Source organism: Streptomyces sp. NPDC005551, assembly GCF_042871785.1.
GTDB lineage: Bacteria > Actinomycetota > Actinomycetes > Streptomycetales > Streptomycetaceae > Streptomyces.
The window spans coordinates 169,624-630,996 of record NZ_JBIAJE010000002.1; the positions used below are offsets into that span (position 1 = coordinate 169,624).

Genomic DNA, 461,373 nt, shown 5'->3' on the forward strand with positions numbered 1-461,373 from the left:
CCGCGCTCCGCACCCTGCCTGACGGCGACCTGGTGACAGCGGTGCCTCCACCGATGACGACGAGACGACTACGAAGGACCTGAAGTGAATATCCGCTCCCTCACTAGAGGCGACGGCGTGGTGATCGGAGCAGCGGTACTGCTCTTCGTCGCGTCGTTCCTCGACACGTTCGACGGCTCCGGCAGTGGCGCCCCCAACGCCTGGGACAACCTGGGTCTCGTGATGAGCATGTACGTCGGCGGTATCGTCGGTGCGGCACTGATCGTCCTCGCCCGGGGGCTCCCGCAGCCGCGCAAGGTCATCGGGCTCGACCTCGGCCAGCTCGGGGTGGCTCTGACGGTCTTCGCCGCGTGGACCGCGTTCTGGACGATCATCGACCCGCTGGGCGTGTTCGACGAGTTCGACTCGGCCGCCGACACCGGCGCCGGGCTCATCCTCGGGCTGATCGCCGCCCTGGTCCTGGCCGCCGCCGCGATCGCCACGCCCCTCGTGCCCGCGCTCCGCGCCGCCCTCGTGGGTGCCCCGCGCCCCGCGGCCCCGCAGCCCTACGGCGGTCAGCCGCAGGGTGGTTACGGCTACCCGGGCGCCCAGCAGGCCCCCGGCCAGCCCTACGGCGGACAGCCGCAGCAGCCCCAGCCGCAGCCGTACGGCGGGCAGCCGCAGGACGGCCGGCCGCAGGCGCCGCAGGCTCCGGCCGCGCAGCAGTCCGGCGGGGACTTCTCGCCGTTCTGGTTCGCGGTCCCGGTGGCGCGTCCGCTGTACGCGGAGGACGGTTCGCCGACGCCGATCGCCGAGCTGGCGCCGGGCACCTGGTACCTGGCCGTCGAGCAGCGCGGTCCGAGCCTGGTCGCGCAGACGCAGGACGGCCGTCGCGGTGTCCTGCAGGACACGACAGGCATCCAGCGCGGCTGACACCCGCTGACGTACGGCCCCTCGCCCTTCCGGGCGGGGGGCCGTTGTCGTACAGTCGCCCCCCGAATGCTTTCTGACGGCCCGTCAGCGATAGCGCCCGGCGACGGCCCGGACCTGGAGGGGACATGCGGCTCGGTCTCGCACTCGGCTACTGGGGGCGCGGCCCCTCGGCCGGCCACCTGTCGCTGGCGCGGGAGGCGGAGCGGCTCGGGTACGACTCCGTGTGGACGGCGGAGTCCTGGGGCTCCGACGCGTTCACCCCGCTCACCTGGATCGCCGCCCACACCTCCCGCATCCGTCTCGGCACGGCCGTCGCGCAGATGGCCGCCCGTTCCCCCACCGCGACCGCGATGCACGCACTGACCCTGGACCACCTCTCCGGCGGGCGCGTGCTGCTCGGCCTCGGCCTTTCGGGCCCGCAGGTCGTCGAGGGCTGGTACGGGCGCCCGTTCCCCAAGTCGCCGCTCACGGCGACCCGCGAGTACGTCGACGTCGTACGCCAGGTACTCGGCCGCGAGGCCCCCGTCGCCCTCGACGGCCGCTTCCACGCCCTGCCCTACCGGGGGCCGGACGGCACGGGTCTTGGCAGGGCGCTGAAACCGATCACGCACCCCCTGCGGGCCCGACTGCCCGTCCTGCTGGGCGCCGAGGGGCCGAGGAACATCGCACAGACGGCCCGGATCGCGGACGGCTGGCTGCCGCTGTACTGGTCGCCGCTGCGCACGCAGGTGTACGAGGCCTCGCTCACGGAGGCGCCCGACGGCTTCATGGTCGCGCCCCTGGCCCGTGCGGCGGTCTGCGACGACGTCGCCGAGGGACTGCTGCCCGTCAAGGCGATGCTCGGCTTCTACATCGGCGGCATGGGGCACGCGGCCCGCAACTTCCACGCCGATCTGATGGCCCGGATGGGCTTCGCCGAGGAGGCCCGCCGGATCCAGGAGCTGTTCATCGCCGGCCGCCGCGAGGAGGCGGTCCGGGCCGTCCCGGACGCCTTCGCCGACGAGATCTCCCTCGTCGGCCCGCGTGAACGCATCGCCGAGCGGCTGGAGTTGTGGCGCGAGGGGCCGGTGACGGACCTGCTGCTGCTGACGCCGGACCCGCACACGCTGCGGGTGCTCGCGGAACTCAACTCCTAGCGAGCGCGCCAGGACCCGGCCTCAGCCGCCCGACAGCTCCGACGTCGACGGCACCTTGTCCGTCACCTCGGCTCCGGCGCTCTTACCGGCGTCCTTCACCTTGTTGATGATGTCGTCGAAGGAGCCGGCCGCCGCGTCCGCCGAGTCGCCGTTGCGCAGTTTGGCGGGCAGGTCCTTGAGCGTGTCGATGCCCGCGGTGAGCGGGGCGATGGCCTTGGCGAGCGCGGGGTCGCCCTCGGCGTTCTTGCGGGCCGCACTGAGCCGGTTGTACGTGAAGGCCCCCGCGAGGCCCGCCTTGATGAGCGCGGTCCTGCGCCCGTCGGCGCCCTTCTTGAACTTGCCGGCCCGCCAGGGCTTCACGATCCACTGGTAGGTGGCCCCGGCCGCGAGCCCGGCGTTCGCCACGAAACGCGTCTTGGCGAACTTCTGCTTCTCCACGGAGCCGGTGGGGCTGGGGGTCGCCGTGGCGGCGGAGTCGCCGTCACCTCCGCCGCACGCCGTCGTGCCGGCGAGCAGGGCGCAGGTGAGGGTGAGCGCCAGGAGCAGGCGGCGCAGGGATACAGGCACGGGATCCTCCGGGTGAACGGGCTCCCGGGGCCCGGGAGTACACGGCTCTTCCGGCAGCCTCACCCCGCTCCGGCGGCTGCGCCAGCCGGGGGAATCCGTTCAGGTGACGGACCCGATCCGCTCCAGGTTTCAAACAGGGATTCGGGGCCATCCGTTGGTCATGTCCCCTCGATATCGCAACGGTTCCAACCAGGCGGGGACGGTCATCGCGATCGTCGCGGACATCATGGCCGTCATCCTCGGTCTCTGGATCCTGATGTACCTGCTGGACGCGAACCGCGCCAACGACCTGGTGCAGTTCATCCATGACGCGGCAGCCTGGCTGGCAGGCTGGTCGCGTGACCTGTTCACCTTCGACGAGGCCTGGGCCCGTGTGGTCGCGGGCTACGGTCTGGCGGCCGTCGTGTACCTGTTCATCGGGCACGCGATCGCCAACCGTCTCAACCGGCACTGACCGGCTTTCCGGCCGGCTCCCGAGGCCGGCCCGGGAACGGCGCGCAGCCGTCCCCGGGCCGGCCTCCGGGCGTTCGTACGCCGTCGGCCGGCAGGCCCGGGCGGGCCTACCGGCAGCAGTCCGGGTCCAGTCCTGACGGAAGGCGTTCGCCGCTGAAGACCGCGCAGGTCGGCTCGTCGCCGCCGAGCGCGGCCACCGCGAGGAGCAGGGAGCCGGCCGTCCAGCTCGTCAGCTCCTCGGGCCAGACGGCCCCGTCCTCGAAGACGTAACCCGTCCAGTACAGCCCGGTCTTCGGATCGCGCAGGTGCTGGATGGACTGGAGGATCTCCAGGGCGCGGTCGGACTCCCCCACGACCCACAGCGCCAGGGCCAGTTCGGCCGACTCGCCGCCGGTCACCCACGGGTTGGGGACCACGCAGCGCACGCCGTAGCCGGGCACGACGAAGCGGTCCCAGCCCTCCTCGATACGGGACTTGGCCTCGGCGCCGGTCAGCGCGCCGCCGAGCACCGGGTAGTACCAGTCCATCGAGTAGCGGCCCTTGTCCAGGAACCGCTCGGGGTGCCTGCGGATCGCGTGCCGCAGCGCGCCGACCGCCAACTCCCAGTCGGGCTGGGGCTCTTCGCGCTGCTCGGCGACGGCCAGCGCGCAGCGCAGCGCGTGGTGGATCGACGAACTCCCGGTCAGCAGGGCGTCGTCGACCGGTGTGCCGTCGTCCTCGCGCTTCCAGCCGATCTGCCCGCCGGGCTGCTGGAGTTGCAGCACGTACTCCACGGCCGCGTAGACCGCGGGCCACATCCGGTCCAGGAACGTGTCGTCGCCGGTGGCCAGGTAGTGGTGCCAGACGCCGACGGCGATGTACGCGCAGAAGTTCGTCTCGCGGCCGCGGTCGGTGACCTCGTCGTGGTTCCCGTCGGCGTACGCCGCGTACCAGGAGCCGTCGGGGTTCTGGTGCCGGGCTAGCCACTCGTAGGCGCGCTCGGCCGCCTCGTGCTCCCCGGCCGCGTCGAGGGCCATCGCCGCCTCGGTGTGGTCCCACGGGTCCAGGTGGTGGCCGCGGAACCACGGGATGGCACCGTCCGGGCGCTGCACCGCGAGGATCCCGCGCACCGTGGCGGCGGCCTCCTCCGCGGTGAGGACCCCGGGCAGGACGAGGTGTTCTGTCCGGGGCGTCGTCACGAAGCGTCCACCGCGGCGCTCACGGGCAGGTGGGGCTTGGTCGCGTACGCCACGAAGCTCTTGCCGATCAGCGGGTTCAGCGCCTGCTCGGCGATCCGGGTGGCCAGCGGTTTCTTCATGATGTCCCAGACCAGCAGCTTGTGGTACGCCCGCACCGGCAGCGCCTTGTCGTTGTCGACGCCGAACGCGCACTTCAGCCACCAGTACGGCGAGTGCAGCGCGTGCGCGTGGTGGGTGCCGTAGGGGCGGAGACCGGCTCCCCTGATCCTGGCGAGCAGTTCGTCCGCGCGGTAGATGCGGATGTGGCCGCCCTCGACCTCGTGGTAGGCGTCGGACAGCGTCCAGCAGACCTTCTCGGGGCCGTAGCGCGGGACGGTGATCGCGATGCGGCCGCCCGGCTTCAGTACCCGGACCATCTCCGCGAGGACGCCCTTGTCGTCGGGGATGTGCTCCATGACCTCGGAGATGATCACGACGTCGAAGGACTCGTCGGGGAAGGGCAGCGCGAGGGCGTCGCCCTCCATGGCGGTCGCGGTGGCGCCCGCCGGGGCCTCGCCGGCCTCCTTCATCGCCGCGAACCACTTGGCGACCTCGCGGATCTCCTCGGCGTTCTGGTCCAGCGCGACGACCCGGGCGCCGCGCCGGTAGCACTCGAACGCGTGCCGGCCGGCCCCGCAGCCGAGGTCCAGTACGCGGTCGCCCGGGGCGAGCGGGAACCGGGAGAAGTCGACGGTCAGCACGTGGCCCTGCTTTCGCGATCGAGGGTGTCAACGGAGGGCGCGGAGGCGGCGCCCGCGGCGGGTGCGGCGGCGGTCCCGCGGCCCGGGGCAGCGCCCGCCGCGTCGGCGATCGCCTCGCGGTAGCGGGCGACGGTGCCTTCTGCGGCGCGGGCCCAGGTGTAGTGCCGCAGCACCCGCTCCCGGCCGGCCAGACCGAGCCGGACGCGCAGCACGGGGTCGCCCAGCACCCGGCTCAGGGCGGCGGCCAGGGCGCCGGCGTCGCCGGGCGGCACCGCGAGGCAGGTCTCGCCGTCGGGGCCCGCGACCTCGGGGATCGCCCCGCCGGTCGTCGCGACGAGCGGCGTGCCCGTCGCCATGGCCTCGGCCGCGGGGAGGGAGAACCCCTCGTACAGGGAGGGCACACAGGCGACTTCGGCCGACCGTACGAGGTCGACGAGTTCGGCGTCCGAGATGCCCTTCACGAACTCGACGGAGCCGGCGAGGCCGTACCGCTCGATGGCCTGGGCGACGGGGCCGTCCTCGGCACGGCGGCCGACGACGACCAGGTGGGCGCCGGGGTGCTCGGCGCGCACCTTGGCGAGCGCCTCGACGAGGAAGACGAGACCCTTGAGCGGGACGTCGGCGCTGGACGTCGTGACGATCCGTCCGGGCACCTGCGGCACCGCGGGGTCGGGCGAGAAGAGGTCGGTGTCGGCGCCGATGTGGACGACGTGGATGCGGTCGTCGCGTACGCCGAGGTGCTCGACGATCTCCTGGCGCGAGGTGCCGGAGACGGTGAGCACGGACGGCAGGCGGCGCGCGACGCGCTTCTGCATGCGCGTGAACGCGTACCAGCGGCGCACGGAGGCGCGGCGGCGCCAGCCCTCGGCGGCGTCCAGGTCCAGGCCGCGGTCCACGGTGATGGGGTGGTGGATGGTGGTCACCAGCGGGGCGCCGACGTCACCCAGCAGCCCGTAGCCGAGGGTCTGGTTGTCGTGCACGACGTCGAAGTCGCCGCGGCGGGCGCGCAGATGGCGCCGGGCGCGCAGCGAGAAGGTCAGCGGCTCGGGAAAGCCGCCGGTCCACATCGTGCCGACCTCGAGGGCGTCGATCCAGTCGCGGTACTCGCCGCGGCCCGGGGTGCGGAAGGGGTCGGGCTGGCGGTAGAGGTCCAGGCTGGGCAGCTCGGTGAGGGAGAGCCCGCGCAGGTCCTCGCCCTCGTCGAGCACGGGGTAGGGCTGCGAGCCGATGACCTCGACGCGGTGGCCGAGCCGGGCGAGCTCCCGCGAGAGGTGCCGCACGTACACGCCCTGGCCGCCGCAGAACGGGTTCCCCTTGTACGTGAGGAGCGCGATGCGCAGGGCTCGGCCGCCGTCGGCGGCAGGGTCCTCCTGGGGACCCGCCTCCATGGCCTCAGCGGTCACTCCCGGCCCCCTTCTGCCTGCACTGTCCCGCGAGATTACGCCGGGACGCTAATCTAGAACAAGTTTCAGACTTGATCGTTCAAGGAGCATTGAATCTACCGGCAGGTAGGACCGGCGTGAGCGGTGGATCAGGTGATTCACGCCACGGCGAACCGGCCCGGTCGGCCGACTCGCGCAGGCCGCCGCCCTCTTGGGGCAGGGCCGAACGCTTGGGGAATGTCCGGTGCCCTGCCATGCTGACTCCTCGCTCCCCCTCGCTGAATGTCACGGAACGGGACTTATGCCTGCGGAAGCCAAGGCGGCTGCCACCACCGCGCGGGACCTCGCGCGGCCCGCGAACCCGCGCGCCGCCGCGCAGCCCGCCTCGCCCCCGCTCACGGAGCGGCAGGAGGCGCGCCGCCGGCGCATCCTGCACGCGAGCGCCCAGCTGGCCAGCCGGGGCGGTTTCGACGCGGTGCAGATGCGCGAGGTCGCGGAGTCCTCGCAGGTCGCGCTGGGCACGCTGTACCGCTACTTCCCGTCCAAGGTCCACCTGCTGGTCGCCACGATGCAGGATCAGCTGGAGCACATGCACGGCACCCTCCGCAAGAAGCCGCCGGGCGGGGACACCGCGGCCGAGCGCGTCGCGGAGACGCTGATGCGGGCCTTCCGGGCGCTCCAGCGGGAGCCGCACCTCGCGGACGCGATGGTCCGGGCGCTGACCTTCGCGGACCGCAGCGTCAGCCCTGAGGTCGACCAGGTGTCCCGCCAGACGACGGTGATCATCCTGGACGCGATGGGGCTGGACGACCCGACGCCCGAGCAGCTCTCCGCGGTCCGCGTCATCGAGCACACCTGGCACTCCGCCCTCATCACCTGGCTGTCGGGCCGCGCGTCCATCGCCCAGGTGAAGATCGACATCGAGACGGTCTGCCGCCTGATCGACCTCACGGAGGTCGGGGGGCCGGGCCCGGTGTGACCGCGCCGCTCTTCCCGCCCCGCGCATCGGCCGCCCCGTCCCGTGCCTCCGCACGTGGGGCGGGGCGTGTCGCGCGGGCGTCGGTGGCGTCATTCCTCGGGTGGGAACACCGGCTCTCCTGAGCCCACGACGGTGATCATGATCGCCTCGACCGGGCAGCCCTCCGCCGCCTCCAGGGTGCGCTCGTCGGCGTCGGTCTCCGGGCCGGCGGGGTGGGACTGCCGGCCGGCGTCGAGGCGGAAGGCGTCCGGCGCGAGGTACGTGCACTGGGCCGAGCCGATGCAGACGGAGCGGTCGACCTCGACGTGCCAGCGGTCGCCCATTCCTACGCCTCCCAGCCGGCGGGCAGGTGGATCATCTTGTGCTCCAGGTACTCGCCGTAGCCCTCGGGGCCGAACTCCCGGCCCAGTCCGGAGTTCTTGTAGCCGCCGAAGGGGCCGAGCATGTCGAGGCTGAAGGTGTTGACGGAGTAGGTGCCGGTGCGGACCCGGCGGGCCACGTCGATGCCGCGCTCCACGTCGGCCGTCCAGACACTGCCGCTCAGTCCGTACTCCGAGTCGTTCGCGATCCTCACCGCCTCGCCCTCGTCGCCGTACGGGAGCAGGCAGATGACCGGTCCGAAGATCTCCTCGCGGGCGACGCGCATGGAGTTGTCGACGTCGCCGAAGAGGGTGGGTTCCACGTACCAGCCGCGTTCCAGGCCCGGCGGACGGCCGCCGCCGGTGAGGATCTTGGCGCCCTCCTCCTGGCCGATGCGGATGTAGTCGAGGCTGCGCTGCTGCTGGCGCCGGGCGACCAGCGGCCCCACCTGCGTCGCCGGGTCCAGCGGGTCGCCGACCACGAGCGCGCCCGCCGCCGCCGCGAAGGCGTCCGCGAACTCGTCGTAGCGGGAGCGCGGCACGAGGATGCGGGTCTGCGCCACGCACGCCTGGCCGTTGTTCATCCAGGCCGCCGAGACGATGCCCGGCACGGTGGTGCCGAGGTCGGCGTCCGGCAGCACCACCGCCGCCGACTTGCCGCCCAACTCCAGGGTGACGCGCGTGAGACGGCGCGACGCGACCTCCATGACGCGCCGGCCGGCGGCGACGGAGCCGGTGAAGGAGACCTTGTCGACGCCGGGATGCCCGACCAGGTACTCGCTCACCTCGCGGTCCGCCGGGAGGATCGACAGCACCCCCTCGGGCAGGCCCGCCTCCCGTGCGATCTCCCCGAGCAGATACGCGTCCAGGGGCGATTCGGGGGACGGTTTCAGTACGGCGGTGCAGCCGGCCAGCAGGGCGGGGGCGAGCTTCGCAGCGGCCACGAACTGCGGTACGTTCCACGGCGCCACGGCCGCGACCACACCCACCGGCTCACGCCGGACGAGGATCTTCCCGAGGACGCCGTCGCGCGTCTCCTCGTACGTGAAGTCCCGGGCGACGGTGATCGCCGCGTCCCAGACCATCATCGCGCCGAGCGCCTGCGCGAGGACGCTCCAGGAGTACGGGGAACCGTTCTCGCTGGAGATCACCCGGGCGATCTCCTCGTGACGCAGCGCGATCCCGTCCTTGATGCGGGTGACGACCTCGATCCGCTCGCCGAGCGTCATCCGCGGCCAGGGTCCTTCGTCGAACGCCCGGCGCGCGGCGGCGACGGCCCGGTCGACGTCCCGCGCCGAGGCGTGCGGCACCCGTCCGATGACCTCCTCCGTGTGCGGTGAGATCACCTCGATGACGTCCTCGCCCAGGGGATCCGTCAACTCCCCGCCGATGAACAGCTGTCCGTGTTCCACGAGCTCGGTCATGGCGACTGCCTCTCCGGAGGACGCTTCCTGACGAGTCATCAGATACGAGAACTGATACCAGTTCCGGCCCGACGAGTCCACGGAGCCCGCACTCGCGCACGACCGCGAAGCCCAACCAACGGCGCATGCGGTCGACTTGGGCCACCATTGGAACCGGTTCTAGTTATAGTGGCCGGGACACGGCGACGGGGGGAAGCCCATGACGCAGGTGACCGATCACGGCGGGGGCGTACGGTCGATCAGGGTCCCCATCCCGGACAACCCCCTCGGCCACACGCTGGTGTACGTCGTGGACACCGACCGGGGGCCCGTCCTCGTCGACACCGGCTGGGACGACCCCGCGTCCCTGGACGTCCTCAGCGCCGGGCTCACCGGCTGCGGCACCTCCGTCGCCGAGATCCACGGCGTGGTCGTCACCCACCACCACCCCGACCACCACGGCCTGTCCGCGGCGGTGCGGGAGGCGTCGGGCGCCTGGATCGCGATGCACGCGGCGGACGCCTCCGTCGTCCGGCGGATGCGCGAGTACCGGCCCGAGCGGTGGTTCACGTACATGGCGGACAAGCTGGCGGCGGCCGGCGCCCCCGAGGCGCACGTGGCACCGCTGCGCACCGCCCGCCCCCGGGCGCTGCCCGGCCTCTCCCCCGCGCTCCCCGACCGCGAGATCGTCCCCGGCGACCTCCTCGACCTGCCGGGCCGCCGGCTGCGCGCGATCTGGACGCCCGGCCACACGCCGGGCCACGTCTGCCTGCACCTGGAGGAGGACCATCCGGCACGGCTCGCGGGCCGCGGGCGCCTGTTCTCCGGCGACCACCTGCTGCCGGAGATCACCCCGCACATCGGCCTGTACGAGGATCCGGACGACGCCACGGTCACCGACCCGCTCGGCGACTACCGCGACTCCCTGGAGCGCGTCGGCCGTCTCGGCGCCGCCGAGGTGCTCCCCGCCCACCAGTACGCCTTCACGGACGCGGCGGCACGCGTCCGGGCACTGCTCGCCCACCACGAGGAACGGCTCACCGGGCTGCTCGGCCTGCTCCGCGTCCCGCTCACCGCCTGGCAGCTGGCCGAGCGCATGGAGTGGAACCGCCCCTGGGAGCGCATCCCGTACTCCTCGCGGAACATCGCCGTCTCCGAGGCCGAGGCCCACGTGCGCCGGCTGGTGAAGCTGGGCCGGGCGGAGACCGTACCGGGGAGCGATCCCGTCACGTACCGGGCCGTGTGACCGGCACGGGGGCCGCCCGCCCGCCGCCGGGGGCGTACCGGGCGGCCCTCGGGCCGTGGACCGCGGGCCGGTAGAGTGAGCGCGTCGTCATCACACCCGTACGGGGGGAAGCCGGTGCAATTCCGGCGCTGACCCGCAACCGTGAACCGTCCGCCGGACGGTGAGCCGGATCGCCTCGCGCGGGACGTGACCGGCTCGTGCCTGCGGCAGCCCGCCGCCGGCCGGCACCGTCGAGGGATACGGAGCCGGAGCCACCCGGTACTCCAGTGTGCCCGGTGCCGCCCGGCTCCCCGCAGGGAGAGTCATGTCTGTTCGCCGCACCGCCGCGGTACTGGCCGTCACCGCCGTGATCGGTACGGCGGCCGCACCCGCCGCCCTCGCCGACGACTCGTCCCCGTCCCCATCGCCCTCGCGGGCGCTCCCCTCCGGGCTGTACGGCACCACCGACCCCACCTACGACGGTGTCTGGCGGCAGTCGCTCGCGCTGCTCGCCCAGCACACCGCGGGCGTGAAGCCCGCCCGCAAGGCCGTCGACTGGCTGACCGGGCAGCAGTGCGCGAGCGGCGCCTTCGCGCCCTACCGCGCCGACGCGTCCGCGAAGTGCGACGCGAAGACGACGGTGGACACGAACAGCACCGCCGCCGCGGTGCAGGCGCTCGCCGCGCTCGGCGGCCACGCCGCCGAGACGGACAAGGCCCTCGCCTGGCTGAAGTCGGCGCAGAACAAGGACGGCGGCTGGGGCTTCGCCGCGGGCGGGGCCAGCGACGCGAACTCGACCTCCGTGGTGATCGGCGCGCTCGCCGCCGCGGGTGACCGGCCCGCAGACGTCACCAAGGGCGGCAGGTCCCCGTACGACGCCCTGCTGAAGCTGGCGGTCCCCTGCGGCGACGACGGCGGCGGGGCCTTCGCCTACCAGCCCGACAAGAAGGGGGCGCTCGCGGCGAACGAGGACGCCACCGCGGCCGGTGTGCTCGGCGCCCTCGGCAAGGGGTTCGCGGCGCCGGCGGGCAAGGCGGCGGGCGGCTCGGCCTGCGCGGACGCGGAGAAGCCCACGCCCCGGGACGCGGCCCGCAACGGCGCGGCCCACCTCGCCGGCGTCCTGCACGGCACCCCCTACCTGAAGTCGGCGATGCCCGGCGCCAAGGACCAGCCCGACCACGGCAACACCGCGGACGCCGTCGTCGCGCTCGCCGCCGCGGGCCGCACCGGCGACACGGACGGGCCCCTCGCCTGGCTGGAGAAGAACTCCGGCGCCTGGGCGGCGAAGTCCGGGCCCGCCGCGTACGCGCAGCTGATCTTCGCGGCGCACGCGACCGGCACCGACCCGCGCGACTTCGGCGGCGCGGACCTGGTCCGGCAGCTCGGCGCGACCGGTCCGGCGACGCAGGCCTCCGGCCACTCGGACGGTCCCGGCACGGACCAGGGCGACAAGAAGAAGGACAGCGACGAGGACGGCGGGATCGGCGTCTGGTGGATCGTCGGCGTGGGCCTCGTCGCCGGCGTCGGCGTGGGCTTCCTGATCAGCGGCCGCAACAGGAAGCGGCAGCCGTGACCCGGCGCGGCGGCGTCGCCGCGGTCCTCGCCCTGCTGCTCCTCGTGCTCGGCGGGGCGGGCGAGGCCGGGGCCGCCGGCTACCGCTACTGGTCGTTCTGGGACCTGACCGGCGGGACGTGGGCGTACGCCACCCAGGGGCCGTCGACGGCGCGGCCGTCCGACGGTGCCGTGCAGGGATTCCGGTTCGCGGTGAGCGAGGACTCCTCGCGCGCGGTGAAGCCGCGCGGGAACACGGACTTCGGGTCCATCTGCGCCGGCACGCCCGCCCGGGACGGCACGAAGCGGATCGCTCTCGTCCTCGACTTCGGTACGGCCGCGGACGCGCCGTCCGGTGAGACGCCGCCGCGGCCGCGTACCGCCTGCGCGCGGGTCCGTCCCGACGCGACGACGGCCGAGGCGCTCGCCGCCGTGGCGAAGCCGCTGCGCTACGACAGCAACGCGCTGCTGTGCGCCATCGCGGGCTATCCGCGGGCCGGCTGCGGCGAACAGGTCGCGGCCGACGAGCCGGGCGCCTCCGCCGGTCCCCGCTCCGAGTCGGAGTCCGGCTCCGCGTCCGGCTCCGGGGACTCCGGCCCGTCGGTCGGGCTGCTCGCGGGGCTCGCGGCGGTCGCGGCACTGGGGGCGGCGGCGGTCTGGCAGGCCCGGCGCCGCCGACACTGACGTGAGGTGGAACCTGTGACGACGGACGAGCACGACCGTCCCGCTCCGCCCGCCCCACGGAAGGCCGGCCGCCCCGCGGCCAGGCCGGCCCCGACCGAGGGCAGCCGCCTCGCGGACGGGTCCACTCCGGCCAAGGACAGCCACGCTGCCGAAGGGGCGGCTCCGGCCGCGCACGGCCGCACCCCGGAACGGCAGGCTGCCCAAGGCGCGGACGGCCGCTCCCCGGGACAGTCGGCCCCGGCCGAGGACGGCCGCACCCCGGGACAGTCGGCCCCGGCCGAGGACGGCCGCACCCCGGGACGGCAGGGTCCCAAGGGCCGGGACGGTCGCCAGGCGGAGCGGCCGATGCCGGCCGCGAACAACCGCCTCTCGGAACGGCAGGCTGCCCGGGCCACTGACGACCACCCCTCGGGACGGTCGACCCCGGCCGAACACGCCCGCACCCCGGGCCCTCCGGACGACGACCCGGCGTGGCGGACTTCCCGGGGCGGTCGCCTGCGCGGGCGCGGTGCGGGCGTCCCGGGCGGTCTTCCCCGGGAGCCGGTCACCGGTCCGGGCGCGCTCCGCCGGCGTCTGACGGCGGAGGCCAACCGTGGCAACGCCCTGCACCCGGGCGCCTGGTGGATCTGGGCCCTGGGCCTGGGTACCGCCGCCTCCCGCACCACCAACCCGCTCCTCCTCGCCCTGCTCGTCGGCGTCGCCGGATATGTCGTGGCCGCCCGCCGCACCGACGCGCCCTGGGCCCGCTCGTACGGCGCGTTCGTGAAACTGGCCCTCGCCGTCCTGGCCGTCCGGCTGGCGTTCGCCGTGTTCCTCGGCTCCCCCGTCCCGGGTACGCAGGTCGTCGTCACGCTCCCCGAAGTCCCGCTGCCCGACTGGGCACAGGGCGTCCGCATCGGTGGCCGGGTCACCGCGGAAGGCCTGGTCTTCGCCCTGTACGACGGCGCGAAACTGGCCGCGCTGCTCATCTGCGTCGGCGCGGCGAACGCGCTCGCGAACCCGGCGCGGCTGCTCAAGTCGCTGCCGGGCGCGCTGTACGAGGCCGGCGTCGCCGTGGTGGTCGCGCTGACCTTCGCGCCGCACCTGATCGCGGACGTGCAGCGGCTGCGCGCGGCACGCCGGCTGCGCGGCCGCCCGGACCGGGGTGTGCGCGGGCTGCTGCACGTCGGACTCCCGGTCCTGGAGGGCGCGTTGGAGCGTTCCGTGGCGCTGGCGGCGGCGATGGACGCGCGCGGCTACGGGCGCACCGCCGAGGTGCCGGCCGCGGTCCGCCGCACCACGTCCGCCCTCACCCTGGGCGGTCTGCTCGGCGTGTGCGCGGGCACGTACGGGCTGCTGACCGCCGAGGGCGGAAGCTACGGACTGCCCGTGCTCCTCGCCGGGCTGGCCGCGGCGCTGGGCGGCCTGGGTCTCGGCGGCCGCCGCTCCCCGCGCACGCGCTACCGGCCGGACGCCTGGGGCGCGCGGGCCTGGCTGGTGTCGGCGTCCGGGGTCGCGGTGGCCGCGCTGATGATCGTCGCGGCCTCGCACGACCCGGCGGCGCTGCACCCCGGGGTGGTCCCGCTGACCGCCCCCGACCTTCCGCTGTGGCCGGCCGCCGCGATCCTGCTCGGCCTGCTGCCCTCCGTCCTCGCCCCGATCCCCAAGGAGTCCTCATGATCCGCTTCGCGGACGTCTCGGTGACGTACGAGGGGGCCGCGGGACCGACCGTCCAGGGGCTGGACTTCGAGGTCCCGGAGGGTGAACTCGTGCTGCTGGCCGGGCCGTCGGGGGTCGGCAAGTCGACGGTGCTGGGCGCCGTCGGCGGTCTGGTGCCGCACTTCACCGGTGGCACCCTGCGCGGCCGGGTCACCGTCGCCGGGCGGGACACCCGCACGCACCGGCCGCGTGAACTCGCCGACGTCGTGGGTACGGTGGGCCAGGACCCACTGTCCCACTTCGTCACGGACACCGTCGAGGACGAGCTCGCCTACGGCATGGAGTCGCTGGGGCTCGCGCCGGACGTGATGCGCCGCCGCGTGGAGGAGACCCTGGACCTGCTGGGCCTGGCCGGCCTGCGCGACCGTCCCATCGCCACGCTGTCCGGGGGGCAGCAGCAGCGGGTCGCCATCGGCTCGGTGCTGACGCCGCACCCCGCGGTGCTGGTCCTCGACGAACCGACGTCCGCCCTGGATCCCGCCGCCGCGGAGGAGGTCCTCGCCGTCCTCCTGCGTCTGGTCCACGATCTCGGGACGACCGTCTTCCTGGCCGAGCACCGGCTGGAGCGGGTCGTGCAGTACGCGGACCGGGTGGTCCTGCTGCCCGCCCTGGGGGCCGCGCCGGTCCTCGGCACCCCGGCCGAGGTGATGGCCGTCTCGCCGGTGTGCCCGCCGGTGGTGGAACTGGGCCGGCTCGCGGGCTGGTCGCCGCTTCCGCTCACGGTGCGCGACGCCCGCCGGACGGCGGGGCCGTTGCGGGAGCGGCTCGCGGCCCGCACGCCTGCAGCTCCGGCGCCCCGGCGGGTGGCGGCTCCCTCCGTGGTGTCCCGAAGCCCCGGCTTCCTGCGCGGGCGCGGTCCCCTCACCCCGGCCGCCGCCCCGGCCGTGGTCGAGGGCCTGGCGGTCCGCCGGGGCCGGGTCGAAGCGCTGCGGAAGGTGGATCTGACGGCCGCCCCCGGCGAGACCATCGCGCTGATGGGCCGCAACGGCGCGGGGAAGTCGACGCTGCTCGGCGCACTGGTCGGCCTGGTCGAGCCGGCCGCCGGATCGGTACGGGTGGGCGGGGCGGTGCCGCACCGCACCGCCCCGCGGGACCTCGTACGCCGCGTCGGGCTCGTACCGCAGGAGCCACGCGACCTGCTGTACGCCGACACGGTGGCCGCCGAGTGCGCCGCGGCCGACCACGACGCCGGCGCCGAACCGGGCACCTGCCGCGCGCTGGTCGGTGAGCTGCTGCCGGGCATCGGCGACGACACGCATCCGCGGGACCTGTCGGAGGGGCAGCGGCTGGCGCTCGCGCTGGCCGTGGTCCTGACGGCGCGTCCCCCGCTGCTGCTGCTCGACGAGCCGACCCGCGGCCTCGACTACGCGGCCAAGGCCCGTCTGGTCGCCGTGCTGCGCACGCTGACCGCCGCCGGGCACGCCATCGTGCTGGCCACCCACGACGTGGAGCTCGCCGCCGAACTGGCCCACCGGGTGGTGATCCTCGCCGACGGCGAGGTCGTCGCGGACGGTCCCACGGCCGAGGTGGTCGTCGCCTCCCCGTCCTTCGCCCCGCAGGTGACGAAGATCCTCGCCCCGCAGCCCTGGCTCACGGTCGCCCAGGTCAGGGAGGCACTCGCGTGACCGGGTCCGAGGACGGGGGCCGCCCGCAGGCCCGCGCCGTCCGGCTCGGCCCCCGCTCGGTGGCCGCGCTCGTCCTGGTCAGCGCGGTGGGCGTGGCCGGTTTCGGCTGGCCGCTCCTGGCCGGGCGGGGTTCCCAGGTCGGCGCGCACGCCCAGGACGCGCCCTGGCTCTTCGCGGGGCTCCTCGTGCTGCTCGTCGCGGTCGTCGCGGCGACGATCTCCGAGTCCGGGCTCGGCCCGAAGGCGGTGGCCATGCTCGGCGTGCTGGCCGCGACCGGGGCCGCGCTGCGGCCGATCGGGGCGGGGACCGCCGGCATCGAGCCGATGTTCTTCCTGCTGGTGCTGAGCGGCCGGGTGCTCGGCCCGGGGTTCGGCTTCGTCCTCGGGTCCGTGACCATGTTCGCGTCCGCCCTGCTCACCGGGGGTGTCGGGCCGTGGATGCCGTTCCAGATGCTCGCCATGGGGTGGTTCACGATGGGCGCCGGGCTGCTGCCGGGGCCCGACCGGCTGCGCGGCCGGGGCGAGCTGGCCCTGCTCGCCGGGTACGGGTGCCTCGCCGCCTTCGCCTACGGCACCGTCATGAACCTGATGGGCTGGCCGTTCCTGGACACCCTGGCCGCCGGCGTGGCCTTCGTCCCGGACGACCCGCTGCACACGAACCTCGTACGGTTCCTCGCCTACTGCGCGGCGACCTCGCTCGGGTGGGACCTGGGACGGGCGGTCGTCACCGTCGTACTGACCCTGACCCTCGGCACGCCCCTGCTGAAGGCGCTGCGGCGGGCCACCCGCCGGGCTGCGTTCGAGACCCCCGTCACCTTCCTGCCGTGACGTCGTGCGGCGCGGGTCACACGGGCCGACCGCACCCGGTGACGCGTGCCCACGCTGTGTCAGTCCGGGGGTGAGCCGTCCCACAGGACCTTGGTCCTCTACGAGGCGGGGCCGTAGAGGGGGAGGGTGGCGTGCACGCGTCGCGCAGCGCGCTGACCTGGGCTTTGAGAGCCAGGTCACAGGGGGCACTGGTCCTCCGCATGCGACCACCACTAGTAACAGGGGTCGTTGCGGACGCCTGCCGGGGCTGTTTCTCTGGAGGAGTCGCCAGGCGCCGACGTGCCCTCCCGGGCCGCGGCGCCGCCGTATGCCCCCGCCGCCTCCGGGCGGTTCCGGTATGCCGGCGCACCCCTGTCCCCGAAGAAAAGGTGCTTCGTGCCCGTCTCCGTCATCCGCCGCATCGCCTCCCCGAAGAAGGCCCTCACCACCGCCGCCGTGGCCGCCGCCACGACCGGCATGGTGCTGGCCGCGGCCCCCGCCCAGGCCGCGACCCCCTCGGTCTCCTCCGCCCAGTCGATCGCGCACAAGATGATCCCGGACGCCGCGCAGTACAACGCGTTCAGCAAGATCGTCGAGCACGAGAGCGACTGGAACGTCACCGCCACGAACTCCTCGTCCGGCGCCTACGGTCTGGTACAGGCGCTGCCCGGCAACAAGATGGCCTCCAAGGGCTCCGACTGGAAGACCAGCGCCGAGACCCAGATCAAGTGGGGCCTGGACTACATGAACGACCGCTACGGCAGCCCGGTCGGCGCCTGGAACTTCTGGCAGAGCCACGGCTGGTACTGACCGGCCCGGGCCGTCCCGGACGCGCATGCCGCGCGGCCCCCGCGGCACCCCCGTACGCGAAGGCGGCGGCCCCCGATCCCCGGGCCGCCGCCTTCGCCATGCCCCGGTCCCCGATCCGCCGTGTCACAGCCGCTGGATGATCGTCCCCGTCGCCAGCGCCCCGCCCGCGCACATCGTGATGAGCGCGAACTCCGCGTCCCGGCGCTCCAGTTCGTGCAGTGCCGTGGTGATGAGCCGCGCCCCCGTCGCCCCGACCGGATGCCCGAGCGCTATCGCGCCGCCGTTGACGTTGACCTTCGCCAGGTCCTGCTCGAAGACCTGCGCCCAGCTCAGCACCACGGACGCGAAGGCCTCGTTGATCTCGACGAGGTCGATGTCCCTGAGCGACATTCCCGCCTTGCCGAGCACCGCCCGCGTCGCGTCGACCGGCCCGTCGAGGTGGTAGTGCGGGTCGGCGCCGACCAGTGCCTGCGCGACGACACGGGCGCGCGGCCGCAGCTTGAGGGCACGCGCCATCCGCTTGGACGCCCACAGGAGGGCGCAGGCGCCGTCGGAGATCTGCGAGGAGTTGCCCGCGGTGTGCACGGCGGTCGGCATCACCGGCTTCAGCCCCGCCAGGGCCTCCATACTGGTGTCGCGCAGCCCCTCGTCCCGGTCGACGAGGCGCCACATGCCCTGCCCGGCCCGCTGCTCCTCCTCCGTGGTGGGCACCTGCACGGCGAACGTCTCGCGCTTGAACCTCTCCTCCGACCACGCGTTCGCGGCCCGCTCCTGCGAGACGAGCCCGAGCGAGTCCACGTTCTCGCGGGTCAGTCCGCGGCGGCGGGCGATGCGCTCCGCCGCCTCGAACTGGTTCGGCAGGTCGACGTGCGCCTCCTCGGGGAACGGCCTGCCCGGACCGTGCTTGGAGCCCGAGCCGAGCGGTACGCGGGACATCGCCTCGACCCCGCAGCTGATCCCGACGTCGATCACGCCCGCCGCGATCATGTTGGCCACCATGTGCGAGGCCTGCTGCGAGGACCCGCACTGGCAGTCGACCGTCGTCGCCGCGGTCTCGTAGGGCAGGCCCATGGTGAGCCAGGCGGTGCGCGCGGGGTTCATGGACTGCTCACCGGCGTGGGTCACCGTGCCGCCGACGATCTGCTCGACGCAGTCGGCGTGGATGCCGGTGCGGCCGAGGAGTTCGCGGTAGGTCTCGCCCAGGAGGTAGGCGGGATGCAGCGCGGCGAGCGCGCCCCCGCGCTTGCCGATGGGGGTGCGTACGGCTTCGACGATCACGGGTTCCGCGGCCATGGGTCGTCCTCTCCTAAGGGCCTGCCCGGCGGCCCGGCCCTGCTCACCCGCGCGGCGCGGGCGTCCCGGCCACCCGCCACGCTGAACTAGTACGCGTTCTAGTTCTGCGTGCAGTCTGCTGAGCGGCAGGTCCGCCCCGCAAGGGTCGTGCAGCGCCCGAAGTCGTGATCTGCCCTGTTTTCGCGGGTGATTGGGGGCGCCGCACCCCTTGCCTCTTGTAGAACCCGTTACTACCTTCACGGCAGTTCCCGGTTCCTGATGAACCGTCAGAACATGGCCGGCACCGCAGTACGCGCCAGACCTGGAGTTGCCGATGTCCTGTCCAGCGCTGCCCGACGGATTCGACTTCACCGACCCCGACGTGCTGCACCACCGCGTCCCCCACCCCGAGTTCGCCGAGCTGCGCCGGGTCGAACCGGTGCACTGGATCCCGCAGCGGCCCGGCATCGCGGGGTTCGACGACGACGGCTACTGGGCCGTCACCCGGCACGCGGACGTCAAATACGTCTCCACGCACCCCGAACTCTTCTCCTCCTGGGTGAACACCGCCATCATCCGCTTCAACGAGCGTATCCAGCGCGAGCAGATCGAGGTGCAGCGGCTGATCCTGCTCAACATGGACCCGCCCGAGCACACCCGGGTCCGCCAGATCGTGCAGCGCGGCTTCACCCCGCGCGCGATCCGCGCCCTGGAGGACGCCCTGCGCACCCGCGCGGGACAGATCGTCGAGCGGGCGCTCGCGGACAAGGGCCCGGACGGCACCATCGACTTCGTCACCCAGGTCGCCAGCGAGCTGCCCCTCCAGGCGATCGCCGAACTGATCGGCATCCCGCAGGACGACCGGGCCAGGATCTTCGACTGGTCCAACAAGATGATCTCGTACGACGACCCGGAGTTCGCGATCAGCGAGGAGGTCGGCGCCGAGTCGGCCACCGAACTCATCTCGTACGCGATGAACATGGCCGCCGGCCGCAAGCGGTGCCCGGCGAAGGACATCGTCACCCGGCTCGTGGCGGCGGAGGACGAGGGCAACCTGGCCGCGGACGAGTTCGGCTTCTTCGTGCTGGTGCTGGCCGTCGCGGGCAACGAGACGACCCGCAACGCCATCACGCACGGCATGCACGCCTTCCTGACCCACCCCGACCAGTGGGAGCTCTACAAGAGGGAGCGGCCGGCCACCACCGCCGAGGAGATCGTGCGGTGGGCCACGCCCGTCGTCTCCTTCCAGCGCACCGCGACCCAGGACGTCGAACTGGCCGGCAGCCGCATCAAGAAGGGCGACCGCGTCGGCATCTTCTACTCCTCGGCCAACAACGACCCGGACGTCTTCGACCGTCCCGAGGTCTTCGACATCACCCGCGACCCGAACCCGCACCTCGGCTTCGGCGGCGGCGGCCCGCACTACTGCCTCGGCAAGTCCCTGGCCACCCTGGAGATCGACCTGATGTTCCGCGCCGTCGCCGACGCGATGCCGGACCTGCGCGCGGCCGGTGATCCGCGCCGGCTGCGCTCCGCCTGGCTGAACGGCGTGAAGGAGCTGCGGGTCACCCCCGCCTGAGCGGCCTCCCCGGGGCCGGCCCGGGCCGACGGCCTCCCGGCACCGCCGGCCCGACTCCGGGGAGGCGGGGACACCCCACGCCCCCGCCTCCCCGGGCAGCCACGCACGGCCGGTGCCCCCACGCTCGGTCCGCCACCCCGTCACCGCACCCGGTTACTGCCCCCGGTCACCGCGCGCCGCCTCACCGCGCCCCGCCTCACCGCGCGCCGGGCGGGTGTACACGACCGTCCGGGCGCCCCGCCTTCGCGGCCGTCCCCGGCCGGGCCCGCGTGGTCTCCCCGCCGGGCGGGGCGGGGGCCCGCGGCCCGGAGAGCAGATACGTCAGGCCGAACCCCGCGCCCACCACCACCGCGCCCCCGACCGCGTCCAGCACCCAGTGATTTCCGGTCGCCACGATCGCCGCCGCCGTGCCCAGCGGGTGCAGCAGCCCGAGGGCCTTCATCCACCGCTTCGGGGCGAGCAGCGCGACCACGAGACCGCACCACAACGACCACCCGAAGTGCAGGGAGGGCATCGCCGCGTACTGGTTGGTGAGCGCGGTCAGCGTGCCGTAGTCCGGCCGGGAGAAGTCCTGCACGCCGTGGACCGTGTCGATGATGCCGAACCCCGGCATCAGCCGCGGCGGCGCCAGCGGGTAGAGCCAGAACCCGACGAGGGCGAGCACGGTGGTGAAGCCGAGCGCCGAGCGGGCCCAGCGGTAGTCGGCGGGACGGCGGGCGTAGAGCACGCCGAGGACGGTCAGCGGGACGAGGAAGTGGAACGACGTGTAGTAGAAGTCGAAGAACTCGCGCAGCCGGCCGGCTCGCACCACCGCGTGATTGGCCCAGTGCTCGATGTCCACGCGCAGGACGCGCTCCACCGCGAGGATCTGCTCGCCGTGCTGCTCGGCGACGGCCCGCCCGCCCGAGTTGGTGCCGCCCGTCGCGGCCAGCCTGACCTGCTGGTACGCGGCGTAGCCGACCCGGATCAGGAGCAGTTCGAGGAGCAGGTTCGGGCGGCTCAGCACCCGGCCGGGGAGCAGCGGCGGCGGGACCCGGCGCAACCGGGCGGGTACGGGCGGCGCGTACTCGGTGGGGACCGGGGTCCGGTAGTGGGGCGAGGCGGGGGACAGGAACGGGACGGCGCAGGCGGCGGCGAGCGCGGCCACCAGGACCAGGTTGTCGCGCAGGGGGTGGAGCAGCGTCACATCCGGCAGCACCGCCCGCGCGGGCAGCGTCGTCACCAGGACGATCGCCACCGGCCACAGGTACCGGTCCGAGGCCCGGCGGCCGACCCGGCCGACCACCGCGAGCAGCACCCACAGCAGCTGGTGCTGCCAGGTCGTGGGCGAGACCGCGACCGCGACGCAGCCGGTGATCGCCACGGCGAGCAGCAACTGCCCGTCGCGGGCGCAGCGCACCGCGCGACGGGTGCCGACGACGGCGACGGCCGCGCCGAGGACCAGGAAGAGACCGATCTCCAGGGGCCCTTGGAGGCCGAGGCGCAGCAGCGCGCCGTGCAGGGACTGGTTCACGAGGCCGTCCGCGCGGCCGCCGAGTCCGACGCCCGCCACGTGGTGGATCCAGTAGGTGGACGAGTCGTGGGGCATCGCGGCCGCGGCGAGCACCGTGCAGGCGGTGAACGTGATCCCGGTGGAGACGGCCGCGCGGCCGCGTCCGGTGCACCACAGCAGCGGAACGAAGAGCAGCACGGTCGGCTGGAGGGCCGCCGCGACGCCGATGAGCACGCCACTCGCGCCCTGCCCGCGTACGGCGAAGCAGCCGAGGAGGACGAGCAGGACCGGGAGGACGCTGGTCTGGCCGAGGTGGAGTGTGCTGCGCACCGGGAGCGACAGCACGAGCAGGCTGACGGCGACGGGGGCGGCCAGCAACCGGGTCCGCCGGGTCATGGGCCCGGGCAGGGCGCGCGCCGCGACCAGCCCGAGCGCGACGACCAGCAGCAGGGTGCCGAAGGTCCAGCCCCAGCCCAGCGCCTGTTCAGCCGAACGAGTGAGGGGCTTGAGGACGAGTCCGGCGAAAGGGGTGCCGGTGAAGCGGGTCGAGTCGTACAGGGAGTCCTTCGTGTGCAGGACGCCGTCCGGGCCGGCCCAGGTCTCCAGGTCCGTCAGGCGGTCACTCCTGGGCGTTGTGAGGACGACGGCGACCTGCCGCACGGCGAGCACGGCGGCCAGTAGCCAGAGCCCGGCGCGGGCTGCTCCAAGCCGTGTCCGTGGGGTTTTGGCCGTCCCGGTGGCGACGGTCCGGGGGGTTTTGGCCGTCCCGGCGGCGAAGCCCTCGCCCGACGGTTCTCCGTGCTCCGCATTCGCCATGCCGCGCCTGCCTCCCGCCCCGCCGGCTCCGGCGGTATGTCCGTCTCCGAACCCTATGAGGCTCTCGCCGCGTTCGTGGACATACGTAGTCGATCTCGCCGCTATCTGATCCATGCGCACCTGTTGTCCGGATGCGGGGGCGCGCCGGGGGTCCGGTTCCGCCGGGATCCGCGACAAAGATCACAGAATGCCCTCGGGGCCGACGTCCGCGGGTGGGGCGTCCTGCCTGCTTATGCGGCATTCATGCGCGGTGTGCAGCCACCCGGGTACGGCACGTAAGGGCGGGGACTGCCCCTATGGTCGGTTTTCGGCTCGCTTTCCCAGGAGTCACGTCCCTGTCCCCGTCGAAAGGCAGGCGAGCGGAATCTTGCCGACCGTCTCCCCCCACGCTCCCGTCGCGTCCGCCGTACCACCGGGCCCCGGCCGGCCCGAGGTCACCGTCACCGACCCGGCTCTGGTCAGGCGCGCCGTGAAGGCCGCCGCGCTGGGCAACGCGATGGAGTGGTTCGACTTCGGCGTCTACAGCTACATCGCGGTGACGCTGGGCAAGGTGTTCTTCCCGTCGGGCAATCCCACCGCGCAGCTGCTCTCGACCTTCGGCGCGTTCGCCGCGGCCTTCCTCGTCCGGCCCCTCGGCGGCATGGTCTTCGGTCCGCTCGGCGACCGCGTCGGCCGCCAGAAGGTCCTCGCCCTCACCATGATCATGATGGCGGCGGGCACCTTCGCGATCGGCCTCATCCCGTCGTACGCCACCATCGGCGTCGGCGCGCCCCTGCTGCTGCTCGCGGCCCGGCTGGTGCAGGGCTTCTCGACCGGCGGGGAGTACGCGGGCGCCTCGACCTTCATCGCCGAGTACGCGCCCGACCGCAGGCGCGGGTTCTTCGGCAGCTGGCTGGAGTTCGGCACGCTCGCCGGCTACATCGGGGGCGCCGGTCTGGTCACCCTGATGACGGCACTGCTGTCCGACGGCGACCTGGTGTCCTGGGGCTGGCGCATCCCGTTCCTGATCGCGGGCCCGATGGGCATCATCGGCCTGTACCTGCGGATGCGGCTCGAGGAGACGCCGGCGTTCGCGGCGGAGCTGGAGAAGGCCGCGCGGAAGGAGCACGACCGCCCGAAGGTGCCGCTGCGCGAGATGGTCGCGGGCCAGTGGCGGGCGCTGCTGCTCTGCGTGGGTCTGGTGCTGGTCTTCAACGTCACCGACTACATGCTGCTGTCGTACATGCCGAGCTATCTGACCAGCGAGCTGGAGTACGACGAGACGCACGGTCTGCTGGTCGTGCTCGCCGTGATGGCGCTGATGATGGTGGTGCAGCCCTTCGCGGGTGCCCTGACCGACCGGGTGGGGCGCCGTCCGGTGATCGCCGCCGGCTGCCTGGGCTTCCTCGCGCTGTCCGTCCCGGCCGTCCTGCTGATCCGCCAGGGCAGCCTGCTCGCGGTGGCGCTCGGCATGGGCGCCCTCGGCCTGCTCCTGGTCTGCTTCACCTCCGCGATGCCCGCGGCGCTGCCCGCCCTCTTCCCGACCCGGGTCCGCTACGGCTCGCTGTCCATCGGCTTCAACGTCTCCGTGTCGCTCTTCGGCGGGACGACCCCGCTGGTGGTCACGGCCCTGATCGGGGCGACGGGCAACATGATGATGCCCGCGTACTACATGATGGCCGCGGCCGTGATCGGCGGCGTGGCGGTGTGGTTCATGGCAGAGTCGGCGGGCCGCCCCCTGCCCGGCTCCGCCCCGTCCGTGGAGCCCGCCGACCACTGATTTCGCCGACACGGGGGCGGGGACCCGAAAACCCGCTGACATTCGCCACCCGCGCGGCTAGATTCGCCGGGCACTAGTTAGCTCATCTAACTAGGCGTACGAAAGGCGTGGTGCATGAGCGAGGCCCGGTCCTGGGACATGGTCGACGACTACTTCACTCAGCTTCTCTCCCCACCCGACGAGGCCCTGACGGCGGCGCTCGCCGACAGCAGCGCCGCCGGACTGCCCCCCATCAACGTCGCACCCAACCAGGGCAAGCTGCTCCAGCTCCTCGCCCGGATCCAGGGCGCCCACCGGATCCTGGAGATCGGCACCCTCGGCGGCTACAGCACGATCTGGCTGGGCCGCGCGCTCCCCGCCGACGGCCGGCTGGTCACCCTGGAGTACGACGCCGGGCACGCCGAGGTCGCCCGCGGAAACCTCGCGCGCGCCGGCCTCGACAAGCTGTGCGAGGTCCGGGTGGGCCCCGCCCTCGAGTCGCTCCCCGCGCTCGCCGCCGAGCACCCCGAGCCGTTCGACCTCGTCTTCATCGACGCGGACAAGGTCAACAACCCGCACTACGTCGAGTGGGCGGTGGAACTCACCCGCCCCGGCAGCCTGATCGTCCTCGACAACGTGGTGCGCGGCGGCCGGGTCACCGACGCGGGCAGCGACGACCCGAGCATCCGGGGCACCCGGGCCGCCCTCGAACTGATCGCCGGGCACCCGAAGTTGAGCGGCACGGCGATCCAGACCGTCGGCAGCAAGGGGTACGACGGCTTCGCGCTGGCCCGGGTGCTGGACTGACCAGCCGTCAGGCCTCGTGGTAGAAGCCGACGTTCACGCTGCGCGGGCCGGTGCGGTCCTGGATGACGAGCTCCCCCGAGCCGCCCCCGGGCAGTCTCGCGGTCCCTCCGTACGGCAGGGGCCGCGGCGGCATACCCGCCGACGCCAGGCGCACCTCGGACGAGGGGTCCGGGTGCGAGCCGCGCAGCCAGGTCACCTGCCAGGTGCCGTCCGGCCCGCACAGGAACTCCAGGTGGACCCGCGAGACGAACAGCCAGTCGTCGGGGGTGGCGAGCCGGCAGACGGCCTTGTCCCGGCCCACCCGCAGCACGGCACCCGGCTCGCTGGGCGCCTCGGCCATCAGCATGCCGGCCGTCGCTCCGGCGTCCGCCCCGGAGACCGAGGCCATGGTGAGTTCGAGCACGTGCGCTCCTTGGAGGATCAGCTGTCCGGTCCCTGCGCGGGCGTCGTCGACCACCGCCGACGCATGATAATTCGCCACGGCACCGGCCGGGTGGTGTCCGGCACAATGGACTCATGACCGAGCGAAAGCCACCTGGTGTCAGCTTCGAGTCCTGGGTCGACAAGCAGATCCGCGAGGCGGAGGCCCGCGGGGAGTTCACCGAGCTCGCGGGTGCGGGCCGCCCACTGCCGGCGGTCACCGACGCCCCGTACGACGAACTGTGGTGGATCAAGCGCAAGATGGCCCGCGAGGGGCTCTCGGTCCTGCCGCCGACGCTGGCTCTGCGCAAGGAGGCCGAGGACGCGCTCGCGGCGGCAGCGGCGGCCCCCTCGGAGGGGGCCGTCCGCCGGATCGTCGAGGCCGTCAACGCCAAGATCCGAGAGGTCATGTTCAAACCGCCGCCGGGACCTCCGCTCGGGCTCAAGCCGTACGACGTCGAGGAGATCGTCCGCGACTGGCGCGAGCGCCGGGAGACCTGACCGGCGCACGGCGAGAGGCCGCGCCCCGGGATTTACATGGTCCGGGACGCGGCCTCTCGTGCGCCGTACAGGCGAGTCGTGCGCCGTACGGATCGGGCGCCGTACGGGTCGTGCGCCGTGCGGGTCGTGCGCCGTACGGATCGGGCGCCGTACGGGTCGTGCGCCGTGCGGGTCGTGCGCCGTGCGGGTCGTGCGTGTGCTCAGGTGTGCAGCAGCCGCTCCGCCATCTCGCGGTAGTCCCGCAGGGCCAGCCGGAGCTGCTCGGTGTCGGTGGCCGTGCCCTTGCTCTCACCTGTGGACTGCCAGGCGGAACGGAGGGTGCGCCGCCGCTCGGTGATCGCGTCGGTGAACCGCGCGGCGATCTCCTCCAGTACGTGGTCGGCCTCCTCGACGGACGTCCGGGGCTCGTCCACGAACCCGCCGACGGCGTGCTGGAGCCGCCGGGCGAGCTTGTCGGACTCCTCGTGCGCCAGCAGCGGAGTCCCGCTGCCCCGGCCTTCACCGGAAGCACCTTCGCGGGAGGTCACGCCGGCGCCCTCGCGGGCGCGGGCGGCGAGGCCCTCGCCCGCCGTGCGGCCTTCGCCGTCCGTCGTGCCGAATCCTTCGCGCGGCGACCTGGTACGACCCTCGGCCGCCGTGCCGGCGCTCTGGCCGGTTCCCGTGGGGGTACCCGCGCCGTCCCGCCAGGCGGTCGTCGCGCCGTCGCGGCCCGTCTCCGTGCCGAGCCCCTCGCCGAGGGGTGCCGCATCGGCGCCGCGCGCACCCGTCCCCGGGTGGGTCCCGCGGGTGCCCGTCGTGCCGTCGGCCTCGCGCGCCGCGGCCGTCTCCCGTGCCTCGGCGGTCTCCCGGCTCGTGGCGAGGTCACCGGTCACGCCCTGGTGGTCCACTCGTCCGTCACGGCCGGGCGTCCCGGCCGCGGTGACATCGGCGCCCGGGCCCTCGGACCCTCGTGCCGTCCCCCGGCGCTCCGCACCCTCGCCTCGTGTCACGTCTGCCATCTCTGTCAACTTCCCTTCGGGTGGCGCCGGTTGAGGGTCCACGGCGCGTGTGTGCGGTTGCCGGAACGGACCGTCTCCGAGTCGTCGGCGGCCGTCCTCGCACCGCTCGTGCCGTTGTCCGCGCGGTGGCGGACGTCGTCCTTGCGGCTGGGTGTCACCAGCTCCTCGAAGAGGGCGCGGGCGTCGAGCATGGCCTCACGCATCTCCTCGGTGGAGGTGCCGTTCCCGGCGGCACCGTCGGCACCGCCGTGCGCGGCGCCGTGCACCCGCCGGTATCCGTGGACGTGGTGCGCGTGGTGCACGGAGAGGGCTTCGAGCTGCTCCTCGTAACGGCCGTGCTCGGGGAAGCCCCGCGCCCCGGCCAGTTCGCCGAGCAGCCGGTCCGCCTCGGCCACCGCTTCCCGCGGCGAGTCGACGAAGCGTTCCTGAGCGGCGGCCCAGCGGGCCTCGTACTGCTCACGGGCCGCGGGCTCCAGGGGCCGCTCGCGCAGCGAACCGTGCCGCTTCACCCGCTCGGTGAGGTCTCGTTCGGCGGCCCGTTCGTCGCCGTCGTGCCGGGCGACGGCACGGTCGTACTCGGGGCCGAAGCGCCGCTGGAGGCTGCGCCCGCCCTGCGGCCTGCGGGCGAGCAGCTTCAGGACGACCGCGACAAGCGCCACGGCCGCCACAATCACGATCAAAGTGATGATCACGCCTGTGGACATGGGTGCCTTCCGGAGTTTTCGACCCAACGGGCCGGTTCTGTGTTCGGATTGCCCCGAAGCAGCTCCGCAAACGGCGGGCGCCCCGGCGTCGGCCCCAGGCCCCCTTCGCACGACCCTCCCGTCCCGACGTACGCCCCGGGAAAACCGCTTGCGGACGGAGGACGGCACGACGCGACAATGACGGCCATGGCCCCTACGCCCTGCCCGTGGACCGTCGCACCGGAACCCTTCGACTCGCCGGACGCCGCCGCGCTCTGGCGGGCGTACTACACGGAGGTCAGCGACCGCTGGTACCTGCTCCACGAGGGCCACCGCACCGACCCCGCCGAGCTGGCACGGGAGATCGCCGCGGACAGCGGGAGCTGTTTCGCGCCGCCCGGTGGAGTGCTGCTGCTGGCGCGGTACGCGGGCGAGCCGGCCGGCAGTGCGGGCGTGCGGCTGACGGACGCGACGACGGCCGAGCTCAAGCGGGTCTTCCTCCGCGAGGAGGTGCGCGGCCGGGGCGGCGGCGCGCTCCTGGTGCGCGCCGCCGAGGACGCGGCCCGCGCCCTCGGCGCCGGGCGGATCGTGCTCGACACCCGCGGCGACCTGGTCGAGGCCCGGACGCTGTACGCGCGCCTCGGGTACGAGGAGACGGAGCCGCACAACGACGAGGAGTACGCGGAGCACTGGTTCACGAAGGACCTGACCGGCTGACCCGTTCCACGACGCCCGCGGCGCGCGGACGCCGAGGAGCTCAGGCCACCCGGCGGTACGGGCGTCCCGGCGTCCCGTGCGGGCGCTCCGCGTCGGAGCCGCACATCTCGGCGGTCAGTTCCTCCACCAGCCGGATCAGGTCGGTGGGACGGCCGGGGCCCCACCAGTCGCCGAGCAGCTCGGCCAGGGACTCCTCGCGGGCCCGGGCCAGCTTGCCCGCCGCGGCGCGTCCCTCGTCCGTGAGCACCAGCTCGACACCCTCGCGGCGGGCCAGCCCGTGCTCCTCGATCTGGCGGGCCGCGGCGATCACGACGTCCAGCGGTACGGCGCTGTGCTCGGCCAGCACAGCCGGTTCCTCCCGGCCGTGCTTGCGGATGCGCAGCAGCAGCCAGCCGGCGGCCGGGAGCAGGTCGACGCCCGCCCGCTCGGTGATCCGCTCGTAGATCTCGCGCCGCCCCTCACGGGTGCCGAGGACGGACAGGGCCCGGCACACCTCGTCGTACGAGGACCGTTCGACCGGATTGCTGGCCAGCGTCTGGGTGGCGTCCGGTGCCGTGACGGAGCCCCGCAGCCGGTCCTCGCGCAGGAACCAGGCGAGCACGAACCCGACCAGCGCGACCGGGGCGGCGTACAGGAAGACGTCGGTGATCGCCGAGGCGTAGGCGTGCAGGACGGGTGTCCGCAGCGTGGCCGGGAGCTCGGCGATGCCCTTCGGGTCGGCCTTGAGGGAGTCGACGCCGAGCCCCGGGGGGAGCTGCTGCCCGCTGAGCGCGGCGGTCAGCTTGTCGCCCAGCCGGCTGGCGAAGACCGTGCCGAAGATGGCCACGCCGAACGAGGCGCCGATGGAGCGGAAGAAGGTGGCGCCCGAGGTGGCGACGCCCAGGTCCTCGTACGGGACCGCGTTCTGCACGATCAGGACCAGGACCTGCATGACCAGGCCGAGGCCGAGGCCGAAGACGAAGAAGAAGGCGCTCATCTCGGCCGTGCCGCTGTTCTCGTCGAGCTGGTGGAGCAGGAGCAGTCCCACGGTGGTGATCCCCGTGCCCGCGACGGGGAACACCTTCCAGCGGCCGGTGCGGCTGACGATCTGGCCGGAGACGGTGGAGGAGAGCAGCAGACCGAACACCATGGGCAGCATGTGCACGCCGGACAGGGTCGGGGAGACGCCCTGGACGACCTGGAGGAACGTCGGCAGATAGGTCATCGCCCCGAACATGGCGAAGCCGACGACGAAGCTGATGACGGCGGAGAGCGTGAAGGTCCGCACGCGGAACAGCTTCAGCGGCAGGACCGGTTCCGCCGCCCGGTGCTCCACGGCCACGAAGGCGACCGCCAGGACGACGGCGAGCACCGCCGTCCCGATGAGCCGCGGCGAGGTCCAGCCCCAGGTGGTGCCGCCGAGCGAGGCCACCAGGATCAGGCAGGTCGCGACGGCGGCGATGAGCAGGGTGCCCAGGTAGTCGATGACGTGGCGGGCGGCGCGGCGCGGGATGTGCAGGGCCGTGGCGATGACGGCGAGCGCGACCACGCCGACGGGCAGGTTGATGTAGAAGACCCAGCGCCAGCTCAGGTGCTCGGTGAAGAAGCCGCCGAGCAGCGGCCCGAGGACACTGGTCGCGCCGAAGACGGCACCGAACAGCCCCTGGTACTTGCCGCGTTCGCGCGGCGAGACGATGTCGCCGACGATCGCCATGGACAGCACCATCAGCCCGCCGCCGCCGAGTCCCTGGAGCGCCCGGAAGCCGATGAGCTGCGGCATGTTCTGCGCCATGCCGCACAGCGCGGACCCGATCAGGAAGATCACGATCGCCGCCTGGAACAGCTTCTTGCGGCCGTACTGGTCGCCGAGCTTGCCCCACAGGGGTGTCGCCGCCGTCGAGGCGAGCAGATACGCGGTGACGACCCAGGACAGGTGTTCCAGCCCGCCGAGCTCGCTGACGATGGTCGGCAGAGCGGTCGACACGATGGTCTGGTCGAGGGCGGCCAGCAGCATGCCGAGCAGCAGCGCGCCGATCGACACGAGAACGCTGCCGTGCACATGGTCCTCGCCGGACACGCTCCCGTCCGCCACCGCCGCGTCGGTGCCCTGCGCGTCGCCGGTCATACGGATCTCCCTGGGCCCAGGCGTCTCGGTCATCTCCCATCGTGGTCGGTGTGACCGGTTATGGCCTGTTGAGTCCTTGCCCCGGCCGGGATTCCCCGGGGTGCCGGGGGGATCTGTGAAGGCGGCCTGGATAGTCTCTGGAGGTCGTGAGGGGGAGGGACCACACGTGAGCGGATCAGAGGGACACGTCTGCCCGGAGTGCGGCACGCGCCGGGAGCCGGACGGTACTCCGTCCTGCGCCTGCACCCGGCGGGCGTCGGACGCGGCGCGGGACGCCCGTACGGCCGAGGCCGCGGCGGCGGAGGACTTCGACCCGCTGCGCATCCGTCCCTACGTGGAGCTCGGCACGGCCTCCCCCGGCGCCGGCGAGGACCCCGGCTCCGGGCGCACGGGCCCCGCCGGGCCGAAACCGCCGGACGCGTGGACGCGGGAGGAGCCCGCCACGCGCGCCGTGCCCCTGCCACCGGAGGGGCCGGCCGAGCGCACGATGCCGCTCACGGCGGCGACGCCCGTACCCGCCCCCGCACCTGCGCCTGAGGACGTCCGGCTCTTCCAGGAGGCGGACCCCGGGCCCGGCACCCGGCCGCCCGGTACCCCTCCGCCGGGCGACGAGCCGCCCCGGCGGCGCCGCCGCACGGTGCTCCTGACGGCGGCCGGCGCGGCGGTGGCCGTCGTGGCCGTCGCCGCGCTGGCGAGCGGAGTCCTGTCCTACGACACGCCCGAGCGGGACGGTGCGCTGCCGGACGCGGTACGGGCGAGTGTGCCGCAGAAGCCGTCGGCCCCGGCCGCCGCGTCCCCGAGCCGGAGCAGATCGTCCGCGCCGGCCTCCCCGGACCCCACGGCGTCGGAGAGCGCCGGTCCCTCGCCCTCGAAGTCGTCGAGCCCGTCGGCGACGCCGTCCCCGTCGAAGAGCCCGAAGGTGACACCGACGACCGCCCGCGCCACGGGCTCGGTACGGCCCCCGTCCGAGGCTCCGGACGAACACCGCGGCACCGTACTGCGCCGCGGCGACCAGGGCTCCGAGGTCACCGAACTCCAGTTGCGGCTCAGGCAGTTGGCCATCTACAACGGAGGCGTCGACGGCACCTTCAGCCGCCAGCTCGAGGACGCCGTACGCCACTACCAGTGGACCCGCGGGATCAGCTCCGACGAACTGGGCGTCTACGGCACGGCCACCCGCACCCGCCTGGAGTCGGAAACCCCCCAGCCCTGACCGGCCACGGGCTCTCCCCGGCCTCACTCAAGCGGCGGCCCCGGGAACCCCTCGGCCGATGTGCAGCCGGATCGACCCGTCCGCGCCCGCCTCGACACGCACCTGCGTGAGGTCGTCGACCAGGGCGTCGGGGCCGTGGACCGCGGCGCGGGGGCCGACCCCGACGACCCGCATCCCGGCGGCCCGGCCCGCGGCGATCCCCGCGCCGGAGTCCTCGAAGACGACGCAGTCCTCGGGCGCGACGCCCAGTTCGGCGGCGCCCTTGAGGAAGCCCTCGGGATCCGGCTTGCTCGCGCCGACCGATTCGGCGGTGATGCGCAGGTGGGGCAGCTCCAGCCCGGCGGCGGCCATCCGCGCGGTGGACAGGCCGACGTCGGCCGAGGTCACGAGCGCGTGCGGAAGTCCGGCGAGGGAGGCGAGGAACACCGCGGCTCCGGGCACCTCGACGACACCGTCCATGTCGGCGGTCTCCTCGGCGAGCATGCGGGCGTTGTCCGCGTGGTTCTGCTCCATGGGCCGGTGCGGCAGCAGGACCGCCATGGAGGCGTAGCCCTGGCGACCGTGGACGACCTTCATGACCTCGTCCCCGTCGAGCCCGTGCCGGCCGGCCCAGCGCCGCCAGCAGCGCTCGACGACGGTGTCGGAGTTGACGAGCGTTCCGTCCATGTCGAGCAGGAGGGCGCGGGCGGTCAGAACGGTGATGGCCGTCATCGGCATGCTCCAAGACGCGTGAGAGGGAGCCGCGTGGGGCCCCCGGGGACAAGGCGGCCCCGCCCGCCGGTCAGGGAGAACGGGCGGGAGCCACTTTGTTTCTTCACGATACAAAACAAAGGACCCCCGGCGCCACCACGCCCGGCCAGGGGCTTCGCCGGACACCTGCGCGAGGGCCCGGGCCGGGACGCCGAAGGGAGGTGACTCCCCCGCGGTGACGGGCTCATCCGGCCACCGCCTCGTACAGGCTCCACAGGCCGAGGGCCAGCATCAGCAGCGCCGCGACCTTGGTGATGAGTGCGAGCGGCACCCGCTTCATCAGGGCCTTGCCGCCGACGATGCCGAGCCCGGCGACCGCCCACAGGGCGAGGACCGCGCCGAGGCCGACGGAGAGCGGATCGTCGTACCGGGCGGCGAGGTTGGCCGTCATGATCTGGGTGAGGTCGCCGAACTCGGCGACCAGGATGAGCATGAACCCCGCACCCGAGACCTTCCAGAAGCTCTGGTTCTGGGGGTCGCGGACCTCCTCCTCGTCCTCGTCCTTCTTCATCAGCAGCACCGCGGCGCCGGCGAGGAAGAGCACACCCGTGAGCGCGTGCACGATCTGCTGCGGCAGCAGGGTCAGCACGCTGCCCGCCGCGACGGCGAGCGCCACGTGGACGGCGAAGGCGGCGGCGACGCCGGCGAAGACGTACGAGGCGCGGTAGCGCGTGCCGAGCACGAGCCCGGCGAGCGCGGTCTTGTCCGGCAGCTCGGCAAGGAAGACGACGCCGAAGACGAGCGCCGTCACGCTGAAGCTGATCACTGTTCCTCAATCGGTCGGGGCCGCCCCGCCGAGAGTGCTGTGCTGCGCTTGGACACCTCGGCACGGCAGCACACACGGGCACCCGCACGAGGGCGCGCGGGCGGTGCACTGCTTGCCGAAGGTCTCGCTGGCCGGCCCCGCGCACGAGGCCTGCCTCCGGGCGCCGGCTCAGACGAGCTGAGCAGTATGTCGACGGTCCGGCGAAGAGCTACTCCCCTTCTGCGCCGTCCATCCTACGCGACGCCCGCGGACGCACCCCAGGGTCTTTGGTCCCGTCGCGACTCTTGCTTTGTCATGCACCCGTCATTAGCTTCTCACCCGACGCACATCTCCCGGAAACAAGCCGCCGCAAGCATGTGCTCGCTCGCCCCAACGGTCCTGCTCTGCAAGGGAGTTCGCATGCCAAAGGTCTACGCGCGTCGACGGCTGAGCATACTCGCAGCCGTCACCGGTCTGATAGCCATGGCCGGGATTTTCAACAGTCCGGCGGCCTCCGCCGCCCTGCCCACCCCGGTCAGCGCCGCCACCGCCCGCAGCTACCTCGCCTCGCTCACCGTCGCGACCGAGGACCGCACCGGATACAACCGCGACCTCTTCCCGCACTGGATCACCGTCAGCGGGGCGTGCAACACCCGCGAGACGGTCCTCAAGCGCGACGGCACGAACGTCGTCACCGACTCCGCCTGCGCCGCCACCAAAGGCAGCTGGTACTCGGTCTACGACGGCGCGACCTGGACCGCCGCCTCCGACCTGGACATCGACCACCTGGTGCCGCTGGCCGAGGCATGGGACTCCGGCGCCGACAGCTGGACCACCGCGCAGCGCCAGGCCTTCGCCAACGACCTGACGCGCCCCCAGCTCATCGCGGTCACCGACAACGTCAACCAGGCCAAGGGCGACCAGGACCCCGCCACCTGGATGCCCTCACGGACCAGCTACGCCTGCACCTACGTGCGCGCCTGGGTCCAGGTGAAGTACTACTACGACCTCTCGGTCGACAGCGCGGAGAAGAACAAGCTGTCCTCGGTGCTCAGCGGCTGCTGAGGGCCCGACACTTCCCGGGAACCCTGTCGCCGGTCTCCGTCGTTCCGTACCGTACGGGACGACGGAGGAAGGTGATCGCCGTGTCGGAGCTGCTCCTGGGCCCCCTGCTCAGGTTTGTCGACGACTCGTCCGCGACCGTATGGGTCGAGACGAGTGGTCCGTGTATCGCAAGGGTGCGGTGCGCCAAGGGTGCCGAGGGCGAGGCCCGCACGTTCCAAGTCGCCGGCCACCACTACGCGCTGGTGGTCCTCACCGCCCTGGAGCCGGGCACCGAATCGACGTATGAACTGCTGCTGGACGACACACCCGTCTGGCCGCCACCCGACTCGGGCTTCCCGCCCCCGGCCATCCGCACCCTGGACCGGGACAGCGGGGACAGCGTGCGGGTCACCTTCGGCTCCTGCCGCTGGGCGGCGCCGCCCGGGGACGAGAAGGACCCCGTCGGCCCCGACGCCCTGGACACGCTCGCCGCGCGCCTGTCCTCCTCCCCGGAGGCGGAGCGCCCCGACGTGCTCCTCCTGCTCGGCGACCAGGTGTACGCGGACGAGACCTCCGAGTCCACCCGCCGCTGGATCGCCTCCCGCCGCGACCTGGACCAGCCCCCGGGCGAGCAGGTCGCGGACTACGAGGAGTACACCCGGCTGTACCACGAATCGTGGCGGGACCCCGAGATCCGCTGGCTGCTGTCCACGGTCCCCACCTGCATGATCTTCGACGACCACGACGTCATCGACGACTGGAACACGAGCGCGTCCTGGCTCGCCGACATCCGTGCCACGTCGTGGTGGCGCGAGCGCATCCTGGGCGGCCTGATGTCGTACTGGGTCCACCAGCACCTCGGCAACCTGTCCCCGGCCGAGCTGGCGGCCGACCCGCTCTACGCCGCCGTCCGCGCGACCTCCGACGGCACGGACGTCCTGCGGGAGCACGCCGCCCGGTCCGACGCCGACCCGGCCTCGGTCCGCTGGAGCTACCGCCGCGACTTCGGCCGCGTCCGCGTGGTGATGCTGGACTCGCGGGCGGCCCGCGTCCTGGACGAGGACAACCGCTCGATGCTGGACGAGGGCGAGGAGCGGTGGCTGCGGGAGCAGGTGCTGGACCGCCGCGACGCCTACGACCACCTCCTCATCGGCACCTCGCTGCCCTGGCTGCTCCCCCACCTCATCCACGACGCCGAGACGTGGAACGCGGGCATGTGCCGGGGCGAGCGCGGAGCCCGCTGGGCGCGCATCGGCGAACAGGTGCGCAGGAAGGCCGATCTGGAGCACTGGGCGGCGTTCCCCGAGTCCTTCGAGTCGCTCCGCCGGCTGATCGCCGAGGCGGGGAGCGGCGAACAGGCCCCGGCCACGGTCCTCGTGCTCTCCGGTGACGTGCACCACGCCTACGTCGCCGAGCCCCTGTGGCCCGCCGGCGCCGCCCCGGACGCCCGGGTCCTCCAGCTGACCTGCTCGCCCGTCCACAACTCCATCCCCACGTCCATGCGGCTCGGTTTCCGCTTCGGCTGGAGCCGGACGGGACGCGCGATCGGGCGCCTGCTCTCCCGGCACGGACGTCTCGGCCGGCCCGCGGTGGACTGGCGCAGGACGGGCGGACCCTGGTTCGGCAACCAGCTCATGACCCTGACCCTGCACGGACGCGAAGCCCGGCTGCGCCTCGAACAGGCCCGTGCGGTCGAGGGCGCCGACGCCCGGCTGACAACGGTGGAGGAGTCCCAGCTCACCCCGCAATGAGCCCATCGCGCCCGGTTGTTCGGCGCGTCGCCCCGGATGCCCGTGACGCATCCCACACCCGGCGCCGATCATCCGGTCCGGGCTCGGCTCCCACCCCGTACGACGGCATGATGAGGCAGACCGTCCGCTTCCGGCGGACGGTCTGCCGCCCTTGCGCCCCACACGCCCGGGAGTCACCCCCTTGTCTGCAGCACCCGCGGAAGCCGCGTACGCCTCCGTCGCCCTGATCGGCGCGGGTCCCCGCGGCACCAGCGTCCTGGAGCGGCTGTGCGCCTCCGCCCCCGAACTGCTCCCACCGGGCGCGCGTCTGACCGTCCACGTCATCGACCCGTCGCCGCCGGGGCCCGGCCGGGTCTGGCGGACCACGCAGCCCCCGGAGCTGCTGATGAACACCGTCGCCTCGCAGGTGACCCTCTTCACCGACGAGAGCGTCGAGTGCGCGGGCCCGGTACGCCCCGGTCCCAGCCTGCACGCCTGGGCCGCCGACTCCGACGCCGAGGCGGGGCCCGGCCCCGACGACTACCCGACGCGGGCCCAGTACGGCCGCTATCTCGCGTGGGTCTTCGCCGAGACGGTCCGCGCCGCGCCGCCCTGCGTACGCGTCGAGACGCACGACGCCCGCGCCGTCCGCCTCGACGACGGCCCCGGGGGGCGGCAGACGGTCACGCTCTCCACCGGCCGGACCCTGCGGGACCTGTCCGCCGTGGTCCTCGCCCAGGGCCATCTGCCGGTGCTCGCGGACCCCGGGCACCGGCACCTGACCGGGTACGCGGGCCGGCACGGGCTGCGCCACGTCCCGCCCGCCAACCCCGCCGACGTCGACCTCGCCCCGGTCGCCCCCGGCGAACCGGTGCTGCTGCGCGGGCTCGGCCTCAACTTCTTCGACCACATGGCCCTGTTGACGACCGGCCGCGGCGGCCGGTTCGCCCGCACGGAGGGGGGCCTGCGCTACCGGCCCTCGGGCAACGAACCCCGCCTGTACGCCGGTTCCCGCCGGGGGATCCCCCACCAGGCCCGCGGCGACAACGCGAAGGGCCCGTACGGCCGCCACACCCCGCTGGTCCTCACGGAGGACGTGATCTCCCGCTTCCGCAAGCGCGCGGACTCCGGGGAGGCACCGGACTTCCTCACCGAGATATGGCCGCTGGTCGCCAAGGAGGTCGAAACGGTCTACTACGAGGGGCTGTTGCGGCGCCGGGGAACGCCCGCGCGGGCCGCCTTCCGGGACCGCTTCCTGGCCGTTGCACACCGCAGCCCTCAGGAGGCGGCGCTGCTCGACGAGTTCGGTGTCCCGCACGCCGACCGCTGGTCCTGGGACCGGCTCTCCCGCCCGTACGGCCCGCGGTCCTTCACGGGACCGGACTCCTGGCGCGGCTGGCTGCTGTCGCATCTGCGCGCGGACGCGGGACAGGCCGCCCTCGGCAACGTCGACGGCCCGCTGAAGGCCGCCCTCGACGTACTGCGCGACCTGCGCAACGAGTTGCGGCTGATCGTGGACCACGGCGGCCTGTCGGGCGCCTCGCGCCGGGACCATCTCGACCGCTGGTACACCCCGCTCAACGCCTTCCTCTCCATCGGCCCGCCCCGGCGGCGCGTCGAGGAGATGGCCGCGCTGATCGAGGCGGGCGTGCTGGACGTGGTCGGCCCGCGGATGGAGGTGCGGACCGAGGACGGCAGGTGGGTCGCCCACTCCCCCGAGGTGCCGGGCTCGGCCGTCCGGGCCACCACGCTCATCGAGGCGCGGCTGCCGGAACCGGATGTGCGGCGGACCGCCGACGAACTCCTCGCCGGGCTGCTGAAGTCGGGCCGCTGCCGCCCGCACACCGTCGACGGCTACGAGACCGGCGGGCTGGACGTGACCCCGCGCCCGTATTGGCTGATGGATCGTCAGGGGCGTGCGCACGCACGCCGGTTCGCCTTCGGCGTGCCGACAGAAGGTGTGCACTGGGTGACAGCGGCCGGGGCCAGGCCGGGGGTGGATTCGGTCACGCTGTCGGACGCCGACGCGGTGGCACGGGCGGCGCTACGTGCGACGGCCCCCGAGGCGGAACCGGAAACGGAACCGAAACGGAGGCCGAATGTTGAACTTGCAAGTATAGATTAGGTACGCCTAACCTTTGGCTCACTCGGTTCCGTCCCCGAGACCGGTCCGCCCGCGGACCGGCCCCGACCGAAGGAGTCCCCCCACATGACCGGACGCCTCAACAGCGCCCAGCCCTATGCCATCGGCCTGTTCCGCATCGTCGTCGGCCTGCTCTTCGCCTGCCACGGCGCCGCCTCGCTCTTCGGCGTCCTCGGCGGCGCCGTGGGCGGCGGTTCCGTCCCCGCCGGCACCTGGCCGGGCTGGTACGCGGCCGTGATCCAGCTCGTCGGCGGCACCCTGGTCCTGCTCGGCCTCGGCACCCGCGCCGCCGCCTTCGTCTCGTCGGGTTCGATGGCGTACGCGTACTTCGACGTGCACCAGTCGGCGGCCCTTTGGCCCATCCAGAACGGCGGCGAACTCTCCGCACTGTTCTGCTGGTCCCTGCTCCTGCTGGTCTTCACCGGCTCGGGCGCCCTCGGCCTCGACCGGCTCCTCGCGGGCCGCACCTCCCCGGCGGCCGACAAGGACACCGCGGGCCAGGCACCCCTCACGGCCTGACCCGTCGCACGCCGGCGCCCGTCCCAGCACCCCCGGGCGGACGCCGGCCCCACCCGGCCCGCGGCACCGACCTGCGACGGATTTCGGACGCTTCAGAGAATGGCCGCAAGGTCTACACCAGTCCGTGCAGCCCCCCAGAGTGCGGTTTTGCGGCTTTCGCCGATCTTGCCCCAAGGAACCGGCGGGGCTGATTCCGGGGCGCATGGGTCAGAAAATTGCGGGTACAGCTCGAACTTTCGTGCGGTTCCTGTGACAGGTTGTGTGTTCCTGGTGACTTACGGGGTTGCCGGGGCTCATTCATCTGTGGGGGAGAATCGTGCACTCACGTGCCTTCGGCGCGCCCGTTCGGCGTGCCCGCAAACGAACAACTCGTCTGTCCGCCGCGGCGGTTGTGGTGTCCGGCGCGCTCGCGCTGTCGATGCTCCCGGCCGCTGCCGCGGTTGCAGACGATGCCAAGCCGGTGTCGGCCTGGGGCAAGGACGCTCCGCGTTTCAGCATGCCGAAGGTGAAGGTCGGCTCGACCGAGCCGGTGGCCACCCGCCCGGAGCGCAAGCCGTCCAAGGAACTGGCGGCCTGGCGCAAGGCGCAGAAGGAGCGTGCCGCGTCGCCCACCACGCCGGCGGGGAAGTCCTCCCGCTCCGCGGCGCAGGATGCCGGCGTCCTGAACCTCGTGCCCGAGGGCCAGGGGAACGTGCCCTGGCACCGCATCACCGATTTCGCGATCACCGACGCGCTGACCGCGCGGATCGACTACTCGACCGGCAACCTGATGCTCACTGCCACCGACTTCCAAGTCGCGGGCGTGGGCCAGAAGCTGATGCTGGCGCGTACCTACAACTCCTTCGACGCCCCGTGGGGCAAGGTGTCCCAGCGATGGTGGCAGCAGTACGAGCGCTACCTGTCCCTCTCCTCGGGCACCGAAGCCGTCCTCTACGACGCGAGCGGTGCCGCCGTCCGCTTCAAGAAGAACACCGACGGCACGTTCGCCACGCCCAAGGGCTACTCGCAGGAGCTGAAGAAGAACAGCGACGGCACCTACACCCTGGCCAACTGGAAGTCCCACTCCAAGGACACCTACGACGCCAACGGAACCCTGACGAAGGTCACCGACCGCAACAAGGGAACCATCACCGTCACCCAGCACGACGAGGGCGGTGAGCACAAGGGCTTCAAGCTCACCGAGACCCGCTCCGGCCGGTGGGTGGACCTGCTCAAGACGGACGCCTCGCAGTGGCAGGCCAAGGACCACACCGGCCGCACCGCCGTCTTCAACCTCGACCCGGCCGGTCACCTCGCCTCGACCACCGACACCGAGGGCAAGACGGTCACCTTCCGCTACGACGACTCGGGCCGCGTCGACAAGATCACCACCGCCGAGGGCCGCGTCACCGTCTTCACCTACGACGCCGCCAACCGCGTCACCTCCATGCTGCGCGGCACCGGCTTCAACAGCGACGGCCACACCGGCCCGACCTGGACGTACGCGTACACCAGTGACTCCGCGACAGCCGCCGGTACGACCATGGCCACCGACCCCGAGTCCCACGCGACGAAGTACCAGCACGACGCTGACGGCCAGGTCACCGAGGTGACGGACGCCCTCGGCCACAAGCGGTCCACGAAGTTCGACGCGAACCACAACATCGACACCGCCACCGACGCGATGGGCTCCGGCACCACACCCGGCAACGCCACCGACTACGGCTTCAACACCCGCAACAACCTGGAGACCGTCACCCTGCCGACGGGCGGCAAGACGGTCAACCACTGGCAGACCATCGCCGGCGGCGGCGACGTGCCCTCCGACTCCACCAACCCCGACGGCGAGAAGACCGACTTCACCTACGACACGGCCGGAAACACCATGTCGGTCGCGCAGAGCGGCACCGGCGGCGGGAGCGTCTCCTACACCTACAACCCCGCCACCCCGACCTGCGGCGGCTTCGAGGGCCAGCGCTGCACCCAGAAGACGAAGATGTCGTCGACGAAGACGGTCACGACCTCGTTCCACTACGACGCCAAGGGCAACCTCGACTACGCCACGGCACCCTCGCCGCTGGGCAGGACCACCTACCGCTACGACGACCTGGGGCGCACCACGTCGGTCCAGGACGCCCGCGGGGTGACGGTGACGTACTCCTACGACAACCGCGACCGCATCAAGGTCGTGGACAGCTCCAACTACGCGCGGGTGGAGTACTGGTACGACGGTGACGGCAACCTCACCCAGCGCTCGGACGGCACCGGCACCGTGAAGTACGAGTTCGACCCGCTCCAGCGGGAAACGGTCCGGACGCTCCAGGACGAGTCCCAGACGCTGCTGGCGTACACCGCGGCGGGCAACGTCGACTACTACCAGGACCCGGCCGGCAAGGTCGACTACACCTGGAACGAGGTCAACAAGCTCAAGGAGTTCAAGGACCCGCAGGGCCGGGTGACGACGTACGGCTACAACAGCAACGACGTCCGCACCACCACCACTTACCCCGGCGGCACGGTGCAGAAGGTCGAGCCGGACAAGTCCAGCCGCCCCACGTCCATCAAGGTGACCTCCCCCCAGGGCACGCTGGTGGATCTGGCGTACACCTACGGGTACGGCACCGGCGCGGCCACCGACGGCAGCAAGATCCGCACCTCCACGGACAACGTCCGCAGCACGAAGCGCACTTACAGCTATGACGGGGCGGGCCGCTTCTCCTACGCCAAGGAGGAGAAGGCGGGCGCGATCGCCGACTCCTGGCAGTACTGCTACGACCTGGCGGGCAACCTCACCTCCCAGGGCGCCGACCCCGGCTGCCCGCGCGGCACCACGTACACCTACAACGACGCCCAGCAGCTGACGGGCAAGTCCGGCACCACGGGCACCTGGTCCTACGACAAGATCGGCAACGAGACCGCCGCGGCCTCCACCGACGACTACATCCGCACCGGCGAGAAGTGGACCGACCACTCCCAGATGACGTCGATCACCGTGGGCGGCAAGACGTACGCGGGCCAGTACGGCTCCACCGACCAGAGCGAGCGGATCAAGCTCGGCGACACGTTCTTCCACAACGGCCCGCTCGGCCTGTCCGCCAAGACCACCGCGGGCGCGGACATGGGATTCAACCGGGAACCCGGGGGCACCTTGAACTCCATGACCACCGGGGGCAAGGCGTACTACTACCTCACCGACGCCATCGGCAGTGTGGTCGCCCTGGCGGACGAGAACGGCAACAAGGTCGACTCGTACGCCTACAGCCCCCGCGGCGTACGCATCCTGGCCCAGTCCAGTGAACCGGTCGCCCAGCCCTACCGCTTCGCCGGCGGCTACCAGGACCCCACCGGCCTGTACCACCTCAAGGCCCGCTACTACGACGCCAACATCGGCCGCTTCACCCAGCCCGACCCCTCCGGCCAGGAACAGAACCCCTACCTGTACGCCGAAGGCGACCCCGTCAACCGCATCGACCCCAACGGCACCCTCAGCCTCGGCACCGTGCTCGACGCTGTCGGCAAGGGAGGGGACGCGATCGCCGCCGGCCAATTCGTCGGACAGGTGGTGACCGGGGACTACGAGGCGGCGGCTGGAACGGCGATCAGTTTCGCTGCCGACAAGGCATTCGCCGCCGGCTGCACCTACCTGACCGGCGGGGCGGGAGCCATCCCCTGCGCAGTCGGTGGGATGGCAGTGGGCCAGGCCACGGAAGCGGCGTACGACGACGCCACGAGCTAGATCAGAGCCCTCGTCCCGCTTGCAACGAAGGAGACACCATGCAATCGACCGCAGCTTCGACTGAGCTGGCCTACAAGGGACTTGGCGGTGTCCCTCTCTGGCTGCTGTTCGTAATCGTCATCCTGGCGTTCATCGCCTTCGGCGTCGCCCAGGCGCGCAAGAAGAAGTAGCACCCTGGATCCGAGCAGTGGGCGGAGCCTGTTCTTTCCGGGGCTCCGCCCGCCGCCGTCCAGCACGGTCGCACGGGCGGACGCGGACGCGGACGGCAACCGGGCGGCCCGGCGGTCCTCGTCAGCCGACCCGGCCCCGGCGGCGGCGCAGGGCGAGCGCGCCCCCCGTCGTGAGCAGGAGCGCCCCGGCGCCACCCGCGAGCAACGGCAGAGCCGCCGGTCCGCGGGAACTGCTGTCCGCCACGGGCTCCGACCGGTCGGCCGCGACGTCCTCGGCGGGCGTCGCGGCCTCGGCCGGAGCAGCCGCGGACGCCGACGCCGGTTCCGAGGGCTCGGGCGTCTTCGAGGACGCGGGCCGGCTCGGCTTCGCCGGGCCGCTCGCGCCGCCCGAGTCGGGCGCCTGCGCGGCCGCCGCCGTACCGCCGCCCCCGGTCCGCGCGAACACCACGTCCGAGCACGAGTAGTACGTGTCCGCCGTGCTGGAGTCCTGCCAGACGGTGAACAGCACATGGCGGCCCGACCGGTCGGCGGGGAGCTTCGCCGCGATGCGGTAGGCGCCCTTGACCAGGGACGGGTCGGTGGCCGTGGCGAACGGCCGCGTCGGCAGGTCGGACCACGTCAGCGGTTTCGCCGGGTCGTACCCCGGCTTCGTCATTGAAAGGCGGGTGCCGGGCGCGTGGCGCGCCCGGCACCCCAACTCAGAGATTGGGGACAAGATGCCCGAGGTCGGTTGGTCCACTGGGCAGCGAGCCGCAGTGAAGCGATGGATGATGTTCGTCTACCTGTTTGCTCTCGCGGGGCTCATCCTGTCGATTCTTCTGATCGCCAACACGCCAAGGCCCTGGGCCCGGTGACCTCTCCAGGTCGAGTGACTGCAACGTCGAGATCCGCCTGCACCCGCACCCGTCCGCAAGACGAGGCCGTAGATCCAGGTCGTAGAGCCACGGCCGGGCACTGGCCGCGTGCGACGTCGTAGCGGGCGCGGTTGCGGAAGGCGATGAGGAAGATCTGCGCCGTGATGTCGTCGGCGTGAGCGTTGCCCAGCCGGCACATCACATACCGGTGGATCTCGGCGGCGTGTCTGTCGTAGAGCCTGGCACATATCTCCGGTCGCTTCAGGGATTCCTGGATGACCAGCGCGTCGTCGGTGGGCGGATCCCCACGAGGCCCTCGCTTCTTCGCGCAGATCGACTCCTACGCCTACAGCCCCCGCGGCGTGCGCATCCTGGCCCAGTCCAGCGAACCGGTCGCCCAGCCGTACCGCTTCGCCGGCAACTACCAGGACCCCACCTGCCTCTACCACCTCAAGGCCCGCTACTACGACGCCAACATCGGCCGCTTCACCCAGCCCGACCCCTCCGGCCAGGAACAAAACCCGTACCTGTACGCCGAAGGCGACCCCGTCAACCGCATCGACCCGACCGGGCTCGCCTTCTTCGACGCGGTCGGCAAGGCCTTCGACGCGTACGACATCGGCAGCATCGCCAAGGACGTGGACGAGGGCAACCACAAGAGCGCATTGGCCACGGGCGTCGGCCTGGCAGCCGATACCGCCGCCGAGAGCGCGTGCGGCGCGGTCGTCGTCGCGGTCAGCGCGCCCACCGCGGGCGTGGGAGGGCTGGCTGTCGGCGCCACCTGCTTCGGCATCGGCTACGGCGCGGGCGAACTGGGGGAGAAAGCCGCGACCAGCGCCCTGAATTAGGCACCGCCAAGCAACAACCAGCAGACAGGAGAACCACATGTCGCACGCTCAGCTATGGCCAAGGGCGCCGGGGAGGGCACTCCCTCCTTCTGGATCATCGCCATCGTCCTGGTCGTCATCGTCGGAGTGGCGTTCTTGATCAGCAAGGCCCGCAGGAGGTAGCACCGTCCGCGGAACACGGAGAAAGTGTGGCGCTTCGCCCGGCCGGCCCGGGCCGGCCGGGCGAAGCGCCGACCCGTGGCCACAGGGACGTCACCGGTGTCCGCGCGGCGGGTGCGACGCCCGTCGCGGGCCACGTACGGCCCTTGGCGCCGGCGGACTCGGAGGCCGAGTCCGCCGGCGGGCGTCACGGCACACGCGCCCCCGTGGATCTCCTGTCACACCTCACGCGTACGCTCAATGGCTGTCACAGGCCGCCCTGCCGCTCCTCCCGACGTCGCGGCGTGGTCGTGCCCACGGGGGAATTCCAGGGGGAGTGTTCGGTGCTTGAGAGTGTGGGGCTGCTGACCGGCAGCCCATGGATCTACGCCGTGGTGGGCGTGTCGGTACTGCTGGACGTCTTCCTGCCGGTCCTGCCCAGCGGAGTCCTGGTCATCACCGCGGCCACGGCGGCCGCGGCGGGCACGGCCACAGGCGCGCGGGTCCCGCACGACGTGCCCGACATCCTGGCCCTCACCCTCTGCGCGGCGACCGCGTCGGTGCTGGGCGACATGGTGGCGTTCCGTCTCGCCCGGCGCGGCGGCGAACGCCTCGACCGCGCCATCGCCCGCTCCCGCCGGCTGACCCGCGCGCAGGAACGTCTCGGCGCCGCGCTCGCCCGGGGCGGCGGCGGCCTGGTCGTGATCGCCCGCTTCGCCCCCGCGGGCCGCTCGGTCGTCTCCCTCGGCGCGGGCGCCGCTCACCGCCGGGTCCGCGAGTTCCTGCCGTGGTCCATCCTCGCGGGCGTCGCGTGGGCCGCGTACAGCGTGGCCCTCGGCTACTTCGGCGGCCAGTGGCTGGGCGCCACCTGGCTGGCGGCGGGCGTCTCCTTCGCGGCCCTCTGCGCCGCCGGCGCCGTGGCCGCGTTCCTGGTACGCCGCCCGGCGGTGCAGCGGTAGCAGCGCCGCACCGGCCCTGCCCGCGCCCGCCGTCCCGCCGTCCCGCCGTCCCGCCGTCCCGCCGTCCCGCCGTCACTATCCCGGTCCGCCGTCCCTGTCCCGGCCCGCCGTCCCACCGGGCCTGCCCCGGCCCGTCGGGACAGGCCGGGGCCCCGCCCCTGCTGCTCGCCGCGCCCGCCCGGCGGAGCGATGCCGGGGGCACGGCATCCGGCACGGCACCCCAGGACGGGCAGGGCGGAGCCAGGGGGCGGGCGGACGGCCGGAAGCCCGGCTACGGGACGCGCCCCCGGGGTCGGGGCGGCTCAGTGAGTCGCCGCTCGCCCCCGCACCTCCAGCCCCTCCAGCAATTCGGCCGTCGCCGCGGCCACGGCCTCCACGGCACGGTCGAAGACCTCGCGATTGTGCGCGGCCGGGGCCCGGAAACCGGACACCTTGCGGACGTACTGGAGGGCGGCGGCCCGGATGTCCTCCTCGGTCGCCTCCTCGGGGAGTACGGGCGGACGGAGCGTCTTGATGCTGCGGCACATGGGTCCAGTGTCGCGCGCCCGCGGCCGTCCCCGCCCGGGAACGACGGCCTCTGTCCCAGCCCACCCTTCCGGTGAGATCATCCACGGCGAGGCGGCCACCGTCACGGGGCCGACCGACGGAAGGAATGACCACATGACGGACAACCATGCCCCGGACCTGAGCGCACCCCTGCCCACCGGCGCCGGGACCGACGCTTCCCCGGCCGGGGAGCGGCTGACGGTCGCGGTACTGGGCCCGGGCGGCGTGGGCGGACTCCTCGCGGCGCTGATGGCACGGGCCGGACACCGGGTGATCTGCCTGGCCCGGGACGAGACGGCACGGACGCTGCACACCGGCGGCATCCACGTGCACAGCGGCCCGTTCGGCGACTTCACGGCGCGGGTGGCGGCGGACACCGAGCTGCGCGAGCCGGTCGACGCGTGCCTGATCGCCGTCAAGCACACGGCCCTGGACGAGGCCCTGCACCGCGTACCGCCGCACGCGCTCGGCGAGAACGGCCTGGTCGTACCGTTCCTGAACGGTGTGGAGCACCCCGCGGCCCTGCGTGCCCGCTACGGCGCCGCCCGGGTGGCCCCCGCCGTCATCCGGGTGGAGTCGACCCGCGTCGCCCCCGGGGTGATCGAGCACGGCAGTCCCTTCGCCGAGATCGACCTGACCGGGGACACGGTGCCGCGCGAACGTCTCGACGCGCTAGCCGGGGCCCTCGCGAAGGCGGGACCGGCCGTCCGGGTCCGGGACGACGAGGCGGCGACGCTGTGGGCGAAGATGTCGTTCCTGGCGCCGTTCGCCCTGCTGACGACCCGCTACGGGCTGCCGTTGGGTGACGTACGCACCGGTCACCGCGCGGAGTTGACGGCCCTGGTCGAGGAGACGGCGGCGGTCAGCCGGGCGAGCGGCGCCCCGGCGGACCCGGCCCAGGCCCTCGCCCGTTACGACGCGTTCCCGCCCGACACCAGGTCCTCCATGCAGCGGGACGCGGAGGCGGGCCGCCCGCTGGAACTCGACGCGATCGGCGGCGCGTTGCTGCGCGCGGCGGAACGGCACGGGGTGTCCGTGCCGGTGGCGGCCAGGCTGGTGCGGGAGCTGGCGGACGCGGCTCGCTGAGCCGCGGTGGCCGGCGGGTGGCGGGAGCGGGCATCGCGCGGACCCGGTGCGGCGGGACTCGGCCCGCACCGCCCCCGTCGCCCACCCGTACGCGTGGAATCACGTCACCGGAGGAACTCGCATCCCAAAATCGAACAGGCGTACCATTGCCGCGTGGCTGCGACTCCCTATGACTTCCCGAGTGACCTCCTGGCCGGTCAGGAGGAGCTCCATCAGGTCCGGGCGGAGCTTCTGGCCCTGTTCAAGCGGCTCCCCTGGTCGGTGGAGCCGCTGGACGGCTTCAGCGACGACAGCGGCTGGCGCAAGGTCGAGCGACCCGCGTCCCCGGGCTGGACGGCCGACGACCAGGCGGAGGTGGAGAAACTCCGCCGACGCGAACGCGAACTGGCCGTCTTCGTGACCTGCCACCGCTTCTGGGACCAGGTCGCGGCCGCGGAGAAGGTCGACGCCCGGAGCAGCCTGAAACACACCCGCGAGACCCCCGCCCGGACCGGGGACTGACCACCGGACGCGGCCCGGCTGCGCCCCTTTGGCCGGGCGCCCGCGGTCTCAGCGCCGGCCGCGGCGCCCCAGCAGCGCCGCCTGCTCGCTCTTGAGGCGGGTGAACCGGTCGCGGGTGTACTCCCGCAGCTCCCGGCCCGGGAACGGTATGAGCGACAGGTGTTCCTCATACCTGCCCGCGGCCCACTGCGCGGCGGTGATCTCGTATCCGGCGACATGTGCGCAGAGCTGGAGCAGGACGGGGGGCATCTCCTCCTCGATGAGGAGATCGGCCTTGGTGACCACCACGTCGCGCATGGCCCGGATGTTGGGGATGAAGACGGTGGTGGCCCAGGTGCGCCACCGGGCCAGCTCCTGCTCGGTGGGAGGTGTCTCGTGGTGGAAGGGATCGCGGCCGTCGGGGCGGGCGTACGTCTCCGCGAAGGCGTCGTACGCGCGGCTATTGGCTTCCATCAGCGCGAAGAGGGGACCGTAGAAGTCGCTCAGCTGCATGTTGACCCGCGCCAGCCGGGCCTGCCTCTGCGCCAGCCGCAACCCGTTGAGATAGGTCGCCAAATAGCCGATGAACGCCAGCCCGACGGTCAGGATCACTGTGGCCATGAGGGTCGATGGTAGGGCCGACCACGAACACCGGGTCCCGGAGGACCCCGGCACGGGCACCGGCACCGACATCGGCCCACGTACGCCGAAGATCCCGGGCCGTGCTCGACCGGCGTTGCGGGAGCACGGCATCCCGCGACCGTACTGAGCGGCGGGAACTGCGACTTCTTCGCCCCCGTCGACTCGGACAGGGCGTCGACCTTTGGACCAGTGCTCGTCTGGCTCGCTGCAACGGTCCGTGAGCGCACGCTCGTCCGCCGTTGTCTGTCCGTGTTGTCACGCAGTTCGGATGAACAGTGATGTCAGATCCGGATGGCAAAGACCCCCAGCCATGATCGGCTGGGGGTCTTTGGCCTGGTGGGCGCGGACGGTTTCGAACCGCCGACATCCGCCTTGTAAGGGCGGCGCTCTACCGCTGAGCTACGCGCCCAGGACGAGTCGACAGCCTACATTGCCCGAGGGCCTGTCCTGCAAACCCGTGTCCGGGGGCGGCGGGGGGTTATCCCCACCCCTCTTCCGGGAGCGGCCCGGATCCTCCGGCGGGTCCTGGATCCGTACGGTCGAAGGGCGTCGGAGGAGCGTGTGCCCGAGGGGCCCGGCGCGCGTCGACGTTCGCCTCAGGGGGAGATCCGCATGACCCGCATGACCCGCCCGACCCGCACAGCGCGTACCCGGAGTGCGGGCAGCACACGGCGCGTCCGGACGGCTGCGGCGTCCGCCGCGGTCGTCGCCCTCGTCGCGGCGGTCTCCGCCTGCGGGGCCGACGCAGCGGACGACGAGAAGCCCGAGCACCGCTCGTTCGCCCTGCACGGCCGCACCCTGACCGTCGACTCGGACGACTCCGCGCTGGAGCTCGTGGTCGCGGACTCCGACGATGCCGACGAGGTCGAGGTCACCCGGTGGTTCGAGGGGAGCGTCGTCATGGGCGGGGAACCCAGGGTCACCTGGACCATGCGGGACGACCGGCTCGTCCTGCGGATGAAGTGCTCGGGTGTCGTCGCCGACTGCTCCGCCCGGCACCGGATCGAGGTGCCGCGCGGGATCGCCGTCAGCGTCGAGGACGGCGACGGGAGCGTGACGGCGAAGGGGTTCGAGGAGCGGCTCAGCATCCGCACGTCGGACGGTTCCGTCCGCGTGACGGACTCCGCCGGCCCGCTGGACCTGCACAGCGGCGACGGTTCGATCACCGCCCTCGGCGTCGACTCGCGCCGTGTGCGTGCCACGACCGGGGACGGCTCCGTACGGCTCGAACTGGGCGTCGTACCGCAGCTGGTGGAGTCCCGCAGCCAGGACGGTTCCATCACGATCGGGCTGCCCCGCGAGACGTACCGGGTCACGGCCGGGAGCGACGACGGTGCCGTGGACGTGTCCGTGCCCCGTGACGACAAGAGCCCCCACGTCGTGTCCGCCCGCGCCGGCGACGGGAAAGTCACGGTGCGAACCGCGAACTGATGAGCCCGTGTGTTCGTCCCTATCGGGTGGGAGAATGACACCGGGTAGCGGATGACAGCACGGGAGAGGGATGTGACGGCGACACCTTCGCAGCCGTACACGCCGTATGTGCCAGGTGCGGAGCAGCCACGCCGTCGCCCTGCGAACCCCCGGACCGGCCGCGCCGCGAAAACGGCGCGCGCCGCCGGTGTCCCCCGCGCCGCCCGGGACACACTGGCCCTGGTCGCGCTGCCGCTGCTCGCCGTGCTCGCCCTGCCGGCCGCTTTCGCCGGCGGCGGCACGCGGCGCTGGTTCGGGGGCCGCTCGGAGAGCCAGCGGGCGGAGGCACAGGCCGCGAAGGACGCGGCGGCCGCCGCCTTCTACGAGCTCGACACCGCCCAGCGCGATCTGCGGATCTCGATAGAGACCATCCGGGCCGTCGACGACTCCCCCGCGGCCCGTCGCGCGCTCTCCGACTTCGAGGCGCTCGGCCGGCGCATCGACGAGGCCAGCCACCAGTACATCAACGCGGTCGACGCCCACGACCTGGACCACGACGACCTGGAGGCCTCCGCCGCCGCGCAGGCCCGCACCGAACTCACCGCCGCCAAGGACGAGCTGGGCCGGGTCAAGCAGGACCTGGACCGTTTCGGCCAGGGTCTCGAGCCGCTGCTCGGCAAGGCCGAGACGCAGCTCGCCCGGCTCGCCCCGGCCGTCGAGCGCGCCCGCCAGGCCCTGCTCGCCGCCTCGAACGCCCTCGACGCCGTACGCGGCTCGAAGCTGAGGGCCGACGATCTCGCGGCCCGGCTCGCCGCCCTCGGCCCCGAGCTGACCAGGCTCAACCAGGGCGCGGGACAGCACGGCGTACCCGAGACGCTGGAGCGCGCCGAGCGGGTCGCACGCGAGGCCGAAACGGTTCGGGCCGAGGCGCAGCGGCTTCCCGAGCGGGCCGCCGAGATCGACCACCGGCTCGTCTCGCTGCGCACCCGCGCGGAGGCACTGACCACCCGGTCCGGGCAGGTCGAGCCGGTCCTCAGCGAGCTGCGGCGCCGGTTCACGGCCGCCTGCTGGCAGGACCTGCAGCACGTGCCGGACCATGCCGGGGAGGACCTGCGGCAGGCGGAGCTGAAGCTGAAGGAGGCGCAGGCGGCGCGTGACGACCAGCGCTGGCCGGACGCGACCGCGCTCCTGTCCACGGTGCGGGCGCTGCTGAACCACACCGACGAGGCCGTCTCCGCGGCCGGTGACCGGCTCCGGCGGCTCAACGCCGTCGCGAAGGACCCGCAGCACGAGATCGACCGCACCCGCTTCGCGATCCGTGACGCGCAGCGGCTCGCCATGACGGGCCGCAACACTCCCGACCCCCGGCATGCCCGCCCGCTCGACGAGTCGGTGGCCCGCCTGGACCGTGCCGTCGCCTCGCTGGAGAGCCGCCACCCCGACTACTGGCACTTCCTCACGGAGACGGAGGCGGTCCGGCGGACGGTGGCGGAGGTGGTCGGGCGGATCCGTGAGGAGCGCGGAGGCGGGGCGTGAGGCCTCGTGCTGTGCTGCCCCCGGGCGCGTGAGGAGTTGCGGCGCGCCCCTGCCGGAGGTAGGGGTCCTCTCCTCGCTCCGCGTTCGGGGCAACGGGTTTTTCCTTGCGGTGACTGGGTCCGCGGCACCCCTCCCCCGCGACCGGGGCCGCCTGATGTTGCCGGTGCCGGTCCTGCGGGCGGATCCTTGGAGACACGTACACCTCCGCTGACGGCCGAGGGAGGCGAACATGGCCACACAAACACTTCATTCGGGGTCGAGGCGTCGCATCCGGTTCGACGAGCATCTTCCGGTGGACCACCATCTCAGCAGGTTCTACCGGGTCGGCGCCGGACTGATGGGACTCGTCCTGCTCGCCTTCGGGGTCCTGGGCCTGATCGACAGGATCGGGTTCTTCGACACCCGCGGCGACACGGTGGCAGGCCTGAGCACCAACGGCGCCCTGAGTGTCATCTCGATCTGCGTCGGCCTGCTGCTCTTCGTCGGCATGGTGATCGGCGGGAACTTCGCCTCGACGGTCAACATGATCGTCGGCGTTCTGTTCATCCTCAGCGGCTTCGTGAATCTGGCGCTGCTCGACACCGACAACAACTTCCTCGCCTTCCGTATCCCGAACGTGCTGTTCAGCTTCGTGGTGGGCGTCATGCTGATGTTCTTCGGCATGTACGGGAGAGTCGGTTCCGCTCTGCCGCACGACAACCCGTACTGGCGCTCCCGCCATCCCGAACAGGCGGAGACCGAGGAACGGGTGCGGGGCGGGATCGACGCGGCGCAGGGGATGGGGCACCGACGGGGGCACCTCGCGCCGGGGCGCGGCGGTCAGCCCGTGGGCGACTCGGACTCCGGTCCCGGCCGGCGCTGAGTTCCCGGCCCCGGGGGCGGGGTCCGGCCTCGCGTGACCGGTCCCAGGCCACGTTCGGGGCCGGCCGGCTTCAGCTCCGGCTCCGGGGCCCGGCGAGGGGCGGCGCCGGTTAACCTGTGCGCATGCCTCGCTACGAGTACCGCTGCCGGACCTGCGGCGACACCTTCGAACTGAGCCGCCCGATGGCGGAGTCCTCCGCCCCCGCGGCCTGCCCTTCCGGTCACGACGACACGGTGAAGCTCCTGTCGACCGTCGCGGTCGGCGGCTCCGCCTCGGCCTCCGCACCCGCGCCCCAGGCGGGCGGCGGTGGCGGTGGCTGCTGCGGCGGGGGTTGCTGCGGCTGAACCGTGGCGGGCGCACCGGGAGGGTCGGCCCACAGGGCCAACGAGCGTGTTTCCTTGCGGGTGCTCGCCCACACGGGTTCGTGGTCAGGTACGGGAGAAGCTGTCGCAGACGATCGCGTTACGGACGTTGTCCGGGTAGAGGGTGCGCAGGTACCACCGACCCGCTGCCCCTGCGGATGATCCGCAGCAGCCGCCGGCCCTCGTCATCGTCGGTCTCCCGGACCTGCACTCGTTCAGCCACGTGATCATTCTGGCCGTCCGGTTGCCGCGCCGGGCGACACCGGTCTGTTGGTCGGACTACGGGAGGGCGCGCCGGGCGGTAGCACATCCCGCTCGGGCGTCGACGGCTTCTACGACCGGGCGGTGGCGTCGGACCACCGCTTTGCCAGGATGCGCCGGTTCCCGCCCGGAGCCGGCCGGGTGGTCAGTCCAGTGCGGGGCGTGTGCGGCGTGCGGTGTGCGCGGGCCGCCCGACCGCGGCGTACCAGACCAGGGCCGCACATATGAAGGCCGTCGCCGCGGAGACCAGTGACCTTGTGAGGGTGTCGGGCCGTGCGCCGGAAACGAGGGCGACGATCAGTGCCAGCGCCAGGGCGATGACATGCAGCGCACGAGGGCTCCGCGTGGCGCCCGGCGCGGCGGCCGTCGGCAGCAGCCAGGTTGCGAGGCCGTAACAGGCACAGGCCAGCAGTGTGGCCCCCAGCACTTCGCTGGGCCGGTGGCCGCCCATGGTCGCGCTGGCGGCGGCGATGCAGGCGAGCCACAGCACACCGGCCGTGGCGACGTAGGGGCGGATGCGGGGGGAAACCACGAGGACGGCGGCGAGGGTCAGCGCGGCGGGGATGACCGTGTGCCCGCTGGGAAAACCCTGATCAAGGAGATTCTCGGGCGCGCCCACCAGATCGGGGCGGGGCACGGTCGATTTGAACACCTCCTTGGCTCCGATCGCGAGAATGGCGACCCCCAGCGCCGCGAACCCCTGCCGCCAGCACCGTCGCACCAGGGTGAGGAGCACGATGACGGCCAGGCCCGCCATCACGGTGGGCTTGGCGCTCAGTTCCAGCGGTGGCAGGGGCGTCGAGCCGTAGACCGATCCTGACAGGGGGTAGATCCATGCTGCTTCGCCACCCTGTTTGCCGAGGTAGAACCACGGGTTCTCAGCTCGTTGCCCCCACGGGGTGCAGATGGCGAGCAGGTAGACCGTCAGGAACCCCAAGGTGTACAGCAGGGCCGGCATCCACGGCCGCGTCGTACACGACGGGCTGGTGTCGTCGGGGGCCTCGGGGGCCTGCTTTGAGGCCCCCGGACGGTGCGCGGGCAGGGACGGAGAATCGTGCTGAGTCATCGCTCTGTTTCTTCCGTTGGGGGGAGTTCGGTCACGCGTGCCTTCCGGCACGACGTGGGCCGCCGGGCTCGGCCGGCCCACCGGGGGCCCGCTCCTATTCGGCGAGTGCCTGCCCCTGTCGGCGCTGGGCGGCGATCGCCAGGGCGGGGAGGGGTGCGATCAGCAGGATGAGGACGACCAGGTCCGGAAAGGACTGCATGAACGTGTCCGGCCGGACGACGATCGCCTGCGTGCGGACGATCGCGAACGCCGCCACGGGGATCAGCCACCGGTGGTCGCCGGTGGCGGCCGTCGCCACCCACGCGGCGATCAGCGCGGCGACTTCGAGCACGAACAAACCGCGCTGGAAAGCCGGACTGACGGAGATGATGTGCAGGCCCCCGGCCACGAACATGGCGAGCACGACGGGGGCCAGCCAGCGGTACGAGCGGCGTCGCAGACGGCTGGGACGGCAGAGCGCCAGCACGGCGCACGCGGCGCACAGTGCCCCCGACAGCACCAGGTCACGGGCCGTTATGGGGGCGCCGAGACCGTAGTAGCCCAGGCCCGCCTTGCCCTCGTCGCCGAAGAGGGTGCGGCCGTGGGACGTGGCGCCGGCCCACATCATGGCTGCCGCGGCCGGCAGCGCGATCCACGGTCTGCCGCGCAGCAGGGCGATCAGGCAGCCCAGCGGGAGCAGCCCGTAGGGCAGCAGCCGTATCCGCGTGGGACCTTCGGCCCACGGGTACCAGCCGGAGAAGTGGAAGGCGATGGCGTGCTGTCCGGGGTCGATGTGCAGTGCCCAGTGCCAGACATCCTGCAAGTACGGAACCAGCGCCAGTACGGCGAAGACCAGGGCGGTCAGATGGATGCCGTCCAGCCACCACGGCCGGGCCGTGTCGTCGACGACGGCACGGGCGCGGGCCTGCACCCCGGCGCGCACCAGGGCGGCAACTTCCCGCGGCGGGGGCCAGGAGCGGCCGGGATACGCCTCGGACAGGCAGGCCAGCACCTCCTCTCCCTGCCGGGAACGGTAGGGCTCGGGATAGGCCGCAAGCAGCAGACGATTCATGCCGGGGCCGCGCCGGCGTCCCGCGAGTGTCCGATGACGACGGCCGCCGCCTGCTGCATCCGCAGCGCCTCCCGGCCGAGCGCCTCGGTGCCGTCCTCGGTGAGCCGGTAGTAGCGCCGCGCCCGCCCGTCCACGATCTCCTCATGGCCGGCGGCCACCAGCCCGGCCCGCTCCATCCGCTCCAACGCGCCGTAGAGAGTGCCGACAGCGATCCGGAGCCTCCCGTCGGTGGCCCGCTCGGCAGCCTTGATGATGCCGTAACCGTGCAACGGACCATCCATGAGCGCAGCAAGGATGAAGTACTGCGGTTCCGTCAGGGGCGGATTCTGTCTGGTCATGCATCGAGCATATATCGAGCTACGAAATATATCTGCACCCCTGGGTGACCACCGGCAGCACTTCCCGCCCGCGGCGAGCGTCACCCTCTCCCGGCCGGCGGGCGGGTGTCGCGTGGGTGACCCCGCCCTCAGCTTCCCTTCAGCTCCCGTCTCCTAGCGTGGCCGCATGACAGCCATCGCAGCGGCGACCACCGCAGCCGGGCTCGCTCAGGGCGGCGCGCCCCAGTGGGTCAGTGACCTCATGGCCGGGCTCGGCGCGCCCGGCGCGGGTCTCGCCATCGCGCTGGAGAACCTGTTCCCCCCGTTGCCGAGCGAGGTCATCCTGCCGCTCGCCGGCTTCGCGGCGAGCAGCGGCCGGATGAGCCTGCCGGCCGTGCTGCTGTGGACGACGCTGGGCTCGGTGGCCGGGGCGCTCGCGCTGTACGGCGTGGGGGCGCTGCTCGGCCGTGAGCGCACGCTCGCGCTGGCGGCCCGGCTGCCGCTGGTGAAGGCCTCCGACGTCGAAAGGACCGAGGCCTGGTTCCTGCGGCACGGCCCGAAGGCCGTGTTCTTCGGGCGGATGATCCCCGTCTTCCGCAGCCTGGTCTCGGTGCCGGCGGGCGTGGAGCGCATGCCACTGCCGTCGTTCCTGGGGCTCACCACGCTGGGCAGCGCCATCTGGAACACCGCCTTCGTGCTCGCGGGCTATCTGCTGGGCGACAACTGGACCCAGGTCACGGGTGTCGTCTCCGCGTACTCGAAGGCGGTGCTCGCGGCGGCCGCGCTGGCCGTGCTGGTCTTCGTGGGGCTGCGGCTGTTCAGGCCGGGCGGGGGCCCTCGCAGGCGGCGAGGAACTCCCGGAGGATCCGCTCCCCGGCCGCGACACCGAGCTCCGGAAGAGCGGTGATCGCGGGGGCGGTCCAGCCGGCCTCGGCGAGTTCGCCGTGGCCGGGACGCCAGCCCCGGTCGGCCGCGAGCAGCAGATCGGCGTCGAGGAGCGAGTCACCGGCGGCCAGCGTGCGGGCGGCGCCGGTGCGACGGGCGACCTCGCGCATGGCCGCGCTCTTGGTGAGCGGCTTCGGAACGGCGTAGATCTTGCGGCCCTGCAGGGAGACGGTCCAGCCGCGGTTCTCGGCCCACACGGCGAGTTCCTTCACCCAGTCCTCGGGGAGCAGTTCGCGCTCGACGACGAGGTAGACGAAGAGGTCCTCGGCGACGCGGTGCTTGCGGACCCAGAGCGGGTCCGACGTGGCGGCCATGTGCTCGCGCACCTCGGCGAGGGAGGCGCATTCGTTCGTCAGGCGTTCGGTGACCCGGGCGTGCCAGTCGGGGTCGGAGACGCCGTCGACGAGGAGGTGACCGCCGTTGGCGCAGATCGCGTACCGCGGGGCGGGGCCGGGGAGGCTGATGCGCCGGTACTGCTCGCGGGTGCGGGTGGTGGTGGGCACGAAGAGGGCGCTGGTGCCGAGTTCGGTGAGGAGACCGGCGGCGGTCTCGGTCATGTAGGACAGCGGCTTGCCCTCGTAGATCTCGACGCAGAGCAGCCGGGGGGCCTCCGCGTCGGGCACGGCGAGGGAGAGCGCGGCGGTGGAGTAGATGAGGGTGCGGTCGAGGTCGCTTGCGACGAGCACCTGGGGCGGGGCCATCAGGCGGTCACCGCCCGGCCGTCGGCGCCGGTCGCCCCGCGGGTGAACTTGGGGTGGATCAACCCCACGCAGGTGTAGGGGAGTTCGGCGACCTCCTCGACGGGGACGCCGCGCTGTTCGGCGAGCAGGCGTACGTGGTCGAGGTCGGCGCCGGCTCCGGCGCGGGCGAGGATCTTCCAGGGGACGCGGCGCAACAGGACGCGGGTGGTCTCGCCGACGCCGGGCTTGACGAGGTTCACGTCGTGGATGCCGTACTCCTCGCTGATCCGCTCCACTGCGGCCCAGCCCTCCCAGGTCGGGGCGCGGTCGGCGGCGAGCAGGTCCTTGGCCTGTGAGTCGACCGCGTCGCAGACGTCGGGGAAGTGGGCGGCGACGGCGTCGAGGAAGTCGGCGGAGACGTCGGTGGCGGCGAGTTCGCGGTAGAACTTGGCGCCGTGGTAGTCGTGTTCGCCGACGAGGTCGGCGCGCAGGACGGTGCGGGAGATCAGCCCGGAGACGGTCGAGTTGAGGCAGGCGGAGGGGATGAGGAAGTCCTCGCGGGTGCCGTAGGTGCGGACGCAGGCGCCGGGGTCGGCGAGCACGGCGATCTCCGGGTCGAATCCGGTGATGCCGTCGGACGCCTCGAACTCCTGGACGGCCTGGGCTAGTTCGCGGGTGATGGCGCCCTTGCCGGTCCAGCCGTCGACGAACACGACGTCGGCGGGGTCGTGGTGGGCGGCCAGCCAGCGCAGGGCGTTGGCGTCGATGCCGCGTCCGCGCACGATGGAGACGGCGTAGTGCGGGAGGTCGAGTCCGTGGCGGTACTGGGCCCAGCGCCGCATGAGGACGCCCACGGGGGTCCCGGCGCGGGCGAGGGAGACGAGGACGGGCCTGGGTGAGCGTTCGGCGAGCACCAGTTCGGTGACGGCGCCGACGGCCAGGGCGATGCGGGCGGCCGAGGTGCCGAGGGCCGCGTGGAACAGCTCCTGGTACTGCTCGCTCGGCTGGTACTCCACCGGCAGTGACTCCGCGTAGTGGGCGCCCCCGCTCTGGATCGCCTCCTCGCGTTCCTCGGTCGGGGCCTCCAGACGGACGTCCGAGAGGTCCTGGAGCAGCCAGCCGACGTCGTCCGGTGCGTACGAGGAGAAGGCGGGGCCGCGGAGGGGCGCGGGGAGCATGAGGGGCCTTTCGGTGGCGGTGTGCCGCGGGGCCGCGTGCGGCGCGGCACCGGAGGCGGTCGCCGGCGACGGGACGTGGGAGGGGACGACGGCGAGCAGGACGGCGGGGGTGTGCGCGCCGAGCTGGGCCAGCAGTCCGTCGGGGGCGTGCAGCTCGGGGGTGTCGGCGGCGGAGTCGACGACGGCGACGACGGCGTCGAATCCGGCACCGGCGACGTTGTAGGCGTAGCGCGGGCCGGGTCCGTCGTCGGGGTGGTCGTGGGCGGGGAAGACGAGACGGGTGCGTATCGCGTAGCCGGGGTCGTCGACGGCTAGGACGGGTGAGCGGGTGGTGGTGGAGTACCGCACCTCGGCGTCCGTGGCCTGCTCCAGTTCCCGCGCCAGCCGCAGCGGGGCGTACATCAGCTCCTCGAAGCCGAGGACGAGGACGCGCCGGGCACCGTCGGGCAGGGCGCGGGCGATCCGGGCGGCCATGGCGGGCAGCGCGTCCTCCAGGCGTGCGCGGTGCGCGGGGGTGAAGCCGTGGCGGCCGCCGTCGGGTACGCCCTGCGGCCAGCCGAGGGCGACGCGACGGACGTCGCCGGTGCGCTCGGGGGTGTGGAAGGCGGGGGTGGCCGGCTCGTGGGCGGCGACCAGCGCCTGCCCCTTCTCCAGGACGCCGTCCGGGAGGACGACCGTGCCGGAGGCGGCGGTGACCAGGTCGATGCGGGCACCGATCTCGCGGCCGAAGTCCTCCAGGCGTCCGAGGTCGGCGGCGGAGCGCAGGTCGACCAGGGCGACGACGACGTACCGCTCGCGCGGGTAGCGCTCGTGCAGGGCGCGGACGGTGTTCAGGACGGTGTTGCCGGTGGAGAACTCGTCGTCGACGAGGACGAGCGGGCCGGGGCCGGCGAGCAGCCGCGGGTCCTCGGGGAGGAGCAGGTGGGAGGTGGCGTGGGAGTGGGACTCCTCGAAACCGCCCGCCCGTGCGACGCCCGGGACGGGGCGGCGGGTGGAGTGGAGGTAGGGGGCCACGCCGATGCCGTCGGCGACGCAGTGGCCGAGGCCGGTGGCGGTCTCCGCGTAGCCGAGGACCACGGCCGTGGGCGCCTCGTCGCCCAGCAGTTCGCGGACGCGCCGGCCGAGCGCGAAGCCGTACCCGTGGACGAGGGAGGGCGACTGCGGGACGTGTTTGCCGAGCACGTTCGAGACGAGGAGGTGCGCCCGCTTGGGGTTGCGCCGCAGCGCGAGTCCCAGCAGGCCGGGCAGCTTCTCGTCACCGACGAGTTCGACCCCGAGCCGCCGCGCGACCCAGGTCCCCGTCCACTCCACGTTGTTCATCGATTCCTTGTTGGTTCGGGTCGGTCCGGCCGTCCGGTCGGTCCTGGCGGCCTGTTGTCCGGGCGCCTGTGGTGTCGGGCGGCCGGTCGGTCCTCGCTGCTTCAGGAGCACAGTCCGGCGGCGAGCAGTTCCACGAAGCCGATGTCCTCGTTGGCGACTCCGAAGACCTCGGCGCGCTGGAGGGTTCGTTCGGCCCAGGCGCGGTGCGGCTTCACCTCGTTCATCTTGTTCGTGTACGCGGAGCGGAGCACCCCGCCGCCGCACCGGTCGGGCCGCAGGATGTCCTTGGCGTCGCTGTACTCCTCGTGACTGACGACGGACAGCGCGTGCACGGGCAGGACGTGCGAGGGGTGGATGCAGGTCTTGCCGAGGAGGCCGTTGGCGCGGTCGAGGGCGATCTCGCGCAGCAGGCCGTCCATGTCGTGCTCGATCAGGGTGGCGCGCAGGTGCTCGGCCGCCGGGGTGAAGGGGCTGCGGCGCAGCTGTGGCTTGAACATGCGCTCCTGGAGCCGGAAGTACTCCCAGACGGGTCCGGTCACGGTGAATCCCGTGCCGTCGGCGCGGCCGAGGACGTTCACCACGTCGGCGATGACGGAGGCGACGATCTGGACGTCGTAGGCCGTCATGTCGGGCGGGCGGCGCAGTCCGTACGCGGAGCAGAAGTCGGTGACGCCGAGGCGCAGCGCGAGGACTCTCTCGCGGTACTTGTCGACGGTGCGGTAGATCCCCTCCAGGGTCTCCCGGCGGCTCTCCAGGTGGAGCAGTTCCGGCGACTCCAGGACGGGCATGGCGAACAGGCGCCGCCCGCTCGTCGCCTCGGCCTCGGTGAGGGCCTCCAGGTAGGGGGTGCCGCGCTCCTCGGTGAACTTCGGCAGGACGAATCCGGACAGCAGCCGGACGGCGGGGCCGAGCCGCTGGACGAGGTCCGGGATCTGCTCGGGGGCGCGGACCCGCACGAACAGCAGCGGGAGTGCCGCGTCGGGCCGTCCGGCGAGGTCGGTGAACTGCCTGACCAGGTTCTCCTCGCCGTACGCGACGTCCGCGTCGTCGATCGAGTCCTCCAGGCACAGCACCATGGAGACCACACCGCGCCCGGACTGCTTGACGATGTCGTCGGCGAGCTGCGGGCGGGTGGCCGGGCTGTAGAGGGTGGCGCCGAGGGCCGCGGCGAGGACGTGGGCCGGGGATTCCGCGCTGAAGTCGCACGGCTCCCGGTGGAAGAGGCGCTGGCGCTCCTCAGGGGCGATGTGCCCGAAATGACGCATGGGTCTCCCCCGTGGCGGCTGGACGGCCTGACGTGATGTGGCCGGTAATAGTACGTAGATATCCATGACGGCAGTTCCCAGCGAGCATGAAGTTCTGGTAACCCAGCTGTGTCCGATGCCTGCTGTTCCCGTACGGAAGCCGAGTACCCCGCGTTGTCGTGACCAGGCCCGAGAGGGCAGGATGACCGCATGACGCACGCGATGCTGAAGGGGTCGAACGTCCCGCTGGACGCCACAGCGGTGCGTGCCGTGCTGCGCTGGGCGCCCGGGCAGGGCGTTCCGGACGTCGATGCCTCGGCGCTGCTCCTCGGCCCCGACGGTCGTGTGCGATCCGACGAGGATTTCGTCTTCTACAACCAGCCCCGGCACCCGTCGGCCAAGGTCTGGCGGCTCGGCAAGAAGCGGGTCGCCGAGGGACTCACCGACACGATCCAGACGGATCTGGCGGGTGTCGAGTCCGCGGTCGGCCAGATCCTGCTGGTCGCCTCGGCGGACGGGGTCACCTTCGACCGCGTGCGCGACCTGCGCATCCTGCTGTACGACGCGTCGGTCGCCGAGGGTGAGCCGCTGGCGTACTTCGACATCAGACCGGAGACCGGCGCGGAGACGGCGCTGATCTGCGGGGAGCTCTACCGGCGCGGCGAGGGGTGGAAGTTCCGGGCGCTCGGCGAGGGCTACTCGAACGGTCTGCAGGGCCTCGCGACCGACTTCGGCATCTCGGTGGACGAGTCGGAGCCCGGCTCCGCGTCCGAGGAGACGTGGGCGGCGCCCCCGGGTTCCGCCGAGGAGACGTGGGCGGCGCCAGCCGGTCCGCCCGAGACGTCGGTGCCGCTGCCGCCGGAGCACCCCGCGCCGGTGCCGCAGCAGGCCTCGCCGTCCGCCCACGGCTATCCCCCGGCGCCCGCGCAGCAGCCCGGTTACGGCTATCCGCAGCCGGCCCGGCCGGCGGACGGGTCGGCGTACGGCTATCCGCAGCCGCAGACGGCGGCCGTCGAGCCGCCCGCTTACGGCTATCCGCAGCCGGTCGGACCGGTGCCGGACCCGGACTTCGAGCTGCCTCCGCAGGGCCCTCAGTTCATCGGCCGCTGACCGGCTCGCCGCCGGGCCCGGTGCTGCCTTCCGCGGGGCGGCACCCGGCGCGGCGGCGCGTGGTGCTCACCGGCCGGCCTTCGACTTGTAGCCGCGGCCCCACTGCAGGCCCCAGCCGTACAGGCGGTCCAGTTCGGCCTGGAAGCCGTACACGAATCTGACCTCGCGGCGCACGGTCAGCTCGCCCTTGTTGTTCTCGATCATGACGACGGCGCAGGACCGTGCCTGCGGGTGGCGCTCGTCGAGGCCGATCTCGATCCGGGGGCCGTTGCTCGGGTAGAGGGTGACGACGGCGTGCGTACGGTCGAAGGCGGGGGTCTGGTCGTAGATGTAGACGAAGACGAGCAGCCGTTTGATGTCGTCGCGGTGGTCGAGGTTGACGAAGATCGTCTCGCCGGATCCGGAGCCGAAGCGGTCGTCGCCGCTCAGCTTCACGTACGGCGGGGCGTTCAGTTCGCCGAAGAAGCCGCCCAGTGGCTGGACCACGCCCTTCGAGCCGTCCATGAGCTCGTACATGCAGCCCAGGTCGAGGTCGACGTTGACCATGCTCTGGGTGTGCGCCTGGACCACTTCGGGCTTGAACGCCTGGAAGGGGTGGCGCAGCAGGCTGCCGCGCTCGGGCCCGCCGATGTCGGAGGTGCGCATCCGCCAGGACAGGTTGACGCGCAGGTTGCCGGTGGCCGCTCCCTGCTGGGTGAGCGAGACCTGGCGGTGCCGCTTGGTCAGTTCGATGGCGTTGGTGGACGCGCTGCCCGAGTCGAAGTCCGCCGACCGGCCGCGCCACAGGTCTTCCCAGAAGCTCATTTCCGCCCCCCACATGCCTGATTCTTACGTCGTACCCCTGACGTCCCCGCTCCGCGCGGTGGTCCGTGCGGCGCACGTCCGCGTGGACCATGCCGTGCGGGGCGGCACCGAGGACGCGTCCTCGGTGCCGCCCCGCACAGAGCGTTCCTCATCGGGCGGGGCGTCAACCCCCCGGCCCGGTGCGTGTGTCAGACCCCGGACGGGACCTCGGTCTTGTCGTCCGAGCTCTCACCTTTTCCCTCGGCGGCCGCGAGCGCCTTGTTGCGGCGCACCGAGGACCAGAAGGACCAGGCGATCAGGATGACGCCGACGAGGCCGGTGATGACCTCGTGGATCTGGTACTGGATGGTGACCAGCAGGATCACGGCGAGGGCGCCGATCGCGTAGTGCGCGCCGTGCTCCAGGTAGACGTAGTCGTCGAGGGTGCCCTGGCGGACCAGGTAGACCGTGAGCGACCGGACGTACATGGCGCCGATGCCGAGGCCGAGGGCCATCAGCACGATGTCGTTGGTGACGGCGAAGGCGCCGATCACACCGTCGAAGGAGAAGGACGCGTCCAGGACCTCGAGGTAGAGGAACATGAAGAACGCGGCCTTGCCGGCGAGGACCACCGCCGACGGCTTCTTGCCGGTCTGCCTGGCCTCTTCCTCGGCCTCGTGCTCGCGCTCCTCCTCTTCCTCGAGCTTGTCCTCGAAGTAGCCGGAGAGACCACCGACGATCATGTACGTGATCAGGCCCGCGATGCCGGAGATCAGGACCGTCTCCGCCTTGTCGGCGTGCGCTCCGCCGTGCTGGTGGGCGTGGGCCGCGAAGGTCATGGAGGTGATCATCAGGGCGATCAGCGCGATGCAGACCGACAGCATGTCGACCTTGCCGAGCTTGGCCAGCGGGCGCTCAAGCCAGTTCAGCCACTTGATGTCCCGGTCCTCGAAGATGAAGTCGAGGAAGATCATCAGCAGGAACATGCCACCGAAGGCGGCGATCGCCGGGTGGGCGTCGGTCACCAGCTGCTGGTACTGGTCCTTGTCCGTCAGCGCGAGGTTGACCGCCTCGATCGGGCTCTTCTTGGCGGTCACCGCCACGATGACGACGGGGAAGACGAGCCGCATGCCGAAGACGGCGATCAGCACACCGACCGTGAGGAAGATCTTCTGCCAGAAGGCACTCATCTTCTTCAGGATTCCGGCGTTGACCACCGCGTTGTCGAAGGACAGCGAGATCTCGAGGATGGACAGGATCGCCACGATGCCGAAGCCGGTCCACCCCCCGTAGAGCACCGCCGCGACCAGGCCGAGTGCGGTGACCGCAAACGACCAGCCGAAGGTTTTCAGAAGCACTGGCTACCCAATCGTGTATTGGGGGCGCCCCCAAGCGGAGCCTGGAGGAAGGTTTTCCCCGTGCCGTACTCGGCTTTACCTAACGTTGACCTCGAAGTGTAGAGCGCGGTCCGCTCGGTCGGCACGGGCGGGCCCCGCAACCGCCTAGGAGACGTTGACCCCGAAGTCCAGAGCAATGCCCCGCAGACCTGACGCGTACCCCTGCCCGACGGCACGGAACTTCCACTCGTCGTGGTAGCGGTAGACCTCACCGAAGATCATCGCGGTCTCCGTGGAGGCGTCCTCGCTGAGGTCGTAGCGCGCCAGTTCCTGGCCGTCGGCCTGGTTGACGACGCGGATGAAGGCGTTGCTGACCTGGCCGAAGGTCTGCCCGCGGTTGTCTGCCTCGTGGATCGAGACCGGAAAGACGATCTTGTCCACGGTGGCGGGGACCTTGGAGAGGTCGATCAGGATCGACTCGTCGTCACCCTCGCCCTCACCGGTGAGGTTGTCGCCGGTGTGCTCCACCGAGCCGTCGGGGCTCTTGAGCTGGTTGTAGAAGACGAACCACTCGTCACCGAGCACCCGGCCCGCGTTGCACAGCAGCGCGCTGGCGTCGAGGTCGAAGGGGGCTCCGGTGGTGGAGCGTGCGTCCCAGCCGAGCCCGACCATCACCTGCGTGAGGTTGGGTGCGGCCTTGGAGAGGGAGACATTGCCTCCCTTGGCGAGTGTGACGCCCATGATGCTGGTCCTCCCCGAGATGGAACTTCAGTTGTCCGGCGGTCCGGCGCCGCCGTCGAGCGCGTCCGGCGCCGCACTCGAAGTGTGCGGCGCCGGACGGGTGAACCCAGGGCCCCGGGGGGCCCGCTGTCGGCTCAGACGTTCACGCCGAAGTCCTGCGCGATGCCGCGCAGGCCCGAGGCGTATCCCTGGCCGATGGCACGGAACTTCCACTCCGCGCCGTGGCGGTAGAGCTCGCCGAAGACCATCGCGGTCTCCGTCGAGGCGTCCTCGGAGAGGTCGTAGCGCGCGATCTCCGCCTCGCCCGCCTGGTTCACGACGCGGATGAACGCGTTGCGGACCTGGCCGAACGACTGCTGGCGGTTCTCGGCGTCGTAGATCGAGACCGGGAACACGATCTTCTCGACGTCGGCCGGGACGCCGGCGAGGTTGACCTTGATCTGCTCGTCGTCGCCCTCGCCCTCACCGGTGATGTTGTCGCCGGTGTGCTCGACGGAGCCGTCCGGGCTCTTCAGGTTGTTGAAGAACACGAAGTTGGCGTCACTGCTGACCTTGCCCTCCGCGTTCGTCAGGATGGCGCTGGCGTCGAGGTCGAAGTCGGTGCCGGTGGTGGTACGGACGTCCCAGCCCAGACCGATGATGACCGCGGTCAGGCCGGGCGCCTCCTTCGACAGCGAGACGTTGCCGCCCTTGCTGAGGCTGACTCCCACGAGTCCTCCCAAATGGTGTCCAGGGGCGGGGAGCCCCGTCGTGCGTCGGTATCGGATCAACGTGTCGATCCTAGTGACGGGTTCCCGTACCCTGCAGGGCTTGGGGCCGAAGAATCACAGGGTGTCGAGCGCCCTGACGTACTCGTTCAGGTCACGTGCGTCCGGCAGACCGTTGACGACGGTCCACTGGACGACGCCGTCCCTGTCGATGATGAAGGTGCCCCGCACGGCGCATCCCTTGTCCTCGTCGAAGACGCCGTACGCGCGCGAGACCTCGCCGTGCGGCCAGAAGTCCGACAGGAGCGGGTAGTCCAGGCCCTCCTGCTCGCCGAAGACTCGCAGGGTGTGGATGGAGTCGTTGGAGACGGCCAGCACCTGCGTGTCGCGGTCGGTGAAGCGGGGGAGCTCGTCGCGCAGGGCGCACAGCTCACCGGTGCACACGCCGGTGAACGCGAACGGGTAGAAGAGCAGCACCACGTTCTTCTCGCCGCGGAAGTCGGACAGCCGCACCGTGGCGCCGTGGTTGTCCTTGAGTGCGAAGTCCGGGGCCTTGGTGCCGACCTCGATCGCCATAGTCACACGCATCCCTTCCAGGGGGCCGTTCGGGTGACGACCAGCCTACGCAGGGATCCGCCCGAAGGCAGGACGGCCCCGCGCATGGGCGGGGCCCCCGCCGACGGCTGGTCGGCGGGGGCCCCGCACACGTTGCTGCGGGCAGCACGAGTACTGCCCTGAGGGAGAGAAGAAAAGCGGAGTTCAGCGCTTCGACTTGGCCGCCTTCGGCGTGGCCAGCCGGCTGCCGCTCCAGTCCTTGCCCACGCTGACGGTCTTGGTCTGGGACAGACCCGCGGTCGTCGCGGCTTCGGCGATGTCGCTCGCCTCGACGTAGCCGTCGCGGCCGGTCTTCGGCGTCAGCAGCAGGATCGTGCCGCCCTCTTCGATGTACGTGGTGGCGTCCACCAGCGCATCCGTCAGGTCGCCGTCCTCGTCGCGGAACCACAGCACCACGGCATCGGCGACGTCGTCGTACTCCTCATCCACGAGCTCGCTGCCGATGACTTCCTCAATGGCCTCGCGGAGCTCCTGGTCGACGTCGTCGTCGTAGCCGATCTCCTGGACCACCTGCTCGGGCTGGAACCCCAGCCTGGCGGCAGGGTTCGTCCTCTCCTCCGCGTGGTCCGCGGTCGCGCTCACGGGTTGCCTCCTGATCATGTTTCGTTAGGGGTCTTCCCCCCGCTCGTGTCAGGAGCTGGGAGAAGTCTTCAGCCACGCGCGTGCGCGAAGCATTGGCCGTAGTCCACACGGGCGGGACGGATCGCGCAAGTACCCGGCCGTCGAGACCGCCGAAACGGTGACGATCCCGGCCGTGTCGACGCAACTCCAGGCATGCAATCACAGGCACGCGTGACGCACACCACGCTCTTCTGCCCGGTTTGCGAATTAGGGACCCTCCGAGGGTACGGGAGTCGAATGGCTTTGCGGAACGCGTGCCGGGCTGGGCGTATCGTTGCGATTCGGCCCGACCCGCCCCGACCTGGCTGGACGAACGTGATGGTTACCCCTCGGTAGAGATGACGATCGCGTTCCCCGGGTCCACGATGGGGAACGGTGCAGACACCTGGAAACCCAGGGAAACATGGCCCTCTGACAGTGAAGGAACAGCGTGGCTTCCGGATCCGATCGCAACCCGATCATCATTGGCGGCCTTCCGAGTCAGGTACCTGACTTCGATCCCGAAGAGACCCAGGAGTGGCTCGACTCCCTCGACGCCGCCGTCGACGAGCGCGGCCGGGAGCGTGCCCGCTATCTGATGCTGCGGCTGATCGAGCGGGCCCGCGAGAAGCGCGTGGCCGTGCCGGAGATGCGCAGCACGGACTACGTCAACACGATCGCGACCAGGGACGAGCCGTTCTTCCCCGGCAACGAGGAGATCGAGCGCAAGGTCCTCAACGCGACCCGGTGGAACGCGGCCGTGATGGTGTCCAGGGCCCAGCGCCCGGGCATCGGCGTCGGCGGCCACATCGCGACCTTCGCCTCCTCCGCCTCCCTCTACGACGTCGGCTTCAACCACTTCTTCCGCGGCAAGGACGAGGGTGACGGCGGCGACCAGATCTTCTTCCAGGGGCACGCGTCGCCAGGCATCTACGCCCGCGCCTTCCTGCTCGACCGGCTGAGCGAGCAGCAGCTCGACGCGTTCCGGCAGGAGAAGTCGAAGGCGCCGTACGGGCTGTCGTCGTACCCGCACCCGCGGCTGATGCCGGACTTCTGGGAGTTCCCGACCGTGTCCATGGGCCTCGGCCCGCTCGGCGCGATCTTCCAGGCGCGGATGAACCGCTACATGGAGGCGCGCGGCGTCGCGGACACTTCCAAGTCGCACGTCTGGGCGTTCCTCGGGGACGGCGAGATGGACGAGCCGGAGTCGCTCGGCCAGCTGTCGATCGCTGCGCGCGAGGGCCTGGACAACCTGACGTTCGTCGTCAACTGCAACCTCCAGCGGCTCGACGGCCCCGTGCGCGGCAACGGCAAGATCATCCAGGAGCTGGAGTCGCAGTTCCGCGGCGCCGGCTGGAACGTGATCAAGCTGGTGTGGGACCGCACCTGGGACCCGCTGCTCGCGCAGGACCGCGACGGCGTGCTGGTCAACAAGCTGAACACCACGCCGGACGGCCAGTTCCAGACGTACGCCACCGAGACCGGCGCGTACATCCGCCGGCACTTCTTCGGCGACGACCACCGGCTGCGCGCCATGGTCGAGAGCATGACCGACGACCAGATCCTGCACCTGGGCCGCGGCGGGCACGACCACCGCAAGGTCTACGCGGCCTTCGCGGCGGCCAAGGCGCACAAGGGCCAGCCGACGGTGGTCCTCGCCCAGACGGTCAAGGGCTGGACGCTGGGGCCGAACTTCGAGGGCCGCAACGCCACGCACCAGATGAAGAAGCTGACGGTCGACGACCTCAAGGGCTTCCGCGACCGGCTGCACATCCCGATCTCCGACAAGGAGCTGGAGTCCGGCGCCCCGCCGTACTACCACCCGGGCCGGGACTCGGAGGAGATCCAGTACATGCACGACCGCCGCAAGGGCCTGGGCGGTTACGTCCCGACCCGCGTGGTGCGGTCGAAGCCGCTGCCGCTGCCCGAGGACAAGACGTACGCGAGTGTGAAGAAGGGCTCCGGTCAGCAGTCGATCGCCACGACCATGGCGTTCGTACGACTGCTGAAGGACCTCATGCGGGACAAGGAGATCGGCAAGCGTTTCGTGCTGATCGCCCCCGACGAGTACCGCACCTTCGGCATGGACTCGTTCTTCCCGAGTGCGAAGATCTACAACCCGCTCGGCCAGCAGTACGAGGCCGTCGACCGGGATCTGCTCCTCGCGTACAAGGAGTCGCCGACCGGTCAGATGCTGCACGACGGCATCTCCGAGGCGGGCTGCACGGCCTCGCTGATCGCCGCGGGTTCGGCGTACGCGACGCACGGCGAGCCGCTGATCCCGGTGTACGTCTTCTACTCGATGTTCGGTTTCCAGCGCACCGGTGACCAGTTCTGGCAGATGGCCGACCAGCTGGCGCGCGGGTTCGTGCTCGGCGCGACCGCCGGCCGCACGACCCTGACCGGTGAGGGTCTGCAGCACGCGGACGGCCACTCGCAGCTGCTCGCCTCGACCAACCCGGGCTGCGTCGCGTACGACCCGGCGTACGGTTTCGAGATCGCGCACATCGTGCAGGACGGTCTGCGCCGGATGTACGGCTCGACCGAGGAGCACCCGCACGGCGAGGACGTCTTCTACTACCTCACCGTCTACAACGAGCCGATCCAGCACCCGGCGGAGCCGGCGGACGTCGACGTCGACGGCATCCTCAAGGGCATCCACCGCTTCAGCGCGGGCACCGCGGGCTCGATCCCGGCGCAGATCATGGCGTCCGGCGTCGCCGTCCCGTGGGCCGTCGAGGCGCAGCGGATCCTCGCCGAGGAGTGGAACGTCCGGGCCGACGTCTGGTCGGCGACCTCCTGGAACGAGCTGCGCCGCGAGGCGATCGAGACGGAGCGGCACAACCTGCTGCACCCGGAGGAGGAGCAGCGCGTCCCGTACGTGACGCGGAAGCTGTCGGGCGCGGAGGGCCCCTTCGTGGCGGTCTCCGACTGGATGCGCTCGGTGCCGGACCAGATCGCCCGCTGGGTGCCGGGGACCTACCAGTCCCTGGGCGCGGACGGCTTCGGCTTCGCGGACACGCGCGGTGCGGCGCGGCGCTTCTTCCACATCGACGCGGAGTCGATCGTGGTCGCGGTGCTGACCGAGCTGGCGCGCGAGGGGAAGGTCGACCGGTCGGTGCTGAAGCAGGCGATCGACCGCTACCAGCTCCTCGACGTGACGGCGGCCGACCCCGGCGCGGCGGGCGGCGACGCGTAGGCGTCACGTCCGTCGGGTGTGCGTGAGCGGCTCCGCCGCGGGCGCGTGCGCCGGGGGTGAACCGGAAGGGCGGCGGGGCCTCGGCTCCGCCGCCCTTCCGGGTTTTCTACGATGCGGGGCATGACGGAAAAATCGGCGCAGGTCCGCTGGGAGCGGCGTACTCAGCGGCCCTTGCTCGCGCTCGCGCTGGCGTTCGCCCTCGCTTACGCCGTGCCGATCGTGGACAACAGCGTGAGCCACTCGATGGCGGTCACCTGCACGGTGGTGGAGTGGGTCGTGTGGGGCGCGTTCGCCGGCGACTATCTCGTCCGGCTCGCGCTGGCGCCGGACCGGCGGGGGTTCGTGCGCGGCCACTGGCTGGACCTCGGCGCGGTGATCCTGCCGATGTTCCAGCCGCTGCGGCTGGTGTCGACGTTGATGCTGGTGGGGCGGCGGGCGCGGATGGCGTCGCAGATCCGGCTGACCACGTACGTCGTGGGCACGGTCGTCGGATTGCTGATGTTCGGTTCGCTCGCCGTGCTGTCGGTGGAGCGGGACTCACCGCACGGGAACATCAGAACGCTGGGCGACGCGGTGTGGTGGTCGTTCACCACGATGACGACCGTGGGGTACGGGGATCACGCCCCGACCACCGGTCTGGGCCGCGTGCTCGCGGTCGGCCTGATGCTGTCCGGCATCGCGCTGCTCGGTGTGGTGACGGCGAACATCGCGGCGTGGTTCATCGCGCGCTTCGAGAAGGACGACGTGGAGGAGCGCCGGCAGACGGCCGCGATCGAGGCGCTCACGGAGGAGGTGCGGGCGCTGCGGGCCCAGGTCGCGGACCTGTCGGGGGCCGTCCGTCCGGCGCCCGTACCCGCCGAGCCGTCGCGTCCGGGGTAGGCGCGGGCGGGCGGGGCTTCCGCCTCACCGACGGCGCCCCATGGGCCAGGGGCCACGCCTCACCGACGGCGCCCCACGGGCCAGGGGCCACGCCTCACCGACGGCGCCCCGCGGCCCGGCGGTCAGAGCAGGCCGTTTCCGGCGCCTGCCGAGTCGACGAGCCAGATGAGGGCGAGGAGCGTCTCGATCGCGCCCAGCACGAGGGCGATCAGCGCCGTGACGGGACGGGGCCCGGTCCAGCTGCGCCCCATCGCCAGCCAGCCGCAGACCATCGCCACCGGGCCGAGGATGATCCCCAGCTGGAAGAACCCGACGATCGCGCAGACGACTCCGATGATGCCCAGCGTCGCGCGATCCGGCCCGGTCCGCGACCACGTCCGGCCACGTGAACGGGGGTGCCTGCGCGTGCCGTTTCCGAAGCCCGCCATCATCAACTCCTGAACTCCGAGGCCCTGCCGGCCAGTTCCGCTTCGATGTGCGGATACCCCCGTCGTCCCGCGGCAGACCTGCCGGTGCGCCGCCCCCCTCCGGCGGCGCACCGCGGCTTCCATCGCCCTCCATGTCGTGCGGAGGACGTGACCCACTGTGACCTGCGCCGCGCTCGGGCGGGGAGGGATCTTGAGCGTGGTCACCCGGACGGGTGAAAAAGGGGTGACGGGGCGGCCCTCGTCCGCTCCGTCACCCCTGAATCGTCGTCAGGACCCCGCCGGGTGTGCCCTAGATGTGTCCGGCTCCCGGGCCCGCCGCTTCCGCGTTGACGCCGCGCTTGGTGAGCAGCGCGACGAAGACGGCCACGAGCGCGACCCCGGCGGCGACGAGACACGCCAGGCTCATGCCGGAGATGAAGGTGTCGTGGGCGACGCTCGTGATCGCCTCGGCGATCCCGGCCGGTGTGCCCTTCGGCACCGGCGCGGCACCCTGCTGGACCGCCTGCGAGGCCTGGTCCAGCTGCGTCCCGGTGAGCGGCGGCAGCTTGGCGTCGGCCCAGTTGCCCGCGAGGTCGTTGTCGACCTTGGAGGCCATCACGGCTCCGAGGACCGCCGTACCGAGGCTGCCGCCGATCTGCATCGCCGCCTGCTGGAGGCCGCCGGCGACCCCCGAGAGCTCCATCGGCGCGTTGCCCACGATGACCTCGGTGGCACCGACCATGACCGGGGCGAGTCCGAGGCCGAGTCCGGCGAACCAGAGCGACATGACGGCGCTGCCGGTGTCCGTGTCCAGCGTGGACATGCCGTACATGGAGATCGCGGTGAGCGCCATGCCGCCCGCCAGCGGGAGGCGCGGACCGGTCCTGGTGATGAGCGCGCCGGCCAGCGGCGAGCCCACGATCATCATTCCGGTGAGCGGCAGCAGGTGCAGACCCGCGTCGACCGGGCTCATGCCGTGCACGTTCTGCAGGTAGAAGGTGACGAAGAACAGTCCGCCCAGGAAGGCGATGGCCATCAGGGCCATGAGCACCACGCCGGCCGACAGCGGCACGGAGCGGAAGAGGGCGAGGGGGACCAGCGGCTCGCGGACCTTGGTCTCCCAGAGCGCGAAGAGTGCGAAGCCGAGCACCGAGGCGCCGAGGAAGGTCCAGGTGAGGCCGTCGCCCCAGCCCCAGGCGGGTGCCTTGATGAGGGCCCATACCAGGCAGAACATGGCGCCCGAGAGCAGGGCTATGCCGAGGATGTCGAAGGAGCGCGGCGCGTTCTCGGCGCGGTGGTCGGTCAGGATGAGGGCGCCGAGGACCAGCGCGAGGACGCCGACCGGCACGTTGATGAAGAACACCGACTGCCAGCTGACGTGCTGCACGAGCAGACCGCCGAGGATAGGGCCGCCGGCGGTGGACGCGCCGATCACCATGCCCCAGATGCCGATGGCCATGTTCAGCTTCTCGGCCGGGAAGGTGGCCCGCAGCAGGCCGAGCGCGGCCGGCATCAGCAGCGCGCCGAACAGGCCCTGCAGGACACGGAAGGTGACCACCAGCGCGATGCTGTCGGACAGGCCGATGGCCCCGGACGCGGCGGCGAAGCCGACCACGCCGATCAGGAAGGTCTGCCGGTGCCCGAACCGGTCGCCGAGCTTGCCCGCGGTGATCAGGGTGACCGCGAGGGCGAGGAAGTACGCGTTGGTGATCCACTGGACGTCGGCGAAGCTGGCGCCGAGGTCCTTGGCGATGGCCGGGTTCGCGATGGCGACGATGGTGCCGTCCAGGGCGACCATCATGACGCCGATGGCGACACTGATCAGCGTCAGCCAGGGATGGCCACGCAACCCCTTCGCGGGGCTCGGTCCGGACGGGGTGGCCGGGGTCTTGTCGGCCGGGCCCGTCGCGTCGACGGTGGTCTGACTAGTCATACGATCGAGGTTAGTGACAGTCGCTGACAGTTGACAAACCATTTCATTAGTCGGTAACTGTCACGTCGCCCGGCGTACGCCCGGCACGGCGGCAGCACGGAACGGGGAACCCGATGGACACAGCGTCGCGACCGGGACTGCGCGAGCGCAAGAAGCGGCGCACCCGGGACGCGCTGCTGCGAGCCGCTCTCGAACTGTTCACCACCCAGGGGTACGAGCAAACGACGGTCGACGAGATCACCGAGGCCGTCGACGTCTCCCAGCGCACGTTCTTCCGCTACTTCGCCGGCAAGGAGGAGGCCGCCTTCGCCGTCCAGGAGATGACCGAGGCGCACTTCGTCGAGGCGCTGCGCGGACGGCCGCCCCAGGAGGCCCCGCTGGAGGCGCTGCGCCGGGCCGTACTGGAGGGCTGGGACACCATCGGCGAGGCGATCGCGCAGGTCGTCCCGCTCGAACTGCACATGCGGACCTTCCAGATGATCGAGTCGACACCCGCCCTGCTCGCCGCGCATCTGCGCCGGTCCGCCGAGGTGGAGGAGGAGCTCGCCCGGGTGATCGCGGCCCGGGAGGGTCTCGACGTGGACACGGACCCGCGGCCACGGGTCGCGGTGGCCGTGTTCGGCGGGGTGATGCGGGTGACCGGGCGGCAGTGGGGCGCAGGCGAGGACATCAGCGTCGAGGCGATCCGCGAGCTGACCGCCGCCTACCTCGACCAGCTGGAGCCCGCGCTGGCCCGGACCTGGCGCACGGGAAACGAGCCGGCGGAACCGGGACACACGCTCCGGGACGCGTGACGTACGCCTAACGCAACGTCACAATGCATCCCGGTACGGCGGATGCACGAATACGGAGGGTGAAGGTTTGATGCGGACCGGACCCCCCATGACCCGATTACCGCACGGGAAACGTGATCTGCGCCACTCGGCCAACGCGAGACACTCCCGTTCTCCTAGTGTGTCCTTCCAGTGACTTCCTTCGGCTCCTCCCCCCAACTCAACGCCTCGCGCGCACTGCTCGCGCTGGCCGTGGTGTTCGTGATGCTGGCGACCACCGGATGGACCGCCGTGCACAGCCACGGGGGGCGGTCGCCGCTCGAAGCGTCGCGCTCGAAGTGGGAGCACGGACGCCTGGACGGACACCGGTTGCCGGACCCCGACTCCGCGCCGGGCCGCCTCGCCCGCTTCTTCGCCTCGCTCGACGCCCACCAGCGCACCCGTCTCGCCCACCGCTATCCGCTGGCGGTCGGCAACATGAACGGCGCGCCCGTGCGGCTGCGTTACCGGGCCAACCGGCTCGCGCTCGGGCAGCAGCGCAGGGTCGAACGCACCCGCATGCGCGACAGCCGCCTCTCCTCCGCGGGACAGCAGCAGGCCGGCCGCCGCATGCACCGCTACGAGGCCCTGCTGAAGCGCAGGCGGCAGATCCTGGCCTTCGATCCCGGGGGCTCCGGCCGGATCGCGGAGGTCTTCGGCAACCTGAACCGAGCCGAGCGGATCTCGGTCGTCGTGCCCGGCGTCGACACCGACCTCCTCACCTTCCAGCGCACCTTCCGCAAGTACTCGGCGCCGGTCGGCATGGCGCGCGCCCTGTACCGGGCCGAGCGCGCGACGGCTCCGCGGACGCGTACCGCCGTCATCGCCTGGGCCGACTACACGGCACCGAGCGGACTCGGCATGGACGCCGCCACGGCCATGCGGGCCGAGGACGGCGCGGTCCGGCTGAACCGGCTGCTGCGCGCACTGCCCGGCGAGGCGCCGGTCGCGCTGTACTGCCACAGCTACGGCTCGGTGGTCTGCGGGATCGCCGCGCCCGAACTGCCCGGGCGGGTCGCCGACCTCGCCGTCGCGGGCAGCCCCGGCATGCGCGCCGAGAACGCCGGCCGGCTGGGCACCACCGCCCGGGTCTGGGCGATGCGCGACGCCGACGACTGGATCCGGGACGTGCCGCATCTGGAGGTCGGCGGGCTCGGACACGGCGCCGACCCGGTCTCCGCCGGCTTCGGGGCGCGGGTCCTCTCCGCGGACGGCGCGCAGGGACACGGCGGCTATTTCGAACCCGGCACCGGGAGCCTGCGCAACTTCGCCGAGATCGGCGTCGGCGCGTACCGCGCGGTGCGCTGCGCCAGCAAGGACGACGTGTGCAGGAAGGGTTTGTCCGCCGTGACGGCGGCCGGACGCGCGTAGCGAGCGAGAAACCGCGGTCCGTCCGGGGAGGCGACGCGGGGACACCCGCCGCATACGATGTGCCGCATGGGTGACGTACTGGCCGGATTTCATGCCGCCTGGGAGTTCGAGTCCGACTCCGTGCTCATCCGCTTCGAGCGGGGGATCCGTACGCCGAAGCTGTTCCAGGCGCTCGGCGAACGCCGGGTCCCCCTGGAAGCGCTCGCGGCCGTGACCCTCACTCCCGGGAAGCGGGGAACGGTGGTCCTGCACGCCGTGCCGAGACCGGGCGCCGATCCCCTGATGGCGGCGGCCGACGGTCAGCTGAAGGAAGCCTGCGACCCCTACCGGCTGGTGCTGCCCGCCGAGCGCGAGACGCTCGCCGAGTACTACGCGGACGAGCTGCGCGCACGGGTCACCGGTGACGGTTCTCCCGCCGAGCGCTTCCTCGTGGAGCCGCCCGAGGCGCCCCGGCACTTCAAGGCGTACGACGCGAAGGCGTCGTTCGACGGCGGGCAGGTGTCGTTCCGGTGGTTCTGGACCGGCGCCTCCTCCGCCAAGTGGAAGGCCGGCGACCAGAGTTTCCCGGTCGCCGCCCTCAGCGGGGTCGAGTGGCGCTCCCCCGAGATCTTCGAGGGCCACCTGCGGCTGCTGCACCGCGAGCCGGCCGCCCCGCAGCCCGCGCAGGCCGACCAGGATCCGGCGGCCGTCGTCTTCGGCCTCGGCTACGGTCCGGTGCACGAGTCGCTGCCGTTCGCGGCCTCGGTGCTGGCCGCCGTACGCGCCGCCGGGCCGCCGGCCCCGGTCGCGGTGTCCGCGCCCCACCGCGACCCCGCCGACATCGCCGACCGAATCCGTCACCTCGGAGAGCTGCACCGGTCGGGTCTGGTGACGGACGAGGAGTTCACGGCGAAGAAGGCGCAGCTGCTGGCGGAGCTGTAGGGCCCGCCCGCACGGGCCCGGGGCTCGCTACTCGCGGCCCGCGGACGTGAACGTCATGTCCGCGTAGCGGTCGCCGGACACCCGGGCGGCGATCGGCTCCAGCAGCGCGAGTTCCTCGTCGGTGAGGACGATGCGGGTGGCCGCCGCGTTCTCCTCGACGCGGGTGCGCTTGCGAGTGCCGGGGATCGGGACGACGGTCAGTCCGTGCACGGCGGCGCGCTGCTGCACCCAGGCCAGCGCGATCTGGGCCGGCGAGGCGCCGTGGGCGTCGGCCACGGCGCGCACCGGCTCCAGCAGCGCGGCGTTGGCTGCCGCGTTCTCGCCGGTGAAGCGGGGCTGGTGACGCCGGAAGTCGTCCGCGGTCAGGTCCTTCTCCGCGTTCGCGAAGGAGCCGGTGAGGAAGCCGCGGCCGAGCGGCGAGTACGGCACGAGGGCCACGCCCAGTTCCAGCGCCGCGGGGACCACACCCGCCTCTATGTCCCGGCTGAACAGCGACCACTCCGACTGCACGGCCGCGATCGGGTGCACGCCCTGCGCGGTGCGCAGTTCGCTTCCGGTGACCTCGCTCAGCCCGAGGTGCTTGACCTTGCCCTCGCGCACCAGCTCGGCCATGGTCCCGACGGACTCCTCGATCGGGACGCCGGGGTCGCGCCGGTGCATGTAGTAGAGGTCGATCACGTCGACGTCGAGGCGCTTGAGGCTGGCCTCCACCGCCTGGCGGATGTACGGCGTGTCGTTGCGGATGACCCGCTTCGTGGGCTCGTCCGGCGGGATCGACAGGGCGAACTTCGTCGCGATGACGACCTCGTCCCGGTGCGCCTTGAAGAACGGCGAGAGGAACTCCTCGTTGTCGCCCGCTCCGTAGGCGTCCGCGGTGTCGTAGAGCGTCACGCCCAGTTCCAGGGCGCGCTCCAGGGTGGCCCGCGCCTCACCGGCGTCCGTCGGACCGTACGCGAAGCTCATGCCCATGCAGCCGAGGCCCTGTACGCCGACCTCCGGGCCGCCGGTGCCGAGTTCCGCCTTCGCGATCCTGCTGTCCGTCATCGGGACCTCTCCGACGCCGGGGCACGCCCGGCGTCCGCATAGAAACTGATCTTGTGGTCGAGCACGGCGAGGGTGTCCTGGAGCTCGGCGATCCGCGCCCGTACGTCCCGGCGGGTCGCCTCCAGCAGCTCGAACCGCTCGCCGTAGGTGTGGTCGCCCGCGCGCACCAGCTCCGCGTACCGCACCATGTCGGCGACCGGCATGCCGGTCAGCCGCAGCTTCCCGACGAGGTTCAGCCAGTCCAGGTCGCGGTTGTTGTAGCGGCGCTGGCCGGTGTGCGAGCGGTCGATGTGGGACATCAGCCCGATCCGCTCGTACCAGCGCAGGGTGTGCGCGGTCAGGCCGGTGAAGGCGACGACCTCGCTGATCGTGTAGTTGTCCCGGCCGTCCGGGCGGGGGTGGCGCTCCGGCGCCGAGGCGCAGGCGTCCGTGCGGCTGCCGGCACCGGTGTCGGCCGTGGTCTCCATCACCGTCATGCCTCCACGCTAAAACCCTGGAGTGCACTTCAAGCAAGTGCGTTCCGCTCAAATTCCGGCGACGCCACGAGGCCGGGGCGGTTAGCGTGCGGATCATGAGTCTCGTACGCCGGGCCGTGCCCGAGGACGCCGGGGAGCTGCTCCGGCTGCGTCAGGTGATGATCGACTCGATGTCGGGGACCGGCGGTTCCACGCTGTGGCACACCGAGTCGCTGTCCACCCTGCGGCGCAGGCTGGCGGAGCCGGACGGGGGCTTCGCCGCCTTCGTCGTCGACCATCCGCGGCGGCCCGGGGCGCTCGCCGCGCTGGTCGCCGGGACGGTCGAGTACCGGATCGGGCGCGCGGGCAATCCGCACGGCGCGGTCGGCCATGTCTTCAGTGTCGCCACCGACCCGGACGCCCGGCTGCGCGGGTACGCGCGGGCGGGCATGGAGGCGCTGCTCGACTGGTTCCGCGGGCGGGGCGTCCCCCAGGTCGACCTGAACGCGTCCGCCGAGGCCGAGCCGCTGTACGCCTCGCTCGGCTTCGTGCGCAAGCCCGACCCCTCGATGCGGCTGGAGCTGCGCGGCGCTTAGTCTCGTGGGCATGTCCTTGCAGAGCCTGGCGCTGATCGAGAACTGGCCCGTTCCCACGGCCGCGGCGGCCGTCGTCCGCGCGGACGGCACGGTGCTCGGGGCGCACGGCCCCGGCGGGCGGCGTTTCGCGCTCGCCTCGGTCACCAAGCCGCTCGCCGCGTACGCCGTCCTCGTCGCGTACGAGGAGGGGGCGGTCGAGCTCGACGAGCCGGCCGGGCCGCAGGGCTCGACGGTCCGCCATCTCCTCGCGCACACCTCCGGGCTCGCCTTCGACGAGCACCGGGTGATGTCCGCGCCCGGGGAGCGGCGGCTGTACTCCAACGCCGGCTTCGAGGTGCTCGGGGACCACATCGCGAAGGCGACCGGGATCCCCTTCGCGGAGTATCTGCGCCAGGGGGTCCTGGAGCCGCTCGGCATGACCTCGACCACGCTCGACGGGTCTCCCGCGAAGGACGGGGTGTCCACGGTGGACGACCTCGTGCGGTTCGCGGCCGAGGTGCAGGCGCCACGGCTGCTCGATCCGCGGACCGTCGCGGAGGCCATGTCCGTCCAGTTCCCCGGCACGAAGGGTGTGCTGCCGGGGTACGGACACCAGAACCCGAACGACTGGGGGCTCGGGTTCGAGATCCGCGACTCCAAGTCGCCGCACTGGACGGGGGGTTCGTCCTCGGCGGGGACCTTCGGGCACTTCGGGCAGTCGGGTACGTTCCTGTGGGTCGACCCCGTCGCGGGGGTCGCGTGTGCGGCCCTCACGGACCGGGCGTTCGGGCCCTGGGCGGTCGAGGTGTGGCCGCCCTTCACCGACGCGGTGCTCGCGGAGCTTTCCGGCTGAGGCCCGTCGGGCGCGGGAGGGGCCGGTTCCCGGCCCCGTGCTCAGGCCGTCGTCATTTCCCAGATGAGGAGTTCCGCCGGGGAGCCCGCTATGGCTTCCAGGTCCTTCGCGTCGGTGAGGCGGGCCGCGTCGCCGGTCTCCAGCTCCAGCCCGTCCAGCCGGACCTCACCGCGCACGACGTGGACGTAGACGAACGGCGCGTCCGGGATCGCGGTGCGCTCGCTCGCGGTCAGGCGGCGCACGTGGAGCATGGCCCCGGCCTCGGGAACCGCGTACGGCGTGGAGTCCGCGATGCCGTGGACGATCTCGTAGGCGGGGTCGCCGCCCGGTTCCAGCGGGGCCAGCCACATCTGGACGAAGGTCAGCGGCGTCAGGCCGTCGTTGCGTTCCACGTGCCGGACACCGCCCGCCGAGCTGAGGCGCTGCACGTCGCCGGCGCGGACCCGCGACTCGTGTCCCGCGGAGTCGCGGTGCGTCAGTTCGCCCTCGATCACCCAGGTGACGATCTCGGTGTGGCTGTGCGGGTGTTCGTCGAAGCCGGCGCCGGGCGCGAGCCGTTCCTCGTTGCAGGCGATGAGCGGGCCGAAGCGGAGGTTGTCGGGGTCGTAGTGGGGGCCGAAGGAGAAGGCGTGCAGGGAGGAGATCCCGGCCGCCGGGTCCCCTCCGCGGTAGCGCTCGTCGGCGCGCCGTACGTCCATCACGAGCCCACGGTAGCCCCGCGGGGCCGGGGCACCGGGACCCGGCGCGGCGCACTCGCGTCCGGATGAGGCAGTCTTGTCCCGTGCCCGAACCCCAAACCAGCAACACCGAACCCGCAGCGCGCGCACCCCACACGCACTCCGCGACCCTGAGGCGGCTGGAGAAGTCGTCCGGGAGTCTCGCGGCGCAGGCCATCGCGCGCATGGACGAGACGCTGCCGTGGTACCGGGCCATGCCGCCGGAGAACCGGTCGTGGATCGGGCTGGTCGCCCAGGCGGGAATCGCCGCCTTCACCGAGTGGTTCCGGCGTCCCGAAGCACCCCAGGCCATCTCCACCGACGTCTTCGGCACCGCTCCCCGTGAGCTGACCCGGGCGATCACCCTGCGCCAGACCGTCGAGATGGTGCGGACCACCATCGAGGTGATGGAGAGCGCGATCGACGAGGTCGCGGCGCCCGGAGACGAATCCGTTCTGCGCGAGGCGCTCCTCGTCTACGCCCGGGAGATCGCCTTCGCCACCGCACAGGTGTACGCCCAGGCGGCGGAGGCCCGGGGCGCCTGGGACGCGCGGCTGGAGTCCCTCGTGGTCAACGCCGTGCTGTCCGGCGAGGCCGACGAGGGTGCCGTCTCCCGCGCCGCCGCGCTCGGCTGGAACTCGCCCGAACACGTCTGTGTGGTGCTGGGTACGGCGCCGGACGGCGACAGCGAGCTGACGGTCGAGGCGATACGGCGGGCGGCCCGGCACGCCAAGCTCCAGGTGCTCACCGGAGTGCTGGGCGACCGGCTCGTCGTGATCGCGGGCGGCAGCGACAACCCGCTCGCCGTCGCCAAGTCGCTGATCGGTCCGTACGCGGCGGGATCCGTCGTCGCGGGCCCGATCGTGCCCGACCTGCTGGCCGCGACCCGGTCCGCGCAGGCCGCGGCGGCCGGCCTGAAGGCCTGCTTCGCCTGGCAGGACGCCCCGCGGCCGGTCCTGGCGGACGATCTGCTGCCGGAGCGCGCGATGGCCGGGGATCCCTCGGCCCGCGAGCAGCTGGTGGAGGAGATCTACAGACCGCTGGAGGAGGCCGGATCCGCGCTCCTGGAAACGCTGAGCGTGTATCTGGAGCAGGCGAGCAGTCTCGAGGGCGCGGCCCGGATGCTCTTCGTGCATCCCAACACCGTGCGCTACCGGCTCCGACGTGTGACTGACGTCACCGGCTGGTCTCCCTCCGATGTACGCTCCGCCTTCACGCTGCGTATCGCCCTGATCCTGGGGCGTCTGGCCGATGGAGATCCTCAGGCCTAGGCTTTTGTCGGGGGTCCACAATTCCCCCTCCTGTTCTTCGTCCTTGTCCCCACGGGCGGCCGTGGCCGTCCACAAGAGAGAGTGTGAGAGTGCTCGTACTCGTCGCTCCCGGCCAGGGCGCCCAGACGCCCGGCTTCCTGACTCCTTGGCTCGACCTCCCCGGTGCCGCCGACCGCATCGCCGCGTGGTCGGACGCCATCGGGCTCGACCTCGCCCACTACGGCACGAAGGCCGACGCGGACGAGATCCGCGACACGGCGGTGGCGCAGCCCCTGCTCGTCGCGGCCGGACTGCTGTCCGCGTCCGCTCTCGGCGACGTGGCCCCCGGGGCCGTCGCGGGTCACAGCGTCGGTGAGATCACCGCCGCCGCGGTGGCCGGTGTGTTCGCGGAGACCGAGGCGCTCCGGCTCGTCCGCAAGCGGGGCCTGGCGATGGCCGAGGCCGCCGCCGTCACGCGGACCGGCATGTCCGCCCTGCTCGGCGGTGACCCGGAGACGACCGTGCCGCATCTGGAGAAGCTCGGTCTGACCCCGGCGAACATGAACGGCGCGGGCCAGATCGTCGCCGCCGGTACGCTGGAGCAGCTGGCCGCCCTGGAGGCCGACAAGCCCGAAGGCGTGCGCAAGGTGATCGCGCTGAAGGTCGCCGGCGCGTTCCACACGCACCACATGGCGCCCGCCGTCGACGTGCTCGCGAAGGCCGCCGCGGACCTGACCCCGGCCGACCCGAAGGTCACGTACGTGTCGAACAAGGACGGCCGGTCCGTCGCCACCGGTGACGAGGTCGTCGCGCGTCTCGTCGGCCAGGTCGCCAACCCGGTCCGCTGGGACCTGTGCATGGAGACCTTCAAGGAGTTCGGTGCGACCGCGCTGGTCGAGCTGTGCCCCGGCGGCACGCTCACCGGTCTGGCCAAGCGCGCGCTGCCCGGCGTCAGGACGCTGGCGCTGAAGACACCCGACGACCTCGACGCGGCTCGCGAGCTCATCGCCGAGCACAGCGCGGCCTAAGGAGCTCGGAGAGCATGTCGAAGATCAAGGCAAGAAAGGGCGCACCGTACGCACGGATCCTCGGCGTGGGCGGCTACCGTCCGGTGCGGGTCGTGCCCAACGAGGTGATCCTCGAGACGATCGACTCGTCCGACGAATGGATCCGCTCGCGCTCCGGCATCGAGACCCGGCACTGGGCCTCCGACGAGGAGACCGTCGCCGCGATGTCGATCGAGGCGTCCGGCAAGGCGATCGCGGACGCGGGGATCTCCGCCGCGCAGATCGGCGCCGTGGTGGTCTCCACCGTCTCGCACTTCAGCCAGACCCCGGCCATCGCGACCGAGATCGCCGACAAGCTGGGCACGGCGAAGGCGGCGGCCTTCGACATCTCGGCGGGCTGCGCGGGTTTCGGCTACGGGCTCACCCTGGCCAAGGGCATGATCGTCGAGGGTTCCGCGGAGTACGTGCTGGTCATCGGCGTGGAGCGGCTGTCCGACCTGACCGACCTGGAGGACCGCGCGACGGCCTTCCTGTTCGGTGACGGCGCGGGCGCGGTCGTCGTGGGCCCGTCCGAGGAGCCGCACATCGGCCCCACCGTCTGGGGTTCCGAGGGCGACAAGGCCGGCACGATCAAGCAGACCGTGCCCTGGGACCGCTTCCACACGGGAGACGTGTCCAGCCTGCCGCTCGACTCCAAGGGCGAGATCAAGTTCCCCGCCATCACGCAGGAGGGCCAGGCGGTGTTCCGCTGGGCCGTGTTCGAGATGGCGAAGGTCGCCCAGCAGGCGCTGGACGCGGCCGGGATCGCCCCGGACGACCTGGACGTGTTCATTCCGCACCAGGCCAACGAGCGGATCATCGACTCGATGGTGAAGACCCTCAAACTGCCGGCGCACGTCACGGTCGCCCGTGACGTACGCACCACCGGCAACACGTCGGCCGCCTCCATTCCGCTCGCTATGGAGCGGCTTCTGGCGACCGGCGAGGCGAAGAGCGGCGACACCGCGCTCGTCATCGGCTTCGGGGCGGGTCTGGTCTACGCCGCCACGGTCGTTACCCTCCCCTAGGTACACCGTCCGGATCGTCTCCGGCCGGAGTACCGCCACACCCTCTGGATACATACCGAAGGAGCGCCTGACATGGCCGCCACTCTGGAAGAGATCGTCGAAGGTCTCGCCGAGATCGTGAACGAGATCGCCGGGATCCCCACCGAGGACGTCCAGCTGGACAAGTCCTTCACCGACGACCTGGACGTCGACTCGCTGTCCATGGTCGAGGTCGTCGTCGCCGCCGAAGAGCGTTTCGACGTCAAGATCCCCGACGACGACGTCAAGAACCTGAAGACCGTCGGTGACGCCGCCGACTACATCCTGAAGCACCAGGCCTGATCACCCGGTCCCCTGGGCTGACTGCCCCGCCACCCGGCGGTGGCGCCGCTGAATCCTCGTATCCGTTGGAGAAAGAATTCCCGTGAGCCCGACCAATCGCACCGTGGTCGTCACCGGTATCGGCGCAACCACACCGCTGGGTGGCGACGCAGCCTCGACCTGGGAGGGCCTCGTCGCCGGACGTTCCGGCGTCGGCCCCCTGGAGCAGGAGTGGGCCGCCGACCAGGCGGTTCGCATCGCCGCGCAGATCGCCGTGGAACCGGGCGAGGTCATCCCCCGCCCGCAGGCCCGCCGTCTCGACCGCTCGGCGCAGTTCGCGCTGATCGCGGCCAAGGAGGCCTGGGCCGACGCGGGCTTCACCGGCAAGGCCGGCGACGACACCGCCGTCGACCCCGACCGGCTGGGCGCGGTCATCGCCTCCGGCATCGGTGGCGTGACCACCCTGCTCGATCAGTACGACGTGCTCAAGGAGAAGGGCGTCCGCCGCGTCTCCCCGCACACCGTCCCCATGCTGATGCCCAACGGGCCGTCCGCCAACGTGGGCCTCGCCGTGGGCGCCCGCGCCGGCGTGCACACCCCGGTCTCCGCCTGTGCGTCGGGCGCCGAGGCGATCGGCTACGCGATCGAGATGATCCGTACCGGCCGTGCCGACGTCGTCGTCGCCGGCGGCACCGAGGCGGCCATCCACCCGCTGCCCATCGCCGCCTTCGGCAACATGATGGCGATGTCCAAGAACAACGACGACCCGCAGGGCGCCTCGCGTCCCTACGACGTCGGCCGCGACGGCTTCGTCCTCGGCGAGGGCGCCGGCGTCCTCGTCCTGGAGTCGGCCGAGCACGCCGCCGCGCGCGGCGCCCGGGTGTACGCGGAAGCGGTCGGCCAGGGCATCTCGGCCGACGCCCACGACATCGTGCAGCCGGAGCCCGAGGGCCGCGGCATCTCGCACGCCCTGCAGAACCTGCTCGACAACACCGACCTGGACCCGGCGGAGATCGTGCACGTCAACGCGCACGCCACCTCCACGCCTGCCGGTGACGTGGCCGAACTGAAGGCGCTGCGCAAGGTGTTCGGCGACGACGCCGACCACATGGCGGTCTCCGCGACCAAGTCGATGACCGGGCACCTGCTCGGCGGCGCCGGCGGCGTCGAGTCCGTCGCCTCGGTCCTCGCCCTGTACCACCGGATCGCCCCGCCGACCATCAACGTGGAGAACCTCGACCCGGAGGCCGAGGCCAACGCCGACATCGTCCGGGGCGAGGCGCGCAAGCTCCCCGTCGAGGGCCGTATCGCCGCGCTGAACGACTCGTTCGGCTTCGGCGGCCACAACGTGGTGCTGGCGTTCCGGACCGTCTAGAACAGGCCGTACGGCGTCTGGAACAGGCCGTACGGGTCACACACGGGAGGGGCCCCCGCCTTGGGCGGGGGCCCCTCCCGTGTCCGTGACGGTGTCAGACGACCTGGTGGAGCCAGCGGACGGGGGCGCCCTCGCCGGCGTACCGGAAGGGCTCCAGCTCGTCGTCCCAGGGCTTGCCGAGGAGCTTGGCGAGTTCGCCCTCCAGCTCGGTCTCGCCGCGCTGGGAGCGGACCAGCGCGGCGCGCAGCCGGTCCTCGGGGATCAGGATGTCGCCGTGGATGCCGGTGACGGCGTGGAAGATGCCCAGGTCGGGGGTGCAGCTGTAGCGCTCGCCCTCGGCGGTGGGGCAGGGCTCGGCGGTGACCTCGAAGCGCAGCAGATGCCAGCCGCGCAGCGCGGAGGCGAGCTGGGAGGCGGTGCCCGGCTCGCCCTTCCAGGAGAACTCGGACCGCCAGGTGCCGGGCGCCGCCGGCTGCCGGATCCAGTCGAGGCTGACGCGCGTACCGAGCACGCCCGCGACTGCCCACTCGACGTGCGGGCACAGCGCGCGCGGCGCGGAGTGCACGTACAGAACTCCACGTGTCGTCACCGGGACCTCCGGGCAGAGCGGGACATCTTGTAACTTGGCGGAACGGCAGTGGCAGGGCGGCCACGGGGCGAGGCTACCGTGCGGCGGCGCAAGGAGTGTGACGTACCGTCGGTCCCAGCGCGGAGAAACACCGAGGTTTCACCCGCCGGGACGCGTGCCGCTGTCCCGGCCGCGCGGTCACGCACCGCCCGGGGCGGGGCACGGCCGCTCACGCGCACGCCGTGCCGACCGAGGGATGCACGACGAACGAGGGGAACTGGGGATGCGCGAGCGAAGCCACCGTTCACGGGCCGTCCTCGCCGTCGCGGCGGCGGCCGTCCTGGCCGTCGCGGGCTGCGACGCCTCCGGTGGCGACGCGGCGGCCCCCGGAGGTGCCTCCGCGAAGGGCCGCCCGTCCCCGAAGCCGACGCCCGCGTGGGACCGCAGCCCGGCGTCCCTGGTCGCGGTGGGCGACTCCATCACGCGCGGCTTCGACGCCTGTTCGGTGCTGTCCGACTGCCCGGAGGTGTCGTGGGCGACCGGCAGCGACGCCCGGGTGAACAGCCTCGCGGTACGGCTGCTGGGCAGGGCCGGGGCCGCCGACCGGAGCTGGAACTATGCGGTGACCGGAGCGCGGATGGCGGACCTGCCTGCGCAGATGGTCCGGGCGGCGGAGCGGAAGCCGGAGCTGGTGACGGTGATGGCGGGCGCCAACGACGCCTGCCGCGCGAGCGTCTCGGCGATGACGCCGGTGGCGGACTTCCGGGCCGGGTTCCAGGACGCGATCCGGACGCTGCGCGCGTCCCTGCCCAAGGCCCAGGTGTACGTGTCGAGCGTGCCGGACCTGAAGCGGCTGTGGTCCCAGGGCCGCGGCAACGCGCTGGGCAAACAGGTCTGGAAGCTGGGCATCTGCCCCTCGATGCTGGGGGACGCGGACGCCCTGGACGCGGCCGCGACCCAGCGGCGCGCCAAGGTCCAGAACCGGGTGGAGGCCTACAACACGGTCCTGGAGGAGGTCTGCGCCAAGGACCGGCGGTGCCGCTTCGACGGGGGCGCGGTCTTCGACTACCGCTTCGGTACGGCGCAGTTGAGCCGCTGGGACTGGTTCCACCCGAGCCGCGACGGCCAGGCGCGGATCGCGGAGATCGCGTACCGGACGGTGACGGCGAGGAAGCCGGCCGCGTGACGGACGGGGTACGGGGGCGGGTGCCCGGCTCGTTCGCGGCGTAGGGTCTCGATCATGCCTAGCGAACTCTTCGGCACCCTCCCCGACGGCACCCCGGTCCACCGCTGGACGCTGGAGCGCTCGGGAGTGCGGGTGCGCGTCCTGACGTACGGCGGAATCGTGCAGTCGGCCGAGGTCCCGGACCGGGACGGGCGGACCGTGGACGTGGTCCTGGGGTTCCCGGAACTCGACGGCTACGTGGCCCACCCGGAGCCCTACTTCGGGGCGCTGGTCGGGCGGTACGCGAACCGGATCGCGGGCGGCAGCTTCCCGCTCGACGGGCGGACCCACCGACTGGCGCGGAACAACGGGCCCAACTCGCTGCACGGCGGTGAGCACGGCTTCGACAAGCGGGTGTGGGACGCGCGGGCGGTGGCGCACGGGGTGCGCCTGTCGCGGGTGAGCCCGGACGGCGAGGAGGGCTTCCCCGGCCGTCTCGAGGTGTCGGCGACCTGCACGCTGGACGAGGACGGCGCGCTGCGGATCGCCTACGAGGCGGTCACGGACGCCCCGACCGTGGTGAACCTGACGAACCACACGTACTGGAACCTGACCGGTTCGGGGAACGCCGGCGGGCACGAACTGCGTCTGGACGCCTCGCGGTTGACGCCGGTGGACGCGGACCTGATCCCGACCGGGGAGTTCGCGCCGGTCGACGGGACGCGCTTCGACTTCCGTGCGGCGCGCAAGGTCGGCGCCGGCTACGACCACAACTACGTGCTCGACAAGGGCGAGAGCGAGACGCCGGTGGAGGTGGCCGAGCTGTACGACCCGTTGTCCGGGCGGCTGTTGTCCGTGGCGACCACGGAGCCCGGGCTCCAGCTCTACACGGCGGACCACCTCGACGCCTCGCTGCCGTTCGCACCGGGCGACGGCATCGCGCTGGAGACCCAGCACTTCCCGGACTCCCCCAACCGGCCCGAGTTCCCCAGCACGGAGCTGCGGCCGGGCGAGGTGTACCGGTCGGAGACGGTGTACCGGTTCTCGGTGCGGGACTAGGGCCTGTCTGACAATTCCCGTCTGCCTCGCGACGCCATGCACGCCCTCTCGCCGCACCGGGCGCAGACCCAAGTACGTCCAGTACGAGGCTCTACGCCCGGCACGCCGAGAGCACGCACCTGACGCCGCGAGGCCGCCCTCCGGGCGACGACGGGAATTGTCAGACAGGCCCTAGGAAAGCGGGCGGTGCCGGGGCGAGTGTCGTCCCGGCACCGCGCACGGGTCACTCCTCGTCGCGCAGCCGGGCCGCGAGCGAGCTCAGCGGCTCGCTCTCGGCGGTGTGCCCGAGGGCGGTCAGCCGGGACACCGCCGCGTCGAGGCGGGCGAGAGCGGGAGCGGTGCGCTCCAGGTAGATGCCCTCCACGGCACCCGCGAGGCGGACGCACTCGGCCCACTCGCCGGCCCGGTCCTGCTCGGCGCCCGGCTCGCCGACCAGGGCGAGAGCGCGCTCCAGGGCGGCCAGGGCGTCCTCGTACGCACCGGCGTAGGCGTTGACCCGGCCGTGTTCGTAGGCCAGGGCGCTGTCCAGGGAGCGGCCGTGAGCCTCGTACCCGGCGGCGCGGGCCTCGTCGGCGACGCGGCCGGCGTCGGCGAGCAGGGCGAGGGCGCCGGCCAGGCCGTCGGGGCCCTGCTGCTGCGCCTGGTGGCGGGCGAGTTCGCGCAGGCAGTTGCTGAGCTGCTCGTGACGCGGGTCCCTGGCGTGGGCGGCGAGTGCCTGGTCCATGGCCTCGCGGGCGCGTCCGAACTCCCCGGACTCGCCGAGCAGGACGGCCGTCTCGGCGGCGATCATGGCGTGGCTGCCCGGGTCGTCGTCCCAGGTGGCCGACTCCGCCGCGAGGGCGACGAACTCCGCCGTGGCGGCCTTGAGGTCCTCCCCCATGTGCAGCGCGCGGGCGCGGGTCAGCCGCAGCTGGGCGACGAGCCGGTCGTCCAGCTCGCCGGCGGTGACGTCCGGTTCGGCCAGCAGGGAGTCGAGCAGGGCGATGCAGTCCTCGACCCGGCCGAGGTCGAGGCTGAGCTGGGCCGCGTTGCTGTAGGTGCAGAACGCCTCGGTCCGGCTGCCGCCGCGAAGGTCGAGCTCCGCGGAGCGCGTCAGGTGCCGCAGCGCCTCGTCGGGACGGCCGAGGTGCATGAGGACCTCGGCCAGATCCGCGTGGAGGCGGGCGGTGCCGGCCACGTCGGCGGGCCAGTCGGCGGCCAGTCGCAGGCCCTCGGCCAGGTCGTCGTGCGCCGCCCGCGGGTCCTGGAGGCCGAGCCGGAGCCGGCCGCGCAGGGCGAGCGTGCGGGGCAGGTGCCAGGCGGGGCCGTGGTCCCTCAGCCGGTGCAGGAGGGCGTCGAGTGCGGTGACGGCGGCGGGCAGGTCGCCGCGGATCGCGTGGGTGCTGGCCCGCAGCATCTGCGCTCCGGAGATCTGCGCGGTGATGTCGTGCCGGGCGGCGAACGTCTCCAGCAGGTCCACCTCGGCGTGGACCGGCGCGACGTGCTCCTCCTGCCCCGACGCCTGCAGCCGCAGGCCGAGTGCGGTCGCCCGCAGCCGCAGCAGCCGGGCCTCCTGGTGCGGGGCGAGGCCGGCCGTCTCCTCGTGCAGGCGGACCAGGGACGCGTGGGCGGCGGTCAGCGCCGCGGCCTTGCCCCCGGCCGCGTCGTCGTTCTCCGCGGGGAGTTCGGCGGCGGCGAGCAGGGCGCAGGCGCGGGCGAGCGCCGCGTGGCCCGGCTGCCCGGCGTCCTCGTACAGTCCCGCGGCCTCCTCGTGCAGGGCGACGGAGACGGTGAAGTCGTCCTTGTTGCCCGCCCGGTTCGCCTCGTCGGCGAGCAGGTCCGCGCGCAGCCGTACCAGCGGGCCCACCGCGGGGTCCTCGGGGTGGGTGTAGTCGCGGGCGGCCGCGAGCGTGCGCAGCCGGGCCCAGCAGGTCTGTGCGTCGGGGTGCCCCTGCTCGTCCAGCGCCCGTGCCCGGAGGATGAGTTCGGGCAGCGACTCGGGGATCTCCGCGACCGGGCGGGCGGGGGGCGCGGCGGCGGGGGCGGCCACCTCGTCGAGGCTGCGGGTGCGCAGGGTCAGTTCCAGTGCGTCCAGCAGCGGGGCGCGGTCGAGGCGGGCCCGGCGGCGGTCGGTGTGGGCGGTGGTGCCGTTGCGGGCGTCGAAGCGGGCGGCGAGGTCGTCGGCGCGCCCGCGGACCTCGGCGCGCAGGCCGGTCACGGTCCAGGTGCGGCCCGCGTAGCCGGCGGCGGGCAGCTCGCCGTGGCCGAGGAGTTCGACGCGCTGGAGGAGGACCTCGACGCCGGTGAGGAAGTCGAACAGCTCCAGCGGCGAGTCCACCTCGTCGAACAGGTTCCGGTTCTCGGCGAGGAGTTCGAGGCCCCGTGCCTCGTTGCCGGTCAGCGCGCAGAACTCCAGGTGCCGGCCGATCTCGGCGGACATCGAGGGGTTGCGGCGGCAGCTGCGGTAGCCGGCGACGTGCAGGGCGACGGCCCGTTCGGTGCGGCCGGTGCGCAGCAGGGGCAGCAGGGCGTACGAGACGGAGCGGGCAGGCTCCTCCTGGCAGGATTCCTTTCCGTCGAGGACGGGCTCCCAGGTGCGCAGCGCGCGTTCGTCGTCGCCCGCCTGGAGGTGGTACCGGGCACGGTCGCAGATCTCGCAGGCCTCGCAGTCGCTGAGCCTGGAGCGGGCGCGGGCCGCCCACAGTTCGTAGGCGGGGGTGACGTCCTCGCCGAGGTGCGCGGCGAGCAGGTACGCCTGTCCGTAGTAGGGCTGGAGGTCGAGGCCGGCCTTCTCGTACCGGTGGCGCATCTCCGTCAGCCACTGGCGCAGGCCGGCCAGCGGTATCTCGGGCAGCGCGCGCAGGGCGCCGGCCACCCACTTGAACCGCCAGAACAGCAGGTGGCGCAGGCGTTCGTCGAAGACGTCGGGCTGCTCGTCGAAGAGGGTGAGCAGGCGGGCGAAGACGACGGGCGACTTGCGTGGTTCGGAGCCGTAGGTGTACGCCTCCTGGAGTTCGAGGAGTGCCCGGACGAGCGCGAGGGGATCCTCGAACTGTTCGGCCGCTTCGACGAGTTCCTCGGCGGTGACGGTGCGGGTACGGCCGTAGGGGCGCCGGTCGTTGTCCTGGAGCGCCTGGTACAGCTCGTCGGTGTTCCGGGGGTGTGTGGTGGTCGGCATCGTCAGCTGTCCTTGCGGAGGGCGTGGGCGAGGAGGTCGAGGAAGGAGCGGTTGATCAGGCTCGATTCGGCGGGCCTGAGGGGGCGCCGGGACAGCAGTGCGGCCTGGCCGTAGAGGGCTTCGGCGCTGGTGCGGGCCAGCTCGGGCTCGTCGATGGTGACGGCGGTGCGGACCAGCGGGTTGAGCTGGTTGAGGATCAGCTGGGCGCGCGGGGCCTCCTGGCGCAGGGCGCCGAGGATGTCGCCCCACAGGCCGCCGTCCTGCTCGCGGGCGAGCCGGGAGCGGGTGCGTTCGTGCCGGGCCTCGCGGCTGTCGACGAGGAGGGCGGGGGCGGAGGCCGGCTGGAAGGTGCGCAGCGCGACGTCGCAGTCGAAGACGGTGAGGGCGTCGCGGGCCAGGGCGAGGTAGGCCGCGGCGGCCAGTTCCGTCTCCCGGTCGACGGGGTCGAGGTGGGCGGTGAGGGTCGCCGGGTCGAGGTCGGCGACGCTGGCCTCGGGCCTGATCTCGGGGAGCCGGTGGACGAGTTCGCGGTCGTAGGTGTAGCCGCCGTTGACGACGCCGAGTCCGGCCGCCGAGGCGATCGCGGCGACCTGGCGGAACTCCTCCACGCTCGACGTCACGAGCACGGTGCGGTGGGTGCGCGCGAACTCGTCGAGGGTGGCGTGCCCGTCGGTGGTCTCGAACGGCAGCCAGGGCAGCAGCATCCGCAGGATCTCGTCGTCGTGCACCGCGAGCGACTTCACGGCGAGGTGGTGGACCTGGAGGAAGCGGGCGAGCAGGTCCGGGTCGTTGGCGGCGGCCCGGGCGATCCACGCGCGCAGCCGCTCGGCGAGGGCGTCACGGACGGCGGCCAGGGTGTCGTCCTCGTACAGGGACTCGCGGGACGCCGTCGGGCGCAGGCTCTCGGCGTCGACGACGCAGCGCACGAAGAACGCCCACTCGGGCAGGATCTCCTCGGCCTGTTCGGACAGCAGCATGCCCTTGACGTGCACGCGGTGGCCGTGGCGGCGTCCGGCGGGCACCGCCTCGGGCAGGACGCAGGCGATGCCCTTCAGACCCACGGCCGGCAGGTCCAGCTCGATGGTGTCCAGCGGGGCGAAGCCGAGGACCTCCTCGCCGTACGCGGCCAGCGCGCGGGCGCGGGCGCCCGGTGTGGGATGCCTGCTCACCCAGGGCGCGGGCTCGGGGTTGACCCGGGCGGGCGGGCCGCCGGTGCCGTCCTCGAAGGTCACCGGGTGGCGCAGCAGCGACCCGAAGTGCCGGGCCAGCGACTGCACCTGCGTCGGCCGGGTCCACTCGCCCGCGTCGGCGCGGGGTGTCAGCGTGACCGTGGTGCCGGGCCGGGGGCGGGCGGAGGCGGGCAGGGTGCGGACGGTGTAGCTGCCGTCGCCGCGTCCCCGCCACTCCACGGTGACCGCGTCCGGCGTGCGGGCGGAGCGGCTCAGGACGTGGATCTCGTCCGCCACCAGGAAGCAGGAGAGCAGGCCGATGCCGAACTGGCCGATGAAGTCGCCGCGTTGCTCGGCGATCAGGTCGGTGCGCTTGCTGCTGCGGCCGATGGTGGCGAGGAAGGTGTGCACGTCGGCCTCGGTGAGTCCGACGCCGTCGTCCTCGACGCGTACCGCCGAGCCGTCGGCGTACAGGCGGATGCCGAAGGCGTCGGTGCCCGCGTCCGGTTCGAGGCGGTGCCGGGCGGTCAGCGCGTCCACCGCGTTCTGCATGAGTTCGCGCAGGTAGACGCGGGGGCTGGAGTAGAGGTGGTGGGAGAGGAGGTCGACGAGGCCGCGCAGATCCACCTGGAAGGTGCGGTCGGCGCCGGCCGGGTTCGCGGCGGTGTCGGGCAGAGTCATCGGGCAGTCCGGTCTGGGAGGGGTGACGGAGGGCGGGGCCCGGTCCCGGCGTGCGCTCGGGCACGGCGGGGGCGGGCGGGCCGGGACGGGGGGCGCGCGGGCACGGCGGCGACGGCGGGACCGTGGTCCGCCGTCCGCTCGGGCGCGTGGCGGGGGCGGTGCCGGCGCGGGGTCGGGCACGCGGCGACGGGCGGGCCCGGTCGGCGTGCGCTCCGGCGCGGCGGCCGGGTCCTGTGGGCGCTCAGGCGCGGCGGTGGCGGCGGGCGAACTGCTTCTCGGGGTCCGCGAAGTAGGTCCACGGCCAGGTGGTGTAGGCGCCGTCGAGTGCCTGGAAGACGCGCCGTACGGTGTGGCGCTCGCCGGCCAGCGACAGGGCCATGGCGAACATGTTGAAGTCGTGCTGCCAGCCGGGGCGGCGCGCGTACGCCGGGTGCAGGATGCTGTGGTCGGCCGCGTTCCGCAGCTCGGCCTGGATCTCGGCGGTCTCGAGGCAGTCCCCGCGGTCGGACTCGACCCAGTCCTCGATGTGCGCCATGGCGATCACGCAGCCGAGCCGGTGTCCCTGCGGGGTGCGGGTGAGCGCGTCGCGGGCGAACGCCAGTGCCTGGCCCGGCTCGCCGCCCCAGCGGGGCTGCAACTGCGACACCCACTCGACGTGGACGTCCAGGTCCAGCGGGTCGCGGCGCAGGGCGGCGTCGAGCCGGGCCTCGTTGACGGCGGATCCCAGTGACATGCCGCGGCCGGAGGTGAGCAGGCGGCGCCACGGCGTGACCCATTCGGGCCGCAGTTCGGCGGCCTCCAGCAGCTGTTCCTCGGCGATGCGGAGCCGCTCGTGGAAGACGCGCCACTGCTCCCGCGTGACGTTCACGGCGCGCTCGGCGGTGCGTGCCTCCCAGCCCCAGCTGACGTGGCGCGTCCCGGATATCAGCAGCGCCGTCGCCCGGTGCTCCTTGTCCTCCTCGACCGCCCGCCCGATCCAGTCCTGCACCCCGTCCAGGTCGGCCAGTTCGCCGAGGACCTGGTGGTCGCGGCCGAGGTCGAAGGGGACCGATGCCGCCTTGACCGCCTCCCAGTCACCGGCGTCCGCCGCCTCGACCAGGGCGAGGACCCGGGTGTCCCCGAGCGCGCGCAGCTTGTACATCCCGTTCTTCTGCCTGCGCGAGGCGGGAATCGCGTACGGATCCGCCGCCGGTCTCTCCGTCTCCCTGCCGAACAGCTTGCCCAACATGCCGTGTCCTCCCCTGGTCCCGCGTGATCGTCCGGTGCAGCATAGGCGGCCCCACCGACACCGCTTCCACAGGGTTTTCACCGGCCGTCCACGCTTCGGGACCCGTCCTCGCGCCGCGGACGCACGGCACGTGACGAGCCCCGGCCCGGCCGTCAGGTTCCGGGCCGGGGCTGCTGAGGGGCGTCCCGCGGTCACGCCTCGACGATCGTGCGCATCCGGCGGCCGGTGAGGGAACGGCCTGCCTGAACCCCGTACGAACCCTTCACAGGACGCGACGGGCCGGCGGCCTCGCCCACCGGGGCCACGCACCATGGCGTGCGTCCCGTGCGTCACGCGATACTGCGGCCGTTCGGAGCACCCCACGGCGACGGAAGGCACGAACTCCCTTGACTCACGCACGTGTGCGCATCGGTGTACTCGCACTGGCCCTGGTGGCGGGGCTCGCGGCCACGCCGGCCGCGACGGCGGCCGCGCCCGGCCAGGCGGCGGAGGCCTCCACGGTCGAGGAGCAGCGGCTCGACAGGGCGGCGCCCCAGGAGATCCTGCGGCGGTCCGGATTCGACACGGTGGCCCCGCGGTTCGGCCGGTCGCTCGACGCGGCGCGCTCGTACGCGCAGGCCGAGCGCCTCGTCGTACGGCAGGGCGGGCAGTTGTGGCGGCGGGCCGTGGACCGGGCCCAGGGACGCGGCCCCGCGGGCGGCGACCTGAGCCGCGACGACGACCGCCCGCTGTACTGGGCACGGCTCGGGATGACCCGCGAGGTGCGCACCTGGGAGCCGCGGTTCGCACTCACGGACGGCCAACGGCGTGCGCTGCTCGCCAGGCTGGAGGAAGGCTCACGCGGGCAGAACGCGCTCCGCTACCCGCACGGCCGGGGCGTGAAGCGGATCCTGCTCACCGGGTTCGACCCGTTCACGCTGGACCGTGACGTCCGGATTTCCAATCCCTCGGGCGCGAGCGCGCTCGCCCTGGACGGGACGACGATCCGGACCGCCCGCGGCCCGGCCCGCGTCGAGACGGCGGTCTTCCCCGTCCGCTGGCAGGACTTCGCCGACGGGACGGTGGAGCGGACACTGCGCCGGCGGCTCGGCCGCGTGGACCTGTTCACGACGGTCAGCCAGGGCCGGGTGGGGCGGTTCGACGTGGAGCGGACCAACGGGGCCTGGCGGGGCGGTTTCCCCGACAACGAGAACGTGTCGCGCACCGGGACCGTCCCGGTCGCCGACCCGGCCTCGCAGCCGCAGTGGACGTCGACGACGCTGCCGTACCGGGCGATCGTGGCCGCGGACACCGGACGCTTCCCGGTGTACGACAACACCGCGGTGACGGAGATACCGGCGGGCGGCACGGAGCCGGTCGTGCGGCCGGGCGGTCCGACGCCGGGCTCGGCGGCCCGGGCCGGCGGCGGCGGCGACTACCTCTCCAACGAGATCGCCTACCGCGCGACGCTGCTGCGCGACCGGCTCGGGCTGCACGCCGCGCTGCCGGGCGGCCATGTGCACACGCCGGTGCTGGAGTTCGGCACGGGCAACACGGACCCGGCGGCCGGCGCGGTCACCGATCCCGGGTTCGTGCGGAACCGGCTGGACATCATCGCGCAGGTCCGGTCGATCCTGCGGACGGCCGTGGACGCGGGGTAGACCCGGCCCGCGGCGAGGACCTCCGTCAGGCGATGGCGCCCTTCCCGTCGCCCGGGTACGGCGTGCCGGGGTGACCGTCGCCCGGGTACGGCGTCCCGGGGTGACCGTCGCCCGGGCGGGTGCGGTCGGCGTCGGCGTCCTCGCCGTCGGGCTCCCCGGACCGCTCGCCGAGCAGGTCGCGGGCCATCAGCGTGGCGCCCGCGACCGCGCCCGGCATCAGGAAGACGGCGACGAACGGGACCACGAAGGCGACGGCGAGCGGGGTGCCGAAGCCCCAGACCAGGGCCTTGCGGGAGCGGAGCAGGGCGAGGCGGTCCCGCAGCTCGACGCGGCGGCGCTGGAGGGCCACCCCGGTGAGTTCCTCCGTGAGGAAGAAGCCGGTGACGAAGAACCCGATCACCGGGACCGCGGTCTGGCCGGCGACCGGGACGAAACCGAGGGCGAAGAGCAGGACGCCCCACACGAGGGCCCGGACGAGGATGCGGAGGCTGTCCCGGCCCGAGATCCACAGCTCGCGCCAGAGCGGCAGGCCCGACTCGGGGGCGGTGCCGTCCGGGGAGACGTCCCGGTCGACCCGCTCCGAGAGGGACTCGTAGAAGGGCTGGCCGACGAGCAGGGTGACCGCCGTGAACGTGAGCACGGAGAGGGCCAGGGCCAGGGCGAAGAGGACGGCGGTGAGGAAGCCGCGGAAGAGGCCCTGCCACGGGCTGCTCCAGTCGTCCGCGAACGGGGTCGCCCAGGTCGTGAAGTCCTGGCCCCAGAGGGCGAGGGCGGTCAGCGCCGCCGCGTACAGCACGAGGGTGATCAGGCCCGGGAGCAGTCCGAATCCGTACTGTTTTCCGTGCCTGGCGACCCATCGCTGACCTTGCGCCAAGTAGTTGAAGCCCGCCCCGAGATCACCCATGGGCCGAACCTTACCGGGCGCTACGGACGGGGCCGCGGAGACGGTGTCCTGAGGCCCTGGCATGACAAAGGCCGCACCCCCGGTCCGGGGTGCGGCCTCCGCCGTGCGTGACCGGCGCCGTCAGACGAGCGTCACGGTGATGTCGCCCCGGGTGGCCTTCGAGTACGGGCACACCTGGTGGGCCTGCTCCAGAAGCGCCCTGGCCGTGTCCGCGTCCACGTTCGGCAGCGAGGCGGAGATCTCGACCAGGAGGCCGAAGCCGTCCTCGTTCCTGCCTATGCCGACCTTCGCGGTGACGGTCGAGCCGGTGAGGTCGGCCTTCTGCCCGCGGGCGACGACGCCGAGGGCGCCCTGGAAGCAGGCGCTGTACCCGGCGGCGAAGAGCTGCTCCGGGTTGGTGCCGGCGCCGCTGCCGCCCATCTCCTTGGGCGGGTTGACGACGACGTCGAGTACGCCGTCGTCGGTGGCGACCCGGCCGTCGCGCCCGCCCTCGGCGGTGGCGACGGCGGTGTACAGGACGTCGGACTGCTGGATGGCCATACGGTGCTCTCCTCCTTGGTCCGCCGCGACTCGCGCCCACGATCGCGACGACTTCGGAAAGAAGTTACCGTATGCCGGAAGACTGGCGGCAGGTCCCGCACCTCGCGGAGCGCGCGGGCTCCCGGGCTCCCGGGCTCAGAGCTTGACGATCATCTTTCCGGTGTTGTCGCCGCGCAGGACGCCGAGGAACGCCTCCAGGTTGTTCTCGATGCCCTCGACGACCGTCTCGCGGTGCTTCAGCTCGCCGGAGCGGACCCAGGCGCCGACCTCCTCGACGAACTGCGGCTGGAGGTCGTAGTGGTCGCCGACGAGGAAGCCCTCGATGCGGCCCCGGGTCTGGATGAGGCGGGCGAGGTTGCGCGGGCCGGGCGCCGGCTCGGTGTTGTTGTAGACGGAGATCATGCCGCAGACGGCGATCCGGCCGTCGCGGTTGAGGCGGCCGATCGCGGCCTCCAGGTGGTCGCCGCCGACGTTGTCGAAGTAGACGTCGATGCCGTCCGGGGCGGCCTGGCGCAGCTGCTCGTTGACCGGGCCGCTCTTGTAGTTGAAGGCGGCGTCGAAGCCGTACTCCTCAACCAGCAGCTTGACCTTCTCGTCCGAGCCGGCCGAGCCGATGACGCGCGAGGCGCCCTTCAACTTCGCGATCTGGCCGACCTGGCTGCCGACGGCACCGGCGGCGCCGGACACGAACACGGAGTCGCCCTCCTTGAAGGAGGCGGTGCGCAGCAGGCCCGCGTACGCGGTCAGGCCGGTCATGCCCAGCACGCCCAGGTACGTGCTCAGCGGGGCGGCCTCCGGGTCGACCTTGACGGCGTGCGCGGCGTCGACGGCGGCGAACTCGCGCCAGCCGAGGAAGTGCAGCACGTGGTCACCGACGGAGATGCCCTCGGCGTTCGAGGCGACGACCTCGCCGACCGCGCCGCCCTGCATGACCTTGCCCAGCTCGAAGGGCGCGACGTACGACTTGGCGTCGCTCATGCGGCCCCGCATGTACGGGTCGACGGAGAGGTACTTGTTGCGTACGAGGACCTGGCCGTCCCGCGGCTGCGGGACCTCGGACTCGACCAGCGAGAAGTCCCCGGGCTCGGGCCAGCCGACCGGGCGGCTGAGGAGGTGCCATTCACGGCTGACGGCGGGGAGCTGGGGCGTGTCGGTCATGGGGCGCCTTCCTGTACGGCTTGCGGAGCGGCTCTCGCACCACGGTTGTTTCATTACCTGAAACAACCATGCTCCTGAATATTTCAGAATGTCAAGTAACCGGGTAGCCTGGGGCGCATGTCCCCGCAGAAGACCCGCCCCGACTCCCTGACGCTCGAGGTCGTCGACCTCATCGGCAGTGTGGTGGCCCGCTATCACGAGGAGTACGAGGAGGCGGCCGCCGAGCACGCGCTCACGGGCGCGCAGGCGCGGCTGCTCGGCCTGCTGACGCTGGAGCCGCTGCCGATGCGGCGGCTGGCCCAGCGACTGCGGTGCGAGCCGTCGAACGTGACGGGGATCGTGGACCGGCTGGAGGCCCGGGGTCTCGTCGAGCGGCGGCCCGACCCCGCGGACCGGCGCGTCAAGCTGGCGGCGCCCACGGAGGAGGGCCGCCGGGTGGCCCGCGGTCTGCGCGACTCCCTCGACTTCGCCCGCGAGCCCCTGGCCGGCCTCTCCGACGAGGAGCGACTGTCCCTGCGGGACCTGCTGCAGCGCATGCTCGACGCCTGACCTCCGCCCGCCGGGCGACGCTCACTCGGCGTGGCCGTGTGCCCGGTCACGGCGCCTGACACCCGCGCGCCTCAGTGACCCGGCACGGACCGCGTCAGGGACGCCGTGGCCGGGCAGCCCGCGTCAGGTGCATGGGCGTCAGGCGGCCGGCCTCAGGCACACCACCGCTTGGGCGACCCGCCTCAGGGTGCACCAGAGCCTGCGCAGCCCGCGTCAGGTGCACGGGGGCCGTGCGGACGGCCACCGGCGCACGGGGCCGGGCGGCCTCAGGCGTACCACGGCCAGGGCGGCCGACCACAGGCACACCAGCGCCTGGGTGACCCGCCTCAGGGTGCACCAGAGCCTGGGCAGCCCGCGTCAGGTGCACGGGGGCGCCGCCGGCCATCGGCGCACGGGGCCGGGCGGCCTCAGGCGTACCACGGCCACGCGGCCGGCGTCAGGCGCACCACCACAGGAAGCGGTCGCACGTCCTGGTGGGGCTCGGGGTCGGGGCGGGTTCCGGCGACGTGGGCTGCGCGGTCGGGGGCGCGGAGGTCTCGGGGGGCGCGGTCACGGCGGGTGTCGAGGGCGAGGTGCCGGTGAGCGGGTCCGTGGACGCCGACTGCTCCGGTTCGTCCTCGGCCTTCTCCTCGTCAGCGTCCTTCTTCTCGTCCCCGCCGGATTCGGAGGCCGAGGGGGACGCGGAGTCGTCCGGCGAACCGGAGGGACGGGCACCGTCCCCGCCGCCCGTGCCGCCCGTGCCGCCGCCCGGCGCGGAGGTCTCCTCGATGGACTTCGAGCCGCCGTCGGCCGTCTCGTCGCCGGCCGCCGCGGCGCTCGGCGCGGAGCCCGGGACCTCTATGCCGAGTTCGGCGAGGCTCAGCCCGCCGGCCGCGAGCAGCAGTCCGGCGCCCGCCAGCAGGGCCGTGCGCCGCCGGCGCCGGTGCGCGGCGGCCCTGCGGTCACGCCGCCCCGCCCGCCCCGCGCTGTCGCCGCGGGTCCCGCCGCCGCGTCCCTGCCGGCGGGCGGCGGCGCGGCCGGGACGCTCGGCGGCGTCCCCGTACGGCCCTGCGGCGGCGTCCGTCGCCGCGGGCCCCTCGGGCGCGTCGGCGTGCGCCCGGCACGCTTCGGCCGGGGTGCCGCACCCCGGGCAGGCGAGGGCGCCGTTGAGGTGCCTTCGGCACGGCTCGCAGTAGTCCATGACGCCGGAAGACTAGGTTCCTCTCAGGTCACGTTCCTAGTCACAGTCGTGAAAGTTGTGTGGGGAACCCCGGATTCCGGCCCGCAGGACCGGGGCCGTGCGGTGTCGCGGGCGGCACGAGCGCGGCATACCGCCGAAATACGTCGTCGCCGGTTGCGTTCGACCCATTGACACCTCCGGGGCCGCGTCCTTACTGTCACGCCAAGATTTCGAACGTGTGACGAAATTTCGAACAGAACCGAGAGCACAAGGGAGTAAATGCCGTGCGCATCACGGGAATCAGCACGCACGTGGTCGGGACGCCGTGGCGGAACCTGACCTACGTCCAGGTGCACACCGACGAAGGACTCACGGGTGTCGGCGAGACCCGGATGCTGGGGCACACCGACGCGCTGCTCGGCTACCTGCGGGAGGCCGAGGTCAACCACATCCTCGGTTCGGACCCGTTCGCCGTCGAGGACCTCGTGCGCCGCATGAAGTTCGGCGACTACGGGCGGGCCGGCGAGATCGTGATGTCCGGCATCGCGGTGATCGAGATGGCCTGCTGGGACATCAAGGGCAAGGCGCTCGGCGTGCCGGTGTGGCAGCTGCTGGGCGGCAAGGTCACCGACAGGGTGAAGGCGTACGCCAACGGCTGGTACACCACCGAGCGCACCCCGGAGGCGTACCACAAGGCCGCGCAGGAGGTCATGGCGCGCGGTTACCGGGCGCTGAAGATCGACCCGTTCGGGACCGGCCACTTCGAGCTGGACCACGAGCAGAGCCTGTACGCGGTCTCGCTCATCGAGGCCGTACGCGACGCGATCGGCCCGGACGCCGAGCTGATGCTGGAGATGCACGGCCGCTTCTCCCCCGCCACCGCCGTCCGCCTGGCCCGCGACCTCGCGCCCTTCAAGCCGGCCTGGCTGGAGGAGCCGGTCCCGCCGGAGAACCTGAAGGCGCTGGAGAAGGTGGCCGCCAAGGTCGACATCCCGGTGGCCACGGGCGAGCGCATCCACGACCGCATCGAGTTCCGCGAGCTCTTCGAGAGCCAGGCGGTCGACATCATCCAGCCCGACGTCGGCCACATCGGCGGCATCTGGGAGACCCGGAAGCTGGCGGCGACCGCCGAGACCCACTACATGCTGGTCGCCCCGCACAACGTGGGCGGCCCGGTGCTGACCGCCGCGAGCCTCCAGGTCGGCTTCACCTCGCCGAACTTCAAGATCCTGGAGCACTTCAACGACTTCGCGGACGCGGAGATCAAGAAGGTCGTGAAGGGGGCCCCGCAGGTGGTCGACGGCTACTTCGAGCTGTCCCACGCGCCCGGTCTCGGCGTCGAGCTGGACGTGGACGCGGCGGCGGAGTTCCCGCAGCAGCAGGCCCGGTTCGACCTGTGGGCGGAAGGCTGGGAGCAGCGCAGGCCGAAGGGCACGCAGTGAGCGGCGCGGTCGTCGTCGACGCGCCGGGCGAGCACCGGCTGACCGCGCACGAACCGGTGCGGCCGGCGTCCGGTGAGGCGCTGGTCCGCGTCCACGCGGTCGGCATCTGCGGCAGCGACCGCGAGGTCTACCAGGGCAACCGGCCCGAGGGTTACGTCCGTTACCCCCTCACGCCGGGCCACGAGTGGTCCGGGACCGTGGAGGCGGTCGGGGCGGGCGTCCCGCCGGAGCTCGTCGGCCGCAAGGTGGTCGGTGAGGGCTTCCGCAACTGCCAGGTGTGCGACCGCTGCCACGCGGGCGAGACCACCCTGTGCACGGCGGGTTACGAGGAGACCGGCTTCACCCAGCCCGGGGCGATGGCCTCGACGCTGACCCTTCCGGCGCGGCTGCTGCACGTCCTGCCCGAGGACGCCGACCTGACGGCCGCCGCGCTCCTGGAGCCGGCCGCCTGCATCGCGGCGGCGGCGCTGAAGGCGAACGCGCGGCCCGGCGAGCGGGTGGCCGTGGTCGGCACCGGCACCCTCGGGATGTTCGCCGTGCAGTTCCTGCACGCGGGTTCGCCCGCGGAGCTGCTCGTGGTCGGCACCCGCCGGGACCGCGAGGGGCTCTCGCGGGACTTCGGCGCCACCGGATTCCGCACCCGGGACGAGAAACTGCCCGGCGGCTTCGACGTCGTGATCGAGACCGCCGGGTCGGCGTCCGCCGCGCGCACCGCCGCCTCCCTGCTGCGGCGCGGCGGACGCCTGGTCCTCACCGGCATCCCGGCCCCGGGCGCCGAGGGCCTCGACCCCACCGATCTCGTCGTACGGCAACTGGAGGTGCACACCGTGTTCGGAGCGCCGCCGGACGCCTGGGCGCACACGGTGCGGGTCTTCGGCGCCGGACTGCTCGACCCGCTGCCCCTGGTCACGCACGAACTGCCGCTCGCCGAGTTCCCCCGGGCCATCGAGCTGGTGGGGTCCGGCGACCCGGCGGTCGGCAAGGTCCTGCTGCGTCCCTGAGCCGTACGCCGGTACGAAGGACCCTGACGCTTTCGTACCGGCGTACACCCCATGCCACGAACTTCGTCCGAAATATCGAACCTGAAGGACAGCTTGTGACCGACGCTCCCCCTGCGGCGCCCCGTCGACCCGGCGAACAGGCACTCGCCGCGCTCGGTATGGCCGCGCCCGCCCTTTCCCCCGCCGACGCCTCGCCGCACTCCTTCCCGGGCGGCGGCCGCTGGCGCACCGAGGTTCCCTCCGTCGAGGGGCCCGAGGCGCTCGCGGTGGTCCTCAAGGAGTCCTCGCGGCTCGACGTGCCGATCCACCGGATCAGCCAGGGCAGCGGCGTGTGGATGCTGACCGACGCCGAGATCACCGAGATGGTCGAGTCCACCGGTGAACGCGACATCGAACTGTGCCTGTTCACCGGCCCGCGCGGCACCTGGGACATCGGGGGCTCCGTGCGCACGGACTCCCGCGGCGGCGGGCTGCGCGCCCGGGGGCACGACGCGGTGGCCGGCTGCGTCGAGGACGCCGTCCGGGCGACCGAGCTGGGCGTCAAGTGCCTGCTCGTCGCCGACGAGGGCGTGCTGTGGACGCTGCACCGGGCCCGCGAGGCCGGTCTGATCCCGGCGGACACCACCCTGAAGGTCTCGGCGCTGATCGGCCCGGTCAACCCGGCCGCGTACGCCGTGTACGAGCAGCTCGGCGCGGACTCCGTCAATGTGCCCAGCGACCTGACGCTCGACCACCTCACCGAGATCCGCCGGGCGTCCGCGGCCCCGATGGACATGTACATAGAGGCCCCGGACGATCTCGGCGGCTATGTGCGCATGTACGAGGTCGCCGAGCTGATCCGGCGCGGCGCCCCGCTCTACCTCAAGTTCGGCCTGTCCAAGGCCCCCGCGATCTACCCCTACGGCGCCCACCTGCGGGACGTGACGCTGGACACCGCCCGGGAGCGGGTGCGGCGCGGCCGGCTGGCCCTGGACCTGCTCGCGCGACACGGCGCGGACGGCGACATGGCGCCGCTCGGGTCCCGGCTGCCCGGCTCGCTCAGGCGGTTCGCAACTCCGTCGTAACGTTCTGAACTCAGCCCTTCACAAAAGACCACGCAGCCGCACACAATCCCACACACCTCGTCTCGGTCCTTCCTCGCACCGCCCCCGTACCGCCCGACCGAGCCCCGCCCGGACATCAAGGAAGATGATCATGCGCAATCGCAGAGCAGTGCTCGCCTCCGTAGCCACCGCCGCCTCCCTCGCCCTCACCCTCTCGGCCTGCGGGCAGGACAGCGAGGGCGGCAGCGAGTCCAAGGACAAGAGCGCCAAGGGCTCCACCGTCGGCATCGCGATGCCGACCAAGTCGTCCGAGCGGTGGATAGCCGACGGCGCGAACGTCGAGAAGAACCTGAAGTCGGCCGGCTACAAGACGAAGCTGGTCTTCGGCGAGGACGACCCCGACACCCAGGTCTCGCAGATCGAGAACATGATCACGCAGGGCGTCTCGGCCCTGATCGTCGCGGCGATCGACAACAAGTCGCTGGACAACGTGCTCCAGCAGGCGGCCGACGCGGACATCCCGGTGATCTCCTACGACCGCCTGATCCTCGGCACCAAGAACGTCGACTACTACGCCTCGTTCGACAACGAGAAGGTCGGCGAGCTCCAGGGCGGCTACATCGTCGACAAGCTGGGCCTGAAGGACGGCAGCAAGAAGGGCCCGTTCAACGTCGAGCTGTTCGCGGGCTCGAACGACGACAACAACACCAAGTACTTCTTCCAGGGCGCCATGAACGCCCTCCAGCCGTACATCGACAAGAAGCAGCTGGTCGTCAAGTCCGGCCAGACGAAGCTCAACCAGGTCACCACGCTGCGCTGGGACGGCGGCACCGCGCAGAAGCGCATGGACGACCTGCTGACCTCGGCGTACAAGAACGGCCGCGTGGACGCGGTGCTCTCGCCCTACGACGGCATCTCGATCGGCATCCTGTCCGCGCTCAAGTCGGACGACTACGGCAGCAAGAGCAAGCCGCTGCCGATCGTCACGGGCCAGGACGCCGAGGTCGCCTCGGTGAAGTCGATCATCGCCGGTGAGCAGACGCAGACCGTCTACAAGGACACCCGCAAGCTCGCCGAGGTGGCCGCGCAGATGGTGGACGCGGTGCTCAACGACAAGAAGCCCGAGGTCAACGACACCAAGACCTACGACAACGGCGCGAAGGTCGTCCCCGCCTACCTCCTCGACCCGGTGAACGTCGACAAGTCCAACTACAAGGAGACCGTCGTCGACTCCGGCTACATCAAGGAAAGCGACCTCAACTAACCGCCGCGTACTCAAGGATTGGTAGGCACGACCATGGCGGGACCCGTCCTGGAAATGCGCTCGATCGTCAAGACCTTTCCCGGCGTCAAGGCGCTGTCGGACGTCTCTCTGAGCGTCCGCCCGGGCGAGGTCCACGCCATCTGCGGGGAGAACGGCGCCGGCAAGTCGACCCTGATGAAGGTCCTCTCCGGTGTCCACCCGCACGGGACCTACGACGGGGAGGTCCTCTTCGAAGGGGAGACCTGCCGGTTCAAGGACATCCGGGCGAGCGAGCAGCAGGGCATCGTGATCATCCACCAGGAGCTTGCGCTGGTGCCGTATCTCTCCATCGCGGAGAACATCTTCCTCGGCAACGAGCACGCCACGCGCGGGTTCATCAGCTGGAGCGAGACGCTGAAGCACGCGAGCGAACTGCTGCGGCGGGTCGGGCTGGCCGAACACCCCGACACGCGCGTCGCCGACATCGGTGTGGGCAAGCAGCAGCTCGTCGAGATCGCCAAGGCGCTCTCCAAGAAGGTGAAGCTGCTGATCCTCGACGAGCCGACGGCGGCTCTGAACGACGAGGACAGCGGCAAGCTGCTCGACCTCATCCTCGGTCTCAAGGACGAGGGCATCACCTCGATCATCATCTCGCACAAGCTCAACGAGATCGAGCGGGTCGCGGACTCGGTGACGATCCTGCGCGACGGGCGGTCCATCGAGACGCTCGACGTGAAGGCGCCGGAGACCACCGAGGACCGGATCATCAGCGGCATGGTCGGCCGCGACCTCGACCACCGCTTCCCGGAGCGCACCCCGCACCGGCCCGAGGCGGGCGCCGCGCCGGCCCTGGAGATCCGCAACTGGACCGTGCACCACCCGATCGACCAGCAGCGCAAGGTGGTCGACGACGTGTCGATCTCCGTGCGGCGCGGGGAGATCGTCGGGATCGCGGGACTGATGGGCGCCGGGCGCACCGAGCTGGCGATGAGCGTCTTCGGGCGCACCTACGGCCGGTACGCGGGCGGCACGGTCCTCAAGGACGGCGCGGAGATCCGTACGAAGAGCGTGCCCGAGGCGGTGAAGCACGGGATCGCGTACGTGACCGAGGACCGCAAGCACTACGGCCTCAACCTCATCGACACGATCAACCGCAACATCTCGCTCAGCGCCCTCGGGAAGGTCTCCCGGCGCGGCATCGTGGACGAGCACGAGGAGCGTCAGGTCTCCGAGGGCTTCCGCAAGTCCATGAACATCAAGGCGCCCACCGTCTTCGAACCGGTGGGCAAGCTGTCGGGCGGCAACCAGCAGAAGGTCGTCCTCAGCAAGTGGATCTTCGCGGGCCCGGACGTGCTGATCCTCGACGAGCCGACCCGCGGGATCGACGTGGGCGCCAAGTTCGAGATCTACACGGTCATCGACAAGCTGGCCGCCGAGGGCAAGGCGGTCGTCTTCATCTCCTCCGAGCTGCCGGAGCTGCTCGGCATGTGCGACCGCATCTACACGATGGCGGCGGGCCGGCTGACCGGTGAGGTGTCGCGGGCCGAGGCCACGCAGGAAGTGCTGATGCGCCAGATGACGAAGGACAAGAGGTAAGAGGGATGAGCACGAATGTGACCGCCAAGAGCCCCGCGCCGGCTCCCGCCGGCAAGGGCGGACCGGCGGAGGGCGACGGCCTGCTGCAGCTGATCATGGACGGCATGCGCCGCAACATGCGGCAGTACGGGATGCTGATCGCTCTCGGACTGATCGTCGTCCTGTTCGCGGTGTGGACCGACGGAGACCTGCTGCTGCCGCGCAACGTCTCCAACCTGGTCCTGCAGAACAGCTACATCCTGATCCTCGCGATCGGCATGATGCTCGTCATCATCGCCGGCCACATCGACCTGTCGGTCGGCTCGCTCACGGCGTTCGTGGGCGCGGTGGCGGCGGTGCTGATGGTCGAGCACGACGTGGCCTGGCCGGTCGCCGTGGTGCTGTGCCTGGCGCTGGGCGCGGCCGCCGGAGCGGTGCAAGGGTTCTTCATCGCCTATCTCGGCATACCGTCGTTCATCGTCACCCTCGCCGGGATGCTGCTGTTCCGCGGTCTGACGGAGATCTTCCTGGAGGGCCAGACGCTCGGCCCGTTCCCCGACGGCCTCCAGAAGGTCGCCAACGGCTTCCTGCCCGAGGTCGGCCCGGACACCAACTACCACAACCTCACGCTGCTGCTCGGCTTCGCCGTGATCGCCTTCGTGGTGATCCAGGAGGTCCGTGACCGCAGGCGGCAGCAGGAGTTCGCGCTCGACGTGCCGCCCGCCAAGCTGTTCCTGCTGAAGCTCGTCGCGCTGGTCGCGGCGGTCCTCACGGTCACGATGATGCTGGCCAGCTACAAGGGCGCACCCGTGGTGCTGATCATCCTGGGCGTCCTCGTCGTCGGCTTCGGCTACCTGATGCGCAACGCCGTCATCGGACGTCACGTGTACGCGATCGGCGGCAACCTTCCCGCGGCCAAGCTGTCCGGTGTGCGGGACAAGAAGGTGACCTTCCTGGTCTTCCTCAACATGGGCATGCTCGCGGCCCTGGCGGGCCTGGTCTTCGCGGCCCGCTTCAACGCGGCCTCTCCCAAAGCGGGCGTGAACTTCGAACTCGAAGCGATCGCCGCGTCGTTCATCGGCGGTGCGTCGATGAGCGGCGGTGTGGGCACGGTCCTCGGCGCGATCATCGGTGGCGTCGTCCTGGGTGTGCTGAACAACGGCATGAACCTCGTCGGCGTCGGCAGCGACTGGCAGCAGGTCATCAAGGGCCTGGTGCTGCTGGCCGCGGTCGGCTTCGACGTGTGGAACAAGCGCAAGGTCGGTTCGTAAGCAGGCGAGGGAGCCGAAGGGGCGCGTCGGTGCCGGGACCGCGAACGCGCGGAGGCCGCAGGGCCGAGCACGGTCGTCGGCCCGGCACCGGCCGGGGCGCCCCGGAGGCGAACCGAGCCGCAACCAGAGGGAGCCGCACATGGAAGCAAGCAGACGCACCGTCATCGCGGCGGCAGCCGCCGCGGGACTCACCGCCGCCACGGCCGGCACGGCCCACGGCGCGGCCGGCCGGAAGCCGGTGAAGGAACTCTTCGGCAAGCTCGCCGACGGCACGAAGGTCCACCGCTGGTCGCTGGAGAACGGCGGCACGCGGCTGAAGGTCCTGTCGTACGGCGGCATCGTCCAGTCCCTGGAGATCCCCGACCGGCACGGCCGCCACAAGAACGTGTCCCTCGGCTTCGACAACATCGAGGACTACGTCGCCTCCAGTCCGTACTTCGGCGCGCTCATCGGCCGGTACGGCAACCGCATAGCCAAGGGCAGGTTCACGCTCGACGGCAAGGCGTACCAGCTGTCCGTCAACGACGGGGAGAACAGCCTGCACGGCGGGGCCAAGGGCTTCGACAAGCGGGTCTGGGACGTCGAGGGCTTCACCTCCGGCTCCGACGTGGGACTGGTGCTGCACCACACGAGCGTCGACGGCGAGATGGGCTATCCCGGCACGCTCCGCGTCAAGGTCACCTACACGCTGACCCGGCACGGCGACTGGCGGATCGACTACGCGGCCACCACCGACAAGGCCACCGTCGTCAACCTCACCAACCACGTGTACTGGAACCTGGCGGGCGAGGGCAGCGGCTCGGTCTACGACCACGAGCTGAGCATCGCCGCCTCCCGCTACACCCCCGTCGACTCGGGTCTGATCCCGACCGGCGAGCTGGCGAAGGTCGCCGGCACCCCCTTCGACTTCCGCCGGACCAAGACCGTCGGCGAGGACATCCGGGAGGCCGACCAGCAGCTGCTGTACGGCAAGGGCATCGACCACAACTGGGTGCTGGACAAGGGCAGCACGGCCAGGCCCGTGCAGGTCGCCACCCTGCGGGACCCGTCCTCCGGCCGCACCCTGAGGATCGCGACGACGGAGCCGGGGCTCCAGTTCTACTCCGGCAACTTCCTGGACGGCACGCTCGTCGGCACCGGTGGCCGCATCTACCGGCAGGGCGACGCGCTGTGCCTGGAGACGCAGCACTTCCCGGACTCGCCGAACCAGCCGTCGTTCCCGTCCACGGTGCTGCGGCCCGGTCAGACGTACCGGACGACGACCGTGCACTCGTTCGGGGCCTGACGGTCCCCGCGAACACGCACGAGTTGAACAGCGCCACCTCCGTCTCCGTATGAGAGGGCGGCCCGTGCTCCCCCGCACGGGCCGCCCAAGACGGCGGGCCGGACCTCCCCACCGGGCCCGCCCCCTACGGAGGTTCCATGGCCGACAACGTCACGTCGCTGTTCCGCAGCACGGCGGCGCACAGCCCCTCGATGGCCGCGCTGACGCGTGAGGGCGACGGGGCCGGCCCGGTGGACTTCTGCATCCCGTGCAACCCGTACTTCCCCACACCGGCCATGTTCGACGAGCTGGCCGGGCGGCTGCGCGAGATCATCACGTACTACCCGAGCAGCGCGGACACCATCACGGCCGAGCTGTGCAGCCTGCTCCGGCTGCCGCCGCAGTGCGTGGCGATGGGCAACGGCTCGACGGAACTCATCACCTGGATCGACCATCTGCTGGTGCGGGAGTCGCTCGCCATTCCCGTCCCCACCTTCGGCCGGTGGACCGACCAGCCGATGGAGACCGGCAAGCGCGTCGACATGTTCCCGCTGCAGGAGTCCAGCGGCTTCGCCCTCGACCTCGCCCAGTACGCCGAGTTCATCCGCGCCCGCGGCTCGCGCGTCGCCGTCATCTGCAACCCGAACAATCCCGACGGCGGCTTCCTGCCGCGGCATTCGGTCGTGCAGTTCATGGACGCGATGGCCGACCTGGACCTGGTCATCATCGACGAGTCGTTCCTGGAGTTCGCCGACGCCGAGTCCGAGCCCAGCGTGGTCGAGGACGCCGTGATGCGGCCCAACGTCATAGTGCTGCGCAGCCTCGGCAAGAACTTCGGCCTGCACGGCATCCGCTTCGGCTACCTGGTCGCGAACCCGGCGCTCGCCGGCAAGGTCCGCACCATGCTGCCCAAGTGGAACCTGAACTCCTTCGCCGAGACGGTGGTGTTCATGCTCAAGGAGCACGGCGCCGAGTACCTGGAGAGCCTGCACATGGTCCGCCGGGACCGGCTCGACATGGCCCGCCACCTCTCCGCCCTGCCCGGCCTGACGGTCTACCCCTCGCAGGGCAACTTCATCTTCGTGCGGCTGCCGGTGGGCGCGGAGGGCACCGTGGTCCGGGACCGGCTCCTCACCGAGCACCGCATCCTGGTCCGCGAGTGCGGCAACAAGATCGGCTCGTCCAGCCGCTTCCTGCGGCTCGTGGTGCGCCCCCAGGTGGACGTGCGTCGCCTGGTGTCCGGCCTGGAACAGGTGCTCTACGGGACCAGGAGGGGAGCCGCCGTGCCCGAGCAGGGCATCAGCTACAGCTCGGGCACGGCGGCGGTGGACCGGCTCGTCGGCGCCACGAACGGGGCGGGCACGCAGGGACTTGCGGCGCAGGCCGACGCCTGGCCCGGACAGACTCCCGGCGCCATGCCGGGCCTCGCACCGGCCCCGGCACCGGCCGCCGTGATGCCGGCCCCGGCGGCGGCCATGCCCGCGATGGCACCGGCGCCCGCCGGGGGCCTGACGGCCGTCGCCCAGACCGGCATGCCCGGCCTGGCCGCCGCCGCGCAGGCCCCGCAGTACGGCGGCCAGGACACCTCGTACGGCGGCGCGGACTCCTCGTACGGCGACCGGGCGACGGGGCTGGGCGCCGCGGGAGGACTGACCGCCGCCCAGGTCAGGGGCTACACCCAGCCGCCGCCTGCCCAGCCGCCGCCTGCCCAGCCGCCGCAGGCCCCGCCCCAGCCCGCCGGCTGGCCGGCGGCCGGCCCCGCGTACCACCAGGTCGGATAGCGACGGGGCGGGGCGACGGGCCGCCGCCTCCCGCGCCCCAAAAACCGGTCGGCACATGGACGCCGGGGCTTGTGGCGCAGGGTCACGACTCGCGGTCGGGGTTGTGGGCAGGGCCACCGTCGGGTGGGGCCGCAGCGCTGGCCTCGGTGATGGTCCTGGTCGTGAACGCGACCCGGTCGAAGAACGGCCGGAACACGCCGGGGGCTGCCGCGGCAAGTGCGTGGAGGGGGTGCGCGGTGATTGTCTGCGCACGGCGTTCGATGCCCGACACGATGCTGCGTACGGCCTTGTCGACGGTCCACATCCGCCAGAGTCCACGTTCGTTTCCGCTCCACAGGCGCCGACCTGCCGGATCCGCGTGGACCGCGTCCATCATGGGCGTCTTGAGAAAGGTCGGATGCAATGTGCCGACGTCGACGCCGAGATGCCTCACCTCCAGGCGGATGCTGTTGCTCATGGCCCAGACGCCGGCCTTGCTGGCGGTGTACGGGCCTTGGAGCGGGGAGTGTACGAAGGCCGCCATCGAGGAGATGGCCAGCAAGTAGCCGCGTTGACGTCCGACGTGCGGGAGGGCTGCCTTGAAGGTTCGCCATACTCCGGTCAGATTCACGTTGATGACCCGCTCGAAGGCGTCGGGATCGAGGGTGGCCGTCGGGGCGACGACGTTCACCCCAGCGTTGGCGACGACGACGTCGATGCGACCGAAGTGGTCGGCGGCTCGGTCGATCGCGGAGCGGACGCTGACGAGGTCGGTCACGTCTGCGTGGGCTGCCCACGCGGTGCGGGGCCCGCCGAGCATGTCGGCTTGCGCGGCGAGGGCGGTCTCGTCGCGGCCGAGAAGGGCGAGGCGCGCACCTCGATGGTGCAGTGCGTCGGCGAGGGCGGAGCCTAGTCCGCCGGTGGACCCGGTGATGACGACGGTGCGTCCGGCAAGGTCGTAGCGGCTCATGAGGCTCTTTCGGGACGGCTGGATCGTTCGGAGGGTCCGGGACGGTTGGTCCGCGTCTTGTCAGGTGGAGAGGGGAACATCGTCCGCGGGCTGGGCATTGGCGGTCGCAGCGGTGTGGTGTCGGGGGATTTCAGAGCCCGGCCGTGGAGGAAGACGGCGGCGCCAGGGGGCGGGCAGCCACCAGTTGGCGTCACCCGCCAGCTTCATGACGGCCGGCACGAGCAGGGGGCGGATCACCGCAGCGTCCAGGAGGACGGACAGCGCGACGGTGACGGCGATGGTCTTCAAGATGGCGACGTCCGTCACTGCGAGCGCCAGCAGAACAACGAGGACCACGGCGGCGGACGCGGTGAACAGCGGTGCGGCGGCTTGCATGCCCTCGGCGGTCGCGCGGACGGTGTCGCGGGTACGAACGTGCGCCTCGGTAATGCGAGCCAGCAGCAGGATCTCGTAGTCCATCGACAGGCCGAAGGCGAGAAAGAACGCGATGAACGGCAGTGAGAGATCGGTGTTGCCGGTCATGGCGAAGTCGCCGAACCACTGGCGCAGGTGGCCTTGCTGAAAAACGTAGACCATCGCGCCGAAGGTCGCCGTGAGGCTGAGGAGGTTGATCAGCAGGGCCTTGATCGGGAGGAACAGGCTACGGGTGAAGGCCAGCAGCAGGACCAGGGTCGTGACCGTCACGACCACAACGGCACCGGGCAGGTGGTGAAACGCCGAGGTGCGGGTGTCCAGGAAGTCGGCCGTGGCCCCACCGGTGAGGGCCGGCACGGGGGCCCGTTGAGCGCGGACGGTGTTCAGCAGGTCGACAGCGGCAGTGCTGTAGGGCCAAGGTGTGGCGTTGATCGCCAGCCAGGTGCCGCTGGGCAGGGTGAATCGTCGTAGTCCCGAGCAGACGTGATGCGCAGGTGTCGCTTCGGTGGGTTGGCACCGACGGCCGACGGGTTTGCCGTCGAGGTAGGTGCCGGTCGCGGTGCGTAGCCCTTGGACGCCGGGGAGGCGGGAGAGATCGCGGGCGTAGGCATCGAGGCGGTCGGCGTCGTCCGGGCGGGCGGGATGCCAGTTGTGCAGGACGACGTCGATCTCGGTCCCGAGGTAGGGGAAGTCGGTGTGCAGATCTCTCATGGTCCGGGCGACGGGTGAATCGGCGGGCAGGGCACGTTCGGCGCTGAAACCGAAAGTCACATCGCGGAAAGGAAGAGCGAGCAGGAGCAGCAGGGTGCTGGTCAGGGTGACGACCACAAGGGGTCGTCGCATGACGGCGGTCGCCAGGGTGTTCCACCGGGCGGCGTCCCGGGAGGCCTGGCGTCGGCGGGCGAGAATGTCCCGCCCGGCCAGGCGTTCACCGAAGCAGGCAAGGCCGGCCGGGACGATCAGCAGGGACGCCGCCGCGGCCAGGACGATGACGCTGATGCCTGCGGTGGCCAGCGAGCGCATCAAGGGCACGGGGAAGAGCAGGAGTCCCAGCAGTGAGACGGCGACGACTCCGGCGGAGGCGATCACGGTGCGTCCGGCGGTGCAGGTGGCAAGGACCACCGCTTGGGCGTGCGGGCGGCCGAGGGCGGTCTCCTCGCGGTAGCGGGCGATGAGGAACAGGCTGTAGTCCACGGACAGGGCAAGCCCAACGGCCGTGGTGAGGCTGAGGGCGAACGCCGAGATCGGGGTGACGGCGGCGACGGCGCGCAGGATGGCGGCGGTGCCCGTGATGGCGACAGTACCCACGGCCAAAGGCAGAAGCGCCGCTGGAAAGCTGCCGAACATCAGAAACAACAAGACGAAGGTGAGGGGCAGGGCCATGAGTTCCATGCGCACCAGGTCCCGCTCGCTGTGCGTCTGGATGGCGCGAGCCACGGCTGCCTCTCCTGCCGCTCGGGTCTCCAGGGGGCCATGCCGGCCGTCGGCATGGGCGAGGACGTCTGCGACGGCGGCATGCTGAGCGGGCTCGGTGGTGTCGAGCCACACGGCGATGAGGGCCGTACGGCCATCGGCGGCGCGTAGCAGGGGGTCCGGTGGGGGCGGGGGTGCCGGAGTGGAGGCAGTCGGGTCGAGAGGGCCTGTCCAGTACGAGTCGACGGCGGTGACACCGGTGACGCGGCCGAGGTCCTCCGCGAGGCGGGTACCGGCGGTGCGCGCGGCTGGCTCGTCGACGGACCCGGTGGTGTGGGCGAGGAACAGGAGGGGCGGCATACCCCCGTGCGGGGACTGCGCCAACCGGTTGCGCACCTGTGCCGCCGGGGTGTTCTCGGCAAGCCAGCCGCCGCTGCTCAGGTGTGCGGAGACTCCGGCGGACAGCAGACCCGTGAGGACGACGAAGAGTGCGGCGGCGGCCAGGACGAGCCGGTTGCGGCGTGCGGCCCACCGGGCGAGCGCGGCAAGGGGGCCCGGGATGTGCGAGCGGTCGGGTTGCGGGGGTGGCTCGCACATCACGGTCGGCCTCTCAGCTACAGGTGTACGGGTCGGTGGGATCAGGAGGTGTGAGCGCTCAGTGCCGGCCCGGCGGGGCCAGGCACGGGCAGAGCCGACGCGGTTGAACCGGGCGCGGACGGCGCCGGCACGGTGGGGGTCTGGTGGCCGAGGCGGATCAGGGCGCGGCGGGCGAGGTCGGTGATGCCCTGGGCGTTGAGGAATTCCAGGGTCGGCAGTTCGCAGCCCAGGCGGCGGCGTGCGGCGACGACGGCTTCAACGGCCATCAGAGAGTCCAGGCCGAGCTGGTCCAGGCGGCGATCGCGGTCGAGGCGGGCGGGGTCGGTCTGCAGGATCTCGGCCAATACCTGGGTGATGGCGTCGGCCGCCAGGGTGAGTGCTTCGTCGGGGGTGGCGGCGGCGAGACGGTGGCGTAGCTGGTCGGGGCCGTCGTCCTGGGCGGTGTGGAGGGGAATGAGACCGGCGAGGCGGGGGGTCTGCACGGCCGGCATCATGCTGCGGATTCGGGCCCAGTCGATCCTGGCGGCAGCGGTGACGTCGGTGTCCTGGGCGACTGCATCAGTGAGGGCGGTGCAGGCTTCGGCGGGGGTGAGGTTGTCCAGGCCGAGGCGGGCGAGCATGTCGGTGATGCCGTGGCGGGCGGCGTAGCCGGTGTCCCCGACGGCGCCCCAGGCCATGGTCGTGCCGGACAGGCCGATGGCGCGCCGGGACCGGGTGAGTGCTTCGAGGTAGGCGTTGGCGGCGGTGTAGTTGGCCTGGTAGGCGTTGCCGAACCAGGTGGTGACGGACGAGCAGGTGGCGAACAGGTGGAGGTCGCGGTCGCGGGTGAGTGCGTCCAGGGTGGCCGCGCCGAGCATCTTGGGCTCCAGCGCGGTGCGCAGACGTTCGTCGGTGAGTTCGGCCAGCGGTGCGTCGTCCAGGACCATCGCGGCGTGGATCACCCCGCCCAGGGGGTGGGCGTCTGCGTCGATGGTGGCGAGTGTCCGGCGCAGGTCCTCTTCGCGGGTGACGTCGACCGTGTGGGCAGTGGCGGTGGCACCACGCTGGGCGAGAGCCTGAATCAGCTGGGGGGCGTCGGGGGTGTCGGCGCCTCGGCGGCCCAGGAGGGCGAGGTGGCGTGCGCCGTGGTCGACGAGACGGTGGGCGAGGGCTGCGCCGAGGCCGCTGAGTCCGCCCGTGACCAGGTAGGTGGCGTGCGGGGAGAGCCGCAGGGGCGGGTGGATGCGCTCCAGGGGGGGTCGCTCCTCGAAGGTGATGACGACCTTGCCGAGGTGACGGGAGCGTTGCAGGACGCGCAGTGCCTCGCTGATCCGGGTGGCCGGGTAAGCCAGGTGCAGCAAGGGGCGGTAGGTTCCGTCCGCGATGCGCTGGGCTGTTTCGTCGAAGCAGGTCCCGGCCTGCGGCAGCCGGCCGGAGATGAGCTGGTAGGCGTCCACGCCGAAGAAGGCGATGTTGTTGCTGAAGGGCCGCAGCGCCAGCGGGGTGGAGGTGTAGATGTCGCGCTTTCCGAGTTCCAGGAAGCGCCCGCCCGGCCGCAGGAGTTCCAGGGTGCGGCTGATGGCTTCTCCCGCCAGGGAGTTGAGGACGACGTCGACGCCCTGCCCGCCGGTCAGGTCGCGGACGTGCTCGGCGAAGTCGAGGGTGCGGGAGTCCAGGACATGGCGGACGCCGAGCATGCGCAGCAGGTCGCGTTTGGCAGGGGTGCCGGCGGTGGCGATGACGTGGGCGCCGCGGGCCTGGGCGAGTTGGAGGGCGGCAAGGCCGATGCCGCCGGCGGCACCGTGGATGAGAACGGTCTCGCCCGCTTGGAGGCGCGCGAGTCGCTCGAGGGCGTGGTGGACGGTGAAGTAGACCACCGGCAGGGTGGCGGCTTCGGTGAACGTCATGCCGTCGGGGATGGTGCCGACGAGGCGGGCGTTGGCCCTCACGTGGGAGCTGAGGCTGCGGGGCACCAGCGCGTAGACGCGGTCGCCCGGTGTCAGGTGGGTGACGTCGGCGCCGACTGCGGTGACCGTGCCGGCGCATTCCAGGCCCAGCGCCGGTCCGTCCGGCAGCGGTGTCTCCGCGCCCGGGGGCAGGAGGCCGACGGCGAGCATGACGTCGCGGTAGTTGAGTGCGGCCGCTGCGACGGCGATGGTGACCTCGTCGTCGGCGGGCTGTTGCGGCCGCTCCGGGGTCCAGGTGAGCCGGGGGCGCAGGCCGGCGTCGTGCAGGCGCAGCGTGAAGGGCGTCGAGTCGGGCGCGTCGGGTGCTGTGGTGGAAGGGGGCCGGGGGACGGTGCGCGGGACGAAGCGGCCGCTGCGGGTCAGGACGATCTCGTCCTCGTCGGTGGGCCGGAGCAGTTCGGCCGCCAGGCGACGCGCGTCGTCGGCGGGCCGGGTGCCGGCGTCCAGGGAGATGCGCCGGATGGTCAGCTGGGGGATCTCGTTCGCCAGGGAGCGGGTGGCGCCCCACAGCGTCGCGTCCTGAGGAGCGCCCGGTCGTTCGGGGGCGGGGTGGATGCCGCTGGGCCGGGTGACGATCCACAGGTCGGCTGCGCCCCCGGCAGGCAGGTGCGATCCGGCTCGGGCGAGATCCCGCAGCACACCGAGTCGGGCAACGGTTTGGTCGCACGTCTCGGCGGGGCTGTCAGCGGGATGGGCGTCGAAGACCAGAACCGTGTGCGGGGGCTGTTGCTCCCCCGCGGCCTGTGCCCAGTGCGCGGGCGTCCGGTCCAGGTCGGTGACGCGGACATCGGCGCCCGCCTCGAAGAGAGCGTCGACGAGGCCGCGCAGCAGGTCGCCGTCGGGGTTCTCCCCGGCCAGCAGCCAGCGGGCGTCCTGGGCGGCGGGCGGCGCGAGGGGGGCGGGGAGGGCGGTGGTGCGTGTCGCCCGGCGGGCGCAGAGCACTGAGTACTCGAGTTCCGGCAAGGCGTGGTCATGTCCGAGTTGGGCGACCTCGTCGAAGCCGCACTCGCGCAGCAGTGGTGCCCATGCCTCCGCCGGCAGCAGGGGGGAGGCCTGGCGCAACGAAGCGTCGGTGAAGTCCCAGAATCCCTCGAGAGTGCCGAAGCAGGGGGCCAGGAGACCGGGTTCGTGGGTCTCGTGGGCGAGGAGTTGTCCGCCGTCGGCGAGAAGGTGGGTGATGCGGGCGAGCGTCGCCCGCAGGTCTCGGGTGGCGTGCAGGACGTTGGTGGCGATCACCACGTCGAAGGAGCCCGCGGTGAAGCCTTGCTCGGCCGGGTCCTGGTTCAGGTCCAGGCAGCGGTAGTCGACGAAGTCGAATTCGGCGAACCGGGCCTTGGCAGGGGGGAAGAACCCGGCGGACAAGTCGGTGAAGGCGTAGGCGGTGCGCTCGGGCGGCAGGTGGGGCAGGAGCAGGGCTGTGCTGCTGCCGGTACCGGCACCGACCTCCAGGATGCGCAGCGGCCGGTCCTCGGGCCAGGTGCGGACCTGTTCACGTACCAGAGCGAGCAGCAGCTGATTGTGGAAGCGGGGCTGGACGGCGTCGCTGTAGAAGTACTCGATCAGATGGCGGTCGGGTTCGTCGAAGAGCAGCGTCAGTGGATCATGGTTGCCTCGCAGGACGTCGGCCAGGTGCAGACAACACCGGCCGAACAGGGACGTCTCGACCGCGTGCTGGGGAAAGTCGCGTACGAGTTGCCGGAACAGCTCCAGCGACGGAGGGCCGTCGGTGTCGGGAAGACGCCAACGTGCGGGGCGGCCTTCTCCGGCCTGCCGGATCTGGTGCAGCAGACCGCGGGTGGCGTGGGCGAGAAGCTCAGCCAGGCGGGTGTGGCGGGGCTGCATGCCGCCTGCCACGAGATCACCGGTGTCGAACTCGCGCTGTCCCTCCGGCAGCAGCTGGGCGAACGCGTCGGCGGTCAGGCGTGAGCAGCACTCGCGTAGCCGCCGCAGTCCGGCTTCGTGCCCTTCCTCGCGCCAGGTCTGCTCCAGACGGTCGCGGTACGGCAGACACGCCTGCGCCAGGGCGGTGGGGGAGAGCAGGGGGCCGGGCAGCACCGGGTCGGCGGTCCCTGGAGCGGCACGCAGCACGTTGACGAGGTGCTGCACGGGTTCGGTGGGGGTGTTGCCCATGCGGCGCAGTCGGCAGCCTGTGAGCTGGAGGCAGATCACGCCGTCGGCGTCGGACAGCGTGATGTCCCAGCACGTTTCCTGGGGGTTGCTCTCGCGCAGGCGTACGTGGATCAGACCGCTCTGCGGCGGGGTGTGCCACAGACGCAGGGCCTCGACGGCGACTGGAAGGAGCGGCAGGTACTCGCCTTCGACGCTGATGAGGCAGGCGCCTGCCTGGAGTGCACCGTCCAGGAGCGCGGGGTGGACGTGGTAGCCGTCTGCGGGTTCGCCCAGGGTGTAGGAGGCCAGGGCTTCTCCCCCGTGCAGCCGCAGCTCCGTGAGGACCTGGAAGGCGGGTCCGTACACGAGGCCGGCGCGCCGGGCCCGGGCGTAGTGCTCAGTGACGTCCATGCGTGTGTGGAGACGCGAGCGCAGGTCGGCGAGGTCGACGGAGGGCGGCACGGCGGCCAGCAGCCGCCGCACCTGGGCCCGGGCGTACGTCTGCCAGGGCAGGTCGTCGCCGGTACGCGCCGCAATCGTCAGGGCCTGGTCACCTTCGCTGAGGGAGACCTGCACGCGCACGTCGGCGGCCTCGTCGTCCCAGGGCAGATCGAGGGCACGAGTGATGAGCAGATGGTTGACCTCGACGGGGGCGTCGTGGACGCGTCCGCCTGCGGCAAGGGCCATCTCCAGGTAGGCCGCGGCGGGCATGACGACGGAGCCTGCGACCTGGTGGTCGGCCAGCCACGGCAACCGGGTGGGTTCGATCAGGTTGGACCAGCCGGGCTGCTGCACGGGGACACGTGCCCCCAGCAGGGGGTGTTGGACGGGGGTGGTCTCGCCGGAGACGCGCAGCCACCACTGAGGGTCGCCGTGCCAGTGCCGCTCGCGCTGCCAGGGATAGGCCGGCAAGTCGGTCGTGCGTCCGGGCCGCGGGAAGAAGACGTCCCAGTGGATCTGGGCGCCGGCGGCCACTACGCGGGCCGCCGCGGTGTCGACGGCGGCAGGCCCCGGCACGGCCCGAGCACAGGTGGCCGTGACCAGCACCGAACGTTCCAGGCCCTTGGCCGCCTTGCGCATGTAGGGCCGCAGGACGGGGTGGGGGCCGATGTCGACGAAGATGTCGTAGCCGTCGTCGATCAGCGTCTGCAGGGCCGGCCCGAACAGCACGGGTTCACGGACATTGCGCCACCAGTAGACAGCGTCAAGATCCTCGCCCGTGCAGACGGCGCCGGTGACAGTCGAGACGAAGGGAAGAACGGCTGCGCCGGGACGCAGGCCCTCCAGGCACTCGAGCAGGCCGTTCCGTACGGGGTCCATGGCTTGACTGTGGAAGGCGTAGTCCAGCTCCAGCATGCGGAAGAAGACTGCGCGCAGCTCCAGATCCGCGCCCAAGGTGCGGAGGTCCTCCTCGGGACCGCAGATGGTGACGTCCTGGTCGCCGTTGACGGCGGCGATCTCCAAAGAGCCGGCGTACGGGGCGAGTTCCTTGGCCGCCTCCTCCGCCGACAGGCCGACCGCGGCCATGCGGCCTCGGCCGCGGGTGGCGGCCTGAGCACGGCTGCGTGCGGCGACCACCCGGGCGGCGGCAGGCAGGTCGAGGGCGCCGGCGACGTGGGCGGCGGCGATCTCGCCGACGCTGTGGCCCAGGACCGCGGCCGGACGGATGCCGCGGGCCTTGAACAGTTCCACCAGAGCGATCTGGAAGGCGAACAGCAGCGGCTGGGCGATCTCGGTGGCCTCGATGCGCGCGGGGTCGGCTGCCGCCATCTCCTCACGCACCGACCAGCCCAGGTGGGGCAGGAGCGCGTCATCGACCCGGTCGAGCGCTGCCCTGAACACGGGTTCCGCACGGAGCAGGTCCGCCCCCATGCCGGCCCACTGGGAGCCGTTGCCGCCGAAGGCGAACACCACGCGGCCCTCTGTCACGGCCTGTTCTGTGGCGGTGGCGGCGGGCAGGGGCAGTGCCCCCTGGCCGACGGCTTCCAGGGCTTCGGCTGCCTGCCGGGCGCCGGGGGCCAGGACCACGGCCCGGTGCGGGTGCAGGGTACGACGGCATGCGGCCGTCCACGCGACGTCGTAGAGCCCCTCGGGGGTCTCCTCCCGTAGCCGCTCGGCCATGCGTGCGGCCGCGGCCTCCAGTGCCTCCGGGGTGCGGGCCGAGACCACTACCGGCAGCACACCCTCAGGGGCCTCACTCGGGTCGGTCAGGTGGACTGCGGGCGCGGCGGCCAGGACGACGTGCGCGTTGGATCCCCCGAAACCGAAGGAATTGACGCCGACCACCGGCCGCTGCCCGGCAAGGGGCCTGGCTTCGGTGCACGGGTCGAGCTGCCAGCCCTCGAAGTCGATGTGAGGGCTGAGCGGCCGCGCGTGCAGGGTCGGCGGGATGCGGCGGTGACGCAGGACGAGGAGGGCTTTCACCAGTCCGGCCATGCCGGAAGCGGCCTCCAGGTGACCGGTGTTGCTCTTGACCGATCCGATCGGCAGCGGCCCGGTCGTGCGGCGGGTGCCCAGGGCACGGCCGATGGCGTCGCATTCGATCGGGTCGCCCACCGGTGTTCCCGTGCCGTGGGCCTCCAGATAGGACAGGTCGTCGGCGCTCACACCCGCCTGGGCGTAGACCCGTTCCAGCAATGCCGCCTGCGCCCGGGCGCTGGGAAGTGCCAGCCCGGTGGTGCTGCCGTCGCTGTTGACGCCGCTCGCCAGGATCACTCCGTGGATGCGGTCGCCGTCCGCGAGCGCGTCGGGCAGGAGTTTGAGGGCCACGACTCCGCCGCCCTCCGCGCGCACGTAGCCGTCCGCCTCCGACGAGAAGACACGGCAGCGGCCGGTCGGCGACAGCATGGAGGCGGCCGAGAAGCCGGTGAAACCGAAGGGACTGAGCAGGACGCTCACTCCTCCGGCCAGAGCCATCCGCGCTCGGCCCGTGCGCAGCGTCTCGGACGCCTGGTGCAGGGCGGTCAGAGCCGAGGAACAGGCGGTGTCCACCGTCATGCTGGGCCCGTGCCAGTCGAGCAGGTGGGAGATGCGGTTGGCGGCGTTGGTGGCCGCCAGCCCAGCCATCGAGTACGCATTGGGCGCGTCACCGCCCGTGGACTGCAAGTCGGCGTAGTCGTGACTCGACATGCCGACGAACACCGCCGTGTCAGAGCCTGCGGTGGTGATCTGGTCGACGCCGGCGTCGTCCAGGGCCTCGACCGCCATCTCCAGCAGCAGCCGGTGCTGCGGATCCATGCGCGCCGCCTCGCGCGGTGAGACCCGCTGGAAGTAGCCGTTGTCGAAACCGGTCACGTCCTGGAGGAACCCGCCTGCCCCCGTGTAGCTCTTGTCGTTCCTGCGCCGCTCGGTGTCGACGAACCGTTCGGGGTCGAAACGGTCCGGCGGGACCTCACCCACCAGGTCACGTCCTTCCTGCAGCGCCTCCCACAGGTCCTGCGGTCCCTCGATGCCGCCGGGCAGCCGGCACGAGAGGCCCACGATCGCTACGGCGGGCCTGTCAGGGGTCGCGGGAGCCACGGTCACGGAGTTCTCCTGGTGCGTGAAAGAAGGGGGTGGGCATCGAAAGACCGCAGGCAGTGGCACGCGAGGGGTGCTTCCGCCGCCGGGGACGCCGTGATCATAGGGAGACCGATGACCAGGCCTTGCACGCGTTGCGGCGTGCGGGTGAAGGCTGGAAACAACTCCGGAGCACATAAGGGGTGAATTTGGCCGGTCCTCGTGACTCAGGATGGCTCCGCCGTTCACTCCTGAGGGTGAAGATCACGGCCGCTCCAAGCCACTGACGTGCAAGAACATCGCTCGGGCGTCAAGTGGTTACCCGCCGAACCCGGAAAGGGTGGCGGTAGGTAGGTGTTCCATCGGGCCGCCGGTATGGTGCCGACGTCCTGAGCCCGTCCCCCCATGCGGCTTCTCGCACGTCCACGGCAACGAACCTGGTCACTGCCGCGTCTTCACGCGCCGCGACCCAGCCGACGAAGGCCTCTCTCAAGGCGGCCGCAACGTTCCCGGAAGGCAGTCCATGAGCAGTTCACAGGTCGCCGTACCCGTCGTCCGAACCGATGTGACGGCCTGCGGCTGGTGGCGTCCGTGCACGGTCCAGGTCATCGGTGAGATGCCGTCAGGACACCGGGCGCTGCGGACCTTCCTGGACCACCTGGTCGCATCCTTCGAGGTGCAGGGCCATACCGTCCTGGACCGCTCCCATGGCGACGTCGACCTGATGCTCGTGTGCGGGCAGATTCCCGAGGGGCCGCAGCCTCTGCGGGAGAGGATCCCCGAGCAATACCCGCCGCTGAGTGCGATGCTGCGCCAGCAGCACGGCCTGCGCCGCAACCCCCGGCATGTCGTCGCCGTGGTCGAGGTGCCCGAACGACTCAGTGCACTGCCCCACGCAGAAGTCGTCGCCACCGCCCGCACAGCCATGGGCCGACTCGGCGCGGCCAAGGTCCTGTTCGTGTCCCGCGGTGATGCTCCCGGTCACGTGGGAGAGGTGACGTTCTGCAGCATGGAGGGCGGCCATCCCACCGAGATCACGAACATCGCCGACCGCATGCGTGACCGACTGGTCACCGCGGCGTGCGCCCGGCAGGTCGCCGAGGACTACGACACCGTCCGCGACGCGATCACCGCCGAGGCGTGGCAGGCCAGCGCCGCACCTGAGCAACTGGCCCGCGCCGGGCGACGGATGGGCGAGCTGGGGCTGTTGCCGGCGCCGGTGAAGGTGTCCGACTTCGTCTCCGACCAACTGGCCGACATGTACGAGATCTACATGGGCATGCGGGGCTTCAGCGAAGGCATGCTGTTCGCCTTCGACCCCGATCTCAACTGCCTGGTGGTCAGCGCCTCGGGTTCCTGGGACGTCGACAAGCGCAACCTGACCCGAGAGCAGATCGTAGCCGTCGAGCCGCGCCTGACCGACGGCAAGCGCCTGCGCGTCCTGGCCCCCAGCGGCACGCTGCCGATGCAACCGTCAGTGGAGACATGGGAGATCTGCGCCCTGATGGAAGCCTGCCCCACCGTCCGCGTCACGAAGAACCCGTCAGGCACCTGGGTGCTGGACCCCGACGGAGAACGCGAGGTACCTCTCATCCGGGCCGGCATCCACGCCCACGTCGGTGTCGTCTCCAGCGACCACATGGAGATCGAAACCGTCGCGGCGGACCGCGAGCAGTTCCCCTACGGCTTCGGCTGCGGTACCGACTTGACCGTCGAGATCGCCCGCGACACCGTTCGCCGTTCACACGCCGTCAACGATCCGGCCGACCCGCGGACCTACGTGCGCTGGCCCCTGCTGTATCACGGAGAGATGGCCGTGGAACTGTGGAAGCCTGGCCTGCCCGCCCAGCCCTTCCAGGGATTGCTCGACCTGTACGGCACGGCAGTGCAGTTCACGCCCGACGATGTCCCCCAGCCGGTCTGAGCGGGCGTTCCGGCTCCGGCCCGTGGAGGAACCCGGCAGCGAACCGCCTGCCACCGTCGGATCCAGCCGTGGGTCCCCGACCGGTGATCGTCGCTGCCCGTGCCGGACCCGGAACCGGCAGTACGCCTCCTGTTCCGCGACACGATGAGCAGGGCTCCGGGCTGCGGTCGATCGGCTCCTCCCCCGCCCGGTCTTCGTAAACGAGGCACCGCCACATGACCTTCTCGTCCGTCCGCCCACGACCGCCTGTCCGTTCGATGACCTCGGGCTGCGGGGCGTCTCCGGGACTGCGCATCGGCCAGGACCTCCTGCGTGGCGACCGGCTGCTGCTCGCCCTGGCAGCCGTCCTGTCCCTCGCTTCAGCGACAGCCGGCCTGTTGGTGCCGTGGCTGGCCATGGGCGTGATGCACGCTCTCACCCGGCACCAGCCAGTCATTCTTCCCGCCGTGGGCATGAGCGTCGCAGTCCTCGGCACGGCCGGACTGCAGGCCCTGAGCGGATGGTTACTGGCGGGGGTCGGCGAGCGCGCCGTGCTGCGCCTGCGCCGCCGGGCCATGGCGCATCTGCTGCGGCTTCCGCTGCGTGCGGTACGCGAGGAGGGCACTGGCAGCCTCACGGCCAGGGTCACCTCGGACGCTGCGCTCCTGCGTCTGCTCATCGAAACCGGTTTCATCCACCTTCCGGTGGCGCTCTTCGCCACGGCGGCCACGCTCACCGCCATGGTCGTCATCGACCCGGGGCTCACCCTGGTCGCCGTCGGTGCCTTCGGGCTCACCGGAGCTTGCCTCGCCCCCATGACGACCCGGATGAGAAACCTCGCAGTCGCGCAGCAGCGCGCGCTCGGACAGCTCGCACAGAGCCTCACGGCCCATCTCGTCGCACTCGTCACCGTCAAGTCCTGCCGCTACGAGAGTCAGGCCGCACACGAACTTGGACACGCCGCAGACGTGGTTCGTTCGGCGTGTCTGCCCGCCTCCCGTTTGCAGTGCCTCATCGGCCCGGTCGTGAGTCTGGGCCAGCAGATCGCCGTCCTGGCCGTCGCGTTGGCAGCAGGACAGCAGATCACGCGCGGACAGCTGTCCCTGGCCGCCTTCAGTGGCTTCTTTCTCTACCTGCTGCACCTCACCTCGCCCCTGACAGTCGTCGCACTCGGCATCGGCCATCTGCAGGCGGGACGAACCGCACGAGGCCGCTTCCACCGCCTCCTCACCCGCCCGACGGAAGCGGAACGAGACACGACAGCAACTCCCGTCCCGCCCCTGCCTCGCCCCGACGCACATGCGGTGACCTTCCACCGGGTCACCTTCTTGCTTCCGCAAGGCAACCCGGTCCTGGACCGTGCGAGCTTCCACGTCCCCGCGACCGGGCTCACCGCCCTCGTCGGTTCCTCAGGCACGGGAAAGTCCACGGTCCTCACGCTCATCAACCGGCTCGCGCAGGCCGAGCACGGGGAGATTCGCGTCCTGGGCAGGTCCATCAGCGACTGGCCCCTCGGCGACCTGCGCCGACGCGTTACCTACGTCGACCAACAGTCAACCCTTGTCGAAGGCACCATTCGCGAGAACCTGCGACTTGGTCTCGCCGAGCCGCCCATCGACGCGGACCTGATGAACGCGCTGGAGACGGTCGGGCTACGCCGGACGGTGTTGCGTCTCCCCCAAGGCATCGACACGCCCCTGGGCCGCGTCCACGACCTGTCCGGCGGGCAACGCCAGCGCCTGGCCGTAGCCCGCGCCCTCCTCACCGACAGTGACGTCCTCCTCCTCGACGAGCCGAACTCGCACTTGGACAGCATCAGTGACCGTCTCGTCACCCGAGCCGTGGACGACCTGGCGGCCACCCGCTGCGTTGTCGTCGCCAGCCACCGACTGCCCACCGTCCGCAGGGCCCGGCACGTCGTCCTGCTCACGGAGGACGGGACGGCAGTCTCCGGCAGCCACGAGCACCTTCTCGCTCACAACAGCCACTACAGGGAACTCACCACCGGGCACGCCATCAAGGCCGCTGTCGCCGGGCATCGATGCTGCCCTTGCTGAGGTGCCGCCCAGAATGCCGTCGGCCCCTTACGTGATGCGCTGCCGGCAGGGTCAATAGGCGACGGGCCATCCGCTGCTCCAGTTCAGGAGGTTGACGCCGAGCTTGGGCGTCCCGTTGTCGTTGCCGTCGTAGTAGTGGTAGACGATCAGGTCGCCGTCCGAGTCCGCCATGATCGACTGGCCGCCGGGTCCGATGTACCGGCCGTGCGACTCCAGGACGGGGGTGCCGCCGTTGTTCGTCAGGGCGACGCCGTTCTTGTCGTAGTAGGGGCCCGTGACAGCGGTGGCCCGGCCGACCTTGACCTTGTACGTGGAGCCGGTGCCGTTGCAGCACGTGTCGTACGAGGCGAACAGGTAGTAGTAGCCGTTGCGTTTGACGACGAAGGGCGCCTCGACGGCCTTCGTGCCGGTGGGGCGGGACGCGATCGAGTAGCGGGTCGTGCTGCCGGCCATCTGCTTGCCGGTCGACGGGTCGATCCGGATCATCTTGAGGCCGGTCCACCAGCTGCCGAACGACAGCCACCACTTGCCGTCGTCGTCGACGAAGAGGTTCGGGTCGATGGCGTTGTAGTCGCTGGCCGTGGTGGAGGTGTAGACGGTCCCGTAGTCGGTCCAGGAGCCCGGCAGCCCGGTCGTCGAGGCGGCGAGGCCGATGGCCGACTTGTTCGACCCGAAGGTCGAGACGGCGTAGTACATCAGGTACTTGCCGCCGTGGTAGGAGATGTCGGGCGCCCAGGCCTCGGTGGCGTAGGACGACCACCAGCCGGGTTTGGCGGTGAAGGCGTCGGATCCCGAGCTGAACGCGACACGGTCGGTGGAGCTGCGGAAGCCGAGCCCGCCTCCGGTGGCATACAGCAGGTAGCGGCCGGCGGAGGTGCGGACCATCGTCGGGTCGTGCACGACGACACTGCCGGTGACCGTGCCGGGGTTGGGGTAGGCCGAGGCCGTACTCGGGACGAGGGCGAGCAGGACCGCGGCGGGTAGGGAGAGGAGTGCGGTCCTGCGGGAGGTGCGGGAGGTGCGGGAGGTGCGGCTCACGCTGACGCTCCTTGGGGTGGGGGGACACGGTTGTCCGTTCGTCATTTCGAACGGCGATCGTGACTTCGGACGGAACGTAGAATCGAACCCTTTGCGCGTCAATGGTTCACGCAACAACGAACGCGGACGCCCCCGGTCCACTTGTCCTGCAACGGACTTGACGGCCCGTCACTTTGCCGAACCGACAGCCGGTGGACAGCTTCCGCTTCTATGGTGCCGTGTCCATGACAGACACCTCGAACACCAGCCCCATCGGGCGCCGGACCGTACTGATCGCCACCGGCGCCACGGCCGCCGCCCTGACCGTGGGCGCCGCCGCGCCCCAAGCCCCCACGGCCGACGCGGCTCCCGCGGCCGTCTGCACCCTCACGAAGGAGATGACCGAAGGCCCCTACTACCTCGACGGGCAGCTCGTCCGCGCCGACGTCACCGAGGGCAAGGCGGGCGTCCCGCTCAAGCTGGCGCTCACCGTCGTCGACGACGACACCTGCGCCCCGCTCGGCAACGCGCTCGTCGAGATCTGGCACAGCGACGCCCTCGGCGAGTATTCCGGTTTCGTCGGCAACAACGGCCACGACGAGCCGGACGACGGCACCTTTCTGCGCGGCGGCGTACTGACGAACTCCGCCGGCGTCGCGAACATCACCACCATCTACCCCGGCTGGTACCGAGGCCGCTGCGTGCACATCCACGTCAAGGTGCACACGAACGTCACGCTCACCTCGGACGGCTCGTTCACCGGCGGCCAGGAACTCCACACCGGTCAGCTGTTCTTCAGCGAGACGACCACCGCGAAGGTCGCCAGGGTCTCGCCGTACTCGACCAACACGGTCACCCGCACCACCCTCGCCCAGGACTCCATCTACGACGACGGAGGCGCCTCGTCCGGCCTCCTGACCCTCACCGCCCTGGGCAGCTCGGCCTCCGCCGGTTACACCGGCAAGCTCACGCTGGGCGTCGAGCGGAGCTGACGCGCCGCCCGCCGCCCGGCAGGTCGACCTCGGCCCGTACCGTCTTGCCGGGCGGCGGTTCCCGGTCCACCACCTCCCACCGGTCGGCGAGCGCGCCGACGAGCAGCAGACCGCGCCCCGCCTCGTCGAGCGGTCCCGGTGCCGGTACGTCGCCGGGGCCGAACGGACGCGGGCCCGTACACGTGTCGGTGACCTCGACGCGGACGCTGCCGGGGACGAGCGAGAGGCGCAGCTCGAAGTCCCGGCCCGGCACGCGTCCGTGCGTCACCGCGTTGGCGGCCAGCTCCGCGACGATCACGGCCACGGCGTCCGAGGCGTCACCGCCGTACGGGACACCCCAGGCGTGGAGTTGGTTCAGGGCGAGGTACCTGGCCAGCCGGGCACCCCGGGGCGTGGCGCTGAGGCGCTGGGTGAACGTACGTACGGTGACCGGGCCTGGGCGGGTGGGTGGTGAATTCATGCGCCCAATCTGGCGGGCCCGGGGCCCACTTCACCAGGTCCGCGCCGCGTACGCCGCGCGAGCGTACGCGGTCACGTGCTGGACAGTACCGGTGACTGCCCGTGACCATGGGCGCGGGAGGTGACCGGTGGTGGTCGATGGAGCGGTGGGTGCGGGCGGGAGCGAGCCGGAGTCGTCCGACAGTCTGCGGACGTTCGGGGCGGTCGTCCAGGCGTTGCGCGAGCATGCGGGACTGAGCCGGGAGGAGTTCGCGGACCTGGTCCGGTTCTCCAAACACACGGTGGCGTCGGTGGAGTTGGGCCGTCGGATGCCGGACCCGGCGCTGGTCGACCGCGCGGAGGCGGTACTGGGCAACACGGGCGCGTTACGGAAGGCGGCGGGACACCTGGCACGCCAGCCGGGACTGGCGGCGTGGTTCCGGCAGTGGGCACGGTTGGAAGCGGCGGCGATCGCGCTGTGCACCTACGAGTGCCGGATGATCCCTGGGTTGCTTCAACCGGAGGCATACGCACGTGCGCTGGCCGACGATCAGCTTCCGCCCCTCGACAACGCACAGGTCGAGGAGCGATGGGCCGCCCGCGCAGAACGGCAGCGACTGCTGCGTGAGCGGCCTAACACCGCGTTCAGCTTCATCGTCGAGGAGAACCTGTTCCTACGGCACACAGGCGGCGTCGACGTCACCCGAGTGCTCCTCGATCACGTACTGGAGGTCGCCGGGCTGCGGAACGTCGAGATTCAGGTCATGCCGTTGGTCCAGGAGTCGCACGCCGGACTACAGGGGCCAATCCGTTTGCTCGAGACACCTGAGAACCGGTGGTTCGCCTACAACGAAGGTCAGGAAAGCGGCCAGTTGATGTGCGACCCGAAAGTGGTCAGCGTGCTCCAGCACCGCTATGCCAGGATGCGTTCGCAGGCACTCACCTTTCAGGACTCCATGAGCCTGTTGCAGCGGATGCGAGGAGCGTTATGAGCACCAGCGAGCTGGCCTGGTACAAATCGAGTTACAGCAGCGCATCCGGCGACGACTGCGTAGAGGTCGCCCTCACCCCCGCCACCATCCACGTCCGTGACTCCAAGGACCCGCAGGGGGCCCGGCTCGCGCTCTCCCCGGCCGCCTGGGCCGCCTTCGTGTCGCGGCCGGCGGAGTCCGCCTGACGGTGGCGCGCTCCGCCGGCCGGGGTCCGGGGGTCAGGCCAGCCGGATCACGTTCCAGGACAGCGGCTCCAGCACGGCGTGCAGCGTGCCGTCCCGAAGGGTCGTGCCCTCGACGGGGTGCGGCGCCACCCGCTCCGGGTCGGCGAGGGTGTTCCTGGCCTCCGGGTCGGCGTCCGCCAGCGCGCTGTGCTCGACGACCGAGGTCAGCCGCAGCCCGTGCAGGGCGACTTCGAGGGGCAGCGGTTCGCGCTGGCTGCGGTTCACCGCGAAGACGGTGACGGAGCCGTCCTCGGCGCGCACCGCGGTGGCGTGCAGCAGGTCGGCCTCGCCGTACTTGCTCGTCTCGTACACCGGGGAGTCGACCCGGACGTCGAGGACCCGGCCGCGCCCGTACTTCGAGGCCTGGGCGAAGGGAAAGAACGTGGTCTGCCGCCAGGCGGGCCCGCCCGGCTCCGTCATGATCGGCGCGATGACGTTGACGAGCTGGGCGAGGCAGGCGACGGTCACCCGGTCCGCGTGCCGCAGCAGCGCGATGAGCAGGGAGCCGAAGACCACGGCGTCCGTGACGGTGTACCGGTCCTCCAGCAGGCGCGGCGCCTCGGCCCAGTCGACCTGGCTGACCTCGGCGTCCGCCCGGGAGAGGTACCAGACGTTCCACTCGTCGAAGGAGAGGTTGATCTTCTTCTTCGACTTCAGGCGGGCGCCGACGTGGTCGCAGGTCGCCACCACGTTGTCGATGAAGGACTCCATGTCGACGGCCGACGCGAGGAACGAGTCGCGGTCCCCGTCGAGTTCCTCGTAGTAGGCGTGCAGGGATATGTAGTCGACCAGGTCGTACGTCTCCTGGAGCACGGTCGCCTCCCACGCGGCGAACGTCTCCATGCTCTGGCCCGAGGAGCCGCAGGCGACCAGTTCCACGTCCTTGTCGATCTGCCGCATCGCGCGGGCCGTCTCGGCGGCGAGGCGTCCGTACTCCTCGGCGGTCTTGTGCCCGGTCTGCCAGGGTCCGTCCATCTCGTTGCCGAGGCACCACATCCGGATGCCGAACGGGTCCTTGTCGCCGTGCGCCGCACGCAGGTCGGACAGCGCGGTGCCGGCCGGGTGGTTGGCGTACTCCTGGAGTTCGAGTGCCTCGGCGACGCCGCGTGTACCGAGGTTGACGGCCATCATCGGCTCGGCCTGCGGGCCGATCTTCTTCAGGAAGGCGATGTACTCGGAGAGGCCGAAGCGGTTGGTCTCGGTGGAGCGCCAGGCGAGGTCGAGCCGGCGGGGCCGGTCCTCGACGGGGCCCACCGAGTCCTCCCACTTGTAGCCGGAGACGAAGTTGCCGCCGGGGTAGCGGATGGCGGTGACGCCGAGTTCCCTCACCAGGTCGAGGACGTCCTGGCGGAGGCCCGCCTCGTCGGCGGTGGGGTGCCCGGGCTCGTGGATGCCGGTGTAGACGCAGCGGCCGAGGTGTTCCACGAAGGAGCCGAAGAGCCGGGGGTTCACCTCACCGACGGTGAAGGCGGGGTCGAGGGTGAAGCGTGCGGTGCTCATGCTTTCCTTTCGGGGGTTCGGTTCTGTCTGCGGGTGACACGGGGCTGTTCGCGCAGTTCCCCGCGCCCCTAGACCACGCTGGGCCAGCCGTTCTTCCGCCAGCTCAGCCTGTTCAGGCCGAGCTTGGGAGTGCCGGCGTCCTCCGCGTCGTAGTAGTGGTACGCCAGCCAGTCCTGTCCCCGGTCGCGGAAGACGGACTGGCCGCCCGTGCCGACGTATCTGCCGTGGCCCTCCAGCACCAGGTCGCCGCCGCCCTCCAGGAGCGGGGTGCCGTCGCTGTCCAGGTACGGGCCGGTGACGCTCGTCGATCTGCCGACGCGGATCCTGTACGTGGAGTTCACGCCCGCGCAGCAGGTGTCGTAGGAGGCGAAGAGGTAGTAATAGCGGCCGTGCCGGACGATGTCGGGGCCTTCGACGGCGTACGGGGCGTCGGGGCGGGTCGCCAGGTGGTGGACCGTGGCGCCGGGTACCGCCTTGCCCGTGCGCGGGTTCAGCTCGACCATGCGGATGCCCGTCCAGTACGAGCCGAACGTCATCCACAGCCGGCCGCGGGACCGCACGACCGCGGGGTCGATGGCGTTCCAGACGTCGGTCGTCTCCGAGGCGAACACCTTGCCGCGGTCGGTCCAGGTGCCGGGGAGGCCGGAGCGGGAGGTGGCCACGCCGATCGCCGAGTGGTTGGTGCCCCAGGAGGAGACGGCGTAGTAGAGCCAGTAACGGCCGGCCCGGTAGGAGAGGTCGGGGGCCCACGGGTCACCCGTGTCGTTGTACTCGTACCACCAGCCCGGCGGCTCGGCGAAGGCGTTGCCCTCGTCCGTCCAGTGCACCCGGTCCTTCGAGAGGCGGGCGCCGATGACGCCGCCGGTCGAGTAGGCCACGTACTGCCCGGACTTCAGTCGCGCGACGGTCGGATCGTGGACGATCTCCTGGCCGTCGAGGGGCAGCGGGTCGGGGTAGTGGACGGCGGCCTGCGCCGTGCCGGGCAGGAGGGCGAGGGCCGCCGCCGTCAGTACGGCGGTCAGCGCGGTGCGGATGCTCACTGGCCCGCCAGTCCCGTGTGGGCGACGCCCGCGACGATCTGGCGCTGGAAGAAGACGAAGACGAGGACGAGCGGGAGTCCGGCCATCAGACCGCCGGCCATGAGCTGGGCCCACTGGATGCCGTAGGAGTTCATGACGGTGGCGATGCCGTTCGGCATGGTCATCAGGTCGGGGTTGTTGGTCACCATGTACGGCCACAGGAAGTTGTTCCAGGACGCGATGAAGGTGAAGATGCCGACCGCGGACAGGGACGGGCGCGACAGCGGCACGATGATGGTGAAGAAGACCCGCCAGCGGCCCGCCCCGTCGATGAACGCCGCCTCCTCCAGCTCGCGCGGGATGCCCTGGAAGAACTTGTAGAGGATGTAGACCATCGCGGCGGGCGCGCACTGCGGCAGGATCATGCCCCAGTAGGTGTCGACCATCCCCATCTGCTGGACGGTGGTGAACAGCGGCACGCCGAGGACGGCGGGCGACACCATGAGGCCCATCATGACGAGCCCCAGCAGCGGGCCCTTGAAGCGGAACTCGGTGCGCGCGAAGCCGTAGCCGGCGAGCGCGCTGACCAGCAGCACGACGGCCGTGACGCAGACGGACACGACGAGCGAGTTCACGAACCAGTTGGTGATGTTCCCGGTCTCGAAGATCGCCGACCACGCCTGGGTCGTCCACACCTCCGGCAGCCAGTGCGGCGGCACCTCGACGGCCTCGGTCTCCGACTTGAGCGAGGTGAACAGGGCCCAGGCCAGGGGGGCCGTCCACAGCGCGGAGAGGGCGACCCCGAGCAGGGTCAGGACGATCTGACTTGCGGTCCAGGGCTTCCGGGGCCGGGAGCCGGCCCCCGCCCGTATCTGCGTGGCGGTCATCGCACGCCCTCCTCACGCTTGCGCAGCAGCCACATCCGGCCGACGGCGACGGACGCGATGATCACGAAGAAGATGATGGAGATCGCGGAGGCGTAGCCCACGCGGTAGCTGGTGAAGCCCTCTTCGAGGGTGTACTGGACGAAGGTGCGGGTGCTTTCCTCCGGCCCGGGGCCGAAGTCGTAGATCACGACGGCCTGGTCGAAGACCTGGAGCGAGGCGAGGATCTGGAGGGCGACGACGAGTCCGGTGATGTTGCGCAGCATCGGCAGGGTGATGTGCACCATGCGGTGCCAGGCGTTCGCGCCGTCCAGCTTGGCCGCTTCGTAGAGGTGCGCGGGGATGCCCTGGAGGGCGGCGAGGTAGAGCAGGAAACTGAAGCCGACGGTCCACCAGAGGGTGGTGATGACGACGGCGAGCATCGCCGTGGACTTCTCGGTGAGCCAGGGGGTGTCGGTGCCGAGGACGTGGTTGACCATGCCGGTGCCGGGGTTGAACAGCCACTGCCACAGGTTCCCCGCGACCGTGGACGGCAGCAGGAACGGGGCGAAGAAGCACAGCCGCCACAGCCACTTGGCCCGCTCGATGTGGTGGGCGAGCATCGCCATCACGAAGGCGAGGACGGTGATGCAGGGCACCACCAGCAGCGTGAAGTAGGCGCTGTGGCCGAGGGAGTCCCACACCAGCGGGTCGCCGAACGCCTCGCGGTAGTTGTCCCAGCCGACGAAACCCGCCCCGACGCCCGAGACGTTGGCGTCGGTGAAACTCAGGTAGACGCCCCGCAGGACCGGCCAGATCACGAACAGGGCGAACAGGACGAGGAACGGCGCGACGAACCAGCCGCCGTGCTGGAACCCCCGGCCGAAGCGGGCCCGGACGCTGTCCGTGTCCCCGGCGCCGGCGCCGGCGGAACGTACCGACTGCGGGGCGGGGGCGAGCGCGGCCCCGGCACTGGTCGTCGTCATGCGGTCCCTCCCTGCGCGGCGGTCCGGCCGTCCATCGGGTTCTTCATGGCCAGCAGCTGTTCGAGCACGTTCCTCATGCGGTGCGCGGCCGCGGCCGGTTTCGTGGAGCCGAGGTTGGAGGAGGCGACGACGGGTCCGATGCGGGCGGCGAGCGTGCCGGTGGAGCCCGCGAACCACGCCTTCGGCTCGGTGGCCTGGTGGTCCATGGCCGAGACGTACTCGCTCTGCGGGGTGAGCTCGCGGTAGGCAGCCGATACGAGGGTCGGCGTGTACGCGGGGATGTGGCCGCCCGCCGCCCAGGCGACGGCGTTCTTGACGATGTAGGCGGCCAGCTCGTGCGCGGCCTCGTTCGCGGAGCCGCCGCGGGCCGACTGGTGCGGCAGGACGAAGGCGTGCGACTCGGCGTGGGTGGCCTGCCTGCCGAAGACGGCGGGCAGCGGGCTCGCGCCGTACTCGATCTTCGCGCCGGAGTAGACGGGCACGGACCAGTTGCCCTCCCAGACGAACGGCGAGCCGTTCATGAACTGCTCGGCGTCGGCCGCCCCGGCGACGGCGTACCCGTCGGTGACGTGCCGGCGCAGGAACTCCAGGACCTCGGTCGCCCGGTCCTCGTCGAAGACGACGTCCGTCATCGCCGGATCGAAGTAGTCCCCGCCGAGCTGGGCGTAGAAGGTGACGAAGAACCACCAGGCGAAGTTCTGGTCGTTGGCGTGGATGCCGATGGTCTGCAGGCCCCGCCCGGTGGCCTTCTTCGCCGCCCGGAGCGCGTCGAACCACTCCTTCGTGGAGGTGATCGGGACGATCCGGCCGTCGTCGCCGAGGAGGCCCGCCTTCTTCAGGACGTCCTTGCGGTAGAAGGTCAGCTGGGCGTGGATGTCGAGCGGGAGCGCGTAGAGCTTTCCGTCGACGACGGCGCGTTTCCACAGCGCCGGGTTGAAGTCCTCCTCGCGAATGCCGTACCTGGCGAGCAGCTCCGTGTCCCAGGGGTCCAGGAGCCGGCCCGGCGCGAAGCCGGCGACGCGTCCCAGGTGCATGACGCTGAGGTCGGGCGCCCGGCTCCCGGAGGCCGCCATGGCGAGTTTGGTGTAGTAGGGATTGCCCCACTGGAGGGTGGAGTCCTTCACGTCGATGGCCGGACGCGCCTTACGGAAGGCGTCCAGCATCGCGATCATGTTGTACCCGTCGCCGCCGCTGAAGAGGTTCCAGTAGCGGACGCGTGTGCTCGCGTCGGAGGCGAGTGCGTCCGCGCCGGTGCCGAGCGCGGCGAAGCCGAGGCTTCCCGCGACCGTCAGCCCGCCCAGTCCCGTCAGGATGTGCCTGCGATTCAGGCCAGGTCGTCCCATGCCCTGCCCTAACTGTTCGAGATTTCGTCAGGTGCTCGTAACTTCGAACGGGACCGTAAATTCGAAGCGCGTGCGCGTCAATGCTTTGCGCAGAACTCCCGAACAACGTGCGGGATACCGGACGTTGGGCGCGACGAGGTGGACCCGGAGCGGGCCGGGCGGGGCGGACGCGGCCCTGTTCTCGTATGGCTATGGCGAACGGACATGTAGCGCAGGGTGAGGCTCGGGGTTGGAGCGGGCGCGGTCGGTGCCGGTTTGCCGACGAGCATCCATCCCCATGTCGTCAGCGAGATCCGGTAGATCCGCGCGGAGGACTTCGCGATGCCGCGCCTGTGAGGTACCGCTCGACCGCTGAGGCGTACGACGAGGGCGGGGCGGACAGAGGCATCACCCGGGCGCGCGGCAGAGCGACGGGCGCCCATCGAGCAGGCACGCGGGGCACCTCCGCCGCGCATCCGCCCCACCGGTCGCGGCACCCTCCCAGCGCAGCGCCCTGGTCCGCTTCACACCCATCCGCCCCGACCTGAAGACAACCAAGCGTGCGCACCAGCATGCGGCGCCGGTCCAGCAGTCACCGCGCGCCGCCCCGGGTGCCAGCCCGGTTCCCCGCGAACGCGCCACGCCCCGGCCCCGGGTGCAGCCGTAGCCGCCCGTGCGGCATCCGCGCGTCCGGACCGTCCCCAACCGTCGCCGCCCGCAGCCGGGACCCGGGCGGATGCGGCAGCTGTGCCACTCCTTGGCCTGCGGTCCTGCAGGCGACAGCCCGCGCGCGTGCACTCTTGCTACGAGGTTGGGGGGAGTCCCACCATCGCATGATGGCAATGACGGAAGCGGTGCTGGCGATGGCGAGTGGACTGGGTGGTGCCGGAATCGGAGCCGGGGGCGCCTTATGGGTTCAGCGAGCGAAAAGACGTGATGACGCGGCAGCCGCATCGGCAGCGGCGACCCGAGCCGAGACTGCTCTGGCCCTTGAGGTCGTTGCGACGGCCCGCGCCGCAGCCCGAGCTTGGTGGACCAACCTTCAGCGGGTCCTCGTCAGTCTGGAAGCTGAGCGCGCTGTGGATGCTCAGCAGTATGAGGAGCAGGCGCGGGCTGAGCTGAGAGAGTTCACAACGGCGCTTTACCGGATCCCGGGGAGCGCCCATCCCGTAGACGGTGTCCCTGTCCTACTCCACCGCCCATGGGCGGACCTCATGACGCAAACCTCCCTTCGCCTTGTCGAAGCCGCTCACCACCAGACCAGCGGTGCCATGGAGGTCGGCGACCTGGAGGCACTGCGAGAGGACGGGAAAGAGATACATCGCGCCATTGCCGCCTACCTGGTGAAATGCACGGAGAAGCTCGGCGGCGGCTCTGTGCCGTCCCTGGCGTACGGCCCGCCGCCGGGTAGCTTGCTGACTGACAGGTAGGTGAACCGGCCTGCTGACTTGGGCAGATGACCACAAACGCCTCTTGGCAGCAGTTATGCGAGGACAGGGCGGACGCGGAGCGGGCACGGCGGACATGCCGGAGCCCCCGCCCGGTGCCCGGCGGGGGCTCGGAGCAAGATGACTAGCCGGCGAACGCGGGCTGTGGCAGTCCCTTCCCGGCGCCGGGGACCACCAGCACCGAACCGCACAGCGGGTGCGGCGCCCGAAGTCCCGTACGGGCCGTGGTGATGTACAGGTCGGTCAGGCCCTCCCCGCCGAACGCGCAGGCGGTGGGACGCGGAACCGGCAGCTCCACGACCCGGTCCAGCTCGCCGGACGGCGTGTAGCGGCGCACCGCACCGCCGTCCCACAGGGCCACCCAGACACAGCCGTCGGCGTCGACGGTGAGCCCGTCGGGGAAGCCGGCACCCTCCTCGATCACCGCGAACGGCCTCCTGCCGACCGGCAGTTGCTCCTCGTCCACGTCGAAGACGTCGATCCTGCGGGTCGGCGAGTCCACGTAGTACATCAGCCGGCCGTCGGGGCTCCACCCGGTGCCGTTGCTGACGGCGACGTCGTCGAGGATCGTCCGCACGGTGCCGTCGGCGGCGATCCGGGACAGCGTGCCGCCGCCCGGTGCCTCGTCGTAGCGCATGGTGCCGGTCCACAGCGAGCCGTCGGGGGCGACGGCCGCGTCGTTGCCGCGGCGGCCGGGGACGGGCTCGCGGTGCAGCCAGCGGAAGCCCTCCCCGGTGCCCGGCGGCCCGTACAGCGCCACGCCGTCGCGGAGGTTGACCACCAGACCGCCGCCCGCCCGCGGCTTGGCGGCGCCCACGTGCTGCTCGGTGACCAGGACCGTGGCCCGGCCGGTCACCGGGTCGTACGTGTGGACCCGGGAGCCGAGGATGTCGACCCAGACCAGCCGCCGCGCGGTGGTGTCCCACGTCGGCCCCTCGCCGAGGGCCGCGTACGCGCGGACGGCGACCTCGGCGCTCATCCCACGCTCCGGTGGCCCAGCCGCTCGGACAGCTCGGCGGCGCCCTTCGCGGCCAGTTGCTCCAGCTCGCCGAGGCGGTCGTCGCTCCAGCGGATCATCGGGACGGAGATGGAGAGCGCGGCGACGACCTGCCCCGTGCGGTCCCGCACCGGGGCCGCGACACAGCTGACGTCCGGGTTGGACTCCCGGTTCTCCACGGCGACACCGCGCCGGCGGATCTCGGCGAGGGCCTCGCGCAGGACGGCGGGGTCGGTGATGCTGTTCGGTGTCATCGCGGGCAGCGCCGTATCGCCCGGGACGCGCGAGCTCAGCTCGGAATCGGGGAGCGAGGCGAGCAGCATCTTGCCGACGGAGGTGCAGTGCGCGGGCAGCCGGCGCCCGGCGGCGGAGACCATGCGCACCGCGTGCGTGGAGTCCACCTTGGCGATGTAGATGACGTCGGTGCCCTCCAGGATCGCCACGTGGACGGTCTCGTCGCAGGTCTCGGCGACCGAGCGGGCGACCTGCTGGCCCTCGGCCGCGAGGTCCAGCTGCTCGGCGTACCGGCTGCCGAGCTGGTACGGCCGCACCCCGAGCCGGTAGCGTCCGGGCTGGCCCGGCACCTGCACGATGTACGAGCGGGCGGCGAGCGTGGTGACCAGCTCGTGCACGGTGGTGCGCGGCAGCTGGAGTCTGCGCACGATGTCGGGCGCGGAGAGCGTGCCGTCTCCGTCCAGGAAGAGCTCGAGTATGTCGAGAGCGCGGGTCACGGCAGGTACGAGGCGTCCCACGAGCGGCCCCTCCCTTGTGTTCGATATTTCAACAGACGATCGGGATGACGAACACAGGCTAGTCATAGTGGGGTGGGCCGGGCAATGGGCGAGGTGGGGCGGGGGTCCGAGCAGGGTCCGGGCCGGGGACCCGGGCACGGGCCCGAGCAGGGTCCGGGCCGGGGACCCGGGCACGGGCCCGCGCTGGGCCCGGGCCGGGGACCCGGGCACAGGCCCGCGCTGGGCCCGGGCCGGGGACCCGGGCACAGGCCCGAGCAGGGTCCGGGCCGGGGACCCGGGCACAGGCCCGAGCAGGGTCCGGGCCGGGGACCCGGGCACAGGCCCGCGCTGGGGACCCGGACGGGACCCCAGCCGGGGACCCGCGCGGGGTGCCGGCGGAGGCCCGCGTGGAATCCCGGCGGAGGCCCGGGCCGGTCGAGGCCGTCACCGTCTGTCTCGCGGTGCCCCCACCTCGCCCCGTAACCGCTGGGCCCGCAGGACGAGTTCCAGTTCGAACCGGCGGTCGGGGTCGTCGACCTCGTCGCCCCACAGTTCCCTGATCTGGCGGAGACGGTAGCGGACGGTCTGCGGATGGACCCCGAGCCGGGCGGCGACCTCGGGGGCGCCGCCGCGGGTCTCCAGCCACGCCAGCATCGTCTCCGCCAGGCGGCGGCCGTGCGTCGGGCCGCAGTGCGCGAGAGGAGCCAGGCAGCGCAGCGCGAGGTCGTCGATGAGCTCCTCGGGCTGGAGGAGGACCAGCGCCTCGGTGTGCTCCGTGCAGTGCAGCACCTCACCGCCCGGCAGCAGCCCCCGCTCCATCAGCCGTACCGCCGCCTCCGCCCAGCGCAGCGACTTCGCCGCGTCCACCAGCGGCACCGGTGGCCCGATCGCGCCCGCCCAGCCGGTGAGCGCGCGGTGCAGCAGCTCCGGCCGGCCCGCCGCGTCGGGCTCGGGCACGACCATGCGGGGCGGCTCGTACTCCATGTCGAGGAGGACACCCTGGCCCACGGCGGGGGCGACGGCCTCGCGGGCCGGGCGCACCAGCACCCCGACGGCCACCCTGGCGGGCAGCGGCCAGCCGATCCGGGCGGCCCGCTCGGCGAGCGCGTCGGTGGGGTCCCCCCGGCTGTGCTCGGCGAGGAGCAGCTCCATCAGCCGGCGCTGGAGCCGCAGGCGCTCCCCCGCCTGGCGGGCGGCGGCCTCGGCGTACCCGCGTACGGACTGGTCGACCAGCCCGTCGAGGTACTCGTAGCCCGCGTCGACCAGCTCGTACATCGCCGGCGGCGGGATCTCCACCCGCTGCCCGATCTCGGCGAACCGGCGCCAGGCCAGGCGCACCCCGAGCCGGTAGATCGCCTGGAGCGAGTCGAGGCTGCGGCCGTTCAGGCCCTCCCCGCGGCCGAACTCCTGGAAGACCTCGGGCGTGACGCGCGGGCGGCCCTCGGCGGTCTCCAGGTGCTGGACGAAGACCTCGATAGCGCGGCGGATGCCGATCAGCGCCATCGGTTCGCCGGAGTCGTCCAGCACGACGGGCAGCTGCGGGTACTCCCGGCGGATCTCGCGCAGGATCTCCTCGGCGAGCACCGGCGCCTCCGCCATCGCCAGGGCGGCGAACTGCCGTACCTTCGGGCGCGGAACGTCACGCCAGGCCGAGCGCGGGGTGACCGTTCCCGTTCCGGGGCGGGAGGTCACGGTCAGCGCTCCCGGGCGGCATGCTCGTACGTGATCAGCGGGCTGTTCGGCTGGTCCGGGGTCGCGTCGAGCAGCGCCACGATGCCGAGGGCGGCGCCCACGGCGAGGGCGGCGGCGGCCACGACGGTCAGCGCGGCGGCGAGCAGTCTGGACATCGCAGGGTGAGCCTCTCTGTCGGAGGTCGTCCCCACCCCGGTCGCCCGCACCGGCCAGGCCGTGCGGTCCTGCCCCACGCCGGCCCCGTCCGGCAAGTGCCCAGTCTCGACAATGCATTGACACTTCGTCAAGGGTGCGCCTACGGTTCCCGGCCCATACCGCACGTGCACTTTCCCTCCCGGTGTCGACGCACGCGTATCAGCGCGTATCACCCCGAACCACGCGTGTGCCGAGCCGACCCCGAGCCACTGGAGTGCCCGGATGCGCCGGACCGCCCGCCCGTCTGCCGACCGCCACCCCTCGAGGAGGCCCTTCGGCAAGCACCCGCCGCTCGCCGTCTCCCTGATCCTGCTGGGCCTCGGCACGTTCCTGCTGGTACTGGCCCCGATGCTCGCGTGGTACGTGCAGCCGCGCGCCGCCGTCAACCCCGTCGACATCGACACCACCGCGATCTACACCGGCACCGGCAAGGTCTTCGACGTCGAGAAGGTCAGGACCGTACCGGGCCGGCGGATCACCGTCACCCAGCGGGTGCGCGGCGACGTCGCCGACAGCGAGCGCAGCGGCAGGGCGGTCTGGGACGTGACGACGACGGTCGACACGGACCAGTCGCTGCCCGCGGCCGACCCGCACGACGCGCTGGAGTTCATGCCGCACCGGTGGGTCACCGACCGCAGGACGAACACTCCCGTGCACTGCTGCCGGGAGAAGCCGCACATCGAGGGCGAGGCCTACCTCAAGTTCCCCTTCGACGTGCAGAAACGCGACTACCGCTGGTGGGACAACTCGCTCGGCGCGGCCGTCACCCTGCACTACCGGGACACCAGGAAGGTCCAGGGGTACGAGGGGTACCGCTTCACCGGCACCGTGCCCGCGACCCGGACCGGGACCCGCCTCGTGCCGGGCGCCGTCGTGGGCCTGCCCGAGCGCAGCCAGGTCCACGCCGAGGAGTGGTACGCCAACCACCTCGTCGAACTCGTCGTGGACCAGAGCACCGGCCGCGTGCTCTACGCGCGGGTCGGCCCGCGCAAGACGCTGCGCGCCCCCGGCGCCGCGAAGGACGCGGCGGTGCTCCTGGACAGCGAGAAGCTCGCGTTCACCCCGAGGACCCAGCGGGAGCAGGTACGGCTGGCGAAGACCGAGAGCGGCCGGCTGCGCATGCTCGGGCGGACGCTGCCGACGGGTTCCGCGGTGCTGGGCTTCGTGCTCGCCGCCACGGGGGCCGTTTTGGTGCTGCGCGGGCGAGCCCGTCCCGATCCGTCCGGCTCCTCCCCTTCGACCCTCACGAGGTGATGTGCCGCCGGCTCCACAAACCCCGGAGATTGTCACGCCGGTGAGTAGCAGCATCGAACCGCTGGGCGAAAACTGTCCACCCCACCCGAACACGGCCCGCCCGCACCCCACCACGGACCCCCCCGCACTCCCCACGAACCCGCCGAACGTCAGAGCCCGAACCGCAGAACCGAGACAGGCACCCGCTCCACCCGCAGCTCCCCCCACGCCGAGTTCCGCACCCTGAGACGAGTTGGAGCACCCATGCCCCAGCACGTACCTTCCTCGCTGCGCGACGCGTTCCCGCGTTCCGCGCAGTACCCACCGGCGCTCCCCCCACACCCGCGCCGCATCGTCTTCCTCGCCCATCGCGACCTCGGGAATCCCGCGGCCGGCGGATCCGAACTCCTCGTCGACCGGCTGGCCGAGGGACTCACCCGGCGCGGCCACCAGGTCACACTGCTGTGCGGAGGCCCCGCCTCCGCCACTCCCCCCTCCGCCCGGGCGGGCGGGGTCCCCCTCCGCGGCTACCGGGTCGTCTCGGCGGGCGGCGACCTCGGCCACTTCCTGCGCGCCCCCTCCGCCTTCCGGCGTCAGGTCGGTGACTGCGACCTGCTGGTGGAGGTGTGCAACGGGATGCCGTACCTGGCCCCACTGTGGCACCGCGGCCCCACGCTGTGCCTGGTCAACCACGTCCACACCGATCTGTGGCGGATGCGGTTCGGTGGCGCGCTGGCACCGGCCGCCCGGCTCGGCCGACGGCTCGAGCACTGGGCGCTGACCGGCGCACAGCGCCGCAACCTGGTGGTCGCCGTCTCCCCGTCGACGGCACAGGCACTGCGCGCGATCGGCGTCGAGCGGCGCCGGATCCGGGTCGTGCACAACGGGGTCGAGGAGCCGGGACCACCGGCCCCCCGCTCGCCCGAGCCGCTGTTCCTGGCGATGGGCCGCCTCGTCGAGTACAAGCGCATCGACCTGCTGCTGCGGCTGTGGGAACGGGTGCGCCCGGTCACCGGCGGCCGGCTGGTGATCGTCGGCGAGGGCCCGGAGCGGGAGCGGCTGGAACGGCTCGCCGGGCCGGGCGTCGAGTTCGCCGGGCGGGTCTCCGAGGCCGAGAAGCACCGGCTGCTGTGCGCGGCGTGGCTGCTGCTGCACCCCTCCGCGGTCGAGGGCTGGGGCCTGGTGGTCACCGAGGCGGCTACCCGGCGGACCCCGGCGATCGCCTTCGACGTACCGGGGCTGCGCGACTCCGTGGTGGACGGCGAGACGGGCGTGCTGGCCCGAGGCGAGTCCTCCTTCGCCGCCGCCTGGTGCACGCTCGCGCTCAGCGGCGACCGGCGCGCCCTGATGGGCGCGGCCGCCCGCGACCACGCCGCCCGGTACCGCTGGAACCACACGGTGCGCCGGTTCGGAGCGGTGGCAGCGGAGGCGGTGAGGGGCTGGACGCCATGAGAGCCCCCGGCGGAGCAGCGCGCCGCACCGGCGGACGGAGCACGGGCACCGGCACCGGCACCGGTACGGGCACGGGCACCGGCACCGGTATGGGCACGGGCAGCGGTACGGGCTTCAAGGACCCCTCCGTACGCCGCTCCCTCGCCCTCTTCCGGGCCTTCCTGCACGAGCAGGACGACCCCGTCGCCTGCTACTCGCTGCTCGCCCGCGACGCCGCCGACCAGGTCGAGGCGTACGGCGCCCTCCAGGGCCGTACCGTCGTGGACGTCGGCGGCGGGGGCGGCTACTTCACCGCGGAGTTCCGGCGGCGCGGCGCCCAGGCGTACCTCTTCGAGCCCGACGCCGCGGAACTGGGCGAGAAGCCGCCGCAGGGCGCCGTCGTCGCCGACGGGTATCTGCTGCCGCTGGCCGACGGGGTCGCCGACGTCTGCTTCTCGTCCAACGTCCTGGAGCACGTGGCCGACCCGCAGACCTTCCTCAGCGAGCTGGTGCGGGTCACCCGGCCCGGCGGGCTGATCTACGTGTCCTTCACCAACTGGTACTCCCCGTGGGGCGGTCACGAGTGGGCGCCCTGGCACTACCTCGGCGCCGAGCGGGCGCGTGCCCGCTACCGCCGCCGAACCGGGAAGGCGCCCAAGCACACCCTCGGCGAGAACCTCTTCGCCGTGCACATCGGATCCACCCTGCGGCAGGTCCGCGCCCGCGACGACGTCACCGTCGTCTCGGCGCGCTCCCGCTACTGGCCGTTCCTCGCGTCCGCCGTCGCGAAGGCGCCGGGACTGCGTGAGTTCGCCACCTGGAACCTCCTCCTCATCCTCCGGCGGTGTCCACCATGACGAGCACGGTCCAGGCTCCACCCCCGGCGGACGTCCGCCCCGCCACCACCGCGGCGGGCCCCCCTCGGGGCCCGCGGTCGCGGCGGTGGCTGCTGGGGTTCTGGGCCGTGGTGTTCGTGCTGTTCCTCGCCGTGCACCCCGGCCGGACGACCTTCGACACCAAGCTCGGAGTCGCGCTCGACCCCTGGCAGTTCCTCTCCGACCTCGGTCAGCTGTGGCACGACCGGGGCGGCTTCGGCGGCCTCCAGGACCAGTACGTCGGCTACGCCTGGCCGATGCTGCCGTTCTACGGCCTGTGCGAACTGGTCCACCTCCCGGTGTGGCTGGCCGAGCGGCTGTGGCTGTCCGTCGTGGTGTCCGTCGCGTTCTGGGGGGCGCTGCGCCTCGCCGAGCGGCTGCGCGTCGGCACGCCCGCGTCCCGGCTGCTCGCCGCGACGGCGTACGCGCTGTGGCCGGTCTTCACCGTCGTCGTCGGCTCCACCTCGGCCGCCGCGCTCCCCGGCGCCTTCCTGCCGTGGGTGCTGCTGCCGCTGGCCGACGAGCGGTACGCGGCCCGGGTCGCCGCGCTGCGCTCGGCGCTGGTCGTCCCGTTCATGGGCGGGGTGAACGCGGCGGCGACGCTCGCGTCCCTGCTGCCCGTCGGCCTGTATCTCCTCTCGCGCCCGCGCGGGCCGCGGCGGCGCGGGCTGATCGCCTGGTGGGTGCCGGGGGTGCTCCTGGCGACGGCCTGGTGGGTGGTGCCGCTGCTGCTGCTCGGCCTCTACGGCGAGAACTTCCTGCCCTACGTGGAGACTTCGCAGACCACGACCGCCACCATGTCCGCGACCGAGACCCTGCGCGGCGCCGGGAACTGGGTCGCCTATCTGCACTTCGGGGAGGCCTGGCTGCCGGCCGGCTGGACCGTGGTCTCCTCGGTGCTCGTGGTGCTCTGCTCGGCCCTCGCGGCAGGTCTCGGCCTCGCCGGGCTCGCGCGACGGGACATGCCCGAGCGCCGGTGGCTGGTGCTGACCGTGCTGACGGTCGCCCTCATCACGCTGGCCGGGTACGGCGGTTCGTTCGGCGCGCCCTTCCACGGCGTCGTCCAGGACTGGCTGAACGGCGGGCTCGTCCCCTTCCGCAACATCTACAAGTTCCAGACGGGGCTCGCGCTCGCGCTGGTCCTCGGGCTGGCCCATCTGGCGGGCGTCGCCTCCTCGGAACACGGCGCCCGGCGGGTGCGCGGACGCCGTCTCGCCCCGCTGGCCGCGGCGGTCCTGGTGCTGCCGGGGCTCGCCCTGCCGTACCTCAACGGGTCCATCCTGAACCCGGGTTCCTTCCGGGAACTGCCCCGGTACTGGCAGAGCACCGCCGACTGGCTGGAGAAGTACTCCCCGGACTCCCGCGCCCTCGTCGTCCCGGCCACCGCGCACGGCATCTACACCTGGGGCTCCCCCATCGACCAGCCGCTCGACGTCCTCGCCGGCTCCCGCTGGGCGCAGCGGGACTACGTCCCCTTCGGCACCCCGGGCAACCGGCGCGCCATGGACGCGGTCGAGCAGTCCCTGGCGACGGGCGCCGAAGTCCCGGGCCTCGCCGACTTCCTGAGCCGGGCCGGGCTGCACTACGTCGTCGTCCGCAACGACCTCGACCCCGACCAGCTCGGTCACGTCCCCACCGCGACGGTGAAGCGGACCCTGGAGCAGTCCGGGTACCGGAAGGTCACCGGGCTGGGGCCCGTGATGACCGGCGGCCGGATCGCGGAGGACACCCCGTTGCAGGTCGAGGGCCTGTACCCGCGCCAGCGCGCCGTCGAGATCTACGAGCCGGCCGGCCGGGACGTGCCGCGGCCCGGGCAGGCCGGACTCATGGCGGTCGCCGACACCGCCGTCGTCTCCGGCGGCCCCGAGGCGCTGCTGCCGCTGTCCGCCGACCCCGCGATGCGCAACCGGGCCACCGTGCTGACCGGTGACAACCACCCCGGTCTCGGCACGCCGCCGGTGCAGGTCACCGGCGACGGGATGCGGCGGGCCGACACCCGGTTCGGCCTGGTCGGCTCCAACACCTCGTACACGTACACCCGCGACCAGCGCAACGACGACGACAGCGCGCAGGACGCGGGTGAGAAGCCGCACCAGATCCTGCCGACGCGGGGCCTGGACCACCAGACGGTGGCCGAGCTGCGCGGCGCCCGCTCGGTGACCGCCTCGTCGAGCGGCAACTGGCTGTTCCACCTCCCCCAGTACGACCCCGTGAACGCCTTCGACGGCAATCCGGACACCGCCTGGGCGGAGGGAGCGGCGGGCTCGGCCGACGGGCAGTGGCTGCGGATCGGCTTCACCGGCTCCGTCGACGTGCCGTCGTCCTTCGGCGTGACCCCGCTGCCGCAGGACGGGGTGCGGTCGGCGGCGACCCGGGTGCGGGTCGAGACGGAGCAGGGAGCACGCACCAGCTTCCTCGAACCCGACGGCACGACCCAGCGCGTCGGGGCCCGCGCCGGATCCACGCGCTGGCTGAAGATCACGATCGTCGACTCCACCCGGCGGCACTCCGGGCTCACCGGTGCCGGCTTCTCCGAGATCGACCTGCCCGAGGTGCGGGTGACCCGGCTGCTGCGGCTCCCGACGGACGCGGCCGGCTCGGACGCCGCCGCCGGGATCGTCTCGCTGCACCGCACGTCCGACCCGACCGGACTGTCCCCGACGGGCACCGAGGCGGGCCTGCACCGGCGCTTCACGACCTCGGCCGCGGGCACGTACGAGGTACGGGCGAGCGCGGTCCCGGTGCCCGGCGAGGAACTCGACAGGCTGCTCTACGAAGTGGCACCCGGGCAGCGGAGCCGGATCACCGCCACGGCGGACTCGACGGCCCGGCTCGGAGCGGGCCTGTCGGCGCGCAACCTGACCGACGGCGACCTGACGACGGCGTGGATCGCGGGTGACCGCCCCGTCATCCACCTGAGCTGGCCCGGGAAGCAGGCGGTCGGCTCGATCGTGCTGGCCCCGGCCGGCGGTCTGTCCACCCGGCCCACGAAGATCAGCATCAGCTCGCCGGACGGCGCGGCGACGCCAGACGTCGACGAGAACGGCTGGGCCCGCTTCGACCCGATCACCACCGACCGGCTCGACATCACCGTCACCGCGACCGCGCCGCTCACCGTCCACAACCCGGTCGCGGACGACGACCTGCAACTGCCGGTCGGCCTCACGGAGGCGTACGTCCCGGCGCTCGACCGGTACCGCACCCGGCAGCCCGCACCGTCCCGGACGTTCTCGCTCCCCTGCGGGAAGGGGCCGGTGCTCGCGGTCGACGGCAAGCTGTACGGGACGAGCGCGAAGGGCACGGTGCGGGATCTGACCGAGCGCCGCCCGGTCGAGCTGACCCTCTGCCAGGAGGGTGACGCGGATCCGGCGCTGCGACTGGGCGGCGGCGCCCACCGGGTGGAGGCCGGGGACGCCGGGCCGCTCGCCGTGACGGACGTGACGCTGACCCACGGGACGGTCGCGGAGGCGTCCACCGCCGGCCGTCAGGTGCGTGTCCGCGACTGGCTCGGCGACCGCCGCGAGGTGCGCGTCGGCTCCGGCGCGGCCTCCTACCTGACGACGTACGAGAACTTCAACGACGGCTGGAAGGCGACGCTGGACGGCCGGGAACTCACGCCGGTTCGGCTCGACGGCTGGCAGCAGGGCTGGCGGATCCCGTCCGGCGCGGGCGGCACCGTCAAGCTGTCGTACGGACCCTCGACGGTCTATGAGGCCGGGCTGATCGGCGGCGGGGCGGCCGTGGCGCTGCTCGCCGGGCTCGTCCTGTGGCACCGGCGCGCACCCAACCCGGACGAGCCGCAGCCCGTGCCGCCGAACCCGGGGCCCTGGCTGGGCCTGGTGGCGCTCACGCTGGTGGGCATCGTGATCGCCGGGTTCTTCGCACTCCTGGTCCCGCTGCTGGCGCTGCTCGCGGTGAAGCGGCACGCCCTGCTCGTGCCGGTCGCCTTCCTCGCCCTCGCGGGGGCCGGGATCACCGCGGCCACGGGTGCCGGGTCGCCGCCCGGTGCGGACGGGGGCGCGTTCCATCCCGTGGCCCAACTGCTCGCGCTGATCGGCCTGTTCGCGGCGCTGGTGAGTGTGCGGGAGTCCACGCCGGGCGCGGCGGGGTCGGCCCTGCGCGCGGAGGCGCCGCCGGCGTCGGAGGCCCCCACGGCACCGCTCCCCCGACGCCGCAAGGGCGAGAACCCCGGCCCGGGGAGGGACCCCGGGGTCCGGCGCACCGACGGTGACCCGCCGCCTCCGCCCGCGCCGTGGGCCCCGGCCGACCCGCCGGTCGCCGGGCCGACCGTGTCCGCGCGGGGACCCGGGGGGACCGATTCCGCGCGGGGACCCGGGGGGACCGATTCCGCGCGGGGACCCGGGGGGACCGATTCCGCGCGGGGACCCGGGGCGGCCGGTTCCGATCCGCCCACCGCGCCCCTCGGGTTCCGCCCGCCGCGGTCGCGGGACACGCCCGCCGAGGACGCGGGCCGCCAGGACGACACGGGGAAGGGCGGGGCCACATGACAGCCGTGGAGCATCCGGCACGGGACGGCACGAGCGGCCCGCGGCGGCCTCCCGTACGCGTGCCCTTCCCGGTGGTGGACGAGGTCGCCCGGCACTGCCACCAGGAGGAGGAGCCGGAGACCGTCCACATCGAGGTCCACCTCCCCGGCCGGCTCGACCGGGCCCGTCTCACGGCGGCGTTCACCGAGGCCCTGCGCCGGCACCCGCGGATCCTGATGCGCGAGGCGGCGGGCCCCTGGTACCGGCGCCGATACGAGTGGGAGCTGACCGCCGGCCCGGACGTCGAGGCGGTGGCCTTCCCGCCGCCGGACCGGGACGCCCTCGCGCACGCCCGCGACCGGGCCCTCGGCAGCGCCCCGCCCCTGTCGGCCTCGCCCCCGGTCCGCCTCGAAGCCGTCGAGGCGGACGACGGCTCCGCGAGCACCGGCACCGGCACCGTTCTCCTCCTCACCATCAACCACACGGCACTGGACGGCCCCGCCTGCCTGCGCATCCTCGCCACCGCGGCGGAGCTGTACGGCGGCCGGGACAACGCCCCCGCCGCGCCGCCGGTGCGCGCCCCCGACGCCTCGCCCCCCGGCCGCCAGGAGGCTCCCCCCGGCTGGGCCCCGCCCGCCAGGGTCGCCCCCGGCTCCCCCGGGCCCGAGCCCGGCAACGGCCTGCTCGTCACCGAACTCGGCGTCCCGCGCCGGCCCCGGGGCGCCGCCTACACGGTGAACGACCAGCTGATGGCCGCCACCGCCCTGACGATCGCCCACTGGAACCGGGAGCACGGCGCCCGCCCCCGCCCGATGCGCATCACCATGCCGGTCGACGACCGCCCGCGCGGCACGGACATGCCCATCGGGAACGGCACCCGGCTGGTGGAGGTGCCGTTCACGCCGCAGGAGCTGGACCCGGTCCGGATGCGCGAGCTGCTGGGCCGCACGGCGGACCGCACCCGCGCCCTCAAGTCCCTCCCCCGCCCCCAACTCGGCCACGCCGCGGCCCTGCTGACCGCTCCCGTGGTGCCCGTCACCTGGCGTGCGGCCGTCACCCGGGGGCTGCGCAGGGCCGCCGCCCCCTGGACGTCGACCACACTCCTGAGCAACATCGGCCGCATCCCGTACTCCCTGGACTTCGGGGAGGAGGCCGGCCGCGCCCACGCCGTGTGGTTCTCCGCACCGGCCCGGATGCCCCGCGGCCTGACCGTCACGACCGCCTCCACCGCGGGCCGCCTCCACGTCGCCCTGCGCTGGTCCCGCTCCCTGCTCGGCCACGACGACGGCGCCCGCCTGCGCGACCTCTTCGAGCACTATCTGCACGCGACGGAGGAGGGCACATGACGGCCACCGCCCCGGCCAGCGGCGGCCTGCGGGACTTCTACGAGGACCCGGCCGTCCCCGTCGCCTCCGGCACCCCCCGCAGCCTGCGCCAGGCCCGCATGCTGGCCGCCGTGCTCGGGCCGGCCACCGGGGGCGCGCGCACCGTCCTCGACATCGGCTGCGGCGACGGCACGGCCGCGGCCACCGCCGCGCCCCTGCTGGCCGGCCACCGGCTCGTGGGCGTCGACTGGTCCCAGGACGCCCTCCGGCGCGCCCACGCCCGGCTGCCGTACACCGTGCGCGGCGAACTCACCGACGGGGGGCTGCCGTTCGCCGCCGGGTCGGCCGACGCGGTCCTGTTCAGCGAGGTGATCGAGCACCTCGTCGACCCGGACGCCGCGCTCGACGAGATCCGCCGGGTGCTGCGCCCCGGCGGACACCTGATGCTCTCCACCCCGAACCTCGCCGCCTGGTACAACCGCGCCCTGCTCCTGGCGGGCGTGCAGCCCGTCTTCTCGGAGGTGAGCCTGCGGGCCGTCCACGGCCGCCCCGGCCGGGAGGTCGTCGGCCATCTGCGGCTGTACACGGCGCGGGCGCTGCGGGAGTTCGTGGCCGCGTCGGGCTTCGACGTCGTGGCGCTGCGGGGTGCGCCCTTCCACGGCGTACCCCGTCCGCTGCGGCCGCTGGACCGGCTCGCCTGCGCGGTCCCCTCGGCGTCCTCGATCCTCCTGCTGCACGCACGGAGGACGTAGCCGATGTGGTGGGGAGTGGCCGCGGCCCTGCTGGCGAACGTCCTGTACAGCACCGGATTCGTCCTGGAGAAACGGGCACTGGCGGCCCTGCCGGAGGTGGACGTCCGCCGCCCCGCCCGCCTGCTGCGCCTGGTCGTCGGCAGCCCGCTGTGGATCGGCGGCTCACTGTCCCTGGCCGCCGGGTTCGGCGCGCAGCTGGCCGTCTACCGCACCCTGCCGATCGCCGCCGCCCAGGGCATCTTCGTCTCCGGTCTCGTGCTGCTGGTGCTGCTCTCGGCCCGGCTGCTCGGCGAGAAGACGACCGGCCGGGAGCAGTTCGCGCTCGGCGCGATCCTCGCCGCGCTGCTGATGGTCGTGCTGTCGCTGAGCGAGGGCTCGGACACCGTCGGCCGCAGCGCGCCGGCCCCGCTGATCCTGCTGGTCTGCGTGCCGTCGCTGGCCGCGGGCATCTGGCTGTACGGCGCCGCCGAACGGCGCAGCCGCCACCGGCACCGGATGCCGACCACCGGGGTCGAGTACGGCGTCGCGGTCGGCCTGCTGTACGGCGTCAGCTCGCTCGCGATCAAGGGTGTGTCGAACTACCTGACCACGCGCGGGCTCGGCTCGGCGGCCCTGGGGCTGCTGCGCTCGCCGTACCCCTATCTCCTGCTGTGCACCGGCGTGTTCGGCCTGATCATGTCGCAGGCGGCGCTCCAGCGCTGCCGTGCCTCGCTGATCGTGCCGGTGTGCACGACCGTGACCAGCCTGTTCACCGCGGTGCTCGGCACGCCGGCGTTCGGCGAGGCGCTGCCGCACGAACCGGTGCGGCTCGCCCTGCGGCTGGCGGGCACGACGCTCGCGGTCTGCGTCCTGCTGGTCATGCCCAAGCACGACACCTCTCCCCAACCCGCCCCCGAAGCGCAGGAGTTGACCCAATGAGCCCGGACGACCCGCTGCTGAGGATCCTGGCGTGCCCGCTCGACAAGGGCCCGCTGCATCTGCTCGCCGCGGACGAGTCGGCGGCCCCGGCGACGGACGAGGCGCTGTACAACCCGCGTCTGCGCCGCCGTTACCCGATCGTCGACGGCATCCCGCAACTGCTTCCGTCCTCCGGGGAGCAGGTCACGGAGGACGAGCACGAGGACCTCCTCAGGCGGATGGTCCGATGACCACCCTCGCCGCGCGGCTCGCTCCGTTCCTGCCGGTGCGGCTCGTCGCCGCGGCCGCCCGCCTGGTCTATCCCCGCTTCGAGCCCGAGCTGGCCCGTCTGGCCGAGCTGTGTCCGGCGGACTGCGACACGGCGGTGGACGTCGGCGGCTGGTACGGGCCATGGACCCGGCGGCTGTCCCGCCGGGCCCGCCGGGTGGTGACCGTGGAGCCGGTCCCGCACCTGGCCCGGCTGGTGTCCGCGGCCGGGTACCGGAACGTCCGCGTGATCACGGCCGCCGCCTCCGACCGGCCGGGCACCGCCCGGCTGTGGCTGCCCGCCGGCGACGCCGGCGACCGGGGCGTGTCCTCGCTGGTCCGCAGGGACATCCACGCCCGCGCCGTGGAGGTCCCCTGCGTCACCCTGGACAGCCTGGAGCTGCGTGGCGTCGGCTTCGTGAAGATCGACGTGGACGGCAGCGAACTGGCGGTGCTGCGGGGCGCGGACACGCTGCTGGCCCGCGACCGGCCGGCCCTCTTCGTCGAGCTGGAGGCCCGCATCCAGCCGGTCGCCCCGGTCGTCGCCCACCTCGCCGAGCGGGGCTACGAGGGCTGGGTGCTGCCCGGTGACACCTGGCGTCCGCTCACCGGCTTCCCCCTGGAGAAGCACCAGGCCCGCACCGCGCACGTGGTCTCCCGCGGCCTGCTGCGCCGGGTGCTGCCGTGGCGCGGGCCCCGTTACGTCAACTCGGTGCTGTTCCTCCCCGACGGCCGCCGTCCGGACGGCGACCGCGTACGCGACGATGGACCGCATGCCGGCCAAACGCCCCGTGACCCCGTTCACCCCCGCCGACTTCCAGCTGGTCCTGCTGCGCCGCATGGCCGACCACAACCCTGACCTGGTCGAGGACGCCCGGCACGAGCTGGGCGCCTCCCTGACGGACATGCGCGAGGCCAACCGCCGCTGGCAGGCGATGCTGCGCTCCCCGCGCTCCCGGGGCGCCGCCGCCCGGTACCGCTCCGTCCTCGGTGCCCCGGAGTCCGTCGAGGAGCGCCGGATCGGCGACCTCGACTGCGAGGCCCTGCTGTGGCCCGTCCCGCTCTGGCCGGACCTGCGCTTCGAGGTGCTGCTCGCCCCGAACGGCGTGGCCTGGAACGAGTGGCTGGTCCGGGCGCCCGGCGCCCCCGGTCCCGAGCTGAGCAGCCTGGACGACCTGCGCCCCTGGTCCTGCACGGTCGACGAGGCGGCCCGCGCCTTCGCCCCGGCCCGCCCGCTGGAGGGCAGTGCGCCGACCCGCTGGGGGCTCGCGTTCACCGCCCCGGACGGATCGGGCGTACCGCGGCCGTGCGCCGCCGAGTTCACCTGGGGGCTGCTCCAGCGGGTGGCCGTCAGCGAGCGGCCCGGATGACCGCCTCGGCGACCACGTGCAGCGACTGCGGGTGCAGCCAGAGGAACAGGTTGGGCTCGACCAGTTCCAGTTCCATGACGCGCGGCTCTCCGTCGTCGCCGTCGACGAGGTCGACCCGGGCGTACAGCAGGCCGGGGTCGCCGGAGCCGCCCGCCGCCGCGACGGCGTCCGGGACGGCGGCCAGCGCCCGCTCGGCCACGACGAGTTCGGCGGGGGTCACCTCCCAGTCCTGGAGCCGGGGGTGCGACACCTTGGTCCCGTCGTAGGGCACCCCGGGTTCGAGGACGGCGCCCTTGCGGCTGGCGTGCAGGAAGCGCCCCCCGAAGAACTGCAGCGCCCGCTCCCCGGTGACGTCGACGTTGCGCAGGTAGGGCTGCACCATCGCGGTCAGCCCCTCCGCGTGCATGCGGGCGAGCTGCCGCTCGGCCGTCTCCCGCTCGCCGGGGGTGTAGCGGGCGGCGAGGCGGGCGCCCGCGCCGGTGGTGGGCTTCACCACGAACTCGTGGTCGGCGGGGAGTTCGACGGTGTCGCCGGGGGCGACGTAGCGGGTCGGGACCACCGGGACGCCGGCCGCGGCCAGGTCCCCGAGGTAGCGCTTGTCGGTGTTCCAGCGCACGACGTCCGCCGGGTTGGCGAGCCGCGTCAGCTTCCCACACAGCTCGGCCCAGGCCACGAACTCCGCCACGCGCCCGCTGTAGTCCCAGGTGGACCGGATCAGGACGAGGTCGAAGGCGGCCCAGTCGACCTCCGGGTCGTCCCAGTACGCGACGACGGCCTGCGCCCCGGCGTCCTCCAGGGCCTCCTGGAGTGCGGGCAGGTCCCGGTCGACGATGGCCACCTCGCCGAGCCGGTAGGTGACGAGTGCGACACGGGCACGGACTGTGGTGCGGGCCACTGCGGCTCCATCCTCGAAGGTTCCGGCGGTCGAGCCGCAGGCTAACAAGGTCCCCGGCGGCGGAAACCGGCGGTTGTCGCTCCGCCCCCGGGTGCCCTCTCCTCGGGAAGCCACCCCCGGGTGTTCTCCGCTCAGGAAGCCACCCCGGGTGCCTTCCGCTCAGGAGGCCGGCACACCCGCCCTCGCGCCGTTCGCGCGCTCGCGGACCGCCCGGACGTCGTCCGTCCTGCGCAGGGTCCGGGACACGCCCTCGATCTCCGCCAGCAGGTCCTCGACGTCGGGGCTGCCGAGGGAGCGCCCGATGTCGTCGGCGGGCACGCGTCCCCTGGCCCCGACGGCGTCCTGGACCGTCACGACATGGGCGAGCAGCCGCGCCTCGGCCGCCCCGAAGCCCTGGTCCAGGGCCGCGTCGTGGGCACGGCGGCGCAGGTCCTCGTCCAGGTACCGGGCGAGGTGGAGCAGCGCGTCCCGGATGAACGTCTCGCGGCGCGTCAGGCGCAGCTCGGGCGTGGCCCGCAGCTTGAACGCGACGCGCCCGCCGGTGACGGTCCGCAGCAGCCGGTACAGGGGCCGCAGGCGCCAGTGGCTGAGCCGGGTGCGCGTGCGGCGCTGGAGGTACTGGCCGCTGTGGGGCAGTACGAAGCCCGCCGCGATCAGGACCGCGGAGACGCAGGCGACGGGGGGTGCCAGGTCCGTGCTCAGCCAGTCCAGGTCGCGGCCGGTCCACCGGGCGAGCACGGCGGACAGCTTCACGCCGTCGTAGAGCAGGTTCATGGCGTAGCCGACGCCCATGAACCGCAGGCCGGCGCGCAGCCACCCGTCGAGTCCGCCGGTCCGGATCCAGTTCCGGATCACCCGGTAGGTGATGAGGCAGGCGGCGGTGTGCGCGAGCAGGTAGAGCAGGATCTCCTCGCGCATGAAGGCCGTGGTGGCGTAGTACGTGTCGAGGTCCCGCACCCGCTCGACGGGGACGTCGGCGAGCGCGAACAGTGCCCACAGGGCGACGATCACGGCCGTGTAGACGGTGACGACGCGTCCGGTGGTCCGCCGGGTCGTCGGCGAGTGCCCGGACAGGCCGTTGCGCCAGGCCAGGGTCAGCAGCAGGCAGGAGCCGCAGAACGCGGTGAGCAGGGTGTAGACCAGGGGCGCCGAGATGTTCGGCACGCCGGTGACGCGGTTGGTCCAGGCGATGGTCGGCGGCGCGGCGAAGACGAAGACCGCGCAGGCGAGCAGGAGCAGGCCGCCGACGGCCCGCAGCAGCGGGTCCTGCCAGAGCTTGATGATGCTGGGCAGCCTGATGGCGAGGGTGACGGCCAGGACGGCCAGCGGGATCCAGAACGAGATGTACATCCCGTCGAAGAAGCCGGCCGGGTTCATCGCCGCTCGGTCCTCGGGTCGCGGTAGCCCAGGGACGCCTGGATGGGGCTGCCTGCTGCGGGTCCTTGGGGGCCGGGGCGGGTCACCCAGGACCGGAAGGCGCTGGCCAGGTGCAGGCCGAACTCCTCGGCCGCCGCCTCCTCGGTTTCGTGGGAGCCGTTGCGGGCGGCGACGGTGAGGGCGATCCCCGGCCAGCCGGGGCTGCCGGGCACGGCCCGCACGCGGGGGGTGCCGACGGTCCCGGGCGACGCGGGCCCGCCGGGGCGGCCGGGCGAAGCGGGTTCGTCGGAACGGCCCGGCGACGCGGGCCCGTCGGGGCCGCCGGGCGTCCCGGGGGACACGATCCGGCCGGGTTCGCCGGACAGGGCACGTGCCGCGGCGGCGGCGCCGACCACGTGGTGGTCGGGGTGCCCCTCCTTCAGATGCCACAACTCATGGCCCAAAATCACCAGTTGCTGCACCGTCTCGGCGCGCTCCTCGACGATCACGAGGTCGAAGTCCTGGAACTGCAGCCAGAGTCCGGTGACCTCGATCTCGTCCGGAAAGCGCTCGAAGCGCAGCTCGACGGGGCGCCCGTCCCGCCGCCGGCTCATCTCCGCGCACAGGGCGCGGGCCAGCTCCCGGACGTCGACCGGCGGTTGGAGCCGGCCGCGCAGCGCACGGGTGAGCTCCGCCGCCAGGGCGCGCATCTCGGAGTCGGCCCTGGGCGGGAACAGCGCGGTGACCGCGCCCGCCGCCCTGCGAACCCGGGCGGCGAACTCCTCTCGCCCGCGGGGGAGTCTCACCCTCGCCCCTCCTCACGGCTCGGCGTCCCGTCCGGCCCGGGGACGGCCGCCCGTCCGGGCACGCCGTGGCGCTCCGGCGTCCCGGGAGGGGACGGCAGGGACTCACTCACTCATGGGCTCCCGGCAGTTGACCCGTCAAGTGTCGTTGAACGCCGAGACTACGGGCACCGTCCGGCCCGCGCCACGTTTCCCGGGACGATCACGTGCCGGACATGGCCGGAACGGGCACGTGCCGCCCCGGCGGGCGCACCCGGTCTCCGGCGGCCCACCGCGGTGAGAGGGGCCGGGACGGTCGTCGGCGGGTGGCGCGATCGCTCTCCCGGACGAGGCGGGACGGCCTCCGAAGGGGCACGATCGACTCCATGGCGATCTCAGGAACGGACGCGTACGACCACTTCGCTGAGCCCCTGCCCCCGCTCGTCGGGCGGGCCGTCGCCGCCGCGCGGCGCCATGGCTTCACGCACTCCTGCCGGCCCGAACAGGGGCGGCTGCTCCAGCTGCTGGCGCGCGGCGCGCGGAGCCGCATCGGGGAGACGGGCACGGGCTGCGGGGTGGGCATGGCGTGGCTGGCGTCGGGGGCGCGGGCGGGGGTCGAGCTGTTCAGCGTGGAACGGGACGCCGAGCGAGCCCGGGTCGCCGCCGAGGTCTTCGCCGGCCGGCCCGAGGTGCGGATCGTCCACGGCCGGTGGCAGCGGATCGGTGAGCACGGCCCGTACGACCTGCTGGTCCTGGACGGCGGCGGGCACGGCAAGTCGCACGACGACGGCACGGCGGGCCTGTTCCCCCTCCTGTCCCCCGGCGGCACGATCGTCGTCGACGACTTCACGCCCGCCACCAGCTGGCCGCCCCTGCACCACGGCGTCCTCGACCGGGCCCGGCTGCACTGGCTGAACCACCCGCTGCTGCACGCGACGGAGGTCCGGCTGGCCGAGGACCTGTGCACGGTGGTCGGCACCCGCAGGCCGCCGGCCGCCGACCGGCTGCACGCGCTCGAGCGCGGCCAGATCTGCCGGGGCGTCGTCACGCACACCCCCCGCTTCGGCGTGTTCGTCGACCTCGACGGCATCGAGGGGTTCGTCCGCATTCCCGAACTGACCTGGCGGCACGTCGACTCCGTCGACGAGGTGGTCCGGGTCGGGCAGGAGGTGACCGCCCAGGTGCTGGACATCGACGCGGAGCGGCAGCAGGTGCAGCTCTCCCTCAAGGCGCTCCAGCCGGACCCGATGGCCACGCTCGGCCGGGACGGGCTCGGGCGGGTGGTGCGCGGGACCGTCACCCAGGTCGCCCCGTTCGGGGTGTTCGTCGAGGTCGCCGACGGCCTGCGAGGGCTGGTGCACAACGACGCGCTCGCCGGCCTGCCCGGACCGCCCCGCGCGGGCGACGAACTCAGCGTCGAGATCGTCGGCATCAACCTGGTACTGCGGCGGATCTCGCTGGCCCTGGTGTAGGAACGAGCACGAAGACGAGCCCCTGCGACCTAGGAGTACGCCGCGTGTCCTCCCTCTTTCCGGCCCTGACGGGCGGCTCGGCCGCCGCACGGCCCGCGCTGCGCTTCGGCGACCGTGCCCTGACGTACGCGCAGCTCGCCGCCGCGGCGGGGGCCCTGGCCCCGCGGATCCGTGACGCCGGCCGGGTCGCCGTGTGGGCGACGCCGTCCCTGGAGACCGCGGTCGCCGTCGTGGCCGCCCTCCAGGCCGGTGTGCCCGTCGTGCCGCTCAACCCGAAGTCCGGGGAGGGCGAGCTGGGACACATCCTGGCCGACAGCGCCCCGTCGGCGGTGCTGGCCGCCGGGGGCGACCGGCTGCCGCCCGCGCTGGGCGCCCTGGCGCGGGTGGACGTCGGCGTATCGGGCACCGGCGCGGCCGGACCGCCCGTGGACGCGGATCCCGCGGCGCCCGCCCTCGTCGTCTACACCTCGGGCACCACCGGCCCGCCCAAGGGTGCCGTGATCCCGCGCCGCGCGGTCGCCTCGACGCTGGACGCGCTGGCCGACGCCTGGCAGTGGACCGGCGACGACGTACTGGTGCACGGGCTGCCGCTCTTCCATGTGCACGGGCTGGTCCTGGGCGTCCTCGGGCCGCTGCGCCGCGGTGGCTGCGTTCGCCACCTGGGCCGTTTCAGCACGGAGGGCGTGGCACGCGAGCTGGGTGACGGCGCGACGATGCTGTTCGGGGTGCCGACGATGTACCACCGGATCGCGGAGGCGCTTCCCGGCGACCGGGCGCTCGCCGGGGCACTCGGCCGGGCCCGGCTGCTGGTGTCCGGCTCCGCCGCGCTGCCCGTGCACGACCACGAACGCATCGCGGCCGCCACCGGGCGCCGGGTGATCGAGCGGTACGGCATGACGGAGACACTGATGATCACGAGTGTGCGGGCGGACGGAGAGGCCCGGGCCGGCACGGTCGGGGTGCCGCTGCCCGGCGTCGACGTGCGGCTCGTCGAGGAGGACGGCACCGTCATCGGCGGCTACGACAGCGACGGGACGCCCGTCGGCTCGACGGACGGGGAGCGGATCGGCGAGATCCAGGTGCGGGGGCCCAACCTGTTCTCGGCGTACCTGAACCGGCCCGACGCGCACGCCGCCGCGTTCACCGAGGACGGCTGGTTCCGCACCGGCGACATGGCGGTGCGCGACCCCGACGGCTACGTCCGCATCGTCGGCCGGAAAGCCACCGACCTGATCAAGAGCGGCGGTTACAAGATCGGCGCGGGCGAGATCGAGAACGCGCTGCTGGAGCACCCGGCCGTCCGGGAGGCCGCGGTCACCGGCGAGCCCGACGCCGACCTGGGCGAGCGGATCGTGGCCTGGGTGGTGCCCGAGGGCGCCGCGGGGCCCGCCCTTGGAACCGAGCTGGCGGACCACGTGGCGGGCCGGCTCGCCCCGCACAAGCGCCCGCGCGCCGTGCGCTTCCTGGACGCGCTGCCCCGCAACGACATGGGCAAGATCATGAAGCGGGCGCTGACGCGTGACTGAGCGCCTCTCCGCCCGTGCGGCCCTCGCCCTGGCCACCGACGGCGCCGCCTTCACCGAACTCGACGTCCCCGAGAGGGAGTTCGCGCCCGACGGCCCGCTGGAGTGGCAGGGTTACGGCGCCGCACGCGCCCGGGCCGCCGAGCGCACCGGTGAGACCGAGTCCGTCGTCGTCGGGCACGCGACCGTCGGCGGCACCGACGCCGTCTTCGTCTCCTTCGAGTTCGGGTTCCTCGGCGGCTCGCTGGGCGAGCGCACCGGCGACCGGCTGGAGGCGGCGCACGTCCATGCCCGCGCGCACGGTCTTCCGGTCGTCTCGCTCGTCGCGACCGGCGGCAGCCGGATGCAGGAAGGCATGCTCGCCCTCACCCAGCTCCAGCGGGTGGCACGGCAGTCGGCGCTCACCCGGGACGCCGGGCTGCCGCAGCTGGCGGTGGTACGGGATCCGACGACGGGCGGCGGCTGGGCGACCCTGGGGGCCGGCGCCGACGTGATCCTCGCGCTGCCCGGCGCCCAGGTGGGGTTCGCGGGCTCCCGGGTGCGTCCGCCGGACGCGGATCCGGCGGCGTACACGGCCGAGGCCCAGCTGGCGGCGGGCGCGGTCGACGCCGTCGTACGGCCCGAGGACCTGAGCGGGACGCTGGCCACGTGGCTCTCGCTGCTGACCTCGCCGTCGAAGGAGCCCGCCCCGCCGGCACCGTACCCGGCCGCTCCCGGCGAACTCCCCGCCACCGGCTGGGACGCCGTCCTGCGCGCCCGTTCCCCCGAACGGCCGCGCGCCGACGCCTACCTGGACGCCTATTTCACCCGGCGCGTGGCGCTCGGCGGCGACCGGTGCGGCGGCACCGACGACGGGATGCGGTGCGGGTTCGGCGAGCACGGGGGACGGACCGTCGCGTTCGCCGCCCAGTGCGGGACGGCGACCCGTCCCGCCGGGTACCGCACCGCCGCCCGGCTGCTCCGCCTCGCGGGCCGGCTCGGCATCCCCGTCCTGACGCTGGTGGACACGCCGGGCGCCGCGAACGACGCGGACGCCGAGCGGCAGGGCGCGGGCGCCGCGATCGCCGACGTCTTCGCCGCGGTCGCCGGCGCCCGCACCCCGGTCACCACCGTCGTCGTCGGCGAGGGCGGTTCCGGGGGCGCTCTCGCCCTGGCGGCGCCCGGCAACACGTGGGCGGCGCCCGACAGTTACTTCTCGGTCATCGCCCCGGAACTGGCCGCCGCGATCCTCAAGCGCCCCCCGGACCAGGTGCGTGCGACGGCCGGCCAGCTCCGCGTACGCCCCCAGGATCTGGTCGCCCTGGGCGTCGTCCGCGGCATCGTGAGCGCGAAGGGGCCGGGCCCCGTCTGACCGTGCCCGTCCGACGACGGGAAGGGCCGGGCCGGCGCTACCGCACCCCCACCGCCCTGATGATCTCCTGGCGCACCGAGCCGCCCCGGTCGTCGCGCGCCGAGGCGCGCAGCGAGACGTACCGGGCGTCGCGGGGCACGGTCAGCGTGCCCCGCCAGGCCGCCGCGCTCCCGGAGAGCGGCACCGCCCGCCACGTCCTCCCGTCGTCGTACGACGCCTCCAGCTTCCCGTCGCCGATGCTGCCGGTGCCGGCCGCCCCGGCGACGTACTCGGCGTGGATCGCGACCGGCACCCGGCCGCCGCGGACGTCGCCCGCGAGGTCGGTGTCGAGGTCGTAGCCGAGGTTGAGCAGGGGCAGCAGGGTCCAGCGGTCCTCGGGGGTGGCCGCCGACCTGAAGGTCCACTCGGAGCGGCCCCTCGTCGACAGCTTCCAGCGGTCCGCGTCGAGGGAGGTGGTCGTGACGACCCGGTAGCCGTGTTCGTCGGCGGGCGCGTCCCAGACGTACGTGCCGGAGCCGGTCCGCCGGTCGACGAGGACGCCGTCCTGGTGGACCTCGGTGACCTGGGTCATGCCGTTGCCCTCGCTCCACGCGTCGCCGAAGCCGGTGTGGTCGGGCCCGGAGTCGCCCCAGCCCGGGGTGTTGAACTGCAGCCGGTTTCCCGCACGCTGCTGGCCCCAGCCGAGTCCGGTGCCGAGCCACGGGTGCCAGACGGGCTTGAACCAGTCGAGCACGGTGTGCGTCCCGCCCCGGTATCGGAGCACTCCGCTGCGTTCCTCCAGCGCGCCGTCCGCCATCGTCACCGACTCGTGCCACCGCTGGCCGGTCGCGGTGGAGACGTAGTCCGTGCGCTCGGCGGGGAGGTCGATCCGCTCCCGGAAGCCGATACCGACGGGGAAGGTGTCGGTGAGCGAGTAGCGGAACTCGCCGCCGTCCGCCGGCTTCACCGCGTGGAACCGGGTGTCCAGGACGGCGAGTTCGCTCCGGCCGGGAGCGTACGTCAGGTCCCCGCGGGGGACGGCGCCGCGATGTCCCTCGGACAGGTCGTACACGTACGGCGTGTTGCGCGTGCCGGTCATGTCGACCCGCCCCGCCGCGCGCAGCCGGGCCGCGTCGGCCGCGTTCACGGTGGCGATCTGCAGCGGCCGGTCCGCGTTGTCGTCCGTGCCGAACCAGGCGCTGAGCCGACCGGGCGCGTCGTCCGTCACGAAGAGCGCCGCGGCGCCGGCGTCCTGGGCCGCGGCGGCGAGCGCCGCGGGTTCGGTCCCGTCGGCCTTCCGTACGAGGACGGCCTTGCCGCGGACGCCGGTGAGGACGCCGCCCTCGAAGGTTCCCGCGTCGACGAGCGGCAGCCTGCTGCGCCCCTCGGTCAGTGTGCCGCCCGGCTGGACGACGGCCTCGCCGATCCCCTCGACCGCCAGCAGCGGTTTCCCGAGCCGCCACACGGTCCGGTACTCGAAGCCGCCCTCGGTGACCTTCCCGGTGGGCGCCGCGAAGACGCTGTCGTAGGTGACGGGCACCTGCACGGCGCCGAACAGGTCCGAGCCGCCCCCGCTGCGGTCGTACTCCATCAGGAGCTGCCGGGTCTCGGTGCGCCGGTCGACCTTCGCGTCGATCTCCTGCAACGCCCTCCCGTCCAGGGTGACTTCGCGGTCGCGATCGAGGGTGATCCCGGGTGCGGCGAGGAAGCCGAGCCCGAGGGAGTCGCGGCCGTGGCTGCCGCGCACGTCGAGGAAGGAGGTCAGGCTGTACGTGCCCGGCTTCAGGCGCAGCTCCAGCGTCCCGGAGTCACCGACCGCCGCCGGCAGCGGGTCGGTGTCCCGCGCGAGTCGCTGCACCGTCAGGTCCGCGGCCACCGGGGCCCCGTCGCGGTCCTTGACGTGCACCGTGAGCGTGTACCGCTCCTCCTCCTTGACCAGCCCGAACACGGTGTGGGCGACCGGTTCGCCGCCCGCGCTCGCCACGACCTGCCCGGAGGTGTTCCCGACCGGCGCCTTCGCCCCGTCGCCCGTGAGGGTGGTGGACGCGGTCCCGTGCGGGGGCACGGTGAGCGCGGAGTCCGCGAGGGTGGCGACACCCTCCGCGGCGCCCCGCACGGCGAGGGCCAACTCGACGGCGGAGCCGGAGGAGTTGGAGTAGGTGATCGTCCTGCGCACGGGCTGGTTCGCGTCGTACGGCCAGCTGTAGTACCCGAGGTCGGCGCCGCCGGTGGCGGTGATCTCCGCCGTCACCGCGTCCGGCACGTCCACCCGTCCCGCGCCGAGCACGTAGGCGGACGCGTCGAGGGGCGCGGACGTCGACATGAGCGCGTCCTTGAGCCGGGCTCCGGTCCAGTCGGGGTGCGCCTGGGCGAGGAGAGCGGCGACGCCCGCGACATGAGGGGTCGCCATCGACGTACCGCTCATGGAGGTGTAGGCGCCGCTGCCCTCGGTGAGGGAGGAGCGGGCGGCGAGGATGCCGACACCCGGCGCGGACAGGTCCGGCTTGAGGGCGTTGTCGCCGAAGCGGGGTCCCGCGCTGGTGAAGTACGCGGCCTCGTCGGCGGAGTCGACCGCGCCGACGGTCAGCGCGGACTCCGCGGCGCCGGGCGAGCCGATCGACGACGGGGCTCCGGTGTTGCCCGCGGCGACGACGAACAGCGCGCCGGTCTCCCGCGAGAGGGCGTCGACGGCCGCCGCCATCGGGTCGGTGCCGTCGCTCGGTTCGGACGACCCGAGGCTCATGGACACCACGTCGGCGCCCACGTCCCGCGCCGCCCACTCCATCCCGGCGATGATCTGCGACTCGCTGCCGGCCCCCTGGTCGCTCAGCACCTTGCCGACGGCGAGGACGGCGTCCGGTGCGACGCCCCGCTCCCTGCCGTCGGAGGCGGCGCCGCTGCCGCCGACGGTCGACGTGACGTGCGTGCCGTGCCCGTTGCGGTCGGCGACCTCCTCCCCCTCGATGAAGCTCCGGGTCTGGGCGACCCGTCCTGCCAGGTCGGGGTGGCCGGTGTCGACGCCCGTGTCGAGGACGGCGACGGTGACGCCCTTGCCCGTGAGGCCGGCCTCCCAGGCCTTCGGCGTGCCGATCTGCGCGTTGCTCTCGGCCATGTCGGCCCTCACGCGCCCGTCGAGCCACACCTTGCCGACGCCCTGCTGCCGGGTCAGGGCCCGCCAGAAGGTCCGCCCCTTGGCGGCGTCGACGGCGAGCGCGCGGATGCCGGGGAGCGCCCGGGTCCTCTCCGCGCCGCGCGGGGTCACCGGCCGGGTGTCCTTGTCGTACGTCACGATCAGTGGCAGCGCGCCGGTCCGCCGGTCGCCGAACCCCTGCCGTATCAGCCCGCTCACGTCGAACAGCCGCCGGTCCAGGGTGCCCGCCCGTAGGTACGGCAGCGCCTCGTCCGGTGTCACGGTGACGGTGCCGTCGGCGACCTGGGTGCGGACGGCACCCGGCGCGCCCGCCGGCCGTTCGACGGTGACGGTCTGCCGGCCGCCGCCCAGGCCGGTGACGGTGACCTTGTCGCCGGTGACGAGCGTGACGGTGCGGGCGGCGTCCGCGGCCCGCGTCGCGGCGGGGGTGCCCGCGTCCCCCGCGGTCCCGGCGTCCGTGGCGCCCGCGGGCCCCCCGGGCAGCAGCGCCAGCACGAGACCGGCCGAAAGCAGCGCCGCCCCCCGTCCGGCTCTTCCTCTGGTCATCGAAGCCTCTCCGCCTCTCGTCGTCGACCGCGCCGGCGGCACGCCGCCCGTGCGGGCCGTGCCCGCGTGCTGCGACGAGTGTCGGGCCCCGGCATCGCGCGGAGGCCGACGGGACCTGGCGGGAAGCTGCCCCGGCGGTTTCCCGCCGGCGCCGACGGAACGCCGCCGCCCGCACCGCCCCGGAACCACCCGTCCAGCCGCACCCCGCCCGGCCCTTCCCAGCGGGCGACGCCCCGTCAGGTCCCGCACGATGCGAGTGAGGACCGCCGCCCGGCGGAGCCCCACGGTCTGTGCTCTCGGGAGGAACCGCCATGACCGGCAGTCTGGACCAGTTGCGCCGCTGTCATTTCGCCGTCGACCTCGGAGCGGCACGGACCCGGGTGTACGTGAAGGGCGCCGGGCTCGTCGTCGACCAGCCGAGCGCCGCGGCCATCAACACCAGGACCGGCGCCCTGATCGCGGTCGGCGAGTTCGCCGAGAAGATGACCGGCCGCACCCCCGACTACATCCGGGTGGTCCGGCCGGTGTCCGGCGGCACGGTCGTCGACATCGAGATGGCCCAGCGCATGCTGCGCCAGCTGCTCGGTGACAAGGTGCGCCGCGCCCTGCGCCGCAAGCCCCGGCTGCGGGCCGCCGCCTGCACCCCGCACGACGCCGACCCGCTGGCCCAGCGCGCCACCATCGAGACACTGGTGGGGCTCGGGGCGCGGCGCGTGGAACTGGTCGACACGCTCATCGCCGCCGCCGTCGGCTGCGGGCTCCCCGTGGAGCAGCCCGAGGCCACCATGGTCATGGTCTGCGGGGCGGCGGCCACCCAGGTGGCGGTGCTGTCGCTCGGCTCGATCGTCACCGCCGAACGGATCCCGGTGGGCGGCGAGGCCGTCGACCACGCGATCGTGCAACACCTGCGCCACCAGCACGAACTGATGCTGCCCAGCCAGTCCGTACGGCCGCTGCAGCTCGCCCTCTCCGGCAACGGGCTCACCCCGCACGGCCCCGCCTCCACCGAGATCCACGGCCGGGACGTCGCCACCGGCCTCGCCCGTTCCGTGCACGTCGACACCGCCGCCGTGCGCAACGCGATCCAGACGCCGCTCACCGCCGTGCTCGACGGCATCGGCAAGGTGCTCCGCGTCTGCCCGCCCGACCTGGTGGCCGACCTCGCCGACCGCGGGATCATGATGGTCGGCGGCAGCGCCCTGCTCCCCGGTCTCGACCAGATGCTGCGGGAGGCGACGGGCATGCCGGTCCACATCGCCGAGCGGCCCGACGTGTGCGCGGTCCAGGGCCTCGGCTACATGCTGGAGGGCCGGGTCGAGCCCCTGGTACTGGACCCGCTGGCGGGCTGACCCGCGCCCATGACCGACCCCGTCCCGCGTCTCCCCTCGCTGCTGGAGGCGGTCCTGAGCGTCGGGACCGACCTGGAGCTGCGGGCCACGCTCCAGCACATCGTGGACGGCGCCGCGGAGCTGACCGGTGCCCGGTGCGCGGCGCTCGCCATGGTCGATCCGAAGCACGAGAGCCCCGTGGAGATCCGTACCGCGGGTCTGGCCGCGGGCGACCGCAGCCCGGTCGGCCGGACGGACGACTTCCTGGCGGTCCCCATCCGCGTCGACGACGAGGTGTTCGGCAACCTCTACCTGGTCGACAAGCCCCGGGGCCCCTTCACGGACGAGGACGAGCAACTCCTGCGCGTCCTCGCCTCCCAGGCCGGCATCGCGATCGCCAACGCGCGGCTGTACGAGACGGCACGCCAGCGCGAGCGCTGGATCGAGGGCGCGGCGGCCGTCACGAACGCGCTGCTCACCGGGGAGGCCGCCGCCGACGCCCTGATGACGGTCGCCGAACGGGCCCGGATCCTCGCCGACGCGTCCGCCGGGGTCATCCTGCAGCCCACCGAGGAGGGCGGCATGGAGATCGTCACCGCGTCCACGCCCGACGACCCCGGGGACCTCGTCGGCACCATGATCGAACCGGGCAACCCGGTCCTCGAACAACTCCTCGGCGGCCGACCGGTGTTCGTGGAGGACTCGGCCACGGACACCCGGATGACGACGCGCGTGCGCCACCGGTTCGGGCCCAGCATGCTGCTCCCCCTCCAGACGGCGGGCCGGCTCATCGGCACCCTCGCCCTGCCCCGGCACCGCGGCGGCCGCCCGTACACGCCGGTGGAGCGGCTGCTCGCCACCCAGTTCGCCTCCCAGGCCGCGGTGGCCCTCGTCCTCGCCGACACCCAACAGCGCCGGGCACGGCTCGCCGTTCTGGAGGACCGCGACCGGATCGCCCGCGACCTGCACGACCTGGTCGTCCAGCGGCTGTTCGCGACGGGCATGATGCTGGAGTCGGCCCAGCGCCGCACCGGGGGCGGCGACGTGCACGACACGCTCGGCAGGGCCGTGGACGAGCTGCAGTCCACCGTCCAGGAGGTCCGTACGGCGATCTTCGCGCTCCAGCAGCCGCCCGCCGACGCCCCCACCACCTTCCGCGGCAGGGTGCTGCGGGAGACCGCGGGGGCCGCGGCGCTCCTCGGTTTCCAGCCGTCCACGCGCTTCACCGGCGCCGTGGAGAACCGTGTTCCCGAACCCGTCGCCGCCCATCTGCTCACCGCCCTGCGCCGCGCCCTCGCCGCCACGGCCCGGCGCACCGGGGTCTCCCGGGTGGAGGTGGCGGTCGACGCGACGGCCGAACTGCCGGACGGACGGGCGGGAGTACGCCTGACGGTGTACGACGACGGGACGGCGGACGAGGGCACACCGGGCACGACGCTGACGTGGCAGTCACCCCTGTGAGCTGCCCGTGCGCCTCGAACGCACGTCGCCGGGCCGGTGTCCCGACGCTAGTGTGGAGAGGACGGCCTCGACTGCGAAGGTGGTTTCCGTGACCAGGATCGGCGTCACCGGGCACCGAGGGATCCCCGCCGCCGCACTTCCGTCCGTCCGCTCCGGCATCAGAGCCGAACTCCGCTGCTGCGGTGGCACGGAGGCCCTCAGCAGTCTCGCGGCCGGCGCCGACCAGCTCTTCGCGGAGCTGGCCCTGGACCACGGCATCCCGGTCACCGCCGTGATCCCCGGCATGGACTACGAGGCCCATCTCGGCGGCGACGAGGTGCGGGCCGCGTACCGGCGCCTGCTGAAGTCCTGCTCCTCCCGCGTGAGACTGCCCGTCGAGCCGACGCACGAGGAGGCGTACTACGCGGCCGGCCGCTGGATCGTCGACCACACGGACCGCCTGGTCGCCGTCTGGGACGGGCGTCCGGCGCGGGGACTGGGCGGCACCGCCGACGTGGTGGCGTACGCGCGCCGCAGCGGTGTCCCCGTCCGGGTGCTGTGGCGGCCGGGAGTGGTCCGGCACTGACCCGGGTGCGGGATCCCGGGGCGAGCGACACCCGCGGCGCACCCGGTTGCGCACGGACGGATGTGAGAGCACCTCAGCTGCCGAAGCGCACCAGCCAGTCCGTGTGCTGCGGGCTCACCAGCCGCTCCGCCTCGGCGACCGCGTCCGCCCAGCCGTCCTCGGTGACCGTCGTCGCCATCCCGATCCGCGCGGTCTCCAGGTCCTGCTCTATCAGCGAGTGCGCGTACGTGAGCGGGCGGTGCCTGCGGACCTCCTGCCAGGCCACGCCACCCGCCGCCGCGGCGCTCAGCACGCCCGTCAGGTCCCATTCGCCGAGCGCGCCCATCGCCCGCAGCACGGCCGCGAGCAGCGCCAGCAGGGTCAGTACGGCCGTGACCGTCGACCAGCGTGCGGCGGCGCGCCGGGCCCGGGCGGCCCGGTTGCCGTACCAGACGAGCTGTTCCACGACCCGGTCGCGCAGATAGAAGTCCCGGCGCACCTCGAAGGGCTTGGCCCGCATCGTACGCATGGCGGGCGTGATCTGGCCGACGGCGACACCGGTCGCGGGGTGCTCGTCCTCCCAGCCCACCTTGCGCAGTTCCCGCAGCCGGTCGTCCAGCCGTTCCGTGAACATCCCGTCGGGGTCGGCGAGCCGGGAGTGGAAGGGGCCGCCGTGCACCATGTACTGCCAGGCGAGCGACTTCACAGTCTCGGCGACGGCCCGGTGCGCCTGCCAGTGCGCACGCGCGCGCCGCCGGGAGGCGTGCACGCCGATCACGATGGTGAGCGCGTACAGGACCGCGGCGGCCGCGGCGACGGTGTGGTCGTTCACGTGTTCCGCCAGCGTGGCGGCGCAGGTGGCGAGCAGCAGGACCACCAGCTGGGCGCGAACGGCGAGAAACGACTCACTCTGCCGGGCGAGCGCCTGCTGATCGCTCGCCCGGAACAGCGGGGGCAGGTCACTCGCCTTCACAGTGGTGCTCGGTACGGGAGTCCCGTCCCCCATCGCCCGCCCCCCGGTGAGTAAAGGTGTGACTCGCCATCGTCGCGCCGAACGCGGGACGGGGCCAGTACCGTCTCGGCCGTGCGACGGCACGATCCGCACGCGCAGCCGACAGGGGCCGGCCCGCCCTTCCGACCATCCGGTGCGGTACCGGACCGGCGACTTTCAGCCGCCCCGCTCCCCGAGTCCCGTCGGCAACCGGCGTCCGCCCCGGTGACGTTCTTGTCCGTCCGGCCGTTGTGTCCGACCGTGAACCCACAGTGTCGGACGGCGTGGACGGAGGGGAACCACCACGATGCGACGTGAGCTCAGCCGGCTCCGCGACACCCTCGCGGAGCTGGGCGTGCCCCGCGGCGGAGTCCTCCTCGCGCACGCCTCCCTCGGCGGCAGCGGGCTGCGTGCCCACGACGTGCGGGACGCGCTCCTGGACGTCCTGGGACCGGGCGGCACCCTGGTCGTCCCGGCCTTCACCCCGGAGAACTCCGACACCTCGCCCGCGTACCGGCGCCGTGTCCGCGGCATGACCGAGCGGGAGCGTGCCGACGTCCGGGCGTCGATGCCGCCCTTCGTCCCGGACATCACCCCCTGTCCGGCGATGGGTGTGCTGGCCGAAGCCGTCCGCACCACTCCCGGGGCGCGGCGCAGCGCGCACCCCCAGACGTCGTTCGCCGGACTCGGCCCGCGCGCCGCCGAGCTGCTCGAAGGACACGACCCGCACTGTCATTTCGGGGAGCGTTCACCGCTGGCCCGGCTGTACGAGGCGGGCGCCCGCGTCCTGCTGTTCCGCGTCGGGTTCGGGGTGTGCAGCGCGTTCCATCTCGCCGAGTACCGGACGACCCCGCCGTCCCCGCCGCGGACCTACCGCTGCGTGGTGCCGGACCCGGGCGGCGGGGGCGGGGGCACGTGGATCTCGTACGAGGACATCGAGCTGGACGACGGCGACTTCGCCGCCGTGGGCGCGGGGCTGCCCCGGGCGCTGCTGCGGGAGCGGGACGTGGCGGGGCGCCCCGTGGTGCTGCTGGCGCTGCGGGACGCCGTCGACCACGCGGCCGTCCGGCTGTCCGCGTCCCGGCGGCGTGCGAGCCGTCCGGGTGATCCCCTTGACGGCGCATCACCCGCTCCGTAGCGTCACGCTTCGTACGTACATGTGATTGCTATTCACATCCAGGGACGAGTGCGCGCACGAGGGCGAGGGCGAGAACTGATGGCCATGATCCAGCGACGTGTGGTGGTGTCCGGCGGAGGTACCGGGATCGGGCTGGCGACCGCGGAGGTGTTCGCCGCGGAGGGGGACCGGGTGGTGCTGCTCGGCCGCCGCGAGGACGTACTGCGCGAGGCGGCCGAGCGGCTCGACGAGCGCCACGGCGCGTCCACGGCGACCTGGTACGCGGCGGACCTCTCGGACCCCGGCCAGGTGGCCGCGGCGACCGCCTTCATCACCGCGGACGAGACCCCGCTCGACGTGGTGGTCGCCAACGCGGGCGGCAACGTGGCCCCGGCGCACGACGGCACGCTCGCCTCCATCGCCGACAGCTACCGGCGCAACTTCGACGCCAACGTCCTGACCGCGGTCCTGCTCACCGAGTCCCTGCTGCCCCACATGCGCCGCCCCGGCGGCCGGATCGTGCAGCTCTCCTCCATCGCCGCCCTGCGCGGCCCCGGGTCCTACGGCGGCTCGAAGGGCTGGATCAACACCTACACGTTCGACCTGGCGCAGCGTCTCGGCCCCGAGGGCATCACGGTGAACGCGGTCGCGCCGGGCTTCGTCGGCGACACGGAGTTCTTCGGCGACCGCGCGACCCCGGAGTTCGTCGAATCCCGGGTGGCCCAGACCCTGACCCGCCGCGCGGGCCGCCCCGCGGAGATCGCCGCGGCGATCAAGTACGTCAGCTCCCCGGAGGCGGCGAACCTGACGGGCCAGCTCCTGCACATCAACGGCGGCGCGGCGCTGGGCCGCTGACGGGGGGTGTCGCGGCTCGTCCGTCCCGGTTGCGCGGTGCCTCGCCGCGGCCGTCGGCGGTGAGGGGCGGCCCCCTCTCCATTCCAGACGTTCTGTCAAGAACGCGCCGGGGCGGATGAGCAGCTCCGGCGCGGGCGGAGCGCCGTCGGTGCCGGCGCTCCGCTCGCGGGGCGAGGCGTGCTGACGGGAGATCAGGTCGACTCGCGCACGACGAGTTCGTTCGGCATGATGACCGGCCCGGTGGGGCCGCCGTCGACCAGGCCGAGAAGCAGGTGGACGGCGGCGGTCGCCTGGTCGGCCATCGGGCTGCGCACCGAGGTGAGCGCGGGACTGGTGTAGGACGCGGCTTCGATGTCGTCGAAGCCGACGACGGCCACGTCCTCGGGGACACGTCGGCCCGCTTGATGGAGGGTGCGCAGGGCTCCGATCGCCATCAGGTCGTTGGCTGCGAACACCGCATCGAGGCCGGGATCGTCCTCCAGGAGCTGCCGCATGGCTTCGGCGCCGGAGGCTCTGGTGAAGTCGCCCAGTGCCACGATGGAGCGACGGCCGGTGTCACGCAGCGTCTGACGGTAGCCGTCGAGACGCTCACGCGCCTCGTACAGTTCGAGCGGCCCGGTGATGGTGGCGATCCGGCGCCGACCGCGCTCCAGGAGATGACGCACGGCCAGCTCCGCTCCACCGGCGTTGTCCAGCGCGACGTACGGGACGTCCTGTGCTGAGGTGCGGTTGAAGGACACGACGGGCAGGCCCTGCCGGGCCAGTGCGGCCGGCAGCGGATCCGTACCGTGCAAGGCGACCAGGAGCACGCCGTCCACATGCCCGCCGGCGATGTACTGCACGACTCTGGTCCGGCTCCGGTCCGATTCCGCGAGCATGAGCACGAGCCGTTTGCCCGCCGTTTCGAGCTCTCTGCTGACGGCGCGGACCACGGCGGAGAAGAGGGGGTCGTCGGAGACGACTCCTTGAGGCGGGTCGGACACCACCACGGCGAGGGTGTCCGTGCGGCGGGTGACGAGATTGCGTGCCGCGCCGTTGGGCACGTAGCCCAGTTCGTTCACGGCGCGCATGACGACGTCTCGGATCTGCGGGGCGACCGTCGTCTCGCCGTTGATGACCCGGGAGACGCTCGATTTGGACACGCCCGCCCGGGCGGCCACCACATCGAGAGTGGGGCGTTTCATACCTGTCCGTCCCCTGTGCCGCCGCCCGGGTTCGTGCGCGGGGCGGGTTTTCTCATCAGGGCGACCTCCGGCTCTGCGTCATGGTGATGCGAGCAGCGTATCCGCAGGCCGGGGCGGCACGAGGGGGCCCGGAAAGGCGTCTCCCTGAGCGGGAACCCCGTGGCCGTCGGCGCGCCGCGTAGGCCGTGAGAAACCGCTCCCTCCATGTGTCGCAGGTGTTGCTTCACTGTTTTTTCGAGGTGAATGAGGCTCTTGACAGCTGTCATGAGCGGCTCCATCCTCCCTTCCAGGGAGCGCTCCCTGACCTCCCCCACGCGAGGAGTCGCCCATGCAAGCGCTGCTGCGTCGCCTCAGGTTCTTTCTGGCCCTCGCAACCGCACCGCTCGCTTTCATCGCTCTCTCTCGGCCCCGGGACGCAGCGCACCCCCTTGCGGCTCCTCGCTGTGGGAGTCCCAGGTGTACGGCACCGGCGGCGATCCCATACAGGCTCCGCCGCCGCCGAGTGACCCCTGCAACTGTCCGGCTCCAGCTCTCCCATCGCTGTGCTCCCGCAAGAGGCCGGTCCTTCACCCCAAACGTCAGTAAGGAAGTCATATGCGCAGATATCGCATCCCTCTGTACACACTGTTGGTGAACGCTCTGGTGGTCGTGCTGGCCGCTGCCCTGAGCCTGACCTTCTCGGCCCAGCAGGCGCAGGCCGCGACGGTCACCGTCCAGGCCGAGTCCAGCACCGCCCAGTCGGGGGTCGTGTGGGAGGGAACCGCGGACACCGGAGGCGGTCAGAACGCCGCGTTCCTCGCCGACGGCGACTGGATGCGGTTCGACAACGTCGACCTCGGCGCGGCCGGCCGGCTGACGGTGTCAGCCCGGATCGCTTCAGCCGTCGGTTCAGGCACGGTGGAGTTGCGCACGGCCGGCCTGACCGGACCGCTGCTCGCCGTCATACCGGTCTCCCCGACCGGCGGTTGGCAGAACTGGGCGACCCAGGCGACCGAGGTCACCACCCACCCCGCCGGTTCACAAACGGTGTTCGCCGTGCTGCGCAGCACGACGCCCAACGACTTCGTCAACATCAACTGGTTCTCCTTCGTCGGCCCGGGGGATGACGCGGCAGCCGGATGGGTCCCGGTGGACCAGGCCAAGTGGAACGCTCAGCTGGCGGAGTTCCGGGCGATGACGCCGGCCGCGGTGCCCGCCGGTGTGGTCCGGGTTCCGGAGTTCAACGCGACCTGCACCTACAGTCACTCCAAGCCGGACGACCCCATCGTCCTGCCGGGCCTTCCCGGCGCGTCCCACATGCACAGCTTCTTCGGCAACAAGAGCACCGACGCGTTCTCCACGACCCAGTCGCTGCTGGCCAGCACGCCGACCAGCTGCACCCCTGCCAAGGACCTCTCGGCGTACTGGATCCCCACCCTCTACGAGCGGAACACGGCCGTAGAACCGGAAGGCATGATCGTCTACTACGGTTCCCGGCTCCCCGACCCGTCAGTGACCGTGCCCTTCCCGCAGGGATTCCGCATGATCGCCGGAAGCGCCAAGACACAGACGCCCACTCCGGCGGGATCGCCCGGCCAGTTCTGGTGCGCCGGCGAGGGCGGCGAGATCGGCCGCAGCGCCGACGGCAACTGGCCGGTCTGCGCCCCGAAGGCCCACCTCACCCACCAGCTCGTCTTTCCCGACTGCTGGGACGGCAAGCACCTGGACAGTCCCGACCACAAGTCCCACGTGGCGTTCACCTACGACGGCAAATGCAGCGGCGCCTACCCCGTCGCCATCCCCAACCTCTCCTTCGTCACCAGCTACCCGACCAGCGGCAGCGCCGAAGGCTTCAAGCTGGCCTCAGGCATGGCATCGTCCATCCACGGTGACTTCTTCAACGCCTGGGACAACGCCGCGCTCGGGCACCGCGTGAGGGACTGCATCAACCAGAAGGCAAAGTGCAACTCCGCCGGCACCTTCTGACCCTGTGGTCGGTGTGCGGCGTGGCCCTGGCGCTGCTGGCTGTCGGCTGCACCGCGCAGCCGGCAGCCGACGCGTCGCCGCGATCGGCCTTCAACGCCACCGACACCGCGTGGATCCTGTTGATGATCCCCATGGCCGAGCGTGCGCAGCTCCTGACCGATCTGGCTCCCGCCCGCACGGCGGACCCGAGCCTGGCCGAGCTGGCGGCGAAGACCGGATCGACACTGCGTGGAGACCTCCGCCGACTGCGCGCCGTGCTGCGTCTCTCGGGCGTCCCCGACACCCACCCCCACGAGGGGCACGACATGCCGGGCATGGTGAGCCTCGGCACCCTCGAAAAGGCGGCGGCCACGAAGGGCCAGGCGTTCGACCGGATTCTCACCGACGCGCTGCGCGCCGCCTTCACGCAGTCCCGGTCGCTCTGCGCCGACGAGCAGACCCATGGCCAGGCCCACGAGGCGACGGAACTGGCCGCAGCGATGGCGAGGAGCTCGGCCGAGCAGACCTCCCGGCTGGACAAGCTGGGCGCAGCCCAGCCGGCGACGTCCGGCGAGGGGACCACGGTCGCGCCCGGACCGGGCGCGAGCGCGGCCAGGACGTCCATCGCCTCGCGGACCCCCGGGGTGCAGGGGGCCGGGCCTGCGGGGGGGCCACGATCGCGAACGCGTCGCGCAGAGCGACGAAGTGCTCGTGCGGCCACCGGCCTTGACAGTGATCGTGGCAGCCCCGGTGCGTCCGGCGTGCACGGCGTGGTCCAACCACCAGTGCGTCGCGGTGCGGGAGGGGGGCGCCGCGCAGGCGTTCGCCGGTCCTGACGTGAGCCATACGGAGGAGCCCACGGCGAGTCGGTGCAGCGTCCGTGCAGCGAAGGCCCTGACCCCGACTAGCGTCACAACGGCGTTGCCGCAGTTCATGACGTTTCTGCTGGGGTGGGGCGGGTGGGACTCGAACCCACGGCCGACGGATTATGAGTCCGCTGCTCTAACCGGCTGAGCTACCGCCCCATAACGGCGCGTCGCGCACATGTGTGCGCGCCGTCTGCCGCAGCATAGCCGCTCATACGATCTCCTGCTTCGGATGGTCGGCTTCGCATGACCTTGAGGACCGCGACGCGGGGCGCGCGGTTCCCCCGGACATGAAAAAGGACCCCTGAGGGGTCCTCTTCCGCTGCTCTCCCGACTGGACTCGAACCAGTAACCTGCCGGTTAACAGCCGGCTGCTCTGCCAATTGAGCTACAGGAGACCGAGCTCCCCCGACTGGACTCGAACCAGTAACCTGCCGGTTAACAGCCGGCTGCTCTGCCAATTGAGCTACAGGGGAATGTCTCGTTGCATCGAACGCAGCCACCTGGGTATTCGCCAGGGAGCGCGCGTTCGCTGCGACACATACATTAGCGCAAGCAGGGGGGTGCTCCGCCAATCGGTACTCCCCTGCACCGATGCCGACGCAAGGAAAGGGTGGCTGCATGCGCTACCGGCTCATGTTCATCACCGGACTGGCTCTGGGTTACGTGCTGGGCACGAAGGCCGGCCGTGAGCGCTACGAGCAGTTGAGGAAGAGCGCCCGACAGGTGGCGCAGAACCCGGCGGTGCGCAACACCGCCGAGACCGCCGCCCAGCAGGGGCGGCAGTTCGCGGGCAAGGCGTACCACGCGGTCAGCGAGAAGGTGGGCGACCGCATGCCCGAGACCGTGGCGGACCGCGTGCGGTCCCTGCGGGAGCGGAACGCCCGCCCCGGTCAGGACGACTGGGGCACCACGAACACCTGAGGTCACACGCCTCACGACCGCCGACGGACCGCTGTCCGCCGGCGGTCCGGCATGTCCGGCCGCGCCCGCCGTCCCGGGCCCTGCGCGCCCACCCCCCCGCGTACGGCAGAATTTCCGCCATGGGGATAGTCGCCGGGTTGGACAGTTCGCCCGATTTCACTCGTATCGTCGTCTGCGACACGGACACGGGTGCCGTGCTCAGGCAAGGGTATGCGCCGCACCCGGTCGACAGCGCGGAGGGCGGCCGCCCCTCCGACGTCGATCCACAGGCCTGGCTGCTGTCCCTGGGCGAGGCCGCGAGCGGCGGCCTGCTGGAGGGCGTGCAGGCCATCGGCGTCTCCGCCCAGCAGAACGGGCTCGTCCCCCTGGACGCCCAGGGCAACACGGTCCGCCCGGCGCTCGTCGGCGGGGACAAGCGGGCCCAGGTCGCGGCCGCGGACCTGATCGACGCGCTCGGCGGACGCGAGGCCTGGGCGCAGGCCGTCGGGTGCGTACCGCAGGCCGCGCAGCCGGTGACCAAGCTGCGCTGGCTGAACAGGACGGAACCCGACGCCGCGCTGCGCACCGGCGCCCTGCTCCAGGCGCACGACTGGCTGGTGTGGCAGCTGCTCGGGCGTCCCGCGCGACGGACCACCGACCGGGGCGGGGCCTCGGGGACCGGCTACTGGTCGGCGGCGACGGGAGCGTACCGGCCGGATCTGGTCGAGCTGGCGCTCGGGCACCAGGCCCTGCTGCCCGAGGTGCTCGGGCCGTCGGACGCCGCGGGCACCACGCCCGAGGGGCTGCTGATCTCCGCGGGGACCGGCGAGACCATGGCGGCGGCCTTCGGCCTCGGGATCGGGCTCGGGGACGCGGTCGTGTCCCTGGGGGCCTCCGGTTCCGTGATGGCCGTGCACCCCGAGGCGCTGGTCGACTCGTCCGGGATGATCACCTCGCTCGCGGACGCCACCGGCATGCACCTGCCGGTCGTCACCACCCTCAACGCCGTACGGGCCCTGCGAGGCGCCGCCGAACTCCTCGGGCTGCCGGACCTGGAGAGCCTGTCCGACCTCGCGATGAAGTCGACGCCCGGCTCCCACGGCCTGGTCCTGCTGCCGTATCTGGAGGGCGAGCGGACGCCCAGCCTGCCGTACACGGCGGGCACCCTGGCCGGGCTGCGGCGGGAGTCGATGAAACCCGAGCACCTGGCACGGGCGGCCTTCGAGGGCATGCTGTGCGGGCTCGCGGACGCGCTGGACGTGCTGCGCGGCCGCGGTGTCGACGTACAGCGGGTGTTCGTGCTGGGAGCGGCCGCCGAGCTGCCGGCCGTGCAGGCCGCCGCCCCCTCGCTGTTCGGCGCGCAGGTCGTGGTGCCGCAGCCCGCGGACTACGCGGCCCTCGGCGCGGCCCGGCAGGCGGCCTGGGCGCTCGGCGCGTCGCAGGGCACGCTCGACCCGCGGCTGCCCCCGGTCTGGCAGGGCGCCGTCGCACAGGTGCTGGAGCCCGGCGAGGAGCTGGCCGTGGGCCAGGCGGTACGTCAGCAGTACGTGTCCGTACGGGAACAGACGCATCCGGGGGCGTTCCAGGTCTGAGCGGGCGCCAGGGCCTGCGTCCCGGGACCGGGGCCGGGCCCGCCGTGGTCGGAGTCCGCGTCGGACCTTGGTCCGCTCTTGGGTTAATCGGTGGGGTAACACGGGGCGGGTGCCCGACGATGGGGGGTGGGGCACCATCCCCTCCCTGCCGTCGACGACTCCGAGAGACCCCGCGTGCTCATACGACTTCTGCGGACCCACCTCAGTCCGTACCGAAAGCCCATCGCCCTGCTGGTGCTGCTGCAGTTCCTGCAGACCAGCGCCACGCTCTACCTGCCCACCCTCAACGCGGACATCATCGACAACGGTGTCGTGAAGGGCGACACGGGCTACATCCTGTCCTTCGGCGCCCTCATGATCGGGATCTCCCTGGTCCAGGTCGTCTGCAACATCGGCGCCGTGTACTACGGCGCCCGGACCGCCTCGGCGGTCGGCCGGGACATCCGGGCCGCCGTCTTCGACCGCGTGCAGTCGTTCTCCGCCCGCGAGGTCGGCCACTTCGGCGCGCCGTCGCTGATCACCCGCACCACCAATGACGTGCAGCAGGTCCAGATGCTCGCGCTGATGGCGTTCACCCTGATGGCGTCGGCGCCGATCATGTGCGTGGGCGGCATCGTCCTGGCGCTCGGACTCGACGTTCCGCTGTCCGGGGTGCTCGTCGCCGTGGTGCCCGTGCTCGGCATCTGCGTGACCCTGATCGTGCGCCGGCTGCGGCCCCTGTTCCGGACCATGCAGGTGCGCCTGGACACGGTGAACCGGGTGCTCCGCGAGCAGATCACCGGCAACCGCGTGATCCGCGCCTTCGTCCGCGACGGCTACGAGAAGGACCGCTTCCGCAAGGCCAACGCCGACCTGACCGACGTGTCGCTGGGCACCGGGCGGCTGCTGGCGCTGATGTTCCCGATCGTCATGACCGTGGTGAACCTGTCGTCGATCGCCGTGGTCTGGTTCGGCGCGCACCGCATCGACAGCGGCGGCATGCAGATCGGCGACCTGACCGCGTTCCTCGCCTACCTGATGCAGATCGTGATGTCCGTGATGATGGCCACCTTCATGTTCATGATGGTGCCGCGCGCGGAGGTCTGCGCCGAGCGCATCCAGGAGGTCCTGGAGACGGACAGCAGTGTCGTGCCGCCGAAGGCGCCGGTGGTCGAACTGCGGCGGCACGGGCATCTGGAGATCCGCGGCGCCGGATTCCGCTTCCCGGGCGCCGAGGAGCCGGTGCTCAGGTCCGTGGACATGGTGGCGCGGCCGGGCGAGGTGACCGCCGTGATCGGGTCCACCGGCAGCGGCAAGTCCACGCTGCTCGGGCTGGTGCCCCGCCTGTTCGACGCCACCGAGGGGAACGTCCTCGTCGACGGCGCGGACGTGCGGACCCTCGACCCGAAGCTGCTCGCGAGGACCGTCGGGCTGGTGCCGCAGAAGCCGTACCTGTTCGCGGGCACGGTCGCCACGAACCTGCGGTACGGCAATCCGGACGCCACCGACGAGGAGCTGTGGCACGCGCTGGAGGTGGCGCAGGCCAAGGGCTTCGTGGAGCAGCTCGAGAACGGTCTCGACTCCCCCGTCGCGCAGGGCGGCACGAACGTCTCCGGCGGTCAGCGGCAGCGGCTCGCGATCGCGCGGACCCTGGTGCAGCGCCCGGAGATCTACCTCTTCGACGACTCCTTCTCGGCGCTCGACTACGCCACGGACGCGGCGCTGCGGGCGGCACTCGCGGAGGAGACCGCGGAGGCGACCGTGGTGATCGTCGCGCAGCGGGTGTCGACCATCCGGGACGCCGACCGGATCGTGGTCCTCGACGAGGGCCGGGTCGTGGGCACCGGCCGGCACCACGAACTCATGGCGGACAACGAGACCTACCGGGAGATCGTGCTCTCCCAGCTGACGGAAGCGGAGGCCGCCTGATGGCCGGGCCCATGGGACGGATGATGGCCGGGGGCGGCCCCGATCAGCGCTCGATGGACTTCAAGGGGTCGGGGAAACGGCTCCTCACCCACTTCAGGCCCGAGCGCGGCACGATGTACGCGATGCTGGTCGCCGTCGTCCTGAGCGTCGGCCTGTCCGTGGTCGGACCGAAGATCCTGGGCCGCGCCACCGACCTGGTGTTCGCCGGGATCATCGGGCGGCAGCTGCCCGCGGGCGCCACCAAGGCCGAGGTCCTCGAGTCGATGCGCGAGCGCGGTGACGGCGGGATGGCCGACATGCTCTCGGGGACGGACTTCACGCCGGGCCAGGGCATCGACTTCGACGCGGTCGCCAGGGTGCTGGGGCTCGCGCTCGTGGTGTTCGTCCTGGCCGGGCTGCTGATGGCGGTGGCGACGCGCCTGGTGAACCGGGCGGTCAACAGGACCGTGTACCGGCTGCGGGAGGACGTGCAGACGAAGCTGTCGCGGCTGCCGCTGGCGTACTTCGACAAGCGGCAGCGCGGCGAGGTGCTCAGCCGGGCCACCAACGACATCGACAACATCGGCCAGACCCTCCAGCAGTCGATGGGCCAGCTGATCAACTCGCTGCTGACCATCGTCGGCGTGCTGGCGATGATGTTCTGGGTGTCGCCGCTGCTGGCGCTGGTCGCGCTGGTCACCGTGCCGCTGTCGTTCGTCGTGGCCACGCGCGTGGGCAAGCGGTCGCAGCCGCACTTCGTGGAGCAGTGGCGCACCACCGGCAAGCTCAACGCGCACATCGAGGAGATGTACACCGGGCACACCCTGGTGAAGGTGTTCGGGCGGCAGGACGAGTCGGCGGCGCAGTTCGCCGAGCAGAACGAGAAGCTGTACGAGGCCGGGTTCAAGGCCCAGTTCAACAGCGGGATCATGCAGCCGCTGATGATGTTCGTGTCGAACCTGAACTACGTGCTGGTGGCGGTCGTCGGCGGCCTGCGGGTCGCGTCGGGTGCCCTGTCCATCGGTGACGTGCAGGCCTTCATCCAGTACTCGCGCCAGTTCTCGATGCCGCTGACGCAGGTCGCGTCGATGGCGAACCTGGTGCAGTCCGGGGTCGCCTCCGCCGAGCGGATCTTCGAACTGCTCGACGCGGACGAGCAGGGCGCGGACCCGGTCACGGCCGAGCGGCCCGCCGAGATCCGCGGGCGGGTGGCGCTGGAGAACGTGTCCTTCCGGTACGACCCCGACAAGCCGCTCATCGAGGACCTCTCGCTGAAGGCCGAACCGGGTCACACGGTCGCGATCGTCGGGCCGACGGGAGCGGGCAAGACGACGCTCGTGAACCTCCTGATGCGGTTCTACGAGGTCACCGGCGGGCGGATCACGCTCGACGGGGTCGACATCGCGAAGATGTCCCGGGACGACCTGCGGGCCGCCATCGGCATGGTGCTCCAGGACACCTGGCTGTTCGGCGGGACGATCGCGGAGAACATCGCGTACGGCGCGTCCCGGGAGGTCGGCCGGGGGGAGATCGAGGAGGCGGCGCGGGCGGCCCACGCCGACCGCTTCGTCCGGACGCTGCCCGACGGGTACGACACGGTCATCGACGACGAGGGGTCCGGGGTCAGCGCGGGCGAGAAGCAGCTCATCACGATCGCGCGGGCGTTCCTGTCCGACCCGGTGATCCTCGTACTCGACGAGGCGACGAGCTCGGTGGACACCCGGACGGAGGTCCTCATCCAGAAGGCGATGGCGAAACTCGCGCACGGGCGTACGTCGTTCGTGATCGCGCACCGGCTCTCCACGATCCGGGACGCGGACACCATCCTCGTGATGGAGGACGGGGCCATCGTCGAGCAGGGGGCGCACGAGGAGCTGCTCTCCGCGGGGGGCGCGTACGCGCGGCTCTACCAGGCCCAGTTCGCCCAGGCGGTGGCGGAGGTCGACTGACCGGCCTGCTCGTACGCCGGACCTCGGACGCCGGACGCCGGGCGGGCTGGACATGCCCGCCCGTCCGGCGTCCGCGTCCGTCAGTCCAGGTAGCCGCGGAGCTGGTCGGCGAAGGCGTGGTCCCTCAGCTTGTTGAGCGTCTTGGACTCGATCTGGCGGATGCGTTCGCGCGTGACGCCGAAGATGCGGCCTATCTCCTCCAGGGTGCGGGGGCGCCCGTCGGCGAGCCCGTACCGGAGCTGGACCACCTTCCGCTCCCGTTCGCCGAGCGTGGACAGGACCGCCTCCAGGTGCTCGCGCAGCAGCAGGAACGCCGCGGACTCCACCGGGGACGCCGCGTCACCGTCCTCGATCAGGTCACCGAGGGCCACGTCGTCCTCCTCGCCCACCGGGGCGTGGAGGGAGACCGGTTCCTGGGCGAGCCGCAGGACTTCGCTGACCCGCTCGCCGGAGAGGTCGAGCTGGGCGGCGACCTCCTCGGGGGTCGGCTCACAGCCGCGTTCCTGGAGCATGCGCCGCTGGACCCGTACCACCCGGTTGATCAGCTCGACCACATGGACGGGCACGCGGATCGTGCGGGCCTGGTCGGCCAGCGCCCGCGACATGGCCTGCCGGATCCACCAGGTCGCGTACGTCGAGAACTTGTACCCGCGGGCGTAGTCGAACTTCTCGACCGCCCGGATCAGGCCGAGGTTCCCCTCCTGGACCAGGTCGAGCATGGTCAGGCCGCGGCCCACGTACCGCTTGGCGACGGACACCACGAGCCGCAGGTTCGCCTCGATGAGACGGCGTTTGGCCATCCGGCCCATGACGACCAGCCTGTCCAGGTCGAGGGCGAGCCGGCTGTCCAGGTCGGGGGCGAGCCGCAGCCTCTCCTCGGCGAACAGGCCGGCCTCGACCCGGCGGGCGAGCTCGACCTCCTCGGCCGCGGTGAGCAGGGGGATGCGGCCGATCTCGCGCAGGTACTGGCGGAACAGGTCCGAGGAGGGGCCGCTGGTGTCGGCGGTGCGCCTGCGGGACGGCGGGACGGGCTCGGGTGCTCCGGCCTCGGGTGCTCCGGCCTCAAGTGCTCCGGTCCCGGGCTCCCCGTCGGCGTCGGCGCCGGGCTCCTCCGCACCGGGCGGGCTCTGCGGCCGGGCCTCGGGGTGGCGCGCGGCACGGCTCTGCGGGGGGACCGCCGTGGTGGTGCCGTCGCTCTTCGCGTCCGTGACCGTGGTGTCGTCGGTCTGGGTGAGGGTCCGGGTCTGCACGGGGGCGACCTCCAGGAATGTCGCTGCTGAGGCGTGCGGCAGCGGTACGTCCGGGACGGGTCCGGCGGCCTCGCCGCAGTCCGTCCCGAAGTCGTTTGGCGGAACCGCGGGAATGGGGGACCCGTCGCGTACGGGTCGGCCGCGCTCCGAGGACTCAGGCACCGGCACCCAGTGTGGAGTACGACACATCACTGTCACGAGGGGCGTGCGGTGACTTTTTGCGTCCGGACCGTGACGGCACGCTCACCGTGCCGCACGCGTGCGCGGCCCGGGAGGTCCGGGAACGGGGGAAAGCCGCACGTGCCGGGCGCGGGCAGCGGACTACGCCCGTCCGCCGAGCCCGGCGGACGCGGTCCGAAGGTCAGAGGGCGTCCGCGCCCCGCTCGCGCAGCGCCTGCCCGTACTGCTGGAGCACCCACAGCTCGTTCTGCACGGCGGCCAGCCGGGCCGGGTCGCCCTGGGCGCTCGCCCGGGCCAGCGAACCCTGGACCTGCTGGATGCGGCGGTCCACGGCACGGCGGCGGACCATGACGAGCTGGTCGCTCGCGTAGGCCTCGTCGACGGTCCTGCGCAGGATGGCCTCGACGGCCAGCTCCGTGACCATGGCGCGCACCACGTCGTCCGGGGCGGTGTCGCGGACCCGGACCAGGTACTCCTGCGGGTCCTGGACTCCGGCCTCCGCGCCGCCCGCGTCCATGATCGCCTGGCGTACGGCCGCGTACGGCGGGGCGGTGAACTCGTCGATGCCGTACGCGTCGAAGGCCGGGGAGACCAGCTCGGGGCGTTGCAGGGCGAGTTTGAGCAGTTCGCGCTCGGTGGCGAACACGGGGTTGCGCAGGTTGAGCGCGGCGCCGCCGGGGGCCGACTGCACGGCCCCGTACGCCTGCTGGGAGCGCTGCCGGTCGGGGGCCGGGCCCTTGCCGCCCCGGTCGCGGGCCCAACGGGCCAGCTGCGCCACCCGCTTGACGACGAACTGGGTGTCGAGGATGCCGAGCATGCCCGCGAGCTGCACGGCGACCTCGTGCTGGGCGCCGCTGTTCTTGATGCGGGCGACGACGGGCGCCGCCTCGTCGAGGGCTGCGGCGCGGCCCGTGGGAGTCTCCAGGTCGTAGCGCAGGACGATCTGGCGGAGCGCGAACTCGAAGAGGGGGGTGCGCGGTTCGACCAGGTCGGCGACGGCCTCGTCCCCCTTGGCGAGCCGCAGGTCGCAGGGGTCCATGCCGTCGGGGGCGACGGCGATGTACGTCTCGGCGGCGAACTTCTGGTCGTCCTCGAAGGCGCGCAGGGCCGCCTTCTGGCCCGCCGCGTCGCCGTCGAAGGTGAAGATCACGCGCGCCGAGCCGTTGTCCATGAGGAGGCGGCGGAGGATCTTGATGTGGTCGGTGCCGAAGGCGGTGCCACAGGTGGCGATGGCGGTGGTGATGCCGGCCAGGTGGCAGGCCATGACGTCCGTGTACCCCTCGACCACGACCGCGCGGCTGGTCTTGGCGATCTCCTTCTTGGCCAGGTCGATGCCGTAGAGGACCTGCGACTTGCGGTAGAGCGCGGTGTCGGGCGTGTTCAGGTACTTGGGGCCGTTGTCGGAGTCGTAGAGCTTGCGGGCGCCGAAGCCGACGACGTCGCCGCCGATGTCCCGGATGGGCCACATCAGCCGGCCGCGGAAGCGGTCGATGGGGCCGCGCCGGCCCTCCTGGGAGAGGCCGGAGAGGACGAGTTCCTTGTCCGTGAAGCCCTTGCCGCGCAGGTGGCGGGTGAGGTGGTCCCAGCCCTGGGGGCTGTAGCCGACGCCGAAGTGGGCGGCGGCGGCCTGGTCGAATCCGCGCTCGGCGAGGAACTTGCGGCCCGCGTCGGCCTCGGACGCCGTGTCGAGCTGCTCCACGTAGTACTGGGCGGCCGCCTTGTGCGCCTCGACCAGGCGGATGCGCTCCCCGCGCTGGTGGGAGGGGTTGTACCCGCCCTCCTCGTACCGCAGGATGATGCCCGCCTGGCCGGCGAGGCGCTCGACCGCCTCCGAGAAGGTGAGGTGGTCGACCTTCATCACGAACGTGATGGTGTCGCCGCCCTCCTGGCAGCCGAAGCAGTGGAAGAGCCCCTTGCTCGGGCTGACCTGGAAGGACGGTGACTTCTCGTCGTGGAACGGGCAGAGGCCCTTCAGGTTGCCGCCGCCGGCGTTGCGCAGCTGGAGGTACTCGGACACCACGGCGTCGATCGAGACCGCGTCCCGAACAGCCTTCACGTCCTCGTCGTTGATCCGTCCTGCCACGCGTGAATTCTACGGGGACGGTGTGACGGCCGGGAGCCGCGGGCGGTCACGGTACGAGGCCCGCCAGCGGGACGTGCGGGTCGGCGAGGGCCTCGGTGTCCACGCGGGCCCGGGATCGGATCAGTGACTGGATCGGTTCCGTGACGTCCCACACATTCACATTCATCCCGGCCAGCACGCGCTGCTCCTTGACCCAGAAGGCGATGAACTGCCGCTTGCCCGCGTCGCCGCGGATCACCACCTGGTCGTACGTGCCCGGCGGCGCCCAGCCGGAGTACTCCAGCCCGACGTCGTACTGGTCGGAGAAGAAGTAGGGCACGCGGTCGTACACCGTCTCGCGGCCCAGCATCGCGCGGGCGGCCGCCGGTCCGCCGTTGAGGGCGTTGGCCCAGTGCTCGACGCGCAGCCGGGAGTCGAGGAGCGAGTGGTGGAAGGAGGCCACGTCCCCGGCCGCGTAGATGTCGGGGTCGGAGGTGCGCAGCCGTTCGTCGACCGCGATGCCGCCGCCGTGCGCCGGGTCGGCCAGGGTGAGGCCCGCGGTCTCCGCGAGGGCGGTGCGCGGGGCGGCGCCGATCGCCGCGAGCACGTCGTGCGCGGGGTGCTCCTCGCCGTCGTCGGTGCGGACGGCGAGGACCAGGCCGTCCTGTCCGGTGATCTCGGTGAGGCGGGCGCCGAAGTGGAAGCGGACGCCGTGCTCGCGGTGCAGCTCGGCGAAGAGCTGGCCGAGCTCGGGGCCGAGGACGCCGTGCAGCGGGGTCGGCTCGGGCTCGACGACGGTGACCTCCGCGCCGTACTCGCGGGCCGCCGCGGCGACCTCGAGGCCGATCCAGCCGGCGCCCGCGATGACGATGTGCCCGTTGTCGCGGCCGAGGGTGGCCAGGACGCCCTTGAGCCGCTCGGAGTGGGCGAGGCGGCGCAGGTGGTGGACGCCCGCCAGGTCGGTGCCGGGGATGTCCAGCCTGCGGGGCTCCGCACCGGTGGCGATCAGCAGTTTGTCGTAGTGCACGAGTGTGCCGTCGTCGCCGAAGCGGACGGTCCTGGCGGTCCGGTCGACGGCGTCGACGGTCTGGCCGAGGTGCAGCTCGATGTCGTGCGCCGCGTACCAGCCGGGTTCGTGGATGAAGACGCTGTCGCGCTCCTCCTTGCCGAGCAGGTAGCCCTTGGACAGGGGCGGCCGTTCGTAGGGGTGGTCGCGCTCGTCACAGATCAGTATCACCCGGCCGGTGAACCCCTCCGCGCGGAGCGTCTCGGCCGCCTTCGCGCCGGCCAGGCCGCCTCCGACGATGACGAATGTCTGATCCGCGTCGACCACTTGATTCCTCCTCGTAAGGATGTCGCCACATGCGAGCGTCCCGCACGCGGCGTGGTGCGGGAAGAGGGAGTGGCCCGATCAGGCCACCCGGTGTCACCGTCCGGCGCCGCCACCGGGGCGGGTGGTGAGGCTGAGATGCAGGGAGCGTGCCGAGGCGTCCGTGAGCGAGGCGATCTGGTCGACGATCACCCGCTTGCGGGCCCGGTCGTCGGGGGCCTCGTCGAACTGGGCACGGAACTGCGGCTCCAGGCCGTCGGGGGCGCGGGCGGTGAGGGCCTCGGCCAGTTCCGCGACGACGATCCGCTGGTCGGCGCGGAGCAGCTCCTGCTCGGCGCGCTGTATGACGTACCGGTCGGCGACCGCCTTGAGGACGGCGCACTCCAGGCGGGTCTCGCGGGGTACGACCAGCTCCGCCGTGTACCGGGTGAGGCGCCCGGTGCCGTACTCGGCGCGGGTGGCGGCCTCGGCGGCCAGGCAGAAGCGGCCGATGAGCTGGCTGGTGGCGTCCTTCAGCCGGGCCTGGGCGACGGCCGAGCCGTCGTATCCGTGCGGCCACCACTCCTGGTCCAGGAGGCGGTCGAGGGCCGCGGCGAGCTCGGCGGGGTCGGTGTCCGCGGGCACGTACCGCCCGACGGCGACGGCGAAGACCGCGTCCCGTTCCGGGTCGGCGTGCAGGCAGTTGGGGTCGAGGTGGCCGGCGTGCAGGCCGTCCTCGACGTCGTGCACGGAGTAGGCCACGTCGTCCGACCAGTCCATGACCTGGGCCTCGAAGCACGTACGGGTGCCGGGGGCACCCTCGCGGACCCAGTCGAAGACGGGCCGGTCGTCCTCGTAGACCCCGAACTTGGGGGACGCGGGGTCGGTCGGGTGGCCGCCGCGCGGCCAGGGGTACTTGGTGGCGGCGTCGAGGGCGGCGCGCGTGAGGTTGAGGCCGACGCCGACCAACTCGCCGCTGTCCTCGCTGCGGACGAAGCGCTTGGGTTCGATCCGGGTGAGCAGCCGCAGCGACTGCGCGTTGCCCTCGAAGCCGCCGCAGTCCTCCGCGAACTCGTTCAGCGCCTGTTCGCCGTTGTGCCCGAAGGGCGGGTGGCCCAGGTCGTGCGAGAGGCAGGCCGCCTCGACGAGGTCGGGGTCGCAGCCGAGGGCGGCGCCCAGCTCCCGGCCGACCTGGGCGCACTCCAGGGAGTGGGTGAGCCGGGTGCGGGGACTGGCGTCCCAGGCCCGCGTGCGGGTGCCGGGGGTGACGACCTGGGTCTTCCCGGCGAGCCTGCGCAGGGCCGCGGAGTGCAGGACGCGGGCGCGGTCGCGCTGGAAGGCGGTGCGGCCGGGCCGCTTGTCGGGCTCGACGGCCCAGCGCTCGACGGCCGACTCGTCGTACTCCCCGCGCACGGTGAGGTGTTCACGGACCAGTCGCGGATCACCTCCGGCCTCGGACGCGGTCGTCCCGGACGGGGTCTTCGGTGCGGTGCCTTCCATGCCCCGACAGTAGACGCAGGCGGTGAGGGGCGGGACGCGGCGGGGGGCCGGACCCTCGCCGGACCGGCGGGCCGGCGGGCCGCCGGACGGGACCTTCGCGGGGCCGGTGGCCGCGAGGCGGGGGCCACCACGGGACGGACCGGCACCGGGCCGGCCAGCCGCCGGGCCAGACCCTCGCCAGGCCGGTGGGCCCCCAGGCCGGTGGGCCGCGAGGCGGAACCTTCGCGGGGCGGGTGGCCGCGAGGCGGGGCCTCAGCCGGTGGCTGCCGGGCCGGACCCCCGGGGTCGGGCAGCCCCCGGGTCAGGCCGAGGCCAAGGCGTGCTTGGGTGCGGGCTCGGTGCCCGCTGCCGCGCGGTCGTAGCGGTGCAGGACGAGGCGGGCCATCGCCGGGTGGGCGCCCAGCGGGGCGGCGGCGATCCAGGGCGCCGCCGTGGCGCACTCCGTGGCGAAGCGGCCGGGGGCGGTGAAGTAGGAGGCGACGGCGACCCGGTGGCGTCCCCGGGCGGCGAGGGCACGCACCGCGGCGGGGACGGTGGGCGCGGCGGCGGACGCGTACGCGGGGACGACGGGCACGCCGAGCCGCTCGGCGAGCAGCCGGGCGGTGCGGCGGGTGTCGACGGCCGCGTCGGGGTCCCGGGAGCCGGCCGCGGCGAGGACGACGCCGCTGGCGCGGCGGGTGGCGTCGCTCATGCGCGTCCGCCAGCCCGCCTCGACGAGCCGCGCGTACAGCGTTTCGACGAGCAGCGGGTGCGGGCCGAGCGGGGCGGCGACCCGGGTGGACAGCTCAGGGAAGGCGGCCGCGGCCTCGGGGATGTCCTGCTTGACGTGGTAGCCGCGGCTCAGGAGCAGCGGTACGAGGACGGCCTCGCCGGTGTCCAGGGAGGCGAGCGTGCCGGGCAGCAGCGGCTCGTTGAGCTCGATGTGGCCGAGGCGCACCGGCAGCATGGGCCGCAGCTCGCGGACCCGCTCGGCCAGGGCGCGCACGGTGGCGAGGGCGCGCGGGTCGCGGCTGCCGTGGGCCACCATGACGAGCGCGGGCGGCGCCGGGCGGGGGCCGCCGTCGCGGGGAACGAGACTGAGCTGGCTGCTGATCCGGTTCATGAGGTGCGCCGTACTGTCGGGGTGGACGCCGCGGAGCGGCCGGCCGCCGGGGCGGGTGTGGGGCTCGTCGTGCGGGGATCTCGACGCCGTCATGGACCGATCCTGGCGGCGGGAGGTTGCCGTGCCGTTGCGCCGGCATCACGGGTGTTTTCCGGCGGTTCACCGCGGGGCGGGGGCGGGTGTGAGGGGCGGACGAGCCGCTGCGGCCCGCGGTTTCGGGCGTCCGGGGTGAGCCCTGTCACGGCCCGTCCCCTGAACCGTACCTCCGTGCGGCGCGTCCCCACCTGTCGAGTGCCGACGTCACCTGGGGGACCCTGATCATGCGCCTGCCGCGCCTTCGCCGACCGCCGTCGCGTCTGCGCGTGCCGGCGGTGCGTCTCCGCCGGCCGTTCCTGCCGCGCACCCGTGCGGGACGGCGGCGGGCCGTGCAGGCGATCATGCTGCTCTGCGTGCTCGCGCTGTTGCCCGCGACCTGGATGCACGTGACGACGGGCGACCGGCTGCGGACGACCGCGGACGTGCCCCGGACCGGGGTGGCGGTGGTGTTCGGGGCGGGGCTGTGGGACGGCGAGCCGTCGCCCTACCTCGCGCACCGGCTGGACGCGGCGGCGGAGCTGTACCGGGCGGGGCGGGTGAGGGCCGTGCTCGTGACCGGGGACAACAGCCGCGAGGACTACGACGAGCCCGACGCGATGCGGGCCTATCTCACCGCGCGGGGAGTCCCCGACCGGCGCATCGTCAGCGACTACGCCGGGTTCGACACCTGGGACTCGTGCGTGCGCGCCAAGAAGATCTTCGGCGTCGACCGGGCGGTGCTGATCAGCCAGGACTTCCACATCCGGCGGGCGGTCGCGCTGTGCGAGGCGGCGGGCGTGCGGTCGTACGGCGTCGGGGTCGCGGCCAAGCACGACGTGACCTGGTACTACGGGGGTGCGCGGGAGGTGCTCGCGGCGGGCAAGGCGGCGGTGGACGCGGTGTTCGAACCCGATCCCCGGTTCCTGGGACCCCGGGAGCCCGGGGTGGACCGGGCGCTGGGACGACGGGCCCGCGACCGGCGCTGATCTTCAGCCCCTCCGGCGTCGGAGGACGGGCGCGGCAGGGGGTCCCGGGGGCGGAGCCCTCGTGCAGGGACGGCGCCCTCACGGTGACGTCCACCCCGCCGGGAGGTCCCCGTGCCGGGGGCGTAACGGGGTACGTCCCGGTGCGTAACACGGCCGACGCACGCTGGGCGGCATGCAGATCTCCGCGACGCCCACGCACTGCCCGTACTGCGCCCTGCAGTGCGGGATGAACCTGACGCCCACGCCCGACGGGGGCGTCGAGCTGACGGAGCGCGCGGACTTCCCGGTGAACCGGGGCGCCCTGTGCGGCAAGGGCCGTACCGCGCCCGCGCTGCTGTCGTCCCGGGTACGGCTCACCTCCCCGCTGGTCCGCCGGGCGGGCGTCCTGGAACCCGCCGGCTGGGACGAGGCCCTCGACCGGATCGCCGAGGGCCTGTCCCGTACGCGTACGGAGCACGGCCCGGACGCGTGCGGGGTCTTCGGCGGCGGCGGCCTGACGAACGAGAAGGCGTACGCGCTCGGGAAGTTCGCGCGCGTCGTCCTCGGCACCTCGCAGATCGACTACAACGGACGCTTCTGCATGTCGTCCGCCGCGGCCGGCGGGCTCAAGGCGTTCGGCCTCGACCGGGGGCTGCCCTTCCCGCTGGAGGACATCCCGAGGACGGGCTGTGTGATCCTCGTCGGCTCGAACCTCGCCGAGACGATGCCGCCGGCCCTGCGCTACCTCACGGAGCTGAAGGAGAACGGCGGCACGCTGATCGTGATCGACCCGCGCCGGACCCGCACGGCGGAGCAGGCGGACCTGCATCTGGCGCCGCGGCCGGGCACGGACCTGGCGCTGGCGCTCGGGCTGCTGCACCTGGTCGTGGCCGAGGGGCGCACGGACGAGGAGTACATCCAGGACCGTACGAGCGGCTGGGAGGAGACGCGGGCCGCGGCGATGGCGCACTGGCCGGAGTACGTGGAACGGATCACGGGGGTATCCGTTCCGCAGCTCCGGGAGACGGTGCGGATGTTCTGCGAGCCCGCGTCCGCGATGGTGCTCACCGCCCGCGGGCCCGAGCAGCAGTCCAAGGGCACCGACACGGTGGGCGCGTGGATCAACCTGTGCCTGGCGACCGGCCGCGCGGGGCGGCCGCTGTCCGGCTACGGCTGCCTGACCGGGCAGGGCAACGGGCAGGGCGGCCGTGAACACGGCCAGAAGGCCGACCAGTTGCCGGGCTACCGCAAGCTGACGGACCCGGCGGCCCGGCGGCACGTGGCCGAGGTGTGGGGTGTGGACCCGGAGTCGCTGCCGGGGCCCGGGCGCAGCGCGTACGAACTGCTCGACGCGATGGGCACCGACATCCGTTCGCTGCTGCTGATGGGCTCCAACCCGGTGGTGTCCGCGCCGCGCGCCGCGCACATCGAGGAGCGGCTGAGGTCGCTGGACTTCCTTGCGGTCGCGGACGTGGTCCTGTCCGAGACGGCCGCGCTGGCCGACGTGGTCCTGCCGGTCACCCAGTGGGCGGAGGAGACGGGCACGACGACGAACCTGGAGGGCAGGGTCCTGCTGCGCCGCCGGGCCGTCACACCGCCCGAGGGGGTACGCAGCGATCTCGACGTCCTGCACGAACTGGCGGGGCGGCTGGGTGTGGAGAAGGGCTTCCCGGCGGATCCGGAGGAGGTCTTCGAGGAGCTGCGCCGGGCGAGCGCGGGCGGGCCCGCGGACTACTCCGGGATCACCTACCGCAGGCTGGCCGAGGGGAACGGGGTGTTCTGGCCCTGCCCGGCACCGGAGGCCGCCGACGGCCCCGAGGACTGCGAGGACGCGGCGTTCGACGCGCTGCCCGACGACCCGGCCAGCGAGTCCGGCGAGTCCGGTGAGTCCGGTGAGTCCGGTGAGTCCGGCGGCGGGGTTCACCCCGGTACGCCGCGCCTCTTCCTCGACCGGTTCGCCACCGAGGACGGGCGGGCGCGGTTCGTGGCCGTGTCGCACCGGGCGATCGCCGAGGAACCGGACGCCGAGTACCCGGTCCTGCTCACCACCGGGCGGGTGGTCGCGCAGTACCAGTCCGGCGCCCAGACCCGGCGGGTGGACGAGCTGAACGCCGCCGCGCCCGGCCCATTCGTGGAGATGCATCCGCGGCTCGCCGAGCGGCTCGGGGCCGTGGACGGGGACCCGGTGGCCGTCGTGTCCCGTCGGGGGCGGGCCGTCGCGCCGGCCCGCGTCACCACCGGCATCCGGCCCGACACCGTCTTCATGCCCTTCCACTGGCCCGGCGAGGGCCGCGCGAACACCCTGACCAACCCGGCCCTCGACCCGACCTCCCGCATGCCGGAGTTCAAGGCGTGCGCGGTGCGGGTGGAGGCGGTCGACAAGAGCTGAGGGCTGTGCGGCGGGTGTGCCAGTCGCCGCTCTCGATGCGTGTGCCGCGGGAGCGCAGCCGGGCGGCGACCGCCGGCGCGGCCACGTACACCCGGGCCCGCACGGGTGTTCCGTCCGCGCGTGTCACCTGGTTGGGCTCGCCGGGGCTCAGGGTGCCGTAGACGAAGAAGGGCAGCGGCGGCCGGGTCACGCCCCGGTGCCCGTCTCCTCCGCGACCCATCGCAGGTAGTCCGCGCTCCCCCGCACGACGGGCGTCGCGATGATCTCGGGGGTGTCGTAGTCGTGCGCCTCGCGCAGGTACGCCTCCAGCGCGTCGTACCGGGCGCCCGTCGTCTTGAACAGCACCTGCCACTCCTCGGCCGTCTCCACGGCGTCCTGCCAGCGGTAGACGGAGGTGACCGGGCCGGAGATCTGCGCGCACGCCGCGGCCCGGGCCTCCACCGCGCCCCGGGCGAGCGCCTGCGCCTTCCCCGCGGCGTCGGTCGTGGTCAGGACGGTCAGCCAGTCGGCCGTGGCCATGATCGGTCTCCTCTTCCGGGCCCTCGTTCGCGCCTTCGCGTCTTCCGGGCCCTCGTTCGCGCCTTCGCGGCATCGATTCTCGCTCCACGCACACCCACACACACCCGCGGGACGCAGCCCGTCCCTGACGTCCTGCGTCAGTGCGTCAGCGCGTCGGCCCCCGCACGCGGGCGCGCGCTGTCCGCGGTCACGTCGGAGGCGGTCCCCCGGCGGGCCGGGGGTGCGCGGCGGCCGGGTCACCCGTTCACACCCGCGCCCCGCGCCCTTGGACATCTCTTCGAGGACACACCGGCCGTACGCCGGTGACCTGCTGGAACGGCCGTGGTCCGGTCCCGGCGCGTCCGGTGACCGGCCCCGTTCACGCCGTTTCCGGCGCCTTCTCGGCAAGCGGGCCGGGCCCGGTGCCACTTACCTCGGTAGGGCAGGGGCGCGACCGACGCAGCGGCACATGGGGGTGCCGCGGGCCGCGCCCTCTCGGAGGAGCAACACGATGCGCACAACCCGTCTGCTGACCGGCACCGCGCTCGCCGTCGCCGCCGCGGGGCTTGCCGCCGCACCCGCGTACGGCGCGCCCGCGTACGGCGAGGACACCGGAATCCTGGAGGTGTACCCGTCCGCCGTCGCCCCCGGCGCCGACGTCGCCGTGGACACGGAGGCGTGCGGGGCCGAGGACACGGTGACGGGCGACGCCAGCGCCGTGGGCGCGGGCACGTTCGCGCTGGCCCCCGGCGCCGACGGACAGGACGCGGCCGGCCGGTTCCGGGTGCCGCCGGGCGCGCAGCCCGGGACGTACGAGATCGTCGCGAAGTGTTCCGGCGGGCGGCGCGCGGCCGGTGACCTGGTGGTCACCCTGACCTCCACCGAGCAGCGGGTGCTCCCGCGCGGAAGTGTGAAGACGGGGGTCGGCGGCGCACTCGGCCCCGACCCCGTGCAGACCGCGGCGGGAGTGGCGGCGCTGGCCGTCGCCGCCGCGGGCGGTACCTGGCTCCTGCATCGCCGGGCGAGAGGCGACGGGTTCTGACGGACACCCTCCGCTGTCCGTCCCCAGGCACCGCCGTCCCCTCCCCCTCCGGGTCCGACGCCCCTCGCGGCCCGGAGGGGGCGGCGGACCCGGCCCGTCCCACCGGCGCGGGCACCGTGGCACCGGGACCGGACGCGGCCCCGTGGACAGAGACAGGAGGCTCATGTGCGCGGACTGAGCAACCTCGCCATAGCGGCCGTCACCGTGACGGCCCTGTGCTCCGGCGCGTGGCTGCTGCACAGCGGCACCGAGCGGCGGACGCCGCCGCAGCCCTCCGCCGCGCAGGCGGCGTCGCCCGGAGCGGCCGGGAGGCAGTCCGCGGCACCGGCGCTGCCGCCCTCCCCGCCCGACCGCATCCGCATCCCCGCCATCGCGGTGGACGCCCCGCTGATGGGGCTCGGGCTGACCCCGCAGGGCAGCCTGGACGTACCGCCGGCCGCCAGGAAGAACCTCGCCGGGTGGTACGAGGCCGGCACCACCCCGGGTGCGACGGGCACGGCCGTCGTCGCCGGTCACGTCGACAACGCCGAGGGCCCCGCCGTGTTCTACCGTCTCGGCGGTCTGAAGAAGGGCAGCCCCGTCGAGGTGGCACGGCGGGACGGCTCGGTCGCCGTCTTCAGCGTGGACGCGGTCGAGGTGTACGACGCCCGCCACTTCCCCGACGAGAAGGTGTACGGCGCCGCCCGGCGCCCCGAGCTGCGCGTCATCACCTGCGGCGGCGGCTATTCGAAGGCGACGGGCTACCAGGGCAACGTGGTCGTCTTCGCCCATCTGACCGGGAGCCGCTGAGCCTGCCCACGGGAGCCACTGAGCCTGCCCACCGGGAGCCGCTGAGCCCGGCCGCCGGGAGCGGCTCAGCCGGCGTGCCGGTTCCGGCCGGGGCTCAGGCCAGCCACTGCTGGTAGGCCAGGTTCACGACCAGCGCGAAAACCACGGTCAGCAGCACCACCCGGACGAACCCGCTGCCCCGCTTGAGCGCGGTGTGCGCCCCGATCATGCCGCCGGCGAGGTTGAAGACGGCCATCAGCGCGGCCAGTTGCCAGAAGACCGTGCCCTTCCAGGCGAACATCGCCAGCGCGCCCGCGTTGGTGCAGCAGTTGACGATCTTGGCGGTGGCGGAGGCGGTCACCAGGTCGAGGTGGAGGAGCGCGGTGAGGGCGAGCACCAGGAACGTGCCGGTGCCCGGGCCGATCAGTCCGTCGTAGAAGCCGATGCCGAGGCCCGCGAGCCCGATCGCGGCGAGGACCCGGCGGGCCGGGACCGGCTCCGTCGACGGGGCGGTGCCGAAGGCCGGGCGCAGGATCACGAAGGCTCCGACGCCGAGCAGGACGACCATGACGACGGGCTTCAGCACCTCGGTGCTCATCCCGGCGGCGACGAACGCGCCCGCCGTGGAGCCCGCGAGCGCCGCGAGTCCGATGCGCACGGCCGTGCCGACGTCCACGGGCGCCTTGCGCGCATAGGTCACCGCCGCGCCGGTCGTGCCGACGATCGCCACGGCCTTGTTGGTGCCGAGCGCGTACTGGGCGGCCGACCCGCTGTTCGGCAGGCCGAGCAGCAGGGCGGGCAGCAGGAGCAGCCCGCCCCCGCCGACCACGGCGTCGACCCAGCCGGCCGCGAGGGAGGCGAGGCAGAGGACGACCACCATGGTCAGCGATATGTCGGGCATGGACCGGACCCTACGGACGAGGTAGTTGTGGCGTCCATCGACCTGAGGGTCTTCTGAGGTTCGGGCGGGGGCGGCGTGCTGTGCTGACCTGCGGTCCGGGGGCGGGGCGTGGCACGGGGTCGGAGTCGCGGTCGCCGGGCTTGATGCCGAGGCGCTCGGCGATCGCGCCGCCCGCCTCGGCGGGGCCGATGCGGCACGGGCCGGGGCGGCGGGCCGATGCGGCACTGGGCCGCCGCGCCCGATGGCGTGGCACGGGGCCGCCGCGCCCGCCGGTGTGGGGGCCGGGTCTCTCACAGCGCCCCGCGGGCTGCCCGCCACAACCCTCACACCCGCCCCGGGCACGCGCTGAGCGCAGCGTTCCCCGCGGGAAACGGGAGTGATGCCACCGGGTAACACCGGCCACGCACGCTGTTGGCATGACCTCGAAAACGCGTGTGGTGGTGATCGGCGCCGGGATCGCGGGCGCCCGGCTCGCCCGGCGGCTCGACGAGCTCGGCATGTCCGTCGTGCTCGTCGGCGAGGAGGAGCACCGGCCCTACAACCGGGTGCTGCTCGCCGAGGTCCTGGCCGGGCGGTACGCCCCAGAGGTGATCGCCCTGCCGGCCCCGGCCGGTCTGGTCCGCACCCGGGTCACCGGCATCGACCGCGCCGCCCGCACGCTGCGCTGCGCGGACGGTTCCGTGATCGCCTACGACACGCTGGTCCTCGCGACCGGCTCGAACCCGGTACTGCCTCCCCTGCGCGGCCTGTTCGCCCAGGAGCGGCACGAACTGCCCGAGGGCGTGCACGCGTTCCGGACCATGGACGACTGCCTCGGCCTGTCCAAGGCCGTACGGCAGGGCACCCGGGCCGTCGTCATCGGCGGCGGTCTGCTGGGTGTCTCGGCGGCCCGGGCGCTGGCCGTGCGGGGAGCCCAGGTGGTCCTCGCCCAGCAGGCCGAGCGGCTCATGGAACGCCAGCTCGACCCGTCCGCGTCCCGGCTGGTGCACCGGCACCTCACCGACCTGGGCGTCGAGGTGCACACGGAGACCCGGGTGCGGGACGTGCGCTGCGTCGCCGGGGCGGTCCGCTCGGTCGAGATGGCCGACGGGTACGCCCTCGACACCGAGCTCGTCGTCCTGGCCTGCGGGGTCCACCCCCGGGTGGGGCTCGCCCAGGACGCGGGCCTGGCCGTCCACAAGGGCATCCTCGTCGACGACCAGCTGCGGACGTCCGACCCGCACATCCGCGCGATCGGCGACTGCACCCAGCACGAGGGCACGGTCTACGGCCTGGCGACACCGGCCCTCGAACAGGCCGACGTACTGGCCGAACTGCTCGCCGGCGCCACGGGCGACGCCGCCGCCCGCTACAGCGGCACCCGCGCGCTCACCCGGCTCACCCTGACCGGGCAGGCCCCCTTCGACCTCGCCGCCTTCGGCGAGACCGAGCCCCGCCCGGGCGACGACGTCATCCAGCTCACCGACGCCACCCGGGGCACCTACCGCAAGGTCGTCGTCCGCGACGACCGCCTGGTCGGCGGCGTACTCGTCGGCGAACTCGGCACCGTCGGCGCGCTCGCGCGCGCCTGGGAGGGAGCAGAGCCGCTCCCCACCGACGGTGCCCCACTGCTCCACCTGCTCACCAACGACGGAGGCTCCTGATGACCGCCACCCTGGGGGGCACCCCCACGATCGTGCTCGTCGGCCACGGCATGGTCGGCCAGCGCTTCCTCGAAGCGCTCGCCGAGCGCGGCCTGACCGCCACGCACCGCGTGGTCGTGCTGTGCGAGGAGCCCCGCCCCGCGTACGACCGGGTCCAGCTCACCTCGTACTTCTCGGGCCGCACCCCTGAGGAACTGTCGCTCAGCGACGAGGAGTTCATCAAGGAGCACGGTATCGAGCTGCACCTCGGCGACCCTGCCGAGACGATCGACCGGCAGGCCAGGAAGGTGACGGCACGCTCGGGTCAGGTCTTCGGCTACGACACCCTCGTCCTCGCCACCGGCTCGTACCCCTTCGTGCCGCCGGTCCCCGGCAAGGACGCCGAGGGCTGCTTCGTCTACCGCACGATCGAGGACCTGCTCGCCATCGAGAAGTACGCGAAGTCGCGGGCGACGACCGGTGCCGTGGTCGGCGGCGGTCTGCTCGGACTCGAGGCCGCGGGCGCCCTCAAGGGACTCGGACTGACCTCGCACATCGTGGAGTTCGCGCCGCGTCTGATGCCGGTGCAGGTCGACGAGGGCGGCGGCGCGGCGCTGCTGCGCACCATCGAGGAGATGGGCCTGACCGTGCACACGGGCACGGGCACGCAGGAGATCGTCGTCGGTGAGGACGGCGCGGTCACCGGCATGAAACTCTCCGACGGCTCCGAACTCGCCACGGATCTCGTGGTGTTCTCCGCCGGTGTCCGGCCGCGGGACCAGCTGGCCCGCGACACCGGGCTCACGGTCGGCGAGCGCGGCGGCATCAGCGTCGACGAGCAGTGCCGCACCTCGGACCCGCAGGTGTTCGCCATCGGCGAGTGCGCCCTCGCGTCGGACGGCCGGGTCTACGGCCTGGTCGCGCCGGGCTACGAGATGGCCGAGACGGCCGCCGCCACCATCGCGGCGGACGAGGCCAGCTTCACGGGCGCCGACCTCTCCACCAAGCTCAAGCTGCTCGGCGTCGACGTCGCCTCCTTCGGTGACGCGCACGGCACGGCCGCGGACTGCCTCGACGTCGTCTACGCGGACTCCCGCTCCGGCACCTACAAGAAGCTGGTCATCGGCCGCGACGGCCGGCTGCTCGGCGGCATCCTGGTCGGCGACGCGGACGCGTACGGCACCCTGCGCGCCCTCACCGGGTCCGTGCCGCCGGTCGCGCCCGAGCAGCTCGTCCTGCCGGCCGGCTCCGGCGGCCAGGTCACCCTCGGCCCGTCGGCCCTGCCGGACGAGGCCGTCATCTGCTCCTGCCACAACGTCACCAAGGGCACCATCCGCGGCGCGGTGACCGAGCACTCCTGCACGACCGTGCCCGAGGTGAAGAAGTGCACCAAGGCCGGTACGGGCTGCGGCAGTTGCGTGAAGGTCCTCGGCCAGCTGGTCACCGCCGAGCTGGAGGCGAGCGGCGTCGAGGTCGACAAGGGACTGTGCGGCTGCTTCGCGCAGACCCGCGAGGAGCTGTACGAGATCGTCCTCGCCCTGCGCATCAACTCCTACCAGGCGCTGCTGGACCGCTACGGCCGCGAGGACGCCCGGGGCGGTGACGGCTGCGAGACCTGCAAGCCCGCCATCGGTTCGATCATCGCCTCGCTGGCCCCGACGATCGGCGCCGGCGGCTACGTCCTGGAGGGCGAGCAGGCCGCGCTCCAGGACACCAACGACCACTTCCTCGCCAACCTCCAGAAGAACGGTTCGTACTCGATCGTGCCGCGCATCCCTGGCGGTGAGATCACCCCGGAGAAGCTGATCGTGATCGGCGAGGTGGCCCGGGACTTCGGGCTCTACACGAAGATCACCGGCGGCCAGCGCATCGACATGTTCGGCGCGCGCGTCGAGCAACTGCCGCTGATCTGGGCCCGGCTGGTGGACGCGGGCTTCGAGTCGGGGCACGCGTACGGAAAGTCGCTGCGGACCGTCAAATCCTGTGTGGGCCAGACCTGGTGCCGCTACGGCGTGCAGGACTCGGTGCGCATGGCGATCGACCTGGAACTGCGCTACCGGGGCCTGCGCTCCCCGCACAAGCTGAAGTCGGCGGTCTCCGGGTGCGCCCGCGAGTGCGCCGAGGCCCAGTCCAAGGACTTCGGCATCATCGCCACCTCCAACGGCTGGAACCTGTACGTCGGAGGCAACGGCGGCGCGACCCCGCGCCACGCCGACCTGCTCGCCCAGGACCTGTCGGACGCCGAACTGGTGCGCCTGATCGACCGGTTCCTGATGTTCTACATCCGCACGGCCGACCGCCTGGAGCGCACGTCGACCTGGCTGGAGCGGATCGAGGGCGGCCTCGACCACGTGCGCGACGTGGTGGTGCACGACTCGCTCGGCATCTGCGAGGAACTGGAGGGCCTGATGCGGGCCCATGTCGCGGGCTACCGCGACGAGTGGGCCGAGACCATCAACGACCCCGAGAAGCTCGCCCGGTTCGTGTCCTTCGTGAACGCGCCCGACACTCCCGACCCGGTCGTCGGCTTCGTGCCGGAGCGCGACCAGATCAAGCCCGACCTGCCGCTGCTCACCATCGGCACGCGGCCCGCCGAAGCCCTGGAAGGAAGCGTCCAGCGATGACGATCGCCCCCGAGACCACGGCCCTCAAGGTGCAACTCCGCCTGGCCGAGGACTGGTTCACCGTCTGTGACCTGTCCCTGCTGACGCCGGGCCGCGGCGTCGCGGCGCTGCTGCCCGACGGCCGTCAGGTCGCGCTCTTCCTCGACCGCGCGGGCCGGACGTACGCCATCGACAACCGCGACCCGTTCACCGGCGCCGCGGTCCTCTCCCGCGGTCTGACCGGCAGTCACGGGGGGCGGCCGTTCGTCGCCTCGCCGCTGCTCAAGCAGCGCTTCGACCTGACCTCCGGGCAGTGCCTGGACGACGAGTCGGTGAGCGTGGCGGCCTACGAGGTGCGCGCCTTCTGAAGCCCCGCACGCGGCACGCCTTTACTTGACCGATCATTCCACAAAAGTCTAGGCTGCCGTGCGTGGCCAGGACCAAGGAGTTCGACCCGGACGCCGCGCTGCAGTCAGCCCTGGAGCTGTTCTGGCAGCGCGGCTACGAGGCGACGTCGATGGCGGACCTCGTCGAGCACCTCGGCGTCGGACGCGCCAGTCTCTACGCGACGTTCGGCAGCAAGCACGAGCTCTACCTCAGGGCGCTGGACCGGTACAGCGAGTCCCGCGACCCGGACCTGCTGCGGGAGCTGTCCCAGCCGGGCCCGGCACTGCCCGCCGTACGCACGGTGGTGCGGCGCTTCGCCGTCGAGGCGGCGACCGCGGACACCCGCCTGAACGGCTGTTTCGTCACCAACACGGCGACCGAGCTGGCCCCGCACGACACGGCCGCCGCACGCCGGGTCGAGCACAGCTGGGACCACTTCGAGACCCTGCTGCACTCCGCCCTCGTCCGCGCCCGCGCCCAGGGGGAGCTGGCCGCGGGCCGCGATCCCCGCGCGCTCGCCCGCATGCTCCTGGTCCTGATGCAGGGCCTGCGCGTGGTGGGCAAGGCCTCGCCGGACCCCGCCCGGGTCCGGGACGCCGCGGAACAGGCACTGACCCTGCTCGACTGAGACCCCGCCCCTCCCCCGCGAGGGCGCACCCGTGCGCCTTGCGCCCTTCCGCATGCCCTCATATTGAAACGATCGGTCTAGAAAAGAGACATCATGGCTCAGCGCTTCTCCCGCCGGACCGTCCTCGTCACCGGCGCCGGCTCCGGCATCGGCCGCGCCACCGCGCTCGCGTTCGCGGCGGAGGGCGCGCACGTCGTCGTGGCCGGGCGCACCGCGGCCCCGCTCGACGAGACGGTCGCGCTGATCGGGGAACGGGGCGGCACGGCGCTGGCCGTACCCGCCGACGTGGCCCGCCCCGGCGGGGCGCAGGCGCTCGTCGAGGCGGCCGTCGGCCACTTCGGTTCGCTGGACGTGGCGGTGAACAACGCGGGCGTCTTCCGGGGCGGCCTGCCGGTCGCCGACCTCCCGGAGGCGGACTGGCACACCCAGCTCGACACCAACGTGACGGGTGTGTTCCTGGCGCTGCGGGCCCAGATCCGCCGGATGCGCACCCAGCCGGACGGCGGCGCGATCGTCAACGTCGCCTCCAACATCGGCGCCCACACCCGCGTTCCCGGCACCGCCGCCTACGGCGCTTCCAAGGCCGCCGTGACCGCGCTGAGCCGGGCGGCCGCCCTGGACCACATCGGCGAGGGCGTGCGCATCAACGCCGTCAGCCCCGGCGCCACCGCGACCACGATGTCACTGCTCCCCGGGGAGACCGAGGCCGGGCGCGCGGACCGCATGCGGCACGCGGTGCCGCTCGGCCGCGTGTCGAGGACCGAGGAGGTGGCCGCCGCCGTCCTGTACCTGGCGTCCGACGACGCGGCCTCGGTCGTCGGCACGGACCTCGTCGTCGACGGCGGCGGCTCCCTCTGAGCCCACCGGCCACCGACCCGTGAGCCGTGGCGCCGGTCCCGGAGGGTCCCGGCGCCGGCCGTCACCCCTTGAGGGCGTCGTACGTGACCCCGGTCAGCCGTTCGGAGGCGGCCCACAGGAGTTCGCCCGCCCGGTCGTCGCGGGTCCACGGGGCACGCCAGGACGCCGCGGGCGCGCCGCGCCACATCGCGAACGAGGGCCCGACGAAGGAGTCGGGGCGGACACCGGGCGCGGTGGCCGCGTACAGCGTGGGCAGCGCGCCGGCCTCGGCGCTCTGGGCGAAGACCCGGTTGCCGAGCTCCGCGAACCGCTCGGCGCGCCTGCGCCCTTCCATCCGCGGCCCGGCGGTCTGCAGGTTCGTGGACGCGTACCCGGGGTGCGCGGCTGCGGACACCGGGCCCGCCCCGGCGGCGGCGAGCCGGCGGGAAAGCTCGTGGGTGAAGAGCAGGTTCGCGGTCTTGGAGCGGGCGTAGGCGATCCAGCGCCGGTACTCGCGCTCGCTGTTGAGGTCGTCGATGTCGAGGTTGGCCAGGGCGTGCACCATGCTGGACAGGGTCACGACCCGCGCGCCGGGAGTGCTCAGCAGGGCGGGCAGGAGCAGTCCGGTGAGCGCGAAGTGCCCGAGGTGGTTGACCCCGAACTGGGTCTCGAACCCGTCGGCGGTGCGGCCCCGGGGCAGCGCCATGACGCCGGCGTTGTTGACGAGGAGGTCGAGCCGCTCGTACGGGTAGGCCGCGGCGAACTCCCGTACGGAGGCCAGCTCGCCGAGATCCAGCCGGACGAACCGCACGTCCGCGCCCGGCACTTCGGCGACGAGGCGGTCACCCGCCTCCTGTCCGCGCTCCTCGCTGCGGCAGGCGAGAAGCACACGGGCGCCGCGGCGGGCCAGCTCCCGTGCGCTCACGTAGCCGAGGCCGCTGTTGGCGCCGGTGACGACGGCGGTACGGCCGCTCTGGTCGGGGATGTCGCTCGCGTTCCAGCCGGTCATGACGGATGTTCCCTCTCCGAAGCCGTGTTCCCTCGCCGACGGTCTGTCCCCTCACCGTACGCCCGCCTCCCGGCCGTCCCCGGGACCCCGCACCCGGAAGGGGAACGCGGACGCCGGAGAGGGCGGCACCCCCCGCACAGGGGTACCGCCCTCTCCCGGTGCACCGGGGTCGTCGCCGTGTCGGTGAGGGTCAGGAAGTGACCGACGGCGATCCCGGGGGTCCAGGGCCTAGCGGTGGTCGCTCCCCGCGGAGGAGGACGCCGCACGCCCGGCCTCCAGTCGCGCCACCGGGATCCGGAACGGCGAGCAGGAGACGTAGTCGAGGCCCACCTCGTGGAAGAAGTGCACCGACTCCGGGTCACCGCCGTGCTCGCCGCAGACGCCGAGCTTGAGGTCGGGGCGGGTGGCCCGCCCGGCCTCGACGGCGCTGCGCACGAGCGAGCCGACGCCGTCCCGGTCGATGGTCTCGAACGGGGAGACTCCGAAGATGCCCTTCTCCAGGTACGCGGTGAAGAAGCTGGCCTCCACGTCGTCGCGGGAGAAGCCCCACACCGTCTGGGTGAGGTCGTTCGTGCCGAACGAGAAGAACTCCGCGGCCTCGGCGATCTGACCGGCGGTCAGCGCGGCCCGCGGCAGCTCGATCATCGTGCCGATGGCCAGGTCGAGCTGGACTCCGGTGGCCTCCTGGACCTCGGCGATGACCTGGTCGGCCTCCTCGCGGACGATCTCCAGCTCCTGGACCGTGCCGACGAGCGGGATCATGATCTCCGCGCGCGGGTCGCCCTTGGCGTTGCGGCGTTCGGCGGCGGCCTCCGCGATCGCCCGTACCTGCATGGTGAACAGGCCGGGGATCACCAGGCCGAGGCGCACGCCGCGCAGGCCCAGCATCGGGTTCTGCTCGTGCAGGCGGTGCACGGCCTGGAGCAGGCGCAGATCGTTCTCGTTGGCGTCCTTGCGGGACTCGGCGAGGGCGACCCGGACCGACAGCTCGGTGATGTCGGGCAGGAACTCGTGCAGCGGCGGGTCGAGCAGCCGGACCGTCACCGGCAGGCCGTCCATCGCGGAGAACAGCTCCACGAAGTCCTGCTTCTGCAGCGGGAGCAGTGCCTTCAGGGACTCCTCGCGCTCGGTGTCCGTGTCGGCGAGGATCAGACGCTCGACCAGTTCGCGGCGGTCCCCCAGGAACATGTGCTCCGTACGGCACAGGCCGATGCCCTGGGCGCCGAAGCGCCGCGCCCGCAGCGCGTCCTCGGCGTTGTCCGCGTTGGCGCGCACCCGCAGGCGCCGCTTGCGGTCGGCGAACGCCATGATCCGGTGCACGGCGGCGACCAGTTCGTCGGCGTCGTGGGCGCCCGCGTGCATCCGGCCCTCGAAGTACTCGACGACCGGGGACGGGACGACCGGGACCTCGCCCAGGTAGACCTTTCCGGTGGAGCCGTCGATGGAGATGACGTCTCCCTCCTCGACGACATGGCCGCCCGGCACCGTCATCCGGCGCCGCTTGGTGTCGACCTCCAGCTCCTCCGCGCCGCACACGCACGTCTTGCCCATGCCGCGCGCGACCACGGCCGCGTGCGAGGTCTTGCCGCCGCGCGAGGTGAGGATGCCCTCCGCGGCGATCATGCCGTCCAGGTCGTCCGGGTTGGTCTCGCGGCGGACCAGGATGACCTTCTCGCCCGAACGCGACCACTTCACCGCGGTGTACGAGTCGAAGACCGCCTTGCCGACCGCCGCACCGGGCGAGGCGGCGATGCCCCGGCCGACCTGCTGGACCTTCGCGGCCTCGTCGAAGCGCGGGAACATCAGCTGGGCGAGCTGCGCGCCGGTGACGCGCTGGAGCGCCTCGGCCTCGTCGATCAGGCCCTGGTCGACGAGCTGCGTGGCGATGCGGAAGGCGGCACCGGCGGTCCGCTTGCCGACACGGGTCTGCAGCATCCACAGCTGGCCGCGCTCGATGGTGAACTCGATGTCGCAGAGGTCCCTGTAGTGGTTCTCCAGGGTCTGCATGATCTGCATCAGCTGGTCGTACGACTTCTTGTCGATCTGCTCGAGCTCGGCGAGCGGGACCGTGTTGCGGATGCCCGCGACGACGTCCTCGCCCTGGGCGTTCTGCAGGTAGTCGCCGTACACGCCCTGGTGGCCGGAGGCGGGGTCGCGGGTGAAGGCGACACCGGTGCCGGAGTCGGGGCCAAGGTTGCCGAAGACCATGGAACAGACGTTGACGGCCGTGCCGAGGTCGTGCGGAATGCGTTCCTGACGGCGGTAGAGCTTCGCGCGGTCGGTGTTCCAGGAGTCGAAGACCGCGTGGATGGCGAGGTCCATCTGCTCGCGCGGGTCCTGCGGGAAGTCCCGGCCCGCCTCGGTCCTGACGAGCTTCTTGAACTTGGTGACGAGCTTCTTCAGGTCGGCGGCCTCGAGGTCCGTGTCGACCGTGACCCGCTTCGCCGCCTTGGCCGCCTCCAGCGCCTCCTCGAAGAGGTCGCCGTCGACGCCGAGGACCGTCTTGCCGAACATCTGGATGAGGCGGCGGTAGGAGTCCCACGCGAAGCGCTCGTCGCCGGCCTGCTTGGCCAGGCCCTGCACCGACTTGTCGGAGAGCCCGATGTTCAGGACGGTGTCCATCATGCCCGGCATGGAGAACTTCGCACCGGAACGGACCGACACCAGGAGGGGATCGTCGGCCTGGCCGAGCTTCTTGCCCATCTTCCGCTCGAGGGCGTCGAGGTGCGCACTCACCTCGTCACGCAGTGCCGCCGGCTCCTCACCGCTGTCGAGGTAGGTCTTGCACGCCTCGGTGGTGATGGTGAAGCCCGGCGGGACGGGAAGACCCAGGTTGGTCATCTCGGCGAGGTTCGCGCCCTTGCCGCCGAGCAGGTCCTTGAGGTCCTTGTTGCCTTCCGTGAAGTCGTAAACGAACTTCACGTCCTCGGCACCGCTCTGCGCTACATGGGGATCTTTGTTTTCCGACACGGGTCTCGACTCCTCGACGTGACGGTGGCTGCCCTGACGGCGAGGAACATACCCAGATCGAAGGCACCTGGGTACGTCCACTTGCGCGTCATGCGCCCGTAACCACTCGTCCGCCACCAGATCCAAAGTCGCCGACGGGCAGGGGGAGGAGGGGCGTGTTTTCACTTCTTGAACGGGCTCCCGCTCATAGGCCCTCCAGGGCGCTCACTTGAGCAACACCTGGCACGCCTGAGTTCATGCCGTGAACGATCAAGGGGTGGCACTGAGTGCCACCCCTTAGGGAAGTGGATCCGCCCCTATTTCGCTCATCTGAGCGCTACCCCTATCAGGGGTGGCGAGAATCACGCCGTCGGCGAGGCCCGAATTTCATCATGCGGACGAGGTCGCGGACGCGTCACACGGACGACACGTACGAGGTCCCGGCCCCTCACAGCCCCAGCACGGCGAGCCGCTCCTCGGCCCGTTCGGGCGCGTACAGGTGCTCCACGACCAGCGCCCCGGCCCCGACCAGAGCGGCCCGGTCACCGAGACGGGAGGTCACCACCTGAAGACGAGCGGTGGAGCGGGGCAGCGCCCGCTGGTACAGCAGCTCGCGCACGCCCGTGAGGAAGTGGGTTCCGGCCAGATCGCCCGCGATCATCAGGACACCCGGATTCAGCAGCGTCACCACGGTCGCCAGGACGTCGCCGACGTGCCGGCCGGCCTCCCGCGCCAGAGTGACCGCCTCGGGGTGCCCCGCCGCCAGCAGCTCCCGCACGTCCGAGCCCGAGGCCGCCGGCACCCCCGCCTCGGTGAGCCGCCGCGCCACGGCGCCGCCGCTCGCCAGGGCCGCCAGGCAGCCGTACGAGCCGCACCGGCACAGCGCGTCGGCACCCTGCGGGACGCGGATGTGCCCGATGTCCCCGGCTCCCCCGTCGACGCCGCGGTAGATCGCGCCGCCCACCACGACCCCGGCGCCGATCCCGGTGGAGACCTTGACCAGGGCGAACGCGGAGCAGTCCGGATAGCCGGCGCGCTGCTCGCCGTACGCCATCAGGTTGGCGTCGTTCTCGACCAGGACCGGCACGCGGGCACCGCCGTCGGCGCCCGCGTGCTCGGCGAAGGCACGGCCGAGCCGGCCGCGCAGGTCGTAGCCGTCCCAGCCCGGCATGATCGGCGGCTGCACCACCAGACCGGTCTCGCTGTCCACGGGCCCCGGTACGGCCAGCCCGATCCCGCACACCGTCCCGGCGTGCCGCCCGGCCCTGTCCAGCAGCTCGGCGAAGCGGCGGCCGAGTTCGCCGAGGACGACGTCCGGACCGTCCCCGAGGACCAGGACCCCCGTGTGCTCCGCCAGGATCTCCCCGCCCAGGGTGAGGACGGCCACCCGGGCGTGCCGGGTGTCGAGGTCCGCCGCCAGGACGACGGCATGGGTGTCGTCGAACTCCAGGGTGATGGAGGGCCGTCCGCCCAGCGGGGAGCCGACCGGGCCGCCCGCGCCCTCGCGCAGCCAGCCCGCGCGGAACAGCCGGTCGAGGCGCTGTCCGACCGTGGCCCGGGACAGCCCCGTCGCCTGTTGCAGCGCGCCGCGCGTCGTCGCCCGGCCGCTGCGCACCAGTTGGAGCAGTTCGCCCGCGCTCGCCTGGCTCCCGGCTCTCATGACCCTCTCCGTCCTTCCTGTTGCGCACACCCTCTTGCGCTCACCAACTCTGCATTACATATTGGGTTTTGCGTGTTAAATAGACGTAACCCTCCGCCGGGTACGGCCGAACCGGCCGACCGGACGCCTTCGGGGAGACCTGAGTGGACCGCACAGCCCCCATCGCCGCCCGTCGCACACAAGTCGCCTCCGCCGTACGCGCCTCGGGCCCGCCGCCCGCGGCCGGTCCGGGCCGGAACACCGCCGCCGGGACGGTGGTGTACGCACCGGACGGGACCTCCGGTGCGCTGCACAGGAGCGCCGCGCGCGTGCTGAACGGCAACTGGACGGGGACGTCGACGGTGCCCTCGCGGGACCTGTACCCGCACCAGTGGTCCTGGGACTCCGCGTTCATCGCGATCGGCCTGCGTCATCTGTCCCCCTTACGCGCGCAGACCGAGCTGGAGACGCTGCTCGGCGCCCAGTGGGCGGACGGACGGATCCCGCACATCGTCTTCAACCCCTCCGTCCCCCTCGACGCGTACTTCCCCAGCCCGGACTTCTGGCGCTCCACCAGTGCGGGGCGCGCCGCCGGCGCCCCGCGCACCGTACAGACCTCGGGCATCGTCCAGCCACCGGTGCACGCCCTGGCGGCCTGGCTGGTGCACCGCGCCGACCCCGGCCTGTCACGCGCCCGCGGCTTCCTGTCCCGGGCCTACCCGCGCCTCGCCGCCTGGCACCGCTATCTGCTGCACCGCCGCGACCTGGGCGGCGGCGGCCTCGCGTCGGTCGTCCACCCCTGGGAGCAGGGCATGGACAACAGCCCCTGCTGGGACGGGCCGCTGAGCCGGATCACCCCGGCGCCGCCCCGGTCCTTCCGGCGGGCCGACCTCGACCACGGCACCGCCGAGGACCGGCCGACGGATCTGGACTACGGGCGGTACGTGCGCCTCGCCGCCGACTACCGGGACCGCGGATACGCGGACGGGCCCGGTCGGTTCGCCGTCGAGGACCCCGCCTTCAACGCCCTGCTGATCGCCTCCGAGCACGCCCTGGCCCGCATCGCGCACGAACTCGGCGCGACGGGGACCGCCCGTCGAAGCCGGGCGGAGCGCCTCACCGCGGCGCTGGTCGCCCGGCTGTGGGACCCGGCGGAGGGCATGTTCCTCTGCCGGGACGTGCACGGGGAGCCGATCCCCGAGCGCGGGGTCGCCGGCCTCGTACCGCTGATGCTGCCCACGCTCCCCCGCGAGGTCGCCGCCGCACTCGTCGGCACCGTGTCCGGCCCCCGCTTCGGACTCGGCACCGCCACCCGGCTCGTGCCGAGTTACGACCTCACCGGCGAGGCGTTCGATCCGCGCCGGTACTGGCGCGGCCCCGCGTGGTTCAACACCAACTGGCTGCTGGAGCGGGGGCTCCGGCTGCACGGGGAGCACGGCCGGGCCGACGCGCTGCGGGCCGCACTGCTCGACCTGGCCGGCGCGACGGGGTTCGCCGAGTACGTGGACCCGTACACCGGGGACGGCTGCGGGGCGTCCGGCTTCGGCTGGACGGCCGCGCTCACCCTCGACCTGCTTCACGAGTCCCCCGGACAGGCCGCGCGCGGCGTGTTCCGCACGGGGACCGGCACGTTCGGCATCGGGGACGAGGACGAGGAAGAGGGAGGGGACCGGGGATGACGGACCGGCATCATCTGCTCGTGCGGGGCGGCACGTTCGCCGCCGTGGGCGACGGCGGGGACATCAGCGGGGTACGGGGCGGCGGATCGCCGGACGGCCTGTTCGTGCGCGACGCACGGCATCTGAGCCGCTGGCAGCTGACCGTCGACGGCGCCGTTCCCGAGGCGCTGACGCCGGTCGCGGACGGGGACACGGCGCGCTGCGTGCTCGTGCCGCGGGGCAACCGCCAGGAACCGCCCGCGTACACGCTCTTCCGTGAACAGGCCGTAACCGAAGGGGCGTTCGTGGAGGCGGTACGGGTGACCAGCAACCGTCCGACGCCCCTGACGGTCCGCGTCGCCGTCACCGCGGACGCCGACTTCGCGGACCAGTTCGAACTGCGCTCCGACCACCGTACGTACGCCAAGACCGGCGCCGTCCGCACCCGTGACGTCCTCGACGACGGGGTGGAGTTCGGCTACCGGCGCGGCGAGTGGCGGTCCTGTACGACCGTCACGTCCGAGCCGGCGCCGGACGGCGTGGAGGAGACCGGCACCGGCGCCCGGCGCCTGGTCTGGTCCCTGGATCTCGCCCCGCACGCTTCGGCGGAGCTGGCGCTGCGGGTCGCGGCCCGCCCGCACGGCACGGTCCCGACGGCGGACGCGCCGCCCTCCCCCACCGCCGCAACCGGGCAACTGCTCGCCCTGGAGGACGCGTTCGCGGAGGGTGTCGACTTCCCGACGGGCTGGCCGGAGCTGGCCGCCGCCTGCGCGCGGGGCCTGTCCGACCTCGCGGTGCTCCAGGTACCGGCCCGGGGCCCGGACGGCGAGGAGCTGCACGTCCCGGCGGGCGGAGTGCCCTGGTCCCTCACCCTGCTGGGCCGCGACGCCCTGCTCACCTCGCTCTTCGCCCTGCCCTACCGGCCGGGGCTGGCCGCTGCCACGCTGCCGGCGCTCGCCGCGACGCAGGCGGCCGGCACGGGCACGGGACCGGCCGCCCAGCCCGGCAAGATCGTGCACGAGGTGCGGCACGGGGAGCTGGCGCACTTCGGCCAGGTGCCGTACGGCCGCTACTACGGCTCAGTGGACGCGACCCCGCTGTTCCTCGTCCTGCTCGGCGCCTATGTGGAGCGGACCGGTGACGTCGCGCCGGCCCGCCGGCTGGAGCCCCACGCACGGGCGGCCGTCGGCTGGATGCTGGACCACGGGGGGCTGACCTCCCGCGGCTACCTCGTCCACCGTGCGGACAAGGGCGGTCTCGCCGACCAGAACTGGAAGGACTCCCCGGGTGCCATCTGCTCGGCCGAGGGCGGCCGGGCCACCGGCCCGGTGATGTCGGCCGCCGCGCAGGGGTACGCGTACGACGCGCTGCGCCGGACCGCGCAGCTGGCGCGGACGGTGTGGGACGACGAGGTGTACGCGGCCCTGCTGGAGCAGGCGGCGGGCGACCTGCGGGACCGCTTCCAGCGGGACTTCTGGATGCCGGAGCACTCCTTCCCCGCGCTGGCCCTGGACGGCGAGGGCCGGCGCGTCGACGCGCTCGCCTCCGACGCGGGGCATCTCCTCTGGTCGGGGCTGCTGGACAAGGAGTACGGCGAGCTGGTGGGCCGCCGTCTGCTGGCACCGGACTTCTTCTCCGGCTGGGGTGTGCGCACGCTCGCCGCGGGCCAGTCGGCGTACCACCCGCTCTCGTACCACCGGGGGTCGGTCTGGCCCCACGACAACGCCCTGATCTGTCTGGGTCTCGCCCGCTACGGCCTGCACGACGAGGCCCGTACCGTCGCCCACGCCCTGGTCGACGCGGCCACGGCCGCCGGCCACCGGCTCCCGGAGGTCATCGCGGGCTACGGCCGCGACACCCACCCGGAGCCGGTCCCCTGCCCCTACGCCTGCGTCCGTGAATCCCGCTCGGCCGCGGCACCGCTGGCGCTGCTCACGGCGGTGGGCGGCGCCTGAGGGACCGGGGTGGTGCGGCCGGGGACCCGGCGGCTTCGGGGACGGCGGGCTCAGCCGCCGGACGTGTCGAGTTCCGCGTCCTCGGAGAGGCCCGCGCAGTCGTACGGGTCCTTGAGCCAGCCGTCCGGCAGGACGACCCGGTTGTTGCCCGAGGTCCGGCCGCGCGGGCCGTCGGCGCCCGCGGGCCACGGCTGGTCGAGGTCCAGCTCGTCCAGTCCGGCGCGCAGTTCGGCCAGGGACGAGGTGATCGCGAGGCGCTTGCGCATCTCCGAGCCGACCGCGAAGCCCTTCAGGTACCAGGCCACGTGCTTGCGGAAGTCGACGACCCCGCGGGCCTCGTCGCCGATCCACTCCCCGAGGAGCGCGGCGTGCCGGACCATGACCGAGGCGACCTCGCGCAGGGTCGGGCTCGCGCACTCCGCGCGCCCCTCGAAGGCGGCGACGAGGTCGCCGAAGAGCCACGGCCGGCCGAGGCAGCCGCGGCCGACGACGACCCCGTCGCACCCGGTCTCCCGCACCATCCGCACCGCGTCCGCGGCCGACCAGATGTCGCCGTTGCCGAGGACCGGGATCTCCGGCACGTGCTCCTTGAGGCGGGCGATGGCGTCCCAGTCCGCCGTGCCGCCGTAGTGCTGCGCGGCGGTCCTGCCGTGCAGGGCGATGGCCGTCACGCCCTCCTCGACCGCGATGCGTCCCGCGTCGAGATATGTGATGTGGTCGTTGTCGATGCCCTTGCGCATCTTCATCGTCACCGGCAGGTCGCCGGCGCCGGCGACGGCCTCGCGCAGGATCGCGCGCAGCAGGTTCCGCTTGAACGGGAGCGCCGAGCCGCCGCCCTTGCGGGTCACCTTGGGCACCGGGCAGCCGAAGTTCAGGTCGATGTGGTCGGCGAGGTCCTCCTCCGCGATCATGCGGACGGCCTTGCCGACGGTCGCCGGGTCGACGCCGTACAGCTGGATCGAGCGCGGCTGCTCGCTCGCGTCGAAGTGGATCAGCTGCATGGTCTTCTCGTTGCGCTCGACCAGCGCCCGCGTGGTGATCATCTCGCTGACGAACAGGCCCTTGCCGCCGGAGAACTCCCGGCAGAGCGTGCGGAAGGGAGCGTTCGTGATCCCGGCCATGGGCGCGAGGACCACGGGCGGCTGCACCGTGTGGGGGCCGATCGACAGCGGGGACGCGGAGGCGAGGGTGGGCGCGGACATTCCCCCATTGTCGCGTACGCGGGCGGGTGCTCGTACGGGGGCGGAACGGCGCACGCACGCCGACGCACGAACCCGTACACGGACCGGCACACCAGCCGACGCGCGGACCCGCACACCGACCGGTACAGCCGCCCGCACACCGACCGGCGCCGGCTCCCTCCCCGCATCCCCGCGAATCCCATGTAGTGGTCATTAGTTAGACGCACTACCAAAGGCGGGAGTACTGTGCAGGGATGCCCGAGCCGAGTCCCCGCCGCCGCGTGCTGGTGCTCGCGATCTGCTGCATGAGCCTGCTGATCGTGAGCCTCGACAACACGGCCCTGAACGTCGCGCTGCCCTCCATGCAGCGGGAACTGCACGCCGACGTGGCCGGCCTCCAGTGGGCGATCGACGCGTACACGCTCGTGCTCGCCTCGCTGCTGATGCTCGCGGGGTCCACCGCCGACCGCATCGGCCGCCGCCGGGTGTTCATGGCGGGCCTGGTGGTGTTCACCCTCGGCTCGCTGCTGTGCTCCCTCGCCCCGAACCTCGGCTCGCTCGTCGCCTTCCGGATGATCCAGGCGGTCGGCGGCTCGATGCTGAACCCCGTCGCCATGTCGATCATCACCAACACCTTCACGGACCCGCGGGAGCGCGCCCGCGCGATCGGCGTGTGGGGCGGTGTCGTCGGCATCGCGCTGGCCGCGGGGCCGGTGATCGGCGGGCTGCTGGTGGACTCCGTGGGCTGGCGCTCGATCTTCTGGGTCAACCTCCCGGTCGGCCTCGCGGCGCTCGCGCTGACCCTGCGGTACGTACCCGAGTCCCGTGCCCCCCGGGCGCGCCGTGCCGACCCGCTCGGCCAGGCCCTGGTGATCGTGCTGCTCGGCTCGCTGACCTACGCGATCATCGAGGCGCCCCACTCCGGCGCCGCGAAGACCCTCACCTTCGGCACCCTCGCCGCCGCCGCGCTCGCGGGCCTGCTGTGGTACGAGCCCCGGCGCGCCGAACCCCTCATCGACCTGCGGTTCTTCCGCTCGGCGCCGTTCAGCGGGGCGACGGTGGTGGCGGTCAGCGCGTTCTCGGCGCTCGGCGGCTTCCTCTTCCTCTCGACGCTCTACCTCCAGAACGTGCGCGGTCTGGACGCTCTGCACGCGGGCCTGTGGATGCTGCCCATGGCCGCCATGTGCCTCCTCACCGCGCCGCTCTCCGGGCGGCTGGTGGGCAGCCGGGGTCCCCGCCCGTCCCTGCTGATCGCCGGGGTGACGATGACCGCGAGCGGGGTGCTGTTCGCCGCCTTCGAGGCGGAGACCTCGAACGTCACGCTCGTCGCCGGCTACGTCCTGTTCGGCGTGGGCTTCGGCTTCGTCAACGCCCCCATCACCAACACCGCCGTCTCCGGCATGCCCCGCGCGCAGGCCGGGGTCGCCGCCGCCGTCGCCTCGACCAGCCGTCAGATCGGCCAGACCCTCGGGGTCGCAGTGATCGGGGCGGTGCTGGCGTCGGGCGTGCGGAACGCGTCGTACCGGGACGTCTTCGTGTCCGCCGCCCGTCCCGGCTGGTGGATCATCGCCGGCTGCGGCTTCCTGGTGCTGGTGCTGGGAGCCCTGACCAGCGGCCGGTGGGCCGGCCGCACGGCCGAGCGCACCGCCGAGCGGCTGAGGACGGCGGAGACCGGTGAGGAACCGCGGGGCGTACAGGCCGGGGCCCGGCACTGATGGTCCCCGGCGGGGACACGCACACTCTCAGATTCCGGCCCCGGCCCGCTCCGCGGCGATCCCCCGCAGCCTCCGCAGGCGCCGGCGGGACTCGTCGTCCGCGGGCACGTACGTCACCAGGCGCGGGCCGGTCTGCGGGCCCAGCCACAGGTCGGTGTGATCGACCGTGACCCGGCCGACGTGGGCGTTGCGGAACTCCTTGCGCTTGCCGCGCGAGCCGACCACCTCGTGCCGGTCCCAGGCCGCGCGGAAGTCCGCCGACTCCGCCCGCAACCGGGTGAGCAGCGCCTTCCAGGCGGGCTCGGCGAGATGCCCCGCCATCGCCGCGCGGAACTTGGCGGCCATCAGCCGGGTGGCCTCCTCCAGGTGCACGATCGACGCGCGCCACTCCTCGTGCGTGAAGGAGAGGAGCATGAGGTTGCGGTCCTCGGGCGGCACGGCGTCGAGGTCGCACAGCAGCAGCCCGTACGTCCGGTTGTACGCCAGGATGTCGTACCGGCTGTTCTGGACGCAGGCCGGGTACGGCTCTACGGCTCCAGTTGTTCCAGGACGCCGCGCAGGGCGGGCGTGACCGACGGGGAGACCGACGCGGGCGCCGGATCGACGGCCCCGGCGAGCTGGAACAGGCGCGTCCGCTCGCTGGGGTCGAGCAGCAGCGTGCGGGCGAGCGCGTCGAGGACCTGCACGGACACCTTGATGTCCCGGGCCTGTTCGAGCCACGTGTACCAGGTGACACCGACGGCTGCGAGCTGCGCGACCTCCTCCCGGCGCAGGCCCGGCGTCCGCCGGCGGGGACCTCGCGGCAGGCCGACCTGTTCGGGGGTGACGTGCTCCCGGCGATGGCGCAGGAAGGCGGCCAGCTCGTGCCGCCGGATCTCGGACGCGCGGCCCCGGGCCCGGGCGGCCGTGCTCGTCGGGTCCTGTGCCATGGTCGTCATGGCCCCAGCCTGACGCACTCCGCACCCTGTTTCCAGGTACTTCTGGTACCAGGACAAGGACACTCTGGTACCAGTCTCGGACCCGGTCGACGCTGAGGGGCGTGACCAGAACCGGAACTCTCGACCGCGCTGCCGCCCCGTCCTCCGCCGCCCTGCCCGTCCTCGGCGGTCTCGGCCTCTTCACCGTGCTGCTGGGCGCGGCGCTTCCCCTCGTCGACTTCTTCATCGTCAATGTGGCCCTGCCGACGATCGGCCGGGACCTGAGCGCGGGCGAGGCCGTCCTGGAGCTCGTGGTGGCCGGGTACGGGGTCGCGTACGCCGTGCTGCTGGTGCTCGGCGGGCGGCTCGGCGACCTGTTCGGGCGGCGCCGGCTCTTCCTCGGCGGCATGGCCGCGTTCGGCGTGACCTCGCTGGCCTGCGGGCTCGCGCCGACCGCCTGGACGCTGGTGGCGGCGCGCGTCGCGCAGGGTGCCGCGTCTGCGGCGATGCTGCCGCAGGTCCTCGCCACCATTCAGTCGGCGACCGCGGGGGCCCGCCGCGCCAGGGCGATGGGCCTGTACGGCGCCACGGCCGGGCTCTCCATGGTGGCCGGGCAGATCCTCGGCGGCGTCCTCGTCGCGGCGGACATCGCGGGCACCGGCTGGCGTTCGGTGTTCCTCGTGAACGTGCCGGTGGTGGTCGTGGGCCTGGTGCTGGCCGCCCGCACCGTCCCCGAGACCCGCTCGCACCACCCCGAGCCGGTGGACGTCCCCGGCACCGTCCTGCTCGCCGTCTCCCTGCTGGCCCTACTGGCGCCGCTGACCGAGGGCCGGGCCGCGGGCTGGCCGCTGTGGACGTGGCTGTCGCTGATCCTGTTCCCCTTCGCGGCGCTGGCCTTCTGCCTGGTGGAACGCCGGGCGGACCGGCGGGGCCGTACCCCGCTCGTGCCGCCCAGCCTGCTGGCCCTGACCTCGCTGCGGCGGGGCCTGATCATGATCGTGCCGTTCTCGATCGGTTTCAGCGGCTTCATGTTCGTGATCGCGGTGGCGCTCCAGCGGGGTGCGGGGCTCGGCCCGGTGTCCGCCGGACTGGCCCTCGCCCCGATGGCGGTGGTGTTCCTCGGCGTCTCGCTGTGCGGGCCCCGGCTCGTGGCCCGGTACGGCACACGGGTGGTGACGGCCGGCGGCCTGCTCCAGGCGGCCGGGGTGGCGCTCATCATCCTCGCGGTCCGTGGGTCGTGGCCCCACCTCGGTGTGCTGGAGCTGCTGCCGGGTGCGGCGGTGGCCGGCGCCGGACAGGCGCTCCAGCTCCCCGTCGTGTTCCGCGTGGTCCTCTCCGAGGTCCCGGCGTCACGGGCGGGTGTCGGCAGCGGCGTCATGATCACCACCCAGCAGTCGGCGCTGGCCCTCGGTGTCGCGACCCTCGGCTCCCTCTTCCTGACCCTGGCGCCCGGCGCGGGGATGCGGGACGCCCTGGTCGTCACGCTCCTGGTCCAGCTGGCCGGGGTGGCCCTGACGACGGCGCTGAGCCTGCGCCTGCCGCGCACGGTCGGCTAGCGGGCCGCCGCACACCGAACTCGCCTTTCCGGAACCCCCGTTGATGTCGGTCTTGCCGCACACTCCTTGCCGCGCGGGCACAGCGGGGACAGGTGGAGGGGTTCATGCCGCAGATCAGCACGAGCGAGGTGAGCGGCCGGGACCGGCACGGGCGCGAACACGTCGTCAGGGTGCGGCGCGCCGGCGGGCAGCGCACGATCAGCTGCGACACGTGCGGCTGGCGGCAGGCGGCGCAGTTCCTGCCCCGGCTGAAGGCCGAGGAGCATCCGACGCAGGCACACGGAGCGGCGGTGGAGAACACGGCGCGCCGACGGCGTGCGGAGCCGGGCCGGGGGGTTGAGGTCGCGGGTCAGTCCGGCGCGGGCGGCTCGGTGTCGCGGCGTGCGCGCAACGTCCGCACCTTGTGGCGGTTGCCGCACCGCTCCATGGAGCACCAGCGGCGGCGGCCCGGCCGCGAGGTGTCGACGTAGACGAGGTGGCAGTCGTCGGCGGCGCACATGCGGATGCGGTGCGCCCAGGGGCCGGTGAGCAGGTCGACGGCGTCGCGGGCGACGGTGGAGAGCAGGCGGTGGCCGTCCGCCGGGCCGGCCCAGCGGCGGGCGCCGTCCGGCCCGACGGCCGGGACGAGGGGCGGCCGGGCGGCTGCTTCGTTCACCAGGCCGAGGTCGCCGGGGGCGGGCGGCTCGCCCCGGGTGCGGGCGATGGCCGTGCGCCACAGTGCGTCGCGGGTGCGGCGCACGTCGGCGAGTTCCTCCTCGGTGACCTCCAGGGCGGGCGTCGGCGTCAGCCGCGACCGAGCGGCCCAGTCGAGCAGGTCGGCCGGGGTGTGCAGCACCTCGTACCGGGCGAAGGCGTCCGGTCCGCCGGTGGGCAGCAGCTCCAGGCAGAGCGCGCCCGGGTCGAAACGGAAGCTGGTCCCCGCGGGAGTTGTGAGCAACAGGCCCGGGGTGGTGGACTTGGCGATAATGTAACCAATATAACTGGTTACATGGTCGCACTGAACTGGAAGCTCGTCATCGACACACAGGACGCCCCCGCCCTCGCGGACTTCTGGGCGGCGGCGCTGGGGTACGAGGTGGAGGATCCCGGCCCCCTGATCGGCCGCCTGCTGGCCGCCGGCCACCTCACCGAGGACGCCGTCACCGAGCACGGCGGCCGCCGCGTGTTCCGCGGCTTCGCGGCGATCCGCCACCCCGAGGACCCGTACGACGAGGTCAGCGGGATCGGCCACGGACGCCGTCTGCTCTTCCAGGACGTCCCCGAGCCCAAGACCGCGAAGAACCGCCTGCACATCGACGTCCACAGCGACCCGGGCGGCCTGGACGCGCTGGTGGCCCGCCTGGAGACCCTGGGCGCCACCCGCGTACGCGAACTGGACAAGGGCCCGGCGGGCCACTGGTGGGTCATGCGTGACCCGGAGGGCAACGAGTTCTGCGCGGCGTAGACGAGCGAGGCCGAAGTCCTCGGGTGCAATCCGCCCGCCGCGTTCCCGGTTCTGGAGACCTGCGCGGCGGGCCCGGCCCTGCCACCCCAGCCGGGTGAGGCCGGTTCGCTCTCCCGCAAGCACGGCGGCACACCATCAACGAGGAGCCGCCAGTGGCAGGCAGCCCCCGACACCCTCACTCAGACCTCTGTCGAATGCGTTGATCCGCTGGCTGGCGTTGCCGTGGTCCCCGACCTTGGTCCAAGGCAACGCGTCAGAAAGACTGGTGATCGCCTGGGCCAACTCCTTGACGTCCCCGGTCTCGAAAATGATTGTTCCGTCTCGCTCGGCACCCTTGAGTCCGGCTCCGCCGAGGCAGTCCGCCTGCAACTCCTTGGAAACGTCCTGCAGCCGGACGTCGAGACGGCTCTGCACTGCATGCCCCCATTCATGCGCGACGATGAAGTAGACGTAGACATCCCCCGTTTGATAACCCTCGGTCATGAGACCGGCGTCCCACGCGACGTAGTCCTCCGGAACGCAGTAGGACGCGTTGCCGGCATCCAACTTCTGCCCGCCGCACGTGGGGGCGTCCGGCGAGGTGCCGTCGTACAGGCCCACGACTCTTGGTGAGCTGTAGGTTCCGGTGAAGTATTCGGACCAGTGCTGCTTCCAGAACGCGTCAACACCCTGCACCGCCACGTCGATGTCCTGTTCCATCGTGTCGCTCGGTGCCGCAGGAACGCCGTGCGCGTAACCACCACTCAACGTCAGCAGCGCGACAGCGAGTGCGGTCCAAGTGCGCTTCCAGAGCGTCCTTCGCATGACTGCCTCCGGGGTATGAGAGTCGGAACCCCGAGTCAAAGTGTGGCGGTGCAACGGGCGCGGCGGACTGCCTCTGACAACTATTCTTCGCCCGCCACGGGAAGGGCGCATCCCAAGAGGAACTGATGCCGTGCAGCGGCAACTGAACTCAGGTCATGAGCTTGATTCGGGCCGGCGTCTGTCGCGTCTATGACGACTGCGCCCGGTCCCGCCGACCACCTCCGCGCCCCGCAGGCAACTTGGTCCAGACCTCTTGACGAAAGGTCTGGACCGCAGCACTGTCATGCCTGCGACATCCGTGTCACCTCCGCGTCCCCCACCCAGGAGGCCCCGCATGATCCGCCGTACGCTGCGCCTGCTCACCGCCGCCCTGGCCACGGCCTGCCTCGTCCCCCTCTCGGTCGCCGTCGCGCCCGGCGCGGCCGCCGCCGACACCTGCGCCCTGAAGCCGAGACCGTCCGGCAAGGTCCTCCAGGGCTACTGGGAGAACTGGGACGGGTCCGCCAACGGCGTCCACCCGCCCTTCGGCTGGACCCCGATCACCGACTCCCGCATCCCGGCCCACGGCTACAACGTGATCAACGCGGCGTTCCCCGTCATCCGCTCCGACGGCACCGTGCTGTGGGAGGACGGGATGGACGCCGGGGTGAAGGTGGCCACACCGGCCGAGATGTGCCGGGCCAAGGCCGACGGGCAGACCATCCTGCTCTCCATCGGGGGCGCCGCGGCCGGCATCGACCTCAGTTCGAGCGCGGTCGCCGACCGGTTCGTCGCGACCGTCGTGCCGATCCTGCAGAAGTACAACTTCGACGGCATCGACATCGACATCGAGACCGGTCTGGTCGGCAGCGGCAGCATCGGCCAACTGTCCGCCTCGCAGGCCAATCTGGTCCGCATCATCGACGGGGTGCTCTCGCGGATGCCGGCCGGCTTCGGCCTGACCATGGCACCGGAGACCGCCTACGTCACCGGCGGCAGCGTCGCGTACGGCTCGATCTGGGGCGCCTACCTGCCGATCATCAAGAAGTACGCGGACAACGGCCGCCTGTGGTGGCTGAACATGCAGTACTACAACGGCAGCATGTACGGCTGCTCCGGGGACTCCTACGCCGCCGGCACCGTCCAGGGTTTCGTCGCCCAGACCGACTGCCTGAACAAGGGGCTCGTCGTCCAGGGCACCACCGTCCGGGTCCCCTACGACAAGCAGGTCCCGGGACTCCCGGCCCAGCCGGGCGCGGGCGGCGGCCACATGTCGCCGGCGCTCGTCGCCCAGGCCTGGCGGCACTACGGCACCGCCCTCAAGGGCCTGATGACGTGGTCGGTCAACTGGGACGGCGCCAGGAACTGGACCTTCGGCGACAACGTGAAGGCCCTCCAGGGACGTTGAGCCTCCCCGGGCCCCCGGCCGCCCGGCCCCGGCGGCCCCCGGCCCGACGCAGCCCCGGCCGGCCCGGCACTCCCCCCGTGGCCCCCGGCACGACGCAGCCCCCGGCCCCGCGTGCGCGGGACCGGGGGCCGTCGGGGCCGGGTGGTGTCAGCAGCCGATGAGGCGAGCCGCCAGGTAGCTCTCGATCTGGTCGAGGGAGACCCGCTCCTGCTTCATCGAGTCGCGCTCGCGCACCGTGACGGCGTTGTCGTCGAGGGTGTCGAAGTCGACCGTCACGCAGAACGGCGTACCGATCTCGTCCTGGCGGCGGTAACGGCGGCCGATGGCGCCCGCGTCGTCGAAGTCGATGTTCCAGTGCTGGCGCAGGGCGGTGGCCAGCCCCTTCGCCTTCGGGGACAGCTCCGGGTTGCGGGACAGCGGCAGGACCGCGACCTTGACCGGCGACAGGCGCGGGTCGAGCCGCAGCACCGTGCGCTTCTCCATCTTGCCCTTGGCGTTGGGGGCCTCGTCCTCGACGTACGCGTCGAGGAGGAAGGCCAGCATCGCGCGGCCGACACCGGCCGCGGGCTCGATGACGTACGGAGTCCAGCGCTCGCCGGCCTCCTGGTCGAAGTACGACAGGTCCTGGCCGGAGGCCTTGGAGTGCGCGGACAGGTCGTAGTCCGTGCGGTTCGCGACGCCCTCCAGCTCACCCCACTCGTTGCCGCCGAACTGGAAGCGGTACTCGATGTCGGCGGTGCGCTTGGAGTAGTGCGAGAGCTTCTCGGCCGGGTGGTCGTACCAGCGCATGTTCTCCTCGCGCATGCCGAGGCCCGTGTACCAGTTCCAGCGCTCCTGCATCCAGAACTCCTGCCACTTCTCGTCCTCGCCCGGCTTGACGAAGAACTCCATCTCCATCTGCTCGAACTCGCGGGTGCGGAAGATGAAGTTGCCGGGCGTGATCTCGTTGCGGAAGGACTTGCCCATCTGGGCGATGCCGAACGGCGGCTTGCGGCGCGAGGTCTGCTGCACCTGCGCGAAGTTGGTGAAGATGCCCTGCGCGGTCTCGGGACGCAGGTAGGCGACCGAGCCGCTGTCCTGGGTCGGGCCGAGGTGCGTGGAGAGCAGACCCGAGAACTGCTTGGGCTCGGTGAACTGGCCCTTGTTGCCGCAGTTGGGGCAGTTGATGTCCGCGAGGCCGTTCTCCGGGAGGCGGTTGTGCTTCGCCTCGTAGGCCTCCTCCAGGTGGTCGGCGCGGTAGCGCTTGTGACAGGAGGTGCACTCGGTGAGCGGGTCGCTGAACGTGGCGACGTGACCGGAGGCGACCCAGACCTCGGTGGCCAGGATCACCGACGAGTCGAGACCGACGACGTCCTCGCGGGAGGTGACCATGTAACGCCACCACTGGCGCTTGATGTTCTCCTTGAGCTCGACACCCAGCGGCCCGTAGTCCCAGGCGGCCTTCTGGCCGCCGTAGATCTCACTGCAGGGGAATACGAAGCCACGGCGCTTGCTCAGGCTGACGATGGAGTCGATCTTGTCGGCGGCCACGGTGCTCTCTTCATTACGACGACGGGCGACGAAGCGAGATGCTGCGGAGCATTGCTTCAGAGCGAATGCTTCAGATTACCGGCGGGGGCTCCCCCACAACCAAATCGGTCCGCCTCCGGGCCGCTCACCGGGCTTGTTGACAACGGTTTCCACTTTAGTTGAAAATGACTGTCATGAACGTACGACGACGTCACATATCCGGCATAGCCCTCGCGGCGGCCGCCACGGTCGGTCTCGGCACCCTCTCGGCCTGCTCCTCGGACAGCACCGCCGCGGGCAACACGGACAAGTTCGACGTCGTCGCGTCGTTCTACCCGATGCAATACCTCGCCGAGCAGATCGGCGGCGACCACGTGAATGTGACGACGCTCACCGAACCGGGCCAGGAACCGCACGACCTGGAGATCAGCGCCCAGCAGACCGCGCGGCTCCAGGAGGCCGACGCGGTCCTCTATCTGAAGGGCCTCCAGCCCGCCGTGGACGAGGCCGTCACACAGGCCGGCGTCAAGAACAAGATCGACGCGGCCGGCCTGACCAAGCTCGAGGACCACGGCGACATCGAGCACGCCCACGAGGGCGAAGAAGCCCACTCCGAGGAGGAGGAGCACGCCCTCGACCCGCACGTCTGGCTGGACCCGGTGAAGTACGCCGAGGTCGCCAAGGGCGTCGCGGCGGCCTTCGAGAAGGCCGACCCGGACCACGCGGCGGACTACGAGAAGAACGCCGAGACGCTGACCGGCAGGCTCGACGAGCTGAACGCCTCCTTCGCGAAGGGCCTGAAGAACACCGAGCGCAAGATCTTCTTCACCAACCACGCCGCCTTCGGCTACCTCGCCGAGCGCTACGGCCTGACCCAGGAGGCCATCACCGGCCTCGACCCGGAGAGCGAGCCGAGCCCGGCCCGGATCAGGGAACTCCAGAAGGAGGCCAGGGCCGACGGCGTCACCACGGTCTTCTACGAGACACTGGTGTCCGACAAGACCGCCAGGACGCTCGCAGGGGACGCGGGACTGAAGACGGCCGTCCTCGACCCGCTCGAGGGCATCACCGACAAGTCCGCGGGCGAGGACTACGTGCAGGTCATGCACTCCAACCTCAAGGCCCTCGAAGCCGCCCTGGGCGCCAAGTGACCGATCCGGAGGACCACATGGGCGAGCCCGTCGTATCCCTGCGCGGCGTCCGCGCCGAACTGGGCGCACGCCCCGTCCTGCGCGGCATCGACCTCACCGTCGGCCGGGGCGAGGTCGTCGCGCTGCTCGGGGCCAACGGCTCCGGCAAGTCGACCGCCGTGCGCGCCGTCATCGGGCAGGTGCCCGTCACCGCCGGGGAGATCGAGCTGTTCGGCACCCCGCGGGCCCGGTTCCGCGACTGGCGGCGCGTGGGCTACGTACCGCAGCGCACGACGGCCGCCGGAGGCGTCCCGGCCACCGTCACCGAGATCGTCTCCTCCGGCAGGCTCTCCCGCGCCCGCTTCGGCGTGCTGCGCAAGGCCGACCACGAGGCCGTCCGCCGCGCCCTGGACCTGGTCGGCATGGGCGACCGGGCCAAGGACTCCGCGGGCGCCCTGTCCGGCGGCCAGCACCAGCGCGTGCTGATCGCCCGCGCGCTCGCCGCCGAACCCGAGCTGCTGATCATGGACGAGCCGATGGCCGGCGTCGACCTGGCCAGCCAGGAGGTGCTCGCGCGGACGCTGCGCGAGCAGGTCGCCCAGGGCGTCTCCGTCCTCCTCGTCCTGCACGAGCTGGGACCGCTGGAGCCCCTCATCGACCGCGCCGTCGTCCTGCGCGAGGGCTGTGTGACGCACGACGGTCCGCCCCCGCGGGCGCTCGGCCAGCACGCCCTGCCCGGTCACGACCACGTACACCCGCACGCCCCCGCGGGCACCGAACCGATTCGCACGGGACTGCTGAGCTGATGGAGATCCTGAACTACGCCTTCATGCAGCGGGCCCTGATCGCCGCCGTCCTGGTCGGCATCACGGCGCCCGCCGTGGGCATCTACCTCGTCCAGCGCCGCCAGGCCCTGATGGGCGACGGCATCGGCCACGTCGCGATGACCGGCGTCGGCCTCGGCTTCGTGCTCTCGTGGTCGCCCGTGTGGATGGCGACGCTCGTCTCCGTCCTCGGCGCCGTGTTGATGGAGCTGATCCGCTGGTACGGCAGGACCCGCGGCGACATCGCCCTCGCGATGCTCTTCTACGGCGGCATGGCGGGCGGCGTGATGCTCATCAACCTCGCGCCGGGCGGCTCGAACACCAACCTCATGTCGTACCTCTTCGGCTCCCTGTCGACGGTGTCCGAGTCCGACGTGACCGCCATCTGCATCCTGGCGGGCTTCGTGATGCTCGTCACCCTCGGCCTGCGCCGCCAGTTGTTCGCGGTCAGCCAGGACGAGGAGTTCGCGCGGGTCACCGGGCTGCCGGTGCGGGCCCTCAACCTGCTCGTCGCGATCACGGCCGCGGTGACGGTCACGGTCGCGATGCGGGTCGTCGGGCTGCTGCTGGTGTCGGCGCTGATGGTGGTCCCGGTGGCGGCCGCCCAGCAGCTGACCCGCAGCTTCGCGGCCACTTTCGCGATCGCCGTGGCGATCGGGGTGAGCGTGATGATCGGCGGCACCGTCACGTCGTACTACCAGGACGTGCCGCCCGGCGCGACGATCGTGCTGCTGGCCATCGCGGTCTTCTTCGGGCTCACCCTGCTGGCCGCCCCGCTGGCGCGCCGCCGCGCACGGGCAGCGGCCGCCGCGCACCCCGCCGGGGACCCCGCGGAGTGCACGATTCCAGCCGCCCGGGGGTCCGAAGGCACCGTCGGCGTCTGACCGGCGACGGATCGGGCTGGCACAATGGCCCGGCAGGTGCAGACGCGAGGAGGCAACGGTGACGACCGCTGGACCGTCCGTGAAAGGCCGCTCCACCCGGCAGCGTGCCGCCGTGGCGGCGGCGCTCGACGAGGTGGACGAGTTCCGCAGTGCGCAGGATCTCCACGACATGCTCAAGCACAAGGGCGACTCGGTGGGCCTGACCACCGTCTACCGCACGCTCCAGTCGCTCGCCGACGCGGGCGAGGTGGACGTCCTGCGCACGTCCGACGGCGAGTCCGTCTACCGCCGCTGCTCCAGCGGCGAGCACCACCACCACCTGGTCTGCCGCGTCTGCGGCAAAGCCGTCGAGGTCGAGGGCCCGGCGGTGGAGAAGTGGGCGGAGGCGATCGCCGCGGAGCACGGCTACGTGAACGTGGCCCACACCGTGGAGATCTTCGGCACCTGCGCGGAGTGCGCGGCGGCCGAGAGCTGAGAGTTCCCGGCCCGCCCGGGCCGGGGAGCGACGAGGGCGGGGTCCGGCAGCGTGGTGCGCTGCCGGACCCCGCCCTCGTGGCGTGCGGACGCTACTGCGGGTTGCCCCGCATGGCCGCCTCCATCGCGAGCAGGTCCTCGTTCGGGACGGCGCCGCCGAAGCGGCGGTCGCGGGAGGCGTACTCGACGCAGGCGCGCCACAGGTCACGGCGGTCGAAGTCCGGCCACAGCACGTCCTGGAACACCATCTCGGCGTAACTGGACTGCCAGATCAGGTAGTTGGAGATGCGCTGCTCACCGCTGGGCCGCAGGAACAGGTCGACGTCCGGCATGTCCGGGTAGTACAGGTACTTCTGGATCGTCTTCTCGGTGACCTTGCCGGGGTCGAGCCGGCCAGCCGCGACATCCGCGGCGAGGGCTTTCGCGGCGTCCGCGAGCTCGGCCCGGCCGCCGTAGTTGACGCAGAAGTACAGCGTCATCCTGTCGTTGTCCCGCGTCTGTTCCTGGGCGACCTGGAGCTCCTGGACGACGGACTTCCACAGCTTGGGCATCCGGCCGACCCAGCGGATGCGGATGCCCAGCTCGTCCATCTCGTCCCGGCGACGGCGGATGACGTCCTTGTTGAAGTTCATCAGGAAGCGGACCTCCTCGGGCGACCGCTTCCAGTTCTCCGTCGAGAAGGCGTACAGGGACAGGTTCTTCACGCCCAGTTCGAGACAGCCCTTGAGGACGTCCATGACGACGCCCTCACCGACCCGGTGCCCCTCGGTGCGCGGCAGCCCGCGCTCCTTGGCCCACCGGCCGTTCCCGTCCATGACGACCGCCACATGGCCGGGGACCAGCTCGCCGGGGAGCTTCGGCGCCGTGGCGCCGGACGGATGCGGCTCCGGCGCCTTGTACTCGCGGCGCTGGCGTCCCAGGATCCCGCGTACGACCATGTGCTTCTCGTCTCCTTGATTTCCGTACGTCTATTTCTCTACGTAGCGCAGGGAGCGCAGGCCGCGCTCCAGGTGCCAGTGCAGATAGGCCGAAACCAGACCGCTGCCCTCGCGGACGTACCGCGGCTCGCAGGCGTCCGCCGTCCCCCAGTCTCCCGCGAGCAGCGCGCCGAGCAGTTCCAGCGCCTGCGCCGAGGGTACGACGCTGCCGGGCACCCGGCAGTCGGCGCAGACGGAGCCGCCCGCGGACACCGAGAAGAACCGGTTCGGGCCGGGCATCCCGCACTTGGCGCAGTCGGTGAAGCTGGGCGCGTAGCCGTTCACCGCGAGGGAGCGCAGCAGGAAGGCGTCCAGGACGAGGTGCGGCTCGTGCTCGCCGCGGGCGAGGGTGCGCAGTCCCCCGACCAGCAGCAGATACTGCTGGACGGCGGGTTCGCCCTCGTGGTCGGTGAACCGCTCCGCGGTCTCCAGCATGGCCGTGCCCGCGGTGTAGCGCGCGTAGTCGGTGACGATCCCGCCGCCGTACGGGGCGATCGTCTCGCTCTGCGTGCACAGCGGCAGCCCGCGCCCGACCAGCTCGCTCCCGCGCGCGAAGAACTGCACGTCCACGTGCGAGAAGGGTTCGAGGCGCGCTCCGAACTTGGACTTGGTGCGCCGCACTCCGCGCGCCACGGCCCGCACGCGCCCGTGTCCGCGGGTCAGCAGCGTGATGATGCGGTCGGCCTCCCCGAGCTTCTGGGTGCGTAGGACGATGCCGTCGTCCCGGAAGAGACTCATCGCCCGCTCCCGCGCTCGTCCGGCCCGCGGGGCGGCCGGTGGTCCCCGGCGGGCCACGGCCCGGCGCGGCCCGGCGCACCGGGCGTCCGGGTGCGCGGCGCGGTGCCGTCGTCGCGGAACAGACTCATGCCTCCCATTCTCGCCCACGGCGTCCGTGCTCCGGGCCGGGCGGCCTCCTTCCGGCGCGGGCGGTCGCCCTTCAGGGCACCTCGCGGCGGGTGCGTGCGACGGCGTACGCCGTGGCGGCGCCGAGCCGCTCCGCCGCGGTGGCACCCCGCACGGCGTCCGGCTCGCAGTCCCACTCCCTGCCGCCGCCGTACGGCCTCAGCTGGACGTACGGCCCCTCGTGCCCCATCACGACGCCCACCCGTCCGGTGCGGAGGTCTACGGCGTGCGCCCCGATCGGCGGCTTCACCGGGAGATCCGGGCGGCCGGTGGACGTCGCCGGGATCCCTGCTCCTGCCGCCCGCGATTCCTTCACTGCTTCCTCCGCCTCGTCGACGTGGGGCGCCGACCCGCCCGGGGCGGTACGTGTTTCCGCCCCTCCCGTGCTCCCCGCCGCCTGCGAGTTTCACTCTTCGCATGCGGAACGTGACGCACCGCGTCTACACTCGCCGGCGGTCCGGACTCCGCACGTGCGCGGCGGGATCCGGCGCACTCGTGTGCGCGGCGGACGATGCCTCAGGCGTCGCTCTCAGTCCGGGAAGCGGCGCACGTACCGCCGCTGCCAGGGTGTCTCCACGGCCCGAGGGTCGTAGTGGGCGCGGACGAACGCGACGGCCTCCGCCGGCGGCACCCCGTCCAGGACGGCCAGGCAGGCGAGGGCCGTCCCGGTGCGGCCGCGGCCACCGCCGCAGGCGAGTTCGACGCGCTGGACGGCGGCGCGCTCCCAGGCGGTGGTGAGCACCTCGCGCGCCTCGGCACGGCTGCCCGGCAGCCGGAAGTCCGGCCAGCGCAGCCAGTACGACTCCCAGGGCACCTCGGGCGGCCGGCCGCCGAGGAGGTACACGGCGTACGCCGGGACGGGGGCGTCGGCCGGGAGCGGGCGGCGCAGGGCACGGCCGCGGACCAGGCGCCCGGAGGGAAGGCGCAGCACTCCGGCCCCGGCCGGGTTCCAGGTGTCGGTCACCGCCCCAGCGTAGGACGCACCGAACGCCGAGCGGTCCCGCCACGGGACACGTGCCCCGCGCGCAGCGTCCGCCCGGCGCTGGACACGTGCGCCACACCGAACGGCCCGCCCACTGGAGGACGGGACCCCGTCCCGTGCGGCCCGGTCAGCCCACTCCGTGGGACTCCTGAGCGGCCCGGGACTCGATGCCGCGGAAGTGGTCCGCCATCGCGCGCTGCGCGGCCTCGACGTCACGGGCGCGCAGGGCCGTGACGATGTCGCGGTGGCGGCGGACGGTCAGCCCGGGCGCCGGGTCGTCCGTCCAGCCGCGGGCGCCGGCGACCCGCCGGAAGACGGTCCAGAAGGCGCCGAGGAGCTGCGGGACGAGGGCGTTGCCGAGCGAGGCGTAGAGCAACTCGTGGAACTCGCGGTCGAGTTCGGGGAAGGGCAGCCCCTTGCCACCCGCCTCCTCCATCCGGGCGACCACGGCTTCGAGGCGGTCGAGCTCGGCTTCGGAGAGCGTGGCCGCGACCCGGCGGATCAGGCCCTCCTCCAGCACCTCGCGGACCTGGAGGATCTCGGTCAGCGCGCTGGTGTCGTCGTCCTGCCGGGCGAGCGTGCGGAAGGTGAGGCCGTCGACGAGGGGCGTCAGCGAGGCCTGGCCGACATAGGTGCCGTAGCCGTGCCTGATCTCGACTATGTCCAGGGCCTGGAGGGCCTTGAGTGCCTCGCGGACGGAGTTGCGGCTCACTCCGAGGTCCTCCATCAGCTCGGTCTCGGTGGGCAGCGAGGCGCCCGCCTTGAGCCTGCGGTCGAGGATCAGCTGCACGACCTCGCGCTGGATCTGGCTGCTCACCCGCCGTTCACGGGCGATGCGCGTCCCGGCGGGCCTGGGCCGGTTCCCGGTCTCCTCAACCATGGGCCGCATCGTACGCTCGCCCGACATCGGACGTCCCACCTCGCGCCGGATCAAACCTCAACCGCCCTGGTTTCACGGCTCCGTCGGTCGCACCCGTGCAAGACGCGCCATTCGTGCGCCACCCCTTGACCGTCCTCGCGGCCCCTCCTATGGTCGCGCTGCCGCCCATGACGTAGGACGTCGTATCTCCCCTCGTTCGAGCCGCTCTCCCACTCCTGCTGGAGGAACCGTGCGCGACGTGACCCCCGTTCCGGCGCCGCACCGCCGGTCGTTCCTGAAGTACGGCGGCGCGCTGGGCGCGGCCGCCGCCGTCTCCTCGTCGCTGTCCGCCTGCTCGTCCGGGCCCGAGTCCACGAACGACACCGGCGGCGGGAAGGGGGGCGAGGGCGGCACCCTGACCGCCGTCATCGGCTACGGCAACGACGGCAGCTGGGATCCGACGCAGACCGCGTCCGCGTTCTGCATGGCCGCCAACAACCACATCTACGAGGGCCTGCTCGACACCGACCCGATCTCCCGCGAACCGTACGCGGCCCTGGCCACCGAGGTGCCCGCCGATCTGACGGGCATCTCCTGGAAGTTCCGGCTGCGCCCGGGCGCCACGTTCCACGACGGCAGGCCCGTCACGGCGGACGACGTCGTCTTCGTCTTCGACCGGATCCTCGACCCGAGGACGCAGACGCTCGCCAAGGGCTTCTTCGCCGGCTGGCTCAGGACGGTCCGCAGGATCGACGCGCAGAACGTCGAGCTGATCCTCAAGTTCCCCTTCCCCGAGGGGATCTCGCGGCTCACCCTGGCGAAGATCATGCCGAAGCACGTCTTCTCGAAACCGGGCGCCTGGGACGAGGCGATCAAGGGCAGAGCGGTCGGCTCGGGTCCCTACCGGCAGACCGCCCACCACCCGAAGTCGAACACCACCTTCGAGGCCTTCGCCGACTACAACGGCCCGCGCAAGGCGGCCTTCGCGAAGATGAACTGGCTGACCATCGTGGACGCCGCACCCCGCGTCGCGAAGATCTCGGGGGCGAGCGCGGGAGCGCAGATCGCCGACAACATCCCCTACGCCAACATCGAGCAGCTGAGGAAGAGCGGCATGACCGTCCGGGGCGGGGCCGGCATGAACAACCTCTTCCTCATGTTCAACACCCGCCACAAGCCCTTCGACGACGTGCGGGTCCGCCAGGCGCTGCACTACGCCATCGACACCGGCAAGATGATCGAGGTCGCCCTGAAGGGGCACGGCAGGGCCGCGACCTCCTTCCTGAACGAGGCCAACCCCGCCCACCGGCCCGCCAAGACCGTCTACACGTACGACCCGGACCGGGCGCGCAGACTCCTGAAGGAGGCGGGGGCCGAGGGGCTGAGGATCGACATCCTCGCGGTCAACGTCAGCTGGATCGTGGACTGTCTGCCGACCATCAAGGCGTCCTGGGACGCGGTCGGCGTGCGGACCACCCTCTCGCCGCAGGAGACCACGGCCGTGTTCACGAAGATGGACCAGAAGCGGGACTACCAGGTGGTGGCCGCCGCCTCGAACCCGAACCAGTTCGGCCTCGACGCCGACCTGATCATGCACTACAACCACGGCCCCCAGAACCTGTGGATGGGTTACGCCCGCTGGGCCGGCGACCCCGTGGCCAGGAAGCTCTTCAAGGACATGGACCAGGCGACGCGGGAGCCCGACCCCGACCGCAAGAAGACGATGATCCAGGACTACATCGACGTCGTCGCGGAACAGGCCGTTCTCTACCCGGTGGTGCACAACGAGCTGATGACGGCCTGGGACCCGGAGCGGATCACGGGCGTGCGCGCCCAGCCCTACCCGGGCGTCAACCTCCTCCAGGCCAAGTGGGCCTGACCGGCGGGCGGGAGTAGTCGTCCGTGGTCACCGTCGCCCGCATTCTGGCCCGCCGCATCGCCCTGCTGGTGCCGCTGCTGCTGGGCATCGTGCTGTTCGTGTTCCTGGTGATGCGCTTCTCGGACGTCGATCCGGCGTCCGCGTTCTTCCAGGGCGCCAACCCGACACCCCGGCAACTGCACGACTTCCGGGAGGAGAACGGTCTGCTCGACCCGTTCCCGGTGCGCTACGTCCATTTCATCGGCGACCTGCTCCACGGCGACCTGGGCATCAGCGCGCTGACCCGGGCCCCGGTCGCCGACCAGGTCACCACCGCGCTGCCGCTCACCCTCCAGCTCACCTTCCTCGGGCTGGGCATCGCCGTGGTCCTCGCGCTGCTCGGCGGGGTCACCGCGGCGATCCACCGGGACCGGCTGCCCGACCAGGTCATCCGGGTCGTCTCGCTGACCGGCGTCGCGGCCCCCGGCTTCTGGCTGGCGCTGCTGATGATCCAGTACCTCGCGGTCGGCCGGGGCTGGTTCCCGACCGGCGGTTACGTCAACCCCGGTGACTCGCCGACCGGCTGGCTGAAGACCATGACATTGCCGGCCTTCGCGCTGTCGCTGCCGGTCGCGGCCCAGCTCACCCGGATCGTGCGCACGGCCGTCGTGGAGGAACTCGACAAGGACTACGTGCGGACGGCGATCGGCAGCGGGCTGCCGCCCGTCGTGGTCGTCGGCCGGAACGTCCTGCGCAACGCCCTGATCAATCCGCTGACCGTACTGGGCCTGCGGGTCGGGTATCTGCTCGGCGGGGCGGTCGTCATCGAGACGATCTTCTCCCTGCCCGGCATGGGCAAACTGATGATCGACGCGGTGAAGAACGGTGATCCGGCGGTCGTCCAGGGCGTCGTCCTGACGACGGCCACGGGTTTCGTGGTCGTGAACCTCGCCATCGACATCCTCTACCTGCTGGTCAATCCGCGGCTGCGGGACGCGGCCCGGTGACCCCCGCGGCCCGCCGCCCGGCGACCACCCCGGGAGACATGGTCCGATGATCACTCGTACGCGTCTGACGGAGGCGCTCTCCCGTCCAGGTGTCCGGCTGCGCGGCCTGCGCCGGCTGCCGCCGCTCTCCAAGGCCGCGGTGTGCTTCCTCGCCCTGGTCGTCCTGCTGGCGGTGTCCGCCCCGCTGCTCGCCCCGCACGACCCGCTCGACCAGCAGACCCCGGTGGACGGCAGCGGCCACCCGTCCGGCGCGCACTGGATGGGCCAGGACAGCCTCGGCCGCGACATCCTCAGCCGCCTGATGCACGGCGCCCGCTGGTCCCTCGCCATCGGCCTGGGCGCCACCGCGCTCGCCCTCCTCGCGGGAGCCCTGCTCGGCGCGGTCGCGGCGACCTCCCGCAAGGCCGTCGACGAGACGCTGATGCGCTGCCTCGACGTCGTGATGGCCTTCCCCGGCATCGCGCTCGCGGCGGTCCTGGTCGCCGTGTTCGGCGGCGGCATCACCGTCCTGATCTGCGCGATCGCGTTCCTGTTCACCCCGCCGGTGGCCCGCGTGGTCCGGGCGAACGTCCTCGACCAGTACGGCGAGGACTACGTCACCGCGGAGCGGGTGATCGGCGCCCGCACCCCGCACATCGTGCTGCGGCACGTGGCCGTCAACTGCGCCGCCCCCGTGCTGGTGTTCTGCACCGTCCAGGTCGCCGAGGCCGTCGTCTTCGAGGCGTCGCTGTCCTTCATCGGCGCGGGCGTGCGCCCGCCGGACCCGTCGTGGGGCAGTGTCATCGCCGACGGCAAGAACATGGTGCTGACCGGCGGCTGGTGGGCGACCGTCTTCCCCGGGCTGTTGATGCTGGTCACCGTCCTGTCGCTGAACATCCTGTCCGAGGGGGTCTCCGACGCCTGGGCGGCGCCGGCCGCCCGCGAGGTCGCGACGCGCAGGGACGCGGATCCCCTGGAGGCACCCCGGCCGGGCAGCGGCCGGGTCCTCGAACTGCCGGGGCTCACCGAGGCCGCACGACGCCTGCGGTCCCGGGCCAGGCCGCTGCCGGCCGGGCCGCCGGTCCTGTCCGTGGAGAACCTGGCCATCGGGTTCGACGCCCGGCACGGCGGGGTGGACATCGTCGACGGCATCAGCTTCGACGTCCACCGCGGTGAGGTCCTGGGCCTGGTCGGCGAGTCGGGCTGCGGGAAGTCGCTGACCGCACTGGCGGTGATGGGCCTGGAGCCGAAGGGCGCGCGCGTCCGCGGCCGGGTGCGCTTCGACGGCCGGGAGCTGACGGGCGAACCGATGCGGGTCCGGCGCCGGCTGCTCGGGCACGAGATGGCGATGGTCTACCAGGACGCCCTGTCCTCCCTCAACCCCGCGATGACGATCCGCGCGCAGTTGCGGCAGGTCGTCCGCAGGGGCGGCGACCGCACCCCCGCCGAACTGCTGGCCCTGGTCGGCCTCGATCCCGCCCGCACCCTGCGCAGCTATCCGCACGAACTGTCGGGAGGCCAGCGCCAGCGCGTCCTGATCGCCATGGCGCTGTCCCGCGGCCCGCGGCTGATCGTCGCCGACGAGCCGACCACCGCGCTCGACGTGACGGTCCAGGCGCAGATCATCGAACTGCTGCTGCGTCTGCGCGCGGAACTCGGCTTCGCCCTGGTCCTCGTCTCGCACGACCTCGCGCTCGTCGCCGACGTCACCGACCGGGTGGTGGTCATGTACGGCGGTCGGATCGTGGAGACGGGCGTGACCGCGGACCTGGTGGAGGCACCGGCACACCACTACACGCGGGGGCTCCTCGGCAGCGTGCTGTCGCTGGAGTCGGCGGCCGTGCGGATGACGCAGATCAGGGGAGTCGTGCCCTCCCCCGCCGACTTCCCGGCGGGCTGCCGGTTCGCCGACCGCTGCCCGCTGGCGGGCGAGGTCTGCCGGGCGGTGGCGCCACCGTTGCGGGGCCGGGCCGCGCACACGGCCGCCTGCCACCACCCCGCGGTCGACCTGACCGCGGGGGCCGCCACCGCCACCGGGAACGAGGCCGTCACGTGACCACGCACAGCGGGCGGAACGACCGCACGAGCGCGCTCGTCACGCTGTCCGGCGCCCATGTCGTCCACAAGGCCCGCAGCGGCGGCCTGTTCACCCGGGACCGGGTGTACGCGCTCACGGGAGCCGACCTGGCCGTCGCGCCCGGCGAGACGGTCGGTGTGGTCGGGGAGTCCGGCTGCGGCAAGTCGACCCTCGCCAAAGTGCTGGTGGGGGTGGAGCGGCCGACGTCGGGCACGGTGTCCTTCCGGGGCCGCGACCTGTGGACCATGAAACCCGCCGAGCGGCGCCTGGCCGTCGGCGGCGGCACGGGCATGATCTTCCAGGACCCGTCGACCGCGCTGAACCGCCGGCTGACGATCCGGCGGATCCTGCGCGACCCGCTGGACGTGCACCGGCGCGGCACGCCTGCCCAGCGGGAGGACCGGGTCCGGGAGCTGATGTCGCTGGTCGGGCTGCCGGCCGCGCTGGCCGACGGCCTGCCGGGGCAGCTGTCCGGCGGTCAGCGCCAGCGCGTGGCGATCGCGCGGGCCCTGGCACTCGACCCGGAGCTGGTGGTGGCCGACGAGCCGACCAGCGCCCTGGACGTCTCCGTACGCGCCCAGATCCTCAACCTCCTCCTCGACCTGAAGGAACGCCTCGGTCTGGCACTGGTGTTCGTCTCGCACGACATCCAGACGGTGCGCCGGATGAGCGACCGGGTCGTCACCATGTACCTGGGCCGGATCGTCGAGGAGTCCCCGGCCGAGGAGGTCACCGACCGCGCCAGGCACCCGTACACCCGCGCCCTCTTCTCCGCGACGCCCGGGCTGCTGGACCCCATCGACCCCATCCCGCTGGCCGGCCCGGTGCCCTCGGCGACCCGCCCGCCCAGCGGCTGCCCGTTCCGCACCCGCTGCTGGAAGGCCGACGACGTCTGCGCCGAGCTGATGCCGGACTTCGCGGCGGCGTCCTCGCCGGAGCACCGCTTCCGCTGCCACCATCCTGTGCAGGAGGACCAGTCGACGCGGGACCTGGTGGCACAGGCCACCGCCGCGACGGGTGCGCCCTCCCCGGCCGTCACCCCGGCCGGCATCCCGGCCCAGCAACAGCCCTAGGGAGCACCGATGTCGATCCCCGCCCCGCTGCGCGGTGTCGTACCGCCCGTCTGCACGCCCCTGACACCGGACGGCGAGGTGGACGTCCGCTCGCTCGTCGCGCTGGTGGACCATCTGGTGGCGGGCGGGGTGCACGCGCTGTTCGTCCTGGGCTCGACGTCGGAGGCCGCGTATCTGACGGACGCGCAGCGCAGACTGGTCGTGGAGACCGTGGCCGGTCATGTCGCCGGCCGGCTGCCCGTCCTCGCCGGAGCCATCGACATGACGACCCCCCGCGTCCTCGACCACGTCGCGGCCGTCACCGCCGCCGGCGCGGACGCCGTCGTGGCCACCGCGCCCTTCTACACCCGCACCCATCCCGCCGAGATCGCCCGCCACTACCGGCTGCTCGCCGCCCGATCGCCGGTACCGGTCTTCGCCTACGACCTCCCCGTCGGCGTCCACACCAAGCTGTCCGCCGAGCTGGTCCTCGAACTCGCCGCCGACGGCACCCTGGCCGGGCTCAAGGACTCCAGCGGCGACCTCGCCGCCTTCCGTACGGTCGTGCTCGGCGCCCGCGCGCACCCGGACATCGCCCGCTTCACCGTCCTGACCGGCTCCGAGCTGATCGCCGACGCCGCGCTCGCGCTGGGGGCGGACGGCGTCGTGCCCGGCCTCGGGAACGTCGATCCCGCCGGGTACGTACGGCTGGACCGGCTCTGCCGGGAGGGCGACCGGGCGGGGGCACGGGCCGAGCAGGAGAGGTTGTGCGCGCTGTTCGGGATGGTGGGGGCCGGGGACCCCGGCCGGATGGGGAGCAGCTCGTCGGCGCTCGGCGCGTTCAAGGCCGCGCTGCACCTCCGGGGCGTCATCGCGTGCCCGGCCACGGCGGAGCCGCAGGTGCCCCTGTCGGAGGCAGAGGTGGAGCGGGTGGGGAAGTACCTGGCGGCGGCGGGGCTGCTGTGAGGGGTTCTCCGCCCCGGCGCCGGAAGGCCGGCGGGGGCTAACCGCTCAGCGGCACCCGGCGGAACTCGATCGTCTCGTACGGTCCCGCCGTACCCGTCTCGTACAGCACGCCGACCCTGCCGGCACTCAGCTGCACGAGGTCGGAGTACGCCGCCCGGCGCTGTGAGAGCGTCACCGCCCGGACGAAGGTCGCCCCGGCGTCCCCGCTGCGCCAGACGGCCATCGCCTGCCGGGCGTTCGGGACGGAGGGCCCCGAGAAGAGCAGCGGACCGTTCGCCCCGCTCAGTCGCAGCACGCTGCCCTGGACGACCGGCACGTCGTCCAGGGTGGACTGCACGGCGTACGGCCGGTCCAGTGTCCGCCCGCCGTCGCTGGAGTAGCTGTCGAGCCGGTTGCCCGCGCTGGTCCCGTTCTGGTCCCGGGCGCTGAAGTAGAGCCGTCCGTCGGCCAGTTCGGCGGCGCTGCTCTCGTTGGCGTTGTCGTGCCCGTCGTAGGAGTCGTCGGCGTAGCCCGGCCGCCAGCTGCGGCCGCCGTCGTCGCTCAGCAGGGCGTGGGCGCCGTAGTACCTGGCCTCCTGGCCGGTGTCGGCGGAGCCCTCGGGCGGCGCGGCGGAGTGGTTGGACGGCACGACCAGGCGCCCGGCGTGCGGCCCGCGGGTGAGGGCGACCGCGTGTCCCGGCCCGGTCGCGTACCACCGCCAGTCCGGCCGCTTCGCCTGTGCCGTGATGTCGCGCGGGGCGGAGAAGCGGCGCCCGTCGTCGCGGCTCGTCTGCACGAAGACGCGGCGGCTGCGCGCGGGCGTCACCTCCCCGCGCATGATCTGCGCCTCGGTCACGGTTCCGGCGTTGTACGAGGTGACGAGGACGATCCGGCCGGACCGCGGGTCGATCACGGGTGCCGGGTTGCCCCGGGTGTCGCCGTTCCCGGCGGCGACGACGCGCAGTGGCCCCCAGGTGCAGCCGCCGTCGAAGGAGCGTCTGAGGACGACGTCGATGTCGCCGGTGTCGCCCGCGCCGTCGTGCCTGCCCTCGGCGAAGGCGAGCACGGTACCGGTGGGCGTCCTGAGGGTCGCCGGGATGCGGTAGGTGTCGTAACCGTCCCGGCCCGCGGTGTAGGGCACGGACGAGGTGCAGCCCCGTGCGGCGGCCGGGGCGGCGGACGCGGCGCCGGCCCCCGCTCCGGTGACCGCGAGGGCGGCGAGGAGTCCCGCGGCCGCGGCCGACGCGGTCGTACGGCTCGTGAGGGTCATGACGCTCCCGGGACTGCGAGGGACATGGGACGTGGGACGTGGGACGTGGGACGTCCGTGGGCCCCGGTGAAGCTACTGCGCCCCGGACGGCTCGGCAACACCCGCCCACGCACGGCGTGTGCACGGCGTTGCGCACGCGGGGACCCGGCCCACGAAGTCCTAGGACGGCGTACGCGCCGTCGCCAGCAGCCGGGTCACGTCGTCCGAGCAGATCGTGAGCGCCGCGCCCACCGTGGCGAGGACGTCCCGCTCGGCCGGCGTGTAGGGGCCGTCGGCCAGGGCGATGCGGGCGCCCTGGAGCAGGACCGCCTCCCTGCCGACGGCGGCGAGGTGCGGCGCCAGCGGGTCGAGGGCCTCGTGGAGCTCGATGGCCAGCCCCGCCCCGCACGGTTCGCCGAAGAAGCGGCCCGTGTCGGCGGCGAGGGCCTCCACGAGGGCGTTCAGCTGCTCCTCGGTGCAGTCGTCGAAGCCGGCGGCGCGCACCGCGGCGGCCGCGGTCTCCAGGGCGGCGCGGGAGCAGGTGCCGCCCGCCGCGAGGATCGCGAGCGCGACCGTGTGCACGGCGTCGCGGAGCATCGCCGAGAAGCGGGTCGTGGTGGGGTGGTCGAGGACGTCGGTGCCGAAGTGCCCGCGGCAGGCGGCGCATTCGACGACGGGACCGGTCTCGCCGCGGGCGAGGAGCGGGACACCGAGGAGGGTGAAGCGGCGGCGGCCGGTCAGCCGCTGGTAGTTGCGGTCGCCCCCGCAGCCGGGGCAGAAGAACTCGCCGTCACCGGCGGCGGTCCACGCGGTGCGGGTGCCTAGAACGCGGGATACACGACCATCGCGGACAATACGGTCGTCTCGTCCCCATCCTGGCAGCACGTCGCACCTCCGTAACCCCGCGGCAGCATCGCCGCGTTGGCGTGATGTTAGCCACATTGTCGACGCGGAGTCAGTACCCCGGGCGAGACCTCTGCCTGCCCCGGCCCGGGTTTGGCCGGTAAACGACGGGGCCCGTTCCGCCTCATCAGGCGGGACGGGCCCCGAAAGGCGCCGGTCAGGCTCGTCAGCGAGCCGTTCGGTTGACGGCGGAGACGACGGCCTTCAGCGAGGCACGTGTCGTATTCGCGTCGATGCCGATTCCCCACATGACCTTGCCGTCGATGGCGCACTCGATGTACGAGGCGGCCTGCGCGGACGCGCCCTCGCTCATCGTGTGCTCGGTGTAGTCGAGCAGCCGTACGTCGATGCCGACGGACTGCAGGGCGTCGAAGAACGCGGAGATGGGACCGTTGCCGGTGCCGGTCAGGACGGTGTCGACGCCGTCGACCGACGCCTCGACGGTCAGCGTGTCCACGCCGTCCTTGTCCGTCGTGGTCTGACCGGTCTTGACCTGGATACGGCCCCAGGGGTTCTCCGGGTTCGGCAGGTACTCGTCCTGGAAGATCGCCCAGATGTCCTTCGGGGTGACCTCGCCGCCCTCGGCGTCCGTCTTGGCCTGGATGATCTTCGAGAACTCGATCTGCATCCGGCGCGGCAGGTCCAGCTTGTGGTCGTTCTTCAGGACGTACGCGATGCCGCCCTTGCCCGACTGCGAGTTGACGCGGATGACGGCCTCGTAGGAGCGGCCGACGTCCTTCGGGTCGATCGGCAGGTACGGGACGGCCCACTCGATGTCGTCGACGCTGACGCCCCTGGCGGCGGCGTCGGCCTCCATGGCGTCGAAGCCCTTCTTGATGGCGTCCTGGTGGGAGCCGGAGAAGGAGGTGTAGACGAGGTCGCCGACGTACGGGTGGCGGGCGTGGACCTCCATCTGGTTGCAGTACTCGGCGGTGCGGCGGATCTCGTCGATCTGCGAGAAGTCGATCTGCGGGTCGACGCCCTGCGAGAACAGGTTCATGCCCAGGGTGACCAGGTCGACGTTGCCTGTGCGCTCGCCCTGGCCGAACAGGCAGCCCTCGATGCGGTCGGCGCCGGCCATCAGCGCCAGCTCGGCCGCCGCGACCGCCGTACCCCGGTCGTTGTGCGGGTGGACGGAGAGGCAGACGTACTCGCGGCGGGTCAGGTTGCGGCTCATCCACTCGAAGCGGTCCGCGTGCGTCGAGGGGGTCGAACGCTCCACCGTGGCGGGCAGGTTGAGGATGATCTCGCGGTCCGGGCCCGGCTGCCAGACGTCCATGACGGCCTCGCAGACCTCCAGGGCGAAGTCCAGCTCGGTGTCGGTGAAGATCTCGGGGCTGTACTGGTAGCCGAAGGCGGTGCGCTCGTCGAGCAGCTTCTCGGCGTACTCCACGACCAGCCGGGTGCCGTCGACGGCGATCTGCTTGATCTCGTCCCGGGAGCCGCGGAAGACGACCCGGCGGAACACGGGGGCCGTGGCGTTGTACAGGTGGACGGTGGCCCGCCTGGCGCCGACCAGGGACTCGACGGTCCGCTCGATCAGGTCCTCGCGGGCCTGGGTCAGCACGGAGATCGTCACGTCGTCGGGGATCGCGGTCTCGTCCTCGATGATCGAGCGGACGAAGTCGAAGTCCGTCTGGCCGGAGGCGGGGAAGCCGACCTCGATCTCCTTGTAGCCCATCTTCACCAGCAGGTCGAACATCTCTCGCTTGCGGGCGGGCGACATGGGGTCGATCAGCGCCTGGTTGCCGTCACGCAGGTCGGTGGAGAGCCAGCGGGGGGCGACGGTGATCCGGTTGTCCGGCCACGTCCGGTCGGGGATGTCGACCTGGTCGTACGGGCGGTACTTGTGGACCGGCATGGAGGTGGGCTGCTGACGGTTCGGCATGATGCGAGGGCTCCTCGAAGGTGTCCGAATGGACGGCCGACGGCGCAACGCCAGACTCCGCGGGGAGGGGGTCGGCCTCGACTACAGGCCCTCGCCGCGGCAGCTAAGAAGAAGCAGCCCGAAATGCATGATGCTCCGCAGCCTAGCCGAGCCGCGCTCCGTGCGGGGGCCTGTATCAGTATGCGGGACCGCTCGGCCGTAACGGACAAAAGGTGCGCTATACCACAGGAGAGTGGACGAAGAGGTTCCTTATCGCCCCTTTTTCACCAATCATGGTTGCGGGTGGTGACAGGTGCGTCACGCAGTGCGAACGTGCCCGCATGACCGCCAATCGAGCAGGCCTCGAGCCTGTCTTCTGCACCATCGTGCCGCCCCACGTCCTCGACAGGCTCGCCCGCCACGAGGACCCCGCTCTCGCCGGACCCGCGCGCCGCACCCTGGAGCGCGACGCCCTCGAACGCACCCACCGCCGGCTGACCACGGTTCTCGGCGCCCCCGCGGCGGCCGCACCGCCGCAGGCGGAGAGCGGCAGGCCCCACCGGACGGTCCACGACGCCGGCCACCGCCAGGACCTGCCCGGCAGGAAGGCGCGCGGCGAGGGCGACGAACCCGGCACGGACGCCACGGTCAACCGGGCGTACGCGGGCCTCGGCGCCACCTTCGACCTCTACCTCCAGGCGTACGCCCGCGACTCGGTCGACGGTGCGGGCCTGCCCCTGAACGCCACCGTGCACTTCGACCGGGACTACAACAACGCGTTCTGGAACGGCGAGCAGATGGTGTTCGGCGACGGGGACGGCGAGATCTTCCTCGACTTCACCATCCCGGTCGACGTCATCGGCCACGAACTGACCCACGGCGTCACCCAGTACACGGCGAACCTCACGTACTTCGGCCAGCCGGGCGCCCTGAACGAGTCCATGTCGGACGTCTTCGGCTCCCTCATCAAGCAGTACACGCTCGGCCAGACGGCCGCCGAGGCGGACTGGCTGATCGGCGCGGGCCTGCTCGCCCCGCGGGTCACCGGCAGGGCACTGCGCTCCATGAAGGAACCCGGCACCGCGTACGACGACGACGTCCTCGGCAAGGACCCGCAGCCCGCGACCATGGACGGCTACGTCCGCACCGGCCGCGACAACGGCGGCGTGCACATCAACTCCGGCATCCCCAACCACGCCTTCTGCCTCGCGGCCCAGGCCCTCGGCGGCCACGCCTGGGAGCGCGCGGGACAGATCTGGTACGACGTCCTGACCGGCGGGGAGCTGCGTACGGACGCGCTGTTCGCCGACTTCGCCACCCTGACCGTCGCCGCGGCACGCGCCCGCTACGGGGACGGCGAGGAGCACCAGGCCGTGTCCAAGGCGTGGGAACAGGTCGGGGTGCGCACCCTGTAGCCGTGGCCCGCCGGACGCTTTCGTACTAGACAGGACCCATGCGTATTCAGGTGCGGCGTACGGGCGGGTTCGCGGGGATCGAGCGGTGCGCGGAGGTGGACACCTCGGGGCGGGCCGATGCCCGCGCGTGGCGGACCCTGGCCGAGCGGGCGGTCGCCGCCGGCCGGGGCACGCCCGCGCCCGGAGTGCCGGACGGCTTCGCCTACGAGATCACGGTGGACGGCAGGACGGTGTACGCGGCCGACCCGCTGCTGACGGAGGAGCAGCGCGAGCTGATCTCCCATGTACTGAAGGAGGGTGCGTAGCGCGGGTCTCCGCGCTCTGGGCGAAGGCGGCGGACCCGTGATGCCCGCGCACCGCGGGAGACGGCCAACTCGCAGTCCGCGCCCGCCCGTTGACTTCCCTCACCGTCGGTACGGATGATCGCGCGCATGGCGACGAACCCCCTTCCGCAGTTCCCGCCCGGCTTCCTCTGGGGCGTGTCCACCTCGGCCCACCAGATCGAGGGGGCGGCCGACCGGCGCGGCGCCTCCGTGTGGGACGCGTTCACCGCCGAGCCGGGCCGGGTGAAGGACGGCTCGACGGCGGCGGTGGCCTGCGACCACTACCACCGCTACCGCGAGGACGTGGCCCTCCTGCGCGACCTCGGAGTGGACGCGTACCGCTTCTCGGTGTCCTGGCCGCGGGTGAACTCCCCGGGCGGCCTGGACTTCTACGACCGGCTGGTCGACGCGCTCCGGGAGGCGGGCGTACGCCCCGTGCCGACGCTCTTCCACTGGGACCTCCCGCTGGAGCTGGACTGGCTGGACCGCGACACCGCCTCCCGGTTCGCCGAGTACGTGTCGGCCGTCGTCACCCGCCTCGGCGACCGCGTGGACAAGTGGATCACTCTCAACGAACCGGCCGAGCACACGCTGCTGGGCCACGCGCTCGGCGCCCACGCCCCGGGTGAGCGGCTGCTGTTCGACGCGCTGCCGGTGGCCCACCACCAGCTGCTGGCACACGGTCTGGCGGTACGGGCGCTGCGCGCGGGCGGCGCGGTGGACATCGGGATCGCCAACTCGCACGGACCGACCTGGGCGGCCTCGGACCGTCCCGAGGACGTGGCGGCCGCCGACTTCTACGACGTCCTCCTCAACCGCCTGTTCGCGGACCCCCTGCTGCTCGGGAGCTACCCGGAGGGCATCGCCGACCTGCTGCCGGGGGACGTCCCGGCGGACCTGGAGGTCATCGCCGAGCCGCTGGACTGGTACGGGATCAACTACTACCAGCCGACGAAGGTGGGCGCCCCCGAGGGCGCGGAGATCGAGTTCGGCGGACTGACGCTGCCCGCCGAACTCCCCTTCACCGTAAGGGAACTGGAGGGATACCCCGTCACGGACTTCGGCTGGCCGGTGGTCCCGGAGGCACTGACCGAGCTGCTCACCGGGTTCGCCGAGCGCTACGGCGACCGGCTCCCGCCGGTGGTCGTCACCGAGAACGGCTGCTCGTACGAGGGGCTGGACGACCAGGAGCGGATCGCCTTCCTGGACGGGCATGTCCGCGCGCTGCACCGGGCCTCGGAGGCGGGCGTCGACGTCCGCGGCTACTTCGTGTGGTCGCTGCTCGACAACTTCGAGTGGGCGGAGGGGTACGCGCGCCGCTTCGGCCTGGTCCACGTCGACCGCGACACGCTGGAGCGGACCCCGAAGGCGTCGTACCAATGGCTGCGGGACGCCCTGCGGGCGCGGGGCTGACGGCGCCGGGAGCACCCGCCGGGAGAGACGGCGGGGGGCGGACCGAATATCGGATGCCCCGACCGGTGCCCGTGGTCTTGGATGGGGGGTCATGACCACCCCTCACCAGTCCCTCGGCCCTCTCGAGCACTACTACGACTCGGTACCGCGCGCCGCCGCCCGGGCGGAGGACTTCGGACCGCTCACCCTGTTCGTCCGGGAGGGCCCCGGCTGGCCGTACTACGCGCGGCCCGCGCTCGGGTGGCAGGGGCCCGCGGCCACCGCCGAGGACGTCGGCCGGGTCAGGGCCCGGCAGCGCGAACTCGGCGTGCCCGAGGCGTTCGAGTGGGTGGCGGAGGTGACGCCGGGGCTGCGGGAGGCCGTCGAGGCGTCCGGGCTGCGGGTGCACGAGCATCCGCTGATGGTCCGGGACACCGACGTCGCCCTGCCCGCCCCGCACCCCCTCGTCCGCGTCCTCGGCCCGGACGACCCGTTCCTGGGCAGTGCCCTCGCGGTGCCGCACCTGGCCTTCGCGGCCCCCGGCACGGCCGTCGGCGAGGCCGGGCCCGCCGAACTGGCCGCCGAGACCGCCGCGCGCGCCGGTGACGTGCCCGACGCCGCCGACCGGATCCGGGCGGGCCGCACCGTGCTGGCCGCCGCGATCGAGGACGGCGTCGCGCTCTGCTCCGGGATGCACCTGCCGGTCGGCCCGGTGACCGAGGTGGCGGGCGTGGGCACCCTGCCGTCCGCCCGCCGGCGCGGCCTGGGGCTCGCCGTCACCGCGGCCCTGGTGGCCGACGCCGAGGCTGGCGGTGCGGGCACCGTGTTCCTGTCGGCCGGGGACGACGACGTGGCCCGCATGTACGGCCGGCTGGGATTCCGCCGGGTCGCCACGGCCCTGATCGCGGAACCCGCCGACCAGGGCTAGGCCGGCAAACCCGGGCTTCCTGCGGCGGACGCGTTCTGAGGTCCCCGGCCCGGGGACCTCAGAACCCGAGCTTGCGCAGCTGCCGCGGGTCCCGCTGCCAGTCCTTGGCGACCTTCACGTGCAGGTCGAGGAAGACGGGCGTGCCCAGCAGCGCCTCGATCTGCTTGCGGGACTTGATGCCCACCTCCTTGAGCCGCTTGCCCTTCGGGCCGATGACGATGCCCTTCTGGCTGGGCCGCTCGATGTAGACGAAGGCGTGGATGTCGAGGAGCGGCTTGTCGGCGGGCCGGTCCTCGCGGGGCAGCATCTCCTCGACGACGACGGCGATGGAGTGCGGCAGCTCGTCGCGCACGCCCTCCAGCGCGGCCTCGCGGATCAGCTCCGCCACCATGACCTGTTCGGGCTCGTCGGTGAGGTCGCCCTCCGGATAGAGCGCCGGGCCCTTCGGGAGGAGCGGGACCAGCAGGTCGGACAGCAGACCGACCTGGTCGTCGGCGACCGCGGACACCGGCACGATCTCCGCCCACTCGAAGCCGAGCTCCGTGCCGAGCTGGTCGATCGCGATGAGCTGCTCGGCGAGCGTCTTGCTGTCCACGAGGTCGGTCTTCGTGACGATCGCGATCTTCGGCGTCTTCTTGATCGACGCCAGCTCCTTCGCGATGAAGCGGTCGCCGGGGCCCAGCTTCTCGTTCGCCGGCAGACAGAAGCCGATCACGTCGACCTCGGCCCAGGTGGTGCGTACGACGTCGTTGAGCCGCTCGCCGAGCAGCGTGCGCGGCTTGTGCAGCCCGGGGGTGTCCACCAGGATCAGCTGCGCGTCCGGCCGGTGCACGATGCCGCGCACCGTGTGCCGGGTGGTCTGCGGCTGGTTCGCGGTGATCGCCACCTTCTGGCCGACCAGAGCATTCGTGAGGGTGGACTTGCCCGCGTTGGGACGGCCCACGAAGCAGGCGAAGCCGGCGCGGTGTGTGGCCTCGGACGGCTCGGATGACTCGGTACGAACGCTCATGGCGCCCATTGTCCCTGATCGTCGGGCGGCCGCCGTACCAAGGTTCCCGAGGACTTCCCCGCCGGGATCACCCGGCCCGCCCCCGGGCTGCGGCCGGTGAGGTCCCGGAAACGCCCGCGCAACACGAAACACGCCGGAAACGTGCGTGTGCGCGACCCGAAACGCGGGCCGGTGACCCTCGGACGACGCCCCCGCACGTCGGACGCCGCCCCGCACCGCTGGAGAGACCGTGATCCTGGCCGCCCCGCACCTCGACACCGGCGACACCGCCTGGCTGCTCGCCGCAACCGCCCTCGTCCTGCTGATGACCCCGGGCCTCGCCCTGTTCTACGGCGGCATGGTCCGCACGAAGAGCGTCCTCAACATGCTGATGATGAGCTTCGTGTCGATCGCCCTGGTCACGGTCGTGTGGCTGGCCGCCGGCTACTCCCTCGCCTTCGGCGACGACGCGTTCGGCGGCCTGATCGGCGGCCTGGAGCACGCCGGGATGGCGGACCTCGGCCCGGACAGCGTCCAGGGCACGGTCCCCACCCTCCTCTTCGCCACCTTCCAGCTGACCTTCGCGATCATCACGGCCGCGCTGATCAGCGGCGCGATCGCCGACCGGGCCAAGTTCGGGGCGTGGCTGGTCTTCGTACCGCTGTGGGCGCTGCTCGTATACGTTCCCGTCGCCCACTGGGTGTGGGGCCCGGGCGGCTGGATCCTCGACGCACTGGGCGCGCTGGACTTCGCGGGCGGACTGCCCGTCGAGATCACCTCCGGCGCCTCGGGACTCGCCCTGTGCCTGGTCCTCGGCCCGCGCCTGGGCTTCAAGAAGGACGCCATGCGGCCGCACAACCTGCCCATGGTCATGCTGGGCGCCGGTCTGCTCTGGTTCGGCTGGTTCGGCTTCAACGCGGGCTCGGCACTCGGCGCGAGCGGTCTCGCCGCCGCCGCGTTCCTCAACACCCTGGCCGCGGGCTGCACCGGCCTGCTGGGCTGGCTCTTCGTGGAGCAGCGCCGCGACGGGCACCCCACCACGCTGGGCTCGGCGTCCGGCGCCGTCGCCGGTCTCGTCGCGATCACCCCGTCCTGCGGTTCGGTCTCCCTGCTGGGCGCCCTCGTCGTCGGCCTCGCCGCCGGTGTCGTCTGCTCGTACGCGGTGGGCTGGAAGTTCAGGCTGAACTACGACGACTCGCTCGACGTGGTCGGCGTCCACCTCGTCGGCGGTGTCATCGGCACACTCCTCATCGGCGTCTTCGCGACGGAGTCGATGACCAAGGGCGCCGAGGGGCTGCTCTACGGCGGCGGGTTCGGCCAGTTCGGCAGGCAGCTGGTCGCCGTCCTGGCCGTCGGGGCGTACGCCTTCGTCGTCACCTACGGGCTCGGGAAGCTGATCGACAGGCTGCTGGGCTTCCGCGCCGACGAGGAGCAGGAGCAGACGGGTCTCGACCTTACGGTGCACGCCGAGACCGCTTACGATCACGGGGTTCTGGGGCACGGCGCCCCGGTGTCGTCGTCCGTCCTCCACGCCCAGAAGGTCAAGGCCCAGGCATGAAACTGATCACCGCCATCGTCAAGCCGTACCGCCTCGACGAGGTCAAGACCGCACTCCAGGAACTCGGCGTGAACGGCATGACCGTCACGGAGGCCAGCGGGTACGGGCGTCAGCGCGGCCACACGGAGGTGTACCGCGGCGCCGAGTACCGGGTCGATCTCGTCCCGAAGGTCCGCATCGAGGTCGTCGTCGGGGACGCCGACGCGGACGCCGCGATCGACGCGATCGTCAAGGCGGCCCACACCGGCAAGATCGGCGACGGCAAGGTCTGGTCGGTACCGGTGGAGACGGTGGTCCGCGTCCGCACCGACGAACGAGGCCCGGACGCACTCTGACCCAAACCGGCGACCCCGGCTCTCCGGAGGGGTGAAGTCCAGCCCCTCCGGCGTGCGAGGAGAAAGCCGGGCGCAGCCCTGGGCCGTGGGACCCCGCCCCCGACGTGGGTTCAGCCCGCGCTGACGGTCGCCCGAACCACCCCGTCGCCCCCGGCGACCAGCACCGGCGTCCCGGGCCCCCCGAGATCCCGTACCGCCGCCAGATCCTCCGCGGACGCGGCCTCCGCGTCCGTCACGACCGCCGCCGCCTCCAGCGACGTCGCCCCCGACGCCACCGCCATCGCCACCGCGGTCTGCAGCGCGCTCAGCTTCAGGGAGTCCAGGCCGACGGTCCCGGCGACATACGTCCGTCCGGTCTCGTCCCGTACGGCGGCCCCCTCGGGCACACCGTTGCGGGCCCGGGCGGAACGGGCCAGGGTGACGATCTTGCGGTCCTCGGGATCGAGGGCGGGAGTCTCGGTCATACGAGGAGCTTATCGACCCGTCGGACAGAGGCCTCAGGGCCGGTCGAGCCGGAGTCGCTCGGCCTTCGGCAGGCCGGCCACCACCAGGTCGTACGAGTCCTCGACCAGCTCCCGGACCAGGCGGTCCGAGAGGGCGCCGTCCACCGTCACGGTGTTCCAGTGCCGCTTGTTCATGTGGTACCCGGGGACGATCAGGCCGGGATGCTCCTCGCGCAGCCGGACCGCGTCGTCGGGGTCGCACTTCAGGTTGACCTTGAGCGGTCGCCCGTCCAGGTTCGTGAGCGCGAAGAGCTTGCCCAGCACCTTGAAGACGGACGTGTCCGGATTGAAGGGGAAGTCCTCGACGGTCGCGTTGAAGGACAGGCACAACGCGCGCAGCGCCCGGGGCGTCACTCCGCCACCGCCTCCTCCTCCGGCACCCGGTCCTCGCTCACCGGCTCCACGAGCACCGTCACGATCTTGTTGCGCCGGCCGGCGGAGTCCTCCGCGGTGAGCCGCAGTTCCCGGCCGTCGGGCAGTTCCACCGCGGCTGAGGCACCGGCGATGGGCACCCGGCCGAGCGCCTTGGCCAGCAGCCCGCCGACCGTCTCCACGTCCTCGTCGTCGTACGCCTCGAAGCCGTACAGCTCACCGAGATCCCCGATGTCCAGACGGGCCGTCACCCGGTAGCGGTCGTCGCCCAGTTCGTCGACGGGGGGCAGCTCGCGGTCGTACTCGTCGGTGATCTCGCCGACGATCTCCTCCAGGATGTCCTCGATGGTGACGATCCCGGCCGTGCCGCCGTACTCGTCGATGACGACGGCGACGTGGTTGCGTTCCTGCTGCATCTCGCGGAGCAGGTCGCCCGCGTTCTTCGTGTCGGGCACGAAGGCGGCGGGCCGCATCGCCGTGGACACCAGCTCGTTCTCCGCGTCCCGGCTGATGTGCGTCTTGCGCGCCAGGTCCTTCAGGTACACCATCCCGACGACGTCGTCCTCGCTCTCCCCGGTGACCGGGATGCGCGAGAAGCCGGAGCGCAGGGCGAGCGTCAGCGCCTGACGGATGGTCTTGTACCGCTCGATGACGACGAGGTCGGTGCGCGGCACCATCACCTCGCGGACGAGGGTGTCGCCCAGCTCGAAGACGGAGTGCACCATGCGGCGCTCCTCGTCCTCGATGAGGGACTCCTTCTCGGCGAGGTCGACGAGCGCGCGCAGCTCGGCCTCGGAGGCGAACGGGCCGCGGCGGAAGCCCTTTCCGGGCGTGAGCGCGTTGCCGATGAGGATCAGCAGCGGCGGGATGGGCCCCATGACCCGCGCCAGCGGCAGCAGTACATAGGCGGCCGCGGTCGCCGTGTTCATGGGGTGCTGGCGGCCGATGGTGCGCGGGGAGACGCCGACCGCCACGTAACTGACGAGGACCATCACGCCGATGGCGACCGCGAGGGCCTGCCAGGTCTTGTCGAACTCCTTCAGGCACGCGTACGTGACGAGGGCGGCGGCGGCCATCTCGCACGTGATGCGCACCAGCAGGGCGACGTTCAGGTAGCGGGTCGGGTCGGCGGCGACCTGAGCGAGCTTGGCACTGCCGCGCCGGCCGCCGCGGACGGCCTCCTCCGCGCGGAAGCTGGAGACGCGCGCGATGCCCGCCTCCGCGCAGGCGGCGAGCCAGGCGACGACGACGAGCGCGATGGCACCGGTGACGAGCTGAGGACTCATGAGGCCCCGCCCCTAGGAGACGGTCGGGGCCGGGGAGGGGCCGGTCAGGCCCTTCTCCGTGCGCCAGCCGTCCACGATGGCCGCCTGCAGCCCGAACATCTCGGCCTTCTCGTCCGGCTCCTCGTGGTCGTAACCGAGGAGGTGCAGCACTCCGTGGACGGTCAGGAGCTGGAGCTCCTCGTCCATGGAGTGCTGCGTCGGGGCGTCCTTGCCCTGCCGCTCCGCGACCTCCGGGCAGAGCACGATGTCGCCGAGCAGGCCCTGAGGCGGCTCGTCGTCGTCCTTCGTCGGCGGACGCAGCTCGTCCATCGGGAAGGACATGACGTCCGTGGGCCCGGGCAGGTCCATCCACTGGATGTGCAGCTGCTCCATGGCGTCGGCGTCCACGGCGATCACCGAGAGCTCGGAGAGCGGGTGGATGCGCATCCGCGTGAGGGCGTAGCGGGCGATGTCGAGGATCGCCTGCTCGTCGACCTCGGTTCCGGACTCGTTGTTGACGTCGATCGACATGGTCGTGCGGTTCTACTTCCCCTTGGGTCCGGCTGTGCCGCGGCTCTTGTGCGTGCCGTTCTCGGTGCCGTGCGTGCTGTCGTACTTCTCGTACGCGTCGACGATACGGCCGACCAGCTTGTGCCGGACGACGTCGTGGGACGTCAGACGCGAGAAGTGGACGTCGTCGAGGCCCTCCAGGATGTCCTGGACCTGCCGCAGACCGGACTTCGTCCCGCTCGGGAGGTCCACCTGCGTCACGTCACCCGTGATCACGATCTTCGACTCGAAGCCGAGCCGGGTGAGGAACATCTTCATCTGCTCGGGGCTCGTGTTCTGAGCCTCGTCCAGGATGATGAAGGCGTCATTGAGGGTGTTGTGCGTCAGCAGGTGATCCTGTGTGACGTACAGCGAGTCCTCGGCTGCCACCTGGATGCAGACGGTCTCCTCGCGCCCCGCAGGCTCGATACTGTCGATGAAACGCATCGGGCGCCCGCCGCCCCCTGCCGCCCGGTACGTGTCACGCTTGCGCGTCAGCCGGAACGGTTCGATCTCCTCCGGAAGCCGGATGTCGACGATGTGGGCATCACGGTTGAACCGGACGTCACGGCCGTTGACCCTGCTGGGCCGCCTGCCCTCAGCCGCCCGTCGGCGGGTGTACGCGACACCGCCCAGCGACTGCACCAGCGAGATCACGTCGTCACGCAGCAGAATCGATGTGGTCGTGTACTGGATGCGGCAGGTGCGGTCCTGCTGCGTGACCGGACCACCGTCGGAGTCGAGCAGGCCCTGGAGGAGCGCCAACCGCACGTCGGCCGAGTTGTACAGGTAGTCGTCCGGCACGGACTTGCTGTGCGACCGCGTGCGCAGCAGGTCCAGCTCCCGCAGGACTCGCGTGACGGGGTTCTCGAGCGTGATCACGTCACCAGGCGACTTGATCCGGTTGAGGACGTAGTCGGGGCCGCTCTTGTGCCGCACCACGACACCGGGCAGCGCCGCGTCCAGCGCTTCGGCCAGCTCTCGGTCCTCCGTGGAGAAGGAGGGAGTCGTGGAACCCGTCAGGCATCCGTCGCCCAGCAGCAGGCCCAGCGCGTACGGGTCCATCGGCACGTCGCGCTCCGGGAAGCACACCGGAGCCGTGAGCATCGGCAGTTCGTACCTGCGGGCGTGCGCAGCCCGCAGGTCACCGATCATGTCCTGGGTCTCCAGGACCCGCCACGGTTTGTTCCGGCGCTTGTCGGAGGCGGTGCGGACCGTCCACAGGTGCTCGCCGCAGCACAGGGTCCAGGAGCCGTCCTGCGCGGTGACGCGGTAGACGTCCTTCTCGCCCTGCGGGTACACGCCGAGGACCGGGGTCGGCTCGCCGTTCGAACCGATGACGAGATCACCGACCCGGAGGTCACCGATGGGGCGCCAGCCGTCCGGTGTGAGGACGTTCGTGAAGACCGGTTGCGCCCTTCCACGCATGTACGCCAGCGGGGCGACCTCGATCGTGCCCGAGGCCATCAGCTTCGGGATCGAGTCCGGGTCCAGCATGTCGTGCAGCGCGTCGTACAGGGGGCGCAGGTACGGGTCGATCTTCTCGTAGAGCGTGCCTGGCAGGAAGCCGAGGCGTTCGCCGGCCTCGACCGCGGGGCGGGTGAGGATGATCCGGTTGACCTGTTTGGACTGCAGTGCCTGGACCGCCTTGGCCATGGCCAGGTAGGTCTTGCCGGTGCCGGCGGGGCCGATGCCGAAGACGACGGTGTGCTTGTCGATGGCGTCGACGTACCGCTTCTGGTTGAGCGTCTTGGGGCGGATGGTGCGACCGCGCGAGGACAGGATGTTCTGTGTGAGCACCTCGGCGGGGGTCTCCTCGCCGTCGCCCTCCCCGTTCTCGCTCGCCCTGAGCATGGCGATCGAGCGTTCCACTGCGTCCTCCGTCATCGGCTGTCCCGTGCGGAGCACGAGCATCATCTCGTCGAACAGGCGCTGCACGAGCGCGACTTCACCCGCGTCGCCGGTCGCGCTGACCTCGTTGCCCCGGACATGGATGTCGGCCGCCGGGAAGGCCTTCTCGATCACGCGGAGCAGCGCGTCCCCGGAGCCCAGCACGGTCACCATGGGGTGCGCGGCCGGAACGGTGAACTGCGCTCTCGCCTGCCCCTGTGCGGGGTCGTGCACTGTGGGTGTGTCAGTCATGGGCCGGCTCTGTAGGCCTTGCTCGTCCTCCTCGTACCGGGGCCGCTCGGCGTGGGCCGCCCTCGCTCTGCCAAGGGTACGTCGGTGCACCGACAACGCCGTAGGTCTTTTCCACACCCGGCGCACGCGTATCAGGCGGAGCCGCGGAAACCGATCGTGGGGACGGCCCTGCGCAGTGGCCACGGTCTGCTCACCTCGGGGATGAGGTCCTCCAGGAAGGCGTACCGGGTGAGGGCGGCGGGGGCCTGGTCGTCGACGGACTGGACGCGGCGCCACCAGGCGGCGATCTCGGACCAGCCGGGCGCCGAGAGGGAGCCGCCGAACTCCTGGACGGAGAGCGCGGCGGTCAGCCCGGCGAAGGCGAGCCGGTCGGCGAGGGGCCAGCCGGCGAGTGTGCCGGTGACGAAACCGGCGACGAAGACGTCACCGGCGCCGGTGGGGTCCAGTGCCTCCACGGCGATCGCCGGGACCACGGCGCTCTCGCCGGTGCGGCCGTCCACGGCGTACGCGCCCTCCGCGCCGAGGGTGACCACGGCGAGCGGTACGTGTTCGGTCAGCGCGTGGGCGGCGGCGCGGGGGCAGTCGGCGCCGGTGTAGCGCATGGCCTCCTCGGCGTTCGGCAGGAAGGCCTCGCAGTGCCGGAGGTCGGCGAGTCCGGCCAGGTCCCAGCGGCCGGTGTCGTCCCAGCCGACGTCGGCGAAGATGTGGGTGCCCGCGCGGGCCGCCTCGGCGATCCACGGTGCGCCGGTGCCGGGGACCAGCGAGGCGACGGCGGCACGCGCGCGCGGGGCGTGGTCGGGAGCGGGTTCCTCCGGGGGCGGCTCGTGCCCGTGGCTGACCATCGTCCGCTCGCCCTCGTAGGCCATCGACACGGTGACCGGCGAGTGCCAGCCGGGGACGGTGCGAGAGGGGCCGAGGTCGATGCCCTCGCCCTGCTCCAGGGCGTCCCAGCAGTACTCCCCGTAGTGGTCGTCGCCGAAGGCCGCGGCCAGGGACGTACGCAGTCCGAGGCGGGCGAGGGCGGTGGCCATGTTGGCGACGCCGCCGGGGCTGGACCCCATGCCGCGGGCCCAGGACTCGGTCCCGCGCACCGGGGCGGAGTCGAGGCCGGTGAAGACGATGTCGAGGAAGACGGTGCCCGTGAGGTAGACGTCGCACGGGGGGTCGTGCGGGGTGCGCCGCCCGGCGAGCGGGTCGACCTGGGTCTGGCGGTGCGGTCCCTCTCCGTCGGACGCGATCACGGTGGGCTCCCTGGCGTGGTGCGGATTCAGGCCAGTGTGCCACTCCCGTCGCCTCGGGCCCGGTCACGCCGGGGGTGCCACGGTCTGTGTCGGTCCCGGTCGGCGTGGGGACGCCGCGGTCCGTGTCGGGCCCGGTGGGCGCGGGGGTGCCGGGCAGCTCCGGGCCGGGCGCGGGTCCTTCGGTGCGTCGCCCGCGATCCCGGGGAGGCGGCCGGGCGTGTCCGGATGCGGACGCCGCGTCCGCCGCCCCGGCCGGGGTCTACCAGCGGGGGACGGCGGGGGTGACCCATCCCGGATCGGCGATCCGCATGGCGGCCGCGTCGTCGCGGTCGCGCAGCGTTCCGTCGTCGTCGAGCCAGCGCCGGTGCAGGAACTCCAGTCTGGCGCGGTCGAGTTCGACTCCGAGTCCCGGTGCGTCGGACACGGCGACCGAGCCGTTCTCGAAGGTGAGGCGCTCGGTGAGGACGTCCTCGGACTGCCAGGGGTAGTGGGAGTCGCATGCGTGGCGCAGGCCGGGGACGGTCGACGCGACGTGGGTCATGGCGGCGAGCGAGATGCCCAGGTGGGTGTTGGAGTGCATGGACACGTCGACGCCGAACGTGCGGCACATGGCGGCGAGTTCGCGGGTGCTGCGCAGGCCGCCCCAGTAGTGGTGGTCGCAGAGCACGACCTGGACGGCTCCCCGGGTGAACGCCTCCGGGATCTCCCCGAAGGTGGTCACGCACATGTTGGTGGCGAGCGGCACGTTCGTCCTCGCCGCGACCTCGGCCATGGCGGGCGTGCCGAGCGCCGGGTCCTCCAGGTACTCGAGCACGTCACCCAGTTCGTCCGCGACCCTCAGCGAAGTCGCCACCGACCAGGCGCCGTTGGGGTCGAGCCGCAGCGGATGCCCGGGAAAGGCCTCCGCGAGGGCGCGTACGGCGGCGATCTCCTGCTCGGGCGGGAAGACGCCGCCCTTGAGCTTGAAGGAGGTGAATCCGTGGCGCTCGGTGAACTTCCGCGCCTGCGCGACGACTCCGGCCGGGTCGAGGGCGGCGCCCCAGTCGTCCTGCTCCGCCGCGACGCCCGCGGGGTGCCCGCCCCACTTGTAGAAGAGGTACGCGCTGTACTCCACCGCGTCCCGCACCTTGCCGCCGAGCAGCGCGTGCACGGGCAGCCCGAGGGCCTTGCCGAGGGCGTCCAGACAGGCCACCTCGAAGCCGGAGACGACCGACAGCCGCAGTTTGTCGGCGGTCTGCACGCCGCGCAGCCCGCCGACGTCGACCTTGTCGTCCACCCGCTCCCGGTCGACGGCCACCGCGTCCGCAACCGTGAACAGGCCGTTGAGGTCGGAGACCTGCCGCCCCACCAGCCGCGCGGCGAAGGGCCGGGCGAGCTCCAGGTACTTGGTGTCGCCGTACGTCTCGCCGACACCGGTGACGCCGTCCGCGGTGACGACCTCCACGATCAGGCGGGGTGTGTACGGCTGGTGCACTCCCTGGGTGTTGAGCAGGGGCGGGTCGGCGACCAGGACCGGGGTCAGCCGGACCTCGGTGACGGTCAGGTCGCGCGTCACAGGGCGGCTCCCACGGGGGCGAGGGCGGACGCGAGCCGCAGCCCGGCGGCGAGCAGGGACTCCAGGTCGGCGAGGTCGGCGGGCGAGGGATCGGTGAGCGGGGCGCGCACGGGGCCGACGGGCTGCCCGCGCAGGCGGGCGGCGGCCTTCACGAGCGAGACGGCGTAGCCGGTCCGGCGGTCGCGCAGTTCGACGAAGGGGACGTAGAACTCGCGCAGCAGCCGGTCCATGACGGCGTCGTCACCGCGCCGGTGGGCGGCGAAGAAGAGGTCGGCGATCTCGGGGGCGAAGGCGTGCACGGCCGACGAGTACGCGGGTACGCCGACCGCGGCGTACGCGCGGGCCTGGATCTCCGCGGTGGCGGCGCCGTTGAAGAACAGGAAGCCCTCGGGTGCGGCGAGGGTCAGCCGCTGGAGCCGGTCGAGGTCGCTGTGCCCGTCCTTGAGCCCGACGACCCCGGGGATGCGGGCGATCCGGCGCAGCGAGGCGGGGGTGAAGGCGACCTGCCCGCGCTGGTAGGCGATCAGGGGCAGCGTGGTCCGTGCCGCCAACTGCTCCAGCTGGGCGACAAGTCCGTCCTGCGGGCCGGCCACGAGGTAGTGCGGCAGGACGAGCAGGGCGTCGGCGCCGGCGTCCTCGGCGAGGCGGGCGAACCGGGCGGCCTGCGCCCAGCCGTACCCGGCGCCGGCCACGACGGGCACCCGGCCCGCCGTCACCTCCACCGCGGCGGTGACGACCCGGCGGTACTCGTCCTCGTCCAGGGAGAAGAACTCCCCGGTGCCACAGGCCGGGAAGACGGCGCCGGGCCGGGTGGCGAGCCGGGTCTCGAGGTGGGCGCGGAAGCCGTCGAGGTCGAGGGAGCCGTCGTCGTGAAAGCTGGTGAGCGGGAACGACAGCACTCCGTGCGCCATTCCGCTCCGCAACCGCGCGACGACGTCGGCCTCCGTGTCCGTTGGCATGCCATCTCCATATGTAGACGCTATCCACGTATGAGGATGAGGCTAGAGAGCGGCTCCCGGCCCGTCAATGGCCGGGAGCCGCTCTCGCTCTACCGTTGCGGTACGCCATCACAGCCCGGCGGCACCGGAGCCCTCGGCGCCGGGACCACCAGGCACCGGGGCTACTCCGTGCCGGCGGCCGCCGGGCGGAACTCGTACGCCTCGACCTCGGCGAGGTACCGCGCCCGCCGCTCCTCGTCGTGTTCGAGGAAGGAGGCCAGGAACGAGTTGCGGGCCAGCTCGCGCAGCCGCTCGGGACCGAGGCCGAGCGCCTCGTGCACGGCGTGGAAGGTGTCGCCGACGTACCCGCCGAAGTAGGCGGGGTCGTCGGAGTTGACGGTGCACAGCAGCCCGGCGTCCATCATCGCGGGCAGCGGGTGGTCCTCCAGGACGTCCACGGCCCGCAGCCGTACGTTGGACAGCGGGCACAGCGTCAGCGGTACCCGCTCCCGCACGAGCCGTTCGACCAGCTCGGCGTCCTCCATGCAGCGCAGCCCGTGGTCGATGCGCTCGACACCGAGCACGTCGAGCGCCTCGGTGATGTAGGCGGGCGGCCCCTCCTCGCCCGCGTGCGCGACGCGTCGCAGTCCGAGCGCGGCGGCGGCCTCGTACACCTCGCGGAACTTGGCCGGCGGGTGGCCGACCTCGGCGGAGTCGAGGCCGATGCCGACGATCCGGTCGAGGTGGGGGCGCGCGGCCTCCAGGGTCCGCAGCGCCGACTCGGCGGACTCGTCCCGCAGGAAGCACATGATCAGCTGGGTGGAGACGCCGTGCGTCTCCTCGCTGCGGCCGAGCGCGTGGGTGAGGCCGTTCACGACGGTGCCCATGTCCACCCCGCGCGCGAGGTGGGCCTGCGGGTCGAAGAAGATCTCCGCGTGCCGTACGCCCTGCGCGGCGGCGCGCGCGAGATACGCGTCGGCGAGGTCGGTGAAGTCCTGTTCCGTCCGCAGGACGGCCATGAGCTCGTAGTACAGGTTCAGGAACGTCTGGAGGTCGTCGAAGAGGTACGCCCGGCGGAGCTCTTCGGTGTCGGCGTAGGGCAGCGTGATGCCGTTGCGTGCGGCGAGCGCGAAGGCGAGCTCCGGTTCGAGGGTGCCTTCGATGTGCAGGTGCAGTTCGGCTTTGGGGAGGGGCATCGAAGCATCGTACGGTCGCTCCCCCGACGTCCCGAAACCGAAACCGGCGCGCCACCAGCGCATTCACCCGACGCATGCAACGCGGGCACTCACCCCGGGCGCTCATCCGCGCGTTCACCCGCGCTTGGGCACCGGCACCCTCATGAGATCGTGCGCCACCGTCAGCTCCCCCTCGAACCCGGCGGCCCGGGCCTGCCGCTCGAACTCCTCGGGTTCGGAGTACCGCTGGCTGAAGTGGGTGAGCACGAGATGCCGCACACCCGCGTCCGCCGCGACCCGCCCGGCCTGACCGGCGGTCAGATGACCGTGGTCGGTGGCCAGTCGTACGTCCTCGTCGAGGAACGTGGACTCGATGACGAGCATGTCGCAGCCCGCGGCGAGCGCGTGCACGCCGTCGCAGAGGCGGGTGTCCATGACGAAGGCGAACCGCTGCCCGCGCCGCACCTCGCTGACCTCGTCGAGGGTGACCCCGCCGACCGAACCCTCCCGCTGGAGGCGTCCGACGTCGGGCCCCGTGATCCCGTGTGCGGCGAGCCGCTCCGGCAGCATGCGCCGGCCGTCCGGTTCGACCAGCCGGTAGCCGAAGCTCTCCACGGGGTGGGAGAGCCGCCGGGTCTCCAGGGTGTAGGAGGCGGTGGTGGCGAGCACCCCGTCGGCGTCGACGGGGGCCTCGGTGAGGGCGACGGTCTCGCGGTACGCGGTGGCGTACCGGAGCCGGTCGAAGAACCGCTGTCCGGAGCACGGGTAGTGCGCGGTGATCTCGTGCGGCACCCGGTCGAGGTTGATGCGCTGGATCACGCCGGCGAGGCCGAGGGAGTGGTCGCCGTGGAAGTGCGTGACGCAGAGCCGGTTCAGGTCGTGCGCGGCGACCCCGGCGCGGAGCAGCTGCCGCTGGGTTCCCTCGCCGGGGTCGAAGAGCAGGCCCTCGCCGTCCCAGCGCAGCAGATAGCCGTTGTGGTTGCGGTGCCGGGTAGGGACCTGGCTGGCGGTACCGAGGACCACCAGTTCACGTACGGACAAAGCGGGGTGCCGTCCTTACCCGGGAGGCCACGTCAGGCCGCGTCCGCCCAGGATGTGGGCGTGCGTGTGGAAGACGGTCTGTCCGGCGCCGCTGCCGGTGTTGAACACGATCCGGTAGCTGTCCAGCTTCTCCTCGGCGGCGATCTCCCCGGCCTCGCGCAGCACGTCGGCCGCGAGCGCCGGTTCGGCGGCGGCGAGTGCGGCCGCGTCGGCGTGGTGGGCCTTGGGGATCACCAGTATGTGGGTGGGGGCCTGCGGGTTGATGTCCCGGAAGGCGAGGGTGGTGTCGGTCTCCCGCACCACGGTCGCCGGGATCTGCCCCGCGACGATCTTGCAGAACAGGCAGTCGTCCTGCGGCTGTCCCGACATGCGTGTGCCTCCTCGCGCCCGCTGATCAGTGTCGACGGCATCGTAGCGGCCCGCCGGTCCCGCGGCCCGTGCGGAGCGGTCCTCGCCGGCGGGCCACCGCCGGGCGAGGACCGCGGCGGGTCACAACTCGGGCAGCGCGGGCGCGGACTTGGCCGGGTTCTCGGCGAGCGCCGCCAGCGCGATGCGGATCGCCTCGTCCAGCTGGACGTCACGTCCGGCCGCGTGGTCCTGGGGCCGCTGGACGACCTCGACGTCCGGATCGACGCCGTGGTTCTCGACGCCCCACCCGTAACCCTCCAGCCAGATCGCGTACTTGGGCTGGGTGACCAGGGTGCCGTCGACGAGCCGGTAGCGGCTGTCGATGCCGACCACGCCGCCCCAGGTCCGCGTGCCGACCACGGGGCCGATGCCGAGCGCCTTGACCGCCGCGTTGACGATGTCGCCGTCCGAGCCGGAGAACTCGTTGGCGACCACCACGACGGGGCCGCGCGGCGCGTCCTCGGGGTAGCTGGAGGGGCGCAGCCCGCGGGGCACGTCCCAGCCGACGATGCGGCGGGCGAGCTTCTCGACGACCAGCTGGGAGGTGTGTCCGCCGCGGTTCTCGCGGACGTCGACGACGAGTCCCTCGCGGGCCACCTCGACGCGCAGGTCGCGGTGGATCTGGGCCCAGCCGGGCGCCTGCATGTCCGGCACGTGCAGATAGCCGAGGCGTCCGCCGGACTTCTCGTGGACGTGGGCGCGGCGGTCGGCGACCCAGGCGTGGTAGCGCAGCGGCTCCTCGTCGTCGAGGGGGACGACCACCGCGTGCCGCGGGTCGCCGCCGCCGGACGGGGAGACGGTCAGCTCGACCGGTTTGTTCGCCGTCCCGACGAGGAGCGGTCCGGGGCCGGCCACCGGGTCGACCGGCCGGCCGCCGACCGCGACGACGGCGTCCCCCGCGCGGACGGCGACTCCGGGAGCGGCGAGCGGCGCCTGCGCGCGCGGGTCGGAGGTCTCCGAGGGCAGGATCCGGTCGATGCGCCAAGTGCCGTCGTCGTGGCGGGAGATGTCCGCTCCGAGCAGTCCCTGGGCGGGTGACCCGCCGTTCCGGCCGCGGGGAGTGACGTAGGCGTGCGAGGTGCCGAGTTCCCCCTGTACCTCCCAGAGGAGGTCGACCAGGTCGTCGTGGGTGGCGACGCGCTCCAGGACCGGCCGGTACCGGGCGAGGATCCCGTCCCAGTCGACGCCGCCGAGGTCGGGACGCCAGAAGTTGTCCCGCATGAGGCGGCCGGTCTCCTCGTACATCTGCCGCCACTCGGCGGCCGGGTCGACGCTCTGGTGGACCCGGGAGAGGTCGACGGTGATGTTGCTGTCGCTGTCGTCGTCGTGCGAGGCGCGGCGGTCGCTCGGTACGACCTTGAGCTTGCCGTCGGTCCACAGCAGGACCCGCTTGCCGTCGCCGCTGACCGTGAAGTGGTCGGCGTCCGCGGCGAGATGCTCGACGCGCTGCTGGAGGAGGTCGTACCGCTCCAGGTCGCTGCCGGGGTCCGGGTGGCCGGGGGTGGCGCGGGAGGCACCGAGCACTCCGCGCACCGGGTGGCGCAGCCACAGCAGGCCGTCCTTGGCGGCCCGCAGCCCGGAGTAGCGGGCGGCCTCTACGGGGAACGGCACGATGCGGTCGCCGAGTCCTTCGAGGTCGATCCGGGTGGCCGGGGCGCCTTCGCTGTCGGGTGTCTCGTCCTTGCCGGGGGCCTCGAAGGGGCGGCCGTGGCGCTGCGGGCCGAAGGGCGAGGGGGTGGTCGCGGCCAGCGTGATGAGGTGGGGCCGGGCGCCGCCGACGAAGGCGAGGTCGAAGACGTGCTCGTCGTAGACGGGGTCGAAGGACCGCGCCGACAGAAAGGCGAGGTGCCTGCCGTCGAGGGTGAACGCGGGCGCGTAGTCCCGGAAGCGCAGCGGGGTCGCCTCGGTCACCGACAGGTCGGCGGTGTTGGCGAGCTTGAGCTGGCGCAGCGGGCGCGGGCCGGGGTGCGACCAGGCGAGCCAGGCGGAGTCGGGCGAGAAGACGAGCCCGGAGGCCTCGCCGTCCTCGCCGCGGTCGACCTCCCTGACCTCTCCCGTCTCCCGCTCGACGAGCAGGACGCGCCCGTCGTGGGCGGCGACGGCGGCGCGGCTGCCGTCGGGTGCCATGGCGAGCCCGAGGACCCGGCCCAGCCGGCCGGCGGCGAGGCGGCGCGGGGCGGCGCCGGGCGCGGCCCCGGTGGCGGGCGCGAACTCGAGGGCGTCGTCGCCCTCGGCGTCCGTCACCCACACCACGTACTCCTCGCCGTCGGCGCGGAAGGTGCGCGGCAGCCGGGCACGTACGCCGGGTTCGGCGGCGAGCGCGCGGGCGGGACCGGCGCGGTGGGTGATCCAGTGGACGGCGCCGCGCACGGAGATCGCGCTGCCGCGTCCGGTGTGGTCGGGCGCGCCCGCGCCGAACCAGCGGGCCGCGTCGACGGGGTGCGGCTGGAGGTCGACGCGCCGGCCGCCGGTCCGGACGTCGAGCCTGCGCGCTCCGGCGCCGTCGAGGTCGTCGAGGAGCCACAGTTCACCGGCGGACGCGTAGACGATCCGGGTGCCGTCGGTGGCGGCGTGCCGGGCGTAGAAGCCGTCGACACCGGTGTGCCGGCGCAGGTCGGAGCCGTCGGCGAGCGAGGAGTACACGGCTCCGACGCCTTCGTGGTCGGACAGGAACGCGACGCGCTCCCCCACCCACATCGGGTATTCGACGTTGCCGTCGAGGTCCTCGTGCAGCCGGACGAACTCGCCGTCGCCGTCGCGGTCGATCCACAGCTTGCCCGCCGTGCCGCCGCGGTAGCGCTTCCACCAGGCGGCCTCGCGGCCCATGGGGGCGGACAGCAGGACGGTGCCGGGTCCCCCGCGGGCGACGTCGCCGACGGGCCCGTACGGGAGGGTGGCGGCGGGTCCGCCGTCGAGCGGGACGGCGCGGGCCCAGCTGCGCCGCAGGGAGGCCTGTCCCGCCGTGCTGAGGGCGAGGACGTGTCCTTCCGGGGTCCAGCCGCGGACCTGGGTCCGGTCGCTGCCCCAGTGGGTGAGCCGCTTGGCGGGCCCGCCGTCCAGGGGGGCCGCGTGCACCTCGGGGGCTCCGTCCCGGGTGGAGGTCCAGGCGACGGTGATGCCGTCCGGGGAGATGCGCGGATGGTTCACCGGGACGTTGTCGGCGCTGACCCGCCAGGCGCGGCCCCCGGTGTCGAGCGGGGCGGCCCAGACGTCGTCCTCGGCGGTGAAGACGACGTGGTCGCCGTGCAGATGGGGGAACCGGAGGTACGCGGGGGGTTCGGACTGTGTCACCCGGTCACCCTATGCAGCGTCCGGCCGCCCCGGCAGGGGTTTGGATCACTTGCCGTTCCGCGCACGTGCGGCTCACTTGCCCTGGACGGGACGGCAGGAGGGGTAGTTCTCGCACCAGATGGTCTGGGTCTCGGTGACGGTCACGGTGGATCCGGGCCGCTGGGGGTCGTACGAGACGGGCGGGGTGCCGGCGGCGTCGCAGTTGCCCAGCACACTGACACGGAAGCGCTGTTTGCCGCCGACCTTGGCGGTCAGGTCGCCCCGTACGCACTTGCCGTCGATCTCGCGGGTGACCTTGCCCGTGATGGTGATGTCCTGCCCGCTGCGGGTCTCCCCCTGGCAGTCGACGTCGGCCACGGTGCGCACGGTCGGCGAGGGCGACTTCCCGGGCGTGAAGGCCTTGTTGCCGTCGCCGTAGTTGCCGGTGCAGCTCAGCCACTGCACGTCGACGCCCCGGCGCTCCAGTTCCCTGGTGCCTGCCTGGTCGGTCGTGTACGCGGCCGACGCGGCGCTCAGCCCGCCACCCGGTTCGCAGGCGGCCGCCCCGAACACCGCGACCACGCCCAACCCGACCGCGCCGAACATCCGCCTGCCGGCCGCCCCTTGCCTGGAAAGCCTCATAACGCCCATGCACGGCAGCGTGCCACCGTCCCGGGCCCGGCGGTAGACCGCATGCGGCCAGTTGCCGTGTCAGCCGTACGGCAGGAGCCGCTGTGGAACCGGTGCGGAACCGGCGCGGTCAGGACCAGCGGCCGGTGCGGCCCAGCAGCAGAGCGGTCGCCGCGGTCCCGGCGGTGGAGGTGCGCAGCACGCTGCGCCCCAGCCGGTACGCCTTGGCGCCCGACTCGGAGAACAGCGTCAACTCCTCGGGGGAGACGCCGCCTTCGGGGCCGACGACCAGCACGATCTCGCCGGAGGCGGGGAGTTCGGCGGTCGCCAGCGGCTCGCTGCCGTACGCGCGGTCCTCGTGCAGCACCGCCGCGAGTTCCGCCGTGGCGAGAAGCGCGCCGACCTGCTTGGTCGTCATGACGTCCGTGACCTCCGGGAAACGCACGCGGCGGGACTGCTTGCCGGCCTCCCGGGCGGTGGCCCGCCACTTGGCGAGCGCCTTCAGCCCCCGGTCGCCCTTCCACTGCGTGATGCAGCGGGAGGCGGCCCACGGGACGACGCGGTCCACGCCCGTCTCGGTCATGGTCTCGACGGCCAGCTCACCGCGGTCGCCCTTGGGAAGGGCCTGCACGACGGTGATGCGGGGGGACTCCTCGGGCTCCTCGGCGACCGCGCCCAGGTGGACGATCAGCCGGTCCTTGCCCTCGGTGTCCGTCACGACGCACTGCGCCCAGCGGCCCGCCCCGTCGGTGAGGACGACGTCCTCACCGGCCCGCAGCCGCTTCACGGAGACCGCGTGCCGTCCTTCGGGACCGTCGAGCACATAGCGTCCGCCGGGGCCGGCGGCGAGGTCCTCGGCCACGAACACCGGCGCGGTCATCGGTCCGTGCCCCCGGGGAGCGACGACAACGCTGTCTTCGCGGCGTCGAGTTCGGCGGCCAGCACCTCCACCAGCTGCGCGGCGGGCAGTTCGCGTGCCATGCGGTGGCCCTGGCCCGCCCACAGCGCCATGCCCTGGGGGTCGCCCGCCTTGGCCGCCGCCTTGCGCAGCGGGGAGGTGAGGTGGTGGACCTCGGGGTAGGCGGCGGGGGCGTACGGGCCGTGCTCACGCATGAAGCGGTTGACCAGACCGCGGGCCGGCCGCCCGGAGAACGCCCGCGTCAGCTCGGTACGGACGAACAGGGGGTTGGTCAGCGCCTGCTTGTGCACGGGCGCGGCACCGGACTCCGGGGTGGCGACGAACGCCGTGCCGAGCTGGGCCGCGCTCGCGCCCTCGGCGAGCACCGCGGCGATCTGCGCGCCGCGCATGATGCCGCCGGCCGCCACGATCGGCAGACTGACGCTCTCCCGGACCTGGGCCACCAGCGAGAGCAGTCCGATGCCGGCGCCGTCCGCCTCCGGGGTGTCCCGGTGGGTGCCCTGGTGGCCGCCCGCCTCGACGCCCTGCACGATCACGACGTCCGCGCCCGCCCGCTGCACGGCCTGGGCCTCCTCGGCCGTGGTCGCCGTGACCATGGTCACGGTGCCGACGCGGGCGAAGGAGGCGAGCACCTCGGGCGTGGGGCAGCCGAAGTGGAAGGAGACCACCGGCACGGGATTGTCGAGGAGGACGGCGAGCTTGATGTCGTAACCGTCGTCGCGGCCGCTGTCGGGGTCGCCGAGCTCGGTGTCGTACCAGCCGGCCTCACCGGCGAGCTGGTGGGCGTAGACGTCGACGGCGGCCGGGTCCGCGTGCTCCTGCTGCGGCATGAAGAGGTTCACGCCGAAGGGGCGGCCGGTGAGGCCGCGCAGCTGCTTGATCTCCTGGTACATGCCGTCGGCCGTCTTGTATCCGGCGGCGAGGAAGCCCAGCCCGCCGGCCTCGGACACGGCGGCGGCCAGCTGCGGTACGGAGACGCCGCCCGCCATGGGGGCCTGCACGATCGGACACCGAAGGAGATCGGTCAGCGCGGAGGACATGACGGCATGGTGTCACGTCCCCCGGACAAGTCCGAATCCGGCGGCCACCCGGCACAGGCCACCGGAATGTGTCTCTCCGGGGGCTTCACACCCACCGGGGCGCCGACAGGGGCCGGACGCGTGGGGCCAGGACCCGACGGGCCGTGCGGGCAGGCCCCGAGGGCCTGCCCGGAGCGCCGTCAGCGGCCGTTGAACGCGTCCTTCAGCCGCGAGAACAGTCCCTGCTGGCCCGGCTGGAACTGCCCCGTGGGCCGCTCCTCACCGCGCAGCTTCGCCAGTTCCCGCAGCAGGCGCTCCTGCTCCGCGTCCAGCTTGGACGGGGTCATGACCTCGACGTGGACGATCAGGTCGCCCCGGCCGCCGCCGCGCAGATGCGTGACACCGCGGGCGTGCAGCGGGATCGACTGTCCGGACTGGGTGCCCGGGCGGATGTCGACCTCCTCCAGGCCGTCCAGGGTCTCCAGCGGCACCTTCGTGCCGAGGGACGCCGCCGTCATCGGGAGGGTCACCGTGCAGTGCAGGTCGTCGCCGCGGCGCTGGAACTGCGCGTGCGGCAGCTCGTGGATCTCCACGTACAGGTCACCGGCGGGGCCGCCGCCGGGGCCGACCTCGCCCTCGCCCGCGAGCTGGATCCGCGTGCCGTTGTCGACACCGGCCGGGATCTTCACGGTCAGGGTCCGGCGCGAGCGCACCCGCCCGTCGCCCGCGCACTCCGGGCACGGCGTCGGCACCACCGTGCCGAAGCCCTGGCACTGGGGACAGGGGCGGGACGTCATGACCTGGCCCAGGAAGGACCGCGTGACCTGGGACACCTCGCCGCGACCGCGGCACATGTCACAGGTCTGCGCGGAGGTCCCGGGGGCCGCGCCCTCGCCGCTGCACGTGGTGCACACCACGGCCGTGTCGACCTGGATGTCCTTGGTCGTGCCGAAGGCCGCCTCGTCGAGGTCGATCTCCAGCCGGATCATGGCGTCCTGGCCCCGGCGCGTACGCGACCGCGGGCCGCGCTGCGACGCCGTGCCGAAGAACGCGTCCATGATGTCCGAGAAGTTCCCGAAGCCGCCGGCGCCGAAGCCGCCCGCGCCCGCGCCGCCGCTCTGCGAGAGCGGGTCGCCGCCGAGGTCGTAGACCTGCTTCTTCTGCGGGTCCGACAACACCTCGTAGGCGGCGTTGATCTCCTTGAAGCGCTCCTGCGTCTTCGGATCGGGATTGACGTCCGGATGCAGCTCGCGGGCGAGCCTCCGGAACGCCTTCTTGATCTCGTCCTGGGAAGCGTCGCGGCGCACGCCGAGTACGGCGTAGTAGTCCGTGGCCACCTACGACTCCGCCAGGATCTGTCCGACGTACCGTGCCACTGCGCGTACCGCTCCCATCGTTCCCGGGTAATCCATGCGGGTCGGTCCGACCACGCCGAGTTTTGCGACTGCCTCGCCGCCCGAACCGTAGCCGACCGAGACCACGGACGTGGAGTTGAGTCCCTCGTGGACGTTCTCGCGACCGATCCGTACGGTCATGCCCGAATCCGTCGACTCCCCCAGCAGCTTGAGAAGCACGACCTGCTCCTCGAGTGCTTCGAGGACCGGCCGGATCGTGAGGGGGAAATCATGTCCGAAGCGGGTGAGATTGGCGGTGCCGCCGATCATCAGCCGCTCCTCGTTCTCCTCGACGAGCGCCTCCAGCAGCGTGGAGAGCACCGTCGAGACCGTACCGCGGTCCTCGGTCTCGAAGGCCTCCGGCAGATCCTGCACCAACTGCGGGACATCCGCGAAACGGCGGCCCGCGACCCGGCTGTTGAGCCGGGCCCGCAGATCCGCCAGGGACGTCTCACCGAAGGGCGCCGGGCAGTCGATCATGCGCTGCTCGACCCGGCCGGTGTCCGTGATGAGCACCAGCATCACGCGGGCCGGGGCCAGCGAGAGCAGCTCCACGTGCCGCACCGTCGAGCGCGTGAGCGAGGGGTACTGGACGACGGCGACCTGCCGGGTGAGCTGCGCGAGCAGCCGCACCGTGCGCCCCACGACGTCGTCGAGGTCGACGGCGCCGTCGAGGAAGTTCTGGATGGCGCGGCGCTCGGGCGCGGTCATCGGCTTGACGCCGGCGAGCTTGTCGACGAAGAGGCGGTAGCCCTTGTCGGTGGGGATGCGCCCGGCGCTGGTGTGCGGCTGGGCGATGTACCCCTCGTCCTCCAGGGCGGCCATGTCGTTGCGGACGGTGGCCGGGGAGACCCCCAGTTGGTGGCGCTCGGTCAGCGCCTTGGAGCCGACCGGCTCCTCCGTCCCGACGTAGTCCTGGACGATGGCGCGCAGCACCTCGAGCCTGCGTTCACTGAGCATCGCGCACACCTCCAGATGTCGGCACCGTGGTCGTCGCGGCGTTCTCCCCTGGCACTCAGCGCGTGCGAGTGCCAGCGTTCCCCGGCTCAGTGTACGGCGGGGAGGTACGACCCCGGCAAGGGCGGGCCCGTGACGCCCTCGCCGCGGGGTGGGACGTGTCCCGCCATGTCGCGCCGTCGTACCCCGTTGCCGCTAGCGTCGCCGTGTGAAGGTGACTTGGGAAGAGGCGGGGTGGGAGCGGCTCGCCCCGCGGGTCGGACGGTGCCGCCTGCCGGGCTGGGACTGCACCACGGGGCTCGTGGTCGGCGAGGGCGCCGCGCTCCTGATCGACGCGGGGTCGAGCCTGGCGGAGGGCGCGCGGCTGCGGGCCGAGGCCGGGCGGCTCCTCGGCAGCGGGCTGCGTGTGACACACCTCGCACTCACCCATCCCCACTTCGACCACGTCTTCGGCGCCGCCGCCTTCTCCGGGGTGGAGGTGTTCGGCGCGGTGGGCCTGGACACGGTCCTCGACCACGGGCGCGAGGAACTGCGCGCGGACGCCGTGCGCAACGGTCTGGACCCGCGTGGCGCGGCCGAGGCGGCGGATCTGCTCGTCCGCCCCCGGCACCTCGTGTCCGGCGAGTGGACCCTCGGGCTGGGCGGCGGGGCGCAGGTCCTGCTGGCGAACGTGGGTCCCGGCCACACCGGGCACGACCTGGCGGTGCTCGTACCGGGAGCGGGCGGTCCGGAGGTCGTCTTCTGCGGCGACCTGGTGGAGGAGTCGGGTGAGCCCCAGGCCGGCCCGGACGCCGTTCCGTCCCACTGGCCGGCGGCCCTGGACCGGCTGCTGGACCTCGGGGGCGAGGACGCCGTGTACGTGCCGGGGCACGGGGCCGCGGTCGACGCGGCGTTCGTCCGGGCCCAGCGGGACGCGCTGGCCGCCCGCTTCGGCGTGTCGTAGGCGCGGTCGGGGGCTCCGGCGCTCGACTTCTCCTATCGTCATCCGAATGCGCCAGTACTCTCCGGACCTGACCCCGCCGTGGAAGAAGCCCAAGCCCGTGCCCGAGGTCCCGGCCGATCCCGGTCTGGTGGTGGAGGAGCCCGGCACCGGTTTCTGCGGTGCCGTGATCCGCTGCGAGGCGGGCACGGTGACGCTGGAGGACCGCTTCGGCAAGCACCGGGTGTTCCCGCTGGAGCCGCGGGGCTTCCTGCTGGAGGGCAGGGCGGTCACCCTGGTCCGTCCGGCCGCCGGACCGGCCCGCCCCAGCCGCACCGCCTCCGGTTCGGTCGCCGTGCCCGGCGCCCGCGCCCGCGTGGCCCGGGCCGGCCGCATCTACGTCGAGGGCCGGCACGACGCCGAGCTCGTGGAGCGGGTGTGGGGCGACGACCTGCGCATCGAGGGCGTCGTCGTCGAGTACCTGGAGGGCGTCGACGACCTGCCGTCCGTCGTCGAGGAGTTCGGTCCCGGACCGGACGCCCGGCTCGGCGTCCTCGTCGACCACCTGGTCCCCGGCTCGAAGGAGTTCCGGATCGCCGAGGCGGTCACCAGCGAGCACGCGCTCGTGGTCGGCCATCCGTACATCGACATCTGGGAGGCCGTGAAGCCGCCCTCGGTCGGCATCCCCGCGTGGCCCCGGGTCCCGCGCGGCCAGGACTGGAAGACCGGCGTCTGCCGCGCCCTGGGCTGGCCGGAGAACACCGGCGCGGCCTGGCAGCACATCCTGTCCCGCGTCCGCTCCTACAAGGACCTGGAGCCGGAACTCCTGGGCCGCGTGGAAGAACTCATCGACTTCGTCACGGCCCCGGAGTAGCCCGCGCCGGCGGCGGAGCCCGCAGACCGGAGTTCGCGGCCCGTCCGTCGCTTGAGGACGAGCGCGAAGCGCGATGGCGCAGGCCGGGAGCGAGGCCGGGATTTCCAGCCCGTCCGGCACTTGAGGACGAGCGCGCAGCGCGATGGCGCAGGCCGGGAGCGAGGCCGGGATTTCCAGCCCGTCCGGCGCTTGAGGACGAGCGCGCAGCGCGACACCCCGGGCCCGGAGGCGGAGCCCGCAGGCCGGGAGCGAGGCTGGATTTTCAGCCCGTCCGGCGTTTGAGGACGAGCGCGCAGCGCGATGGCGTAGGCCGGGAGGGAGGCGGGAGTTTTCAGCCCGTCCGGCGCTTGAGGACGAGCGCGCAGCGCGACACCCCGGGCCCGGAGGCGGAGCCCGCAGGCCGCGAGCGAGGCCGGGATTTCCAGCCCGTCCGGCGTTTGAGGACGAGGCCGTCAGGCCGATACGGGGGTCCGGGGGCAGCGCCCCCGGGGTCAGTCCACCAGGTCGCGGACCACCGCGTCCGCGAGCAACCGCCCCCGCAGGGTGAGCACGGCCCGCCCGGCCCCGTACGGCCCGCTCTCGAGCAGCCCACCCGCCAGCGCACGCCGAGCCGCGGCCAGCCCGTCCGGCCGCAGCAGCTCCAGCGGACAGCCCTCCCGCAGCCGCAGCTCCAACAGGATCCGCTCGACCCGGCGGTCCTCCGCGGAGAGCAGCTCACGCCCCGCCCCGGGCGACCTCCCCGCGGCCAGCGCCCCGGCGTACGCGCCGGGATGCTTCACGTTCCACCAGCGCACCCCACCCACATGGCTGTGGGCCCCGGGCCCCGCGCCCCACCAGTCGGCGCCGCGCCAGTACAGCTCGTTGTGCAGGCAGCGCCCCGCGTCGGAGGTAGCCCAGTTCGAGACCTCGTACCAGTCGAAACCGGCCGCCGACAGCACCTCGTCGGCGATGAGGTACCGGTCCGCGTGGACGTCGTCGTCGGTCATCGGGACCTCGCCGCGACGGATGCGGCGGGCCAGCTGGGTGCCCTCCTCGACGATCAGCGCGTACGCCGAGACGTGGTCGGGTCCCGCACCGAGGGCCGCGTCGAGCGAGGCCCGCCAGTCCTCGTCGGTCTCCCCGGGGGTGCCGTAGATCAGGTCGAGGTTCACGTGGTCGAAGCCCGCCGCGCGCGCCTCGGCGACGCAGGCCTCGGGCCGGCCGGGCGTGTGCGTGCGGTCGAGCACCTTCAGGACGTGCTGCCGGGCGCTCTGCATGCCGAAGGAGATCCGGTTGAAGCCGCCGTCGCGCAGGGTGGCGAGGTAGGCGGGGTCGACCGATTCCGGGTTCGCCTCCGTGGTGATCTCCGCGTCGTCCGCGAGCCCGAACTCGTCGCGGATCGCGCCCAGCATCCGTACGAGATCGTCGGCGGCCAGCAGCGTGGGCGTCCCGCCGCCGACGAAGACCGTGCGGACGGGGCGCGGGTCGTCGCCGAGCACCTTGCGCGCGAGCTGGACCTCGTCGGTCAGCGTCGACGCGTAGTTGTCGCGGGAGGCGAGCACGCCTCCGCTGCCCCGCAGCTCGGTGGCCGTGTAGGTGTTGAAGTCGCAGTAGCCGCAGCGGGTCGCGCAGTACGGGACGTGGAGGTAGAAACCGAGAGCGCGCTCGGCGGCCCCGGCGAGGGCGTGCGCGGGCAGCGCCCCGTCGTCGGGGACGGGCTCACCGTCGGGGAGTGCGGAAGGCATGCCCTCCATTGTCCAGCACGCCGGCCGCGCCCCGTCCGCGTGCGCGGGCCCGGACGTCGCCGGACCCGCCGCACCCGGTGCTACGCCTCGCGCGAGCCCGCGTACATCTCGTCGATGAGGTGCTTGTACTCCCGCTCGACGACCGGACGCTTCAGCTTCAGGCTCGGGGTGATCTCCCCGTGCTCGACGTCCAGGTCGCGCGGCAGCAGCCGGAACTTCTTGATGGTCTGCCAGCGCTGGAGACCGTCGTTGAGCTCCTTCACGTAGCCCTCGACCATCGCGACCGTCACCGGGGCCGCGACGACCTCGGCGTACGACTTGCCCGCCAGCCCGTTGTCCTTCGCCCAGTCCAGGATCGACGGCTCGTCGAGGGCGATGAGCGCGGTGCAGAAGTTCCGGTCGGCTCCGTGCACGAGGATGTTGGAGACGTACGGGCACACGGCCTTGAACTGGCCCTCGACCTCGGCCGGCGCGATGTACTTGCCGCCGGACGTCTTGATGAGGTCCTTCTTGCGGTCGGTGATCCGCAGGTACCCGTCCGGGGACAGCTCGCCGATGTCGCCGGTGTGGAACCAGCCGTCGGACTCCAGCACCTCGGCGGTCTTCTCGGGCAGCCGGTGGTAGCCCTCCATGATGCCGGGGCCGCGCAGCAGGATCTCGCCGTCGTCCGCGATGCGCACCTCGGTGCCGGGCAGCGGCTTGCCGACGGTGCCGGTGCGGTAGGCCTCACCGGGGTTCACGAAGGAGGCGGCGGAGGACTCGGTGAGGCCGTAGCCCTCCAGGATGTGGATGCCGGCGCCGGCGAAGAAGTAGCCGATCTCCGGGGCGAGCGCGGCGCTGCCGGAGACGCAGGCGCGCAGGTTGCCGCCGAAGGCCTCGCGGATCTTGGCGAAGACGAGCCTGTCGGCGACCTTGTGCCTGGCGCCGAGAGCGAACGGGACGGAGGCGACACCGGTGCGCCGGAAGTTGTCCTGGCTGACCTTCGCGTACTCGCGGGCGACCTCGGCCGCCCACTGGAAGATCTTGTACTTGGCGCCGCCGCCGGCCCGCGCCTTGGCAGCGACCCCGTTGTAGACCTTCTCGAAGATGCGCGGCACGGCCGCCATGTACGTCGGGCGTACCACCGGCAGATTCTCGATGATCTTGTCCACCCGGCCGTCGACGGCGGTGACGTGACCGGCCTCGATCTGGCCCGAGGTGAGCACCTTGCCGAAGACGTGCGCGAGCGGCAGCCACAGGTACTGCACGTCTCCGCTGCTGATCAGCCCGGTGGCGACGGTCGCCTTGGCCATGTAGGCCCAGTTGTCGTGCGGCAGCCGGACGCCCTTGGGCCGGCCGGTGGTACCCGAGGTGTAGATCAGCGTGGCGAGCTGATCGGAGGTGATCGCACCGACCTTCTTCGTGATCAGGTCGGGGTTCTTCTCCAGGTACGCCGCGCCGCGCGCCTCCAGCTCGGCCAGCGACAGCACCCAGTCGCCCTCGTCCTCGGGGATGTCCACACCGGTGGGGTCGATCACCACGACATGGGCCAGCTCGGGCAGCTCGGCCCGCTTGGCGCGCGCCTTGGCGACCTGCGCGGCGTCCTCCGCGATCAGGACCCTGCTCTCCGAGTCGGAGAGGATGAACGCGGACTCCTCCGCGTTCGTCTGCGGATACACGGTCGTCGTGGCCGCGCCCGCGCACATGATGCCGAGGTCGGCGAGGATCCACTCGACCCGGGTCGAGGAGGCGAGCGCGACGCGCTGCTCCGGCTGAACCCCCAGCTCGATCAGGCCGGCCGCGATGGCGTAGACCCGCTCGGCCGCCTGCGCCCAGCTCAGCGACTTCCACTCGTCCGGGCCCCCGCCGGCGGCCGCGGGCACGGGGTAGCGGTAGGCCTCGGCGTCGGGCGTGGCCGCCACGCGCTCCAGGAAGACGGCCGCCACGGAGGGCGGACGGTTCTCGATCAGGGTCTGTGTGTCGCTCACGACATCCTCCGGGGCCCGCGACAGTGCGTGCGACTGGCTCGGTCGACTGCTGTGCGGCTGGCTGGTTGCGGCTGTGTTGTCGTCACTCACGACGCCTTGTTTAACTCGTGAGTAACTACCGAGCAGAGATCAGAGTAAGGCCCGACCGGCCGGTACGTAAGGGGCAGCGGCCTGTCACTTCCTACAGAGAGCAACCGGCCGCATGCGCAAGGGGGCCCGCCGCGCACGCGCGGAACAGGCCCCCTGCACCCGGTCCGTTTCCGGGCTTTGTCCCTGTATGGACAGCTGCTTCTCGGCCGTACGGGCTACTTCTTGGCCTTGCCCGAGCCGGCGTTCTCGTCACTGGAGAGCACGGCGATGAAGGCCTCCTGCGGAACCTCCACGGATCCCACCATCTTCATCCGCTTCTTGCCCTCCTTCTGCTTCTCCAGCAGCTTCCGCTTCCGGGAGATGTCACCGCCGTAGCACTTGGCGAGGACGTCCTTGCGGATGGCGCGGATGGTCTCGCGGGCGATGACCCGCGAACCGATGGCGGCCTGGACGGGGATCTCGAAGGCCTGGCGCGGGATCAGCTCGCGCAGCTTGGCGACGAGCCGTACTCCGTAGGCGTAGGCCGCGTCCCGGTGCGTGACGGCGGAGAAGGCGTCGACGCGGTCGCCGTGGAGCAGGATGTCGACCTTCACCAGCTGGGCGTCCTGCTCGCCGGTGGGCTCGTAGTCCAGGGACGCGTAGCCGCGGGTCTTGGACTTCAGGTTGTCGAAGAAGTCGAAGACGATCTCGGCGAGGGGCAGCGTGTAGCGGATCTCGACGCGGTCCTCGGAGAGGTAGTCCATCCCGAGAAGAGTGCCGCGACGGGTCTGGCAGAGTTCCATGATCGAGCCGATGAACTCGCTGGGGGCGAGGATCGTGGCCCGGACGACCGGCTCGAAGACCTTGTCGATCTTGCCCTCGGGGAACTCGCTCGGGTTGGTGACCGTGTGCTCCTTCCCGTCCTCCATGATCACGCGGTAGACCACGTTGGGCGCGGTGGCGATGAGTTCGAGGTTGAACTCGCGCTCCAGGCGCTCACGGATGACGTCGAGGTGCAGCAGGCCGAGGAAGCCGACGCGGAAGCCGAAGCCGAGGGCCGCGGAGGTCTCGGGCTCGTAGACCAGGGCCGCGTCGTTGAGCTGGAGCTTGTCCAGCGCCTCACGCAGGTCGGGGTAGTCCGAGCCGTCCAGGGGATAGAGGCCGGAGAAGACCATCGGCTTGGGGTCCTTGTACCCGCCGAGGGCTTCGGTGGCGCCCTTCTCCTTGCTGGTGATCGTGTCACCGACCTTGGACTGACGGACGTCCTTCACGCCGGTGATGATGTAGCCCACCTCACCGACGCCGATGCCGTCGGCCGGGGTCATCTCGGGGGACGAGACACCGATCTCCAGCAGCTCGTGCGTGGCGCCGGTCGACATCATCTTGATGCGCTCGCGCTTGTTGAGCTGGCCGTCGATGACACGGACGTACGTGACCACGCCACGGTAGGAGTCATAGACCGAGTCGAAGATCATCGCGCGGGCGGGCGCGTCCGCGACGCCGACCGGGGCCGGGACGTCACGGACCACCCGGTCCAGCAGCGCGTCCACGCCGACGCCGGTCTTCGCCGAGACCTTGAGCACGTCCTCGGGCTGGCAGCCGATGAGATTGGCCAGCTCCTCGGAGAACTTCTCGGGCTGGGCGGCCGGCAGGTCGATCTTGTTCAGTACCGGGACGATGGTGAGGTCGTTCTCCATCGCCAGGTAGAGGTTGGCGAGGGTCTGCGCCTCGATGCCCTGGGCCGCGTCGACCAGGAGGACCGTGCCCTCACAGGCGGCGAGGGACCGCGAGACCTCATACGTGAAGTCGACGTGCCCGGGGGTGTCGATCATGTTGAGGATGTGGGTCCTGCCCGGGTCCTCGGTGGGCGCCCAGGGCAGCCGGACCGCCTGGGACTTGATCGTGATGCCGCGCTCGCGCTCGATGTCCATCCGGTCGAGGTACTGAGCACGCATCTGACGCTGCTCGACCACCCCGGTCAGCTGGAGCATCCGGTCGGCGAGCGTGGACTTGCCGTGGTCGATGTGCGCGATGATGCAGAAATTGCGGATCAGAGCCGGGGCGGTACGGCTCGGCTCGGGCACATGGTTAGGGGTCGCGGGCACGCAGGGTCCTGTCTCTTGAGGCGCCTGTCGCCTCGGGTCGGATCGATACGTAGGCTCCATGGTCCCACGGGCGGGGAGCTGCGACCGGTTTGGGCCGCTCCCGGGACGACTGGTAGCCTGGGTGGCTGTGTCTCATGCCCTCTCTGCACGAGGCACAGACGGCTCCTCCGGTTCACCGGCGGGGTATCGGCTTCGCCGGGCGACCGGCGGGGCAGCAGCTCTGCCGGTTCACCGGTGGGCTACTCGAAGATCAATCACCGGCGCGTGAGGCCTGCCCTCGCGCGCCTGAACCTGAAAAGGCTCATTCGTGGCGAACATCAAGTCCCAGATCAAGCGGATCAAGACCAACGAGAAGGCTCGGCTGCGCAACAAGGCCGTCAAGTCCTCCCTGAAGACCGCGATCCGCAAGGCCCGCGAGGCCGCTGCCGCGGGTGACGTCGAGAAGGCCACCGAGTACACGCGCGACGCGTCGCGCGCGCTCGACAAGGCCGTCTCGAAGGGCGTCATCCACAAGAACCAGGCCGCCAACAAGAAGTCGGCGCTTGCTTCCAAGGTCGCTTCCCTCAAGGGCTGAGTCGGCTGAGCCCTTCCGGGGGCTCATCCCCTGACTTGACCGTCGGCTGGACCCGAGCGGGCCCTCTCTCTCCGCTCCCAACCCGACACCCCCGGACCCACGCGCGACCTGCGTTCGCCACGCGGGCGTGGATCCACAGAGCTTGCCTCGAAGGCCCCGGTCACCTCTCCTTCCCCAGGAGGGGAGACCGGGGCCTTCGGTTGTGTCGCGGGAGGGGCGCCGGGGTTCTTTGGGTGCGGGGACCGGGGAGGCGGGTTCTCGGCCCGTGCGGCGGCCGACGGCTTTCTGCCTCTGCCGCGGCTGGGGTCCTTCAGCCCGTCCGGCGTTTGATGGCGAGGCCGCCAGGCCGATTCCGGGTCACCCGGAAAAACGGGCTCACGCGTGCTCGGGGTCACCCCCGGTTGTCGGGGTCAATCCCAGCTGCTCGGGGTCACCCCGGTTGCTCGGGGTCACCCCCGGTCAGAACTCACCCGTGCTCGGGCTAACCCCGTCTCGACCGCGCCGCCCGGGCGATCGCCACCACCGCCTTCTCCAGGGCGTACTCGGGATCGTCCCCGCCCCCCTTGACCCCGGCATCGGCCTCGGCAACAGCCCGCAACGCGTAGGCGACCCCGTCCGGGGTCCACCCCCGCATCTGCTGCCGCACCCGGTCGATCTTCCACGGCGGCATCCCCAGCTCCCGAGCCAGATCGGCGGGCCGCCCCCCACGCGCGGAGGACAACTTCCCGATGGCCCGCACCCCCTGTGCCAGAGCACTGGTGATGAGTACGGGCGCGACCCCCGTCGACAGGGACCACCGCAACGCCTCCAGCGCCTCCGCCGCCCGCCCCTCCACGGCCCGGTCGGCCACGGTGAAGCTCGACGCCTCGGCCCGCCCGGTGTAGTACCGCCCGACCACGACCTCGTCGATCGTCCCCTCGGCATCCGCGGTCAACTGGGACACCGCGGACGCCAGCTCGCGCAGATCACTCCCGATGGAGTCGACGAGCGCCTGGCACGCCTCGGGCGTGGCCGCCCTGCCCAGCACCCGGAACTCATTGCGCACGAACGCCAGCCGGTCCGCCGGCTTCGTCATCTTCGGGCACGCCACCTCACGGGCGCCCGCCTTGCGCGCCGCGTCGAGCAGCCCCTTGCCCTTGGCCCCGCCCGCGTGCAGCAGCACGAGGGTGATCTCGTCGGCAGGCGCCCCCAAGTACGCCTTCACGTCCTTGACCGTGTCCGCCGACAGATCCTGCGCATCGCGTACGACCACGACCTTGCGCTCCGCGAAGAGCGACGGGCTCGTCAACTCGGCCAGGGTGCCGGGCTGCAACTGGTCCGGCGTGAGATCCCGTACGTCCGTGTCCGCATCGGCGGCCCGGGCAGCGGCCACCACCTCCTGCACGGCACGGTCGAGCAGGAGATCCTCCTGGCCCACCGCCAGCGTGACAGGGGCGAGAGGGTCGTCTTGTGCAGTCTTCCTGGCCATCGCGCCAAGCATCCCACGCGCCGCCGACAACGCGACGACAGCCGGGCGAGGACGACCGGACGGCAGCGGCGGAGCGCACGCCCACCGTCGGCCGGACGGCAGCGGCGGAGCGCACGCCCACCGTCGGCCGGACGGCAGCGGCGGAGCCCACGCCCACCGTCGGCCGGACGGCAGCGGCGGAGCCCACGCCCACCGTCGACCGGACGGCAGCGGCGGAGCCCACGCCCACCGTCGACCGGACGGCGGCGGCGGAGCGCACGCCCACCGTCGGCCGGACGGCGGCGGCGGCACACCCGGGCGCCGACTGCCGGCCACCCCCGGAGGACCCCTACGGCTCCTCCCGCCACCCCTCCCACTCACTGACGAACTCGTCCAGTTCCCCGGGTGCCAGCCGCTCCTCCGGGTCCCGCAGCACGACCAGCCACTGCGCGTCCTCGGCATCGTCCTCACCGGCCAGTGCGTCCCGGACGAGCTGCGGCTCCTCGTCGAGTCCGAACCGGTCCCCGAGTGCCTCCAGCGCCTCTTCCGCGGCATCACGGTCGGGCAGCACCAGCACATGTCTCACATCGCTCACGGAGACATTTTCCGCCACGCCCGCCGAAGCCGAAGCCGGGGCCTCCCCTCGCCCCCGGTGAGAGGGGCGCCCGACCCTCTTGCCACCGGTCCCGGTACAGGAACCCGGCCCCCTTGCCACCGCCCCCGGCTGAGAGAACCGGCGCCCGTGTCATCCGCTGCCCCCGTGAGAGCCGGCCCGCTCAGATCTCCCGCACCACCGGGACCCGGTCCAGTCCGATCCCGAACCGCTCCCGGTACACCCGCAGCACCTCCTCGTCCGTGCCCAGCTCCGTCACCTCCTTCGTGCCGTCGGCCGCGGTCACCGTGAAGGCACGGCCGCTCAGCGTGATCCTTCCGCCGTCCTCGGTGACCCGCGAGCACACCAGCGACTGCGTGAAGTGCGACTTTGGCGACGTCCTGTGCCACCAGGCACCCGACACGAAGTCCCCGAGTACACGCCTGCGCGTCTCCAGCCGGTACTGCGCCCTGCCGTCCCGCAGCACGTCCAGGTCCCCGTACTCCGACGCCGCACTCCCGGCCGGCTCCCCCACCTCCGTCACCCGGAACGTGCCCGCCGGGTCCACCTGATCCCCCCGCTCCCCGAAGGCGAGCGGCCAGTGGCTGTGCGCCCCGAACCCCACGTCGGCCAGCCAGTCGCCCCCGTCCGACGTCCGCACCCGCAGGGCGAGATGGTCGTAGGGGATCCCGAGCCGGCCCTCCGCCCCGTGCACCCGCGCCGCGAGCAGCGTCACGTCGAAGCCCAGCGCCGCCAGCAACGCCCCGAAGGCACCGTTCAGTTCGTAGCAGAACCCACCCCGGCGAGCCCCCACCACCTTGTCCAGCAGCCGCTTCTCCTCCAGCACGATCTCCTCACGGAGGTGGATCGACAAATTCTCGAACGGCACGCTCCGCAGATGCCGCAGCTGGAGTTCGCGCAGCACCTCGGAGGTGGGCCCGGCGGGGCGCGCGGCCCCGATACGACGGAGATAGGCGTCGGCCTGTGCGGAGTTCATGACCTCAGTCTCCCTCCGCTGCCCCCCGCACGCCCCCTCCGACGTCACCGCGCCCCGCCTCTCCTCTCCGCCTCACCGCGGCCCACGGTCCGCCACCTCAGTCACCCGCCACCCACCACCCGCACCTCAGTCACCCGCCACCCGCAGCTCCTCACCCGCGCCGGCCACGGCGATCGCCCCGTCCTCGTCCGTACGCATCACCGCGGCACCCCCGGCCCGCAGCGCGGCGAGCGTGCTCGGCGCCGGGTGCCCGTACGGGTTGTCCTCGCCGCACGAGATCAGCGCCAGCCGCGGCGCCACCCTGCGTATGAGCTCCGGGTCCTGGTACGCCGATCCGTGATGGGCGACCTTGAGCACGTCCACCGCGCCCAGCCGGGCGCCCTCGGGTGACCTCAACAGGGCCTGCTGGGCGGGAGGTTCCAGGTCGCCGAGCAGGAGCAGGGACATCCCGGCCGACCGTACGAGCAGGGCGACGCTGGCGTCGTTCGGGCCCTCCGGCGCCGGCACGGGAGCCGGGGGCGGCCACACCACCCGCCAGTCCAGGGTTCCCGTGCGGCGCCGCTCCCCCGTCGCGGCCCGGGTCAACGGAATGTGCCGCGCGGATGCCTGGGACCGCACGAACTCCGCCTGGTCCCGGGGCTCGTCGAGCCCCGTCGTCTCGATGGCGCCCACCGAGCGCCCGCGCAGCACACCGGGCAGGCCCGCCACGTGGTCGGCATGGAAGTGGGTGAGCACGACCAGCGGGATCCTGGTGATGCCGAGCGCGCTCAGGCACCGGTCGACCAGAACCGGGTCAGGTCCCGCGTCCACCACCACGCCCGCGCCCTCGCCCGCCGCCAGGACGGTCGCGTCGCCCTGCCCCACGTCGCACACCGCGAACCGCCACCCGGGCGGCGGCCAGCCCGTGATCACCCGGGCCAGCGGCGGCGGCTGCACCACGACCAGCAGGAACAGCACGACGCAGACACCGCACAGCCAGGGGTGTCTCACCAGCCTCCGCCCGACGAACACGACGGCCGCCGTCACGAGCGCGAGCAGCAGCGCGCCCGTCCAACTGTCCGGCCAGTCCACTCCCGAGCCGGGCAGCGCGGCGCCGGTACGGGCGATGCCGGCGATCCATCCCACCGGCCAACTCGCGGACCAGGCAACCCCCTTGGCGACCGGCATCGCCACCGGGGCCGTCGCCAGGGCTGCGAAGCCCAGCACCGTCGCCGGCGCGACCGCGAACTCGGCGAGAAGATTGCACGGCACCGCGACCAGGCTCACCCGGGCCGACAGCACCGCCACGACCGGCGCGCACAGCGCCTGTGCCGCGGCCGCCGCGGCCAGGGCCTCGGCAGCGCGAGGTGGTACTCGCCGTCGCCGGAGCGCGGCGCTCCACCGTGGGGCGACGGTGAGCAAAGCACCGGTCGCGAGCACCGAGAGCAGGAACCCGTAACTCCGTGCCAGCCAGGGGTCGTGGAGCACCAGCACCAGGACGGCGGCGGCCAGCGCGGGGATCAGGGACCGGCGTCGTCCCGTCGCGATGGCGAGCAGCACGATCCCGCCGCACGCGGCGGCCCGCAGCACACTGGGGTCCGGTCGGCACACGATCACGAAGGCGAGCGTGAGCGCGCCGCCGAGCAGGGCGGTCGTCCGCAACGGGATCCCGAGCCGGGACGCCAGGCCGCGGCGCTCCGCACGCTGAGCGAGTCCCGGCGGCCCGGTGAACAGGACCAGCAAGATCGCCAGGTTTCCGCCGCTGACCGCCAGCAGATGCGCGAGGTCGGTCTCCTTGAACGCGTCGTCCAGTTCGGGTGTGACGCGTGAGGTGTCCCCTACGACCAGGCCCGGCAGGAGTGCCCGTGCGTCCGGCGGCAGTCCGTCGGTCGCCTCCCGCAGCCCCCTGCGCAGCCGGCCCGCGAGCCGTTGTGCACCCGACGGCTCTGCCACCACGTCGGGTGGTGCTCCGCCCCGCACGCGCAGGACGCCCGCGATCCGGTCTCCGCCCGTCAGCGCGGGGACGAGCCGCGCGGTCACCCGCACCCGCGTGGACGGCAGCAGTTCCAGCCACGGCGAGCGCGCCGGGCCGCCCCGCTCTGCCGGAGCGCCCGGTTGTCGTAGTGCGCCCGGCTGTCGTGGTGCGCTCGCGTCGACGATCACCAGCACCGGAGTGCGAGTCGCCACGACCGCCCCGTCCGGTTTCCGCAGCCGCCCCACCTCCGCGTCGAACAGCACGGCCGTGGGAGCCGCGTGGTCGCCGTTGATCCGGGGCCTGGTGAGACGCGGATCGGAAGTGATCTCGACGTCGGCGGTCACCTGCGCGTAGTGCCCCGCCAGGGCGGGCACGGGGCCGCGCCGCAGGTCCGCTCCGTGCGCCCCGGCGGAGGCTGCGGCCGCGGCGACGCACAGCAGCACGGCAGCCACCGAGACCTGCGGCCACTCACCCCACCGCCCCGTGCCGCCCTCCCCCCGACGCCGTTCATCGCTGCCTCGTGGCCCGTCGGCCGCATCCCGCCGGCGGCCTCCCCCGCCAACTCCCCGGCCTGTGCCGCCCTCTGCCCGGCCGTCGGCTCCTTCCCCTCGACGGCCTCCGCCGCCGTCATGCCGCCTCCGCGCGGCACCGCCTCGACGCCCGCTCTCGCGTTCACCCCCGTCCGGCGGCGCGCTCCTCGCGCCGCCCCGGTGCAGCCACAGCAACGCGCCTGCCCCGGCCAGGCAGACCACCACCACCGCCGAGACCCGCGTGACGGCTGCGTCCACCGTCAAGGCCGCCGTCGCCCAGGCCGCCAGGGCGGGCGGCACCAACCTCAGGTCCGTCGGCCCTTCCTGGCGAGGATTCGACGCCCCCAGCCGCGCACCGGAAGCCGTGTGCACCGTCCGACGGCCGGGGGCCCCGCCGTCTGTCTCCGAACCGGCCCCTGCACGCGTACCGGGCCCTGCCCCTGTGCTCGGCGTCCCGGTCATGGCCGGACGAGGTTCCGCAGATCGGCGAAACGCCGGTCACCGATGCCGTTCACCTCACGCAGTTCGTCGACCGACCGGAACCCGCCGTGCTGGGTGCGGTAGTCGATGATGTGCTGCGCCAGGACGGGGCCGACCCCCGGCAGGGTGTCCAGCTGATCCGGGGTGGCGGAGTTCAAGGAGACCGGCGCCGCGGGCGCCGCTCCGGCCGTGGACCCGCTGGCGGGTCCCCCGGTGCCGGACACGACGGCTCCTCCGGGACCGGCGCCCGCCGGAGGTGCGGGGCCGCCGACCACCACCTGTTCGCCGTCCACGAGGAGGCGGGCCCGGTTGAGGCCTTCGGTCCTCACGCCCGGACGCACACCACCCGCCGCCCGCAGGGCGTCGGCGACCCGTGAACCGGCCGGCAGCCGCTGAATCCCGGGACTGCGCACCTTGCCACTGACGTCCACGACGATCTCGGTGCCGGGCCTGCCGGTGGACTCGCGCGTACCCGCCGAGGCCTCCGGTTCCGCCCTCCGGCCCCCGGCCCGGTCGTCATACGGAACCGCCGCCCGCACGACTTCGGGTGCGTGGACCTGCTGCGTCCGGCCTGTCCAGAAGTGCTGCACGGCGAAGACCGCGGCGACGACGAGCAGAACGGTCAGGGCGGCCACACTGCGGCGCTCCAGCCCGCAGCGCGACTGCAGCCACAGCGGCATGCGCTCCCGTACGGCCGGCCCGAGCCGCTCCCGCCACGCACCCGACGGCGCCTCCCCGTCGAGCCCCACGCTCCCGCCGCCGCCAACGCCCGCACCCGCGCCGCCGTCGGCGCCCGCACGGACACCCCCGGGAGCGGAAGTGCCCGCGCCCCCTGCGGCAGCCACGGCAGTGCCCCCGCGCCGGCCCGCCGGCGGCCCGCTCCCCGAGGCGCGCCGCTCACCCGCTCCGTCGGTGAAGAGCGCCTCCGCGCGTCGGCGGAGCACCTCCGCCGATGCCTGGTGGCGTCCACCCCGCCCGTGGGCATGGTGGCGCCGGTGACGGGTGCGCCCGTCGGAGGCGGGACCCCGGCCGGGGCCGCTGGTCGCCGTGGCTGTACGTGAGCGTGATGAAAGTGCCATGCGCCGAGCATCGACCAGACCGCCGCCCTCGCGATGATCTTGCTCGTTTCCCGTGGACAAGCCCCCAGTTGTGGATAACTCGCTCACCCGGAAGGACCACAGGAGCCGCGAAGATCGCGGCCGGGCAGCCCGGTCACCGAGGCGAGACGACAACTCCCAGCAGCCCGGGCCCCGTGTGCGCCCCGATGACCGCCCCGACCTCGCTCACATGGAGGTCCGCGAGGCCGGACACCCGCGCCCGCAGGCGGTCCGCGAGCACCGACGCCCGTTCGGGAGCGGCGAGATGGTGGACCGCGATGTCGACCTGCGCGTTGCCCGCCCGGTTGGCCGCGATCTCCTCGAGGCGGGCGATCGCCTTGGATGCCGTCCGCACCTTCTCCAGGGGTTCGATGCGCCCGTCGCGCAGCTGGAGCAGCGGTTTCACGGCCAGGGCGGAGCCGAACAGAGCCTGCGCGGCCCCGATCCGGCCACCCCGGCGCAGATAGTCGAGGGTGTCGACGTAGAAGTAGGAGGAGGTTCCCGCGCCCCGCTTCTCCGCCGCCGTGACCGCGTCGTCGATCGTCCCGCCCGCCTCGGCGGACGCCGCCGCGGCCAGCGCGCAGAAGCCGAGGGCCATCGCGATCATCCCGGTGTCCACGACGCGCACGGGTACCGGCGCCTCACGTGCCGCGAGGACGGCGGCGTCGTACGTGCCCGAGAGCTCGGAGGAGAGGTGGAGCGAGACGATGCCCGGGGCACCCGACTCGGCGACCTTGCGATAGGTCTCGGCGAAGACCTCGGGGCTGGGCCGGGAGGTGGTGACGGACCGCCGTTTCTGCAGGGCGAGGGCCACGGAGCGGGCCGAGATCTCGGTGCCCTCGTCCAGCGCCCGGTCACCGAGGACCACGGTCAGGGGCACCGCCGTGATGCCGTGGCGCTCCATCGTCCGTGGCGGCAGGTAGGCCGTTGAATCGGTGACGATCGCGACATGGCGGGACATGAGCTGGAGGTTACCTGCCGGAACGGGCGAGCGGCAGTCCGGCCCCGGGGGCCGGGGGCGCGGCGCAGCGGATCAAGTGGTGCTCTCGGGACGGGGCTTCTTCTGCCACGGGTACACGGGCCGCTGGAGCGGCGGGGTGATGGCCGGACGGGCCGGCTGCTCGGCCTCACGGGTCTCGGGCGTCTCGGGCCAGGTCTGCCCGCCGGACCTCGCCTCGTCGGGCGCGGGGGCCTTCGGCCAGGGCGGCGTGGCGGCCGGCTCCGTCGTCCAGTGCCGCAGGGCGCCCGCCTCCAGGTCTATCTGCGTGCTCAGCGCGTCGAGGTCGTCGTCCGCGAAGCGGCGGGCCCGGTCGCGGGCCGCCCAGCGCAGCGCGTCCGCCGACCGGGTGATCTGCTCGGTGCGCTCGCGCAGGCCGGGCAGCCGGGAGGCCAGGGTGCCGCGGTCCGGCTCGGTCTCCAGGCGCTTGAGCTCGGCGTCCAGTTCGTGGCCGTGCGCGCTGAGCCGCTCGAACAGGCCCAGCGACTCCTTCAGCGACTCGTCGTCCGCCACGCCCGCGTGCAGCGCGTCCTGCGTGGCCCGCATCGACGTGCGCAGCTTCAGCCGCAGCTGTGCCAGCTCGCCCACCGGGCCCGGCTGGGCGAACGTCCTGGCGCGCAGGGTGGTGTCCTCCACGGTGCGCCGCGCCTGCGAGACGGTGCGGTCCACGCCGCGCTTGGCCGCGCCGACGACCTTCACGGTGGCGTAGGCCCCCAGGACCACGAACAGCAGGAAGAGCAGCGCCATCACTGCGATCACGGCTTCCACCACGCTCCTCCTCCGTCCGGCCCCGGCAGCTGCCGCGGCGCTCTTCCACGGTAAACGCAGCGGGCAGGTCCGGAGTTCCACCAGAACCCCGAACCTGCCCGTAGGGGACTACCCCGACAGCCCCGCGCGAGCGTGCTGGGCTGCCGGTCTCCGGCTAGGCCGGGACGATGTTCACCAGTTTCGGCGCCCGCACGATGACCTTGCGGATGCCGGCGCCGTCCAGGGCGGCGACGACCCTCTCGTCGGCCAGCGCCACCTTCTCCAGCTCCTCGTCGGAGATCGCCGGGGAGACCTCCAGGCGGGCCTTGACCTTGCCCTTGATCTGCACGACGCAGGTCACGGACTCGTCGACGACGTACGCGGGGTCCGCGACCGGGAAGTCCTGGTGGACGACCGAGCCGGTGCGGCCCAGCTTGCGCCAGAGTTCCTCGGCGATGTGCGGGGCCAGCGGCGCAACCAGCAGCACCAGGGACTCGGCGACCGTGCGGGCGAGGGGGCCGCCCGTCTTGGTCAGGTGGTTGTTCAGCTCGGTGACCTTGGCGATGGCGGTGTTGAAGCGCAGGCCCTCCAGGTCCTGGCGGACGCCGTCGATGGCCTTGTGCAGGGCACGCAGCGTGGCCTCGTCCGGCTCGGTGTCGACGACGGTGACCTCACCCGTGGTCTCGTCGACGACGTTGCGCCACAGCCGCTGCAGCAGCCGGAACTGGCCCACCACCGCGCGCGTGTCCCAGGGCCGCGACACGTCCAGCGGGCCCATCGCCATCTCGTACAGGCGCAGCGTGTCCGCACCGTACTCGGCGCAGATCTCGTCCGGGGTGACCGCGTTCTTCAGGGACTTGCCCATCTTGCCCAGCAGCCGGCTGACCTTCTCACCCTGGTGGTAGTACGCGCCGTCGCGCTCCTCCACCTCGGCGGCCGGTACCGCGATGCCACGGCTGTCCCGGTAGACGTAGGCCTGGATCATGCCCTGGTTGAACAGCTTGTGGAACGGCTCGGCCGACGAGACGTGGCCCAGGTCGAAGAGGACCTTGGCCCAGAAGCGCGCGTACAGCAGGTGCAGCACGGCGTGCTCGGCGCCGCCGACGTACAGGTCGACACCGCCGTGCGGCTGTCCCTCGCGCGGTCCCATCCAGTACTGCTCGATGGCCGGGTCGACCAGCTGCCGGTCGTTGTGCGGGTCCAGGTAGCGCAGCTCGTACCAGCAGGAACCGGCCCAGTTGGGCATGGTGTTGGTCTCGCGGCGGTACTTCTTCGGTCCGTCGCCCAGGTCCAGCGTGACGTTGACCCAGTCCTCGTTGCGGGACAGCGGGGTCTCCGGGGAGGTGTTCGCGTCGTCCGGGTCGAAGGTGCGCGGCGAGTAGTCCTCGACCTCGGGCAGCTCCAGCGGCAGCATCGACTCGGGCAGCGGGTGGGCGATGCCGTCCTCGTCGTAGACGATCGGGAAGGGCTCGCCCCAGTAGCGCTGGCGGCTGAACAGCCAGTCGCGCAGCCGGAAGTTGACGGTGCCCTCGCCGATGCCCCGGCCGGCCAGCCACTCGGTGATGCGGGCCTTGGCCTCGGCGACGCCCAGGCCGTCCAGCGTGATGTCGTCGCCCGTGGAGTTGACGATCTTCGCGTCGTACGAGGCGAAGGCGTCGTCCCAGGCCGAGGGATCGGTGCCCCGGTCGTCCGACGGTTCGACGACGCAGCGCATCGGGAGCTCGAAGGCGCGCGCGAACGCGAAGTCACGGCTGTCGTGCGCCGGGACGGCCATGATCGCGCCGGTGCCGTATCCCATCAGCACGTAGTCGGCGATGAAGACCGGGATCCGCTCGCCGCTGACCGGGTTGGTCGCGTACACGCCGGTGAAGACGCCGGTCTTCTCCTTGGCGTCGGCCTGCCGCTCGACGTCGGACTTCGAGGCGGCCTGCGCGCGGTACGCGGCGACGGCCGCCGCCGGTGTCGCGTGACCACCGGTCCAGACGTCGTGGGTGCCCTCGGGCCAGGCGTCCGGCACGAACGCGTCGACCAGCGGGTGCTCGGGCGCCAGCACCATGTAGGTGGCGCCGAACAGGGTGTCCTGACGGGTGGTGAAGACGGTGATCGCCGCGCCGTCGACGGGGAAGTCGACCCGGGCGCCCTCGGAGCGGCCGATCCAGTTGCGCTGCTGCAGCTTGATGGCCTCGGGCCAGTCCAGCGCGTCCAGGTCGTCCAGCAGCCGGTCGGCGTACGCGGTGATGCGCATGTTCCACTGGCGCAGCTTGGCCTTGAAGACCGGGAAGTTGCCGCGCTCGGAGCGGCCTTCCGCGGTGACCTCCTCGTTGGCCAGCACGGTGCCCAGGCCGGGGCACCAGTTCACCGGCGCGTCGGAGGCGTACGCCAGCCGGTACTGGCCCAGCAGGTCGGCGCGCTCCGCGGCGGTCAGCTCACTCCACGCGCGCGTGGTGCCCTCGGCGCCGGGTACGGGGCGCTCGCCGCTCTCGAACTGGGCGACCAGCTCGGAGACCGGGCGGGCCCGGCCGGCCTCGGTGTCGTACCAGGAGTTGAAGATCTGCAGGAAGATCCACTGGGTCCACTTGTAGTACTCCGGGTCGATCGTCGCGAACGACCGGCGCTTGTCGTGGCCGAGGCCCAGCCTGCGCAGCTGGACCTTCATGTTCTCGATGTTGGCCTCGGTGGAGATCCGCGGGTGCGTGCCGGTCTGCACGGCGTACTGCTCGGCGGGCAGGCCGAAGGCGTCGAAGCCCAGGGTGTGCAGGACGTTGTGACCGGTCATCCGCTGGAACCGGGCGAAGACGTCGGTGGCGATGTAGCCCAGGGGGTGGCCGACGTGGAGTCCCGCACCCGAGGGATACGGGAACATGTCCATGATGAACTTCTTGGGCTTTGCGACCAGAGCGGGGTCTCCGGCGAGGTCACCGGTCGGGTTGGGCGCCGCGTACGTGCCCTCCGCGTCCCAGAAATCCTGCCAGCGTGCCTCGATGTCCGCGGCCATGGCGGCCGTGTAGCGGTGCGGCGCGGCCACCTCGGAGGCGGCGGGGGCACCGCCCGCGCCTTCGGCGGCGGGGGAGGCATTCGTCTCGCTCATGATCCTCAAAGCTCCATCGATCGTCTCTGCCAGCGGCTGGGGAAATGAAAAAGCCCCTCGCACAGGAGGGGACGCCGCGCCGATGCCGGCCACGATCCTTCAGTGGCCGGAACTGATCAGCGCGGCTCGCTAAGCAGAAGGCGTACGGCACGCATGGCGCCAGGGTACCGCAGCCCCGGCGAGCGCCGCGACGAGCTCGCGGCACTCCCGGCACCCCGTGCCATGCTCTCGGACACCGCACACGCTGAACAAAGTTCAGAAGTTACTCCGCGTAACAGTCACTAAGGGACAGCACAAGGATCTCGTTGCCATTGGATAACGACGCAATAACTCAAACCTCGTATCCATAGGTATGGCTCGACTTAGAGTGCGCCTTCGGGACCGCTTCCCCGAACTCTTTGGGAGTACCCCCATGAACCCTCGTCGCAAGAACAGCTCGCTTCCCCAACCCGGCCGCTCGGCCTACGGGGCGGCGTCGGCTGCCGCTCTGCTCCTCATACCCCTCATCGTCCTGCTCGGCGGTGACGGAGTCAGGGACTTCCTCAACTTCGGTGCCGGAGTGCTGTCGCTGGTCGCCCTCACGTGCTCCGTGGTGTGGGGGCTCGTCGCCACCGACCGCCTGTTCCTCAACACGCGCCAGCGCCTGATCGCCCAGGCCGTGCACCGGACGACCGCGGTCTCCTCGGTCGCCTTCCTCCTGCTGCACGTCACGGTCAAGCTGGCGCTGGACCACACCACACTGATCGCGGCCGTCATCCCCTTCGGCCTCGGCGTCACGGGCACCGCGGGGCTGATCGGCTTCGGCTCCCTCGCCGGACTGCTCATGATCTTCACGGCCGTCACCGGCGCGCTGCGCGGCGCGTTCGCCTCCCCCGCGCCGATCGCGTCCCGCTGGCGCGCCGTGCACATGCTGGCCTACCCCGCCTGGTGCGCCGCACTGGTGCACGGCCTCTACGCGGGACGCCCCGCGAAGACCTACGTCACGGTCCTCTACAGCCTCTGCCTGATCGCCGTCATGGCCGCCCTGGCGCTGCGCTCGACCTCCGGCCCGCTCAAGCGCAAGGTCGCCGACCGGATCCTGGCGGTCCTGGGCGAGCCTGGCGGACCCGGTGCCCGCACGTCCCGCGAGGGACGCGAGGGGTCCCGTGCCGCCGGCGGAGACGGGCCGCTGCCGGGCTTCACGTCCCGCATGCCGAGGACGTCCCCGCAGGACACGTTCGTGCCGCCGCAGCGCATGCCGGCCGCTCCGCAGTCGCTCTACGCCACGCCGTCCCGGGCCGCCGACGCGGCGAGCGGCGGATTCGCGGCCGCCTACCGGGCCGTGGGGGGCAGTTCCCCCACCGGGGACCCGCTGATCGACCCGATGGAGCGCATCCAGGTCCCCCTGGACACGCAGCCCACGGAGGTACTGCCGCGCACCGACGGCAGCACCTCGGGCAGCTGGCCCATCCCCTCCCCGCCGCCCGTCGGCGAGGCCCCCCGTTCGTCGTACGATCCCCTCGCCGACACGGGATACAACATCCCCGTCTATGACAATCAGGGCAACAACGGATACGGCACGAGTGATGTGTACGACACCGGTGAGACGAACCCCCTCCTCGGCACGTACAACACCAACGACACGTACGACAGCGGTCCCACGACTGACGTACTGCCGGGCGCCTTCGACGCTCCTGGCTCCGGTGAATCATGGAACGCCCCTTCCGGAGGCTTTTAAGTGAACGAGGCCCTGCCCGACGTCCCAGAGGTCCGCGTCGTCGGGCTTCCGCAGCTCACGTCGGGTTTCGACCTGGTTGAACGACTCGACCTGCCGATGCACCTCAAGGTGCACGGTCCGCTCGAACCGATGGGCGGCGAACAACTCGCGGGCCTCGCCGAGGCGATCTCCCTGAAGGGCCGCGGCGGCGCGGGGTTCCCCTTCGCCAAGAAGCTGCGCTCGGTCGCGGAGTCGGCCATCAAGAAGGGCATCCGGCCCGTGGTGGTCGTCAACGGCAGCGAGGACGAACCGGCCTGCCGCAAGGACACCGTGCTCATCAACCGGGCCCCGCACCTCATCCTGGACGGAGCCCTGCTGGCCGCCGAGGCCATGGGGGCCCGCACCCTGGTCATCGGCGTGACCCGGCCGTCCACGCAGGCCTCCATGGAGGCGGCGCTGGCCGAACGCGGACTGAGCAACCGGCGCGGATCCGCCCTCCGCGCGCGCGTGCAGCGCAATCCGGTACGGATGGTCACCGGGGCGGCCGCCTCCCTGATCCGCTCCATCGACGGCGGTCCGGCGATCCCGCCGGGCCGCAAGATCAGCGCGTCGCAGGTCGGGGTCGGCGGCGCGCCCACCCTGCTGTCGAACGCCGAGACGTTCGCCCAGCTGGCCATCGCCGCCCGCATCGGCCCCGAGCGCTACCGCAACACCGGCCTGTACGACGAGCCGGGCACCGTCATGCTCACCGTCTCGGGTGCGGTCGCCCGCCCCATGGTGATCGAGGTCCCGACGGGAGTGCCGCTGCGGTACGTGCTCCAGCTGGCCGGCGCGCCGCCGCTCCCGCAGGGCGTGCTGACCGGCGGCTATCACGGCAAGTGGCTGGACGCGGCGGCGCTCGACGGGGCGGTCGTCTCGCGCAACTCCCTGGACGCGGTGGGCGGTTCCCTCGGCGCCGGCGCGATCCTCCCGATCAGCCAGCAGACGTGCCCGCTCGGCGAGTCGCTACGGGTGGCCCAGTGGCTCGCCGAGGAGAGCGCGGGGCAGTGCGGCCCCTGCTATCTCGGCCTGCCCGCCGCGGCGCGCGGCCTGGAGGACATACTGAACGGCGGCGGCCCCGCCGCGCTCGAAGCCGTCAAGCAGGTCGCCAAGGCCGTGAAGCGGCGCGGCGCGTGCTCGCACCCGGACGGCTCGGCGATGTTCATCGAGTCCACGATCAAGGCCTTCACGGACGACCTGGCCGCCCACGTCCTGGGCAACGGCTGCGGCAGGCCCGTGGAGGGCGTACTGCCCCTCTTCGAGAGCGGTCAGACCCCCACCGGCATCCCGGGCGGCCAGGGGCAGCTGGAGGCCGGTCCCAGCCGCCAGAAGATCTACGTGGACTGGACACTGTGCCGCGGGCACGGCCTGTGCGCGGACATCCTTCCAGAGGTCTTCGAGCTCGGCGCCGACGGCTTCCCCACCGTCGCGCAGGCGCAGGTGCCCCGGTACGCGGAGGCGAAGGCCGTGCGCGCGGTGCGGCGCTGCCCCGCGCTCGCCCTGCGGATCGAGGAGGACTCCCGTTCCTCCGCCCCCGCCCGCAACAACCTGCCCGTCCTCTCGCAGGGGCGCGGTCGCCGGGCTCTCGGCAGCGGTCGCTGAACACGACGAAGGCGGGCCACTCGATATCGAGTGGCCCGCCTTCAACTGCTGTGGAGCTAAGGAGAATTGAACTCCTGACCTCCTGCATGCCATGCAGGCGCTCTACCAACTGAGCTATAGCCCCTTGCGGTGTCCGCCCGGTTTCCCCGGCGGCGACGCCAACATTACACGCTCTCCCGGGTGCACCACCAAATCGTTTCCGGTCTGTACGGATACGGGAGATAGTGTCGGCCTTCGTGACCCCGACAGCCCTCCCCCGTGACCGCCGCGCGCTCCTCGCCCTGGGCACGTGCCTGCTGTCCTTCACGGTGTTCTGGACGGTTCAGCGGACCGCGCACGTGTCGATGATCGACCTGATGGTGTACCGCGCGGAGGGCGAGACGGTACGCGGCGGCGGCGACCTGTACGCACTGCGCGCGACCGGCGCCGGCCTCCCCGCCACCTACCCGCCCTTCGCGGCGCTGCTGTTCGTCCCGCTGGCGCTGCTGGGCGCCGGGACCGCGCGCACGCTGGCGACGGCCGGGAACCTCGTCCTTCTCGTGGCGTTCGCCGGCCTCGCCTCACGGCTGGTGGGGCACGCGCGCGTGGAGGGTGTCTGGTGGGTCGCGGCGGCGGCCGTGTGGTGCGAGCCCGTGTGGACGACCCTGCGGTACGGGCAGATCAACCTGCTGATCGCGGTGCTGGTGCTGTGGGACCTGACCCGCCGGCCCGGACACCGATGGGCGGGAGCCGGCATCGGGCTCGCCGCCGCGATCAAGCTGACGCCCGCGCTCTTCGCGGTGTTCCTGCTGGTCGCAGGCGTGGTGGCCCGCACCGGGGGACGCTGTGGAGAGCCCTGGCTCCGGCACGCGCGCGGGGCGGCCGTCGTCTTCGCCGGTGCCACGCTGTCGGCCGCGGCCGTCCTGCCGTACGACTCCTGGCGGTTCTGGACCCGCGTGGTGTTCGAGGCGGAGCGGGCCGGGCTCGCGGAGGACACCGCGAACCAGTCGCTGCGCGGGATGCTGGCCCGGCTGCTGCACACCCCCGACCCCGGGCTGTGGTGGATCGCCGCCGCGACCGCCGTGGGGGCGGCGGGCCTCGCCGCCTCGGCGGCGGCGGAACTGCGCGGCAGCCGCCCCTGGGCGGCCGTCGGGTGCGCGACCACGGCACTGCTGGTCAGCCCGGTGTCCTGGTCACACCACTGGGTGTGGTGCGTACCTATGGCCATGGTCCTCGCCACCAGGAACCGGACGGCGGCCGTCGGAGCGGCGCTGGTCTTCTGCTCGTACGCCCTGTGGTGGGTGCCGCACGGGTCCGGTCGGCACGAACTGCGTCAAGGAGGCGTCGAGTTGACGCTGTCGGCCCTCTACGGAGTGACGGCCCTGTTCTTCCTGGCCCTGACCGCGGCCCGGACCGGAAGGGCCGGGACCGGTACGGCAGGGACCGGTACGGCCAGGCCCGGAGAAGCCAGGCTCGGAGAGGCCAGATCCGGAGAGGCCAGGCCCCGGCGGCGGTCTCAGGCCGTCGCGAACGAGTAGAACCGCTTCAGAGTGCAGTGTTCGTCGAGGAGTCGGCCGTAGATCGGCTCGCCCTCCAGCTCCCGGTACGTCTCGATCGGGTCGCCTTTTATGATCAGCGCCCGCGCGCACTCCTCGCACCAGTACTGGTAGTCGTGATTGAGCGGCTCCATGTCGCGGACGATCGGTGTGCCGCTGCCGCACCAATCGCACTTCCGCCTGTGTGCACCCATCGCTCAGCTCCAGCTGTGGCCGCAGGCCGTGCACACGTAGGAGATCCCGCCGTTGTCCCCGAGGACCTGCGCGACATGGACGGAACCGCAGGAGGGGCAGTCGAGGAGGGTGGGTGTCTTCCGGATCGCCGCCGCGTCGAGGAGATGGTCGGTCTCCTCGAGGATGCTCGCAGGCATCGCCACTCCTCCCGTCGGGCCGCGCCCCCTTCCGGCCGTCTGATTCTGCCACGGCCGGGCCAATACGGTCAGCGACGCCTGCGTACCAGTCCGGACACGGCACCCAGCCCCGCCGTGGCGGCCAGCGCGTACATGCACACCAGGAGCGCGTCCGCAGAGGTATACGCCCCGGAAGCCCCGGATGACTCAAGCCGATTCAGGAAGAGTGCACCGAAGGCCGCCACACCGATCAGCTGACCGAGCTGTGTGACCGTCGCGAGCAGTCCGCTGGCGTCCGCCGCGTCCTCGGGCCGCACCGTGGCCAGAGCCCCGGTGAGCGTCGGACTGAAGCTGAGCGCCAAACCCATGCCCACACCGGTGAACGCCACGTACAGCCAGAGGCCACCGTCGCCGCCGTCCCGCATCGCCCACCCTACGCCCGTCACGGAGGCCGCCGCGAGCGCGAACCCGGCCGGTACGAGGGCCCGTTGCCACGGCGCGGGCCACGCACGCCAGGTCAGGCCGACCAGACCGAAGACGACGGCGGTCGGCGCGAAGGTCAGCCCCGCGCGCAGGGCGCTGTAGCCGAGCCCGCCCTGGACGTGCAGGGTCAGCGCGAACAGGAACCCGCCGTTGACTGCCATCACGGCCATGATCCGGAAGACCGCGAGACCGACTCCGGGATGACGCAGCACCCCGGGTGCGAGCAGCGGAGCCCCGCCGCGCCGCGCGAGCCGGGCCTCGTAGCCGCAGAGGAGACCGAAGAAGGCCGCGGCCGCCGCGAACGACAGCCAGGACCACGTCGGCCAGCCCTCCGCCTGGCCTAGCACGAGTGGCACCGTGAGCAGGGAGACGGCGGCGGCCAGCAGCACGAGCCCCGGCAGGTCGAGACCGCGCGACCGCTCCAGCGCCCGCGGGTCGTCGCGCGGCAGCACCCGCCCGCCGACGGCCAGGAGTACGAGGCCCACGGGCACGTTCACGAGGAACACCGGCCGCCATCCGGTGCCGAAGAGGTCGGCGCTGACGAGGATGCCGCCGAGCACCTGGCCCGCCGCGGCGCCGGTCGCGAGGACCGCGGAGTACGCGCCGAGCGCCCGCGCCCGGCCCCCGCCCGTGAAGTGACGTTGGATCAGGCTGAGGACCTGCGGGATCATCACCGCGGACCCGGCGCCCTGCACCACGCGGAACGTGATCAACTCGCCGGTGCTCCCGGCGAGTCCGCAGGCCAGCGAGGCGGCCGTGAAGAGGGCGAGCCCGGCCAGCCAGACGCGGCGGTGACCGAACAGGTCGCCGAGGCGGGCGCCCGTGATCAGCAGCACGGCGTACGCGAGGGAGTATCCGGCGACCACCAGCTGCAGGGCGGCGCCGGACGCGTGGAGTTCGGAACCGATCGTGGGTACGGCGACGTTCACGATGAAGACGTCGAGCAGCGCCATGAACTGGGCGGCGAGCACGACGGCGAGCAGCCGTCCGGGGCGATTGTCGGTGCCGGGGCCTTTACTGGTAGCGGGGCTCGGACTCACTTGCGTCCCGGGGCCCGCGGGGGTTGTCGTCGTCATGCGCCGAGCCTGGCGACGAGCGGACCGGGGTGACGAGAGCCCGCCGGTGCTGGTACTGACAGCACCTGGCAACAGAGCGCTCGAGGCCTGACGATGGGACAGGGGGAGTGAGGACGATGATCACTGCACAGCAGCGCCGAAGGCCGGAGCTGGCGGCCTTCCTGCGCAGCCGGCGGGCCCGGGTGACACCGGCCGACGTGGGCATGCCGCCCGGATTCCGGCGCCGTACACCGGGGCTGCGCCGGGAGGAGGTGGCCCAGCTCTCGGGCGTCGGAGTCACCTGGTACACCTGGCTCGAGCAGGGGCGGCCGATCAACGCGTCGCCGCAGGTCCTGGACGCGGTGGCGCGCACCCTGCGGCTGGACCGGACCGAGCGGGAGCATCTGTACCACCTGGCGGAGGTGCCCTTCGAGTCCGGTCCCGAGCGCCTCGCGCAAGCCGTGGGGCAGGAGGTCCAGGACATCATCGACGCCCTGGACCCGCATCCGGCGGTGGTCTACAACTCGCGGTACGACGTCCTGGCCACCAACCCCGCCTACCGCGACCTGTTCCTGGTGCCGACGACCAGCCAGTTCGGCGTCCCCAATGTGCTGTGGACGCTGTTCTCGGTCCCCGAGGGGTCCTGTCCCCTGGTGTTCCGGGAGCGGGAGCTGCCGGTGATGGTGGCCACGCTGCGCGCCGCCTACGGACGGCATGTGGGCGAGCCGGCCTGGGAGGACTTCATCGGCCGCCTGTCCGCCCGGAGTCCGTACTTCGTCGAGCTGTGGGCGAGTGGCGAGGTCATACCGCCGGGGCCCCGGGTGAAGACGTTCCGGCACGCCGCGGTGGGCGAGCTGCGCATGACCTCGGTGTCGCTGTCCGTCGACGGCATGCCCGAGTGCCGGATCGTGGCGTACTCGCCGGTGGACGCGGAGGCGAAGGAGGGGGTGGCGCTGCTGCGGGAGTGGCGGGAGCGGTTGTGGCCGTCGGCCGATGCCAGGGACGCCGAGCCGGTGGGGGCCGACAGCTAGGGCAACGAAAAAGTCCCGCTCCCTGACGGGAACGGGATCTTCATCACCGATCTTTGACAACTCAAGAGTGTCGATCTGTGGAGCTAAGGAGAATTGAACTCCTGACCTCCTGCATGCCATGCAGGCGCTCTACCAACTGAGCTATAGCCCCTTGCGTTCTTCCCGCTCGGCGGGCGAACAAGAAGAACTTTAACCGGTGACCTGCCGGAAAGTGAAATCCGGGTCCCGCCCCCTCATGAGGGTGTGCGCGGGGGTGCTCAGTCGTCGTCGCCGAGCACGGGCTCGGGCAGCGTGCCCGCGTTGTGTTCGAGCAGCCGCCAGCCGCGCGCGCCCTGCCCGAGGACGGACCAGCAGCAGTTGGAGAGCCCGCCGAGGCTCTCCCAGTGCTGGGATTCGAGGCCGAGGAGACGCCCGATGGTCGTACGGATGGTGCCCCCGTGACTGACCACCACGAGGGTGCCGTCCTCGGGGAGCTTTTCGGCGTGCGCGAGCACCACCGGAGCGGCGCGGTCTGCGACCTCGCTCTCCAGTTCGCCGCCACCGCGGCGGACCGGCTCACCGCGCTTCCAGGCGGCGTACTCGTCGCCGTGCCGGGCGATGATCTCGGTGTGCGTCAGCCCCTGCCAGACACCGGCGTAGGTCTCGCGCAGCCCCTCCTCGTGCACCACCTCGAGGCCGGTGAGCCCGGCCAGCTCGGCGGCCGTGGCGGAGGCGCGCTTCAGGTCCGAGGCGACGACGGCGTCCGGCCGCAGCGAGGCGAGGAGACGGGCGGCGCGCCGGGCCTGGCCGATGCCCGTCTCGGTGAGTTCCACGTCCGTGCTGCCCTGGAAGCGGCGCTCCACGTTCCAGGAGGTCTGACCGTGCCGCCACAGGATGATGCGGCGGCCCCGGCCCTTCTTCCGCTCGTCCGCTCCGGCGGGGCCGCTCACCGCAGCTCTCCGAAGTCGGCGGAGCCCTCCTCGGCCTGCAGCTGGGCGTGCTCCTCGGCCTTGCCGCGCGTCGCCTTGGCGTCGGCGGGGAGCTCCAGCTCGGGGCAGTCCTTCCACAGGCGCTCCAGCGCGTAGAAGACACGCTCCTCGCTGTGCTGGACGTGCACGACGATGTCGACGTAGTCGAGGAGCACCCAGCGGGCCTCGCGGTCGCCCTCGCGGCGGACCGGCTTGACGCCGAGTTCCTTGTTCAGCCGCTCCTCGATCTCGTCGACGATCGACTTGACCTGGCGGTCGTTGGGTGCGGAGGCCAGCAGGAAGGCGTCCGTGATCGACAGCACGTCGCTGACGTCGTAGGCGATGATGTCGTGCGCGAGCTTGTCGGCGGCCGCCTGGGAGGCGGTGGTGATGAGCTCGATGGAACGGTCAGTGGCGGTCACTACGCGGCTTTCGGTCGGGAACAGGGGTCGGCCGGGGGTGCGGGGTCGCCCCGCAGGTCCCGGCCCGTCGGCGGCGAGGAACCCTCACCGGTCCCCTCAAGGGTCTCACGGCCCGCCGACGGCACCCCACGTGATGGGGAGCACGCCCCGGGCCTGCCGGGGCGTGCTCCCGGTCACGACGAGGTCAGGTAGCTCCGGCCCAGTACGACGGACACGTCCGCGTTGGACGTGACCTTGCCCTTCTGCACGGACGCCGTGGGCAGACCGAGGGTCTTGGCGACCTCGATGGCGTCGTCCTTGCTCCCTGCATCGGTGTACGTGATTCGGGACACGCTCTCGGAGGCACCGGCGGTGCCGGCGTCGACGAAGGTGTAGCCGCCGTTGATGAGGACCACGCGGGCCTTCTCGGTGCCTTCCCTTGCTCCGGTGGCGTTGGTGATGCCGACCCGCACGGCGTCGCCCTGCTGCGGGCTCCTGGCGGAACCGCCGAGGACGTTCTTGACGACGCTGTCGCTGGTGTTCGCGGTCAGTGTGCCGTCGGACTGCACCGGCAGCAGCGAGGTCCTGAAGTCGCCGCCCTTGGCGTGGTCGGCGAGCTTGGCCAGGAAGGAGCCGAGGTCCTGGTCGTTGAGCGAGGGGTCGAGGATCTGCGCCAGCGTCTGCACGGTGGTCGTCGCGGCCTGCTCGTCGGAGGACAGTTTGCGCAGTACGCCCTGCATGACCTGCCCGAACCGCTCCAGCTGCGCGTTCTGGGCCTCGCCCGGGGCGCGGTAGGTGGCGTAGGCGACGGCCATCCGGCCGCTGAGGGTCTGGTCCTCACCCTTGTGCACGAGGGGGTCGGCGCCCTTCTTCGACGACTTGGCGTCGGGGTCGGGCACGTCGGTGTCGGTGTCGATGCCGATGTTGCCGACGAGCTCGACGAGGTTGTTCAGGTAGGGGGTGTCGAGTCGCCAGGTGCCCTCGATGTCGGTGCCGAGGACCGTGTCGATCGCGTCGCGCGTCCCGGACGAGCCGTCGTCGTCGACGGACTTGGCGAGGGTGGTCGTGGTGCCGTCGTCGTCCGTCAGCGCGAGCGAGTTGGGCAGCAGGACGGTCGCGCCCTGCCGGGTGGTGGTGTTGTTGACGAGCAGCGCCGTGGAGGTGCCGCCCTTCTTGGTGTTGTGCAGGTGGACCACGATCACGTCGCGTTTCTGTGCCGCCGCGGACGCGGTCGTGCCGGACTCGGCGTCCGGCGAGGAGCCCGGGAGCTTGCCCGCGTACCAGAGGTAGCCGACGCCGCCGGCGACCACCAGGGCGAGGACCACGGCCAGGGCCACGACCCGGCTGCGGGCGCGGCGCTTGGCCTCCTCGCGCCGCTCGGTGCGGTTCTCGGTGAACTTCAGCCAGTCGATGACGTCCTCGGAGTCGCCGTCCGGGTCCTCGACGAAGGCGAACTGTTCGGTGCGGTACTCACGGTCGGCGGGCGGTTCACCGTCCTCCGCGGGGCCCGACTGCTGCGGGATGTACGCGGTCTGTTCCGCGACCCGCGGCTGTCGGCCGGTCTCCGAGGTCTGCCCGTAGGGGTCGTACGCGGTGCCGGTGGGCGCCTGTCCGTAGGAGGGGTCGTACGGGTCGTACGGCGGAACGGGCTGCCCCGAGCCGGTGTCGTACGAAGTGACCGGCTGCTGCCCGCCCATGTCGTAGGACGGGGCGGAAGGCTCGTGCCCGTCCGTGTCGTACGAGGGCGCCGAAGGCTGCCGGCCGGTCGCGTACGGGGCGTAGCCATAAGCCTGTTGCTGCTGCCCGTAGGGGTCGTAGCCCTGCTGCTGAGGGGGCTGCTGCGGAAATTGCTGCTGCGGGACCTGCCGGTACACAGGCTGCCCGAACTCGTCGTAGCCGACGAGTTCGTACTGGTCGCCGCCCGCGTACCCGTCGTATCGGTCGTTCACCGGTGCCCCTCTCGGCTCACTCGCCGCGGTACAGCTCGCGCTTGTCGATATAGCGCACCACGCCGTCCGGCACCAGGTACCAGACAGGGTCGCCCTTGGAGACCCGGGCACGGCAGTCCGTGGACGAGATGGCGAGCGCGGGGACCTCGACGAGCGAGACACCGCCCTCGGGAAGTCCCGGGTCGGTCAGCGTGTGGCCGGGCCGGGTGACGCCGATGAAATGTGCGAGGGAGAACAGTTCCTCCGTGTAACGCCAGGTCAGGATCTGGCCGAGCGCGTCCGCGCCGGTGATGAAGAAGAGGTCCGTGTCGGGGTTGAGCGCGCGCAGGTCGCGCAGGGTGTCCGTGGTGTAGGTCGGGCCGCCGCGGTCGATGTCGATGCGGCTCACCGAGAACTGCGGGTTCTCCGCGGTCGCGATGACCGTCATCAGATAGCGGTCCTCGGCGGGAGCGACCTTGCGCGCGGTCTTCTGCCACGGCTGCCCGGTCGGCACGAACACCACCTCGTCGAGGTGGAACTGGGCGGCGACCTCACTGGCCGCCACGAGGTGCCCGTGGTGGATCGGGTCGAACGTTCCGCCCATGACGCCGAGACGGCGCTTGCCCGGACTCGACGGGGCGTTTCCGGTGCCCGGCACCGGGCGGTCCGCCGCGCGGCGTCCGGCGCCGCTCACCGTGTCACTCGCCGGACCGGTAGGCATGTCCTGCTCTCCCATGCGTGCAGACCCTACCGGCCCGGCCGACGGGCTCCCGCCGACAGGCCCCCCTGCCCGGCCCGGAGGGGGCTCAGCGGTCCCGGTTGAAGCGCGTGGTGATCCACAGCAGGAGGAGCAGCACGACGAAGGCGCCGCCGCCGGTCAGGTACGGGCTGAGGCTCTCGTGGTTGCCGCCGTGCTCCTCGCCCTCTGCGGCAAGGGTGACCAACTGGGCAGCGGTGCTGTGGAAGCTCATCTTCGGCAGGACCTATCCGGTGTGGGCGGGATAAAGACGTCCGGGCCATCGTATGCGGGGGCCCCGGCCCCCATCACGCCGACTCCGCCGTTGGGGAAGCCGACGGTCGCGGGTGAGGCCGGCGGGTGAGAGCGGCTGGTGAGGCCGGCGGGCGAGGGCAGCTGGTGAGGCGGCGGGCGAGAGCGGCTGGTGAGGCCGGCGGGTGAGAGCGGCACGGGCCGCCGTCAGCCGGCCGGGCACCGCCCCGGGCGTCTCAGTCGTCGTCCCGCTTGTATCCCCGCAGCAGGAACCAGGCGAGCAGGACGATCCCGACCACGCAGACGATCAGCACGACTCGCAGCAGATTGCCGCCACCCTGCCGGTCGGCCGCGCTCGCGGCCTCGGTCAGCCAGGCGGCTGCGGGGATGTGTTGTTCCATGGGGACGCTCCTTACGGTGTGCTGCCCTGCCACCGTAACTCCGCCTAGGCTGGGGACCGCTTCGGGGGCGACACAGGGCAATCAGACGCGTGGGGGAACACATGTCCGACGACAGCCATGAGCAGAACGGGCACGAGAGGGTGCCGAGCAGGTCACGCAGGCGCTTCCCGGGGATCTCCTCCCGGACCTACGAGCACCCGGCGGACCGCTCGGCCCTGGTGGCCCTGCGCAGACTCACCGGCTTCGACACGGTCTTCAAGGCGCTCAGCTCGCTGCTCCCCGAACGCAGCCTGCGGCTGCTGTTCCTGTCCGACTCGGTAAGGGTCTCGGACGCGCAGTTCGCACACCTCAACGACATGCTGCGGGACGCCTGTTACATCCTGGACCTGCACAAGGTCCCGCCGATGTACGTCACCCAGGACCCCCGGCCGAACGCGATGTGCATCGGCCTGGACGAACCGGTCATCGTGGTCACCACGGGCCTCGTCGAGCTGCTCGACGAGGAGGAGATGCGGGCGGTCGTCGGCCACGAGGTGGGCCACGCCCTGTCCGGCCACTCGGTGTACCGGACGATACTGCTGTTCCTGACCAGCCTGGCCCTGAAGGTGGCCTGGATCCCGCTCGGGAACGTGGCGATCATGGCGATCGTCACCGCCCTGCGCGAGTGGTTCCGCAAGTCGGAGCTGTCCGCGGACCGCGCCGGGCTGCTCGTCGGCCAGGACCTGCGAGCCTCGATGCGCGGCCTGATGAAGATCGCGGGCGGCAACCACCTGCACGAGATGAACGTGGACGCGTTCCTCGCGCAGGCCGAGGAGTACGAGGCCGGGGGCGACCTGCGCGACTCCGTGCTCAAGATCCTCAACGTCCTCCCCCGGTCCCACCCGTTCACGACGGTGCGGGCGGCCGAGCTGAAGAGGTGGGCCGAGTCCCGCGACTACCAGCGGATCATGGACGGCCACTACCCGCGGCGCACCGAGGACAAGGACGCCTCCGTCTCGGACTCCTTCCGGCAGTCGGCCGCGAGCTACGCCGACGATGTGAAGAACTCCAAGGACCCGCTGATGAAGCTGGTCAGCGACCTCGCGGGCGGCGCGGGCGATCTCGGCGGACGGGTGCGGCGCGGTTTCGGCGGCTTCGCGTCGGGCGACGCCCCGAAGGACCCGAAGCGGCCCCAGAACCCGCCCCAGGACGGACCCTCGTAGCGGGACGGACCCTCGTAGCGGGACGGACCCTCGCCCCAGGACGGACCCCCGGAGGGGGACGACGGGCCCCGACGGCAGCCACCCCGACGGCACCGGCTGAACCGGCGGCCGGCGCGGCTCCCCGGCAGCACCGGCCCCGGCCCGGGGTCGGCCGGGCACCGCACCGGACAGGGGCCAGTCGGGGAAGTCCGCCCATGCCGGGCGGACGTGCACGCGGGCGGGGTCAGACCTTCGGCTGGGCGCTCGTGGCCAGCGATCCGCACAGCGCCGTGGCGCCGCCGGTCCTGTACGGATCGGTGCCGGCCGGACCGCCCGCCTTCGCCGTCTGGCCGGCGAGCAGCGGGCGCAGGTGGTCGGCCGAGTCCTCGGCGCAGGCCAGCGGCCCGGCCTGGACGTAGGAGAGGACCAGTTCCGCCTGGTGCATCCGCAGGTCGTCGCGGTCGAAGCGGAAGTGCAGCTCACGCCGGACGGTGAACAGCGACACCCGTGCCTCCGCGTCCGAGCCCGTGGGCCGCAGCGCGTAGACGAGGGTGTGGTCGGCGACGACCTCCAGGGTGTTCGCGTCGGACTCGGCGGCCTGGAGGGTGCCCTGCACGCGGATCCGGTGGCCGGCGAGTTCCTCGCGGGCGGGGTCGAAGCGCACCAGCCAGCCGGTGGGTGCGTGCCGCCCGTCCGCCGCCGGGTGGTCGAAGCTCTGGTCGAACTGGTCGAGCTGCTGCGGGTCGAGCAGTATCCGTACCGGACGGGTGACGCCGCCGGTGAGGACCTCCGGGTCCAGCGAGGATCTGACCAGGTAGTCCTTGGCCGTGGTCAGGGCGGTGACGATCTGGCTGTCCGAGAAGTGCGCGGTGCGCCGGGAGGCCGGCATGGTGAAACCGTCGGCGCCGATGCGGAACTGGGCGGCCGGACTGTGCGCGTACAGCTCCTCGGCCTTCGCGGCCCCCGGCACGGCGCTCTGCGGCGCGAGCGGGATCACCGTCATGCGCAGCGGTTCGGGGGGCTGGGCGGCGGGGCTCTGGTAGGGGTGGCGTACGCCCATGTAGATCGCGGTGCCGAAGGCGATCGCGATGAGCAGGACGAGCAGCAGCGCCTGCCGGGACAGTCCGCGGTGCAGGGGCGGGCGACGCCGTACGGCGGGGGCGTGATCGTCCACGCGCTCCCGGGCGGAGAACTCCTGCAGACGGGCAGCGCGGACGAACGACTCGTCGAAGACGACGGATCGGTACTCGTCCTCGCCACCGGCGGGAGCCCCTTCGGGCGCCCCCTCAGGTGGGTCTCCAGGCCCGTCCATACCTTCAGGTTAGGTCTCCTGGAGCTCCGGTAAACGCGACGCTACGGGACAACTTCCGTCAGGTCCTCACCAGGTCTCTCAGGGCGTGCGGGGGCTCGCCGGCACGGCCGGCCGGGAGGGGTGCGCGGAGACCGACGGGCTGACCCCCGTGACCTTGTCCCGGCCCTGCTCGAGGCCCGTCGGGGCGGGCGGGGGGACCGGGTCCTGGCGGCCGGACGAAGCGCCCCGGTAGACCGCGGTGAAGGCGAGGGCGACCATGCCGACGCCCATCAGGACGGCCAGCATCCAGGCGACGGGGCGGTGCCAGCGGCCGGGCCCCGCGTACGTCCCGGACGGCCCGTAGGGGCCTTCGAGGAGGTCGACGGCGTCCAGGTCGTCCAGGTCCGGATCATGGCCGAAACCGCCGCTGCCGTCGGGGCCGAGGCCGTCCTCGTCGCCGTGGCCCCTGCCGTGCGCCCTGCGGGCCTCCTCGGAGGCCTCCGCGCGGGCCTGGGCGGCGGCGAGCAGGCGCTCCACGGCGGTGGGCTCGTGGACGACGGCCGCCCGCACGAAGTCCTCGTCGAAGACCACGGAGGCGAACTCTTCGTCCATACCCCCGCGGTCGCGGTCGTCGTCGGGCTCCCAGCCGTCCGGGAACGGCGTGCCCCCCACGTCCTCCGGCACGAATCCAGAGTAGACCTGGGGGGTCATTTTGGGCAGACCGTACGGAAATTCATCCGCCTGGCGAGACGCCCTCCCGCGGAGCGGTCTCAGCGCCGGATGTGCCCGTCCCCGGTCACGATGTACTTGGTGCTCGTCAGCTCCGGCAGGCCCATGGGGCCGCGGGCGTGGAGCTTCTGCGTGGAGATCCCGATCTCGGCGCCGAAGCCGAACTGGCCGCCGTCGGTGAAGCGCGTGGAGGCGTTCACGGCGACCGTCGTGGAGTCGACCAGCCGGGTGAATCGGCGGGCGGCCTGCTGCGAGGTGGTGACGATCGCCTCGGTGTGCCCGGAGGTCCACAGCCGGATGTGCTCGACGGCCCGGTCCAGCGAGTCGACGACGGCGGCGGCGATGTCGTAGGAGAGGTACTCGGTCTCCCAGTCCTCCGCCGTGGCCTCCACGACGGTGGCCCGCGAGTCCTTCGCGTACGCCGCGACCCGCTCGTCGGCGTGCACGGTGACCCCGGCGTCCGCGAGGGCGTCCAGGGCGCGCGGCAGGAACTGCGGGGCGATGTCCTGGTGGACCAGGAGGGTCTCGGCGGCGTTGCAGACGCTGGGCCGCTGGGCCTTGGAGTTGATCAGGATGTCGATCGCCGTGTCGAGGTCGGCGTCGGCGTCGACGTAGACGTGGCAGTTGCCGGTGCCGGTCTCGATGACGGGGACGGTGGACTCCTGCACGACGGTGCGGATCAGGGAGGCGCCGCCGCGCGGGATCAGGACGTCGACCAGGCCGCGGGCGCGCATCAGCTCGCGGACGGACTCACGGCTCTCGCCCGGCACGAGCTGGACGGCGTCGGCGGGCAGCCCGGCGCCCCCGACGGCGTCGCGCAGCACGCGCACGAGGGCGCTGTTCGACTCGTACGCCGACGAGGAACCGCGCAGCAGCACCGCGTTGCCGGACTTCAGGCAGAGGGCGGCCGCGTCGACAGTGACGTTCGGGCGGGCCTCGTAGATGATCCCGACGACGCCGAGGGGGACGCGGACCTGGCGCAGGTCGATGCCGTTCGGCAGGGTGGAGCCGCGGACGACCTCGCCGACCGGGTCGGGCAGGGCCACCACGTCGCGGACGTCCGAGGCGATCGCGCGCACCCGCTCGGGCGTGAGCGTGAGCCGGTCGATGACCGTCTCGCCGGTACCGGCCTCGCGGGCCCGGGCGACGTCCTTGGCGTTGGCGGCGACGATCTCGCTCGTACGGACCTCCAGCGCGTCCGCGATCGCGAGCAGCGCGTCGTCCTTCTCGGCCCGCGGCAGGGGCGCGAGGTCGGCGGCGGCGGCTTTCGCGCGGTAGGCGGCCTGGGTGACCGGGGACATGGAGTCGTACGGCGAGAGCGTGGTCATGACGGCAGCCTAATGCTCCGAATGGGGCCGACCGGCTGTTGTCCCAAACCCCGAGACACCCGGCGAAGGGCTCAAAAGGGGTGGACGCCCACCGGGGTTGCGGGCAGCGGGCCGTAACCCTCGGCGACGCGGTGGTGGTACGTCTCCCGGTCGATGACCTCGAGGCCGACGATCTCCCAGGGCGGGAGGTTGGCGGTCTGCCGGTGCTCGCCCCACAGGCGCAGCGCGACGGCCGCCGCGTCGTGCAGGTCGCGGGCCTCCTCCCAGTACCGGATCTCCGCGTGGTCGTTGGCGTACCGGCTGGTCAGCAGGAAGGGGTGGTCGTGGGCGAGCTGTTCGAGGGCCCGCCTGACCTCCTTCAGGGGTGCCTCGCCGCCCGAGACGCTCAGCGTGACGTGCCAGAGCCGGGGGGCGTCCTTCGGTTCCTCGACCTCGTACGTGTCACCGGCGGCGACGCTCGTGAGGGCCCGCTCCTCGCCGATCGCACGGGAGGTGCCACCACCGCGGGACGCCGCCGCCCCGGGGCGCACTCGTCTCACGACGGCCTCCTTCACGCGATGGTCGTGCCGAATCTCCCTGCCTCAAAGTTGAACAGCTACGGCGCCGTCGCGTGGCGGTTTTACGGAACGTCCCTCGCCGGAGGGCGGGAGAATCGGCCGTTCAGGACCACCGTGGCCGGTTGTCCACGGAGTGTCCGGGACGCGGTCTACGGGTGCAGGAGCACCAGGTCGTCCCGGTGTACGACCTCCCGCTCGTAGGCGGGTCCCAGCTCGCGCGCCAGTTCCCTGGTCGAGCGCCCGATCAGCTGGGGGATCTCCTTGGCGTCGAAGTTCACCAGGCCGCGGGCGACCGCCCGCCCCGCGGTGTCGCGCAGCTCGACCGGGTCGCCGGCGGTGAAGTCTCCCTCGACCGCCGCGATGCCCGCGGGCAGCAGCGACGTGCGCCGCTCGACGACCGCGCGGACCGCGCCGTCGTCCAGGGTGAGCGCGCCCCGCGGGGTCGACGCGTGCTGGAGCCACAGCAGCCGGTCGGCGGAGCGGCGCCCGGTGGGGTGGAAGTACGTGCCGGTGTCCCGTCCGGCGAGGGCGTCCGCGGCGTGCACGGCGGACGTCAGGACCACCGGGATGCCCGCGGCCGCCGCGATGCGTGCCGCCTCGACCTTGGTGACCATGCCGCCGGTGCCGACGCCCGCCTTGCCCGCGCTGCCGATCTCCACGTGCGCCAGGTCCTGCGGGCCGCGCACCTCCGCTATCCGCGACGTGCCGGGCCTGCTGGGGTCGCCGTCGTACACGCCGTCGACGTCCGAGAGCAGGACCAGCAGGTCGGCGCGCACCAGGTGGGCGACGAGCGCGGCGAGCCGGTCGTTGTCGCCGAAGCGGATCTCGTCCGTGGCGACCGTGTCGTTCTCGTTGACGACCGGCAGGGCGCCCATCGCGAGGAGTTTGTCGAGGGTGCGGGAGGCGTTGCGGTGGTGGGCCCGGCGGCTGGTGTCGTCGGAGGTGAGCAGCACCTGCCCGACGCGGATGCCGTGCCGGGCGCAGGAGGCGGTGTAGCGGGCCACCAGCAGGCCCTGGCCGACGCTGGCGGCGGCCTGCTGCCGGGCGAGGTCCTTGGGGCGGCGGCGCAGCCCCAGCGGGGCGAGCCCGGCGGCGATGGCCCCGGAGGAGACGAGGACGATCTCGCGCTCACCGTCGCCGCGGCCCTTGGCGAGGGCGTCGACGAGGGCGTCGACGCGGTCCGCGTCGAGGCCGCCGGCGGCGGTGGTCAGGGACGAGGAGCCCACCTTGACGACGATCCTGTGGGCGTCCGCCACACCCTGTCTTGCCGCTGACACGTATTTCCCCAATGTCTCCGAGGTCCGACCAGCCCGGTACGTGCAATCTACGTGAGCGCGGGCGGCCGGCGCCGCCGCGTTTCGAGGGGCGGACGACCGCCGTGTTCACAGGGTTCTCGGCAGGATGCCCGTTTTCCGGTGATTGTTCTCACCGCAGATTGCTAGCCGGGCGCCAGAGGTCATACGGTCAGTGGTCGGCCAGGTCATGCCTGCCGGCGTCACCCCCCGCTTCTCCCATCCGCCGCATCCCTTCGCAGGAGCCCCGCCCGTGCCTTCCGCACGCCTCGCCCCCCGCCGCATCGTGCAGCTCTCCGCGCTGTTCGCGATGTTCGCGCTCTTCACGGCGCAGATCGTCTCCGCTCTGCTGCCGTACGTCCCGGTGTTCGTCGCCGCGAGTGCGGCGGGTCTCGCCCTGGACGTCTATCTGCAGTACCGCGACCCCGGTCTGCTCGCGCTGCTCGGCAAGGTCCGCTTCGACGTCACGGTGCGCCAGCTGCTGCGCGACATGCTCGTCCTCGTGGGGCTGCTGCGGATCGACGGCATCGACCCGGAGCGCGAGCAGGCGCCGCTGCTCGTCGCGCTGTGCCTGTTCTACGCGCTGCACTTCGTGTGCCAGGCCGTCGCGGTGCTGGTCCGCCGCACCCGTACGCTGCCGATCGTCACGCGGAACATCGACGCCTCCGCGCTGCGCCTGAGCACCGCGCCGCCGCGCATCCTGGCCCGCCGGCCGGGCCACCGGCTGCTGACCTTCTCCGTGCCGACGACGGCCGGCCTGGTCCTCACCGCCGCCACCCAGGACGCCCTGTGGGGCCGCGTCGGTGTCGGGGCCGCCCTGGTGCTGATCATCGGCGGCATCGCCCGTCTGGGCACCTGGCTGCTCCCGAAGAAGCGCGCGAAGAGCGAGCAGCAGGTCATGGAGTGGCTGGACAGGTGGCTGGCGGAGTACCGGCCGACGGTCGCCATGTACTTCTCCGGCGGTACGACGTCGGCGTACCAGGCGAACATGTGGCTCTCGACGCTCTCCCAGATCGACGCCAAGCCGCTGATCGTGCTGCGTGAGCGCTTCATGGTGCAGAAGATCGACGCGACGGACGTCCCGATCATCTGCTTCCCGAAGGTCTCGACGATGTTCTCGCTGGAGAACTCGACGCTGAAGATGATGCTGCACCCGGCCAACGCCGCGAAGACCTCGCAGGTGCTGCGCATCCCCACGATCAAGCACGCGTTCACCAACCACGGCGAGAGCGACAAGCTGTCCTCCTGCAACCCGTACGCGAAGGCGTACGACGAGGTGTGGGTGGCGGGTCCCGCGGCCCGCGAGCGTTACCTGCTGGCCGAGGTCGGCGTCGAGAACAAGGACATCGTCGAGGTGGGCCGCCCGCAGCTGGCGCCGATCCGCCCCTACTCGGGCGCGCCGACCGGCACGTACACGACCGTCCTGTACGCCCCCACCTGGGAGGGCTGGGACGGCAACCCGGGCAACACCTCGGTGGTCCTGGCCGGTGAGAACATCGTCCGGCGGCTGCTGGCCGACGACGGTGTGCGTCTCCTCTACAAGCCGCACCCGATGACCGGCTCCGTCGACCCGCGCGCGGGCGCCGCCAACGAGCGCATCAAGGCGATGATCCGCGAGGCCAACACCAAGCGGTCGGGCGCCCGCCCCGGCCCCGAGGCGGCGGCCGAGCTGGCCCGCCGCACCGCGGAGCTGGACAAGCTGACCTCCACCGCGTTCCGGCCCAGCGCGGACGAGATGGAGCGGATGCTGCTCCAGGGCGCCCCGCACGGTGACCGCGAGGCGGAGATCGCCCGGGCCACCACGGCGTGGGAGTCCGCCTACTGGGCGTCCTTCCCGGAGTGGGAGCACCAGATCATCACGGACGCGCGTCCGGCGATCTTCGCCTGCTTCAACCAGGCCGACCTGCTGATCAGCGATGTCTCCTCGGTCGTCTCCGACTGGCTGTCCAGCGAGAAGCCGTACGCCGTCGCCAACACCTCGGGCATGTCCGAGGCGGCCTTCCGCGCGGGCTTCCCGACGGTGTCGGCGGGCGTCGTCCTGACCCAGGCGGCGGACGGTGTCCCGGCCCTGCTGGAGTCGGTGCGCTCCCCCGAGAAGGACCTGTTCACCGCGGCCCGCGCCGAGCTCAAGGAACATCTGCTGGGCCCCTCGGACCCGCCGTCCCTGGCCCGCTTCGACTCGGCGATCGCGGCCCTGTGCACCAAGGCCGACGAGCGCCGGGTGCGTATGGAGTCGCGTCTGGCCGCGGAGATCCCCTCCCAGCGCAGCGCCGCCCAGGAGACGGCCCAGGAGTCCGACCAGGGCCTGGAGGCCGTCGAGACCGAGGAGAACGGCGCGGAGGACTCGGTCACCGCGTAGGTCCACGCAGTACGCCGACGGCCCCCGGGAGCAGCGCTCCCGGGGGCCTCGACGTGCACGGCGTCCGGGTCAGTCCGGGCAGACCGCCGCCGGCAGCCTGGGCAGCCCGCGCCGCTCACCGTCCGTGAGGTCACGGCCGAGGACCTCGCACAGATGGCGTTTCCACCGGCCGGGGTCGAGCGACAGCAGGTTCACCACGCCATTCTGGACCCGGAGCAGCGTCCGGCCGTCCCGGGTGGCGGCGAGGAAGTACTGGTCCTCGGCGAAGTCGTACGTCTCGAAGCGGCTCGGGTCGCCCGCGTACTGGAAGCGCACCGAGTTCCCCGCCGCCATGTAGAACTCCGAGCCGCGGCCGGTGAAACCGAGAGTGAATCCGTCGCCCCAGGACACGTCGTTCGCCCCGAGCGGCCCGAGCGGGCCGAGCACCCTTTCGGGCGGGTGCCCGGCGCCCACGGACCACAGTTCGACCATGCTGCCCTTCGTCTTCGCGGCGGCGTACCGTCCGCTCGGGTCGAGGAAGGCGCGGTCGTTGTCCGGGCCGAGAGCCACCCTCAAGCCCCTGACCTCCTTGCCGGTCCGCAGGTCGACGGCGTACAGCCGCGACTGGCCGCGCACCACGATCTGTACGAGTCCGGGTTCGGGGCGGCGGTTCAGTGCGTAGCCGGAGTCGGGCGGGTTGCCGTCGGAGGTGGTCAGGGCGGGCGTCTTCCCGGGGAGTCCCAGCTTGCGCGCGTCCAGGGTCTTCGTCAGGCGTCGGCCGCTGCGGGCGTCGAAGTGCTCGATCCGGGTGCCCGAGAGGGTGACGAGTTCGTCGCCGCCCGGCAGGAAGAGCAGCGAGAGGCCAGCCCTCCCCTGCTTGTCGACGGGAGGCATGCGGGTGGTGATCTCGGCGACCTCGCGAAGCGAGGGAATCCGCCGGATCTGGATCCTGTCGCGGCCCACGACGTCGGCCACCAGGGTCTGCGCCTCGTTGACCGCCAGGGTGTGCGCAGCGTCCGGGTTCATGGCGCTGTCCCGTGGCGGCCGCTTCACCTGGGTCTTCACGTGTCCGGTCGTCGCGTCGACCAGTGCCAGACGGTTGCCGACGTGGTCCGGGGGAGCCTTGCGCGTCTCTATGTGGGCGACCAGGGTCCTGGCGTCATCCAGTATCAAAGGATGGACGACCACGAGGTGCAGCGGATGGTCGGACGTCTCCAGCGACAGTCCGGTCACGCCGGTCTCGTCCCAGACGGGGACCACGGGGTGCTCCGGGTCCCCGAGCAGACGGCCGGTGGGGTCGGCCGTCTGCTCGGTACCGTCCGCGCGCAGCAGCCGGTTGCCCTTGCGGACGCCGCCCACGGCCCACTCGGCCTTGTACACGTGCATCGCGAGGAGGGCGCCCGTACGGTCCAGGGCCACGCCACGGCAGCGGTAGCCGTCGGTCACGTAGCGCTTCAGCTCCCGGCCGTCCGTCACCCGCAGTGTCCGGTAGACCGCGTGGTTCGTCCCGTCCCGCTTCTCCGTCCGGCAATGGCTCAGCACCCTGCCGTCACCGGACAGCGCGACGGCCGGCACCGACATGATCATGGTGTCCATTTCGAACACCATTACGTCGCGCGCGAGTTCACGTGTCCGGCCGGTGCGGGTGTCGATCGCCACGACCGTGTGCTTCCCGCCGTTGGGATCCTGGGGACCCCGCTGGGCCACCAGCGTCCTCGCGTCCGGACCGAACCACGCCGCCCGGACCGCGGGCGGCCGTCCGGGCACCGGCCGGCGGGTCCCGGCCCGCAGGTCCCACACGCCCAGCCGCTCGTCCGCCACCGTCACGATCTCGGAGCCGTCCGGGGAGAAGTCCATGAAGTGGACCTGCTCGCTGTGGGATCGCTTCGCCTCGGCCTTGGCAGCGAACTCGGCGGCAGCTCGCCCGGCAGGTGAGGGCCGACGGCGAGTTCCTGGCGGCCCGGGCGGACGTCACACCCGGAACCTGCTGCACGGGACGCGTGATCACCTCGCGGAGCTGTTCGCGGGTCATCGGGGTCAGGGTCAGCGTCTGCCCCGCCCGCAGCGCTGGGCCCAGGCGCGGGTGCTGGAGCATCGCGCCCATGAGGTCGGCCCGCAGGGTGAGCAGGACCCGCGGTCCGCCGTCCGTCCGGCGCTCGGGGAAGAGCAGCCGGACGGCCTCCTCGACCTCCGCCTCCGTACGGTCCAGGAGCGCCTCGGCCTGGTCCAGGACGACGAGCAGCCTGCCACCCGCACCGCCGCGCGCCCGGTGCAGGGCGTCCGCCAGGCCCTTGCCCGCGATCCAGGACTCGACCTGGTCGGCGCTCGCAGCCCGGGCCGGCCCGTACCGGCCGGAGAGGACGTCCTCGTACAGCGCGGTGGCGAGCGCGAACAGCGGGGACGAGACCTGCCCGGCGTTCACCACTAGCACGTCCCAGCCGGCCCGCCGCATCCGCGGGACCACACCAGCCAGCGCCAGGGACGACTTCCCGGAGCCCGACGGCCCGCACAGGGTGACGGTCAGCCGCTCATCACCCAGGGCGTCGACCACGTCCTCGATGTCGTCGTCCCGCCCGAAGAAGACGTCCGCGTCGGATTCCCGGAAGGTGGCGAGGCCCCGGAACGGCACGTCGGGCAGCACGAGCGAGGCGAGTCCCGGCAGCTCCGCCAGCAGGGTCCGGGTCCGCAGGACGAACGCCTGCTGGGCCTCCTGCTCGGGCTGGGCCGCCACCATCAGGCCGATGGCCGCACCGAGTTCGTTGTCCCAGACCGGTGTCCCGCTGAAGCCCTGCCTGACGTGTGCGGCCTGCCCGTCGGCCCGGGAGAGCTGGATCCAGCCCTCGCCGGTGGCGCCGCCGAGCATCCCGCGGAACCAGCTCTCGCCCGGCTCGCCGTCCGTGAACCCCACCGCGCGGGCCCCGTGCTCCCAGACGCTCCCGGGGTCGGCCATGGGCAGCGGGCGGGCTCCGGGGAGCGGCTCGGGCAGCCGCAGCAGGGCCAGGTCGCCCGTCCGGTCGGCCCGGATGGGGATCCAGGCCTCGACGACGGCCCTGCGTTCCGGGCGCGGGCGGCCGGGAGCCGTGCCCGGCGCGCCCTCGGTGCTGCGCGTGCGCCCGAACCCGCCTGTGCCCTCGTCGCCGCTCCCGAACCCGCCGGTGCCCTCGTCGCCCCTCCCGGCCGCTCCGGACGCGCCGGTGCCCTCGTCATCGGTCCCGGCCGCCAGCGGAAGGTCCACGGTGACGGCGGTCCCCACGGCCACCGGATCCTCCCGCCGCGTGCCGAGCACGTCGGACACCACATGGGCGCAGGTCAGCACCAGGTCGGGGGCGACGTGGAAGCCCGCGCCGCCGACCTCGCCGTCCTGCCCCTTGATCCGGACGACCGCGGCGGCCAGCGCCTCGTCCGGACTCCGCGACTCCTCCCCCGTCACCGCGCCGCCCGCCCGGCTCAGCTCGCCCGAGGACTGTCCGGAGCCGCGCCCGGGTCCTCACTCCGGTGCCAGGTCAGCGTCACCGAGAAGTTGGCCTGCGTGGCGGTGCTGGCGATGACGACGTCCGCCTCGGCCGACAGCGACACCCCGAACTCCAGCGTCATCTCGTCGGGCGGGTTCGCGAGCGCCCCGAACCGGCCGACGAAGCTGTCGGCGACCGGGCGTACGGTGTCGAGCATCTCGCCGAGCGACCGCTCGGCGCGGGCCACGGCCCGTCCCCCGCGCCCCACCCGGACCAGGGACTCGTCCACCTCCCGGATCTGGACGCGCACGACGTCGTCGCCCCCGTCGCCCACGGGCACCTCGACGGTCCGCACGGTCCGGTCGCTCATGACGCTCCTTCGGCACTCGGCTGAGGAGTCCGCGCACACCGCCCGGCCGGGCCCGCGGCTCGCCCCGCATCGTAGATCGTCACGCGGCGAACACACCTTGTAATCAGCCGACTTGGGCCGGGCCAAGACGCGCGCCAGGAGCGGCCTCACATGCGGGAACGCCCCGATCCGTGCGGATCGGGGCGTTCCATGACCATCGGGCGCGGGTGCCGGGAGCGGCTAGAACGGCTCGAAGTCGTCGTACGCCTTCTCCGACTCGTCCCGCTCCGCCTGCTTGTCGCGGCGGCGCTGGGCGGCGGGACGGGGAGCGTCGAAGCGGTGGTCCTCGCCGCGCCGGCCGAGCATCTCGGCGCCGGCCATGACCGTGGGCTCCCAGTCGAAGACGACCGCGTTCTCCTCGGGGCCGATGGCGACGCCGTCGCCCGTGCGGGCGCCGGCCTTCATCAGCTGGTCCTCGACTCCGAGCCGGCTCAGCCGGTCGGCGAGGTAGCCGACGGCCTCGTCGTTGCTGAAGTCGGTCTGCCGGACCCAGCGCTCGGGCTTCTCGCCGCGGACGCGGTACAGGCCGTCCTCCTCCCGCGCCACCGTGAAGCCGGCGTCGTCGACCGCCTTCGGGCGGATGACGATGCGCGTGGCCTCCTCCTGCGGCTTGGCCGCGCGGGCCTTCGCGATCACGTCGGCGAGGGCGAAGGACAGCTCCTTGAGGCCCGTGTGGGCGACGGCCGACACCTGGAAGACACGGTAGCCGCGGCCCTCCAGCTCGGGCCGGACCATCTCGGCCAGGTCCTTGCCGTCCGGTACGTCGATCTTGTTCAGGACGACCATGCGCGGGCGCCGGTCGAGACCGCCGTACTGCTTCAGCTCCTCCTCGATGATGTCGAGGTCGGAGACCGGGTCGCGGTCCGATTCGAGGGTCGCAGTGTCCAGGACGTGGACGAGGACGGAGCAGCGCTCCACGTGGCGGAGGAACTCGAGGCCGAGGCCCTTGCCCTGGCTGGCGCCGGGGATGAGCCCGGGCACGTCGGCGATCGTGTAGACGGTCTCGCCGGCCGTGACCACGCCGAGGTTCGGGACGAGCGTCGTGAACGGGTAGTCCGCGATCTTCGGCTTGGCGGCGGACAGCACGGAGATCAGCGAGGACTTGCCCGCGCTCGGGTAGCCGACCAGGGCCACGTCCGCGACCGTCTTCAGCTCCAGGACGATGTCCTGGAAGTCGCCGGGCACGCCGAGGAGCGCGAAACCGGGGGCCTTGCGACGGGCCGAGGCCAGCGCCGCGTTTCCGAGGCCGCCGCGGCCGCCCTGGGCGGCGACGTAGGAGGTGCCGTTGCCGACCAGGTCGGCGAGGACGTTGCCCGCCTTGTCGAGGACGACCGTGCCGTCCGGGACGGGCAGGATCAGGTCCTGGCCGTCCTTGCCGGAGCGGTTGCCGCCCTCGCCGGGCTTGCCGTTGGTCGCGCTGCGGTGCGGCTTGTGGTGATAGTCGAGCAGCGTGGTGACGGACTGGTCCACGACCAGGATCACGTCACCGCCACGGCCTCCGTTGCCGCCGTCGGGGCCGCCGAGCGGCTTGAACTTCTCCCGGTGTACGGAGGCACAGCCGTGGCCTCCGCTACCCGCGGCGACATGCAGCTCGACGCGGTCCACGAAGGTGGTCATGGTGGGGTGCCTCCAGCACTTCGGTTACTTCTGTACGTACGGAATGTCTCTTGGGTAACACGCGAAAGGCGGACCCGCCTTCCCGACCGGGAAGTGAGGTCCGCCTCGCGAGAAACCTGTTCCGCGGAGCCTGGGCCCTAAAGGGACTGGATCAGGCGACCGGAACGATGTTCACGACCTTGCGGCCGCGGTGGGTGCCGAACTCCACCGCACCGGCGGTCAGCGCGAACAGCGTGTCGTCCTTGCCACGGCCGACGCTGGCGCCGGGGTGGAAGTGGGTGCCACGCTGGCGGACCAGGATCTCACCGGCGTTGACGACCTGACCGCCGAAGCGCTTCACGCCGAGCCGCTGAGCATTGGAGTCGCGACCGTTCCGGGTGGACGATGCGCCCTTCTTGTGTGCCATCTCTCCTCAGTCCCTTACTTCGCAGCCGCGGGGATCTCAGTGACCTTGATCGCCGTGTACTGCTGGCGGTGGCCCTGACGACGGCGGTAGCCGGTCTTGTTCTTGTAGCGAAGGATGTCGATCTTCGCGCCCTTGTGGTGGTCCACGATCTCGGCCTGGACCTTGATGCCGTCGAGGACCCAGGGGTCACTCGTCACGGCGTCGCCGTCGACAACGAGCAGGGTCGAGAGCTCGACCGTGTCGCCAACCTTGGCAGTGGAAATCTTGTCAACCTCAACGATGTCGCCGACAGCAACCTTGTGCTGGCGACCACCGCTGCGCACGATGGCGTACACGCGGATCTCTCTCTCACTCGGATCGGGACCCCCGCAGTCCAGCCACCGGCTTGCGCGAGCGGCCTCTCCCGAGCGCGAACGCCGGGAGGAAGAGGTTTACGGGGATGCGGCGCGTCAGGGGACACGCCGACGGTCAAGGTTACGGGGCCGCAGCCGAAAGGGTCAAACCAGGCCGGGCCCGGCGACCGTGCCGCACGTCACGTCGTCGGCTTCTCGCCGTCGTCCGGGAGCGGCTTCACGCCCCTGCACAGGTCCGTGGTGTCCGCGGCACCGGGGTACGCGACCGACCGTACGCGGTCGAAGTGCGCCCGGTACATGTCGTGCACGGCGTCGTCGTCGACCTTCACGATCGACTCGTCGTTCTCGCGGAGCGCGGGCCCGGTGTAGTTCCCGGAGCCGGTGAAGCTGACCTTGTTCTGCACGCCGTCGTACATGCCGTCGATGAGGATGTACTTGGAGTGGATGATGAACGGCGTGATCAGCTTCTGGCCGGGGTTCAGCGGGTCCCGGTCGTCGTTGTAGCAGCGCACCGAGGGGCCGCCGGTGGTGTGCAGCTTCTCCCAGGTGCCCTTGGTGCCGCCGGAGCTCTTGGCGCTGTCCGTCTCGGCGTACACGACGCTCACCGAGCAGCCCGCCTTCTGCAGCGAGACCAGCTTCTCGGCGATCGCCATCCTGGTCAGCTTGAAGATCGCGACCCGGACCTTGGTCTTCTGCGTGACCCCGGCGGCGTCCTTGTACGAGCACTGGACGTTGTTCAGCACCGAGTAGACGGTGTCGGTGTCCCGCGTGTTGCCCTCGCGCGGGAAGAAGTACGCCTTGTAGAGACCGTTGCTGACGGTGCGGTAGTTCCAGGACGCCCAGTCACGGGCGACCATCGTGTCGAAGTAGTCCGAGTACGCGTCGTACATCGTCGGGTTGTTCGGCAGCAGCAGCGCGTCGTTGAAGAAACGGGTGTGCGCGGACGGCGTCGAGTTCGACGTCGTCTCGACGACCACGTTCGTGGCGCCCTGGACTGCGGAGAACAGCCAGAACTTGTTGTGCATGATCGACTGCCCGAACTTCGGGTCGCCGAGACAGGACTTCTTCGCCGGGCACGTGCTGACGTAGGAGCCCTTGGCGCGGTCGGTGCCGAGACCCGCGGCCAGCGTGCTGTACGACGTGTTGGTCGGACGGTCGCTGACGCTGGACTCGTCGAGCAGGACCTGGACGTTGACCCCGCGGTCCTTCGCGGCCACCAGGGCGTTGACGACCGACGCCTCCCACACGTGGTACACCGCGACCTTGATGACCGAGCCGGGCAGTGCCGCGTTGGTCAGCTCGATGAGCCGGGTGCGGATCGCGTACTGCTGATCCGTGGTCCCCAGCGGGTCGTTGAAGATCGGGCCCTCGGTCCACGTCGGACCGCCCACCGCCTCCGCGGTGCCCGCCGACGTCGCCGCCTGGACCCCCGCGGCCGACAGCACCGTGGCCAGCGCGACGGCCTGGCGTCCTCCCTTGACCGGCTTCACAGCGCGGTGCCGCCCCGTGCCCGTCAGGCGCACGCGCGCCATGAGATCCCCTCCCCTGACACGAGCAAGCCGTCTCCCCAACGCCGCCCGTGAGTTCATCCGTGTGACTGCTTGAGTTTTACATGTAGCTGATCGTGTTCCAAGCGGCGGGGGGTGGCCGCGGAAGCGGAGAAGCCCTGAAAACCCGTCAGGACGGACGAAAATCCCCGCTCAGGCGCCCGCGCCCCGATCCGCTCCCGCCCTGTCCGCACATACGTACGCCCCCTGCCCGGCGGTGGTCACCGCCGGGCAGGGGGCGTGCGGTCTGCTCAGTCCTCGTCGGTGGAGGCCGTGACGGTGGACACCGTCCGCTCCGCCGCCGCGGTCTTCTTCGACGTCGACTTGGCGGCCGTCTTGGTGGTCTTGGCCGCCGCCTTCTTCGCCGTCGTCTTCTTCGCGGCCGTCTTCTTGGCCGCGGTCTTCTTCGTGGCGGCCTTCTTCGCGGTCGCCTTCTTGGCCGTCTTGCGGGCCGTCTTCTTCGCCGGTGCCGACTCCGCCGGCTCCTCGGCCGGCGTCTCGGCACCGGCCGCCTCGGGCGCGGAGTCCTGTGCCGCGGGGGTCTCCGCCGCGGCCGACGGGACGACCACGACGGCCGCCTCCTCGGACGCGGTGGGCGCGGTCGCCTTGCGGACGGCACGGCGGCGCGGACGGGCCGGGGCGGCGCTGTCTGCGGGCGCCTCTGCCTGTCCGGCAGCCGGCGACTCGGCCACCGGCTCCGGCTCCGACGCGGGCTCAGGCTTCGGCTCGGCGACGGGCTGCGGGGAGACCGCGACCGTCACCGCCGCGGCCTCGTCGGACGCCTTGGGCGAACCGGCGGGGGCCGACACCTTGCGGGTCGCCCGACGGCGCGTACGGCCCTGCGGGGCGGACACCTCGGGCGCCGGGGCCTCCTGGGCGGGCGCGAGCTCCGCGGGGGCCTCGGCCGCCACGGGTGCATCCACGGGGGCCGCGGGCGCCTCGACGACCGGGTCCTCGACGGCCACCGGCTCCGACTCGGCGGCGTCCCGGGACTTGGCGGCACGCTCCTCGCCCCGCGGCGCACCCGCCGGAGCGGACGCACGCCGGCCGGTCCTGCGCCGCGAACGGCCCCGGGACGCGGCGGCCTCGGCCTCGGCGGCGCTGCTGTACAGCTCCTCGTCCGGCTGGAACTCGGGGGCCGGCAGCGCGGCCGGCACGGCGGCCTCCGCGGCCACCTCGGCCTCGGTCTCAGCCTCCGGCTCGGCCTCGAAGGTCTCCGCGGCCTCGTGCTCGAGCTCGTGCGTGTGCTCGCCGCCACGGCCGCGCTTCTTGCGCTTGCCGCCGCCACCGACGGAGGTCGGCTGCTCCATGTGCACGATGACGCCGCGGCCGTTGCAGTGGACGCAGGTCTCCGAGAAGGACTCCAGGAGGCCCTGGCCGACCCGCTTGCGGGTCATCTGCACGAGGCCCAGCGAGGTGACCTCGGCCACCTGGTGCTTCGTACGGTCCCGGCCCAGGCACTCCAGCAGCCGCCGCAGCACGAGGTCCCGGTTGGACTCCAGGACCATGTCGATGAAGTCGATGACGACGATGCCGCCGAGGTCGCGCAGCCGCAGCTGACGCACGATCTCCTCGGCCGCCTCCAGGTTGTTCCTGGTGACGGTCTCCTCGAGGTTGCCGCCCTGCCCGGTGAACTTTCCGGTGTTGACGTCGACCACGATCATGGCCTCGGTCTTGTCGATCACCAGCGAACCGCCGCTCGGCAGCCAGACCTTGCGGTCCAGCGCCTTCATCAGCTGCTCGTCGATGCGGTGCGTCGCGAAGACGTCGACCTCGGAGGTCCACTTCGAGAGCCGGTCGGTCAGATCGGGCGCCACATGGGACACGTATCCGTGGATCGTCTCCCACGCCTCGTCGCCGCTGACGATGACCTTGGTGAAGTCCTCGTTGAAGATGTCGCGCACGACGCGGACGGTCATGTCCGGCTCGCCGTACAGCAGGGTCGGAGCGTTTCCGCTCTTCGCCTTCTTCTGGATGTCCTCCCACTGCCCCTGGAGCCGCTCGACGTCACGGCGCAGCTCGTCCTCGCTCGCGCCCTCGGCGGCGGTGCGCACGATGACGCCCGCGTCCTCGGGGACGATCTTCTTGAGGATGGTCTTCAGCCGTGCGCGCTCGGTGTCGGGCAGCTTGCGGCTGATGCCGGTCATCGAGCCCTCGGGCACATAGACCAGGTAGCGGCCCGGCAGGGACACCTGGCTGGTCAGCCGGGCGCCCTTGTGACCGATCGGGTCCTTCGTCACCTGGACGAGGACCGACTGGCCGGACTTCAGCGCGGACTCAATGCGACGGGGGCCGTTGGCCATGCCCAGCGCCTCGAAGTTGACCTCACCGGCGTACAGGACGGCGTTGCGGCCCTTGCCGATGTCGATGAAGGCGGCCTCCATCGACGGCAGCACGTTCTGGACCTTGCCCAGGTAGACGTTGCCGACGTACGAGGTCGACTGCTCCTTGTTGACGTAGTGCTCGACGAGCACGTTGTCCTCGAGGACGCCGATCTGGGTGCGGTCGCCGTTCTGGCGCACGACCATCACGCGCTCGACGGCCTCGCGGCGGGCCAGGAACTCGGCCTCGGTGATGATCGGGACGCGTCGGCGGCCCTGCTCGCGGCCCTCGCGGCGGCGCTGCTTCTTGGCCTCGAGACGGGTGGAGCCCTTGATGGACTGCACCTCGTCCGAGGGGTGCTCGTCCTTCTTGCTGCGCGGTTCGCGGACCTTCACGATCGTCCGCTCGGGGTCGCTGTCCGCGGTCTCGACCTCGACGCCCGAGTCACCGGCGCGACGGCGGCGACGGCGGCGGCGACGGCTGCTGCTGGAGCCGGAACCGCCCGCCTCCTCACGCTCGTCGGCGTCCTCGGCGTCGTCCTCGGCCGGCTCGGCGGTGTCCTCGGTGTCCTGCGCGGCCTGCTCGTCGGCGTACTCGTCGTCACCGGAGTCGGTGTCGGAGTCCCCGGCCTCACCGCGGCGACGGCGGCGGCCACCGCGGCGGCGACGGCGGCGGGAGCCGGTGTCCTCGGTGTCGTCGCCGTCGGCGGCGTCCTCGGCGGACTCCTCCTCGTCGACGGTCTCCTCGGGCTCGGGCTCGGGCTTCGGCGCGGCCTGCGCGCTCGCGGCGGGCTCCTGGTCACCACCGCGGCGGCGACGGCGGCGGCGCGGTCCGGCCTGCTCCTCGACGGCCTCCACCGTCTCCGTGGGCTCCTCCGCGGGCTCCTCGGCCGGCTCCTCGACGTCCTCGGCGGCGGCAGCGGCGGCCCGCTCCGGGGTCTGGAACATCGGCTCGGCGAAGACCGGCGCCTGGAAGACGGCCACGGCGGGGCGCGCGGGGCGTCGTGCGGAGTCGCCCTCGTCGGTCTCCGGCGCGGGCGCGGAGAAACCGGCGGCGGCCTGGCGGGTGGCGCGGCGGCGGCCGCCACGGCGCGGCGCGGCCACCTCCTCGGACTGCGTGAACTGCGCGGTCCCGGCGGCGGGCTCCGCCGCGGCGGCAGGCGTCGCGGCAGGCTCCTCGGGCCGGCTCTCGTCGGCCACGGGCGCCTCCACCGGCTCGGCGGTGGCGTCCTCGGGCGCACCGGCGGGCGTGGAGACCCGTCGGGTGGCGCGGCGGCGGGAGCGACGGGGGGCGGCGTCCTCGGCCGCCTCGGCGGGCTCCGGGGACTCCACCGGCTCGGCGGCGGGAGCGGACTCGTCCGCCGGGGTGAGGGGGGCCCGGTCCGCGGCCTCAGCCGTCTCGACCGTACGGGCGGGCGCGGAGGCACGGCGCCGCGTACGGCGGGCGGGGGCCGCCTCCTCCACGGGGGCGGCCTCGGCAGGGGTGGCCTCGGCGGCCCTGTCGGCCGGTACGTCCGCGGGGGCCGCGGACTCGGCGGAGGCCGGTGCGCCGGCGGGCGCCGAGGCGCGACGGGTGGCCCGCCTGCGGGAACGGCGCGGCGCGGCGTCGTCGTCGGCCTGCTCGGTCACAGTCCCGGCGACGGCGGCGGACTCGGCCGCGGGCTCGGGGGTCTCGGCACCGGCGACGGCGGGCACCACGGTCTCCGCCTCGACGTCGGCCGCCGGAGCGGCGACGGGCGCGGTCGCACGCCGGGTGGCACGGCGCCGGGCGCGGCGCGGGGCGCCGTCCTCGGCGGGGGCCTCGGCGCCGGTGGTGACGGGGGCCTCGGCCGCCGTCTCTTCGCTCTCTCGCGCCCCGGGCGTGTCCGTGGCATCGGTCACGGTCTCGTCCGTGGCGAGCTCGGCGGACGACGCGGCCGGTACGGCGGGCGCGGTGGTCTCGGCCGCCGCTTCGGAGGCGGCGGACGGCGGGCCCGCGGGACGCGAGGCGGCGCGGCGACGGCGTCGCGGCGGCAGCGTGTCGCTGGGGCTGGTGTTGTCGGCGGAGCCCGTGGAGGGCTCGGTGGGTTCGGTCGGCTCGAGCATGCGGGTGGATCTCCCGTCAGGCTCCCGGGCGCCGCGCCTGGCCCGGATGAATCCGGTGACGTCCGCGGCTCGCGCGATGCGCGGTGCCGCCGTCCGGGGCGCGGGCGCCGCACGGGAGCTCTCTGTGTCCTGTCTCGCCGGTTCCGTACGCCATGTGTGCGCACGGCCTGGCGAAAGTCTTGTGGTCGGTGCGCTGCCCGACCCAGGTGGCTCCCGAGTGCCAGGGCGGCGCTACGACATCCGTCCTTACGCGGAACCTTCCGGCACCGGCGCCTTCGCGGCGGCAGTGCCGGCGACCCCTGGGCGATCGGCCGGGGCGGCCATGGCTGCCTCGCGGTCGGGCGCGAGCGGGTCGGTCACCGTGCCGGTCTCTTCATCGAACAGCCCCTGCGCCAGCCTGGTCACCGCTGCGGCGACCGGCGGCGCCAGGTCGGCCACGGCGCGGAGACCGGACAGGACGTCGTCGGGTCGAACGGCAGGCGTCACGTGCCGAACAACCAGCCGCAGTATCGCACAGGGCTGGTCCGTCGGCCTATCGGCCTGTGGATCGGGTGCCCCGTCCGGCGAGCTCGACGCCTCGGACCGGGGGCCGTCGGCCTCAAGTCCGGCGACGGCGGCGCGGGCGTCGAAGGTGCGCATCCCGTTCTTCGTCCTGCGCTGCACCTCGACGGTCTCCGCCGCGTTGAAGGCGTCGACCGCGCGCCTGGCGTCCTCGGGCGTCACGCCGTCCAGGCGCAGCTCCCACACGGACGCGGTGAGCCGGTCGGCGAGACCCGAGGTGCGGGCCTCGACGGCCTCGGTGATGTCGAGCCCGGTGGGCAGCGACTCGTCGAGGAGCTCGCGCAGCTTGTCGGGGTCACGCGCCTCGGTGAGCGCGATCTCCAGGTATTCCGCCTCACTGCCCGTGCCGGTGGGTGCGGCATTGGCGTACGACACCTTCGGGTGTGGCGTGAACCCCGCCGAGTACGCCATCGGCACCTCGGCACGGCGCAACGCACGCTCGAAGGCGCGCTGGAAGTCACGGTGGCTGGTGAACCGGAGGCGGCCGCGCTTGGTGTAGCGCAGTCGGATGCGCTGCACCGCGGGTGCGGGCGGCGGGCCTTCGGGCTGTCGCTTGCCCAGTGTCGTTCAGTCCTTCGTGAGAGCGGTCGTTCTGCTGCCTAGAGTACGTGTGCCATCGGCTTGAGGTTCCCGCCGGGCCACCGTCCGCCGCTCCGGGGGCGCGCCGAAGAGCGCCCTGCGGACGTCGGCGCGGGCCTGCCGGACGGACTCCCGGGCCGCGGTGACGGCCTGCCGTGCCGTGCGGCCCGCACTGCGCGCGGCGTCGGCCGCGGGGCGCAGCACCGCGTCGCGGATCACGTGCCCTGCGGGGGTGAGCACGGTGCGGTACGCCCACCTGACCGGCTCCACGAAGAGCAGCCGCAGGAGCCGGGCGAAGAAGCGCCCGACGGCGAGCGAGACGCGTCCGGCGACCCGCCAGGCGTGCCCGAGCGCGGCGCCGGTCTCCCGGCCGACGACCACGAGTGCGCGGCCGGCCGGCGCGAGTACCCACCGCCACAGGGCGAGCGCGGGGAGCACGAAGAGGATCCTCAGCGTCCAGTGGAGGACGGCACCGATCCCGGCGAAGATCAGCCGTACGAGCCGTACGAGCCCCAGCGCGGCCCAGGCGATCCCCCGCCCGACGGGGGCGAGGATCCACTCGTACAGCCACAGTGCCGGTACGACGATCAGGTGTCGCGCCAGCCAAGCGAGGGCGGTGTACACGCCGAGACCGACGGCCCAAAGGACGCGTCCGAGCCGCCTGACCAGCCAGGCGAGCCCGTGCCCGACAGGCGTCAGGACGTGCGCGTACAGCCGGGTGAGCCCGGCCCGCAGACCCCGGGCGAACCAGGTGAGCCCTGCCCACACACCACGGAAGAACCAGGCGAGCCCCGCCCACACACCACGGAAGAACCAGGCGAGTCCCGCCCACGCACCGCGGAGGATCAAGGCGAGTCCCGCCCACGCACCGCGGAGGACCCAGGTGAGGCCGGCGCCCACGCCGCGCGCCGCCCAGGCGACCGCATGGCCGACCGGCGTCAGCACGGTCCGGTGGAGCCACACCGCGGGCACCACCAGCAGGCGGTACCCGAGCCACCCGAGCCCTCTGCCCACCGGCACGACGAGGTACCGCCACAGCAACACCCAGGGCTGGACGAACACCGCCCACGCCAGCCACGCCAGCGCGCGGCCGGCCGGCCGCAGCACGGTGTCCCGCAGGAACCGGCCGCCGACGACCAGCGCGTCCCAGACGAGCCGCACCGGCACGACCAGCACGAGCACCACGATCCGCACCGGTATGCGGATCGCGACGGCCAGGCACCCCTCGCCCTGCGGCGCCTCACGCCCGGCGGGCCGCCCGGCGGCCGACTTCTCCAGTTCCATACCGGAGTAGACGCCCCGAGAGGCCGGATGGATGCGGAACACCCGGGGCATTTCGCCTCGCCGTCCCGGCAGGGCCCCAGCACGCCGAAGCGGTGTCCCGGGCGACTGTGGAAGCCGCCCGGGACACCGCTGCCGGTCAGACGTCCGGCGGGCCCTCGTCGAGCGGGCCGCGCCGGCCGGGATCAGCGACGGTGGTGGCCGCCACCGTCGCGGCCACCGCCGTCGCCGTCGCGGCCGTGGTGCCAGCCGCCGTCACGGCCGTCACCGTCACGGCCACCCCCGTCGCGGCCGTGGTGCCGGCCGCCGTCGCGGCCACCGCCGTCGTGGTGACCGCCGCCGCGGTGCCAGCCGCCCTCGTGGTGACCGCCGCCGCGACGGCCCCAGGACTCGTCGTCCACGCGGCGACCGTGGTCGTCGCGCAGGGTGGCGGTGTCGGAGCGGTTGTCCCACACGTAGGTGCGGCGGTCCTGGAAGACGTCGTGGCGGTTGTCGTGGCCGAATCCGGTGTGGACGCGGACCGTGGCGCGTCCTTCGAGGCGGAAGTGGCGGAAAGTGTAGGTGTCGCCGTCCCGGGACCGCAGGGTCCAGCCGTCGAGGTTGACGCCGCGTCGGCCGGTGTTGGTGAGGTCGACCCACTCCCTGTTCAGGGAGCGGTTGGAGTTGTTGTCGTGGCCGGGCGAGTCGTACTGGACGTCACTGATGACCACGCGGTCACGGTGATGGCCGCCGTCCGCGGAGGCGGGGATGGCCGACGCGCCGAGTGCGGCGCCGGCTGCGAGGACCGCGGCGGCGATACGGCGACTGGAGCGAGAAGACATGAACGTCCCCCAACTGTGCGAGCCCCGCCGGCCGGGCCTGACCGGCCGACGAGGACGATGTGCGTTCCCGGCGAGTGCCGAGGACCCACAGCTTGGTCATCCGCCGTGCCGTCCGGCAGGTGTCCCCGTTGGTGTTGCCGTATGCGGACATTTCCGTGACTGACAGATGCAACCTTCAACTGATCCGGCCGGGCCCGGGCTCCAGGTCGTTGCGTCCTGCACCCACCGCCGCAGTTCACCGCGGAAGCGATTTCCAGCTCCGCGCGCGCCCCCGCCGCACCCCCTGCACGCTCCGGCGCGATGGCGCGAATTGCACGTAACACGATGAAGCGTCACATTTTCGATGCCTTGTTCCACAAGGGAGGAAAAGGTTCGATTCGGGACGTCAATGGTTCGGACCTGTGGCGCGGTCAGGTCGTCCGCGCGGCGGACCGCTTCGCGCTCTTCCTGGCGGCGCCCGTGCCGCTCCGGTCGGCCCCGGCGGGTGCGCTCCGGCGCTTCGCGGGTTCCTCCGGAGCCGAGTCCGTCCGTGACGCGGCTCGCCTCGCCGACGAGGTCGGCCACTTGAGTTCGATCTCCAGCTCGATCTCACCGCCGCCGATCTCGACCTCGATCTCGGTGTGCAGGTCGTCGGGGATCCGCAGGCTCAGCGTGCTCGGACCGAGTTCCATCTCGGCGTCGCCGCCCTTCCTCAGCGCGTCGGCGAGTGCCGTGAGCTGGTCGGCCGCCTCGATACGCGACAGGGAACGCTTCTGCTCGAATTTGAGGTCTTTCACGGCGATCTCCGATCCGGCGGAACTGGCAGACGCCTACCAATCTCGCCGCACCGGGAACACCGCGCACCTCGGGGCGTTCCTGCCTCCGAGTGCACCGGGCCCGGTCGCGGCGCACGCTGGGAACATCGCCCCGACCGCAGCCGGGGGCCGCAGACACCCGGGCTCTCGCAGACCAAGCACAGGTGACCGCTCATGTGCCGTTGGCTCGCCTACTCGGGAACACCCCTGCTTCTCGACACCATCCTCTACAAACCGGCTCACTCGCTGATCGACCAGAGCCTCCACTCCCGGCTGGGTGTGGAGACGACGAACGGCGACGGCTTCGGCGTCGGCTGGTACCCGCAGGAGGACGGCGCCGGCACTCCCGCCCTGCTCCGGGAGATCGGACCCGCCTGGAACAACCGCAACCTGCGGGAGATCGCGGATCACGTCCGCTCACCGCTGTTCTTCGCCCACATCCGGGCGTCCACCGGCACGGCGGTGCAGCAGACGAACTGCCACCCGTTCCGGCACGGCCGCTGGATGTGGATGCACAACGGCGCCATCTCGGGTTTCCACCTCATGCGCCGCGACCTGACACTGCTCGTCGACCCCGGGCTGTACTCCGACATCGAAGGGACGACCGACTCGGAGGTCATGTTCTATCTGGCGCTCACGTTCGGTCTGGACCGTGATCCGCCGGGTGCCGTGGCGCGGATGGCGGGAGTGGTGGAGCGCGCCGGCCGCGAGCACGGTGTGGAGTTCCCGCTCCAGATGACGGTCGCGGTGACCGACGGCGAAAGCGTGTGGGCGTTCCGCTACTCGAGCCAGGGCTCTTCCAGGTCGCTGTTCCACAGCACGCGCGTGGACGCCCTGCGCAGGCTGCATCCCGACGTGGCGTTCCTGCGGGAGGTGTCGGACGAGACCCGCCTCATCGTGTCCGAACCCCTCGGTGACCTGCCCGGTGCCTGGAACGAGGTCCCCGAGAGCAGTTACGGCGTCGTGCAGGCCGGCACCGACGAGTTCCGTCCCTTCGTCCCGGAACCGGCGTGACGCCACCGCACGGGTGGGACCCGGAGGGGCCGACGGCCGAACCAGGAGGACTTCTCATGCCCCAGAACGCGACCACGGCGATGCGGGCCGCGCCGCACGCGACGCACGAGGAACGCGCGGCCTTCGGCAAGGAGGCACGGCGCCGTGCACCGCGATCGGATCACGGCGTGTACAGGCCCGCACCCGACCGGCCGGACCCACTGGCGATCCTGGAGGCGCAGTCCGCGGCGCGGGTTCCCGAACTCGTCCCGATCCGCTACGGCCGGATGATGGAGTCGCCGTTCCGTTTCTACCGGGGCGCCGCCGCGATCATGGCCTCGGACCTGGCCGGCAGCCCGGTGTCGGGGCTCACGGCCCAGCTGTGCGGGGACGCGCACATGCTGAACTTCCGCCTGCTCGCCTCACCGGAGCGGCAGTTGATGTTCGACATCAACGACTTCGACGAGACGCTGCCGGGCCCCTGGGAATGGGACGTCAAGCGGCTGTCGGCGAGTTTCGTCATCGCGGGCCGGGCGAACGGCTTCGACGACGCGGAACGCGCACGCATCGTGAGGGCCACCGTCCGCTCGTACCGTGAGTCGATGATCCGTTTCGCGGGCATGGGCAACCTCGCCGTCTGGTACACGAAGGTCGACGCGGACATCCTCGCGGCCATGGCCGAGGGCAAGCTCCGCAAGCGCGGGCAGAAGCGACTGGCCCGCGCCATGGCCAAGGCCCGTACCCGCGACAGTCTGCAGGCTTTCGACAAGCTCACCGAGACGGTCCGCGGCCGGCCACGGATCGCGGCGGACCCGCCGCTGCTCGTCCCGGCCGGCGACTTGCTGCCGGACGTCGAACGCGACGCGCTCGTACGCCGGTTCCGGGCGCTGACCGAGCGCTACGGCCGCACTCTCTCCGCGGACCGGCGCACGCTCCTCGCGGACTACCGGCTCGCCGACGTCGCCCGCAAAGTGGTCGGCGTCGGCAGTGTCGGCACCCGGTGCTGGATCTTCCTCCTGCTCGGCCGGGACGACCAGGACCCCCTCTTCCTCCAGGCCAAGGAGGCCGACACCTCCGTGCTCGCCGCACACGTCGGCGCGAGCCGTTACGCCAACCAGGGCGAGCGCGTCGTCTCGGGCCAGCGGCTGATGCAGGCCACCAGCGACATCTTCCTCGGCTGGGAGCGCGTGGACGGGATCGACGGCAGGCAGCGCGACTTCTACGTCCGCCAGCTGCACGACTGGAAGGGCATCGCCGTGCCCGAGCAGATGCGGCCGAGGGGCATGCAGGCGTTCGGTGAACTGTGCGGGGTGACGCTGGCGCGGGCGCACGCGCGCTCCGGCGACCGCATCGCGATCGCCGCGTACCTGGGCGGCGGCACCTCCTTCGACCGAGCCCTCGTCACGTTCGCGGAGACGTACGCCGACCAGAACGAGCGCGACCACCAGGCCCTGATCGACGCCGTACGCGCGGGCCGGCTCCCCGCGGAGGAACTGCCGCAGGCCTGATGGCGGTACGGGTGCGCGGGCGAGGAGAGCCAGCACCGCTCCTGCGGGACCGGGCGGGGCCACACCACGCGTGGCCCGCGTGCGAATGCCTTGGAGCCCCCTCCGGGCCGGAAGGGGCTCCAAGGATGGCGTCGGCCGACTTGAGCGGCCGTCGGCTCAGTGTGTGTGGCCGCTCGCCGCGGGCGTCGGCGCCGCGTTCTTGACGGTGAGCGGCAGGAGCTTCTTGCCGGTCGGGCCGATCTGGATCTGGGTGTCCAGCTGCGGGCACACCCCGCAGTCGAAGCACGGGGTCCACCGGCAGTCCTCGACCTCGGTCTCGTCGAGGGCGTCCTGCCAGTCCTCCCAGAGCCAGTCCTTGTCGAGACCCGAGTCGAGGTGGTCCCAGGGCAGGACCTCCTCGTAGGTCTTCTCGCGCGTGGTGTACCAGTCGACGTCGACGCCGAAGGCGGGCAGCGTCTTCTCCGCGCACGCCATCCAGCGGTCGTACGAGAAGTGCTCGCGCCAGCCGTCGAAGCGGCCGCCGTCCTCGTAGACGGCGCGGATGACGGCGCCGATGCGGCGGTCACCGCGGGAGAGCAGTCCCTCCACGATGCCGGGCTTGCCGTCGTGGTAGCGGAAGCCGATCGAGCGGCCGTACTTCTTGTCACCGCGGATCTTGTCGCGGAGCTTGGTGAGACGGGCGTCCGTCTCCTCGGCGCTGAGCTGCGGCGCCCACTGGAAGGGGGTGTGCGGCTTGGGGACGAAACCGCCGATCGAGACCGTGCAGCGGATGTCGTTCTGGCCGGAGACCTTGCGGCCCTCGGCGATGACGTTCATCGCCATGTCGGCGATCTGCAGGACGTCCTCGTCGGTCTCGGTGGGCAGACCGCACATGAAGTACAGCTTCACCTGGCGCCAGCCGTTGCCGTACGCCGTGGAGACCGTACGGATCAGGTCCTCCTCCGAGACCATCTTGTTGATGACCTTGCGCATGCGCTCGGAGCCGCCCTCGGGGGCGAAGGTGAGGCCCGAGCGGCGGCCGTTGCGGGTCAGCTCGTTGGCGAGGTCGACGTTGAAGGCGTCGACGCGGGTGGAGGGCAACGAGAGGCCGATCTTGTCCTCCTCGTAGCGGTCCGCCAGGCCCTTGGCGATGTCGCCGATCTCCGTGTGGTCCGCGGAGGACAGGGAGAGGAGGCCGACCTCCTCGAAGCCGGTGGCCTTCAGGCCCTTCTCGACCATGTCGCCGATGCCCGTGATCGAGCGCTCGCGCACCGGACGAGTGATCATGCCGGCCTGGCAGAAGCGGCAGCCCCGGGTGCAGCCGCGGAAGATCTCCACCGACATGCGCTCGTGGACGGTCTCCGCGAGGGGGACGAGCGGCTGCTTGGGGTAGGGCCACTCGTCGAGGTCCATGACCGTGTGCTTGGAGACGCGCCACGGGACACCGGACCTGTTCGGCACGACGCGGGCGATGCGGCCGTCGGCGAGGTACTCGACGTCGTAGAAGGCGGGGATGTAGACGTTGCCGGTCTTCGCGAGGCGCAGGAGGACCTCCTCGCGGCCGCCGGGACGGCCCTCCGCCTTCCAGGCGCGGATGATGTCCGTCATGTCGAGCACGGCCTGCTCGCCGTCGCCGATGATCGCCGCGTCGATGAAGTCGGCGATCGGCTCGGGGTTGAAGGCGGCGTGGCCGCCGGCCAGGACGATCGGGTCGTCGAGCGTGCGGTCCCGGGACTCGAGGGGGATGCCCGCGAGGTCCAGGGCCGTCAGCATGTTCGTGTACCCGAGCTCAGTGGAGAAGCTGAGCCCGAACACGTCGAAGGCCTTCACCGGGCGGTGGCTGTCCACGGTGAACTGCGGGACCCGGTGCTCGCGCATCAGTGCCTCGAGGTCCGGCCACACGCTGTACGTGCGCTCGGCGAGGACGCCCTCGCGCTCGTTCAGCACCTCGTAGAGGATCATGACGCCCTGGTTGGGGAGTCCGACCTCGTACGCGTCGGGGTACATGAGGGCCCAGCGGACGTCACAGGCGTCCCAGGGCTTCACCGTGGAGTTCAGCTCTCCACCGACGTACTGGATCGGCTTCTGCACATGCGGGAGCAGAGCTTCGAGCTGCGGGAAGACCGATTCGGCAGGCATCGCGAACCTTCGTGAGCTGGCGGGGGCACCCCCGGCCGGAGGCTGGGGGGAGGGTGACCATCTAGCGTAACGCGGCCGGACGGTCCCCCCGCACGCTCAGGACGCGGCCCCGCGCACGGCCCTGCGCCACGCCCGCGGCAACGCGTCCTCGTCGGCCGCCGCCCGCCGCTCCTCCCGGCCGTACAGCACGCCGAAGGTGAAGGAACTCTCGCCGGCGGCCTGTGCCTGTTCCGCGAGGTCGCGCAGGGCGTCGCGGGACATCACGCTGTCCTGGTGGTCGCCGAGCAGCTTGGTCAGGGACTTCATCGCCCTGGTGGTGGCCTCGGCGCGCTTGCCGAGGGCGGGAGCGGCGGCTTCGGCGGCGTACCGCGTCCGCTTGGCCTTCTTGCGGGCCTCGTGCAGCGCGAGGTCGCGGTCCCGGCCGGGCGGCAGGCCGGTGGCCCGGGCGACCAGGCGCGACAGCCGGTCGAGGTCCTTGCGGACCGCGGCGCCGAGGACCTTCCCCGGCTTTCCGCCGGCCGCCTTGCGCAGCGGCGGGTCGGAGACCAGCGCGTCGAGGGCGGCCAGCAGGTACAGGTGGCGCCGGCTGTCGAGGGCCTCGGTGAGCCGTTGCCGGGAGCCGGAGTGGCGCTCCCGGGACCAGGTGCGCAGGCGTTTGCGCACCGGGCCGGAGCGCAGCGTCCGCGGGAGGTCGTCCAGGGCCGCCGCCAGGCGTTTGGTGATCACTTCCTGGTCGCGGTCGCCGGCCAGCTCCCCCGCCAGCCACTTCAGCTCCGTGCGGATCGGGTCGGTGACGGTGCGGTCGAGGACGTTGTCGAAGGAGCGCAGGGTGTTGCGCAGGCGGCGGGTGGCGATCCGCATCCCGTGCACGGCGTCGGGCAGATCGCGCCGGACGGCCGGGTCCAGCTCGACGAGTGCGTCGCGCTGTTCGCGTGCGTAGGCGAGGACGTGGTCGCCCGCGGTGACGGGCTTCGCGGCGGGCGGCTCCCCGGCGGGCCGCGCGGCCACCGCCCCGGTCTCCGCCAGCGCCCGGGCCAGCTTGGACGGGGAGGCGGAGCGGTGCAGGCCGGCCTTGCGGAGTTTCTTCTCGACCTTGTCCAGGAAGGCCGGGTCGCCGCCGTCGGCGAGCTCCACCTCGATCTCGGTCCACTGGGCGGCGCCCTTGCCGCCGAGCCGCTCGGCGCGCACCCGGTCGACGCTGACCTCGGCGAGCAGGCCGCCGGAGTCGTCCACCAGGTGGCGGACGTCGCGGGAGGACCGCAGGCGTACCAGGGGGACAAGTGCGGCGTCCCGGACGCGGGAGCGCACGAGGGAGGTGAGCGCGGCGGGCACGGTGTCGGAGAGGGGCGCGTGGATCTCGTCGCGTACGCCGTCCGCCACGGGGAGTTTCAGGTGCCAGCCCTCGTCGTGGCCGCCGGTGCGGTGGCGCAGGGTGATGGCCGCGGCTGCCAGGAGCTGGTCGGCGGTGTCGTAATAGGTGGCGTCGAGTTCGTCGACGCCCTTGCCGATGACGCTCCCGACGCCGGGGACGTCCGTCAGGTCGGGCAGGCCCGCGCCGCCTCCGGCCGCCGGGCCCTCGTACTTCCGCTCGATCTCTCGTTTCGTGTCCGCCATATGTCGAATCTAGACGCGATTCGGGGCCGGGGGCAGTGCGCCCCCGGCCCCGGACCGGCCCCTGGTGCCCTCCGGCGGGCCACGCCGGAGGGTCCCCGGGCCCTGTCCGGCCGGTCCTCGCGGACCGGCCGGACGGGATCTAGGCGGACATCGGCCGCTGCACCCTGATGGACTGGAGCAGTCCTACGGCGACCCAGACCGCGAACATCGAGGATCCGCCGTACGAGACGAACGGCAGGGGCAGACCGGCGACCGGCATGATGCCGAGGGTCATGCCGACGTTCTCGAAGGCCTGGAAGGCGAACCAGGCGATGATGCCGGCGGCGACGATGGTGCCGTAGAGCTCGGTCGTCTCGCGGGCGATGCGGCAGGCGCGCCACAGGATGACGCCGAGGAGCAGCAGTATCAGTCCGGCGCCGACGAAGCCCAGTTCCTCGCCCGCCACCGTGAAGACGAAGTCGGTCTGCTGCTCGGGGACGAACTGGCCGGTGGTCTGCGAGCCCTTGCCGAGGCCGGTGCCGAAGAGGCCGCCGGAGCCGATGGCGATGCGCGCCTGGTTGGTGTTGTAGCCGACGCCGGCCGGGTCGAGTTCGGGGTTGGCGAAGGCCGCGAACCGGTTGATCTGGTACTCGTCGAGGATGTGCAGCTGCCAGACGGCGAGCGCGCCGAGGGCGCCCGCGCCGATGATGCCGAAGACCCAGCGGTTGGAGGCGCCGGAGGCGAGCAGCACCCCCAGCACGATGATGACCATGACCATGACCGAGCCGAGGTCGGGCATGAGGAGCACGATCAGTATCGGTACGGCGGCCAGGCCCAGGGACTGCAGGACGGTGCGGTGGTCCGGGTAGGGCTTGTCGCCCGCGTCGACGCGGGCCGCCAGCAGCATCGCCATGCCGAGGATGATCGTGATCTTCACGAACTCGGAGGGCTGGAGCGAGAAGCCGCCGCCGAGGACGATCCACGCGTGGGCGCCGTTGACCGTCGCGCCGAGCGGGGTCAGCACGAGCAGGATCAGGGAGACCGAGAGTCCGTAGAGGACCGGCACGGCGGTGCGCAGGGTGCGGTGGCCGAGCCAGATCGTGCCGATCATCAGCGCGAAGCCGATGCCGGTGTTCATCAGGTGGCGGATCAGAAAGTAGTACGGGTCGCCCTGGTTGATGTCGGTGCGGTTGCGGGTCGCCGAGTGGACCAGGGCCGTGCCGATCAGCGAGAGCGCGATGGCGGAGAGCAGTATCGGCCAGTCGAGCCGGCGGGTGAGCGAGTCGCGGGCGAAGACGCGGGTCCAGCCGGCGCGCTCGGGCCCGTAGCCGGACACGGAGAAGCCGTTCGTGCCGGTCATGGGAGCCTTTCCTGGTTCGTGCGCGCGCCGGTCATGCGAGGGGCCTCCGCCGCTTCCGGGGGCGGGCGGAGCGCCTGCGGGTGTCGCGGTTGGTCGGGTCGGGCGGGGCGGTGGTGCCCGCGGGCTGGTCCGGGTCCGTGCCGGCGGGCTGGTCCTTCTCGCTCGCCTGCTGGTCCTTTACGGGGTCCTGGGAGATCTTCGGGGCGTCGATCGAGCCGTCCGGCTGGATCTTCGGCAGGCTCTTCTGCGGGGTGGGAAGCAGCGCCCTCTTCTTGTCGATCGCGCCGTCCTCGGAGACGCCGTACAGCGCGTTGTAGATCTTGCGCACGGCGGGGCCGGAGGCGCCGGAGCCCGTACCGCCCTGGGAGATGGTCATGACGACCGTGTAGTCCTTGGTGTACGTGGCGAACCAGGAGGTCGTCTGCTTGCCGTAGACCTCGGCGGTACCCGTCTTGGCGTGCATCGGGATCTCGTCCTGCGGCCAGCCGCCGAACCGCCAGGCGGCCGTACCGCGGGTCGCGACTCCCGCGAGGGCACCGTCTATCTCGTCGCGCGTCTTCCGCGTCATGGGCAGCTTGCCGTGCGAGGTGGGCTTGATCTCCCGCACGGTCCTGCCGTCGGCGCTGATGACGGCTTTGCCGACCCGCGGGTCGTAGAGGGTGCCGCCGTTGGCGATGGCTCCGTAGATCGTGGCCATCTGGATCGGGGTGACGAGGGTGTCGCCCTGGCCGATGGAGTAGTTGACCGCGTCACCGGCGCGCATCTTGTTGCCTTCGAGGCAGTTCTCGTACGCGATCTTCTGGACGTAGTCGCCGTCCTTCTTGCCGGTCTTGCACCAGGCGTCCTTGTTGGACTTCCAGTAGCTCTGCTTCCACTGGCGGTCGGGGACACGGCCCGAGACCTCGTTGGGGAGGTCGATGCCGGTCTCCTTGCCGAGGCCGAACTGGTGGGCGGTCTTGTAGAACCAGTCGGCGGGGTGCTTCTTCGGCTTGTTGCCGCCGTCCTTCTGCCACTCCTGGTGCGAGAGGCGGTAGAAGACGGTGTCGCAGGAGACCTCGAGGGCGCGGCCGAGGCTGATCGAGCCGTATCCCTTGGACTCGAAGTTCTTGAAGACCTGGCCGCCGAGGTTGTACGAGCTGGAGCACTCGTAGTTGCCGTCGAAGGGGTAGCCGGCGTTCACGGCCGCGGTGGTCGGGATCACCTTGAAGATGGAGCCGGGCGCGGCCTGCCCCTGGATGGCGCGGTTGAGCAGCGGGTAGTTGGACTTCTTGCCGGTGAGCCGCGCGTAGTCCTTGCCGGAGATGCCGCCGACCCAGGCGTTCGGGTCGTAGGCCGGGTTGGACGCCATGGCGACGACCCGGCCGGTCTTCGCCTCCATGACGACGAGCGCACCGGCGTCGGCCTTGTAGTTCTCGCCGGTGTTCTTGTCGAACTCGGTGCGGGCGGTCTTCATGGCCTCGTTGAGCTCGTACTCGGCGATGCGCTGCACGCGGGAGTCGATGCTGGTGACGATGTTCGAGCCGGGCTCGGCCGCGTCGCTCTCGGCCTTGCCGATGACCCGGCCGAGGTTGTCGACCTCGTAGCGGGTGACGCCCGCCTTGCCGCGCAGCTGCTTGTCGTACTGGCGCTCCAGGCCGGAGCGGCCGACCTGGTCGCTGCGCAGGTACGGCGAGTCGGTGTCCTTGGCCTTCGTGATCTCCGCGTCGGTGACCGGGGAGAGATAGCCGAGCACCTGGGCGGTGTTGGCCTTGCCGGGCGCGGCGTAGCGGCGGACGGCCTCCGGTTCGGCGGTGATGCCGGGGAAGTCCTCCGAGCGCTCCCGGATCTGCAGGGCCTGCTTGGGCGTGGCCTCGTCGGTGATGGGGATCGGCTGGTACGGCGAGCCGTTCCAGCACGGCTGGGGCGTCTTGGCGTCGCACAGCCGGACCTTCTCGACGACGTCCCTGGGCTTCATGTCCAGCACGTCGGCGAGCTTGGTGAGGACGCCCTTGCCGTCGTCCTTCATCTTCATCAGGTCGGTGCGCGAGGCGGAGACGACCAGCCGGGTCTCGTTGTCGGCGATGGGCACTCCGCGCGCGTCCAGGATCGAGCCGCGCACGGCGGGCTGCACGACCTGCTGGACGTGGTTGCCCGAGGCCTCCTTGGCGTACTCGTCGCCGTTGCGGATCTGGAGGTACCAGAGCCGTGCGCCGAGGGTCCCGAGGAGGGAGAGCACGAGGATCTGGATGACGACGAGCCGGATCTGGACCCGTGGGGTCCGGCCGGTCTCGGGGATGTTGGTCACTGCGGCTGCCTCCCCCTCTCAGTGTGTGGACGAGTAGTGCGCGTGCGCGGCCGGCCGGTGCGCGCGGACGGCGCGGCCGACCGGTCGCCGTGCCCGTGCGGTGGTCCGTCGCTCTCGCTGCCCGGTGATCACAGGCGCTTGACCCCCTTGATGCGTCCGGCGCGGGCGACGCGCGCCCTGGCCGCCTTGACCCGCAGGCCGCTGCGCTGGCTGCCGATGCGCAGGCCCGTGCCGGAGGACAGCCACCCGGAGGAGACGTCGGCCGCCTTGGCGGCGTTGCTGTCGGCGAGCGGGTCGTTCTCGGCGCGCCGGGCCAGGGCCATCAGGCCGGGCACCACGAACGGGGCGAGCAGCAGGTCGTACAGGGCGGCGGTGAACAGCAGGCTGCCGAGGCCCACATGGCGGGCGGCGGTGTCGCCGACGAGGGCGCCGACTCCCGCGTACAGCAGGGTGGAGCCGATCGCGGCGGCGACGACGACGGCCATCGGGCCGGTCGCCGACTTGAGCCGGCCGTTCTCCGGTTTCGCGAGTCCGGCGAGGTAGCCGATGACGCACAGCACGAGGGCGTAGCGCCCGGCCGCGTGGTCGGCGGGCGGGGCCAGGTCGGCGAGCAGGCCCGCGCCGAAGCCGACGAGGGCGCCGCCGACATGGCCGTAGACCATGGCGAGGGCGAGCACGGTGAGGAGTGCCAGGTCGGGGACGGCGCCCGGGAGGTGCAGTCGGGCGAGGACGCTCACCTGGATGACCAGGGCGACGACCACCAGGGTGGTGGAGAGCAGCATCCGGTTGAAACGCATGGGATTCGGCTCCTACTGCTGCTGTTGGCCGTCGACGGGCGCGTTCGCCGAGGGGGTGACCGTCACGGTCACCGTCGGCGTGGGGGTGGGTTTGGGCTTCGGCGGCAGCACCTCGTCGCGCGGGTCCTTGCGCGGGGCCTCCACGACGACGCCGACGATGTCGAGCTTGGTGAACGAGACGAACGGCCGCACGTAGACCGTGCGCGTCAGGTCGCCGCCGGAGGGGTCGACGCGGGAGATCACGCCGACCGGGACGCCGGGCACGAACGGCTTGTCGCGCTGCGAGCCGAAGGTCACCAGCCGGTCGCCCTTGGCCACCTTGGCCTTGCCGTTGAGGAGTTGGACGCGCAGCGGGCGGTCGCCCTGCCCGTCGGCGAAGCCGAGTTCGTCGGTGGACTCCATGCGGGTGCCGACGGTGAAGTCGGGGTCGTTGGCGAGCAGTACGGTGGCGGTGCTCGGGCCGACGGTGGTGACGCGTCCGACGAGGCCGTCGCCGTTGAGGACGGTCATGTCGCGCCTGATGCCGTCGTTCGCGCCGACGTCGATGGTGACGGTCCAGGAGAAGCCCTGGGCCGCTCCTATGGCGATGACCTGGGCGCCCTTGATGCCGTACTGGCCGGCGCCCGCCGTCTTGAGCATCCTGTCGAGCTGCCTGACCCGGCTGCGGTTGCGGTCGTCGCTGCCGAGCTTCGCCTTCAGCGCCGCGTTGTCGTGCTCCAGCTGGGCGATGCGGTCGTGCCGGTCACCCGAGTCGCGGACCGCGGCGACCGCGTTGCCGACGGGGTCGACCGCGGACGACACGCCGTTCTCGATCGGGCCGAAGACGGTGGCCACGGCATGCCGGGCACCGTCGACCGGTGAGTCCTCCCCACCGCGGATGTCCACCGTGATCAACGCGAACGCGATGGCGATCAGCAGTACCAGGAGCAGCCGGCTCTCTTTCGTGTCCCTCACGTGCGGCGGCCGTGCCTTCCTCGTCGGAATCGGTCGGGAATTCGTGGCTGACGCCCCGGCGAGCGACGCGGGGCGGCATGGGGGAGCTTATGCCTCTATATCAACGATCCGCCGTACGAGAGGAGATCATCTCGTACGGCGGAATCGCGGTGTCGTGTCATCGGCGCGGCTGGGCGTCCAGGACCTGCTGCAGCGCCTCGAACTCCTCGACGCATTTGCCGGATCCGAGCGCCACGCTGTCCAGCGGGTCCTCGGCGATGTGGATCGGCATGCCGGTCTCCCGGCGCAGCCGCTCGTCGAGACCGCGCAGCAGGGCTCCGCCGCCGGTCAGAACGATTCCGCGGTCCATGACGTCGCCGGACAGCTCCGGCGGGCACTTGTCGAGGGTCGTCTTCACGGCGTCGACGATCGCGTTGACCGGCTCCTCGATGGCCTTGCGGACCTCGGCCGCGGAGATGACGACGGTCTTCGGCAGTCCGGACACCAGGTCCCGGCCGCGGATCTCGGTGTGTTCGTCATTGTCGAGGTCGTACGCGGAACCGATCGTGATCTTGATCTGTTCGGCCGTCCGCTCACCGAGAAGGAGGCTGTACTCCTTCTTGATGTGCTGGATGATCGCGTTGTCCAGCTCGTCGCCCGCGACACGGATGGACTGGGCGGTGACGATGCCGCCGAGCGAGATGACCGCGACCTCCGTGGTGCCGCCGCCGATGTCCACCACCATGTTGCCCGTGGCCTCGTGGACCGGCAGGCCGGCGCCGATGGCCGCGGCCATGGGCTCCTCGATGATGTGCACCTGGCGGGCACCCGCCTGGGACGAGGCCTCGATGACGGCGCGGCGCTCGACGCCCGTGATACCCGAGGGCACACAGACGACGACGCGAGGACGAGCGAGGTAGCGCCGCTTGTGGATCTTCAGGATGAAGTAGCGGAGCATGCGCTCGGTGATCTCGAAGTCGGCGATGACGCCGTCCTTCAGCGGACGCACGGCGACGATGTTGCCCGGGGTCCGGCCGATCATCTTCTTCGCTTCCGAGCCGACCGCGAGGATGCCACCGGTGTTGGTGTTGATCGCGACGACGGACGGTTCGTTGAGTACGATCCCGCGACCCCTGACGTACACCAGCGTGTTGGCGGTCCCGAGGTCGACAGCCATGTCACGGCCGATGAACGACATTGAGTTCCCCATCAGGATTCGTCTGGCCTTCCCAAGTGGAGCTTTTGATGGCTTTTTAGGTCGGCGAGGTGGGTGCTGTGACGTGAAGGCTTCCATCGTAGACGCGCCTGCACGAACACTGCGCGAGGGTCTTCGCCAATTGTCAGCAGATGATGCGGCGCCCCGCTTGTGGAGACGGGCCATCGGGGGCATGCGTTCCCCCGATCGGCACGGCATATGCCGGAGGACGGCCGAAATACTCCGGCCGTCCCTGGTCGAACGGGCCCCACTGCTGACATGACGTCAGAAAAACTGTTGCACACGGGTGCCGGACAGGTCCGCCGGCCACCGCTCCGGAAGCGGGCTCCCCAGGGGGAACGAGCGTCAGACCCGACCGGGGAAGAAGATCTTCAGCTCACGCTCGGCGGACTCCTCGGAGTCGGAGGCGTGGATCAGGTTCTCCCGGACGATCACTCCGAAATCACCGCGGATGGACCCGGGCGCGGCGGCGATCGGGTCGGTCGGACCGGCCAGCGCCCGCACCCCCTCGATGACACGCTCACCCTCGACGACGAGCGCCACGACGGGACCGGAGGCCATGAAGGCCACGAGCGGCTCGTAGAAGGGCTTGCCCTTGTGCTCACCGTAGTGCTGCTCCAGCGTGTCCTGGTCCAGGGTCCGCAGTTCCAGCGCGGTGATCTGCCAGCCGGCCTTGCGCTCGATACGGCTGATGATCTCGCCGGTCAGGCCGCGACGGACGGCGTCCGGCTTGAGCAGGACGAGGGTGCGCTGGCTCACGGTGGTGGCTCCTTCGATCACATGGTGTGCGGGCTCAGAGGCTACAGGGCCCCGCCGAGCCGTCGTTACTCAGTGTCAGGCGGTCCCCTGCCCGGACCGCGCACGGCTCCTCCCGCTCAGGCGCCGGACGGAGTGCCCGTCCCGCTCTGCGCCGCGAAGCGGGCCGCCTTCGCCTCGTCGATCCGGCGCCCGTAGTGGACCGAGGCCCACCACAGGGCCGCGAAGACCGCGCCCATGAAGAACATGGCCGGGACGGCGAAACCGGAGGCGATCAGGGCGATCTGCAGCACCCAGCCGAGCTGGACGCCGCCGGGCCGGGTGATCACACCGCAGAACAGCACGCACAGCACCATGGCGATGCCGCACACCGTCCAGACCGTGGTGACGTCCAGGGCCGGGTCCTTCATGGCCACCAGGCCGGCGAAGCCGATCACGAAGAACTCGCCGATCAGAGTCGACGCACAGAGCGTACGCACGGTCAGCCCCTCCCCAGGAGCAGTCGGGCCTCGCCGACGGTGATGACGGAACCGGTGACGAGGACGCCGCCGCCGGCGAACTCGCCCTCCTCCTCCGCGAGGGTGATCGCCACCTCCAGCGCGTCGTCCAGACGGGGCTCCACCTGGACGCGGTCCTCGCCGAAGACCTCGACGGCGATGCCGGCCAGCTCGTCCGCGTCCATCGCGCGATGGCTGGAGTTCTGGGTGACCACGACCTCGGCGAAGATCGGCTCGAAGGCCTCGAGCAGCCCTCGTACGTTCTTGTCGCCGCTGGCGCCCACCACACCGATCAGCCGGCTGAAGTCGAAGACCTCACTGACGGCCGCGGCGGTGGCGCGGGCGCCCGCGGGATTGTGCGCGGCGTCCAGGACGACGGTCGGCGAGCGGCGGACGATCTCCAGGCGGCCCGGCGAGGTGACCGAGGCGAAGGCCTTGCGGACGGTGTCGATGTCCAGGCCCTGGGAGTGGGCGGCGCCGACACCGAAGAACGCCTCGACCGCTGCGAGCGCCACCGCGGCGTTGTGCGCCTGGTACGCGCCGTGCAGCGGGAGGAAGACCTCCTCGTACTCCCCGCCGAGTCCGCGCAGGGTCAGCAGCTGGCCGCCGACGGCGACATGGCGCGCGACGACACCGAACTCCAGACCCTCCCTGGCCACCGTCGCGTTCACCTCGACGGCCTTCTTCAGCAGGACCTGGGCCGCGTCCACGGGCTGCTGCGCCAGGATGACGGTCGCGTCCTGCTTGACGATGCCGCCCTTCTCCTGGGCGATCTCGCCGGGCGTGGAGCCGAGCCGGTCGGTGTGGTCGAGGTCGATGGGCGTGATCACGGCGACATCACCGTCGATGACGTTGGTGGCGTCCCAGCTGCCGCCCATCCCCACCTCCACCACGGCCACGTCGACGGGCGCGTCCGCGAAGGCCGCGTACGCCATGCCGGTCAGCACCTCGAAGAAGGACAGGCGGTACTCCTGCTGGGCGTCGACCATCTCGACGTACGGCTTGATGTCGCCGTACGTCTCGATGAACCGCTCCGCGGAGACCGGCGCGCCGTCCAGGCTGATGCGCTCGGTGACCGACTGCACGTGCGGGCTCGTGTACCTGCCGGTGCGCAGCTCGAAGGCGCCGAGCAGGGCCTCGATCATGCGGGCGGTGGACGTCTTGCCGTTCGTCCCCGTGATGTGGATGGAGGGGTACGCGCGCTGCGGCTCACCGAGGACGTCCATCAGCGCGGCGATGCGGTCGACCGAGGGCTCCAGCTTGGTCTCGCCCCAGCGCGTGGCGAGGTCGGCCTCGACCGCGCGCAGCGCCCTGTCGGTCTCCGGGTCGGCGGGGCGCGCGGGGACGTCCGACTGCGGCGGGCCGCCCCGGGTGCGCAGGGTGCGGCTGCCGGCCTCGATCACCGCGAGGTCCGGGTCGCGCTCGGTCTCGTGCGCGACGATCTCGTCGAAGGGATCGTGCGGGTCGGACTCGCTGCTGTCGTCGTGCGGGGGGAGCTCACTCACGGGCCCAGTCTACGGAGCCCGGACGGCACCCGGCGCGGGGGCGCACGCCTCGACGGCGGGCGCGGGAATCCAGCCGCCGCGGCGCCGAGGAGCGAGGTCCGGGGCGGAGCCCCGTGGCGGCGAAGGGGGCGGGAACTGCGAGGCCCCCGGTGCCACCTCGGCACCGGGGGCCTGCACGCGGCTAGGCCTGCGGGAGCCGGTCCAGCTGGGCCTGAATACGGGCGATGTCCTCGTCGGCCTTGGCGAGCCGCGTACGGATCTTCTCCACGACCTGGTCCGGGGCCTTCGCGAGGAAGGCCTCGTTGCCCAGCTTGGCGTTCGCCTGGGCCTTCTCCTTCTCGGCCGCGGCGAGGTCCTTGGCCAGCCGCTTGCGCTCCGCGGCGACGTCGATCGTGCCGGAGAGGTCGAGCGCGACCTGCGCCCCCGCGACCGGCAGGGTGGCCGTGGCGGTGAAGGCGTCACCCTCCGGCTGGAGGCGCAGCAGCTGCCGGATGGCCGCCTCGTGCGGGGCCAGGGCGGTCCCGTCGAGGGTCAGCCGGGCCGGGACGCGCTGCCCGGGCTGGAGCCCCTGGTCGGCACGGAAGCGGCGGACCTCGGTGATGACCCGCTGGAGCGTCCCGATCTCCCGCTCGGCGGCGTCGTCACGGAACCCGCTGTCCTTCGGCCAGGCCGCGACGACGACCGACTCGCCACCGGTGAGGGTGGTCCAGAGGGTCTCCGTGACGAACGGGACGACCGGGTGGAGCAGGCGCAGGGTGACGTCCAGGACCTCGCCGAGGACCCGTCCGGAGACCTTCGCGGCCTCGCCGCCGGCCATGAACGTCGTCTTGGACAGCTCGACGTACCAGTCGAACACCTCGTCCCACGCGTAGTGGTAGAGGGCGTCGGAGAGCTTCGCGAACTGGAAGTCCTCGTAGAACGCGTCGACTTCGGCGACCGTCTTGTTCAGCCGGGACAGGATCCACCGGTCCGTCGCGGACATCTGCGAGGCGTCGGGCAGCGGGCCCTCGACCGTCGCGCCGTTCATCAGCGCGAACCGCGTGGCGTTCCAGATCTTGTTGGCGAAGTTGCGGGAGGCCTGGACCCAGTCCTCGCCGATCGGCACGTCCGTACCGGGGTTGGCGCCGCGGGCCAGGGTGAAGCGGACGGCGTCGGAGCCGTACGCGTCCATCCAGTCGAGCGGGTCCACCACGTTGCCGAAGGACTTCGACATCTTCTTGCCGCGCTCGTCGCGGACCAGGCCGGTGAGCGCGATGGTCCTGAAGGGGACCTCGCCGTCCATCGCGTACAGGCCGAACATCATCATCCGGGCGACCCAGAAGAAGATGATGTCGTGTCCCGTGAGCAGGACATCGGTGGAGTAGAACTTCTCCAGGTCCGGGGTGCGCTCCGGCCAGCCGAGCGTGGAGAACGGCCACAGGCCGGAGGAGAACCAGGTGTCCAGGACGTCGGTGTCCTGGGTCCAGCCCTCGGCCTCGGTGCCCGGCGGCTCCTCGTCGGGTCCGACGCACACGACCTCGCCCGCGGGCCCGTACCAGACGGGGATCCGGTGGCCCCACCACAGCTGCCGCGAGATGCACCAGTCGTGCATGTTGTCGACCCAGTCGAAGTAGCGCTTCGACATGTCGGCGGGGTGGATCTCGACGCGGCCGTCGCGGACGGCGTCACCGGCGGCCTTGGCCAGCGGGGCGACCTTGACCCACCACTGCATGGACAGCCGCGGCTCGACCGTCGTACGGCAGCGCGAGCAGTGGCCCACGGAGTGGACGTACGGGCGCTTCTCGGCGACGATCCGGCCCTGCGAGCGCAGCGCGCCCACGATGGCGGCGCGGGCCTCGTACCGGTCGAGGCCCTGGAAGGGGCCGTGGACCGTGATGACCGCACGCTCGTCCATGACCGTGATCGACTCCAGGCCGTGGCGCCGGCCGATCGCGAAGTCGTTCGGGTCGTGGGCGGGGGTGACCTTGACGGCACCGGTGCCGAACTCGGGATCGACGTGCGTGTCCGCGACGACGGGGATGGCGCGGTCGGTCAGCGGCAGCTTGATCCGCTTGCCGATCAGGTGCCGGTAGCGCTCGTCGTCGGGGTGGACGGCGACGGCGGTGTCGCCGAGCATCGTCTCGGCGCGGGTGGTGGCGACCACAAGGGTCTCCTCGCCCTCGCCGTACCGGATGGAGACGAGCTCGCCGTCGTCCTCCTGGTACTCGACCTCGATGTCGGAGATCGCCGTCAGACAGCGCGGGCACCAGTTGATGATGCGCTCGGCTCGGTAGATCAGCTCGTCGTCGAACAGCCGCTTGAAGATCGTCTGGACGGCCTCGGACAGGCCCTCGTCCATCGTGAACCGCTCGCGGGACCAGTCGACCCCGTCCCCGAGCCGGCGCATCTGGCCGAGGATCTTGCCGCCGTACTCCTCCTTCCACTGCCAGACGCGCTCGACGAACTCCTCGCGCCCCAGGTCGTGGCGGGACTTGCCCTCCTCGGCGAGCTGCTGCTCGACCTTGTTCTGGGTGGCGATACCGGCGTGGTCCATGCCGGGCAGCCACAGCACCTCGTACCCCTGCATGCGCTTACGGCGCGTCAGGGCGTCCATGAGCGTGTGCTGGAAGGCGTGGCCCAGGTGCAGGGAGCCCGTGACGTTCGGCGGCGGGATGACGATGGTGTACGGCGGCTTCTCGCTCTTGGCGTCCGCGGTGAAGTAACCCCGCTCCACCCAGCGCTCGTACAGCTTCCCCTCTACCTCGGCCGGCGCGTACTGGGTCGGCAGTTCGGGAGTGGATGCTGGCGGCTGCTGCTGAGCGTTGTCGGTCACGGGGTCAGTTTAGAGGTGTCACGGGCCCGTCCCGAAACGGGATTCTTTGGTAACGGTGAGGCCCCCGACGCCGTGCGCCGTACGGCTTTGCGACAGGATGTTCGGAACACATGAATATCTGGAGGGGAACCCAGTAATGAGCTACAACCAGCCGGGCCCGTACGGCGGGCAGCCCCAGCAGCCCGGACCCTACGGTCAGCAGCCGCAGCAGCCGGGACCGTACGGTCAGCAGCCGCAGGCGCCCCAGCCCGGTTACGGCTACCCGCCGCAGGCTCCCCAGCAGCCCGGCCCCGGCTATCCGCAGCAGGCTCCCCCCGGTGTTCCGCCCCAGCAGCCGTACGGCCAGCAGCCCTACGGCGCCCCGCAGCCGCCCGCCCCCGCCGGCGGCAAGAAGAAGACCGGGCTCATCGTCGGCGCGGTGGCGGTCGTCGCCGCGATCGCGGTCGGCGCGTACTTCCTGCTCGGTTCGGGTGGCGGTTCGGGCAGCGTGGAGGACGACGGCGCGCACAAGCTGACGACGCCTGCGACGGTGCTCGACGGCACGTACAAGAAGAGCAAGGGCGGCGTCGGCTCGACGTCCGACGAGGACATCAAGGACTTCGAGAAGTGGGGCGTCAAGGACGCCGAGGACGTCAGCGCCGCCTACACGAACGGCAGCGGCCTGACCGCCAAGAACCTCTCCTTCAGCGGCGTGTACGGCACCATCGACGACCCGGAGGCCGTCGTCGACTCCATGTTCGCCAAGGCGAAGACCGAGTCCGAGAAGGACCAGAGCGACGACGACAGCACCGGCAAGCTGCTCGGCAGCCCGCAGGAGTTCACGCCTGACGGCTTCGAGAACGGCATCATGAAGTGCCAGGAGAGCGAGATCACCAACAACGACGAGTCGAGCACGAGCACCGCCCCCAAGACCGTGAAGATGCCGCTGTGCATCTGGGCCGACCACAGCACGGTGGCCTCGGTGTTCGCGCTCGACTTCACCACGTTCACCACCGGTAAGGGCGGCTCGATGCAGGACACGGCGGACCTCGCCGCCAAGCTCCGCAACGACGTCCGCAAGAAGATCTGACCCCGCTCACCACAGCGAAGGGGCCCCGGTCGTCCGACCGGGGCCCCTTCGCTGTGCGTACAGCGGCGGAACTACGCCGTCTTCTGCTCCCCCGGGCCGCGCCCGTTGCGCGCGTCCCTCGGGATCAGCGTCGGGTTCACGTTCGAGTGAACGACGTCCGCGGTGATGACGACGCGGGCCACGTCCTTGCGGGACGGGACCTCGTACATCACCGACATCAGGACCTCCTCCATGATGGCGCGCAGTCCGCGGGCGCCGGTCTGGCGGAGGATGGCCTGGTCGGCGATCGCCTCCAGCGCCTCACGCTCGAACTCCAGCTCCACACCGTCGAGTTCGAAGAGGCGCTGGTACTGCTTCATCAGCGCGTTGCGCGGCTCCACCAGGATCTGGAGGAGTGCCTCGCGGTCCAGGTTGTGGACCGAGGTGATGACGGGCAGCCGGCCGATGAACTCGGGGATCATGCCGAACTTCACCAGGTCTTCCGGCATGACGGCCTCGAACTGGTCCTTGGACTCGATCTCGCGCTTCGAGCGGATCGTCGCGCCGAAGCCGATGCCCTTGGCGCCGGCCCGCGACTCGATGATCTTCTCCAGGCCCGCGAAGGCACCGCCCACGATGAACAGCACGTTCGTCGTGTCGATCTGGATGAACTCCTGGTGGGGGTGCTTGCGGCCGCCCTGCGGCGGGACCGAGGCGGTGGTGCCCTCCAGGATCTTCAGCAAGGCCTGCTGCACACCCTCGCCGCTCACATCACGGGTGATCGACGGGTTCTCGCTCTTGCGGGCGACCTTGTCGATCTCGTCGATGTAGATAATGCCGGTCTCGGCCTTCTTGACGTCGTAGTCCGCCGCCTGGATGAGCTTCAGCAGGATGTTCTCGACGTCCTCGCCGACGTACCCGGCCTCCGTCAGCGCGGTCGCGTCGGCGATGGCGAACGGGACGTTCAGCATGCGCGCCAGCGTCTGGGCGAGGAGCGTCTTGCCGGAGCCCGTGGGGCCCAGCAGCAGGATGTTCGACTTCGCCAGCTCGATGGCGTCGTCACGGCCCTGCGCCCCGCCGTTCTCCCCGGCCTGGACCCGCTTGTAGTGGTTGTACACCGCGACCGAGAGCGCCTTCTTGGCGGCCTCCTGGCCCACGACGTACCCCTCGAGGAACTCGTAGATCTCGCGGGGCTTGGGGAGTTCCTCCCAGCGCACCTCGCTCGTCTCCGCGAGTTCTTCCTCGATGATCTCGTTGCAGAGATCGATGCACTCGTCGCAGATGTAGACACCGGGGCCTGCGATGAGCTTCTTGACCTGCTTCTGGCTCTTGCCACAGAACGAGCACTTGAGCAGATCGCCGCCGTCACCGATGCGTGCCACGGTGTGCTTCCCCTTCGCCTGGGAGACGCCTAGGTCCAGCGGCTCCTGGTGCTGCCTTATGTCCGACGGTACCTTGCCGGGCCCCCCGTTCGGGCCCCCCTTGGCACGGTTCACTTTGACGTGCTCCGTGCCAAGGAGCGGCAGACGATACAGCCTCGCGTCAGGCAACCGCCGAGTTGTTCATCTTCCGGGTGGAGATGATCTGGTCGATCAGGCCGTACGCGAGCGCGTCCTCGGCCGTGAGGATCTTGTCGCGCTCGATGTCCTCGCGGATCTTCTCGATCGGCGTGGTGGAGTGCTTGGCCAGCATGTCCTCCAGCTGCGAACGCATCCGGAGGATCTCGTTCGCCGCGATCTCGAGGTCGGAGACCTGGCCGCGGCCGGTCTCGCTGTAGGGCTGGTGGATCAGCACACGCGCGTTCGGCAGCGCCATGCGCTTGCCCGGCGTACCGGCGGCCAGCAGGATGGCGGCCGCGGAAGCGGCCTGGCCCATGCAGACCGTCTGGATGTCGGGCTTCACGAACTGCATCGTGTCGTAGATGGCCGTGAGCGCCGTGAAGGAGCCGCCGGGGCTGTTGATGTAGACCGAGATGTCACGGTCGGGGTCCATCGACTCCAGGCACAGCAGCTGCGCCATGACGTCGTTGGCGGAGGCGTCGTCGATCTGCACGCCGAGGAAGATCACGCGCTCCTCGAAGAGCTTCGCGTACGGGTCGTACTCACGCACGCCCTGCGAGGTGCGCTCGACGAAGCGCGGGATGACGTAGCGGGACTCCGCGCGAGGACCGGTGTACTCGGCCTGCGCGCGGGCGTAGATGCCGCTGCCGGGGAAGTCGTTCACTGTGTCTCCTGGAAGCCTGAAAGGGGCCTGAGGCGGTCGCCTGGGGGCTTGAGGGGCTCGCCCGCCGGCGGACGGCGGCCGGGTGCCGCGTCCGTCGGCGCGCGCCGGCGTGAGCCGGTTACGCCGCCCCGGTGCCGCCGCCGCCCGGCATGCCGGCTGCGGTGGGCATGATGTCGTCGATGAGGCCGTACTCCTTGGCCTCGATCGGGTCGAACCAGCGGTCGCGGTCGGAGTCGCGGGTGATCTGCTCCACGCTCTGGCCGGTGTGGAAGGCGGTCAGCTCCGCCATCCGCTTCTTGGTGTGCAGCAGCCGCTCGGCGTGGATCTTGATGTCCGACGCGGAGCCCGCGAGGCCCGCGGAGGGCTGGTGGATCAGGATCTCGGCGTTCGGCAGCGCGAAGCGCTTGCCGGGGGTACCGGCGCTGAGCAGGAACTGGCCCATCGAGGCCGCCATGCCCATGGCGATGGTCACCACGTCGTTCTTGATGTACTGCATGGTGTCGTAGATCGCCATACCGGCCGTGATCGAGCCGCCGGGGCTGTTGATGTAGAGGTAGATGTCCTTGTCCGGGTCGGAGGCAAGGAGCAGCAGCTGCGCCGTGATCTTGTTGGCGATGTCATCGTCGACCGCCTGGCCGAGGAAGATGATTCGCTCGCCGAGCAGTCGGTTGTAGACCTGGTCGCCGAGGCCACCACCGATGGGGTCGCCGGCAGCTGTGGGCATCAGATTCGTCACGTATCCACCTGCTCGTCTTGCGACGGCGCCGGGCCGTCTCACGTCTTCTGCTCAGGCCTGGGGCCCCACCCGCACCGCCCCGGGGCGGCTTCGGGGACTCCCCTGCCCTCGTATTCATGGACCCTAACGCGCGGGTCCCTCCGGGGAATCCCGCAGAGGGAACTGTTCGCTGTGAGCGCATGTGCTGCGTCGGCCTGACCGGGCTTTCAACACCGTCCGTGTCAGGTGTGCGGGGCGCCGCACGAACGGCCCTCACGGGCCCGCAGCCGCGCCTGCGAAGGGCTGTGCGCCGGCGGGCGCGGGCCGTCGTGGGCCGGTCGCGCAGTTCCCCGCGCCCCTGAAGGGCCCCTGCGGGGCCGCCGACGCGTCTGCCGTGTCCCGGCCGTCGGCGGGTGCGGCGCCACGTGGGCCGAGCGCGCCGTTCCCCGCGCCCCTCAGGGCGCACGACGGGCCCCCGGGACAGTGAGATGTCCCGGGGGCCCGTCGGGCGTACTGGCGGGGCGGTCAGGCCTCGGGCTTGGCCTCCGGGGCCTCGTCCGAGGACTCGGCGGGGGCCTCGACGGTCTCGGCCGTCTCGTCCTCGTCGTCCAGGTCGACGATCTCGCCGTTGGTGTCCTTGACCGTGGCGGCCTCGACGACGACCGCGAGGGCCTTGCCGCGGGCGACCTCGCCGACCAGCATCGGGACCTGGCCGCCCTCGACGACGGCCTGGGCGAACTGGTCGGGGGACATGCCGGAGGAGGCGGCGCGCCGCATGAGGTGCTCGGTGAGCTCCTCCTGGTTGACGTTCAGCTTCTCCTTGTTGACGAGCTCGTCGAGGACGAACTGCGTCTTGATGCCCTTGACCGCGGCTTCCTTGGTCTCCGCGACGAACTCCTCCTCGGTCTTGCCCTGGATCTCCAGGTACTTCGCGAGGTCGAGGCCCATCTGGCCGAGCTGGTGGTGCTCGAGGTTGTGCTTACGGGTGTTGATCTCGTCCTCGAGCAGCTTCTCGGGGACCGGGACCTCCACCAGCTCGAGCAGCTTCTCCAGGACGCGCTCCTGGGCCTGCGTGGCCTGGTCGTACTGCTTCATGTTCTCGAGGCGCTTGCGGCTGTCGGCCTTCAGCTCGTCGAGGGTGTCGAACTCGGACGCGAGCTGCGCGAAGTCGTCGTCCAGCTCGGGCAGTTCGCGGGCAGCGACCTGGGTGACCTTGACGGTGACCTCGGCCTCCTTGCCGGCCGCCGAGCCGCCCTTGAGCTCGGAGGTGAAGGTGGTCTCGCCACCGGCCTCCACGCCCGTCACGGCCTCGTCGATGCCTTCCAGCAGCTCACCGGAGCCGATGGTGTAGGAGACGCCGGACGCGACGCCGTCCTCGAGGACCTCGCCGTCGACCTTGGCCTCCAGGTCGAGGGTGACGACGTCGCCGTCCTGGGCGGCGCGCTCGACCGGGGAGGTCGAGGCGAAACGCTCGCGCAGCTCGGTGACGGCCTTGTCGACGTCCTCGTCGCTGACCTCGATGGCGTCGACCTCGACCTCGATGCCGGAGTAGTCCGGGATCTCGATGGTCGGGCGGACGTCGACCTCGGCGGTGAAGTTCAGCGTCTCGCCGTCCTTCAGCTCGGTGATGTCGACCTCGGGCTGGCCGAGGACGTTCAGCTCAGCCTCGTTGACCGCTTCGGTGTAGAACTTCGGGAGCGCGTCGTTGACGGCTTCCTCGAGCACGGCGCCACGACCGAACCGCTGGTCGATGATGCGGGCCGGGATCTTGCCCTTCCGGAACCCCTTCACCGTGACCTGCTGGTTGATCTTCTTGTACGCCGCGTCGAGGCTGTCCTTGAGCTCCTCGAAGGGCACCTCGACAGTGAGCCGAACCCGAGTCGGGTTCAGGGTCTCCACGGCGCTCTTCACGGTTCGGTCTCCTTGTGGCTGACTTCTTGGGGGTTCTGCGTGCCTCTGCCGGTCGGGCAGAGCCTCTGCGGATTCGCGGCCCTTGAGAGACGTGACAGTGCAGACATACGGGCGCGCAGTTTGCATACTAGCCGCAGGCGGTACACGCCCCAAAAGGAGACCGGTGGAGCCCGGCGCCGCCCGCCGGATCCAGCCGTCCTGGCGTTGATCCAGGTGGTCGGGGTGGCGGGATTTGAACCCACGGCCTTCCGCTCCCAAAGCGGACGCGCTACCAAGCTGCGCCACACCCCGTCGGTGCGACACGTAGGGTACATGCCCCCGGGCCTCCCGGCGGGCCCATTTCCCCCCGCTCGCGGCGCCGGCGGACGAAGCGTCGGACGGAGTGTGCGGCGAGGGGGTGCGAGACGCTACGATGCCTTCCGTGCCGCGGTCACTGACCTGCGGCGCGCTCCGTGCGGGCGTAGCTCAATGGTAGAGCCCTAGTCTTCCAAACTAGCTACGCGGGTTCGATTCCCGTCGCCCGCTCCATGGCCTCCGGCCCGGTCCCGAGCAGCTGCTCGGGACCGGGCCGGAGGTTTTTCGCGTGCCGTGACCGGGGCTCGCCCGCGCCCCCGGGGGCGTGCGGGTTGCCGTCCGCGACCGGCGGGGCGTACGACCGGTCGGCCGACGGCGCCCGCGAGCGGTGGCGGGGGCCGTCGGTCCGCGGGTGCGCGAAGACCGGGTGCGCGAGGACGCGGAGCCCGCCCGGGCGGGGTCGGGTGCCCGGGGAGCGTTCCGTCCGGTCAGAAGCTGATCGAGTTGATGGTCTCCGCTATCGAGTTCAGGAACCGGTTGATGGACGGAGCCATCCCGGTCGAGGCGAGGAAGAAGCCGAAGAGCACCGCCACGATGGCCGGCCCCGCCTTGATCGAACCCCCTCGGATCAACACCACCAGGATGATCGCCAACAGCAGCACCACTGACAGCGAAATGGCCACAACTGATCACACCCTACGGTCGGTTCCGCTCTACCGGCCCGGGGGCGCCAGCCCCGCGCACCCCCGCCAGAACCATCGTGCCACCAACAGGCCCCCCGTATGCGGCAGGTGAGGCAACGTCGGCGAAGGAGACCCGGTTCCCGCGTCGCCGCACCCGCCCCGCGGGACCCGACTCCGGGCCCCCGCACGGCAATTCGGCGATGCCCCGCCGGGAATTCAAAGTGATCGTTTCCATGTCCACACATCCTGTTCGCAGGTAATTCGAATTGTCGCGGCGGGCACACCACGGCATCGAGCGTGGGGAAGAAAAGACCAATGAAGCGGACATTCCGCCGGAGTCGCCCGCGAGTGTTATGCACCATTTAGTCAGGATGAAGTGGGACACAACAGGCCGGCAGTTCCTGCCGATCGATGATCGGACAGTGTGCGGATTCGTATGTTGACTTCGCCGAATCCGGGGTATGCGCAGGCGAAAGCGGTAATCACACCCAGGGGTTTCACGGAATCCCACAGACAACGCTAGGGTGCCTCAGATGTTCCACGCTGCCTCGTCCCCCGCAAGCGCAGCGAGGTCATGGACCGTCCCGCCGAGTTCTTGGTGGGAGGGCCTGTGACGAACTCGTTGCGTCCGTACGGCCACGACAGAGCGCCGCTCCCCCCGGCACAGCAGCCGGCGGACGGAGTGCCGAGCCCGCGCTCGCCCCACCCCGCACAACCGGTCGCCAAGACCGCCTCCCCCGCAGGCAAGCCGCTCAAACAGCGCGACGCGTTCTTCGACAACGCCAAGTACCTGGCGATCGTCCTCGTCGCGATGGGTCACGCCTGGGAACCGCTGACCGACCACAGCCGCGCCGCGGAGGCGCTGTACATGGTCGTCTACACGTTCCACATGCCGGCGTTCATCCTCATCTCCGGCTATTTCTCGCGCAGTTTCGACATGCGCGCCGACCGGCTCAAGCGGCTGGTGACCGGCGTCGCCGTGCCGTACGTGCTCTTCGAGGTCGCGTACTCCCTCTTCAAGCGGTACGCGGACGACGACCCGACGCACCCGATCAGCCTGCTCGACCCCTGGTACCTCACCTGGTTCCTGGTCGCGCTGTTCGTGTGGCGGCTGACCACCCCGCTGTGGAAGGTCGTGCGCTGGCCGGTGCCGCTCGCGCTGGCCGTCGCGGTCCTGGCCTCGGTCTCGCCCGACATCGGCGACGACCTCGACCTGCAACGGGTGCTGCAGTTCCTGCCGTTCTTCGTCATGGGCCTGTTCATGAAGCCCGAGTACTTCCAACTGATGCGGCGCCGCGAGGTCCGCGTCCTGTCGCTGCCGCTCTTCGCGGCCGCGCTGGCGGTGGCGTACTGGGCGGGGCCGCGGATGAACTCGGCCTGGTTCTACCACCGTGACAGCGCTCAGGAACTGGGGGCCCCGTGGTGGGCCGGTGTCGTGATGACGCTCGCGCTGTTCGGCAGCTCGATGGTCCTCACCTCGTGCTTCTTCGCCTGGGTGCCGCGCCGGAAGATGTGGTTCACGGTGCTGGGCGCGGGCACGCTGTACGGCTACCTGCTGCACGGCTTCCTCGCCAAGGGCTCCCGTTTCTGGGGCTGGTACGACAGCTACGCCTGGCTGCAGAAGCCGTACGGCGAGATCCTGGCGACGCTCTTCGCGGCCGCGGTCATCACCGTGCTGTGCACCCCGCCCGTGCAGCGCGTGTTCCGCTGGGCGATGGAGCCGAGGATGGAGTGGGCCTTCCGGCAGGACGCGACGGAGCTCGCCCGCGAACGCGCCAGGGCCAAGACGGCGGCCTGACAGGTCGTTTCGGGCTCACGACGGCGGCAGGCCGAGCAGCGCGCGCATCATGGCGTACTTCTTCGCCAGCCGTGCCCGGGTGTGCTCGTCGAGGACCGCGAGCCGGGCCGGGTCGGCGTTGTGCGCCAGGTCCGCCGCCTTCACCAGGAGGGCCCCCGGAGTCGACCGGATGCGTTCCGCGTACGACTCCGGGGGCTCGTCCTCGGTCTTCGTGAGCGCGAGGACGATGTCCTTGGTGCGCGGGGTCAGCGCGGCCCCGCGCAGCCACTCCCGCGACAGCGCGTCGTCCTCGACGGCGTCGTGCAGCCAGGCCGCCGCGAGCTGCTCCTCGTCGCCGCCGCGCTCGCGCACCCCCTCCGCCACGGCCTGGAGGTGCTCCGCGTACGGCCGGCCCGCCTTGTCGGTCTGCGCGGCGTGCGCCTTGCGGGCGAGGGCTTCGACTTCGGCCAGGGTCAGGAGAGTCTGCGTCACTCCCCCAGTGTCCCCCAGCCCCGTCCGCCCCGGGGCGGACGGAGTTCAGCGGGCGGCCGTGGGTCCGTCGCGGCAGATCAGCAGCAGGGCCCGGTCGTCGTTGACGTCCTTCGCGACCGCCTCGATGAGATGCCAGGCGGCGCCGTGGAAACCGCCCGCCACATAGCGGTCGGCCTCTCCGGTGAGCCGGTCGATGCCCTCCACGATGTCGCGTTCGGCGGTCTCCACCAGACCGTCGGTGAACAGCATCAGGACGTCTCCGGGGCGCAGCGAGCCCTTCACGGGGTCGAACTGCGCGCCGTCGTACACCCCGAGGAGGGGGCCTTCGGCCACCTTCTCCTCCCATCGCCCGCTGCCCGCGCTGAGCTGGAGGCCCGGCGGGTGGCCGGCGGAGAAGAGTTCGTAGTCGCCCGAGTCGAGGTCGAGGACCAGGTGGATCGAGGTCGCGAAGCCCTCGTCCCAGTCCTGGCGCAGGAGGTAGCCGTTGGCCGCGGGCAGGAAGGCGTGCGGCGGCAGCGATCCCAGCAGGCCGCCGAAGGCGCCCGACAGGAGCAGCGCACGCGATCCCGCGTCCATGCCCTTGCCGGAGACGTCGGTGAGGACGACCTCCAGGGTCCGCCCGCCGTTCGTCCGGGCGGCCACCACGAAGTCACCGGAGAACGACTGCCCGCCCGCCGGGCGCAGCGCCATCTCCCGGTGCCATCCCTGCGGCAGCTGGGGCAGCTTGCTCTGCACCCGGATCCGTTCGCGCAGGTCGAAGAGCATCGTGCCGCCACGCCGCCAGGGCACGCCGACCCGGCTGCGGAACTGGGCGATCAGCAGCCCGAAGAAGCCGCAGGCCGCGACGACGAGCACGACGCCCGGCGTCACCCGCGACGGGCCCTGCGTGTACGGGCCGAGCCTGACCGACTCCACGATCAGCGCGGTGGCCGCGGCGGCGTACAGACCGAGCAGGCTGGCCGGCCGCAGCAGCAGTCCGCCCGCGACGATCGGCAGGACCAGCGCGGCGGGTGAGCACCACACGGAGTTGACCATCGTGGTGGCCGCGATCAGCGGGACCGTCAGGAGCAGACCGACCAGCGCGATCCAGTCCGAACCGTCCCCGCGGAAGTAGTCGACGGCGGATCTGCGCAGGGCGGTGCGGACCCGGTGCCACTGTTTCTTCAACCGGGCCGTGAACGTCTCGGCGGCCGTGCGCCGCCCTCGTCCTGCTGCCATTGCTCGGGACCCTATCCATCGGACCAGTCCCTTGGCACGGGAGGTCCCACTTGTCCCCCGTCCGAGCGCCCGAGTTCACGGGGAACTTCACGGAAGAACGGTTCCGGTAACCCGGGCGAAATTCCCTCGCTCGCACCGCATTGCCCTGATAGGCATGGTCCATGACGACTGATGTGCGGGTGCTCGAACCGGCCGAGCGGGACGCCTGGTACGGCAATTTGATCCGGGCTTTCGGCGGGGTGGACGAGTCGTCGGAGGAGCGCGAACTGTGGCGTGCGCTCACCGAGTACGACCGTTCCATCGGGGTCTGGGACGGCGACGAGTGCGTCGGCAGCGCGGGCGCGTTCACCTTCGAGCTCTCGGTACCCGGCGGGGCCTGTGTGTCCGCCGCGGGCGTCACGATGGTGAGCGTCGCGGCGACGCACCGGCGGCGCGGGGTCCTGACTTCGATGATGCGCCGGCAGCTGGACGACGTCCGCTCCTGGGGCGAGCCGGTGGCCGTCCTGACGGCCTCGGAGCCGGTGATCTACGGCCGGTTCGGCTACGGCACCGGCACCCTGAACGTGAGCGCCGAGATCGACACCGCCCGGGTGCGGCTGTCCGTGCCGCCCGGCACCGATGACGTACGCCTGCGGTACGCGCCGCCTGCCGACGTGCTCGACGCGTGCGAGGCGGTGTACGCGCGGCTGGTGCCCGGCCGTCCGGGCATGCTGGCGCGCCGGCCCGGCTGGGAGCGGGTCGCGCTGCTCGACCCGGAGAGCGAGCGGGGCGGTGCCTCGGCGCTGCAGTGCGTGGTCGCGGAGCGGGACGGGGAGGTCGCCGGTTACGCGCGCTTCCGGGTCAAGCCCGAGTGGACTCCGTCCGGGCACAACGGCACGGTCGTCCTGGAGGACCTGGAGGGGCTCGACCCGGTGGTGCGGGCCGCGCTGTGGCGGTTCCTGTTCGGCGTCGACCTGACGACCACGCTGCGCACGCGCGGCCGTCCCGTGGACGAGGGATGGCAGCATCTGGTGTCCGACATCCGGCGCTGCAACCTGCGGACGCGGGACGCGCTGCACGTGCGGCTCGTCGACGTCGGAGCCGCGCTGGCTGCGCGGACCTACCAGGCTCCGGTCGACGTGGTGTTCGAGGTCGAGGACGCGTTCTGCCCCTGGAACGAGGGGCGTTGGCGGCTCTACGGCGACCCGAAGGGCGCGTCCTGCGCGCGCACGGAGGACGCGGCCGATCTCGCCCTGTCCGTCGTGGAGTTGGGGTCGGCGTACCTCGGCGGGGTGTCCCTCGCCTCGCTCGCGGGGGCGGGGCTGGTGCGGGAGCTGCGACAGGGCGCGGTGGCCGAGGCGTCGGCGGGGTTCACCTCGGCGGTCGCGCCGTGGCTGCCGCACGGCTTCTGACGGTCACGGGATGAGGTGTGGGGTGACGGTCACGGGGTCTGCTGACAGTCACGGGGGCCGGTGGCCGTCACGGGTCCGGTGACCGTTACCGAGTCCGGTGACCGTCACGGGGTCTGGCAGGCCGGGCACCAGAACAGGTTGCGGGCGGCGAGACCGGCGGTGCGGATCTCGCCGCCACAGACGTGGCAGGGCAGGGTGGCCCTGCGGTACACGTAGACCTCGCCGCCGTGGTCGTCGACGCGCGGCGGGCGGCCCATGGCCTCGGGGGTGTGCTCCGGGCGGACGGTGTCGATGCGGTTGTGGCGGACGCCCTCGCGCATCAGGGCGACCAGGTCGGCCCAGATCGCGTCCCACTCGGCCGGGGTGATGTCCCTGCCCGGCCGGTACGGGTCGATGCGGTGCCGGAAGAGGACCTCGGCGCGGTAGACGTTGCCGACGCCCGCGATCACCTTCTGGTCCATGAGCAGGGCGGCGATCGTCGTACGGCTGCGGGAGACCCGGCGGTAGGCCCCGGCCGGGTCGGCGTCGGGGCGCAGCGGGTCCGGGCCGAGGCGGCCGTGTATCGCCTGCTTCTCGGCGTCGGTGATCAGGGCGCAGGTCGTGGGGCCGCGCAGGTCGACGTACGACCTGGCGTCGGCGAGGCGGAGGCGGACGGTGTCCGTGGGCGGCGGGGCCGGGGCGGGGCCGAAGGTGACCTTGCCGAAGAGGCCGAGGTGGATGTGGATCCACTCGGATGCGCGGAAGCCGAGGAAGAGGTGTTTGCCGTGGGCGTCGGCGGATTCCAGGACGGTGCCGTCGAGCAGGGCCGCGGCGTCCGCGAATTTCCCCTGGGGACTGGTGACGCGCGTTCTGCGGCCTGCGAAGGCCGCGGCGTAGTCCTTGGCCAGGCGGTGAATGGTGTGCCCCTCGGGCACGGGGTCCTCCTGCGTCGTCCGTCCTGGGGGCGGACGGGTCACCCGCTCCGCCCCTGCCCGTCCCGGTTCCGGGGCTGCGCCCCGCGCCCACCGGCGCGCCTCGCGCACGTCCTGGACGCCGGACGGGCCGAGACCTCCCGTCCGGCGTTCCCGGCGGAGCGCTACTGCTGCGGGTGGTGGGGCGGGATCTCGGGGAGGTCGCCGGTGGTCTCGTAGGCGGAGAGCATGTCGATGCGGCGGACGTGGCGCTCGTCGCCCGAGAACGGGGTGCCCAGGAAGGTCTCGACGAACTTCGTCGCCTCCTCCCGCGTGTGCATGCGCGCGCCGACGGCGACCACGTTGGCGTTGTTGTGCTGGCGGCCGAGCGAGGCGGTCTCCTCGCTCCAGGCGAGGGCGGCACGCACGCCGGCCACCTTGTTCGCGGCCATCTGCTCGCCGTTGCCGGAGCCGCCGATCACGATGCCGAGGGAGTCCGGGTCCGCCGCCGTGCGCTGTGCCGCGCGCAGGCAGAAGGGCGGGTAGTCGTCCTGGGCGTCGTAGATGAGCGGCCCGCAGTCGACGGGCTCGTGGCCGGCCGCCTTGAGCCACTCCACGAGGTGGTTCTTCAGTTCGAAACCGGCATGATCGGAGCCGAGGTACACGCGCATGCTCCGAGTGTGACACGCCCGTATCCGTCCGGCCTCGCCGGGTGCCGCCGGAGAGAAGAGTGGCCTGAGCCACTAAACCTCAGGGAAACCTCAAGTAACGATCCGGAATCAAAGGTTCACGAATTCCGTGGCCTCCGTTTCACTGGACCGACTCGTACACCGCTCGCATGAGGAGCCGTACACCGCTCGTACGGGAAATCTGCACACTCGGCACAAAGGAACTCGTCCCATGACCTCGCAGCCGACCCTGTCGAAGGCCGGACACGGCCCGGAGAGCCCCGGAGAACCCGGTGGCGGACTCCAGGCCGGACTGAAGAACCGCCACCTGTCGATGATCGCCATCGGCGGTGTCATCGGAGCCGGACTGTTCGTCGGCTCCAGCACCGGAATCGCCACCGCGGGCCCGGGCATCCTGCTGTCCTACGCCCTCGTCGGCACGCTCGTCGTGCTGGTGATGCGGATGCTCGGCGAGATGTCCGCGGCCAACCCGACGTCCGGATCGTTCTCGGCGCACGCCGACCGGGCGCTGGGCCGCTGGGCCGGCTTCTCGATCGGCTGGCTCTACTGGTTCTTCTGGGTGGTGGTGCTGGCCGTGGAGGCCACCGCCGGGGCCAAGATCCTCGAAGGGTGGATACCGGCCGTTCCGCAGTGGGGCTGGGCGCTCATCGTGATGATGGTGCTCACCGCGACCAACCTGGTCTCGGTCGGCTCGTACGGCGAGTTCGAGTTCTGGTTCGCCGGGATCAAGGTCGTCGCGATCGGCGCGTTCATCGTGGTGGGCGGTCTGGCCGTCTTCGGCGTGCTGCCCGGCGTCGACGCGGACAAGGCGGGGTTCGGCAACCTGACCGAGCACGGCGGCTTCCTCCCGCACGGGCCCGGCGCGATCCTCACCGGCGTCCTGCTGGTGGTCTTCTCCTTCATGGGCAGTGAGATCGCCACGCTGGCGGCCGGTGAGTCCGAGGACCCGCAGCGCGCGGTCACCAAGTCCACCAACAGCATCATCTGGCGGATCGCCGTCTTCTACCTCGGCTCGATCCTCGTCGTCGTCTCGCTCCTGCCGTGGAACGACAAGTCCATCGCCGACGAGGGCTCCTACGTCGCCGCGCTGAACTCCCTGGGCATCGCGCACGCCGGTCAGATCATGAACTTCATCGTGCTGACGTCGGTGCTGTCCTGCCTCAACTCCGGCCTGTACACGGCCTCCCGGATGGCGTTCTCGCTCGGCGAGCGCGGGGACGCGCCGAAGGCGTTCGCGCGGACGACGGCACGGGGTGTGCCGATGACCGCCATCGTGGTCTCGGTCGTGTTCGGCTTCGTCGCCGTCTTCTTCAACTACAAGTTCCCCGACTCCGTCTTCCTCTTCCTGGTCAACTCCTCCGGCGCGGTGGCCCTGTTCGTCTGGCTGGCCATCTGCTTCTCCCAGCTGCGCATGCGCAAGATCATCCAGCGTGAGGCGCCGGAGAAGCTGGTCGTACGGATGTGGCTGTACCCGTACCTCACCTGGGCGACCGCCGCGATGATCGTCTTCGTGCTCGGCTACATGCTGACGGACACCGAGCACGACGGACGCGAGACCGTCCTGCTGTCGCTGCTCGTCGCGGCCGTGGTCCTGACGATCGCGCTGGTCCGCCAGCGGATGGGCGCCGGCCGGCCCGCGCAGCCGGTGACGGACGCCTCCCGGGACGAGGCGCAGACCGAGGCCGGTGCCTGACGCCGGCTGCTGACGGCCGGGTGAACCGGTAACCCGGAGAGCGAGGGTGGGGCCCCGCGGCGTGTGCCGCGGGGCCCCACCCGTGCGTCGTGCGCCTTGCGGCGGGGGCGGGTACGGCTCTGTCGGGCCGGCGTCTTCACGGGAGGGCGAAGCCGCCTCGCGGCGGGGGCGGGCCCGCACCGCCCTCGGTAACCTGACGGCGCCTGTCAGGTTATGCGGGCACGATGCCGTCCATGAACACCGTGGACAGCACCCACAGCAGGCTCGTCCTGCGGCCCGGCGACGCGGGTTACGAGGACGAACTCGCCGGATTCCAGACCGGTTTCACGCAGCGGCCCGCCGTCGTCTTCGCGGCGGCCGGCGCCGACGACGTGGTCGCCGCGGTACGGCACGCCGCGGCGGCGGGCCTGCCGGTGGGCGTCCAGGCCACCGGGCACGGGCTGCCCGGCGACTCGCAGGGCGGCGTACTCGTCACGACGCGGCGCATGGCCGGCGTGACGGTCGACGCCCGGGCCCGCACCGCCCGCGTCGAGGCGGGCGTCCGCTGGGCCGACGTGATCGCGGCGGCCGGGCCGTCCGGGCTGGCCCCGCTGAACGGGTCGGCGCCGGGCGTGGGCGCCGTCTCGTACACGCTGGGCGGCGGACTGGGCATCCTGGCCCGGGAGTTCGGGTACGCGGCCGATCACGTGCGCTCGCTGGACGTGGTCACCGGGGACGGGCGGCTCCGCCGGGTGACCCGGGCGTCGGACCCCGGCCTGTACTGGGCCCTGCTCGGCGGGGGGCACCGCCTCGGCATCGTCACCGCGCTGGAGACGGAACTCGTGCCGGTGACCCGGCTGTACGGCGGCTCGCTCGCCTTCGACGGGAGCGAGGTCGACCCCGCGACCGCACTGCGGGCGTACGAGCACTGGACGCGGACGGTCCCCGACGGCCTGACCTCGTCGTTCGCCGCCGTGCCGTACCCGGACGTGCCGGGGGTGCCGCCGCGACTGCGCGGGCGGTACGCCGTGTCCGTACGCGTCGCCCACCCGGGTCCGGCCGCCGAGGGCGAGCAACTCGTCGCCCCGTTGCGGGAGATCGGCCCGGCCCTCACGGACTCGCTGCGCGAGATGCCGTACTCCGAGAGCCACACCATTCACGGCGATCCGGACTTCCCGCACACGTACTACGGGGACAATGCGGTGCTGCGGGAGCTGGACGTCGACGCGGTGGCCGCGCTGCTCGCCCTGACCGGGCCCCGGGCGCCCGTCATGTGCGTCGTGCAGATCAACCACCTGGGCGGGGCGCTGGCCCGGCCCGCGCCGAACTCCGTGCCGCACCGGGCGGGGCGCTTCCTGGTCCGGCTGCTGGCGATGGCCGACCGGACACGGGCCCGCGCCCTGCTGGATCCGGCCTTCGCCCTGCTGGAGCCGTGGACGACCGGGCGCATGCGCAACTTCGCGTTCGGGGCCGGCGACCGCCCGGACGGGCTGTACGACCCCGGAACGCGCGAGAGGCTCGCCGGGCTGAAGTCGGTGTACGACCCGGCGAACCTCTTCGGGGGTGCCTGAGGGATCAGCGGTCGAGGAACTTCCAGGCGGTGGGCAGCACGCCCATCGCCAGGGCGGCCTTGAGTGCGTCGCCGATCAGGAACGGGGTGAGACCGGCCGCGATCGCCGCGGTGAGCGACATGTCGGCGGCGTAGGCCAGGTACGGGACGCCGATCGCGTAGATGATCGCCTCGCCGAGGAGCATCGTGCCCGCCATGCGCAGGACCGAGCGGTCGGCGCCGCGGCGGGCGAGCGCGCCCACGACGGTGGCGGCGAGGAGCATGCCGAGGATGTAGCCGAACGACACGGTGACGCCCGAGCCGCCCTCGGCGAACCACGGGACACCGGCGAGGCCCAGCAGCGCGTACAGGGCGAGGGAGGACAGTCCGCGGCCCGCGCCGAGGGCGGTGCCGACGAGGAGCGCCGCGAAGGTCTGGCCGGTCACCGGCACCGGCGAGCCCGGCACGGGCACGGAGAGCTGGGCGGCGAGCCCGGTGAGCGCGGCACCGCCGGCCACGAGCGCCACGTCCCTGACGCGGGAGGCGGGCAGCAGGTCGGCGAGGACCTGGCGGGGGCGGGCGGTCACGACAGCGGTACTCATGGGGACTCCGGCGGCTTCTCACGGTTCGGGACACCGTGACGCTATCCCAGGGCACTTGGGCCGATCACCGTCAGCGCTCGACAAAGGGGGGAACGCGCGCTTGGTGCCCTTCCGACAAAGAATGCCGGGGACACCCGCGGCAGCGTGATGCTGGTCACTGTGGTGGGGTCGGTTTGCCCACGGGGACGGGTGAACCGGGACTGTAGGGAACCGCCAAAGGCCTCCGCCGCGCCTTCCTTCCGTCCCGGGCGCAGGGCCTGGCCGGAACCGCCGGACAGGCTCTACGCTCCGGGGCATGACCGCCCAGTCCGAGAACTTCGCGTCGCGTCGCTATGTCGACCTGCGCCGCCAGGGCACGGCCACCTGTCGTCCGGACTGAGGCGGGGCGGAGCGGATCCGGCTCGCCGAGACCACCAGGCGCAGTGCCGGACCGACTCCGAGGACGTCTCCCATGCCCCGCTCCCTCACCCCTTCTCCCCCGCCCCCCGCGGCGCCCGCGCACGTCCGGCGCGCCGTCGACAGTGACCGGCGCAGGACCAGCGCCAGCGCGATCCTGCGGTCCGTACTGGAACACGGGCCCGTCGCACGCAGCACCGTCGCCCGCCTGACCGGCCTCTCCCCGGCGTCGGTGACCGACTACTGCGGCCGGTTCGCCGCGCTCGGCCTGATCCGGGAGGCGCCCCTGCCCAGGCGGCCGAACGGCGTCGGGCGCCCGCATCAGCCCGTCGACCTGGACGACTCCCGCTTCGTGGTCGGCGGAGTGCACGTGGCGGTGCCGTACACCACGGTGGCGCTGCTCGACCTGCGTGGCCGGGTCGTGGCGGAACGGCGGCTGCGGCACGACGGCACCGAACCGGGCCGGGTGCTGGCGAACGCCGCGGAGGGACTGGGCGCGCTGCTGGCCGGCGCGCCGGGGCGCACTCCGCTGGGGGTGGGCGTGGCGGCCGGGGGCTGGGTGGACCGGGACTCCGGGACCGTCGTGGAGCACCCCCTCCTCGGCTGGCGGGACGTGGCCGTGCGGGAGGCGGTCGGGGCGCGCACCGGGCTGCCGGTGCACGTGGACGGGCACGCGCGGGCGCTGGTCAACGCGGAGCGGCTGTTCGGGCGGGCGCGGGGCAGCCGGAGCGTCCTGCACCTGTTCGTCGGCAATGTGGTGGACGCCGCCTTCGCCACCCACGACGAGGTGCACTACGGCCCCCGCTCGCAGGCCGGGGCGATCGCGCACCTGCCGCTGGCGGGCGGCACCGAGCCGTGCGGGTGCGGCCGGACCGGCTGCCTGCAGGCCGAGTTGAGCGAGCGGACGCTGTGCCGCCGGGCCCGTGCGGAGGGGGTCGCCGACACGGTGAACCCGATGCACGTGGTCGGTGCCGCGGCCGGTGGCGATCCGGTCGCCGTGCGGCTGCTTCTGGAACGGGCCCGGCTGGTCGGCCGGGCGGCGGCGCTGCTCCTCGACGTACTCAATCCGGACACCGTCGTCGTCACCGAGGTCGGCGTCGCCCACCGGGAGGACTGCCTGGCCGCGCTGCGGGAGGAGGTGGGCGGGGAGCGGGCGGCGGCGGTCGTGCCGACCAGCTTCCCGGACTCGGCGCTGGCCGTGGCGGGTGGCTCGGTGGCTCTCGACGTGCTCTACCGGGACCCGTTGGGCACGCCACCCGGGCCGACTTAATTCAGAAACTCGGAATGTTGACAGGCGTCACGCGTGGCCGGGAACATCCTCTGCATGAGCAGCGCGCAGGACCATTCCCCGGTGTTCCGGTTGCGGCAGGGCCGCGACCGGAGCGCCGGTGGCGCGCTGCCGCCGGTGCGGCGGGTCCCGCTCACCAAGTGCCGCGTCGTCGACCTGATGCGGGTCGGCCGCACGCTGTGTTGCTGAGGCACTGACCTTCTGACGTTCTGACGCCCCGGCGCTCTGACGCTCCGGCGTCCCCTCGGGCCGCTCCCTTCCCGGAGGCGGGCCCCGGCCGCTCCCTTCCCGGAGCGGTCCCCCGGGCGTCAGGGCATCCCGCCGGTCCCTTGGCCGGCTTCTCTCGTTCTCTTCTTTCCGCCTCTTGTCCGGCCGCGCTCTCGGCGCGTGCCCCTTCCTGCGCGTGCCCCTTCCTGCGCGCGGACTCCTCCGTCCGCTTCGCCCTGCCCGGAACCGCGCGCCTCCTCGTCCCGACCTCACGGAGCCCTGCCATGCCACCACTGCCCGCGTCCGGTGTAGACCGACGGCTGTTCCTGTCCTCCCTGCTCGGCGCCGCCGCCGCGGCCGGGCTCAGCGGCTGCGCGGGCAGCAGCGCCGCCGACACCGGCACCAAGGGGTCCGCGACCGCCCCGCTGTCCTCCGACGTCCCGGCCGGCACCCGTCTGAAGATCGCCTCCTACCAGGGAGTCCAGCAGCTCCAGTTCAAGCTGGCGGGCCTGTCCGACCTGCCGTTCACCGTCACCGACTGGCCCAACATCGGCGCCGGTCCCGATGTCATCAACGCCTTCCGCGCCAAGTCCCTCGACCTCGCCAACAACGCGGGCATCCCGCCGATCCAGGCGCACTACCAGGGCTTCGACGCGAAGATCGTCGCGATCAACGTCACCCGCAAGCCGAACTACCTCTTCGCCACCAAGCCCGGCAGCGACATCGAGGACGTGCGGGACTTCAAGGGGCGGCGGCTCGCGTTCTCGCAGGGCCAGGCGCAGGGTGTCGTCCTGCTGCGCGCCCTGAAGAAGGCCGGACTGGCGTACGACGAGGTGGAGCTGGTGCCGTTGACCAGCAACCAGTTCCTCACCGCGCTCCAGGCCGGGCAGGTGGACATCGCGCCGCTCGCCAACAGCCAGGCGCCGGCCTACCTGAAGCAGTACCGGGCCAAGGGCGCGCACACCATCACGACCGATGTCGTCGATCTGCTCAACCTGCTGTGGGCGCCCACCGCGGTGCTGTCCGACCCCGCGAAGGCCGCCGCCGTCGCCGCGTACATCCCGCGCTGGGCCAAGGGCCAGGTGTGGGCCTACGAGCACCCGGACGCCTGGAACGAGGAGTTCTACGTCAAGACGCAGAACCTCAGCCTCGCCCAGGCGAAGTCCATCACGGAGCTGGCGAACAAGCCGTACTTCCCGCCGAGCTGGGACAAGGCGGTGGCCTGGGAGCAGGAGACGGCCGACCTGCTGGCCGAGGGCGGTTTCGTTAAGGCGTTCAAGGTCGGCTCCCTCTTCGACCGCCGTTTCGAGGGCATCGCCGCCAAGGCCGTGCCGGCCGAGTACCGGAGGTGAGCGCCGTGACGACCACCGCACCGGCACCGGCAGCCGTCTCCCCCGCCGCCGCACCCGCCGGGGCTCCCGGCCGGGACCGCCGCACCCCGCGCCGCGGCCTGGCCCCCGGCAAACGGCTGCCCGCCTCCCGGATCATCGGCCCCGCTCTCTTCGCCGCGCTGTGGGCCCTCGCGTCCGCCGCGGGACAGCTGGACCCCGGCGCTATCCCGGCGCCCTGGACCGTCCTGCGCACCGCGGGGCATCTGTGGACGGACGGCACGCTCCCCACCGATGTGCTGACCTCACTCCGCCGTGCCGCCTACGGGTTCGCCCTCGGGCTGACCGCCGGGGTGACGCTCGCCCTGGCCGCCGGGCTCAGCCGGGTCGGCGAGGCGCTTATCGACGGGACCGTGCAGCTCAACCGGGCGATCCCCACCCTCGGACTGATCCCGTTGTTCATCCTGTGGCTCGGCATCGCCGAAACGTTCAAGATCGCGATCATCGCCATCGTCGTCTACATCCCGATCTACCTCAACCTGCACGCCGCCCTGTCCGGTATCGACCACCGCTATGTCGAACTCGCCGAGGTGCAGGGCCTGTCCAGGCTCCGCTTCGTCCGGCAGATCGTCGTCCCCGGCGCGCTGCCCGGTTTCTTCGTCGGGCTGCGGCTCGGGGTGACCGGCTCCTGGCTGTCGCTGGTCGTCCTGGAGCAGATCAACGCCACCAGCGGCCTCGGCTATCTGATGTTCCAGGCCCAGAACTACGGCCAGACGGACGTCATCCTCGTCGGCCTGCTGATCTACGGCGTCTTCGGCCTGGTCTCCGACACCGCGGTCCGCCTCGTCGAACGGAGGGTGCTGTCATGGCGACGCACACTGAGCAACTGACCCGGCCGGCCGTCCGGCTCAGGAACCTGACCCGCTCCTTCGAGGAGCGCACCGTCCTCGACGGCATCGACCTCGATCTGCCGCCCGGCCAGTTCACCGCCCTTCTCGGGCACAGCGGTTCCGGCAAGAGCACTCTGCTGCGCGCCATCGCCGGACTCGACCACAGTGTCACCGGCAGCGGTGAACTGAGCGCGCCGGAGCGGGTGTCCGTGGTCTTCCAGGACTCACGCCTGCTGCCCTGGCGCCGGGTGCTCGACAACGTGCTGCTCGGCACGGACGGCAAGGAGGCCGCGGTGCGCGGTCGCGCCGCCCTCGCCGAGGTGGGACTCGCGGGACGCGAACGGGCCTGGCCGAGCGAGCTGTCCGGCGGTGAGGCACAGCGCGCCGCGCTGGCCCGCTCCCTGGTGCGGGACCCGGAACTCCTGCTGGCCGACGAGCCGTTCGGCGCACTGGACGCACTCACCCGGATCCGGATGCACACCCTGCTGCGCGAGCTGTGGGAACGGCACCGGCCTTCCGTGCTCCTCGTCACCCACGACGTGGACGAGGCGATCGTGCTCGCCGACCGGGTCCTCGTCCTCGACCGCGGCCGCATCGGCCTCGACCTGACGATCGAGCGTCCGCATCCGCGCTCGTACCGCGATCCGCTGCTCGGCGAGTACCGCGAACTCCTGCTCCGCGCGCTCGGTGTGACCGGACACGAGGAGAACCCGGGGCGGCGGGAGAACCCGGCACAGCAGCACGTGGACCGGGCGGACCACGTGACCGACCAGGAGAGAGCCCAGTGACCGAGCGCCGACTGCACCTCAACGCCTTCCTGATGAACACCGGCCACCACGAGGCCTCCTGGCGGCTGCCCGAGAGCGACCCGCACGCGAGCGTCGACCTCGCCCACTACCGCGGCCTCGCCCGCACCGCCGAACGCGGCACCTTCGACTCCCTGTTCCTCGCCGACGGTCCGGTGCTCTTCAACAGCGTCGGCCAGCGGCCGTCCGGCGCCCTGGAACCCATCACCCTGCTCACCGCGCTGGCCACCGTCACCGAACACATCGGCCTGATCGCCACCGCGTCGACCTCCTACAACTCGCCCTACAACCTGGCCCGCAGGCTCGCCTCCCTCGACCACCTCAGCGGCGGGCGCGCGGGCTGGAACATCGTGACCACCGCCGGAGCCGAGGCCGCCCGCAACTTCGGCCTCGACGACCAGCCGGCCCACGCCACCCGCTACGAGCGCGCCGCCGAGTTCCTGGACGTGGCCCTCAAGCTCTGGGACAGCTGGGAGGACGACCTGGTCGTCGCGGACAAGGCCGCCGGGGTCTGGGGCGACGAGCACAAGATCCACCCCCCGCGGCACCGGGGGACGTACTTCAGCGTCGAAGGCGCGCTCAACGTGCCGCGCACACCGCAGGGTTACCCGCTGCTCGTCCAGGCGGGCTCGTCCGAGAACGGCAGACGGTTCGCGGCCCGGTACGCGGAGGCGGTCTTCACCGCCCAGCAGACCCTGGCCGACGCGCAGGCGTTCTACGCCGACCTCAAGTCCCGCACCGAGCGGGCGGGCCGGGACCGCGACCACATCAAGATCCTGCCCGGGATCGTCCCGGTGATCGGCTCCACCGAGGCGGAGGCCCGCCGGCACGAGGCGGTCCTCGAGGACCACATCGTGTACGAGCACGGACTGGACCGGCTGGAACACCTGCTGGGGGTCGAGCCCGGCACACTCGAACTCGACGCGCGGCTGCCCGCCGACCTGCCGCCGGAGAGCGCCATCGAGGGGGCGAAGAGCCGCTACACGCTCGTGGTGGAACTCGCCCGCCGCGAGCGGCTGACCGTCCGCGAGCTCATCGGCCGGCTCGGCGGCGGGCGCGGCCATCTGACGTTCGCCGGCACTCCGGAGCAGGTGGCCGACGCCATAGAGGAGTGGTTCCGGTCCGGTGCCGCCGACGGCTTCAACATCATGCCCGCCGTGCTGCCGTCCGGCCTCGAACTCTTCGTCGACCACGTGGTGCCGGTCCTGCGCGCCCGCGGGCTGCTCCGCACCGAGTACGGCCCGCGCCGGACCCTGCGCGAGCGCTACGGACTGCCGCGCCCCGCCAACCAGTACGCCGCCGCACCGGCTCTCGCCGCCCGCTGAGCGCCGCCGCTGCCGTCCGCACACCCCTCCCGAGCCACCCCGAAAGGACCGTCCCGCATGCCCGAGATCGAGATCCGCAAGGTGACCGCCCGCATCGGCGCCGAGGTGTCCGGCGTCGACCTCGCACAACCCCTGGACGAGGAGACCGTCGCGGCCCTGCGCGACGCCCTCGGCCGGCACAAGGCGCTCGTGTTCGACGCCGCCGGTCTGGACGACGCGGGCCAGCAGGCCTTCGCCCGGCACTTCGGCGACCTCACCACCGCGCACCCCACGGTGCCGGCCGTCGACGGCGCCCCGAACGTGCTCGCCGTCGACAGCGAGCGCGGTCGCGCCAACCACTGGCACACGGACGTCACGTTCGTCCTCAACCCCCCGCAGGCCAGCACGCTGCGCAGCATCACGGTGCCGCCGTACGGAGGGGAGACGCTGATCGCCAGCTCCGCCGCCGCGTACCGCGATCTGCCCGGCCCGCTGCGCTCACTGGCCGACACCCTGTGGGCCGAGCACACCAACGACTACGACTACGCCGTGCCGGACGAGGAGATCGACGGGGAAACGGCCGGGCGGCGCGCCCAGTTCACGTCGACCGTGTACCGCACGGCCCATCCGGTGGTCCGGGTGCACCCGCTGACCGGCGAACGCGGCCTGTTCATCGGCGGCTTCGCGCAGCGGATCGTCGGCCTGTCGGCGGCCGAGTCCCGCAAACTGCTGGAACTGCTCCAGTCGTACGTGACCCGGCCGGAGAACGTGCTTCGCTGGCGCTGGTCCCCGGAGCAGCTCGTCCTCTTCGACAACCGGATCACCCAGCACTACGCCGTCGACAACTACGACGGTCTGCCGCGCCGGCTGCACCGGGTGACGGTCGCCGGGGACGTGCCGGTCGGTGTCGACGGCCGGGAGAGTCACGCGATCACGGGCGACGCCTCGCACTACACGCCGGTCGCCGGGTCCGCGCCCGTGCCGGCGGCCGCCTGATACCCGCCAGGTAATCGGACCCTCACGTTCCGTATCGTGGGTGTCCGCATGCTGGGCAGTCCCCCCGTCCGGGCGGTGGGACTGCCCAGACTGTGGGCGTTTTTGCCCCGTCTCACGTAACGGACTCCCCCACGCCATGTCCCGGACCGCTCCCGACAGCGGCGTCGACCGACCCGACGACGCCACCGCCGACCCGGCACCGCCGCTCTCGCACGGACTCAAGCAGCGCCACCTGTCGATGATCGCCCTCGGCGGGGTGATCGGGGCGGGTCTGTTCGTCGGGTCCGGCGCGGGCATCGCCGCCGCCGGCCCGTCGATCGTCGTCGCGTACGCCGTCTCCGGTCTGCTCGTCATGCTGGTGATGCGCATGCTGGGCGAGATGTCGGCCGCCCACCCCTCGTCCGGCTCCTTCTCCGCGCACGCCGAGCGGGCGATCGGACCGTGGGCGGGTTTCGCGTCCGGCTGGTCGTTCTGGGTGCTGCTGTGCACGGCCGTCGGGCTGGAGGGCATCGGCGCGGCGAAGATCGTCACCGGCTGGCTGCCCGGTACCCCCGAGTGGGCATGGGTGGCGCTGTTCATGGTCGCCTTCTGCGCGGCCAACCTCGCGGCCGTGAAGAACTTCGGCGAGTTCGAGTTCTGGTTCGCCGCACTCAAGGTCGGTGCGATCACCCTGTTCCTGGCGCTCGGGGTGCTCGCCGTGGCCGGGCTGCTGCCCGGCACCGACTCCCCCGGCACGGCACATCTCACCGGCGAGGGCGGCTTCCTGCCGAACGGCAGTGAGGGGCTGGTCATCGGCCTGCTCGCGTCCGTCTTCGCGTACGGCGGCCTGGAGACCGTGACCATCGCGGCGGCCGAGTCCGAGAACCCGGTCCAGGGCGTCGCGCGAGCCGTGCGCACCGCGATGTGGCGCATCGCGCTCTTCTACGTCGGCTCGATGGCGCTCATCGTGACGCTCGTCCCGTGGGACTCCGACGAGGTCGTCGAGAAGGGCCCGTACGTCGCCGCGCTCGACCAGCTGAACATCCCGGGCGCCGCGCAGCTGATGAACGTGGTGGTCCTGGTGGCCCTGCTCTCGGCGATGAACGCCAACATCTACGGCGCCTCGCGCATCGCGTACTCGCTGGTGGAGCGGGGGCAGGGGCCGAAGGCGCTCGGCCGGGTGTCCGGCGGGGTGCCGCGGGCCGCGGTGCTGGCCTCCTCCGTGTTCGGCTTCGGCTGCGTGCTGCTCAGCTACTGGCGGCCCGACGACGTCTTCCCCTGGCTGCTGAACATGATCGGCGCGGTGATCCTGGTCGTCTGGATCTTCATCGCGGTGGCGCAGCTGCGGCTGCGGCGCACGCTGGAGCGGGAGGCGCCGGAGCGGCTCGCCGTGCGGATGTGGGCGTTCCCGGTGCTGACGTGGGTGGCGCTGGCGGCGATGGCCGCGATCCTCGTGCTGATGGCGCGGCAGCCGGACACCCGGGTGCAGCTGTACTCGACGGGCGGGATGACGGCGTTCCTGGCGGCCGTCGGCTACGTCCGGCAGCGGACGCGCGCCCGCGGCTGACCCGCCGCCGCAAGGGCCCCCGCACGGAGACCGTTTCCGTGCGGGGGCCCTTGCGCATGCCGCGGCCCGTTTCCGAGCCGGGGGCCTCTCCGACACGCAGCAGATCGTTTCCGTGCGGAGCCTTTGCGCATGTCCCGGCGGCCGAGCCAGCCTCTTGCTGTTAATGTGCAGTTGCAAGTAACTTGCAATAAGACCTCGGAGGGGACCCTGGCATGGCCGTCTACACACTTCCCGAGCTGCCGTACGACTACGCCGCGCTCGCGCCCGTGATCAGCCCCGAGATCATCGAGCTGCACCACGACAAGCACCACGCGGCGTACGTGAAGGGGGCCAACGACACGCTGGAGCAGCTCGCGGAGGCGCGCGACAAGGAGACGTGGGGCGCGGTCAACGGCCTGGAGAAGAGCCTGGCCTTCCACCTGTCCGGGCACATCCTGCACTCGATCTACTGGCACAACATGACCGGCGGGGGCGGCGGCGAACCGCTGGCCGCGGACGGCGTGGGCGAGCTGGCCGACGCGATCGCCGAGTCCTTCGGCTCGTTCCGGGCCTTCAAGGCGCAGCTGTCGAAGGCCGCGGCGACCACGCAGGGTTCGGGCTGGGGCGTCCTCGCCCACGAGCCGCTCAGCGGCCGGCTGATCGTCGAGCAGGTCTACGACCACCAGGGCAACGTGGGCCAGGGCGCGACCCCGATCCTCGTCTTCGACGCCTGGGAGCACGCCTTCTACCTCCAGTACCGCAACCAGAAGGCCGACTTCGTCGAGGCGATGTGGCAGGTCGTCGACTGGCAGGACGTCGCCCGCCGGTACGCCGCCGCCGCGTCCCGCACGGACGTGCTGCTGCTCGCTCCCTGACCGGGCCCCCATCGTCCTGCCCGTGATCGTCTTCTCACCCTTCACGCGCAGGCGGAGAAAAGACGTGAGGCCCCCGCGAGAACGTGACTCGCGGGGGCCTCACGCACGAGGCGCGCTCCGGCCGGCCGGCACGGGCGGCCCCGGTGGCTCACAGGTTGCTGAAGTCCGGGCCCTTGCTGCGCGTGCGCTTGATCTCGTAGAAGCCGGGGACCGAGGCGACCAGCAGGGTGCCGTCCCACAGCTTGCCCGCGTCCTCGCCCTGGGGGGCCGGGGTGACCACCGGCCCGAAGAACGCGATCTGCTCGCCGTTCGCGCCCGGAACGGCGATCACCGGGGTGCCGACGTCCTGGCCGACCTTGTCGATGCCCTCCTTGTGGGAGGCGCGCAGCTGCGCGTCGAACTCGAAGTCCTCCTGGTCGGCGTAGTCGATCAGGTCCGCCGGGAGACCGGCGTCGGCGAGCGCCGCCGCGATCGCCTCGCGGGTCGCGTCCTCGCCCTGGTTGTGGAAACGGGTGCCGAGCGCGGTGTAGAGAGGTCCGAGGACGTCGTCGCCGTGCTTCTGCCAGGCCGCCGTGACCACGCGGACCGGGGCCCACGCCTTGGTGGAGAGCAGCTCGCGGTACTCCTCGGGCAGCTCGTCCAGCCTCGACTCGTTCAGCACGGCGAGGCTCATCACGTGCCAGCGGACCTCGATGTCGCGGATCTTCTCCACTTCCAGCACCCAGCGCGAGGTCATCCAGGCCCAGGGGCACAGCGGGTCGAACCAGAAGTCGACGGGGGTCTTCTCTGACATGGCTCTCCTCGTGAGGTCTGTTTCCCCGGGCAACACCGGCACGCGCCCCGGCCATTCCCGGGTGCCCGCGGTCAGGAGCACATGGCAGGATCGGTCCTGTTCACGCGTACCGATCACGTCACGAAGGAGTGCCGCCCGTGCCCGGTGAGAATCTGTCCCGCGACGAAGCCAGGGAGCGGGCCGCGCTGCTGTCCGTCGACGGGTACGAGGTGTCCCTCGACCTGCGGTCCGCCGTGGGGGACGCCGGGAGCGAGCCGCGCACCTTCCGGTCCGTGACCACCGTCCGGTTCCGCTGCGCCGAGCCCGGCGCCGCCACGTTCGCCGACCTGATCGCCCCGAGCGTGACCGCCGTCTCGCTGAACGGCCGGGACCTGGACCCCGGTGCCGTCTTCGACGGTGCGCGGATCCGGCTGGAGGACCTCGCCGCCGAGAACGTGCTGGTCGTCGACGCCCAGTGCGCCTACTCCCGTACCGGCGAGGGCATGCACCGCTTCGTCGACCCGGAGGACGGCGAGGTCTACCTGTACACGCAGTACGAGCCCGCCGACTCCCGCCGCGTCTTCGCCACCTTCGAGCAGCCCGACCTCAAGGCGCCCTTCCGCGCCGAGGTGCGGGCCCCCGAGGGCTGGACGGCGTGGAGCAACGGCATCGGCGAACTGACGGACGGTGTCTGGAGGTTCGCCGAGACGAAGCCGATCTCGACGTACATCACCGCGTTCGTCGTCGGTCCGTACCACTACGTCACGGACCGCTACGTGCGCACCCTCGACGACGGTACGACGCTGGAGATCCCGCTCGGCGCGATGTGCCGCAAGGGCCTCGCCCCGCACTTCGACGCGGACGACGTCTTCCTCGTCACCAAGCAGGGCCTGGACTTCTTCCACGACCACTTCGACTACCCGTACCCCTTCGGGAAGTACGACCAGGCGTTCGTGCCCGAGTACAACCTCGGCGCGATGGAGAACCCCGGACTCGTCACCTTCCGGGAGGAGTTCATCTTCCGCGGCAAGGTGACGCAGGCGTCGTACGAGCGGCGCGCCAATGTCGTCCTGCACGAGATGGCGCACATGTGGTTCGGCGACCTGGTCACCATGCAGTGGTGGGACGACCTGTGGCTCAAGGAGTCCTTCGCCGACTTCATGGGCAGCTTCTCGATGGTCGAGGCGACCCGGTTCACCGACGGCTGGATCACCTTCGCCAACAACCGCAAGGCGTGGGCGTACCGCGCCGACCAGCTGCCGTCCACGCATCCGGTCACGGCCGACATCCGTGACCTGGAGGACGCCAAGCTCAACTTCGACGGCATCACGTACGCCAAGGGCGCGTCCGTGCTCAAGCAGCTGGTGGCGTACGTCGGCCGGGACGCGTTCCTCGAAGGCGCCCGCCGCTACTTCAAGCGGCACGCGTACGGCAACACCCGCCTGGGCGACCTGCTGTCGGTGCTGGAGGAGACCAGCGGGCGCGACCTGGCCGCCTGGTCGCGGGCCTGGCTGCAGACCGCCGGCGTCAACTCCCTGACCCCGCAGGTGATCCTGAACGCGGAGGGCCGGATCACGGAGCTGGCCGTCGTCCAGGAGGCACCGGAGTCGCACCCCGAGGTGCGGCCGCACCGGGTGGCGGTGGGCCTGTACCGGCGCTCGTCCGGCGGTGCCGTGGAGCGGTACGCGCGCGCCGAGGTGGACGTCGAGGGCCCGCGCACCGTCGTCGGTGAACTCGCCGGCGCCGAGGCGCCCGACCTGGTCCTGGTCAACGACGACGACCTGACGTACTGCAAGGTGCGCTTCGACGAGAACTCGCTGGCGACGCTGCGCGAGCGGCTGGGCGAGATCGCCGACCCGCTCGCCCGCGCCCTGTGCTGGTCCGCTCTGTGGAACCTCACCCGCGACGGGCTCATGCCGGCCCGGGACTTCATCGGGCTGGTGCTGCGGTTCGCCGGGCGCGAGTCCGACATCGGCGTGCTCCAGATGCTGCACGCCTGGGCGTACTCGGCGCTCACCCACTACGCGGCGCCCGTCTGGCGGCCCGAGGGCGGCCGGCTGCTCGCGGACGGCGCGCTGAAGGAGCTGCGGATCTCGGAGCCGGGCAGTCAGGAACAGCTCACCTGGGCCCGGTTCCTCGCCCGCGTCGCGTCCGGCGCGTCCGATCTCCAGCTGCTGAAGGGGCTGGTGGAGGGCACGGCCAGGATCGACGGCCTGGACGTCGACCAGGAGCTGCGGTGGGCGTTCCTGGAGCCGCTCGCCGCGGCCGGTGAGGCCGACGAGTCGGTGCTGGCCGCCGAGCTGGCCCGGGACGACACCGCGTCCGGCAAGCGGCACCAGGTGCGCTGCCTGGCGGCCCGCCCGTCGGCGGCGGTCAAGGCGCAGGCCTGGGCGTCCGTCGTGGAGTCCGACGCGCTGTCGAACGCGCTGGTCGAGGCGACCATCGCGGGCTTCGGCCGGCCGTCCCAGCGCGAACTGACCGCGCCGTACACGGCGAAGTACTTCGAGGCGATCGAGCGCGTGTGGGCGGAGCGTTCCATCCAGATCGGGATGGACGTCGTCCGGGGCCTGTTCCCGGCGCTGCAGGACTCCCCCATGACGCTGGACGCGACGGACGCGTGGCTGTCCGCGCACGAGGAGGCGCCGCCCGCGCTGCGCCGCCTGGTCCTGGAGGCACGGGACGACCTGGCGCGCTCCCTGCGCGCCCAGGCGTGCGACGCGGCCGCGGGCTAGCCGTCCCTGTTCCCCCGGAGGGCACCGGTCTCGCCGGTGCCCTCCGGCACCACGGGAACAGCGGTCACCGGATACCCGCACGCACGGCCGCGACTGTGGCGGCCCCCGGCCGGACCTGCCGTTTTCGGCAGTCGAACGTCCGTACTTTAGGATGGGCTTGTCCTGATTCGTCGACGGACGTGTAACAGCGGTTAAGGAAGCGGTCACGGGCGGAAGGCTCGGGGGCATGACGCACAACACCCCGCTCTCCCCCCGCCCCCTCCGTCACCTGTCCGAGGTGCAGCGGCGCGTGCTGAGCACCGCACAGCTGCGGGCGCGCGGAGTGACCGCCGCCGAGGTGAACGAGCAGTGCCGTCCGGGCGGCCCGTGGCAGCGGATCCTTCCCGGGGTCCACGTCCTGCACCCGGGCCCGCCCTCCGGCGAGGAGCGGCTGCACGCGGTCCTGATGTACGCGGCCCGCTCCCCGCTGCGGGCGGCGGTGCCCGGCGTCCCGGTCCAGCCGGGCGCGGCGGAGCCGCGCCGTCCGGCGTACCCGGACGTGTTGGTCACCGGTCTCGCCGCCCTCGCGCTGCACGGCTTCTCCGGCACGCCCCCGTTGTCCTCCCTGGAGCGGATCGACGTCCTGGTCCCCCGGCTGCGGCGGCTGCGCTCGACGGGCTGCGCGCGGATCGTGCGCACCGCGGTGCTGCCGGTCCCGGAGCAGGTCACGGGTGTGCCGCTCGCCCCGGTGCCGCGGGCCGTCGCCGATGCCGTGGCCGAGCCTTCGGACCCGGCGACGGTGCGCGGGCTGCTCACGGAGGCGGTGCGCGGCGGCCACTGCGAACCCGCCGCGCTGGTACGGGAGCTGACGCAGGCCAGGCTGCTGAACCGGCCGCACGTGGTGGACGCCGTGGACTCGTTGCTGGCGGAGGGCCGTTCGGTCGCCGAGGAACGCCTGCACCGCATGGTGCGCGAGTACGGCCTGCCCGACCCGGTGTGGAACGTGGACCTGCGGCTGCCGGGCGGCCCGCACCTGGGCGGTCTCGACGCGTACTGGCCCGAGCAGGCGGTGGCGGTGGAGCTGGACACCCGCGCGCCCCGCCAGGGCCTCGGGCAGGAAGACGACGCGCTGTGGTCGGAGTACGCCCGCAAGCGGGAGCACCTGGAGCGGCTGGGCATCACGGTCGTCCACATCACCCCGCGCAAGCTGCGGGACGCGAGGGAGCAGCAGGCGGCGGTCGTGCGCACCGCCCTGATGGCGGCGGGCGACCGTGATCCGGCGGCACATGTCGTGGTGCTGCCCCGGTAGTGGAGGACCGGGGACACCCGGAGGGGGGAGGAGGGGCCGCCGGACCGCCGGCGGCCCCTCCTCGTGCGTGCGGCCCCTCCTCGTGCGGGCGGCTCGTCCGCGGGCCCTACTCGCCGCAGTACTCCGCCTCGATCACGGCGTCGCTGTCCCCCGACCAGTCGCCGTTGAAGTTGAAGGCGAGGGAGTGCCGGCCGTCGGCGGTGGTGACGGCCTCCGAGTTGGAGCCGTGGATGCCGCCGCCGTGGCCCCAGACGTGCACGCCGCAGCTCAGTTCGCGGTCGATGAGGCCCAGGCCGTAACCGGCGCCCGGGATCTCGTCGACCCGGACGGTGGTCTTCATCTCCCTGAGCTGCTTCGGCGGGAGCAGCCTGCCGCGCAGCAGCGCGGAGTAGAAGCGGTTCAGGTCACGGGAGTCGGCGATCATCTCGCCCGCGGAGGAGGCGAGCGAGGGGTTGAGTTCGGTCACGTCGTACGTGGGCCCGGTCGTCGTCCCGGCGAGCTTGCCGTAGGCGCGGCTGCTGGGCGCGGGCACCTTGGGATACGTGCCGGGTACGAGGGTGGCGCGCAGCCCGAGCGGCTCGATGACGCGGCGGCGGATCTCGGCCGCGTACGGGTGACCGGTGGCCTCCTCGATCACCAGGCCGGCGAGAACGTAGTTGGTGTTGGAGTAGTGCCAGGACGTGCCCGGGGCGAAGTGCGGCTCGTGGTTCATCGCGAGGCCGACGAGCTGCCGGGGTGTCATCGTGTCGAAGCGGTGCCGGAGGAAGCCGTCCTTGAGGAAGTAGGTGCGGGTGAAGCCCTCGTCCTCCGTGTAGTTGTAGATGCCGCTGGTGTGGTTGAGGAGTTGCCGCAGCGTGATGCGGCCGCCGTCGTGGCCGTGGCCCCGCACGACGCCCGGGAGCCACTCGTCGACGGTGTCGTCCAGGGACAGCCGGCCCTCCGCCTCCAGTTGGAGCAGGACCGTCGCGACGAAGGTCTTGGTGATGCTGCCGACGCGGTACCGGTCGTCGGCGCGGCGGGGCGCGCCCGTCCTCAGGTCGCCGGTCCCCGAGGCCGCCTTCCAGGTGCCGTGCTCGTCCGCGGCCCGGGCGGCGACGCCCGGGACGCCGTCCCGCACGGCGGCGTCCATGGCCTGCCTGGTCGGCGTGTGCTCCCGTCCGGCGGGCGCCGCCGCCGCGGGCCCCGCCAGGGTCACGGCCACCGCCACCGCGGTCGCTCCCACCAGTCCCGTACGCACTGACACGTGTTCCCCCATCGTCCTGTTCCGTGAGACGTGCACGGTCAGGGGGAGGGACCCGGCGGGCGGGGCGGCAGTTGCCTGCCGCCCGGGCGGTTGAGTGCGTTTCAGCCCTTCTTGAGCACCAGTTCGGTGTTGCGGTCGCCGGGCGCGCCGGTCAGGTCGGTGCGGGCGCCCGGTGCGTTGAAGGACAGCTCGCGGTAGAGCGCCGCGAGGCCGGTCTGGGTGAGGTCGGCGTAGTCCGTGCGGTGCGGGGCCGCTGACTCGACGAGGGTGGTGAAGAGGGAGACCGTGCCGTCCTTGTTGTCCACGACCTCGATGACGCGGGCGAGTTGGGGGAAGTCGACGTGCGAGGCGGTGGAGATCTCCCAGAAGGAGCCGCCGCCCGACGCGGTGTGCGGGGTGATGTCGTTCTTGTGGCTGTGGCCGTTGACCCAGGCCAGCACGTTGCGGTGGCTGCCGAGAAGGGCGAGCAGTTCGGCGCCGCCGTGGCGCTTCTCGCCGGGGTGCGCGGGGTCGGCGCGCAGGTTGCGCATGGTCTTGCTGGTGTGGTGGCTGAAGACGATGACGTACGAGTCCTTGTTGTCGCGCAGGGTCCGCTCCAGCCAGCGCAGCTGCGCCGTGCCGACCGAGCCCTCGTAGTGGCCCCCGGGGTCGGTCGAGTCGAGGCTGACACCGAGGACGTCGTCGGCGATGCGGAAGGCGTAGTACTGGGTGCCCGCGGCGAGGTTGGCCTGGGAGTAGCCGTGGCCGACCGGGCCGGGGCCGGTGTGGGCGGGGTCGAGGTGCGCGGCGAGGTACTCGGCCGGGGTGAAGGGGGCGCGCGCCTCGTCGGGGGTGACCGCGCGCATGTGGCGGGCCTGGGACTCGAGTATCGCCCGGAAGTCGACGCCCTTGGGATCGCCGCCCCGCTTGACGTTCTTCCAGAGGGCGGCGCCCACGGTCTCGTCGAGGGTCATCAGCTTCCTGCCGCCGACGGCGAAGTCCGCGAAGAAGGAGTCGCCGGGCGCGTAGCAGCCGCCGGGCAGGGCGTCGTGGTTGCCGACGGTGGAGTACCACGGCAGGCCGAGGCCGGGGCTGCGCAGCTCGCGGACGGCCGCGTCGAGGAAGCCCCGGATGCGCGGGAACCCGTGCTGCTTGTCGGCGTCGCGCACGGCCGTGTCGGGTTGCCAGTACAGCTTGAGGTCGCTGTTCTGGACGCCTTCGTAGTGGCGCGGGTCCCCGGAGTTGGGGGTGATGCGGCCGCCGCTCATCACCTTCAGGAACCAGTCGAGTTCCGTCTTGGAGTTGTTGTCGGTGTTGTCGCCCGTGGTCATGACGAAGTGGAGCGGGGAGCCGGTGACGGGGGCTCCCCGCAGGGTGTTGACCCGCTCCACGAGGGAGACCGCGCCGGCCACCGACAGGGCTTCCTGCGGGCGCCAGGCGCTGGCGGTCTGGGCGCGCAGGTATTCGTAGCGCAGCGGGTGCTGCACGTCGACCAGATGCAGGTCGGTGAACTGGACGAAGGCGGCGAGTGCGGTGCGCCGTCCGGCGCGGCCCGTCCTCGGTGCGGCCAGCTCGCCGCGTACGACCCGCGGCCAGGCGGGGCCGTCGCCGAGCCGCCGGTAGCCGGAACCGCCGCGGGGCGCCGCGACCGAGCCGAGGGTGGTGCCGCGTGTGTAGGGCGCCAGGGGCGCGGCGGGCGCCCGGCGCGACATGGCGACGGGCGCCTGGCCCGCGGCGGCCGGTGCCCGACCGGCGGCGGCGTGTGCCTCGGCGCCGGGCCGCAGCGCGTACCCGATGCCCGCGGAGAGCGAGACCGCGCCGGCGGCGGCCAACAGGGCGCGGCGGTCGAGGGATGCGGTGGTGGCGGAGGCGGCGGCTGTGGCGACAGAGCGTATGCGCGACATGGCGCGATCTCCCCGAGTACGAACGCGTCGGCAGTGGTCGCGGGGTCTCGTCCGACGAAATCCCCGCTCACACTGGATCGTTGGCACTGGGAATGACCTGTGCGTTAACTCGGCAGCAACGCGCAGCGCCGATCACCGTACGTGGATCTCCGTGTGCCCTGCGCGGCCACGGACCCCCCTCCGAACGGCCGGGAGGCGGTCACTTCGCGTTCATCTTCCGGGGTACCCGGCCTATGTCCCGGCGTCGGCGGGCCGTCCCGAGGCCGGGCGCCCGCGCCACAGGGCGAGGCCGACGTCGACCAGATCGACGCGCTCCAGTGCGGCCACCGCGTCCAGTGGGTGCCAGGCCGCCATGTCCGTGGAGCCGTTGGTCTCGTGGCGCAGTTCGCCGCCGGTGATCCGGGCCTCGTAGACGATGCGCAGCCCGTGGAAGTCGGCGGTCCTGCCCAGCCGGCGCGGATGGGCGCGGCGGACGGAGTCGACGCCGAGGAGGGTCATGGGCTCCACGGCGTAGCCGGTCTCCTCCTCGGCCTCGCGGACGAGGGTGTCGTAGGGGTCCTCACCGTGGTCCATGCCGCCGCCGGGCAGGGTCCACCGCTTGCTGCCGTCGCCGGCGACCCAGCGGGCCAGCAGCAGCTGCCCGTCCCGTACACACACGGCGTAGGCCGCCACCCGCAGCTCCTCGCGCATGTGACGACGTTACGACAGCGCCGCTGCGCCCGCGGCTCGTGCGTCCCGCACTTCTTCGCCACCTCGCGGAACGGCACCCGCCGCTGGTGCCCGATGGCGGCGTGCGGTAACCGGGCGAAGGTGTCCCGCCACTACGCGCGCACGAAGGACGGCTGGGACCCGTGCCCGGTCGGCGGCAAGCCGCCGGGAATGCCCCTCCGTGTCCCGCTATGACCCCGGTGGCGTATGGCGGAAGTACGCCATGCCTTCATCCCGCCACGGTCAACTCTCCCCAAACAAGTGCCCCTTGGGTAAAGCTGAGCGGTCTTCCGGGTTCACATACCGGACTGATGTGATCGGCCCGATTCATCCCGGGTCCGTTCGCTCCACGCTCGTTCCTTTACCTACAAGGGATAGCTGATGACCCCCGAACCTCAGCGCGCTCCGATATCGGGCGCGAGACGCGTGGCCCGCGTGGCCGTGGCCGCAGGCCTGATGGCCGCGCTCTCCGCGGCCGGACCGATACCCATGGCCTTCGCCGCGGACCACGCACCCGCCACACCGGACCCGGGCACCAAGTCCGCGAGCGCCAAGCTCGGTTCGGCCGACGCCGACCTCCTCACGGAGGCCAAGGCCGAGGGCGCCAAGAACGTCACGATGATGATCGCCACCGCCCCCGGGCAGACCGAGCAGGTCGCCGACCGGCTGGACGCGGTGAAGGGCGGCTCCGTGGGCCGCACCTACGACAAGGTCGGCTACGTCCGCGCCACGGTCCCGACCGCGCAGGCCGACGCGGCCATCGCCGCCGCCGCGAAGCTCACCTCCGTGCACGGCATCGACCTGCGCCAGGAGATCGCGCTCGACGACCCGGCCCCGAGCGCCGACACGGCCAAGGGCGCCAAGGAGCAGGCCACCGCGACGGCCGCCTACCCGGCCCCCTCCAAGAGCACGCCCGCCGAGAACCCGTACAACCCGTCCTTCGAGACGGGCGCCGTCGACTTCGTGCAGGAACACCCGAAGGCGGACGGCCGGGGCATCACCATCGGCATCCTCGACTCCGGTGTCGACCTCGGGCACCCCGCGCTGCAGAAGACCACCACCGGTGAGCGCAAGATCGTCGACTGGGTCACCGCGACCGACCCGATCACCGACAGCGACCTCACCTGGCGCCGGATGACCAACCCGGTCACCGGCCCCGCCTTCACCTACGGCGGCGCCACCTGGAAGGCCCCGGCGGGCGACTACCAGGTCAGCATCTTCCGCGAGTCCGCCTCCGTCGGCGGCGACGCCAACGGCGACGCGAACCGCGACGGCGACACGACCGACGCCTGGGGCCTGCTGTACGACGCCAAGGCCGGCACGGTCCGCGTCGACCTGAACAACAACCAGGACTTCACCGACGACACGTCGATGAAGCCCTACAAGGACGGCTTCCAGACCGGCTACTTCGGCACCGACAACCCGGCGACCGACGTCGTCGAGCGGCAGCCGTTCGTCGTCGAGATCCGCAAGGACGTGCCGACCGACCCCTACGGCGGCGACTGGGTCGGCAAGAAGGCCGACTTCGTCAACATCGGCATCATCGAGTCCGAGCACGGCACGCACGTCGCGGGCATCACCGCCGCGCACGGCCTGTTCGGCGGCAAGATGAACGGTGCCGCGCCCGGCGCGAAGCTCGTCTCCTCGCGCGCCTGCACCTGGACCGGCGGCTGCACCAACGTCGCGCTCACCGAGGGCATGATCGACCTCGTCGCCAACCGCGGCGTCGACATCGTGAACATGTCCATCGGCGGTCTGCCCGCGCTCAACGACGGCAACAACGCGCGCGCCGAGCTCTACACGCGTCTCATCGACACCTACGGCGTCCAGCTGGTGATCTCCGCGGGCAACTCCGGCCCCGGCGCCAACACCATCGGCGACCCCGGCCTGGCCGACAAGGTCATCTCCGTCGGCGCGACCATCTCCAAGCGCACCTGGGCCGCCAACTACGGCTCCCAGGTGGAGAAGTCGTACGCGATGATGCCCTTCTCCTCGCGCGGTCCGCGTGAGGACGGCGGCTTCACGCCGACGATCAGCGCGCCCGGCGCGTCGATCAACACCACCCAGACCTGGCTGCCCGGCGGCCCGGTCGCCGAGGCCGGTTACTCGCTGCCCGCGGGCTACTCGATGCTCCAGGGCACGTCGATGGCGTCCCCGCAGGCCGCGGGCGCCTCGGCGCTGCTGCTGAGCGCCGCGAAGCAGAAGGGCATCGACCTCACCCCGGCCACGCTGCGCACCGCGCTGAACTCCACCGCCGACCACATCAAGGGTGTGCAGGCGTACGAGGAGGGTGCGGGCCTCATCAACATCGGGGACGCGTGGGAGTCCATCAAGGACGACGCCACCGCGCACACCTACACGGTCAAGGCACCGGTCGACACCGCGATCGACAACGCACTGAAGACCCCGGGCTTCGGCACCGGCCTGTACGACCGTGAGGGCGGCCTCAAGGCCGGCCAGTCCAAGACGTACGACGTCACCATCACCCGTACGTCGGGCCCCGACCGGGCGCTGCGCCACGAGCTGCACCTGGAGAACAACGCGGGCCGCACCTTCCGCATCGCGAGCTCCGACGAGGTCTCGCTGCCGCTGAACACGCCGGTCACCGTCAAGATCGCCGCCAAGCCGTCCTCGGCCGGCATCAAGAGCGCGATCCTCGAGGTCGACGACCCGCGTACCGAGGGCATCGACAAGCAGGTCCTGTCGACCGTCGTCGTCGCCGCGCCGCTCAAGTACACGTACTCCGCCGCGGGTACGGTGCAGCGCAACAGCAGCACGTCGTACTTCGTGACGGTCCCCGAGGGCGCCAAGTCCCTCGAGGTCGCGATGAGCGGGCTGAAGGACAAGAGCCAGACCCGCTTCGTCTCCATCCACCCGTACGGCGTTCCGGTCGACAACACCTCGACGCCCTACTGCTACAACAACTACCTCGACGGCAACGGCTGCAAGCCCGACGTGCGCGCGTACGCGGACCCGCAGGCCGGCGTCTGGGAGATCGAGGTCGAGTCGCGCCGTACGTCGCCGCTGCTCGACAACCCGTACAAGCTGGACGTCGCCGTGTTCGGCGCGGCCTTCGACCCGGCCGTCGTCACCGTCCCCGAGGCGAAGGTCGGCACCCCGGCCGCCGCCTCCTGGAAGGTGACGAACAACTTCGCGGCGCTCGACGGCACCCTCAAGGGCGGCCCGCTCGGCTCCTCCAAGACGGCGCGGCCGGCCATCGCCGAGGGCGCGACGCAGACCACGACGGTCGAGGTGCCCGCGGGCGCCAAGTCGCTCGACGTGGCCATCGGCAAGGTCTCCGACGCCGCCGCCGACCTGGACCTGACGGTGAAGAACGCCGCCGGGACGACGGTCGGCTCGTCGGCGGACGGCGACTCCGAGGAGGCCGTCTCCGTGCCCTCCCCGGCCGCCGGGACGTACACCATCGAGGTCGTGGGCTACGCGGTTCCCTCGGGCTCCACGGCGTACGACTACCAGGACGTGTTCTTCTCGTCCTCGCTCGGCGAGGTCACCGTCGACGGATCCGCGCCGGTCAAGCTCGGCACGGGTGACTCGGCGACGGTGTCCGCCTCGGTCACCGCCGCCGCCGCGGCCCCCGAGGGCCGCGAGTTCTTCGGCCAGGTCCAGCTGGTGAACGCCCGCGGCACGGTCGCGGGCCTCGGCAGCGTCAAGATCGAGAAGGTCACGCCGTAACCGACGGGTGACGGCAGAAGGGGCGGGCGTCCGTACGGGCGCCCGCCCCTTCGCGTCGCCGTCAGCCGGTGTCCCGCCGGGACTCCCGGCAGGTCAGTCCCCCGGCGCCCGGCAGCGCCCTCAGCAGCTCCTCGCGCGCCTCACCGACACCCCGGCCGACCACCCAGTCCTGCCCGTCCTGCGGACGCACCGGGATCCGGACGAGCGTGTACACCCCGGGCTTCAGGTCCTCGCGCGCGCCGCCGTCCAGAGTGACGGTGAGCGTCGGCCGGTCCTTCACCGACGCCTGCGGCCGGTAGTAACGCCTCACCTTCAGCACGACCCGGACGTCCCCGCCCGTCCCGGGCGCGATGCTCACCACGGTCCCCTCCGCGAGGACCCGCGAACAGGCGACACGCATCTCGGGCGAGTCCGCCGACGTGTCACCCGCCTTGCCGCCGCTGTCCTGCCGGCTCGCGGCCGACCCCGCCTTCGCGTCGTCGGCGGAACCCGTCCCGCCGCCGCCCTGCACCACGAGCCAGCCCATCCCGGTCACCACGGTGGCCGCGGCAGCCGCGGCCAGGGTGCCCAGAGCCAGAGTCAGCGGACGCCGGCCGCGGCCGCGGGGCGCCCGCACCGAAGCGCGCTCGACTCCGTCCACCGGGCCCGCCAGCGCGTCCCCGAGCGCGGTCAGCTGCCGCCGCAGCAGCGCCACGTCCGCCACCGCGGCGCGGTGCTCCGCCACGAGCCCGGCGTCGTCCCGCGCCGCCCGCGGCAGCGGCTCGCCCACGATCGCGGCCAGCAGCGCGTCCACGGCCGCAACGCCCGACTCGGCCGGCTTCTCCTCGTACCCGGCCACGTCACACCACCTCGTCCTCGTGCAGGCGGGCGCGCAGGGCACGTACCGCCGTGTGCAGCCTGCTCTTGACCGTGCCCTCCGGAATGCCCAGCTCCTCGGCTATCCCCCGCACCGGCAGGTCCGCGTAGAAGCGCAGGACGAGGACCTGGCGCTGGGCGTCGGGCAGTTCGTCCAGGCCGCGCGCGACCGCGAGGGAGAGCACGCTGGAATCCTCGCCGGAGGGGTGTTCCAGCTGGCGCAGCCCCGCCAGGCGCTCGCCGAGCCGCTCCTGCCGGCGCTTGGCCCGGTGCCAGTCCATCGCCAGGTTCGAGGCGACGACCGCCGCCCAGGCCGACACGTCACGCAGCGACTCGTCCCCCTTGGCGGCACGTTCCAGCAGCCGCAGGCGGACCTGCTGCACCCCGTCCGGCAGGTCCGCCTGCGGCACTCCGCCGAGCGCGAGCACCGCACGCACCCGGCGCTCCTGGGCCGCGTCCAGGGGGTCGTCCGCCCCCTGGACGCGCCGCGTCCTTCTGCGCAGCACCGTCACCCCTCCCCTCGCCGCGTTTCCCCTAGGACGCCGGCGCGGGCCGAAACGTTCGCCGGGGCCTGCGCCGCCCGCGCGGGGCCGCCGAGGGGTACGTCACAGGCGCCGTCCCATTCCTCGGGCAAAGGATTGGACACACGGGGCCTGGTGAGACGCATGATGGGTTCACCGGGACCTGTCGTCCGTACGCAGGAAAAGCACGCTAGGAGTCGTCGTGAAGGTAGGAATCGTCGGAGCCACCGGCCAGGTCGGCACGGTCATGCGCAGGATCCTCGTCGAACGGGACTTCCCCGTCGAGACGCTGCGCCTGTTCGCCTCGGCACGGTCGGCGGGGTCGACGATCGACTTCAAGGGCACGGCCGTGACCGTGGAGGACGCCTCCACCGCCGACTACACGGGCCTGGACATCGTCCTCTTCTCGGCGGGCGGTGCCACGTCGAAGGCGCTGGCGGAGAAGGTCGCCTCGCAGGGCGCCGTGGTGATCGACAACTCGTCGGCCTGGCGCAAGGACCCCGAGGTCCCGCTGGTCGTCTCCGAGGTGAACCCGCACGCGATCACCGACCGACCCAAGGGCATCATCGCCAACCCGAACTGCACGACGATGGCCGCGATGCCGGTCCTGAAGCCGCTGCACGAGGAGGCGGGCCTGGAGGCGCTGGTCGTCGCCACCTACCAGGCGGTGTCCGGTTCCGGTCTCGCGGGTGTGGCGGAGCTGCACGGCCAGGCGCAGAAGGTCGTCGCCGACGCCGACAGGCTGACCCACGACGGCGGCGCGGTCGAATTCCCCGAGCCGCAGGTCTACAAGCGTCCCATCGCCTTCAACGTGCTCCCCCTCGCCGGCAACGTCGTCGACGACGGCCTGAACGAGACCGACGAGGAGCAGAAGCTCCGCAACGAGTCCCGCAAGATCCTGGAGATCCCGGGTCTCAAGGTCTCCGGCACCTGCGTCCGCGTGCCTGTCTTCTCCGGCCACTCCCTCCAGGTGAACGCCCGCTTCGCGCGTCCGCTGTCTCCGGAGCGCGCCACCGAGCTGCTCGCCGGCGCCCCGGGTGTCGTCCTCTCGGACATCCCGACGCCGCTGGAGGCGGCCGGCCAGGACGCCTCGTACGTCGGCCGTATCCGCCCCGACGAGACCGTCGACCACGGCCTCGCCCTCTTCGTCTCCAGCGACAACCTCCGCAAGGGCGCCGCACTGAACGCGGTCCAGATCGCGGAGCTGGTCGCGGCCGAGCTGAAGGACTGACGCCGGTCCGCGGGGGCCGGGACTCCGGCGAGGGTCCCGGCCACCGCGGCGTCCGGGCAGCGGGAGCCGTCCCGGTGCCCGAGGCTCCTCAGGGCCGCCGTACCTCGTAGAGGAAGCACCCGTACTCCACGGCCCTGACGTGGACCAGGGCGACCCGCGGGTCGGCGAAGGCGTCGGCGAGGGCCCCGTCGAGCGCCGCCTCCGCGTCCTGGGGGATCTCCAGCAGGCGCCCGCCCAGGATGTGCCCCTCGTCGGAGTACCGCCTGAGGACCCGCAGGACACCCGGCCCGGCCAGGGGATACCGCTCCCCGCCGGGCTCGGGCCCCGCGCACTCCCCGGCGTGGATGAAGACCGGCCCCTGCTCGTCGTAGGCCCCGGGCCGCGCCCACGTCGCGGCGGCCCACCGCCGCAGCGGCGCGTAGGAGACGAGAGCGATCCGCTCCCCCGGCACGCTGCGGCGCAGACAGCAGCGCAGCGGCGCCCCGCCCTCCTCGTCCGGGTACGGCGCGAGGGGCCGTCCGGCGTCGTCCCGGTCCCGGAGTTCCTCGAGCACCGTCTGCTCTACGGGTCGTGCGGTACAGGTCGTCATGCCTCCACACTCGCCCCCGGGCGGCCGCCTTACCGGCGGGAAACGGACATCGCGTTCCGCGCGGTTCCCATGGAAGGATGACGCGACCCACACATAACGAGGAGATGACCGCGTGCCTGGCACAAACCTGACCCGGGAAGAGGCACAGCAGCGGGCGAAGCTGCTGAGCGTGGACTCGTACGAGATCGAGCTCGACCTCTCCGACGCGCAGAGCGGGGGCACCACCCCGAACGGAGCCGGGAGCGGGGGCGGCACCTACCGGTCCGTGACCACGGTGCGCTTCGACTCCGCAGAGACCGGCGCGGAGTCCTTCATCGACCTGGTCGCCCCGGCCGTCCACGAGGTCATCCTCAACGGCGACCCGCTGGACCCCTCCGAAGTCTTCAAGGACTCGCGGATCACGCTGCCCGGCCTGCTGGAGGGACGCAACGTCCTGCGGGTCGTGGCGGACTGCGAGTACACCAACACCGGCGAAGGGCTGCACCGGTTCGTCGACCCCGTCGACCAGCAGGCCTACCTCTACACCCAGTTCGAGGTGCCGGACGCCCGCCGGGTCTTCGCCTCGTTCGAGCAGCCCGACCTGAAGGCGACCTTCCAGTTCACCGTGAAGGCGCCCGCCGGCTGGACCGTCATCTCGAACTCGCCGACGCCGCAGCCCAGTGACGACGACGTCTGGACCTTCGAGCCCACGCCCCGCATCTCCACGTACATCACCGCGCTGATCGCCGGGCCCTACCACAGCGTCCACAGCGTGTACGAGAAGGACGGTCAGTCGGTGCCGCTCGGCATCTACTGCCGGCCCTCGCTGGCCGAGTTCCTCGACTCCGACGCCATCTTCGAGGTCACCCGGCAGGGCTTCGACTGGTTCCAGGAGAAGTTCGACTACGCGTACCCGTTCGAGAAGTACGACCAGCTCTTCGTGCCGGAGTTCAACGCGGGCGCGATGGAGAACGCGGGCGCCGTCACCATCCGCGACCAGTACGTGTTCCGGTCCAAGGTGACCGACGCCGCGTACGAGGTCCGGGCCGAGACCATCCTGCACGAGCTGGCCCACATGTGGTTCGGCGACCTCGTGACCATGGAGTGGTGGAACGACCTGTGGCTCAACGAGTCGTTCGCGACGTACACCTCGATCGCCTGTCAGGCGTACCACCCCGACTCGCGCTGGCCGCAGTCGTGGACGACGTTCGCGAACTCCATGAAGACGTGGGCGTACCGCCAGGACCAGCTGCCGTCCACGCACCCGATCATGGCCGAGATCCGCGACCTGGACGACGTCCTGGTCAACTTCGACGGCATCACGTACGCCAAGGGCGCCTCCGTCCTCAAGCAGCTCGTCGCCTACGTCGGCATGGATGAGTTCTTCAGCGGTGTGCAGGCCTACTTCAAGGCCCACGCCTTCGGGAACACGCGGCTGTCGGACCTGCTCGGCAAGCTGGAGGAGACCAGCGGCCGCGACCTCGGCACCTGGTCCGAGAAGTGGCTCCGGACGGCCGGCATCAACGTCCTGCGGCCGCGGATCGAGACCGACGCCGACGGCGTCATCACCGCCTTCGCGATCCGCCAGGAGGCTCCCGCGCTGCCCGCCGGCGCGAAGGGCGAGCCGACGCTGCGTCCGCACCGCATCGCGGTCGGCCTGTACGACCTCGACGCGAGCGGCAAGCTGGTGCGCGGCGAGCGCGTCGAACTCGACGTGGACGGCGAACTGACCGACGTACCGCAGCTGGTGGGCAAGCGCCGTCCGGCGGTGGTCCTGCTCAACGACGACGACCTGTCGTACGCGAAGGTGCGCCTGGACGAGCAGTCCCTCGCTTTCGTGACGGAGCACCTGGGCGACTTCGAGTCGTCGCTGCCGCGCGCCCTGTGCTGGGCGTCGGCGTGGGACATGACGCGTGACGCGGAGCTCGCGACCCGCGACTACGTCTCCCTCGTCCTCGCCGGCATCGGCAAGGAGTCCGACATCGGCGTGGTGCAGTCGCTGCACCGCCAGGTCAAGCTCGCGATCGAGCAGTACGCGGACCCGGCCGCCCGCGAGACGCTGCTGGCCCGCTGGACCGAGGCGACGCTCGCCCACCTGCGCACCGCGCAGCCGGGCAGCGACCACCAGCTCGCGTGGGCGCGCGCCTTCGCGGCGACCGCCCGGACGCCGGAGCAGCTGGACCTCCTGGAATCCCTGCTCGACGGCCGGGAGACCATCGAGGGCCTGGCCGTCGACACCGAGCTGCGCTGGGCGTTCGTGCAGCGGCTCGCCGCGGTCGGCCGCTTCGACGAGGCGGAGATCGCGAGCGAGTACGAGCGCGACCGCACGGCGGCCGGCGAACAGCACGCGGCGACGGCCCGTGCGGCCCGGCCCACCGAGGAGGCGAAGGCTGAGGCCTGGGCCTCGGTCGTGGAGTCCGACAAGCTCCCGAACGCCATGCAGGAAGCGGTGATCGGCGGTTTCGTGCAGACCGGGCAGCGGGAGCTGCTGGCCCCGTACACGGACAGGTTCTTCGCCGTGGTCAAGGACGTCTGGGAGTCCCGCTCGCACGAGATGGCCCAGCAGATCGCGGTGGGCCTGTACCCGTCCGTGCAGGTCAGCGAGGACACCCTGGCGAAGACGGACGCGTGGCTGGCCACCGCGGAGCCGAACGCGGCCCTGCGGCGGCTGATCTCGGAGGCCCGCTCGGGCGTCGAGCGGGCCCTGAAGGCCCAGGCGGCGGACGCGGCGGCGTCGTGAGGCGCTGTACGGCGGCGGCATGAGCCGTCCTGTGGCGGACGCGCTCCGCGCCGTCGTACGGCGGACCTGGCGTGACCCGTCGTAGGTGAGAGGGGGGGCGCTCGGCGATGTGCCGGGCGCCCCCTTTCGGTTGCCGCAGCGTCGCGGAGTCCGCGACTCGGACGGCACGGAGGTCATTCCGGGGCGACCGTGCCGGAAGCGGGGACGGCGGGGACGGCAAGGGCTGTGGGGGTGCCGAGGGCCGGGGCGCCTGGGGCCGGGTGGGGCGTGGCGGCCGGACCGCCGGGGTGCCCGGTGGTGCGGCGCGGTGCCCGCTGGCCGGCCACCGTCGCGGCGAACGCCAGTGCCATGCCGACGAGTTGGAGCGGCATCAGCGTCTGGCCGAGCGCCGCCCAGCCGATGACGGCCGCGGTGAGCGGCGAGAGCGGGCCGAGGAAGGTGACCTGGGTGGCGGTCAGCCGGCCGATGCCGCGGAACCAGAGCCAGTACGCGACCGCCGTGTTCGCCAGCGCCAGGTAGAGGTATCCGCCGACCGCCCGCCCGTCGAGCGCGGGCGGCGCGCCCTCGACGAGGAGCGCGAGCGGGGCGATCAGCAGTCCGCCGGCCGTGAGCTGCCAGGCGGTCAGCGCCAGGGGGCCGACGCCGTCGGGGCGCCCCCACCGCTTGGTCAGCACCGTCCCGGTCGACATCGACGCGGTCGAGGCGAGGGCGGCGAGGACGCCCAGGGTGTCCAGCGCCCCGGCCGCCTGGAGCACCACCAGGCTGACCCCGAGGGCGGCGGCGATCCCGGTGAGCAGGGTGCGTGCGGTGGGCCGCTCCCCCAGCAGCACCGCGGCGAGCCCGGCCACGAACAGCGGGCCGACCGAGCCGACGACCGCGGCCATCCCGCCGGGCAGCCGGTACGCGGAGAGGAAGAGCAGCGGGAAGAACGCCCCGATGTTCAGCGCGCCCAGGACGGCCGACTTCCACCACCAGACGCCGCGCGGCAGCACCCGGGCCAGCGCGAGGAGCACGAACCCGGCGGGCAGGGCGCGCATCAGCCCGGTGAACAGCGGGCGGTCGGCCGGCAGGAACTCGGTGGTGACGGCGTAGGTGCTGCCCCAGGAGACCGGGGCGAGGGCGGTCAGGAGGACGGTCGCGGACCGCCGTCCGGTGGTGCCCGTGAAGCCGGGTGTCACGTCCGCCATGACGGTGCCTCCGCAAGGTGGGCCGACGCCTGGACGCGTCGGCAAAAGTAAGTCAGCAGGAAGTAGCTTAGCGCTAAGCGACTTAGCGTCAAGCTACTTTCTTGCGACCGACCGACGTGCGGGCCGATACTCCTCCCATGACCGGGAAGCCGCCGAGCCAGGACGAAGTCGACGCGATCGTCGAGCAGTGGGCCGCCGTACGGCCCGACCTCGACACCAGGGCCATGGAGGTCTTCGGCCGCGTCTTCCGCCTCTCACGGGCGATGGGCGACCGCATGGAGCGGGCGTACACGCGGTTCGGGATCTCCCGCGGTGAGTTCGACGTGCTCGCCACCCTGCGCCGCTCCGGCGAGCCCTACACGCTCTCGCCCCGCCGGCTCTCGGCGACGCTCATGCTCACCACCGGCGGGATGACCGGCCGCCTCGACAAACTGGAGCGGGCGGGGCTGCTGCGCAGGTCCCCCGATCCGCACGACCGGCGCGGGCTCCAGGTGACCCTCACGGACGAGGGGTACCGCCTGATCGACGAGGCGGTGGGTGCGGGCCTCGCCGTCCAGACCACGGCGCTCGACACACTCGACCCCAAGCAGGCGGCCCAACTGGCCGATCTGCTACGCCAGTTGCTCGCCGGTACCGCGAGCTGACACCTGCCGCGGTCGGGTGGCGCCACCGCCACCGCTGCGCAGACACGGCACGGGCCGGCCGGACGCGCGTGCGGCCGGCGGGAAACGCGTCGAGGGAGCCCGTACACCCCGTGGGTGCGGACTCCCTCGGCGAGGAAGATCAGAGGCGGACGGCGGCGGTCAGCCCTGCTTCTCGTGCCTGTGCTGCTTCTGGGACTTGTCGAGGACCATCACGAGTCCGGCGATGACCAGGAACAGCACGATCGGCGCCGCGACGTAGAGACCCAGCGTGTCGATCACGCTCAGGCCCGTGCCGGGGTCGTCACCGTCGTCGCGGGTGAGCGCGAGCGCGGGGGACGACATGAGCAGCATCATCAGCGTCGTACCGGCAGCCAGGGCGCCGGCGCGCAGGGCGTTCTTCTTGTCCACGGTGCAAACGTAGCGAACGCCCGGAGCGGCCGCGCGTCCGGGGTGCCATAGGAAGGACCCGGGTGCCGTACGAGGGGCTCGGGGCCGGGGCCCGACCGCGGCCCGGGAGCGTGCGGGGCACGCTCCCTGGGGCCGTCGGCGTCAGGGGTCAGGGGTGCCGGGTGCGGCAGCGGACTCGGACGCCTGGGGCGCCGGGCTCGGCCGCAGTACGTCCAGGAGTGCGTGCAGCCGGGGTGACGCCGCCAGTTCCTCCAGCGTGACGGGACGGCCCCCGGCGTCGGCGATGGGCAGTCGCCAGTTCGGATACTGGTCCCAGGTGCCGGGCAGGTTCTGCGGGCGCCGGTCGCCGACGGTGTCCGGCAGCCAGACGCCGACCATCCGGGCCGGGGTGCGCAACAGGAACCGGTGCACCGCCTGGATCTCGGCCTCCTCGGACGCCTCGGACGCCTCGGACGCCGACGGGAGGCCTTCGCCCTCGGGCTCACCCGCGACGCGGCCCTCGGGTTCACCCTCAGCCCCGCCCGCGCCGTCGCCCCTCAGCAGTCCGAGCCGGGTCAGCAGTGCCAGCCACTCCCCCGTGTCCGCGGCCGCCTCGGCCCGCTCCTCCGCCAGCGGCCGGGTCAGCAGGCCCAGGCTGTCGCGGAGTTCGACGTGCTCGCCGGTGAGGCGGGCGGCGGTGGACGGGAGGTCGTGCGTGGTGGCGGTGGCCAGGCAGTCGGCGCGCCAGCGTTCGGGCGGCAGCGGAAGGCCGTCGCCGGCCCAGTCCCGTTCGAACCACAGCACGGAGGTGCCGAGCACTCCGCGCTCCTGCAAGGCCTCCCGCACGCCCGGCTCGACGGTGCCGAGGTCCTCGCCGATCACCAGCGCCCCGGCACGCGAGGCCTCCAGCACGAGGACGGCGAGCATGGCCTCGGCGTCGTAGCGGACGTACGTGCCCTCCGTGGGCGGCCGGCCCTGCGGGATCCACCAGAGCCGGAACAGGCCCATGACGTGGTCGATGCGCAGGGCGCCCGCGTAGCGGAAGAGGGCGCGCAGGAGCCGGCGGTACGGGGCGTAGCCGGACTCGGCCAGCCGGTCGGGGCGCCAGGGCGGCAGGCTCCAGTCCTGGCCCAGCGCGTTGAAGGCGTCCGGTGGGGCGCCCACGGTCATTCCGGCGGCGAAGTGCTCCTGCTGCGCCCAGGCGTCGGCGCCGCCCGGGTGGACGCCGACCGCGAGGTCGTGGACGAGGCCGATGTCCATGCCGGCGTCACGGGCGGCGCGCTGGGCGGCGGTGAGCTGGCCGTCGGTGAGCCAGGCGAGCCACGCGTGGAAGTCGACGCGGTCCGCCAGGCCGGTCCGGGCGCGGGCGGTCTCGGCCGAGCGCGGGTCGCGCAGTCCGGCCGGCCACCGGTGCCAGTCGGAGCCGTGCACCTCGGCCAGCGCGCACCACGTGGCGTGGTCCTGAAGGGCGGTGCCCTCCCGGACGAGGAAGTCGCCGTAGGCGGCCTGCCGTCCGGGGCCGAGCGGCACGGCGCGGACCACTTCGAGTGCCTCGCGCTTGAGGTCCCACACGGCGTCGCGGTCGATCAGTGCGCCCTTGTTCAGGACGGAGTCGCGCAGGGCCTCGGCGCGGCGGAGCAGGTCGTCGAGCCGGTCGCGGTCGTCGGCGTGGGCGAACTCGGGGACGTCCTCGACGCGCAGGTGCACCGGGTCGGGGAAGCGGCGCGAGGAGGGCCGGTAGGGGGAGGGGTCGGTGGGGGTGCCGGGCACGGCCGCGTGCAGCGGGTTGAGCTGTACGAATCCGGCGCCGAGCGCGCGGCCCGCCCAGGCGGTCAGCTCGCTCAGGTCGCCGAGGTCGCCCATCCCCCAGGAACGGCGGGAGAGCAGGGAGTAGAGCTGGACGAGGAGCCCGTACGTGCGTCCGGGCGGGGCGGGCAGCCGGGCGGGGGCGGCCACGAGGTGGGCGTCGGCGGTGCGGCCGTCGGGTGCGGTGACGCACAGGGTGTGGATGCCGGCCGGGAGGTCCCGGACGGAAGCGCGGGTCTCACCCTGCTCGGTCTCGACATGGAGCCTGGTGCCGTCCGGCAGGGCGTCGAGCACGGCGGGCGCGCGGCCTCCCCAGGACACGACGGTCGGGGGCAGCAGCCGCTCGCGCAGTTCGGCCTCCCGGGACGCGAGGGCGGCGCGGACGGCCTGCGGGGTGCTCGCGTCGACGCCCAGGGCCGCGAGGGCCGCGACGACCGCGGTGTCCGAGGCGGGGACCGTGCGGTCCGCGGAAGGGCGGTAGGAGGTGGCGACGCCGTGCAGGGCGGCCAGCCGCGACAGCGGTGTCCCGGCGGACTCGGCTTCGCCGGCTTCGGCGGCTTCGGTCCGCGGGGCCGACGCGGTGCGGGACGGCGGGTTCTCGGCGGGCTCGGCGGGCGGGGCGGACGCGGCGTCGGACGGCGGGTTCTCGGCGGGCGGGGCGGACGCGGCGTCGGACGGCGGGTTCTCGGCGGGCTCGGCCGGGGCCATCTAGACCCCCGCTGCGGCGCCGGTCGAGGTCGGCTCGCTGGTCAGGGGGGCGGCGTCGGGGAGGGGCGGCTCGCTGGTCAGCGGCTCGGCGTCGGGCAACGGCGGCTCACTGGTGAGCGGTGTCCCGCCCCAGGAGCCCTCGGCGCTGTCGCACTCCTGCGGAGCAGGTCCGAGCGTGTCCCACTCGGGGACCAGGGCGGGCCGGGCTCCCCGCTGTTTCGGCGGGAAGCCGGTGTCGCGGGCATCGGCGGAGGACTCCGCCGAAGGTTTGGAGAGGGCCGAGAGCAGAAGGTGTGCCGAAGCGGCCACGTGGGTCTCCTTGTCGTCGTGCGGCGGGCGCGGGTTGTCGCAGCCCTACCCAATGAGCGCGGCCGCAGACGTCCAGGCGCGCTCAAGGTGTTCTTGGTCACATTCTGTGTCAGGGGTGGCCACGCCACCAGAACCCGGTCGGGTGCTGCCGGGGCGCCGCCGCACGGCGCGCCGGATCCCCCTCGCCCGGCAGAGGCGTCGCGGCACGTCGGCCGGTTCCGTTGACACCGCGACACGTGAGTGGTGGGGTCGATGCCGCCCCGACCGAGCCGTGCGGGGCGAAAGCCGAACGACGAGGGAGGGGCTGTTGCAGCTCCGGCGCGGAGTGGGAGCCGTACAGCTTCGGCGGGGACGGCGGCCGGGTGCCGTGCCGGTCCGCCGGGGGCCGGGTGCCGCCGTGCTCGCGTTCGTCCTCGCCGCGAGTGCGCTGGGGGTGGCGCCGGGTGCCGTCGCGGCGCCGGGTGCCGCGGGTGCCCGGGTTCGGGGCACCGCCGCGGAGGCGCCGCGCGCCGAGGCGCTGCCGTCGGTCTGGCCGCGCCCGCAGTCCCTGAGCGCGGGCGGTTCCGCCGTCACGGTGACGGACGAGGTGATCCTGGTCGCCGACGCGGGGGCCGATCCGTACGCCCTGGACGCGTTGCGGGTAATGCTGTCGCAGGCCGGCGCGCGGAAGGTCACGACGGTGCGTGACAGCGACCCGCTCCCCGCGGACGCGTCGCGCGCGGGCGCACTGGTGGTGCGCGCGGGCGCGGAGTCGGCGCACGACAGGCCGACGTACGAGACGGCGCACGGCGCGTCGGCATACGGGACGGCGCACGGCGCATCGGCGCACGGGGTGCCGCCGTACGGCGAGTCGGCGCACGACCGTCGGACACCGGGCAGCGGGACAGCAGGCACCGACCGTGCCAGGAAGCCCACCGGGGCGAAGCGCCCGGCCGGCACCACCGGCTCGGGCCGCCCCGCGGGCCCCGGCGGCGATGGCGATGGTGCCGGGGACGGTGGTGCCGGGGACGGCAAGAGCGCGTACCCCTTCGGCGGGCACGCCGGAAGCGCGGCGACCGACGGTGCGCACGCCCTCGGTGTCCGCGCCGCGACCCCTTTGGACAAGGCCCTCGCCGCCCTCGGCGCGCCGCCCCGCGCCGATCTCCCCTCCGGCGGCTACCGGCTGGCAGTCGGCCGGGCCGGGGGCCGGGCCACCGTCGCGCTCGCCGGCGCCGGCGAGGACGGCCTTTTCCACGCCGTGCAGACGCTGCGCCAGCTGATCGGCGGCGACGGGCGAGTCGCGGGCGTCCTGGTCCGCGACTGGCCGGGTACGGCGGTCCGGGGCACCACCGAGGGCTTCTACGGCACCCCGTGGACCCAGGAACAGCGCCTGGCTCAGCTGGACTTCATGGCCCGCACCAAACAGAACCGCTATCTGTACGCGCCCGGCGACGACCTCTACCGCCAGGCGCGCTGGCGTGAGCCGTATCCGGCCCGACAGCGCGCCGACTTCCGCGAGTTGACGGGCCGGGCGCTCCGCGATCACGTCACCCCGGCCTGGGCCGTGGCCCCGGGGCAGGCGATGTGCTTCTCGTCGGACACCGACGTCGAGGCCCTGACACGCAAGCTCGACGCCATGTGGGCACTGGGCTTCCGCGCGTTCCAGCTCCAGTTCCAGGACGTCAGCTACAGCGAGTGGCACTGCGCGGCGGACGCGGAGAGGTTCGGCTCGGGACCGGAGTCCGCGGCGCGGGCACAGGCCCGGGTGGCGAACGCGGTGGCCCGGCGGCTGGCCGAACTCCACCCGGACACACCGGCGTTGTCGCTGATGCCGACCGAGTACTACCAGGACGGCCCGACCGCGTACCGGCGGGCGCTGGCGAGCGCGCTGGACGACGCCGTCGAGGTCGCGTGGACGGGCGTGGGAGTCGTGCCGCGCACAATCACGGGCCGTGAACTCGCGGGCGCCCGGGACGCGTTCGGGCACCCGCTGGTCACGATGGACAACTACCCGGTCAACGACTACGCGCAGGACCGGATCTTCCTCGGCCCGTACCGGGGCCGCGAGCCCGCGGTCGCGACGGGTTCGGCGGGCCTGCTCGCCAACGCGATGCGCCAGGCGGAGGCCTCCCGCGTCCCCCTCTTCACCGCCGCCGACTACGCCTGGAATCCCCGCGACTACCGCCCCCAGGACTCCTGGCGGGCCGCGATCGGCGACCTCGCCGACGGTGACGCGGGGGGTGAGCGGGCGTTGAGCGCGCTGGCCGGGAACGTCGCGTCGTCGGTTCTGGGCGGCGACGAGTCGGCGTACCTGCGCCCGCTCGTCGCGGCCTTCTGGAAGACCCGCGCGACACCGGACGGCGCGGCGGCGGACAGGGCGGCGCGGCGGCTGCGGGACGCGTTCGCCGTGATGCGCGGGACACCAGGGCACCTGCCCGGCCGCTCGCTGGCCACCGAAGTACGCCCGTGGAGCCGGCAGTTGGCGCGCTACGGGGACGCGGGCGACACCGCCGTCACCCTGCTGCGCGCGCAGGCGGACGGCGACGCGACGGCGGCCTGGCAGTCCTACCGCACCCTCGGCGGCCTGCGGACCGAACTGCGCAGGAGCCGGGTCACGGTCGGCAAGGGCGTACTCGACCCCTTCCTGACCCGGGCGCAGCAGGCGTACGAGGCCTGGGCGGGTCTCGATCACGAGCCCGCGGCGCGGGACGACGCACCGGCCGACCACGACTCCGCGCCCGGGCGCGACCCGTCGGCGGAGCACGGTTCCTCCGCCGAGCGCGGCCGGGCGGCGGGCGGCCGCACCGTCCGCCTGCCGCACGCCCGCCCGCTCGCCGCGGTCACCGTGCTCGCCGATCCCGGGACGCCCGGAACCGTCGAGGCGTACGTTCCCGGTGAGGGCTGGCGGCGTCTCGGCGCGCTCGCGCCGGGCGGCGCGACGGAGATCTCCGCGACGGTGCGCGCGGACGCCCTGCGGGTGACCGGGGCGGGGTCCTCGCACGTACGGCACCTCGTGCCGTGGTTCGCCGACTCCCCCCTCGTGAAACTGGAGTTGGGGCGTACGCGGACGGATGTGGCCATCGGCGGCACCGGGTCGGTGACGGCGCGGCTCGTCTCCCTGCGCCCGTCCGACGTCCGCGGGAAGCTCACCGTGAAGGCGCCCAAGGGTGTCAGGGCGCGGGTCCCGGCGACGGAGCTCCTGCGGCGCGGCACGCGGCTCGACGTCCCGGTCGAGGTCACCGTCCCGGCCCGGACGCCCTCGGGCACGTACGGGGTCACGGTCGGTTTCGGCGGGGTGACCCGCACCTTCACGGTCCGCGCGTTCCCCCGCACGGCGGGACCCGACCTCGCCCGGAACGCGAGGGCGAGTTCCTCGGGCGACGAGACGGCGGACTTCCCGGCGTCGGCGGCGAACGACGGCGACCGGGGGACGCGCTGGTCCTCGCCCGCCCGGGACGACGCCTGGTGGCAGATGGAACTGGCCGCTCCGGTGCGCCTGGGCCAGGTGGTGCTGCGCTGGCAGGACGCGTACGCCTCCACGTACCGGATCCAGGTGTCCGCGGACGGCCGCACCTGGCGTACGGCGTCGGAGGTGCGGGACGGGCGGGGCGGCCGCGAGTCGGTGCGCATGGACGAACGGGACGTGCGGTTCGTGCGCGTCCAGGGAGCGCGGCGGGCGACGCGGTACGGCTACTCGCTCTGGTCGGTGGAGGCGTACGGCGTGGCCCGGTGACGTCCGGCGGTACGGCGTGCCCCGGTGACGTGACGTCCGGGGGTGCGCGGCGTGCCCCGGTGACGTGACGTCCGGGGGTGCGCGGTGTGCCCCGGTGACGTGACGTCCGGGGGTGTGCGGCGTACCCCGGTGACGTCCGGGCGTACGGCCTGCCCCGGTACGAGGAACACCGAAGGACCGGCGGCCCGCGCGGTGAACCGGGAACGCCGCGGGGGTCGATAGACGGGGTGTGAGACTGTTCCGCCCCATGGGGGGCCACCGGGAGGACGCGACGGACGCGGCGCTGCTGCGGGCCGTCGCGGACGGGGACTCGGCGGCGATGGCCGCGCTGTACGACCGGCACGCCGGCTGGCTGCACACGCGGCTGACCCGGCGGTGCGCGGACCCCGAGGTCGTGCGCGAGGTGCTCCAGGACACCTTCGTGACCGTGTGGCGGTCGGCGGCCGCCCACCGGGGCGAGGAGGCCGGCGGCTGGCTGTGGACGATCGCGGCCCGGCGGCTGGTGGACGCGCGCCGGGTGCAGGAGCGGGCCGCGCGGGTGGAGTACGAGGCACCGGTGCCGGTGGCCTCCGCCGAGGAACGGGTGCTGGCCGGACTGGAGTACGGGGACGTGGGCGCGGCGCTGGACCGCATCTCGCCCGAGCTGCGCGAGGTGCTGCGGGCGACGGTGGTCGACGGGCTGACCACCCGGGAGACGGCCCGGCTCCTCGGCATCCCCGAGGGCACGGTCAAGACCCGCGCCATGCGCGCCCGCGCCGAACTCCGGGCGGCGCTCACCCATCTGAACCCGTCTCCGGTCCCGGTGCCGGGCCCGGCCGCGCTGGGAGGTCCGGCATGACCGGCTGGCACGCACCCGACGATCTGATCACCCGCTACACGGACGGCTCCCTGCCGGAGACGGACGCCTGGTCCCTGGAGAAACACCTGGAGGGCTGCACCCCGTGCGCCGTCCGGGCGTCGCGCGCGGCACGGGCGGGAGCGGCGGGGACGGTGCTGGCGGAGGTACGGGACGCGGTCCTGCACGCGGCAGGCCCGCGGTCGGCACCGGTGCCCGCCGGCACCGCACCCGGGACACCCCCGCCCGCGCCTGCTCCGGTCGACACCACGCCCGGGCGGGTCCGAACCGCCGGGGGGCGGCTCGGGCACATCCGAACCGCCGGGGGACGGCTGACGCCTGCCCGTACGGCCGGGCGACGGCTGGCGCAAACCCGTACCGCCGGGGGACGGCGGACGCCGGCCCGCACCGCCGGGAGACGGCTGGCGCAAACCCGTACCGCCGGGGCGCGGATCGGGCGCGTCCTGTGGGCCGCGGGCCCCGCGTTGCGCGGGGCCTGGGCGGGGGCGGTGGTGCTCGTGGCCGTGGGGGCGCTCGCCCTCGCGTACGGCGGTGGATTCGACGGGGCGCGTCCGCTGCTGCTGGCCGTCGCGCCGGTCGTCCCCGTGGCCGGAGTCGCCCTCTCCTACGGGCGGCACGCCGATCCCCTGCACGAGATCGCCGCGGCGTCGCCCTCCGGCGGGCTACGGCTGGTGCTCACGCGGACAGCCGCGGTCCTCGCGGTGAGCCTGCCCCTGCTGACGGCGGCGGGCCTCCTGCTCCCGGCCGGCGGTCCGCGGCTGCCGCAGGCGCCCTCGGCGGCCGCCTGGCTGCTGCCCGGCCTCGCCCTGACGCTGGCCACGCTGGCACTGTCCGGGTACGTGGGCTGCCGGGCCGCCTCGGCGGTGGTGGGCGCCGGCTGGCTGCTCGCGCTGGCCGGGCCCGTCCTGGCGGACACGGGTGCGGGTCTGACGGCCCGTCTCACCGAGCAGCTCTCCCTCTACTTCACCGGCGCCCCGCCGCAGTGGGCCTGGGCGGCGGGCGCCGCGCTCTGCGCCCTGCTCCTCGCCGCGCGCCGTACCGCGTACGACCGTCTGGAGACGATGTGACCCCAGAAACCACCGAGGCCACCACGGCCCGAACCACCCGCCCCACCGGAACCGGCACCGGAACGCCGCCCGGCGCCTCGTCCATCCACGTCCGCGGCCTGACCGTCCGCCATCGCGGGACCGTCGCCCTGGACGGCGTCGACCTCGACTTCGGCCCCGGCGTCCACGGGCTGCTCGGTCCGAACGGGGCCGGCAAGACCTCCCTCATCCGTGTCCTCGCGACGGTCGCGGAGCCCGCCTCGGGCCGGGTGGAGATGCTCGGCAGCGACCTCGGCCGTCACCGGGAGCGCGGCGCGGTCCGCCGGGAACTGGGTTATCTGCCGCAGGAGTTCGGGTACTACCCGGGATTCACGGTGCGGGAGTTCGTGGCGTACGTGGCCTGGCTGAAGGAGATGCCGACGGCGGCCACCCCGGCCGCGGTCGAGCGCGCGGTGACCCGGGTCGGGCTCGCCGACCGCATCGACGCGAAGGTGAGGACGCTCTCCGGCGGGATGATCCGCCGCGTCGGCATCGCACAGGCCATCGTGAACGACCCCCGGATCCTGCTCCTCGACGAACCCACCGCGGGACTGGACCCCGAGCAGCGCGTCGAGTTCCGCGCGCTGCTGCGGGACCTCGGCGGGACGGCCACGGTGCTCGTCTCCACCCACCTGGTGGAGGACGTGGCCGCCGCCTGCACGGACGTCACCCTGATCGAGGCCGGCCGGGTCGCCTACCGCGGCACCCCGCCGTCGCTGGCCGCCCTCGGCGCGGACGGCGCGGACTCCGACGGCAACGCCATCGAGCGCGGTTACACCGCGGCCCTGCGCGCCCACCGCGCCGGCACCCCTGCGGAGGCCGGCCGATGACCGTGGGAACCCGGCCGGCCTCCGCCGGACACCGCGCGGCACCCGTTCGTCCGCACCGCACGACGCCCGCCTCCGATGCCGCGCCCGCACCCCACCCGCTGCGCACCGAGTTCCTGCGCGGCTTCGCCCCCTGGGCGGGTGCCGCGCTGCTGGTCGCGCTGGCGTGGCCCCTCGCGGCGACCGCGTCCCAGTGGCAGGGCAGCTGGGGCGGGACGGCCGGCAGGCTGAGCGCCGGGGCGGCCATGATCGGCGCCCCCTTCGCGCTGGCCGCGGGCGCCTGGCACGGCGGACGGGAACGCCGCCTGGGGACGACGGAACTACGCGCCTCGACCGCGCGCGGCCCGCTGGCCCAGCTCCTGACGGCGGCGCTGCCGCTCGCCTGCTGGCTGACCGCGGCCTGTCTGGCGGCGGCGGCCGGTGCGCTGCTCGCCTGCGCGCCCTACGCGTCGGCGGGCGGCCCGGCCCCGGCCGTCCCCGCGGGGACGGCCCTCTCCGTCGGCGCGTGCACGGTGCTCGGGCACGTGGCCGGACGCGTGCTGCCGTGGCGGCTGACCGCGCCCGCCCTGGCGATCTGCGGATACGTCCTCGCCGGCACCCTGGGCACCTCGCAGTCCGACCTGCGCCACCTGGCGTTCGCGTATGTGCAGGGCAACGACGACAACGAGCTGCCCCTGTGGTGGTATCCGCTCGTCTCCGCGCTGTGGGTGGCCGCTCTCGCCGCCGCCGTGGTCCTGGTCCACACCGCGCGCCACCGGGCGACCGCGCTGCTGCCGCTCGCCGCCGCGCTGGGCGCCGCCGTCCTCCTCGTCCAGACGGGCGACGGCCTGCTGCGCGACAACCCCGCGTCCCGCCGGCAGGTGTGCGACACGTCGGTCACCCCGCACGTGTGCGTCAACGCGACCCGGCCCGGCCTGCTGCCGGAGGTGACGGACGCGCTGTCCGGTCTCACCGGCCGCCTGGAGGGCGTACGGAACCTGCCGGTGCGCTTCGAGGACCTCGGACGCCGCGCGCGCCGGGACGAGGCGGAACTCCCGATGCTCACGCCGTTCGGCTGGGGTGTCGTACGCGGCGAGGTGACCGACCCGGAACGGTACGCGTGGCAGGCCGCGCACGCGCTGGTCCGCTGGGACTGCGACGGGACGCCCCCGGCCCGGCGGGTCCGGGTGACCGACGAGGCCGTGCTCCGCTGGCTGGCCCCCGATCCGACGGCGCGCCGCCTGCGGGCGGATCTCGCGGAGTGGGCGCGCACGAGCGGCGACCGGGGGGAGACCGCCCGTTTCCGCGCCGAGGACCGGGCGTACGCCCGGCTGGCCGCCATGACCGACGCCGAGCGCCGCCGCTGGCTCGGCCGCTACTTCGCGACGGCCCGCGCATGCGACCCGGCCCCGAGCGAGGTCCCGTCCCTGTGAACGCTCTCCGCCCGCCGGGCCCCCTCGTCCTGTACGCCCGTTCCCGCGCCCTGCCGGTGACCGTGGCCGCGCTGGCCTGCGCCGCGCTGCTCACCCTGTGGGCGGCGAGCCGCCCGGAGACCTATCTGGACCCGTACCGCAGGGTCCCGCTGCTCTCCCTCGCCCCGCTGCTGGCCTCGGCGGCGATCGGGGTGAGCCTCCACTCGTCCACGCGGGACCTGGACGACACCGCCGTACGTCCCTGGTGGCCCCGGCGGCTGGCCCATCTGCTGGTGCTCAGCGTGCTCGCGGCGCTGCTGCTGGCCCTCGCGGTGCCGGGGCACGCCGAGGTGTTCGGCGCGGCGGCGATGGTCCGCAACACGCTCGGCGCGGTCGGGCTCACGGCGGTGTCGGCGGTGGTGTTCGGGGCCCGGGCGAGCTGGCTGCCGACGACGCTGTACTTCAGCGGGGTGTATCTGTCGGCGTCCGCGCCCCGTGTGAGAAACGAGACAGTCCTGGCGTGGCCCGTGCAGACGGGACCGCAGCCGGGTGCGTGGGCCGTGGCACTGGCACTCTTCGTGACCGGGCTGGCGCTCTGCGCGGTGCGCGGTGCCCGCCCCGAAGGGCCCCGGGGCTGACGCGGGGCCGTGCGCGGCCGGCCGCGCACGGGTGTGCGGGCAGGGCAGGGCAAGGCACGGGGGTGCGGGCAGGCCGGGCGGACCGTGCCGCGACAGACCGGGCGGAACCCCGTGCGCGACAGGCCGGGCCGGGGATGTGCGAAAGCCCGGATCGTCAGGCGGAGATGCCGTCGATCCGGGCCATCGCGTCCTCGGCACCGTACGGCTGCAGATAGGGCAGCCAGCGCGGGTCGCGATGGCCGGTTCCGATGATGCGCCAGGCGAGCCCCGTCGGCGGGGCTGGTTTGTGGCGCAGCCGCCAGCCGATCTCGACCAGGTGGCGGTCGGCCTTGACGTGGTTGCAGCGGCGGCAGGACGCGACCACGTTGTCCCAGACGTGCTGGCCCCCGCGGCTGCGCGGGATGACGTGGTCGACGCTGGTGGCGATGCCACCGCAGTACATGCACCGGCCGCCGTCGCGGGCGAAGAGGGCTCGCCTGGTCAGCGGGACGGGGCCCCGGTAGGGGACCCGGACGAACCTCTTCAGCCGGACCACGCTGGGTGCGGGGACAGTCACGGTCGCGCTGTGCATGAAGGCGCCGGATTCCTCGAGACAGACGGCCTTGTTCTCAAGGACGAGGACGAGCGCGCGGCGGAGCGGTACGACGCCGAGTGGCTCGTACGACGCGTTGAGGACCAGGACATGCGGCACGGATGCCTCCTTGTACGCCGGCGGCGCGTGGCTCGCGCCGGGACGATCTGTGGCCAGTGTCCCCTCATGCCTGGTGGAAGCGCCACCATGTCCCGGTAACGGGCTGGGAGTGTTTTCGACCACACCTCGTTCATCCCCAGGTGAGCACAGTCTCTCCCCCGGGCATCGCAACGATCCACCCACGATGCCCCGTTAGTGTGGTGGGTCTGCCCGACGGTGTCCCTCTCGTGATTTCCGGCCGCGGGCGGACCGCTACGCCTGGAGGTACCCCCGTGTTCTTGTCCGTCCTGCCGGTCGCAGCCACGCCGTCGCCGTCACCGTCGACGTCCGCCGACCCGCTCCAGGACGCCCAGGAGAGCGCGACGAACGCCGCCAGCTGGGTCGAGCAGAACTGGTCCACCTGGCTCAGCATCGGCCTGCGCGTCCTCCTCATCGTCGTCATCGCGGTGGCCCTGAGAATCGCGGTGCGCCGGGCGATCACCAAGTTCATCGAACGGATGAACCGGACGGCGCAGGCCGTCGACGGCACCGCGTTCGGCGGTCTCCTGGTGAACGTGGAACGGCGCCGGCAGCGGTCCCAGGCCATAGGTTCGGTACTGCGCTCGGTCGCGTCCTTCCTGATCCTGGGTACGGCCGCGCTGATGATCCTCGGCACGTTCGCGATCAACCTCGCGCCGCTGCTCGCCTCCGCCGGTGTGGCCGGTGTGGCCATCGGTTTCGGTGCCCGCAACCTGGTCACCGACTTCCTGTCCGGCGTGTTCATGATCCTGGAGGACCAGTACGGCGTCGGCGACACCATCGACGCCGGGGTGGCCTCGGGCGAGGTGATCGAGGTCGGTCTGCGCGTCACCAAGCTGCGCGGCGACAACGGCGAGATCTGGTACGTCCGCAACGGCGAGGTCAAGCGCATCGGCAACCTCTCGCAGGGCTGGGCCACCGCGGGCGTCGACGTCACCGTCAGCGCCGCGGAGGACCTGGACCGCGTCCGTTCCGTACTCAACGAGGTCGCCGAGGCCATGAGCAAGGCGGAGCCCTGGAACGAGCTGCTGTGGGGCCCGATCGAGGTGCTGGGCCTCGACAGCGTCCTGCTGGACTCGATGGTCGTCCGGGTCTCGGCCAAGACGATGCCCGGCAAGGCCCTGACCGTCGAGCGCGAGCTGCGCTGGCGCATCAAGCGGGCCTTCGACGAGGCCGACATCCGGATCGTCGGCGGCTCCACGGTGCAGCCGGAGGAGCTCCCCGCCCCGGACCCGGCGGCGGCGGTGGCCGCCCCCTCGGTGTACGCGAACTCCGCGTCCCCGCAGTCGGAGGCCGCGTCGCCGATCGCGCCCCGGCAGAGGTAGCCGCCCGCCCCCATTCATCCGCCGCCCTCGCAGGTAACGACTCTGTTGCCGCGGGGGCGGTCTCTCTTGACGCCCGCGCGGCACCGCGCCTACGTTCCTCCCATCGAACAGGAAACTTTCCTAACAGTGATCGGTGGCGGGGTGGCCCCGGCTCCCGCGTGGACTTCCCCGCCGCGTCACTGGAAAGCTGGGCAGCCGAGAGGCAGGTGGGGACAGACATGGCCGGATCAGCCGGTACGCCGGGAACTCCGCGCGTCCTGCGCGCCATGAACGACCGCGCGGCCCTGGATCTCCTGCTGGAGCACGGCCCCCTGTCCCGTACCCGGATCGGGAAGCTGACCGGGCTGTCCAAGCCCACCGCCTCCCAGCTGCTGGCCCGCCTGGAGGCCGCCGGTCTCGTGCTCGCCACCGGGACCAGCGAGGGACGACCGGGCCCGAACGCGCAGCTGTACGCCGTCAATCCCCGTGCCGCCCACGCGGCGGGGCTGGACGTCACTCCCGCGCGCATCCGGGCCGCCGTCGCGGACATGACGGGACGGACCGTGGGCGAGTACGAGCTGCCCACGCCCGGCCGGCGCCCCGCCCACCCCGTCGTCCGGCAGGTCACCGACGCGCTGGACGGGGCCGTGAAGGCCGCGGGGCTCACCCGGGACGACGTCCACCGGCTCGTCATCGCGACCCCCGGCGCCTTCGACCCCAACACCGGGCGGCTGCGCTACGCCTCCCACCTGCCCGGATGGCACTCCCCCAGCATCCTCGACGAGCTGGCCGCCGCGCTGCCGATGCCCGTCGAGTACGAGAACGACGTCAATCTCGTCGCCGTCGCCGAACAGCGGCTCGGCGCGGCCCGCGGCCACGAGGACTTCGTCCTGCTGTGGAACGAGGGCGGCCTCGGTGCCGCGCTCGTCCTCGGCGGCCGGCTGCACCGCGGCTGGACCGGCGGCGCCGGCGAGGTCGGCTTCCTGCCGGTGCCCGGCGCGCCCCTGGTCCGCCACGTCACCCGCGCCAACAGCGGCGGCTACCAGGAACTGGCCGGCTCCCAGGCCCTCCCGGCGCTGGCCCGCGAGCTGGGCATCCGGCCCGTGCCCAGCGGGCCGTACGCCGAGGTCGCCGCCGCTCTCGTCGCCCGAGCCGCCGCCGTGAACGAGGGAGCCCACCTGCGCCTGCTGGAGACGTACGCGACCGGGCTGGCCACCGGTCTCGCCTCGCTCGTCTCCGTGCTCGACCCCGAACTCGTCGTGCTCAGCGGCGCCTCCCTCACCGCAGGCGGTGAGCCGCTGCGGGCCCTGGTCCAGGCCGAGCTGGAGGAGCTGGCCGCGTCCCGGCCACGCCTCGTCGTCGGCGACGTCCGTGAACACCCCGTGCTGCGCGGCGCGCTGGAGAGCGCGCTCGCGGCCACCCGTGACGAGGTCTTCGACACCTCGCGCTGAACCCGCCCCGCCGCACCCGCCCCACCTCCGTGCCCCCTGCAGTCCCGCCCGTCCCAGGGAGACCCCGTCATGCCCGAAATATCCCGGAAAGCGGCCGTCGCGCTGGCCGTCTCCGCCTCCGTGGCCCTCCTCGCCACCGCGTGTACCGGCCAGTCCGACGCGGGGGCGAACGACGACGCCTCCCGGGAGACGACGCTCGACTTCTGGCACGCCTGGAGTGCGCCCGCCGAGGTCAAGGCCGTGAAGTCCCTGGTCGCGGGCTTCGAGAAGGCGCACCCCCACATCCACGTGAACGTCGTCGGCAACATGACGGACGACAAGATCAACCAGGCGCTGCGCGCGGGCGGCGACAAGGCCCCCGACGTCGTCTCCTCCTTCACCACCAACAACGTCGGCAAGTTCTGCTCGTCCGGCGCCTTCGTCGACCTCGACCCCTTCTTCGAGAAGGCGGACATCGACCCGGAGAAGACGTTCCCGAAGGCGATGAACGAGTACACCCGGTTCGACGGCAACCGCTGCACGGTGCCGCTGCTCGGTGACGCGTACGGCCTCTACTACAACAAGACCGCCTTCGAGAAGGCCGGCATCACCGCGCCGCCGAAGACCTGGTCCGAGTTCGAGAAGGCCGCCAAGAAGCTCACCGTCACCAAAGGGGACTCGTACTCCCAGCTCGGCTTCATGCCGAACTACCACGGCTGGGAGTCGACCACCGAGCACTATCTGGGGCAGTTCTCGCCGACGTACTTCGACCGGAACGGCAAGTCGAACATCGCCGAGGACCCGGCGTTCAAGGCGGCGTTCACCCTGCAGAAGCGGCTGGTCGACGGACTCGGCGGCTATCAGAGGCTGGAGAAGTACCGGTCCGGGCTCGGTGACGAATGGGGCCCCAAGCACCCCTTCCACACCGGCCAGGTCGCGATGCAGCTGGACGGCGAGTGGCGGCTCGGCATGGCCGAGGAGACGAAGCCGGGCTTCGAGATCGGCGTCGCCCCGCTGCCCGTGCCCGACGACCAGGCCGACCAGTACGGCAAGGGCTACATCACCGGCACCATCGCGGGTATCGCCGCCACCAGCAAGAAGCAGAACGCGGCCTGGGAGCTGCTGAAGTACATGACCACGGACACCGACGCGGTGGTCGGCTTCGCCAACGCCATCCACAACGTGCCGTCCACGCTGGCGGCCCTCAAGTCCCCGAAGCTGACGTACGACCCGCGCTTCAAGACCTTCCTGGACATCGCGTCGAACCCGAACTCCACGACGACCCCCGCCTCGGTCAACGGCGGAACCTACCTCGTGTCGATCCAGCAGTTCGGCTACGACTACGAGAGCGGCAAGGCACGTGATCTGGCGGCGGGTCTGAAGAAGACCGCCGCGCAGATCGACACGGACATCGCCCAGGCGAAGTGACCTCCTCATGAGCGCCACGTACACACTGCGCGCCAAGCGCCGCCGGGCGGCGCTGCGCACGGCCGCCTTCATGTCGCCCTGGCTCATCGGCTTCGCGGTCTTCTTCGCCTATCCGCTGATCTCGACGGTCTACTTCTCCTTCATGCACTACGACGGCTTCAAGCCGCCGACGTGGAGCGGGACGAGGAACTGGGTCTACGTCTTCCAGAACTACCCCTTGTTCTGGCCCGCGTTGAGGAACACGCTCTACCTCGTCGTCGTCATGGTCAGCCTCCGTGTCCTGTTCGGGCTCGGGGTCGGACTGCTGATCACGAAGATCAGGACCGGCACAGGCGTGTTCCGGACCCTCTTCTACCTGCCCTATCTGGCCCCGCCGGTCGCCGCCACGATGGCCTTCGCCTTCCTGCTCAACCCGGGCACGGGACCGGTGAACTCGATCCTGGAGGGCATCGGCATCCCGGCACCGGGCTGGTTCAACGACCCCTCCTGGTCCAAGCCCGCCCTCACCCTGCTCGCCCTGTGGGGCGTCGGCGACCTCATGGTCATCTTCATGGCCGCGCTGCTCGACGTGCCGAGGGAGCAGTACGAGGCGGCGGAGCTGGACGGCACGTCCGCGTGGCAGCGATTCCGGTACGTGACCCTGCCCAACATCTCGCCGATCGTGATGTTCGCCGTGGTCACCGGCGTGATCCAGACCATGCAGTACTACACGCAGCCGCTGATCGCCGGGAAGGTCGCGTCCGGAGTCATCCAGGGCGCGGGCACGCAGTTCGAGCCCGGCTACCCGGACAAGTCGACGCTCACCCTGCCGCAGCTCGTCTACAACCTCGGCTTCCAGCGCTTCGACTACGGCTCCGCCTGTGTGGTCGCGCTCGTGCTGTTCGCCCTGTCCATGGTGTTCACCGCGTTCCTGATGCGGCGCCGGGGCGGCCTCATCCAGGCAGGTGACTGACCCATGACCCACGTACTCGACAAGCCGGTGGAGTCGGAGCCCCGGCGCGTCTCCCCCGCCGAACGCACCGCCCGCCGTCGGGTCTTCCTCGAGTGGGTCGCCGTGCACGCGCTGGGCGTGGCGGCGGCGCTCTTCTTCGTCCTGCCCTTCGTGTTCGTCCTCCTGACCTCGCTGATGAGCGACACCCAGGCACTCAGCCGGGACCTGATCCCGCACACCTGGGAGTGGGGCAACTACCGGAAGGTCTTCGACACCCCCGGCTTCCTGACCTGGTGGAGGAACACGCTGCTCTACGCCGGCCTCGGCACCGTCCTGACCGTCGTCTCGTCGGTCCCGGTGGCGTACGCGCTCGCCAAGTTCCGCTTCCGGGGCCGGAATCTGTCGCTGATGCTGGTCATCTCGATGATGATGCTGCCGCCGCAGGTGGTCGTCATCCCGATGTACCTGTTCTGGGCGAAGCAGCTGGACCTGTCCGGCACGCTGTGGCCGCTGATCGTCCCGATGGCGTTCGGGGACGCGTTCTCCATCTTCCTGCTGCGCCAGTTCCTGACGACCGTCCCGAACGAGTACCTCGACGCGGCGAAGGTCGACGGCTGCGGTGACCTCAGGACGCTGCTGAGGGTCGTCCTGCCGATGGCGAAGCCCGGCATCGCGGCCGTCGCGCTCTTCCAGTTCTTCTACGCCTGGAACGACTACTTCGGCCCGCAGATCTACGCCTCCGAGAACCCCGGTGCCTGGACACTGAGTTACGGCCTGGAGTCGTTCAAGGGCGCGCACCACACCGACTGGAATCTCACCATGGCCGCGACCGTCCTGGTCATGGCCCCCGTGATCCTCGTGTTCTTCTTCGCGCAGAAGGCGTTCGTCGAGGGTGTCACGCTGACCGGAGTGAAGGGCTGACCATGAAACTGGCAGTAGTGGGCGGGGGTTCCACGTACACCCCTGAACTCATCGACGGCTTCGCCCGGTTGCGGGACACCCTGCCCGTGGAGGAACTGGTGCTCGTCGACCCGGCCGCCGACCGCCTCGAACTGGTGGGCGGCCTCGCCCGGCGGATCTTCGCCCGGCTGGGGCACCCCGGGAGGATCGTCACCACGTCCGACCTGGACGCGGGGGTCGAGGGCGCGGACGCCGTGCTGCTGCAACTGCGCGTCGGCGGACAGGCCGCCCGCAACGAGGACGAGACGTGGCCGCTGGAGTGCGGCTGCGTCGGGCAGGAGACGACGGGCGCGGGCGGCCTCGCCAAGGCACTGCGCACCGTGCCGGTGGTGCTGGACATCGCCGAGCGGGTCCGCCGGGCCAGTCCGGACGCCTGGATCATCGACTTCACCAATCCGGTCGGCATCGTCACCCGCGCCCTGCTCCAGGCCGGGCACAGGACGGTCGGGCTGTGCAACGTCGCGATCGGCTTCCAGCGGAAGTTCGCCGGACTGCTCGGGGTCTCCCCCGCCGACGTGCACCTGGACCACGTGGGCCTGAACCACCTCACCTGGGAGACCGCCGTGCGGCTCGGCGGCCCCGAGGGCGAGAACGTCCTGCCGCGGCTCCTCACCGAGCACGGCGACACCATCGCAGGCGACCTGCACCTGCCGCGCGGCCTCGTCGACCGCCTCGGTGTCGTCCCGTCGTACTACCTGCGCTACTACTACGCGCACGACGAGGTCGTGCGCGAGCTGCGCACCAAGCCGTCCCGTGCCGCCGAAGTCGCCGAGATGGAGCAGCAGTTGCTCCGGATGTACGGCGACCCCTCGCTGGACGAGAAGCCGGAGCTGCTGGCGAAGCGCGGCGGCGCGTACTACTCGGAGGCGGCCGTGGACCTGGCGGCCGCGCTGCTCGGCGGGGGCGGCAGCCCCTACCAGGTGGTGAACACGTACAACAGGGGCACGCTGCCCTTCCTGCCGGACGACGCGGTGATCGAGGTGCAGGCGGCGGTCGGCGCGAAGGGGCCGACGCCGCTGGCCGTGCCGGCCGTGGACCCGCTGTACGCGGGGCTGATGGCGGGCGTGAGCGCCTACGAGGACCTGGCGCTCGAGGCGGCCCTGCGCGGTGGCCGCGAACGGGTCTTCCGCGCGCTGCTCGCGCACCCGCTGATCGGCCGGTACGCATCCGCCGACGCCCTCACCGACCTGCTGATCGCGCACAACCGGGAGCACCTCGCGTGGGCGTGAGGGCGAGCGTCCTCGCCGTCGACGCGGGGAACAGCAAGACGGACGTCGCGGTCGTGACGGCCGGCGGGGAGGTGCTCGCCACGGCGCGTGGCGGCGGGTTCCGGCCTCCCGCGGTGGGCGTCGAGACGGCCGTGGACGCCGTCGCCGACGCGGTCCACCGGGCGTTCGCAGCGGCGGACGTCACCTCCGTCACCCATGTCTCCGCCTGTCTCGCCAACGCCGATCTCCCGGTGGAGGAGGAGCGGTTGGCGGGGGCGCTCAGGGCGCGCGGCTGGGGCGCGAGCGTGGAGGTGCGCAACGACACCTTCGCGATCCTGCGGGCAGGCATCGCCGAACCGCGCGGGGTCGCCGTGGTGTGCGGCGCCGGGATCAACTGCGTGGGCATGCGGCCCGACGGCCGTACCGCCCGCTTCCCCGCGATCGGCCGGATCTCCGGCGACTGGGGCGGCGGCTGGGGTCTGGCGGAGGAGGCGCTGTGGCACGCGGCGCGCGCCGAGGACGGGCGGGGCGGACCCACGGCCCTCGCCCGCACCCTCCCGGCCCACTTCGGCCTCGGCTCCATGTACGCGCTGATCGAGGCACTGCACCTGGAACACATCGGCAACGCCCGGCGGCACGAGCTGACCCCGGTGCTGTTCGCCACCGCGGCGGACGGCGACCCGGTGGCCCGTGCGCTCGTCGACCGGCTCGCGGACGAGGTGGTCGCCATGGCGACGGTGGCCCTGGCCCGCCTGGACCTGCTGGACGAGGAGGTGCCCGTCCTGCTCGGCGGCGGCATCCTCGCGGCCCGGCACCCCCGGCTCGACGACCGGATCGGCGAACTGCTGGCCGACCGCGCGCCCAAGGCGGTCCCCCGGGTGGTCACGGCCGCCCCCGTGCTGGGCGCCGCCCTCCTCGGCCTCGATCACGTGCGGGCCCCCGACGAGGCTCACGCGCGCGTGCGCGCCTTCTACGAAGGGGAGTGAACCCCGCCTCGCGGGGACGTGAGCGCCCGCGCGCGGGGACGTGTGCTCCCGCGCGGGGCGCGCCACCTGGGCAGGGGCGGGAACCGAACGGATCCTGCGCGCGTATTCATGGGCAGGGGGTGGTGCGGGGAGTCGTGCGCTGCGCCGGAACCGGACAGGTGGGCCGCGATCCGCACAAGATCGAGTCAAGGCCTGTGCGGATGTCCGTCGCGGCGGCGATACTTGCGCCCGTGCCTCTGCGTCCGCGCCCGTCAGTGCGGCGGGCCGGGGGGGGCCGACGGATGACCATGGGGGAGGTCACGTGACATACCCGCAGCAGGGCGGTGCGGCGCCGTCGGCGCCGGCCGGGCCGCCGTCGGCGCCGACGGTGCCGGCGCAGGCCGGAGTGCCGGCACCGAGGCCGGCCGCGCGGCCGCTGCCCGACGGCGCTCCACCCCGGCGTACGGCGTGGGCCGAGGGCGTCGACCGGCTGCGGGCCGGCGCGACGACCGAGCCCGGCCGGCTGCGGATCATCGGCGCCCTGCTCGCGCTGCTGGTGATCGCGTTCGGCGCCGTCACCGCCTGGCAGATGACGGAGCGATCGGCCGCGGCCGACGACGTCCTGCACAAGAGCCAGCCGCTGAGCTCCGACGCGGCGGACATCTACCGCTCGCTCGCCGACGCCAACACGGCCGCCTCCAGCGGGTTCCTGGCGGGCGGTCAGGAACCGGACGACACCCGCCGGCGCTACGAGGACGACATCAGGACCGCCGCCGCGAAACTGGTCACCGCCGCCGCCAACTCCGAGCCGGGCTCCCCGTCGGCGCACACGGTCACGAAGCTGAACAAGCTGCTGCCGCAGTACAAGGGCCTGGTCGAGCGGGCCCGGGCCAACAACCGCCAGGGCTTCCCGCTCGGCGGCGCCTACCTGCGGTACGCGAACGAGAAGATGCAGGAGGAGATGCTCCCGGCCGCCGAGGACCTCTACACCTCGGAGAACCGGCGGCTGCGCTCCGACTACGCCGCCGCGACCCCGTATCCGTGGGCCGCGATCGGACTCGGCGTCCTCGTCCTCGGCGCGCTCGCCGGGGCCCAGCGGCGCCACTACCGGCACACGAACCGGGTCCTGAACCAGGGCCTGGCCGCCGCCACGGCCGCCTGCACGGTGGTCCTGCTCTGGCTGGTCGTCGGGCACAGCGTCGCCCGCGCCGGACTCGACTCCTCGTACGACCACGGTGTCCGCTCGCTGAACGTGCTGCACGACGCCCAGATCGCCTCCCTCAAGGCCCGGGGCAACGAGACGCTCACCCTGGTGAGCCGCGGCGCGGAGACCGTCAAGGTCGACGGTGAGCCCGAGGACAAGTTCGACGTCGCCTTCCAGGCCGCGATGCGGGACCTCACCGAGGGCCTGGCCGAGGCGGACTCCCTCGCGGACGACACGGCGGGCCAGAAGCCCGTCACCGCCGCCACCGGCAACATGAAGGTGTGGAAGTCCCGCCACCTTCAGGCCCGCGAGGCCGACGACGCGGGCGACTACCGGGGTGCCCTGGACAGGATCATCGGCACTCCGGCGCAGAAGCCGACCGCCGAGTGCTTCGACGGCGTCGACGACAGTCTGGACCTGGCCCTCGGCCACGAGGAGCGGGAGTTCCGGCAGGCGGCGGGGGACGGCCGGGGTGCGATGACCGGCCTGCCCGCCGGCGCGGCCCTCCTCGCGGTGCTGGGCGCGGCGGCGGCGGTCCTGGGCATCGGGCGCAGGCTTTCGGAGTACCGGTGAGGGGAGGAGCGGCGATGACGCTACGACGGCTGCGGGCGAGCCTGCGGGGCTGGGGTGGAGTGGGCGCGATGGCGCTCGCCTGTGCCCTCACCGCGGTCCTCGCGCTGCTGCTCCCGCTGGCCGACGCGCACGGGGACGGCAGCACGGGCACCGGTGGGCCGGGCATCGCGGACGGCCGGCAGCTGAAGGCCGGGAAGTGCGCGGACCCGCAGGACCTGAGCCCCTCCCCGTCCGGTGACGAGAGCGGCACCACCGTCAGGGCCATCAAGGAGCGCGGCTACCTGAAGGTCGGCGTCGACCAGAACAGCTACCGCTGGGGCTACCGCGACCCGAACAGCACCAAGGAGAAGGTCGAGCTGGAGGGCTTCGACATCGACCTGGCGCGGCGGATAGCGCAGGCGCTCCTCGGCAGCCCGGACAAGATCCGCTTCCAGGCCATCCCCACCAACGAGCGCATCCCCGCCGTGCAGCAGGGACGGGTCGACATGGTGGTCCGCACCATGACGATCTCCTGCGACCGCCTGGACCAAGTGGCTTTCTCCGCGCCCTACTTCGTGACCGGACAGCAGGTGCTCGCCCCCAAGAAGTCGGCCATCGAGGGGTACGACGAGACCCTCGCCGGCAAGAGGATCTGCACGGCGGACAGTTCGACCGCGCGCGACACCCTGATGGCCGACCGGAAGTCGGGCAGGCTGGCCTCGTCTGCCGACCTCTCCACGGTCGTCCCCAACCAACTCGACTGCCTGGTGCGGCTCCAGCTCGGCGAGGTCGACGCCGTGGTGACCGACGGCGCGCTGGCCGCGAGCCAGGCCGCCCAGGACCCCACGGTCGAACTCAAGGGCGGCACCTTCACCACCGAGTACTACGGTGTGGCGATGAACAAGGACGCCGAGGATCTCGTGCGCCGGGTCAACGCGGTCATCGAGGACTACCGCAAGAGCGGCTGGCAGGCGTCGTACGACACCTGGCTGGCCGCCACCCTGCCCGACAGGTCGCCGTCGTCGAAACCCCCGGTGGCCCACTACAGGTGACGTGCCGCGACCGACTCCAGGCAACTACCGAGAGCGAGAGGTGATCGATGGGCGTCACGGGGCCCCCCGGGCCGGTGCTGGACCGGGACGAGGTGGACCGTGCGCTGGCGCGGCTCGGCGCGGAGCACGAGGCCATCGAGACCTCGCTCCTCGCCCTGCAGGACCACGCGGGCCGCAGACTCCTCGAAGGCGCCGAGCTCACCGGCACGACCAAGGAGCGCTGGACGGCCACCGAGGCGTCGATCACCCTGCTGTGGGCGTACTTCGACGCGTACGCGGACGCGCTGCGGGCCGCCCGCGGCATCCGCGCGCGCAGACGCTGGTCGAGCCGGGAGGACCTGGCCGAGCTGACGGAGCTGCTGCGCGGCGAGAGCGTCACCGTCGCCGGGAGTGCCACGGCCACCGCCAACGCGCCCACGCTCGCCGGATCGGGCAAGCTCAGCGAGCGGTTCTCACTGGCCTCGCTGGTGGAGCGGATGAACGAGCTGTACGCGGCGTCCCTCGACATGGTGGTGGCGGCGGACGCCGTCTGGTCGGCACTGCCCGCCCGGATCGACCTGCTGGCCGCGGAACTCCAGCGCACCCGCCGACTCGCGCACTCCGTCGGCGTACGCCCCGGCGAGCATCCGTCGGGCGACGACCTGGAGCGGATCACCCGCACGCTGACGTCGATGCGGGAGCGCGTGATCTCCGACCCGCTGGCCTTCTGGCTGCCCGCGCGGGGCAGTTCGGCGCCCGGCGGCGGCCGCCCGGACACGACGGCGTACGACCGTGAGGCGCGCGCCCTGGAGGACGTGCGGCGGGAGATCGACGCGGTGCTCACCGTGCGGCAGGACGCGGAGGCGCGGCTCGTGCGGCTGCGGGACGTGCTCTCGCGGGCGGACCGCACCCTGGCCGAGGCCCGCTCCGCCCGCGGTGAGGTGCTGGCGAAGATCGCCGCGTCCGAGGTGCCCGCGGTGAGCGGCCCGCCGACCGCCCTGCACGAGCAGCTGGCGGCGGCCGCGGAGTACCGGCGGCACGCGCAGTGGCACCGCCTGTCCCCGCTCCTGGAGTCGCTGGAGCAGAAGGCGGAGGACGAACTGCTGCGCGCCCGCGAGTCGTTGACGGCGGTGACCGCGCCGCTGGCGGTCCGCGCCGAGCTGCGCGGCCGCCTCGACGCGTACAAGGCGAAGGTCGCCCGGCACGGCTTCGCGGAGGACCCGTTCCTCGTCGAGCGCTATGACGCGGCGCGCCGCATGCTGTGGAGCGCGCCCTGCGATCTGCGGGTCGCGGAGGAGGCGGTGCTGCGCTACCAGCGTGCGGCGGCCGACCTGCTCAGCCCGCGGGCGCCCGAGCAGGACGGGCCGGGCGAGCGGACCGACCGCAGGGGGCCGGTCACGTGAGGGGCAGGGGTGAGACGGCGTGAGTGAACAGCCCGAGAGCGCGCGGCGGGCGTGCCAGCGGCCCGGATGCCCGGGCTCGTACGAGGACATGGGCGGCGGCGAGCTGTACTGCGACACGTGCGGTCTGGCGCCGGTGGTCTCGCACGACGGCACGGTCGGTTCGCCGCCGACCGGGATCACCGCCGGCGGGCGCGGTTCCCGCAGCGGCAGCACGCGCGGCAGTGCGCGGGCCAGCGCGCGGACGTCGTCGCGGTCCTCGCAGTCCCGGCGTTCCGTCTCGGGCCGTCTGTCGCGGTCGCTGTCGGGCGGTTCGGCGTCGCGGTCGGTGTCCGTGCGCAGTTCCGGTGCCACGACGGGGGCCTCCAGCCGCGGCCGGCTCGGCGCCGGCCTGGTGCAGGTCCCGGGGGTGCCGCGGCCCGACCCGCGCGAGATGGTGCTGGAGAACCCGGAGGTCCCCGAGCGCAAGCGGTTCTGCTCGCGCTCCGACTGCGGGGCGCCGGTGGGTCGTTCGCGCGGGGACCGGCCGGGGCGCACGGAGGGCTTCTGCACGAAGTGCGGCCACCCGTACTCGTTCGTGCCGAAACTGCACACCGGCGACATCGTGCACGGCCAGTACGAGGTCGCGGGCTGTCTGGCGCACGGCGGTCTCGGCTGGGTCTACCTGGCCGTCGACCGCGCGGTCTCCGACCGCTGGGTGGTCCTCAAGGGCCTGCTCGACACCGGCGACCAGGACGCGATGGCGGCCGCGATCTCCGAACGCCGCTTCCTCGCCGAGATCGAGCACGCCAACATCGTGCGCATCTACAACTTCGTCGAGCACCTGGACCAGCGCAGCGGCTCGCTCGACGGCTACATCGTCATGGAGTACGTGGGCGGCAAGTCGCTGAAGGAGATCGCCAACGGCCGCCGCACGGCGGGCGGCAAGCGGGATCCGCTGCCCGTGGAGCAGGCGTGCGCGTACGGTATCGAGGCGCTGGAGGCCCTCGGGCACCTGCACAGCCGCAACCTCCTGTACTGCGACTTCAAGGTCGACAACGCGATCCAGACCGAGGACCAGCTCAAGCTGATCGACATGGGCGCGGTGCGCAGGATGGACGACGACGAGTCGGCCATCTACGGCACCGTCGGCTACCAGGCACCCGAGGTAGCCGACGTCGGCCCCTCCGTCTCCTCCGACCTGTACACCGTCGCACGCACCCTCGCGGTGCTCAGCTTCGACTTCCAGGGCTACACGAACCTCTTCGTGGACTCGCTGCCCGACCCGGACACCATCGAGGTGTTCCGGCAGTACGAGTCGTTCTACCGGCTGCTGGTGCGGGCCACCGACCCCGATCCGGTCCGCAGGTTCGCGTCCGCGCAGGAGATGTCGGAGCAGCTGACCGGCGTCCTGCGCGAGGTGGTGGCCCTGCAGACCGGCCGTCCGCGGCCCTCCCTGTCGACCCTGTTCGGCCCCGAGGTCAAGGTCACGGACACGGAGCTGTTCGGCGGGCCGCACGGTGACGTGTCCCGGCTCGGCGCGCGCGCCGTGCCCGTACGCGGCAGGAAGGGCGCACCCCGCCCGGCGGCCGGGACGAACGGCACGCCACCGCTCCCCCCGCCTCCCGGGGCCGCCCTGGTCAGACCGCTGGACACGGCCGCCACCGCGCTCGCCCTGCCCGTCCCGCACGTCGATCCGGGCGACCCGAACGCCGGCTTCCTGGCCGGCCTGATGGCGTCCGCGCCCGCGGAGCTGGTCACGGCGCTCGCGGCGGCGCCCGGCGAATCCGTCGAGACGAAGCTGCGGCAGATCCGGGCCTGGCTGGAGAACGGCGACTCGTACACGGCGCTCGACGTCCTGCGGAAGCTGGAGGAGCAGCGGCCCGACGACTGGCGGGTGGTCTGGTACCGGGGTGTGGCCGCGCTGGTCACCGGCGACCACGAGGGCGCGGCGCTGTCCTTCGACGCTGTCTACGACGCGTTCCCCGGGGAGCCCGCCCCCAAGCTGGCGCTCGGCGTGTGCGCGGAGGTCCTCGGCCAGCTGGACAACGCGGCCGAGTACTACCGCCTGGTGTGGACGACCGACCCGAGCTATGTGAGTGCGGCGTTCGCGCTGGCCCGGGTGCGGCTGGCGGCGGGCGACCGGCACGGCGCGGTGCGGACGCTGGAGTCGGTCCCGGAGTCGTCGATCCACTACACGGCGGCGCGCGTCGCGGCCGTACGGGCGCGGCTGCGGCACCGGACGGCAGAGGAGACCGCCGCGCCAGGCTTCCTGGACGACCTGACGGCCGCCGCCGGGCAGGTGGAGGCCCTGGACGGATACGGTCTGGACGCCGTGCGGCGCGAGCAGTTGTCCACAGAGGTCCTGGGATGCGCGCTGGACTGGGTACTCTCCGGTAGCCAGGGTTCCGCACCGGCCGCGGGCGGACGTGCGCTGCTGGGCAGCGAACTGGACGAGCGAGGCCTCCGCTTCGGTCTGGAGCGTTCCTACCGGACGCTGGCCAGGCTCGCGCAGGGCGGCGAGGAGAGGATCGACCTGGTGGAACGTGCCAACCGTTACCGCCCCCGGACGTGGGTGTGATTGATGTCCCAGATGCCCCAGCCGACGGCTCTTTCGAGGTGCCCCAGTTGCGAGGAGCCCCTGGAGCCGGGTGACCGTTTCTGCGGAGCGTGCGGGTTCGACCTGTCGGCGGTGCCCGCACCGCCGCGGGACACCCCCACGATCACCATGAACGGCGATGCGCCCCGCCCCCCTTCGGAGGTCCCGTCCGTGGACTGGCCCGTCGCCCCCGAGCGGGGCAGCTCCGGCACGCCCGCCCCGGTCCACCTGCCCTCGGACATCCCGGGCACGGACTCGGCCGGCTCCGAACTCCCGGACCCGCAGTCACCCGCCGGGCCCGCGCCCGGCCGGGGGGCCGAAGTGCCGGACGCCGGGGGCGAGTCCGCCGGTGTGCGGTTCGACCGGCCCGCGGAGCCGGACGAGTACCCCCTCGCTCCCCCCGGGTCGGCGCCCGCCGATCCCCGCACCGCGGACCTCGCGCCGCCGCCCGCCGGCACAAAGCTCTGCGTGGCCTGCCGCGCGGGCCACGTCGACCGCGACGGCTACTGCGAGAACTGCGGGCACGCCCAGCCGCGCGAGCGCGACCACATGGAGCAGGAGCTCGCCGCCGTCGCCGCGGTCAGCGACCGGGGGCTGCGCCACCACCGCAACGAGGACGCGTTCACGCTCTCCTCGACCGCGCTGCCGGACGGTTCGCCCGCCGTCGTCGCGATCGTCTGCGACGGCGTCTCCTCGGCGACCCGCCCCGACGAGGCGTCACTCGCCGCGTCCCGCGCCGCGGGTGAGGCGCTGCTCGAGTCGCTGCCGCTCGGCACCCACCCGCAGCAGGCGATGCACGAGGCCATCGTCGCCGCCTCGAACGCCGTCAACGCCTTGGCCGAGGAGCCCGGTCCGGCCCGCGAGCAGACCCCCCACCAGAACGCGCCCGCCTGCACCCTGGTCGGCGCCGTCGTCACCACCAGCCTGCTGACCGTCGGCTGGGTCGGCGACAGCCGCGCCTACTGGGTGCCGGCCGACCGGAGTGCGCCCCCGGCCCGGCTCACCGAGGACGACTCGTGGGCCGCGCAGATGGTCGCGGCCGGCCTGATGAACGAGGCGGAGGCCTACGCCGACGAGCGCGCCCACGCGATCACGGGCTGGCTCGGCGCGGACGCCTACGAACTGGAGCCGCACGTCGCGTCCTTCAAGCCGGACCGGCCCGGCGTGGTGGTGGTGTGCACCGACGGGCTGTGGAACTACGCGGAGGCGGCCGAACACATGGCCGACGTCGTCCCCCTCGACGCGGGCGACCGGCCCCTGCACAGCGCCCAGGTCCTGGTGGGCCACGCCCTGGACGGCGGGGGCCACGACAACGTAACAGTGGCCGTCATGCCGTTCCCCGCACCCTCTCAGGGGGCAGGATCGGCCTGAGGCCGCAGCACGGGAACGGCCTCGGACCGGAGGGGACCGGTCCGCAATCGATGTCTTTCCGCCCGCCGTGGGACACCGCGCGGCGCGGGACGCTGGGGGGAGCACAGAAGGCATGGCCAATTTCTCGAAGTCGCACGCGCCGCGGTTCTCGGTGGACGTCTACCAGAACGAGTACCTGCCGGAGGGCGGCCGCGAGGTCAACGCGATCGTCACGGTGAGCGCGACCGGCGGCGGCACCGTCGGCAGCGCGATCACCGCCCCGCATCTGTACGCGGCCGGACAGGCACCCGACGCGGCTGTGGCGATCATGGTCGACTGCTCGGGCTCGATGGACTACCCGCCGGCCAAGATGCGCGGCGCCCGCGAGGCGACGGCCGCCGCGATCGACGCGGTGCGCGACGGCGTGCACTTCACGGTGATCTCCGGCACACATGTCGCCCAGGAGGTCTACCCGGCCGACGGGCGGCTCGCGGTGGCGAGCGCCCAGACCCGTGAGCAGGCCAAGCAGGCACTGCGCAGGCTCAGCGCAGGCGGCGGCACGGCGATCGGCACCTGGCTGCGCCTCGCCGACCGCCTGCTGTCCTCGGCGGACGTCTCGATCCGGCACGGAATCCTACTCACCGACGGCCGCAACGAACACGAGACGCCGAAGGACCTGAGGGCCGCCCTGGACTCCTGCGCCGGCCGATTCACCTGTGACGCGCGGGGAGTCGGCACGGACTGGGAGGTCAAGGAGGTCACCGGGATCGCCTCGGCGCTGCTCGGCACCGCCGACATCGTCGCCGACCCGGCCGCCCTGGCCGCCGACTTCACGCAGATGATGGAGACGGCCATGGGCAAGGAGGTCGCGGACGTCGCCCTCCGGCTGTGGACACCCGTCGGCACGAAGATCAAATTCGTCAAACAAGTGGCGCCCAGAGTCGAGGAGTTGACCGGCCGCCGCAGCGAGGCGGGCCCGCGCGCAGGCGACTACCCCACCGGGTCCTGGGGCGACGAGTCCCGCGACTACCACGTGTGCGTGGAGGTCCCCTCGGCCGGCCTCGGCCAGGAGATGCTGGCCGCACGGGTTTCCCTGGTGGTCCCGCAGAGCGACGGAAGCGTGCACAACCTCGGCGCGCAGGGGCTCGTACGGGCCGTGTGGACCGAGGACATGGTGGCGTCCACGTCGATCAACCCTCAGGTCGCGCACTACACAGGTCAGGCGGAACTGGCACAGGTCATCCAGCAGGGCCTGGATGCCCGCAAAGCGGGAGATGTCGACGGCGCGACGGCCAAGCTGGGCCGCGCGGTCCAGCTCGCGAGTGCGTCCGGCAACGCCGATACTGCGAAACTGCTTGCGAAGGTGGTGGACGTGGTCGACGCGGCTGCAGGTACTGTGCGATTGAAGGCACGGGTCGAAGAGGCGGACGAGATGACCCTCGAGACCCGGTCCACCAAGACTGTTCGTGTAAAGAAGTAGCGAGCCCGGCCCCTCCAGGGGACCGGAGAAACCCGGCCGGACCGGCCGGAAAAGGAGAGGGGGAAGCGCCGACATGCCGACCTGCCCGAACGGACACCAGTCGGGTTCCGACGACTGGTGCGAGGTCTGCGGTCACCGCATGGCCGGTGCCGTACCCCCGCCCCCGCCGCCGCCCCCTGCCGGCTACGGCTACCCGCCGCCCGGCTCGCCCCCGCCGCCCGGTGCGGGTGGTCAGCCCGGTGGTGGCCGGCCCTTCCCCGGCGCCCCCGACCGCGAGCCGCAGCTCTGCCCGCAGTGCCGCACGCCCCGCGAGGGCGGCGCGCCGTTCTGCGAGGAGTGCCGGTGGAACTTCCTGACCAACACCGCCACCTCGTACACCCCGGCCGCGCCGCGTCCGCCGGCGCCGGGACCGGGGGCTGCGGGCGGGCCCGGCCCGGGACAGCGCTTCCAGCAGCAGCCCGGCCCCTCCTACGGCGCCGGCGGTGACGCGTACGACTACCAGAGCTCGCGGCCCTCGCAGATGAACCGGCCCGCCGAGCCGATCCCGCCGTACGGCCAGGAACGCTCCGGTCCGTCCGGCTTCCCCGGCAACCCGCCGGGCCCGTCCGGCTTCCCCGGCGAACCCTCGCGACCCGGTCCGTCGGGCTTCCCGGGCGAGGCCTCGCGACCCGGTCCGTCCGGTTTCCCGGGCGAACCTTCACGCCCCGGGCCTTCCGGCTTCCCCGGTGACCCCTCGCGGCCGGTTCCGCCGCAGTCCGGCGGTCCCGGTGCTCCGCAGGCCTTCCAGCAGCAGAGTCCGGCCGCGCCGCCGGCCTTCCCCGGCGAACGGCAGCAGCCGCAGGCCCCGCAGCCCGGCGGTCCGGCCTTCGGGGGCGACGACGACTGGGTGCTTCCCCCGCCGTCCACCGGCCCGGGCGGCCAGGGCGGCCCCGGCGGCCCCGGCGGCCCGGGCAACCCCGACCAGGGACAGGGCCACGGGCAGGGACACGGACAGGGCCACGGGCAGGGCGGCTACGGCTTCCCGCAGCCCGGCGCGACCCAGGCCCCGCCCGCCCCGGGCCCCGACTACCCGCAGCAGCCGCAGACCTGGACCGCGACCATCGGTCCCGACCGTGCGTACTTCATGGCGATGATGCAGCGCTCCGGTCCCGAGGCCGCGGGACTGAACCTGCCCGCGTACTCGCCCGAGCAGCAGCGCCCGCTCACCGGCAACCAGCTCACCATCGGCCGCCGCCGCCACTCCACCGGCGACACCCCCGACATCGACCTGTCGGTGCCGCCGGAGGACCCGGGCGTCTCGCACCAGCACGCGGTCCTGGTCCAGCAGCCGGACGGCAGCTGGGCGGTCGTCGACCAGAACTCCACGAACGGCACGACGGTCAACGGCGGCGAGGAACCCATCCAGCCCTTCGTGCCCGTCCCGCTCCAGGACGGCGACCGGGTCCACGTGGGCGCCTGGACGACGATCACCGTCCGCCGGGGCTGAGGACCCTCCCCGGCCGGGGAGCGTGCCACCCCCACGGCGCTCACCGGCCCGGTCCGCGCACGGCGGCCGCGCTCACGCCAACGGCCAGGTGTACGGCCCCTCGGGGTCGTCCAGCCAGGCCCAGGCGTCCGCGCCGCTGACCGTCACGCCGTACCGCTCCCGCGACGGCGCCTCCTCGCGCTCCCAGACCGCGTACGCCTCGTGCGGGTCGACACGGCCCGCCGTCAGTGTCAGCAGGAACCGGAACAGGTCGTCGCTGGTGGCCCGGCGCGGCAGCCCGCCCAGTTCGGGGAGCTCCGGCTCGGGCGGGGTGTCCCCGCGCAGCGGCACGAAGAAGGCGGGCGTGTGCAGGAAGCGCCCCTCGGCGTGCCCGGCGTCCCGCACGCGCAGGGCGATCAGGCCGGTGGCCAGCGGCGCGAGGATCCGGGCCCCGGGGCGGCACTGAGGGAGCCAGGCCCGCGGGACCGAGGTCAGCGTGCAGGTCGCGATGATCCGGTCGAAGGGCGCGTGCTCCGGTACTCCCCGTGCTCCGTCACCGGTGACGACGGCCGGGTGGTGACCGGCCAGGGCGAGGTGCCGCCGCGCCGAGGCCGTGATCTCCGGATCGAGATCGACGGTGGTGACGAGACCGTCGCCGAGCCGGTGCGCGAGCAGGGCCGCGTTGTAGCCGGTGCCGGCGCCGATCTCCAGAACGGCGTCCCCGTCACGTACCGCCAGCTCGGTCAGCATCTTCGCCATCAGTGAGGGCTGGCTGCTGGAGGACAGCAGCTCCCCGTCCCGCACCCGCGTCGCCAGCGGGGCGTCGGCGTACGCGCCGCGCAGCCAGCGCTCGCGTCGGCGCGGGTCGGGATCCTCTCCCCACATCCGCTCGTAGCCGCCCAGGACGCCGACGTAGTAGTACGGCACGAAGAGGTGACGCGGGACCGCCTCGAACGCCTCCCGCCACCGCGGGTCGCCGCCCCAGGCCCCGCTCGCGTCGATCTCACGCACCAGCGCCGCCCGCGCGGACGTGGCGAGGTCGTCGAGACCGGGGTCGAGAGCGTGCGCACCCATACCTCCACTGTGCTGCCGGAGTGCCCGCGACGCGAGTACCGGAGCCATCCCGTCCGCACTCGGCACCGAGAGACTCCTCGGCGCGCTCACCGTGCTCCCCGGCCGGCCCGGCGAAACCGGGTGGTCCTAGGGCCTGAGTCCTCGGTCGGCGCGTCTGAGACGATGGACGGGTGAATGAGATCCGGCGCGGCACGCTTCAGGAGCAGACCTTCTACGAGCAGGTCGGCGGCGAGGAGACCTTCCGCCGCCTCGTGCACCGTTTCTACCAGGGCGTCGCCGAGGACCCGCTGCTGCGGCCCATGTACCCCGAGGAGGACCTGGGACCGGCCGAGGACCGCCTCACTCTCTTCCTCATCCAGTACTGGGGCGGGCCGACGACGTACAGCGACAACCGCGGCCACCCCCGGCTGCGGATGCGCCACGCCCCCTTCGCCGTCGACCAGGCCGCGCACGACGCCTGGCTGCGGCACATGCGCGTCGCCGTCGAGGAGCTCGGCCTCTCCGAGGAGCACGAGCACACGCTGTGGAAGTACCTGACGTACGCGGCCGCGTCGATGGTGAACACGGCGGGCTGACCTCATGGCCGGCTGACCTCGCGGCGGTCTTCCCGCGGCCCGTCCGGCACGGGACCGGAGCGGGACCGGCACGGCGCCGGGTCGGCCGGGCGGGACGACGCCGGGTGCGGCCGGGCGGGACGACGCCGGGTGCGGCCGGGCGGGAGGTTCAGCGGACGGTGACGTCCAGCGCCCCGAGTCCCGCCCTGCGTACGGCTATCGAGCCGTAGGGCGTACGCAGCCGCAGCCAGGCCCCCGAGGAGTACAGGGCCGGCGACTCATCGTCCGACCCCGTCGTACGCGCGGGACGCAGGAACCCGAGCGCCTGTGCGGCATGCGCGGCCCGCACCGGAAGGGCGCTGTCGCCGACGGGCCGGGACCAGATCTCCCGGCCGATCCGGTCGAGCTCAACCCGCGTACGCTGTTCGGCCGCCAACTCCTGCGTACGGGAACGGAATTCGGACACCGCCGTGCCGACGGCCGCCCGGACCGCGTCCAGCGGCGGAAGCCCGGGCTCCCGCCGCCAACCGCCGCGGGGCGGGAGCAACCCGGCCCACGGCGGCCCGGTGACGGCGGCCGGCACGGTGACGGCGGCAGCCGCTTCGTCGAGCGACTCCAGCAGTTCACCGGCGGAGACGGTCACGTCCAGCGTGACGTCCAGTCCGCTCTCGTACGGCTTGACGAGCCGCGCCGCACGCACGGCGAGGACCTCGAACGACGGCGGCCGTCCGAACACCGCCAGCGTCGTGCCGGACGCCTGGAGGCGCACGGCGGCGGCACGGTCGTAATGGATCAGCCTGGCCAGGAAGGCGGCGAGGTCCGCCGCCTCCCCCTCGTCGGCCAGCTGCAGGTCCGTCATGCGGCGACGGCCTCGGCCCGGTCGTCCTGGTACTCCAGCAGGAACTCCCGCTCCTCCGCCGTGATCCGGCGCGGGCGCTGCGCCTCGAAGTCGAACGGCACGATCACCGTCTGGGCCCGGACGTACACCTGGTCCGGGTCCTTGACCTCATAGGCGAGCGTGAACGACGCCGCCCTTATCTGCGTCACCCAGAGCTCGATGTCCACCGGCGCGTGCCGGTGGACCAGCTGGCGCTTGTAGTCGATCTCATGGCGCGCCACCACGGACCCCTGCTGGAAGTCCTTGTCCGGGCGGAACAGGAAGTCGATACGGGCTTCCTCCAGGTAGCGGAGGAAGACCACATTGTTCACGTGGCCGTACGCGTCCATGTCCGCCCAGCGCAGCGGGCAGCGGTAGATGTGCCGCAAGATCAGCCCCGGGTCAGCTTCTTGTAGGTGGCGCGGTGCGGACGGGCGGCGTCCGCACCGAGCCGCTCGACCTTGTTCTTCTCGTACGAATCGAAGTTGCCCTCGAACCAGAACCACTTCGAGTCACCCTCGTACGCGAGGATGTGCGTCGCCACCCGGTCCAGGAACCACCGGTCGTGGGAGACGACCACGGCCGCACCCGGGAACTCCAGCAGCGCGTTCTCCAGGGAGGAGAGCGTCTCCACGTCGAGGTCGTTGGTCGGTTCGTCGAGGAGCAGCAGGTTGCCGCCCTGCTTGAGGGTCAGCGCCAGGTTCAGCCGGTTGCGCTCACCGCCGGACAGGACGCCGGCCGGCTTCTGCTGGTCCGGGCCCTTGAAGCCGAAGGCGGAGACGTAGGCGCGCGAGGGCATCTCGACCTGGCCGACGTTGATGTAGTCCAGCTCGTCGGAGACGACGGCCCACAGCGACTTCTTCGGGTCGATGTTCGCGCGGCTCTGGTCGACGTACGAGATCTTGACCGTGTCGCCGACCTTGATCGTGCCGGAGTCCGGGGTCTCCAGACCCTGGATCATCTTGAACAGCGTGGTCTTGCCGGCGCCGTTCGGGCCGATGACGCCCACGATGCCGTTGCGCGGCAGGGTGAAGGAGAGGTCGTCGATGAGGACCTTGTCACCGAAGGCCTTGCTGAGGTTGTTGACCTCGACCACGATGCTGCCCAGGCGCGGGCCCGGCGGGATCTGGATCTCCTCGAAGTCCAGCTTCCGCATCTTGTCCGCCTCGGCGGCCATCTCCTCGTAGCGGGACAGACGCGCCTTGGACTTGGCCTGCCGGCCCTTGGCGTTGGACCGCACCCACTCGAGCTCTTCCTTGAGCCGCTTGGCGCGCTTGGCGTCCTTCTGGCCCTCGACCTTGAGGCGGGAGGCCTTCTTGTCGAGGTACGTGGAGTAGTTGCCCTCGTAGGGGTGGGCGCGGCCGCGGTCCAGCTCGAGGATCCACTCGGCCACGTTGTCCAGGAAGTACCGGTCGTGGGTGACGGCGACGACGGTGCCGGGGTACTTCGCGAGGTGCTGCTCCAGCCACTGCACGGACTCGGCGTCCAGGTGGTTGGTGGGCTCGTCGAGCAGCAGCAGGTCCGGGGCTTCGAGGAGAAGCTTGCAGAGCGCGACGCGACGGCGCTCACCACCGGAGAGGTTGGTGACCGGCCAGTCGCCGGGCGGGCAGCCCAGGGCGTCCATGGCCTGCTCCAGCTGGGTGTCCAGGTCCCACGCGTTGGCGTGGTCCAGGTCGTCCTGGAGCTTGCCCATCTCCTCCATGAGCGCGTCCGAGTAGTCGGTCGCCATCAGCTCGGCGACCTCGTTGAAGCGCCTGAGCTTGCCCATGATCTCGGCGGCGCCGTCCTGCACGTTCTCCAGGACCGTCTTCGACTCGTCCAGGGGCGGCTCCTGCAGGAGCATGCCGACCGAGTAGCCGGGCGACAGGAACGCGTCACCGTTCGACGGCTGCTCGAGACCGGCCATGATCTTCAGAACGGTGGACTTACCGGCGCCGTTCGGGCCGACCACACCGATCTTCGCTCCGGGCAGGAAGCTCAGGGTGACGTCGTCGAGAATCACCTTGTCGCCGTGCGCCTTGCGCGCCTTGCGCATGGTGTAAATGAACTCAGCCAAGAGAAACCGTCCGGACGCTTGAAATCGGCAGTGGGCAGATACACCCCATCTTGCCTGACGGCCACCCCTGGATGGAAACCAGTCTCATCGGGGGCCCGCGACCTGCACGTCCGGTGCCGGCGTCCGCGGCGGTCGCCGTACCCGACGCCGGCTTTTCGCGTCCCACGGCGCCGCACGGCGCCGCCCCGGGGCCGTGGCTCACTGTGGAGGTGTCAAGGTGCCGTGTCGCTCAGTCCTGCGTCGGGGTCTTCTTCCGGATGAGCAGCAGCGCCGTGCCGCCGATGACGAGCAGCGCGAGGGCGGTGCCCGCGATCATCGGGGTGGCTCCGGAGCCGCCGGTCGCGGCGAGGTCGGTGCCGCCGGCGGACGTGTCGCCGCCCGCCGTGGCCGGGCTCGGCTCACTGAGCGTCTGGGCCGCGTCGCCGCCCGCGCCGCTTTCGGTCTCGCAGTCGAGCACGCCGGTGAAGCGCTTCTCGAAGCCGTTCGGGCCCTCGATCGTGAAGTCGTACGCCTGATCCTCCTGGAGCGGGATCGTCACCGTCTGTGTCACCCCCGCCTCGACGGTGTGCTCCACTCCCATCAGCTCGAAGGTGAACGGCTCGTCCCCCTCGTTGGCGGCCGTGATGTCCACGCCGGACTTCGCGCAGTTCTTCCGGGCGGACAGCGCGGGTATCGCGCCCTTCTCCGCCCAGGTCGCGGTCGCCGTCGCGGAGACCGTGGACTCGCTGGAACCCGCGAGTATCTGGGTCTGGCTCCGGGTCTCGGAGGCGAAGGCACGGCCGACGGGCACGGTCGTCGACGCCTGCACGGTCAGCGCCGCGGAACCGTCCACCGTGTCCTGCGGCACCTCGAAGTAGAGCCGGCTGCCGTCCGTGGCCGAGGTGACCCGCTTGCCGTGCTGGTCGACGATCTTCATTCCGGCCGCCGTCGCGTCGGCGGGCGGGGACACCGTCACCTTGTCCGCGTTCGTGTGCACCGTCACCGGGCCGAGCTTCCCGCCCGCGTGACCGGAGACGGCGGGCGGGTCGAGGGTGAGCGAGGCTCTGGGCTCCGTGAGGTTGCGTGCGCTCCGGTGCAGATAGTCCGCGAGCTTCTCCGCCCGCGGGCTCACGGCGTCCACGTCGGCGCCGTCCGAGTACCGCCAGATGGCGACCTGGGTGCCGGCCGCCGCGTCCTGCTCGGTGAGGCCGCTCGCTCCCGCCTGGCGCGCCAGCGCCGCGAGATCGTTGACCTGCGGGTAGGAGTTCTGCAGGATCCAGCGGATTCGGCCCGCGTCCGCGTTGCCGTTGAGCGAGGTGCCGCTCCAGGGGGTCTCCTGGTACTTGGCGTCCTTCTGGGTCGGGTTGTGCACGTCGACGCAGTAGGTCTGGAGCATGCCGCCGTTGTCGACGGACATCTCGAAGAGTCCCGCGGAGACTTCCAGGTCCCCGTCCGCGTCGTGGATCACGGCGTCGCCGTACGTCTTCAGGCCGCCTATCGTCGCGGTCGCACCGCCCTGGCTCTGCGGGGTCTCGTCGGCGACGGCCGTGCCGGCGGTGGCCATCGCCCCGGCGGCGACGAGCCCCGACACCAGCGTCGCGGCGGCGAGGCGTGCGGCCCCTCGCCTGCGCGCGGACGACGCAGAGAACGAAGAAAACACAGAATTCCCCTTCGAGCAGGACCCGTTGACGTGGGGGAACGGTCCCACCAGCAGAATCAGAAGCCCCATGAGCTATGCCCGGCATCCTAGGGAGACGGCACACCGCTCTCCCCAGTCATGTCATCCGATAACCGATCCGACTCGGAATCGTTATCGCTGAGAAGGCCCTGTGAGCTGGGCGTATCGACAAATCCATGAAAACCGTTCGGCACGCCGACGCCGATAAGCCGTACGCCGGGTCAGTTCGGTCCGATCTCTGACATCACGTCACCCGGCGGGCACCGGTTGCTCCTGCGCCGCCGACGCGGTCCGGCTCCCCGGATCCGTCTCCCACTCGGGCTCCGCACGGGATGCGGCGGGAACGCCGGACTCCCCCTTGCCGGACGGGCGACGGAATGCCGACGTCCCTCGCGACAGGTCGTGACCGACCGCCACCGCGTCGATGTCCGCCGACGTCCGGCTCTGCCCCTCGCGCACCTCGGTGCGCACCTTCAGCCTGCCCTGCACGATGACCGGGTCGCCCACCGAGAGGGACGCTCCCACGTTGGTCGCGAGCGCCCGGTTGGCCCACACCGTGAAGAAGTTGGTGTGCCCGTCCGTCCAGGTGCTCTTCTCGCGGTCCCAGTACCGCGCGGTCACGGCGAGCCGGAAGCGGGCCGAGGCCCCCGACCCCAGCTCCCGGTACACCGGCTGCGTCGCCACGTTGCCCACCGCGCACACCATGGTCTCGTTCATCCCTAACCCCTCCCTCACCCCGGCTGCCTTGCCGGGCGGATGGCGAGCAGGCGTACAGGCCCGGCCCGTACGGCTGCGTCCGCCGCGGCGATCACGTCGGTGCGATCGCCGTGGGACCAGACTGCCTCCGCTGGGCCGGGCCCGCTGAGCGCTGTGGACCGTCGCCGGGTTGTGGACAACTCCGTCACCCGAAGGAGGAGTTCCGCCGTTCCGCGAGACTTCCGGCTCCGCACGGGGGCTCGGCACACCCACCCCCGCCCCCGCCCAGCAGCCGCTCCACCCGCAGGTCACCCCCGCCCACGGCGCGGCCCCCGCACAGGGGGCCCCTAGACCCGCGTCCCCACGACCCTCCCGAACTGCTCCCGCACCTCCCGGTACCGCAGCAGTTCCGCCGCCACCGGGTCGAGTACCCGGGCCCGTCCGCACCCGGCGGCCGCCTCCCGCAGCCGCCGTTCCGCTTCGAGCCCGTATCTGCGCGCCGGACCGCGCGCCGCCAGCTTGCTGCTCCACTCCACGACCGGACCACCGACGATGCCCGCCACCATCAGCAGCACCGGCACACCGAGGTTCGGCGCCATGAACCCGATGATCTGACCCAACAGCCACAGCCCACCAACGATCTGAAGAATCGTCATGGCGGCCTGGGCGAACACCGCCACCGGCCACCAGCCGGGCCGCGGCGGCCGCCCGGGCGGGCCTCCCACACGTACCGCGAGTTCGTCCAGCGCCTCCGGCAGCCCCTGCGCGCCCCGGGCGGCCGCCTCACGCACCGCCTGCGCCCAGGGCACCGGCAGCCCGTACGCCGCCCGTTCCGCGACCGTACGCACCGCCTGCTCGACGCGCTGGCGCGCGGTGGCCTCCTCGTCCGCGGGCGCCCGCAGGGGCAGCCGCCCGGTCGGGGGTTCGCGCCGGTCCTGGTACCAGCGCCACAACCTCAGCCAGGGAGTGCCGCACGCGCGGTTCGCGTTGCGCAGCCACGCGCGCTCGGCCGCGTCCCCCGCGGCGGTGGCGCCCACCGCGTCGGCGAGCCGGTCGGCGAACTCGTCGCGTGCCTCCTCGCTGAGCCCGGCGCGCCGGCCGGTCGCGTAGACGGGCCACAGCCGGGCCGCTGCCACGTCCAGGTCGGCGCAGATCCGGCGTGCCGCGGCGCCGCGCTCGGCCACGAACTGACCCAGCGCCTCACGCAGTTCGCCGATCCCGTGCCCGGTGAGCCCGGACACCGCAAGCACGGTGGCGCCCGGCTCGCCGTACTCCCCGAGGGCGACGCCGTCCTCGTCGAGCAGCCGCCGCAGGTCGTCGAGGACCTGGTCGGCGGCCTCACCGGGGAGGCGGTCCACCTGGTTGAGGACCACGAAGGTGACCTCCGCGTGTGCCGCCATGGGCCGCAGATAGCGCTCGTGGAGTACCGCGTCCGCGTACTTCTCGGGATCGACCACCCAGATGACCGCGTCGACGAGCGCCAGGATGCGGTCCACGTGCTCGCGGTGCTGGACGGCCGCCGAGTCGTGGTCGGGCAGGTCCACCAGGACGAGCCCGCGCAGCTGCGACTCCGCCTCGGGGCTCTGCAACGGCCTGCGGCGCAGCCGTCCGGGGATGCCGAGCCGGTCGATGAGCGTGGCCGCGCCGTCGCTCCAGCTGCACGCGATGGGGGCCGCCGTGGTCGGCCGGCGTACGCCGGTCTCCGAGATGGCCACCCCGGCGAGCGCGTTGAAGAGCTGGGACTTGCCGCTGCCGGTGGCTCCGGCGATGGCAACCACCGTGTGCTGTCCGGAGAGTTTGCGCCGGGCCGCCGCCTCGTCCAGGACCCTGCCCGCCTCGGAGAGTGTCCTGTTGTCGAGCCGGGCACGGGACAAGCCCACGAGTTCGCGCAGGGCGTCGAGACGCGAACGCAGCGGCCCGTCGTACGCGAGAGGGGCGGGCGGGGCCTGGACTGCGGTCCTGGTCTCTACCACGGGTGCCTCCTGCGGGGTGTCCGTCTCGGACACCCGCCGCGCGATCAGTCCGTCGTCCCAGCCGGGCCCGGACTCCGCCCCGGCGGCCTCGTCGGCGCGGTCGTCATCGTCCCGGCCGCCGCGCTCGTCCTTGTCGCCCCTGCCTTTCCTGGAGATGAACCTGATCGGTTTGATCGACCTGCCGGACCCCGGGGCGGTGTCGTCCTCGGCGCGCGCGGGCCGCGGTGCCGGCTCCTCGCGCTCCACGCGCGCGTGGCCACCGTTGGAGGAAGCGTCGCCGGCGCGTCCGCCCTCGGAGGGTTCCCGTGCCGGACGCCCGCCGCTCCCGGCCTCCGCGGGGGCTCCGGCTTCGCGACGGGCACTCCCGTGGAAGTCGTCATCGGAAGTGCCGTCCCTGGGGAGGCCGTTTCCGGAAGTGCCGTCCCCTGAGGGGTCGTCTCCGGGACGGTCGGCGTGATCCGTGCGGTCAGTGACGGCGGTCACAGCGGTCACCTCTCCTTCTGCAGTACGGACAGCGCGGCGATGAGTTCGGCCTGGGGTTCCGGGTGTACGTCGAGCGCGTCGAGGGGCGCGAGACGACGCTCGCGCTCGGTGTGCAGCGCCTTGTCGAGGTAGTCGGTGAGCAGGCGCCCGCCCCGGTCCCGCAGCCGCAGGGCGCCGTGCGCGCCGATCCGCTCGGCGAGCCCCTCACCCGCGGCCCTCCCCCGGCGGCCGCCCAGGAGCGTGGTCGCGACCAGGGCGGCGACCACCTCGGCGTCCGGTGCGACGCTCTTGTCGAGGTCGCGGATTTCCTCCTCCGCGTACTCCTCCAGGACCCGCCGCCAGCGCCGTACGGCCATCCCGACGCGGTGCTCGGCGCTCTCCAGGGTCGGGTCACGGTCCGTCAGCCCCGGCGCAGCGGCCGCGGGTTCCCGCCGCCAGGCCTCGTCGATCCGTTCGTCGGCGGCGGTGACGGCGCACAGCACGAGCGCTCCGAGGCTCTCGACGAGCGCGTCCAGCAGTTCGCCCGCGGTGCAGTCCAGCGGATAGGCGCGCCAGCGCTTCAGCGCGTCCCCGGCGAGCACGGCCCCGGACTGCAGGCGGCCCCGCACGCGCGCGTACTCGCTGTCGTAGGCCCCGTCCACGGCGGCGGTGAGCCGCAGGGCGGCGGCGTACTGAGCGGCGGCCGCGGCGGCCAGTTCGGGCATCCGGGACTTCAGCGAGTCGAGGACGCCGTACGCGGTGCGGGCCATCGCCTGGTGGCGGGCCGCGGGATCCTGGACGTGATGGATGAGCCAGGTCCGCAGCGGCGCGACCGCGGTCGCCGGGAGGAGCCCACCACCCCAGGCCGACTCGGGCAGTTCGGGCACGGTGAAGCGGGGCACGTCGCCGAGTCCGGCCTTGGCGAGCAGGGCGCCGTACTGCCGTGACACCTCGGACACCACCTGGTGGGGCACCCGGTCGAGCACGGTGACCAGGGTCGCCTGGTTCTCCTTGGCCGTACGCAGCAGGTGCCAGGGCACCGCGTCGGCGTACCGGGCGGCCGTGGTCACCATGACCCAGATGTCGGCGGCGCAGATGAGTTCGGCGGCGAGGACGCGGTTGTCGGCTACCAGCGAGTCGACGTCGGGCGCGTCGAGCAGGGCGAGGCCCGGTGGCAGCGTGTCGGCGGTCTCGATGCGCAGCACCCGCTCACCGCGTTCGACGGGTGTGTGCATGTCGTCGCCCGGCTCCTGATGAGGCACCCACACGCGCGTGAGGTCGGGCAGCACCCGCATCCCGCTGAACCAGTGATGGTCCTCCGGGTGACAGACCAGCACCGGGGTGCGGGTGGTCGGCCGCAGCACTCCCGCCTCGCTCACCCGGCGCCCCACGAGGGAGTTCACCAGGGTCGACTTGCCGGCCCCGGTGGATCCGCCCACCACGGCCAGCAGGGGTGCTTCGGGGTCTCTCAGCCTGGGCACCAGATAGTCGTCGAGCTGTGCGAGCAGTTCGTCGCGGTTGGCACGCGCGCGTGGAGCCCCGGCCAGGGGCAGCGGGAAGCGTGCGGCGGCGACACGGTCGCGCAGGGCGGAGAGTGCGTCGAGCAGCTGAGGCCGTACGTCCAAGGTCACCACATGCGAAGAATGCCCAATTTTGGAGGCTTTCTGAAGCATATGGACATGCCTGCGCGCCGACAGGACACAAGGGGGCGGAAGGGATGACTGGGGCGCAGGCATAACGAGTGCACAACACCCGGTGCGCCAGAGGCCAAAAGCGGTGCACGATTCGCACCTGCCTGCGATTATCAGGACCGCTTCACCGAACCTCCACATCGAGCCACGGAGGGGAAGCATCAAGGACAAGGACGCGGGAGCCCTATCCTTGTCCCCGGCACCGTCACGGATCAGCCCACACCCGGGCAACACCAGGACACAGGCCACCACACCCGGCCCCCGTAGCTCAGTGGATAGAGCAGGCGCCTTCTAAGCGCTTGGCCGCAGGTTCGAGTCCTGCCGGGGGCGCCACTGAGAGCCCTCCTCCCGGGAGGGCCTTTTTGCTGTTCAGGGCACGCTCCCCGCGCCATGACGAAGCCCCGGACACTCCCCCGGCGATTAAGGGGAGGTTCCGGGGCTGTCCGGCCGTCAGCAGGTCCTCGCGGGTGGCTCATCTTGCCACCGGGCGCCCAAGAACCGTTTCTCCCGGTTCCCGGCCCCGCTCTCCGGAGCTTTCCCCGTCGATAAGGGTGACGCAGCGCTGATCACCGTTACCACCCGTGACCGGACGCGTTGAAGGGAAGTGCGGTCGCGTTCGTGCGGCCGCGCTCACCGAGTAGAAGGAGAACGTGATGTCCCGCATCGCGAAGGCAGCCACTGTCGTTCTCGGCACCAGTGCCGTGGTCCTCAGCGGAGCCGGCCTGGCCTCCGCCGACGCCGACGCCAGCGCTGCCGCCGTCGGCTCGCCCGGCGTCCTGTCCGGCAACGTCCTGCAGGTTCCGGTCCACGTGCCGATCAACCTGTGCGGGAACACGATCAACGTCGTCGGCCTGCTGAACCCGGCGTTCGGCAACACCTGCATCAACAAGAGCGGTGACAAGCACTACCACCAGCACGACGACAAGAACGACAGCGGCTACGGCCGCTGACCGGCCCGCCCACGCGTAACGACCCCCGGCAGTGGTACCGCCGGGGGTCTCGCACGACAGGGGGCCGGCGCCGGTCACGCGTACCGGTAGATCCCGCCGACGTCCTCGAGCTGATTGGGCGTCACGTTCCACGGAGGCATCGCCTCGTGCCGCGCAACGATCCGCCCGTACTGTGAACTGCCCGGCCCCGGCGGGCTCGCGGGCAGGTAGCGCGCTCCGCGGTGCTTTCGCTGCCAGCGGGTCCAGAGCAGATCCACGAAGGCGTGGTGCAGCCAGAAGACCGGGTCGTTGACGGAGGCACCGCCGAGCATGTGCCCGCCGACCCAGCGGTGGACGCGGTTGTGGTTGCGCCACGCGCCACTGCCGCTGCCCGTCCCCCATCCCTCGAGTCTGTTGCGGAACCCCCGCGCCGACGTCGAGTTCCAGGGGTGCGCGTCGTAGACCGGATCGTCCAGAGCGCGGGCCAGCTCGGCCGCCGTCGGCAGCTTGATCGGATCCCGGGGGCGGCCGAAGTCACGGGTGAGGTACTCGACGTCGGTGACCCCCTCCTTGATCTTCCACTTCCCGTTCCCGTAGGCGAAGGGCCCGCTCATGACCCGGTGGTCGGAGCGCCGGCCGTTGCCGCCGAGCAGGTCCGCCGTCCAGGGGGCGGCGGACGGCGTGCGGCTGCGCGTCCAGTCCCAGTAGGGCACGGTCACCGAGGGGTCCACCCGCCGCAGCGCCCGCTCGAGGTCCAGCAGGAATCTGCGGTGCCAGGGCAGGAACGACGGGGCCATGTGGGCCGTGCGCAGACCGTCGTCGCCGTCGGAGACGTAGTACTCGATGTGCATCCGCACGAAGTCGTCGTACTCGCCGCGGCGCTTGATCTCCAGCAGCGCCGCGACGAACCGCCGCCCTTCGGCGCGGGTCAGGGAACTGACGTCCCTACGCGTGTACACCATCGTGCCTCCCCCCGGCCGCGAGGTCGCGCAGGTGCTGGGCGCCGCCCAGTTCGTCGACGGCCGCGCGCGCCGCGGCGAGCGGGGTGGGGTAGGACTCGTAGTGGTCCACCATGCTCAGATACGAGCCGTCGGCACGCCGCATGAGATGCAGCGGCCGCCCGTCGACGGTGACGTGCCATTGTCCGCTGTCGTAGGCGGCACGGCCCGCGACGGAGTAGACGCCGTGGATGTGGCGCCCGCGGTACGTCTCCTCGAAGGTGTCCGCCACGTCGCGGGGGTCGGACACCACCTCGTCGCTCCCCGACGGCCTCGACGCCGCGACGACGGGGACCGCCGAGACCGCGACGAGCGAGGCGAACATGGCGCGCATGACGTTCCGGCGGGTTCTGTTCCCGACCTCCACCGGGCCGGTCGAAGGCACCGGCACTCTGCTGACGGACATCGTTCTCTCCTTGTCGGATCCCGTGGCGGTGGCCGCCCGGTGGGAGGCGGTGCCGGGGTCCTGACCGCCGGAGCCCGGCCCCTGGTGGGGTTACTCGCCGAACCCGAGGTTCATCCCCGGCGCCGTCTGCAGCGTCGGAGTGAGCACCCCGGCCTGAGGGAGCTTGGGGTCGGGGAGGCCGAGGTGGCCAGGGTTGGGCGCGGTCAACGGTGCGTCCGTCGACACGCCCGGGGTGAGCGTCCTGAGGTCGGAGGCGGGCGCGTCGACGACCAGGTGCTCGAAGTCGTCCCCGAGGGCCTGCGGGAGCGGCGCGTCGACGTCCGCACCGAGCAGCGCCGTGCTGATCGGCACTTGCGGGAGGGTGCGTTCGGGCAGGAGGTGGCCCGTGACGTACCGGGGCCCGTTCGGGCTGCCCGGTACGGGCACCGGCAGCTCTCCGGCAACCCTGGGCAACTCCATGCCGAGGGCACGCTCCGCGCCGCCCAGCGGGACCGGGACGGGGACGGCGGGGGCCGCGAAGGCGGGCGTCGCCGCCGCGCCGACGGAGGCCGCCACACCGGTCAGGACGGCGGCGAGGGTTGCTCGAGTGGTGGACTTCATCTCAGGTACGGTCCCTTTCAGGATTCGGGGCAATGCGTCCGTACCACGTAACGATCCCGACAACGGCATCAGCGCAAGATTCCCCCGTCCGACGTAGTAATCGGACTGGCGGTCGGGCGCCTCTGCGGCCGTGCGACTCCGCGAATGCGCGGCTTGACGCCGGTCCGGCCGCCACACCGGTACGACGATCAGCTCGTCCAGAAGTCCCACCAGCCGGTCAGGATCTCACCGGCCGGTCAGGATCAGCACCGTCGTCGGCCGGGCGGCGGCCGCCATCAGGTGTGCGCGCCGCGGGCGGGCAGGAGCACGTGCGCCGCGCTGTTCAGGACGTCCTCGTCACCCGCGAAGGCGGTAAGGCTCTCCGGCGCGACGGGCTTGCCGGGCTCCGCCTCGGGCCACGGGCGGGTAGCGAACAGGAAGTAGGTGTAACCGCGTTGCTCCACCGCGGCCAGCCACTCGGCCGGCACCGCGCACCGGGCGTTGAGGTACGGCATGTCGATCACGACCTCGCTCCCTTCGACGGAGAGAGTGAGCGGCAGGTCGGGCCGCTGGGCGCCGTCGAGGATCTCGTCCTCCGTCAACAGGCCGTTCCCCCGCAGGAGTTCCTCGACCGCGGCCGTGGAGCCCGCCGGGCCGCCCTCGCCGTCACCGAGGGTGTAGGCAAGGAGGTAGGGCATGTCGCCGTCGGGGGCCGCGCCGCTGAACGCCATGACGACGAGCGTGCCGAGGTCGGCGGCGCGGAAAGGGCGGGTGTGGCTTGAGGCTGAGGTCACCGCAAGACCCTATCCAGGCACCGGAATTCGTCCGGCCGCCTCGTCACTCTCCGGGGTGACACCCCGCGGCCGACCACTCGAACGAGGGGGAGGGTCGAACAGGGGTGAGGGCCGGTTCCACGAGCCGGAACCGGCCCCTGGCGTCGGTACGCCGCCGGGTGCCGGCACGTCACCTCACCCGTCGGCGTACGGCGTCACTTGTTGACGCAGACGTTCCCGAACGCGGGGTTGAGAAGGCCGACGACGCTCACGGTGTTGCCGCAGACGTTGACCGGGATGTGGACGGGAATCTGAACGACGTTGCCGGAGAGGACGCCAGGGGAGTTGATGGCGGCACCTTCGGCCTCGGCGTCCGCGAACGCGGTGCCCGCGGCGGCCCCCATGGACATTCCCACGGCGGCGACAATCAGAGCGGCCTTCTTGACACTGTTCATCATCGGTCCTTTCTTGAAGGTTTGCTCCAGCCTATAAACGGCCCGCGCACCTTTCCGTCAGGACACGCGATAAAATGAACCGATTAACCGTTGAGAGGAAGACCGCCGAGCAGGAGATCCGACGGGCTCGTGGCCGTGTTCAGGGCCTTCGTCGCGCCCTTCGCGGTGCTGAGCGCGGAGTCCTTGTTCTCGGTGTCGAGCGCGTTCGACTGCTGCTTCAGGGGCTGCAGGTCCTCCACATCCAGCGAGCGCTGGCTGCCGATGGTCTCGATGGCGCCGTTCAGGCCCCCGTTGAGGCTGGTGGGCGCGGGGTCGTACGCGAAGGCGGGAGCGGCGGCGCCCGCGGCGACCAGGGAACCGGCAACGACAGCAGCAGCCTTCAGGGACTTCATCGCGTTCCTTTCTTCGACGACTCGCGTCGCCAGGAGGAATTCCGTACAGACATTGCTCATGCCTGGTCTCTCGACTTCGCCCTGGTCAACGATCCCCGCCGCGACCGGAAACCCCGCGCCCGGTAAATTCCTCGACACCACCCGAATGAACGGCGTGTTCCATTCTCATATAAGACAACCGCCGCGTCGGCCGCTCCGACGGCACGACGGCGGGGTGCCGACGGGTGCGCTCGCGGGTCGTCTCAGGCGCGGGCACCCGGACCCAGCAGCGACAGCAGCTCGTTCTGCGGGAGAGGGGAGGAGCCGGGGAGGGTGTCCGTCAGGCCGGAGGTCTCCGAGGCGGCGGTGCTGCCGCTTCCGGTCGCTGTGGAGACGACGACGTCGACGAGACCGGTCACCAGGCTCGTGGCCGCCGGCACCACCTTGCCGAAATCACCCGAGTCGATCACCTCCAGCAGGTTGTCCAAACCGTTCCGCAGCTCCGCGAGCAGGTCGGTGTCAATGTCCGCGGCGTCGATGTCCGCGGCGTCCTCGTCCCGCGCGCCGGGGACCTCCGGCGTCTCGTCCGAGGGCTCGGTGGTGGCGTCCCGCACCGGGTCGGCCGACGCCTCCGCCGTGGCCTCCTCGGTGATCTCGGCGATCGCGGTCTTCGCGGCGTCGCCGAGCGCCGCCGCCTCGTCGTCGGAGAGACGGCCGTCGTCCGTCGTGAGCACCGCGCTGAGCAGGTCGGTGACCGGGTTCAGCGCCCCGTCGAGGCCGGCCAGGGCCGCGACCTGGTCCAGGAGCCCGTCCGCGCCTGGGACGGGAGCAGCCGCGTGGGCGCGGCCAAGCGCCGAGTCGCCGTCGGCCGCCGCGGCGGCCGGAGCGGCGACCCCGAGCAGGAGCGTGGCGCAGAAGGCGGAGGACGCGATGCGCCGTGCGGGCATAGCACGCATGGATGTTCCCTTCGATGGTCGCGAGGAGCTTGTGATCACCGTGTGAGCGGTGATCTTCCCTTGCAACCGAACGGCCCGGCCCCCCGTACCCGCCCCGCACCGCCGCCACGAACATCGCCCCTGGTGAGACGCCGTTTCCCGGCGCGGCTGCCCCCTCCCTCCATGCGGATACCTCCTCCGTCCATCAGGGGCAACGCGGACCGGCCGCCCTCCCGTCGGGGAGAACGGCCGGCAGAAGGGTCCGGACTCGGCGTCAGTCGTTGACGCAGACGTTGCCGAACGTGGGGTTCAGCAGGCCGATCACGTCGACGGTGTTGCCGCAGATGTTGACCGGGATGTGGATCGGAACCTGAAGGACGTTGCCCGACAGCACGCCAGGGGAGTTGACGGCGGCGCCGTTCGCCTCGCTGTCGGCGGCGGCGATGCCGGCGGTGCCCGCCACAGCGGCGGCGGCAACGGAGGTCAGGGCCAGGCCCTTCGCGATACGCGACATGGAGAGGTGCTCCTTGGGAGTCGACACAACAACCGGGCGGAGATGCCCGGCGCTGTGTCAACGCGCGGCTCTCGCGCGGGTTGTGCCTCCAAAGGAGTGACGTCCCGACTGCCCGACTTCACCATTCCGACACACTTGGGATGTTTCATCAAATACCCACCAATACCGGCTAGAGTTGCGCTCCTCCCGGGGCCGCTTCGACGCCCTGGACAGGACGGGGGAGTCGGCGCGACATCGGTGCGATCCGCACACGGTCGCCCCTCCGCCGGTCCGGAACCTTCTCCGCTCGGAAGGGCAACGCCGAATGCGTAATTCCCCGAGTCGTCTGCTGCGCCGTGCCTTGGTGGGCTGCCTCGCCCTGACCTCGCTCTGGGCACCCGGCGGCCTCGCGACGGCCGCCCCGGCCGCCGCGGAGGCCGAGAGCCTCGCGTTCACGCAGCGGTATCACGCGCTCCAGCACGGCGGGATCGTCCGGGCGGCGAACTCGTCCATCACCTGCCGTACGGCACCCGCGCGCGGCCCGAAGTCCGGCCGCACCTCGCGGGCGTCCTCGTGCACTGCCGCGCGAGCGGGTAAAGCGGCCGCGAACAACGACTTCGACATGTTCTACATCGACGTCGACAAGGACCGGAACACCTACAACTCCAGCCGGGGCGAGGTCCGTCTGCCCAAGGGCGCGCGGGTCACGTACGCGCGCCTGTACTGGGGCGGCAACCTGCGGGTGGGCGAGCAGAAGCCGCCGAAGGACAACGCGCGGGTGCTGGTGGCCGAGCCGGGCGGGGCGTACAAGGCCGTGCGGGCGGACACCGTCGTAGGGCACCGGGTGGCACGCGGGGCGGACGCGTTCCAGGCCTCCGCGGACGTCACCGGGCTGGTGCGGGCGAGCGGTTCGGGGCTCTACACGGTGGCGCAGGTCAACGTGGCGATGGGCCGTTCGGCGGCCGGCGCCTGGGGCGGCTGGACGCTGATGGTGGCGTACGAAAGGGAGTCGGAACCGCTGCGGCATCTGGCGATGTGGGACGGCTTCGCCCCGCTCGGGCCGGGCGCGGACCAGGTGATCGGGGTGCGGGGACTGCCGCTCGGCAGGGGCGCCCGCGGCCGGGCCGGCCTCGTGGCCTACAACGGGGACGCCGGCCGCGACGGCGATTCGCTCATGGTGTCGACCGGGCGCGGTGCGACGGCTCTGAGCAACGCCGCCAACCCCGCCGACGACGTGCTGAACTCCACGATCAGCGAACCGGGACCGGCTGCCGCGAAGCGCACGCCCGCCTACCGGAACACCCTCGGCTACGACTCCGATGTCTTCGATCTGGGCACCGCCCTGCGGCGCGGCGGTGACCACTTGGCCTTCCGGCTCGTTGCGCAGCGGGACGCGGCCTGGGCCGGGGCGCTCTTCGTCGCTGTCGACGCCAAGCAGTGACGCGCTCCCGCCGGCGCCGTCCGTGAGCGAGGAACCGCGTATGCCACTGCCACCGACCGACCCAGCGACGCGGGTCCTGCATGTCACCCAGCCCGTCGACGGCGGCGTCGCCCGCGTCGTCGCGGACCTGGTGCGGGCGCAGCTCGCCGCCGGACTGCACGTCACGGTCGCCTGCCCGGACGGCGGCGGTCTCGCCGACACGCTCCGGATGCTCGGCAGTGACGTACGGCCGTGGCGGGCGACGCGTTCGCCGGACGGCGGGCTGGCGTCGGAGCTGTGGCAGCTCGGCAGGATCGTCGAGGAGACGCGGCCGGACGTGCTGCACGCGCACAGCGCCAAGGCGGGACTCGCGGTGCGACTCGCCCTGCGGGGCCGGCTGCCGACCGTGTTCCAGCCGCACGCCTGGTCGTTCGAGGCGGTCGGCGGTGTCACCGCCTCGCTCGCGCTGCGGTGGGAGCGGTGGGGGGCGCGCTGGGCCACCCGGGTGGTGTGCGTCAGCGAGGCGGAGCGCAGGACCGGGGCGCGGGCCGGGGTGGCCGGCCGGTGGCGGGTGATCCCCAACGGCGTGGACCCGGCGCGTTTCCGTCCGGCGGACGCGCGGGCCGTGCGGTCCGGGATCCCGCTGCTCGCCGGGGCGGGCGCCGGGAGTCCGCTGGTGGTCTGCGTGGGACGGCTGTGCCGACAGAAGGGGCAGGACGTCCTGCTGGCGGCGTGGAACTCGGTGGCCCGGCGGATGCCGGGAGCTCGCCTGGTGCTGGTCGGGGACGGCCCCGACGGCCCCGAACTGCGCGCTCGGGCCCCCGCATCCGTGCTGTTCGCCGGGGCTGCCGCGGACGCCGTGCCCTGGTACCAGGCCGCCGACCTGGTGGTGCTGCCGTCCCGCTGGGAGGGGATGGCGCTGGCGCCGCTCGAGGCGATGTCCTGCGGGCGCCCCGTCCTGATCACGGACGTCGACGGCGCCCGCGAAAGTCTTCCGCCCGGGCTCCAGGACCGGTGCCTGGTACCCGCCGAGGCGCCGGGCCCGCTGGCCGACGCCCTCTGCGGTCTGCTGTCCGATCCACCGCTGCGCGAGTCGCTCGGCCGTCGGGGGCGTCGCCATGTCCTGGCCACGCACGACGTGCGGCGCATGGCCGACGCGGTCACGGCCGTGTACGGCGAGCTGCTCGTCGCACAGCCCGCCAGTCGCCGCAGGGCGTCCGCCGGGCACGCCGAGCGCGCGGAGTTCGCCGCGCGCGGGGCATACAACGAGTGCAGGGAGTCCATCCACACGTGACTGCGGAAAGCACCGTTCCCTCCCCCGGCACACAGCCACGGGAGCACGGATTCTCGCCCGTCTCGGTCATCCCTCCCCGCGAGGCCGCCGACGGCTTCAGATTTCCCGCCGACCGGCGGACCTTCGTACGGCGCACCTCGCGCTGGCCGCTGCCCGCCGTGGACGCCGGTGCGGCGCTGTGCGCGTCCCTCGCGCTGACCGGGACGCAGCGGCACCCGCTCCTCGTCGGCCTGTTGCTGGCCGTGGTGGTCGCCCTGAACGGGCACGCGTCGCTGTACCGGCCGGCCGCCGTGCCCGCCGTCCTCGACGAACTGCCCGCCGTCTGCGCGCGTGTCGCGGTGGGCTGGTGTGTGCTGGCGGCCCTGGTGGCCGCGCTCGCGCCGGCCCACGCGCTGTCCGTGAGGACGCTGGTACTGGGGTGCGTGCTCCAGTCGGTGGCGAGCTGCGCGGGCCGCGGCACGGTCCACTGGCGGCGGCGCAGGGCCCTGGTCCGGCATCCCGGAGCGGCCCTGGTGATCGGCCACGCGGCCACGGCGCAGCGGGTGGCCGCGGCGTTCCTGCGGCACCCGCGGTGCGGGGTACGGCCGGTGGGCATCGTCGACCGGCAGCCGTCCGGGGGCGAGGGGCTGCCGGTGCTGACCACCGGCGAGGAGGTGCAGCGGGCGCTCATCCAGAACGGCGTCCAGGACGTCCTCGTCGTCGGACGCCGCGCCGAACACACTCCGCTGCTGCGCGCGTTGGGCGAGTCCGGGTGCGCGCTGTGGGAGGTCGACGCCGACTCGCCGTCGTACGACGTGCACGGCGAGCGGCTCGCCGGGTTCTCCTGCCGGCGCGTCAGCGTGACCGGGCCCCGGGGCAGCGCCGGGAAGCGGCTGCTCGACGTGCTGGTCTCCGGGGCGCTGCTGCTCGCGGTCAGCCCGCTGCTGCTGGTGTGCGCGGTCGTGCTGCGGCTGGCCGACGGGCCCGGGGTGGTCTTCCGGCAGGAGCGCATCGGCAAGGACGGGCGGCCCTTCACGCTGCTGAAGTTCCGCACCCACCGCCCCGTCGACGCACATGAGGCGGCGACCCGGTGGAGCGTGGCGAACGCGCACGAGATGAACCCGTTCTGCCGCTTCCTGCGCCGCACCTCGCTGGACGAGCTGCTCCAGCTGTGGAACGTCCTGCGGGGCGATATGAGCCTGGTCGGCCCGCGTCCCGAACGCCCCTACTTCGTCGCCCAGTTCAGCCAGACGTATCCCGGTTACGCGAGCCGTCACCGGATGCGCACCGGCGTCACCGGGCTCGCCCAGGTGCACGGGCTGCGCGGGGACACCTCCATCGAGGACCGCTGCCGCTTCGACAACGCGTACATCGACGACTGGTCGCTGTGGCAGGACGTCTGCATCCTGCTGCGCACCGCGGTCGCGGTCGTCCGTCCGACGGGGAGCTGAGCCGGTGACCGTCAGGTGGACGCCCGTCGTGCCGGTGCTGGCGGTGGTCGCGATGCTCGCGCTGCCGGTGGCGCCCGGCGGCGAGGGCGGCGCGACGGCCGCGGACGCCGTCTCCGGGCTCCTCGTGATGTACTGCGTGATCCGTCTCGTACGGGAGCGGCGGCGGCCCCTGACGCGGACGGCCGCGGTGATCCTGGCAATGCCCGTGGCCGGTCTCGCGGTCGCGGCTCTCGGGGCGGCGTCGCCGGGGGCGGGGCTCACCGGGTTCGGCCGCTATCTGCAGATCTTCGTGCTGGTCCCGGCCGCCGTGGTGCTGCTGCTGCGGGACCGGCGCGACTTCCGGCTCCTCGTTTGGGCGTTCGTCGCCCTGGCGCTGTGGCAGGGCGCGATCGGGGTGCACCAGTACGCCACCGGGACCGGCGCCTCGTACATGGGCGAGGAGATCCGGGCCGTGGGCACGTTCGGGGCGGCGGACGTCATGGGGATGGCGACCGTGGTGGCGTTCGGGCTGGTGTGCGCGGTCGGGACGGCGCTCGGGACCGGACCGGCCCGGCAGCGGGCCGTCGCGGCCGCGTGCGCGCTGACGCTGCTGGCGCCGCTCGCGCTGTCCTTCAGCCGCGGCGCGTGGATCGCCACGGCGGTGACGGTCGCGGCGCAGCTGGCGCTGGCGGGGATGCGGCGCGCGCTGAGGGTGGGCCTGGCCGTCGTCGCCGTGGCCGTCGTCCTGGTGGGCGGGGTCGGGGTGGGTACGGCCATGCTCCAGGAGCGGATCACCAGCATCACGCAGGTCACGGACGCGCCGGACCGGTCGGTGACCGACCGCTACACGATGTGGGCCGCCGCGGTCGGCATGTGGCGGGAGCACCCGGCGGCCGGGGTCGGCCTGAAGGGTTTTCCCGAACACCGGGACGGGCACGCCTCGTTGGCGCTGTCGTCGGGCAGCGACACGGAGGGCGCGGGTGCCGCGTTCCGCAGGCAGCCGCTGCTCTCGCCGCACAACATGTACCTGCTGGTCCTCAGCGAGCAGGGCCTCATCGGGCTGCTGGCGCTGGCCGGGAGCTGGCTGGCGCTGCTGGTCTGCGCGCTGCGCGGGCTCGTCCGGGTCCGGCGGCGGGACCCGGCCGGTGCGGCCCCCGGCGGCGGGCCGGGGAGCGGGCACGGGCTCGACTGCGCGCTCGTCTCCTGCGGGCTGCTGATCTGGCAGCTGGTCGACTTCGCGTACGGCGACATCGGCGGGCCCTCGACCGTGCTGACCGCCGTCTGCTTCGGGCTCGTGGCCTGGTGGGCGCTGATGGATCCCGCCTCCGCGGCGCCGAGCGCCGTCGCCGCCGGGCCCGGCGGTGCCGCCGTCCGGCCGGGCGTGACGGTGGGTCCCTTCGGGGGAGCCGCGGCGCGATGAAGGTGACACCACCCCGGTCCGACGACGCGACGACGGTACCCGCGGCACGCGGCGCTTCCCCGGCCGCCGGTACGGGTGCCGATACCCGTGCCGGTACTGGCGCCGGTACTGGTGCCGGTGTGGGTGCCGATACCCGTGCCGGTACTGGTTCCGATACCCGTGCCGGTACTGGCGCCGGTACTGGTGCCGGTGTGGCCGCTGGTGCCGGCGCGCACACGGCCGCCGGCCCCGGCGACGCGGACGCGGTGGCCGGTACGGGCGCGGGCACCGGTACCGCCGCGGACGCGGTGGTGGTCGCGCCCGCCGGTTCCTCCTCGCAGCGCTTCCTCGCCAGGGCCGCTCTCGTCACCGTCGGCCTGTCCATCGTCGGCGCCCTGCTGGGCCTCGGCCGGGACCAGGCGCTCGCACGCCTCTTCGGGGCCGGCAGCGAGACGGACGCGTTCCTGATCGCCTGGACCGTGCCGGAGTTCGCGGCGACGCTGCTGATCGAGGACGGGCTCGCCTTCGTCCTGGTGCCGATGTTCAGCCGGGCCGTGGCCCGCCGGGCGCGGGGGGCGGCCGGGGACCCGGTGCGCTCGCTGGTCTCCGGCACACTGCCCCGCCTGACCGCGGCCTTCACCGCGACGGCCGCGCTGCTGATCGCCGGGGCGCCGTACGTCGTCGAGGTGCTGGCGCCCGGGCTGCCCGACCCGGGGCTCGCGGTGGACTGCACGCGGCTGACGGCGACCTGTGTCCTGAGCTTCGGGCTGGCCGGCTACTGCAGCGCGGCCCTGCGCGCGCACCGCCGGTTCGTCGCGCCCGCAGCCATCTACGTCGCGTACAACACCGGCATCATCACCGCGATGTTCGTGCTGGGCGGACGCTGGGGCGTGCGGTCGGCGGCGGCCGGGGTCGCGGTGGGCGGCGTCCTGATGGTGCTGGCGCAGGCGCCGTCGCTGTGGCGGCAGCTCCGGGGGCGGCCGGGCGACGGCAGGCACGGCAGGCGGGACGGGGCGGCCGACAGCTCCCCGGACCGGCCCGCGCCCGGTCCCGTAACGGCACACGGCTCCCCCGACCGTCCCGCGCCGGGCACCGGGAACGCCGACCGTCCCGCGCCGGGCGCCGGCACCGACGGTCCCGCGCCGGATTCCGGGAGCGACGACGGGTCCGCCGCGCGCTCCATGGACCTGGTCCTCGTCGCCGCGGTCCTGCTCTTCGCCCTGTTCCGCCAGTCGCAGGTACTCGTCGAACGCTTCCTCGCCTCCTCGCTCCCCGCCGGGGCGATCTCGCATCTGAACTACGCCCAGAAGGTCGCCCAGATGCCGATGGTGCTGTCGCTGATGCTGTGCACCGTCACCTTCCCGGTGGTGGCGCAGGCGATCGCGGAGGGCGACACCGAGCGGGCCCGGGACCGGGTGGAGCGCGATCTGGCCGTCGTGTCCTGCACCGTCCTGCTCGGCGCCGCGGCGGTCGTCGCCTGCGCCCCGCAGATGATCCAACTGCTGTTCGAGCGAGGAGCGTTCGGCGCCCAGGACACCGCGGCCACCGCCGCCGTCATGCGCGTGTACACCCTCGGCCTGCTCGGCCACACCCTCGTCGGCGCGCTCGTCCGTTCGTACTTCTCGGCGGGCCGGCCCACCTGGTACCCGATGTACGCGATGGCGGCGGGGATCGCCGTCACCTGCGGCGTCGGCGCGTGGGCCGTCGGCCCCTGGGGCGTGTGCGGGATCGCCGCAGCCAACGCCCTCGGCATCACCCTCTCCGCGCTGCTGCTGCTCTCGGGCATGGGGCGGCGCGGGGTGCCGATCCGTACCCGGCAGGTCGTGGCCGAGATCGGCCGGCCGGTGCGCGCGGCGGTGGCCGCGGCTGCCGCGGGGGCCTTCTGCGCGAGCCGCACGGACTCCCCGCTGCCCGGTCTCGCCGTCGGCGGCTCCGCCGTCGTCGTCGTCTTCGTCCTCGTGGCCTGGGCGCTGAACGCCCGGGCCGTCGCACCCGCCCTCCGCTCCGTGACCCGAAGGCTTCCCTATGTCCGTTTCCGCTGACCCGGCACGAGTTCGACGTCCCTCCGGACACACCGGCACTCCCCCGTGGGTGGCGATGTACCACTCCGTGGGCGACTGCTCCGACGACCCGTACCGCATCACCGTCTCGCCCGACCGACTCGACCGGCAGCTCGGGCTGCTGCGCCGGCGCGGACTGCGGGGCGTGAGCATGGGCGCGCTGATCGCGGCCCGGGCCCGGGGCGAGGGGCGGGGCCTGGTGGGCCTCACCTTCGACGACGGGTACGCCGACTTCGTCGAGCACGCCCTGCCGTTGCTGCGGCGCCACGACTGCGGGGCCACCCTCTTCGTGCTGCCCGGCCGGCTGGACGGCGACAACGCGTGGGACCCGCTCGGCCCGCGCAAACCGCTGCTCGGCAAGCAGGGCATCCGCGTCGCCGCCGCCTCCGAGGGCATCGAGATCGGCTCGCACGGCCTCACCCACGTGGATCTGACCCGGGCCGACGACACGCTCCTGCACGCCGAGGTCGCCGACAGCCGAGCCCTGCTCTCGGACCTGATCGGCGCCAACGTCGACGGCTTCTGCTATCCGTACGGCACGGTCGACCGGCGGGCCGTCGACGCCGTACGGGCGGCGGGCTACCGCTACGCCTGCGCGATCGACCCCGGGCCCCTGACCGGCCCCTTCGCCCTGCCCCGCGTCCACGTCGGCCAGAACGACACCGCCGTGCGCCTGCTGCTCAAGCTGAAGCTCCACCGGCTGCGCCGCCGCCCCGCCGAGGGGGTCTGATGAAGGCCCTGCACGTCATCACCGGCCTCGGCGTCGGCGGCGCCGAACAGCAACTGCGCCTGCTGCTGCGGCACCTGCCGGTCGACTGCGACGTGGTGACCCTCAGCAACCCGGGCAGCGTCGCTGACGGTCTCGCCGACGACGGTGTCCGCGTCATCCACCTCGGCATGACCGGCAACCGCGACCTCTCGGCACTCCCCCGGCTGGTGAGGATCATCCGGGCGGGAGGCTACGACCTCGTCCACACCCACCTCTACCGGGCCTGCGTGTACGGCCGGATCGCGGCCCGGCTCGCGGGCGTCAAGGCCGTCGTCGCCACCGAGCACTCCCTCGGCGACTCGCAGATGGAGGGACGGGCGCTCAGTACGGGCGTCCGCGCCCTGTACCTCGCCAGCGAACGGCTCGGCAGCTCCACCGTCGCCGTCTCCCCCACCGTCGCCGACCGGCTGCGCCGCTGGGGTGTGCCGGGGCCGCGCATCGAGGTCGTGCCGAACGGCATCGACGTGAGCCGTTTCCGCTTCGACCCGGTGCTGCGCGCGCGCACCCGCCGCCGGCTCGGGCTGCCGGCGGGCGCGTACGTCGTCGGCGGCGTCGGCCGGCTCACGGCGGGCAAACGCTTCGACGTCCTGGTCCGGGCGCTCGCCCGGCTCCCCGAGGACTACTGGCTGCTGCTGGTCGGCGGCGGCGCGGAGGAGAGCGTCCTGCGGCGCGTCGCGCAGCGCGCGGGCGTGGCGGACCGTGTCCTGCTCACCGGCGAACGCCCCACGGGCGGCCTCCCCGGTGCCGACCTTCCGTCGCTGATGGCGGCGATGGACACGCTCGCCTCACCGAGCGCGGAGGAGGCGTTCGGACTCGCCGTCGTCGAGGCCCTGGCCGCCGGACTGCCCGTGCTGTACGTGTCCTGCCCGGCGATCGAGGACCTGCCGCCCGGCGCTGCGCTCGGCGCACGGCGGGTGCAGGGCGGCGCGGAGTCGTTCGCCCGGGCGCTGGAGAAGGTCCGCGCCGAGGGCCCAGGGCCGCGCACCGCGCCCGAGGCCGCCCACCACTACTGCATCACCCGCAGCGCCGCCCAGCTCATGGACGTGTACGCGGCCGCGGTGTCCCGCACCTCTCTGGGAGTGAGTTCCTGATGACCGACAACCACACCGGCTCCCACCGCTCGGCCGCCCGGCCCGGCCCGGCCATGTCCCGGGCGCGGGCCCTGCCGGCGTGGGCCCTGCTCGCGGGCGGCGCCCTGCTCGGCGCCCTGGCCGGTGGCACGTACGGCGTGCTGACCCCCGCGACGTACACGGCGACCAGCTACGTCGTCGTCGTACCGACCGGGCAGGCGGACCCGGCGTCGGCGCTCGGCTTCGCGCAGGCGTACGGCCGGGTCGCCACGCAGCTCGCGGTGCTCGGCGACGCCCAGGTGTGGGCCGGGGTGCCGGTCGGGACGCTCCAGGAGAGTGTGCGGACCGCGACCTCGCCGGACGCCCCGATGGTCTCCGTGACGGCCACCTCCTCGCGTCCGGACCTGGCCGCCGACATGGCCAACGCCGTCTCGCGCTCCCTGACCCGGCACGCGAACGACACCAAGGGCAGCACGCACGTGGAACTGCTGCAGTTCTCGCGCGCGGTGAAACCGGCCGAGGCCTCCTCGGCGCCGCCCGCGGTGACGGGGCTGGTCGGCGCCGCCGCGGGCGGGCTGCTGGGAGGGCTCTCGCTGCTCGTCCGGCCCCGGCGGGCGGCGGACGACGCCGCGCGCCCCGCGTCCGTGCCGAGCCCGGCCGTCGCCGCCGACGCGCACGGACAGCTGTGAGCGCCGGGCAGCCCGCCGGCGTCACGGCCGCCGGTACCACCACCGGGCCGGCTCCGGGCACCGTCCCGGGCCCGGCGCCCACCCCGGATTCCGGCACCGAGGGCGGCACCCGCGGCGCCCTGGCCGCCGAACTGGTCACCGGAGCGGACGAGTTCGCGCAGCTGGGTCCGGCCTGGGAGCGGCTGTACCGGCGGTGCTCGGCGGCCACCCCGTTCCAGAGTCACGCCTGGCTGCACTCCTGGTGGCTCTCGTACGGCTCCCCGCGCGCGCTGCGGCTCGTCGTGGTCCGGGAGGGCGGCGAGCTGCGCGCCGTCGCGCCGCTGATGCGCGTACGCCGGCCGCTGCCCGTCCTCGTACCGCTGGGCGGGGCGGTCTCGGACTACGCCGACGTGCTGCTGGACGACGAGCACGCCGACCGGGCGGCACCCGCGCTCGCCGAGGGGCTCGCCGCGGCCGCCCGCACCGCCCTGATCGACTTCCGCGAGGTGCGTCCGGGCGGCGCGGCCGAGCGGTTCTACGAGCAGTGGAGCGGGCCGCGGCGGCGTGAGCGGGACTCGGTCTGCATGGAGCTGCCCGCCCTGCCGATGGAGGAGCTGCTGGACCGGCTGCCACCCCCGCGCGCCCAGCGGGCCCGCTCCAAGCTGCGCAAACTCGCCGCCCTCGGCGTCCGGCACCGCGTGGTGGGCCACGACGGTGTGGAGGCGGCACTGCACCGGTTGCTGGAGCTGCACCGGCTCCAGTGGCAGGGCCGCAAGGTGACGTCCGAGCACCTGCGGCCCCGGTTCCGCACCCATCTGGTGCGGGCGGTGGGCCGGATGGTCCGCTCCGGCGACGCGCTGGTGACCGAGTTCCTGCTCGACGGCGAGGTCATGGCGGTCGATGTCACCCTGCTGTCGCGGCGGCTCGCGGGCGGCTACCTGTACGGCTCCGATCCACGGCTGCGTGAACGGAAGGCCGACGTGGCCACGATGCTGCTGCACGCGACCGCGCAGGAGGCGGTCGGCGGCGAACGGCGGGTGCTGAGCCTGCTGCGCGGCGCCGAGTCGTACAAGCACCGCTGGCGGCCCGAGACGGTCGTCAACCAGCGGCTGCTGCTCGCCCGCCGCCGGACGGCGCCGCTGCTGGCGGTGGTCGCCGTCGGTGTGGCCGCCCGAGGAATCTGCCGGGACCTGGTGCACCGCTGGAGGGAGCGCGGTGGCGAGGGATCCTGAACGAAGCGCCGACCTCCGGGAGTCACCTCGTGGGGGGAGCGCCCGGCGGGCGCTCCCCCGGCGGTCACCCGTTGCGCGACCACCAGTCGAAGCGGAGGCAGAGCTTGCCGCCGATCCAGTACTCGGCCCAGTCGCCCAGTTCCACCGGCGAGCAGTTCACCGGACGCCCGGGGGTCGGAGTCGGGGCCGTCGGGGGTGTCTTCGTCGGCGGTGCGGTGGGCTCGGGTGCCGGATCGGTGCGGCCGGAGAGCATGTCCCGGTAGATCTGCGACGCCTTCGGGTTGTCGGCGCACTGCCACACGCCGTGCGGGCAGTAGTCGGTGACGGTGTGGTAGAGCGGCTGGTGCTCGTCCATCCACGTGAGCATGCGCTTCATGTACGTCGCGTTGTCGCCGTTGCGGAAAAGTCCCCATTCCGGATACGAAATGGGCTTGCCGTGGGCCTCCGCGAAATCCACGTGCGCCTGAAGGCCGTAGGGCTCCGTCACCTGTTCGTCGAATGACATACCCCGCGGCTGGTCGTACGCGTCCATACCGATGATGTCGACCGTGTCGTCCCCGGGATAGCACTGCGTCCAGGGAATGGCGTCCCGGCCCCGGTTCGGAGTGAAGTCGAACCGGAATTTCTGGCCCGGCACCGAGCGCATGGTCGTGACAATTCTGTTCCAGTACTTCTTCCACGCCTCCGGATCGGGACCGCAGCGATGGGTGTACGTGATGCCGTTCATCTCCCAGCCGAGCACCACGACGGTGTCCGGCACCTCCAGCGCGACCAGCCGCTCGGCCAGCACGCGGAAGTGCTTGTCGTAGGCGCCGGACGCGCCCTCGGCCAGCAGTCGCCGCACCTCGGCGTCGGAGACGTGCTCCTCGTTGCGCTCCATCATGGGGACGTTGAGGACCAGGAGCCGGTCGGCCTTCGCGCCACGCCAGTCCGCCCAGGCGTCGAGGAAACCGGGCGGTCCCTCGATGTTGCTCCAGCGGTCGCCCGGCAGGTACGTGTGGGCGACGCGGAGTTCGGCGCCGCCCAGCCACTCGCTGAACCGGGCGATCCGGGCCACGCCCTGGGGGCCGTAGTCAAGGTAGGCGCCGAAGGCGGGCCGGGGAGCCGTGGGCCCCGGCTCCGAGGGCGCGGTCGTCCCGCTCTGCGGGAGGGGCGGTGGGGTGACCGGCGGACCGACCGGTGGGGTGGCGGGCGCGGGAAGCGTCACCGGGCCCGTGACGGCGGGCGCCGGCGCCGCGGCGGGTGGTGTCGGAGCAGGTGGAGTCGGGGCCGGTGGAGTCGGGGCGGGTGGTGTCGGGGCGGGTGTCGCCGAGGCTGGTTCCGGCACCGGGGGGTCGGCGGCCCCTCGTGGCCCCGCACCCACCGCGTGTCCCGGTCCCGACGCCAGGGCGAGCGACGCGACGATCGCGGCCGCGACGAACGCCGACCGTCCGGCCCGGGGCCGTCGTTGCTGTGCGGCCATACCTGCTCCTCTCTCCACGCTTCTGGGCTGTCTCTCCGGCGAGATGTGCCGTCCTGCGCTGTGCCGGCCACTGACACTCAGTCATATAAATGCGAATTCCGCCAACCGAGGTGCCGGAATTCGCGTGCTCCGATCACCCGCACGGGTGAGCCGAACTGAAGGAAATGCCCGTGTCGCTTCTCGACAGCCGCGTCCCCGCCGTTCTTCTGCGGATCGACCGGAATCCCTTTCACCACGGCACACTGGGTGCGGTGCGCTCCCTCGGGCGGGCGGGTGTGGACGTGCACGTGGTCGCCGACTGCGCCGGAAGTCCCGTACGCAGGTCGCGATTTGTGACCGAGCTTCATCCGCCGCCACCGCCCGGCGCGTCCCGCCGCGACATCGCCGCCACGCTGCTGCGGGTGGCCCGGCGGGTGGCGCGTCCCGCCGTCCTGATCCCCATGGACGACGCGAGTGCCGTCGCGGTGGGCCATCTGCGCGAGGAACTGACGCCGGGTTACCTGCTGCCGCGGCAGCCGGGCCCGCTCGCGGAGTCCGTCGCCGACAAGGCGGAACTGGCCGGCCTGTGCGCCCGTACGGGCATCGCCCACCCGGTGACGCTGGTCCCGGACAGTGCCGCGGAGGCGGCGGCGGCGGCCTGGCGGCTCGGGATGCCCGTGGTGGCGAAGTGGAGCCGCCCGTGGCTGGTGCCGGCCGGAACCGGGCTGCGCAGCACGGTGATCGTGCGCTCGGCGCAGCAGGCGCAGACGCTGTACCGGCGCTCGGCGGAGGCGGGCAGCCGGCTGCTGTTCCAGGCATTTCTGCCGCCCGGGCCGGACCGGGACTGGTTCTTCCACGGGTACGCCGACCGGTCGGGGGCCGTGCGGGCCGGCGGTCCGGGCCGCAAGCTGCGCGCCCAGCCGCGGGGCGCGGGCCTGACCGCCGTCGGCCAGTGGATGCCGAACCCGCGGGTGCAGGAGCTCGCCGAGCGGCTCGCCGGGGAACTGGGCTACCGCGGCATCTTCGATCTCGACCTGCGCCGGGAGGGCGCGGCCGGTCGCTATCACCTGCTCGACTTCAACCCCCGCCCCGGCGCCCAGTTCCGGCTCTTCACCGACGCCTCGGGCCTGGACGTCGTACGTGCCCTGCACCTGGACCTCACGCAGCGTCCGCTGCCGGACCCGGCGCCGCGGCCCGGGCGGACGTTCGTCGCGGAGAACTACGCCCCGCTGACCGCGCTCGGTACGCGGCCCGGCGGGCGGGAGCTGGCCTGGCACGCCCGCGACGACCCGGCACCCGGGATCGCGCTGTGGGCCCTGTGGTCCCGGCATGTGGCGGCGCGCCTGCTGGACCGGGCGCCGGGCACCGCGACCGTGCCACGGCTTCCCCGGCCCGCGCGACCGCCGGACACCAGGAATCCGTTGCCCGATGACGTGAGGCCGGTGTGCGACGCGCGTCCGCCGGCCGACGACGAGAAAGCGAGTACGTGCTGATGTACGACCTGCTGGTGGTGGGGGCCGGTCCCTACGGCCTGTCCATCGCCTCCCATGCCGCGGCCGCCGGGCTGAGCCTGCGCGTCTTCGGCAGACCCATGGCGTCGTGGCGGGACCACATGCCCCGCGGCATGTTCCTCAAGTCCGAGCCGTGGGCGTCGAACCTCTCCGATCCGCAGGGCCGGCTGCGGCTGGACATGTACTGCGCCGGGCAGGGGGTGCGGGCGCGGCACGGGGAGCCGATCCCCGTGGAGATGTTCGCCTCGTACGGCCTGTGGTTCGCGCGTCACGGCGTGCCGGGCGTCGACGAGCGCACGGTGACGCGCGTGCACACCGTCCCCGGAGGTTTCGAGGCGGTCACCGAGGACGGCGAGGTGCTGCGGGCGCGGACGGTGGCCCTGGCCGTGGGTGTCCTGCCGTTCGTCAAGATCCCGGCGGCGCTGCGCGGCCTGGACCCCGAGTACGTCTCGCACAGCAGCCACCACGGTGACCTCGCCCGGTTCCGGGACCGGGACGTCACGGTGGTCGGCGGTGGCCAGGCGGCGCTGGAGACGGCGGCGCTCCTGGCGGAACAGGGCACCCGGGTGCGGGTGCTGGCCCGCGCGGACCGGCTGCGCTGGAACGAGGTGCCCCCACCCTGGGAGCGCCCGTTGCGGCAGTCGCTCCGCGCCCCGCACAGCGGCCTCGGCTGCGGCTGGCGCAACTGGTTCTACGCCGAGCGTCCGGGTCTCTTCCGCAGGCTCCCGGCGCCGACGCGCGCCCGTGTCGCGGCGACGGCCCTCGGCCCGGCGGGCGCCTGGTGGGTGCGCGACCGGGTGGAGCCCGCGGTGGAGGTGCTGCTGGGGCGGGAGGTGCTGGCGGCGCATGACGCCAGGGGCCGGGTCCGCCTGGAGACGGTGAGCCGGGCCGGTGAGCTGACGGTCCTGGAGACGGAGCACGTCATCGCGGCCACCGGGTTCCGGGCGAGCCGCGAACGGCTCGGGCTGCTGGCGGACGACGTCCGCGGCGGCCTGGTAACGATGCCGGACGGATCGCCCTACGTGGGGCGGGACTTCGAGTCGTCGGTGCCCGGGCTCTTCATGGCCGGGCTGGTGACGGCGGCCGGCTTCGGGCCCGCGATGCGCTTCGTGCACGGTGCCTCGTTCACGGCGGGCACGCTGGTGCGCGGCGTGCGCCGACGGCTGCACGCGGGGACGCGGGACGGGCGGGTCCCGGCGCCGGCACTCCGCTTGCCGGACGGGGCGCTGGACACCGCAGGGCGGTGAAACGGGCTTGGGTGCCGGGCAGGCGCGTCCGGCACCCAAGAGCACCTACCGACGGGGCGCCACTCGGCTTCGCCGGTACAGGACGGCCCCGCCGATCAGCAGCGCGGCACCGGTGGCCCCGGCGGCGAGCACGCCCTCACCTCCGGTTTCGGCCAGCGAGGACGAGGCCCCGTGGGGGGCGTCGCCCGGTCCCTCCGGCGTGTCGGCGGGGGGCTTGGCCCCTGTGTGCTCGGGAGGGGCGACCGGCGAGTCACCTGGCGGCCGCTCGGACGGCGTGTGCGGGTGGCTGTCGTGCGGGTGCCGGTGCGGCGGGGTGCCCCCGGCCTCCTGGCCGCAGCGGTTGCCGAACGCCGGGTTCAGCAGGGCGATCACGTCGACCGTGTTGCCGCACACGTTCACCGGTACGTCCACCGGGGCCTGGGCGTTGTTGCCGCTGCCGACTCCGGGCGAACCCTGCGCGACGCCGTGCGCCGAGGAGCCGGAGTGCCCGTGCGAACCCGGCGCGTCCCCGTACCCGGCACCCTCGCCGTAGCCGCCGCCGTGGTGGGCGGGCCGGTGGGGAGCACCGTGGGATCCGTGCGCACCGCGGGGAGCGGAGATGTTGGCACACGAGTTGCCGAAGGCCGGATTCAACGCACCCACCACGTTGACGGAGTTGCCGCAGGCGTTCACCGGCACGTGCACGGGCACCGACACGTTGTTGCCCGACGCGACACCGGGCGAGTCCGACGTGGCTCCGCCCGCGTGCGAGTCCGCGAAGGCGGGGGTGCCGTACATGGACACGATGCCCGTCGCGGCCGCGGCCACGACCATTCCCCTGCTCAGAGTCTGTCGCAATGTCGTTGTCTTCCTGCTGGTTGAAGTGGGAAAGCCGGCCTTGGCACCGTGAGGTCATCCAAGGCCGGCGTGACCGAGCCGGGCGGCTGGTGCGCTCCGACGTCAGGCGTTGACGCAGGTGTTGCCGAACGCCGGGTTCAGCAGACCGATCACGTTGATCGTGTTGCCGCACACGTTGACGGGGATGTGAACGGGGATCTGGACCACGTTGCCCGACAGGACACCCGGGGACCCGATGGCGGCACCCTGCGCGTCGGCGTCGGCGAAGGCCGGGGCGCCCATGCCCAGAGCCATGATGGCGCCGGCGACGACAGCTGCGCTCTTCTTGTAATTCACGTGCTTTCCCTTCTCTGCGGTCATGCCCCTGTGACGGCCGAAACCGAGCGAGCACCTTGAAACGGCTCGCAGCACGACCTGCATGCGGTGAACGAGGACGGAGGTCCGAAGAAACTACGGAACGAAAGCCGCTTGATAATTCACTCGAACGCTCCGCACAGAAAACGACGGGGCCGGTGGGATGCACGTGGGCAGAAGCCCGGGCGGCCCGCACGGAGAGTGGCGGGCGACCCGGGCCGCACCGGGAGGTCTCAGCCTTCGCTGTTGGCGGACAGGAGCGAGATGTCCTCGAGGACGTGCGACAGGGCGCCGTCCCGCTTCGCCTGCGTCGAGTTGTCGCTGCACTGCTGGTTCAGGTCGTCCGACAGGATCGGGACGTCCTGGATCGGGACGAGGTTGAGGACGGCGACGTTGAGGTCCTCCAGCGCGAGGCACGGCTTGTTGAGCGTGCCCTGGACCAGGGACAGCTGCGGGCTCATGTCGCCCTTGGTCGTCGAGTTGCCGAAAGCCGACGTCGCGCCGTTGCCGTTGGCAACGGACGGTCCGGCGTCGTCACCGATGGCAAGGGCCTGGGGAGCAGCCGCCACCGTCATACCGATCACAGAAGCGGCGGCCGCCGCGGCGACCATAGCCTTCTTGAGCACTTCGTGTTCCTTTCCTCGTAGCGACGCACTGTCGTACTGCCTCATCAACCCGGTGTCGCAGGATTAGTTGCGGGCGTTCACCCGGTTGGCCGTCACGAGTTCGCGACAGCGACGAGAAATCAACGGTTTCAGCGGGTCGGTACACGCGTGGGGCATCGGCCGTGCGGGTGAACGGGAGAAACCATCCTTGCCAAACGGAGTTGGTCATGGCGCTCCGGTGAACGGGGTTTCTTCAGAAGGGACTGGCCAGTGATCAAGAAGGTTTTTGCCGCTGCGGCGATCACCGCTTCCGTCGTGGGTGCCTCCGCTGCCGCGGCTCCTACGGCGATGGCGATCGGTGACGACAACGGGCCGGCCATCGCGAACGGCAACGCGGCGATGCAGAGCTTCGGCAACTCGGCCACGTACGGCAACATGAGCCCGCAGATGGCGCTCATCCAGGGCTCCTTCAACAAGCCCTGCATCGGTCTGAACGACATCAACGTTCCGATCGTCAACCTCATCCCGATCCAGGACGTCCCGATCCTCTCGGACGACCTGAACCAGCAGTGCACGGAGAACTCCACGCAGACCAAGCGCGACGGCGCGCTGGCGCACCTGCTGGAGGACGTGTCGATCCTGTCCGCCAACGGCGAGAACTGACACTCCGGACGCGCGAGGGGCGGGGTCACCGACCAGGTCGGTGGCCCCGCCCCTTTTCGGGTGCCGGCGCCGTTTCAGCGCTCCTGCCGGTACAGCTCCTCGATCTCCCCCGCGTACGCCGCCACCGCCGCGTGCCGCCGGACCTTCAGGGACGGGGTCAGCAGGCCGTTGTCCTCGGTGAACTCGCCGGTGATGAGGCGGAAGGCGCGGATGGACTCGGCCCGGGACACCGCCTCGTTGGCGTAGTCCACGGCCTTCTGGACGTCGGCGCGCAGGCGGGGATCGGTCACCAGGTCGGCGAGCGGGGTGTCGGCGGGCAGGCGCCGGACGGCGAGCCAGTGGGCCACGGAGTCGGCGTCCAGGGTGATCAGGGCGGCGACGTAGGGGCGGTTGTCGCCGACGACGAGGCACTGGCCGACGGGCGGGCGGCTGCGCAGGCGGTCCTCCAGGACGGCCGGGGCGACGTTCTTGCCGCCCGAGGTGACGAGGATGTCCTTCTTCCGGCCGGTGATGGTGAGGTAGCCGTCGTCGTCGAGCGCGCCGAGGTCGCCGGTGGCGAACCAGCCGTCGCGCAGGACGGCTTCACCGGCGGCCGGGTCGTTCCAGTAGCCGCCGAAGACGACGCCCCCCTCGACGAGGACCTCGCCGTCGTCCGCGATGCGGACCGCGGTGCCGGGGACCGGGAGGCCGACCGTGCCGGGGCGGGGGCTCAGCGGCGGGACGATGGTCGCCGCGGCGGTCGTCTCGGTGAGTCCGTAGCCCTCGTGGACGATGATCCCGGCGGCGTAGAAGAAGAGGTTGAGGTTGCGGTCGAGGGGGGAGCCGCCGCTGATGGCGTAGCGCGTCCGGCCGCCGAGCTCCTTGCGCACCCGGCGGTACACCAGCAGGTCGTACAGGGCCCGGGCCGCCCTGAGGCCGGGGCCCGGGCCCTTGCCGCGCCCGGAGAGCGCGGCCAGGTGGGCCTCGCCGAAGCGGACCGCGACGCGGTCGGCCCGTTCGAAGGAGGCGCCGCGGCCGATCTTCTCGGCGGTCGCGCGGGCGGTGTCGTGGATCTTCTCGAAGAGGTACGGGACGCCCACGAGGAAGGTGGGGCGGAACTCCCTGAGCGCGGGACGGAGTTCGTCGGGCCTGATGCTCGGGCAGTGGCCCAGTTCTATCCGGGCCAGCAGGCAGGCGATCTGCAGGGAGCGGCCGAGGACGTGGGCGAGCGGGAGGAAGAGGAGGGTCGAGGCGACCTGTCCGGTGACCTCCTTGAACAGGGGGTGCAGCAGTTCGACCGTGTTGGCGGCCTCCGCGTGCAGGTTGGCGTGGGTGAGGACGCAGCCCTTGGGGCGTCCGGTGGTGCCGGAGGTGTAGCAGAGGGTGGCGACGGTGTCCGGGGTGAGCGCGGCGCGGCGCTCGGCGACCTCCTCGTCGGGGACGCCGCGGCCGGACGCGGCGAGGACGGCGAGCGCGTCCGCGTCCAGTTGCCAGACGCGCGGCGGCTCGGGATGCCCGGCGGTTCCGGCGGCCACGGCTCGCGCGTTCTCGGCGGTTTCCGCGACGACGAAGCGGGCGCCGGAGTCCCGTACGATCCAGCCGATCTGGTCCGGGGACGAGGTCGGGTAGACCGGGACGCTCTGGCCGCCGGCCGCCCAGACGGCGAAGTCCAGGACGGTCCACTCGTAGCGGGTGCGCGACATGATGGCGACCCGGCCGCCCGGTTCGAGACCGGCGGCCATCAGTCCCCGCGCGACGTCGGTGACTTCACGGGCGAACGCCGCCGCGGTCACCGGGCGCCAGGCACCGCCCTTTCTGCGGCGCAGCACGACGGCGTCGGGTGCCTCGGAGGCGTTGGTGTAGGGCAGGTCGGCGGTGCTGCCGGTGGTGGGTGCCGGTGCCAGGCGGGCGGCGCGCGCCTCGCGGACCGTGCCGGCCCCGTCCCGGATCAGCTCGATCCGGCCGCGGGTCATGGGACCGGTGCGCTGCTTGGCCCGTTTCATGTCCTTGCGTACGCCCATGGCGGCTCCCTGTCGCGGTTCGTGCGGGGTGCGGGTGCGGAGGTGCGGGGTGTGCGACGTTTCCTTACTCCGGAGTCAACTTACTCGCGCGTAACAGAAATTCAATGGGCCGCACACGTTCGTCGCCGGGGAGGGGCCGGCCGGACCTTGCCCCTCCGATGGCCTCTGCCCCTGTGCGCCAAAGGGAGTTGTGCGGCCCGTGGAGCCTTGCGTGCCGGGCGGTCCGGTTCGATGCTGGCGCTTCTTGTTGTCTTCCGTGCGGAGCCGCAGCGTGAGTGCTGACACACCGACCAGCCACCGTCCGAGCCGCCGCACCCTCCTCGCGGGTGGCGCTCTGGCGGGATGGGCCGCCCTCACCGCGCAGAAGGGAGCGTTCGCCGCGGACGCGGGGGACGCCGCGTGGGACGCGCGGCCGGGCGTCTTCCAGATCGGCCGCGAGGCGGCGCGCGCCCGCCTCGTGCCGTACGCGAGTGCCGGTGACGCGCTGCGCGGGAGGTTCACCGAGTCGCCGTACCACCGCTCGCTGAACGGGACTTGGCGCTTCCACTGGGCCCGCAACCCCGACCGGCGGCCCGTCGGGTTCGAGGACCCGGGCTTCGACGACGGCGGCTGGGACCGCATCCCGGTCCCGTCGAACTGGGAGATCGAGGGATACCCGGAGCCGATCTACCTCAACGTCAGATACCCGTGGGTCGGCTACGAGAGTCCGGCGCCGCCGCAGGTACCGCACGACTTCAACCCGGTGGGCTCCTACCGCCGTACCTTCACCGTGCCGAAGGGCTGGTCCGGGCGGCGCACGCTCCTCTCCTTCCAGGGCGTCAAGTCGGCGTTCTTCGTCTGGGTCAACGGCGAGCGGGTCGGCTACAGCGAGGACAGCTACACCCCCGCCGAGTTCGACATCAGCCGCCGGCTGCGGCCGGGGCACAACACGCTCGCCGTCGAGGTGTACCGCTGGTCCGACGGCAGCTGGCTCGAGGACCAGGACATGATCGACCTGTCCGGGATCTTCCGGGACGTGTACCTGTACTCGATCCCGCCGGTGCACGTGCAGGACCTGTTCGTGCGGACCGAACTGGACGCGGCGTACCGGGACGCCGTCCTCACGGTGGACGTCGCCGTACGCGACCGCGGCGGGGAGCGGCCGGGCGGGTACCGGGTGACGGCGGAGCTGTTCGACGCGCGCGGGCGCCGCGTGCCGGTCCCGCTGCCAGCCGGGGACGTGGACTTCGGGGACGGTGACGCGGAGGTCCGGCTGCGGGCGGACGTGGCGGCGCCCGCCCTGTGGTCCGCCGAGGCGCCGAACCTGTACACGCTGGTCGTCACGCTGGCCGACGCCGCGGGCCGGGCGGTCGACGTGCACGGCACCCGGGTGGGCTTCCGCGAAGTCGGTTACGGGCCAGGCGAGTTCACCCTCAACGGCAGGCCGCTGATGTTCCGGGGCACCAACCGCCACGAGTCGGATCCCGACCGCGGCCAGGCCGTCGACGAGGCGCGGATGCTCCAGGACATCCGCCTGATGAAGCGGTACAACATCAACGCCGTCCGCACCTCGCACTACCCGAACCACCCGCGGTGGATGGAGCTGTGCGACGAGTACGGGCTGTACGTCGTCGACGAGGCCAATCTGGAGACGCACGGGGTGCGGGACACCCTGCCGGGGTCGCTGGCCGAGTGGACCGACGCCTGTGTGGACCGGGTCCGCTCGCTCGTGGAGCGCGACAAGAACCACGCCTGCGTCGTCGTCTGGTCCCTCGGCAACGAGGCGGGCAAAGGGTCGAACTTCCAGGTCATGGCCGACTGGGTGCACGCCAGGGACGCCTCGCGCCCCGTCCACTACGAGGGCATGAACTCCGTCGCCGACGTGCACAGCGAGATGTACACCAGCCCGGCGGGCGTGGAGGCGTACGGCAGGTCCGGCAACCCGAAGCCGTTCATGCTGTGCGAGTACACCCACTCCATGGGCAACAGCGGCGGCAACCTCCGGGAGTACTGGGACGTCTTCGAGCGCTACCCGAACCTGCACGGCGCCTTCGTCTGGGACTGGACGGACCAGGCGATCCGGCTGCCCGTGCCCGGGGACGCGCGGCGCACCTACCTGTCGTACGGAGGCGACTGGCACCCCGGCCAGCCGACGGACGGGAACTTCTGCTGCAACGGTCTCGTGGCGTCGGACCGCTCGGTGCACCCGGGGCTGATCGAGGCGAAGAAGTGCTACCAGCCGGTGGGGATCAGGGCGGGCGAGCTGTCCGAGGGGACCGTGAAGGTGCGCAACAAGCACCTGTTCAGCGGACTGGACGCGTACGAACTGCGGTGGTCCGTCACCCGGGACGGCGACCGCGTGCAGCACGGCACGCTCGCCGCGCCCGCCGTCGCGCCCGGGTCGGAGGGGACCGTCCGCGTCCCGTACCGCAGGCCCGCGGCGCCGGAGCCCGGAGCCGAGTACTTCCTCGACCTCTCCATCGTCCTGCGGGCCGGGACGCGCTGGGCCGACGCCGGGCACGAGGTGGCCGCGGAACAGCTCGCGCTGGACTGGCACACGCCCGCGCGGACGGCGGCCGCGCCGCGCGGCGACCTCACGCCGGTGGAGACCGACACCGAGGTCACGGTGACCGGGCGGGAGGTGGAGGTGGTGCTCTCCAAGAAGTCCGGGACACTCTCCGCGTACACCTGGCGCGGGCGGCGGCTGCTCGTCGAGGGTCCCGTGCCGAACTTCTGGCGGGGGCCCACCGACAACGACATCGGGCGCAGGTTCCCGGCCACCGCGCGGACCTGGCGGGAGGCCGGCACCCGTCGGACGGTGACGTCGGTGAGCGTCACGCGGCCCGCGTCCGGCGAGGTCGTCGTCGAGGTCGGCTGCACGCTGCCCACCTCGCCCGGCGCCTGCACGTGGCACACCGTGTTCACCGTGCGCGCCGACGGCGAGGTGCGGGTCCGGCACACCCTCGACGCCGCGGCCGGGCTGCCGGACCTGCCCATGGTGGGTGCCCTGCTGACGGTCCCGGCCGGTTTCGAGCGGCTCGACTGGTTCGGCCGGGGGCCGCACGAGAACTACCAGGACCGCAGGACCGCCGCGTTCGTGGGCCGCTACCGCTCCACCGTCGACGAACAGATGGCGCCGTACGTCCGCCCCCAGCAGACGGGCAACATGACGGACGTACGGCGGCTGTCGCTGACCGACCGGGCCGGTGACGGGCTCTGCGTGCTCGCGGACCCGGCGGACGGCGAACCGCTCCTGGAGACCAGCGCCCTGCACCACTCGCCGTTCGACCTGGACGGGCCCCGGCACCCCCATGAGCTGAAGCGGCGGGACGAGACGGTGCTCCTGGTCAACCACCGGCAGATGGGCGTCGGCGGTATCAACTCGTGGGGCGCGGCACCGCTCGCGGAGTACGTGCTGCGCTCGGGGCGGACGTACACGTACGCCTACCGGCTGCGGCCCGCCCAGGGGCAGCCCGCTCAGGGGCAGCCGGTCGGGCGCTAGCCGCGGAGGCGTTCGGCCCGGCGGACCGCTTCGGCCAGCCGGCGCACCTCCTCGTCCTGTGCGACGGTCGCCAGCCGGTCGGCGCGGTCGGCGAGCCGGCCGAGCGAGGGGCGGGCCGGGAGCGCGGGCCGGCGGTCGTCGCCCCGGCGGAGGTCGTCGGCGAAGTAGGCGGCCACGGCGGCGACCTGGAGGCCGGGCGACGCCCTCCACAGGTCGGCGCCCAGGGAGGCCGCCTCCAGCCGGCCGGACTCCTCGTGCGGGGTGCGGTCGGCGGGGTCGAGCCAGCGGACGCTCGCGGTGGCGAGATGCCCGGAGGCACCCGGCCTGGTGCGGACGGCGTACAGGGCGGTGACGGTGTGGCCGGGGCCGACCTCTCCGCCGTCCACCCGGTCGTCGCGGAAGTCCTCGTCGGCGACCTGCCGGTCGTCGTAGCCGACGAGCCGGAACGTCTCGACCGTCGCGGGGTCGAAGGCGACCTGCGCCTTGGCGTCGCGGGCCGTGAGGTCGATGTTGCGGGGGAGTTCCTCGCAGAAGACCTTCCTGGCCTCCTCGTCGTCCGAGACGTACGTGGTGTGGCCGTCGCCCTTGTCGGCGAGGCGCTCCATCAGGGCGTCTCCGTAGTCGCTGCCGACGCCGACGCCGAACAGGGTGATGCCGTGCTCGCGGCGGGCGTCCGAGACGCGCTCCAGGATGCTGTCCGCGTCCATGTCGCCGGTGTTGGCGAGCGCGTCGGAGAGCAGGACGACCCGGTTGGTGGCACCCTCGCGCAGACCCTCCACGGCGGTGTCGTACCCGGTGCGGACGCCCTCGCCGAGGTCGGTCGAGGACTGCGGCTCCAGGCGGCGGACCGCGGCGTGGACGCGGTCGCGGTGGCCGCCGAGCCGGGTCATCGGCAGGACGGTCTCGGCCTCGTCGCTGAAGGCGACCAGGGCGACCGCGTCGTCGTCGCGCAGCCGGTCCGTCATCACCCCGAGGGAGTCCTTGGCGAGGTCCAGGCGGCCCGGTTCGGCCATGGAACCGGAGACGTCGACGACGAAGGTGAGGGCGGCGGGCGCGCGTTCGCCCTCGTGCCGTTCCTCCCGGGTGGCGAGGCCGACACGGACCAGCGACCAGTCCTCGGCGTCGGTGCGGGCGCCGTCGACGGTGACCGAGAAGCCGTTGCCTTCGGGGCGTTCGTAGTTCTGGCGGAAGCTGTTGACGAACTCCTCGGGGCGGACGGTCGCCGGGTCGGGCAGCCGGCCGTCGGCGAGGGTGCGGCGGGCATAGCCGTACGAGGCGGTGTCGACGTCCAGGGCGAACGTGGAGAGGTGGTCGGGCGACGGGGCGGCGTCACGGTCGCTGTCGCCGGTCTCCTCCCCGGGCCGCTCGCCCTGAGAGGTGCCCGGCCTCGGCACGGGGGCGGGCCGGCCTGTGCCGCCCGTACGGGACTTCGCGGCGCCGTCCGACGCCCTGCTGCCGTCGGCGCCGCCGCCGCAGCCCGTGAGCAGCAGGCCGCCCGCGAGCGTCAGCGCGAGCAGCCCCCCGCGCAGCCCCCGTATGTGGTCCATCCCCATCCGTGCCCCCTCGGTGAACGGTCCGGCTCCTGGCCTACGTCTGTGACTGTGACGTCCGAGGGGGCCGGAATGTGCGCCACGGGGCGTTGCGGATGCGTCTCGATGCGGCCACGGTGAGCGGCCGCCGAGACCGGCGGGTGACCTTCCGGAGACCTACGAGACGATGTCCTTGCGCCGGAAGCCGCGGAAGGCCAGGGCGAACAGCACGAGCGCGTACGCCGTGGACACCGCCGCGCCCTGGATCATGCCGCTCCACTCCAGGTCCGGCTGGACGGCGTCCGCCCAGGCGAACTGCCAGTGCGCGGGCAGGAAGTCGCGCCAGTCGCCGAGGGCGGTCACCGCGTCCAGCACATTGCCGGCGATGGTCAGTCCGACCGCGCCGCCGACCGCGCCGAGCGGGGCGTCCGTCCTGGTCGACAGCCAGAACGCGAGCCCCGCGGTGACCAGTTGGGACACGAAGATGTACGCCACGACGATCAGCAGGCGCTGGGTCGCGGTGCCCGTGGACAGCTCTCCGCCGGTCGGGACCTCCAGCGGGCCCCAGCCGTACGCCGCCGTGCCCACCGCCAGCGCGACGACCGGGAGGAGCACCATGGCGGCCAGGCTGAGGCCGAGCGCGACGGTGAGCTTGGACAGCAGGAGCCGGGTCCTCGGGACCGGTGCCGCCAGCAGGTAGCGCAGCGACGACCAGCTCGCCTCGGAGGCGACCGTGTCCCCGCAGAACAGCGCCACCGGGATCACCAGCAGGAAGCCGGCCGACACGAACAGGTTCACGGCGGCGAAGTTCGCGCCGGACGCGGTGGCCGTGTCCATCAGCGTCACCTGGCCGTTGCGGCCGCCCGGTTCGCCGCCGATCGCGAAGGCGGCGACGAGGACGAACGGCAGCAGTGCGAGCACGGCCTCCATGACCAGGGTGCGGCGGCGCTTCAGCTGCCGTGCGAGCTCCACCCGCAGCGGCAGGGTCCGTCGCGCGCGGTATCCGTCGGCCGTCTCGGCCCGCTCGGTGAGGGTGCTCACGCGGAGCCTCCGATCAGGGTGAGGAAGGCGTCTTCGAGC

At 72.5% G+C, this 461,373-nt stretch carries 379 protein-coding genes, 9 tRNA genes, 5 pseudogenes and 1 riboswitch (1 of these 394 only partly in view); of the genes and pseudogenes, 187 read left to right on the plus strand and 206 right to left on the minus strand.

Going from position 1 to position 461,373, the window contains the following annotated elements; translation table 11 throughout:
- Nucleotides 1-84: 84 nt before the first annotated feature.
- Together ACFYP4_RS04985 and ACFYP4_RS04990 are read left to right on the plus strand one after the other, a co-directional pair.
- Nucleotides 85-912 (plus strand): hypothetical protein, encoded by an 828-nt coding sequence (locus ACFYP4_RS04985; protein ID WP_358855877.1) that lies wholly within the window; start codon nt 85-87, stop codon nt 910-912.
- Between the two features lie 125 nt (nt 913-1,037).
- Complete coding sequence (locus tag ACFYP4_RS04990) at nt 1,038-2,048, plus strand: LLM class F420-dependent oxidoreductase (RefSeq protein WP_358855878.1); 1,011 nt, start codon at nt 1,038-1,040, stop codon at nt 2,046-2,048.
- A gap of 21 nt (nt 2,049-2,069) precedes the next feature.
- Here the strand turns inward: ACFYP4_RS04990 and ACFYP4_RS04995 are convergent, their stop codons facing one another.
- Nucleotides 2,070-2,615, minus strand: a complete 546-nt coding sequence (locus ACFYP4_RS04995) for a hypothetical protein (RefSeq protein WP_358855879.1) — start codon at nt 2,613-2,615, stop codon at nt 2,070-2,072.
- 160 nt (nt 2,616-2,775) lie between these two features.
- Here ACFYP4_RS04995 and ACFYP4_RS05000 point away from each other — a divergent pair, with 160 nt between their 5' ends.
- Nucleotides 2,776-3,069, plus strand: coding sequence for a hypothetical protein (locus ACFYP4_RS05000; RefSeq protein ID WP_358855880.1), 294 nt, complete (start codon nt 2,776-2,778; stop codon nt 3,067-3,069).
- Between the two features lie 106 nt (nt 3,070-3,175).
- On the opposite strand, the gene ACFYP4_RS05005 is transcribed toward ACFYP4_RS05000, so the two are convergent.
- From ACFYP4_RS05005 to ACFYP4_RS05015, 3 genes are read right to left on the minus strand one after another with little or no spacing between them, the layout of a single operon-like run.
- Nucleotides 3,176-4,246 (minus strand): prenyltransferase/squalene oxidase repeat-containing protein, encoded by a 1,071-nt coding sequence (locus ACFYP4_RS05005; protein ID WP_358855881.1) that lies wholly within the window; start codon nt 4,244-4,246, stop codon nt 3,176-3,178.
- Nucleotides 4,243-4,986, minus strand: a complete 744-nt coding sequence (locus ACFYP4_RS05010; RefSeq protein WP_358855882.1) for a methyltransferase domain-containing protein — start codon at nt 4,984-4,986, stop codon at nt 4,243-4,245. The genes ACFYP4_RS05005 and ACFYP4_RS05010 overlap by 4 nt, the downstream gene beginning before the upstream one ends.
- On the minus strand, nt 4,980-6,389 hold the full coding sequence (locus tag ACFYP4_RS05015) for a glycosyltransferase family 4 protein (protein ID WP_358855883.1): 1,410 nt from the start codon (nt 6,387-6,389) through the stop codon (nt 4,980-4,982). Before ACFYP4_RS05015 ends, ACFYP4_RS05010 begins: the two co-directional genes overlap by 7 nt.
- 280 nt (nt 6,390-6,669) lie before the next feature.
- Between ACFYP4_RS05015 and ACFYP4_RS05020 the strand changes: the two genes are divergently transcribed.
- Entirely contained in the window at nt 6,670-7,347 is a 678-nt protein-coding gene (locus ACFYP4_RS05020; protein ID WP_388782904.1) for a TetR family transcriptional regulator, read from the plus strand.
- An 89-nt stretch (nt 7,348-7,436) separates the two neighbouring features.
- Here ACFYP4_RS05020 and ACFYP4_RS05025 read toward each other — a convergent pair whose 3' ends face one another.
- Nucleotides 7,437-7,670: a ferredoxin gene (locus ACFYP4_RS05025; RefSeq protein WP_358855885.1), complete on the minus strand. Its 234-nt coding sequence runs from the start codon at nt 7,668-7,670 to the stop codon at nt 7,437-7,439.
- Between the two features lie 2 nt (nt 7,671-7,672).
- Nucleotides 7,673-9,130, minus strand: a complete 1,458-nt coding sequence (locus tag ACFYP4_RS05030; protein WP_358855886.1) for an aldehyde dehydrogenase — start codon at nt 9,128-9,130, stop codon at nt 7,673-7,675.
- Nucleotides 9,131-9,329: 199 nt separating this feature from the next.
- Between ACFYP4_RS05030 and ACFYP4_RS05035 the strand changes: the two genes are divergently transcribed.
- The 7 genes from ACFYP4_RS05035 to ACFYP4_RS05065 all read left to right on the plus strand — a co-directional run bounded on the left by ACFYP4_RS05035 (nt 9,330) and on the right by ACFYP4_RS05065 (nt 17,508).
- Nucleotides 9,330-10,355, plus strand: coding sequence for an MBL fold metallo-hydrolase (locus ACFYP4_RS05035; protein ID WP_388782907.1), 1,026 nt, complete (start codon nt 9,330-9,332; stop codon nt 10,353-10,355).
- 63 nt (nt 10,356-10,418) lie between these two features.
- Nucleotides 10,419-10,552, plus strand: a riboswitch (cobalamin riboswitch).
- Nucleotides 10,553-10,659: 107 nt separating this feature from the next.
- Nucleotides 10,660-11,907: a prenyltransferase/squalene oxidase repeat-containing protein gene (locus ACFYP4_RS05040; RefSeq protein WP_388782910.1), complete on the plus strand. Its 1,248-nt coding sequence runs from the start codon at nt 10,660-10,662 to the stop codon at nt 11,905-11,907.
- On the plus strand, nt 11,904-12,569 hold the full coding sequence (locus ACFYP4_RS05045) for an SCO2322 family protein (protein WP_358854895.1): 666 nt from the start codon (nt 11,904-11,906) through the stop codon (nt 12,567-12,569). The genes ACFYP4_RS05040 and ACFYP4_RS05045 overlap by 4 nt, the downstream gene beginning before the upstream one ends.
- Before the next feature lie 573 nt (nt 12,570-13,142).
- A complete protein-coding gene (locus ACFYP4_RS05050) occupies nt 13,143-14,228 on the plus strand; it encodes a CbiQ family ECF transporter T component (RefSeq protein ID WP_388783818.1) in 1,086 nt (361 codons plus the stop codon).
- On the plus strand, nt 14,225-15,892 hold the full coding sequence (locus tag ACFYP4_RS05055; protein WP_388782913.1) for an ABC transporter ATP-binding protein: 1,668 nt from the start codon (nt 14,225-14,227) through the stop codon (nt 15,890-15,892). Before ACFYP4_RS05050 ends, ACFYP4_RS05055 begins: the two co-directional genes overlap by 4 nt.
- Nucleotides 15,889-16,719, plus strand: coding sequence for an ECF transporter S component (locus ACFYP4_RS05060; RefSeq protein WP_358854897.1), 831 nt, complete (start codon nt 15,889-15,891; stop codon nt 16,717-16,719). The genes ACFYP4_RS05055 and ACFYP4_RS05060 overlap by 4 nt, the downstream gene beginning before the upstream one ends.
- A 375-nt stretch (nt 16,720-17,094) precedes the next feature.
- Nucleotides 17,095-17,508, plus strand: a complete 414-nt coding sequence (locus ACFYP4_RS05065; protein ID WP_358854898.1) for a transglycosylase SLT domain-containing protein — start codon at nt 17,095-17,097, stop codon at nt 17,506-17,508.
- A gap of 123 nt (nt 17,509-17,631) precedes the next feature.
- On the opposite strand, the gene ACFYP4_RS05070 is transcribed toward ACFYP4_RS05065, so the two are convergent.
- Nucleotides 17,632-18,801, minus strand: a complete 1,170-nt coding sequence (locus tag ACFYP4_RS05070) for a steroid 3-ketoacyl-CoA thiolase (RefSeq protein WP_358854899.1) — start codon at nt 18,799-18,801, stop codon at nt 17,632-17,634.
- A gap of 313 nt (nt 18,802-19,114) precedes the next feature.
- On the opposite strand from ACFYP4_RS05070, the gene ACFYP4_RS05075 reads away from it, so the two are divergent.
- Nucleotides 19,115-20,359, plus strand: coding sequence for a cytochrome P450 (locus ACFYP4_RS05075; protein ID WP_358854900.1), 1,245 nt, complete (start codon nt 19,115-19,117; stop codon nt 20,357-20,359).
- 196 nt (nt 20,360-20,555) lie between these two features.
- Here the strand turns inward: ACFYP4_RS05075 and ACFYP4_RS05080 are convergent, their stop codons facing one another.
- Nucleotides 20,556-22,667 (minus strand): bifunctional glycosyltransferase 87/phosphatase PAP2 family protein, encoded by a 2,112-nt coding sequence (locus ACFYP4_RS05080; protein ID WP_388782918.1) that lies wholly within the window; start codon nt 22,665-22,667, stop codon nt 20,556-20,558.
- A gap of 367 nt (nt 22,668-23,034) precedes the next feature.
- On the opposite strand from ACFYP4_RS05080, the gene proP reads away from it, so the two are divergent.
- A complete protein-coding gene (proP, locus tag ACFYP4_RS05085) occupies nt 23,035-24,426 on the plus strand; it encodes a glycine betaine/L-proline transporter ProP (RefSeq protein ID WP_358854902.1) in 1,392 nt (463 codons plus the stop codon).
- Between the two features lie 114 nt (nt 24,427-24,540).
- Nucleotides 24,541-25,212, plus strand: a complete 672-nt coding sequence (locus tag ACFYP4_RS05090; RefSeq protein WP_358854903.1) for an O-methyltransferase — start codon at nt 24,541-24,543, stop codon at nt 25,210-25,212.
- A gap of 7 nt (nt 25,213-25,219) precedes the next feature.
- On the opposite strand, the gene ACFYP4_RS05095 is transcribed toward ACFYP4_RS05090, so the two are convergent.
- Entirely contained in the window at nt 25,220-25,615 is a 396-nt protein-coding gene (locus ACFYP4_RS05095) for a hypothetical protein (RefSeq protein WP_358854920.1), read from the minus strand.
- A gap of 113 nt (nt 25,616-25,728) precedes the next feature.
- Between ACFYP4_RS05095 and ACFYP4_RS05100 the strand changes: the two genes are divergently transcribed.
- Complete coding sequence (locus tag ACFYP4_RS05100) at nt 25,729-26,133, plus strand: DUF1992 domain-containing protein (RefSeq protein WP_388782922.1); 405 nt, start codon at nt 25,729-25,731, stop codon at nt 26,131-26,133.
- 200 nt (nt 26,134-26,333) lie between these two features.
- Here ACFYP4_RS05100 and ACFYP4_RS05105 read toward each other — a convergent pair whose 3' ends face one another.
- On the minus strand, nt 26,334-27,131 hold the full coding sequence (locus tag ACFYP4_RS05105; protein WP_388782925.1) for a hypothetical protein: 798 nt from the start codon (nt 27,129-27,131) through the stop codon (nt 26,334-26,336).
- A gap of 5 nt (nt 27,132-27,136) precedes the next feature.
- Nucleotides 27,137-27,835, minus strand: a complete 699-nt coding sequence (locus tag ACFYP4_RS05110) for a hypothetical protein (protein WP_388782928.1) — start codon at nt 27,833-27,835, stop codon at nt 27,137-27,139.
- A 186-nt stretch (nt 27,836-28,021) separates the two neighbouring features.
- Between ACFYP4_RS05110 and ACFYP4_RS05115 the strand changes: the two genes are divergently transcribed.
- Nucleotides 28,022-28,531 (plus strand): GNAT family N-acetyltransferase, encoded by a 510-nt coding sequence (locus ACFYP4_RS05115; RefSeq protein ID WP_388782931.1) that lies wholly within the window; start codon nt 28,022-28,024, stop codon nt 28,529-28,531.
- 40 nt (nt 28,532-28,571) lie between these two features.
- Here the strand turns inward: ACFYP4_RS05115 and ACFYP4_RS05120 are convergent, their stop codons facing one another.
- Entirely contained in the window at nt 28,572-30,635 is a 2,064-nt protein-coding gene (locus ACFYP4_RS05120; RefSeq protein ID WP_388782934.1) for a DHA2 family efflux MFS transporter permease subunit, read from the minus strand.
- A gap of 166 nt (nt 30,636-30,801) precedes the next feature.
- Here ACFYP4_RS05120 and ACFYP4_RS05125 point away from each other — a divergent pair, with 166 nt between their 5' ends.
- Nucleotides 30,802-31,848, plus strand: a complete 1,047-nt coding sequence (locus tag ACFYP4_RS05125; protein WP_388782937.1) for a peptidoglycan-binding protein — start codon at nt 30,802-30,804, stop codon at nt 31,846-31,848.
- A gap of 27 nt (nt 31,849-31,875) precedes the next feature.
- On the opposite strand, the gene ACFYP4_RS05130 is transcribed toward ACFYP4_RS05125, so the two are convergent.
- On the minus strand, nt 31,876-32,565 hold the full coding sequence (locus ACFYP4_RS05130; RefSeq protein WP_388782939.1) for an HAD-IA family hydrolase: 690 nt from the start codon (nt 32,563-32,565) through the stop codon (nt 31,876-31,878).
- A 217-nt stretch (nt 32,566-32,782) separates the two neighbouring features.
- A complete protein-coding gene (locus ACFYP4_RS05135) occupies nt 32,783-33,364 on the minus strand; it encodes a TMEM165/GDT1 family protein (RefSeq protein ID WP_358854911.1) in 582 nt (193 codons plus the stop codon).
- 399 nt (nt 33,365-33,763) lie between these two features.
- Between ACFYP4_RS05135 and ACFYP4_RS05140 the strand changes: the two genes are divergently transcribed.
- The 6 genes from ACFYP4_RS05140 to ACFYP4_RS05165 all read left to right on the plus strand — a co-directional run bounded on the left by ACFYP4_RS05140 (nt 33,764) and on the right by ACFYP4_RS05165 (nt 42,664).
- Complete coding sequence (locus ACFYP4_RS05140; protein WP_388782942.1) at nt 33,764-34,408, plus strand: HNH endonuclease family protein; 645 nt, start codon at nt 33,764-33,766, stop codon at nt 34,406-34,408.
- An 80-nt stretch (nt 34,409-34,488) separates the two neighbouring features.
- On the plus strand, nt 34,489-36,138 hold the full coding sequence (locus ACFYP4_RS05145; RefSeq protein WP_358854913.1) for an alkaline phosphatase D family protein: 1,650 nt from the start codon (nt 34,489-34,491) through the stop codon (nt 36,136-36,138).
- A gap of 181 nt (nt 36,139-36,319) precedes the next feature.
- Nucleotides 36,320-38,242, plus strand: a complete 1,923-nt coding sequence (locus tag ACFYP4_RS05150; protein ID WP_388782945.1) for an FAD/NAD(P)-binding protein — start codon at nt 36,320-36,322, stop codon at nt 38,240-38,242.
- Between the two features lie 84 nt (nt 38,243-38,326).
- Nucleotides 38,327-38,779 carry a DoxX family protein gene (locus ACFYP4_RS05155; protein WP_358854915.1) on the plus strand — a complete coding sequence of 151 codons (453 nt, stop codon included), beginning with the start codon at nt 38,327-38,329 and terminating at the stop codon, nt 38,777-38,779.
- 496 nt (nt 38,780-39,275) lie between these two features.
- On the plus strand, nt 39,276-42,494 hold the full coding sequence (locus ACFYP4_RS05160) for an RHS repeat-associated core domain-containing protein (RefSeq protein WP_388782948.1): 3,219 nt from the start codon (nt 39,276-39,278) through the stop codon (nt 42,492-42,494).
- A 38-nt stretch (nt 42,495-42,532) separates the two neighbouring features.
- Complete coding sequence (locus ACFYP4_RS05165; protein WP_358854917.1) at nt 42,533-42,664, plus strand: hypothetical protein; 132 nt, start codon at nt 42,533-42,535, stop codon at nt 42,662-42,664.
- A gap of 121 nt (nt 42,665-42,785) precedes the next feature.
- Here ACFYP4_RS05165 and ACFYP4_RS05170 read toward each other — a convergent pair whose 3' ends face one another.
- Together ACFYP4_RS05170 and ACFYP4_RS05175 are read right to left on the minus strand one after the other, a co-directional pair.
- A complete protein-coding gene (locus ACFYP4_RS05170) occupies nt 42,786-43,319 on the minus strand; it encodes a lytic polysaccharide monooxygenase (protein ID WP_388782952.1) in 534 nt (177 codons plus the stop codon).
- 274 nt (nt 43,320-43,593) lie between these two features.
- Nucleotides 43,594-43,852, minus strand: a pseudogene (locus ACFYP4_RS05175) (RNA polymerase sigma factor); the annotation flags it as partial.
- On the opposite strand from ACFYP4_RS05175, the gene ACFYP4_RS05180 reads away from it, so the two are divergent.
- Both ACFYP4_RS05180 and ACFYP4_RS05185 read left to right on the plus strand, forming a co-directional pair.
- Nucleotides 43,794-44,366: an RHS repeat-associated core domain-containing protein gene (locus tag ACFYP4_RS05180; protein WP_388782955.1), complete on the plus strand. Its 573-nt coding sequence runs from the start codon at nt 43,794-43,796 to the stop codon at nt 44,364-44,366. The pseudogene ACFYP4_RS05175 and the gene ACFYP4_RS05180 overlap by 59 nt on opposite strands.
- Nucleotides 44,367-44,848: 482 nt before the next feature.
- Nucleotides 44,849-45,463 (plus strand): VTT domain-containing protein, encoded by a 615-nt coding sequence (locus ACFYP4_RS05185; RefSeq protein WP_358854349.1) that lies wholly within the window; start codon nt 44,849-44,851, stop codon nt 45,461-45,463.
- Between the two features lie 302 nt (nt 45,464-45,765).
- Here the strand turns inward: ACFYP4_RS05185 and ACFYP4_RS05190 are convergent, their stop codons facing one another.
- Nucleotides 45,766-45,990, minus strand: a complete 225-nt coding sequence (locus tag ACFYP4_RS05190) for a DUF2277 domain-containing protein (protein WP_358854348.1) — start codon at nt 45,988-45,990, stop codon at nt 45,766-45,768.
- A gap of 133 nt (nt 45,991-46,123) precedes the next feature.
- Between ACFYP4_RS05190 and ACFYP4_RS05195 the strand changes: the two genes are divergently transcribed.
- Together ACFYP4_RS05195 and ACFYP4_RS05200 are read left to right on the plus strand one after the other, a co-directional pair.
- Nucleotides 46,124-47,095: a ketopantoate reductase family protein gene (locus ACFYP4_RS05195; protein WP_388782959.1), complete on the plus strand. Its 972-nt coding sequence runs from the start codon at nt 46,124-46,126 to the stop codon at nt 47,093-47,095.
- Nucleotides 47,096-47,248: 153 nt separating this feature from the next.
- Nucleotides 47,249-47,596, plus strand: coding sequence for a hypothetical protein (locus ACFYP4_RS05200; protein ID WP_358854346.1), 348 nt, complete (start codon nt 47,249-47,251; stop codon nt 47,594-47,596).
- A gap of 48 nt (nt 47,597-47,644) precedes the next feature.
- Here the strand turns inward: ACFYP4_RS05200 and ACFYP4_RS05205 are convergent, their stop codons facing one another.
- Both ACFYP4_RS05205 and ACFYP4_RS05210 read right to left on the minus strand, forming a co-directional pair.
- On the minus strand, nt 47,645-48,196 hold the full coding sequence (locus ACFYP4_RS05205; RefSeq protein WP_358854345.1) for a hypothetical protein: 552 nt from the start codon (nt 48,194-48,196) through the stop codon (nt 47,645-47,647).
- A 355-nt stretch (nt 48,197-48,551) separates the two neighbouring features.
- Nucleotides 48,552-48,626 (minus strand) — tRNA-Val (locus tag ACFYP4_RS05210).
- A gap of 212 nt (nt 48,627-48,838) precedes the next feature.
- Between ACFYP4_RS05210 and ACFYP4_RS05215 the strand changes: the two genes are divergently transcribed.
- From ACFYP4_RS05215 to ACFYP4_RS05230, 4 genes are all read left to right on the plus strand, one after another.
- Nucleotides 48,839-49,648: a DUF4097 family beta strand repeat-containing protein gene (locus ACFYP4_RS05215; RefSeq protein WP_358854351.1), complete on the plus strand. Its 810-nt coding sequence runs from the start codon at nt 48,839-48,841 to the stop codon at nt 49,646-49,648.
- Between the two features lie 72 nt (nt 49,649-49,720).
- Nucleotides 49,721-51,163, plus strand: coding sequence for a hypothetical protein (locus ACFYP4_RS05220; RefSeq protein WP_388782963.1), 1,443 nt, complete (start codon nt 49,721-49,723; stop codon nt 51,161-51,163).
- Between the two features lie 229 nt (nt 51,164-51,392).
- Nucleotides 51,393-52,025, plus strand: a complete 633-nt coding sequence (locus ACFYP4_RS05225; protein ID WP_388782966.1) for a DUF4383 domain-containing protein — start codon at nt 51,393-51,395, stop codon at nt 52,023-52,025.
- A gap of 122 nt (nt 52,026-52,147) precedes the next feature.
- Nucleotides 52,148-52,369, plus strand: coding sequence for a zinc ribbon domain-containing protein (locus ACFYP4_RS05230; RefSeq protein ID WP_358854342.1), 222 nt, complete (start codon nt 52,148-52,150; stop codon nt 52,367-52,369).
- 424 nt (nt 52,370-52,793) lie between these two features.
- Here the strand turns inward: ACFYP4_RS05230 and ACFYP4_RS05235 are convergent, their stop codons facing one another.
- The 3 genes from ACFYP4_RS05235 to ACFYP4_RS05245 form a co-directional block, all read right to left on the minus strand.
- On the minus strand, nt 52,794-53,714 hold the full coding sequence (locus ACFYP4_RS05235) for a phosphatase PAP2 family protein (RefSeq protein ID WP_388782969.1): 921 nt from the start codon (nt 53,712-53,714) through the stop codon (nt 52,794-52,796).
- Between the two features lie 94 nt (nt 53,715-53,808).
- A complete protein-coding gene (locus ACFYP4_RS05240; RefSeq protein ID WP_358854340.1) occupies nt 53,809-54,765 on the minus strand; it encodes a hypothetical protein in 957 nt (318 codons plus the stop codon).
- Nucleotides 54,762-55,103 carry a PadR family transcriptional regulator gene (locus tag ACFYP4_RS05245; RefSeq protein ID WP_069759425.1) on the minus strand — a complete coding sequence of 114 codons (342 nt, stop codon included), beginning with the start codon at nt 55,101-55,103 and terminating at the stop codon, nt 54,762-54,764. Before ACFYP4_RS05245 ends, ACFYP4_RS05240 begins: the two co-directional genes overlap by 4 nt.
- A gap of 166 nt (nt 55,104-55,269) precedes the next feature.
- Between ACFYP4_RS05245 and ACFYP4_RS05250 the strand changes: the two genes are divergently transcribed.
- Nucleotides 55,270-55,989 carry a DedA family protein gene (locus ACFYP4_RS05250; protein WP_388782973.1) on the plus strand — a complete coding sequence of 240 codons (720 nt, stop codon included), beginning with the start codon at nt 55,270-55,272 and terminating at the stop codon, nt 55,987-55,989.
- Here the strand turns inward: ACFYP4_RS05250 and ACFYP4_RS05255 are convergent.
- The 3 genes from ACFYP4_RS05255 to ACFYP4_RS05265 form a co-directional block, all read right to left on the minus strand.
- Nucleotides 55,901-56,728, minus strand: coding sequence for an HAD family hydrolase (locus tag ACFYP4_RS05255; protein WP_388782976.1), 828 nt, complete (start codon nt 56,726-56,728; stop codon nt 55,901-55,903). The two genes, ACFYP4_RS05250 and ACFYP4_RS05255, sit on opposite strands and share 89 nt — an antisense overlap.
- Entirely contained in the window at nt 56,728-59,205 is a 2,478-nt protein-coding gene (locus ACFYP4_RS05260) for a phosphoribosyltransferase (protein ID WP_358854337.1), read from the minus strand. Before ACFYP4_RS05260 ends, ACFYP4_RS05255 begins: the two co-directional genes overlap by 1 nt.
- 101 nt (nt 59,206-59,306) lie before the next feature.
- Entirely contained in the window at nt 59,307-60,470 is a 1,164-nt protein-coding gene (locus ACFYP4_RS05265; protein ID WP_388782978.1) for an HpcH/HpaI aldolase/citrate lyase family protein, read from the minus strand.
- 189 nt (nt 60,471-60,659) lie between these two features.
- Here ACFYP4_RS05265 and ACFYP4_RS05270 point away from each other — a divergent pair, with 189 nt between their 5' ends.
- Nucleotides 60,660-61,559 (plus strand): TerD family protein, encoded by a 900-nt coding sequence (locus ACFYP4_RS05270; protein WP_388782981.1) that lies wholly within the window; start codon nt 60,660-60,662, stop codon nt 61,557-61,559.
- 66 nt (nt 61,560-61,625) lie between these two features.
- On the opposite strand, the gene ACFYP4_RS05275 is transcribed toward ACFYP4_RS05270, so the two are convergent.
- From ACFYP4_RS05275 to ACFYP4_RS05300, 6 genes are all read right to left on the minus strand, one after another.
- Nucleotides 61,626-62,363 (minus strand): Tellurium resistance, encoded by a 738-nt coding sequence (locus tag ACFYP4_RS05275; protein ID WP_388782983.1) that lies wholly within the window; start codon nt 62,361-62,363, stop codon nt 61,626-61,628.
- 188 nt (nt 62,364-62,551) lie between these two features.
- Nucleotides 62,552-63,700, minus strand: coding sequence for a DUF475 domain-containing protein (locus ACFYP4_RS05280; RefSeq protein ID WP_358854333.1), 1,149 nt, complete (start codon nt 63,698-63,700; stop codon nt 62,552-62,554).
- 144 nt (nt 63,701-63,844) lie between these two features.
- Complete coding sequence (locus tag ACFYP4_RS05285) at nt 63,845-64,420, minus strand: TerD family protein (RefSeq protein WP_358854332.1); 576 nt, start codon at nt 64,418-64,420, stop codon at nt 63,845-63,847.
- A 134-nt stretch (nt 64,421-64,554) separates the two neighbouring features.
- Complete coding sequence (locus ACFYP4_RS05290; protein ID WP_358854331.1) at nt 64,555-65,130, minus strand: TerD family protein; 576 nt, start codon at nt 65,128-65,130, stop codon at nt 64,555-64,557.
- A 114-nt stretch (nt 65,131-65,244) separates the two neighbouring features.
- A complete protein-coding gene (locus tag ACFYP4_RS05295) occupies nt 65,245-65,703 on the minus strand; it encodes a peroxiredoxin (protein WP_358854330.1) in 459 nt (152 codons plus the stop codon).
- 183 nt (nt 65,704-65,886) lie between these two features.
- Nucleotides 65,887-66,324, minus strand: a complete 438-nt coding sequence (locus tag ACFYP4_RS05300) for a DUF3052 domain-containing protein (RefSeq protein WP_183116860.1) — start codon at nt 66,322-66,324, stop codon at nt 65,887-65,889.
- A 469-nt stretch (nt 66,325-66,793) separates the two neighbouring features.
- Here ACFYP4_RS05300 and aceE point away from each other — a divergent pair, with 469 nt between their 5' ends.
- Both aceE and ACFYP4_RS05310 read left to right on the plus strand, forming a co-directional pair.
- On the plus strand, nt 66,794-69,541 hold the full coding sequence (gene aceE, locus ACFYP4_RS05305) for a pyruvate dehydrogenase (acetyl-transferring), homodimeric type (RefSeq protein WP_358854329.1): 2,748 nt from the start codon (nt 66,794-66,796) through the stop codon (nt 69,539-69,541).
- A 120-nt stretch (nt 69,542-69,661) separates the two neighbouring features.
- A complete protein-coding gene (locus ACFYP4_RS05310) occupies nt 69,662-70,420 on the plus strand; it encodes a potassium channel family protein (RefSeq protein WP_388782989.1) in 759 nt (252 codons plus the stop codon).
- A gap of 122 nt (nt 70,421-70,542) precedes the next feature.
- On the opposite strand, the gene ACFYP4_RS05315 is transcribed toward ACFYP4_RS05310, so the two are convergent.
- Nucleotides 70,543-70,851, minus strand: coding sequence for a small hydrophobic protein (locus ACFYP4_RS05315; protein WP_358854327.1), 309 nt, complete (start codon nt 70,849-70,851; stop codon nt 70,543-70,545).
- Between the two features lie 286 nt (nt 70,852-71,137).
- Nucleotides 71,138-72,760: an MFS transporter gene (locus ACFYP4_RS05320; protein ID WP_358854326.1), complete on the minus strand. Its 1,623-nt coding sequence runs from the start codon at nt 72,758-72,760 to the stop codon at nt 71,138-71,140.
- A 113-nt stretch (nt 72,761-72,873) separates the two neighbouring features.
- Here ACFYP4_RS05320 and ACFYP4_RS05325 point away from each other — a divergent pair, with 113 nt between their 5' ends.
- From ACFYP4_RS05325 to ACFYP4_RS05335, 3 genes are all read left to right on the plus strand, one after another.
- Nucleotides 72,874-73,554 carry a TetR family transcriptional regulator gene (locus tag ACFYP4_RS05325; protein WP_358854325.1) on the plus strand — a complete coding sequence of 227 codons (681 nt, stop codon included), beginning with the start codon at nt 72,874-72,876 and terminating at the stop codon, nt 73,552-73,554.
- A 171-nt stretch (nt 73,555-73,725) separates the two neighbouring features.
- Nucleotides 73,726-74,943, plus strand: coding sequence for an alpha/beta hydrolase (locus tag ACFYP4_RS05330; RefSeq protein WP_358854324.1), 1,218 nt, complete (start codon nt 73,726-73,728; stop codon nt 74,941-74,943).
- A 66-nt stretch (nt 74,944-75,009) separates the two neighbouring features.
- The gene (locus ACFYP4_RS05335) at nt 75,010-75,864 is read left to right on the plus strand and encodes a DUF4429 domain-containing protein (RefSeq protein ID WP_358854323.1); all 855 of its coding nucleotides are present in this window, start codon (nt 75,010-75,012) and stop codon (nt 75,862-75,864) included.
- A gap of 27 nt (nt 75,865-75,891) precedes the next feature.
- Here the strand turns inward: ACFYP4_RS05335 and ACFYP4_RS05340 are convergent, their stop codons facing one another.
- Nucleotides 75,892-76,908 (minus strand): aldo/keto reductase, encoded by a 1,017-nt coding sequence (locus ACFYP4_RS05340; protein WP_358854320.1) that lies wholly within the window; start codon nt 76,906-76,908, stop codon nt 75,892-75,894.
- The gene (locus ACFYP4_RS05345; RefSeq protein ID WP_358854319.1) at nt 76,905-77,384 is read right to left on the minus strand and encodes a MerR family transcriptional regulator; all 480 of its coding nucleotides are present in this window, start codon (nt 77,382-77,384) and stop codon (nt 76,905-76,907) included. The genes ACFYP4_RS05340 and ACFYP4_RS05345 overlap by 4 nt, the downstream gene beginning before the upstream one ends.
- A 95-nt stretch (nt 77,385-77,479) precedes the next feature.
- Here ACFYP4_RS05345 and ACFYP4_RS05350 point away from each other — a divergent pair, with 95 nt between their 5' ends.
- Nucleotides 77,480-77,959: a GNAT family N-acetyltransferase gene (locus tag ACFYP4_RS05350; RefSeq protein ID WP_388782996.1), complete on the plus strand. Its 480-nt coding sequence runs from the start codon at nt 77,480-77,482 to the stop codon at nt 77,957-77,959.
- 10 nt (nt 77,960-77,969) lie between these two features.
- Nucleotides 77,970-78,791, plus strand: coding sequence for a serine hydrolase domain-containing protein (locus ACFYP4_RS05355; RefSeq protein ID WP_358854317.1), 822 nt, complete (start codon nt 77,970-77,972; stop codon nt 78,789-78,791).
- A 41-nt stretch (nt 78,792-78,832) separates the two neighbouring features.
- On the opposite strand, the gene ACFYP4_RS05360 is transcribed toward ACFYP4_RS05355, so the two are convergent.
- The gene (locus ACFYP4_RS05360; protein WP_358854350.1) at nt 78,833-79,489 is read right to left on the minus strand and encodes a pirin family protein; all 657 of its coding nucleotides are present in this window, start codon (nt 79,487-79,489) and stop codon (nt 78,833-78,835) included.
- Between the two features lie 65 nt (nt 79,490-79,554).
- Here ACFYP4_RS05360 and ACFYP4_RS05365 point away from each other — a divergent pair, with 65 nt between their 5' ends.
- The 5 genes from ACFYP4_RS05365 to fabF all read left to right on the plus strand — a co-directional run bounded on the left by ACFYP4_RS05365 (nt 79,555) and on the right by fabF (nt 84,506).
- Nucleotides 79,555-80,778 carry a PucR family transcriptional regulator gene (locus ACFYP4_RS05365; protein WP_388782999.1) on the plus strand — a complete coding sequence of 408 codons (1,224 nt, stop codon included), beginning with the start codon at nt 79,555-79,557 and terminating at the stop codon, nt 80,776-80,778.
- A gap of 89 nt (nt 80,779-80,867) precedes the next feature.
- Nucleotides 80,868-81,785, plus strand: a complete 918-nt coding sequence (locus ACFYP4_RS05370) for an ACP S-malonyltransferase (RefSeq protein WP_358854315.1) — start codon at nt 80,868-80,870, stop codon at nt 81,783-81,785.
- 14 nt (nt 81,786-81,799) lie between these two features.
- On the plus strand, nt 81,800-82,831 hold the full coding sequence (locus ACFYP4_RS05375) for a ketoacyl-ACP synthase III (RefSeq protein ID WP_358854314.1): 1,032 nt from the start codon (nt 81,800-81,802) through the stop codon (nt 82,829-82,831).
- Nucleotides 82,832-82,903: 72 nt separating this feature from the next.
- Complete coding sequence (locus ACFYP4_RS05380) at nt 82,904-83,152, plus strand: acyl carrier protein (protein WP_358854313.1); 249 nt, start codon at nt 82,904-82,906, stop codon at nt 83,150-83,152.
- Between the two features lie 82 nt (nt 83,153-83,234).
- Entirely contained in the window at nt 83,235-84,506 is a 1,272-nt protein-coding gene (gene fabF, locus ACFYP4_RS05385; RefSeq protein ID WP_358854312.1) for a beta-ketoacyl-ACP synthase II, read from the plus strand.
- A 94-nt stretch (nt 84,507-84,600) separates the two neighbouring features.
- On the opposite strand, the gene ACFYP4_RS05390 is transcribed toward fabF, so the two are convergent.
- Nucleotides 84,601-85,095, minus strand: coding sequence for a DUF3145 domain-containing protein (locus ACFYP4_RS05390; RefSeq protein ID WP_358856027.1), 495 nt, complete (start codon nt 85,093-85,095; stop codon nt 84,601-84,603).
- A gap of 262 nt (nt 85,096-85,357) precedes the next feature.
- Here ACFYP4_RS05390 and ACFYP4_RS05395 point away from each other — a divergent pair, with 262 nt between their 5' ends.
- Nucleotides 85,358-86,260 carry an SGNH/GDSL hydrolase family protein gene (locus ACFYP4_RS05395; protein WP_358856026.1) on the plus strand — a complete coding sequence of 301 codons (903 nt, stop codon included), beginning with the start codon at nt 85,358-85,360 and terminating at the stop codon, nt 86,258-86,260.
- Nucleotides 86,261-86,314: 54 nt separating this feature from the next.
- Nucleotides 86,315-87,298: an aldose epimerase family protein gene (locus ACFYP4_RS05400; RefSeq protein WP_358856025.1), complete on the plus strand. Its 984-nt coding sequence runs from the start codon at nt 86,315-86,317 to the stop codon at nt 87,296-87,298.
- 223 nt (nt 87,299-87,521) lie between these two features.
- Here the strand turns inward: ACFYP4_RS05400 and ACFYP4_RS05405 are convergent, their stop codons facing one another.
- The 3 genes from ACFYP4_RS05405 to ACFYP4_RS05415 all read right to left on the minus strand — a co-directional run bounded on the left by ACFYP4_RS05405 (nt 87,522) and on the right by ACFYP4_RS05415 (nt 93,533).
- On the minus strand, nt 87,522-90,455 hold the full coding sequence (locus ACFYP4_RS05405; protein WP_388783006.1) for a hypothetical protein: 2,934 nt from the start codon (nt 90,453-90,455) through the stop codon (nt 87,522-87,524).
- Between the two features lie 2 nt (nt 90,456-90,457).
- On the minus strand, nt 90,458-92,305 hold the full coding sequence (locus ACFYP4_RS05410; RefSeq protein WP_388783009.1) for an HSP90 family protein: 1,848 nt from the start codon (nt 92,303-92,305) through the stop codon (nt 90,458-90,460).
- Nucleotides 92,306-92,546: 241 nt separating this feature from the next.
- The gene (locus tag ACFYP4_RS05415; RefSeq protein ID WP_358855724.1) at nt 92,547-93,533 is read right to left on the minus strand and encodes a hypothetical protein; all 987 of its coding nucleotides are present in this window, start codon (nt 93,531-93,533) and stop codon (nt 92,547-92,549) included.
- 386 nt (nt 93,534-93,919) lie between these two features.
- On the opposite strand from ACFYP4_RS05415, the gene ACFYP4_RS05420 reads away from it, so the two are divergent.
- Nucleotides 93,920-95,173, plus strand: coding sequence for a pyroglutamyl peptidase (locus tag ACFYP4_RS05420; protein WP_388783011.1), 1,254 nt, complete (start codon nt 93,920-93,922; stop codon nt 95,171-95,173).
- A gap of 25 nt (nt 95,174-95,198) precedes the next feature.
- Here ACFYP4_RS05420 and ACFYP4_RS05425 read toward each other — a convergent pair whose 3' ends face one another.
- The 3 genes from ACFYP4_RS05425 to ACFYP4_RS05435 form a co-directional block, all read right to left on the minus strand.
- Complete coding sequence (locus ACFYP4_RS05425; protein WP_388783014.1) at nt 95,199-96,077, minus strand: EI24 domain-containing protein; 879 nt, start codon at nt 96,075-96,077, stop codon at nt 95,199-95,201.
- A gap of 120 nt (nt 96,078-96,197) precedes the next feature.
- Nucleotides 96,198-96,617: an organic hydroperoxide resistance protein gene (locus ACFYP4_RS05430; RefSeq protein ID WP_358855727.1), complete on the minus strand. Its 420-nt coding sequence runs from the start codon at nt 96,615-96,617 to the stop codon at nt 96,198-96,200.
- 135 nt (nt 96,618-96,752) lie between these two features.
- The gene (locus tag ACFYP4_RS05435; RefSeq protein ID WP_358855728.1) at nt 96,753-97,775 is read right to left on the minus strand and encodes an NADP-dependent oxidoreductase; all 1,023 of its coding nucleotides are present in this window, start codon (nt 97,773-97,775) and stop codon (nt 96,753-96,755) included.
- A gap of 117 nt (nt 97,776-97,892) precedes the next feature.
- Here ACFYP4_RS05435 and ACFYP4_RS05440 point away from each other — a divergent pair, with 117 nt between their 5' ends.
- A complete protein-coding gene (locus tag ACFYP4_RS05440) occupies nt 97,893-98,324 on the plus strand; it encodes a MarR family transcriptional regulator (RefSeq protein WP_358855729.1) in 432 nt (143 codons plus the stop codon).
- Nucleotides 98,325-98,760: 436 nt separating this feature from the next.
- Here ACFYP4_RS05440 and ACFYP4_RS05445 read toward each other — a convergent pair whose 3' ends face one another.
- Entirely contained in the window at nt 98,761-99,504 is a 744-nt protein-coding gene (locus tag ACFYP4_RS05445; protein WP_388783019.1) for a hypothetical protein, read from the minus strand.
- Nucleotides 99,505-99,767: 263 nt separating this feature from the next.
- Between ACFYP4_RS05445 and ACFYP4_RS05450 the strand changes: the two genes are divergently transcribed.
- The 8 genes from ACFYP4_RS05450 to ACFYP4_RS05485 all read left to right on the plus strand — a co-directional run bounded on the left by ACFYP4_RS05450 (nt 99,768) and on the right by ACFYP4_RS05485 (nt 110,103).
- Nucleotides 99,768-100,925, plus strand: a complete 1,158-nt coding sequence (locus ACFYP4_RS05450; protein WP_358855731.1) for a mandelate racemase/muconate lactonizing enzyme family protein — start codon at nt 99,768-99,770, stop codon at nt 100,923-100,925.
- Nucleotides 100,922-101,926: a zinc-binding dehydrogenase gene (locus tag ACFYP4_RS05455; protein ID WP_388783022.1), complete on the plus strand. Its 1,005-nt coding sequence runs from the start codon at nt 100,922-100,924 to the stop codon at nt 101,924-101,926. Before ACFYP4_RS05450 ends, ACFYP4_RS05455 begins: the two co-directional genes overlap by 4 nt.
- A 95-nt stretch (nt 101,927-102,021) precedes the next feature.
- A complete protein-coding gene (locus ACFYP4_RS05460) occupies nt 102,022-102,990 on the plus strand; it encodes a hypothetical protein (RefSeq protein WP_358856010.1) in 969 nt (322 codons plus the stop codon).
- Between the two features lie 130 nt (nt 102,991-103,120).
- Nucleotides 103,121-104,233 (plus strand): multiple monosaccharide ABC transporter substrate-binding protein, encoded by a 1,113-nt coding sequence (chvE, locus tag ACFYP4_RS05465; RefSeq protein WP_358856009.1) that lies wholly within the window; start codon nt 103,121-103,123, stop codon nt 104,231-104,233.
- A 33-nt stretch (nt 104,234-104,266) separates the two neighbouring features.
- The gene (gene mmsA / locus ACFYP4_RS05470; RefSeq protein ID WP_358856008.1) at nt 104,267-105,808 is read left to right on the plus strand and encodes a multiple monosaccharide ABC transporter ATP-binding protein; all 1,542 of its coding nucleotides are present in this window, start codon (nt 104,267-104,269) and stop codon (nt 105,806-105,808) included.
- 5 nt (nt 105,809-105,813) lie between these two features.
- Nucleotides 105,814-107,058 carry a multiple monosaccharide ABC transporter permease gene (gene mmsB / locus ACFYP4_RS05475; RefSeq protein ID WP_358856007.1) on the plus strand — a complete coding sequence of 415 codons (1,245 nt, stop codon included), beginning with the start codon at nt 105,814-105,816 and terminating at the stop codon, nt 107,056-107,058.
- A 139-nt stretch (nt 107,059-107,197) separates the two neighbouring features.
- Entirely contained in the window at nt 107,198-108,343 is a 1,146-nt protein-coding gene (locus ACFYP4_RS05480; RefSeq protein WP_388783026.1) for an aldose epimerase family protein, read from the plus strand.
- Nucleotides 108,344-108,480: 137 nt separating this feature from the next.
- Nucleotides 108,481-110,103 (plus strand): pyridoxal phosphate-dependent aminotransferase, encoded by a 1,623-nt coding sequence (locus tag ACFYP4_RS05485; protein WP_388783029.1) that lies wholly within the window; start codon nt 108,481-108,483, stop codon nt 110,101-110,103.
- An 82-nt stretch (nt 110,104-110,185) separates the two neighbouring features.
- On the opposite strand, the gene ACFYP4_RS05490 is transcribed toward ACFYP4_RS05485, so the two are convergent.
- From ACFYP4_RS05490 to ACFYP4_RS05500, 3 genes are read right to left on the minus strand one after another with little or no spacing between them, the layout of a single operon-like run.
- Nucleotides 110,186-111,052 (minus strand): SDR family NAD(P)-dependent oxidoreductase, encoded by an 867-nt coding sequence (locus tag ACFYP4_RS05490; RefSeq protein ID WP_388783032.1) that lies wholly within the window; start codon nt 111,050-111,052, stop codon nt 110,186-110,188.
- A gap of 60 nt (nt 111,053-111,112) precedes the next feature.
- Nucleotides 111,113-113,476 carry an MMPL family transporter gene (locus ACFYP4_RS05495; RefSeq protein ID WP_388783035.1) on the minus strand — a complete coding sequence of 788 codons (2,364 nt, stop codon included), beginning with the start codon at nt 113,474-113,476 and terminating at the stop codon, nt 111,113-111,115.
- A 41-nt stretch (nt 113,477-113,517) separates the two neighbouring features.
- On the minus strand, nt 113,518-121,056 hold the full coding sequence (locus tag ACFYP4_RS05500; RefSeq protein ID WP_388783038.1) for an SDR family NAD(P)-dependent oxidoreductase: 7,539 nt from the start codon (nt 121,054-121,056) through the stop codon (nt 113,518-113,520).
- 496 nt (nt 121,057-121,552) lie between these two features.
- On the opposite strand from ACFYP4_RS05500, the gene ACFYP4_RS05505 reads away from it, so the two are divergent.
- Together ACFYP4_RS05505 and ACFYP4_RS05510 are read left to right on the plus strand one after the other, a co-directional pair.
- Nucleotides 121,553-122,953 (plus strand): hypothetical protein, encoded by a 1,401-nt coding sequence (locus ACFYP4_RS05505; protein WP_388783041.1) that lies wholly within the window; start codon nt 121,553-121,555, stop codon nt 122,951-122,953.
- A gap of 257 nt (nt 122,954-123,210) precedes the next feature.
- Nucleotides 123,211-124,989, plus strand: a complete 1,779-nt coding sequence (locus ACFYP4_RS05510; RefSeq protein WP_388783044.1) for an ABC transporter ATP-binding protein — start codon at nt 123,211-123,213, stop codon at nt 124,987-124,989.
- A gap of 51 nt (nt 124,990-125,040) precedes the next feature.
- Here the strand turns inward: ACFYP4_RS05510 and ACFYP4_RS05515 are convergent, their stop codons facing one another.
- Nucleotides 125,041-126,027 carry an arabinan endo-1,5-alpha-L-arabinosidase gene (locus ACFYP4_RS05515; RefSeq protein ID WP_388783046.1) on the minus strand — a complete coding sequence of 329 codons (987 nt, stop codon included), beginning with the start codon at nt 126,025-126,027 and terminating at the stop codon, nt 125,041-125,043.
- 224 nt (nt 126,028-126,251) lie between these two features.
- On the opposite strand from ACFYP4_RS05515, the gene ACFYP4_RS05520 reads away from it, so the two are divergent.
- Nucleotides 126,252-126,998 carry an intradiol ring-cleavage dioxygenase gene (locus tag ACFYP4_RS05520; protein ID WP_388783049.1) on the plus strand — a complete coding sequence of 249 codons (747 nt, stop codon included), beginning with the start codon at nt 126,252-126,254 and terminating at the stop codon, nt 126,996-126,998.
- On the opposite strand, the gene ACFYP4_RS05525 is transcribed toward ACFYP4_RS05520, so the two are convergent.
- Nucleotides 126,973-127,458, minus strand: coding sequence for an ATP-binding protein (locus tag ACFYP4_RS05525; RefSeq protein ID WP_388783052.1), 486 nt, complete (start codon nt 127,456-127,458; stop codon nt 126,973-126,975). The two genes, ACFYP4_RS05520 and ACFYP4_RS05525, sit on opposite strands and share 26 nt — an antisense overlap.
- Before the next feature lie 130 nt (nt 127,459-127,588).
- Here ACFYP4_RS05525 and ACFYP4_RS05530 point away from each other — a divergent pair, with 130 nt between their 5' ends.
- Nucleotides 127,589-128,428 (plus strand): helix-turn-helix transcriptional regulator, encoded by an 840-nt coding sequence (locus ACFYP4_RS05530; RefSeq protein WP_358851142.1) that lies wholly within the window; start codon nt 127,589-127,591, stop codon nt 128,426-128,428.
- Nucleotides 128,425-128,613: a DUF397 domain-containing protein gene (locus tag ACFYP4_RS05535; RefSeq protein WP_358851132.1), complete on the plus strand. Its 189-nt coding sequence runs from the start codon at nt 128,425-128,427 to the stop codon at nt 128,611-128,613. Before ACFYP4_RS05530 ends, ACFYP4_RS05535 begins: the two co-directional genes overlap by 4 nt.
- 33 nt (nt 128,614-128,646) lie before the next feature.
- Here ACFYP4_RS05535 and ACFYP4_RS05540 read toward each other — a convergent pair whose 3' ends face one another.
- The 5 genes from ACFYP4_RS05540 to ACFYP4_RS05560 all read right to left on the minus strand — a co-directional run bounded on the left by ACFYP4_RS05540 (nt 128,647) and on the right by ACFYP4_RS05560 (nt 134,363).
- A complete protein-coding gene (locus tag ACFYP4_RS05540; protein WP_358851131.1) occupies nt 128,647-130,152 on the minus strand; it encodes an alpha-N-arabinofuranosidase in 1,506 nt (501 codons plus the stop codon).
- Nucleotides 130,153-130,220: 68 nt separating this feature from the next.
- A complete protein-coding gene (locus tag ACFYP4_RS05545; RefSeq protein ID WP_358851130.1) occupies nt 130,221-131,192 on the minus strand; it encodes an arabinan endo-1,5-alpha-L-arabinosidase in 972 nt (323 codons plus the stop codon).
- Nucleotides 131,189-132,058, minus strand: coding sequence for a carbohydrate ABC transporter permease (locus ACFYP4_RS05550; RefSeq protein WP_358851129.1), 870 nt, complete (start codon nt 132,056-132,058; stop codon nt 131,189-131,191). The genes ACFYP4_RS05545 and ACFYP4_RS05550 overlap by 4 nt, the downstream gene beginning before the upstream one ends.
- Complete coding sequence (locus tag ACFYP4_RS05555; protein WP_388783056.1) at nt 132,055-133,020, minus strand: carbohydrate ABC transporter permease; 966 nt, start codon at nt 133,018-133,020, stop codon at nt 132,055-132,057. Before ACFYP4_RS05555 ends, ACFYP4_RS05550 begins: the two co-directional genes overlap by 4 nt.
- Nucleotides 133,017-134,363, minus strand: coding sequence for an extracellular solute-binding protein (locus tag ACFYP4_RS05560; protein ID WP_388783058.1), 1,347 nt, complete (start codon nt 134,361-134,363; stop codon nt 133,017-133,019). Before ACFYP4_RS05560 ends, ACFYP4_RS05555 begins: the two co-directional genes overlap by 4 nt.
- 1,058 nt (nt 134,364-135,421) lie before the next feature.
- On the opposite strand from ACFYP4_RS05560, the gene ACFYP4_RS05565 reads away from it, so the two are divergent.
- Entirely contained in the window at nt 135,422-135,772 is a 351-nt protein-coding gene (locus tag ACFYP4_RS05565; protein WP_388783061.1) for a hypothetical protein, read from the plus strand.
- 142 nt (nt 135,773-135,914) lie between these two features.
- Here ACFYP4_RS05565 and ACFYP4_RS05570 read toward each other — a convergent pair whose 3' ends face one another.
- From ACFYP4_RS05570 to ACFYP4_RS05585, 4 genes are all read right to left on the minus strand, one after another.
- On the minus strand, nt 135,915-136,769 hold the full coding sequence (locus ACFYP4_RS05570; protein ID WP_388783064.1) for an SMP-30/gluconolactonase/LRE family protein: 855 nt from the start codon (nt 136,767-136,769) through the stop codon (nt 135,915-135,917).
- The gene (locus tag ACFYP4_RS05575; RefSeq protein WP_358851125.1) at nt 136,766-137,539 is read right to left on the minus strand and encodes an IclR family transcriptional regulator; all 774 of its coding nucleotides are present in this window, start codon (nt 137,537-137,539) and stop codon (nt 136,766-136,768) included. The genes ACFYP4_RS05570 and ACFYP4_RS05575 overlap by 4 nt, the downstream gene beginning before the upstream one ends.
- A gap of 423 nt (nt 137,540-137,962) precedes the next feature.
- A complete protein-coding gene (locus tag ACFYP4_RS05580) occupies nt 137,963-139,210 on the minus strand; it encodes a helix-turn-helix domain-containing protein (RefSeq protein WP_388783068.1) in 1,248 nt (415 codons plus the stop codon).
- A 2-nt stretch (nt 139,211-139,212) separates the two neighbouring features.
- Nucleotides 139,213-139,365, minus strand: a complete 153-nt coding sequence (locus ACFYP4_RS05585; RefSeq protein WP_358851123.1) for a hypothetical protein — start codon at nt 139,363-139,365, stop codon at nt 139,213-139,215.
- A gap of 262 nt (nt 139,366-139,627) precedes the next feature.
- On the opposite strand from ACFYP4_RS05585, the gene ACFYP4_RS05590 reads away from it, so the two are divergent.
- From ACFYP4_RS05590 to ACFYP4_RS05635, 10 genes are all read left to right on the plus strand, one after another.
- A complete protein-coding gene (locus ACFYP4_RS05590) occupies nt 139,628-140,659 on the plus strand; it encodes a DUF3068 domain-containing protein (RefSeq protein WP_388783071.1) in 1,032 nt (343 codons plus the stop codon).
- A 243-nt stretch (nt 140,660-140,902) separates the two neighbouring features.
- Nucleotides 140,903-142,090 (plus strand): glycosyltransferase family 4 protein, encoded by a 1,188-nt coding sequence (locus ACFYP4_RS05595; protein ID WP_358851121.1) that lies wholly within the window; start codon nt 140,903-140,905, stop codon nt 142,088-142,090.
- Between the two features lie 89 nt (nt 142,091-142,179).
- The gene (locus tag ACFYP4_RS05600; RefSeq protein WP_388783824.1) at nt 142,180-142,926 is read left to right on the plus strand and encodes a class I SAM-dependent methyltransferase; all 747 of its coding nucleotides are present in this window, start codon (nt 142,180-142,182) and stop codon (nt 142,924-142,926) included.
- Nucleotides 142,923-147,452, plus strand: a complete 4,530-nt coding sequence (locus ACFYP4_RS05605; RefSeq protein ID WP_388783826.1) for an alpha-(1->3)-arabinofuranosyltransferase family protein — start codon at nt 142,923-142,925, stop codon at nt 147,450-147,452. The genes ACFYP4_RS05600 and ACFYP4_RS05605 overlap by 4 nt, the downstream gene beginning before the upstream one ends.
- A complete protein-coding gene (locus tag ACFYP4_RS05610) occupies nt 147,449-148,777 on the plus strand; it encodes a condensation protein (RefSeq protein ID WP_358851120.1) in 1,329 nt (442 codons plus the stop codon). Before ACFYP4_RS05605 ends, ACFYP4_RS05610 begins: the two co-directional genes overlap by 4 nt.
- Nucleotides 148,774-149,508: a class I SAM-dependent methyltransferase gene (locus ACFYP4_RS05615; protein WP_358851119.1), complete on the plus strand. Its 735-nt coding sequence runs from the start codon at nt 148,774-148,776 to the stop codon at nt 149,506-149,508. Before ACFYP4_RS05610 ends, ACFYP4_RS05615 begins: the two co-directional genes overlap by 4 nt.
- Before the next feature lie 15 nt (nt 149,509-149,523).
- Nucleotides 149,524-150,426 carry a hypothetical protein gene (locus tag ACFYP4_RS05620; protein ID WP_358851139.1) on the plus strand — a complete coding sequence of 301 codons (903 nt, stop codon included), beginning with the start codon at nt 149,524-149,526 and terminating at the stop codon, nt 150,424-150,426.
- Nucleotides 150,423-150,656 carry a Trm112 family protein gene (locus tag ACFYP4_RS05625; RefSeq protein WP_388783076.1) on the plus strand — a complete coding sequence of 78 codons (234 nt, stop codon included), beginning with the start codon at nt 150,423-150,425 and terminating at the stop codon, nt 150,654-150,656. Before ACFYP4_RS05620 ends, ACFYP4_RS05625 begins: the two co-directional genes overlap by 4 nt.
- Nucleotides 150,653-151,531: an FkbM family methyltransferase gene (locus ACFYP4_RS05630; protein ID WP_388783079.1), complete on the plus strand. Its 879-nt coding sequence runs from the start codon at nt 150,653-150,655 to the stop codon at nt 151,529-151,531. The genes ACFYP4_RS05625 and ACFYP4_RS05630 overlap by 4 nt, the downstream gene beginning before the upstream one ends.
- Nucleotides 151,437-152,042 (plus strand): hypothetical protein, encoded by a 606-nt coding sequence (locus ACFYP4_RS05635; protein WP_388783082.1) that lies wholly within the window; start codon nt 151,437-151,439, stop codon nt 152,040-152,042. The genes ACFYP4_RS05630 and ACFYP4_RS05635 overlap by 95 nt, the downstream gene beginning before the upstream one ends.
- Here ACFYP4_RS05635 and ACFYP4_RS05640 read toward each other — a convergent pair.
- The 3 genes from ACFYP4_RS05640 to ACFYP4_RS05650 form a co-directional block, all read right to left on the minus strand.
- Nucleotides 152,023-152,937: a RimK family alpha-L-glutamate ligase gene (locus tag ACFYP4_RS05640; protein ID WP_388783084.1), complete on the minus strand. Its 915-nt coding sequence runs from the start codon at nt 152,935-152,937 to the stop codon at nt 152,023-152,025. The genes ACFYP4_RS05635 and ACFYP4_RS05640 overlap by 20 nt on opposite strands.
- 159 nt (nt 152,938-153,096) lie before the next feature.
- A complete protein-coding gene (locus ACFYP4_RS05645; RefSeq protein ID WP_358851115.1) occupies nt 153,097-154,314 on the minus strand; it encodes an MAB_1171c family putative transporter in 1,218 nt (405 codons plus the stop codon).
- Nucleotides 154,311-155,099, minus strand: a complete 789-nt coding sequence (locus ACFYP4_RS05650) for a toxin-antitoxin system, toxin component (RefSeq protein WP_388783087.1) — start codon at nt 155,097-155,099, stop codon at nt 154,311-154,313. Before ACFYP4_RS05650 ends, ACFYP4_RS05645 begins: the two co-directional genes overlap by 4 nt.
- A gap of 362 nt (nt 155,100-155,461) precedes the next feature.
- On the opposite strand from ACFYP4_RS05650, the gene ACFYP4_RS05655 reads away from it, so the two are divergent.
- The 3 genes from ACFYP4_RS05655 to ACFYP4_RS05665 are packed head-to-tail and all read left to right on the plus strand — an operon-like array spanning nt 155,462 to nt 159,421.
- Entirely contained in the window at nt 155,462-156,547 is a 1,086-nt protein-coding gene (locus ACFYP4_RS05655; protein ID WP_358851113.1) for a S1 RNA-binding domain-containing protein, read from the plus strand.
- A gap of 44 nt (nt 156,548-156,591) precedes the next feature.
- Entirely contained in the window at nt 156,592-158,073 is a 1,482-nt protein-coding gene (locus tag ACFYP4_RS05660; protein WP_358851112.1) for an acyl-CoA synthetase, read from the plus strand.
- Complete coding sequence (locus ACFYP4_RS05665) at nt 158,066-159,421, plus strand: carboxyl transferase domain-containing protein (protein ID WP_388783090.1); 1,356 nt, start codon at nt 158,066-158,068, stop codon at nt 159,419-159,421. Before ACFYP4_RS05660 ends, ACFYP4_RS05665 begins: the two co-directional genes overlap by 8 nt.
- Before the next feature lie 37 nt (nt 159,422-159,458).
- Here the strand turns inward: ACFYP4_RS05665 and ACFYP4_RS05670 are convergent, their stop codons facing one another.
- The gene (locus ACFYP4_RS05670) at nt 159,459-163,097 is read right to left on the minus strand and encodes a S8 family serine peptidase (RefSeq protein WP_388783093.1); all 3,639 of its coding nucleotides are present in this window, start codon (nt 163,095-163,097) and stop codon (nt 159,459-159,461) included.
- A 311-nt stretch (nt 163,098-163,408) separates the two neighbouring features.
- Between ACFYP4_RS05670 and ACFYP4_RS05675 the strand changes: the two genes are divergently transcribed.
- From ACFYP4_RS05675 to ACFYP4_RS05685, 3 genes are all read left to right on the plus strand, one after another.
- Complete coding sequence (locus ACFYP4_RS05675; protein ID WP_358851109.1) at nt 163,409-164,446, plus strand: rod shape-determining protein; 1,038 nt, start codon at nt 163,409-163,411, stop codon at nt 164,444-164,446.
- A 9-nt stretch (nt 164,447-164,455) separates the two neighbouring features.
- Nucleotides 164,456-165,886 (plus strand): GAF domain-containing protein, encoded by a 1,431-nt coding sequence (locus tag ACFYP4_RS05680; RefSeq protein WP_388783095.1) that lies wholly within the window; start codon nt 164,456-164,458, stop codon nt 165,884-165,886.
- A gap of 88 nt (nt 165,887-165,974) precedes the next feature.
- A complete protein-coding gene (locus ACFYP4_RS05685) occupies nt 165,975-166,451 on the plus strand; it encodes a hypothetical protein (protein ID WP_358851107.1) in 477 nt (158 codons plus the stop codon).
- Nucleotides 166,452-166,524: 73 nt separating this feature from the next.
- Here the strand turns inward: ACFYP4_RS05685 and ACFYP4_RS05690 are convergent, their stop codons facing one another.
- Nucleotides 166,525-167,436, minus strand: a complete 912-nt coding sequence (locus ACFYP4_RS05690; RefSeq protein ID WP_388783098.1) for a DUF4231 domain-containing protein — start codon at nt 167,434-167,436, stop codon at nt 166,525-166,527.
- Nucleotides 167,437-167,728: 292 nt separating this feature from the next.
- Between ACFYP4_RS05690 and ACFYP4_RS05695 the strand changes: the two genes are divergently transcribed.
- Together ACFYP4_RS05695 and ACFYP4_RS05700 are read left to right on the plus strand one after the other, a co-directional pair.
- Nucleotides 167,729-168,559 (plus strand): aminoglycoside N(3)-acetyltransferase, encoded by an 831-nt coding sequence (locus ACFYP4_RS05695; protein WP_388783101.1) that lies wholly within the window; start codon nt 167,729-167,731, stop codon nt 168,557-168,559.
- An 84-nt stretch (nt 168,560-168,643) separates the two neighbouring features.
- Nucleotides 168,644-169,393, plus strand: a complete 750-nt coding sequence (locus ACFYP4_RS05700) for an SDR family oxidoreductase (protein WP_358851104.1) — start codon at nt 168,644-168,646, stop codon at nt 169,391-169,393.
- Between the two features lie 191 nt (nt 169,394-169,584).
- On the opposite strand, the gene ACFYP4_RS05705 is transcribed toward ACFYP4_RS05700, so the two are convergent.
- Nucleotides 169,585-170,577 carry a LacI family DNA-binding transcriptional regulator gene (locus ACFYP4_RS05705; protein ID WP_358851103.1) on the minus strand — a complete coding sequence of 331 codons (993 nt, stop codon included), beginning with the start codon at nt 170,575-170,577 and terminating at the stop codon, nt 169,585-169,587.
- A 630-nt stretch (nt 170,578-171,207) separates the two neighbouring features.
- Between ACFYP4_RS05705 and ACFYP4_RS05710 the strand changes: the two genes are divergently transcribed.
- Both ACFYP4_RS05710 and ACFYP4_RS05715 read left to right on the plus strand, forming a co-directional pair.
- Nucleotides 171,208-172,542, plus strand: a complete 1,335-nt coding sequence (locus tag ACFYP4_RS05710) for a DUF1996 domain-containing protein (protein WP_388783106.1) — start codon at nt 171,208-171,210, stop codon at nt 172,540-172,542.
- Between the two features lie 20 nt (nt 172,543-172,562).
- Nucleotides 172,563-173,357 (plus strand): DUF305 domain-containing protein, encoded by a 795-nt coding sequence (locus ACFYP4_RS05715; RefSeq protein WP_388783108.1) that lies wholly within the window; start codon nt 172,563-172,565, stop codon nt 173,355-173,357.
- A gap of 115 nt (nt 173,358-173,472) precedes the next feature.
- Here ACFYP4_RS05715 and ACFYP4_RS05720 read toward each other — a convergent pair.
- The 3 genes from ACFYP4_RS05720 to ACFYP4_RS05730 all read right to left on the minus strand — a co-directional run bounded on the left by ACFYP4_RS05720 (nt 173,473) and on the right by ACFYP4_RS05730 (nt 173,863).
- Nucleotides 173,473-173,546 (minus strand) — tRNA-Ile (locus ACFYP4_RS05720).
- Between the two features lie 166 nt (nt 173,547-173,712).
- Nucleotides 173,713-173,785: transfer RNA gene (locus ACFYP4_RS05725), tRNA-Asn, on the minus strand.
- A gap of 5 nt (nt 173,786-173,790) precedes the next feature.
- A tRNA-Asn gene (locus ACFYP4_RS05730) sits at nt 173,791-173,863 on the minus strand.
- A gap of 145 nt (nt 173,864-174,008) precedes the next feature.
- On the opposite strand from ACFYP4_RS05730, the gene ACFYP4_RS05735 reads away from it, so the two are divergent.
- The 4 genes from ACFYP4_RS05735 to ACFYP4_RS05750 all read left to right on the plus strand — a co-directional run bounded on the left by ACFYP4_RS05735 (nt 174,009) and on the right by ACFYP4_RS05750 (nt 179,718).
- On the plus strand, nt 174,009-174,311 hold the full coding sequence (locus ACFYP4_RS05735) for a YtxH domain-containing protein (RefSeq protein WP_358851100.1): 303 nt from the start codon (nt 174,009-174,011) through the stop codon (nt 174,309-174,311).
- A gap of 119 nt (nt 174,312-174,430) precedes the next feature.
- The gene (locus tag ACFYP4_RS05740) at nt 174,431-175,882 is read left to right on the plus strand and encodes an FGGY family carbohydrate kinase (protein WP_358851099.1); all 1,452 of its coding nucleotides are present in this window, start codon (nt 174,431-174,433) and stop codon (nt 175,880-175,882) included.
- Between the two features lie 174 nt (nt 175,883-176,056).
- On the plus strand, nt 176,057-177,790 hold the full coding sequence (locus ACFYP4_RS05745; protein WP_358851098.1) for an ABC transporter ATP-binding protein: 1,734 nt from the start codon (nt 176,057-176,059) through the stop codon (nt 177,788-177,790).
- Complete coding sequence (locus ACFYP4_RS05750; protein ID WP_388783113.1) at nt 177,790-179,718, plus strand: ABC transporter ATP-binding protein; 1,929 nt, start codon at nt 177,790-177,792, stop codon at nt 179,716-179,718. Before ACFYP4_RS05745 ends, ACFYP4_RS05750 begins: the two co-directional genes overlap by 1 nt.
- A gap of 80 nt (nt 179,719-179,798) precedes the next feature.
- On the opposite strand, the gene ACFYP4_RS05755 is transcribed toward ACFYP4_RS05750, so the two are convergent.
- The 5 genes from ACFYP4_RS05755 to ACFYP4_RS05775 form a co-directional block, all read right to left on the minus strand.
- A complete protein-coding gene (locus tag ACFYP4_RS05755) occupies nt 179,799-181,130 on the minus strand; it encodes an RNA polymerase sigma factor (RefSeq protein ID WP_388783116.1) in 1,332 nt (443 codons plus the stop codon).
- A gap of 199 nt (nt 181,131-181,329) precedes the next feature.
- Nucleotides 181,330-183,231: a DNA primase gene (gene dnaG / locus ACFYP4_RS05760; RefSeq protein WP_388783119.1), complete on the minus strand. Its 1,902-nt coding sequence runs from the start codon at nt 183,229-183,231 to the stop codon at nt 181,330-181,332.
- Between the two features lie 46 nt (nt 183,232-183,277).
- A complete protein-coding gene (locus ACFYP4_RS05765) occupies nt 183,278-184,543 on the minus strand; it encodes an FAD-dependent oxidoreductase (protein ID WP_358851094.1) in 1,266 nt (421 codons plus the stop codon).
- A gap of 93 nt (nt 184,544-184,636) precedes the next feature.
- Nucleotides 184,637-186,019, minus strand: a complete 1,383-nt coding sequence (locus ACFYP4_RS05770) for a deoxyguanosinetriphosphate triphosphohydrolase (protein WP_358851093.1) — start codon at nt 186,017-186,019, stop codon at nt 184,637-184,639.
- Nucleotides 186,020-186,320: 301 nt separating this feature from the next.
- The gene (locus ACFYP4_RS05775; protein ID WP_388783123.1) at nt 186,321-187,214 is read right to left on the minus strand and encodes a sirohydrochlorin chelatase; all 894 of its coding nucleotides are present in this window, start codon (nt 187,212-187,214) and stop codon (nt 186,321-186,323) included.
- A gap of 278 nt (nt 187,215-187,492) precedes the next feature.
- On the opposite strand from ACFYP4_RS05775, the gene ACFYP4_RS05780 reads away from it, so the two are divergent.
- Together ACFYP4_RS05780 and ACFYP4_RS05785 are read left to right on the plus strand one after the other, a co-directional pair.
- Nucleotides 187,493-188,182: a vancomycin high temperature exclusion protein gene (locus tag ACFYP4_RS05780; protein WP_388783829.1), complete on the plus strand. Its 690-nt coding sequence runs from the start codon at nt 187,493-187,495 to the stop codon at nt 188,180-188,182.
- Between the two features lie 172 nt (nt 188,183-188,354).
- Nucleotides 188,355-190,550 carry a molybdopterin oxidoreductase family protein gene (locus ACFYP4_RS05785; protein ID WP_388783126.1) on the plus strand — a complete coding sequence of 732 codons (2,196 nt, stop codon included), beginning with the start codon at nt 188,355-188,357 and terminating at the stop codon, nt 190,548-190,550.
- On the opposite strand, the pseudogene ACFYP4_RS05790 reads toward ACFYP4_RS05785, so the two are convergent.
- Nucleotides 190,507-190,677 (minus strand): annotated as a pseudogene (locus ACFYP4_RS05790) (gamma-glutamylcyclotransferase); the annotation flags it as partial. The gene ACFYP4_RS05785 and the pseudogene ACFYP4_RS05790 overlap by 44 nt on opposite strands.
- Nucleotides 190,678-190,736: 59 nt before the next feature.
- A complete protein-coding gene (gene cutA, locus ACFYP4_RS05795; protein WP_358851090.1) occupies nt 190,737-191,069 on the minus strand; it encodes a divalent-cation tolerance protein CutA in 333 nt (110 codons plus the stop codon).
- A gap of 490 nt (nt 191,070-191,559) precedes the next feature.
- Here cutA and ACFYP4_RS05800 point away from each other — a divergent pair, with 490 nt between their 5' ends.
- Nucleotides 191,560-192,090, plus strand: coding sequence for a hypothetical protein (locus ACFYP4_RS05800; protein WP_388783129.1), 531 nt, complete (start codon nt 191,560-191,562; stop codon nt 192,088-192,090).
- A 165-nt stretch (nt 192,091-192,255) separates the two neighbouring features.
- Entirely contained in the window at nt 192,256-192,879 is a 624-nt protein-coding gene (locus tag ACFYP4_RS05805; RefSeq protein WP_358851088.1) for a class F sortase, read from the plus strand.
- A gap of 94 nt (nt 192,880-192,973) precedes the next feature.
- On the opposite strand, the gene ACFYP4_RS05810 is transcribed toward ACFYP4_RS05805, so the two are convergent.
- Entirely contained in the window at nt 192,974-193,759 is a 786-nt protein-coding gene (locus ACFYP4_RS05810) for a sulfite exporter TauE/SafE family protein (protein WP_388783132.1), read from the minus strand.
- A gap of 416 nt (nt 193,760-194,175) precedes the next feature.
- Here ACFYP4_RS05810 and ACFYP4_RS05815 point away from each other — a divergent pair, with 416 nt between their 5' ends.
- The 5 genes from ACFYP4_RS05815 to ACFYP4_RS05835 all read left to right on the plus strand — a co-directional run bounded on the left by ACFYP4_RS05815 (nt 194,176) and on the right by ACFYP4_RS05835 (nt 199,857).
- Nucleotides 194,176-195,402 carry an FAD-dependent oxidoreductase gene (locus ACFYP4_RS05815; RefSeq protein ID WP_358851086.1) on the plus strand — a complete coding sequence of 409 codons (1,227 nt, stop codon included), beginning with the start codon at nt 194,176-194,178 and terminating at the stop codon, nt 195,400-195,402.
- Nucleotides 195,402-198,005 carry a nitrite reductase large subunit NirB gene (gene nirB / locus ACFYP4_RS05820; protein ID WP_388783137.1) on the plus strand — a complete coding sequence of 868 codons (2,604 nt, stop codon included), beginning with the start codon at nt 195,402-195,404 and terminating at the stop codon, nt 198,003-198,005. Before ACFYP4_RS05815 ends, nirB begins: the two co-directional genes overlap by 1 nt.
- Nucleotides 198,002-198,352: a nitrite reductase small subunit NirD gene (gene nirD / locus ACFYP4_RS05825; RefSeq protein WP_358851084.1), complete on the plus strand. Its 351-nt coding sequence runs from the start codon at nt 198,002-198,004 to the stop codon at nt 198,350-198,352. Before nirB ends, nirD begins: the two co-directional genes overlap by 4 nt.
- A 62-nt stretch (nt 198,353-198,414) precedes the next feature.
- Entirely contained in the window at nt 198,415-198,999 is a 585-nt protein-coding gene (locus tag ACFYP4_RS05830) for a TetR family transcriptional regulator (protein WP_358851083.1), read from the plus strand.
- Nucleotides 199,000-199,092: 93 nt separating this feature from the next.
- Nucleotides 199,093-199,857, plus strand: coding sequence for an SDR family NAD(P)-dependent oxidoreductase (locus tag ACFYP4_RS05835; RefSeq protein WP_388783142.1), 765 nt, complete (start codon nt 199,093-199,095; stop codon nt 199,855-199,857).
- 61 nt (nt 199,858-199,918) lie between these two features.
- Here ACFYP4_RS05835 and ACFYP4_RS05840 read toward each other — a convergent pair whose 3' ends face one another.
- The 3 genes from ACFYP4_RS05840 to ACFYP4_RS05850 all read right to left on the minus strand — a co-directional run bounded on the left by ACFYP4_RS05840 (nt 199,919) and on the right by ACFYP4_RS05850 (nt 205,454).
- The gene (locus tag ACFYP4_RS05840) at nt 199,919-200,845 is read right to left on the minus strand and encodes an oxidoreductase (RefSeq protein WP_388783145.1); all 927 of its coding nucleotides are present in this window, start codon (nt 200,843-200,845) and stop codon (nt 199,919-199,921) included.
- Nucleotides 200,846-201,073: 228 nt separating this feature from the next.
- The gene (gene ppdK / locus ACFYP4_RS05845) at nt 201,074-203,815 is read right to left on the minus strand and encodes a pyruvate, phosphate dikinase (RefSeq protein ID WP_358851080.1); all 2,742 of its coding nucleotides are present in this window, start codon (nt 203,813-203,815) and stop codon (nt 201,074-201,076) included.
- A 427-nt stretch (nt 203,816-204,242) separates the two neighbouring features.
- Nucleotides 204,243-205,454 carry an ROK family protein gene (locus tag ACFYP4_RS05850; RefSeq protein ID WP_388783149.1) on the minus strand — a complete coding sequence of 404 codons (1,212 nt, stop codon included), beginning with the start codon at nt 205,452-205,454 and terminating at the stop codon, nt 204,243-204,245.
- 143 nt (nt 205,455-205,597) lie between these two features.
- On the opposite strand from ACFYP4_RS05850, the gene ACFYP4_RS05855 reads away from it, so the two are divergent.
- Nucleotides 205,598-207,112: a hypothetical protein gene (locus ACFYP4_RS05855; RefSeq protein ID WP_388783152.1), complete on the plus strand. Its 1,515-nt coding sequence runs from the start codon at nt 205,598-205,600 to the stop codon at nt 207,110-207,112.
- Complete coding sequence (locus ACFYP4_RS05860; protein WP_388783155.1) at nt 207,109-209,046, plus strand: glycogen debranching N-terminal domain-containing protein; 1,938 nt, start codon at nt 207,109-207,111, stop codon at nt 209,044-209,046. The genes ACFYP4_RS05855 and ACFYP4_RS05860 overlap by 4 nt, the downstream gene beginning before the upstream one ends.
- A 50-nt stretch (nt 209,047-209,096) precedes the next feature.
- Here the strand turns inward: ACFYP4_RS05860 and dusB are convergent, their stop codons facing one another.
- The gene (dusB, locus tag ACFYP4_RS05865) at nt 209,097-210,248 is read right to left on the minus strand and encodes a tRNA dihydrouridine synthase DusB (protein ID WP_388783158.1); all 1,152 of its coding nucleotides are present in this window, start codon (nt 210,246-210,248) and stop codon (nt 209,097-209,099) included.
- A 233-nt stretch (nt 210,249-210,481) separates the two neighbouring features.
- On the opposite strand from dusB, the gene ACFYP4_RS05870 reads away from it, so the two are divergent.
- Nucleotides 210,482-211,942, plus strand: a complete 1,461-nt coding sequence (locus ACFYP4_RS05870; protein ID WP_358851076.1) for an MFS transporter — start codon at nt 210,482-210,484, stop codon at nt 211,940-211,942.
- A gap of 27 nt (nt 211,943-211,969) precedes the next feature.
- On the opposite strand, the pseudogene ACFYP4_RS05875 reads toward ACFYP4_RS05870, so the two are convergent.
- A pseudogene (locus ACFYP4_RS05875) lies at nt 211,970-212,880 on the minus strand (helix-turn-helix transcriptional regulator).
- A gap of 101 nt (nt 212,881-212,981) precedes the next feature.
- Between ACFYP4_RS05875 and ACFYP4_RS05880 the strand changes: the two are divergent.
- Both ACFYP4_RS05880 and ACFYP4_RS05885 read left to right on the plus strand, forming a co-directional pair.
- Nucleotides 212,982-214,415 (plus strand): MFS transporter, encoded by a 1,434-nt coding sequence (locus ACFYP4_RS05880; protein ID WP_358851074.1) that lies wholly within the window; start codon nt 212,982-212,984, stop codon nt 214,413-214,415.
- Nucleotides 214,416-214,519: 104 nt separating this feature from the next.
- Nucleotides 214,520-214,720, plus strand: a pseudogene (locus ACFYP4_RS05885) (hypothetical protein); the annotation flags it as partial.
- A gap of 44 nt (nt 214,721-214,764) precedes the next feature.
- On the opposite strand, the gene ACFYP4_RS05890 reads toward ACFYP4_RS05885, so the two are convergent.
- Nucleotides 214,765-215,355 (minus strand): CGNR zinc finger domain-containing protein, encoded by a 591-nt coding sequence (locus ACFYP4_RS05890; protein WP_388783831.1) that lies wholly within the window; start codon nt 215,353-215,355, stop codon nt 214,765-214,767.
- Between the two features lie 48 nt (nt 215,356-215,403).
- Here ACFYP4_RS05890 and ACFYP4_RS05895 point away from each other — a divergent pair, with 48 nt between their 5' ends.
- Entirely contained in the window at nt 215,404-215,859 is a 456-nt protein-coding gene (locus ACFYP4_RS05895; protein ID WP_388783162.1) for a VOC family protein, read from the plus strand.
- A 135-nt stretch (nt 215,860-215,994) separates the two neighbouring features.
- On the opposite strand, the gene ACFYP4_RS05900 is transcribed toward ACFYP4_RS05895, so the two are convergent.
- On the minus strand, nt 215,995-216,663 hold the full coding sequence (locus ACFYP4_RS05900; protein ID WP_388783165.1) for a neutral zinc metallopeptidase: 669 nt from the start codon (nt 216,661-216,663) through the stop codon (nt 215,995-215,997).
- A gap of 334 nt (nt 216,664-216,997) precedes the next feature.
- Here ACFYP4_RS05900 and ACFYP4_RS05905 point away from each other — a divergent pair, with 334 nt between their 5' ends.
- Nucleotides 216,998-218,050 (plus strand): chitinase, encoded by a 1,053-nt coding sequence (locus ACFYP4_RS05905; protein WP_388783167.1) that lies wholly within the window; start codon nt 216,998-217,000, stop codon nt 218,048-218,050.
- Between the two features lie 147 nt (nt 218,051-218,197).
- Here the strand turns inward: ACFYP4_RS05905 and ACFYP4_RS05910 are convergent, their stop codons facing one another.
- Nucleotides 218,198-219,580 (minus strand): glycine--tRNA ligase, encoded by a 1,383-nt coding sequence (locus ACFYP4_RS05910; protein WP_388783169.1) that lies wholly within the window; start codon nt 219,578-219,580, stop codon nt 218,198-218,200.
- Between the two features lie 173 nt (nt 219,581-219,753).
- Here ACFYP4_RS05910 and ACFYP4_RS05915 point away from each other — a divergent pair, with 173 nt between their 5' ends.
- From ACFYP4_RS05915 to ACFYP4_RS05930, 4 genes are read left to right on the plus strand one after another with little or no spacing between them, the layout of a single operon-like run.
- On the plus strand, nt 219,754-220,710 hold the full coding sequence (locus ACFYP4_RS05915; protein WP_358851067.1) for a zinc ABC transporter substrate-binding protein: 957 nt from the start codon (nt 219,754-219,756) through the stop codon (nt 220,708-220,710).
- A 17-nt stretch (nt 220,711-220,727) separates the two neighbouring features.
- Nucleotides 220,728-221,495, plus strand: a complete 768-nt coding sequence (locus tag ACFYP4_RS05920) for a metal ABC transporter ATP-binding protein (protein ID WP_358851066.1) — start codon at nt 220,728-220,730, stop codon at nt 221,493-221,495.
- On the plus strand, nt 221,495-222,397 hold the full coding sequence (locus tag ACFYP4_RS05925) for a metal ABC transporter permease (protein ID WP_358851065.1): 903 nt from the start codon (nt 221,495-221,497) through the stop codon (nt 222,395-222,397). Before ACFYP4_RS05920 ends, ACFYP4_RS05925 begins: the two co-directional genes overlap by 1 nt.
- A 58-nt stretch (nt 222,398-222,455) precedes the next feature.
- On the plus strand, nt 222,456-222,872 hold the full coding sequence (locus ACFYP4_RS05930; protein WP_358851064.1) for a transcriptional repressor: 417 nt from the start codon (nt 222,456-222,458) through the stop codon (nt 222,870-222,872).
- Nucleotides 222,873-222,963: 91 nt separating this feature from the next.
- Here the strand turns inward: ACFYP4_RS05930 and ACFYP4_RS05935 are convergent, their stop codons facing one another.
- The 5 genes from ACFYP4_RS05935 to ACFYP4_RS05955 all read right to left on the minus strand — a co-directional run bounded on the left by ACFYP4_RS05935 (nt 222,964) and on the right by ACFYP4_RS05955 (nt 226,622).
- Nucleotides 222,964-223,809 carry an isoprenyl transferase gene (locus ACFYP4_RS05935; RefSeq protein WP_358851063.1) on the minus strand — a complete coding sequence of 282 codons (846 nt, stop codon included), beginning with the start codon at nt 223,807-223,809 and terminating at the stop codon, nt 222,964-222,966.
- 30 nt (nt 223,810-223,839) lie between these two features.
- Nucleotides 223,840-224,586, minus strand: coding sequence for a DNA repair protein RecO (gene recO / locus ACFYP4_RS05940; protein WP_388783176.1), 747 nt, complete (start codon nt 224,584-224,586; stop codon nt 223,840-223,842).
- Between the two features lie 199 nt (nt 224,587-224,785).
- Nucleotides 224,786-225,001 (minus strand): hypothetical protein, encoded by a 216-nt coding sequence (locus ACFYP4_RS05945; RefSeq protein ID WP_358851061.1) that lies wholly within the window; start codon nt 224,999-225,001, stop codon nt 224,786-224,788.
- 279 nt (nt 225,002-225,280) lie between these two features.
- Nucleotides 225,281-225,715 (minus strand): protein phosphatase, encoded by a 435-nt coding sequence (locus tag ACFYP4_RS05950; protein ID WP_358851060.1) that lies wholly within the window; start codon nt 225,713-225,715, stop codon nt 225,281-225,283.
- A 145-nt stretch (nt 225,716-225,860) separates the two neighbouring features.
- Nucleotides 225,861-226,622 carry a FadR/GntR family transcriptional regulator gene (locus ACFYP4_RS05955; RefSeq protein WP_388783834.1) on the minus strand — a complete coding sequence of 254 codons (762 nt, stop codon included), beginning with the start codon at nt 226,620-226,622 and terminating at the stop codon, nt 225,861-225,863.
- A gap of 220 nt (nt 226,623-226,842) precedes the next feature.
- Here ACFYP4_RS05955 and ACFYP4_RS05960 point away from each other — a divergent pair, with 220 nt between their 5' ends.
- Genes ACFYP4_RS05960 through ACFYP4_RS05980 form a run of 5 tightly spaced genes read left to right on the plus strand, consistent with a single transcriptional unit; the run spans nt 226,843 to nt 233,531 of the window.
- Nucleotides 226,843-228,471, plus strand: a complete 1,629-nt coding sequence (locus ACFYP4_RS05960; protein ID WP_388783180.1) for an ABC transporter substrate-binding protein — start codon at nt 226,843-226,845, stop codon at nt 228,469-228,471.
- A gap of 23 nt (nt 228,472-228,494) precedes the next feature.
- On the plus strand, nt 228,495-229,457 hold the full coding sequence (locus ACFYP4_RS05965) for an ABC transporter permease (RefSeq protein ID WP_358851057.1): 963 nt from the start codon (nt 228,495-228,497) through the stop codon (nt 229,455-229,457).
- Between the two features lie 46 nt (nt 229,458-229,503).
- Entirely contained in the window at nt 229,504-231,492 is a 1,989-nt protein-coding gene (locus ACFYP4_RS05970) for a dipeptide/oligopeptide/nickel ABC transporter permease/ATP-binding protein (RefSeq protein WP_358851056.1), read from the plus strand.
- Nucleotides 231,489-232,586: an oligopeptide/dipeptide ABC transporter ATP-binding protein gene (locus ACFYP4_RS05975; RefSeq protein ID WP_388783183.1), complete on the plus strand. Its 1,098-nt coding sequence runs from the start codon at nt 231,489-231,491 to the stop codon at nt 232,584-232,586. Before ACFYP4_RS05970 ends, ACFYP4_RS05975 begins: the two co-directional genes overlap by 4 nt.
- Nucleotides 232,587-232,595: 9 nt before the next feature.
- Complete coding sequence (locus ACFYP4_RS05980; protein ID WP_358851054.1) at nt 232,596-233,531, plus strand: dihydrodipicolinate synthase family protein; 936 nt, start codon at nt 232,596-232,598, stop codon at nt 233,529-233,531.
- Between the two features lie 37 nt (nt 233,532-233,568).
- Here the strand turns inward: ACFYP4_RS05980 and ACFYP4_RS05985 are convergent, their stop codons facing one another.
- From ACFYP4_RS05985 to leuA, 3 genes are all read right to left on the minus strand, one after another.
- Complete coding sequence (locus ACFYP4_RS05985; protein ID WP_358851053.1) at nt 233,569-234,780, minus strand: sialidase family protein; 1,212 nt, start codon at nt 234,778-234,780, stop codon at nt 233,569-233,571.
- 159 nt (nt 234,781-234,939) lie between these two features.
- Nucleotides 234,940-235,644, minus strand: a complete 705-nt coding sequence (locus ACFYP4_RS05990; RefSeq protein ID WP_358851052.1) for a TerB family tellurite resistance protein — start codon at nt 235,642-235,644, stop codon at nt 234,940-234,942.
- Between the two features lie 184 nt (nt 235,645-235,828).
- A complete protein-coding gene (gene leuA / locus ACFYP4_RS05995) occupies nt 235,829-237,550 on the minus strand; it encodes a 2-isopropylmalate synthase (protein WP_388783189.1) in 1,722 nt (573 codons plus the stop codon).
- A 320-nt stretch (nt 237,551-237,870) separates the two neighbouring features.
- Between leuA and ACFYP4_RS06000 the strand changes: the two genes are divergently transcribed.
- The 4 genes from ACFYP4_RS06000 (at nt 237,871) to ACFYP4_RS06015 (ending at nt 241,587) form a co-directional block, all read left to right on the plus strand.
- Nucleotides 237,871-238,944: a M4 family metallopeptidase gene (locus ACFYP4_RS06000; protein ID WP_358851050.1), complete on the plus strand. Its 1,074-nt coding sequence runs from the start codon at nt 237,871-237,873 to the stop codon at nt 238,942-238,944.
- Nucleotides 238,945-238,982: 38 nt separating this feature from the next.
- The gene (locus tag ACFYP4_RS06005) at nt 238,983-239,249 is read left to right on the plus strand and encodes a protealysin inhibitor emfourin (RefSeq protein ID WP_358851049.1); all 267 of its coding nucleotides are present in this window, start codon (nt 238,983-238,985) and stop codon (nt 239,247-239,249) included.
- A 114-nt stretch (nt 239,250-239,363) separates the two neighbouring features.
- Complete coding sequence (locus tag ACFYP4_RS06010) at nt 239,364-240,680, plus strand: GH1 family beta-glucosidase (RefSeq protein WP_388783193.1); 1,317 nt, start codon at nt 239,364-239,366, stop codon at nt 240,678-240,680.
- 91 nt (nt 240,681-240,771) lie between these two features.
- Nucleotides 240,772-241,587 carry a GNAT family N-acetyltransferase gene (locus ACFYP4_RS06015; RefSeq protein WP_388783196.1) on the plus strand — a complete coding sequence of 272 codons (816 nt, stop codon included), beginning with the start codon at nt 240,772-240,774 and terminating at the stop codon, nt 241,585-241,587.
- A gap of 58 nt (nt 241,588-241,645) precedes the next feature.
- Here the strand turns inward: ACFYP4_RS06015 and era are convergent, their stop codons facing one another.
- Complete coding sequence (era, locus tag ACFYP4_RS06020) at nt 241,646-242,605, minus strand: GTPase Era (protein WP_358851046.1); 960 nt, start codon at nt 242,603-242,605, stop codon at nt 241,646-241,648.
- 220 nt (nt 242,606-242,825) lie between these two features.
- Here era and ACFYP4_RS06025 point away from each other — a divergent pair, with 220 nt between their 5' ends.
- A complete protein-coding gene (locus ACFYP4_RS06025; RefSeq protein ID WP_388783200.1) occupies nt 242,826-244,133 on the plus strand; it encodes an ammonium transporter in 1,308 nt (435 codons plus the stop codon).
- Nucleotides 244,130-244,468: a P-II family nitrogen regulator gene (locus tag ACFYP4_RS06030; protein WP_358851044.1), complete on the plus strand. Its 339-nt coding sequence runs from the start codon at nt 244,130-244,132 to the stop codon at nt 244,466-244,468. The genes ACFYP4_RS06025 and ACFYP4_RS06030 overlap by 4 nt, the downstream gene beginning before the upstream one ends.
- Before the next feature lie 110 nt (nt 244,469-244,578).
- Here the strand turns inward: ACFYP4_RS06030 and ACFYP4_RS06035 are convergent, their stop codons facing one another.
- The 17 genes from ACFYP4_RS06035 to hrcA form a co-directional block, all read right to left on the minus strand.
- Nucleotides 244,579-244,932: a cytidine deaminase gene (locus tag ACFYP4_RS06035; protein WP_388783203.1), complete on the minus strand. Its 354-nt coding sequence runs from the start codon at nt 244,930-244,932 to the stop codon at nt 244,579-244,581.
- Between the two features lie 33 nt (nt 244,933-244,965).
- Entirely contained in the window at nt 244,966-245,325 is a 360-nt protein-coding gene (locus tag ACFYP4_RS06040; RefSeq protein ID WP_388783206.1) for an MmcQ/YjbR family DNA-binding protein, read from the minus strand.
- A complete protein-coding gene (locus ACFYP4_RS06045) occupies nt 245,322-246,629 on the minus strand; it encodes a hemolysin family protein (RefSeq protein ID WP_358851041.1) in 1,308 nt (435 codons plus the stop codon). The genes ACFYP4_RS06040 and ACFYP4_RS06045 overlap by 4 nt, the downstream gene beginning before the upstream one ends.
- 12 nt (nt 246,630-246,641) lie before the next feature.
- Entirely contained in the window at nt 246,642-247,139 is a 498-nt protein-coding gene (ybeY, locus tag ACFYP4_RS06050; protein WP_358851040.1) for an rRNA maturation RNase YbeY, read from the minus strand.
- A 12-nt stretch (nt 247,140-247,151) separates the two neighbouring features.
- A complete protein-coding gene (locus ACFYP4_RS06055) occupies nt 247,152-249,299 on the minus strand; it encodes a PhoH family protein (RefSeq protein WP_358851039.1) in 2,148 nt (715 codons plus the stop codon).
- Nucleotides 249,300-249,430: 131 nt separating this feature from the next.
- Nucleotides 249,431-250,540, minus strand: a complete 1,110-nt coding sequence (locus ACFYP4_RS06060) for a carbohydrate kinase family protein (protein WP_388783211.1) — start codon at nt 250,538-250,540, stop codon at nt 249,431-249,433.
- Nucleotides 250,541-250,799: 259 nt separating this feature from the next.
- Complete coding sequence (locus ACFYP4_RS06065) at nt 250,800-252,095, minus strand: glucarate dehydratase family protein (protein ID WP_388783214.1); 1,296 nt, start codon at nt 252,093-252,095, stop codon at nt 250,800-250,802.
- The gene (locus tag ACFYP4_RS06070; protein ID WP_388783217.1) at nt 252,092-253,054 is read right to left on the minus strand and encodes a 5-dehydro-4-deoxyglucarate dehydratase; all 963 of its coding nucleotides are present in this window, start codon (nt 253,052-253,054) and stop codon (nt 252,092-252,094) included. Before ACFYP4_RS06070 ends, ACFYP4_RS06065 begins: the two co-directional genes overlap by 4 nt.
- A gap of 161 nt (nt 253,055-253,215) precedes the next feature.
- Nucleotides 253,216-254,229, minus strand: coding sequence for an adenosine deaminase (locus ACFYP4_RS06075; protein WP_388783220.1), 1,014 nt, complete (start codon nt 254,227-254,229; stop codon nt 253,216-253,218).
- Between the two features lie 114 nt (nt 254,230-254,343).
- Complete coding sequence (locus ACFYP4_RS06080; protein WP_388783223.1) at nt 254,344-255,249, minus strand: ribonuclease Z; 906 nt, start codon at nt 255,247-255,249, stop codon at nt 254,344-254,346.
- Nucleotides 255,250-255,264: 15 nt separating this feature from the next.
- The gene (locus ACFYP4_RS06085; protein ID WP_358851033.1) at nt 255,265-255,618 is read right to left on the minus strand and encodes a histidine triad nucleotide-binding protein; all 354 of its coding nucleotides are present in this window, start codon (nt 255,616-255,618) and stop codon (nt 255,265-255,267) included.
- A gap of 120 nt (nt 255,619-255,738) precedes the next feature.
- On the minus strand, nt 255,739-258,948 hold the full coding sequence (locus tag ACFYP4_RS06090) for a S41 family peptidase (RefSeq protein ID WP_388783227.1): 3,210 nt from the start codon (nt 258,946-258,948) through the stop codon (nt 255,739-255,741).
- A gap of 72 nt (nt 258,949-259,020) precedes the next feature.
- Nucleotides 259,021-259,578 (minus strand): hypothetical protein, encoded by a 558-nt coding sequence (locus tag ACFYP4_RS06095; protein ID WP_388783230.1) that lies wholly within the window; start codon nt 259,576-259,578, stop codon nt 259,021-259,023.
- Between the two features lie 109 nt (nt 259,579-259,687).
- On the minus strand, nt 259,688-260,437 hold the full coding sequence (locus tag ACFYP4_RS06100) for a 16S rRNA (uracil(1498)-N(3))-methyltransferase (RefSeq protein WP_388783232.1): 750 nt from the start codon (nt 260,435-260,437) through the stop codon (nt 259,688-259,690).
- Entirely contained in the window at nt 260,434-261,516 is a 1,083-nt protein-coding gene (locus ACFYP4_RS06105; RefSeq protein ID WP_388783234.1) for a nitronate monooxygenase, read from the minus strand. The genes ACFYP4_RS06100 and ACFYP4_RS06105 overlap by 4 nt, the downstream gene beginning before the upstream one ends.
- 179 nt (nt 261,517-261,695) lie before the next feature.
- Nucleotides 261,696-262,832 (minus strand): molecular chaperone DnaJ, encoded by a 1,137-nt coding sequence (gene dnaJ, locus ACFYP4_RS06110; protein ID WP_358855901.1) that lies wholly within the window; start codon nt 262,830-262,832, stop codon nt 261,696-261,698.
- Nucleotides 262,833-263,849 (minus strand): heat-inducible transcriptional repressor HrcA, encoded by a 1,017-nt coding sequence (hrcA, locus tag ACFYP4_RS06115; protein WP_358855900.1) that lies wholly within the window; start codon nt 263,847-263,849, stop codon nt 262,833-262,835.
- Nucleotides 263,850-264,054: 205 nt separating this feature from the next.
- Here hrcA and ACFYP4_RS06120 point away from each other — a divergent pair, with 205 nt between their 5' ends.
- Nucleotides 264,055-264,789 carry an MBL fold metallo-hydrolase gene (locus tag ACFYP4_RS06120; protein WP_388783237.1) on the plus strand — a complete coding sequence of 245 codons (735 nt, stop codon included), beginning with the start codon at nt 264,055-264,057 and terminating at the stop codon, nt 264,787-264,789.
- 46 nt (nt 264,790-264,835) lie between these two features.
- Nucleotides 264,836-265,639: a DUF3097 domain-containing protein gene (locus tag ACFYP4_RS06125; protein ID WP_388783240.1), complete on the plus strand. Its 804-nt coding sequence runs from the start codon at nt 264,836-264,838 to the stop codon at nt 265,637-265,639.
- Between the two features lie 491 nt (nt 265,640-266,130).
- Here ACFYP4_RS06125 and hemW read toward each other — a convergent pair whose 3' ends face one another.
- From hemW to lepA, 3 genes are all read right to left on the minus strand, one after another.
- On the minus strand, nt 266,131-267,363 hold the full coding sequence (hemW, locus tag ACFYP4_RS06130; protein ID WP_388783243.1) for a radical SAM family heme chaperone HemW: 1,233 nt from the start codon (nt 267,361-267,363) through the stop codon (nt 266,131-266,133).
- Between the two features lie 80 nt (nt 267,364-267,443).
- Entirely contained in the window at nt 267,444-269,330 is a 1,887-nt protein-coding gene (locus ACFYP4_RS06135; RefSeq protein WP_388783245.1) for an AMP-dependent synthetase/ligase, read from the minus strand.
- Between the two features lie 305 nt (nt 269,331-269,635).
- Nucleotides 269,636-271,504, minus strand: coding sequence for a translation elongation factor 4 (gene lepA / locus ACFYP4_RS06140; RefSeq protein WP_358853740.1), 1,869 nt, complete (start codon nt 271,502-271,504; stop codon nt 269,636-269,638).
- Between the two features lie 307 nt (nt 271,505-271,811).
- On the opposite strand from lepA, the gene rpsT reads away from it, so the two are divergent.
- Entirely contained in the window at nt 271,812-272,078 is a 267-nt protein-coding gene (gene rpsT, locus ACFYP4_RS06145) for a 30S ribosomal protein S20 (RefSeq protein WP_121403109.1), read from the plus strand.
- Nucleotides 272,079-272,559: 481 nt separating this feature from the next.
- Here the strand turns inward: rpsT and holA are convergent, their stop codons facing one another.
- From holA to leuS, 8 genes are all read right to left on the minus strand, one after another.
- Complete coding sequence (gene holA / locus ACFYP4_RS06150; RefSeq protein WP_388783250.1) at nt 272,560-273,546, minus strand: DNA polymerase III subunit delta; 987 nt, start codon at nt 273,544-273,546, stop codon at nt 272,560-272,562.
- Nucleotides 273,547-273,874: 328 nt separating this feature from the next.
- The gene (locus tag ACFYP4_RS06155) at nt 273,875-274,120 is read right to left on the minus strand and encodes a hypothetical protein (protein WP_358853738.1); all 246 of its coding nucleotides are present in this window, start codon (nt 274,118-274,120) and stop codon (nt 273,875-273,877) included.
- A 181-nt stretch (nt 274,121-274,301) separates the two neighbouring features.
- A complete protein-coding gene (locus ACFYP4_RS06160) occupies nt 274,302-275,114 on the minus strand; it encodes an arylamine N-acetyltransferase (RefSeq protein WP_388783253.1) in 813 nt (270 codons plus the stop codon).
- 126 nt (nt 275,115-275,240) lie between these two features.
- On the minus strand, nt 275,241-277,970 hold the full coding sequence (locus ACFYP4_RS06165; RefSeq protein WP_388783256.1) for a ComEC/Rec2 family competence protein: 2,730 nt from the start codon (nt 277,968-277,970) through the stop codon (nt 275,241-275,243).
- Between the two features lie 86 nt (nt 277,971-278,056).
- The gene (locus ACFYP4_RS06170) at nt 278,057-279,157 is read right to left on the minus strand and encodes a ComEA family DNA-binding protein (protein ID WP_358853735.1); all 1,101 of its coding nucleotides are present in this window, start codon (nt 279,155-279,157) and stop codon (nt 278,057-278,059) included.
- Between the two features lie 133 nt (nt 279,158-279,290).
- On the minus strand, nt 279,291-280,136 hold the full coding sequence (locus ACFYP4_RS06175) for a DegV family protein (protein ID WP_358853734.1): 846 nt from the start codon (nt 280,134-280,136) through the stop codon (nt 279,291-279,293).
- A gap of 72 nt (nt 280,137-280,208) precedes the next feature.
- The gene (locus tag ACFYP4_RS06180) at nt 280,209-280,940 is read right to left on the minus strand and encodes a hypothetical protein (protein ID WP_358853746.1); all 732 of its coding nucleotides are present in this window, start codon (nt 280,938-280,940) and stop codon (nt 280,209-280,211) included.
- A 154-nt stretch (nt 280,941-281,094) separates the two neighbouring features.
- Complete coding sequence (gene leuS / locus ACFYP4_RS06185) at nt 281,095-284,007, minus strand: leucine--tRNA ligase (RefSeq protein ID WP_358853733.1); 2,913 nt, start codon at nt 284,005-284,007, stop codon at nt 281,095-281,097.
- 412 nt (nt 284,008-284,419) lie between these two features.
- Between leuS and ACFYP4_RS06190 the strand changes: the two genes are divergently transcribed.
- Both ACFYP4_RS06190 and ACFYP4_RS06195 read left to right on the plus strand, forming a co-directional pair.
- Nucleotides 284,420-285,724, plus strand: a complete 1,305-nt coding sequence (locus ACFYP4_RS06190; RefSeq protein ID WP_358853732.1) for a cytochrome b/b6 domain-containing protein — start codon at nt 284,420-284,422, stop codon at nt 285,722-285,724.
- Nucleotides 285,725-287,344, plus strand: a complete 1,620-nt coding sequence (locus tag ACFYP4_RS06195; protein WP_388783261.1) for an NADH-ubiquinone oxidoreductase-F iron-sulfur binding region domain-containing protein — start codon at nt 285,725-285,727, stop codon at nt 287,342-287,344.
- A gap of 51 nt (nt 287,345-287,395) precedes the next feature.
- Here ACFYP4_RS06195 and ACFYP4_RS06200 read toward each other — a convergent pair.
- Nucleotides 287,396-287,468: transfer RNA gene (locus tag ACFYP4_RS06200), tRNA-Ala, on the minus strand.
- 112 nt (nt 287,469-287,580) lie between these two features.
- Between ACFYP4_RS06200 and ACFYP4_RS06205 the strand changes: the two genes are divergently transcribed.
- Nucleotides 287,581-288,861 (plus strand): glycosyltransferase 87 family protein, encoded by a 1,281-nt coding sequence (locus tag ACFYP4_RS06205; protein WP_388783264.1) that lies wholly within the window; start codon nt 287,581-287,583, stop codon nt 288,859-288,861.
- Here the strand turns inward: ACFYP4_RS06205 and ACFYP4_RS06210 are convergent.
- The 3 genes from ACFYP4_RS06210 to ACFYP4_RS06220 form a co-directional block, all read right to left on the minus strand.
- Entirely contained in the window at nt 288,840-289,073 is a 234-nt protein-coding gene (locus ACFYP4_RS06210) for a hypothetical protein (protein ID WP_121403099.1), read from the minus strand. The two genes, ACFYP4_RS06205 and ACFYP4_RS06210, sit on opposite strands and share 22 nt — an antisense overlap.
- Nucleotides 289,074-289,076: 3 nt before the next feature.
- A complete protein-coding gene (locus ACFYP4_RS06215; RefSeq protein ID WP_388783267.1) occupies nt 289,077-289,250 on the minus strand; it encodes a hypothetical protein in 174 nt (57 codons plus the stop codon).
- A 68-nt stretch (nt 289,251-289,318) separates the two neighbouring features.
- Nucleotides 289,319-290,788, minus strand: a complete 1,470-nt coding sequence (locus ACFYP4_RS06220; RefSeq protein ID WP_388783270.1) for an MFS transporter — start codon at nt 290,786-290,788, stop codon at nt 289,319-289,321.
- A 116-nt stretch (nt 290,789-290,904) separates the two neighbouring features.
- Here ACFYP4_RS06220 and ACFYP4_RS06225 point away from each other — a divergent pair, with 116 nt between their 5' ends.
- Entirely contained in the window at nt 290,905-291,798 is an 894-nt protein-coding gene (locus ACFYP4_RS06225) for a helix-turn-helix transcriptional regulator (RefSeq protein ID WP_388783273.1), read from the plus strand.
- A gap of 78 nt (nt 291,799-291,876) precedes the next feature.
- Here ACFYP4_RS06225 and ACFYP4_RS06230 read toward each other — a convergent pair.
- From ACFYP4_RS06230 to ACFYP4_RS06260, 7 genes are all read right to left on the minus strand, one after another.
- Nucleotides 291,877-291,949: transfer RNA gene (locus ACFYP4_RS06230), tRNA-Ala, on the minus strand.
- A 106-nt stretch (nt 291,950-292,055) separates the two neighbouring features.
- Nucleotides 292,056-292,727, minus strand: a complete 672-nt coding sequence (locus ACFYP4_RS06235) for a histidine phosphatase family protein (RefSeq protein ID WP_358853727.1) — start codon at nt 292,725-292,727, stop codon at nt 292,056-292,058.
- A complete protein-coding gene (rsfS, locus tag ACFYP4_RS06240) occupies nt 292,724-293,167 on the minus strand; it encodes a ribosome silencing factor (protein ID WP_388783276.1) in 444 nt (147 codons plus the stop codon). The genes ACFYP4_RS06235 and rsfS overlap by 4 nt, the downstream gene beginning before the upstream one ends.
- 173 nt (nt 293,168-293,340) lie before the next feature.
- The gene (locus tag ACFYP4_RS06245; protein ID WP_388783279.1) at nt 293,341-295,095 is read right to left on the minus strand and encodes a LytR C-terminal domain-containing protein; all 1,755 of its coding nucleotides are present in this window, start codon (nt 295,093-295,095) and stop codon (nt 293,341-293,343) included.
- Nucleotides 295,096-295,111: 16 nt separating this feature from the next.
- On the minus strand, nt 295,112-295,810 hold the full coding sequence (gene nadD, locus ACFYP4_RS06250; RefSeq protein ID WP_358853724.1) for a nicotinate-nucleotide adenylyltransferase: 699 nt from the start codon (nt 295,808-295,810) through the stop codon (nt 295,112-295,114).
- A gap of 70 nt (nt 295,811-295,880) precedes the next feature.
- On the minus strand, nt 295,881-296,045 hold the full coding sequence (locus tag ACFYP4_RS06255) for a hypothetical protein (RefSeq protein ID WP_097263999.1): 165 nt from the start codon (nt 296,043-296,045) through the stop codon (nt 295,881-295,883).
- 253 nt (nt 296,046-296,298) lie between these two features.
- The gene (locus ACFYP4_RS06260; RefSeq protein WP_388783283.1) at nt 296,299-296,463 is read right to left on the minus strand and encodes a hypothetical protein; all 165 of its coding nucleotides are present in this window, start codon (nt 296,461-296,463) and stop codon (nt 296,299-296,301) included.
- 101 nt (nt 296,464-296,564) lie between these two features.
- Between ACFYP4_RS06260 and ACFYP4_RS06265 the strand changes: the two genes are divergently transcribed.
- Complete coding sequence (locus ACFYP4_RS06265) at nt 296,565-297,665, plus strand: M48 family metallopeptidase (protein ID WP_388783286.1); 1,101 nt, start codon at nt 296,565-296,567, stop codon at nt 297,663-297,665.
- A 223-nt stretch (nt 297,666-297,888) separates the two neighbouring features.
- On the opposite strand, the gene ACFYP4_RS06270 is transcribed toward ACFYP4_RS06265, so the two are convergent.
- The 5 genes from ACFYP4_RS06270 to proB all read right to left on the minus strand — a co-directional run bounded on the left by ACFYP4_RS06270 (nt 297,889) and on the right by proB (nt 302,826).
- Nucleotides 297,889-298,956 carry a hypothetical protein gene (locus ACFYP4_RS06270; protein WP_388783288.1) on the minus strand — a complete coding sequence of 356 codons (1,068 nt, stop codon included), beginning with the start codon at nt 298,954-298,956 and terminating at the stop codon, nt 297,889-297,891.
- 78 nt (nt 298,957-299,034) lie between these two features.
- Nucleotides 299,035-299,646 (minus strand): hypothetical protein, encoded by a 612-nt coding sequence (locus ACFYP4_RS06275; protein ID WP_388783291.1) that lies wholly within the window; start codon nt 299,644-299,646, stop codon nt 299,035-299,037.
- A 59-nt stretch (nt 299,647-299,705) separates the two neighbouring features.
- The gene (locus tag ACFYP4_RS06280) at nt 299,706-300,992 is read right to left on the minus strand and encodes a glutamate-5-semialdehyde dehydrogenase (protein WP_358853719.1); all 1,287 of its coding nucleotides are present in this window, start codon (nt 300,990-300,992) and stop codon (nt 299,706-299,708) included.
- A 71-nt stretch (nt 300,993-301,063) separates the two neighbouring features.
- Nucleotides 301,064-301,522, minus strand: a complete 459-nt coding sequence (locus ACFYP4_RS06285; protein WP_358853744.1) for a hypothetical protein — start codon at nt 301,520-301,522, stop codon at nt 301,064-301,066.
- A gap of 176 nt (nt 301,523-301,698) precedes the next feature.
- Nucleotides 301,699-302,826 carry a glutamate 5-kinase gene (gene proB / locus ACFYP4_RS06290; RefSeq protein ID WP_358853718.1) on the minus strand — a complete coding sequence of 376 codons (1,128 nt, stop codon included), beginning with the start codon at nt 302,824-302,826 and terminating at the stop codon, nt 301,699-301,701.
- A gap of 268 nt (nt 302,827-303,094) precedes the next feature.
- On the opposite strand from proB, the gene ACFYP4_RS06295 reads away from it, so the two are divergent.
- Nucleotides 303,095-305,200 (plus strand): hypothetical protein, encoded by a 2,106-nt coding sequence (locus ACFYP4_RS06295; protein WP_388783294.1) that lies wholly within the window; start codon nt 303,095-303,097, stop codon nt 305,198-305,200.
- 69 nt (nt 305,201-305,269) lie between these two features.
- On the opposite strand, the gene ACFYP4_RS06300 is transcribed toward ACFYP4_RS06295, so the two are convergent.
- The 12 genes from ACFYP4_RS06300 to ACFYP4_RS06355 form a co-directional block, all read right to left on the minus strand.
- Entirely contained in the window at nt 305,270-306,775 is a 1,506-nt protein-coding gene (locus tag ACFYP4_RS06300; protein WP_388783297.1) for a hypothetical protein, read from the minus strand.
- A 28-nt stretch (nt 306,776-306,803) separates the two neighbouring features.
- Nucleotides 306,804-308,609, minus strand: a complete 1,806-nt coding sequence (locus ACFYP4_RS06305; RefSeq protein ID WP_388783300.1) for a trypsin-like peptidase domain-containing protein — start codon at nt 308,607-308,609, stop codon at nt 306,804-306,806.
- A 17-nt stretch (nt 308,610-308,626) separates the two neighbouring features.
- Nucleotides 308,627-309,001 carry a CU044_2847 family protein gene (locus tag ACFYP4_RS06310; RefSeq protein ID WP_358853715.1) on the minus strand — a complete coding sequence of 125 codons (375 nt, stop codon included), beginning with the start codon at nt 308,999-309,001 and terminating at the stop codon, nt 308,627-308,629.
- 219 nt (nt 309,002-309,220) lie between these two features.
- Complete coding sequence (gene obgE / locus ACFYP4_RS06315) at nt 309,221-310,657, minus strand: GTPase ObgE (protein WP_358853714.1); 1,437 nt, start codon at nt 310,655-310,657, stop codon at nt 309,221-309,223.
- 151 nt (nt 310,658-310,808) lie between these two features.
- Nucleotides 310,809-311,063, minus strand: a complete 255-nt coding sequence (rpmA, locus tag ACFYP4_RS06320; RefSeq protein ID WP_354782314.1) for a 50S ribosomal protein L27 — start codon at nt 311,061-311,063, stop codon at nt 310,809-310,811.
- 14 nt (nt 311,064-311,077) lie between these two features.
- Complete coding sequence (rplU, locus tag ACFYP4_RS06325; RefSeq protein ID WP_358853713.1) at nt 311,078-311,398, minus strand: 50S ribosomal protein L21; 321 nt, start codon at nt 311,396-311,398, stop codon at nt 311,078-311,080.
- A 197-nt stretch (nt 311,399-311,595) separates the two neighbouring features.
- Entirely contained in the window at nt 311,596-312,948 is a 1,353-nt protein-coding gene (locus tag ACFYP4_RS06330; RefSeq protein WP_388783304.1) for a phospholipase D-like domain-containing protein, read from the minus strand.
- A gap of 266 nt (nt 312,949-313,214) precedes the next feature.
- Nucleotides 313,215-317,369, minus strand: coding sequence for an Rne/Rng family ribonuclease (locus tag ACFYP4_RS06335; protein ID WP_388783307.1), 4,155 nt, complete (start codon nt 317,367-317,369; stop codon nt 313,215-313,217).
- A 246-nt stretch (nt 317,370-317,615) separates the two neighbouring features.
- On the minus strand, nt 317,616-318,449 hold the full coding sequence (locus tag ACFYP4_RS06340; RefSeq protein ID WP_358853710.1) for a TIGR03936 family radical SAM-associated protein: 834 nt from the start codon (nt 318,447-318,449) through the stop codon (nt 317,616-317,618).
- 48 nt (nt 318,450-318,497) lie between these two features.
- Nucleotides 318,498-319,793 (minus strand): hypothetical protein, encoded by a 1,296-nt coding sequence (locus ACFYP4_RS06345; RefSeq protein ID WP_358853743.1) that lies wholly within the window; start codon nt 319,791-319,793, stop codon nt 318,498-318,500.
- A gap of 182 nt (nt 319,794-319,975) precedes the next feature.
- Nucleotides 319,976-320,611 (minus strand): lamin tail domain-containing protein, encoded by a 636-nt coding sequence (locus ACFYP4_RS06350; protein ID WP_358855485.1) that lies wholly within the window; start codon nt 320,609-320,611, stop codon nt 319,976-319,978.
- Between the two features lie 410 nt (nt 320,612-321,021).
- Complete coding sequence (locus tag ACFYP4_RS06355; RefSeq protein ID WP_358855486.1) at nt 321,022-321,387, minus strand: amphi-Trp domain-containing protein; 366 nt, start codon at nt 321,385-321,387, stop codon at nt 321,022-321,024.
- Between the two features lie 192 nt (nt 321,388-321,579).
- On the opposite strand from ACFYP4_RS06355, the gene ACFYP4_RS06360 reads away from it, so the two are divergent.
- Complete coding sequence (locus ACFYP4_RS06360) at nt 321,580-322,419, plus strand: class II glutamine amidotransferase (protein WP_358855487.1); 840 nt, start codon at nt 321,580-321,582, stop codon at nt 322,417-322,419.
- 56 nt (nt 322,420-322,475) lie between these two features.
- Nucleotides 322,476-323,906, plus strand: coding sequence for a DUF2252 domain-containing protein (locus tag ACFYP4_RS06365; protein ID WP_358855488.1), 1,431 nt, complete (start codon nt 322,476-322,478; stop codon nt 323,904-323,906).
- Between the two features lie 156 nt (nt 323,907-324,062).
- Here the strand turns inward: ACFYP4_RS06365 and ACFYP4_RS06370 are convergent, their stop codons facing one another.
- The 11 genes from ACFYP4_RS06370 to ACFYP4_RS06420 form a co-directional block, all read right to left on the minus strand.
- A complete protein-coding gene (locus ACFYP4_RS06370; RefSeq protein ID WP_358855489.1) occupies nt 324,063-326,024 on the minus strand; it encodes a TIGR03960 family B12-binding radical SAM protein in 1,962 nt (653 codons plus the stop codon).
- Nucleotides 326,025-326,120: 96 nt separating this feature from the next.
- Nucleotides 326,121-327,638: a CHAD domain-containing protein gene (locus tag ACFYP4_RS06375; RefSeq protein WP_388783314.1), complete on the minus strand. Its 1,518-nt coding sequence runs from the start codon at nt 327,636-327,638 to the stop codon at nt 326,121-326,123.
- Nucleotides 327,639-327,777: 139 nt separating this feature from the next.
- Nucleotides 327,778-328,977 carry a rod shape-determining protein RodA gene (gene rodA, locus ACFYP4_RS06380; protein WP_358855491.1) on the minus strand — a complete coding sequence of 400 codons (1,200 nt, stop codon included), beginning with the start codon at nt 328,975-328,977 and terminating at the stop codon, nt 327,778-327,780.
- Nucleotides 328,978-329,008: 31 nt separating this feature from the next.
- Nucleotides 329,009-331,261: a penicillin-binding protein 2 gene (gene mrdA / locus ACFYP4_RS06385; RefSeq protein WP_358855492.1), complete on the minus strand. Its 2,253-nt coding sequence runs from the start codon at nt 331,259-331,261 to the stop codon at nt 329,009-329,011.
- Between the two features lie 128 nt (nt 331,262-331,389).
- Nucleotides 331,390-332,058, minus strand: a complete 669-nt coding sequence (mreD, locus tag ACFYP4_RS06390) for a rod shape-determining protein MreD (protein WP_358855493.1) — start codon at nt 332,056-332,058, stop codon at nt 331,390-331,392.
- 12 nt (nt 332,059-332,070) lie between these two features.
- Complete coding sequence (mreC, locus tag ACFYP4_RS06395; RefSeq protein ID WP_388783319.1) at nt 332,071-333,012, minus strand: rod shape-determining protein MreC; 942 nt, start codon at nt 333,010-333,012, stop codon at nt 332,071-332,073.
- A 157-nt stretch (nt 333,013-333,169) separates the two neighbouring features.
- Nucleotides 333,170-334,189, minus strand: coding sequence for a rod shape-determining protein (locus ACFYP4_RS06400; protein WP_358855499.1), 1,020 nt, complete (start codon nt 334,187-334,189; stop codon nt 333,170-333,172).
- 363 nt (nt 334,190-334,552) lie between these two features.
- Nucleotides 334,553-334,966, minus strand: coding sequence for a nucleoside-diphosphate kinase (gene ndk / locus ACFYP4_RS06405; protein WP_121403076.1), 414 nt, complete (start codon nt 334,964-334,966; stop codon nt 334,553-334,555).
- A 116-nt stretch (nt 334,967-335,082) separates the two neighbouring features.
- Entirely contained in the window at nt 335,083-335,442 is a 360-nt protein-coding gene (locus ACFYP4_RS06410) for a DUF4233 domain-containing protein (RefSeq protein WP_358855495.1), read from the minus strand.
- Between the two features lie 2 nt (nt 335,443-335,444).
- Entirely contained in the window at nt 335,445-336,965 is a 1,521-nt protein-coding gene (locus ACFYP4_RS06415) for a bifunctional folylpolyglutamate synthase/dihydrofolate synthase (RefSeq protein ID WP_388783324.1), read from the minus strand.
- A 181-nt stretch (nt 336,966-337,146) separates the two neighbouring features.
- The gene (locus tag ACFYP4_RS06420) at nt 337,147-339,777 is read right to left on the minus strand and encodes a valine--tRNA ligase (RefSeq protein WP_358855497.1); all 2,631 of its coding nucleotides are present in this window, start codon (nt 339,775-339,777) and stop codon (nt 337,147-337,149) included.
- 136 nt (nt 339,778-339,913) lie between these two features.
- Here ACFYP4_RS06420 and ACFYP4_RS06425 point away from each other — a divergent pair, with 136 nt between their 5' ends.
- The gene (locus ACFYP4_RS06425; protein WP_358855498.1) at nt 339,914-340,846 is read left to right on the plus strand and encodes a hypothetical protein; all 933 of its coding nucleotides are present in this window, start codon (nt 339,914-339,916) and stop codon (nt 340,844-340,846) included.
- 71 nt (nt 340,847-340,917) lie between these two features.
- Here the strand turns inward: ACFYP4_RS06425 and clpX are convergent, their stop codons facing one another.
- The 5 genes from clpX to ACFYP4_RS06450 all read right to left on the minus strand — a co-directional run bounded on the left by clpX (nt 340,918) and on the right by ACFYP4_RS06450 (nt 345,965).
- Nucleotides 340,918-342,207 carry an ATP-dependent Clp protease ATP-binding subunit ClpX gene (gene clpX / locus ACFYP4_RS06430; RefSeq protein WP_358849941.1) on the minus strand — a complete coding sequence of 430 codons (1,290 nt, stop codon included), beginning with the start codon at nt 342,205-342,207 and terminating at the stop codon, nt 340,918-340,920.
- A gap of 160 nt (nt 342,208-342,367) precedes the next feature.
- The gene (locus ACFYP4_RS06435) at nt 342,368-343,048 is read right to left on the minus strand and encodes an ATP-dependent Clp protease proteolytic subunit (protein WP_358849940.1); all 681 of its coding nucleotides are present in this window, start codon (nt 343,046-343,048) and stop codon (nt 342,368-342,370) included.
- 118 nt (nt 343,049-343,166) lie between these two features.
- A complete protein-coding gene (locus ACFYP4_RS06440) occupies nt 343,167-343,772 on the minus strand; it encodes an ATP-dependent Clp protease proteolytic subunit (RefSeq protein ID WP_183116939.1) in 606 nt (201 codons plus the stop codon).
- A gap of 516 nt (nt 343,773-344,288) precedes the next feature.
- Nucleotides 344,289-345,674: a trigger factor gene (tig, locus tag ACFYP4_RS06445; protein ID WP_388783328.1), complete on the minus strand. Its 1,386-nt coding sequence runs from the start codon at nt 345,672-345,674 to the stop codon at nt 344,289-344,291.
- Nucleotides 345,675-345,888: 214 nt separating this feature from the next.
- Nucleotides 345,889-345,965, minus strand: a tRNA-Pro gene (locus tag ACFYP4_RS06450).
- Nucleotides 345,966-346,128: 163 nt separating this feature from the next.
- Here ACFYP4_RS06450 and ACFYP4_RS06455 point away from each other — a divergent pair.
- Nucleotides 346,129-346,202, plus strand: a tRNA-Gly gene (locus ACFYP4_RS06455).
- Between the two features lie 254 nt (nt 346,203-346,456).
- On the opposite strand, the gene ACFYP4_RS06460 is transcribed toward ACFYP4_RS06455, so the two are convergent.
- Complete coding sequence (locus tag ACFYP4_RS06460) at nt 346,457-346,651, minus strand: hypothetical protein (protein ID WP_016435177.1); 195 nt, start codon at nt 346,649-346,651, stop codon at nt 346,457-346,459.
- Between the two features lie 610 nt (nt 346,652-347,261).
- Here ACFYP4_RS06460 and ACFYP4_RS06465 point away from each other — a divergent pair.
- Complete coding sequence (locus ACFYP4_RS06465; protein WP_358849938.1) at nt 347,262-348,449, plus strand: acyltransferase family protein; 1,188 nt, start codon at nt 347,262-347,264, stop codon at nt 348,447-348,449.
- A 15-nt stretch (nt 348,450-348,464) separates the two neighbouring features.
- Here ACFYP4_RS06465 and ACFYP4_RS06470 read toward each other — a convergent pair whose 3' ends face one another.
- Together ACFYP4_RS06470 and ACFYP4_RS06475 are read right to left on the minus strand one after the other, a co-directional pair.
- Nucleotides 348,465-348,920, minus strand: coding sequence for an HD domain-containing protein (locus ACFYP4_RS06470; RefSeq protein ID WP_388783330.1), 456 nt, complete (start codon nt 348,918-348,920; stop codon nt 348,465-348,467).
- 45 nt (nt 348,921-348,965) lie between these two features.
- Nucleotides 348,966-350,138, minus strand: a complete 1,173-nt coding sequence (locus ACFYP4_RS06475; protein ID WP_358849936.1) for a PP2C family protein-serine/threonine phosphatase — start codon at nt 350,136-350,138, stop codon at nt 348,966-348,968.
- A gap of 161 nt (nt 350,139-350,299) precedes the next feature.
- Between ACFYP4_RS06475 and ACFYP4_RS06480 the strand changes: the two genes are divergently transcribed.
- Nucleotides 350,300-351,529, plus strand: coding sequence for a GNAT family N-acetyltransferase (locus ACFYP4_RS06480; RefSeq protein ID WP_388783332.1), 1,230 nt, complete (start codon nt 350,300-350,302; stop codon nt 351,527-351,529).
- A gap of 104 nt (nt 351,530-351,633) precedes the next feature.
- Here ACFYP4_RS06480 and ACFYP4_RS06485 read toward each other — a convergent pair whose 3' ends face one another.
- Both ACFYP4_RS06485 and ACFYP4_RS06490 read right to left on the minus strand, forming a co-directional pair.
- A complete protein-coding gene (locus ACFYP4_RS06485) occupies nt 351,634-352,443 on the minus strand; it encodes an Fpg/Nei family DNA glycosylase (RefSeq protein WP_388783335.1) in 810 nt (269 codons plus the stop codon).
- A 161-nt stretch (nt 352,444-352,604) separates the two neighbouring features.
- Complete coding sequence (locus ACFYP4_RS06490; RefSeq protein WP_358849933.1) at nt 352,605-353,090, minus strand: ribose-5-phosphate isomerase; 486 nt, start codon at nt 353,088-353,090, stop codon at nt 352,605-352,607.
- 229 nt (nt 353,091-353,319) lie between these two features.
- On the opposite strand from ACFYP4_RS06490, the gene ACFYP4_RS06495 reads away from it, so the two are divergent.
- Both ACFYP4_RS06495 and ACFYP4_RS06500 read left to right on the plus strand, forming a co-directional pair.
- Entirely contained in the window at nt 353,320-354,801 is a 1,482-nt protein-coding gene (locus ACFYP4_RS06495; protein WP_358849932.1) for an amino acid permease, read from the plus strand.
- A 233-nt stretch (nt 354,802-355,034) separates the two neighbouring features.
- Nucleotides 355,035-356,351, plus strand: a complete 1,317-nt coding sequence (locus ACFYP4_RS06500) for an FAD-binding oxidoreductase (protein ID WP_388783338.1) — start codon at nt 355,035-355,037, stop codon at nt 356,349-356,351.
- Between the two features lie 4 nt (nt 356,352-356,355).
- Here the strand turns inward: ACFYP4_RS06500 and ACFYP4_RS06505 are convergent, their stop codons facing one another.
- Nucleotides 356,356-356,931, minus strand: a complete 576-nt coding sequence (locus ACFYP4_RS06505) for a biotin transporter BioY (RefSeq protein ID WP_358849930.1) — start codon at nt 356,929-356,931, stop codon at nt 356,356-356,358.
- 451 nt (nt 356,932-357,382) lie between these two features.
- Between ACFYP4_RS06505 and ACFYP4_RS06510 the strand changes: the two genes are divergently transcribed.
- From ACFYP4_RS06510 to ACFYP4_RS06550, 9 genes are all read left to right on the plus strand, one after another.
- Entirely contained in the window at nt 357,383-358,597 is a 1,215-nt protein-coding gene (locus ACFYP4_RS06510) for an ROK family protein (RefSeq protein WP_388783341.1), read from the plus strand.
- A gap of 54 nt (nt 358,598-358,651) precedes the next feature.
- Nucleotides 358,652-358,804, plus strand: coding sequence for a hypothetical protein (locus ACFYP4_RS06515; protein WP_358849928.1), 153 nt, complete (start codon nt 358,652-358,654; stop codon nt 358,802-358,804).
- A 302-nt stretch (nt 358,805-359,106) separates the two neighbouring features.
- Nucleotides 359,107-360,174, plus strand: coding sequence for an ABC transporter substrate-binding protein (locus tag ACFYP4_RS06520; protein WP_358849927.1), 1,068 nt, complete (start codon nt 359,107-359,109; stop codon nt 360,172-360,174).
- A complete protein-coding gene (locus tag ACFYP4_RS06525; protein ID WP_388783345.1) occupies nt 360,171-361,040 on the plus strand; it encodes an ABC transporter permease in 870 nt (289 codons plus the stop codon). Before ACFYP4_RS06520 ends, ACFYP4_RS06525 begins: the two co-directional genes overlap by 4 nt.
- Nucleotides 361,016-361,828 (plus strand): ABC transporter ATP-binding protein, encoded by an 813-nt coding sequence (locus ACFYP4_RS06530; protein WP_358849925.1) that lies wholly within the window; start codon nt 361,016-361,018, stop codon nt 361,826-361,828. The genes ACFYP4_RS06525 and ACFYP4_RS06530 overlap by 25 nt, the downstream gene beginning before the upstream one ends.
- Nucleotides 361,825-363,171 (plus strand): LLM class flavin-dependent oxidoreductase, encoded by a 1,347-nt coding sequence (locus tag ACFYP4_RS06535; RefSeq protein ID WP_388783347.1) that lies wholly within the window; start codon nt 361,825-361,827, stop codon nt 363,169-363,171. The genes ACFYP4_RS06530 and ACFYP4_RS06535 overlap by 4 nt, the downstream gene beginning before the upstream one ends.
- 57 nt (nt 363,172-363,228) lie before the next feature.
- Nucleotides 363,229-364,146 carry a TauD/TfdA dioxygenase family protein gene (locus ACFYP4_RS06540; RefSeq protein ID WP_388783350.1) on the plus strand — a complete coding sequence of 306 codons (918 nt, stop codon included), beginning with the start codon at nt 363,229-363,231 and terminating at the stop codon, nt 364,144-364,146.
- Nucleotides 364,147-364,282: 136 nt separating this feature from the next.
- A complete protein-coding gene (locus ACFYP4_RS06545) occupies nt 364,283-365,692 on the plus strand; it encodes an amino acid permease (protein ID WP_358849922.1) in 1,410 nt (469 codons plus the stop codon).
- Between the two features lie 212 nt (nt 365,693-365,904).
- Nucleotides 365,905-366,546 carry a superoxide dismutase gene (locus tag ACFYP4_RS06550; protein ID WP_358849921.1) on the plus strand — a complete coding sequence of 214 codons (642 nt, stop codon included), beginning with the start codon at nt 365,905-365,907 and terminating at the stop codon, nt 366,544-366,546.
- A gap of 148 nt (nt 366,547-366,694) precedes the next feature.
- Here the strand turns inward: ACFYP4_RS06550 and ACFYP4_RS06555 are convergent, their stop codons facing one another.
- Complete coding sequence (locus ACFYP4_RS06555) at nt 366,695-367,339, minus strand: DsbA family protein (RefSeq protein ID WP_358849920.1); 645 nt, start codon at nt 367,337-367,339, stop codon at nt 366,695-366,697.
- Nucleotides 367,340-367,476: 137 nt separating this feature from the next.
- Between ACFYP4_RS06555 and pepN (ACFYP4_RS06560) the strand changes: the two genes are divergently transcribed.
- Together pepN (ACFYP4_RS06560) and ACFYP4_RS06565 are read left to right on the plus strand one after the other, a co-directional pair.
- Complete coding sequence (gene pepN, locus ACFYP4_RS06560) at nt 367,477-370,050, plus strand: aminopeptidase N (RefSeq protein ID WP_388783354.1); 2,574 nt, start codon at nt 367,477-367,479, stop codon at nt 370,048-370,050.
- A gap of 226 nt (nt 370,051-370,276) precedes the next feature.
- Entirely contained in the window at nt 370,277-371,338 is a 1,062-nt protein-coding gene (locus tag ACFYP4_RS06565) for a hypothetical protein (RefSeq protein ID WP_358849918.1), read from the plus strand.
- A 106-nt stretch (nt 371,339-371,444) separates the two neighbouring features.
- Here the strand turns inward: ACFYP4_RS06565 and ACFYP4_RS06570 are convergent, their stop codons facing one another.
- The 3 genes from ACFYP4_RS06570 to ACFYP4_RS06580 form a co-directional block, all read right to left on the minus strand.
- A complete protein-coding gene (locus ACFYP4_RS06570; RefSeq protein ID WP_388783357.1) occupies nt 371,445-372,593 on the minus strand; it encodes a serine hydrolase domain-containing protein in 1,149 nt (382 codons plus the stop codon).
- Nucleotides 372,594-372,682: 89 nt separating this feature from the next.
- Nucleotides 372,683-374,464: a TIGR03767 family metallophosphoesterase gene (locus ACFYP4_RS06575; protein WP_388783360.1), complete on the minus strand. Its 1,782-nt coding sequence runs from the start codon at nt 374,462-374,464 to the stop codon at nt 372,683-372,685.
- 231 nt (nt 374,465-374,695) lie between these two features.
- Nucleotides 374,696-375,154, minus strand: coding sequence for an NUDIX hydrolase (locus tag ACFYP4_RS06580; RefSeq protein ID WP_358849915.1), 459 nt, complete (start codon nt 375,152-375,154; stop codon nt 374,696-374,698).
- Between the two features lie 12 nt (nt 375,155-375,166).
- Between ACFYP4_RS06580 and ACFYP4_RS06585 the strand changes: the two are divergent.
- A pseudogene (locus ACFYP4_RS06585) lies at nt 375,167-375,367 on the plus strand (CGNR zinc finger domain-containing protein); the annotation flags it as partial.
- A 186-nt stretch (nt 375,368-375,553) separates the two neighbouring features.
- The gene (locus tag ACFYP4_RS06590; RefSeq protein WP_358849914.1) at nt 375,554-378,865 is read left to right on the plus strand and encodes a S8 family serine peptidase; all 3,312 of its coding nucleotides are present in this window, start codon (nt 375,554-375,556) and stop codon (nt 378,863-378,865) included.
- 61 nt (nt 378,866-378,926) lie between these two features.
- On the opposite strand, the gene ACFYP4_RS06595 is transcribed toward ACFYP4_RS06590, so the two are convergent.
- Together ACFYP4_RS06595 and ACFYP4_RS06600 are read right to left on the minus strand one after the other, a co-directional pair.
- Nucleotides 378,927-379,703, minus strand: coding sequence for a hypothetical protein (locus tag ACFYP4_RS06595; RefSeq protein ID WP_388783363.1), 777 nt, complete (start codon nt 379,701-379,703; stop codon nt 378,927-378,929).
- A gap of 1 nt (nt 379,704) precedes the next feature.
- Nucleotides 379,705-380,232: a sigma-70 family RNA polymerase sigma factor gene (locus tag ACFYP4_RS06600; RefSeq protein WP_358849912.1), complete on the minus strand. Its 528-nt coding sequence runs from the start codon at nt 380,230-380,232 to the stop codon at nt 379,705-379,707.
- A 211-nt stretch (nt 380,233-380,443) separates the two neighbouring features.
- Between ACFYP4_RS06600 and ACFYP4_RS06605 the strand changes: the two genes are divergently transcribed.
- The gene (locus ACFYP4_RS06605; RefSeq protein ID WP_358849911.1) at nt 380,444-381,472 is read left to right on the plus strand and encodes an aspartate-semialdehyde dehydrogenase; all 1,029 of its coding nucleotides are present in this window, start codon (nt 380,444-380,446) and stop codon (nt 381,470-381,472) included.
- 88 nt (nt 381,473-381,560) lie between these two features.
- Here ACFYP4_RS06605 and ACFYP4_RS06610 read toward each other — a convergent pair whose 3' ends face one another.
- Nucleotides 381,561-382,061: a DUF1203 domain-containing protein gene (locus ACFYP4_RS06610; protein WP_358849910.1), complete on the minus strand. Its 501-nt coding sequence runs from the start codon at nt 382,059-382,061 to the stop codon at nt 381,561-381,563.
- A 112-nt stretch (nt 382,062-382,173) separates the two neighbouring features.
- Between ACFYP4_RS06610 and pepN (ACFYP4_RS06615) the strand changes: the two genes are divergently transcribed.
- Nucleotides 382,174-384,780 carry an aminopeptidase N gene (gene pepN / locus ACFYP4_RS06615; RefSeq protein WP_358849909.1) on the plus strand — a complete coding sequence of 869 codons (2,607 nt, stop codon included), beginning with the start codon at nt 382,174-382,176 and terminating at the stop codon, nt 384,778-384,780.
- 173 nt (nt 384,781-384,953) lie between these two features.
- On the opposite strand, the gene ACFYP4_RS06620 is transcribed toward pepN (ACFYP4_RS06615), so the two are convergent.
- Nucleotides 384,954-385,967 (minus strand): EamA family transporter, encoded by a 1,014-nt coding sequence (locus tag ACFYP4_RS06620; protein ID WP_388783368.1) that lies wholly within the window; start codon nt 385,965-385,967, stop codon nt 384,954-384,956.
- A gap of 137 nt (nt 385,968-386,104) precedes the next feature.
- Here ACFYP4_RS06620 and ACFYP4_RS06625 point away from each other — a divergent pair, with 137 nt between their 5' ends.
- Nucleotides 386,105-386,611, plus strand: coding sequence for a MarR family transcriptional regulator (locus ACFYP4_RS06625; protein WP_358849907.1), 507 nt, complete (start codon nt 386,105-386,107; stop codon nt 386,609-386,611).
- A 159-nt stretch (nt 386,612-386,770) separates the two neighbouring features.
- Here ACFYP4_RS06625 and ACFYP4_RS06630 read toward each other — a convergent pair whose 3' ends face one another.
- From ACFYP4_RS06630 to ACFYP4_RS06640, 3 genes are all read right to left on the minus strand, one after another.
- Nucleotides 386,771-387,019: a hypothetical protein gene (locus ACFYP4_RS06630; RefSeq protein WP_358849906.1), complete on the minus strand. Its 249-nt coding sequence runs from the start codon at nt 387,017-387,019 to the stop codon at nt 386,771-386,773.
- 141 nt (nt 387,020-387,160) lie between these two features.
- Entirely contained in the window at nt 387,161-389,512 is a 2,352-nt protein-coding gene (gene malQ, locus ACFYP4_RS06635) for a 4-alpha-glucanotransferase (RefSeq protein ID WP_388783372.1), read from the minus strand.
- Nucleotides 389,513-389,821 (minus strand): hypothetical protein, encoded by a 309-nt coding sequence (locus ACFYP4_RS06640; RefSeq protein WP_358849904.1) that lies wholly within the window; start codon nt 389,819-389,821, stop codon nt 389,513-389,515.
- A gap of 643 nt (nt 389,822-390,464) precedes the next feature.
- Here ACFYP4_RS06640 and ACFYP4_RS06645 point away from each other — a divergent pair.
- The 6 genes from ACFYP4_RS06645 to ACFYP4_RS06670 all read left to right on the plus strand — a co-directional run bounded on the left by ACFYP4_RS06645 (nt 390,465) and on the right by ACFYP4_RS06670 (nt 398,330).
- Nucleotides 390,465-393,533, plus strand: a complete 3,069-nt coding sequence (locus ACFYP4_RS06645) for a beta-N-acetylglucosaminidase domain-containing protein (protein WP_388783838.1) — start codon at nt 390,465-390,467, stop codon at nt 393,531-393,533.
- A 247-nt stretch (nt 393,534-393,780) separates the two neighbouring features.
- Entirely contained in the window at nt 393,781-394,371 is a 591-nt protein-coding gene (locus ACFYP4_RS06650; RefSeq protein ID WP_358849902.1) for an RNA polymerase sigma factor, read from the plus strand.
- Entirely contained in the window at nt 394,368-395,456 is a 1,089-nt protein-coding gene (locus ACFYP4_RS06655) for a zf-HC2 domain-containing protein (protein ID WP_388783376.1), read from the plus strand. The genes ACFYP4_RS06650 and ACFYP4_RS06655 overlap by 4 nt, the downstream gene beginning before the upstream one ends.
- A gap of 83 nt (nt 395,457-395,539) precedes the next feature.
- Nucleotides 395,540-396,304, plus strand: a complete 765-nt coding sequence (locus tag ACFYP4_RS06660) for an ABC transporter ATP-binding protein (RefSeq protein WP_358849953.1) — start codon at nt 395,540-395,542, stop codon at nt 396,302-396,304.
- Nucleotides 396,301-397,713 (plus strand): hypothetical protein, encoded by a 1,413-nt coding sequence (locus tag ACFYP4_RS06665; RefSeq protein ID WP_358849900.1) that lies wholly within the window; start codon nt 396,301-396,303, stop codon nt 397,711-397,713. The genes ACFYP4_RS06660 and ACFYP4_RS06665 overlap by 4 nt, the downstream gene beginning before the upstream one ends.
- On the plus strand, nt 397,710-398,330 hold the full coding sequence (locus ACFYP4_RS06670; protein ID WP_388783378.1) for a hypothetical protein: 621 nt from the start codon (nt 397,710-397,712) through the stop codon (nt 398,328-398,330). Before ACFYP4_RS06665 ends, ACFYP4_RS06670 begins: the two co-directional genes overlap by 4 nt.
- A gap of 154 nt (nt 398,331-398,484) precedes the next feature.
- On the opposite strand, the gene ACFYP4_RS06675 is transcribed toward ACFYP4_RS06670, so the two are convergent.
- Nucleotides 398,485-399,021 carry an HNH endonuclease gene (locus ACFYP4_RS06675; protein WP_358849898.1) on the minus strand — a complete coding sequence of 179 codons (537 nt, stop codon included), beginning with the start codon at nt 399,019-399,021 and terminating at the stop codon, nt 398,485-398,487.
- Between the two features lie 272 nt (nt 399,022-399,293).
- Between ACFYP4_RS06675 and ACFYP4_RS06680 the strand changes: the two genes are divergently transcribed.
- The 14 genes from ACFYP4_RS06680 (at nt 399,294) to ACFYP4_RS06745 (ending at nt 418,346) form a co-directional block, all read left to right on the plus strand.
- Nucleotides 399,294-400,364 carry a mechanosensitive ion channel family protein gene (locus tag ACFYP4_RS06680; protein ID WP_388783381.1) on the plus strand — a complete coding sequence of 357 codons (1,071 nt, stop codon included), beginning with the start codon at nt 399,294-399,296 and terminating at the stop codon, nt 400,362-400,364.
- 218 nt (nt 400,365-400,582) lie between these two features.
- Nucleotides 400,583-401,794 (plus strand): ROK family transcriptional regulator, encoded by a 1,212-nt coding sequence (locus tag ACFYP4_RS06685; protein WP_358849896.1) that lies wholly within the window; start codon nt 400,583-400,585, stop codon nt 401,792-401,794.
- A 69-nt stretch (nt 401,795-401,863) separates the two neighbouring features.
- Nucleotides 401,864-403,201: an ABC transporter substrate-binding protein gene (locus ACFYP4_RS06690; protein ID WP_358849895.1), complete on the plus strand. Its 1,338-nt coding sequence runs from the start codon at nt 401,864-401,866 to the stop codon at nt 403,199-403,201.
- A 7-nt stretch (nt 403,202-403,208) separates the two neighbouring features.
- The gene (locus ACFYP4_RS06695; RefSeq protein ID WP_358849894.1) at nt 403,209-404,153 is read left to right on the plus strand and encodes a sugar ABC transporter permease; all 945 of its coding nucleotides are present in this window, start codon (nt 403,209-403,211) and stop codon (nt 404,151-404,153) included.
- Nucleotides 404,154-404,156: 3 nt separating this feature from the next.
- The gene (locus ACFYP4_RS06700) at nt 404,157-405,053 is read left to right on the plus strand and encodes a carbohydrate ABC transporter permease (RefSeq protein WP_358849893.1); all 897 of its coding nucleotides are present in this window, start codon (nt 404,157-404,159) and stop codon (nt 405,051-405,053) included.
- Nucleotides 405,054-405,055: 2 nt separating this feature from the next.
- Nucleotides 405,056-406,321, plus strand: a complete 1,266-nt coding sequence (locus ACFYP4_RS06705) for a 6-phospho-beta-glucosidase (protein WP_358849892.1) — start codon at nt 405,056-405,058, stop codon at nt 406,319-406,321.
- Nucleotides 406,312-407,286, plus strand: a complete 975-nt coding sequence (locus ACFYP4_RS06710) for a BadF/BadG/BcrA/BcrD ATPase family protein (protein WP_358849891.1) — start codon at nt 406,312-406,314, stop codon at nt 407,284-407,286. Before ACFYP4_RS06705 ends, ACFYP4_RS06710 begins: the two co-directional genes overlap by 10 nt.
- Before the next feature lie 301 nt (nt 407,287-407,587).
- The gene (locus ACFYP4_RS06715) at nt 407,588-409,042 is read left to right on the plus strand and encodes a hypothetical protein (RefSeq protein ID WP_358849890.1); all 1,455 of its coding nucleotides are present in this window, start codon (nt 407,588-407,590) and stop codon (nt 409,040-409,042) included.
- A 14-nt stretch (nt 409,043-409,056) separates the two neighbouring features.
- A complete protein-coding gene (locus ACFYP4_RS06720) occupies nt 409,057-410,073 on the plus strand; it encodes a glutamate ABC transporter substrate-binding protein (RefSeq protein WP_388783388.1) in 1,017 nt (338 codons plus the stop codon).
- 47 nt (nt 410,074-410,120) lie between these two features.
- Nucleotides 410,121-411,455: a hypothetical protein gene (locus ACFYP4_RS06725; RefSeq protein ID WP_358849888.1), complete on the plus strand. Its 1,335-nt coding sequence runs from the start codon at nt 410,121-410,123 to the stop codon at nt 411,453-411,455.
- Between the two features lie 88 nt (nt 411,456-411,543).
- Nucleotides 411,544-414,012, plus strand: coding sequence for a tetratricopeptide repeat protein (locus ACFYP4_RS06730; RefSeq protein ID WP_388783841.1), 2,469 nt, complete (start codon nt 411,544-411,546; stop codon nt 414,010-414,012).
- Nucleotides 414,013-415,401 (plus strand): protein phosphatase 2C domain-containing protein, encoded by a 1,389-nt coding sequence (locus ACFYP4_RS06735; protein WP_388783393.1) that lies wholly within the window; start codon nt 414,013-414,015, stop codon nt 415,399-415,401.
- Nucleotides 415,402-415,513: 112 nt separating this feature from the next.
- Complete coding sequence (locus ACFYP4_RS06740) at nt 415,514-416,860, plus strand: VWA domain-containing protein (protein ID WP_358849886.1); 1,347 nt, start codon at nt 415,514-415,516, stop codon at nt 416,858-416,860.
- 73 nt (nt 416,861-416,933) lie between these two features.
- Complete coding sequence (locus tag ACFYP4_RS06745) at nt 416,934-418,346, plus strand: FHA domain-containing protein (RefSeq protein ID WP_358849885.1); 1,413 nt, start codon at nt 416,934-416,936, stop codon at nt 418,344-418,346.
- Nucleotides 418,347-418,418: 72 nt separating this feature from the next.
- Here the strand turns inward: ACFYP4_RS06745 and ACFYP4_RS06750 are convergent, their stop codons facing one another.
- Nucleotides 418,419-419,399: a methyltransferase domain-containing protein gene (locus ACFYP4_RS06750; protein WP_388783397.1), complete on the minus strand. Its 981-nt coding sequence runs from the start codon at nt 419,397-419,399 to the stop codon at nt 418,419-418,421.
- A 170-nt stretch (nt 419,400-419,569) separates the two neighbouring features.
- On the opposite strand from ACFYP4_RS06750, the gene ACFYP4_RS06755 reads away from it, so the two are divergent.
- Complete coding sequence (locus tag ACFYP4_RS06755; RefSeq protein WP_358849883.1) at nt 419,570-419,974, plus strand: globin; 405 nt, start codon at nt 419,570-419,572, stop codon at nt 419,972-419,974.
- A gap of 148 nt (nt 419,975-420,122) precedes the next feature.
- Here ACFYP4_RS06755 and ACFYP4_RS06760 read toward each other — a convergent pair whose 3' ends face one another.
- The 7 genes from ACFYP4_RS06760 to ACFYP4_RS06790 all read right to left on the minus strand — a co-directional run bounded on the left by ACFYP4_RS06760 (nt 420,123) and on the right by ACFYP4_RS06790 (nt 429,308).
- Nucleotides 420,123-420,812, minus strand: coding sequence for a hypothetical protein (locus tag ACFYP4_RS06760; RefSeq protein ID WP_358849882.1), 690 nt, complete (start codon nt 420,810-420,812; stop codon nt 420,123-420,125).
- Entirely contained in the window at nt 420,809-421,219 is a 411-nt protein-coding gene (locus ACFYP4_RS06765) for a thioesterase family protein (RefSeq protein WP_355785300.1), read from the minus strand. Before ACFYP4_RS06765 ends, ACFYP4_RS06760 begins: the two co-directional genes overlap by 4 nt.
- A 2-nt stretch (nt 421,220-421,221) precedes the next feature.
- Nucleotides 421,222-422,886 carry an energy-dependent translational throttle protein EttA gene (gene ettA, locus ACFYP4_RS06770; RefSeq protein WP_358849881.1) on the minus strand — a complete coding sequence of 555 codons (1,665 nt, stop codon included), beginning with the start codon at nt 422,884-422,886 and terminating at the stop codon, nt 421,222-421,224.
- Between the two features lie 229 nt (nt 422,887-423,115).
- Nucleotides 423,116-424,525, minus strand: a complete 1,410-nt coding sequence (locus ACFYP4_RS06775) for a TQXA domain-containing protein (RefSeq protein WP_358849880.1) — start codon at nt 424,523-424,525, stop codon at nt 423,116-423,118.
- A 267-nt stretch (nt 424,526-424,792) separates the two neighbouring features.
- Complete coding sequence (locus ACFYP4_RS06780) at nt 424,793-425,260, minus strand: single-stranded DNA-binding protein (protein WP_358849879.1); 468 nt, start codon at nt 425,258-425,260, stop codon at nt 424,793-424,795.
- A 326-nt stretch (nt 425,261-425,586) separates the two neighbouring features.
- The gene (locus ACFYP4_RS06785) at nt 425,587-427,704 is read right to left on the minus strand and encodes a GTPase (RefSeq protein WP_388783403.1); all 2,118 of its coding nucleotides are present in this window, start codon (nt 427,702-427,704) and stop codon (nt 425,587-425,589) included.
- Nucleotides 427,701-429,308, minus strand: coding sequence for a dynamin family protein (locus tag ACFYP4_RS06790; RefSeq protein WP_358849877.1), 1,608 nt, complete (start codon nt 429,306-429,308; stop codon nt 427,701-427,703). Before ACFYP4_RS06790 ends, ACFYP4_RS06785 begins: the two co-directional genes overlap by 4 nt.
- A 314-nt stretch (nt 429,309-429,622) precedes the next feature.
- On the opposite strand from ACFYP4_RS06790, the gene ACFYP4_RS06795 reads away from it, so the two are divergent.
- Both ACFYP4_RS06795 and ACFYP4_RS06800 read left to right on the plus strand, forming a co-directional pair.
- A tRNA-Arg gene (locus ACFYP4_RS06795) sits at nt 429,623-429,698 on the plus strand.
- Between the two features lie 320 nt (nt 429,699-430,018).
- Complete coding sequence (locus tag ACFYP4_RS06800; protein ID WP_358849876.1) at nt 430,019-430,315, plus strand: chaplin; 297 nt, start codon at nt 430,019-430,021, stop codon at nt 430,313-430,315.
- 74 nt (nt 430,316-430,389) lie between these two features.
- Here the strand turns inward: ACFYP4_RS06800 and ACFYP4_RS06805 are convergent, their stop codons facing one another.
- The 8 genes from ACFYP4_RS06805 to ACFYP4_RS06840 form a co-directional block, all read right to left on the minus strand.
- Nucleotides 430,390-431,256 (minus strand): tyrosinase family protein, encoded by an 867-nt coding sequence (locus ACFYP4_RS06805; RefSeq protein WP_388783407.1) that lies wholly within the window; start codon nt 431,254-431,256, stop codon nt 430,390-430,392.
- A complete protein-coding gene (locus ACFYP4_RS06810) occupies nt 431,240-431,698 on the minus strand; it encodes a tyrosinase family oxidase copper chaperone (RefSeq protein WP_358849874.1) in 459 nt (152 codons plus the stop codon). The genes ACFYP4_RS06805 and ACFYP4_RS06810 overlap by 17 nt, the downstream gene beginning before the upstream one ends.
- Before the next feature lie 90 nt (nt 431,699-431,788).
- Nucleotides 431,789-432,298: a hypothetical protein gene (locus tag ACFYP4_RS06815; protein WP_358849873.1), complete on the minus strand. Its 510-nt coding sequence runs from the start codon at nt 432,296-432,298 to the stop codon at nt 431,789-431,791.
- A 275-nt stretch (nt 432,299-432,573) separates the two neighbouring features.
- Entirely contained in the window at nt 432,574-433,071 is a 498-nt protein-coding gene (locus ACFYP4_RS06820; RefSeq protein WP_358849872.1) for a DUF5949 family protein, read from the minus strand.
- Nucleotides 433,072-433,265: 194 nt separating this feature from the next.
- Nucleotides 433,266-433,505, minus strand: coding sequence for a chaplin (locus ACFYP4_RS06825; RefSeq protein WP_358849951.1), 240 nt, complete (start codon nt 433,503-433,505; stop codon nt 433,266-433,268).
- Nucleotides 433,506-433,588: 83 nt separating this feature from the next.
- Nucleotides 433,589-433,897, minus strand: coding sequence for a hypothetical protein (locus ACFYP4_RS06830; protein ID WP_358849950.1), 309 nt, complete (start codon nt 433,895-433,897; stop codon nt 433,589-433,591).
- Between the two features lie 242 nt (nt 433,898-434,139).
- Nucleotides 434,140-434,832, minus strand: coding sequence for a hypothetical protein (locus tag ACFYP4_RS06835; RefSeq protein ID WP_358849871.1), 693 nt, complete (start codon nt 434,830-434,832; stop codon nt 434,140-434,142).
- A 253-nt stretch (nt 434,833-435,085) separates the two neighbouring features.
- A complete protein-coding gene (locus ACFYP4_RS06840) occupies nt 435,086-435,325 on the minus strand; it encodes a chaplin (RefSeq protein WP_358849870.1) in 240 nt (79 codons plus the stop codon).
- 304 nt (nt 435,326-435,629) lie between these two features.
- On the opposite strand from ACFYP4_RS06840, the gene ACFYP4_RS06845 reads away from it, so the two are divergent.
- The 9 genes from ACFYP4_RS06845 (at nt 435,630) to ACFYP4_RS06885 (ending at nt 446,625) form a co-directional block, all read left to right on the plus strand.
- Nucleotides 435,630-436,745, plus strand: coding sequence for a DUF3344 domain-containing protein (locus ACFYP4_RS06845; protein ID WP_358849869.1), 1,116 nt, complete (start codon nt 435,630-435,632; stop codon nt 436,743-436,745).
- Between the two features lie 40 nt (nt 436,746-436,785).
- Complete coding sequence (locus tag ACFYP4_RS06850; RefSeq protein WP_358849868.1) at nt 436,786-438,018, plus strand: glycosyltransferase; 1,233 nt, start codon at nt 436,786-436,788, stop codon at nt 438,016-438,018.
- On the plus strand, nt 438,015-439,448 hold the full coding sequence (locus tag ACFYP4_RS06855) for an exopolysaccharide biosynthesis polyprenyl glycosylphosphotransferase (protein WP_358849867.1): 1,434 nt from the start codon (nt 438,015-438,017) through the stop codon (nt 439,446-439,448). The genes ACFYP4_RS06850 and ACFYP4_RS06855 overlap by 4 nt, the downstream gene beginning before the upstream one ends.
- A gap of 52 nt (nt 439,449-439,500) precedes the next feature.
- Entirely contained in the window at nt 439,501-440,847 is a 1,347-nt protein-coding gene (locus tag ACFYP4_RS06860) for an O-antigen ligase family protein (RefSeq protein WP_388783844.1), read from the plus strand.
- Nucleotides 440,844-442,868: a murein biosynthesis integral membrane protein MurJ gene (gene murJ, locus ACFYP4_RS06865; protein ID WP_388783415.1), complete on the plus strand. Its 2,025-nt coding sequence runs from the start codon at nt 440,844-440,846 to the stop codon at nt 442,866-442,868. The genes ACFYP4_RS06860 and murJ overlap by 4 nt, the downstream gene beginning before the upstream one ends.
- Nucleotides 442,869-442,923: 55 nt before the next feature.
- Nucleotides 442,924-443,616, plus strand: a complete 693-nt coding sequence (locus ACFYP4_RS06870) for a polysaccharide deacetylase family protein (RefSeq protein WP_388783418.1) — start codon at nt 442,924-442,926, stop codon at nt 443,614-443,616.
- Nucleotides 443,616-444,746, plus strand: coding sequence for a glycosyltransferase (locus tag ACFYP4_RS06875; protein WP_388783420.1), 1,131 nt, complete (start codon nt 443,616-443,618; stop codon nt 444,744-444,746). Before ACFYP4_RS06870 ends, ACFYP4_RS06875 begins: the two co-directional genes overlap by 1 nt.
- Entirely contained in the window at nt 444,746-445,414 is a 669-nt protein-coding gene (locus ACFYP4_RS06880; protein ID WP_358849864.1) for a lipopolysaccharide biosynthesis protein, read from the plus strand. The genes ACFYP4_RS06875 and ACFYP4_RS06880 overlap by 1 nt, the downstream gene beginning before the upstream one ends.
- A gap of 119 nt (nt 445,415-445,533) precedes the next feature.
- Complete coding sequence (locus ACFYP4_RS06885) at nt 445,534-446,625, plus strand: GNAT family N-acetyltransferase (RefSeq protein WP_388783847.1); 1,092 nt, start codon at nt 445,534-445,536, stop codon at nt 446,623-446,625.
- Between the two features lie 64 nt (nt 446,626-446,689).
- Here the strand turns inward: ACFYP4_RS06885 and ACFYP4_RS06890 are convergent, their stop codons facing one another.
- Nucleotides 446,690-448,087 (minus strand): glycoside hydrolase family 26 protein, encoded by a 1,398-nt coding sequence (locus ACFYP4_RS06890; RefSeq protein WP_388783423.1) that lies wholly within the window; start codon nt 448,085-448,087, stop codon nt 446,690-446,692.
- Nucleotides 448,088-448,251: 164 nt separating this feature from the next.
- On the opposite strand from ACFYP4_RS06890, the gene ACFYP4_RS06895 reads away from it, so the two are divergent.
- Together ACFYP4_RS06895 and ACFYP4_RS06900 are read left to right on the plus strand one after the other, a co-directional pair.
- Nucleotides 448,252-449,559 (plus strand): ATP-grasp domain-containing protein, encoded by a 1,308-nt coding sequence (locus ACFYP4_RS06895; RefSeq protein ID WP_388783426.1) that lies wholly within the window; start codon nt 448,252-448,254, stop codon nt 449,557-449,559.
- Nucleotides 449,559-450,824 carry an FAD-dependent oxidoreductase gene (locus ACFYP4_RS06900; protein ID WP_388783850.1) on the plus strand — a complete coding sequence of 422 codons (1,266 nt, stop codon included), beginning with the start codon at nt 449,559-449,561 and terminating at the stop codon, nt 450,822-450,824. Before ACFYP4_RS06895 ends, ACFYP4_RS06900 begins: the two co-directional genes overlap by 1 nt.
- A gap of 45 nt (nt 450,825-450,869) precedes the next feature.
- Here ACFYP4_RS06900 and ACFYP4_RS06905 read toward each other — a convergent pair whose 3' ends face one another.
- The 3 genes from ACFYP4_RS06905 to rdlA form a co-directional block, all read right to left on the minus strand.
- Nucleotides 450,870-451,661: a chaplin gene (locus ACFYP4_RS06905; protein WP_358849861.1), complete on the minus strand. Its 792-nt coding sequence runs from the start codon at nt 451,659-451,661 to the stop codon at nt 450,870-450,872.
- A gap of 102 nt (nt 451,662-451,763) precedes the next feature.
- Nucleotides 451,764-452,021 carry a chaplin gene (locus ACFYP4_RS06910; protein ID WP_358849860.1) on the minus strand — a complete coding sequence of 86 codons (258 nt, stop codon included), beginning with the start codon at nt 452,019-452,021 and terminating at the stop codon, nt 451,764-451,766.
- A gap of 227 nt (nt 452,022-452,248) precedes the next feature.
- On the minus strand, nt 452,249-452,641 hold the full coding sequence (rdlA, locus tag ACFYP4_RS06915) for a rodlin RdlA (protein ID WP_358849859.1): 393 nt from the start codon (nt 452,639-452,641) through the stop codon (nt 452,249-452,251).
- A gap of 249 nt (nt 452,642-452,890) precedes the next feature.
- Between rdlA and ACFYP4_RS06920 the strand changes: the two genes are divergently transcribed.
- On the plus strand, nt 452,891-453,283 hold the full coding sequence (locus tag ACFYP4_RS06920; protein ID WP_358849858.1) for a rodlin: 393 nt from the start codon (nt 452,891-452,893) through the stop codon (nt 453,281-453,283).
- 74 nt (nt 453,284-453,357) lie between these two features.
- Here ACFYP4_RS06920 and ACFYP4_RS06925 read toward each other — a convergent pair whose 3' ends face one another.
- Nucleotides 453,358-455,283: an AMP-dependent synthetase/ligase gene (locus tag ACFYP4_RS06925; RefSeq protein WP_388783431.1), complete on the minus strand. Its 1,926-nt coding sequence runs from the start codon at nt 455,281-455,283 to the stop codon at nt 453,358-453,360.
- A 271-nt stretch (nt 455,284-455,554) separates the two neighbouring features.
- Here ACFYP4_RS06925 and ACFYP4_RS06930 point away from each other — a divergent pair, with 271 nt between their 5' ends.
- On the plus strand, nt 455,555-458,764 hold the full coding sequence (locus ACFYP4_RS06930) for a glycoside hydrolase family 2 TIM barrel-domain containing protein (protein ID WP_358849856.1): 3,210 nt from the start codon (nt 455,555-455,557) through the stop codon (nt 458,762-458,764).
- Here ACFYP4_RS06930 and ACFYP4_RS06935 read toward each other — a convergent pair.
- From ACFYP4_RS06935 to ACFYP4_RS06945, 3 genes are all read right to left on the minus strand, one after another.
- Nucleotides 458,761-460,317: a von Willebrand factor type A domain-containing protein gene (locus ACFYP4_RS06935; RefSeq protein WP_388783434.1), complete on the minus strand. Its 1,557-nt coding sequence runs from the start codon at nt 460,315-460,317 to the stop codon at nt 458,761-458,763. The genes ACFYP4_RS06930 and ACFYP4_RS06935 overlap by 4 nt on opposite strands.
- A gap of 153 nt (nt 460,318-460,470) precedes the next feature.
- Entirely contained in the window at nt 460,471-461,334 is an 864-nt protein-coding gene (locus ACFYP4_RS06940; protein ID WP_388783437.1) for an ABC transporter permease, read from the minus strand.
- Nucleotides 461,331-461,373, minus strand: partial view of an alpha/beta fold hydrolase gene (locus tag ACFYP4_RS06945; protein ID WP_388783440.1) — the final stretch only. It continues 2,609 nt past the right edge of the window; 43 of the gene's 2,652 nt are visible here — the last part of the coding sequence; its start codon lies off the right edge, out of view — the gene reads right to left on this strand; its stop codon occupies nt 461,331-461,333. Before ACFYP4_RS06945 ends, ACFYP4_RS06940 begins: the two co-directional genes overlap by 4 nt.

Coding starts and splice junctions, on each gene's coding strand:
- ACFYP4_RS04990 (WP_358855878.1), top strand. CDS start 1,038: ATGCGGCTCGGTCTCGCACTCGGCTACTGGGGGCGCGGCCCCTCGGCC.
- ACFYP4_RS05000 (WP_358855880.1), top strand. CDS start 2,776: ATGTCCCCTCGATATCGCAACGGTTCCAACCAGGCGGGGACGGTCATC.
- ACFYP4_RS05020 (WP_388782904.1), top strand. CDS start 6,670: ATGCCTGCGGAAGCCAAGGCGGCTGCCACCACCGCGCGGGACCTCGCG.
- ACFYP4_RS05025 (WP_358855885.1), bottom strand. CDS start 7,670: ATGGGCGACCGCTGGCACGTCGAGGTCGACCGCTCCGTCTGCATCGGC.
- ACFYP4_RS05030 (WP_358855886.1), bottom strand. CDS start 9,130: ATGACCGAGCTCGTGGAACACGGACAGCTGTTCATCGGCGGGGAGTTG.
- ACFYP4_RS05035 (WP_388782907.1), top strand. CDS start 9,330: ATGACGCAGGTGACCGATCACGGCGGGGGCGTACGGTCGATCAGGGTC.
- ACFYP4_RS05040 (WP_388782910.1), top strand. CDS start 10,660: ATGTCTGTTCGCCGCACCGCCGCGGTACTGGCCGTCACCGCCGTGATC.
- ACFYP4_RS05055 (WP_388782913.1), top strand. CDS start 14,225: ATGATCCGCTTCGCGGACGTCTCGGTGACGTACGAGGGGGCCGCGGGA.
- ACFYP4_RS05070 (WP_358854899.1), bottom strand. CDS start 18,801: ATGGCCGCGGAACCCGTGATCGTCGAAGCCGTACGCACCCCCATCGGC.
- ACFYP4_RS05075 (WP_358854900.1), top strand. CDS start 19,115: ATGTCCTGTCCAGCGCTGCCCGACGGATTCGACTTCACCGACCCCGAC.
- ACFYP4_RS05080 (WP_388782918.1), bottom strand. CDS start 22,667: ATGGCGAATGCGGAGCACGGAGAACCGTCGGGCGAGGGCTTCGCCGCC.
- ACFYP4_RS05090 (WP_358854903.1), top strand. CDS start 24,541: ATGAGCGAGGCCCGGTCCTGGGACATGGTCGACGACTACTTCACTCAG.
- ACFYP4_RS05100 (WP_388782922.1), top strand. CDS start 25,729: ATGACCGAGCGAAAGCCACCTGGTGTCAGCTTCGAGTCCTGGGTCGAC.
- ACFYP4_RS05105 (WP_388782925.1), bottom strand. CDS start 27,131: ATGGCAGACGTGACACGAGGCGAGGGTGCGGAGCGCCGGGGGACGGCA.
- ACFYP4_RS05110 (WP_388782928.1), bottom strand. CDS start 27,835: ATGTCCACAGGCGTGATCATCACTTTGATCGTGATTGTGGCGGCCGTG.
- ACFYP4_RS05115 (WP_388782931.1), top strand. CDS start 28,022: ATGGCCCCTACGCCCTGCCCGTGGACCGTCGCACCGGAACCCTTCGAC.
- ACFYP4_RS05120 (WP_388782934.1), bottom strand. CDS start 30,635: ATGACCGGCGACGCGCAGGGCACCGACGCGGCGGTGGCGGACGGGAGC.
- ACFYP4_RS05130 (WP_388782939.1), bottom strand. CDS start 32,565: ATGCCGATGACGGCCATCACCGTTCTGACCGCCCGCGCCCTCCTGCTC.
- ACFYP4_RS05140 (WP_388782942.1), top strand. CDS start 33,764: ATGCCAAAGGTCTACGCGCGTCGACGGCTGAGCATACTCGCAGCCGTC.
- ACFYP4_RS05155 (WP_358854915.1), top strand. CDS start 38,327: ATGACCGGACGCCTCAACAGCGCCCAGCCCTATGCCATCGGCCTGTTC.
- ACFYP4_RS05160 (WP_388782948.1), top strand. CDS start 39,276: ATGCCGAAGGTGAAGGTCGGCTCGACCGAGCCGGTGGCCACCCGCCCG.
- ACFYP4_RS05165 (WP_358854917.1), top strand. CDS start 42,533: ATGCAATCGACCGCAGCTTCGACTGAGCTGGCCTACAAGGGACTTGGC.
- ACFYP4_RS05170 (WP_388782952.1), bottom strand. CDS start 43,319: ATGACGAAGCCGGGGTACGACCCGGCGAAACCGCTGACGTGGTCCGAC.
- ACFYP4_RS05180 (WP_388782955.1), top strand. CDS start 43,794: ATGACCAGCGCGTCGTCGGTGGGCGGATCCCCACGAGGCCCTCGCTTC.
- ACFYP4_RS05190 (WP_358854348.1), bottom strand. CDS start 45,990: ATGTGCCGCAGCATCAAGACGCTCCGTCCGCCCGTACTCCCCGAGGAG.
- ACFYP4_RS05195 (WP_388782959.1), top strand. CDS start 46,124: ATGACGGACAACCATGCCCCGGACCTGAGCGCACCCCTGCCCACCGGC.
- ACFYP4_RS05205 (WP_358854345.1), bottom strand. CDS start 48,196: ATGGCCACAGTGATCCTGACCGTCGGGCTGGCGTTCATCGGCTATTTG.
- ACFYP4_RS05215 (WP_358854351.1), top strand. CDS start 48,839: ATGACCCGCCCGACCCGCACAGCGCGTACCCGGAGTGCGGGCAGCACA.
- ACFYP4_RS05225 (WP_388782966.1), top strand. CDS start 51,393: ATGGCCACACAAACACTTCATTCGGGGTCGAGGCGTCGCATCCGGTTC.
- ACFYP4_RS05230 (WP_358854342.1), top strand. CDS start 52,148: ATGCCTCGCTACGAGTACCGCTGCCGGACCTGCGGCGACACCTTCGAA.
- ACFYP4_RS05235 (WP_388782969.1), bottom strand. CDS start 53,714: ATGACTCAGCACGATTCTCCGTCCCTGCCCGCGCACCGTCCGGGGGCC.
- ACFYP4_RS05240 (WP_358854340.1), bottom strand. CDS start 54,765: ATGAATCGTCTGCTGCTTGCGGCCTATCCCGAGCCCTACCGTTCCCGG.
- ACFYP4_RS05245 (WP_069759425.1), bottom strand. CDS start 55,103: ATGACCAGACAGAATCCGCCCCTGACGGAACCGCAGTACTTCATCCTT.
- ACFYP4_RS05250 (WP_388782973.1), top strand. CDS start 55,270: ATGACAGCCATCGCAGCGGCGACCACCGCAGCCGGGCTCGCTCAGGGC.
- ACFYP4_RS05255 (WP_388782976.1), bottom strand. CDS start 56,728: ATGGCCCCGCCCCAGGTGCTCGTCGCAAGCGACCTCGACCGCACCCTC.
- ACFYP4_RS05260 (WP_358854337.1), bottom strand. CDS start 59,205: ATGAACAACGTGGAGTGGACGGGGACCTGGGTCGCGCGGCGGCTCGGG.
- ACFYP4_RS05265 (WP_388782978.1), bottom strand. CDS start 60,470: ATGCGTCATTTCGGGCACATCGCCCCTGAGGAGCGCCAGCGCCTCTTC.
- ACFYP4_RS05270 (WP_388782981.1), top strand. CDS start 60,660: ATGACGCACGCGATGCTGAAGGGGTCGAACGTCCCGCTGGACGCCACA.
- ACFYP4_RS05275 (WP_388782983.1), bottom strand. CDS start 62,363: ATGAGCTTCTGGGAAGACCTGTGGCGCGGCCGGTCGGCGGACTTCGAC.
- ACFYP4_RS05285 (WP_358854332.1), bottom strand. CDS start 64,420: ATGGGCGTCACACTCGCCAAGGGAGGCAATGTCTCCCTCTCCAAGGCC.
- ACFYP4_RS05295 (WP_358854330.1), bottom strand. CDS start 65,703: ATGGCGATCGAGGTCGGCACCAAGGCCCCGGACTTCGCACTCAAGGAC.
- ACFYP4_RS05310 (WP_388782989.1), top strand. CDS start 69,662: ATGACGGAAAAATCGGCGCAGGTCCGCTGGGAGCGGCGTACTCAGCGG.
- ACFYP4_RS05315 (WP_358854327.1), bottom strand. CDS start 70,851: ATGATGGCGGGCTTCGGAAACGGCACGCGCAGGCACCCCCGTTCACGT.
- ACFYP4_RS05320 (WP_358854326.1), bottom strand. CDS start 72,760: ATGACTAGTCAGACCACCGTCGACGCGACGGGCCCGGCCGACAAGACC.
- ACFYP4_RS05325 (WP_358854325.1), top strand. CDS start 72,874: ATGGACACAGCGTCGCGACCGGGACTGCGCGAGCGCAAGAAGCGGCGC.
- ACFYP4_RS05335 (WP_358854323.1), top strand. CDS start 75,010: ATGGGTGACGTACTGGCCGGATTTCATGCCGCCTGGGAGTTCGAGTCC.
- ACFYP4_RS05340 (WP_358854320.1), bottom strand. CDS start 76,908: ATGACGGACAGCAGGATCGCGAAGGCGGAACTCGGCACCGGCGGCCCG.
- ACFYP4_RS05345 (WP_358854319.1), bottom strand. CDS start 77,384: ATGACGGTGATGGAGACCACGGCCGACACCGGTGCCGGCAGCCGCACG.
- ACFYP4_RS05350 (WP_388782996.1), top strand. CDS start 77,480: ATGAGTCTCGTACGCCGGGCCGTGCCCGAGGACGCCGGGGAGCTGCTC.
- ACFYP4_RS05355 (WP_358854317.1), top strand. CDS start 77,970: ATGTCCTTGCAGAGCCTGGCGCTGATCGAGAACTGGCCCGTTCCCACG.
- ACFYP4_RS05360 (WP_358854350.1), bottom strand. CDS start 79,489: ATGGACGTACGGCGCGCCGACGAGCGCTACCGCGGAGGGGACCCGGCG.
- ACFYP4_RS05365 (WP_388782999.1), top strand. CDS start 79,555: ATGAGGCAGTCTTGTCCCGTGCCCGAACCCCAAACCAGCAACACCGAA.
- ACFYP4_RS05375 (WP_358854314.1), top strand. CDS start 81,800: ATGTCGAAGATCAAGGCAAGAAAGGGCGCACCGTACGCACGGATCCTC.
- ACFYP4_RS05380 (WP_358854313.1), top strand. CDS start 82,904: ATGGCCGCCACTCTGGAAGAGATCGTCGAAGGTCTCGCCGAGATCGTG.
- ACFYP4_RS05395 (WP_358856026.1), top strand. CDS start 85,358: ATGCGCGAGCGAAGCCACCGTTCACGGGCCGTCCTCGCCGTCGCGGCG.
- ACFYP4_RS05400 (WP_358856025.1), top strand. CDS start 86,315: ATGCCTAGCGAACTCTTCGGCACCCTCCCCGACGGCACCCCGGTCCAC.
- ACFYP4_RS05405 (WP_388783006.1), bottom strand. CDS start 90,455: ATGCCGACCACCACACACCCCCGGAACACCGACGAGCTGTACCAGGCG.
- ACFYP4_RS05410 (WP_388783009.1), bottom strand. CDS start 92,305: ATGACTCTGCCCGACACCGCCGCGAACCCGGCCGGCGCCGACCGCACC.
- ACFYP4_RS05415 (WP_358855724.1), bottom strand. CDS start 93,533: ATGTTGGGCAAGCTGTTCGGCAGGGAGACGGAGAGACCGGCGGCGGAT.
- ACFYP4_RS05425 (WP_388783014.1), bottom strand. CDS start 96,077: ATGGGTGATCTCGGGGCGGGCTTCAACTACTTGGCGCAAGGTCAGCGA.
- ACFYP4_RS05430 (WP_358855727.1), bottom strand. CDS start 96,617: ATGGCCATCCAGCAGTCCGACGTCCTGTACACCGCCGTCGCCACCGCC.
- ACFYP4_RS05435 (WP_358855728.1), bottom strand. CDS start 97,775: ATGACCGACACGCCCCAGCTCCCCGCCGTCAGCCGTGAATGGCACCTC.
- ACFYP4_RS05440 (WP_358855729.1), top strand. CDS start 97,893: ATGTCCCCGCAGAAGACCCGCCCCGACTCCCTGACGCTCGAGGTCGTC.
- ACFYP4_RS05445 (WP_388783019.1), bottom strand. CDS start 99,504: ATGGACTACTGCGAGCCGTGCCGAAGGCACCTCAACGGCGCCCTCGCC.
- chvE (WP_358856009.1), top strand. CDS start 103,121: ATGCGCAATCGCAGAGCAGTGCTCGCCTCCGTAGCCACCGCCGCCTCC.
- mmsA (WP_358856008.1), top strand. CDS start 104,267: ATGGCGGGACCCGTCCTGGAAATGCGCTCGATCGTCAAGACCTTTCCC.
- mmsB (WP_358856007.1), top strand. CDS start 105,814: ATGAGCACGAATGTGACCGCCAAGAGCCCCGCGCCGGCTCCCGCCGGC.
- ACFYP4_RS05480 (WP_388783026.1), top strand. CDS start 107,198: ATGGAAGCAAGCAGACGCACCGTCATCGCGGCGGCAGCCGCCGCGGGA.
- ACFYP4_RS05485 (WP_388783029.1), top strand. CDS start 108,481: ATGGCCGACAACGTCACGTCGCTGTTCCGCAGCACGGCGGCGCACAGC.
- ACFYP4_RS05490 (WP_388783032.1), bottom strand. CDS start 111,052: ATGAGCCGCTACGACCTTGCCGGACGCACCGTCGTCATCACCGGGTCC.
- ACFYP4_RS05495 (WP_388783035.1), bottom strand. CDS start 113,476: ATGTGCGAGCCACCCCCGCAACCCGACCGCTCGCACATCCCGGGCCCC.
- ACFYP4_RS05505 (WP_388783041.1), top strand. CDS start 121,553: ATGAGCAGTTCACAGGTCGCCGTACCCGTCGTCCGAACCGATGTGACG.
- ACFYP4_RS05510 (WP_388783044.1), top strand. CDS start 123,211: ATGACCTCGGGCTGCGGGGCGTCTCCGGGACTGCGCATCGGCCAGGAC.
- ACFYP4_RS05520 (WP_388783049.1), top strand. CDS start 126,252: ATGACAGACACCTCGAACACCAGCCCCATCGGGCGCCGGACCGTACTG.
- ACFYP4_RS05525 (WP_388783052.1), bottom strand. CDS start 127,458: ATGAATTCACCACCCACCCGCCCAGGCCCGGTCACCGTACGTACGTTC.
- ACFYP4_RS05535 (WP_358851132.1), top strand. CDS start 128,425: ATGAGCACCAGCGAGCTGGCCTGGTACAAATCGAGTTACAGCAGCGCA.
- ACFYP4_RS05540 (WP_358851131.1), bottom strand. CDS start 130,152: ATGAGCACCGCACGCTTCACCCTCGACCCCGCCTTCACCGTCGGTGAG.
- ACFYP4_RS05550 (WP_358851129.1), bottom strand. CDS start 132,058: ATGACCGCCACGCAGATACGGGCGGGGGCCGGCTCCCGGCCCCGGAAG.
- ACFYP4_RS05555 (WP_388783056.1), bottom strand. CDS start 133,020: ATGACGACGACCAGTGCCGGGGCCGCGCTCGCCCCCGCCCCGCAGTCG.
- ACFYP4_RS05560 (WP_388783058.1), bottom strand. CDS start 134,363: ATGGGACGACCTGGCCTGAATCGCAGGCACATCCTGACGGGACTGGGC.
- ACFYP4_RS05570 (WP_388783064.1), bottom strand. CDS start 136,769: ATGAGCGCCGAGGTCGCCGTCCGCGCGTACGCGGCCCTCGGCGAGGGG.
- ACFYP4_RS05585 (WP_358851123.1), bottom strand. CDS start 139,365: ATGTCCAGACTGCTCGCCGCCGCGCTGACCGTCGTGGCCGCCGCCGCC.
- ACFYP4_RS05590 (WP_388783071.1), top strand. CDS start 139,628: ATGCGCCGGACCGCCCGCCCGTCTGCCGACCGCCACCCCTCGAGGAGG.
- ACFYP4_RS05595 (WP_358851121.1), top strand. CDS start 140,903: ATGCCCCAGCACGTACCTTCCTCGCTGCGCGACGCGTTCCCGCGTTCC.
- ACFYP4_RS05600 (WP_388783824.1), top strand. CDS start 142,180: ATGGGCACGGGCAGCGGTACGGGCTTCAAGGACCCCTCCGTACGCCGC.
- ACFYP4_RS05605 (WP_388783826.1), top strand. CDS start 142,923: ATGACGAGCACGGTCCAGGCTCCACCCCCGGCGGACGTCCGCCCCGCC.
- ACFYP4_RS05610 (WP_358851120.1), top strand. CDS start 147,449: ATGACAGCCGTGGAGCATCCGGCACGGGACGGCACGAGCGGCCCGCGG.
- ACFYP4_RS05615 (WP_358851119.1), top strand. CDS start 148,774: ATGACGGCCACCGCCCCGGCCAGCGGCGGCCTGCGGGACTTCTACGAG.
- ACFYP4_RS05625 (WP_388783076.1), top strand. CDS start 150,423: ATGAGCCCGGACGACCCGCTGCTGAGGATCCTGGCGTGCCCGCTCGAC.
- ACFYP4_RS05630 (WP_388783079.1), top strand. CDS start 150,653: ATGACCACCCTCGCCGCGCGGCTCGCTCCGTTCCTGCCGGTGCGGCTC.
- ACFYP4_RS05635 (WP_388783082.1), top strand. CDS start 151,437: ATGGACCGCATGCCGGCCAAACGCCCCGTGACCCCGTTCACCCCCGCC.
- ACFYP4_RS05645 (WP_358851115.1), bottom strand. CDS start 154,314: ATGAACCCGGCCGGCTTCTTCGACGGGATGTACATCTCGTTCTGGATC.
- ACFYP4_RS05655 (WP_358851113.1), top strand. CDS start 155,462: ATGGCGATCTCAGGAACGGACGCGTACGACCACTTCGCTGAGCCCCTG.
- ACFYP4_RS05670 (WP_388783093.1), bottom strand. CDS start 163,097: ATGACCAGAGGAAGAGCCGGACGGGGGGCGGCGCTGCTTTCGGCCGGT.
- ACFYP4_RS05675 (WP_358851109.1), top strand. CDS start 163,409: ATGACCGGCAGTCTGGACCAGTTGCGCCGCTGTCATTTCGCCGTCGAC.
- ACFYP4_RS05680 (WP_388783095.1), top strand. CDS start 164,456: ATGACCGACCCCGTCCCGCGTCTCCCCTCGCTGCTGGAGGCGGTCCTG.
- ACFYP4_RS05690 (WP_388783098.1), bottom strand. CDS start 167,436: ATGGGGGACGGGACTCCCGTACCGAGCACCACTGTGAAGGCGAGTGAC.
- ACFYP4_RS05695 (WP_388783101.1), top strand. CDS start 167,729: ATGCGACGTGAGCTCAGCCGGCTCCGCGACACCCTCGCGGAGCTGGGC.
- ACFYP4_RS05700 (WP_358851104.1), top strand. CDS start 168,644: ATGATCCAGCGACGTGTGGTGGTGTCCGGCGGAGGTACCGGGATCGGG.
- ACFYP4_RS05705 (WP_358851103.1), bottom strand. CDS start 170,577: ATGAAACGCCCCACTCTCGATGTGGTGGCCGCCCGGGCGGGCGTGTCC.
- ACFYP4_RS05735 (WP_358851100.1), top strand. CDS start 174,009: ATGCGCTACCGGCTCATGTTCATCACCGGACTGGCTCTGGGTTACGTG.
- ACFYP4_RS05740 (WP_358851099.1), top strand. CDS start 174,431: ATGGGGATAGTCGCCGGGTTGGACAGTTCGCCCGATTTCACTCGTATC.
- ACFYP4_RS05750 (WP_388783113.1), top strand. CDS start 177,790: ATGGCCGGGCCCATGGGACGGATGATGGCCGGGGGCGGCCCCGATCAG.
- ACFYP4_RS05770 (WP_358851093.1), bottom strand. CDS start 186,019: ATGGAAGGCACCGCACCGAAGACCCCGTCCGGGACGACCGCGTCCGAG.
- ACFYP4_RS05775 (WP_388783123.1), bottom strand. CDS start 187,214: ATGACGGCGTCGAGATCCCCGCACGACGAGCCCCACACCCGCCCCGGC.
- ACFYP4_RS05785 (WP_388783126.1), top strand. CDS start 188,355: ATGCAGATCTCCGCGACGCCCACGCACTGCCCGTACTGCGCCCTGCAG.
- cutA (WP_358851090.1), bottom strand. CDS start 191,069: ATGGCCACGGCCGACTGGCTGACCGTCCTGACCACGACCGACGCCGCG.
- ACFYP4_RS05800 (WP_388783129.1), top strand. CDS start 191,560: ATGCGCACAACCCGTCTGCTGACCGGCACCGCGCTCGCCGTCGCCGCC.
- ACFYP4_RS05810 (WP_388783132.1), bottom strand. CDS start 193,759: ATGCCCGACATATCGCTGACCATGGTGGTCGTCCTCTGCCTCGCCTCC.
- ACFYP4_RS05815 (WP_358851086.1), top strand. CDS start 194,176: ATGACCTCGAAAACGCGTGTGGTGGTGATCGGCGCCGGGATCGCGGGC.
- nirB (WP_388783137.1), top strand. CDS start 195,402: ATGACCGCCACCCTGGGGGGCACCCCCACGATCGTGCTCGTCGGCCAC.
- nirD (WP_358851084.1), top strand. CDS start 198,002: ATGACGATCGCCCCCGAGACCACGGCCCTCAAGGTGCAACTCCGCCTG.
- ACFYP4_RS05835 (WP_388783142.1), top strand. CDS start 199,093: ATGGCTCAGCGCTTCTCCCGCCGGACCGTCCTCGTCACCGGCGCCGGC.
- ACFYP4_RS05840 (WP_388783145.1), bottom strand. CDS start 200,845: ATGACCGGCTGGAACGCGAGCGACATCCCCGACCAGAGCGGCCGTACC.
- ACFYP4_RS05850 (WP_388783149.1), bottom strand. CDS start 205,454: ATGAGAGCCGGGAGCCAGGCGAGCGCGGGCGAACTGCTCCAACTGGTG.
- ACFYP4_RS05860 (WP_388783155.1), top strand. CDS start 207,109: ATGACGGACCGGCATCATCTGCTCGTGCGGGGCGGCACGTTCGCCGCC.
- dusB (WP_388783158.1), bottom strand. CDS start 210,248: ATGTCCGCGCCCACCCTCGCCTCCGCGTCCCCGCTGTCGATCGGCCCC.
- ACFYP4_RS05870 (WP_358851076.1), top strand. CDS start 210,482: ATGCCCGAGCCGAGTCCCCGCCGCCGCGTGCTGGTGCTCGCGATCTGC.
- ACFYP4_RS05895 (WP_388783162.1), top strand. CDS start 215,404: ATGGTCGCACTGAACTGGAAGCTCGTCATCGACACACAGGACGCCCCC.
- ACFYP4_RS05900 (WP_388783165.1), bottom strand. CDS start 216,663: ATGCGAAGGACGCTCTGGAAGCGCACTTGGACCGCACTCGCTGTCGCG.
- ACFYP4_RS05905 (WP_388783167.1), top strand. CDS start 216,998: ATGATCCGCCGTACGCTGCGCCTGCTCACCGCCGCCCTGGCCACGGCC.
- ACFYP4_RS05915 (WP_358851067.1), top strand. CDS start 219,754: ATGAACGTACGACGACGTCACATATCCGGCATAGCCCTCGCGGCGGCC.
- ACFYP4_RS05920 (WP_358851066.1), top strand. CDS start 220,728: ATGGGCGAGCCCGTCGTATCCCTGCGCGGCGTCCGCGCCGAACTGGGC.
- ACFYP4_RS05925 (WP_358851065.1), top strand. CDS start 221,495: ATGGAGATCCTGAACTACGCCTTCATGCAGCGGGCCCTGATCGCCGCC.
- ACFYP4_RS05935 (WP_358851063.1), bottom strand. CDS start 223,809: ATGGTCGTACGCGGGATCCTGGGACGCCAGCGCCGCGAGTACAAGGCG.
- recO (WP_388783176.1), bottom strand. CDS start 224,586: ATGAGTCTCTTCCGGGACGACGGCATCGTCCTACGCACCCAGAAGCTC.
- ACFYP4_RS05955 (WP_388783834.1), bottom strand. CDS start 226,622: ATGCGGCCCATGGTTGAGGAGACCGGGAACCGGCCCAGGCCCGCCGGG.
- ACFYP4_RS05970 (WP_358851056.1), top strand. CDS start 229,504: ATGATCACTCGTACGCGTCTGACGGAGGCGCTCTCCCGTCCAGGTGTC.
- ACFYP4_RS05980 (WP_358851054.1), top strand. CDS start 232,596: ATGTCGATCCCCGCCCCGCTGCGCGGTGTCGTACCGCCCGTCTGCACG.
- ACFYP4_RS05985 (WP_358851053.1), bottom strand. CDS start 234,780: ATGACCCTCACGAGCCGTACGACCGCGTCGGCCGCGGCCGCGGGACTC.
- leuA (WP_388783189.1), bottom strand. CDS start 237,550: ATGCCGAACCGTCAGCAGCCCACCTCCATGCCGGTCCACAAGTACCGC.
- ACFYP4_RS06000 (WP_358851050.1), top strand. CDS start 237,871: ATGACCGCCAATCGAGCAGGCCTCGAGCCTGTCTTCTGCACCATCGTG.
- ACFYP4_RS06005 (WP_358851049.1), top strand. CDS start 238,983: ATGCGTATTCAGGTGCGGCGTACGGGCGGGTTCGCGGGGATCGAGCGG.
- ACFYP4_RS06010 (WP_388783193.1), top strand. CDS start 239,364: ATGATCGCGCGCATGGCGACGAACCCCCTTCCGCAGTTCCCGCCCGGC.
- ACFYP4_RS06015 (WP_388783196.1), top strand. CDS start 240,772: ATGACCACCCCTCACCAGTCCCTCGGCCCTCTCGAGCACTACTACGAC.
- era (WP_358851046.1), bottom strand. CDS start 242,605: ATGGGCGCCATGAGCGTTCGTACCGAGTCATCCGAGCCGTCCGAGGCC.
- ACFYP4_RS06030 (WP_358851044.1), top strand. CDS start 244,130: ATGAAACTGATCACCGCCATCGTCAAGCCGTACCGCCTCGACGAGGTC.
- ACFYP4_RS06035 (WP_388783203.1), bottom strand. CDS start 244,932: ATGACCGAGACTCCCGCCCTCGATCCCGAGGACCGCAAGATCGTCACC.
- ACFYP4_RS06045 (WP_358851041.1), bottom strand. CDS start 246,629: ATGAGTCCTCAGCTCGTCACCGGTGCCATCGCGCTCGTCGTCGTCGCC.
- ybeY (WP_358851040.1), bottom strand. CDS start 247,139: ATGTCGATCGACGTCAACAACGAGTCCGGAACCGAGGTCGACGAGCAG.
- ACFYP4_RS06055 (WP_358851039.1), bottom strand. CDS start 249,299: ATGACTGACACACCCACAGTGCACGACCCCGCACAGGGGCAGGCGAGA.
- ACFYP4_RS06070 (WP_388783217.1), bottom strand. CDS start 253,054: ATGCCAACGGACACGGAGGCCGACGTCGTCGCGCGGTTGCGGAGCGGA.
- ACFYP4_RS06075 (WP_388783220.1), bottom strand. CDS start 254,229: ATGCCCCTCCCCAAAGCCGAACTGCACCTGCACATCGAAGGCACCCTC.
- ACFYP4_RS06085 (WP_358851033.1), bottom strand. CDS start 255,618: ATGTCGGGACAGCCGCAGGACGACTGCCTGTTCTGCAAGATCGTCGCG.
- ACFYP4_RS06095 (WP_388783230.1), bottom strand. CDS start 259,578: ATGGGCGTTATGAGGCTTTCCAGGCAAGGGGCGGCCGGCAGGCGGATG.
- ACFYP4_RS06100 (WP_388783232.1), bottom strand. CDS start 260,437: ATGACCGCGCCGGTGTTCGTGGCCGAGGACCTCGCCGCCGGCCCCGGC.
- ACFYP4_RS06105 (WP_388783234.1), bottom strand. CDS start 261,516: ATGTCCTCCGCGCTGACCGATCTCCTTCGGTGTCCGATCGTGCAGGCC.
- hrcA (WP_358855900.1), bottom strand. CDS start 263,849: ATGCTCAGTGAACGCAGGCTCGAGGTGCTGCGCGCCATCGTCCAGGAC.
- ACFYP4_RS06125 (WP_388783240.1), top strand. CDS start 264,836: ATGCGCCAGTACTCTCCGGACCTGACCCCGCCGTGGAAGAAGCCCAAG.
- hemW (WP_388783243.1), bottom strand. CDS start 267,363: ATGCCTTCCGCACTCCCCGACGGTGAGCCCGTCCCCGACGACGGGGCG.
- holA (WP_388783250.1), bottom strand. CDS start 273,546: ATGGCCAGGAAGACTGCACAAGACGACCCTCTCGCCCCTGTCACGCTG.
- ACFYP4_RS06160 (WP_388783253.1), bottom strand. CDS start 275,114: ATGAACTCCGCACAGGCCGACGCCTATCTCCGTCGTATCGGGGCCGCG.
- ACFYP4_RS06170 (WP_358853735.1), bottom strand. CDS start 279,157: ATGGCACTTTCATCACGCTCACGTACAGCCACGGCGACCAGCGGCCCC.
- ACFYP4_RS06175 (WP_358853734.1), bottom strand. CDS start 280,136: ATGTCCCGCCATGTCGCGATCGTCACCGATTCAACGGCCTACCTGCCG.
- leuS (WP_358853733.1), bottom strand. CDS start 284,007: ATGAGCGAGACGAATGCCTCCCCCGCCGCCGAAGGCGCGGGCGGTGCC.
- ACFYP4_RS06190 (WP_358853732.1), top strand. CDS start 284,420: ATGAACCCTCGTCGCAAGAACAGCTCGCTTCCCCAACCCGGCCGCTCG.
- ACFYP4_RS06210 (WP_121403099.1), bottom strand. CDS start 289,073: ATGGGTGCACACAGGCGGAAGTGCGATTGGTGCGGCAGCGGCACACCG.
- ACFYP4_RS06215 (WP_388783267.1), bottom strand. CDS start 289,250: ATGCCTGCGAGCATCCTCGAGGAGACCGACCATCTCCTCGACGCGGCG.
- ACFYP4_RS06220 (WP_388783270.1), bottom strand. CDS start 290,788: ATGACGACGACAACCCCCGCGGGCCCCGGGACGCAAGTGAGTCCGAGC.
- ACFYP4_RS06225 (WP_388783273.1), top strand. CDS start 290,905: ATGATCACTGCACAGCAGCGCCGAAGGCCGGAGCTGGCGGCCTTCCTG.
- nadD (WP_358853724.1), bottom strand. CDS start 295,810: ATGGGAGAGCAGGACATGCCTACCGGTCCGGCGAGTGACACGGTGAGC.
- ACFYP4_RS06255 (WP_097263999.1), bottom strand. CDS start 296,045: ATGAGCTTCCACAGCACCGCTGCCCAGTTGGTCACCCTTGCCGCAGAG.
- ACFYP4_RS06260 (WP_388783283.1), bottom strand. CDS start 296,463: ATGGAACAACACATCCCCGCAGCCGCCTGGCTGACCGAGGCCGCGAGC.
- ACFYP4_RS06265 (WP_388783286.1), top strand. CDS start 296,565: ATGTCCGACGACAGCCATGAGCAGAACGGGCACGAGAGGGTGCCGAGC.
- ACFYP4_RS06270 (WP_388783288.1), bottom strand. CDS start 298,956: ATGGACGGGCCTGGAGACCCACCTGAGGGGGCGCCCGAAGGGGCTCCC.
- ACFYP4_RS06275 (WP_388783291.1), bottom strand. CDS start 299,646: ATGACCCCCCAGGTCTACTCTGGATTCGTGCCGGAGGACGTGGGGGGC.
- ACFYP4_RS06280 (WP_358853719.1), bottom strand. CDS start 300,992: ATGACCACGCTCTCGCCGTACGACTCCATGTCCCCGGTCACCCAGGCC.
- ACFYP4_RS06300 (WP_388783297.1), bottom strand. CDS start 306,775: ATGGACACCATGATCATGTCGGTGCCGGCCGTCGCGCTGTCCGGTGAC.
- ACFYP4_RS06310 (WP_358853715.1), bottom strand. CDS start 309,001: ATGAGCGACCGGACCGTGCGGACCGTCGAGGTGCCCGTGGGCGACGGG.
- obgE (WP_358853714.1), bottom strand. CDS start 310,657: ATGACCACCTTCGTGGACCGCGTCGAGCTGCATGTCGCCGCGGGTAGC.
- rpmA (WP_354782314.1), bottom strand. CDS start 311,063: ATGGCACACAAGAAGGGCGCATCGTCCACCCGGAACGGTCGCGACTCC.
- ACFYP4_RS06330 (WP_388783304.1), bottom strand. CDS start 312,948: ATGGCGCGCGTGCGCCTGACGGGCACGGGGCGGCACCGCGCTGTGAAG.
- ACFYP4_RS06335 (WP_388783307.1), bottom strand. CDS start 317,369: ATGCTCGAGCCGACCGAACCCACCGAGCCCTCCACGGGCTCCGCCGAC.
- ACFYP4_RS06345 (WP_358853743.1), bottom strand. CDS start 319,793: ATGGAACTGGAGAAGTCGGCCGCCGGGCGGCCCGCCGGGCGTGAGGCG.
- ACFYP4_RS06350 (WP_358855485.1), bottom strand. CDS start 320,611: ATGTCTTCTCGCTCCAGTCGCCGTATCGCCGCCGCGGTCCTCGCAGCC.
- ACFYP4_RS06360 (WP_358855487.1), top strand. CDS start 321,580: ATGTGCCGTTGGCTCGCCTACTCGGGAACACCCCTGCTTCTCGACACC.
- ACFYP4_RS06365 (WP_358855488.1), top strand. CDS start 322,476: ATGCCCCAGAACGCGACCACGGCGATGCGGGCCGCGCCGCACGCGACG.
- ACFYP4_RS06370 (WP_358855489.1), bottom strand. CDS start 326,024: ATGCCTGCCGAATCGGTCTTCCCGCAGCTCGAAGCTCTGCTCCCGCAT.
- ACFYP4_RS06375 (WP_388783314.1), bottom strand. CDS start 327,638: ATGGCGGACACGAAACGAGAGATCGAGCGGAAGTACGAGGGCCCGGCG.
- rodA (WP_358855491.1), bottom strand. CDS start 328,977: ATGACCGGCACGAACGGCTTCTCCGTGTCCGGCTACGGGCCCGAGCGC.
- mreD (WP_358855493.1), bottom strand. CDS start 332,058: ATGCGTTTCAACCGGATGCTGCTCTCCACCACCCTGGTGGTCGTCGCC.
- ACFYP4_RS06400 (WP_358855499.1), bottom strand. CDS start 334,189: ATGTCGTTCATCGGCCGTGACATGGCTGTCGACCTCGGGACCGCCAAC.
- ACFYP4_RS06425 (WP_358855498.1), top strand. CDS start 339,914: ATGAGCTACAACCAGCCGGGCCCGTACGGCGGGCAGCCCCAGCAGCCC.
- ACFYP4_RS06440 (WP_183116939.1), bottom strand. CDS start 343,772: ATGCCCACAGCTGCCGGCGACCCCATCGGTGGTGGCCTCGGCGACCAG.
- ACFYP4_RS06475 (WP_358849936.1), bottom strand. CDS start 350,138: ATGGCAGCAGGACGAGGGCGGCGCACGGCCGCCGAGACGTTCACGGCC.
- ACFYP4_RS06480 (WP_388783332.1), top strand. CDS start 350,300: ATGACGACTGATGTGCGGGTGCTCGAACCGGCCGAGCGGGACGCCTGG.
- ACFYP4_RS06490 (WP_358849933.1), bottom strand. CDS start 353,090: ATGCGCGTGTACCTCGGCTCCGATCATGCCGGTTTCGAACTGAAGAAC.
- ACFYP4_RS06495 (WP_358849932.1), top strand. CDS start 353,320: ATGACCTCGCAGCCGACCCTGTCGAAGGCCGGACACGGCCCGGAGAGC.
- ACFYP4_RS06500 (WP_388783338.1), top strand. CDS start 355,035: ATGAACACCGTGGACAGCACCCACAGCAGGCTCGTCCTGCGGCCCGGC.
- ACFYP4_RS06505 (WP_358849930.1), bottom strand. CDS start 356,931: ATGAGTACCGCTGTCGTGACCGCCCGCCCCCGCCAGGTCCTCGCCGAC.
- ACFYP4_RS06510 (WP_388783341.1), top strand. CDS start 357,383: ATGCCCCGCTCCCTCACCCCTTCTCCCCCGCCCCCCGCGGCGCCCGCG.
- ACFYP4_RS06515 (WP_358849928.1), top strand. CDS start 358,652: ATGAGCAGCGCGCAGGACCATTCCCCGGTGTTCCGGTTGCGGCAGGGC.
- ACFYP4_RS06520 (WP_358849927.1), top strand. CDS start 359,107: ATGCCACCACTGCCCGCGTCCGGTGTAGACCGACGGCTGTTCCTGTCC.
- ACFYP4_RS06530 (WP_358849925.1), top strand. CDS start 361,016: ATGGCGACGCACACTGAGCAACTGACCCGGCCGGCCGTCCGGCTCAGG.
- ACFYP4_RS06540 (WP_388783350.1), top strand. CDS start 363,229: ATGCCCGAGATCGAGATCCGCAAGGTGACCGCCCGCATCGGCGCCGAG.
- ACFYP4_RS06545 (WP_358849922.1), top strand. CDS start 364,283: ATGTCCCGGACCGCTCCCGACAGCGGCGTCGACCGACCCGACGACGCC.
- ACFYP4_RS06550 (WP_358849921.1), top strand. CDS start 365,905: ATGGCCGTCTACACACTTCCCGAGCTGCCGTACGACTACGCCGCGCTC.
- ACFYP4_RS06555 (WP_358849920.1), bottom strand. CDS start 367,339: ATGTCAGAGAAGACCCCCGTCGACTTCTGGTTCGACCCGCTGTGCCCC.
- ACFYP4_RS06565 (WP_358849918.1), top strand. CDS start 370,277: ATGACGCACAACACCCCGCTCTCCCCCCGCCCCCTCCGTCACCTGTCC.
- ACFYP4_RS06570 (WP_388783357.1), bottom strand. CDS start 372,593: ATGGGGGAACACGTGTCAGTGCGTACGGGACTGGTGGGAGCGACCGCG.
- ACFYP4_RS06575 (WP_388783360.1), bottom strand. CDS start 374,464: ATGTCGCGCATACGCTCTGTCGCCACAGCCGCCGCCTCCGCCACCACC.
- ACFYP4_RS06580 (WP_358849915.1), bottom strand. CDS start 375,154: ATGCGCGAGGAGCTGCGGGTGGCGGCCTACGCCGTGTGTGTACGGGAC.
- ACFYP4_RS06590 (WP_358849914.1), top strand. CDS start 375,554: ATGACCCCCGAACCTCAGCGCGCTCCGATATCGGGCGCGAGACGCGTG.
- ACFYP4_RS06610 (WP_358849910.1), bottom strand. CDS start 382,061: ATGACGACCTGTACCGCACGACCCGTAGAGCAGACGGTGCTCGAGGAA.
- ACFYP4_RS06620 (WP_388783368.1), bottom strand. CDS start 385,967: ATGGCGGACGTGACACCCGGCTTCACGGGCACCACCGGACGGCGGTCC.
- ACFYP4_RS06625 (WP_358849907.1), top strand. CDS start 386,105: ATGACCGGGAAGCCGCCGAGCCAGGACGAAGTCGACGCGATCGTCGAG.
- malQ (WP_388783372.1), bottom strand. CDS start 389,512: ATGGCCCCGGCCGAGCCCGCCGAGAACCCGCCGTCCGACGCCGCGTCC.
- ACFYP4_RS06645 (WP_388783838.1), top strand. CDS start 390,465: ATGCTGTCGCAGGCCGGCGCGCGGAAGGTCACGACGGTGCGTGACAGC.
- ACFYP4_RS06650 (WP_358849902.1), top strand. CDS start 393,781: ATGGGGGGCCACCGGGAGGACGCGACGGACGCGGCGCTGCTGCGGGCC.
- ACFYP4_RS06655 (WP_388783376.1), top strand. CDS start 394,368: ATGACCGGCTGGCACGCACCCGACGATCTGATCACCCGCTACACGGAC.
- ACFYP4_RS06665 (WP_358849900.1), top strand. CDS start 396,301: ATGACCGTGGGAACCCGGCCGGCCTCCGCCGGACACCGCGCGGCACCC.
- ACFYP4_RS06685 (WP_358849896.1), top strand. CDS start 400,583: ATGGCCGGATCAGCCGGTACGCCGGGAACTCCGCGCGTCCTGCGCGCC.
- ACFYP4_RS06690 (WP_358849895.1), top strand. CDS start 401,864: ATGCCCGAAATATCCCGGAAAGCGGCCGTCGCGCTGGCCGTCTCCGCC.
- ACFYP4_RS06695 (WP_358849894.1), top strand. CDS start 403,209: ATGAGCGCCACGTACACACTGCGCGCCAAGCGCCGCCGGGCGGCGCTG.
- ACFYP4_RS06700 (WP_358849893.1), top strand. CDS start 404,157: ATGACCCACGTACTCGACAAGCCGGTGGAGTCGGAGCCCCGGCGCGTC.
- ACFYP4_RS06705 (WP_358849892.1), top strand. CDS start 405,056: ATGAAACTGGCAGTAGTGGGCGGGGGTTCCACGTACACCCCTGAACTC.
- ACFYP4_RS06720 (WP_388783388.1), top strand. CDS start 409,057: ATGACGCTACGACGGCTGCGGGCGAGCCTGCGGGGCTGGGGTGGAGTG.
- ACFYP4_RS06725 (WP_358849888.1), top strand. CDS start 410,121: ATGGGCGTCACGGGGCCCCCCGGGCCGGTGCTGGACCGGGACGAGGTG.
- ACFYP4_RS06730 (WP_388783841.1), top strand. CDS start 411,544: ATGGGCGGCGGCGAGCTGTACTGCGACACGTGCGGTCTGGCGCCGGTG.
- ACFYP4_RS06740 (WP_358849886.1), top strand. CDS start 415,514: ATGGCCAATTTCTCGAAGTCGCACGCGCCGCGGTTCTCGGTGGACGTC.
- ACFYP4_RS06745 (WP_358849885.1), top strand. CDS start 416,934: ATGCCGACCTGCCCGAACGGACACCAGTCGGGTTCCGACGACTGGTGC.
- ACFYP4_RS06750 (WP_388783397.1), bottom strand. CDS start 419,399: ATGGGTGCGCACGCTCTCGACCCCGGTCTCGACGACCTCGCCACGTCC.
- ACFYP4_RS06760 (WP_358849882.1), bottom strand. CDS start 420,812: ATGACGGACCTGCAGCTGGCCGACGAGGGGGAGGCGGCGGACCTCGCC.
- ACFYP4_RS06780 (WP_358849879.1), bottom strand. CDS start 425,260: ATGAACGAGACCATGGTGTGCGCGGTGGGCAACGTGGCGACGCAGCCG.
- ACFYP4_RS06800 (WP_358849876.1), top strand. CDS start 430,019: ATGTCCCGCATCGCGAAGGCAGCCACTGTCGTTCTCGGCACCAGTGCC.
- ACFYP4_RS06805 (WP_388783407.1), bottom strand. CDS start 431,256: ATGGTGTACACGCGTAGGGACGTCAGTTCCCTGACCCGCGCCGAAGGG.
- ACFYP4_RS06810 (WP_358849874.1), bottom strand. CDS start 431,698: ATGTCCGTCAGCAGAGTGCCGGTGCCTTCGACCGGCCCGGTGGAGGTC.
- ACFYP4_RS06815 (WP_358849873.1), bottom strand. CDS start 432,298: ATGAAGTCCACCACTCGAGCAACCCTCGCCGCCGTCCTGACCGGTGTG.
- ACFYP4_RS06825 (WP_358849951.1), bottom strand. CDS start 433,505: ATGAACAGTGTCAAGAAGGCCGCTCTGATTGTCGCCGCCGTGGGAATG.
- ACFYP4_RS06830 (WP_358849950.1), bottom strand. CDS start 433,897: ATGAAGTCCCTGAAGGCTGCTGCTGTCGTTGCCGGTTCCCTGGTCGCC.
- ACFYP4_RS06835 (WP_358849871.1), bottom strand. CDS start 434,832: ATGCGTGCTATGCCCGCACGGCGCATCGCGTCCTCCGCCTTCTGCGCC.
- ACFYP4_RS06840 (WP_358849870.1), bottom strand. CDS start 435,325: ATGTCGCGTATCGCGAAGGGCCTGGCCCTGACCTCCGTTGCCGCCGCC.
- ACFYP4_RS06845 (WP_358849869.1), top strand. CDS start 435,630: ATGCGTAATTCCCCGAGTCGTCTGCTGCGCCGTGCCTTGGTGGGCTGC.
- ACFYP4_RS06850 (WP_358849868.1), top strand. CDS start 436,786: ATGCCACTGCCACCGACCGACCCAGCGACGCGGGTCCTGCATGTCACC.
- ACFYP4_RS06860 (WP_388783844.1), top strand. CDS start 439,501: ATGCTCGCGCTGCCGGTGGCGCCCGGCGGCGAGGGCGGCGCGACGGCC.
- murJ (WP_388783415.1), top strand. CDS start 440,844: ATGAAGGTGACACCACCCCGGTCCGACGACGCGACGACGGTACCCGCG.
- ACFYP4_RS06870 (WP_388783418.1), top strand. CDS start 442,924: ATGTACCACTCCGTGGGCGACTGCTCCGACGACCCGTACCGCATCACC.
- ACFYP4_RS06875 (WP_388783420.1), top strand. CDS start 443,616: ATGAAGGCCCTGCACGTCATCACCGGCCTCGGCGTCGGCGGCGCCGAA.
- ACFYP4_RS06880 (WP_358849864.1), top strand. CDS start 444,746: ATGACCGACAACCACACCGGCTCCCACCGCTCGGCCGCCCGGCCCGGC.
- ACFYP4_RS06890 (WP_388783423.1), bottom strand. CDS start 448,087: ATGGCCGCACAGCAACGACGGCCCCGGGCCGGACGGTCGGCGTTCGTC.
- ACFYP4_RS06895 (WP_388783426.1), top strand. CDS start 448,252: ATGCCCGTGTCGCTTCTCGACAGCCGCGTCCCCGCCGTTCTTCTGCGG.
- ACFYP4_RS06900 (WP_388783850.1), top strand. CDS start 449,559: ATGTACGACCTGCTGGTGGTGGGGGCCGGTCCCTACGGCCTGTCCATC.
- ACFYP4_RS06910 (WP_358849860.1), bottom strand. CDS start 452,021: ATGACCGCAGAGAAGGGAAAGCACGTGAATTACAAGAAGAGCGCAGCT.
- ACFYP4_RS06925 (WP_388783431.1), bottom strand. CDS start 455,283: ATGGGCGTACGCAAGGACATGAAACGGGCCAAGCAGCGCACCGGTCCC.
- ACFYP4_RS06935 (WP_388783434.1), bottom strand. CDS start 460,317: ATGGGGATGGACCACATACGGGGGCTGCGCGGGGGGCTGCTCGCGCTG.